The 455,415-nt window shown below is 67.3% G+C and carries 407 protein-coding genes, 11 tRNA genes, 5 pseudogenes and 2 riboswitches (2 of these 425 running past the window's edge); of the genes and pseudogenes, 245 read left to right on the top strand and 178 right to left on the bottom strand.

The window, feature by feature from the left end; all coding sequences use genetic code 11:
- Positions 1-669, bottom strand: partial view of a membrane-bound lytic murein transglycosylase MltF gene (gene mltF, locus P8934_RS14940; protein WP_278031743.1) — the 5' portion only. It extends 795 nt beyond the left edge of the window; 669 of the gene's 1,464 nt are visible here — the first part of the coding sequence; it begins with the start codon at positions 667-669; its stop codon lies off the left edge, out of view.
- Between the two features lie 158 nt (positions 670-827).
- Between mltF and purL the strand changes: the two genes are divergently transcribed.
- Complete coding sequence (gene purL, locus P8934_RS14935) at positions 828-4,781, top strand: phosphoribosylformylglycinamidine synthase (protein WP_278031742.1); 3,954 nt, start codon at positions 828-830, stop codon at positions 4,779-4,781.
- A gap of 93 nt (positions 4,782-4,874) precedes the next feature.
- Here the strand turns inward: purL and P8934_RS14930 are convergent, their stop codons facing one another.
- Positions 4,875-5,228 (bottom strand): hypothetical protein, encoded by a 354-nt coding sequence (locus tag P8934_RS14930; RefSeq protein ID WP_278031741.1) that lies wholly within the window; start codon positions 5,226-5,228, stop codon positions 4,875-4,877.
- Positions 5,229-5,636: 408 nt separating this feature from the next.
- Here P8934_RS14930 and P8934_RS14925 point away from each other — a divergent pair, with 408 nt between their 5' ends.
- The 7 genes from P8934_RS14925 (at position 5,637) to P8934_RS14895 (ending at position 12,614) form a co-directional block, all read left to right on the top strand.
- Entirely contained in the window at positions 5,637-7,442 is a 1,806-nt protein-coding gene (locus P8934_RS14925) for a DEAD/DEAH box helicase (protein WP_278031740.1), read from the top strand.
- A 92-nt stretch (positions 7,443-7,534) separates the two neighbouring features.
- On the top strand, positions 7,535-9,628 hold the full coding sequence (locus tag P8934_RS14920; RefSeq protein WP_278031739.1) for a PAS domain-containing protein: 2,094 nt from the start codon (positions 7,535-7,537) through the stop codon (positions 9,626-9,628).
- Between the two features lie 136 nt (positions 9,629-9,764).
- Positions 9,765-10,640, top strand: a complete 876-nt coding sequence (locus tag P8934_RS14915) for a ScpA family protein (protein WP_278034047.1) — start codon at positions 9,765-9,767, stop codon at positions 10,638-10,640.
- Entirely contained in the window at positions 10,637-11,497 is an 861-nt protein-coding gene (scpB, locus tag P8934_RS14910) for an SMC-Scp complex subunit ScpB (RefSeq protein ID WP_278031738.1), read from the top strand. The genes P8934_RS14915 and scpB overlap by 4 nt, the downstream gene beginning before the upstream one ends.
- Positions 11,494-12,351 (top strand): 23S rRNA pseudouridine(2605) synthase RluB, encoded by an 858-nt coding sequence (gene rluB / locus P8934_RS14905; RefSeq protein WP_278031737.1) that lies wholly within the window; start codon positions 11,494-11,496, stop codon positions 12,349-12,351. Before scpB ends, rluB begins: the two co-directional genes overlap by 4 nt.
- An 81-nt stretch (positions 12,352-12,432) precedes the next feature.
- Positions 12,433-12,508, top strand: a tRNA-Lys gene (locus tag P8934_RS14900).
- 30 nt (positions 12,509-12,538) lie between these two features.
- Positions 12,539-12,614 (top strand) — tRNA-Lys (locus P8934_RS14895).
- A 212-nt stretch (positions 12,615-12,826) separates the two neighbouring features.
- Here P8934_RS14895 and P8934_RS14890 read toward each other — a convergent pair.
- Both P8934_RS14890 and P8934_RS14885 read right to left on the bottom strand, forming a co-directional pair.
- Positions 12,827-12,964, bottom strand: coding sequence for a hypothetical protein (locus tag P8934_RS14890; RefSeq protein ID WP_278031736.1), 138 nt, complete (start codon positions 12,962-12,964; stop codon positions 12,827-12,829).
- Between the two features lie 158 nt (positions 12,965-13,122).
- Entirely contained in the window at positions 13,123-14,253 is a 1,131-nt protein-coding gene (locus P8934_RS14885) for a diguanylate cyclase (RefSeq protein WP_278031735.1), read from the bottom strand.
- A gap of 543 nt (positions 14,254-14,796) precedes the next feature.
- Here P8934_RS14885 and P8934_RS14880 point away from each other — a divergent pair.
- Complete coding sequence (locus P8934_RS14880; protein ID WP_278031734.1) at positions 14,797-15,516, top strand: Crp/Fnr family transcriptional regulator; 720 nt, start codon at positions 14,797-14,799, stop codon at positions 15,514-15,516.
- 211 nt (positions 15,517-15,727) lie between these two features.
- A complete protein-coding gene (locus tag P8934_RS14875; RefSeq protein WP_278031733.1) occupies positions 15,728-16,450 on the top strand; it encodes a Crp/Fnr family transcriptional regulator in 723 nt (240 codons plus the stop codon).
- Positions 16,451-16,670: 220 nt separating this feature from the next.
- On the opposite strand, the gene P8934_RS14870 is transcribed toward P8934_RS14875, so the two are convergent.
- A complete protein-coding gene (locus tag P8934_RS14870; RefSeq protein WP_278031732.1) occupies positions 16,671-17,132 on the bottom strand; it encodes a PRC-barrel domain-containing protein in 462 nt (153 codons plus the stop codon).
- A 240-nt stretch (positions 17,133-17,372) separates the two neighbouring features.
- Positions 17,373-17,657 carry a hypothetical protein gene (locus tag P8934_RS14865; RefSeq protein ID WP_278031731.1) on the bottom strand — a complete coding sequence of 95 codons (285 nt, stop codon included), beginning with the start codon at positions 17,655-17,657 and terminating at the stop codon, positions 17,373-17,375.
- Between the two features lie 442 nt (positions 17,658-18,099).
- Here P8934_RS14865 and P8934_RS14860 point away from each other — a divergent pair, with 442 nt between their 5' ends.
- Both P8934_RS14860 and P8934_RS14855 read left to right on the top strand, forming a co-directional pair.
- Positions 18,100-18,261, top strand: coding sequence for a hypothetical protein (locus tag P8934_RS14860; RefSeq protein ID WP_278031730.1), 162 nt, complete (start codon positions 18,100-18,102; stop codon positions 18,259-18,261).
- The gene (locus P8934_RS14855) at positions 18,258-18,653 is read left to right on the top strand and encodes a PRC-barrel domain-containing protein (protein WP_278031729.1); all 396 of its coding nucleotides are present in this window, start codon (positions 18,258-18,260) and stop codon (positions 18,651-18,653) included. The genes P8934_RS14860 and P8934_RS14855 overlap by 4 nt, the downstream gene beginning before the upstream one ends.
- Before the next feature lie 89 nt (positions 18,654-18,742).
- Here P8934_RS14855 and P8934_RS14850 read toward each other — a convergent pair whose 3' ends face one another.
- Positions 18,743-21,337 carry a chemotaxis protein CheB gene (locus P8934_RS14850; protein WP_278031728.1) on the bottom strand — a complete coding sequence of 865 codons (2,595 nt, stop codon included), beginning with the start codon at positions 21,335-21,337 and terminating at the stop codon, positions 18,743-18,745.
- Positions 21,338-21,349: 12 nt separating this feature from the next.
- On the bottom strand, positions 21,350-21,961 hold the full coding sequence (locus P8934_RS14845) for a PAS domain S-box protein (RefSeq protein ID WP_278031727.1): 612 nt from the start codon (positions 21,959-21,961) through the stop codon (positions 21,350-21,352).
- A gap of 433 nt (positions 21,962-22,394) precedes the next feature.
- On the opposite strand from P8934_RS14845, the gene P8934_RS14840 reads away from it, so the two are divergent.
- On the top strand, positions 22,395-22,574 hold the full coding sequence (locus P8934_RS14840) for a CsbD family protein (RefSeq protein ID WP_278031726.1): 180 nt from the start codon (positions 22,395-22,397) through the stop codon (positions 22,572-22,574).
- 115 nt (positions 22,575-22,689) lie between these two features.
- Here P8934_RS14840 and P8934_RS14835 read toward each other — a convergent pair whose 3' ends face one another.
- Positions 22,690-22,935, bottom strand: a complete 246-nt coding sequence (locus tag P8934_RS14835) for a hypothetical protein (RefSeq protein ID WP_278031725.1) — start codon at positions 22,933-22,935, stop codon at positions 22,690-22,692.
- A gap of 350 nt (positions 22,936-23,285) precedes the next feature.
- Between P8934_RS14835 and nadA the strand changes: the two genes are divergently transcribed.
- Positions 23,286-24,314, top strand: coding sequence for a quinolinate synthase NadA (nadA, locus tag P8934_RS14830; RefSeq protein ID WP_278031724.1), 1,029 nt, complete (start codon positions 23,286-23,288; stop codon positions 24,312-24,314).
- 184 nt (positions 24,315-24,498) lie between these two features.
- Here the strand turns inward: nadA and P8934_RS14825 are convergent, their stop codons facing one another.
- Entirely contained in the window at positions 24,499-26,001 is a 1,503-nt protein-coding gene (locus tag P8934_RS14825; protein WP_278031723.1) for a M48 family metalloprotease, read from the bottom strand.
- Between the two features lie 132 nt (positions 26,002-26,133).
- Between P8934_RS14825 and P8934_RS14820 the strand changes: the two genes are divergently transcribed.
- Positions 26,134-26,382: a sulfurtransferase TusA family protein gene (locus P8934_RS14820; RefSeq protein ID WP_278031722.1), complete on the top strand. Its 249-nt coding sequence runs from the start codon at positions 26,134-26,136 to the stop codon at positions 26,380-26,382.
- Positions 26,379-27,479, top strand: coding sequence for an AI-2E family transporter (locus tag P8934_RS14815; RefSeq protein WP_278031721.1), 1,101 nt, complete (start codon positions 26,379-26,381; stop codon positions 27,477-27,479). Before P8934_RS14820 ends, P8934_RS14815 begins: the two co-directional genes overlap by 4 nt.
- A 51-nt stretch (positions 27,480-27,530) precedes the next feature.
- Here P8934_RS14815 and P8934_RS14810 read toward each other — a convergent pair whose 3' ends face one another.
- The gene (locus P8934_RS14810; protein ID WP_278031720.1) at positions 27,531-28,004 is read right to left on the bottom strand and encodes a peroxiredoxin; all 474 of its coding nucleotides are present in this window, start codon (positions 28,002-28,004) and stop codon (positions 27,531-27,533) included.
- 178 nt (positions 28,005-28,182) lie between these two features.
- On the opposite strand from P8934_RS14810, the gene dapA reads away from it, so the two are divergent.
- From dapA to purC, 4 genes are read left to right on the top strand one after another with little or no spacing between them, the layout of a single operon-like run.
- A complete protein-coding gene (gene dapA, locus P8934_RS14805; RefSeq protein ID WP_106230629.1) occupies positions 28,183-29,067 on the top strand; it encodes a 4-hydroxy-tetrahydrodipicolinate synthase in 885 nt (294 codons plus the stop codon).
- A 47-nt stretch (positions 29,068-29,114) separates the two neighbouring features.
- Entirely contained in the window at positions 29,115-30,083 is a 969-nt protein-coding gene (locus tag P8934_RS14800; protein WP_278031719.1) for an outer membrane protein assembly factor BamC, read from the top strand.
- The gene (locus P8934_RS14795; RefSeq protein WP_278031718.1) at positions 30,083-30,877 is read left to right on the top strand and encodes an MBL fold metallo-hydrolase; all 795 of its coding nucleotides are present in this window, start codon (positions 30,083-30,085) and stop codon (positions 30,875-30,877) included. The genes P8934_RS14800 and P8934_RS14795 overlap by 1 nt, the downstream gene beginning before the upstream one ends.
- A gap of 41 nt (positions 30,878-30,918) precedes the next feature.
- On the top strand, positions 30,919-31,632 hold the full coding sequence (gene purC / locus P8934_RS14790) for a phosphoribosylaminoimidazolesuccinocarboxamide synthase (RefSeq protein WP_278031717.1): 714 nt from the start codon (positions 30,919-30,921) through the stop codon (positions 31,630-31,632).
- 42 nt (positions 31,633-31,674) lie between these two features.
- Here the strand turns inward: purC and tsaA are convergent, their stop codons facing one another.
- Positions 31,675-32,430: a tRNA (N6-threonylcarbamoyladenosine(37)-N6)-methyltransferase TrmO gene (gene tsaA, locus P8934_RS14785; protein WP_278031716.1), complete on the bottom strand. Its 756-nt coding sequence runs from the start codon at positions 32,428-32,430 to the stop codon at positions 31,675-31,677.
- Positions 32,431-32,523: 93 nt separating this feature from the next.
- Here tsaA and P8934_RS14780 point away from each other — a divergent pair, with 93 nt between their 5' ends.
- Complete coding sequence (locus P8934_RS14780) at positions 32,524-33,081, top strand: GNAT family N-acetyltransferase (RefSeq protein WP_278031715.1); 558 nt, start codon at positions 32,524-32,526, stop codon at positions 33,079-33,081.
- An 8-nt stretch (positions 33,082-33,089) separates the two neighbouring features.
- On the opposite strand, the gene nadC is transcribed toward P8934_RS14780, so the two are convergent.
- Positions 33,090-33,941, bottom strand: a complete 852-nt coding sequence (gene nadC / locus P8934_RS14775; protein ID WP_278031714.1) for a carboxylating nicotinate-nucleotide diphosphorylase — start codon at positions 33,939-33,941, stop codon at positions 33,090-33,092.
- Between the two features lie 77 nt (positions 33,942-34,018).
- Between nadC and ampD the strand changes: the two genes are divergently transcribed.
- The 6 genes from ampD (at position 34,019) to P8934_RS14745 (ending at position 42,151) form a co-directional block, all read left to right on the top strand.
- Positions 34,019-34,615, top strand: a complete 597-nt coding sequence (ampD, locus tag P8934_RS14770; protein WP_278031713.1) for a 1,6-anhydro-N-acetylmuramyl-L-alanine amidase AmpD — start codon at positions 34,019-34,021, stop codon at positions 34,613-34,615.
- Positions 34,616-34,918: 303 nt separating this feature from the next.
- On the top strand, positions 34,919-37,591 hold the full coding sequence (aceE, locus tag P8934_RS14765; protein WP_278031712.1) for a pyruvate dehydrogenase (acetyl-transferring), homodimeric type: 2,673 nt from the start codon (positions 34,919-34,921) through the stop codon (positions 37,589-37,591).
- 76 nt (positions 37,592-37,667) lie between these two features.
- Positions 37,668-39,689, top strand: a complete 2,022-nt coding sequence (gene aceF, locus P8934_RS14760) for a pyruvate dehydrogenase complex dihydrolipoyllysine-residue acetyltransferase (protein WP_278031711.1) — start codon at positions 37,668-37,670, stop codon at positions 39,687-39,689.
- Positions 39,690-39,926: 237 nt separating this feature from the next.
- Positions 39,927-40,583 (top strand): adenylate kinase, encoded by a 657-nt coding sequence (gene adk, locus P8934_RS14755; protein WP_278031710.1) that lies wholly within the window; start codon positions 39,927-39,929, stop codon positions 40,581-40,583.
- Positions 40,584-40,691: 108 nt separating this feature from the next.
- A complete protein-coding gene (gene tsaB, locus P8934_RS14750; protein ID WP_278031709.1) occupies positions 40,692-41,396 on the top strand; it encodes a tRNA (adenosine(37)-N6)-threonylcarbamoyltransferase complex dimerization subunit type 1 TsaB in 705 nt (234 codons plus the stop codon).
- Entirely contained in the window at positions 41,393-42,151 is a 759-nt protein-coding gene (locus P8934_RS14745; protein ID WP_278031708.1) for a class I SAM-dependent methyltransferase, read from the top strand. The genes tsaB and P8934_RS14745 overlap by 4 nt, the downstream gene beginning before the upstream one ends.
- Before the next feature lie 2 nt (positions 42,152-42,153).
- Here P8934_RS14745 and plsB read toward each other — a convergent pair whose 3' ends face one another.
- Entirely contained in the window at positions 42,154-44,607 is a 2,454-nt protein-coding gene (gene plsB, locus P8934_RS14740) for a glycerol-3-phosphate 1-O-acyltransferase PlsB (protein ID WP_278031707.1), read from the bottom strand.
- A gap of 128 nt (positions 44,608-44,735) precedes the next feature.
- On the opposite strand from plsB, the gene P8934_RS14735 reads away from it, so the two are divergent.
- Positions 44,736-45,857, top strand: coding sequence for a phospholipase D-like domain-containing protein (locus P8934_RS14735; RefSeq protein WP_278031706.1), 1,122 nt, complete (start codon positions 44,736-44,738; stop codon positions 45,855-45,857).
- A 94-nt stretch (positions 45,858-45,951) separates the two neighbouring features.
- Here P8934_RS14735 and P8934_RS14730 read toward each other — a convergent pair whose 3' ends face one another.
- Positions 45,952-46,602: a YecA family protein gene (locus tag P8934_RS14730; RefSeq protein ID WP_278031705.1), complete on the bottom strand. Its 651-nt coding sequence runs from the start codon at positions 46,600-46,602 to the stop codon at positions 45,952-45,954.
- Positions 46,603-46,677: 75 nt separating this feature from the next.
- Between P8934_RS14730 and P8934_RS14725 the strand changes: the two genes are divergently transcribed.
- From P8934_RS14725 to P8934_RS14715, 3 genes are all read left to right on the top strand, one after another.
- A complete protein-coding gene (locus tag P8934_RS14725) occupies positions 46,678-47,226 on the top strand; it encodes a SprT-like domain-containing protein (protein ID WP_278031704.1) in 549 nt (182 codons plus the stop codon).
- Between the two features lie 176 nt (positions 47,227-47,402).
- Complete coding sequence (gene acs, locus P8934_RS14720) at positions 47,403-49,352, top strand: acetate--CoA ligase (RefSeq protein WP_278031703.1); 1,950 nt, start codon at positions 47,403-47,405, stop codon at positions 49,350-49,352.
- Positions 49,353-49,544: 192 nt separating this feature from the next.
- Positions 49,545-50,207, top strand: a complete 663-nt coding sequence (locus P8934_RS14715) for a response regulator transcription factor (RefSeq protein WP_250059783.1) — start codon at positions 49,545-49,547, stop codon at positions 50,205-50,207.
- Between the two features lie 165 nt (positions 50,208-50,372).
- Here the strand turns inward: P8934_RS14715 and P8934_RS14710 are convergent, their stop codons facing one another.
- The 4 genes from P8934_RS14710 to P8934_RS14695 form a co-directional block, all read right to left on the bottom strand.
- Positions 50,373-54,317, bottom strand: a complete 3,945-nt coding sequence (locus tag P8934_RS14710; protein ID WP_278031702.1) for a NahK/ErcS family hybrid sensor histidine kinase/response regulator — start codon at positions 54,315-54,317, stop codon at positions 50,373-50,375.
- Positions 54,318-54,396: 79 nt separating this feature from the next.
- Complete coding sequence (locus P8934_RS14705) at positions 54,397-54,912, bottom strand: hypothetical protein (protein WP_278031701.1); 516 nt, start codon at positions 54,910-54,912, stop codon at positions 54,397-54,399.
- A gap of 98 nt (positions 54,913-55,010) precedes the next feature.
- Complete coding sequence (locus P8934_RS14700; RefSeq protein WP_278031700.1) at positions 55,011-56,807, bottom strand: sodium:solute symporter family protein; 1,797 nt, start codon at positions 56,805-56,807, stop codon at positions 55,011-55,013.
- A 6-nt stretch (positions 56,808-56,813) separates the two neighbouring features.
- The gene (locus P8934_RS14695) at positions 56,814-57,074 is read right to left on the bottom strand and encodes a DUF4212 domain-containing protein (protein ID WP_040185430.1); all 261 of its coding nucleotides are present in this window, start codon (positions 57,072-57,074) and stop codon (positions 56,814-56,816) included.
- A gap of 528 nt (positions 57,075-57,602) precedes the next feature.
- Between P8934_RS14695 and P8934_RS14690 the strand changes: the two genes are divergently transcribed.
- The 3 genes from P8934_RS14690 (at position 57,603) to ttcA (ending at position 61,104) form a co-directional block, all read left to right on the top strand.
- Positions 57,603-59,426: a putative nucleotidyltransferase substrate binding domain-containing protein gene (locus P8934_RS14690; protein ID WP_278031699.1), complete on the top strand. Its 1,824-nt coding sequence runs from the start codon at positions 57,603-57,605 to the stop codon at positions 59,424-59,426.
- Between the two features lie 50 nt (positions 59,427-59,476).
- Positions 59,477-60,103 carry a 3'-5' exonuclease gene (locus tag P8934_RS14685; protein WP_278031698.1) on the top strand — a complete coding sequence of 209 codons (627 nt, stop codon included), beginning with the start codon at positions 59,477-59,479 and terminating at the stop codon, positions 60,101-60,103.
- 83 nt (positions 60,104-60,186) lie between these two features.
- On the top strand, positions 60,187-61,104 hold the full coding sequence (gene ttcA / locus P8934_RS14680; RefSeq protein WP_278031697.1) for a tRNA 2-thiocytidine(32) synthetase TtcA: 918 nt from the start codon (positions 60,187-60,189) through the stop codon (positions 61,102-61,104).
- A gap of 114 nt (positions 61,105-61,218) precedes the next feature.
- Here the strand turns inward: ttcA and fnr are convergent, their stop codons facing one another.
- From fnr to ccoN, 11 genes are all read right to left on the bottom strand, one after another.
- Complete coding sequence (gene fnr, locus P8934_RS14675; protein WP_278031696.1) at positions 61,219-61,962, bottom strand: fumarate/nitrate reduction transcriptional regulator Fnr; 744 nt, start codon at positions 61,960-61,962, stop codon at positions 61,219-61,221.
- 116 nt (positions 61,963-62,078) lie between these two features.
- Positions 62,079-63,461, bottom strand: coding sequence for an oxygen-independent coproporphyrinogen III oxidase (hemN, locus tag P8934_RS14670; protein WP_278031695.1), 1,383 nt, complete (start codon positions 63,459-63,461; stop codon positions 62,079-62,081).
- Positions 63,462-63,558: 97 nt separating this feature from the next.
- Positions 63,559-64,257, bottom strand: coding sequence for a sulfite exporter TauE/SafE family protein (locus P8934_RS14665; RefSeq protein WP_278031694.1), 699 nt, complete (start codon positions 64,255-64,257; stop codon positions 63,559-63,561).
- Entirely contained in the window at positions 64,257-64,472 is a 216-nt protein-coding gene (gene ccoS / locus P8934_RS14660) for a cbb3-type cytochrome oxidase assembly protein CcoS (RefSeq protein WP_278031693.1), read from the bottom strand. The genes P8934_RS14665 and ccoS overlap by 1 nt, the downstream gene beginning before the upstream one ends.
- Positions 64,469-66,952 (bottom strand): heavy metal translocating P-type ATPase, encoded by a 2,484-nt coding sequence (locus P8934_RS14655; protein ID WP_278031692.1) that lies wholly within the window; start codon positions 66,950-66,952, stop codon positions 64,469-64,471. The genes ccoS and P8934_RS14655 overlap by 4 nt, the downstream gene beginning before the upstream one ends.
- A gap of 19 nt (positions 66,953-66,971) precedes the next feature.
- Complete coding sequence (locus P8934_RS14650) at positions 66,972-67,484, bottom strand: FixH family protein (protein WP_133636393.1); 513 nt, start codon at positions 67,482-67,484, stop codon at positions 66,972-66,974.
- The gene (gene ccoG / locus P8934_RS14645; protein ID WP_278031691.1) at positions 67,484-68,917 is read right to left on the bottom strand and encodes a cytochrome c oxidase accessory protein CcoG; all 1,434 of its coding nucleotides are present in this window, start codon (positions 68,915-68,917) and stop codon (positions 67,484-67,486) included. Before ccoG ends, P8934_RS14650 begins: the two co-directional genes overlap by 1 nt.
- Positions 68,918-69,048: 131 nt before the next feature.
- The gene (gene ccoP / locus P8934_RS14640; protein WP_278031690.1) at positions 69,049-69,978 is read right to left on the bottom strand and encodes a cytochrome-c oxidase, cbb3-type subunit III; all 930 of its coding nucleotides are present in this window, start codon (positions 69,976-69,978) and stop codon (positions 69,049-69,051) included.
- Complete coding sequence (locus tag P8934_RS14635; protein WP_133636396.1) at positions 69,975-70,190, bottom strand: cbb3-type cytochrome c oxidase subunit 3; 216 nt, start codon at positions 70,188-70,190, stop codon at positions 69,975-69,977. The genes ccoP and P8934_RS14635 overlap by 4 nt, the downstream gene beginning before the upstream one ends.
- A gap of 2 nt (positions 70,191-70,192) precedes the next feature.
- The gene (gene ccoO, locus P8934_RS14630) at positions 70,193-70,801 is read right to left on the bottom strand and encodes a cytochrome-c oxidase, cbb3-type subunit II (protein WP_133636397.1); all 609 of its coding nucleotides are present in this window, start codon (positions 70,799-70,801) and stop codon (positions 70,193-70,195) included.
- A gap of 22 nt (positions 70,802-70,823) precedes the next feature.
- Positions 70,824-72,248 carry a cytochrome-c oxidase, cbb3-type subunit I gene (gene ccoN, locus P8934_RS14625; protein ID WP_133636398.1) on the bottom strand — a complete coding sequence of 475 codons (1,425 nt, stop codon included), beginning with the start codon at positions 72,246-72,248 and terminating at the stop codon, positions 70,824-70,826.
- Between the two features lie 163 nt (positions 72,249-72,411).
- Between ccoN and P8934_RS14620 the strand changes: the two genes are divergently transcribed.
- From P8934_RS14620 to P8934_RS14575, 10 genes are all read left to right on the top strand, one after another.
- Positions 72,412-73,134, top strand: coding sequence for an alpha/beta family hydrolase (locus P8934_RS14620; protein ID WP_347403439.1), 723 nt, complete (start codon positions 72,412-72,414; stop codon positions 73,132-73,134).
- 136 nt (positions 73,135-73,270) lie between these two features.
- A tRNA-Val gene (locus tag P8934_RS14615) sits at positions 73,271-73,346 on the top strand.
- A 42-nt stretch (positions 73,347-73,388) separates the two neighbouring features.
- A tRNA-Asp gene (locus P8934_RS14610) sits at positions 73,389-73,465 on the top strand.
- A 28-nt stretch (positions 73,466-73,493) separates the two neighbouring features.
- Positions 73,494-73,570 (top strand) — tRNA-Asp (locus P8934_RS14605).
- Positions 73,571-73,609: 39 nt separating this feature from the next.
- Positions 73,610-73,686 (top strand) — tRNA-Val (locus tag P8934_RS14600).
- 3 nt (positions 73,687-73,689) lie between these two features.
- A tRNA-Asp gene (locus P8934_RS14595) sits at positions 73,690-73,766 on the top strand.
- 175 nt (positions 73,767-73,941) lie between these two features.
- Complete coding sequence (locus tag P8934_RS14590; RefSeq protein WP_278031689.1) at positions 73,942-75,954, top strand: NADPH-dependent 2,4-dienoyl-CoA reductase; 2,013 nt, start codon at positions 73,942-73,944, stop codon at positions 75,952-75,954.
- Between the two features lie 268 nt (positions 75,955-76,222).
- Positions 76,223-78,145 carry a PrkA family serine protein kinase gene (locus tag P8934_RS14585; protein WP_278031688.1) on the top strand — a complete coding sequence of 641 codons (1,923 nt, stop codon included), beginning with the start codon at positions 76,223-76,225 and terminating at the stop codon, positions 78,143-78,145.
- A gap of 15 nt (positions 78,146-78,160) precedes the next feature.
- A complete protein-coding gene (locus P8934_RS14580) occupies positions 78,161-79,447 on the top strand; it encodes a YeaH/YhbH family protein (RefSeq protein ID WP_278031687.1) in 1,287 nt (428 codons plus the stop codon).
- A gap of 30 nt (positions 79,448-79,477) precedes the next feature.
- Entirely contained in the window at positions 79,478-81,028 is a 1,551-nt protein-coding gene (locus P8934_RS14575) for a SpoVR family protein (protein ID WP_278031686.1), read from the top strand.
- Between the two features lie 70 nt (positions 81,029-81,098).
- Here P8934_RS14575 and P8934_RS14570 read toward each other — a convergent pair whose 3' ends face one another.
- Complete coding sequence (locus tag P8934_RS14570; RefSeq protein WP_133636403.1) at positions 81,099-81,413, bottom strand: high-potential iron-sulfur protein; 315 nt, start codon at positions 81,411-81,413, stop codon at positions 81,099-81,101.
- A gap of 344 nt (positions 81,414-81,757) precedes the next feature.
- On the opposite strand from P8934_RS14570, the gene P8934_RS14565 reads away from it, so the two are divergent.
- Both P8934_RS14565 and P8934_RS14560 read left to right on the top strand, forming a co-directional pair.
- Entirely contained in the window at positions 81,758-82,033 is a 276-nt protein-coding gene (locus tag P8934_RS14565) for an Lrp/AsnC ligand binding domain-containing protein (protein ID WP_023004511.1), read from the top strand.
- Between the two features lie 53 nt (positions 82,034-82,086).
- Entirely contained in the window at positions 82,087-82,953 is an 867-nt protein-coding gene (locus tag P8934_RS14560) for a DNA/RNA non-specific endonuclease (protein ID WP_278031685.1), read from the top strand.
- An 87-nt stretch (positions 82,954-83,040) separates the two neighbouring features.
- On the opposite strand, the gene P8934_RS14555 is transcribed toward P8934_RS14560, so the two are convergent.
- From P8934_RS14555 to P8934_RS14545, 3 genes are all read right to left on the bottom strand, one after another.
- Positions 83,041-83,127, bottom strand: a tRNA-Leu gene (locus P8934_RS14555).
- Positions 83,128-83,168: 41 nt separating this feature from the next.
- A tRNA-Leu gene (locus P8934_RS14550) sits at positions 83,169-83,255 on the bottom strand.
- Positions 83,256-83,326: 71 nt separating this feature from the next.
- Positions 83,327-83,413 (bottom strand) — tRNA-Leu (locus tag P8934_RS14545).
- Between the two features lie 236 nt (positions 83,414-83,649).
- Here P8934_RS14545 and rnr point away from each other — a divergent pair.
- The 9 genes from rnr (at position 83,650) to P8934_RS14500 (ending at position 91,388) form a co-directional block, all read left to right on the top strand.
- Positions 83,650-86,028, top strand: coding sequence for a ribonuclease R (gene rnr, locus P8934_RS14540; protein WP_278031684.1), 2,379 nt, complete (start codon positions 83,650-83,652; stop codon positions 86,026-86,028).
- Positions 86,028-86,879 carry a 23S rRNA (guanosine(2251)-2'-O)-methyltransferase RlmB gene (gene rlmB / locus P8934_RS14535; protein ID WP_278031683.1) on the top strand — a complete coding sequence of 284 codons (852 nt, stop codon included), beginning with the start codon at positions 86,028-86,030 and terminating at the stop codon, positions 86,877-86,879. Before rnr ends, rlmB begins: the two co-directional genes overlap by 1 nt.
- Before the next feature lie 172 nt (positions 86,880-87,051).
- Complete coding sequence (gene rpsF, locus P8934_RS14530; RefSeq protein WP_040185479.1) at positions 87,052-87,423, top strand: 30S ribosomal protein S6; 372 nt, start codon at positions 87,052-87,054, stop codon at positions 87,421-87,423.
- Between the two features lie 33 nt (positions 87,424-87,456).
- Positions 87,457-87,684 carry a 30S ribosomal protein S18 gene (gene rpsR, locus P8934_RS14525; protein ID WP_013333281.1) on the top strand — a complete coding sequence of 76 codons (228 nt, stop codon included), beginning with the start codon at positions 87,457-87,459 and terminating at the stop codon, positions 87,682-87,684.
- 13 nt (positions 87,685-87,697) lie between these two features.
- The gene (locus P8934_RS14520) at positions 87,698-88,549 is read left to right on the top strand and encodes a hypothetical protein (protein ID WP_278031682.1); all 852 of its coding nucleotides are present in this window, start codon (positions 87,698-87,700) and stop codon (positions 88,547-88,549) included.
- Between the two features lie 16 nt (positions 88,550-88,565).
- A complete protein-coding gene (gene rplI / locus P8934_RS14515) occupies positions 88,566-89,012 on the top strand; it encodes a 50S ribosomal protein L9 (protein ID WP_106230584.1) in 447 nt (148 codons plus the stop codon).
- A gap of 186 nt (positions 89,013-89,198) precedes the next feature.
- Positions 89,199-90,587 (top strand): replicative DNA helicase, encoded by a 1,389-nt coding sequence (gene dnaB / locus P8934_RS14510; protein WP_278031681.1) that lies wholly within the window; start codon positions 89,199-89,201, stop codon positions 90,585-90,587.
- 70 nt (positions 90,588-90,657) lie between these two features.
- Positions 90,658-90,951 (top strand): hypothetical protein, encoded by a 294-nt coding sequence (locus P8934_RS14505; protein ID WP_040185486.1) that lies wholly within the window; start codon positions 90,658-90,660, stop codon positions 90,949-90,951.
- A gap of 134 nt (positions 90,952-91,085) precedes the next feature.
- On the top strand, positions 91,086-91,388 hold the full coding sequence (locus tag P8934_RS14500; RefSeq protein ID WP_278031680.1) for a DUF6482 family protein: 303 nt from the start codon (positions 91,086-91,088) through the stop codon (positions 91,386-91,388).
- Between the two features lie 2 nt (positions 91,389-91,390).
- Here P8934_RS14500 and P8934_RS14495 read toward each other — a convergent pair whose 3' ends face one another.
- Positions 91,391-91,798 (bottom strand): DUF393 domain-containing protein, encoded by a 408-nt coding sequence (locus P8934_RS14495; protein ID WP_278031679.1) that lies wholly within the window; start codon positions 91,796-91,798, stop codon positions 91,391-91,393.
- Entirely contained in the window at positions 91,795-93,402 is a 1,608-nt protein-coding gene (locus tag P8934_RS14490; protein WP_278031678.1) for a cryptochrome/photolyase family protein, read from the bottom strand. Before P8934_RS14490 ends, P8934_RS14495 begins: the two co-directional genes overlap by 4 nt.
- A gap of 113 nt (positions 93,403-93,515) precedes the next feature.
- Here P8934_RS14490 and hemH point away from each other — a divergent pair, with 113 nt between their 5' ends.
- The gene (hemH, locus tag P8934_RS14485) at positions 93,516-94,604 is read left to right on the top strand and encodes a ferrochelatase (RefSeq protein WP_278031677.1); all 1,089 of its coding nucleotides are present in this window, start codon (positions 93,516-93,518) and stop codon (positions 94,602-94,604) included.
- A gap of 56 nt (positions 94,605-94,660) precedes the next feature.
- Here hemH and P8934_RS14480 read toward each other — a convergent pair whose 3' ends face one another.
- The 6 genes from P8934_RS14480 to P8934_RS14455 are packed head-to-tail and all read right to left on the bottom strand — an operon-like array spanning position 94,661 to position 100,502.
- Positions 94,661-95,053: a Na+/H+ antiporter subunit G gene (locus tag P8934_RS14480; RefSeq protein WP_278031676.1), complete on the bottom strand. Its 393-nt coding sequence runs from the start codon at positions 95,051-95,053 to the stop codon at positions 94,661-94,663.
- An 8-nt stretch (positions 95,054-95,061) separates the two neighbouring features.
- Positions 95,062-95,331, bottom strand: coding sequence for a K+/H+ antiporter subunit F (locus P8934_RS14475; RefSeq protein WP_250059830.1), 270 nt, complete (start codon positions 95,329-95,331; stop codon positions 95,062-95,064).
- Complete coding sequence (locus tag P8934_RS14470; RefSeq protein WP_278031675.1) at positions 95,325-95,822, bottom strand: Na+/H+ antiporter subunit E; 498 nt, start codon at positions 95,820-95,822, stop codon at positions 95,325-95,327. The genes P8934_RS14475 and P8934_RS14470 overlap by 7 nt, the downstream gene beginning before the upstream one ends.
- A complete protein-coding gene (locus tag P8934_RS14465) occupies positions 95,819-97,327 on the bottom strand; it encodes a monovalent cation/H+ antiporter subunit D (protein WP_278031674.1) in 1,509 nt (502 codons plus the stop codon). The genes P8934_RS14470 and P8934_RS14465 overlap by 4 nt, the downstream gene beginning before the upstream one ends.
- On the bottom strand, positions 97,324-97,668 hold the full coding sequence (locus tag P8934_RS14460; RefSeq protein WP_106230575.1) for a Na+/H+ antiporter subunit C: 345 nt from the start codon (positions 97,666-97,668) through the stop codon (positions 97,324-97,326). The genes P8934_RS14465 and P8934_RS14460 overlap by 4 nt, the downstream gene beginning before the upstream one ends.
- On the bottom strand, positions 97,668-100,502 hold the full coding sequence (locus tag P8934_RS14455; protein ID WP_278031673.1) for a monovalent cation/H+ antiporter subunit A: 2,835 nt from the start codon (positions 100,500-100,502) through the stop codon (positions 97,668-97,670). Before P8934_RS14455 ends, P8934_RS14460 begins: the two co-directional genes overlap by 1 nt.
- A gap of 262 nt (positions 100,503-100,764) precedes the next feature.
- Between P8934_RS14455 and P8934_RS14450 the strand changes: the two genes are divergently transcribed.
- From P8934_RS14450 to P8934_RS14395, 12 genes are all read left to right on the top strand, one after another.
- Entirely contained in the window at positions 100,765-103,098 is a 2,334-nt protein-coding gene (locus tag P8934_RS14450; protein ID WP_278031672.1) for a putative monovalent cation/H+ antiporter subunit A, read from the top strand.
- A complete protein-coding gene (locus P8934_RS14445; protein ID WP_106230572.1) occupies positions 103,091-103,525 on the top strand; it encodes a Na+/H+ antiporter subunit B in 435 nt (144 codons plus the stop codon). Before P8934_RS14450 ends, P8934_RS14445 begins: the two co-directional genes overlap by 8 nt.
- A 9-nt stretch (positions 103,526-103,534) precedes the next feature.
- Positions 103,535-103,882: a Na+/H+ antiporter subunit C gene (locus P8934_RS14440; RefSeq protein WP_106230571.1), complete on the top strand. Its 348-nt coding sequence runs from the start codon at positions 103,535-103,537 to the stop codon at positions 103,880-103,882.
- A complete protein-coding gene (locus tag P8934_RS14435; protein WP_278031671.1) occupies positions 103,879-105,414 on the top strand; it encodes a Na+/H+ antiporter subunit D in 1,536 nt (511 codons plus the stop codon). The genes P8934_RS14440 and P8934_RS14435 overlap by 4 nt, the downstream gene beginning before the upstream one ends.
- Entirely contained in the window at positions 105,411-105,884 is a 474-nt protein-coding gene (locus P8934_RS14430) for a Na+/H+ antiporter subunit E (protein WP_106230569.1), read from the top strand. Before P8934_RS14435 ends, P8934_RS14430 begins: the two co-directional genes overlap by 4 nt.
- Positions 105,885-105,902: 18 nt before the next feature.
- Complete coding sequence (locus tag P8934_RS14425) at positions 105,903-106,172, top strand: monovalent cation/H+ antiporter complex subunit F (protein ID WP_133636419.1); 270 nt, start codon at positions 105,903-105,905, stop codon at positions 106,170-106,172.
- The gene (gene mnhG / locus P8934_RS14420; protein ID WP_278031670.1) at positions 106,165-106,569 is read left to right on the top strand and encodes a monovalent cation/H(+) antiporter subunit G; all 405 of its coding nucleotides are present in this window, start codon (positions 106,165-106,167) and stop codon (positions 106,567-106,569) included. Before P8934_RS14425 ends, mnhG begins: the two co-directional genes overlap by 8 nt.
- A 153-nt stretch (positions 106,570-106,722) precedes the next feature.
- Positions 106,723-106,875: a DUF2256 domain-containing protein gene (locus tag P8934_RS14415; RefSeq protein WP_278031669.1), complete on the top strand. Its 153-nt coding sequence runs from the start codon at positions 106,723-106,725 to the stop codon at positions 106,873-106,875.
- Positions 106,872-108,167, top strand: a complete 1,296-nt coding sequence (locus P8934_RS14410; protein WP_278031668.1) for a DASH family cryptochrome — start codon at positions 106,872-106,874, stop codon at positions 108,165-108,167. The genes P8934_RS14415 and P8934_RS14410 overlap by 4 nt, the downstream gene beginning before the upstream one ends.
- The gene (locus tag P8934_RS14405) at positions 108,167-108,619 is read left to right on the top strand and encodes a DUF3429 domain-containing protein (protein ID WP_278031667.1); all 453 of its coding nucleotides are present in this window, start codon (positions 108,167-108,169) and stop codon (positions 108,617-108,619) included. The genes P8934_RS14410 and P8934_RS14405 overlap by 1 nt, the downstream gene beginning before the upstream one ends.
- Positions 108,620-108,689: 70 nt before the next feature.
- On the top strand, positions 108,690-109,958 hold the full coding sequence (locus P8934_RS14400) for a lytic murein transglycosylase (protein WP_278031666.1): 1,269 nt from the start codon (positions 108,690-108,692) through the stop codon (positions 109,956-109,958).
- Between the two features lie 15 nt (positions 109,959-109,973).
- Entirely contained in the window at positions 109,974-110,525 is a 552-nt protein-coding gene (locus P8934_RS14395) for an ATP-dependent zinc protease (RefSeq protein WP_278031665.1), read from the top strand.
- A 21-nt stretch (positions 110,526-110,546) separates the two neighbouring features.
- On the opposite strand, the gene P8934_RS14390 is transcribed toward P8934_RS14395, so the two are convergent.
- Positions 110,547-111,260 carry a 16S rRNA (uracil(1498)-N(3))-methyltransferase gene (locus P8934_RS14390; RefSeq protein ID WP_278031664.1) on the bottom strand — a complete coding sequence of 238 codons (714 nt, stop codon included), beginning with the start codon at positions 111,258-111,260 and terminating at the stop codon, positions 110,547-110,549.
- A 112-nt stretch (positions 111,261-111,372) separates the two neighbouring features.
- On the opposite strand from P8934_RS14390, the gene phaR reads away from it, so the two are divergent.
- The 6 genes from phaR to coq7 all read left to right on the top strand — a co-directional run bounded on the left by phaR (position 111,373) and on the right by coq7 (position 115,635).
- Positions 111,373-111,837 (top strand): polyhydroxyalkanoate synthesis repressor PhaR, encoded by a 465-nt coding sequence (gene phaR / locus P8934_RS14385; protein WP_278031663.1) that lies wholly within the window; start codon positions 111,373-111,375, stop codon positions 111,835-111,837.
- A gap of 69 nt (positions 111,838-111,906) precedes the next feature.
- Positions 111,907-113,202, top strand: coding sequence for a phosphoribosylamine--glycine ligase (purD, locus tag P8934_RS14380; protein WP_278031662.1), 1,296 nt, complete (start codon positions 111,907-111,909; stop codon positions 113,200-113,202).
- Positions 113,203-113,240: 38 nt separating this feature from the next.
- Positions 113,241-113,675, top strand: a complete 435-nt coding sequence (locus tag P8934_RS14375; protein ID WP_278031661.1) for a thioesterase family protein — start codon at positions 113,241-113,243, stop codon at positions 113,673-113,675.
- Complete coding sequence (locus P8934_RS14370; protein WP_133636428.1) at positions 113,675-114,547, top strand: phosphoribulokinase; 873 nt, start codon at positions 113,675-113,677, stop codon at positions 114,545-114,547. The genes P8934_RS14375 and P8934_RS14370 overlap by 1 nt, the downstream gene beginning before the upstream one ends.
- A gap of 30 nt (positions 114,548-114,577) precedes the next feature.
- Complete coding sequence (locus tag P8934_RS14365) at positions 114,578-114,919, top strand: histidine triad nucleotide-binding protein (protein ID WP_278031660.1); 342 nt, start codon at positions 114,578-114,580, stop codon at positions 114,917-114,919.
- A 71-nt stretch (positions 114,920-114,990) separates the two neighbouring features.
- Entirely contained in the window at positions 114,991-115,635 is a 645-nt protein-coding gene (gene coq7 / locus P8934_RS14360) for a 2-polyprenyl-3-methyl-6-methoxy-1,4-benzoquinone monooxygenase (RefSeq protein ID WP_278031659.1), read from the top strand.
- Between the two features lie 152 nt (positions 115,636-115,787).
- Here coq7 and P8934_RS14355 read toward each other — a convergent pair whose 3' ends face one another.
- From P8934_RS14355 to P8934_RS14345, 3 genes are all read right to left on the bottom strand, one after another.
- Entirely contained in the window at positions 115,788-116,207 is a 420-nt protein-coding gene (locus P8934_RS14355; protein WP_133636430.1) for an OsmC family protein, read from the bottom strand.
- A gap of 215 nt (positions 116,208-116,422) precedes the next feature.
- The gene (murU, locus tag P8934_RS14350) at positions 116,423-117,085 is read right to left on the bottom strand and encodes an N-acetylmuramate alpha-1-phosphate uridylyltransferase MurU (RefSeq protein WP_278031658.1); all 663 of its coding nucleotides are present in this window, start codon (positions 117,083-117,085) and stop codon (positions 116,423-116,425) included.
- Positions 117,082-118,107 carry a phosphotransferase gene (locus P8934_RS14345; RefSeq protein WP_278031657.1) on the bottom strand — a complete coding sequence of 342 codons (1,026 nt, stop codon included), beginning with the start codon at positions 118,105-118,107 and terminating at the stop codon, positions 117,082-117,084. Before P8934_RS14345 ends, murU begins: the two co-directional genes overlap by 4 nt.
- A 166-nt stretch (positions 118,108-118,273) precedes the next feature.
- Here P8934_RS14345 and P8934_RS14340 point away from each other — a divergent pair, with 166 nt between their 5' ends.
- The 8 genes from P8934_RS14340 to P8934_RS14305 all read left to right on the top strand — a co-directional run bounded on the left by P8934_RS14340 (position 118,274) and on the right by P8934_RS14305 (position 126,302).
- A complete protein-coding gene (locus P8934_RS14340; protein ID WP_278031656.1) occupies positions 118,274-120,718 on the top strand; it encodes an LPS-assembly protein LptD in 2,445 nt (814 codons plus the stop codon).
- A gap of 32 nt (positions 120,719-120,750) precedes the next feature.
- Positions 120,751-121,410, top strand: coding sequence for a SurA N-terminal domain-containing protein (locus P8934_RS14335; protein WP_278031655.1), 660 nt, complete (start codon positions 120,751-120,753; stop codon positions 121,408-121,410).
- Positions 121,410-122,453 carry a 4-hydroxythreonine-4-phosphate dehydrogenase PdxA gene (pdxA, locus tag P8934_RS14330; RefSeq protein WP_278031654.1) on the top strand — a complete coding sequence of 348 codons (1,044 nt, stop codon included), beginning with the start codon at positions 121,410-121,412 and terminating at the stop codon, positions 122,451-122,453. Before P8934_RS14335 ends, pdxA begins: the two co-directional genes overlap by 1 nt.
- Positions 122,454-122,701: 248 nt before the next feature.
- Positions 122,702-123,520: a 16S rRNA (adenine(1518)-N(6)/adenine(1519)-N(6))-dimethyltransferase RsmA gene (gene rsmA / locus P8934_RS14325; protein WP_278031653.1), complete on the top strand. Its 819-nt coding sequence runs from the start codon at positions 122,702-122,704 to the stop codon at positions 123,518-123,520.
- Positions 123,517-123,915: a Co2+/Mg2+ efflux protein ApaG gene (gene apaG / locus P8934_RS14320; protein ID WP_278031652.1), complete on the top strand. Its 399-nt coding sequence runs from the start codon at positions 123,517-123,519 to the stop codon at positions 123,913-123,915. The genes rsmA and apaG overlap by 4 nt, the downstream gene beginning before the upstream one ends.
- Positions 123,916-123,958: 43 nt before the next feature.
- Positions 123,959-124,783 carry a symmetrical bis(5'-nucleosyl)-tetraphosphatase gene (locus P8934_RS14315; protein WP_278031651.1) on the top strand — a complete coding sequence of 275 codons (825 nt, stop codon included), beginning with the start codon at positions 123,959-123,961 and terminating at the stop codon, positions 124,781-124,783.
- A 31-nt stretch (positions 124,784-124,814) separates the two neighbouring features.
- A complete protein-coding gene (gene glpE, locus P8934_RS14310; protein ID WP_278031650.1) occupies positions 124,815-125,138 on the top strand; it encodes a thiosulfate sulfurtransferase GlpE in 324 nt (107 codons plus the stop codon).
- Between the two features lie 3 nt (positions 125,139-125,141).
- Entirely contained in the window at positions 125,142-126,302 is a 1,161-nt protein-coding gene (locus tag P8934_RS14305) for a polynucleotide adenylyltransferase (RefSeq protein WP_278031649.1), read from the top strand.
- A 3-nt stretch (positions 126,303-126,305) separates the two neighbouring features.
- Here the strand turns inward: P8934_RS14305 and folK are convergent, their stop codons facing one another.
- On the bottom strand, positions 126,306-126,824 hold the full coding sequence (folK, locus tag P8934_RS14300) for a 2-amino-4-hydroxy-6-hydroxymethyldihydropteridine diphosphokinase (protein ID WP_278031648.1): 519 nt from the start codon (positions 126,822-126,824) through the stop codon (positions 126,306-126,308).
- Complete coding sequence (gene folB, locus P8934_RS14295) at positions 126,824-127,189, bottom strand: dihydroneopterin aldolase (protein WP_278031647.1); 366 nt, start codon at positions 127,187-127,189, stop codon at positions 126,824-126,826. Before folB ends, folK begins: the two co-directional genes overlap by 1 nt.
- 158 nt (positions 127,190-127,347) lie before the next feature.
- Here folB and plsY point away from each other — a divergent pair, with 158 nt between their 5' ends.
- Positions 127,348-127,935: a glycerol-3-phosphate 1-O-acyltransferase PlsY gene (plsY, locus tag P8934_RS14290; protein ID WP_278031646.1), complete on the top strand. Its 588-nt coding sequence runs from the start codon at positions 127,348-127,350 to the stop codon at positions 127,933-127,935.
- A gap of 150 nt (positions 127,936-128,085) precedes the next feature.
- Here the strand turns inward: plsY and tsaD are convergent, their stop codons facing one another.
- Positions 128,086-129,114, bottom strand: a complete 1,029-nt coding sequence (tsaD, locus tag P8934_RS14285; protein ID WP_278031645.1) for a tRNA (adenosine(37)-N6)-threonylcarbamoyltransferase complex transferase subunit TsaD — start codon at positions 129,112-129,114, stop codon at positions 128,086-128,088.
- 280 nt (positions 129,115-129,394) lie between these two features.
- On the opposite strand from tsaD, the gene rpsU reads away from it, so the two are divergent.
- From rpsU to rpoD, 3 genes are all read left to right on the top strand, one after another.
- Complete coding sequence (gene rpsU, locus P8934_RS14280) at positions 129,395-129,610, top strand: 30S ribosomal protein S21 (protein ID WP_013333229.1); 216 nt, start codon at positions 129,395-129,397, stop codon at positions 129,608-129,610.
- A gap of 131 nt (positions 129,611-129,741) precedes the next feature.
- Positions 129,742-131,562, top strand: coding sequence for a DNA primase (gene dnaG / locus P8934_RS14275; RefSeq protein WP_278031644.1), 1,821 nt, complete (start codon positions 129,742-129,744; stop codon positions 131,560-131,562).
- 240 nt (positions 131,563-131,802) lie between these two features.
- Positions 131,803-133,644: an RNA polymerase sigma factor RpoD gene (rpoD, locus tag P8934_RS14270; protein WP_278031643.1), complete on the top strand. Its 1,842-nt coding sequence runs from the start codon at positions 131,803-131,805 to the stop codon at positions 133,642-133,644.
- A gap of 93 nt (positions 133,645-133,737) precedes the next feature.
- Here the strand turns inward: rpoD and P8934_RS14265 are convergent, their stop codons facing one another.
- Positions 133,738-134,394: a hypothetical protein gene (locus tag P8934_RS14265; protein ID WP_278031642.1), complete on the bottom strand. Its 657-nt coding sequence runs from the start codon at positions 134,392-134,394 to the stop codon at positions 133,738-133,740.
- A gap of 62 nt (positions 134,395-134,456) precedes the next feature.
- A complete protein-coding gene (locus P8934_RS14260; RefSeq protein ID WP_278031641.1) occupies positions 134,457-135,395 on the bottom strand; it encodes a LysR substrate-binding domain-containing protein in 939 nt (312 codons plus the stop codon).
- A 167-nt stretch (positions 135,396-135,562) separates the two neighbouring features.
- On the opposite strand from P8934_RS14260, the gene P8934_RS14255 reads away from it, so the two are divergent.
- The 6 genes from P8934_RS14255 (at position 135,563) to P8934_RS14230 (ending at position 142,021) form a co-directional block, all read left to right on the top strand.
- Complete coding sequence (locus P8934_RS14255) at positions 135,563-136,942, top strand: L-serine ammonia-lyase (protein ID WP_278031640.1); 1,380 nt, start codon at positions 135,563-135,565, stop codon at positions 136,940-136,942.
- A gap of 318 nt (positions 136,943-137,260) precedes the next feature.
- Positions 137,261-138,037 carry an ABC transporter ATP-binding protein gene (locus P8934_RS14250; RefSeq protein WP_133636449.1) on the top strand — a complete coding sequence of 259 codons (777 nt, stop codon included), beginning with the start codon at positions 137,261-137,263 and terminating at the stop codon, positions 138,035-138,037.
- Positions 138,034-138,780 (top strand): ABC transporter ATP-binding protein, encoded by a 747-nt coding sequence (locus tag P8934_RS14245; protein WP_278031639.1) that lies wholly within the window; start codon positions 138,034-138,036, stop codon positions 138,778-138,780. The genes P8934_RS14250 and P8934_RS14245 overlap by 4 nt, the downstream gene beginning before the upstream one ends.
- Before the next feature lie 92 nt (positions 138,781-138,872).
- Entirely contained in the window at positions 138,873-140,093 is a 1,221-nt protein-coding gene (locus tag P8934_RS14240; RefSeq protein WP_278031638.1) for an ABC transporter substrate-binding protein, read from the top strand.
- A gap of 52 nt (positions 140,094-140,145) precedes the next feature.
- Complete coding sequence (locus P8934_RS14235) at positions 140,146-141,033, top strand: branched-chain amino acid ABC transporter permease (RefSeq protein ID WP_106230535.1); 888 nt, start codon at positions 140,146-140,148, stop codon at positions 141,031-141,033.
- Between the two features lie 4 nt (positions 141,034-141,037).
- Positions 141,038-142,021, top strand: coding sequence for a branched-chain amino acid ABC transporter permease (locus tag P8934_RS14230; RefSeq protein WP_278031637.1), 984 nt, complete (start codon positions 141,038-141,040; stop codon positions 142,019-142,021).
- An 80-nt stretch (positions 142,022-142,101) separates the two neighbouring features.
- Here the strand turns inward: P8934_RS14230 and gfa are convergent, their stop codons facing one another.
- The 9 genes from gfa to pqqA all read right to left on the bottom strand — a co-directional run bounded on the left by gfa (position 142,102) and on the right by pqqA (position 151,932).
- The gene (gene gfa, locus P8934_RS14225) at positions 142,102-142,671 is read right to left on the bottom strand and encodes an S-(hydroxymethyl)glutathione synthase (RefSeq protein WP_278031636.1); all 570 of its coding nucleotides are present in this window, start codon (positions 142,669-142,671) and stop codon (positions 142,102-142,104) included.
- A 240-nt stretch (positions 142,672-142,911) separates the two neighbouring features.
- Positions 142,912-144,021, bottom strand: a complete 1,110-nt coding sequence (locus P8934_RS14220; RefSeq protein ID WP_278031618.1) for an S-(hydroxymethyl)glutathione dehydrogenase/class III alcohol dehydrogenase — start codon at positions 144,019-144,021, stop codon at positions 142,912-142,914.
- 105 nt (positions 144,022-144,126) lie between these two features.
- Positions 144,127-146,685: an insulinase family protein gene (locus P8934_RS14215; RefSeq protein ID WP_278031635.1), complete on the bottom strand. Its 2,559-nt coding sequence runs from the start codon at positions 146,683-146,685 to the stop codon at positions 144,127-144,129.
- A complete protein-coding gene (locus P8934_RS14210) occupies positions 146,672-148,516 on the bottom strand; it encodes a prolyl oligopeptidase family serine peptidase (protein WP_278031634.1) in 1,845 nt (614 codons plus the stop codon). Before P8934_RS14210 ends, P8934_RS14215 begins: the two co-directional genes overlap by 14 nt.
- Complete coding sequence (pqqE, locus tag P8934_RS14205) at positions 148,513-149,664, bottom strand: pyrroloquinoline quinone biosynthesis protein PqqE (RefSeq protein WP_278031633.1); 1,152 nt, start codon at positions 149,662-149,664, stop codon at positions 148,513-148,515. Before pqqE ends, P8934_RS14210 begins: the two co-directional genes overlap by 4 nt.
- Positions 149,657-149,947 carry a pyrroloquinoline quinone biosynthesis peptide chaperone PqqD gene (pqqD, locus tag P8934_RS14200; RefSeq protein ID WP_278031632.1) on the bottom strand — a complete coding sequence of 97 codons (291 nt, stop codon included), beginning with the start codon at positions 149,945-149,947 and terminating at the stop codon, positions 149,657-149,659. Before pqqD ends, pqqE begins: the two co-directional genes overlap by 8 nt.
- The gene (gene pqqC, locus P8934_RS14195) at positions 149,944-150,723 is read right to left on the bottom strand and encodes a pyrroloquinoline-quinone synthase PqqC (RefSeq protein ID WP_278031631.1); all 780 of its coding nucleotides are present in this window, start codon (positions 150,721-150,723) and stop codon (positions 149,944-149,946) included. The genes pqqD and pqqC overlap by 4 nt, the downstream gene beginning before the upstream one ends.
- A gap of 109 nt (positions 150,724-150,832) precedes the next feature.
- Positions 150,833-151,762, bottom strand: a complete 930-nt coding sequence (gene pqqB / locus P8934_RS14190) for a pyrroloquinoline quinone biosynthesis protein PqqB (protein ID WP_278031630.1) — start codon at positions 151,760-151,762, stop codon at positions 150,833-150,835.
- Positions 151,763-151,860: 98 nt separating this feature from the next.
- The gene (pqqA, locus tag P8934_RS14185) at positions 151,861-151,932 is read right to left on the bottom strand and encodes a pyrroloquinoline quinone precursor peptide PqqA (protein ID WP_081786101.1); all 72 of its coding nucleotides are present in this window, start codon (positions 151,930-151,932) and stop codon (positions 151,861-151,863) included.
- A 354-nt stretch (positions 151,933-152,286) separates the two neighbouring features.
- On the opposite strand from pqqA, the gene P8934_RS14180 reads away from it, so the two are divergent.
- The 8 genes from P8934_RS14180 (at position 152,287) to P8934_RS14145 (ending at position 160,304) form a co-directional block, all read left to right on the top strand.
- Positions 152,287-154,113: a methanol/ethanol family PQQ-dependent dehydrogenase gene (locus P8934_RS14180; protein ID WP_278031629.1), complete on the top strand. Its 1,827-nt coding sequence runs from the start codon at positions 152,287-152,289 to the stop codon at positions 154,111-154,113.
- Positions 154,114-154,267: 154 nt separating this feature from the next.
- Positions 154,268-154,783 (top strand): c-type cytochrome, encoded by a 516-nt coding sequence (locus tag P8934_RS14175; protein WP_278031628.1) that lies wholly within the window; start codon positions 154,268-154,270, stop codon positions 154,781-154,783.
- Between the two features lie 81 nt (positions 154,784-154,864).
- Complete coding sequence (locus P8934_RS14170) at positions 154,865-155,725, top strand: quinoprotein dehydrogenase-associated putative ABC transporter substrate-binding protein (protein WP_278031627.1); 861 nt, start codon at positions 154,865-154,867, stop codon at positions 155,723-155,725.
- Positions 155,715-156,362 (top strand): hypothetical protein, encoded by a 648-nt coding sequence (locus P8934_RS14165; RefSeq protein WP_278031626.1) that lies wholly within the window; start codon positions 155,715-155,717, stop codon positions 156,360-156,362. Before P8934_RS14170 ends, P8934_RS14165 begins: the two co-directional genes overlap by 11 nt.
- A 69-nt stretch (positions 156,363-156,431) precedes the next feature.
- Entirely contained in the window at positions 156,432-157,685 is a 1,254-nt protein-coding gene (locus P8934_RS14160; protein ID WP_278031625.1) for an ABC transporter substrate-binding protein, read from the top strand.
- A gap of 89 nt (positions 157,686-157,774) precedes the next feature.
- On the top strand, positions 157,775-158,704 hold the full coding sequence (locus P8934_RS14155; protein WP_278031624.1) for a PQQ-dependent catabolism-associated beta-propeller protein: 930 nt from the start codon (positions 157,775-157,777) through the stop codon (positions 158,702-158,704).
- A gap of 77 nt (positions 158,705-158,781) precedes the next feature.
- Entirely contained in the window at positions 158,782-159,498 is a 717-nt protein-coding gene (locus tag P8934_RS14150) for an ATP-binding cassette domain-containing protein (protein ID WP_278031623.1), read from the top strand.
- Complete coding sequence (locus tag P8934_RS14145) at positions 159,495-160,304, top strand: ABC transporter permease (RefSeq protein WP_278031622.1); 810 nt, start codon at positions 159,495-159,497, stop codon at positions 160,302-160,304. The genes P8934_RS14150 and P8934_RS14145 overlap by 4 nt, the downstream gene beginning before the upstream one ends.
- A gap of 11 nt (positions 160,305-160,315) precedes the next feature.
- Here P8934_RS14145 and P8934_RS14140 read toward each other — a convergent pair whose 3' ends face one another.
- The 3 genes from P8934_RS14140 to P8934_RS14130 form a co-directional block, all read right to left on the bottom strand.
- Positions 160,316-160,663 carry a c-type cytochrome gene (locus P8934_RS14140; protein ID WP_278031621.1) on the bottom strand — a complete coding sequence of 116 codons (348 nt, stop codon included), beginning with the start codon at positions 160,661-160,663 and terminating at the stop codon, positions 160,316-160,318.
- A gap of 63 nt (positions 160,664-160,726) precedes the next feature.
- A complete protein-coding gene (locus P8934_RS14135; RefSeq protein WP_278031620.1) occupies positions 160,727-161,092 on the bottom strand; it encodes a hypothetical protein in 366 nt (121 codons plus the stop codon).
- Between the two features lie 113 nt (positions 161,093-161,205).
- On the bottom strand, positions 161,206-162,096 hold the full coding sequence (locus P8934_RS14130) for a LysR family transcriptional regulator (RefSeq protein ID WP_278031619.1): 891 nt from the start codon (positions 162,094-162,096) through the stop codon (positions 161,206-161,208).
- A 129-nt stretch (positions 162,097-162,225) separates the two neighbouring features.
- Between P8934_RS14130 and P8934_RS14125 the strand changes: the two genes are divergently transcribed.
- The 3 genes from P8934_RS14125 (at position 162,226) to mtgA (ending at position 165,117) form a co-directional block, all read left to right on the top strand.
- Complete coding sequence (locus P8934_RS14125) at positions 162,226-163,335, top strand: S-(hydroxymethyl)glutathione dehydrogenase/class III alcohol dehydrogenase (protein WP_278031618.1); 1,110 nt, start codon at positions 162,226-162,228, stop codon at positions 163,333-163,335.
- A 108-nt stretch (positions 163,336-163,443) separates the two neighbouring features.
- The gene (gene fghA / locus P8934_RS14120) at positions 163,444-164,298 is read left to right on the top strand and encodes an S-formylglutathione hydrolase (protein WP_278031617.1); all 855 of its coding nucleotides are present in this window, start codon (positions 163,444-163,446) and stop codon (positions 164,296-164,298) included.
- A gap of 117 nt (positions 164,299-164,415) precedes the next feature.
- Positions 164,416-165,117 carry a monofunctional biosynthetic peptidoglycan transglycosylase gene (gene mtgA / locus P8934_RS14115; protein ID WP_278031616.1) on the top strand — a complete coding sequence of 234 codons (702 nt, stop codon included), beginning with the start codon at positions 164,416-164,418 and terminating at the stop codon, positions 165,115-165,117.
- Here mtgA and P8934_RS14110 read toward each other — a convergent pair.
- The gene (locus P8934_RS14110) at positions 165,099-166,013 is read right to left on the bottom strand and encodes a DMT family transporter (protein ID WP_278031615.1); all 915 of its coding nucleotides are present in this window, start codon (positions 166,011-166,013) and stop codon (positions 165,099-165,101) included. The genes mtgA and P8934_RS14110 overlap by 19 nt on opposite strands.
- Before the next feature lie 423 nt (positions 166,014-166,436).
- Between P8934_RS14110 and dctP (P8934_RS14105) the strand changes: the two genes are divergently transcribed.
- The 5 genes from dctP (P8934_RS14105) to P8934_RS14085 all read left to right on the top strand — a co-directional run bounded on the left by dctP (P8934_RS14105) (position 166,437) and on the right by P8934_RS14085 (position 173,356).
- A complete protein-coding gene (gene dctP / locus P8934_RS14105) occupies positions 166,437-167,606 on the top strand; it encodes a TRAP transporter substrate-binding protein DctP (RefSeq protein ID WP_278031614.1) in 1,170 nt (389 codons plus the stop codon).
- Between the two features lie 144 nt (positions 167,607-167,750).
- On the top strand, positions 167,751-169,949 hold the full coding sequence (locus tag P8934_RS14100) for a TRAP transporter large permease subunit (protein WP_278031613.1): 2,199 nt from the start codon (positions 167,751-167,753) through the stop codon (positions 169,947-169,949).
- A 172-nt stretch (positions 169,950-170,121) separates the two neighbouring features.
- Entirely contained in the window at positions 170,122-170,529 is a 408-nt protein-coding gene (locus tag P8934_RS14095) for a DUF4168 domain-containing protein (RefSeq protein WP_278031612.1), read from the top strand.
- 183 nt (positions 170,530-170,712) lie between these two features.
- Positions 170,713-172,623 carry a DUF294 nucleotidyltransferase-like domain-containing protein gene (locus P8934_RS14090; RefSeq protein WP_278031611.1) on the top strand — a complete coding sequence of 637 codons (1,911 nt, stop codon included), beginning with the start codon at positions 170,713-170,715 and terminating at the stop codon, positions 172,621-172,623.
- Between the two features lie 7 nt (positions 172,624-172,630).
- Entirely contained in the window at positions 172,631-173,356 is a 726-nt protein-coding gene (locus tag P8934_RS14085; protein WP_278031610.1) for a 3'-5' exonuclease, read from the top strand.
- Positions 173,357-173,446: 90 nt separating this feature from the next.
- Here the strand turns inward: P8934_RS14085 and P8934_RS14080 are convergent, their stop codons facing one another.
- From P8934_RS14080 to P8934_RS14060, 5 genes are all read right to left on the bottom strand, one after another.
- Positions 173,447-175,120, bottom strand: a complete 1,674-nt coding sequence (locus P8934_RS14080) for a BCCT family transporter (protein WP_278031609.1) — start codon at positions 175,118-175,120, stop codon at positions 173,447-173,449.
- A 49-nt stretch (positions 175,121-175,169) separates the two neighbouring features.
- Positions 175,170-175,598: a universal stress protein gene (locus P8934_RS14075; protein ID WP_278031608.1), complete on the bottom strand. Its 429-nt coding sequence runs from the start codon at positions 175,596-175,598 to the stop codon at positions 175,170-175,172.
- A 275-nt stretch (positions 175,599-175,873) separates the two neighbouring features.
- On the bottom strand, positions 175,874-176,749 hold the full coding sequence (locus P8934_RS14070) for a glycine betaine ABC transporter substrate-binding protein (protein WP_278031607.1): 876 nt from the start codon (positions 176,747-176,749) through the stop codon (positions 175,874-175,876).
- A 77-nt stretch (positions 176,750-176,826) separates the two neighbouring features.
- Positions 176,827-177,660: a proline/glycine betaine ABC transporter permease gene (locus tag P8934_RS14065; RefSeq protein ID WP_106232247.1), complete on the bottom strand. Its 834-nt coding sequence runs from the start codon at positions 177,658-177,660 to the stop codon at positions 176,827-176,829.
- A gap of 5 nt (positions 177,661-177,665) precedes the next feature.
- Positions 177,666-178,931, bottom strand: coding sequence for a glycine betaine/L-proline ABC transporter ATP-binding protein (locus tag P8934_RS14060; RefSeq protein ID WP_278031606.1), 1,266 nt, complete (start codon positions 178,929-178,931; stop codon positions 177,666-177,668).
- Positions 178,932-179,083: 152 nt separating this feature from the next.
- Here P8934_RS14060 and P8934_RS14055 point away from each other — a divergent pair, with 152 nt between their 5' ends.
- The 3 genes from P8934_RS14055 to P8934_RS14045 all read left to right on the top strand — a co-directional run bounded on the left by P8934_RS14055 (position 179,084) and on the right by P8934_RS14045 (position 180,278).
- Positions 179,084-179,281 carry a hypothetical protein gene (locus tag P8934_RS14055; protein WP_278031605.1) on the top strand — a complete coding sequence of 66 codons (198 nt, stop codon included), beginning with the start codon at positions 179,084-179,086 and terminating at the stop codon, positions 179,279-179,281.
- Positions 179,282-179,307: 26 nt separating this feature from the next.
- Positions 179,308-179,730: a hypothetical protein gene (locus P8934_RS14050; protein WP_278031604.1), complete on the top strand. Its 423-nt coding sequence runs from the start codon at positions 179,308-179,310 to the stop codon at positions 179,728-179,730.
- A gap of 104 nt (positions 179,731-179,834) precedes the next feature.
- Entirely contained in the window at positions 179,835-180,278 is a 444-nt protein-coding gene (locus tag P8934_RS14045) for a hypothetical protein (protein ID WP_278031603.1), read from the top strand.
- A gap of 155 nt (positions 180,279-180,433) precedes the next feature.
- Here P8934_RS14045 and P8934_RS14040 read toward each other — a convergent pair whose 3' ends face one another.
- The 8 genes from P8934_RS14040 to P8934_RS14005 form a co-directional block, all read right to left on the bottom strand.
- Entirely contained in the window at positions 180,434-181,807 is a 1,374-nt protein-coding gene (locus P8934_RS14040; protein ID WP_278031602.1) for a sigma-54 dependent transcriptional regulator, read from the bottom strand.
- 32 nt (positions 181,808-181,839) lie between these two features.
- Positions 181,840-183,282 carry an ATP-binding protein gene (locus P8934_RS14035; RefSeq protein WP_278031601.1) on the bottom strand — a complete coding sequence of 481 codons (1,443 nt, stop codon included), beginning with the start codon at positions 183,280-183,282 and terminating at the stop codon, positions 181,840-181,842.
- 50 nt (positions 183,283-183,332) lie between these two features.
- Positions 183,333-184,472: a PQQ-dependent sugar dehydrogenase gene (locus tag P8934_RS14030; RefSeq protein ID WP_278031600.1), complete on the bottom strand. Its 1,140-nt coding sequence runs from the start codon at positions 184,470-184,472 to the stop codon at positions 183,333-183,335.
- A 111-nt stretch (positions 184,473-184,583) separates the two neighbouring features.
- Positions 184,584-185,459, bottom strand: a complete 876-nt coding sequence (locus P8934_RS14025) for an AEC family transporter (RefSeq protein ID WP_133635441.1) — start codon at positions 185,457-185,459, stop codon at positions 184,584-184,586.
- Positions 185,460-185,696: 237 nt separating this feature from the next.
- Positions 185,697-186,269 carry a PRC-barrel domain-containing protein gene (locus P8934_RS14020; RefSeq protein WP_278031599.1) on the bottom strand — a complete coding sequence of 191 codons (573 nt, stop codon included), beginning with the start codon at positions 186,267-186,269 and terminating at the stop codon, positions 185,697-185,699.
- Between the two features lie 117 nt (positions 186,270-186,386).
- Positions 186,387-188,363: a Fe(3+)-hydroxamate ABC transporter permease FhuB gene (fhuB, locus tag P8934_RS14015; protein WP_278031598.1), complete on the bottom strand. Its 1,977-nt coding sequence runs from the start codon at positions 188,361-188,363 to the stop codon at positions 186,387-186,389.
- Positions 188,353-189,276 carry an iron-siderophore ABC transporter substrate-binding protein gene (locus tag P8934_RS14010; protein ID WP_278031597.1) on the bottom strand — a complete coding sequence of 308 codons (924 nt, stop codon included), beginning with the start codon at positions 189,274-189,276 and terminating at the stop codon, positions 188,353-188,355. Before P8934_RS14010 ends, fhuB begins: the two co-directional genes overlap by 11 nt.
- Before the next feature lie 60 nt (positions 189,277-189,336).
- Positions 189,337-190,107, bottom strand: coding sequence for an ATP-binding cassette domain-containing protein (locus P8934_RS14005; RefSeq protein WP_278031596.1), 771 nt, complete (start codon positions 190,105-190,107; stop codon positions 189,337-189,339).
- Between the two features lie 148 nt (positions 190,108-190,255).
- Between P8934_RS14005 and P8934_RS14000 the strand changes: the two genes are divergently transcribed.
- Both P8934_RS14000 and P8934_RS13995 read left to right on the top strand, forming a co-directional pair.
- The gene (locus tag P8934_RS14000; RefSeq protein ID WP_278031595.1) at positions 190,256-192,061 is read left to right on the top strand and encodes an ABC transporter ATP-binding protein; all 1,806 of its coding nucleotides are present in this window, start codon (positions 190,256-190,258) and stop codon (positions 192,059-192,061) included.
- Positions 192,062-192,174: 113 nt separating this feature from the next.
- The gene (locus tag P8934_RS13995; RefSeq protein ID WP_278031594.1) at positions 192,175-194,379 is read left to right on the top strand and encodes a TonB-dependent siderophore receptor; all 2,205 of its coding nucleotides are present in this window, start codon (positions 192,175-192,177) and stop codon (positions 194,377-194,379) included.
- Between the two features lie 74 nt (positions 194,380-194,453).
- Here the strand turns inward: P8934_RS13995 and fhuF are convergent, their stop codons facing one another.
- On the bottom strand, positions 194,454-195,194 hold the full coding sequence (gene fhuF, locus P8934_RS13990) for a siderophore-iron reductase FhuF (protein WP_278031593.1): 741 nt from the start codon (positions 195,192-195,194) through the stop codon (positions 194,454-194,456).
- Between the two features lie 146 nt (positions 195,195-195,340).
- On the opposite strand from fhuF, the gene P8934_RS13985 reads away from it, so the two are divergent.
- A complete protein-coding gene (locus P8934_RS13985) occupies positions 195,341-196,384 on the top strand; it encodes a hypothetical protein (RefSeq protein ID WP_278031592.1) in 1,044 nt (347 codons plus the stop codon).
- 12 nt (positions 196,385-196,396) lie between these two features.
- Here P8934_RS13985 and P8934_RS13980 read toward each other — a convergent pair whose 3' ends face one another.
- The gene (locus P8934_RS13980) at positions 196,397-196,999 is read right to left on the bottom strand and encodes a hypothetical protein (RefSeq protein WP_278031591.1); all 603 of its coding nucleotides are present in this window, start codon (positions 196,997-196,999) and stop codon (positions 196,397-196,399) included.
- Positions 197,000-197,154: 155 nt separating this feature from the next.
- Between P8934_RS13980 and P8934_RS13975 the strand changes: the two genes are divergently transcribed.
- The 7 genes from P8934_RS13975 to P8934_RS13945 all read left to right on the top strand — a co-directional run bounded on the left by P8934_RS13975 (position 197,155) and on the right by P8934_RS13945 (position 208,602).
- Positions 197,155-197,231, top strand: a tRNA-Ile gene (locus P8934_RS13975).
- 329 nt (positions 197,232-197,560) lie between these two features.
- Positions 197,561-199,951 carry a DNA/RNA helicase domain-containing protein gene (locus tag P8934_RS13970; protein WP_278031590.1) on the top strand — a complete coding sequence of 797 codons (2,391 nt, stop codon included), beginning with the start codon at positions 197,561-197,563 and terminating at the stop codon, positions 199,949-199,951.
- A gap of 107 nt (positions 199,952-200,058) precedes the next feature.
- Positions 200,059-200,415, top strand: coding sequence for a nucleotide pyrophosphohydrolase (locus tag P8934_RS13965; protein ID WP_278031589.1), 357 nt, complete (start codon positions 200,059-200,061; stop codon positions 200,413-200,415).
- Between the two features lie 221 nt (positions 200,416-200,636).
- Complete coding sequence (locus P8934_RS13960; RefSeq protein ID WP_278031588.1) at positions 200,637-201,398, top strand: type IV toxin-antitoxin system AbiEi family antitoxin domain-containing protein; 762 nt, start codon at positions 200,637-200,639, stop codon at positions 201,396-201,398.
- Positions 201,388-202,308 carry a nucleotidyl transferase AbiEii/AbiGii toxin family protein gene (locus P8934_RS13955; RefSeq protein WP_278031587.1) on the top strand — a complete coding sequence of 307 codons (921 nt, stop codon included), beginning with the start codon at positions 201,388-201,390 and terminating at the stop codon, positions 202,306-202,308. Before P8934_RS13960 ends, P8934_RS13955 begins: the two co-directional genes overlap by 11 nt.
- A 100-nt stretch (positions 202,309-202,408) precedes the next feature.
- Positions 202,409-202,660 (top strand): hypothetical protein, encoded by a 252-nt coding sequence (locus tag P8934_RS13950; RefSeq protein ID WP_278031586.1) that lies wholly within the window; start codon positions 202,409-202,411, stop codon positions 202,658-202,660.
- A 260-nt stretch (positions 202,661-202,920) separates the two neighbouring features.
- Positions 202,921-208,602, top strand: coding sequence for an ATP-binding protein (locus P8934_RS13945; RefSeq protein WP_278031585.1), 5,682 nt, complete (start codon positions 202,921-202,923; stop codon positions 208,600-208,602).
- A gap of 427 nt (positions 208,603-209,029) precedes the next feature.
- Here P8934_RS13945 and P8934_RS13940 read toward each other — a convergent pair whose 3' ends face one another.
- Positions 209,030-209,383 (bottom strand): hypothetical protein, encoded by a 354-nt coding sequence (locus P8934_RS13940; RefSeq protein WP_278031584.1) that lies wholly within the window; start codon positions 209,381-209,383, stop codon positions 209,030-209,032.
- Between the two features lie 259 nt (positions 209,384-209,642).
- Positions 209,643-209,807: pseudogene (locus P8934_RS13935) on the bottom strand (tyrosine-type recombinase/integrase); the annotation flags it as partial.
- A 401-nt stretch (positions 209,808-210,208) separates the two neighbouring features.
- Between P8934_RS13935 and P8934_RS13930 the strand changes: the two are divergent.
- The 7 genes and pseudogenes from P8934_RS13930 to P8934_RS13900 all read left to right on the top strand — a co-directional run.
- Positions 210,209-211,564, top strand: coding sequence for an aspartate aminotransferase family protein (locus tag P8934_RS13930; RefSeq protein ID WP_278031583.1), 1,356 nt, complete (start codon positions 210,209-210,211; stop codon positions 211,562-211,564).
- Between the two features lie 34 nt (positions 211,565-211,598).
- A complete protein-coding gene (locus P8934_RS13925) occupies positions 211,599-213,086 on the top strand; it encodes a CoA-acylating methylmalonate-semialdehyde dehydrogenase (protein WP_278031582.1) in 1,488 nt (495 codons plus the stop codon).
- Positions 213,087-213,163: 77 nt separating this feature from the next.
- Positions 213,164-213,301, top strand: coding sequence for a hypothetical protein (locus P8934_RS13920; protein ID WP_166644606.1), 138 nt, complete (start codon positions 213,164-213,166; stop codon positions 213,299-213,301).
- A 46-nt stretch (positions 213,302-213,347) separates the two neighbouring features.
- A complete protein-coding gene (locus P8934_RS13915) occupies positions 213,348-214,913 on the top strand; it encodes a sodium/proline symporter (protein WP_278031581.1) in 1,566 nt (521 codons plus the stop codon).
- Positions 214,913-215,434 carry a hypothetical protein gene (locus P8934_RS13910; RefSeq protein WP_278031580.1) on the top strand — a complete coding sequence of 174 codons (522 nt, stop codon included), beginning with the start codon at positions 214,913-214,915 and terminating at the stop codon, positions 215,432-215,434. The genes P8934_RS13915 and P8934_RS13910 overlap by 1 nt, the downstream gene beginning before the upstream one ends.
- Before the next feature lie 342 nt (positions 215,435-215,776).
- A pseudogene (locus P8934_RS13905) lies at positions 215,777-216,085 on the top strand (transposase); the annotation flags it as partial.
- A 227-nt stretch (positions 216,086-216,312) separates the two neighbouring features.
- Positions 216,313-216,414, top strand: a pseudogene (locus P8934_RS13900) (IS5/IS1182 family transposase); the annotation flags it as partial.
- A 141-nt stretch (positions 216,415-216,555) separates the two neighbouring features.
- Here the strand turns inward: P8934_RS13900 and P8934_RS13895 are convergent.
- The 8 genes from P8934_RS13895 to P8934_RS13860 all read right to left on the bottom strand — a co-directional run bounded on the left by P8934_RS13895 (position 216,556) and on the right by P8934_RS13860 (position 228,580).
- Positions 216,556-217,365, bottom strand: coding sequence for a hypothetical protein (locus P8934_RS13895; protein WP_278031579.1), 810 nt, complete (start codon positions 217,363-217,365; stop codon positions 216,556-216,558).
- A gap of 62 nt (positions 217,366-217,427) precedes the next feature.
- Positions 217,428-219,755: a hydantoinase B/oxoprolinase family protein gene (locus P8934_RS13890; RefSeq protein ID WP_278031578.1), complete on the bottom strand. Its 2,328-nt coding sequence runs from the start codon at positions 219,753-219,755 to the stop codon at positions 217,428-217,430.
- Entirely contained in the window at positions 219,736-221,937 is a 2,202-nt protein-coding gene (locus P8934_RS13885; RefSeq protein WP_278031577.1) for a hydantoinase/oxoprolinase family protein, read from the bottom strand. The genes P8934_RS13890 and P8934_RS13885 overlap by 20 nt, the downstream gene beginning before the upstream one ends.
- Positions 221,938-221,961: 24 nt before the next feature.
- Entirely contained in the window at positions 221,962-222,390 is a 429-nt protein-coding gene (locus tag P8934_RS13880) for an acetone carboxylase subunit gamma (protein WP_278031576.1), read from the bottom strand.
- Between the two features lie 51 nt (positions 222,391-222,441).
- The gene (locus P8934_RS13875; protein ID WP_278031575.1) at positions 222,442-224,361 is read right to left on the bottom strand and encodes a hydantoinase/oxoprolinase family protein; all 1,920 of its coding nucleotides are present in this window, start codon (positions 224,359-224,361) and stop codon (positions 222,442-222,444) included.
- A 564-nt stretch (positions 224,362-224,925) separates the two neighbouring features.
- The gene (locus P8934_RS13870) at positions 224,926-225,492 is read right to left on the bottom strand and encodes a LuxR C-terminal-related transcriptional regulator (protein WP_278031574.1); all 567 of its coding nucleotides are present in this window, start codon (positions 225,490-225,492) and stop codon (positions 224,926-224,928) included.
- 396 nt (positions 225,493-225,888) lie between these two features.
- On the bottom strand, positions 225,889-227,049 hold the full coding sequence (locus tag P8934_RS13865; RefSeq protein ID WP_278031573.1) for an acetyl-CoA acetyltransferase: 1,161 nt from the start codon (positions 227,047-227,049) through the stop codon (positions 225,889-225,891).
- A gap of 28 nt (positions 227,050-227,077) precedes the next feature.
- Positions 227,078-228,580: an AMP-binding protein gene (locus tag P8934_RS13860; protein ID WP_278034045.1), complete on the bottom strand. Its 1,503-nt coding sequence runs from the start codon at positions 228,578-228,580 to the stop codon at positions 227,078-227,080.
- A gap of 470 nt (positions 228,581-229,050) precedes the next feature.
- On the opposite strand from P8934_RS13860, the gene P8934_RS13855 reads away from it, so the two are divergent.
- Entirely contained in the window at positions 229,051-229,350 is a 300-nt protein-coding gene (locus P8934_RS13855; RefSeq protein ID WP_278031572.1) for a helix-turn-helix domain-containing protein, read from the top strand.
- Between the two features lie 855 nt (positions 229,351-230,205).
- Here P8934_RS13855 and P8934_RS13850 read toward each other — a convergent pair.
- The gene (locus P8934_RS13850; RefSeq protein ID WP_278031571.1) at positions 230,206-230,895 is read right to left on the bottom strand and encodes a pirin family protein; all 690 of its coding nucleotides are present in this window, start codon (positions 230,893-230,895) and stop codon (positions 230,206-230,208) included.
- A 448-nt stretch (positions 230,896-231,343) separates the two neighbouring features.
- Between P8934_RS13850 and P8934_RS13845 the strand changes: the two genes are divergently transcribed.
- Together P8934_RS13845 and P8934_RS13840 are read left to right on the top strand one after the other, a co-directional pair.
- Positions 231,344-231,802, top strand: coding sequence for an SRPBCC family protein (locus tag P8934_RS13845; RefSeq protein ID WP_278031570.1), 459 nt, complete (start codon positions 231,344-231,346; stop codon positions 231,800-231,802).
- Positions 231,803-231,836: 34 nt separating this feature from the next.
- Complete coding sequence (locus P8934_RS13840) at positions 231,837-232,292, top strand: PAS domain-containing protein (RefSeq protein ID WP_278031569.1); 456 nt, start codon at positions 231,837-231,839, stop codon at positions 232,290-232,292.
- A gap of 191 nt (positions 232,293-232,483) precedes the next feature.
- Here P8934_RS13840 and P8934_RS13835 read toward each other — a convergent pair whose 3' ends face one another.
- Positions 232,484-232,651: a hypothetical protein gene (locus P8934_RS13835; RefSeq protein ID WP_278031568.1), complete on the bottom strand. Its 168-nt coding sequence runs from the start codon at positions 232,649-232,651 to the stop codon at positions 232,484-232,486.
- Between the two features lie 155 nt (positions 232,652-232,806).
- On the opposite strand from P8934_RS13835, the gene P8934_RS13830 reads away from it, so the two are divergent.
- On the top strand, positions 232,807-233,709 hold the full coding sequence (locus P8934_RS13830) for a LysR family transcriptional regulator (RefSeq protein WP_278031567.1): 903 nt from the start codon (positions 232,807-232,809) through the stop codon (positions 233,707-233,709).
- A gap of 41 nt (positions 233,710-233,750) precedes the next feature.
- Here the strand turns inward: P8934_RS13830 and P8934_RS13825 are convergent, their stop codons facing one another.
- Positions 233,751-234,068: a monooxygenase gene (locus P8934_RS13825; RefSeq protein ID WP_278031566.1), complete on the bottom strand. Its 318-nt coding sequence runs from the start codon at positions 234,066-234,068 to the stop codon at positions 233,751-233,753.
- Between the two features lie 285 nt (positions 234,069-234,353).
- Between P8934_RS13825 and P8934_RS13820 the strand changes: the two genes are divergently transcribed.
- A complete protein-coding gene (locus tag P8934_RS13820) occupies positions 234,354-235,523 on the top strand; it encodes an alpha-hydroxy acid oxidase (protein WP_278031565.1) in 1,170 nt (389 codons plus the stop codon).
- A 65-nt stretch (positions 235,524-235,588) separates the two neighbouring features.
- On the opposite strand, the gene P8934_RS13815 is transcribed toward P8934_RS13820, so the two are convergent.
- From P8934_RS13815 to P8934_RS13805, 3 genes are all read right to left on the bottom strand, one after another.
- Positions 235,589-236,062, bottom strand: a complete 474-nt coding sequence (locus P8934_RS13815; protein WP_278031564.1) for a DUF427 domain-containing protein — start codon at positions 236,060-236,062, stop codon at positions 235,589-235,591.
- 203 nt (positions 236,063-236,265) lie between these two features.
- Complete coding sequence (locus P8934_RS13810) at positions 236,266-236,544, bottom strand: EAL domain-containing protein (RefSeq protein ID WP_278034044.1); 279 nt, start codon at positions 236,542-236,544, stop codon at positions 236,266-236,268.
- A 45-nt stretch (positions 236,545-236,589) separates the two neighbouring features.
- The gene (locus P8934_RS13805; protein ID WP_278031563.1) at positions 236,590-236,724 is read right to left on the bottom strand and encodes a hypothetical protein; all 135 of its coding nucleotides are present in this window, start codon (positions 236,722-236,724) and stop codon (positions 236,590-236,592) included.
- 322 nt (positions 236,725-237,046) lie between these two features.
- Here P8934_RS13805 and P8934_RS13800 point away from each other — a divergent pair, with 322 nt between their 5' ends.
- Together P8934_RS13800 and P8934_RS13795 are read left to right on the top strand one after the other, a co-directional pair.
- Positions 237,047-237,535, top strand: a complete 489-nt coding sequence (locus tag P8934_RS13800; protein WP_278031562.1) for a hypothetical protein — start codon at positions 237,047-237,049, stop codon at positions 237,533-237,535.
- Positions 237,532-238,752, top strand: a complete 1,221-nt coding sequence (locus tag P8934_RS13795; protein WP_278031561.1) for a GGDEF domain-containing protein — start codon at positions 237,532-237,534, stop codon at positions 238,750-238,752. The genes P8934_RS13800 and P8934_RS13795 overlap by 4 nt, the downstream gene beginning before the upstream one ends.
- A 60-nt stretch (positions 238,753-238,812) precedes the next feature.
- Here the strand turns inward: P8934_RS13795 and sstT are convergent, their stop codons facing one another.
- The 5 genes from sstT to P8934_RS13770 all read right to left on the bottom strand — a co-directional run bounded on the left by sstT (position 238,813) and on the right by P8934_RS13770 (position 245,198).
- The gene (gene sstT, locus P8934_RS13790) at positions 238,813-240,036 is read right to left on the bottom strand and encodes a serine/threonine transporter SstT (protein ID WP_278031560.1); all 1,224 of its coding nucleotides are present in this window, start codon (positions 240,034-240,036) and stop codon (positions 238,813-238,815) included.
- Between the two features lie 550 nt (positions 240,037-240,586).
- Entirely contained in the window at positions 240,587-241,306 is a 720-nt protein-coding gene (locus P8934_RS13785) for a phosphatase PAP2 family protein (RefSeq protein WP_278031559.1), read from the bottom strand.
- Between the two features lie 186 nt (positions 241,307-241,492).
- Complete coding sequence (locus tag P8934_RS13780; RefSeq protein ID WP_278031558.1) at positions 241,493-243,229, bottom strand: isocitrate/isopropylmalate family dehydrogenase; 1,737 nt, start codon at positions 243,227-243,229, stop codon at positions 241,493-241,495.
- 99 nt (positions 243,230-243,328) lie between these two features.
- Complete coding sequence (locus P8934_RS13775; RefSeq protein ID WP_278031557.1) at positions 243,329-244,582, bottom strand: threonine ammonia-lyase; 1,254 nt, start codon at positions 244,580-244,582, stop codon at positions 243,329-243,331.
- Between the two features lie 37 nt (positions 244,583-244,619).
- Complete coding sequence (locus P8934_RS13770; protein WP_278031556.1) at positions 244,620-245,198, bottom strand: gamma-glutamylcyclotransferase; 579 nt, start codon at positions 245,196-245,198, stop codon at positions 244,620-244,622.
- 6 nt (positions 245,199-245,204) lie between these two features.
- Between P8934_RS13770 and P8934_RS13765 the strand changes: the two genes are divergently transcribed.
- Complete coding sequence (locus tag P8934_RS13765) at positions 245,205-245,846, top strand: phosphatidylglycerophosphatase A (RefSeq protein WP_347403438.1); 642 nt, start codon at positions 245,205-245,207, stop codon at positions 245,844-245,846.
- 127 nt (positions 245,847-245,973) lie between these two features.
- On the top strand, positions 245,974-246,537 hold the full coding sequence (locus P8934_RS13760) for a type 1 glutamine amidotransferase domain-containing protein (protein WP_278031555.1): 564 nt from the start codon (positions 245,974-245,976) through the stop codon (positions 246,535-246,537).
- A gap of 110 nt (positions 246,538-246,647) precedes the next feature.
- Here the strand turns inward: P8934_RS13760 and P8934_RS13755 are convergent, their stop codons facing one another.
- Positions 246,648-248,630 carry an alkaline phosphatase D family protein gene (locus P8934_RS13755; RefSeq protein WP_278031554.1) on the bottom strand — a complete coding sequence of 661 codons (1,983 nt, stop codon included), beginning with the start codon at positions 248,628-248,630 and terminating at the stop codon, positions 246,648-246,650.
- A gap of 120 nt (positions 248,631-248,750) precedes the next feature.
- Between P8934_RS13755 and P8934_RS13750 the strand changes: the two genes are divergently transcribed.
- From P8934_RS13750 to P8934_RS13725, 6 genes are all read left to right on the top strand, one after another.
- Positions 248,751-249,317 carry an NnrU family protein gene (locus P8934_RS13750; protein ID WP_278031553.1) on the top strand — a complete coding sequence of 189 codons (567 nt, stop codon included), beginning with the start codon at positions 248,751-248,753 and terminating at the stop codon, positions 249,315-249,317.
- A gap of 156 nt (positions 249,318-249,473) precedes the next feature.
- Positions 249,474-250,589 carry a substrate-binding domain-containing protein gene (locus P8934_RS13745; protein WP_278031552.1) on the top strand — a complete coding sequence of 372 codons (1,116 nt, stop codon included), beginning with the start codon at positions 249,474-249,476 and terminating at the stop codon, positions 250,587-250,589.
- A 26-nt stretch (positions 250,590-250,615) separates the two neighbouring features.
- Complete coding sequence (locus tag P8934_RS13740; protein WP_278031551.1) at positions 250,616-251,764, top strand: ABC transporter ATP-binding protein; 1,149 nt, start codon at positions 250,616-250,618, stop codon at positions 251,762-251,764.
- Positions 251,757-252,644 (top strand): ABC transporter permease, encoded by an 888-nt coding sequence (locus tag P8934_RS13735; RefSeq protein WP_278031550.1) that lies wholly within the window; start codon positions 251,757-251,759, stop codon positions 252,642-252,644. Before P8934_RS13740 ends, P8934_RS13735 begins: the two co-directional genes overlap by 8 nt.
- Positions 252,645-252,708: 64 nt before the next feature.
- Positions 252,709-253,515: an ABC transporter permease gene (locus P8934_RS13730; RefSeq protein WP_278031549.1), complete on the top strand. Its 807-nt coding sequence runs from the start codon at positions 252,709-252,711 to the stop codon at positions 253,513-253,515.
- Between the two features lie 38 nt (positions 253,516-253,553).
- Positions 253,554-254,471 (top strand): cation diffusion facilitator family transporter, encoded by a 918-nt coding sequence (locus P8934_RS13725; RefSeq protein WP_278031548.1) that lies wholly within the window; start codon positions 253,554-253,556, stop codon positions 254,469-254,471.
- 6 nt (positions 254,472-254,477) lie between these two features.
- Here the strand turns inward: P8934_RS13725 and P8934_RS13720 are convergent, their stop codons facing one another.
- Genes P8934_RS13720 through P8934_RS13710 form a run of 3 tightly spaced genes read right to left on the bottom strand, consistent with a single transcriptional unit; the run spans position 254,478 to position 256,851 of the window.
- A complete protein-coding gene (locus tag P8934_RS13720) occupies positions 254,478-255,830 on the bottom strand; it encodes a HAMP domain-containing sensor histidine kinase (RefSeq protein ID WP_278031547.1) in 1,353 nt (450 codons plus the stop codon).
- Positions 255,827-256,498, bottom strand: coding sequence for a response regulator transcription factor (locus P8934_RS13715; protein WP_278031546.1), 672 nt, complete (start codon positions 256,496-256,498; stop codon positions 255,827-255,829). Before P8934_RS13715 ends, P8934_RS13720 begins: the two co-directional genes overlap by 4 nt.
- Positions 256,495-256,851, bottom strand: a complete 357-nt coding sequence (locus tag P8934_RS13710; protein WP_278031545.1) for a PepSY domain-containing protein — start codon at positions 256,849-256,851, stop codon at positions 256,495-256,497. The genes P8934_RS13715 and P8934_RS13710 overlap by 4 nt, the downstream gene beginning before the upstream one ends.
- Before the next feature lie 110 nt (positions 256,852-256,961).
- Here P8934_RS13710 and P8934_RS13705 point away from each other — a divergent pair, with 110 nt between their 5' ends.
- Positions 256,962-257,429, top strand: coding sequence for a PepSY domain-containing protein (locus P8934_RS13705; RefSeq protein WP_278031544.1), 468 nt, complete (start codon positions 256,962-256,964; stop codon positions 257,427-257,429).
- A 103-nt stretch (positions 257,430-257,532) separates the two neighbouring features.
- On the opposite strand, the gene P8934_RS13700 is transcribed toward P8934_RS13705, so the two are convergent.
- Together P8934_RS13700 and P8934_RS13695 are read right to left on the bottom strand one after the other, a co-directional pair.
- Positions 257,533-258,315 (bottom strand): TSUP family transporter, encoded by a 783-nt coding sequence (locus P8934_RS13700; protein WP_278031543.1) that lies wholly within the window; start codon positions 258,313-258,315, stop codon positions 257,533-257,535.
- 28 nt (positions 258,316-258,343) lie between these two features.
- Positions 258,344-259,246, bottom strand: a complete 903-nt coding sequence (locus P8934_RS13695; protein WP_278031542.1) for a LysR family transcriptional regulator — start codon at positions 259,244-259,246, stop codon at positions 258,344-258,346.
- Positions 259,247-259,423: 177 nt separating this feature from the next.
- On the opposite strand from P8934_RS13695, the gene P8934_RS13690 reads away from it, so the two are divergent.
- The 9 genes from P8934_RS13690 (at position 259,424) to P8934_RS13650 (ending at position 270,020) form a co-directional block, all read left to right on the top strand.
- On the top strand, positions 259,424-260,935 hold the full coding sequence (locus P8934_RS13690) for a CoA-acylating methylmalonate-semialdehyde dehydrogenase (RefSeq protein WP_278031541.1): 1,512 nt from the start codon (positions 259,424-259,426) through the stop codon (positions 260,933-260,935).
- 101 nt (positions 260,936-261,036) lie between these two features.
- Entirely contained in the window at positions 261,037-262,695 is a 1,659-nt protein-coding gene (locus P8934_RS13685; RefSeq protein ID WP_278031540.1) for a GMC family oxidoreductase N-terminal domain-containing protein, read from the top strand.
- Between the two features lie 395 nt (positions 262,696-263,090).
- Complete coding sequence (locus tag P8934_RS13680) at positions 263,091-263,297, top strand: cold-shock protein (RefSeq protein WP_040185674.1); 207 nt, start codon at positions 263,091-263,093, stop codon at positions 263,295-263,297.
- A 188-nt stretch (positions 263,298-263,485) separates the two neighbouring features.
- Complete coding sequence (locus P8934_RS13675) at positions 263,486-265,255, top strand: SLC13 family permease (RefSeq protein WP_278031539.1); 1,770 nt, start codon at positions 263,486-263,488, stop codon at positions 265,253-265,255.
- A 79-nt stretch (positions 265,256-265,334) separates the two neighbouring features.
- The gene (locus tag P8934_RS13670) at positions 265,335-266,003 is read left to right on the top strand and encodes an alpha/beta fold hydrolase (RefSeq protein ID WP_278031538.1); all 669 of its coding nucleotides are present in this window, start codon (positions 265,335-265,337) and stop codon (positions 266,001-266,003) included.
- Positions 266,004-266,020: 17 nt separating this feature from the next.
- The gene (locus P8934_RS13665) at positions 266,021-266,953 is read left to right on the top strand and encodes a prenyltransferase (RefSeq protein ID WP_278031537.1); all 933 of its coding nucleotides are present in this window, start codon (positions 266,021-266,023) and stop codon (positions 266,951-266,953) included.
- An 86-nt stretch (positions 266,954-267,039) separates the two neighbouring features.
- Positions 267,040-268,242, top strand: coding sequence for a tryptophan synthase subunit beta (gene trpB, locus P8934_RS13660; protein WP_278031536.1), 1,203 nt, complete (start codon positions 267,040-267,042; stop codon positions 268,240-268,242).
- Between the two features lie 117 nt (positions 268,243-268,359).
- The gene (locus tag P8934_RS13655) at positions 268,360-269,703 is read left to right on the top strand and encodes a diguanylate cyclase (protein WP_278031535.1); all 1,344 of its coding nucleotides are present in this window, start codon (positions 268,360-268,362) and stop codon (positions 269,701-269,703) included.
- Between the two features lie 98 nt (positions 269,704-269,801).
- Complete coding sequence (locus P8934_RS13650) at positions 269,802-270,020, top strand: hypothetical protein (protein ID WP_133635369.1); 219 nt, start codon at positions 269,802-269,804, stop codon at positions 270,018-270,020.
- A 65-nt stretch (positions 270,021-270,085) separates the two neighbouring features.
- Here the strand turns inward: P8934_RS13650 and P8934_RS13645 are convergent, their stop codons facing one another.
- Entirely contained in the window at positions 270,086-271,498 is a 1,413-nt protein-coding gene (locus tag P8934_RS13645) for a PhoH family protein (RefSeq protein WP_278031534.1), read from the bottom strand.
- A gap of 226 nt (positions 271,499-271,724) precedes the next feature.
- Positions 271,725-272,759, bottom strand: a complete 1,035-nt coding sequence (locus P8934_RS13640) for a patatin-like phospholipase family protein (protein ID WP_278031533.1) — start codon at positions 272,757-272,759, stop codon at positions 271,725-271,727.
- Positions 272,760-273,218: 459 nt separating this feature from the next.
- On the opposite strand from P8934_RS13640, the gene P8934_RS13635 reads away from it, so the two are divergent.
- The 4 genes from P8934_RS13635 to P8934_RS13620 all read left to right on the top strand — a co-directional run bounded on the left by P8934_RS13635 (position 273,219) and on the right by P8934_RS13620 (position 276,390).
- Entirely contained in the window at positions 273,219-274,382 is a 1,164-nt protein-coding gene (locus tag P8934_RS13635; protein ID WP_278031532.1) for a hypothetical protein, read from the top strand.
- 186 nt (positions 274,383-274,568) lie between these two features.
- Positions 274,569-274,919, top strand: a complete 351-nt coding sequence (locus P8934_RS13630; RefSeq protein ID WP_278031531.1) for a hypothetical protein — start codon at positions 274,569-274,571, stop codon at positions 274,917-274,919.
- A 49-nt stretch (positions 274,920-274,968) separates the two neighbouring features.
- Complete coding sequence (locus P8934_RS13625; RefSeq protein WP_278031530.1) at positions 274,969-275,673, top strand: C39 family peptidase; 705 nt, start codon at positions 274,969-274,971, stop codon at positions 275,671-275,673.
- A 15-nt stretch (positions 275,674-275,688) separates the two neighbouring features.
- Positions 275,689-276,390 (top strand): hypothetical protein, encoded by a 702-nt coding sequence (locus tag P8934_RS13620; RefSeq protein ID WP_278031529.1) that lies wholly within the window; start codon positions 275,689-275,691, stop codon positions 276,388-276,390.
- 100 nt (positions 276,391-276,490) lie between these two features.
- On the opposite strand, the gene P8934_RS13615 is transcribed toward P8934_RS13620, so the two are convergent.
- From P8934_RS13615 to P8934_RS13595, 5 genes are all read right to left on the bottom strand, one after another.
- Positions 276,491-277,582, bottom strand: a complete 1,092-nt coding sequence (locus P8934_RS13615) for a transporter (protein ID WP_278031528.1) — start codon at positions 277,580-277,582, stop codon at positions 276,491-276,493.
- 118 nt (positions 277,583-277,700) lie between these two features.
- Positions 277,701-279,116, bottom strand: a complete 1,416-nt coding sequence (locus tag P8934_RS13610; RefSeq protein ID WP_278031527.1) for a sigma-54 dependent transcriptional regulator — start codon at positions 279,114-279,116, stop codon at positions 277,701-277,703.
- 484 nt (positions 279,117-279,600) lie between these two features.
- Positions 279,601-280,086 (bottom strand): peroxiredoxin, encoded by a 486-nt coding sequence (locus P8934_RS13605; protein WP_278031526.1) that lies wholly within the window; start codon positions 280,084-280,086, stop codon positions 279,601-279,603.
- Between the two features lie 51 nt (positions 280,087-280,137).
- Positions 280,138-280,824, bottom strand: coding sequence for an SDR family oxidoreductase (locus P8934_RS13600; protein WP_278031525.1), 687 nt, complete (start codon positions 280,822-280,824; stop codon positions 280,138-280,140).
- A 322-nt stretch (positions 280,825-281,146) separates the two neighbouring features.
- Positions 281,147-281,881: a murein L,D-transpeptidase catalytic domain family protein gene (locus tag P8934_RS13595; protein ID WP_278031524.1), complete on the bottom strand. Its 735-nt coding sequence runs from the start codon at positions 281,879-281,881 to the stop codon at positions 281,147-281,149.
- Between the two features lie 167 nt (positions 281,882-282,048).
- On the opposite strand from P8934_RS13595, the gene P8934_RS13590 reads away from it, so the two are divergent.
- Complete coding sequence (locus P8934_RS13590; RefSeq protein WP_278031523.1) at positions 282,049-283,662, top strand: L,D-transpeptidase family protein; 1,614 nt, start codon at positions 282,049-282,051, stop codon at positions 283,660-283,662.
- A gap of 38 nt (positions 283,663-283,700) precedes the next feature.
- Here the strand turns inward: P8934_RS13590 and P8934_RS13585 are convergent, their stop codons facing one another.
- From P8934_RS13585 to P8934_RS13575, 3 genes are all read right to left on the bottom strand, one after another.
- Positions 283,701-285,554 (bottom strand): ABC transporter ATP-binding protein, encoded by a 1,854-nt coding sequence (locus P8934_RS13585; protein WP_278031522.1) that lies wholly within the window; start codon positions 285,552-285,554, stop codon positions 283,701-283,703.
- Positions 285,555-285,677: 123 nt separating this feature from the next.
- Positions 285,678-287,411: a peptidoglycan DD-metalloendopeptidase family protein gene (locus P8934_RS13580; RefSeq protein WP_278031521.1), complete on the bottom strand. Its 1,734-nt coding sequence runs from the start codon at positions 287,409-287,411 to the stop codon at positions 285,678-285,680.
- 237 nt (positions 287,412-287,648) lie between these two features.
- Positions 287,649-288,497 (bottom strand): pirin family protein, encoded by an 849-nt coding sequence (locus P8934_RS13575; RefSeq protein WP_278031520.1) that lies wholly within the window; start codon positions 288,495-288,497, stop codon positions 287,649-287,651.
- Positions 288,498-288,595: 98 nt separating this feature from the next.
- Here P8934_RS13575 and P8934_RS13570 point away from each other — a divergent pair, with 98 nt between their 5' ends.
- Both P8934_RS13570 and P8934_RS13565 read left to right on the top strand, forming a co-directional pair.
- The gene (locus P8934_RS13570) at positions 288,596-289,510 is read left to right on the top strand and encodes a LysR family transcriptional regulator (RefSeq protein ID WP_278031519.1); all 915 of its coding nucleotides are present in this window, start codon (positions 288,596-288,598) and stop codon (positions 289,508-289,510) included.
- Between the two features lie 100 nt (positions 289,511-289,610).
- Positions 289,611-290,615, top strand: coding sequence for a glutathione S-transferase family protein (locus tag P8934_RS13565; RefSeq protein WP_278031518.1), 1,005 nt, complete (start codon positions 289,611-289,613; stop codon positions 290,613-290,615).
- Positions 290,616-290,776: 161 nt separating this feature from the next.
- On the opposite strand, the gene P8934_RS13560 is transcribed toward P8934_RS13565, so the two are convergent.
- Complete coding sequence (locus tag P8934_RS13560) at positions 290,777-291,232, bottom strand: YaiI/YqxD family protein (RefSeq protein ID WP_278031517.1); 456 nt, start codon at positions 291,230-291,232, stop codon at positions 290,777-290,779.
- 421 nt (positions 291,233-291,653) lie between these two features.
- Here P8934_RS13560 and P8934_RS13555 point away from each other — a divergent pair, with 421 nt between their 5' ends.
- Both P8934_RS13555 and P8934_RS13550 read left to right on the top strand, forming a co-directional pair.
- Entirely contained in the window at positions 291,654-293,354 is a 1,701-nt protein-coding gene (locus P8934_RS13555) for a DEAD/DEAH box helicase (protein WP_278031516.1), read from the top strand.
- A gap of 116 nt (positions 293,355-293,470) precedes the next feature.
- A complete protein-coding gene (locus tag P8934_RS13550; RefSeq protein ID WP_278031515.1) occupies positions 293,471-294,454 on the top strand; it encodes a DMT family transporter in 984 nt (327 codons plus the stop codon).
- 95 nt (positions 294,455-294,549) lie between these two features.
- On the opposite strand, the gene P8934_RS13545 is transcribed toward P8934_RS13550, so the two are convergent.
- Together P8934_RS13545 and argE are read right to left on the bottom strand one after the other, a co-directional pair.
- Positions 294,550-295,290, bottom strand: a complete 741-nt coding sequence (locus tag P8934_RS13545) for a glutamine amidotransferase (protein ID WP_278031514.1) — start codon at positions 295,288-295,290, stop codon at positions 294,550-294,552.
- 37 nt (positions 295,291-295,327) lie between these two features.
- A complete protein-coding gene (argE, locus tag P8934_RS13540; RefSeq protein ID WP_278031513.1) occupies positions 295,328-296,482 on the bottom strand; it encodes an acetylornithine deacetylase in 1,155 nt (384 codons plus the stop codon).
- Positions 296,483-296,598: 116 nt separating this feature from the next.
- On the opposite strand from argE, the gene P8934_RS13535 reads away from it, so the two are divergent.
- The 5 genes from P8934_RS13535 to P8934_RS13515 all read left to right on the top strand — a co-directional run bounded on the left by P8934_RS13535 (position 296,599) and on the right by P8934_RS13515 (position 301,704).
- Positions 296,599-297,336, top strand: a complete 738-nt coding sequence (locus P8934_RS13535; protein ID WP_278031512.1) for a FadR/GntR family transcriptional regulator — start codon at positions 296,599-296,601, stop codon at positions 297,334-297,336.
- Between the two features lie 158 nt (positions 297,337-297,494).
- Positions 297,495-298,445, top strand: a complete 951-nt coding sequence (locus P8934_RS13530) for a tripartite tricarboxylate transporter substrate binding protein (protein WP_278031511.1) — start codon at positions 297,495-297,497, stop codon at positions 298,443-298,445.
- A gap of 89 nt (positions 298,446-298,534) precedes the next feature.
- Positions 298,535-300,073, top strand: a complete 1,539-nt coding sequence (locus P8934_RS13525) for a tripartite tricarboxylate transporter permease (protein WP_278031510.1) — start codon at positions 298,535-298,537, stop codon at positions 300,071-300,073.
- Positions 300,070-300,525 carry a tripartite tricarboxylate transporter TctB family protein gene (locus P8934_RS13520; protein WP_278031509.1) on the top strand — a complete coding sequence of 152 codons (456 nt, stop codon included), beginning with the start codon at positions 300,070-300,072 and terminating at the stop codon, positions 300,523-300,525. The genes P8934_RS13525 and P8934_RS13520 overlap by 4 nt, the downstream gene beginning before the upstream one ends.
- 9 nt (positions 300,526-300,534) lie before the next feature.
- Positions 300,535-301,704, top strand: a complete 1,170-nt coding sequence (locus P8934_RS13515) for a mandelate racemase/muconate lactonizing enzyme family protein (protein ID WP_278031508.1) — start codon at positions 300,535-300,537, stop codon at positions 301,702-301,704.
- A gap of 138 nt (positions 301,705-301,842) precedes the next feature.
- On the opposite strand, the gene P8934_RS13510 is transcribed toward P8934_RS13515, so the two are convergent.
- Together P8934_RS13510 and P8934_RS13505 are read right to left on the bottom strand one after the other, a co-directional pair.
- The gene (locus tag P8934_RS13510; protein ID WP_278031507.1) at positions 301,843-302,772 is read right to left on the bottom strand and encodes a homocysteine S-methyltransferase family protein; all 930 of its coding nucleotides are present in this window, start codon (positions 302,770-302,772) and stop codon (positions 301,843-301,845) included.
- 103 nt (positions 302,773-302,875) lie between these two features.
- Positions 302,876-303,454 (bottom strand): antibiotic biosynthesis monooxygenase, encoded by a 579-nt coding sequence (locus P8934_RS13505; RefSeq protein WP_278031506.1) that lies wholly within the window; start codon positions 303,452-303,454, stop codon positions 302,876-302,878.
- Positions 303,455-303,789: 335 nt separating this feature from the next.
- On the opposite strand from P8934_RS13505, the gene mntR reads away from it, so the two are divergent.
- The 8 genes from mntR to P8934_RS13465 all read left to right on the top strand — a co-directional run bounded on the left by mntR (position 303,790) and on the right by P8934_RS13465 (position 312,357).
- Positions 303,790-304,236 (top strand): manganese-binding transcriptional regulator MntR, encoded by a 447-nt coding sequence (gene mntR / locus P8934_RS13500; protein WP_278031505.1) that lies wholly within the window; start codon positions 303,790-303,792, stop codon positions 304,234-304,236.
- 181 nt (positions 304,237-304,417) lie between these two features.
- Positions 304,418-305,392 carry a zinc ABC transporter substrate-binding protein gene (locus P8934_RS13495; protein WP_278031504.1) on the top strand — a complete coding sequence of 325 codons (975 nt, stop codon included), beginning with the start codon at positions 304,418-304,420 and terminating at the stop codon, positions 305,390-305,392.
- Between the two features lie 69 nt (positions 305,393-305,461).
- Positions 305,462-306,262, top strand: coding sequence for a metal ABC transporter ATP-binding protein (locus tag P8934_RS13490; protein ID WP_278031503.1), 801 nt, complete (start codon positions 305,462-305,464; stop codon positions 306,260-306,262).
- Positions 306,259-307,404 carry a metal ABC transporter permease gene (locus P8934_RS13485; protein ID WP_278031502.1) on the top strand — a complete coding sequence of 382 codons (1,146 nt, stop codon included), beginning with the start codon at positions 306,259-306,261 and terminating at the stop codon, positions 307,402-307,404. The genes P8934_RS13490 and P8934_RS13485 overlap by 4 nt, the downstream gene beginning before the upstream one ends.
- Complete coding sequence (locus P8934_RS13480; protein WP_278031501.1) at positions 307,404-308,543, top strand: metal ABC transporter permease; 1,140 nt, start codon at positions 307,404-307,406, stop codon at positions 308,541-308,543. The genes P8934_RS13485 and P8934_RS13480 overlap by 1 nt, the downstream gene beginning before the upstream one ends.
- 137 nt (positions 308,544-308,680) lie before the next feature.
- Positions 308,681-309,694, top strand: a complete 1,014-nt coding sequence (locus tag P8934_RS13475) for a nuclease-related domain-containing protein (RefSeq protein ID WP_278031500.1) — start codon at positions 308,681-308,683, stop codon at positions 309,692-309,694.
- A gap of 114 nt (positions 309,695-309,808) precedes the next feature.
- Complete coding sequence (locus P8934_RS13470) at positions 309,809-310,228, top strand: STAS/SEC14 domain-containing protein (protein WP_278031499.1); 420 nt, start codon at positions 309,809-309,811, stop codon at positions 310,226-310,228.
- A 398-nt stretch (positions 310,229-310,626) separates the two neighbouring features.
- Positions 310,627-312,357, top strand: coding sequence for a hypothetical protein (locus P8934_RS13465; protein ID WP_278031498.1), 1,731 nt, complete (start codon positions 310,627-310,629; stop codon positions 312,355-312,357).
- Positions 312,358-312,416: 59 nt separating this feature from the next.
- Here P8934_RS13465 and P8934_RS13460 read toward each other — a convergent pair whose 3' ends face one another.
- Together P8934_RS13460 and P8934_RS13455 are read right to left on the bottom strand one after the other, a co-directional pair.
- Complete coding sequence (locus tag P8934_RS13460; RefSeq protein ID WP_278031497.1) at positions 312,417-315,731, bottom strand: AAA family ATPase; 3,315 nt, start codon at positions 315,729-315,731, stop codon at positions 312,417-312,419.
- Positions 315,728-317,029: an exonuclease SbcCD subunit D C-terminal domain-containing protein gene (locus tag P8934_RS13455; RefSeq protein WP_278031496.1), complete on the bottom strand. Its 1,302-nt coding sequence runs from the start codon at positions 317,027-317,029 to the stop codon at positions 315,728-315,730. The genes P8934_RS13460 and P8934_RS13455 overlap by 4 nt, the downstream gene beginning before the upstream one ends.
- Positions 317,030-317,107: 78 nt before the next feature.
- Between P8934_RS13455 and nfi the strand changes: the two genes are divergently transcribed.
- Together nfi and P8934_RS13445 are read left to right on the top strand one after the other, a co-directional pair.
- Positions 317,108-317,812, top strand: coding sequence for a deoxyribonuclease V (gene nfi / locus P8934_RS13450; RefSeq protein WP_278031495.1), 705 nt, complete (start codon positions 317,108-317,110; stop codon positions 317,810-317,812).
- Positions 317,813-317,903: 91 nt separating this feature from the next.
- The gene (locus P8934_RS13445; protein WP_278031494.1) at positions 317,904-318,449 is read left to right on the top strand and encodes a DUF1415 domain-containing protein; all 546 of its coding nucleotides are present in this window, start codon (positions 317,904-317,906) and stop codon (positions 318,447-318,449) included.
- A 17-nt stretch (positions 318,450-318,466) separates the two neighbouring features.
- Here P8934_RS13445 and P8934_RS13440 read toward each other — a convergent pair whose 3' ends face one another.
- Positions 318,467-319,366 carry an aldo/keto reductase gene (locus P8934_RS13440; RefSeq protein WP_278031493.1) on the bottom strand — a complete coding sequence of 300 codons (900 nt, stop codon included), beginning with the start codon at positions 319,364-319,366 and terminating at the stop codon, positions 318,467-318,469.
- A gap of 155 nt (positions 319,367-319,521) precedes the next feature.
- Here P8934_RS13440 and P8934_RS13435 point away from each other — a divergent pair, with 155 nt between their 5' ends.
- Positions 319,522-319,953, top strand: a complete 432-nt coding sequence (locus P8934_RS13435; protein ID WP_250060027.1) for an OsmC family protein — start codon at positions 319,522-319,524, stop codon at positions 319,951-319,953.
- A gap of 120 nt (positions 319,954-320,073) precedes the next feature.
- On the opposite strand, the gene P8934_RS13430 is transcribed toward P8934_RS13435, so the two are convergent.
- Together P8934_RS13430 and P8934_RS13425 are read right to left on the bottom strand one after the other, a co-directional pair.
- Positions 320,074-320,757, bottom strand: coding sequence for a type 1 glutamine amidotransferase (locus P8934_RS13430; protein ID WP_278031492.1), 684 nt, complete (start codon positions 320,755-320,757; stop codon positions 320,074-320,076).
- Positions 320,754-321,749 carry an amidoligase family protein gene (locus P8934_RS13425; RefSeq protein WP_278031491.1) on the bottom strand — a complete coding sequence of 332 codons (996 nt, stop codon included), beginning with the start codon at positions 321,747-321,749 and terminating at the stop codon, positions 320,754-320,756. The genes P8934_RS13430 and P8934_RS13425 overlap by 4 nt, the downstream gene beginning before the upstream one ends.
- Before the next feature lie 130 nt (positions 321,750-321,879).
- Between P8934_RS13425 and P8934_RS13420 the strand changes: the two genes are divergently transcribed.
- The 4 genes from P8934_RS13420 to rsgA all read left to right on the top strand — a co-directional run bounded on the left by P8934_RS13420 (position 321,880) and on the right by rsgA (position 327,743).
- Positions 321,880-324,198, top strand: a complete 2,319-nt coding sequence (locus P8934_RS13420; RefSeq protein WP_278031490.1) for a mechanosensitive ion channel family protein — start codon at positions 321,880-321,882, stop codon at positions 324,196-324,198.
- 4 nt (positions 324,199-324,202) lie between these two features.
- The gene (locus P8934_RS13415; RefSeq protein WP_278031489.1) at positions 324,203-325,687 is read left to right on the top strand and encodes a hypothetical protein; all 1,485 of its coding nucleotides are present in this window, start codon (positions 324,203-324,205) and stop codon (positions 325,685-325,687) included.
- A gap of 421 nt (positions 325,688-326,108) precedes the next feature.
- On the top strand, positions 326,109-326,648 hold the full coding sequence (locus tag P8934_RS13410) for an N-acetyltransferase (protein WP_278031488.1): 540 nt from the start codon (positions 326,109-326,111) through the stop codon (positions 326,646-326,648).
- Between the two features lie 15 nt (positions 326,649-326,663).
- Entirely contained in the window at positions 326,664-327,743 is a 1,080-nt protein-coding gene (gene rsgA / locus P8934_RS13405) for a ribosome small subunit-dependent GTPase A (RefSeq protein ID WP_278031487.1), read from the top strand.
- A gap of 236 nt (positions 327,744-327,979) precedes the next feature.
- Here rsgA and P8934_RS13400 read toward each other — a convergent pair whose 3' ends face one another.
- The 7 genes from P8934_RS13400 to P8934_RS13370 form a co-directional block, all read right to left on the bottom strand.
- Positions 327,980-328,720, bottom strand: coding sequence for a dienelactone hydrolase family protein (locus P8934_RS13400; RefSeq protein ID WP_278031486.1), 741 nt, complete (start codon positions 328,718-328,720; stop codon positions 327,980-327,982).
- Between the two features lie 66 nt (positions 328,721-328,786).
- A complete protein-coding gene (cdd, locus tag P8934_RS13395; RefSeq protein WP_278031485.1) occupies positions 328,787-329,194 on the bottom strand; it encodes a cytidine deaminase in 408 nt (135 codons plus the stop codon).
- On the bottom strand, positions 329,191-329,925 hold the full coding sequence (gene deoD / locus P8934_RS13390) for a purine-nucleoside phosphorylase (protein WP_278031484.1): 735 nt from the start codon (positions 329,923-329,925) through the stop codon (positions 329,191-329,193). The genes cdd and deoD overlap by 4 nt, the downstream gene beginning before the upstream one ends.
- Positions 329,925-331,241, bottom strand: a complete 1,317-nt coding sequence (locus P8934_RS13385; RefSeq protein WP_278031483.1) for a phosphopentomutase — start codon at positions 331,239-331,241, stop codon at positions 329,925-329,927. The genes deoD and P8934_RS13385 overlap by 1 nt, the downstream gene beginning before the upstream one ends.
- The gene (gene deoA / locus P8934_RS13380; protein ID WP_278031482.1) at positions 331,238-332,578 is read right to left on the bottom strand and encodes a thymidine phosphorylase; all 1,341 of its coding nucleotides are present in this window, start codon (positions 332,576-332,578) and stop codon (positions 331,238-331,240) included. The genes P8934_RS13385 and deoA overlap by 4 nt, the downstream gene beginning before the upstream one ends.
- The gene (gene deoC / locus P8934_RS13375) at positions 332,578-333,354 is read right to left on the bottom strand and encodes a deoxyribose-phosphate aldolase (protein ID WP_278031481.1); all 777 of its coding nucleotides are present in this window, start codon (positions 333,352-333,354) and stop codon (positions 332,578-332,580) included. The genes deoA and deoC overlap by 1 nt, the downstream gene beginning before the upstream one ends.
- 72 nt (positions 333,355-333,426) lie before the next feature.
- On the bottom strand, positions 333,427-334,692 hold the full coding sequence (locus tag P8934_RS13370; protein WP_278031480.1) for a NupC/NupG family nucleoside CNT transporter: 1,266 nt from the start codon (positions 334,690-334,692) through the stop codon (positions 333,427-333,429).
- Between the two features lie 128 nt (positions 334,693-334,820).
- Between P8934_RS13370 and P8934_RS13365 the strand changes: the two genes are divergently transcribed.
- Positions 334,821-335,555: a DeoR/GlpR family DNA-binding transcription regulator gene (locus P8934_RS13365; protein WP_278031479.1), complete on the top strand. Its 735-nt coding sequence runs from the start codon at positions 334,821-334,823 to the stop codon at positions 335,553-335,555.
- A gap of 111 nt (positions 335,556-335,666) precedes the next feature.
- Positions 335,667-336,350, top strand: a complete 684-nt coding sequence (locus P8934_RS13360) for a CBS domain-containing protein (protein ID WP_278031478.1) — start codon at positions 335,667-335,669, stop codon at positions 336,348-336,350.
- A 125-nt stretch (positions 336,351-336,475) separates the two neighbouring features.
- Here the strand turns inward: P8934_RS13360 and P8934_RS13355 are convergent, their stop codons facing one another.
- The 3 genes from P8934_RS13355 to P8934_RS13345 all read right to left on the bottom strand — a co-directional run bounded on the left by P8934_RS13355 (position 336,476) and on the right by P8934_RS13345 (position 341,109).
- Positions 336,476-337,612: an aminotransferase class V-fold PLP-dependent enzyme gene (locus tag P8934_RS13355; RefSeq protein ID WP_278031477.1), complete on the bottom strand. Its 1,137-nt coding sequence runs from the start codon at positions 337,610-337,612 to the stop codon at positions 336,476-336,478.
- Between the two features lie 139 nt (positions 337,613-337,751).
- Positions 337,752-339,929, bottom strand: a complete 2,178-nt coding sequence (gene pta, locus P8934_RS13350; protein WP_278031476.1) for a phosphate acetyltransferase — start codon at positions 339,927-339,929, stop codon at positions 337,752-337,754.
- Complete coding sequence (locus P8934_RS13345) at positions 339,916-341,109, bottom strand: acetate kinase (protein WP_278031475.1); 1,194 nt, start codon at positions 341,107-341,109, stop codon at positions 339,916-339,918. The genes pta and P8934_RS13345 overlap by 14 nt, the downstream gene beginning before the upstream one ends.
- Before the next feature lie 255 nt (positions 341,110-341,364).
- On the opposite strand from P8934_RS13345, the gene P8934_RS13340 reads away from it, so the two are divergent.
- Complete coding sequence (locus P8934_RS13340; protein ID WP_133635309.1) at positions 341,365-341,868, top strand: porin family protein; 504 nt, start codon at positions 341,365-341,367, stop codon at positions 341,866-341,868.
- Positions 341,869-341,961: 93 nt separating this feature from the next.
- Here the strand turns inward: P8934_RS13340 and thiC are convergent, their stop codons facing one another.
- The 4 genes from thiC to P8934_RS13320 form a co-directional block, all read right to left on the bottom strand.
- Complete coding sequence (gene thiC, locus P8934_RS13335; protein WP_278031474.1) at positions 341,962-343,866, bottom strand: phosphomethylpyrimidine synthase ThiC; 1,905 nt, start codon at positions 343,864-343,866, stop codon at positions 341,962-341,964.
- A gap of 79 nt (positions 343,867-343,945) precedes the next feature.
- A riboswitch (TPP riboswitch) is annotated at positions 343,946-344,057 on the bottom strand.
- A gap of 86 nt (positions 344,058-344,143) precedes the next feature.
- Positions 344,144-344,812, bottom strand: coding sequence for a thiaminase II (tenA, locus tag P8934_RS13330; RefSeq protein ID WP_278031473.1), 669 nt, complete (start codon positions 344,810-344,812; stop codon positions 344,144-344,146).
- 73 nt (positions 344,813-344,885) lie between these two features.
- Positions 344,886-345,009: riboswitch (TPP riboswitch) on the bottom strand.
- 61 nt (positions 345,010-345,070) lie between these two features.
- Positions 345,071-345,697: a YceI family protein gene (locus tag P8934_RS13325; protein ID WP_278031472.1), complete on the bottom strand. Its 627-nt coding sequence runs from the start codon at positions 345,695-345,697 to the stop codon at positions 345,071-345,073.
- Positions 345,698-345,713: 16 nt separating this feature from the next.
- Positions 345,714-346,469 (bottom strand): CDP-alcohol phosphatidyltransferase family protein, encoded by a 756-nt coding sequence (locus P8934_RS13320; RefSeq protein WP_278031471.1) that lies wholly within the window; start codon positions 346,467-346,469, stop codon positions 345,714-345,716.
- 200 nt (positions 346,470-346,669) lie between these two features.
- On the opposite strand from P8934_RS13320, the gene P8934_RS13315 reads away from it, so the two are divergent.
- From P8934_RS13315 to P8934_RS13295, 5 genes and pseudogenes are all read left to right on the top strand, one after another.
- Complete coding sequence (locus P8934_RS13315; protein WP_278031470.1) at positions 346,670-347,656, top strand: zinc-binding alcohol dehydrogenase; 987 nt, start codon at positions 346,670-346,672, stop codon at positions 347,654-347,656.
- Between the two features lie 17 nt (positions 347,657-347,673).
- Positions 347,674-348,072, top strand: coding sequence for a 6-carboxytetrahydropterin synthase (locus P8934_RS13310; protein WP_278031469.1), 399 nt, complete (start codon positions 347,674-347,676; stop codon positions 348,070-348,072).
- Positions 348,072-349,196: a glycosyltransferase family 4 protein gene (locus P8934_RS13305; protein ID WP_278031468.1), complete on the top strand. Its 1,125-nt coding sequence runs from the start codon at positions 348,072-348,074 to the stop codon at positions 349,194-349,196. Before P8934_RS13310 ends, P8934_RS13305 begins: the two co-directional genes overlap by 1 nt.
- Positions 349,193-350,068, top strand: a complete 876-nt coding sequence (locus P8934_RS13300; protein WP_278031467.1) for a hypothetical protein — start codon at positions 349,193-349,195, stop codon at positions 350,066-350,068. Before P8934_RS13305 ends, P8934_RS13300 begins: the two co-directional genes overlap by 4 nt.
- 2 nt (positions 350,069-350,070) lie before the next feature.
- Positions 350,071-350,940: pseudogene (locus tag P8934_RS13295) on the top strand (lysylphosphatidylglycerol synthase transmembrane domain-containing protein); the annotation flags it as partial.
- A gap of 87 nt (positions 350,941-351,027) precedes the next feature.
- Here the strand turns inward: P8934_RS13295 and P8934_RS13290 are convergent.
- Complete coding sequence (locus tag P8934_RS13290; RefSeq protein WP_278034042.1) at positions 351,028-351,675, bottom strand: RibD family protein; 648 nt, start codon at positions 351,673-351,675, stop codon at positions 351,028-351,030.
- Positions 351,676-351,937: 262 nt separating this feature from the next.
- On the opposite strand from P8934_RS13290, the gene ribA reads away from it, so the two are divergent.
- Positions 351,938-353,080 carry a GTP cyclohydrolase II RibA gene (gene ribA, locus P8934_RS13285; RefSeq protein WP_278031466.1) on the top strand — a complete coding sequence of 381 codons (1,143 nt, stop codon included), beginning with the start codon at positions 351,938-351,940 and terminating at the stop codon, positions 353,078-353,080.
- Positions 353,081-353,101: 21 nt separating this feature from the next.
- On the opposite strand, the gene P8934_RS13280 is transcribed toward ribA, so the two are convergent.
- Together P8934_RS13280 and P8934_RS13275 are read right to left on the bottom strand one after the other, a co-directional pair.
- Entirely contained in the window at positions 353,102-353,917 is an 816-nt protein-coding gene (locus P8934_RS13280; protein WP_278031465.1) for a creatininase family protein, read from the bottom strand.
- Positions 353,914-354,738: an FkbM family methyltransferase gene (locus tag P8934_RS13275; protein WP_278031464.1), complete on the bottom strand. Its 825-nt coding sequence runs from the start codon at positions 354,736-354,738 to the stop codon at positions 353,914-353,916. The genes P8934_RS13280 and P8934_RS13275 overlap by 4 nt, the downstream gene beginning before the upstream one ends.
- 203 nt (positions 354,739-354,941) lie before the next feature.
- Between P8934_RS13275 and P8934_RS13270 the strand changes: the two genes are divergently transcribed.
- Genes P8934_RS13270 through P8934_RS13260 form a run of 3 tightly spaced genes read left to right on the top strand, consistent with a single transcriptional unit; the run spans position 354,942 to position 358,626 of the window.
- Complete coding sequence (locus P8934_RS13270; RefSeq protein ID WP_278031463.1) at positions 354,942-356,579, top strand: sulfatase-like hydrolase/transferase; 1,638 nt, start codon at positions 354,942-354,944, stop codon at positions 356,577-356,579.
- A 29-nt stretch (positions 356,580-356,608) separates the two neighbouring features.
- Positions 356,609-357,199 (top strand): YceI family protein, encoded by a 591-nt coding sequence (locus P8934_RS13265; RefSeq protein ID WP_278031462.1) that lies wholly within the window; start codon positions 356,609-356,611, stop codon positions 357,197-357,199.
- Between the two features lie 20 nt (positions 357,200-357,219).
- Positions 357,220-358,626 (top strand): mannose-1-phosphate guanylyltransferase/mannose-6-phosphate isomerase, encoded by a 1,407-nt coding sequence (locus P8934_RS13260; protein WP_278031461.1) that lies wholly within the window; start codon positions 357,220-357,222, stop codon positions 358,624-358,626.
- A 48-nt stretch (positions 358,627-358,674) separates the two neighbouring features.
- Here P8934_RS13260 and mdoH read toward each other — a convergent pair whose 3' ends face one another.
- The 6 genes from mdoH to P8934_RS13230 all read right to left on the bottom strand — a co-directional run bounded on the left by mdoH (position 358,675) and on the right by P8934_RS13230 (position 367,506).
- Positions 358,675-360,579 carry a glucans biosynthesis glucosyltransferase MdoH gene (gene mdoH, locus P8934_RS13255; protein ID WP_278031460.1) on the bottom strand — a complete coding sequence of 635 codons (1,905 nt, stop codon included), beginning with the start codon at positions 360,577-360,579 and terminating at the stop codon, positions 358,675-358,677.
- Complete coding sequence (locus P8934_RS13250; RefSeq protein WP_278031459.1) at positions 360,566-362,110, bottom strand: glucan biosynthesis protein G; 1,545 nt, start codon at positions 362,108-362,110, stop codon at positions 360,566-360,568. Before P8934_RS13250 ends, mdoH begins: the two co-directional genes overlap by 14 nt.
- Positions 362,111-362,289: 179 nt before the next feature.
- Complete coding sequence (locus P8934_RS13245) at positions 362,290-365,655, bottom strand: hypothetical protein (RefSeq protein ID WP_278031458.1); 3,366 nt, start codon at positions 365,653-365,655, stop codon at positions 362,290-362,292.
- 73 nt (positions 365,656-365,728) lie between these two features.
- A complete protein-coding gene (locus P8934_RS13240; protein ID WP_278031457.1) occupies positions 365,729-366,658 on the bottom strand; it encodes a lysophospholipid acyltransferase family protein in 930 nt (309 codons plus the stop codon).
- Between the two features lie 3 nt (positions 366,659-366,661).
- Positions 366,662-367,045, bottom strand: coding sequence for a hypothetical protein (locus tag P8934_RS13235; protein WP_278031456.1), 384 nt, complete (start codon positions 367,043-367,045; stop codon positions 366,662-366,664).
- Between the two features lie 68 nt (positions 367,046-367,113).
- Entirely contained in the window at positions 367,114-367,506 is a 393-nt protein-coding gene (locus tag P8934_RS13230; RefSeq protein WP_278031455.1) for a VOC family protein, read from the bottom strand.
- Positions 367,507-367,578: 72 nt separating this feature from the next.
- Between P8934_RS13230 and P8934_RS13225 the strand changes: the two genes are divergently transcribed.
- The 6 genes from P8934_RS13225 (at position 367,579) to P8934_RS13200 (ending at position 375,207) form a co-directional block, all read left to right on the top strand.
- Positions 367,579-368,217, top strand: coding sequence for a class I SAM-dependent methyltransferase (locus P8934_RS13225; protein ID WP_278031454.1), 639 nt, complete (start codon positions 367,579-367,581; stop codon positions 368,215-368,217).
- 219 nt (positions 368,218-368,436) lie between these two features.
- A complete protein-coding gene (locus P8934_RS13220) occupies positions 368,437-369,831 on the top strand; it encodes an MFS transporter (RefSeq protein WP_278031453.1) in 1,395 nt (464 codons plus the stop codon).
- A gap of 138 nt (positions 369,832-369,969) precedes the next feature.
- Positions 369,970-371,778 (top strand): acyl-CoA dehydrogenase, encoded by a 1,809-nt coding sequence (locus tag P8934_RS13215; protein ID WP_278031452.1) that lies wholly within the window; start codon positions 369,970-369,972, stop codon positions 371,776-371,778.
- 62 nt (positions 371,779-371,840) lie between these two features.
- Positions 371,841-373,472, top strand: coding sequence for an acyl-CoA synthetase (locus tag P8934_RS13210; RefSeq protein WP_278031451.1), 1,632 nt, complete (start codon positions 371,841-371,843; stop codon positions 373,470-373,472).
- A 25-nt stretch (positions 373,473-373,497) separates the two neighbouring features.
- Positions 373,498-374,346 (top strand): 3-hydroxybutyryl-CoA dehydrogenase, encoded by an 849-nt coding sequence (locus P8934_RS13205; RefSeq protein ID WP_278031450.1) that lies wholly within the window; start codon positions 373,498-373,500, stop codon positions 374,344-374,346.
- An 87-nt stretch (positions 374,347-374,433) separates the two neighbouring features.
- On the top strand, positions 374,434-375,207 hold the full coding sequence (locus P8934_RS13200) for an enoyl-CoA hydratase-related protein (protein WP_278031449.1): 774 nt from the start codon (positions 374,434-374,436) through the stop codon (positions 375,205-375,207).
- A gap of 88 nt (positions 375,208-375,295) precedes the next feature.
- Here the strand turns inward: P8934_RS13200 and thpD are convergent, their stop codons facing one another.
- From thpD to P8934_RS13185, 3 genes are all read right to left on the bottom strand, one after another.
- Positions 375,296-376,246, bottom strand: a complete 951-nt coding sequence (gene thpD, locus P8934_RS13195) for an ectoine hydroxylase (RefSeq protein WP_278031448.1) — start codon at positions 376,244-376,246, stop codon at positions 375,296-375,298.
- A gap of 185 nt (positions 376,247-376,431) precedes the next feature.
- Positions 376,432-377,184, bottom strand: coding sequence for a Mut7-C RNAse domain-containing protein (locus P8934_RS13190; protein ID WP_278031447.1), 753 nt, complete (start codon positions 377,182-377,184; stop codon positions 376,432-376,434).
- 34 nt (positions 377,185-377,218) lie between these two features.
- The gene (locus P8934_RS13185) at positions 377,219-378,100 is read right to left on the bottom strand and encodes a DMT family transporter (protein ID WP_278031446.1); all 882 of its coding nucleotides are present in this window, start codon (positions 378,098-378,100) and stop codon (positions 377,219-377,221) included.
- Between the two features lie 199 nt (positions 378,101-378,299).
- On the opposite strand from P8934_RS13185, the gene P8934_RS13180 reads away from it, so the two are divergent.
- From P8934_RS13180 to P8934_RS13145, 8 genes are all read left to right on the top strand, one after another.
- On the top strand, positions 378,300-379,379 hold the full coding sequence (locus P8934_RS13180) for an NAD(P)-dependent alcohol dehydrogenase (protein WP_278031445.1): 1,080 nt from the start codon (positions 378,300-378,302) through the stop codon (positions 379,377-379,379).
- Between the two features lie 108 nt (positions 379,380-379,487).
- Positions 379,488-379,832 (top strand): hypothetical protein, encoded by a 345-nt coding sequence (locus P8934_RS13175; RefSeq protein ID WP_278031444.1) that lies wholly within the window; start codon positions 379,488-379,490, stop codon positions 379,830-379,832.
- Between the two features lie 49 nt (positions 379,833-379,881).
- Entirely contained in the window at positions 379,882-380,091 is a 210-nt protein-coding gene (locus P8934_RS13170; RefSeq protein WP_106230098.1) for a GDCCVxC domain-containing (seleno)protein, read from the top strand.
- 30 nt (positions 380,092-380,121) lie between these two features.
- The gene (locus tag P8934_RS13165; RefSeq protein WP_278031443.1) at positions 380,122-380,967 is read left to right on the top strand and encodes an MOSC N-terminal beta barrel domain-containing protein; all 846 of its coding nucleotides are present in this window, start codon (positions 380,122-380,124) and stop codon (positions 380,965-380,967) included.
- Between the two features lie 252 nt (positions 380,968-381,219).
- Complete coding sequence (locus tag P8934_RS13160; RefSeq protein WP_278031442.1) at positions 381,220-382,023, top strand: methyltransferase domain-containing protein; 804 nt, start codon at positions 381,220-381,222, stop codon at positions 382,021-382,023.
- A 45-nt stretch (positions 382,024-382,068) separates the two neighbouring features.
- Complete coding sequence (locus P8934_RS13155; protein ID WP_278031441.1) at positions 382,069-382,842, top strand: ADP-ribosylglycohydrolase family protein; 774 nt, start codon at positions 382,069-382,071, stop codon at positions 382,840-382,842.
- Positions 382,843-383,424: 582 nt separating this feature from the next.
- Positions 383,425-383,883 carry a general glycosylation pathway protein gene (locus P8934_RS13150; RefSeq protein WP_278031440.1) on the top strand — a complete coding sequence of 153 codons (459 nt, stop codon included), beginning with the start codon at positions 383,425-383,427 and terminating at the stop codon, positions 383,881-383,883.
- 560 nt (positions 383,884-384,443) lie between these two features.
- Positions 384,444-384,974 carry a DUF2141 domain-containing protein gene (locus tag P8934_RS13145; RefSeq protein ID WP_278031439.1) on the top strand — a complete coding sequence of 177 codons (531 nt, stop codon included), beginning with the start codon at positions 384,444-384,446 and terminating at the stop codon, positions 384,972-384,974.
- 1,206 nt (positions 384,975-386,180) lie between these two features.
- On the opposite strand, the gene P8934_RS13140 is transcribed toward P8934_RS13145, so the two are convergent.
- Positions 386,181-386,531: a hypothetical protein gene (locus tag P8934_RS13140; protein WP_278031438.1), complete on the bottom strand. Its 351-nt coding sequence runs from the start codon at positions 386,529-386,531 to the stop codon at positions 386,181-386,183.
- A gap of 1,407 nt (positions 386,532-387,938) precedes the next feature.
- Here P8934_RS13140 and P8934_RS13135 point away from each other — a divergent pair.
- From P8934_RS13135 to P8934_RS13125, 3 genes are all read left to right on the top strand, one after another.
- Positions 387,939-389,017 (top strand): IS3 family transposase gene (locus P8934_RS13135; protein WP_278031437.1). Its coding sequence is split into 2 segments (ribosomal slippage): positions 387,939-388,194 and positions 388,194-389,017, totalling 1,080 coding nucleotides; the frame shifts between segments, so codons are not numbered across the junction.
- A gap of 297 nt (positions 389,018-389,314) precedes the next feature.
- The gene (locus P8934_RS13130; RefSeq protein ID WP_278031436.1) at positions 389,315-390,715 is read left to right on the top strand and encodes a selenium-binding protein SBP56-related protein; all 1,401 of its coding nucleotides are present in this window, start codon (positions 389,315-389,317) and stop codon (positions 390,713-390,715) included.
- Positions 390,716-391,390, top strand: a complete 675-nt coding sequence (locus P8934_RS13125) for a hypothetical protein (protein WP_278031435.1) — start codon at positions 390,716-390,718, stop codon at positions 391,388-391,390.
- Between the two features lie 297 nt (positions 391,391-391,687).
- Here the strand turns inward: P8934_RS13125 and P8934_RS13120 are convergent, their stop codons facing one another.
- Entirely contained in the window at positions 391,688-392,134 is a 447-nt protein-coding gene (locus tag P8934_RS13120; protein WP_278031434.1) for a YHS domain-containing (seleno)protein, read from the bottom strand.
- Between the two features lie 181 nt (positions 392,135-392,315).
- Here P8934_RS13120 and P8934_RS13115 point away from each other — a divergent pair, with 181 nt between their 5' ends.
- The 3 genes from P8934_RS13115 to P8934_RS13105 all read left to right on the top strand — a co-directional run bounded on the left by P8934_RS13115 (position 392,316) and on the right by P8934_RS13105 (position 394,250).
- A complete protein-coding gene (locus tag P8934_RS13115) occupies positions 392,316-392,756 on the top strand; it encodes a YtoQ family protein (protein WP_278031433.1) in 441 nt (146 codons plus the stop codon).
- A 48-nt stretch (positions 392,757-392,804) separates the two neighbouring features.
- Positions 392,805-393,158, top strand: coding sequence for a DUF488 family protein (locus P8934_RS13110; RefSeq protein WP_278031432.1), 354 nt, complete (start codon positions 392,805-392,807; stop codon positions 393,156-393,158).
- A 117-nt stretch (positions 393,159-393,275) separates the two neighbouring features.
- Positions 393,276-394,250: an alpha/beta hydrolase gene (locus P8934_RS13105; protein ID WP_278031431.1), complete on the top strand. Its 975-nt coding sequence runs from the start codon at positions 393,276-393,278 to the stop codon at positions 394,248-394,250.
- Between the two features lie 11 nt (positions 394,251-394,261).
- Here the strand turns inward: P8934_RS13105 and P8934_RS13100 are convergent, their stop codons facing one another.
- The 4 genes from P8934_RS13100 to P8934_RS13085 form a co-directional block, all read right to left on the bottom strand.
- Positions 394,262-395,077, bottom strand: coding sequence for a M15 family metallopeptidase (locus P8934_RS13100; protein ID WP_278031430.1), 816 nt, complete (start codon positions 395,075-395,077; stop codon positions 394,262-394,264).
- 115 nt (positions 395,078-395,192) lie between these two features.
- Positions 395,193-395,837 carry a response regulator gene (locus tag P8934_RS13095; RefSeq protein ID WP_278031429.1) on the bottom strand — a complete coding sequence of 215 codons (645 nt, stop codon included), beginning with the start codon at positions 395,835-395,837 and terminating at the stop codon, positions 395,193-395,195.
- A 126-nt stretch (positions 395,838-395,963) separates the two neighbouring features.
- On the bottom strand, positions 395,964-397,427 hold the full coding sequence (locus P8934_RS13090) for a c-type cytochrome (RefSeq protein ID WP_278031428.1): 1,464 nt from the start codon (positions 397,425-397,427) through the stop codon (positions 395,964-395,966).
- A 34-nt stretch (positions 397,428-397,461) separates the two neighbouring features.
- Positions 397,462-397,833 carry a hypothetical protein gene (locus P8934_RS13085; protein ID WP_278031427.1) on the bottom strand — a complete coding sequence of 124 codons (372 nt, stop codon included), beginning with the start codon at positions 397,831-397,833 and terminating at the stop codon, positions 397,462-397,464.
- A 202-nt stretch (positions 397,834-398,035) separates the two neighbouring features.
- Here P8934_RS13085 and P8934_RS13080 point away from each other — a divergent pair, with 202 nt between their 5' ends.
- From P8934_RS13080 to P8934_RS13060, 5 genes are all read left to right on the top strand, one after another.
- A complete protein-coding gene (locus P8934_RS13080; protein WP_278031426.1) occupies positions 398,036-399,844 on the top strand; it encodes a peroxidase family protein in 1,809 nt (602 codons plus the stop codon).
- A 62-nt stretch (positions 399,845-399,906) separates the two neighbouring features.
- Positions 399,907-400,815 carry a hypothetical protein gene (locus P8934_RS13075; protein ID WP_278031425.1) on the top strand — a complete coding sequence of 303 codons (909 nt, stop codon included), beginning with the start codon at positions 399,907-399,909 and terminating at the stop codon, positions 400,813-400,815.
- The gene (locus P8934_RS13070; protein WP_278031424.1) at positions 400,812-402,182 is read left to right on the top strand and encodes an NADH:flavin oxidoreductase; all 1,371 of its coding nucleotides are present in this window, start codon (positions 400,812-400,814) and stop codon (positions 402,180-402,182) included. The genes P8934_RS13075 and P8934_RS13070 overlap by 4 nt, the downstream gene beginning before the upstream one ends.
- A 7-nt stretch (positions 402,183-402,189) precedes the next feature.
- A complete protein-coding gene (locus tag P8934_RS13065) occupies positions 402,190-403,743 on the top strand; it encodes a cytochrome c (protein WP_278031423.1) in 1,554 nt (517 codons plus the stop codon).
- A 26-nt stretch (positions 403,744-403,769) separates the two neighbouring features.
- Positions 403,770-404,162: a hypothetical protein gene (locus P8934_RS13060; protein ID WP_278031422.1), complete on the top strand. Its 393-nt coding sequence runs from the start codon at positions 403,770-403,772 to the stop codon at positions 404,160-404,162.
- A gap of 229 nt (positions 404,163-404,391) precedes the next feature.
- Here the strand turns inward: P8934_RS13060 and P8934_RS13055 are convergent, their stop codons facing one another.
- Positions 404,392-404,727 (bottom strand): hypothetical protein, encoded by a 336-nt coding sequence (locus P8934_RS13055; protein WP_278031421.1) that lies wholly within the window; start codon positions 404,725-404,727, stop codon positions 404,392-404,394.
- Positions 404,728-405,293: 566 nt separating this feature from the next.
- Here P8934_RS13055 and P8934_RS13050 point away from each other — a divergent pair.
- Positions 405,294-406,586 carry a cation:proton antiporter gene (locus P8934_RS13050; protein WP_278031420.1) on the top strand — a complete coding sequence of 431 codons (1,293 nt, stop codon included), beginning with the start codon at positions 405,294-405,296 and terminating at the stop codon, positions 406,584-406,586.
- A gap of 39 nt (positions 406,587-406,625) precedes the next feature.
- Here the strand turns inward: P8934_RS13050 and P8934_RS13045 are convergent, their stop codons facing one another.
- The 4 genes from P8934_RS13045 to P8934_RS13030 form a co-directional block, all read right to left on the bottom strand.
- The gene (locus P8934_RS13045; protein ID WP_278031419.1) at positions 406,626-407,666 is read right to left on the bottom strand and encodes a fatty acid desaturase; all 1,041 of its coding nucleotides are present in this window, start codon (positions 407,664-407,666) and stop codon (positions 406,626-406,628) included.
- 257 nt (positions 407,667-407,923) lie between these two features.
- Positions 407,924-409,474 carry an ATP-binding protein gene (locus tag P8934_RS13040; protein ID WP_278031418.1) on the bottom strand — a complete coding sequence of 517 codons (1,551 nt, stop codon included), beginning with the start codon at positions 409,472-409,474 and terminating at the stop codon, positions 407,924-407,926.
- Between the two features lie 17 nt (positions 409,475-409,491).
- Positions 409,492-410,157 (bottom strand): 2OG-Fe(II) oxygenase, encoded by a 666-nt coding sequence (locus P8934_RS13035; protein ID WP_278031417.1) that lies wholly within the window; start codon positions 410,155-410,157, stop codon positions 409,492-409,494.
- Positions 410,154-410,774 carry a CoA pyrophosphatase gene (locus P8934_RS13030; protein ID WP_278031416.1) on the bottom strand — a complete coding sequence of 207 codons (621 nt, stop codon included), beginning with the start codon at positions 410,772-410,774 and terminating at the stop codon, positions 410,154-410,156. The genes P8934_RS13035 and P8934_RS13030 overlap by 4 nt, the downstream gene beginning before the upstream one ends.
- A 103-nt stretch (positions 410,775-410,877) precedes the next feature.
- On the opposite strand from P8934_RS13030, the gene P8934_RS13025 reads away from it, so the two are divergent.
- The gene (locus tag P8934_RS13025; protein WP_278034041.1) at positions 410,878-411,435 is read left to right on the top strand and encodes an NUDIX hydrolase; all 558 of its coding nucleotides are present in this window, start codon (positions 410,878-410,880) and stop codon (positions 411,433-411,435) included.
- A 6-nt stretch (positions 411,436-411,441) separates the two neighbouring features.
- Here P8934_RS13025 and P8934_RS13020 read toward each other — a convergent pair whose 3' ends face one another.
- The gene (locus tag P8934_RS13020) at positions 411,442-412,197 is read right to left on the bottom strand and encodes an SDR family NAD(P)-dependent oxidoreductase (RefSeq protein ID WP_278031415.1); all 756 of its coding nucleotides are present in this window, start codon (positions 412,195-412,197) and stop codon (positions 411,442-411,444) included.
- 170 nt (positions 412,198-412,367) lie between these two features.
- Here P8934_RS13020 and P8934_RS13015 point away from each other — a divergent pair, with 170 nt between their 5' ends.
- From P8934_RS13015 to P8934_RS12945, 15 genes are all read left to right on the top strand, one after another.
- Positions 412,368-413,318, top strand: coding sequence for a sugar-binding transcriptional regulator (locus tag P8934_RS13015; RefSeq protein WP_040185839.1), 951 nt, complete (start codon positions 412,368-412,370; stop codon positions 413,316-413,318).
- A 149-nt stretch (positions 413,319-413,467) separates the two neighbouring features.
- Positions 413,468-414,787 (top strand): sugar ABC transporter substrate-binding protein, encoded by a 1,320-nt coding sequence (locus P8934_RS13010; protein ID WP_278031414.1) that lies wholly within the window; start codon positions 413,468-413,470, stop codon positions 414,785-414,787.
- 72 nt (positions 414,788-414,859) lie between these two features.
- Positions 414,860-415,750: a sugar ABC transporter permease gene (locus tag P8934_RS13005; RefSeq protein WP_133635227.1), complete on the top strand. Its 891-nt coding sequence runs from the start codon at positions 414,860-414,862 to the stop codon at positions 415,748-415,750.
- Positions 415,751-415,767: 17 nt separating this feature from the next.
- Positions 415,768-416,658, top strand: a complete 891-nt coding sequence (locus P8934_RS13000) for a carbohydrate ABC transporter permease (protein ID WP_278031413.1) — start codon at positions 415,768-415,770, stop codon at positions 416,656-416,658.
- 108 nt (positions 416,659-416,766) lie between these two features.
- Positions 416,767-417,912, top strand: a complete 1,146-nt coding sequence (gene ugpC, locus P8934_RS12995) for a sn-glycerol-3-phosphate ABC transporter ATP-binding protein UgpC (RefSeq protein ID WP_278031412.1) — start codon at positions 416,767-416,769, stop codon at positions 417,910-417,912.
- Between the two features lie 11 nt (positions 417,913-417,923).
- Complete coding sequence (locus P8934_RS12990) at positions 417,924-418,610, top strand: HAD-IA family hydrolase (RefSeq protein WP_278031411.1); 687 nt, start codon at positions 417,924-417,926, stop codon at positions 418,608-418,610.
- A 38-nt stretch (positions 418,611-418,648) separates the two neighbouring features.
- The gene (locus P8934_RS12985; RefSeq protein ID WP_278031410.1) at positions 418,649-419,437 is read left to right on the top strand and encodes an L-iditol 2-dehydrogenase; all 789 of its coding nucleotides are present in this window, start codon (positions 418,649-418,651) and stop codon (positions 419,435-419,437) included.
- A 77-nt stretch (positions 419,438-419,514) separates the two neighbouring features.
- On the top strand, positions 419,515-420,150 hold the full coding sequence (locus tag P8934_RS12980) for a nucleoside/nucleotide kinase family protein (protein WP_278031409.1): 636 nt from the start codon (positions 419,515-419,517) through the stop codon (positions 420,148-420,150).
- A gap of 50 nt (positions 420,151-420,200) precedes the next feature.
- Complete coding sequence (locus tag P8934_RS12975) at positions 420,201-421,688, top strand: mannitol dehydrogenase family protein (protein WP_278031408.1); 1,488 nt, start codon at positions 420,201-420,203, stop codon at positions 421,686-421,688.
- The gene (gene xylB / locus P8934_RS12970; protein WP_278031407.1) at positions 421,688-423,178 is read left to right on the top strand and encodes a xylulokinase; all 1,491 of its coding nucleotides are present in this window, start codon (positions 421,688-421,690) and stop codon (positions 423,176-423,178) included. Before P8934_RS12975 ends, xylB begins: the two co-directional genes overlap by 1 nt.
- A gap of 42 nt (positions 423,179-423,220) precedes the next feature.
- A complete protein-coding gene (gene tal / locus P8934_RS12965) occupies positions 423,221-424,171 on the top strand; it encodes a transaldolase (RefSeq protein ID WP_278031406.1) in 951 nt (316 codons plus the stop codon).
- A gap of 105 nt (positions 424,172-424,276) precedes the next feature.
- Positions 424,277-425,794 carry a mannitol dehydrogenase family protein gene (locus tag P8934_RS12960; RefSeq protein WP_278031405.1) on the top strand — a complete coding sequence of 506 codons (1,518 nt, stop codon included), beginning with the start codon at positions 424,277-424,279 and terminating at the stop codon, positions 425,792-425,794.
- 431 nt (positions 425,795-426,225) lie between these two features.
- On the top strand, positions 426,226-427,242 hold the full coding sequence (dctP, locus tag P8934_RS12955; RefSeq protein WP_278031404.1) for a TRAP transporter substrate-binding protein DctP: 1,017 nt from the start codon (positions 426,226-426,228) through the stop codon (positions 427,240-427,242).
- A gap of 65 nt (positions 427,243-427,307) precedes the next feature.
- Positions 427,308-427,835, top strand: coding sequence for a TRAP transporter small permease (locus tag P8934_RS12950; protein WP_278031403.1), 528 nt, complete (start codon positions 427,308-427,310; stop codon positions 427,833-427,835).
- A complete protein-coding gene (locus P8934_RS12945; protein WP_278031402.1) occupies positions 427,835-429,130 on the top strand; it encodes a TRAP transporter large permease in 1,296 nt (431 codons plus the stop codon). The genes P8934_RS12950 and P8934_RS12945 overlap by 1 nt, the downstream gene beginning before the upstream one ends.
- Positions 429,131-429,182: 52 nt before the next feature.
- Here the strand turns inward: P8934_RS12945 and P8934_RS12940 are convergent, their stop codons facing one another.
- Positions 429,183-429,494, bottom strand: coding sequence for a YqfO family protein (locus P8934_RS12940; protein ID WP_278031401.1), 312 nt, complete (start codon positions 429,492-429,494; stop codon positions 429,183-429,185).
- Between the two features lie 262 nt (positions 429,495-429,756).
- Here P8934_RS12940 and P8934_RS12935 point away from each other — a divergent pair, with 262 nt between their 5' ends.
- Together P8934_RS12935 and P8934_RS12930 are read left to right on the top strand one after the other, a co-directional pair.
- Positions 429,757-430,263: a fasciclin domain-containing protein gene (locus tag P8934_RS12935; RefSeq protein ID WP_133635216.1), complete on the top strand. Its 507-nt coding sequence runs from the start codon at positions 429,757-429,759 to the stop codon at positions 430,261-430,263.
- A 154-nt stretch (positions 430,264-430,417) separates the two neighbouring features.
- Positions 430,418-431,260 (top strand): fructosamine kinase family protein, encoded by an 843-nt coding sequence (locus P8934_RS12930; protein WP_278034040.1) that lies wholly within the window; start codon positions 430,418-430,420, stop codon positions 431,258-431,260.
- Position 431,261: 1 nt separating this feature from the next.
- Here P8934_RS12930 and cynS read toward each other — a convergent pair whose 3' ends face one another.
- The 4 genes from cynS to P8934_RS12910 are packed head-to-tail and all read right to left on the bottom strand — an operon-like array spanning position 431,262 to position 434,947.
- On the bottom strand, positions 431,262-431,702 hold the full coding sequence (gene cynS / locus P8934_RS12925; protein WP_278031400.1) for a cyanase: 441 nt from the start codon (positions 431,700-431,702) through the stop codon (positions 431,262-431,264).
- Positions 431,695-432,633, bottom strand: a complete 939-nt coding sequence (locus tag P8934_RS12920) for an ABC transporter ATP-binding protein (protein WP_278031399.1) — start codon at positions 432,631-432,633, stop codon at positions 431,695-431,697. The genes cynS and P8934_RS12920 overlap by 8 nt, the downstream gene beginning before the upstream one ends.
- Before the next feature lie 18 nt (positions 432,634-432,651).
- Positions 432,652-433,509 (bottom strand): nitrate ABC transporter permease, encoded by an 858-nt coding sequence (ntrB, locus tag P8934_RS12915; protein WP_278031398.1) that lies wholly within the window; start codon positions 433,507-433,509, stop codon positions 432,652-432,654.
- Position 433,510: 1 nt separating this feature from the next.
- On the bottom strand, positions 433,511-434,947 hold the full coding sequence (locus P8934_RS12910; protein WP_278031397.1) for a CmpA/NrtA family ABC transporter substrate-binding protein: 1,437 nt from the start codon (positions 434,945-434,947) through the stop codon (positions 433,511-433,513).
- Positions 434,948-435,245: 298 nt separating this feature from the next.
- Between P8934_RS12910 and P8934_RS12905 the strand changes: the two genes are divergently transcribed.
- On the top strand, positions 435,246-437,252 hold the full coding sequence (locus tag P8934_RS12905) for a sigma 54-interacting transcriptional regulator (RefSeq protein WP_347403437.1): 2,007 nt from the start codon (positions 435,246-435,248) through the stop codon (positions 437,250-437,252).
- Positions 437,231-437,549, top strand: a pseudogene (locus P8934_RS12900) (fructosamine kinase family protein); the annotation flags it as partial. The gene P8934_RS12905 and the pseudogene P8934_RS12900, both read left to right, overlap by 22 nt.
- Before the next feature lie 3 nt (positions 437,550-437,552).
- Here the strand turns inward: P8934_RS12900 and P8934_RS12895 are convergent.
- The 8 genes from P8934_RS12895 to P8934_RS12860 all read right to left on the bottom strand — a co-directional run bounded on the left by P8934_RS12895 (position 437,553) and on the right by P8934_RS12860 (position 447,045).
- Complete coding sequence (locus P8934_RS12895) at positions 437,553-438,668, bottom strand: ABC transporter permease (protein ID WP_278031396.1); 1,116 nt, start codon at positions 438,666-438,668, stop codon at positions 437,553-437,555.
- A gap of 1 nt (position 438,669) precedes the next feature.
- Positions 438,670-441,402, bottom strand: a complete 2,733-nt coding sequence (rbbA, locus tag P8934_RS12890) for a ribosome-associated ATPase/putative transporter RbbA (RefSeq protein WP_278031395.1) — start codon at positions 441,400-441,402, stop codon at positions 438,670-438,672.
- Positions 441,399-442,475 (bottom strand): HlyD family efflux transporter periplasmic adaptor subunit, encoded by a 1,077-nt coding sequence (locus tag P8934_RS12885; RefSeq protein ID WP_278031394.1) that lies wholly within the window; start codon positions 442,473-442,475, stop codon positions 441,399-441,401. The genes rbbA and P8934_RS12885 overlap by 4 nt, the downstream gene beginning before the upstream one ends.
- A gap of 98 nt (positions 442,476-442,573) precedes the next feature.
- Positions 442,574-443,191 carry an ABC-type transport auxiliary lipoprotein family protein gene (locus tag P8934_RS12880; protein ID WP_278031393.1) on the bottom strand — a complete coding sequence of 206 codons (618 nt, stop codon included), beginning with the start codon at positions 443,189-443,191 and terminating at the stop codon, positions 442,574-442,576.
- Positions 443,188-444,126: an MlaD family protein gene (locus tag P8934_RS12875; protein ID WP_278031392.1), complete on the bottom strand. Its 939-nt coding sequence runs from the start codon at positions 444,124-444,126 to the stop codon at positions 443,188-443,190. Before P8934_RS12875 ends, P8934_RS12880 begins: the two co-directional genes overlap by 4 nt.
- A gap of 2 nt (positions 444,127-444,128) precedes the next feature.
- Entirely contained in the window at positions 444,129-444,938 is an 810-nt protein-coding gene (locus P8934_RS12870) for an ATP-binding cassette domain-containing protein (RefSeq protein ID WP_278034038.1), read from the bottom strand.
- Positions 444,932-446,056 carry an ABC transporter permease gene (locus tag P8934_RS12865; protein WP_278031391.1) on the bottom strand — a complete coding sequence of 375 codons (1,125 nt, stop codon included), beginning with the start codon at positions 446,054-446,056 and terminating at the stop codon, positions 444,932-444,934. Before P8934_RS12865 ends, P8934_RS12870 begins: the two co-directional genes overlap by 7 nt.
- A gap of 65 nt (positions 446,057-446,121) precedes the next feature.
- A complete protein-coding gene (locus P8934_RS12860) occupies positions 446,122-447,045 on the bottom strand; it encodes an alpha/beta hydrolase (RefSeq protein WP_278031390.1) in 924 nt (307 codons plus the stop codon).
- Between the two features lie 161 nt (positions 447,046-447,206).
- On the opposite strand from P8934_RS12860, the gene P8934_RS12855 reads away from it, so the two are divergent.
- The 4 genes from P8934_RS12855 (at position 447,207) to P8934_RS12840 (ending at position 454,077) form a co-directional block, all read left to right on the top strand.
- Positions 447,207-448,643, top strand: a complete 1,437-nt coding sequence (locus P8934_RS12855; protein WP_278031389.1) for a TolC family outer membrane protein — start codon at positions 447,207-447,209, stop codon at positions 448,641-448,643.
- 87 nt (positions 448,644-448,730) lie between these two features.
- Positions 448,731-449,990 (top strand): efflux RND transporter periplasmic adaptor subunit, encoded by a 1,260-nt coding sequence (locus P8934_RS12850; protein WP_278031388.1) that lies wholly within the window; start codon positions 448,731-448,733, stop codon positions 449,988-449,990.
- Positions 449,987-453,169 carry an efflux RND transporter permease subunit gene (locus P8934_RS12845; RefSeq protein ID WP_278031387.1) on the top strand — a complete coding sequence of 1,061 codons (3,183 nt, stop codon included), beginning with the start codon at positions 449,987-449,989 and terminating at the stop codon, positions 453,167-453,169. Before P8934_RS12850 ends, P8934_RS12845 begins: the two co-directional genes overlap by 4 nt.
- Before the next feature lie 215 nt (positions 453,170-453,384).
- Positions 453,385-454,077 carry a hypothetical protein gene (locus P8934_RS12840; protein ID WP_278031386.1) on the top strand — a complete coding sequence of 231 codons (693 nt, stop codon included), beginning with the start codon at positions 453,385-453,387 and terminating at the stop codon, positions 454,075-454,077.
- On the opposite strand, the gene P8934_RS12835 is transcribed toward P8934_RS12840, so the two are convergent.
- Positions 454,069-454,692 (bottom strand): TetR family transcriptional regulator, encoded by a 624-nt coding sequence (locus tag P8934_RS12835; RefSeq protein ID WP_133635202.1) that lies wholly within the window; start codon positions 454,690-454,692, stop codon positions 454,069-454,071. The genes P8934_RS12840 and P8934_RS12835 overlap by 9 nt on opposite strands.
- Positions 454,693-454,871: 179 nt before the next feature.
- Here P8934_RS12835 and P8934_RS12830 point away from each other — a divergent pair, with 179 nt between their 5' ends.
- Positions 454,872-455,415, top strand: partial view of a succinylglutamate desuccinylase/aspartoacylase family protein gene (locus tag P8934_RS12830; protein WP_278031385.1) — the 5' portion only. The gene runs 488 nt beyond the window's last position; only the first 544 of its 1,032 coding nucleotides appear in the window; the start codon lies at positions 454,872-454,874; the stop codon falls past the right edge of the window.

Below are 455,415 nucleotides of genomic sequence, written 5' to 3'. Positions count from 1 at the left end.
GGGAAAGCCATCCTCGACCTCGGGGAAGAACAGCCGGTTGAGGCGGAACTGGTGCTCGAAGACCACCGCGGCATCCAGGGTGCCCTGGGCCACCTGGCCAAGCAGCTCGGCCACTTCCAGCTCGCCGGACTCCTTCCAGCTCAGCCCGGGGTGCTCGGCCTGCAGCTCGCGCAGCACCCGGTCGGTGCCGGAGCCGCGCAGGGTGCCGATCTCCAGCCCCTCCAGCTCGGCGATCGTCTCCGGCGGGTGCAGGCCGCGGCGATAGACCAGCAGCGGCTGCAGGAGCATGATCGGCCGGCTGAAGAGCAGGCCGTCCAGCGTCGGGTCCAGGGGCAGGGCGGCGGCGCCCAGGTCGCCTTCCTCGCGCACCGCGTCGAGCACGCCCTGGATATGGTGGTCGGCGTCCAGGGTCAGGCTGACCCCCAGGTGGTCGGCGAAGCGCCGCATCAGCTCGTATTCGAAGCCGGTGGGGCCCTGGCGCCCTTCGTAGTAGGTGGTCGGGGTGTTGCGGGTATGCACGCTGAGGAAGTCGCGCGCCAGTACCTCCCCCAGGTGCGGGCCCTCGGGCGTGCCGGAACGCCCGGGCAGCAGCGCCAGCAGGAGGGCACTGCACAGGAGGGCGGCCCCGCGCCACTGGCGCCGGGCAGGGTCGGTCGGGAAAGCGGGCATGTGGGCGACGTGCGGCGATGAGACCCTCAACCTTAACCAGCCCGCGGGCGGCTGTCACCTACGCCGATTTCTCGCGCCCGGCGCTTTCCAGTATCATGTGCGCTCGTTGCCGCCGGCCGCGGCCCCGAATTCTCCCCCTGTTTCAGAGGCTCCAGGATATGCTCGAACTGCGAGGCGCGCCCGCCCTATCTGCTTTCCGTCATGCCAAGCTGCTGGACGCCCTGCGCGCATCCGTTCCCGAGGTCGAGTCCCTGCACGCCGACCATGTCCACTTCGTCGACCATGACGGCGACCTGGGGGACGACGAGCGGCGCCTGCTGGAGCAGCTGCTCGACTATGGCCCGGTGCGCGGGGAGGACGGCCGCGCCGAGGGCCAGCTCTTCATGGTGGTGCCGCGCATCGGCACCCAGTCGCCCTGGTCCTCCAAGGCCACCGACATCGCCCATAACTGCGGGCTGGACAGGGTGCGGCGCATCGAGCGCGGTGTGGCCTACCGGGTGAAGGTCGCCGGTGCCCTCTCCGAGGGTGCCTTCGAGCGGATCCGGGCCGCCCTGCACGACCGCATGACCGAGAGCGTGCTGGCCGATGCCTCCGACGCCGCCCGGCTCTTCGCCCACCACGCGCCGGCGCCGCTGGGCAGCGTCGATGTGCTCGAGGGGGGCCGCGAGGCGCTGGTCACCGCCAATGCCGAGCTGGGGCTGGCGCTGGCCGAGGACGAGATCGACTACCTGGTCGAGGCGTTCGGTGATCTGGGCCGCAACCCCACGGACGTCGAGCTGATGATGTTCGCCCAGGCCAACTCAGAGCACTGCCGTCACAAGATCTTCAACGCCGACTGGTTAGTGGACGGCGAGGCGCAGAGCCACTCGCTGTTCCGGATGATCAAGAATACCCACGAGTGCTCGCCCGGCGACATCCTCTCCGCCTACAGTGACAACGCCGCGGTGATCCGTGGCTCGGAGGCGCCGCGTTTCTTCCCGGTGCCGCTCTCCGGCAAGGACGGCGAGCGTGCCGTCTATGGCAGCACCCGGGAGCCGATCCAGATCCTGATGAAGGTGGAGACCCACAACCACCCGACGGCCATCGCGCCGCACCCCGGGGCGGCCACCGGCGCCGGCGGCGAGATCCGCGACGAGGGCGCCACCGGCATCGGCGGCAAGCCCAAGGCGGGCCTGACCGGCTTCACCGTCTCCAACCTGCGCATCCCCGAGTTCGTGCAGCCCTGGGAGGCCTTCGACTACGGCAAGCCCGAGCGCATCCAGTCGGCGCTCGAGATCATGCTCGAGGGTCCCATCGGCGGCGCCGCCTTCAACAACGAGTTCGGCCGCCCCAACCTCGCCGGCGTCTTCCGCACTTACGAGCAGGACGCCTTGGGACATGACGGCATCGAGCGCCGTGGCTACCACAAGCCGATCATGCTCGCCGGCGGCTACGGCAATATCCGTGACGGCCACGTCCAGAAGGGCGAGATCCCGGTGGGCGGCAAGCTGATCGTGATGGGCGGCCCGGCGATGCTGATCGGCCTGGGCGGCGGCGCGGCCTCCTCCATGGCCTCCGGGACCTCCAGCGCCGACCTGGACTTCGCCTCGGTGCAGCGCGGCAACCCCGAGATGGAGCGCCGCGCCCAGGAGGTGATCGACCGCTGCTGGGCGCTGGGCAGCGAGAACCCGATCCGCTTCATCCACGACGTGGGCGCCGGGGGCCTCTCCAATGCCCTGCCGGAACTGGTCAAGGATGGCGAGCGCGGTGGCCTGTTCGACCTGCGCGCCGTGCCCAACGCCGAGCCGGGCATGAGCCCGCTGGAGATCTGGTGCAACGAGGCCCAGGAGCGCTACGTGCTGGCGGTGGCGCCGGAGGACCTCGCCACCTTCGAGGCGCTGTGCGAGCGCGAGCGCTGCCCCTATGCGGTGGTGGGCGAGGCGACCGAGGCGCATCATCTGGCGGTGACCGACGGCCACTTCGAGAGCCAGCCGGTCGACCTGCCGATGAGCGTGCTGTTCGGCAAGCCGCCGAAGATGCAGCGCGAGTTCCAGCGCCGGGACAAGACGCTCTCCGGGGTGATGCTCGACAACCTCGACCTGCGCGAGGCCATGGACCGCGTGCTGCGCCTGCCCGCCGTGGCCTCCAAGAGCTTCCTGATCACCATTGGCGACCGCTCCATCACCGGCCAGGTGGCCCGCGACCAGATGGTCGGCCCTTGGCAAGTGCCGGTCGCCGACGTCGCCGTGACCACGGCGAGCTTCGACACCCATGCCGGCGAGGCCATGGCCATGGGCGAGCGGCCGCCGGTGGCGCTGATCGACCCCGCGGCCAGCGCCCGCCTGGCGGTGGCGGAGACCATCACCAACCTGGCCGCCGCGCCCATCGACACGCTCGGCGACATCAAGCTCTCCGCCAACTGGATGAGCGCGGCCGACCACCCGGGCGAGAACCAGGCGCTGTATGACGCCGTCCACGCGGTGGGCATGGAGCTCTGTCCGGCACTGGGCATCGCCATCCCGGTAGGCAAGGACTCCATGTCCATGCGTACCGCCTGGCAGGAGAGTGGCGCGGAAAACGGGCAGGTCGAGGAGAAGAGCGTCACCTCGCCGCTGTCGCTCTCCGTGACCGGCTTCGCGCCGGTCAGCGACGCCATGCGGACCCTGACCCCGCAGATCAACCTGGAGCAGGACGAGTCCGACCTGCTGCTGATCGACCTGGGGGGTGGCCGGAACCGCCTGGGCGGCTCGGCCCTGGCCCAGGTCTATGGTCAGGTGGGCAACGAGTGCCCGGACCTGGACGACCCCGAGGACCTCAAGGCGTTCTTCGCGGTGATCCAGGGGCTCAATGCCGAGGGCACCCTGCTGGCCTACCACGACCGCAGCGACGGCGGCCTGCTGGTGACCCTGCTGGAGATGGCCTTCGCCGCCCATGCGGGCCTCGAGATCAAGCTCGACTGGCTGATCGACGAGCCCGTCGACGCCTTCAACGCGCTCTTCGCCGAGGAGCTCGGGGCGGTGATCCAGGTGAACCGCCGGCACACCGAGGCGGTGCTGGCCCAGTTCGCCGCCGCCGGCATCGAGACCTGTGGCGTCATCGCCCGGCCGCGCTACGACGACCAGGTGCGGGTGACCCTCTTCGAGGAGCCGCTGCTGGAGACTACCCGGCTGCTGGCCGAGCGCACCTGGGCCGAGACCAGCTACCGCCTGCAGGCGCTGCGTGACAACGCCGACTGCGCCAAGAGCGAGTTCGATGGCCTGCTCGACGGTCGCGACCCGGGGCTCTCTGCCCAGCCGACCTTCGAGGTCGACGAGGACATCGCCGCCCCCTATGTCCAGGCACCCCAGCTCAACAAGACGCGCCCGGCGGTGGCCGTGCTGCGCGAGCAGGGCGTCAACGGCCAGCTGGAGATGGCCTGGGCCTTCGACCGGGCCGGCTTCGAGGCGGTGGACGTGCACATGAGCGACATCCTGGAAGGGCGGGTGTCGCTGGAGGCGTTCAAGGGCCTGGTGGCGTGCGGCGGCTTCTCCTATGGCGACGTGCTGGGCGCCGGCGGCGGCTGGGCCAAGTCGGTGCTCTTCAATCCCCGCGCCCGGGAGCAGTTCGCGGCCTTCTTCGAGCGCGACGACAGCTTCTCGCTGGGGGTGTGCAACGGCTGCCAGATGCTCGCCCAGCTCCGTGAGCTGATCCCCGGGGCCGAGGCCTGGCCGCGCTTCGTGCGCAACGAGTCCGAGCAGTTCGAGGCCAGGGTCTCCATGGTGCAGGTGGAGGAGAGCCCGTCGATCCTGCTGGCCGGCATGGAGGGCTCGCGCCTGCCCATCGCCGTGGCCCACGGCGAGGGCCGCGCCGAGTTCCGCGACAGTGCCCACCTGCGTGGCATCCAGGGCAGCGGACAGGTCGCCCTGCGCTTCCTGGACAACCATGGCCAGGTGACCACCCGCTACCCGGCCAACCCCAATGGATCGCCCTCCGGCATCACCGGCCTGACCACGCCCGACGGCCGGGTCACCATCATGATGCCGCACCCCGAGCGGGTGGTGCGCGCGGTGACCAACTCCTGGCGGCCCGCCGAGTGGACCCGCGACGGCGCCTGGATGCGCCTGTTCCGCAACGCGCGTGTCTGGCTGGGCTGATCCCGCGAGGCCCACGGCAGACGACACGGAAGGCGGCCCTCGGGCCGCCTTCCGTCATGTGGGGATCGTGTCAGGATCGTGTCGCGTTGCCGGTCAGGCGCGGCGGCGCTCTCCCGAAGCGGTGCCGCGATCGAGGCAGTGCTCGCTCAGGATGGCCAGCTCCGCCCGCTTCTGGCGGGCAATCGCCTCGAACTCGTGGCCCAGGGAGGAGGCCACGCCGAACTCGCCGAGCCGCACATAGAACTGCCGGGACACGGCGGCATCGGCCATGGCCTGGGACAGGGCGTCCCGCGCCATCATCAGGCTGTCGATCAGCCCCGGTGGTGACACGGCCCGCGCCGCCAGGCGCGTGTCCGCCTCGATGTGCGGTGCCTCCAGGCCGAGGCGACGTGCGGCCTGGGCGAGGCCCGACAGGCGCATCTCGCACTCGATGCCCAGCGTCGCCATCAGCCGGCTGGTGGCGCTGCTGAAGGCGAGGAAACGGAAGGCGAGGCCGCGGTAGCGCTCGAGTTCGTCGCGCTCATGGTCGCGGGCAAGGCCCAGGAGCTCCTCGGGCAGCAGGCGGGGGGGTGGCGCTTGTTGGAATTGTGTGCATGGCGCTCTCCTCTATCGGGAGTCTTGGAAAGGGCCATGCTCAAGCAGGTTAGCGACGTTCGACATGACCCGGATCAAGTTTCTGCCGGTCGCGCCCGCGAAGCGTCGATCTCATACGTGGCCTGTCGGCAATGTCGTCGGTTTCCTGACCGGCTGGTCGATGACCCGGGAGGCCGAAGGGCCATTACGCTTCGCTTGCCCCCTGACGAGCGCGCGACGCCTCGCTAAGATGGCGGCCCCGTTTGCCATCCCGGAACCTGCATGCCTGCCTCCGCCGCTCCCCCATCCCGCGCCGCGCCGCCCTCGCTGCGCCCCTACCAGCAGGAGGCGGTGCGGCGTGTCGTGGCGCATTTTCGCGGCTCCAGCGAGCCGGCGGTGGTGGTGCTGCCCACCGGCAGCGGAAAGTCACTGGTGATCGCGGAGCTGGCGCGCCTGGCCCGGGGGCGGGTGCTGGTGCTGGCCCATGTGCGCGAGCTGGTGGAACAGAACCACGCCAAGTACCTGGCCTACGGCCTCGAGGCCGATATCTTCAGCGCCGGCCTGGGGCGCAAGGAGGCCGGGCGCCAGGTGGTGTTCGGCTCGGTGCAGTCGGTGGTGCGCAACCTCGAGCGCTTCGCCGCGCCGGAGCATCCGCGCGGCCCCTTCACCCTGCTGGTGGTCGACGAGTGCCATCGGGTCTCGCCGGCCGAGGACTCCAGCTACCGCCAGGTGATCGATCGCCTGCGCGCGGCCAACCCGCGCCTCAAGATTCTCGGCCTCACGGCGACCCCCTATCGTCTCGGCCAGGGCTTCATCTACCACCGCCATCACCACGGCATGGTGCGCGGAGAGGCGGAGAGCTTCTTTCAGGACTGCGTCTTCGAACAGCCGCTGCGCCTGATGGTCAAGCAGGGCTACCTCGCCGAGCCGCGGCGCATCGATGCGGCGGTGGAGAGATATGATTTTTCGGCGCTCACGCCGGGGACGAGCGGCCTGTTCCGCGAGGAGGAGCTCAACCGGGTGGTGGCCGGCCATCGCGCCACGCCGGGCATCATCGCCGAGGTGGTGGAGCGTGCGCGGGAACGACAGGGGGTGATGCTCTTCGCGGCAAGCGTGGCCCATGCCGAGGAGATCCTCGGCTACCTGCCGGCGGGGGAGGCGGCGCTGGTCACCGGCGAGACGCCCTCCGTCGAGCGCGAGAGGCTCATCGGCGCCTTCAAGGCCCGCGAGCTCAAGTACCTGGTCAACGTGGCGGTGCTGACCACCGGCTTCGATGCGCCCCACGTGGACCTGATCGCCATCCTGCGCCCCACCGAGTCGGTGAGCCTCTACCAGCAGATCGTCGGCCGTGGCCTGCGACTCTCACCGGGCAAGCGCGACTGCCTGGTCCTCGACTATGCCGGCAACCCCTGGGACCTCTATGCCCCGGAGGTGGGCTCGCCCAGGTCCGCCTCCGACAGCGAGCCGGTGCAGGTCGAGTGCCCGGCCTGCGGCCATGCCAACCTCTTCTGGGGCAAGCGTGACGGCGAGCTGGTGATCGAGCACTTCGGGCGGCGCTGCCAGGGGCTGGTGGAGGAAGAGCGCGGCAAGCGCACGCAGTGCGACTTCCGTTTCCGTTTCAAGGTGTGCGGCGAATGCGGCGCCGAGAACGATATCGCCGCCCGGCGCTGTCACGGCTGCGAGACCCTGCTCGTGGACGCCGACGACAAGCTCAAGGAGGCGCTGCGCCTGCGCGATGCCCGAGTGCTGCGCGTGGCCGGCATGCAGCTCGAGGCCACGGTCAACGGCCGCGGCCTGCCGCGATTGAAGGTGACCTATCATGACGAAGACGGTGCCATGCTGTCGGAATGGTTCGCCCTGGAGACCCCGGCCCAGCGCGGCGCCTTCGCCGCGGCCTTCCTGCGCGAGCACCTGCGCGCCCCGGGCAGCCGCTGGTCGCCACGCACGCCGGACGAGGTGATCGCCGAACAGCGCCGCCTGCGCCACCCCGACTTCGTGGTGGGCCGCAAGGTGGGGCGCCATTGGCAGATACGCGAGAAGCTCTTCGACTACACCGGTCGCTATCGCAAGGCGGACAGCCTAGAGTAGCAAGCGGTGATCGCCGGCAGGCATCCATGGTCAAGGGGACCCGTACGGTAAAGCTTGGTAAAGTGGCACCGCGGGTAGGCAGGTGCACAACAATGGATGATGGGGGAGAGGTGCTGCCAGACGACTTTTTCGCAAGCCTGGTGGAGAAGGTTGATGACGTGATCTGGGCGGTCGGTTATCCCCATCTTCAGCTCGAGTACCTCAACCCGGCCGCTGCTTCCGTGTTCGGACGCCCGGTTCAGGCATTCATGGAGGATTCCCAGCTCTGGTTGACTATCGTGCATCCGGACGACCGCGAGGATGTTGCGGCCTCCCATGATCGTCTCCTACAGCAGGGCCAAGTGGAGCGCCGCTATCGAATCCTGAAACCCGACGGCGAACTGGTCTGGATTCATGATCGCGCCTGGCTGATGCGCAGCGCAGGCGCCGAGCCGATGCGCCTGTTCGGCATCGCGCGGGATGTGACCCGAGAAATGGCTGAGCGGGAGCGATTGGACAGCACGCTAGCGCTGCATCGGCGCTTTATCGAGAGTGCCCCCGATCCCATCTTTCTGGTCAAGGTCGAGCCTGACGACACCTTCGTCTTTCGTTACAACAATCCCGCCCACAGGCACCAGACCGGTATCTCCCTTGAGGCCCTTCGCAACCAGACGCCGGATACGCTGCTTGATCCGCTCCAGGCATCCGCCGTCAAGGCCCATTATCGTGAATGTGTTCGGCGCCAGGAGCCGATCCAGTACGAAGAGCGCCTCGAGCTGCCTGCCGGCGTGCGTGACTGGCAGACCATGCTAGTGCCCGTGGAGGACGCGGCCGGCGACGTTGTCGAACTGGCCGCCATCGCGCGCGATATTACCCCAATCAAGCAGGCAGAGCGAAAGAGTCGCGATGCCTTCAAGGCCCTGGATCAGCTTCTTCAAGCGAGTCCCGTGGTGATCTACGAGTGTCAGCCTAACCCCGAGCTGATCCCCACCTATATCAGCTCCAGCGTGGAGCGAGTGTTCGGCTTCGCTCGCGACGAACTGCTGGGCCAAGCCGTCTGGAACGCCATGCTCCACCCCGACGATGCCTCTCTGGTCGTGGCCAAGGTGAAGGCCATGCTGGCGGGGGAAGGGCCGATCCAGCTCAATTACCGCCTGCGTCACCGGGATGGCCACTATATTCAGGTGCAGAGCGAGAAGCGGCTGATCACCGATAAGGCAGGGCATTCCGTCAAGGTGGTAGGAGCGATCCTCGATATCAGCCACTCCATTCGCCTCAGCCAGCGGCTGGAAAAGCTGGCCCAGCAGCTGCCAGGTTTCATCTATCAATATCATCTCACCCTGGATGGCAAGGGCTGCTTTCCCTATGCCAGTACCAGCAGCCTGGAGATCTATGGAGTGCCCCCCGAGGAGCTGGCGCATAGCGATGAGGCGGCCTTTCGCAAGATTCATCCTGATGACCAGCCGGACGTCAAGGCTGCGATCGAGATGTCGGCCGAGACGCTGAGCCCGTGGCACTGCGAATACCGCGTCCTGCATCCCGGGGGGCAGGAGCTCTGGGTGGAAGGGAGTGCTGCGCCTGAGCGCCTGGCGGATGGCAGCGTGTTGTGGCACGGCTACATTGCCGACGTCTCGGAGCGCAAGCGACTGCAACTCGAACTCCAGAAGAGCGAGGCTCGCTTCCGTCGGCTGGCGACGGTGGACATGCTGACGGGTGCCCCAAATCGGCGCCACTTCATGCAGTCTCTCGATACCGAGCTGTCTCGCGTCAAGCGGCATGGTGTCGACGCCTGCCTGGTGATGTTCGATGCCGACCACTTCAAGCGTATCAACGATACGTTTGGCCATGCCGCCGGCGACGAGGTGCTCAAGGCCCTGGTCAGCGCAGGCCGGGAGCAATTGCGGGCCTCTGACACACTGGGTCGGCTGGGAGGTGAGGAGTTCGCCATCCTGTTGCCTGACACCTCGCTTGACGTGGCCCTCGGGGTCGCCGAGCGTTTCCGCCGGGCCATCGCGGCCCTGCATGTGGCCTCGGGTGACACCAGCATCTGCTTGACGATCAGCTTGGGGGTAGTGGCGTTAGGCGTAGAGGATTCGCCGGATAGTGCCATGGAGAGAGCCGACAAGGCGCTCTATACGGCCAAGGCATCCGGTCGCGACCGCCTGTGTCATGAAGGCGAGGTGCCGGGTGGCGTGACAATCAGCTGACCCGGGCTGTCTGTGCCAGAGGCATCTTGCTAGACTGCCCCGTTGTTCCTGCGTCCCCGGAGAGGCACGCCGCGTGAGCATCACCCCCGATACCGCCAGCCCCGAACAGACCGATGCCGCGGCCGGCCACGCCGCGGTGCTGGGGCGGCTATTCGACGAGCCGATCACCCAGCTGCCGGAGGATCTCTATATCCCGCCGGAGGCGCTGCGCGTCTTCCTCGAGGCCTTCGAGGGGCCGCTCGACCTGCTGCTCTACCTGATCCGCCGCCAGAACCTGGATATCCTGGCCATCGACGTCGCCGCCATCACCCGCCAGTACATCGAGTACGTGGAGCTGATGAAGGCCATGGAGATCGAGCTGGCCGGGGAGTACCTGCTGATGGCGGCCATGCTGGCCGAGATCAAGTCGCGCACCCTGCTGCCGCGCCCGCCCAAGGAAGGCGGGGACGACGAGGAGGAGGACCCGCGCGCCGAGCTGATCCGCCGGCTGCAGGAGTACGAGCGGCTCAAGCACGCTGCCGAGTCGCTGGCCGAGCTGCCGCGCCTGGGGCGTGACTGGTTCCCGGCCCGGGCGGCACTGCCGTCCCTGGAAGCGCGGCTGATCCACCCCGACGTGGAGCTCGACGAGCTGCTCGGGGCCCTGGCCGGCATCCTGCGCCGCGCGGAGCTCAACCAGGCCCACCAGATCAGCCGCGAGGGGCTCTCGACCCGGGAGCGCATGCTGGCGATCATGGAGCGCCTGGACCACGAGCACTACACCGCCTTCGAGGCGCTGTTCACCCTCGAGGAAGGGCGGGCCGGGGTCATCGTCACCTTCATGGCGATCCTCGAGCTCGCCAAGGAGGCGATGATCGAGATCGTGCAGAATGCCCCGCTCTCGCCGATCCACGTGCGGGCGCGGCTGGACGAGCAGGAGGCCTTCGAGGCGGAGACCCTGGAGGAGGGCGAGGGCGGCGAGAGCCCCTTCGATGATGAGCGTCGCGAAAACCCGGACGGGAGCGATCCGGCATGACTGCCATGGAGTTTCCCGATGCCCTGGACGAGATCCTCGAGGCGGCGCTGCTGGCGGCCGGGGAGCCGCTGGGGCTGGAGCGCCTGGAGGGGCTGTTCGATGACCACGAGCGCCCGCCGCGGCGCGCCCTGCGTGAGGCCCTGGAACGCCTGGGGGGCCGCCATGAACGCGGGGCCATGGAGCTGATCGAGACCGCCTCGGGCTACCAGCTGCGCATCCGGCCGCGCCTCTCGCCCTGGGTGTCGCGGCTCTGGGACGAGCGGCCCCAGCGCTACTCCCGGGCGCTGCTGGAGACCCTGGCGCTGATCGCCTATCGCCAGCCGGTGACCCGTGGCGACATCGAGGAGGTGCGGGGCGTGACGGTCAGCGGCTCGATCATGCGCACCCTGCTCGACCGCGGCTGGATCCGCGTGGTGGGCCACCGTGACGTGCCGGGCCGCCCGGCGGTCTATGCCACCACGCGAAGCTTCCTCGACGACTTCGGCCTCAAGACCCTCGACGAGCTGCCGCCGATGCACGAGCTCAAGCACTTCGAGGAGCCGAGCCTGGAGGAGGAGGCGCCGCCGCCCCAGCACGAGCTGCTGGCCCAGGCGGACGAGGCGGCCGATGGGACGACTGACGCGGACGAGGCAAACGACCAGACGTTGCCCGAGGCGGGCGACGAGGTGGCCCAGCAGGCCACCGACCCGACGGCCGGGAGGGCCGACGAAGACGAACACGCCGGGACGGCGTCCGAGCGGGCAGGGTTGAGCTTCGCCGATCTGGAGGCTCGCCTGTCCGAACGTGCCCGGGGCCGCGTCGCCGATGACGCTGCTCCGGGGACGGAATCCACATCCAGCGAGAATGACGACCGATGAGCACTACCACCGAGAAACTGCAGAAGGTCCTGGCACGCGCCGGGCTGGGCTCGCGCCGCGAGATGGAAACGGCCATCGCCGATGGCCGGGTCAAGGTCAACGGCAAGGTGGCGACCCTGGGCGACCGCATCGAGATGCGCGACCGCGTGGCCCTCGACGACCGCCCGGTGACCCTGCGCGGCGCCGAGGAGGTGCCGCGCCGGGTGATCATGTACAACAAGCCCGAGGGCGAGCTGTGCACCCGCAAGGACCCGGAAGGGCGGCGCACGGTCTTCGATCGCCTGCCGCGCCTCAAGGGCGAGCGCTGGATCGCCATTGGCCGCCTGGACATCAACACCAGTGGCCTGCTGCTGTTCACCACGGATGGGGAACTGGCCAACAAGCTGATGCACCCCTCCACCGAGGTGGAGCGCGAGTATGCCGTTCGCGTGATGGGCGAGGTGAAGAAGGAGCAGGTGGTGGCCATGGTCGAGGGCGTGATGCTCGACGACGGGCCGGCGCGCTTCACCGACGTCCAGGAGTTCGGCGGCGAGGGCATCAACACCTGGTTCCACGTGGTCATCATTGAGGGCCGCAACCGCGAGGTGCGCCGGCTCTGGGAGTCCCAGGGGCTGACCGTCAGCCGCCTCAAGCGGGTACGCTACGGCAACATCTTCCTCGATAAGCGGACCAAGGCCGGCGAGTGGGTGGAGCTCTCCCAGGACGAGATCGATGACCTCTCGGCGACGGCCGGCCTGGAAGCACGCAAGGTGCCGGAGCTGACCCCGGACGAGAAGAATCGCTGGAGCCGCGACAAGCACAAGCGCCGCCCGGTGCAGGCCATGCGCAAGCCCAAGGGCCAGCGCGGGCGCTGACCGCGGTTCCGCCTTGCGACCAAAGGCAAAAATCGCTTGCCATCACGGGGGCAGATCAGTAATATCTGCACCCGTTCGGAGGGGTCGTTAGCTCAGTTGGTAGAGCAGTTGGCTTTTAACCAATTGGTCGTAGGTTCGAATCCTACACGACCCACCATCCGAGCCTGTATGCTTGCCTGCAAGCACCGGGTCGTTAGCTCAGTTGGTAGAGCAGTTGGCTTTTAACCAATTGGTCGTAGGTTCGAATCCTACACGACCCACCAGATTCACGACAAAGCGCCCTCGCTTCCTGGAAGCGAGGGCGCTTTTCGTATGTGGGGTCCACGTGAGTTCGCTGTCGGGCATGGCCCGCGCTACTGGCGATCACCTCGCCCTTTGCTGAGGCTCACGGGGACGTTCCAGTGAGATGGCGCATCTTCGGTCGGCAGCCTCATGGATTCTGCTGCCATGCCGATCCACTCGCTCGTCGCTTGTCTCAACGAAGACCGAGAACGGAGAGAATCACCAACACGATGACGATTGCACCGACGATATAAACGATGTTGTTCATTAAGAAGTATTCCTGTTTGGCGCATGATCCTGTGCCAGGATGCTGCGGGATGGCTCGTGTCATGATGGCGTCGCCGTCCGTGCGACGCGTGGTGCAACTCCCTGTACAAGCAGTTCCCTTGCCTCACCCACGTTGATGATAGGCGACTGGCCCCCCGCCATCTGTTCGTTGGCGTACAGTGCGCTTCGCATCCGATGCCTGGCGGAACGCCCGGCCCTCCACTAGAAGTCGAGAACGAGTTGCGAGGGCTGGAGGGGGTGGTGCAGGCCTGGTTCAGTCCGCCTGCGTTGCAGGAAGCGGGTATTCATCTCGGCCGTGAAGCAGTGATGCCCATTTCGACCATTTCGCTTGGCGTGGTACATGGCCGTGTCGGCGTTGTGCATGAGGGCATCGGCATCGTCGGCATCATCCGGGTAGAGGCTGATGCCGATGCTGAGCGTGACAAGGAGTTGATTGCCATGGATGCAGTACGGCCTGCCGAGGACGGCGAGCAGCTTTTCCGCGACTCGGGTGGCATCCTCGGGTCGCCTGATCTCGGCGAGCAGGATCACGAATTCGTCGCCACCCTGGCGGCAGACGGTGTCGATGTCGCGCATGCACTCCTGAACACGACTCGCCACCGCCTGGAGCAGGCTGTCCCCCACGGCATGGCCGAACGAATCATTGATGGGCTTGAAGGCGTCAAGGTCGAGATAGAGCAGGGCGACCAGGTGGCGGTGACGTCGGGCCAGGCCTAGGGCGCGGGAGAGCCGTTCGGTCAGCAGGGCACGGTTGGGCAGGCCGGTGAGTGCATCATGCTGCGCGAGGTGGGCCATCCGCTCCAGCATGACCTGCGACTGGGAGGCGTCGTGGAACACGATCACGGCGCCGGTGACGCGACCCTCCCGGTCATGGATGGGCGCCGCGGAATCCTCGATCGCAAGCTTGCTGCCATCCTGGCGGACCAGCACGCCATCCAGGGCGAGGCCCACCGCTCTGTTCTCCTCGATGGCGCGCCGCCCGGGGGTGATGGCCGTGCGGTGTGTCTTGCCATCGACGAGAGGAAACACACGCGAGAGTGGCGCTCCGATGGCCTCCCGTTGTGACCAGCCTGTCAGGGTCTCCGCCACCCGGTTCATGTAGGTGACCGTCCCGCGGAGGTCGATGGTCAGGACGGCATCGCCGATGGCGCCGAGGGCCGCCCGGGCCCATCGCTTCTCGGCCTCCAGGGCCGCTGCGAGGCACCGTCTCGAGGTTCTGGTCGCTGTTCGCTCGGGGAGGACCTCCGTGCGCGGAGGGTGACCTTGCCGCAGCGGCTGCTCGGCAGGGAAGGCGGCGGAACCGAGTGGTGTCCAGGCGGTGCCCTCAAGCATCGAATCGTCCCTCATGGACTCGGCCTGGGAACGCGCCTGGCCCATGGCGCAGATGCCCATGCGGTGGGCAAGGATGGCGTGGTCCGCTGGTGCGCTCGATGGCGTGAGACAAGGGACCTGGTCATCAGAAGGGCGTGCATTACCATGAGCCGGTTTCCTGTTCTGCCGATGTCCGATTTCCGCCGGGGTGGCGTTGCCTGGCCCGAGCCCTGGAGCGCCTGGCCGATATCCAGCGAGCGTAGTGGCGTGACGGCGTCGCTTCCGTGCGTTAGCGTACATGGCATGGACTTCACTTCCTGAGCGTGTTTCGGCGGCTGGGGGGAGTGCAGTGAGTCTTGTTTGATTCGTCTTTTTTCTAAATATTTCAATTTGTTAGCGGATGGCTGGTACCCTTGGGCCGCCGGTCGCCTGTCTCTTGATGTGACCCGGGGTGAGGCCGGCAAGGCGTTCCAGCGGCTGCCTCGGTTCGTCAACCACCATCGGACAAGCCCGCTCTTCTCCCCCTGTTGCCAGGGCGGCTTGCCCGATACGGGAGTGTTCGTCATGGCCCAGCAACATGACCCTCGTCAGAATCACCTGCTGGCGGCCCTGCCGAGGGATGAATACCAGCGCCTGGCACCCCACCTCGAGCGAGTCGAGTTGATCCTGGGGGAGTCGCTGGTCGAGTCGGGAAAGGTGATGCGCCATGTCTACTTCCCGGTGGACTGCATCGTATCGCTCCTCTGCGTGATGGAAGATGGGGATTCGACGGAAATTGCCGTCGTCGGTGCCGAGGGTATCGTCGGCATCTCGCTGTTCATGGGCGGCGAAACTACGCCGAGCCGTGCCATCGTGCAGAGCGCCGGCAGCGCCTATCGCCTCAAGGGGCAACTCATCAAGGATGAATTCGATCGCGCGTCGACGCTCCAGTACCTTTTGCTGCGTTACACCCAGGCCCTGATCACCCAGATGGCGCAGACGGCGGTATGCAACCGGCACCACAGCCTGGATCAGCAGCTGTGTCGGTGGCTCTTGCTGAGCCTGGATCGCTTGCCGACCAACGAGCTGGTCATGACCCAGGAGCTGATCGCCAACATGCTGGGTGTCCGCCGAGAGGGCGTCACCGAGTCGGCCGGCAAGCTGCAGAGGGCCGGGCTGATTTCCTACCATCGCGGGCACATCAGCATCCTGGACAGGCCTGGCCTGGAGGTGCGGGTCTGTGAGTGCTATGCGGTCGTCAAGAAGGAGTACGATCGCCTGCTGAGCTACCATCGTCCCGGGTGATGGGGCCCTTTTCCTCGCGGCGCGAGATCGTGTTCGAGCAGCACGTGCCCTTCGTGTGTCTCCTGGCGCACCGACGGCATGATGATGAACATGCCACTGTTCGTTCGGTGGCTTTTCGGTGACTGCCTGATCACCCCGGCTGCCGCCGGCCTCGGAGCCTGGTGGTTGCCTGCCATGTGCCGATTGCCGGGTCTTCACCAGGAGCGAGCACATGCAGTCCTCTATCCCCGGTCCGATGACCAACCACCTGATCGACAGCCTGCCGCCTCAGGACCGGGCGTCTTTCCTTGCCGACTGCGAGACCATCGACCTGGCGTTTGGTGAGGTATTGACCGAGCCAGGTGGGCAGATCCTGCATGTCCATTTTCCGCTCGACGGCTTCATCTCCCTGATTGCCAGCCTGAGTGACAGTGAGCGGCTGGAAGTGGCGATGGTCGGCAGTGAAGGGATGTACGGCATGCCCTTGATCCTGGGGCTGGATGAGTCGCCCTTGCGCGCTCTGGTGCAGGGGGCAGGGCAGGCCCTGCGCATGCCGGCGGTTGCCTTTTGCCGTCACCTGGAGCAGCGCCCCGCACTCGAGGCGCTGCTGAATCGCTATCTCTACGTGCTGATGCAGCAGCTCACTCGGGTGGCGGCATGTACCCACTTTCATCAGGTCGAGGCCCGCCTGGCGCGCTGGCTGTTGATGACCCAGGATCGTGCCCACTCCGATCGACTGCATCTCACCCACGAGTTCCTGGCCATGATGCTGGGGGTGCGTCGTGCCGGCATCACCCTGGCCGCCATGGCGCTTCAGGGGCGCCGGCTGATCAGCTATCAGCGGGGGGATATCACGGTGCTGGACCGGGCGGGCCTGATCGAGGCCTCCTGTGGCTGCTATGCCGCCGATCGAAGTCTCTACCGGCGCGTCATCACCAAAGGCGGCGCACCATGAGGTTGGCTGGCGCACTCTGGGGAGAGCGCGCCAGCCGAGATGTCATGACAATAATTCGAAGGGGAGCGTCTTGCTGTCGTGGCTTAGACCCCCCCTGCGCCGCGGATGACGCCTTCAGGGCGATGAGGGCCGGGGGCATCCCCGGAGCATGGGCTACGACTTCTGAGGATGGAGTCAAGACAACGGGGGCACGATGTGCCCTCGCCGACTGTGGGTTGGATCAATCGCGCTCATATTCGGGCGAGTTGCGCAGCGTTTCCTCGTCAATATCCGTGTAGAAAACGGATTCGTCTTCTTCCATGGTGTGTTCTATGTGGTCCCAGCCCAGCCCCACGTGTTGTCCGCCGAGCCCCAGGAAGCCACTAGTCTCCACCACGACGCCGACGATGCGGCCGTCATTGCCGATGACCAGATCCTGGATCTCGCCCACATCCTCATCTGTCCCGCGGTGCTTGACGGTCTTGCCAATGACGTCGTCGGCGTAGAAGGCACCAGCGGGCTTACCGCTCATCTGCTGCTCGCCAACCTCGCCAACACGTTGCTGTTCGCCGGTACTTTGCTGCTCGGCATGCTGCTCACCGTCTGTCTCCATGGCGTCATGCTTCTCGGCCATTGCCGTCGTGCTGAATGCTAGTGCCGGTACAATGGCGGCGGAAAGGATTAACCTCTTTAGCTTCTTCATGATTGAGCCTCCTCTGCTTGACGGCAGTCTTCCAGACCCTCAGTGGGTCTGGAGATCAGTTCCCGAATCACGGGAATGCCATGTCAGACTGGGCAAAAAATATCGCTTTGTCGGTGCGCTACCAAACATTGCCACGTCATTCCATGACATGGCAATGTGCTGTCAACCCTGTGTCATTGGCGTTCCCAATGCCAGACCTGCCGGTGGCGTGGCCGGCTTTGCCGTTCTGCAAGCCGTGCGTTACCGGCGACGCCTCAGCGATGAGTACAGCACGCCAACAAAAAAGGCGATGCCAATGGACAGCAGCGGCTTCTCGCGGACGTGGCCGGTCACGCGTTCGAGCAGATCATCGGCCCGCTGGCGCCCATGGGCTGCTGCCTCGCGAACACGTTCATCGGCGTGGGATGCGTGCTGCCGAGCGTATTCCTCCGCCTTGCCAGCGGTCTCGGCGGCCCTGTTTATCGCTTCGTGAGCCTTGCCCTCGAACGAATCGGTACTATCGTGTTCGCTTGTTTTCGTCGCCATGATCCAACCCTCTTGTGTCGCTGTGTAGACGGGTGACAACGCGCCATCTGGTGTGACGATCAACGTCGTCAGTGGTCTCGATGAATATCTGACGGTCGATCTCATCAGTCCCTATCGTGTTGATATCTGTGGATAGCCGGGGTATGGACACCAACTGCCTGAACCTCCAGGGCCTGGAGGGCAGTTCCCGAGACCTGGAAACCCATTTCGACCTGGGTTCAGCTTAGGTATAAGCGAATGATAATTCGGTGCGCTAGCACACAGAGTCGCCGTACCGTGAGGCAGCGCCCCGGATGCCTGCCTGAAAGAACAACTCCGCATAAGTTGTACAGCGCACAGACCCGACCCCGAGCCCGGGCTAGTCTGGCATCATCACCCCTCGTCCACGTGGATGAAGAGTGAGGGTAAGTGCCCAGATAGATTGATACACAGGAGGTCGCTCATGAGCCGTCATCCGGTCAAGGAGAGCGTGCGAAAGGAGAAGGGAAAGGGGGGTGCCGACGGCAAGCGCAAGGAGCAGAAGGGTCAACACGATAAGCGTGGTGGCAAGGTCGGTACCGTGCTGAAAGATATCAATGACAATCACAGGAAGGACAAGAAATGAACGATACAACGATGCAGTCAAAGACCGGTCATGTTGCCATCGATGACAAGCAGCCTGGCGCGATGCTGTTGAGCGGTTCCACCATCACTGGTGATGACATCTTTAATATGAAAGATGAGAATCTCGGCAAGATACAGGACATCATGCTCGACGTGGAGGAGGGAAAAATACGCTACGTCGTCTTGGCAACGGGTGGTTTCATGGGCATGGGTGACCGTCTGTTCGCCATTCCATGGAAGGCCTTGAAGCATGACGCGACGAATCGGCGCTTCTTGCTCGATGTGGAAATCGACCGCTTGAAGAAGGCGCCGGGCTTCGACAAGGATCAATGGCCGGATATGGCGGATCCCACCTGGAACTCGACCGTCGAGACATTCTATACTCGTAATTGATTTGCTCAGGAAACTGAGCCGGAAAGGTCCGGATGGCATCGCCCATCCGGATCGACCGTGTCTGCAAGCCCTGTCTCATGGCCTGACTTTTACGATTTCACATCCTTGCGCAGGGCTTGTTCAAGTTCCTTGGTTGCCGTGATATCGAGAAGGGTGATCACTACCCCGTCAATCACATTATCCAGTCGGCGGTAGGGCATGATTCGCACCGTAAACCAGCGACCGTCTGTAGCGAGAATCTGCTTCTCGGAAAATTCCAGTGTGCTCAGGGTGGTGAGCGCATCGTCATGAAGTTCCGGATACAGAAGGCTGGTGGTGAGATCACTGAGGGGGCGTCCCACATCGCTTTCACGGATGTTGATGATCTTCGATGCCCTTTCGGTATAACGGCGAACGTGCAGGTTCTGGTCGAGAAACACGATGGCTATCTCGATGCTGTTGAGCAGGTTCCTCATGTCGCTCTGCGCGAGAGAGAGATCGTCGAGCTTGGTCTGCATCTCCGCGTTGATGGTCTGCAGCTCTTCGTTCATGGACTGCATTTCTTCCTTCGACGTGGTCAGCTCCTCGTTGGTCGACTGCAACTCCTCGTTGGTCGATTGGAGTTCCTCATTGGCCGACTGTAACTCCTCCCGGGACGCGCGGTTTTCCTCACGCAGCGCCTGGATCTCGTCCTGGTAGTGTTGAAGCTCCTTGGCATGTGACGGTGGCCTGACTGCCGCTGTCGCCGTCTTGCGGGACGGCCCGGCATGGGGCGGGGCGACGTCGCGGAACACGATCATCGTCATCCCTCGCAGGGCGGTGGGCTCCCGCAGTGCCTGTACGGTGATGTCGGCGCCCTGAAGGCCCCCGCCGGGCAGTTGGACCTCCAGGTCCTGCAGCTGCACCGCTTCGTTCTGGCTGGCGGCCTGGCGCAGGGCGCTGGCGATGGGTGCCCGCAGCTCTTCCCGCACCATGGCGTGAAAATTCCAGTTGGCCTTGCCGGCGGCGGGTTCCAGGTACTTTCCGGTGCGCCCGCTGATATAGACGATATCCCCCTCACCGTTGACCACCACGGCGGCGGGGGCATAGACCTGCAACAACACCTGGTCGGCTGCCGCCTGCAGATTATCACCGGTGCGAGCGGACGAGGGGCTGGGTGGCACGGGAAGCTCCTTGGCTATCCAGGTCAGGGGGGGGAAGGACTTGACCGGCAACCGCATATCGCGGCTTTCCGCATTGTCCTGGCGCAGGTAGATCCGCAGCTTGGAGGCAATGGGGGCAAACAGCTGTCTGTGACGCCCTACCGTCTCCGAACTCCCGAGTACCAGTACCCCGCCGGCGCGCAGGCTGTAGTGAAACAGGGGGATGAGCTTCTGCTGCAGGCTCTGGTCGAAGTAGATCAACAAGTTACGACACGAGATCAGATCGAGGCGAGTGAAGGGGGGATCCAGCACCACGTCCTGCTGGGCGAACAGCACCAGGTCGCGGATCTCCCGGTTGATCTGGTAGCCATCACCCTGAACGCTGAAAAAGCGAGCCAGGCGCTCGGCCGAGACACTGCTGCTGATGCCGGCGGGGTAATGGCCGCCGCGAGCCGTGGCAATGGCATCCGGACTCAGATCGGAGGCGAAGATCTGCAGGGTGACGTCGTGGCGATCCGGCAGCTTGTCCAATGCTTCCGTGAAGAGCATGGCCAGGGAGTAGGCCTCTTCGCCGGTCGAACAGCCGACCACCCAGGCCCGCAGGTGAGTCTCCCGGTGCGGTCTTGCCAACAGTTCCGGGAGAATGACGTCAGCCAGGTACTGCCAGACCTTGGCATCACGGAAGAAGCTGGTCACCCCGATGAGCACTTCCTTGAACAGCAGGTCGATTTCCTGGGGGTTGTATTCGAGAAAATCCGCATAGTGCGTCAGGGTGTCGATTTCATGGATCGCCATGCGACGCTCCATGCGGCGGTGCAGAGTGTTTCGCTTGTAAAGAGAGAAGTCGTGGCGGGTTCGCTGCTGAAGCAGACGGAGAATCCGCGACAGGGGCGATGATTCCGACCCGGGCTCCGCCCCTGGCTCTCCCGATGGCGTGGCGGAGGCGCCCGTGGCGGCTGCCTGGGCAATGCAGGCCAGGATTCGGGCGGGCAAGTCGCCAGGAGGGGCGATGATATCGGCACAGTGGGCGGCGATGGCGCTCTTGGGCATGGCATCGAATTGTGCGGTGTCGGGCTGTTGCACCGCCGCGAGGCCGCCCACCGCCTTGATCGCCTGCAGACCCAGGGTGCCGTCGGCGCCCATGCCGGACAGTACGACCCCGATAGCGGCTTCCCCCTGCGCGCGGGCCAGGGAAGAGAACAGCACGTTGATCGGCAGGCGCATCCCCCTGGGTTCCATGGGCCTCGCCAGGTTCAGCACACCGTCGACAACGCTGAGTTCGGTATTCGGCGGAATCACATACACGCAGTCAGGCTCGATGGGCATGCCGTGGGACGCTTGCCGAACCGACATCGGGGTGACGCGCTGGAGCAGTTCAGGGAGCAGCGCCCGATGGGTGGGGTCGAGATGCTGCACCACCACATAGGCCAGGTGGCTGTGGGGCGGAATCCGGGCAAGGAACTCTTCCAGCGGCGCCAGTCCCCCGGCGGATGCGCCGATGCCGAGGATGCGTACCCCCTTCGGGGGGACTGTGGATGACTGGGTAGGAGTCAAGGCTGTCATGGCATGGAGCGGCTAGGCGATGGGGTCCGCACCGTTGTGATCGCAGCAGGCTAACAGGATATGCTCGCGCCCTGGTGGGGTGGATGCCAGTAATCGTACGTGTCTGGAACCCGTTGCGCATCCCCCCGTCTCGGCCACGCAGCAGCCCCGGATGCCGGCCTGTGCGACACGCTGCAGCAGGCCACGCAGAAGCGGACGGCTCTCCGGGCGCAGGAAGGAATCGATGGGGTGCCGAGCAAGATCATGACGTGCCACGCCAAGGAGTTCCGCGGCGGCAAGGTTGCCCTGAATCACCTTGCCCTCGAGGTCGATGAGAAAATAGGCAAGCGGGGCGGAATCGTAGAGCGCCTGGTAAAGCCTCAACTCCTCGATGAGTGCCTGCTCGTTGCCGGCGATCGCCTCGTTCTGCAAGTCCAGTTCTACCTGGTGAACCTGGAGTTCATGAAGAAGCTTGAGGGCGTCCTGTGCGTTGTCGGGATTGCTGGACAGCCGGTGGAGAAGGCTCAGGGCGTCAACGCCCAACGACCAGTGACTCGCTGTCGGTGTCGTGCCCGCCTGTAACCCTGCTTCGGCCTTGTCCCTCAGCTGTGTGAAGGTGCTGGATTCGTCTGTGATCTTGGGCATGAGGGACTCCAATATGATCCTCGGATACAGTTGTCATGGTAGCTTATCGCTACCAGTAGTAGTACATGGATTTCTGCCATCTCCGCGGCGCATGAAGTTGTTGTTCACTGGCTGAACGGTTGGGTATATTGAGCCTTCTAATTCCGGAAGTATCCTGATTGCTAACGCGATTCTGGTGTGTGGCAGTGCGCTACCGTTGCCCCGGTGAGTAGAGTCTGAAAGGAGTCGTCATGTCCCCACCATGTCTTCTCTCGCCAGTACGTTGCAGCGATACGGATCGAAAACCAGATCGCCTGGTAGACTCCCCGGTTATGTTGGGCATCGCACAGATCATTCGCATGGCGTCGCCTATGATGAAATTCTCCCCCCGATATGTACTCGAATCAGGGTGAGAGGCAGAACCCAAGCGAAACCACCATCGGGAGATACGTTCGTGAACAAGAACCAGGTAAAAGGCCGTGCCAACGAGGTGAAGGGCAAGGTCAAGGAGGTTGCCGGCAAGGTGGCCGGCGACAAGGAACTGGAATACAAGGGTAAGGCCGAAAAGCAGGGCGGCAAGGCAGAAGCCGGGTACGGTGATCTCAAGAGCGATATCAAGAAGTCAACGAAGTGAACGGGTCAACGGCATCCTCGAGGCGCCGGTATGAACCGGCCCGGTAGCAAGCAGACGTGGATTCTCGTTGCCGGATTCGGCTGGCGCATCTCGTCGGGGCGCGCCAGCCGGTATGCTACAGGAGAGGGTCGAAATCGACCGCGTTGATATCCTGGCTCATCAGGTCATCGTCGCCTTCGGCAGCTCGCTCGTCAGGTTCTTCGGTGGGTGTCCTGGCGGGCGTCTCGCGCGGTGCTTCGGGCAAGCGTTGTGGCGAGAAGGGGTAGCCGTGCTGCTGCTCGCCGGGCTCGCGGTCGGGAAGCCGCGTGAACGTCGTGAACGTGGCGGTAGTGGGGGCGTTGTGCTGGATGGGGGTTGGCATGGTGACCTCGCGTCACTGTCCAGTCTTCACGGTATCGTGAAGTATCGGTAGGCCATGGTGACACTCTGGCAGGCTGTCGTCGGTGCGCTGGCACACCGTTGGCACCAAGGCCGCCTGGACCTGGCGTGCCCTTGAACCTGCCGTCCGCAGGCCGCATATCATCCCCATGACGCTTTTCTGACCGGGACTGGTCAATATTGCAGCGTTCTGGTCTAGAATGGTGGTGCGGGTCGACCATCGCGAAAGACGCAGCGGTTGGCCCTCTGGCGTGTTGCCCCGTGCGGAGTGCACGAGCGGCGGCACCTGGTGTAATGCAGGGGGAGCCCCTGCCTGTCACGGTGGTAGACACGATGACGATCATGACTTCCCGTGCCGATCTGCGCGAGCAGCTCGCACGCACCTACTGCCCCACCCGCATTCCCGCCGAGGACGAGGCGCGCATCGAGGAGATCAAGCGTCTGCTCGAGGCCAACAATGCCGTGCTGGTGGCCCACTACTACACCGACGATGCCATCCAGCAGCTGGCCGAGGAGACCGGTGGCTGCGTGGCCGACTCCCTGGAGATGGCGCGCTTCGGCGCCCGCCACGAGGCCGACACCCTGGTGGTGGCCGGCGTGCGCTTCATGGGCGAGACCGCCAAGATCCTCTCCCCGGAGAAGCGGGTGCTGATGCCCACCCTGGAGGCGACCTGCTCGCTGGACGTGGGTTGCCCGGCCGACGAATTCAGCGCCTTCTGCGACGCCCATCCCGACCGCACCGTGGTGGTCTATGCCAACACCTCCGCGGCGGTGAAGGCGCGCGCCGACTGGGTGGTGACCTCCTCCATCGCCGTTGACGTGATCGAGCACCTTCAGGCGCGGGGCGAGAAGATCCTCTGGGCCCCGGACAAGCACCTGGGGGGCTATATCCAGAAACAGACCGGCGCCGACATGCTGCTCTGGGACGGTGCCTGCATCGTCCACGAGGAGTTCAAGGCCCAGGGCGTCGAGGACCTCAAGGGCCTCTACCCCGAGGCGGCCGTGCTGGTGCACCCGGAGTCGCCGGCCTCGGTGGTCGAGCTGGCCGACGTGGCTGGCTCCACCTCCCAGCTGATCAAGGCGGCGAAGGAGCTGCCCCACGACAAGCTGATCGTGGCGACTGATCGCGGCATCTTCTTCAAGATGCAGCAGGCGGTCCCCGAGAAGACGCTCTTCGAGGCGCCCACCGCCGGCAATGGCGCGACCTGCAAGAGCTGCGCACACTGCCCCTGGATGGCGATGAACGCCCTGGACAACCTGGCGGGCACCCTGCGTGACGGCTCGGGCGAGATCTTTGTCGATGACGCCCTGCGCCTGGCGGCCCTCAAGCCACTCGAGCGGATGCTCAACTTCCAGAAATAACAGCGGCCAGGCCACAAGCGCCAAGCGACAAGAACCCCCCGAAGGCTGAGGCCTCCGGGGGTTCTTTTGCTGCGGGTGATTTCACGCTGTTGGCTTGCAGCTTGCAGCTTGCAGCTTGCTCCTTGCTCCTTGCTCCTTGCTCCTTGCTCCTTGCTCCTTGCTCCTTGCTCCTTGCTCCTTGTAGCTAGAACTTCTCCAGCGTCTCCCGGTAGCCGATGAAGTCCTCGCGACGCCGCTCGATATGGCTGGCGGCGGCGCCGTCACCCTCGCGCTCGGCCACCTCCTTGGCCACCTCCAGCTGGCGAATGGCGCGGTCGATGCGACCGGTGAGCTGCAGCTGTTCGGCGCGGGCCAGGTGGCCCCAGGCTTCGCGACCGCTGCGGCCGGCGGCCTCGGCGAGCAGGGTGAACGCCTGCGGGTCCTCGGGGCGGGCGTCGGCCAGCTCGCGCAGTACGTGGTAGGCCTCGTCGGGGTCACGCTGCAGCAGCGCCTCGCCCAGCAATCGGCTCGCCGGCGCGTAGTCCGGCATCAGCCGCAGCTGGCGACGGCTGCGGGCGATGGCCTCGTCGATGCGGCCGGCCTCGAAGGCGACCTGGGCCGCCGAGGCCGGCAGCATCGCCAGGTCGGGCTGTGACCGGGCCAGGGTGTCGAGCTCGTCCAGTGACCGGTCGGTACGACCGGCCTGGGCATCGATCAGCGCGGCCAGGTAGCGCCGGGCCGCCTCGGGCGCCTGGTCCTGGGCCAGCCGGGTACTGGCCTGCTGCGGGTCGCGGTCGTGGACCGTCAGCAGTGCCCGGGCCCTCACCAGCTGGTAGTGCAGGTCCCCGTCACGCGGCGCCGCCACCGAGACCTGGTTGGCGCGGGCCTGGGTATCGCTGATACGTGACTCGGTCACCGGGTGGGTGAGCAGGAACTCCGGAGGAGTGCCACCTTGCAGGCTCATCATGCGCTGCATGGCGCGGAACATCTCAACCATGGCGACCGGTTCATAGCCGGCGTCTGCCATGGCCTGCAGCCCCACGCGATCGGCCTCCTGCTCGAAGCGCCGCGAGTAGCTCAGCTGGTCCTGGATGACGGCCGCCTGGGAGCCCATGGCGGCGGCGATGCCGGCATCGCCGCCGCCCCCGGCGGCGATCAGCATGCCGGCGAGCATGGCCGCCATCGCCGGGATCTGGGTCTGCTCGGCGCGGGCCTGGCCGCGGGCATAGTGGCGCTGGGAGAGATGGCCGAGCTCGTGGGCGACCACCGAGGCCAGCTCGGCCTCACGTTCGGCGAAGGCGAACAGCCCGGCATTGACGCCGATCACCCCGCCGGGCACGGCGAAGGCATTGAGCAGGCGGCTCTCCACCAGAGTGACGGCGGTGCGGGCGTCTCCCAGGCCGCTGTGGGGCAGCAGGCGGGCCACCAGCGACTCCACGTAGTCCTGGGCGATGGCGTCCTGCCATTCGGGGGCGCGGGCGCGGAACTGGCGCAGCCAGGCGCGGCCCAGCCGGTACTCCTCGCCGCTGATGGCCTGGCTGCCCTGGCGGGTCAGGCTGGGAAGCCCGTAGTCGCCCCCGGCATCGATGGAGGGGCTTCGGGTCAGGCCGGGGGCCTCGTAGCGGCCGGGAGACTGGGCCTGGCTCGGCAGGGCGAGCACCAGGCTCAGGGCGCAGGCGGTGAGGCAGGTTCCGGTTCGACGCAGCATGGCCGTCCTCGTCAAGGGGTGACAGGTACCCAGATGTGACATTGATTCGGCTCGCAAAGTGCCTTTAAATCGCAGGGACTTGCGTGCGGGCCCACGGGCGGCACGCCCTGTTCCATCTTCCCGGGAGACACCATGGCGCTGCAACCCGATGACCTGCTCGATGCCCGCGGTCTTCCCTGCCCCCTGCCGCTGCTCAAGGCCAAGCAGGCGTTGTCGCGCCTCGCACCCGGCCAACTGCTGGAGGTCATGGCCACCGATGCGGGCTCCTGGCGCGACTTCGAGACCTTCGTGGCCCAGAGCGCGCACGATATGCCGGCCAGGGAGGAGCGCGGTGACGTCTATCACTACTGGATCCGCAAGGGCGGGGAGTCGGCTCCATGACCCTGAGGTCGGTCTTCAGGAGCTGGATGGATCACTACTTCTCGGACGAGGAGGCGGTGATCCTGCTGGTGGTGCTGGTGCTGGGCTTCACCGTGGTGATCCTGTTCGGGCGCATGCTGGCGCCCTTCCTTATCGCCCTGGTGGTCGCCTTCCTGCTGCAGGGGCCGGTGAGCTGGATGGAGCGGCGCAGGATGCCGCGCCTGTTGGCGGTGTTCGTGGTGTTCCTCGCCTTCATCGGGGTGCTGCTGGCGCTGGCCTTCATCCTGATGCCGCTGATCTGGAACCAGCTGGTGGGGCTGGTCCAGGAGGCGCCGCGCATGTTCGCCAGTGGCCAGCAGCTTCTGGATGATCTCCAGGCACGCTATCCCAACCTGGTCACCCCCGACCAGATGCAGAACTGGATCGACGTGGCCGGCCGCGAGGTGACCCAGCTCGGCCAGCGCGCCCTGACCCTGTCGCTGGCCTCGCTGGGCAACGTCCTGACGCTGATCGTCTACCTGATCCTGGTGCCGATCCTGGTGTTCTTCATGCTCAAGGACCGCGACCGCCTGGTGGGCTTCACCATCTCGCTGCTGCCCCAGCGGCGCGAGCTGATGACCCGCGTCTGGGAGGAGATGGACGACCAGATCGCCAATTACGTGCGCGGCAAGTTCATCGAGATCATCATCGTCGGCACCGTGGCCTTCTTCACCTTCGCCTACTTCGGGCTCCCCTACACGGCACTGCTGGCGGTGGTGGTGGGCCTCTCGGTGCTGGTGCCCTATATCGGGGCGGCGGTGACCACCCTGCCGGTGGCGGCGGTGGCCGGCTTCCACTTCGGCCTGACGGACGAGTTCCTCTACGTGCTGGTCGCCTATGGCGTGCTGCAGGCCCTGGACGGCAACGTCCTGTCGCCGATCCTGTTCTCCGAGGCAGTCAACATCCACCCGGTATCGATCATCCTGGCGATCCTCTTCTTCGGCGGGATCTGGGGCTTCTGGGGGGTCTTCTTCGCCATTCCCCTGGCGACCCTGCTCAAGGCCCTGGTCTACGCCTGGCCGCGGGGCATCAAGCAGCGCCACCTCAAGGAGACGGCCGAGACGCCCGCCGAGTCGTGAACGTCCCGGGGTGTGGGCGATCGCCCGCGCGGATCGACATGAAAGAAGAGCTCAGCCGGCGTGCAAGGCCTGGGCGGCATCCAGCACCTCCTGGGCATGGCCCTTGACCTTGACGCCGCGCCACTCGCGGGCGAGCTTGCCGTCGGCGTCGATCAGGAAGGTACTGCGCTCGATCCCCAGGTGCTCCTTGCCGTAGAGCTTCTTGAGCTTGATGACATCGAACAGTCGGCAGAGCGCCTCGTCCTTGTCGGAGATCAGCGCGAAGTTGAAGTCCTGCTTGGCCTTGAAGTTCTCCTGGGCGCGGATGCCGTCCCGCGAGACCCCGAGGATCACGGTGTTGGCAGCGTCGAAGGCCTCCTTGCGGTCGCGGAAGTCGCCGCCCTCGGTGGTGCACCCGGGGGTGCTGGCCTTGGGGTAGAAGAAGACCACCACCTGTTTCCCCTCCAGCGCCGAGAGGGTGACGGTGGTGTCGCCGGTGGCAGTGGCGGTGAAGTCCGGAACGGGCTCGCCGGGGCTGACGCTCATGGTCGTGCTCCTGTGGTGGATGAGGGAGGAAGCCCCGATTACACGCAACCCACGGCGAACTGTAAAGTCGCGGCTGTACAGGCTCTCGAGGCCTGAGTACCATTTGGCCCCTGGCACCGGGGCGTTGCCCGAGGTCCCCGCGACCGCGAATGCAGGCGAATCGAGAGGAATCGAGAGGATGATCACTGGCAGTATCGTCGCGCTGGCGACGCCGATGAAGGTGAACGGCGATATCGACTGGGAGGCCCTGCGCCGCCTGGTGCACTTTCATCTCGACAACGGCACCGATGCAATCGTGGCGGCCGGCACCACCGGCGAGCCGACCACCATGTCGTTCGCCGAGCATTTCGATGTCATCCGCACCGTGGTGGAGGAGGTGAACGGGCGCATCCCGGTCATCGCCGGCACCGGCTCCAACAATACCACCGAGGCGGTGGAACTGGCCCGCTATGCCAGCGAGGTCGGGGCGGACTGTTGCCTGACCGTGGCGCCCTACTACAACAAGCCCACCCAGGAAGGGCTCTATCGGCACTTCAAGGCCATCGCCGAGAGCAGCGACCTGCCGGTGATCCTCTACAACGTGCCGGGGCGCACCTGCTCGGACATCTACAACGAGACCGTGCTGCGCCTGGCCGAGGTCGACAAGATCATCGGACTCAAGGACGCCACCGGCAACCTGGAGCGTGCCGAGGACCTGATCGCGCGCCTCAAGGGCAGCGGCTTCATGCTCTACTCCGGCGATGACGCCACCGCCTGCGACTTCATGCTGATGGGCGGCCATGGCGACATCTCGGTGACGGCCAACGTGGCCCCCAAGGCCATGCACGAGCTGTGCAGCGCCGCCGTGGCCGGGGATGCCGATCGGGCCCACCAGATCAACACCCGCCTGATGCCGTTGCACACCAACCTGGGGATCGAGTCCAACCCGATCCCGGTCAAGTGGGCGCTGTACCGCATGGGCCACATCGAGCCCGGCATCCGGCTGCCGCTGACCTGGCTCTCCGAGAAGTATCATTCCACCGTCAGCGAGGCCCTGCAGCTGGCGGGCCTGATCGACGACTGAGCGGTGCCCGGCACCGCACCCTGCACAACTCTAGGCAAGGTGGACGCATGAACTCTGCGCTGAAATGGATGCCGCTGGTGGCGGTGATCGCCCTGGCCACGGCCGGCTGTGCCCGTGATGGCTTCTATCATGATCGCAACCTCGACTACGGCGAGGCCGAGGAGAATGCGCCCCTGGTGCTGCCGGAGGGCCGCGATGCCGAGCGCTACCGGGATGCCATGCCCGTCCCCGAGGTGAGTGGCACGCGGCCCGCCGAGGAGGGCGTGGTCGAGGCACCGCTCCCCCAGGCCCTGTCGCCCGGGCGCAGCATGGAGCGCGGCTATGTCGGGCGTCGCGCGGTCGGCGACGAGCGGTGGCTGGTGGTGGGCGCCGAACCGGCAACGGTCTGGCCGGAGCTCGAGCGCTTCGTGCGCAGCCGGGGCCTGACCGTCACCGCCAGCGACTCCCGCCGCGGCATCCTGGAAACCGACCAGGCCAGGCTCAGTGTCCGTCCGGCGCTGCGCAGCGGCGACAGCGAGATTCGCTGCGAGCAGGGCGGGACCACGCAGGCCGCCTGCCTGACGGCGCTGGAGCGCCACTTCGAGGCACGCAGCATGTCGCCGAGCGCCGCCTCGCTGGCCGCCCAGCGGCCCGACGCCCAGAATCGCGCCAGGTTCGAGCAGCGTGGTGACGACTGGCAGGTGATCCTGCCCTTCGCGGCGGATCGTCTGTGGGCCGAACTCAGCCACCAGCTAGAACGCGACTTCGCGGTCGAGGGTCGTCGCGAGCTGCTTGAGCGCGACCCCGCGTCGCGCAGCTTCGTGGTGGGCTACCTGACCCAGAGCGAGCGGGAGCGGGGCCTGTTGCAGTCGCTTGCGACCCTCGACCTGGGCGAGTCGACCCGGCAGGTGCGCCTGGTACTGGAGGCCCGTGGCCCCGAGGAGACCGTGCTCACGGCCCAGGGTGCCGGCGAGGAGGCACTCTCCACCGAGGACCAGCGCGAGCTGCTCGAGCGGGTGGCGGGCCTGCTGCGCTGATGAGTGGCAAGGTGCCGGGTGGGCGCGGGCGCCTCTCCTTCGCCTCCCTCGGCAGCGGCAGCAAGGGCAACGCCACGCTGGTCAGCGACGGCGAGACGCACCTGCTGGTCGACTGTGGTTTCACCTTGCGCGAGACCGAGCGCCGCCTGGCCCGGCTGGGTCTGCATCCCCGCCAGCTCGATGCGCTGCTGGTGACCCACGAGCATGGCGACCATGTGCGGGGCGTTGGCCCCCTGGCCCGCCGCCACGGACTGCCGGTCTACCTGACGCCGGGGACCTGGCTGTCGGGCCGGCTCGGCGAGCTGCCGCGCCGTCACTGGATCACTCCCCAGGCCCGGTTCACGGTCAAGGGGCTGACCATCGACCCGGTCACCGTGCCCCATGACGCCCGGGAGCCGGTGCAGTTTCGCATCGACGCCGGCGAACGGCGCCTCGGCCTGCTCACCGACCTGGGGCATCCCAGCGCGCATGTGGTCGAGGCCTTCACCGGCTGCGACGGCCTGGTGCTGGAGTGCAACCACGACCCGCGGATGCTCGCCGAGGGGCCCTATCCCGCGAGCCTCAAGCGACGCGTCGGCGGTGACTGGGGGCACCTGGCCAACGGCCAGGCGGCCTGGTTGCTGGCCCGGCTGGGGCTCGACCGCCTGCAGCGCATCGTCTGCTCCCATCTCTCCGAACACAACAACCGCCCCGAGCTGGCCCTGGAGGCCCTGGTGCCGCTGCTCGACGGCGACGAATCCCGGCTGAGGGTCGCCGCCCAGGACGCTGGCCTGGCCTGGCAGACCCTCGGCTGAACGACCATCCTGATCCGTATCCGCGCCTCTGGAGGCTCCCCATGGAAAAGCGCCAAGAACTCTATGCCGGCAAGGCCAAGTCGGTCCATGCCACCGATGACCCCGATCGCCTGATCCTGACCTTCCGCGACGACACCAGCGCCTTCGACGGCGAGCGCATGGAATCGCTGGCCCGCAAGGGCATGGTCAACAACCGCTTCAATGCCTTCATCATGGAGAAGCTGCAGGCGGCGGGCATCCCCACCCATTTCGACCGCCGCCTCTCCGACACCGAGAGCCTGGTCAAGAACCTCGAGATGATCCCGGTGGAGTGCGTGGTGCGCAATATCGCCGCCGGCGGCCTGGTCAAGCGCCTCGGCGTGGAGGAGGGCCAGGCGCTCGACCCGCCCACCTTCGAGCTGTTCCTCAAGAACGATGCCCTGCACGACCCTATGATCAACGAGTCGCTGGCCGAGACCTTCGGCTGGGCGACCCCCGAGCAGCTGGCCGAGATGAAGGCGCTCACCTTCCGCGTCAACGAGGTGCTCAAGGCGCTGTTCGCCGAGGGTGGCCTGCTGCTGGTGGACTACAAGCTGGAGTTCGGCCTGTTCAAGGGCGAGATCGTGCTGGGCGACGAGTTCTCCCCGGACGGCTGCCGCCTGTGGGACGCCAAGACCCGCGAGAAGCTCGACAAGGACCGCTTCCGCCAGGGGCTGGGCGGGGTGATCGAGGCCTACGAGGAGGTCGGTCGGCGCATCGGCATCGACTTCGACTGATGCCGTCCCTGTGATGCGAGAAGGGCCCCTCGGGGCCCTTCGTCATGTCCGGCCTTCGGCCGGCAGGACCTCGACCACCCTCAGCGTCGTGGGGCCGGCCTGTTCCTGCAGTGCCTGGAAGCGCACGTCCACGTCGCGCAGTCGCACCCCGTAGATCCGTGTCTCGGCGCCGTGGCGGTAGGCGGGGCGCGGGTCCTGGGCCAGTATCTGGAGGATCAGTTCACGCAGCGAGTCACCGTCGGGGCGCCGGGCCAGCACGCCCTCCGCCTCGGGCGAGAGGCTGACCGCCAGGGTCGGCGGCGCCTCGGGGGCGAAGCCGGCGCGGGCCTCGGGGCGGGCCTCGGCCCAGGGCAGGTAGGGCTTGATGTCGAGCACCGGAGTGCCGTCGACCAGGTCGGCGCCACGAAGCCGCAGGCGCACGCCGTGCGAGGTGTCGATCTCGACCAGTTCCACCAGCGACAGCCCCAGGCGGTTGGGCCGATGGGTGCTGCGGCTGGCGAAGACGCCCACCTTGGCGTTGCCGCCCAGGCGCGGCGGGCGCACCAGCGGGCTCCAGCGAGCCGGGCCGGCCGGTTCGGGACTGAGGTGGAAGACGAAGGTCAGCCAGAGGTGGCTGAAGGCCGTGAGGCCTCTCACCGCCAGCGGGTCGTCGAAGGGCTGGACCAGCACCAGGGACGCCCGGGCCGCCGTTGCCAGGCCCGGCTGGCGCGGGATGCCGAACTTGTCCGGGAAGTCGCTCTCGATGATGCCGATGGGCGTCAGCTGGAAGGCATCGGGTGGGGTGGGACGGTCGTTCATGGCATATCCTGAGAGTGACCACCCGCAGGGCTTGGCCCCGCGGCGTGGCTTGGGTAGTCTGCTGGGCCGGTCATCATTTCAGGAAGGTCTCACATGCGTCTTGCCGATATCGACAACGGATCCGAGCCGGCCGAGCCGCCGCCCGCCGGGCGCCGCCGTGGACCGCGAATCGTCTATCGCACGGCCCGCGCCCGGGACGCCGCGGACCAGGCCGAGGTCTTCCACCACGCCGTGATGCAGGGCGCGGCGGGTCACTATTCGCTGGTCGAGCGCGAGGCCTGGGCGACGGCGCTGCCCCGGGATGGCAGTGCCTGGGCGGCCCGCCAGGCGCTCTACACCACCCTGGTCGCCGACTGCGAGGGCCGCTGCGTGGGCTTCCTGGAACTGGACATGCCCCGCGGGCGGATCGAGACCCTTTATGTCTGGCCGTCGCTCGGACGGCGCGGGATCGGCTCGACCCTGCTGGTGCATGCCGAGCGCCTGCTCCTCGAGCAGGGCGTGACTCGGGCCGCCATCGAGGCCAGCGCCATGCTGGTCGAGGGCCTGGTGCACCGGGGCTGGCAGCGGCTGGGCGACGACTGGGTCGAGCGCGGCGGCGAGCGGCTCTACCGCCAGCGGCTCGAGAAGCGGCTGGTCGCCGTCGAGACCTGAGGGGCCGCTCAGGTCTCCTGCTCGACGATCCGCATCGACAGATCGATGGCCCTGACATCCTTGGTCAGGGCGCCGCTGGAGATGCAGTCCACGCCGGTCTCGGCGATGGCGCGCAGGGTGCCCTCGTCGACGTTGCCCGAGGCCTCAAGGGTGGCACGCCCGGCGGTACGACGCACCGCCTCGCGCATGTCGTCGAGACTGAAGTTGTCGAGCATGATCACGTCGGCCCCGGCGGCAAGCGCCAGGTCCAGCTCCTCGAAGGTCTCCACCTCCACCTCCACCGGCAGGTCGCGGGCGATGTCGCGGGCCTCTTTCACCGCCGCCGCGATGCCGCCGCAGGCCGCGATGTGGTTCTCCTTGATCAGAAAGGCGTCGTAGAGGCCGATCCGGTGGTTGTGACCGCCGCCGCAGGTCACCGCGTACTTCTGGGCGAGCCTCAGCCCGGGCAGGGTCTTGCGGGTGTCCAGCATGCGCACGCCGGTCCCCTCGAGCAGGTCCACGTAGTGGCGGGTGCGGGTCGCCGTGGCGGAGAGGGTCTGCAGCAGGTTGAGCGCGGCCCGCTCCCCGGTGAGCAGGCTGCGCGCCGGCCCCTCCAGCTCGAGGAAGGCCTGGCCGGGCGAAAGGTGGTCGCCGTCGGCGGCCTGCCAGTGCAGGGCGACCCGGGCATCGAGGCGCCGGAACAGCTCGTCGACCCAGGCCACGCCGCACAGCACCGCCGCCTCGCGGGTGATCACCCGGGCCCGGGCCATCTGCTTCTCGGGCACCAGCTGGGCGGTGATGTCACCGGGGCCGACGTCCTCGGCCAGCAGCCGGGCGGCACTGTCACGGATCTCTTCGGCAAGGGCGTCCTGGTAATGCATGGCGGGTCCATCTCTGTGCGGGGAAGCTTGAGGCGATCATTATAGGGAAACCCATGCATCGACGTCAGGGAAAAACCATGCGCATCGACGACGGCTGGCTGCCAGGCGCCCGGCACCTTTCCTCGCCCAACCAGGACGAACGCCCGGCCGGGGAAGTCTCGCTGCTGCTGCTGCACGCCATCAGCCTGCCGCCCGGGGTCTTCGGCGGAGAGCATATCGAGCGGCTCTTCACCAACCGGCTCGACCCCGAGGCACACCCCTTCTTCGCGACCATCGCCGGGCTGCGTGTCTCGGCCCACCTGCTGATCCGCCGCGACGGGGAGTGCGTGCAGTTCGTGCCCTTCCAGGCGCGAGCCTGGCATGCCGGTCGCTCGCGGTGGCGGGACGGCGCGCGCGAGCGGACGGCGCTGAACGACTTCGCCGTGGGCATCGAGCTGGAGGGGGACGAGGTCAGCCCCTACACCGGCGCCCAGTACCGGGCCCTCGCGGCCGTCACCCTTGCCCTGCTGGCGGCCTACCCGGCCCTCGACGAGACGCGCATCACCAGCCATGCCCGGGTGGCGCCGCTGCGCAAGAGCGACCCGGGGCCCGCCTTCGACTGGGCCTACTTTCGCCAGGAAGTGGAAAGAATACGTTCCCGAGGGTGCCCGGGAAGCCTTGCCGATCACGCCTGAATGGCACGCTTGCTTCATACGGTAGTTTAGCTACAACTTCCTGAGCGGGCCCGGATTCGACGCCGTGGGGTCACGTAATCCCCTGTGTTGCGGTGCAATACAGATTATGTGAAAACTATTTCCATTCTATCTTGAATTGGCAGGGCCCGGCGTTTACGGTATCTTCGCGCCAACGGCAACCGCACATCACACCACCTTGTAAAACAACTACAGGCCTGACGCGTTCGGTCTGCACGTCCGAACATGAGCGCCACTCGCCCCTCTGCGGGGCTGTAGTCCCCACCGTCATTCGGAGAGACGTCTATGAGTCTGGAATCAAGAGAAGATCTCGATCCGGTCGAAACCACGGAATGGCTGGATTCCCTGGAGTCGGTCCTGGATCGCGAGGGCGAGGATCGTGCCCGGTACCTGATGACGCGCCTGGCCGACCGCGTGCGTCGCGATGGCATGCAGGTGCCCTTCTCGGTGACCACCCCGCATCGCAACACCATTCCGGTGCACCGCGAGGCGCCGATGCCGGGTGATCTCTTCATGGAGCGTCGCATCCGTTCGCTGATCCGCTACAACGCCATCGCCCAGGTGATCCGCAACAATCGCGCGAACCCGGGGCTGGGTGGTCATATCGCCAGTTTCATGTCGGCGGCGACCCTCTATGACGTGGGCTTCAACCACTTCTTCCGCGCCCCCAACGGCGACTTCGAGGGCGACCTGGTCTACATCCAGGGCCATGTGGCGCCGGGCGTCTATGCGCGTGCCTACCTGGAGGGGCGTCTTACCGAGGACCAGATGGACAAGTACCGCCAGGAGGTGGATGGCGACGGCCTCTCGTCCTACCCGCACCCCTGGCTGATGCCGGACTTCTGGCAGTTCCCCACGGTGTCCATGGGCCTCGGCCCCATCCAGGCCATCTACCAGGCCCACGTGATGAAGTACCTGGATTCCCGTGAGCTCAAGGACATGCACGATCGCAAGATCTGGTGCTTCATGGGCGACGGCGAGTGCGACGAGCCGGAATCCCTGGGGGCCATCCACCTGGCCAGCCGCGAGAAGCTCGACAACCTGATCTTCGTCGTCAACTGCAACCTGCAGCGCCTGGACGGCCCGGTGCGCGGCAACTCGCGCATCATGGACGAGCTCGAGGGCGTGTTCCGCGGCGCCGGCTGGAACGTCCTCAAGGTCGTCTGGGGTCGCCTCTGGGACCCGCTCTTCGAGAAGGACAAGAAGGGCATCCTGCAGAAGCGCATGGACGAGGCGGTAGACGGCGAGTACCAGAACTACAAGGCCAACGGCGGCGCCTATACCAAGGAGCACTTCTTCGGCAAGTACCCGGAAACCGCCGAGATGGTCAAGGACATGTCCGACGAGGACGTGTGGAAGCTCAACCGCGGCGGCCATGACCCCTTCAAGGTGTACGCGGCCTACCACGAGGCGACCCAGAACGCCAACGGCCGGCCCACCGTGATCCTGGCGCACACCGTCAAGGGCTACGGCATGGGGGGCGGCGACGGCGAGGCCGCCAACGAGGCCCACCAGGTCAAGACCATGGAGTACGAGGCGCTGCGCACCTTCCGCGACCGCTTCGGCATCCCGCTCACCGACGAGCAGCTCAAGGAAGTGCCCTACTACAAGCCGGAAGACGATACGCCGGAGATGAAGTACATGCATCTCCAGCGCGAGCGCCTGGGTGGCTATCTGCCGGCGCGCCGCAATGACTTCGAGGCGCTGCCGATCCCGGCCCTCGAGGACAAGACCTTCGCGTCGCAGACCGGCGGCTCCAAGGGTCGCGAGGTCTCCACCACCATGGCCTTCGTGCGCATACTCAACGGCCTGGTCAAGGACAAGAAGATCGGCGAGCGCGTGGTGCCGATCATTCCCGACGAGGCGCGCACCTTCGGCATGGAGGGCATGTTCCGCCAGCTCGGCATCTACACCTCCGAGGGGCAGAAGTACGAGCCGGTGGACAAGGGTCAGATCATGTTCTACCGCGAGGATCAGAAGGGCCAGATCCTCGAGGAGGGCATCACCGAGGCCGGCGCCATGTCGGCGTGGATCGCCGCCGCGACCTCCTACTCGAACAACGCCACGACGCTGCTGCCGTTCTATGTCTACTACTCGATGTTCGGCTTCCAGCGCATCGGCGACCTGGCCTGGGCGGCCGGTGACATGCAGGCCCGCGGCTTCCTGGTCGGCGGCACTGCCGGGCGTACCACCCTGAACGGCGAGGGCCTGCAGCACCAGGATGGCCACAGCCACCTGCAGGCCTCGATGATTCCCAACTGCCGCAGCTACGATCCCACCTATGCCCATGAAGTGGCGGTGATCGTCCAGGATGGCCTGAAGCGCATGTTCGCCGACAAGGAGAACTGCTTCTACTACCTGACGGTGATGAACGAGAACTACGAGCACCCGGCCCTCGACGAGGTGCCCGCCGCCGACATCATCAAGGGCATGTACCTGCTGCGCGAGACGCAGGGCGACAAGGGCCGCGTGCAGCTGCTGGGTTGCGGCACCATCCTGCGCGAGGTCGAGGCCGCCGCCGAGATGCTCGCCGAGGAGTGGGGTGTGGGCGCCGACATCTGGAGCGTCACCAGCTTCAACGAACTGCGCCGCGAGGCCCTGGAGATCGACCGCCAGGCCTTCATCAACCCCGAGGCCGAACCGGGCAAGCCCCACGTCACTGCCTGCCTGGAAGACCGCAAGGGGCCGGCGATCGCCTCCACCGACTACATGAAGCTGTTCGCCGACCAGGTCCGCGCCTGGGTGCCGACCGACTACCATGTACTGGGGACCGACGGCTTCGGTCGCTCCGATACCCGCGAGAAGCTGCGTGCCTTCTTCGAGGTCGACCGCCGCTTCGTGACCGTGGCCGCGCTCAAGGCGCTGGCCGACCGTGGCGAACTGGATCGCAAGGTCGTCGGCGAGGCGCTCAAGAAGTACGGCATCGACCCGGCCAAGCCCAACCCGCTTGAGGTGTGAGGCGCCGACCGACTGATCCGGTGGCATGGCGGGCCCGCGAGGCCCGCCCCCGTCAAGAGTTTGAAGGAGCGCGACCTTGAGTAGCGAAATCATCAAAGTTCCGGACATCGGTGGCGATACCGATGTGGAAATCATCGAGATCGCGGTGGCCGAGGGTGATGTCATCGCCCCCGAGGACACCCTGATCACGCTGGAGTCCGACAAGGCCAGCATGGACGTGCCGGCGCCGAAGGGCGGCAAGGTGCTGAAGGTGCTGGTCAAGGAGGGCGACACCGTCTCCGAGGGCGACGACATCGTCGAGATCGAGGTCGAGGGCGGCGGCGAGGCCGAGGAGAAGCGCGAGGCCTCCGAGGCGCAGAAGGCGCCCGAGTCGGCACCCGAACCGGCCCCGGAGAAGCCTGCCGCCAGTAGCGGGGGTGGCGGCAAGCGCACCGTGGAGATTAAGGTTCCCGACCTGGGCGGCTCCTCGGATGTGGAGATCATCGAGGTGGCGGTGGCCGAGGGCGACGAGGTGGCCGCCGAGGATACGCTGATCACCCTGGAGTCCGACAAGGCCTCCATGGACGTGCCGAGCCCCCATGCCGGCAAGCTGGTCTCGCTCACCGTCAAGGAAGGGGACACCGTCTCCGAGGGCGACGTGATCGGCACCATGGAAGTCGAGGACGCGGGTACCGGCGAGGGGGGGGGCGAGGCCGAACCCGCCGCCGAGTCGGCGCCTGAGCCGGCCGAGAGCGCCGCGCAGGCGTCGGCCCCGGCCGAGGAGGAGGGTGCCGGCAGTGGTGAGCCGGAGCGCAAGGAGGTACGCGTTCCTGACCTCTCCGGTTCCGCCGACGTGCCGATCATCGAGATTGCCGCCAGCGTCGGCGACGAGGTCGACGAGGAGGACCCGCTGATCACCCTGGAGTCCGACAAGGCCTCCATGGACGTGCCCAGCCCCTACAAGGGCAAGCTGCTCGAGCTGACCGTGAAGGAGGGCGATACCGTCTCCGAGGGCGACTTGATCGGCTATATCGAGGTGGCCGGCACTCCGGTGGCCGGCAGCAAGCCCGCCGCCCAGCCGGCGGCGAAGCAGCCCGAGCAGAAGGCAGCGCCGAAGGCCGAGGCACCGATGGAAACGCCCGCCGGCTCGCCGAGTCCCGAGGCCCAGATGGCGGCCCACAAGCCCCGTGACGGCAAGCTGGTGCATGCCGGCCCGGCGGTGCGCATGCTGGCCCGGGAACTGGGCGTCGACCTGGGGCTGGTCAGGCCCAGCGGCCCCAAGGAGCGCGTCCTCAAGGAGGACGTCCACGCCTATGTCAAGCAGGTGATGGACGGCAAGGCCAGCACACCCGCGGCAGCGGCTCCGCCGGCGGCAGCCGGGGGCGGCATCCCGCCGATCCCGGACCAGGACTTCAGCCAGTTCGGCGAGGTGGAAGAGAAGCCCATGGGGCGCCTGATGAAGATGGGCGCCACCAACCTGCATCGCAGCTGGGTCAACCTGCCCCATGTCACCCAGTTCGACGAGGCGGACATCAGCGAGCTGGAGGCCTTCCGCAAGTCGATGAAGGCCGAGGCCGAGGCCCAGGGCGCCAAGCTCACGCCGCTGCCCTTCCTGATCAAGGCCTGCGCCTTCGCGCTGCAGAAGTTCCCGCAGTTCAATGTCAGCCTGAAGAGCGACGGCGAGACGGTGGTGCACAAGAAGTACGTGCATATCGGCGTCGCCGTGGACACCCCGGATGGCCTGATGGTGCCGGTGATCCGCGATGCCGACCGCAAGTCGCTGATCGAGCTGGCCAAGGAGTCCGTGGAGCTGGCCAAGAAGGCGCAGTCGAAGAAGCTCAAACGCGAGGAGATGACCGGTGGCTGCTTCACCATCTCCAGCCTGGGCTCCATCGGCGGCACCGCCTTCACGCCGATCGTCAACGCCCCGGAGGTGGCCATCCTCGGCATCTCCAAGGCGCAGATGAAGCCGGTGTGGGATGGCCAGGCCTTCCAGCCGCGGCTGATGATGCCGCTGTGCCTCTCCTATGACCACCGGGCGGTCAACGGCGCCGATGCGGCGCGCTTCACCGCCTTCCTGGGCCAGGTGCTGACGGATATCCGTCGCCTGCTGCTGTAGGGCTGCCATCCTGCCCGGTACGACGGCGCCGCAAGGCGCCGTCGTCGGTTATGGCGGGTTCGATCCCCGGGGCAGACCAAAGTGCTATTTGGCTGCCACAAGGTTGATACGCCGACCTTTTTTCCGCTTTTGGCGGCCTCTCGGCGGTCACTTCGCTTGTCTGGGCCTGACGGCACGGTTATCGTTCGGGTCTTTCCTTTCCCCGTGTACGAGATTCACACTTCAAGGAGCAGTCAGATGCGTTTGATCCTGTTGGGCGCCCCCGGTGCCGGCAAGGGCACCCAGGCCCAGTTCATCTGCGAGCGGTTCAACATCCCGCAGATCTCCACCGGCGACATGCTGCGCGCCGCGGTGAAGGCGGGCAGCGAACTGGGGCTCAAGGTCAAGGAGATCATGAACAGCGGCGGCCTGGTGTCCGACGACATCATCATCGCCCTGGTCAAGGAGCGCATCAGCCAGCCCGACTGCGCCAACGGCTTCCTGTTCGACGGCTTCCCGCGCACCATCCCCCAGGCCCAGGCCATGAAGGATGCCGAGGTGAAGATCGATCATGTGCTGGAGATCGCCGTGGATGACGAGGAGATCGTCAAGCGCCTGGCGGGTCGCCGCGTGCATCCGGGCTCTGGCCGTGTCTATCACCTCGAGTACCAGCCGCCGAAGGAAGAGGGCAAGGACGACGTCACCGGCGAGACGCTGATCCAGCGTGACGACGACCGCGAGTCCACCGTGCGCAACCGCCTGGCGGTCTACCACGAGCAGACCGCGCCGCTGGTCGACTACTACCGGCAGTGGGCCAAGGAGGACCCCGAGGCGGCGCCGGAGTACCATCGGGTCGAAGGGGTGGGCAGCATCGACGACATCACCGCCCAGGTGATCGAGGCGCTGGAAGGCTGAGCCCCACGCTACACCGCCCCTTGACGAAGGCCCGCCATGCGCGGGCCTTCGTCGTTGGCGATGGCGCGCGTATAATGCCCCGACATTTTCCGCCGCGACCTCTTGCCCATGCCGATCCTGCTGGCCCTGGATGCCTCCTCGAGCGCCTGTTCCGCCGCCCTGCTGCGCCGCCGTGAGGGCCTCGACGACGAACTGATCTCACGCTTCGCCCTGACCCCGCGGGAGCACACCCGGCGGCTGCTGCCGATGGTCGACGAGGTGCTCGCCGAGGCCGGCCTGCCAGCCTCGGCGCTGGATGCCGTGGCCTATGGCAGGGGGCCGGGCTCCTTCACCGGCCTGCGCATCGCCGCGGGGGTCGCCCAGGGGCTCGCCTTCGGCCTCGACCGACCGCTGGTCGGTGTCTCGACCCTCGAGGCGCTGGCCCTGGGCGCCCATCGTCGCCACCACTACCGCTGGCTGATCACCGCCCTGGATGCCCGCATGGGCGAGATCTACGTGGCGGCCTGGCAGTGCCGCGATGGTGCGCCGGTGGCGCTGACCGAGGAGGCGGTGATGCCGCCGGCGCGGCTGCGCCTGCCGGTCGGCCATGACGACCACGACTGGGTCGGCATCGGCACCGGCTGGCGCCTGTGGGACCAGATGCCTGCCGAGGTGCAGGCCGGCATGGGGCTCTGCCTGGTCGAGCCGGAGGCCGATGCCGCCGACATGGCCCTTCTTGCGGTGCGCGACTTCGTGGCCGGCGAGGGCCGGCCACCCCACGAGGTGCAGCCGGTCTACCTGCGCGACCGGGTCGCCTGGCAGAAGGGCCGATGAGGCAGGATGTGCCGGTGGGGGTGGCGGACCCGGCCCTCGCCACGCGCCTCGGCCTGCCCCTGGCCGGGGAGGGCGAGGCCGAGCTGCTGCTGGTCCACCAGGGCGACCGCCTGGTACTGGCCGGCGATGCGAAGCGCTACGGTCATCCGCTGGCGGTGGACTTCGTCGCGGGTCGCGCCGCCCATCGTCGTCGCTTCGGCGGGGGGCGTGGCCAGCTGGTGGCCCGCGCCTGCGGCCTGGCCAGGGGCGTCACGCCCTCGGTGGTGGATGCCACCGCCGGGCTGGGGCGCGACGCCTTCGTGCTGGCAAGCCTGGGGGCCGAGGTGCTGCTGATCGAGCGGGTCGCGGCGATCCTTGCGCTGCTGGAGGACGGCCTGGCGCGGGCACGGCGCGATCCCGAGATCGGCGAGATCGCCGCGCGCATGTCAATCGTCCACGGCGACGCGACCCTCGGGCTGGAGGCGCTGGTGGCGAGCGGCGCCGTGGCGCCCCAGGTGATCCACCTGGACCCCATGTTCCCCCACCGCGACAAGTCCGCGCTGGTCAAGAAGGAGATGCGGCTCTTCCGCACCCTGGCCGGCGATGACCCGGATGCCCCGCGGCTGCTGGAGGCGGCACTGGACGTGGCGACCCATCGGGTGGTGGTCAAGCGGCCGCGCAAGGCGCCGCCCATCGAGGGGCCCTCGCCGCACCACGTCATCGAGGACAGGACCAGTCGCTACGACCTCTACGTCCACCGCCGCCTGGAGGCCTGAACTCAGCCCGCTTCCGGGCGACTGACCAGCTGCAGGCGGTGACGCAGCGCCGGGTCGAACAGCGCGCGGCTCCGCTGGGCCGCCTCGCGCAGGCGGTCATCGAACACCAGGCGGTCCTCCTCGGTGTGAAGCCATCCCTGTGCCTCCAGGCTCTCCACCAGGCCGGAGAACAGCCGGGTATCGAAGAATTCCGGTGCATCCAGCCCCGAGAGCAGGGCCAGCCGCTCGGCGAGCTCGCGGCTGCGCGCGGTCAGCTCGTCGGCGGTGAAGTGCCCGGCGGGCTCGCTCAACAGTACCGACAGCAGCAGGTAGCCGCGCTCGAGCGACGGCTGCATCAGGCCCCCTAGCATGCCCAGCTGCTCCCCGGCCTCCAGGGACTCCCGAGGCCGGCGCCAGTTCCCGTCCTCGGCTTCCAGCAGTCCCGCCTCGACCAGTGCCGCGAGCATCCCGGCCAGGTCCTCGCGCAGCGAGGCCGGGGGAGCGATCATCAGCTCGCGGGTGAGGATCGGCCAGCCGGGGGCGAGCAGGGCCACCAGGCCATCCAGCTCATGGCAGGCCTGGTGGCGGAACGCGAAGGCGGTGAGCCCGGCGAGTGCGAAGAGGTGCAGCACGTTGTTGCGATACCAGCCCAGCAGGCCGGCCTGGCGGCCGTCGGCGACGATGATGTCGCCCAGCGGGTGCGGGCGGCGCTCGACCATTCCCAGGGCGAGAACCCGCTCGAGCCAGGTGTCGGGCGTGCCCTCCGGCAGGCTGACGTGGCGGCCGCCCGGGAGGCGTCGCTGGAGGGCCACCAGCAGCGCCAGCTGGCGCTTGAGCAGGCTGGCCTCGATGGCATGGTGGGGGGTGGCCAGCAGCACCAGGGCCACCAGGTTGACCGGGTTGAGGGCGGCGGCCGCATTGATGCGACGCGAGAGGGTCTCGCCGAGGCGGGGCACGGCCCGTGCGAGCCAGGGCGGGCGCGGGTCGTCGAGCTGTCCTCGCCAGCCGGGCACCTCCGCATCGAGGAAGGCCGGGAGCGACAGGGGGTCGCCGATGTTCACGGTGACCTGCCCGAAGGGCTGGCGCAGCCGGCCGAGCACCCGCAGCACTCCCCAGGGGCTCTCCTTGCGCTTCCTGCCGCCATGCAGCTCGCGCTGGTAGCTGCCGCTCTCGAGGATGCGCTCGTAGCCGATGTAGACCGGCACGAAGACCAGCGGCTGGCCGCCGCCGCGTGCGCCGCGCAGGTAGGAGCGCAGGGTCATCGAGAGCATGCCGGGCCGGGCAGGCAGCATGCGGCCGCTGCGCGAACGCCCTCCCTCGATGAAGTACTCCAGCGGGTGGCCGCGGGCGATCAGGCGGTGCAGGTATTCGTGGAAGACCGTGGCATAGAGGCGGTTGTCGCGGAAGCTGCGACGCATGAAGAAGGCCCCGCCGCGCCGCAGCAGCGGGCCGATCAGCGGCATGTCGAGGTTGCGTCCGGCGGCGATGTGCGGGGGCATCAGGCCGTCGCGGTAGAGCACGTAGGAGAGCAGCAGGTAGTCGATGTGGCTGCGATGGCAGGGGACGTAGACCAGGGTATGGTCACCGGCGATGGCCTTGACCCGCTCCAGGCCGTGCACCGCCACGCCGTCGTAGAGGCGGTTCCAGAGACGCCGCAGCAGGCCGTCCATGAAGCGCAGCACCGGGTAGGTCATGTTCGAGGCGATCTCGCGGCCATAGCGGCGGGCCCGGCCCTCGAGTCGCGGCACCGAGCGTTGCTCCGCGGTCGCCACCTCGCGGATGACGCGGCGCACCTCGGGGCTCTTCGCGACCCCCTCGATCAGGGTGCGCCGGTGGGAGAGATCCGGTCCCAGCACCCGGGTGCGCAGGCGGCGAAAGTGCACCCGCAGCAGCCTGGCAATCTTGCGATTGGTGAGGTCGGCCTCGCGCGCGTCGAGCAGCTCGGAGAGCCTGAGCGGCGTGCCGAGATGAACCTCCACGTCCTTGCCGTTGACCACCACCGACAGCAGGCGGCGTAGCCGTCCGGTGAGCTGCCAGCTGTCCGCGGCGAGCAGCTGCCAGAAACCGAAGCGCTTGCCCGGGGCGCGCCCCCAGAAGATGCTCACCGGCACCAGCTGGACATCACGGCCGGGGTCACGCTGGCACTGCTCGATCAGCGACAGGAAGGGGGCCGCCGGTCGCCGCGTGCGGCGCCCAAGGCGTCGGATCGGGGCGGGCAGCGCCGTGCTGGCGGGCAGGGTGACCGCGCCGATGGTGCGCCGGCCGCCGGCCGACGGCAGGCCATGGGCGCGGGTCAGCGAGGCCAGCAGCAGGGTATCGGAGAGCGCCGGGTGCGGCAGCACATAGAGGGTCGGTAGTGTCGGCTCGAGGGAAAGCGCCTCGGACTCGGGCTCGATCAGCCGGATCCGGGCCCAGCGGGCCATCAGTCGCTCGAGCGGCGCGCGCAGCGCGCCGGCCAGCATGCGTGCAAGGCCCATCCTGTCGCCTGTGCCCGGGGGTGAGCCGTCAGTATAGCGGCCCGTCTCCCGGCGGTCAGGGGGCCGGGCTTTTCCCGGGCCGGTAAACATGCGTCAATGCTGTAACGGCATGTGACAGGGATGGTGCCATGCACGGCATGTGGCGAGACGGCAATCACTTCGAACTGCTTCCCGAGGCGGCCCTCTTCCTGCCCTCGATGTTCGCGGCCGTCGACCGGGCGCGCCACTCCGTGCTGATCGAGCTCTACCTGATGGAATCCGGCCGGCTGGCCAGCGCGCTGATCGGGGCGCTGGTCCGCGCCGCCGAGCGCGGCGTGTCGGTGATGCTGCTGCTCGACGGCTATGGTGCCATGGGGCTCGCCACCGCCGATCGCCAGCGTCTCGAGGCGGGGGGCGTGGCGCTGCGCTTCTTCAATCCCCTGGGGATGCAGTCGCTGGTGCGCAACCTGACCCGGGACCACCGCAAGCTGGTGGTGGTCGACGGGGCCGAGGCCTTCACCGGTGGCTTCGGGGCCGTGGACGAGTTCCTGGATGCCTGGTATGAGGTCGCGATGCGCATCGAGGGGCCGGTGGTGGCTGACTGGGTGCGGCTGTTCTGCCGGCTCTGGGACTCCCCCATGAGTCGCGGGCCGGGCAGGGCCTCGCTGGTGCGCGGGCTGGAGCTCGCGACGCGCCAGCGCGAGGGCTATCGCGGCATGCGCGGTCGCGTGGTCTGGGGGCAGGGCTATCGCTACCAGGCGATCCGCCACTCGCTGCATCATCGGGTCGCGACCGCCGCGGAGCGGCTATGGATCTGTACCCCCTACTTCGTGCCCACCTTCACCCTGCGCATGCGCCTGGCCCGGGCGGCCCGGCGCGGCGTCGACGTGCGCCTGCTGCTGCCGGGCGAGCTCCACGACCATCCCGGCGTGCGCTATGCCGGCCAGCGCTTCTATGGCCGCCTGCTGCGGGCAGGGGTACGCATCTTCGAGTTCCAGCCCACCTTCATCCATGCCAAGTTCTCGCTGGTCGATGACTGGGTCAGCCTCGGCTCGTGCAACTTCGACCACTGGAGCCTGCAGTGGAACCTGGAGGCCAACCAGGAGGTCGATGACTCCCGTTTTGCCGCCGAGGTCGCCGGGCTCTTCGAGCGCAACTTCGCGTCGAGCACGGAGATCGACCCGGAGGCCTGGTCGCGGCGGCCACGCCTGCAGCGCTTTCGTGAGTGGCTCTATGGCACCCTGGACGGGATGCTGACACGGCTAAGATAGCGCCGGCGACGAGCTGCGCGCCGCCAAGGTGCAAGGATGGGTCAGCCTGACTCCTGGTCCCCTTGTGACTCGCTTCGCTTGGCCGCTTGGCCGCCTATCGCCGGCCCTTGCCGCGCCCGGCGGGCTGCTTGCGGCGCGGCCTGGGCTTGGGTGTCTCCGGGGGGACGCGATAGTGCAGGTAGAGGTCCAGCACCAGTTCCGGCAGCTGGGTAACGAGGCCCTCGAGGCGCGTCGCATCACCGGCGAGCTCCGCCATGTCGGGCTCGTCGTCGAACAGCCCCGAGAGCAGCATGAAGGGCAGCAGCAGGGTGGCGGCGGCCTCCTCGTCGTCGGCGAACCAGGCAGCCTCGTCGAGAAAGACCCCCTCCATGAAGCCGGCGCACCAGTCGCCGATCGGTGTCTCCTCCGGGGCGCTGCCGGCGAGCTCGAGCTCGAAGGGCAGCTCCGGGAGGCCGCCCGCCTCCAGCACCTCGATGGCGTTGTGCCTGAGCCGCTCGAGCAGCCCCAGGATGGTCTCGCGCTCGGCGTCATCCGCGAAGGCCGGATCGCCATGGAACAGCTCGGCCACCCAGGCCGCCGCGGGGGTGTCGCGTGGCGCCACGGCCAGGGCCACCAGGAAGCCATGGGCGCCGATCAGGTCCAGGGCGTCGGCGTCGACTCGCTCGGAGTCGAGGAAGTCGTCGAGCAGGTCGAGCTCCGCGTCCTCGAGCAGCGGCTGGGGGAGGGGCGTTTCGGCATCGGACATGACGGCTCTCGCAGGGAAGTCGTGGGCATGGGGAAGGCTTTACGCCTCGACACGAAGGCGCCATTCTAGCATCCCATGACCAAGCCCGCGCTTCCCGACCCCGACCCCGCCCGGCTGGATGCCCTCGACCGGGCTGCCCTGCAACGCGCGCTCCTGGCGCGGGTCGAGGCGGCCTGGCGACTGTGTCGCGAGCTGCACCCCGGGCTGCCGCGCCCGGCGGTCTGGCTCGACCTGCGCGGCAAGTGCGCCGGCCAGGCGCACTTCGGTCGCGGCGGGCTGCGCTTCAATCCGGTGCTGCTGGAGGAGAATCGCCTCGCCTTCCTGGTCGAGGTGGTGCCCCACGAGATGGCCCACTGGCTGGTGCATCACCTGGAGGATGGCCACCGCGCGCGACCCCACGGTCGCGAGTGGCAGACCGTGATGCGCCGCCTCTTCGGCGTGGCGCCCAGAACCACCCACCGCTTCGACACCGGCCGTGCGAGCCCGGCGCCCTACCGCTACCGCTGCGGCTGCCGGGAACACGGCTTCACCGCCCGGCGGCATGCCCTGGCCCGGCGGGGGCGGGGGTATCGGTGCCGGCACTGCGCTGAGACCTTGGTCTATCTCGGTCGTTCCGCTTCCTGAATTCTCTTGTAAGTCATTGTCATTAAAAAGAAAAATGTTTCTACCAATGTCTAAAGGGAAGGCCGCGTGCTGACGTATATGCTGTGGACAGGTTTTATGGGGCCGGCCCGCTCGATACGCCCTGCGGCCGGCAACATCCACCTGGAGGGTCCATCCCCCTGGACAGAGGCATATCCATGACCGAGCAGCAGAAAGTCTATCCGGTAAGCGACGAGTTTGCCGCCAAGGCCCACGCCGACAAGGCTACCTATGAGGCCATGTACCAGCAGTCGGTTGACGACCCGAAGGGGTTCTGGGGTGAGCAGGCCAAGCGCCTCGACTGGTTCAAGGCGCCGACCAAGATCAAGCACACCTCCTTCGACTCGCACAACGTGGATATCCGCTGGTTCGAGGACGGCACCCTGAACGCCAGCGTCAACTGCCTCGACCGCCATCTCGAGACCCGTGGCGACCAGCCGGCGATCATCTGGGAGGGCGACGACCCCAAGGATGACAAGACGCTTACCTACCGTGAGCTCTATGAGAAGACCTGCCAGCTGGCCAACGGACTCAAGGAGCTGGGCGTCGGCAAGGGCGACGTGGTCACGCTCTACATGCCGATGATTCCCGAGGCCGCCATGGCGATGCTCGCCTGTGCCCGCATCGGTGCCGTGCACTCGGTGGTGTTCGGTGGATTCTCCCCTGACGCCGTTGCCCAGCGCGTGATCGGCGCCAAGTCCAAGCTGATCATCACCGCCGACGAGTCCGTGCGCGGTGGCAAGCAGGTGCCGCTCAAGGACAACGTCGATGCCGCCCTGACCCGCGACGGTACCGAGGTGTGCAAGAACGTGCTGGTGGTCAAGCGCACCGGCGGCGAGATCGACTGGAAGGATGGGCGCGACGTCTGGTACGACGACATCGTCACCCAGCAGTCCACCGACTGCCCGGCCGAGGAGATGGGGGCCGAGGATCCGCTGTTCATCCTCTACACCTCCGGCTCCACCGGGGCGCCCAAGGGGCTGAAGCACACCACCGGCGGCTACCTGCTGCATGCCGCCATGACCCACCAGTACGTCTTCGACTACCAGGAGGGCGAGGTCTACTGGTGCACCGCCGACGTCGGCTGGGTCACCGGCCACAGCTACATCGTCTATGGGCCGCTGGCCAATGGCGGCACCACCCTGATGTTCGAAGGGGTGCCCAGCTACCCGACCCACGGTCGCATGGGCGAGATCGTTGACAAGCACAACGTCAACATCCTCTATACCGCACCGACGGCGGTGCGCGCCCTGATGGCCCATGGCGACAACGTCATGGACTCCAGCAAGCGCGACAGCCTGCGAGTGCTCGGCTCGGTGGGCGAGCCCATCAACCCCCAGGCCTGGGAATGGTTCTACCGGGTGATCGGCAACGGGAAGTGCCCCATCGTCGACACCTGGTGGCAGACCGAGACCGGGGGGATCATGATCGCCCCGCTGCCCGGTGCCACCGACCTCAAGCCGGGCTCCGCCACCCTGCCGTTCTTCGGTGTGGTGCCGGCACTGGTCGACAACGAGGGCACCGAGCTCAAGGGCGCCGCCGAAGGGAACCTGGTGATCCAAGACTCCTGGCCCGGCCAGGCGCGCTCCATCTGGGGCGATCACGAGCGCTACGTGCAGACCTACTTCTCGGCGTTCAAGGGTGTGTACTTCACCGGTGACGGCTGTCGTCGAGACGAGGATGGCTACTACTGGATCACCGGCCGCGTCGATGACGTGCTCAACGTCTCCGGCCACCGCATGGGCACCGCCGAGATCGAGTCCTCCCTGGTGGCCCACGAGGCCGTGGCCGAGGCGGCCGTGGTCGGCTTCCCCCACGACATCAAGGGGCAGGGCATCTACATCTACGTGACCCTGGCCGACGGCTTCGAGGAGAGCGACGAGCTCAAGAAGGAGCTGACGAAGTGGGTGCGCAAGGACATCGGTCCCATCGCCTCGCCGGACGTCATCCAGTGGGCCCCGGGCCTGCCCAAGACCCGCTCGGGCAAGATCATGCGCCGCATCCTGCGCAAGATCGCCGCCAACGAGTGTGACGGCCTGGGCGATACCAGCACCCTGGCGGACCCGTCGGTGGTCGACGAGCTGATCGAGCATCGCGCCAACCGCTGAGGGCCTGCCCGCCCTATGGCATGCCAAGCCGGCCCCTCGGGGCCGGCTTCTTTGTGCTCGGTCATGGGAATGTCGACAATATCCCGAGAGCCCTTGGGAATCGCCGCGGCCATGGGGTAACATGCGGACAACAACTGTAGAGCCCAGCGTGGCGGCCGTCGTTCCGCTGCTCGAGGAACCGGAGGAAGATCCATGGCCTTTGCCCAGAAATTCATCGTTGCCGATGACCATCCGCTGTTCCGTGCGGCCCTGACCCAGGCTCTGCGCCAGCTGGCGCCCCAGGCCGAGATCGTCGAATCCGACACCATGGAGGCCACCACCGAGGTGGTCACCCGCCATCCCGACGCCGACTTGATCCTGCTGGACCTGCACATGCCGGGCGCCCATGGCTTCTCGGGCCTGATCCAGCTGCGCGGCCAGACCCCGGATATCCCGGTGGCGGTGGTCTCCGGCAGTGACGAGATCCACGTGGTGCGCCGCGCCATCGACTACGGCGCCTCGGGCTTCATTCCCAAGTCCTCGTCGCTGGCGCTGATCGCCGAGGCAGTGGGCGAGATCCTCGATGGCGAGGTCTGGCTGCCGGCCGAGATGGCCGCGGCCCTGGGCGAGGCCAACGAGGAGGAGACCAAGTTCGCCGAGGCCATCGCCTCGCTGACGCCCCAGCAGTTCCGGGTGCTCAACATGCTCACCGAGGGGCTGCTCAACAAGCAGATCGCCTACGAGCTGAGCGTCTCCGAGGCCACCATCAAGGCGCATGTCACCGCCATCCTGCGCAAGCTCGGCGTGCACTCCCGCACCCAGGCGGTGATCGCCGCCCAGAAGCTCGAGGTCGAACCGCCGAAGGTGGAGTCGTAGCGCCGAGCGCTGAGCTGCAAGCGCCAAGGCGCAAGCTTCAAGGAAAAGTGAAACCCACCGTCAGGTGGGTTTCTTGTTACAGGTCTCAATGTTTTCCTGTTTTGGCAGCTTGCCAGCTTGCCAGCTTGCCAGCTTGCCAGCTTGCCAGCTTGGCAGCTTAGCCGCTTAGCCGCTTGGCGCCCGGCTGGCCTGCAGGGTGCGGGTCAGCAGGGCGCGCAGGGCGGCGGGGCGCACTGGCTTGAGCAGCAGCTGGTAGCCGGCACGCCTGACCTCCTCGGCCACCTCCTCGGTGCGGTCGGCGGTGATCACGATGCCGGGCACCGCGCCCTCCAGCCGCTCGCCGAGCGCCTCCAGGGCCATCAGGCCGGTGACCTCGTTGTCCAGGTGATAGTCCGCCAGGATCGCGTCCGGGTCGCCGTCCAGGTGGCGCAGCACCGACTTGGCGCCGCCGATGGTGGTGGCCGTGAACACCTCGCAGCCCCAGCCCGAGAGCATCGCCTTCATGCCCTCGAGGATCAGTGACTCGTTGTCGATGCAGAGGATCCGCGTGCCGGCGAGCTTGTTGCCGGCACGCTTCGGCGAGGCATCCTCGGCCTGCTCGGTCGCGGTGCGCGGCGCCACCACCGGCACGCTGACCGAGAACATGGTGCCGCAGCCCTCCTTGGAGCGCACCCGGATGGGGTGGTCGAGCACCCGCGCCATGCGATCGGCGATGGAGAGTCCCAGGCCCAGGCCCTTCTCGCTCTCCTTGTGCCGCGTGGCCTGGTCGAGGCGCCGGAACTCCTGGAAGATCTCGAGCTGCTTGGCCTCGGGGATCCCCGGGCCCGAGTCCCAGACCTCGATGGTGATGCGCTCGCCATGGCGGCGGCAGCCCAGCAGTACCCGGCCGGCCTGGGTGTAGCGAATGGCATTCGAGAGGAAGTTCTGGATGATCCGGCGCAGCATCTGGGGGTCGCTGTCGACCCACTGGCGGGTCGGTACCACCACCAGATCCAGGCCGCGCTCCTCGGCCATCACCTCGAACTCGGCACGCAGCGGCTGGATGATGTCGGCCAGGGCGAAGTGGCTGCGCCGCGGAGTGAGGGCGCCGGCATCCAGCTTGGAGATGTCGAGCAGGGTACCGAGCAGTTCCTCGGCGGCCTGCAGCGAGTTGTCGATATGGCCGATGGTGCGCTTCATGTCCTCGGCCGGCATCTCCTGGGCGAGGGCCGAGGTGAACAGCCGCGCGGCATTGAGCGGCTGCAGCAGGTCGTGGCTGGCGGCCGCCAGGAAGCGTGTCTTGGAGGCATTGGCATCCTCGGCGAGCTGCTTGGCCTGGCGCAGCGCGAGCTCGGCCTCGGCGCGCACCCGGTTCTCCTGGCGCAGGGCAGCATTGGCCTCGGAGAGCGCCTGGGTGCGCTCGCGCACCCGCTCCTCCAGGGTCTCGTTGGTCTCCTTGAGGGCGATCTCGGCCAGGCGGCGTTCGGTGATGTCCTGGTAGAGGGCGAAGAAGCCGAGTATCGCCCCGCTGTCGCCGAAGTGCGGCGTATAGGTGACCAGCATGTAGCGCCGGTCGTCGCCGATGGGCAGCGAGACCTCGAAGTTGACCCGCTCGCCGGCCAGGGCGCGCTCGATCCACGGTGCCCGCTCGCGAGCCATGTCGGGGTCCATCACCTCTTCCACTCGCTTGCCGATCACCGCGTTGCGGTCGATGCCGAAGGCCTGCTCGTAGGCGCGGTTGGTGAAGAGGTAGCGGCACTCCTTGTCGAAGTAGGCGATCAGCGCCGGCACGTTGTCGGTGTAGATGCGGATGTTGTTCTCGGAACGGATCAGCGCTTCCTCGATGCGCTTCTGCTGGGTGATGTCCTGGTAGCTGTAGACGAAGCCGCCCCCCGGCATGGGATTGCCCTGCACCTCCAGCACGCTGCCGTCCTGGCGGTAGCGCACGTAGCGGTGGGGATGGCCCTCACGGATGTTGTCGATCAGCAGCCGCACGTGCTCCTCGGGATCGCCGGGGCCATACTCGCCGTTGTGGGCGTTGTAGCGAAAGATCTTGTCCATCGGGGCGCCGACACGGATCAGGTGGTCGGGGAAGCGGAACAGCTCCAGGTAGCGCTGGTTCCAGACCACCAGGCGCAGGTTCTGGTCGACCACGCTGATCCCCTGGTTGATGTTCTCGATGGTGGCCTGCAGCAGGGCGCGGTTGAACTCCAGCACCTGGGAGGCTTCGTCGACGATGGAGATCACGTCCGAGATGCCGATGCCGCGCCCCTGGAGGGCCGAGTTGACCACGATGCGGGCCGAGGAGGCGCCGAGTACCGAGGCCAGGAAGCGCTCGGTGAACTGGATCACGTCGATGGAGGCGCGGGTGTTGTCCTCCAGCGGCTTGCCGGTGCGCCGGGCGTAGTCCTCGAAGGCGCGGCTCACCTGGCCGGCGCCCAGGAAGCGCTCGCAGAGCACCTTGAGGTCGCCCACGGTTGTGGCACCGGTCCAGGGGCGGTTCACCGAGGTCTGGCGGGTCTCGACGCTGTCGACGAACAGTGAGGCCTGGATGCGCTCGACCACCCGCTGGGGCGTCATCTGGGAGACGAAGATGTAGCAGAAGAGGTTCACGCCCAGGGAGAGCATCACGCCATGGGTGAAGCTGTCGCCGACGTTGAGTCCGAACAGCGAGGTGGGGGCCAGCCAGGCAATGCCCAGCGGGCCGCCGTCGAGCCAGTGCCCGGGCAGCACGCCAGCCCCGATCAGGGTGGGCATCAGCAGGCTGTAGGCCCAGATGGCGAAGCCGGCGTTCATGCCGGCGATCACGCCGAGGCGGTTGCCGCGCTTCCAGTAGAGGCCGCCGATCAGCGCCGGGGCGAACTGGGCCGCGGCGGCGAAGGAGAGCATGCCGGTGCTGGCCAGCGAGCTGAACTCGCCGATCAGCTGGTAGAAGCCATAGGCCATGGCCAGGATCACGGCGATGGTGATGCGCCGGGCGCGCAGCACCAGTCGCCCGTAGTCACGCGGCTTGGTATCGAACCAGCGCAGGCGGAACAGGGCGGGGATGACGATCTCGTTGGAGATCATGATCGACACCGCCACCGCGGCCACGATCACCATGCCGGTGGCCGCCGAGAAGCCGCCGATGAAGGTCAGCAGCGTCAGCCATTCGTTGCCCGCGGCCATGGGCAGGGCCAGCACATAGGTATCCGGCTCGATGCCGCTGTCGGCGAAGATGGTCAGGCCGGCCGCCGCGATGGGGATGACGAAGAAGGCGAAGGCCAGCAGGTAGAGCGGGAACAGCCAGCGGGCCTTGGTGGCGTCGTCGCGGTGGATGTTCTCCACCACCGCCACGTGGAACTGGCGGGGCAGGCAGAGGATGGCCAGCATGGCCAGCAGGGTCTGGGCCCAGAAGCTCTGGCCGAAGTCCTGGTCGGCGAGCTGACGCTGCAGCTCGAGCTGGGTCTCGGCGCGGCCCAGCAGGTCGCCCAGGCCGTCGAACATGCCCCAGGTGACGTAGGCCCCGAGGGCCAGGAAGGCGAGCAGCTTGACCAGCGACTCGAAGGCCACGGCGTGGATCAGGCCCTCGTGGTGCTCGGTGGCGTCGGTGTGGCGGGTGCCGAAGAGGATGGCGAAGGCCGCCATCACCACCGCCACGTAGAAGGCCGTGTCGCCGAACAGCGGCGCTTGGGTGATGTCGCCTGCATCGGTGATCACGCTGAAGGAGGTGGAGACCGCCTTCAGCTGCAGGGCGATGTAGGGCAGGGTGCCGATCAGCGCCACCAGGCTGGCGAAGGCCGCCAGCGACTGGGTCTTGCCGTAGCGCGAGGCGATGAAGTCGGCGATGGAGGTGACGTTCTGGTGCTTGGCGACGCGGATCATCTTGGCCAGCACCGGCCAGAACAGCAGCAGGGTGAGGATCGGCCCGACGAAGATGCTGGCGAAGGACCAGCCCGCCGTGGCCGCCTGGCCCACGGCGCCATGGAAGGTCCAGGAGGTGCAGTAGATGGCCAGTGCCAGGCTGTAGATCACCGGGCGGCGCCGGCTGGCGCCGTGCTCCCGGGCATGGCGGTCGCCCCGCCAGGCGATGGCGAACAGCACGGCGATGTAGAGCAGTGAAACGGCGATCAGCAGCCAGCCAGCGAACATGCACTCTTCTCCCTTCCGGATGCGCCCATTCTAGGGCAAGGCCAGCCCCCGGGGCAGCCGCGGGCGTGCATGCGCCGGGTCAGCCCTCCGTGCAGAGGACGCGGTAGAGCGGGCTTTCGGCCTCGACGCGGCGCATCTGCTCGGTGTGCGGGGTCCGTGATTCGCCTTCCAGGGGCAGCATTTCCCGGGTCGCGCAGTTCATCAGGTAGGCCTGGTGGCTCACCTGGTCCACGTACTCCTTCTCGAAGCGGTAGAGGATGAACTCGACCAGGCGCCCGCCATCGCCCCGGCTCACCGCCAGGTTGTCCAGGTCCACGATGGTGAAGGCCGTGGTCATGGGGAAGGCGAAGGTCCAGGGGCGCCAGAACATCTGGCCCTCCTCCACGGAGACCACCTCGGCGGATTCGGGCAATTGCTGCTGCTTGTGCTCGAACCAGGTGTATTCGGTGTAGATCTGGTAGCCGAGCATCCCCAGGCCACCGAGCGCCGGGATGATCCAGCGCGGCAGTCGCTTGCCGCTGGCCAGGCGCAGGATCAGGCCGATCCCCGCGGCGCCGAGGCCGGCGAAGACCGCAGCTATCAGGTGCCATATCATGGTTCATGCGTCCTTGAAAGCGAACGGGCTTCCCTGAGGAAGCCCGATCGGTAGTGGTTGGTCTGGCCCGGCTAGCCGGGCCAGTTGGCCATTATGGCTCAGTGCCCGGTGGCGACACCAGCACCCTTGGGATAGCGGACGCTTTCCACCAGGTCCTGGATCTCCTGCGGAGGCTCCTCGGTCGCGCTGGAGACGGCGAAGGCCACGGCGAAGTTGAAGATCGCGCCGACCGCGCCGAAGGAGAGCGGCGAGATGCCCAGGATCCAGTTGTCCGGGGTGTTGGGCAGCATGTTGGTCTCCGGAATGAAGAACCAGCCCAGGTAGGTGAAGATGTAGAGCAGGGTCAGCCCCAGGCCGGTCAGCATGCCGGCAACGGCGCCCTTGTTGTTCACCCGCTTGGAGAAGATGCCCATCATCAGCGCCGGGAACAGCGAGGCACCGGCGATACCGAAGGCGAGTGCCACCGTCTGGGCCGCGAAGCCCGGCGGGTTCAGGCCCAGGTAGGTCGCCAGCAGGATGGCACCGGCCATGGAGATCCGCGCCGCCAGCATCTCGCCCTTCTCGGTGATCTTCGGGTTGATCATGGTCTTGATCAGGTCATGGCTGATGGCCGAGGAGATGGCCAGCAGCAGGCCGGCGGCCGTGGAGAGTGCCGCGGCGATACCCCCGGCGGCGATCAGGCCGATGACCCAGCTCGGCAGGTTGGCGATCTCCGGGTTGGCGAGCACCAGGATGTCGTTGTTGACGGTAAGCTCGCTGCCTTCCCAGCCGCGCTCGGCGGCGGTGTCGGCGAAGTCCTCGTTGCCGTCGTTGTAGACCTGGATGCGGCCGTCGCCGTTCTTGTCCTCGAAGTTGATCAGGCCGGTCTCTTCCCAGGTCCGCACCCACTCGGGACGCTCCTCGTAGAGGATGGGGTTGGTGGCGGCCTCATCGTAGTTCTCGACCTGGCCGGCCATCTCCGGATAGACCGTGGTCATCAGGTTCAGGCGCGCCATGGAACCCACCGCGGGAGCGGTCAGGTAGAGCAGGGCGATGAACACCAGGGCCCAGCCGGCAGACCAGCGGGCATCGGCCACCTTCGGCACGGTGAAGAAGCGGATGATGACGTGGGGCAGGCCCGCGGTACCGACCATCAGCGACAGGGTGAACAGCACCATGTTCAGCTTGTTGTCGACGTCGGCGGTATAGTCACGGAAGCCCAACGCATTGATCACGTCATCCAGCTTGGCCAGCAGCGGCACACCGGACTCGGTATGGGTGCTGAACAGGCCCAGGCCGGGAATGGGGTTGCCGGTCAGCTCCAGCGAGATGAACACGGCCGGGATGGTGTAGGCGATGATCAGCACGATGTACTGGGCCACCTGGGTGTAGGTGATACCCTTCATGCCGCCGAAGACCGCATAGAGGAAGACGATGAAGGCCGCGATCCAGATGCCCCAGGTGTTGGAGACCTCCAGGAAGCGGGAGAAGGCCACGCCGGCACCGGTCATCTGGCCGATGACGTAGGTGATGGAGGCGACGACCAGGCAGATCACGGCGACCAGGCGGGCGGTGTTGCTGTAGAAGCGGTCACCGATGAAGTCGGGCACCGTGAACTTGCCGAACTTGCGCAGGTAGGGTGCCAGCAGCATGGCCAGGATGACGTAGCCGCCGGTCCAGCCCATCAGGAAGGTGGAGTTGGCGTAGCCCCCGGAGGCCAGCAGGCCGGCCATGGAGATGAAGGAGGCGGCGGACATCCAGTCGGCGGCGGTGGCCATGCCGTTGGTCACCGGATGCACGCCGCCGCCGGCCACGTAGAAGTCCTTGGTCGAGCCCGCTCGGGCCCAGATCGCGATGCCGATGTAGAGGGCGAAGGAGGCCCCTACGAACAGCAGGTTGATTGCAAACTGACTCATGCTGGCTTACTCCCCGAGTCCGAACTGTTTGTCGAGACGGTTCATCTTCCAGGCGTAGAAGAAGATGATGCCGATGAAGGTCAGGATCGAACCCTGCTGGGCGAACCAGAAGCCCAGGTCCGTCCCGCCGACGGGAATGCCGGCCAGCAGCGGGCGAAGAAGGATGGCGAAGCCGTAGGACACCAGGGCCCAGACGATCAGGCACCCCGTGATCAGGCGTACGTTCGCCTTCCAGTAAGCAGCGGCATTGGCTTTGTCGTCTGCCATAGTGTTGCTCTCCACTTGTTGTTCAGGTTGGGAAGTTGCCCAGAGCGTTGCGGTCACTCATCAGGACAGTCGTGTCGACGGAGCCAGCCTCGCCTGTGCAGTCTGGATCAGCCTGTCGCCAGGTTGCCCGCTCCTTGTCGAGGTGCATTGTCGACGCGGGTTTGTCCTGCATGGCTCATGGCCAATAGTGGGCAGCAATCGCCTAAAATAAATCCCAGACTTTCGTATCATGAAAAGATACCGATGGAAGAGCCTTTCGATAAGGCTTTTATTATCAGTATCTTGTGAGCGTGTCGTGCCCAAGGTTGCGAGCCGGGGAAGGCGGGCATAGGACGATGGTATAGCCCCGAAATCCAGGGCGGTTAATGCGTGCCCTCAGCTGGTCTTTGACCATGGTCTAAGGCCATCAGGATAGGACGATTGTCTAGGTTATTTACTGAAACCCGACTTTGCTATCTTGGATTCTCCCTTGAGGGAAGCGCCACCTATCCCGTGGGGTGGTGACCACCGCGCAACGAGGACGGCCCCATGGTCGATGTAGAACTCTCTCAGCCGCCTTTCACCTTCCTCGACGAGGAGGGGCGGGAGCGCGTACGCAGCGGCATCGACCTGGCCTACTTCGACCGTGACGAGATCATCCTCGATGCCGGCCAGCCCGGGGAGTACGTGTTCCTGATCCACAAGGGCGAGGTCGCCGAGCTCGACCCGACCCTGCCTGGCGCCCAGTCGCGCATCGGCCACTACACCGCCGGTGACCTCTTCGGGGCCATCAGCATCCTCAACGGCAAGAGCCGCTATCGCTTCCGTGCCGAGCAGGAGTGTCTCTGCTACCTGCTGCCCAAGGGACTGTTCAAGCAGCTCTGCGAGGCCTATCCGGCCTTCTCCGAGTTCTTCCGCCAGCGCCTCGCCCAGAAGACCCGGCTGCTCACCGAGCGCCGCGCGGAGGGCGGGGTGACCATGGCCGGCTTCATGCTCGCCCGGGTCGGCGAATGCATGCGCGACCCGCTGCTCGTCGCGGGCACGACCAGCATCGCCGAAGCGGTCCACACCCTGAACGACAGCCATGCCGACAGCCTGCTGGTGCAGGGCGAGGCAGGGCCGGGCATGGTCACCAAGACCGACCTGCTCAATGCCCTGGTGCTCGAGGGGCGGGCCCAGGAGAGCCCGGTGCAGGCGGTCGCCCACTTCGCGCTCGTGAAGGCGACGCCGGGCCAGTACCTGTTCGAGGTGCTGGTCCAGATGACCCGCTTCAAGGTGGAGCGAGTGGTGGTGATGGAGGACGACGCGCCGGTGGGGGTGGTGGAGCTCACCGACGTGCTCAGCTACTTCTCCAGCCGCAGCTACGTGGTCAGCCTGCAGGTGGAACAGGCCAACAGCCTCGAGGCGCTGGCCGCCGCCAGCCGCCGCACCCCGGAACTGGTGCGTGCGCTGATGGCCCAGGGCGTCAAGCTGCGCTTCGCCATGGGGCTGCTGGCGGCCCTCAACGGGCGCATCATGAACAAGGCCTGGGGCTTTCTGATCGACGAGCGCTACCACGCCGACAGTTGCCTGATCGTGATGGGCAGCGAGGGCCGCGGCGAGCAGATCCTCAAGACCGACCAGGACAACGGCCTGATACTGGCCGACGACCTGGAGTGGCCCGACTGCCATGAGCAGATGCAGCGCCTCACCGAGACCCTGATCGAGCTGGGCTACCCGCCCTGCCCGGGCAACATCATGGTCTCCAACCCGGAGTGGGTCGGCACCGAGACCCAGTGGCGCGGCCGCATCGCGCAGTGGGCGGCGAGCCGCGATGGCGAGAGCCTGATGCGACTGGCCATCATGCTCGATTCCCACGCCGTGGCCGGCAACCCGGCCCTGCTCGAGCGGCTGCGCGAGGAGCTCTTCGAGCGCTGCAGCCGCGACGAGATCCTGCTCTCCTACTTTGCGCGTACGGCGCTGCGCTTCTCCACGCCGCTGACGCTCTTCGGGTCGCTGAAGAAGCCGCAGCACGGCGTCGACATCAAGAAGGGCGGCATCTTTCCCATCGTCCATGGGGTGCGCACCCTGGCGCTGGAGCGTCGCATCACCGCGACCTCCACCCTGGACCGGCTCGAGGCGCTGGTGGCCGACGGCCGCCTCGAGGAGCGCTTCGCCGAGGATCTGGGGGAGGCCCTGTCACTGTTCACCGAGCTGCGCCTGCGCCAGCAGCTCGAGCGCCTCGATGACCCGGAAGGCCGGGGCGAGGAGCCCGACCGGGTGGTGGTCCAGGAGCTCTCCTCGCTGGAGCGGGACCTGCTGCGCGAGGCGCTGCATATCGTCAAGGACTTCAAGCAGCGGCTGTCGCACCGATTTCACCTCGAGTACTCGTGAGCCTCGATGCGCGCGCTCAGGGAACGACAACAACGACAGGAGGTTCATCCATGCTCAAGGCACTGCGCCGCGCCGCCGACCGTCGACGACAGGCCCACGGCGACTATGGCTGGCTCTTCTCTCCCTACACCGGGGACGAGATGGTCGCCATCGACTGCGAGACCACCGGGCTCGATACCCGCCATGCCGAGCTGGTCTCGCTGGCGGCGGTGCGTATCCGCGGCGACCGCGTCCTGACCAGCGATTCGCTGGACCTGCGCCTGGCCCGGCCGGCGAGTCTCTCTGGCGATTCGATCCGCATCCACGGGCTGCGCGGCATCGACCTGGTCGACGGCGCGGGTGTCGAGGAGGCCCTGATGCAGTTCCTGGACTTCATCGGCAATCGCCCGCTGGTCGGCTGGTGCCTGGACTTCGACCTGGCGATGCTCAACCGCTACCTGCGCCCCCTCTTCGGCTTCGACCTGCCCAATGCCGGCATCGACGTGGCCCAGATCTACCAGCGGCAGCTGCGTCGCAGCCATCCCGAGCTGGATATCCGGCCGCGTTTCGAGCAGGTGGCCGAGCGCCTGGGGGTGCCGGTCATGGGGCGGCACACCGCCCTGGGCGATGCCGTCACCACGGCCCTGCTCCATCTGCGCCTGGCGCGAGGCCCCATGCTGGCGGAGCGGCTCTGCTGATCCCCGAGTCGCTTCGCCTGGCCATGGCGAGGGTGGTAGGATGGCGGCCGTCATTTCCAGCCGCCCAGGCAGCGCCCGAGACCATGCAAGACGCCCTGATGTTCGACCCCCGTGACACCCTGGCACCCGATGCCCCGTCCCCCGCTGAGCCTGCGTCGCCCCGCGAGGGCCTCGATGCCCGGGGCAGGCGCGAGTTCAACAAGCTGCAGAAGCGCCTGCGTCGCCAGGTGGGCAATGCGATCATCGACTACGGCATGATCCACGAGGGCGATCGGGTAATGGTCTGCCTCTCCGGCGGCAAGGACAGCTACACCCTGCTGGAGATCCTGCGTAACCTGCAGCGCAACGCGCCGGTGGACTTCTCGCTGGTGGCGGTGAACCTCGACCAGAAGCAGCCCGGCTTCCCGGAGCACGTGCTGCCCGAGTACCTGGAGGGCATCGGCGTCGAGTACCACATCCTCGAGCGCGACACCTACTCAGTGGTCAAGGAGAAGACCCCCGAGGGCAAGACCACCTGTGCGCTCTGCTCGCGGCTGCGGCGGGGGTCGCTCTACGGCTTCGCCGAGGAGATCGGTGCCACCAAGGTGTCGCTGGGCCACCACCGCGAGGACATCCTCGAGACACTGTTCCTCAACATGTTCTTCGGCGGCAGCCTCAAGGCGATGCCGCCCAAGCTGCTCTCCGACGATGGTCGGAACATGGTCATCCGCCCGCTCGCCTATTGCCGCGAGGCGGACATTGCCGAGTTCGCCCGGCTGATGGCGTTCCCGATCATTCCCTGCAACCTCTGCGGCTCCCAGCCCAACCTGCAGCGCCAGGTGGTCAAGGAGATGCTGGCCGACTGGGAGAAGCGGCATCCCGGCCGCCTGGAGAGCATGTTCAAGGCGGTGACCAACGTGGCACCCTCGCAGCTGGCCGACCGCGAGCTCTTCGACTTCGCCGGCCTCGAGGAGAAGCAGGCACGGCGGCAGGCCGACCGCATCGATGTCCTCAACGAATAAGTCAGCGTCAAGCCACAGGGAACAGGCGCCAGCAAACAAGGAACCCCATCGGGCATTCGCCCGATGGGGTTCCTGCATTACGGCAAAGGGGGCGGGCCGTCTCCGGCTTGGCGGCTACTTCGCCCCTTCCTCCTCGGCTACCTCGATCAGCGCCTGCAGGTCGAGGATGTTCACCTCGCGGCCGGAGACGGCCACCAGCCCCTGTGACTGGAAGCGGCCCAGGATGCGGCTGACGGTCTCGACGGCCAGTCCCAGATAGTTGCCGATGTCGGCCCGGGACATGGAGAGCCGGAAGCTGTAGGGGGAGTAGCCGCGACGGCGGAAGCGGTCGGAGAGGCTGGTGAAGAAGGTGGCCAGCCGCTGGTCGGCGGTCTTGCGCGACAGCAGGCGCATCATGCGGCGATCGTCGCGCATCTCCTTGCTCATGCTGCGGTAGAGCTGGCCCCGGAGTTCGGGCAGCGATTCGGAGAGGGCGTCGAGACGGTCGAAGGGGATCTCGCAGACGGTGGTGGTCTCCAGGGCCACGACCGTGCCGGGATAGCGCTCCTCGTCGATGCCGTCGAGGCCGACCAGTTCGCTGGGCAGGTAGAAGTTGGTCAGCTGGTCCTCGCCGCTGCCCTCGGTGGTCACCTGCTTGAGGCTGCCGGAACGCACCGCGAAGACGCTGGTGAAGGGGCTGCCCTGGCGGAACAGCGACTCGCCCTTCTTGAGCGGCGCCCGGCGCCGGATGATGGCGTCGAACTGGTCCATGTCCTGAACCTCGAGCGCCAGGGGCAGGCAGAGCGAGCTCAGGCTGCACGTCTGGCAGCGTGTCTCGTTCAGCAGTGAACGGCGCCTGCCGGTCGCGGTGTCAGGCATGCTCTCCTCCATGAATGATGACTCAGATCACAGTATGGAGGATTGTCGTCCACCGGCAAAGCATCCCTTAGGAGGTACTCCCCGGCGCCAGGGGGCGTTACCCGTCGCCGCGCCGGTCAGGCGGCATGCGCATCGAAGGCCGCGGCCAGGCGGTGGACCAGCAGCCGTCCCGCCGGCGTGACCTCGAGACGCTGTCCGGATCGCCTCACCAGGCCGTCCCGCTCGGCCGGCGCCAGCCGCGCGAGGGCATCGCTCAGCCGTGCTGGCGCATCCAGGTCGAACTCCTGCCCGAGGGGGGCCAGGTCGAGGCGCATGTCGCACATCAAACGCTCGATGGCGCGGGCCCGCAGGCGGTCATCGTCGGTCAGTCGCAGGCCCCGCTCCACCGGCAGTCGGCCGGCATCGAGTCGCGCCTCGTAGTCGGCGAGGGCCAGGGGGTTGCGGGCGGCGATGCCGCCCAGCCGGCTGAGGGCGCCCACCCCCAGGCCCAGGTGGTCAGCGGGGGCAAGGGCACTGTAGCCGTTCAGGCTGCGCGACAGCAGGCCCCTGGCCTGGGCCGTGGCCAGCGGATCCTCGGGGCGGGCGAAGAGTTCCATGCCGATATGCACGTAGCCGGCCTCGGCAAGCATCGAGAGGGCGACGTCGAGGATGGCCAGCCGCTCGCCTGGCGGCGGCAGCTCCTCGACCCGGATCCGGCGCTGGGCCGCGAACCGTTCTGGCCGGTGCTCGTAGGGGAAGAGCGACAGGCGGGCCGGTGCCATGGCGATCACCTGCTCGAGGGTCTCGGCGACGCTCTCGCGCGTCTGACCGGGCAGGCCATAGACCAGCTCGAGGCCCAGGGAGCGGAAGCCCAGCCGGTGGGCCTCGTCGATGAGCTGCTCGGTGAGCACCCGGGGCTGGTGGCGGTTGATGGCGCGCTGGACCCGCGGGTCCAGGTCCAGCACCGACAGGCTCAGGCGGTTGAAGCCCAGCGCCTGGAGATGACGCAGGGTGAAGACGTCGGCGTCCCGCGGGTCGACCTTGATGCTGTAGTCCCGCTGGCGCGAGCCCGACAGCCCGAAGCGCGCGTCGAGCCGGTCGATCAGGTCGCTCATCTGGTCCAGGGTCAGGAAGGTCGGGGTCCCGCCGCCCCAGTGGAGCTGCGACACCTCCCGTGAGCCCTCCAGGTGGCGCGAGGTCAGCACCATCTCCCGGTCGAGCCGCGACAGGTAGGGCTCGGCGCGCCGGGTGCTCTCTTCGGTCACCCGGGTACAGGCGCAGTGGTGGCAGCTGTGGCGGCAGAAGGGCACGTGCACATAGAGCGACAGCTCGCGCCCGCTGGCATTGCTGCGTGCCAGGGCCGCCGTCAGGTCCGCGTCCGAGAACGCCGTCGTGAAGCTGTCGGCACGGGGATAGCTGGTGTAGCGCGGCCCACCCATGCCATGACGGCGCAGCACCCCCGCGTCGCGTAGCAATGCGGTGCCGCGGGGACGGTCGTCGACGACGGCTCGAGCGGACATGGAGGGCACTCCGGAAGTTGAACGTGCCTTCATGCTAGCGCCGAGCGCCGGGGACCGCGTTGAGCTGCGTCAAGCGAAGCGGGAATCACGCTGGAGGTCAGTGGCCCGCCGAGAGGGGCAGCAGCGTCCACAGCTGCCAGAGGGCGAAGCCGATGATCGACAGCGCCGCGATGCTGCGGGTGGCCGGGTGGCGGATGAGGTCACCGAGCTGGCGAGCGGCGAGGCCGGTGGCCAGCAGGGCCGGCAGGGTGCCGAGGCCGAAGGCTCCCATCAGCGCCGCGCCGCGCCAGGGCTCGGCGATGGCCAGGCTCCAGGCGAGCATGGAGTAGACCAGCCCGCAGGGCAGCCAGCCCCAGACCGCCCCCAGGGCGACCGCCTGGGGCACCCTGACCACCGGCATCAGGCGGCGCCCCAGCGGCTCGAGGTGCGTCCAGAGCCGGCGCCCCAGGGCCTCGACCCGCAGCAGTCCCTTCCACCAGTCGGCGATGTAGAGGGCCATCAGGATCAGCATCACCGCGGCCAGGACCTGGAGGGCCAGGCGTGCCTGGGGCGTGAGGGCGACCAGGGTGCCGAGTCCCGCGACCAGGGCACCGGCCACCATGTAGCTGGCGATCCGGCCCAGGTTGTAGCCCAGCAGCAGTCCGGAAAGGCGTGCCGGGCTGCGCATGCTGGGCGGGACGGCGAAGGTCAGGGCGCTCATGATGCCGCCGCACATGCCGATGCAGTGGGCGCCACCGAGCAGGCCGAAGACGAAGGCGGCGGCCAGCGGGGGAAGGTCGAGGCCGGTGGGGTCCATCAGTCGCGGCGTTCCTTGTCGTCGGAGGAGGCGTCACGCTCGGGGCTTCGCCGCTCGTCCTTGGGTCGGTCGTTGTCGTCCTCGTCGAAGAGGATGCGGTAGGCGGGCCCTTCCAGGTCCTCGAACTGGTCGTGCTTGACGGCCCAGAAGAAGGCCCAGACGGCCAGCCCCAGCAGGATCAGCGAGAGGGGGATCAGCAGGTAGAGGATGCTCATGCGTTCACCAGCCTGGGAGCGTCGCTGTCGACCGGTCGTGAGGGGGCGTCCCGGGTCAGGCGCAGGGCATTGCCGACGACCACCAGGGAGCTGGCCGACATGCCGATGGCCGCCAGCCACGGCGGCACGAAGCCCATGGCCGCCAGGGGCAGCGCCGAGACGTTGTAGACCAGCGACCAGGTCAGGTTCTGGCGGATGATGCGCCGGGTGGCCCGGCCGGTCTCGATGGCCTCGACGATACGCCCCAGGCGCGGGCCGAGCAAGACGGCGTCGGCGCGGGTGCGCGCCAGGTCGGTGGCCCCGTTCATGGCGATGGCGATGTCGGCACCGGCCAGCACCGGCACGTCGTTGATGCCGTCGCCGACCATCGCCACCCGTTCGCCGCCGGCCTGCAGGGCCTGGAGGCGGGCCAGCTTCTCCTCGGGGGTGGCCGCTGCCTGCCAGGTGTCGATGCCCAGGCGCCGCGCCATGTCCGCCACGGCCGAGGGGGTGTCGCCGGAGAGCAGCTCCACCGCCAGGCCCCGTTCCAGAAGGGCCTCGACCGTCTCCCCTGCATCTTCCCGCAGGCGGTCATGGAGGGCGAACCAGGCCCGCGGCCGTCCCTCCTCGGCCAGCAGCAGCCACTGCCCCTCGCCGGGCAGCGCCGGGGGGGCCTCGGGGGCGGCGAACTCGGGCCTGCCGAGGCGCCAGCACCGCTCGTCGATCCAGCCCTCCAGCCCCTGTCCGGGGCGGCTGAGCACGTCCCTGGCCGCGACGGTGGCCTCGCGGAAGGGGCGAAAGGCCCGCGCGATGGGGTGTTCCGACTGGGCCTCCAGGGCGGCTGCCACGCGGCGCGCACGGCCCGCATCGAGTGGGCCGTCAGGGTCGCCGATCGGGCGGGTCTCGACCAGGCTCATCTCGCCGCTGGTCAGGGTGCCGGTCTTGTCGAAGATCACCCGGTCGAGCTGTGACAGCGTCTCCAGGGCATCGGCACGGGTGATCAGCACGCCGCGGCGATGCAGGCGGCCATGGCCGGCGGTGAGGGCCGTGGGGGTGGCCAGCGCCAGGGCGCACGGGCAGGTGACCACCAGCACCGACAGGGTGACCCAGAGCATCCGGTCCGGGTCGATGAACCACCAGGCGACGGCCACCCCGACCGAGATGATCAGCACCTGCAGCACGAAGTGGTGGGCCATGCGCGCCGCCAGCTGGGCGATGCGAGGCCGGCTGGCGAAGGCGCGGTCGGTGAGGTCGACGATGCTGGCCACCCGGGCATCGGCGCCGGCATGGGTGACGCGCACCGTCAGCGGGCTCTCGATGTTCTGGCTGCCGCCGGTCACGCGGTCGCCGACCCCGCGGGTCACCGGCAGGTACTCCCCGGTGAGCATGGACTCGTCGAGGCTCGACTCGCCGGCCTCGATCACGCCGTCGGCCGGCACGCCATGGCCGGGCTTGACCAGCACCCGGTCGCCGGCGGCGAGCTCGCTGGCGGGCAGGATGCGCTCCTCGCCCGCCTCGGTGAGGCGAATCGCCGAGAGGGGCAGGGCGCCAGACAGGGCGTTGCCGCTGTGGCCGCTGCGGCGCCGGGCGCGGCCCTCCACGTAGCGACCGAAGAGCAGGAAGAAGGTAAACATGGCCACCGAGTCGAAATAGACGTCGCCGTGTCCGGCGATCACCGCATAGCCGCTGGCCAGGTAGGCGCCGCCGATGGCCAGCGATACCGTCACGTCCATGCCCAGTACCCGGGTCTGGAGGTCGCGCAGGGCATTGCGGAAGAAGGGCTGGGCCGAGAAGAGCACCACCGGGGTGGCGAGGGCGAAGGAGAGCCAGTGGAAGAGGGCCAGGAAGTCGGCGCTGATCTCGTCGGGGCCGGCCACGTAGATGGGGATCGAGAACATCATCACCTGCATCATGCCCACGGCGGCGACGATCAGGCGGCGCACGTTCATGCGCTCCTCGTGCTGCAGGCGCTGCTGGGCGGCATCGGGCTCCCAGGGCTGGGCCGGGTAGCCGATGGCGGCCATCTCGGCGAGGATCCGCGACAGGGCGACCCGTTGGGGATCCCAGCTGACCCGCAGGCGGTGATGGGTGAGGTTGACGGCGCTGGCGGCGATCCCCTCCAGGGCATTGAGGCGATGCTCGATCAGCCAGGCACAGGCCGCACAGGTGATGCCGTCCACGGCCAGGGTGGCATGCACGGTCCCGTCGTCCCCCTCGGGATGCACGAAGCGCGCCTGCAGCCCCGGGTCGTCGAAGACCGCCCAGGTCTCGGCCCGGGCCGCCTGGTGGTCGTCTGGACGCTCGGGCAGCTCGGTGCGGAAGCGGTAGTAGCTCGCCAGGCCGCCATCGACAATAGCATGGGCCACGGCCTCGCAGCCGGGGCAGCAGAGCGGATGGCGCGCCTCGTCGAGGGTGATCGACCAGGGCGCACCCGCCGGCACCCGGCTGCCGCAGTGGTAGCAGTCCGGGGCCGCGTCAGGCGTCTGGGGACTCTCGGTCATGGCGTCTCGTCGGCCGGCCCTAGAGGCCGGGAACCAGGGCGATCTCGTCGTCGCTGGGGAAGCGGGCCTCGCCGGTCAGGCGCCATTCGGCGTCCCGGCCCTCGGTGGGCTGCAGCTGCAGGTACCAGCGGTAGTTCAGCGGTTCGTCGATCATGCCCACGTAGCGCCCGCCGCGGACGTGCTCGAGGGTCAGCGAGCGGTCACGGTGGCTGTCGGTGGGAAAGACCAGGGCCAGGTGAAGGCGCTCGGGACGGCGCTCCCCCTGCAGGTCGACGACGATGTCGCCGGTGCGGGCGTCGGCGCGCATCACCGCCTCCAGGCCCAGCGCCCGGGCATGCTCCTGCTTGGCCAGCTGCTCATTGATGGCCAGGCCCTGCTTGTAGTAGTCACCGCCCACCGAGCCGTCATAGTAGCGGATCGACAGGGTCAGGTAGACCAGGCTGAAGGTCACCGAGGAGGCCAGCAGGCCGATCAGGAACCAGGGCCAGAACTGCTTGTACCAGGGCGGGATGCTCTCGTGTTCCGCGCTCATCAGCGGGTCTCTCCTATGAAGCGGCTGTCGCGCTCGATGGCGATGTCGGCATCCTGCGCTTCCAGCCGCAGGATGATCTCGGCGCTGGGCCGGTCGATGGCCCCGGGGGGCACGCTGGCCTGGATCACCAGCTGGCGAGAGTCGCCGGCCGGCACGCTGACCTCATGGGTGTCCAGGGTCAGACCGGGCAGGCCGGAGGCCTCCAGCCGGTAGACATGCGCCTGCTTGTCGAGGTTGCGCACCGTCAGGGTGTAGACGTTGCTGATGCGGCCGTCGGCGGTCGTCTGGAAGAGCCGGGTGCGCTCACGTTCCACGTCGAAGCCCAGGGGCGTGCGGTCCGCCACCGCCCAGGCGAAGACGCCGATCATCACCAGCAGGGCGGCCAGGTAGCCCATCAGGCGCGGGCGCAGGATGTGCGTCGGCTTGCCCTCCAGGGCGTTCTCGGTGGTGTAGCGGATCAGGCCGCGGGGATAGCCCATCTTGTCCATCACGCTGTCGCAGGCGTCGATGCAGGCCGCGCAGGTGATGCACTCGTACTGGAGGCCGTCGCGGATATCGATGCCGGTGGGGCAGACCTGCACGCAGAGGTCGCAGTCGATGCAGTCGCCGTGTCCGGCGGCACGGGCCTGCTCATGGCTGAGGCTCTTCTTGCGCGGTCCGCGCGGCTCGCCGCGAGCGGTGTCGTAGGAGACGATCAGGGTGTCGCGGTCGAACATCACCGACTGGAAGCGGGCATAGGGGCACATGTAGATGCACACCTGCTCGCGCAGCCAGCCGGCATTGAGGTAGGTGAAGACCACGAAGAAGCCGACCCAGAAGTAGGACCAGCCGTGGGCCTCGAGGGTCGGCAGCTCCACCACCAGGTCGCGGATGGGGGTGAAGTAGCCGACAAAGGTGACCCCGGTGGCCAGGGCGACCAGCAGCCAGATGGCGTGCTTGGCGGACTTGCGCCACAGCTTGTCGGCGGTCATCGGCTGCTTGTCGAGCTTGATGCGGCGGTTGCGCGACCCCTCCAGGCGATGCTCGACCCAGATGAACAGGAAGGTCCAGACGCTCTGCGGGCAGGTGTAGCCGCACCAGACGCGGCCGGCGAACACCGTGATGAAGAACAGCCCGAAGGCGCAGATGATCAGCAGCCAGGAGAGCAGCATGAACTCCTGGGGATAGAAGGTCGCCGAGAAGATGTGGAACTCGCGGCCCGGCAGGTCGAACCAGATCGCCGGGCGATCCCCCCAGGGCACCCAGGGCAGCAGGAAGAAGGCCAGCATCAGGGCCCAGTTGGACGTGCGGCGCAGGCGCTGGAAGACGCCCTTGATCTCGCGCACGTAGATATGGCGCCGGCTGGCGTACATCTGCTGGGTGACCGCTTCCTGGGGCGTGTGATGCTCCACGGGATCCGGGGTGACATCGCGGGTCGGGATCTTCTCGCTCATGGCAGGCTCACGGCTGGCAGGGAGGGGCAGGGCCGGGGGCCGCTGCGGGTGCGTCCATTGTATCGAGGTGGCCGCATAACGAGAAAGGGTGCGACCGGAGGCCGCACCCTTCAAAGCCCGAGGCGCTTGTCTCAGTCCTCGAAGCGCAGGCTGTAGACGTAGGCGGCGACGAGGTGGACCTTGTCCTCGCCGATATAGGCGGCCTGGGCCGGCATGTGGCCATTGCGGCCGTTGCGCAGGGTCTGGCGCACCGAGTCGCCCAGCGACTGGCCGGGTGCCTGGTAGAGCCAGGCATCGTCGGTCAGGTTGGGGGCGCCCAGCGCCTGGTTGCCGGTGCCGTCGGGCATGTGGCAGGCGGCGCACACCGAGGCGAACACCGCGGCACCCTGCTCGGCGCGCTGTTCGTCCTCGGCGTTGCCGGAGAGCGACAGCACGTGCTGGGTGACGTTCTCGATGTTCTCGCTGCCCAGCTGCTGCCAGGAGGGCATCAGGCCGTTGCGGCCGTTGGCGATGGTATGGACGATGTTCTCCGGCTCGCCACCATAGAGCCAGGCGTCATCGGTCAGGTTGGGGAAGCCATAGCCCCCCTGGGCCCCTGAGCCGTGGCAGACCGCGCAGTTGTTGAGGTAGATGCGCTCGGCGACCTGCATGGCCTCGCCGTCCTTGGCCAGTTCCGGGATCGGGACCTCCTGGTACTGGGCGAAGATCGGGGCGAAGCGCTCCTCGGCACGGGCCACCTCCTCCTCCCACTGGCTCTCCTGGCTCCAGCCCAGCAGGCCGGCGAAGTTGCCCAGGCCCGGGTAGAGCACCAGGTAGCCCAGGGCGAAGATCACCGTGCCCACATAGAGCTGGAACCACCAGCGGGGCAGAGGATTGTCGTACTCCTCGATGCCATCGGCGGCATGGCCGGTGGTATCCACGTTGCCCTCGGCATCGGGGGTCTTGTCGGTCTTGCGGTTGGCGTAGAGCAGCCAGAAGGCAATCCCGATGGAGCCCAGCGTGATGACGATGATCCAGGCGCTCCAGAAGCCGGAAAGGGAGTCACCCCAAAGATTATTCATGTGTTCCTGTCTCCCCTGTCATGGCGGGAATCGGTCTCGCGCGAGGCGCTCGTGTCACGGTTCGCTGGTGCATCATCCTCGTCGGCGAAGGGCAGGTTCTTTGCCTCGTCGAAGTCCTTCTTGCGTCGCTTCGAGTAGGCCCACAGGGTGAGCCCGATGAAGGCGATGATCAGGATGCCCGTGATGATGCCGCGAAAGGTCCCGGTATCCATAGTCAGCGTGTGCCCTCGAGCACGGTGCCAAGCTGTTGCAGATAGGCGACCAGCGCGGTGATCTCCTGCTCGCCGCGCACCTCGCGGGTGGCGTTCTCGATCTGCTCGTCGGTATAGGGCACGCCGAGGGCCCGCAGGGCGCGCATCTTCTTCGGCGTGTCCTCGCCATCCAGGGTGTTCTCGAACAGCCACGGGTAGGCGGGCATGACCGACTCCGGCACCACGTCACGCGGGTTGTAGAGGTGGGCGCGATGCCAGTCGTCGCTGTAGCGGCCGCCGACGCGGGCCAGGTCCGGCCCGGTGCGCTTGGAGCCCCACAGGAAGTTGTGGTCGTAGACCGACTCGCCGGCCACGCTGTAGTGGCCATAGCGCTCGGTCTCGGCGCGGAAGGGGCGGACCATCTGCGAGTGGCAGCCGACGCAGCCCTCCCGGCGGTAGATGTCGCGGCCCTCCAGCTCCAGTGCGGAGAGCGGCTCGAGCCCCTCGACAGGTTCGGTCGTCTGCTTCTGGAAGAACAGCGGTACGACCTCGGCCAGGCCGCCGAAACTGATCACCACCAGGATCAGTACGGCAAGCAGGCCGACGTTCTTTTCGACGATCTCGTGTCTCATTGGTGTCGGTTTCCCCGTTGGCTCAGGCAGTCTGCGGAATCGGCTGACGGGCGCCTTCACCGCGCCGGACAGTCATGAAGACGTTGAAAGCCATGATCAGCATGCCGGTGACCCAGCACAGGCCGCCGATCAGGCGCACGATGTAGCCCGGGCCGCTGGCCTCCACGGATTCGACGAAGGTGTACATCAGGGTGCCGTCGGGGTTGATGGCGCGCCACATCAGGCCCTGCAGGATGCCGTTGACCCACATGGCGGCGATGTAGAGCACGGTGCCAATGGTCGCCAGCCAGAAGTGCACGGCGATCAGGTTGACCGAGTGCATCTCGGTGCGGCCGAACAGGCGCGGGATCAGGTGGTACATGGAGCCGATGGTGATCATCGCCACCCAGCCCAGGGCGCCGGCATGCACGTGACCGATGGTCCAGTCGGTGTAGTGGGAGAGGGCGTTGACGGTCTTCACCGCCATCATCGGCCCCTCGAAGGTGGACATGCCGTAGAAGGAGAGGGCCACCACCAGGAAGCGCAGGGTCGGGTCGGTGCGCAGCTTATGCCAGGCGCCGGAGAGGGTCATCATGCCGTTGATCATGCCGCCCCAGGAGGGGGCCAGCAGGATGATCGACATGATCATGCCCAGCGACTGGGCCCAGTTGGGCAGGGCGGTGTAGTGCAGGTGGTGCGGGCCGGCCCACATGTAGACCATGATCAGCGCCCAGAAGTGGACGATGGACAGCCGGTAGGAGTAAACCGGACGCTCGGCCTGCTTGGGCACGAAGTAGTACATCATCCCCAGGAAGCCGGCGGTCAGGAAGAAGCCCACCGCGTTGTGGCCGTACCACCACTGCACCATGGCGTCGATGGCGCCGGCGTAGATGGAGGTCGAGTACATGGGGGTGACCGGGATGGCGGCGTTGTTGACGATGTGCAGCACCGCCACGGTCAGGATGAAGGCGGCGAAGAACCAGTTGGCCACGTAGATGTGGGAGGTCTTGCGCAGCTTGATGGTGCCCAGGAAGACGATGGCATAGCTGATCCAGACCACGGCGATCAGGATGTTGATCGGCCACTCCAGCTCGGCATACTCCTTGGTGGTGGTGTAGCCCAGCGGCAGCGAGACCACCGCGGAGACGATCACCGCCTGCCAGCCCCAGAAGGTGAAGGCCGCCAGCTTGTCGCCGAACAGCCGCGTCTGGCAGGTCCGCTGCACCACGTAGTAGGAGGTGGCGAACAGTGCCGAGCCGCCGAAGGCGAAGATCACGGCGTTGGTGTGAAGGGGGCGCAGGCGGCCGAAGCTCGTCCACGGCAGTCCCAGGTTCAGTTCCGGCCATACCAGCTGTGCGGCAAGGATGACACCGAGGGTCATGCCCACGATGCCCCACACCACCGTCATGATCGCGAACTGCCGAACTACCTTGTAGTTGTAGGTCGGGTGTTCAAATGCTGTGCTCATGTCAGGATCCCATCGAACGCGGTTTGGGGGTGTCCCGCGGCATTCTGCCTCGGGGCGACCTCCGCAGGATGATGCAGGTCTATAACCACCGCCGATTCTAGCGCAGGCGTGCGACAAGCTGAACACGCCAATGTGTTGATTCATGAACGCGAAGGGGCTGAAATTGTCAGACCATTTTTGTCGGGATTTGCCGCCGATCGATCGCCAGTCCCTGCACCGGTTGATGCGGGATGGCGAGCCCGGTGGCGGGAACATCGAGGGCCTCGGCCCCCTGGAAGTGCGTGGAGAGTGTCGGGTGGGCCGGCTGATGATGGCTCACGGCGCCGGTGCGGGGCAGGATTCAACCTTTCTGCAACGGTTGCGCGAGGCGCTGGCCGGAGTGGGGGTGCAGACACTGGCTTTCGAGTTCGCCTACCTGCAGCAGATGCGCCGCGAAGGCCGGCGTCGGCCGCCACCCAGGGTCGACCGACTGGTCGATGAACTGGCCCGCTGGTGCGACAGCGTGTCGCACCACGACCTTCCGCTACCCTGGCTGGGCGGCAAGTCGATGGGCGGGCGTGTCGCCAGCCTGCTCGCGGCCCGCGACGGTGCCCCCGGGCTGGTGCTGTGCGGCTACCCCTTCCATCCGCCCGGCAAGCCCGAGCGCCTGCGGCTCTCCCACTGGCCGCTGCTGGGCTGTCCGACCCTGGTGGTGCAGGGCAGTCGCGACCCCTTCGGGACGCGTGACGAGGTGGCGGGCTATGCGCTCCCCGACGCGGTGCGGCTTCACTGGCTCGAGGATGGCGACCATGACTGGAAGCCGCGGCGCGCCTCGGGCAGGACCCAGGCGCAACTGATCGACGAGGGGGCGGCGGCGATCGCCGCCTTCATGATCGCCCACGCCTGAAACTCCCGCATTGCGGGCGATGCGGGCAAGTCGATGAAAGGGCGGTGGTTCTTCGTTCATGAGGCGCGCCTCGGGGCGATGCGAAAAGCGTTGACATTGGTCGGGGCCCCTGTAGAATGCAGCGCCACGTGACCGGGGGTGGTTAGCTCAGCTGGGAGAGCACCAGCCTTACAAGCTGGGGGTCACAGGTTCGAACCCTGTACCACCCACCATCGCCTCGGCGATGCCCGATCATGTCGCAGGAAGATTGCAGCGGACCGGTAGTTCAGTTGGTTAGAATGCCGGCCTGTCACGCCGGAGGTCGCGGGTTCGAGTCCCGTCCGGTCCGCCATCGTCTTCCCCGTCGCAGGTCATCTTGCGGACCGGTAGTTCAGTTGGTTAGAATGCCGGCCTGTCACGCCGGAGGTCGCGGGTTCGAGTCCCGTCCGGTCCGCCACGATGGCATGACGACAGCAGCAAGCTTGCAGTAACGCGTGGGTGATTAGCTCAGTTGGTTAGAGCACCAGCCTCACATGCTGGGGGTCACTGGTTCGAGTCCGGTATCACCCACCACGCGGACCGGTAGTTCAGTTGGTTAGAATGCCGGCCTGTCACGCCGGAGGTCGCGGGTTCGAGTCCCGTCCGGTCCGCCATCTGCAGTCGAATTCTTCAGCCCCGAGGCCTTCCAGGCCTCGGGGCTGTCTCGTTGGTGCCAGGCTATCCCTCCCGCTCCCCGCTATCATGGGGCGATGATCCTTTGCGTCATCCGGTTCGATTATCATACAGTTGTTTGAATTCGATCGCCGTTCCGAACGTGAGGACCCTGCCGTGAGTGCTTATCCCCAGCTGTTCCGCCCCCTGAGGGTCGGCCACCTGACGCTGCCCAACCGGGTGCTGATGGGCTCCATGCACACCAACCTCGAGGAGGCGCCAGGCGGCTTCACGCGGCTGGCGGCCTTCTATGCCGAGCGGGCCCGGGAGGGGGTAGGGCTGATTGTCACCGGCGGCATCGCCCCCCTTCCGGAGGGCGCCGTCTTCGAGGGGGCAGCGACCCTCGAGCGCGCCGAGCAGGTGGCGGACCACCGTGGGGTGGTCGAGGCCGTGCACGAGGCCGGTGGACGCATCTGCCTGCAGATCCTGCACGCCGGGCGCTATGCCTACACGCCGGAGCTGGTGGCGCCCTCGGCACTCCAGGCCCCCATCAATCCCTTCCTGCCCCGGGAGCTCTCCGGCGACGAGGTCGAGGCGCGCATCGAGGCCTACGTGCGCTGCGCGACCCTGGCCCGGGAAGCCGGCTATGACGGGGTCGAGGTGATGGGGTCGGAGGGCTACCTGATCAACCAGTTCATCTGTCCGCGCACCAACCATCGCGACGATGCCTGGGGAGGCAGCCTCGAGAACCGCCTCCGCTTCCCGGTGGAGGTCGTGAAGCGCATCCGTGAGGCGGTGGGGAGCGACTTCCTGCTGATCTTCCGGCTGTCGATGATCGACCTGGTGGAGGAGGGCAGCACCTTCGAGGAGGTCGTCGCCCTGGGACGCGCCCTCGAGGCCGCCGGGGCCGACATGATCAACACCGGTATCGGCTGGCACGAGGCGCGCGTCCCGACCATCGTCACCAGCGTGCCTCGGGCCGCCTTCACCGAGGTGACGCGGCGCATGAAGGCCGAGCTCAGGGTGCCGCTGATCACCACCAACCGCATCAACATGCCGGAGGTCGCGGAGCGGGTGCTCGCCGAGGGGCACGCCGACATGGTCTCCATGGCGCGCCCCTTCCTGGCCGACCCGGCCTGGGTGAGCAAGGCCGCCGCGGGGCGCAGCGAGGAGATCAATACCTGCATCGCCTGCAACCAGGCCTGCCTGGACCAGGTCTTCCTGGGGAAGGTGACCTCCTGCCTGGTCAATCCGCGTGCCTGCCACGAGACGGAGCTGGTGGTCGCCCCGGCCACTGCGCCGCAGGCGATCGCCGTGGTGGGCGGCGGCCCCGCCGGGCTTGCCACCGCGGTCACCGCCGCCGAGCGCGGCCATGCCGTGACCCTGTTCGAGCGAGCAACGGAGCTGGGTGGCCAGTTCAACCATGCGCGGCGGATTCCCGGCAAGGAGGAGTTCGACGAGACGCTGCGCTATTACCGGGTGAGGCTCGACAGGCTGGGCGTCACGGTGCGCCTGGGAACCGAGGCGGATGTCCAGACGCTGCGCGAGTTCGATGCGGTGGTGCTGGCCACCGGCGTGCGGCCGCGCCGGCTCGCGCTGCCGGGCATCGACCACCCGAAGGTCATCGGCTACCCGACGGCGATCACCCATCCCGAACGGGTCGGCCGGCGCGTGGCGGTCATCGGCGCCGGTGGCATCGGCTTCGACGTGGCGGAACTGTTGACCCACGCCGGCGACACCTCGCCATCTGTCGCGGCCTGGTGCGACGAGTGGGGGGTGGACCTGGGGGTGGCGGGGCGCGGTGGCCTCAAGCCGGCCGAGCGTCCCGCGACGCCTCGCCAGGTCGTCCTGCTGCAGCGCAAGACCAGCAGGCCGGGCAAGGGGCTCGGCAAGACCACCGGCTGGGTGCACCGGGCCTCGCTCCGGCATCGCGGGGTCGAGACGCTGGTCGGCTGCGAGTATCTCGGCATCGACGACGAGGGGCTGCATCTCCGCCTCGATGGCGAGCCGCGCTGTCTCGAGGTCGATACCGTGGTGGTCTGCGCCGGCCAGGAGCCGGTGCGTGAGCTGCTTGCGCCGCTCCAGGCGGCCGGCATGGCCGTGCATGTCATCGGTGGTGCCGATGAGGCGGCGGAGCTCGATGCCCGCCGGGCCATCGAGCAGGGAACCCGGCTGGCCGCTCGGCTCTGACCCCGTCGCGGCCACGTTGTCGGCCGCCTGCTCCCGCCCGCTGTCCGTCGGCCCCCGCTGGCGGGCAGCGTCGTTTCAGCGTTTAATCTTTCGCGATCCCTCATGAACCCAGTGGTGCTCGCCGGGCTCTCAGTGGTGAGGGCTCGGCTGCGTTGATTGGTGAGGCAAACCGTTATCCGCTGATGCTGTCTACGCTGATGAGACCCACCCCCCGGCCTGTCGCCACCCTGTCTGAGTGGCCGGGGAACCGGGCATACAGGAGGCATCGATGAGCATCTTCGATCATGTGCAGAACCGCTTCGCTCGCGTCCAGCAGGAAGAGATGACCCTGCAGGAGTACCTGGAACTCTGCCGCCGGGAGCCCGTGGCCTATGCCACGGCGGCCGAGCGGATGCTGGAGGCCATCGGCGAGCCAGAGGTGATCGATACCGCGAAGGATCCGCGGCTGTCCCGCATCTTCTCCAACAAGGTGATCCGCCGCTATCCGGCCTTTGCCGAGTTCTACGGCATGGAAGAGGCCATCGAGCAGATCGTCGCCTACTTCCGTCATGCCGCCCAGGGCCTCGAGGAGCGCAAGCAGATCCTCTACCTGCTCGGCCCGGTGGGTGGCGGCAAGTCATCCCTGGCCGAGCGGCTCAAGCTGCTGATGGAGAAGGTCCCCTTCTATGCCATCAAGGACTCGCCCGTCTACGAGTCGCCGCTGGGCCTGTTCTCCCCGGAGGAGGATGGTGAACTGCTGGAGAAGGAGTACGGCATCCCCCAGCGCTACCTCAAGAGCGTGATGTCGCCCTGGGCCGCCAAGCGCCTCAAGGAGTATGGTGGTGATATCTCCCAGTTCCGGGTGGTGCGCCTCTACCCCTCGCGGCTCAACCAGGTCGCCATCTCCAAGACCGAGCCCGGCGACGAGAACAACCAGGACATCTCCTCGCTGGTGGGCAAGGTGGATATTCGCCAGCTCGAGCTCTACTCCCAGGACGACCCGGACGCCTACAGCTTCTCCGGCGGGCTGTGCCGGGCCAACCAAGGGCTGATGGAGTTCGTCGAGATGTTCAAGGCGCCGATCAAGGTGCTGCATCCGTTGCTGACGGCGACCCAGGAGGGCAACTACAACCCCACCGAGGGCATGGGCGCGATCCCCTTCGACGGCGTGGTGCTGGCCCACTCCAACGAGAGCGAGTGGCAGACCTTCCGCAACAACCGCAACAACGAGGCCTTCCTCGACCGGGTCTACATCGTCAAGGTGCCCTACTGCCTGCGGGTCACCGAGGAGATCAACATCTACAGGAAGCTGCTCGAGCACTCCTCGCTGGCCGAGGCGCCCTGCGCGCCGGATACCCTGCGCATGCTCGCCCAGTTCTCGGTGCTCTCGCGGCTCAAGGAGCCGGAGAACTCGAGCATCTACTCCAAGATGCGGGTCTATGATGGCGAGAACCTCAAGGATACCGACCCCAAGGCCAAGTCGATCCAGGAGTACCGCGATGCGGCCGGGGTCGACGAGGGGATGGAGGGGCTGTCGACGCGCTTCGCCTTCAAGATCCTCTCCAAAGTGTTCAACTTCGATAACCACGAGGTGGCGGCCAACCCGGTCCACCTGCTCTACGTGCTCGAGCAGCGCCTGGAGCAGGAACAGCTCCCGCGGGAGACCTTCGAGCGCTACCTGCGCTTCATCAAGGAGTTCCTGGCCCCGCGCTACGTCGACTTCATCGGCAAGGAGATCCAGACGGCCTATCTCGAGTCCTATTCCGAGTACGGCCAGAACATCTTCGACCGCTACGTCACCTACGCCGACTTCTGGATCCAGGACCAGGAGTATCGCGACCCCGAGACCGGCGAGTTCCTCGACCGCCAGGCCCTCAACGAGGAGCTGGAGAAGATCGAGAAGCCGGCCGGCATCTCCAACCCCAAGGACTTCCGCCACGAGGTGGTCAACTTCGTGCTGCGGGCGCGTGCCCAGAACAACGGCATGAACCCCAGCTGGCAGTCCTACGAGAAGCTGCGGGGGGTGATCGAGCACAAGATGTTCGCCAACACCGAGGAGCTGCTGCCGGTGATCTCCTTCAACGCCAAGGCCTCGACGGCAGACCAGAAGAAGCACGAGGACTTCGTGGCACGCATGGTCGACCGCGGCTACACCGAGAAGCAGGTGCGCCTGCTCTCCGAGTGGTACCTGCGGGTCCGCAAGTCGCAGTAGGCCGAGGAGGTCGTCATGACCTATTTCATCGATCGTCGAGCCAATGCCAAGCACAAGAGCGCGGTCAACCGCCAGCGCTTCCTCGACCGCTACCGCACCCATATCAAGCGGTCGGTCGAGGAGGCGGTGAACCGGCGCTCGATCACCGACATGGAGCGCGGCGAGAAGGTCTCGATTCCCTCCCGGGACATCTCCGAGCCGGTCTTCCAGCACGGCCCGGGGGGCAAGCGCGCCATCATCGCGCCGGGCAACAAGGAGTTCGTCGAGGGGGACCGGCTGCGCCGCCCCGGCGGCGGGGGCGGGGGTGATGGTGCCGGGGAGGGGGGCGCCTCCAACCAGGGCGAGGGCATGGACGAGTTCGCCTTCACCCTGAGTCGCGAGGAGTTCCTCGACTTCGTCTTCGACGGCCTGGAACTGCCCCACCTGGAGCGCAAGAACCTGGTGGACCTCGACGAGGTGCGCCCGGTGCGTGCCGGGGTGTCGAAGGAGGGGGTGCCGGCACGCATCAACATCGTGCGCTCCATGCGCGAGGCCCAGGCCCGGCGGATCGCCATGCGGGCGCCGATCCGTCGGGCCCTGCGCGAGGCCATGGAGGCGCTGGCCGAGGAGGAGCGCAAGGACCCGGTGCTGCGTAACCCGGCGCGCATCACCGAGCTCAAGGAGGAGATCGAGCGTCTGGAGAAGCGTCTGGAGGCGGTGCCCTTCATCGACACCTACGACCTGCGCTACAACAACCTGGTCGACCAGCCGCAGCCCTCGAGCAAGGCGGTGATGTTCTGCGTGATGGATGTCTCGGGCTCCATGACCCAGGCCCACAAGGACATCGCCAAGCGCTTCTTCCTGCTCCTCTACCTCTTCCTCGAGCGCAACTACGAGAAGGTCGAGCTGGTCTTCGTGCGCCACCATACCGCGGCCAAGGAGGTCGACGAGGAGGAGTTCTTCTACTCCCGGGAGACCGGCGGCACCATCGTCTCCAGCGCCCTGACGCTGGTCGACGAGATCATCGAGGCCCGCTACCCGCCCGGGCAGTGGAACCTCTACGTGGCGCAGGCCTCGGACGGCGACAACTGGGACGACGACTCCATCACCTGTCGCGACCTGCTCGTCGAGCGCCTGATGCCGCGGCTGCAATACTTCACCTACGTGGAGATCACTCCCCATGCCCACCAGGCGCTGTGGGAGGAGTACGAGCGGGTGGAGGCCGAGTATGCCGAGCGCTTCGCCATGCGCCAGATCGTCGAGGCCGGGGACATCTATCCGGTCTTCCGCGAGCTGTTCAAGCGCCGCATTGCCGGCACTTGACGACCAGAGCAGGCGGCCCGAGGAGGCAGCATGACCCGACGCAAGCCCATCGCCACCGGTTCCGACTGGAACTTCGAGATCCTCGACGCCTTCGAGGAGGAGATCGCACGCCTGGCGGACGAGTATCGCCTGGATACCTATCCCAATCAGATCGAGGTCATCACCACCGAGCAGATGATGGATGCCTATGCCAGCGTGGGCATGCCGGTGGGCTATCACCACTGGTCCTTCGGCAAGCAGTTCCTGGCCGTCGAGCAGGCCTATCGACGCGGCCAGATGGGGCTCGCCTATGAGCTCGTGATCAACTCCGACCCCTGTATCGCCTACCTGATGGAGGAGAACACCCTGATGATGCAGGTGCTGGTCATGGCCCACGCCTGCTATGGCCACAACTCCTTCTTCAAGGGCAACTACCTGTTCCGTACCTGGACGGATGCCTCCTCCATCGTCGACTACCTGGTGTTCGCCCGGAAGTACATCAGCGAGTGCGAGGAACGCCACGGCGTGGCCGCGGTGGAGCAGCTGCTGGATGCCTGCCACGCCCTGCAGAACTACGGCGTCGATCGCTACAAGCGCCCCTCGCCGGTCTCCGCCGCCGAGGAGGCGCGGCGCCAGAAGGAGCGCGAGGCGCACCTCCAGGCCCAGGTCAACACCCTGTGGCGCACCATCCCGGGGCGCCCGCGCGGGGATGCCCTGCCCGGCATGGCCGACGAGGAGGACCCGCTGGGCCTTCACGAGGGCGGCCGCTATCCCCCGGAGCCCCAGGAGAACCTGCTCTACTTCATCGAGAAGAACGCCCCGCTGCTGGCCCCCTGGCAGCGCGAGGTGGTGCGCATCGTGCGCAAGCTGGCCCAGTACTTCTACCCCCAGCGCCAGACCCAGGTGATGAACGAGGGCTGGGCGACCTTCTGGCACTACACCCTGATGAACCGGCTCTATGAGGAGGGCCTGGTGGATGAAGGGCTGATGCTGGAGTTCCTGCAGTCGCATACCGCGGTGGTCAACCAGCCGGCCTTCGACAGCCCCTACTTCAGCGGCATCAACCCCTACGCGCTGGGCTTCGCCATCTTCACCGACCTGCGGCGCATCTGCGAGGCGCCGACGGAGGAGGACCGGCAGTGGTTTCCCGACACCGCCGGCGGCGACTGGCGGGAGACCCTGGAGTTCGCCATGAAGAACTTCAAGGACGAATCCTTCATCCAGCAGTTCCTGTCGCCCAAGGTGATCCGCGACCTCAAGCTGTTCATGGTGGTCGACGACGACCAGGAGGAGATGCTGGAGGTGGCGGCGATCCACGATGAGCGCGGCTATCGGCGCATCCGCGAGTCCCTCGCCACCCAGTACGCCCTGGCCGTGCGTGAACCCAATATCCAGGTCTACTCGGCGGACATCCGCGGTGACCGTTCACTGACCCTGCGCCACGTCCAGGACAGTCGGCGTCCGCTGGCGCGCAGCGTCTACCCGGTCATCCGCCACCTCCACCAGCTGTGGGGCTTCCCGGTTCGGCTGGAGTCGGTGCAGGACGAGGAGGTGGTGCGCCGCTACCACTGGCCGCTGCCCGAGGAGGAGCGCCGTGACTAAGGCGTTCTAACGACGAGACCCGCGCCATGGCGCGGGTCTCGGATTCCCTCTTGCTTCCTGTGAGGGCGGGTCAGGCCTGGGCTGTCCAGGACTGGCACCAGCCGCCCGGCTCGACGCTGTTCTGCGGGAACAGCTGGCAGCCTTGGCTGTCGGCCTGATAGAACATGCAGTTGTCGCACTGCTCGCCTTCCTCGTAGGCCGGGTGGTCGCTGGCGTCGCTGGCGTTCTCGACGTAGTTCAGGGCCTGGGCCTGTTCGGCGCTCGGGTCGAGACGCGGCAGGTCCTGGGCGAAGGCGCTCTTCGACAGGATGCCGGCGCCGAGGGGCAGGGCGGCAAGGCCCAGCAGGCTGTTGCGCATGAAGTCACGACGGCTATGGTCGGCCATGGTCTCTCCTTGTCATCACGGTGGGTCTGGGGGTCACGGTGGGCATGCGGGTGCCCGTTTCTTCTTGGCGGGTGGTCGCGCCACCTCTTGATCCGACAGGCGCGTCCCTGCGGAGTTCGTCCAAACAATGGTAGTAAACTGGTGGGGGGATCGCGAACCGGCCGGGGCCTGTGCGGCAATCCGCCGCACAGGCCCCGGCCATTGAGGCGAGCCCCGGGATTCGCGGGCGGCCCCTCGGTTCAGCGACCTCGATGGCGCTGCTATACTCGCGCCAGCTGCGGCGGCCGCCCGGTCGGGTGCAGAACGAGACGTGCGCGCAAGCGCCAAGAGCAGGGAGAAGTCCGATGCAGAACGCGGTGATTCTGATCAATGCCGAGAAGGGCCAGGTGAAGGCCGTGGCCGAGCGGCTGGCCGATGTCGAGGGCATCAGCGAAGTCTATTCCACCTGTGGCCGCTATGACCTGGTGGCCATCGCGCGCACCCGTGACTTCGAGAGCCTGGCCGAGCTGGTGACCGGTCGCCTCAATGCCGTCGAGGGCATTCGCGACACCGAGACGCTCAATGCCATGCAGGTCCACTCCCGTCACGACCTGGAGACCATGTTCTCGCTGGGCTGGTGAGGGAAGGCGCGGGCCGCGTGCCCGCCGCATGATCGGACAGGGAAGGGCCAGGCATGGCAGCAAGACGAAGGCGCGTCGCCAACCGCTGGCGCCGCCAGGTGCGACGCTTCGCTATCACGGCGCTGTTCGTGGCCGTGGCCACCGGGCTCTGGCACTTCCAGGAGCGCGAGCTGCGTGACGGGCTCAGCTGGCAGGGCGTCACCACCTGGCAGGACCTCACGCCGCTGAGCTTCCATCGCGTGCTGCGCAACGACGGCTTCCTGGTGGGGTGGTCCGACGTGAGGGTCAATCCGCTGTGGGTCAGCTATGTGCTGCACCAGGTCGAGGACCCCGGCGCCGGGCCGCGCCCCGGCTTCCAGCGCGACTGGCGTGCCCTGTGGCCGATCGCCCCGGACAGCTACTTCGGCAGCGGCTATGACCGGGGGCATCTCGCCCCCAACTACGCCATCGCCTCGGTCCATGGCAGGGCGGCGCAGCGCGATACCTTCCTGATGAGCAACATGTCGCCCCAGCGGCCCGAGCTCAACCGGCGCCTCTGGCAGCGCCTGGAAGAGGTGGTGATGGATCGCTTCGTGCCACGCTTCGGTACCCTCCAGGTGATCACCGGGCCGGTCTTCCCGGCGTCGTTCCGGGACAACGTGCTCAATCGGGTCGGCCTGGTGGAGGTGCCCGAGGCCTTCTACAAGATCCTGGTGGTGCCGGGCGAGGAGCCGCGTGCCCTGGCCTTCCTCATGCCGCAGGGGGTGGCGGGCGACGAGCCGCTGGACGACTTCCTGGTCAGCATCGATCAGCTGGAGGCGCGCACCGGCCTGGACTTCTTCCCGCAGCTGCCCGAGGCGGCCGCCGCGGCACTCGAGGCCGAGGTAGAGACCGCGGGCTGGGGGCTCGAGGCCGTGGCCAGGCTGCCCGGCCGCTTCTGAACGGCGGGCACAAAAAAACCGCGAACTTGGCGTCGCGGTTTCCTGTGGGGCTGCAATGTGGACTCGTCTGCATGACGCGAGAAGTAGTGGTGCCCAGGAGAGGACTTGAACCTCCACATCCGTAAGGATACTAGCACCTGAAGCTAGCGCGTCTACCAATTCCGCCACCTGGGCGCATCATGCTGTCGTCGTGTTCGCGGCCATCGCTGCTGCGATGGTGCCCAGGAGAGGACTTGAACCTCCACGTCCGTAAGGACACTAGCACCTGAAGCTAGCGCGTCTACCAATTCCGCCACCTGGGCGAACACGAGCGATCCGAGCTGACAAAGAGCGTGGGAGCGGACTCCCTGATATCCCGCCTGACGGATATCGATGGTGCCCAGAAGAGGACTTGAACCTCCACGTCCGTAAGGACACTAGCACCTGAAGCTAGCGCGTCTACCAATTCCGCCATCTGGGCAGGCGAGGCGTATGGTACCGGATTCCTTCGGCGATGCAAGGGTCACGGGTCCCGTCGTGCAGGATTTTTTGTCGCCGGTCACGCCTCGCTGGCGCGGCCATGGTTGGGTGATGGGGGCACCGGCGCTATACTGCGCCCATGACAATCGACCCGAAATGCCAGATGCCACGCGCCGGACGTCGTCCCTGCGCCCTTTCGATCACGCTGCTCCCGATGCCGCCAAGGATGCCCACCGCATGACCCACTGGACGCTCAGCGACGATCCGCACGCCAAGCGCGAAGCCCACAAGTACGACAAGCCCGCTCCCAGTCGCGAATACCTGCTCGCCCGCCTGGAGGAGGCCGGCAAGCCGCTCACCCACGAGGCGATGAGCCAGCAGCTGGGCCTCGACGACGAGGAGCTCCAGGAGGCGGTGCGCCGGCGCCTGGCGGCGATGGAGCGCGATGGCCAGGTGCTGCGCAACCGCCGCGGGGCCTATGCGCTGATCGACAAGCTCGACCTGATCAAGGGCAAGGTGCTGGGACACCGTGACGGCTTCGGCTTCCTGCTCCGCGACGACGGCAAGAAGCCCGACCTGGTGCTGCCGCCGAGGCAGATGCGCCGGGTCTTCCACGGCGACCATGTGCTGGTGCGGGTCAGCGGGCGCGACCGCCGGGGTCGCGACGAGGCCACCATCGTCGAGGTGCTGGCACGCAACACCCAGACCATCGTCGGCGTCTATCGCCAGAACACCCCCGAGTTCGGCGTGCTGATCCCCGAGAACGCCCGCATTACCCAGGAGATCATCATTCCCCACAGCGCCTGCGGCGGGGCGCAGGATGGCCAGGTGGTCTCGGCGCATATCGTCAAGCAGCCCGAGACCCGGGTGCAGCCGGTGGGCGAGGTGGCCGAGGTGCTCGGCGAGCGCATGGATCCCGGGATGGAGATCGACATCGCCATCCGCAGCTACGAGATCCCAGCCGAGTTCCCGCCGGATGTCCACGACCAGATCGCCGGCATGTCCGCCGAGGTGGCCGAGCAGGACAAGCACCATCGCATCGACCTGCGCGACGTGCCGCTGGTGACCATCGACGACGAGAGCGCCAAGGACTTCGACGACGCCGTCTGTGCCTGGAAGACCAAGTCGGGCAGCTGGAAGCTGCTGGTGGCCATCGCCGACGTCTCCCACTACGTGCGTCCCGGCAGTGCCCTGGACCAGGAGGCGATCACCCGCGGCAACTCGGTCTACTTCCCGGGCCAGGTGGTGCCGATGTTGCCGGAGCTGCTCTCCAACGGGCTCTGCTCGCTGAACCCGGCCGTCGACCGCCTGGCGCTGGTCTGCGAGATGAACATCTCCCAGAGCGGGGCGATCAGCCGCTACCGCTTCTACGAGGCGGTGTTCCAGTCCCATGCGCGCCTCACCTACAACAAGGTGGCGGCGATCCTCGACGACCAGGGGGAGGAGGGCGACGCCCTGCGCGAGGAGTACCGCGAGCTGGTGCCGTCGCTGAAGAACCTGCACTCCCTTTACACGCTGCTGCGCGAGGCCAGGGTGGAGCGGGGCGCCATCGACTTCGAGACCACCGAGACGGCCATCATCTTCAACGAGGAGCGCAAGATCGAGAAGATCGTGCCGCGTTCGCGCAACGATGCCCACAAGATCATCGAGGAGTGCATGCTGGCTGCCAACGTGGCCACGGCGCGCTTCCTCGACAAGCACGACCTGCCGGCCCTCTATCGCATCCACGAGAAGCCCTCGCCGGAACGCCTCGACAAGCTGCGCCTGTTCCTCAACGAACTGGGCCTGTCGCTCGGCGGCGGCGATGACCCCAGCCCCCAGGATTACCGGGACCTGGCCGAGGCGATCAAGGGGCGTGACGATGCCGACGTCATCCAGACGGTGATGCTGCGCTCCATGAGCCGGGCGGTCTACTCGCCGCAGAACGACGGTCACTTCGGCCTGGCCTATCCGGCCTATGCGCACTTCACCTCGCCGATCCGGCGCTACCCGGACCTGCTGGTCCACCGCGCCATCCGCTCGGTGATCCGTGGCCCGCGCCAGACCAATACGGTGCTGCGTGCCGAGGGGGCTGGCGTGGAGCCGCCCAGCAAGTGGGCGCCCTACACCTTCGAGCAGATGCTCGAGCTCGGCGAGCACTGCTCGATGACCGAGCGGCGTGCCGACGACGCCACCCGCGACGTGGAGGACTGGCTCAAGTGCGAGTTCATGTCCGACAAGCTCGGCGAGGTCTATGACGGCAGCATCGCCTCGGTGACCCAGTTCGGCATCTTCGTGCGCCTCGACGAGGTGTACGTGGAGGGGCTGGTACACGTCACCTCGCTGCCCTCCGACTACTACCACTACGAGCCCGAGAAGCACCGCCTCAAGGGCGAGCGCAGCGGCATGAGCTATCGCCTGGGCGATGGCGTCACCGTGCAGGTGGCCCGCGTCGACCTCGACGAGCGCAAGATCGACTTCGAACTGGCCGACGACAAGCCGCGCCCCAAGCGGACGCCGCGCAAGCGCCGCGGGGGCGACAAGCCGGCCGAGTCGGGTGGCGGCAAGCCCGGTGACAAGTCGGGCAAGAGCGGGCGGCGCCGGCGTGGCCCGCGGCGCTCGAGGGCCCGCGGCTGATGGCGGCAGGTCGCAAGCCCCGACACGGCGGCGGGCCGGGACAGGAGAGCAGGGCCCGTCGACACTCGGGAAGGGAGGCGCCTCGCGCGCCGGCACCGCCCGGGGGGCTCGAGGCGGTGTTCGGCGTGCATGCGGTGCGGGCGCTGCTCGACCGCGGCGAGGTGCCCCGCGAGGTCTGGGTCCAGGAGGGCAGTGCGGGTGCGCGCCTGGCCGAGCTGGTCGAGCAGGCCCGCCTGGGAGGCGCACGTCTCCACTCGCGCCCCCGGGACGAGCTCGACCGCCTCGCCCAGGGCGCCGCCCACCAGGGCATCATCGCCTTCGCCACGCCGCTCGCCTTCGAGGGCGAGACCTCGCTGTGGCTGAGGCTCGAGGGCTGGCCGCACGAGGAGCCGCCGCTGCTGCTGGTGCTCGACGGCATCACCGACGTGCACAACTTCGGTGCCTGCCTGCGCAGCGCCGATGCCGCCGGGGTGCACGGGGTGATCGTGCCCAAGGACAGGGCGGCGCCGCTCAATGCCATGGTGCGCAAGGTGGCCTGCGGGGCCGCCGAGAGCATGCCCGTCTACCAGGTCACCAACCTGGCCCGCGCCATGGCCAGGCTCAAGGAACTCGGCGTCTGGATCACCGGCACCGCCGGCGAGGCCGAGGCGAGCCTCTTCGAGGCCGACTTCACCGGCCCCACGGCGCTGGTGATGGGGGCCGAGGGGAAGGGGATGCGGCGCCTCACCCGCGAGGCCTGCGATACCCTGGTCAAGCTGCCCATGGCCGGCAGCGTCTCCAGCCTCAACGTCTCGGTGGCCACCGGCATCGGCCTGTTCGAGGCGGTGCGCCAGCGCCAGGCGAGGGTCTGAGATACGCCCGCCTTGCCAGTCGGGCCCTGGATCATTAGAATGCTTGCGCCCGCTCGTCCTGCGAGCGGGTCTTCCTGTCTTCTGACAAGCCGTCTTTTGACAATCACTCCTTGCTTCCCCTGAGCGATACGAGTTCGCCATTGTGGAAGCTGCCAAACCGCAAGGAGATCCCATGCGTCACTACGAGATCGTCTTCATGGTCCACCCGGACCAGAGCGAGCAGGTCCCGGCCATGGTCGAGCGCTATACCGGCCTCGTCACCGAGAACGGCGGCACCGTGCATCGCCTCGAGGATTGGGGCCGTCGCCATCTGGCCTACCCGATCAACAAGATCCACAAGGCTCACTACGTGCTGATGAACGTCGAGTGCAGCGGCGAGACCCTCGATGAGATCGAGAACATCTTCCGCTTCAACGACGCCATCATCCGCAGCCTGGTGGTTCGTGCCAAGGAAGCCGTCACCGAGGCCTCACCGATGATGAAGCCGGTGGAAGAGAAGCGTGTGCGTCGCGACGAGAAGCCGCGCAGCACCGAATCCGCCTGAGCCATCCCCTCGCACCTCTGAAGGAGTCTTCCCATGGCACGCTTTTTCCGTCGCCGCAAGTTCTGCCGTTTCACCGCTGAAGGCGTGAAGCAGATCGACTACAAGGATCTGGACACGCTCAAGGCCTACGTCACCGAGACCGGCAAGATCGTTCCCAGCCGCATTACCGGGACCAAGGCCCGTTACCAGCGCCAGCTGTCCACCGCGATCAAGCGGGCACGCTACCTGGCGCTGCTGCCCTACACCGACAGCCACCAGTAAAGCACCGCGCGTGATGTTGTCCGTCGCCCGCTGGATGATGCGCGGCACGCCCCACGCCGCCGCCGGGGCGGCCGTGGCCACCGCGATTCCCTGGCTGTTCTGGCTGGGGGCCGCCGTGGCAGGCCTGGTCACCCTGCGACACGGCCTGGCCGCGTCGCTGCCGGTGATCATCGCCGCGGCCGTGCCGGCCGGCTGGTGGTGGACCCAGGGGGATGTCATCCCGCTGGCCAGTGTCCTGTTGGTCGTGCTGATGGCGGTAGTGCTGCGCGCCCGCCTGCGCTGGAGCGAGGCACTCCTCGCCGGCACCCTGGCCGGGGCAGCGATGATCCAGCTGGACATCTTCCTGCCGCCGGGCGGCGCGGGTCCGGTGCTGGAGCAGCTGCGCCAGGGCTCGCCGGACATCGCGGCGATGCTCGCCGAGCTCTCCCGCCAGGGCATGGACACCGAGCAGCTGGCCGGCCTGTTGATCAGCGGCGTGACCGCGCTGATCGTGCTGCTCGCCGCCGTGGCCTGCCTGGCCCTGGCGCGCGGCTGGCAGGCCGGGCTCTACAACCCCGGCGGGTTCCGCGAGGAGTTCCACGGCCTGCGCCTGGCGCCCCGTGAGCTCGCCGTGCTGGTGGTGCTCGGAGCGCTGGGGGCCGTGCTGGCGCTCCCGGCCCTGGGCATGCTGGCCTGGGTGCCGCTGCTGGTGGCCGGCATCGCGCTGGTGCATGGTTTTATCGGATTGAAGGGAATGAACGGGCTGTGGCTGGTCGCCTTCTATGTGCTGCTGATCACCACCTGGCCCATGATTCTCATCGTGCTGCTCGCGGCCTTCATCGACACGTTCGCGGACTTTCGCGGACGACTGGCCCGCAGCCACTGACAAGAGGTTTACGAGAATGGACGTCATTCTGCTCGACAAGATTGGCAAGCTGGGCGGTCTGGGTGACCAGGTCACCGTCAAGCCCGGCTACGGCCGCAACTACCTGGTGCCCTACGGCCTGGCCGTGCCGGCCACCAAGGACAACATCGAGGCCTTCCAGGCCCAGCGTGCCGAGCTCGAGGCCCAGGCCGCCGAGCGCAAGGCCGTGGCCGAGGCGCGTGCCGAACAGCTCAACGACATCGAACTGTCGCTGGTCTCCAAGGCCGGTGACGAGGGCAAGCTGTTCGGCTCGATCGGTCCGCGTGACCTGGCCGAGGCCATCTCCAGCGCCGGGATCGAGGTCGCCAAGAGCGAAGTGCGCATGCCGCAGGGCCCGATCCGCCAGACCGGCGAGTACGACATCGACCTGCACCTGCATGCCGAAGTCGATGCCACCGTGCGTGTGGTGGTCGTGGCCGAGTAAGGCCAGCGCGACGGCACGCCCGCCGGGCGTGCCTCGACAGGGAGGGGGCGAGGAGTGAATCCTTGCCCCCTTTTCGTGTCCTGCGTCGTGCCATGAATTCGCGGCCTCGTCCTGCCTCGGCCATGGGGTCGGGGCGAGCCATCGCGTAGAATGAGCCTGCCCCTTTCCCCTGAAGGTCCGCGCACCATGAACGAACCCCTCACCCTCGACCGGGAAACCGCCGCCCTCAAGGTGCCGCCGCATTCGCTGGAGGCCGAGCAGTCCGTGCTCGGTGGCCTGATGCTCGACAACCAGGCCTGGGACAACGTGGCAGACCGCCTGGTGGCGGATGACTTCTATCGCTACGAGCACCGCCTGATCTTCAACGTCATGGCCGGCCTGGCCGAGGCGGGGCGCCCGCTGGACGTGGTGACCCTCTCCGAGGCGCTGGAGGGGCGCGATCAGCTCGATACGGTGGGGGGGCTGGCCTACCTGGCGGAGCTTGCCAGGAACACGCCCTCGGCGAGCAATATCCGTGCCTATGCCGACATCGTTCGCGAGCGCGCCACCCTGCGCAAGCTGATCCGCGCGGCCAGCCAGATCGCCGACGGCGCCTTCAGCCCCCAGGGGCGCCCCGCCGACGAGCTGGTCGACGAGGCCGAGCGGCTGGTGTTCCAGATCAGCGAGGAGCGCCCCAAGTCGGGGGGGCCGATCGGCATGAGCGAGCTGCTGACCAAGGCGGTGGATCGCATCGACGAGCTGTTCAACATGCAGGGCGAGATGACCGGACTCTCCACCGGCTTCCGCGACCTGGACGAGATGACCTCGGGGCTGCAGCCCTCGGACCTGGTGATCATCGCCGGCCGGCCCTCGATGGGCAAGACCACCTTCGCCATGAACCTGGTCGAGCATGCGGTGATCTCGAGCGACAGGCCGGTGATGGTCTTCTCCATGGAGATGCCCGCGGACTCGCTGATGCTGCGCATGCTCTCCTCGCTGGGGCGCATCGACCAGACCCGGGTGCGAACCGGCCAGCTGGAGGACGAGGACTGGCCGCGGCTGACCTCGGCGGTCAATCTGCTCAAGGACAAGCAGCTGTTCATCGACGACACCGCCGCGCTCTCGCCCAACGAGATGCGCTCGCGGATCCGCCGGGTGGTACGCGAGCACGGCAACCTGTCGCTGATCATGATCGACTACCTACAGCTGATGCAGATTCCCGGTTTCTCCGAGAACCGCACCGGCGAGATCTCCGAGATATCCCGCTCGCTCAAGGGGCTGGCCAAGGAGTTCGGCTGCCCGGTGGTGGCGCTCTCCCAGCTCAACCGCTCGCTGGAGCAGCGCCCCAACAAGCGCCCGGTGATGTCGGACCTGCGCGAGTCCGGGGCCATCGAGCAGGATGCCGACATCATCGGCTTCGTCTATCGTGACGAGGTCTACAATCCGGATAACCCCGACAACCAGGGGCTGGCCGAGGTGATCATCGGCAAGCAGCGTAACGGCCCCATCGGCACCGTGCACATGGCGTTCATCGGCAAGTACACCCGCTTCGAGGACCTGGCCCCGGACAGCTACCGCGAGGCCTTTGGCGAGTGACGGCGCCCTTGAGTCCCGCGACCGGCCCCGTATAATGCCGAGCCCTCGAATCACACAGGAAGGAGGCAGCATGGCAGGCGGATTCCGACGCGGCAATCGCCGGCGCACCCCCAAGCTCGAGGGGCGCGGCGAGCTCCAGTCGATGGAGCGTGAAGGCCCCTTCAAGGAGTGGCTTGGCATGCCCGACCTCTACCGCTACCACCTGGTGGTGGACGGCGAGGCTTACAGCTACCAGACCGAGGACGCCGAGCTGCCGGTCCAGGTCGGTGATCGGGTGGTGTTCCGCTACAAGGAGACCAAGGCCGGCAACTGGGTGGACCGCAACTCCCTGGGCAAGGCGATCGATCCTTCCGAATATCAGTAGGTCCGGAACCTGACGAAGCGGTCAGGGTCACATCAAGGTAATGTCGACGACACGATACCGTCATCGGGTGCAGTCAGGCTGTGCCCGATCGTGTATCCCGACATCATCGACCCGGACATCAGGAGGAAGGACCCATGGAATTCCAGGAGCTGAAAGCCTTCGTGGCTCGCCACGACAACTTCGAGATCCGCGTGATCGGCCATGCCGGTAGCCGGTTCTACCAGGTCGAGCTGGAGGACGTGGAGGGGCAGCGCCACATGCTGACCCGCGCCGCAAAGCCGATCCTCTTCCGCTCGCTGGATGACGTCTACCTGGAGCTCAAGCGCGCCGGCATTCATCGTGCCTACCTGGTCCAGCAGGTGCCCCACGACGAGATGATCGGGCGCGAGGCCCACTACCAGGACCCGCTGACCTCGCGCATGCCGCTGGTCTTCTGACCCTATCCCTCGTCCCTGTCCTGCCGTCGCTGCTGCAGCCAGCGCCCCAGGCGCACCCGGCGGCGGGCGAACCACCCATACCCCGCATCCATCAGCCCTGCCAGCCCCGGCAGGGTGCTGAGCCATACCAGCCGCCGGTAGCCCAGCACCGCGTAGAGCGCCCGGCTGGCATCCATGCCGATGTACCAGCGGTTGCCGGCGTCGCGGACGTGCAGTCGGCCCATCATCGCCTCGAGGCTGGTGCCGAGTGCCGCCGCGTCGAAGTCCGGTGACTGGATATCCACCAGCCTGACCCGCGCCCGGTGCGGATGGCGCGCCAGCCAGGCCACCTCGCGCTGGCAGAGCGGGCAGTGACCGTCGTGATAGAGGGTCGCCGGGGCGCGGGCCTCGAGGGTCTCGCGTGGTGTCATGGTGTCGTCTCCCGTGGGGTCTCGTAGCCCGCCCGATGAGTGCGATGAGAGCTCTGGCCATGGGTGGGTGAATAGGCGGGCACGCTGTCGAGCCGTGCCAGGAAGGCCGCGGCCTGCTCGCGCAGGGCCGCGCGCTTGTCATCGCTCATGCGCCGGAGACTGCCGTAGATCAGCTTCATGCGCGGGTTGCCGCTCAGGGTATCGGCATGGCGCTCCAGGAAGGCCCAGTAGAGGCTGTTGAAGGGGCAGGCGTCCGGGCCCGTGGCCCGCTTCGGATCATAGCGGCAGAGCCGGCAGTGGTCCGACATGCGATCGATGTACTTCCCCGAGGCGCAGTAGGGCTTGGAGCCCATCAGGCCCCCGTCGGCATGCAGCACCATCCCCAGGGTGTTGGGCAGCTCCACCCATTCGCAGGCATCGGCGTAGACCGCCAGGTACCAGTCGCAGAGCGCCTCGGGCGCCACATCGCAGAGCAGCGCGAAGTTGCCGGTGACCATCAGCCGCTGGATATGGTGGGCATAGGCATGGTCTCGGGTCATCTCGATGGCGCGCGCAAGGCAGCGCAGGTCGGTGTCGCCGCTCCAGAAGGCGGCCGGCAGGCCACGGCTCGCCCCCAGGGCGTTGCGACGCTTGTAGTCGGGCATCCGCGTCCAGTAGAGGCCGCGCACATACTCCCGCCAGCCCAGTACCTGGCGGATGAAGCCCTCCACGGAATTGAGCGGCGCGCGTCCCTCGCGGTACTCCCGTTCCACTGCCTCGCACACCTCCCGTGGCGAGAGCAGGCCCAGGTTGAGGGCCGCGGAGAACCGGGAATGGAAGAGAAAGGGCTCGGCGTCGCGGATGGCGTCCTGGTAGCGGCCGAAGTCGGGGAGCAGATGCTCGAGAAAATGGCGCAGGTCACCCAGGGCCTGGCGGCGGGTGACCGGCCAATGAAAGCTCTCCAGGTTGCCGAAATGCTCGGGGAAATGCTCCGCCACCAGCGCCAGCACGTCATCCGTAACGGCGTCATGGTGGTGGCGCGGCGGCTCGGGAACCTCCAGCGATGCGGGCAGCGGCTGGCGATTGTCATGGTCGAAGTTCCATTGGCCGCCTGCCGGCTTGCCGTCCTCCATCAGCAGGCCGGTGCGCTGGCGCATCATCCGGTAGAAGTGCTCCATCCGCGGCGCCTTGCGCTTCCGGGCCCAGGCAGCGAAATCCTCCGGCGTCGTGAAGAAGCGGTCATCTTCGATCAGGCGCCAGGGCAGGGCAGCGTCCTCGCGCTCGCGCATCGCCTGCCACAGCCGCCACTCGCCGGGGCGCACCACGCGGACCTCGTCGCAGCCGTAGAGGACGGCCAGGCGCTCCGCCTCGCCGACCATTGTCTGGGCATTGTCCGGGTCGTCCAGGGCGCTGTAGTGGAGGCGATGGCCTCTGTCGCGAAGCTCGGCGGCGAAGTGGCGCATGGCGGAGAGGATCAGGGCGATCTTCTGGGGATGGTGGGGCACATAGGTGCCCTCGGCAGCCACCTCGCACAGCGCGATCACCGTGTCGTCCGGCAGGTCGCGCAGGCTGGCCATGGCATGGCTCAGCTGGTCGCCGAGCAGCAGCACGAGCGGTCGGGGCATGATCCTTCTCTCAAGCTGTACAAATCCTGTTCATAGTACAACTTCATCCCACCCCGGGCGAGCGGGCTGATAGACTAGTTGTCACCGTCTCATCGATCCCAAGGAGCACCCGCATGACCCCCCCGAATCCGGACAAGGCCTCCCACGACCTGGATGCACCGGGCAGCGGCCGGCTGGCCCATGCCCCGGCCGACCACCCGCCGGTGGCCAGGCCGAAGGTCGGCGTGGTGCTCGCCAACCTGGGTACGCCGGATGCTACCGACTACTGGTCGATGCGCCGCTACCTGAGCGAGTTCCTCTCCGACAAGCGGGTGGTCGACTACCCGGACTGGAAGTGGCAGCCGCTGCTGCAGCTGATCATCCTCTCGCGTCGCCCCTTCAAGTCAGGTGAGGCCTATCGCGGCATCTGGAACACCGAGAAGGACGAGAGCCCGCTGCTGACCATCACCCGGGAACAGACCCGCAAGGTCGCGGCAGGGCTCCACGCGCAGTACGGCGATGACGTGGTGGTGGACTTCTGCATGCGCTACGGAAATCCCTCCACCGACAGCGTGCTGAAGCGCATGCAGGCCGCGGGCTGCGAGCGGATCCTCTTCTTCCCGCTCTATCCGCAGTACGCCTCGCCGACCACGGCCACCGCCAACGACCAGGCCTTCCGCACCCTGATGACGCTCAAGTGGCAGCCGGCGATTCGCACCGTGCCCGCCTACTTCGAGTATCCCGCCTACCTGGACGCCCTGGCGAGTTCGGTGCGTGAGGCGTACGAGGCCGCCGATCCTCCCCCCGAGGTGCTGGTGGCCTCCTACCATGGGGTGCCCAAGCGCTACCTGCTGGAGGGTGATCCCTACCACTGCCAGTGCCAGAAGACCACGCGTCTGCTGCGCGAGCGGCTGGGCTGGTCAGAGGACGCCATCCAGACCGCCTTCCAGTCCAAGTTCGGTCCCGAGGAGTGGGTGGGGCCGGCGACCGTGGAGCACGTCGCCGAGCTGGCCCGTCAGGGGAAGAAGCATATCGCGGTGGTCTCGCCGGCCTTCTCGTCGGACTGCGTGGAGACCCTCGAGGAGATCGAGGAGGAGATTCGTGACGCCTTCATCGAAGCCGGTGGCGAGACCTTTACCTACATTCCCTGCCTGAATGAGCGCGACGACCATATCGCCGCGCTGCTCTCGATCATCGACAACGAGCTGGGTGGCTGGGTGTAGTCGCCGTCGCCCCTTCCACCATGCCTCGGGCCCGTCACTGGCGGGCCCGAGTCGCGTCAGCCGTGGCCGCGGTCGGGGTGGGGCACCGGCTTCTCGCCGATCTCCTCGGGGCGCAGCTCGGGCGGGTTGCCGCGGGTCTTGTCCTCGTGTCGCAGCTGAAGGTGCAGGCCGGTCTTGGCCAGCAGGTGGGCGCTGACCGGGGCGGTGATGAACAGGAACAGCGTGATCAGCATCTCCTGGATGTCGGGCTTGCCGTCGATCACCCAGAAATAGAGCATCGAGGCGACCAGCATGCAGCCGATCCCCAGGGTAGTGGCCTTGGTGGGCCCATGCAGGCGCATGTAGAAGTCGCGCAGGTGGGCCATGCCCAGCGAGCCGATGAAGGCGAAGGCGCCCCCGGCGACCAGCAGGAAGGCAATCACGCCCTCGAGGAACACGTACAGCGTCATGGGGCCTCCTATTCGATGATGTCGCCACGCAGCAAGTACTTGCAGACTGCCACGGTGCTGATGAAGCCGAGCATGGCGATCAGCAGCGCCGACTCGAAGTAGGTCTTGGTGTTCAGCCACAGCCCCATCAGCACGATCAGCGCGATGGAATTCACGTACATGGTGTCCAGCGCCAGGATCCGGTCCGGCATGTCCGGTCCCACCGTCAGGCGATAGACGTTGAGCAGCAGGGCCGCCACCACCAGGGCCATGCTGGTCCACAGGGCAATGTCTAGCATTCGTAGATCTCCTTCAGCGGCCGCTCGTAGCGTTCGCGGATATGCGCGATCAGCGCGTCCTCGTCCTCCACGTCCAGGGCATGGATCAGCAGCGTCCGTCCGTCCAGGCGCAGGTTGGCCGATACCGTGCCCGGGGTCAGGCTGATGGTGTTGGCCAGCAGGGTGATGGTGAAGCGGTCCTCCAGCATCAGCGGGTATTCCACGAAGTGGGGGCGCATCCGGCGCCAGGGATTGATGATCAGCCAGGCCACCTCGATGTTGGCGATGAGGATGTCGCCGAGCACGCGCAGCACGAAGCGCAGCAGCTTCCAGGGCCGGGCCACATGCGGCTGGGCATCCCAGAAGCGGTGGGTGGCCAGCGGGATCACCACCGCCAGGGCGGCGCCCAGCAGGAGCTGGCCGAAGGCGGTGCTGCGCACCAGCAGCAGCCAGACCACCAGCAGCAGGATCGACAGCAGGGGCGTCGGCAGCCAGGGACGGGGCTTGATCATGGCGTGCCTCCGGCATCGTTCATCAGGGCGTTGACCAGCACCTGGGGATTGGCCAGCTGGTCGGCGGTGGCCCGGGTGTAGTCGCTCACCGGGCCGGCCAGGGCCACCAGCAGCGGCGAGGCACCCAGCAGCCAGGCGACTCCGAACCACTGGCGCCGGGGCAGGGGCAGGCCCATCGGCTCCCCCTGGCTGCGCCAGAACAGCGTGGACCCGGCCCGGGACAGGGCGACCAGCGCGCACAGGCCGGTCCCCAGCAGGAGCGGCCACAGCCAGGCGCGCTCTCCCCCCTCGGCCGAGGCCATCATCAGGGCCTTGCCAATGGCCCCCGACAGCGGGGGCACGCCGGCCACCGCCACGGCACCGACGAAGAACAGCCCGGCCAGCCAGCCGCCCTGATGCAGGGGGCGACCCCTGACCAGGCGGGTACCGGCCTTGCCCCGCTGCAGGCCGATCAGCTCGGCCAGCAGGAAGAGCCCGCCGGTGATCAGGGTGGTGTGGATCAGGTAGTAGAGCAGGGCGGAGACGGCGGCCGGCGAGCCCATGCCGATGCCGGCCAGCAGGGTGCCCACCGAGACCAGCACCAGGTAGGCCACCAGCAGGCGCAGGTCCCGGGCCGCGAGCACGCCGACCCCGGCCGCCGCCAGGGTGCCCAGCGACAGCCACCACACCCAGGCCTGCTCGAGGTCTGCCAGAGGCCCGGCATGGTCACCGAAGACCAGGGAGTAGACCCGCAGAATGGCGTAGATGCCGACCTTGGTCATGATGGCGAACAGCGCCGCCACCGGCGCCGGGGCGGCGGCGTAGGCCCGCGGGAGCCAGAAGTAGAGCGGCAGGATCGCCGCCTTGAGGCCGAACACCACCAGCAGCATCAGGCCACCGGCGGTGACCAGCCCGGCCCGCTCGGCAGGCAGCTCACCCAGGCGCACCGCCATGTCGGCCATGTTGAGGGTGCCGGTGGCGCCGTAGAGCACGCCCACGGCGATCAGGAACAGCGAGGAACCGGCCAGGTTGAGCACCACGTAGTGCACCCCGGCCTGGATGCGCGCCTTGCCGCCGCCGTGCAGCAGCAGCGCGTAGGAGGCGAGCAGCAGCACCTCGAAGAACACGAAGAGGTTGAACAGGTCGCCGGTGAGGAAGGCCCCGTTGATGCCCATCAGCTGCCACTGGAAGAGGCCGTGGAAGTTGCTGCCGCGCTCGTCGTCGCCGGCACAGGCGAACACCACCGCCCCCAGGGCGAGCACCGCGGTGAGCAGCACCATCAGCGCCGAGAGGCGGTCGAGCACCAGCACGATGCCGAAGGGCGGCTGCCAGTCGCCCAACGCATAGTAGGTGACCTCGCCGCCGGCGGCACGCGCCACCAGGGCGATGCCGACCACCACCAGCAGGGCCGTGGCCACGACCCCGACCAGGCGCTTGGCCCGGGTGGCCCCCTGGCGGCGATAGAGCAGCAGGATGCCGGCGACCAGCGGCAGCACCACGGGCAGGACGATCAGGTGCTGCATCACGGGCGGCCCTCCCCGTCTTCATGCTTGCGGCCGTCGACATGGTCGTTGCCCGCCTCGCTGCGCGCGCGCATGGCCAGGATCACCACGAAGGCGGTCATGGCGAAGCCGATCACGATGGCGGTGAGCACCAGCGCCTGGGGCAACGGGTCGGCATAGTCCGCCGGCCCGTCGAGGATGGCGGCGCCATCGGTGGTCAGCCCGCCCATGGAGAACAGGAAGAGGTTGACCGCATAGGAGAGCAGGGTGAGGCCGACCACCACCGGGAAGGTGCGGCCGCGCAGGACCAGATAGAGCCCGCAGGCGGTCAGCACGCCGGTGGTGATGGCGTAGAGGCTTTCCATCAACGTTTCTCCTTGCCGGGTCGCGAGGGGGGAGCGGTGTCGAAGCTGCTGGTGGCTTCCTTGGCCGGGCGGTGGGGCGTGGTGACCTTGCCCAGGTTGGCGAGGATCATCAGCGTGGCGCCCACCACGGCGAGGTAGACGCCGAGGTCGAAGAGCATGGCAGTGGCCAGCTCGAAGTCGCCGACCAGCGGCAGGTGGAAGTGACCGAAGGCCGAGGTCAGGAAGGGGTGGCCGAACAGCCAGCTGCCGAGCCCCGTGAGGGTGGCGACGGCCACCCCGGCGATCGCCACCGGCTGGTAGGGGAAGTCGAGGCGCTGCTGGGCCCACTCCACGCCGCGGGCCATGTAGAGCAGGATCAGCGCCACCGCGGTGACCAGGCCGGCGATGAAGCCGCCGCCGGGCTGGTTGTGGCCGCGCAGGAAGATGAAGGCGGACACCAGCAGGGCCAGCGGCAGCAGCGCCATGGAGATGGACGTGAGGATCGCCGGATAGCGGTCTGGCGACCAGAGGCGGCCCTCGCCGTCGCTGTGCGGCATGAACAGCCGCAGTCGGTTGAGCAGCTTGAAGATCGCCAGGCCCGCCAGCGCCAGCACGGTGATCTCGCCCAGGGTATCGAAGCCCCGGAAGTCCACCAGGATGACGTTGACCACGTTGTGGCCACCGCCGCCGGGCACGCTGTTCTCCAGGAAGAAGCCGGAGATGGGTGCATTGTCGCGGGTCAGCACCGCATAGTTGAGGCTGGCGACCACCATGCCCAGGGCGCCGGCCAGCACCACGTCACGCAGGCTGCGCCGATGCGAGGACTCCCGGGGGGTCTTCTGGGGCAGGAAGAACAGCGCCAGCATCAGCAGGATCATGGTCACCACTTCCACCGACAGCTGGGTTAGCGCCAGGTCCGGCGCGGAGAAGCGCGCGAAGGTGAGGGCGACCACCAGGCCCACCACCGAGAGCATCAGCAGCGAGATCAGGCGGTAGCGGTGGGTGGCGGCGGTGCCGATGCCGCCGAAGATCAGCAGGCCGGCCCCCAGCAGCAGGATGCCGTCGAGGGGCTGGTTGCCTTGGCTGCCGGTGAGCAGCGGCATGCCGGCCAGGCCCAGGCCGCCCATCAACAGGGCGGCGAGCAGCAGCCAGGTCATGTAGCGCTGTAGCGAGCCGCCATCGAAGCGGGCCAGGCCCACCTCGGCGCCGCGCCCCAGCCGCTGCACGGCGGCCTCGAACACCAGGCGGGCATCCACCGGGCGAAATCCCCTGAGAAAGCGGCGCAGGTCGGGATGGCGCCAGTAGGTCGCCACCCCGGCGACCAGCGCCACCAGGCTCATCAGCAGCGGCAGGTTGACGCCGTGCCAGATCGCCAGATGGAAGTCGAACGCCTCGCCCAGCACCGGCGCCACGGCCAGGCCCAGCAGCCCCTCGGCCAGTACCGGGGCCAGGCCCACCAGCACGCACAGCACCACCAGCAGCACTACCGGGGCGCGCATCAGCCAGGGCGGCTCGTGGGGCGACTTCGGCGGCGCCTCGCGGGCCGGCCTGAAGAAGACCGCATGCACCAGGCGCAGCGAGTAGGCCACCGAGAGGATGCCGCCCAGGGTGGCGAGTACCGGCATCAGCCAGCTCAGCCCGCCCAGTACCGGGCTCGCCAGGGTCTCGGTGAAGAACATCTCCTTGGAGAGGAAGCCGTTGAGCAGCGGTACGCCGGCCATGGCCGCGCCCGCCACGCTGGTCAGCACCGCGGTGACCGGCATGGCCCGGCGCAGGCCCCCCAGGCGGCCCAGCTCCCGGGTGCCGGTCTCGTGGTCGATGATGCCCGCGCTCATGAACAGTGCCGCCTTGAAGGTGGCGTGGTTGAGGATGTGGAAGATCGCCGCGAGCACGGCCATGGGCGTGCCGATGCCCAGCAGCACGGTGATCAGCCCCAGGTGGCTGACCGTGGAGAAGGCCAGGATGCCCTTGAGGTCGGTCTTGAGCAGGGCGAACCAGGCGCCGTAGAGCAGCGTCGCCATGCCGACCAGCGAGACGATGACCGACCACAGCTCGCTGCTGGCGATGGCCGGGTGCAGGCGCGCCATCAGGAAGATGCCGGCCTTGACCATGGTCGCCGAGTGCAGGTAGGCGGAGACCGGGGTCGGCGCGGCCATGGCATGGGGCAGCCAGAACTGGAAGGGGAACTGCGCCGACTTGGTGAAGGCGCCGAGCAGCACCAGTACCAGCATCAGGGGATAGCGCGGGTCGGCGAGGATGGCCTCGCCGCTGTCGAGCACCACGTTCATGTCGTAGCTGCCGACCATGTCCCCCAGCAGCAGCAGGCCGGCGAGCAGCGCCAGGCCGCCGGCACCGGTCACGGTCAGCGCCATGCGCGCCCCCTTGCGGGCGTCGCTGCGGTGCGACCAGAAGCCGATCAGCAGGAAGGAGGAGATGCTGGTGAGTTCCCAGAAGAGCCACAGCAGCAGCAGGTTGTCGGCCATCACGATGCCGACCATGGAGGCCATGAACAGGATCAGGTAGGCGTAGAAGCGCCCGAAGGGCTCCTCCGGCGTCAGGTAGTAATGCGCGTAGAGCAGGATCAGCAGGCCGATCCCGATGATCAACAGGTTGAACAGCAGCGACAGGCCGTCCAGCCGGAACGCCAGGTCGAGGCCCAGGGTGGGCACCCAGTCCACGGCGAAGCGCAGTGCCTCGCCGTTCGCCAGGGCCGGCAGCTGGCCGAACATCAGTACCAGCGCCAGGGCGGGCAGCAGCGCGGTGGCCAGGGAGCAGAAACGTCGCCCGCGTCGCTCGGTGAACGCGGGCACCAGCACCCCCAGCAGGGGGAGCAGGGCTATCCACAGCAATGTCATCGATCGGTCATCCTGCGCGGGTCCGTAAACGGGGAGGGCACAGCGCGGCCGCAGGACAGGATGATGCAAGCGACAGGCGGTCGCATCCCCTCCCTGGGTCGGGTCGCCCCCCCATGGCTTGGCTCCTTCCCACTCTAACGCAAAGGGAACTCGCTCGCCGCCTCCTTGCCTTTCAACACCTTGTCTCTATAGAGTTGATCGTTCGAACCGGTGGCGCGGCGGGGGGTGCCGCGAACGCCGTCACGACAGGGGAGGGCGCCTGATGCAACTGGCCGTGCTGGGAGGCTTTGTGGTGGCGGGGATGGCCCCGCTGCTGCATCACTGGTTCGGGGCCCGGACGCCGCTGGTGATGGCCCTGCTGCCCGCCTCCCTGGCGGCCTGGCTGTTCGGCCAGTGGCCAGCGGTCGCGGCCGGCGAGGTCCTGCTGCTGGAGTGGGCCTGGGTGCCGGGGCTCGACATCACCCTGACCTTCCTGATCGACGGTCTCGCCTGGCTGTTCGCCATGCTGATCACGGTGATCGGTGCCCTGGTGCTGGTCTACTCCGGGGAGTACCTGCGCGGCCATCGCGACCTGCCGCGCTTCCTGGTGGTGATCACCGCCTTCATGATGTCGATGCTCGGCCTGGTGCTGGCCGACAACCTGGTCACGCTCTTCGTGTTCTGGGAGCTGACCAGCATCACCTCCTACCTGCTGATCGGCTTCAATCACACCGACCTCGCCGCCCGCAAGGCGGCGCTCCAGGGGCTTTTCGTCACCGTGGGCGGCGGCCTGGCGCTGCTCGCCGGCTTCGCCATGCTCGCGGTGGCCGGCGACAGCTGGTCGCTGGCCGAACTCACCGGCCGCGGCGAACTGCTGCGCGAGCATGCGCTCTACACGCCGTTGCTGGTCTGCGTGCTGCTTGGCGCCTTCACCAAGTCGGCGCAGTTCCCCTTCCACTTCTGGCTGCCCAACGCCATGGCGGCGCCGACGCCGGTCTCGGCCTACCTGCACTCGGCGACCATGGTCAAGGCGGGGGTCTACCTGCTCGCCCGCCTGCATCCCGCCCTGGGCGGCACCGACGGCTGGGTGATCACCCTCTCGCTGGTGGGCGCGCTGACCATGGCCACCGGCGCCTTCCTGGCGATCCAGCACACCAACGTCAAGAAGCTGCTGGCCTACTCCACGGTGATGGCCCTGGGTACCCTGACCATGCTGCTCGGCATCGGCACCGAGGGGGCGCTGGTCGCCTTCGTGGCCTTCCTGCTGGCCCACTCGCTCTACAAGGGGGCGCTGTTCATGGTGGCCGGCATCCTCGACCACGAGGCGGGCACCAAGGACGTCACCGCCATGGGCGGGCTGCGGCGCGTCATGCCGCGCACTGCCGCCGTGGCCGGGGTCGCCGCCCTGTCGCTGGCCGGGCTGCCGCCGCTGCTGGGCTTCGTGGGCAAGGAGCTGATGTTCGCGTCGGTGCTCGAGGCCAGCGCCTGGCGCCCCCTGATCCTGCTGCTCGCCTTCACGGCAGCCTTCCTGACCCTGGCCGTGGCGGCCATCGTCGCCCTGCGCCCCTTCTTCGGTGCCCCGCGTGAGACCCCCCGGGCGCCCCATGAGGCGCCGCATGGCATGCTCGCGGGACCCGCCCTCCTGGCCCTGCTGTCGCTGACCTTCGGCCTGGCGCCGGGCCTGCTCGACCCCCTGGTGGGTGCCACCGTGGCCGGCATCGGGGCCGTGGAGGGCCACAAGGTGCACCTGGCGCTGTGGCACGGCGTCAACCTGCCGCTGCTGCTGTCGCTGGCGAGCCTGCTGCTGGGCCTGCTGGCCTACCGTCACTGGGACCGCCTGCGGGCCTGGCTGGCCCGCCTCGAGCCGCTCATGGCCCGCGGCCCGGAGGCCGGCTACGAGGCGATGATGGCCGGCCTGGTGACCGTCGCCGAGTGGCAGACCCGCATGCTGCAGAACGGGCAACTCCGCAACTACCTGGTGGTGACCCTGCTGGTGCTGGTGGGCCTGGTCGGCCATGCGCTCCTCTTCCGCCACACCCTCGAGTTCGACTTCGCCCTGTCGCTCTACTTCCACGAGGCCGTGGTCGCCGGCCTCATGATCGCCGGCGCCGTGGCGGCCTGCGTGATGCGCTCGCGGCTGGCAGCGGTGGCCGCGCTGGGCGTCATGGGCTTCTCCATCGCCCTGACCTTCGTGCTGTTCAGTGCCCCGGACCTGGCGATCACCCAGCTGCTGGTGGAGACCCTGACGGTGATCCTGCTGGTGCTGGTGCTGTTCCGCCTGCCGCGCTTCGCCACCCTCTCCACGCCTACCGAGCGGCTGCGCGACCTCGCCGTGGCGAGCCTCACCGGCGGCCTGATCACCCTGATGATGCTCGCGGTGCTGTCCGGCGAGCGGCTGCCGCGGATCTCGGACTACATGGTCGCCAACAGCCAGCCGCTGGGCCATGGCCACAACATCGTCAATGTCATCCTGGTCGACTTCCGGGCGCTGGATACCCTGGGCGAGATGTTCGTGCTGGCGCTGGCGGCCATCGGCGTCTATGCCATGCTGCGCTTCCATGCCGAGGCGTACGATGCCCGGCACCAGGCGCCGTCGCGGGAGAGAGACGATGGTTAGATCGGGCACCCTGATCCTCAACGCCGCGGCGCGGCTGCTGCTGCCGCTGCAGCTGCTCTTCTCGCTGTTCCTGCTGCTGCGCGGGCACGACGAGCCGGGGGGCGGCTTCATCGCCGGCCTGGTGGCAGCGGGGGCCTTCGCGCTCTACCTCTTTGCCCGCGGGCGCCGCGCCCTGAGCGAGATGCTCAAGGTGTCGCCCCGCGACCTGGTCGGCATGGGGCTGCTGCTCGGGGTGGCCGCGACGCTGCCCGCCTGGTGGGTCGGCGAGCCCTTCTTCACCGCCCAGTGGTGGACCATCCCGGTCATCGACTTCAAGGCCTCGACGCCGCTGATCTTCGATATCGGCGTCTATCTGGTGGTGGTGGGCTCGGTGCTCACGGCGATCACCGCCCTGGTGAAGACCGATCAGGAAGATGACGAACGCTGAGGAGGCTCCATGGAACCCTTGATGGCCATCACCATCGGCGTCCTGTTCGCCGCCGCCATCTACATGATGCTGCGCCGCTCCATCGTCAAGCTGGTGATCGGGCTGATGCTGCTCTCCAATGCCGCCAACCTGCTGATCTTCGCCACGGCGGGCATGGTGCGCGGGGCGCCGCCGCTGGTCCCGCAGGGCCTGACGGCGCCCGAGGGCGCGGTGGCCGACCCGCTGCCCCAGGCGCTGGTGCTCACCGCCATCGTCATCGCCTTCGGGGTGCTGTCGTTCGCCGTGGTCCTGGTGCGACGCGCCTGGGAGATCGTGCGTGCCGATGACCTGGACAAGATGAAGGATACCGACACGTGAACCCCCAGATCGCGCTGCCCATCCTCATCCCGCTGCTGGCAGGGGCCGTGTCGCTGGTCTTCTGGCGCTCGCGAAGCATGCAGCGCTTCGTTGCCGTGGCCGGTACCGCCGCCCTGCTGCTGACCAGCCTTTGGCTGCTGACCACGGTTAACCGCGACGGCATCCTGGTGATGCACATGGGCGGCTGGCCGGCGCCCTTCGGCATCAGCCTGGTGGCCGACCTGCTGGGGGCGATCATGGTGGTGCTCACCGGCATCATCGGCTTCGCCGTGGCGCTCTTCTCGCTGGCCACGGTAGGGCGCGGCCACGAGGCCTACGGCTACTTCCCGCTGATGCACCTGCTGCTGGCCGGGGTCGCCGGGGCCTTCCTCACCGGCGACATCTTCAACCTCTACGTCTGGTTCGAGGTGATGCTGGTGGCCTCCTTCGCGCTGCTGATCCTGGGCAGCGAGAAGCCGCAGATGGAGGGGGCGATCAAGTACGTCACCCTCAACCTGGTCTCCTCGGTGACCTTCCTGGTCGCGGTGGGGCTGCTCTACGGCATGGTGGGCACGCTCAACATGGCCGACATCGCCCGTCGCCTGGCGACCCTGGAGGACGACGGCATGGTCGATGTGCTGGCGATGATGTTCATGGTCGCCTTCGGCATCAAGGCGGCGGCCTTCCCGCTGTTCTTCTGGCTGCCGGCCTCCTACCACACCCCGCCGGTGGCCGTCTCGGCGCTGTTCGCCGGCCTGCTGACCAAGGTCGGGGTCTACGCGCTGTTCCGGGTGTTCACGCTGATCTTCCACCAGAGCCCGGGCTATACCCACGAGATCCTGCTGTGGGGGGCGGGATTCACCATGCTCTCCGGGGTGCTGGGGGCGGCGGCGCAGTTCGAGTTCCGGCGTATCCTGTCGTTCCACATCGTCAGCCAGATCGGCTACATGATCCTGGGACTGGCGTTGTTCACGCCCCTGGCGATCATCGGCGGGGTCTTCTACATCATGCATCACATCATCGTGAAGACGAACCTCTTCCTGGTCAGCGGCATCGTCCACCGGCTGCGGGGCACCTACCAGCTGAAGTCGCTGGGCGGCTTCTATCGCAGCCACCCCTGGCTGGCCGTGCTGTTCCTGATCCCGGCGCTGTCGCTGGCCGGGATGCCGCCCCTGTCCGGGTTCTTCGCCAAGTTCATCGTGATTCGTGCCGGCATCGAGGCACAGGCCTACGGGGTGACCTTCATCGCCCTGCTGGTGGGGCTGCTCACCCTCTACTCGATGATCAAGATCTGGGCCGAGGTGTTCTGGAAGTCGGCGCCGCCGGAGGGCGACGTCGACCCCTATCCGGCGGTCGCGTCGCGCGAGATGTGGCTGATGGCCGCGCCGGTGGTCGGCCTGGCACTGTGCACCCTGTTCATCGGCCTCAATGCCGAGCCCATCTACGCCCTGGCCGAGGCCTCGGCCGGCCAGCTGCTGGCGCCCGAGCGCTACATCGAGGCGGTTCTTGGATCAGGAGCAGAGCCGGGTGAGGCTGGGGAGGTGATGCCATGATCGGGGCCGCCTGGAACCTGCTGTTGGGCTTCGCCTGGGTGGTGCTCACCGGCGATTTCAGCGGCCTCAACCTGCTCGCCGGCCTGACCTTCGGCTACCTGGTGCTGGCGCTGATCCAGCCCCAGGTGCCGGCACTGGCCGGGCATGCGCAGCGGCTGCCGCGGCTGGTCCGCTTCGTCGGCTTCTTCCTCAAGGAGCTGGTGATGGCCAACCTCAAGGTCTCCTACGACATCGTCACCCCCCCCTGGTACATGAAGCCGGGGGTGATCGCCATGCCCCTCAAGGCCCGCTCCGAGTTCGAGATCGCCTTCGTCGCCAACCTGATCTCGCTGACGCCGGGCACCCTGAGCCTGGATGTCTCCGACGATCGCCGCGTGCTCTACATCCACGCCATGTTCCTGGACGACGAGCCGGAACTCAGGCGCAGCCTGGCGGAACTGGAGCGCCGGGCGCTGGAGCTTTTCCATTAGTGAAAGGAGGTGCCCCCCGTGTCGACCGTGATCCTGGTGAGCCTGGCGGTGATGGCCCTGGCGCTGTGCCTGGCCTTCGTGCGCCTGTTCCGCGGCCCCAGCCTGCCGGACAGGGTCGTGGCCCTGGAGCTCTTCTCGTCGATCCTCGTCGGGATCATCGGGGTGATCGCCATCGCCACCGACGTGCCGAGCCTGCTCGACGTGGCCATCGTCATGGCGCTGATGGCCTTCATGGCCACCATCGGCTTCGCCCGCTTCCTGGAGCGCGGGGGGCCCCGCGATGACTGAGCTGATCAAGGGCGGGTTGATCCTGGCCGGGTCGATCTTCATGTTCCTGGCGGCGCTGGGGGTGGCGCGTCTGCCCGATTTGCTGACTCGCATGCACGCCACCACCAAGGCGGCGACCCTGGGGGCCACCCTGATCATGCTGGCGGTGGCCATCCATTTCGCCCAGGTGGCGGTGGTGGCGCGGGCCCTGGGCGTGATCCTCTTCATCCTGATGACCGCTCCCGTGGCCGCCCACGTGATCGGTCGTGCCGGCTACTTCGTCGGCGCCCGGCTCTGGGGGGGCACCGTCAAGGATGAGCTCAAGCCGAACTACGACCCCCTGACCCACGAGCTGAAGAGCGGGATGGAGACCGAGGACAACGCACGTCGCGAACCCGGGGGGGCGGACGGCTCCTGAGTCGAGTCTGTCAGAGCCTGTCATGCGGGGCCGCCTTCGGGCGGCCCCTCTCGTTGGAGCTCCCGGGTTGGCGCTGTTGGGGTGGCACCAGGCGGTATTATTTGTACAAATACTGTACTATTATTTTACGCTGTCCATGTTCGAGGTTGCCCCATGCACCGCAAGCCGCATCTTCCGCACAAGGTCTGCGCGCAGTGCGCGCGTCCCTTCGCCTGGCGACGCAAGTGGGCGCGCTGCTGGGAGGAGGTTCACCACTGCAGCGAACGCTGTCGCCGGGAGTCAAGGCACCAGGAGAGAGCGTCATGAGCCGGATGCTGGTATGGCTGCGCAACGACCTGCGCCTGGCCGACAACCCCCTGTTCCACTTCTCGATGCCGCCCGAATCGCTGCTGTGCGTCTACGTGCTGGACGAGGCCTGGCTGCCCCCCTTGCCCGGCCTGGGGGCGTCGCGTATCGGACCGGCGCGCCTGCAGTTCCTCTGGCAGAGTCTGATCGCGCTGCGCGGCGAGCTGCTCAAGCGCGGCAGTGACCTGCTGGTGCGTATCGGCGATCCCGTCGATACGGTAGCGGAGCTGGTCGTCGAGCATCACATCGATGAGGTTCGGGTGCGCGCCGATGCCGGCTGGGAGGAGAAGCAGGCCTCCGTGCAACTGGCCGAGCGCCTGGGTGGTGCCGTGACCCTTTCCCGCCAGGATACCGGCACGCTGCTCGATGCAGCCTCTCTGCCCATGGCGGTGGACGACCTGCCCGCCAGCTTCTCGGCGTTTCGGCGCAGGGTGGAGCGGGCCTGGTCGGTACCCGGCGCCGTCCCGGCGCCGGTGACCCTGCCCGACTGGCCAGCGGGTGCCCCGCGCGGCTTCCCGCCGCTGGACAAGGTCTGTGGCCGGGCGGCCGCCTGGGCCCCGGACCGGCGTGGGGGCTTTGCCTTTGCCGGCGGCGAGACGGCGGGGTGGTCGCGGCTCGATCACTACCTGTGGGAGAGCGGTGCCGTGGCGCGCTACAAGCAGACCCGCAACGGCCTGGCCGGTGCCGACTTCTCCACCCGGCTCTCGCCCTGGCTGTCCCAGGGTTGCCTCTCGGCGCGCCAGGTGCATGATGCGGTGAATGCCTGGGAGACCCGACACGGCGCCAACGACTCGAGCTACTGGCTGGTCTTCGAGCTGCTGTGGCGCGACTACTTCCACTGGGCGGCGCGGCAGGAGGGCGCAGCACTGTTCGGCGGGCGTGAGCTTGCGGAGCCCGGCGAGGGCTTTCGTGCCTGGCGTGACGGGCGTACCGGCGTGCCCTTCGTCGATGCCGCCATGCGCGAGCTGGCCACCACCGGCTGGCTCTCGAACCGGGCGCGCCAGAACACGGCGAGCTACCTGGTGCATGATCTCGGCGGGGACTGGCGCCTGGGCGCGGCCTGGTTCGAGCACTGCCTGGTCGACCACGACGTGGCCAGCAACTGGGGCAACTGGCGCTACCTGGCCGGGGTGGGACGCGACACCCGGCCGCGCGCCCTGGACGTCCACGACCAGGCCGGACGCTACGACCCCGACGGCCGCTATGCGGCGCTCTGGGCGCCTGCCGTCGCTGCCCATGGGGAGGAACCGTGATGCGCGTCGTGATTCCCCCCCTTGCGCTGTGGCTCGGCCTGGCCGGCCTGCTGCCCTTCCTGGCGAGCGTGGCGGCGGCATGGTTGGCCCCGCTCGCCTGGCAGGCCGTTGCCGTGCGGGCCTTCCTGGGCTATGGCGCGGTGATCCTCTCCTTCCTTGGCGGGGTGCAGTGGGGCGTGGCGATGTGCCGGGAACGCCCCGGCGAAGCCCCCTTCCGTCGGCGCATGCTGCTCGCCATGGTGCCGAGTCTGGTCGCCTGGCCCGCGCTGCTGCTCCACCCGCTCACCGGCGCCTGGGTACTGGCCATCGGCTTCGTGCTGGTGCGCCTCCATGAGCTCTCCCGGGAGGGCGGGGCACGGCTGCCAGGCTGGTACCACGCCCTGCGCAGGCCCCTGACCCTGGTGGTGCTGGCCTGTCATGCGCTGCTGATCTGGCGGCTCTGGGGGAGCTGAACGGGCTGGCCTGGAGGCCGGTTCTGGGCGATGATCGTGCGGATCATGGAAACGTCCTGCAGGAGCGACGATGAGACGGATGCTGACCACCCCCCTGCTGCTGGCGCTGCTGGCCGGCTGCCAGGCCGTGCCTCCCAGCGAGGCAAATGTGGCCCGCGAGCCGGAGTCCGGCGAGGCGACCGATGCCGTGGCCGAGGTGGAAGCCGGCGAGCCGGCGCCTGCGGCGGACTTCGCGAGCTGGCTGGCCGACTTCCGGCGCGAGGCGCGGGCAGAGGGCATCGGCGAGGCGACCCTGGCACGGGCCCTGGACGGCCTGCGCTATCGGCCGCGGGTGATCGAGCTCGACCGCTCCCAACCCGAGTTCGTGAGGCCGATCTGGCAGTACCTGGACAGTGCCGTCTCGGCGACCCGAGTGACCACGGGTCGGGAGCGACTGGCTGCCTATCGCGCCACGGCCCGGGAGATGGAGCGGCGCTATGGGGTGCCCGCCGAGGTGATCGTCGCCATCTGGGGTATCGAGAGCAACTACGGCGGCAACTTCGGCGACTTCTCGACCCTGGAGGCCCTGGCCACCCTGGCCTATGACGGACGCCGTCGCGACTTTGCCCGCGACGAGCTGCTCGCGGCGCTGCGCATCCTGGAGGCCGGGGATATCTCGCCAGAGCGCATGCAGGGCTCCTGGGCCGGTGCCATGGGACACACCCAGTTCATTCCCTCGAGCTTCGAGGCCTATGCCGTGGATGGCGACGGTGACGGGCGGCGTGACATCTGGGGCAGCATCCCGGACGTGATGGCCTCCACCGCCAACTACCTTGACCGGGCCGGGTGGCAGGCGGGGCAGCCCTGGGGCGTGGAGGTCCGTCTCCCCGAGGGTTTCGACTACGCAGAGACCGAGCTCGCCACCCGTCGCCCCGGCCGCGACTGGGCCGAACGCGGCGTGCGCAGCCTGGACGGGGAGCCGCTGCCCGACTTCGCGGCGGCGTCGGTGATCGTGCCCGGCGGGGCGGAGGGCCCGGCCTTCCTGGTGGGCCCCAACTTCCGCGCCATCCTGCGCTACAACAACGCCACCAGCTACGCCCTGGCGGTGGGCACCCTGGCCGACGAGATCGCCGGTCGCGAGGGGGTGGTGCAGGGCTGGCCCCGGGAGGAGCAGCCGCTGAGCCGCAGCCAGGTGCGCGAGATGCAGCGCCTGCTCAACCAGCGTGGCTTCGAGGTGGGCACGCCGGACGGCATCATGGGCCCCAACACCCGCCGGGGCCTGCGCGAGTTCCAGGTCGCCATCGGTACCACCCCGGATGGCTTCGCCACCCGCAACCTGCTTGAGCGCCTGAAGCGCTGAGCCCCGGAGGAGACCATGACCCTGACATCTTTCCGCCTGCCCCTGCTGGCCGCCCTGCTGCTGAGCGCTGCCTCACCGGCCATCGCCGACGATGAGGAGAACGTCTTCGGCTGGGTGGAGAAGGCGACCCTGGAACCCTGGGGCGTGGAGGTGAAGGCCAAGCTCGACAGCGGGGCCCTGACCTCGTCGCTGGACGCCCGCGATATCGAGACCTTCGAGAAGAATGGCGAGGAGTGGGTCCGCTTTCGCCTCAGGCTCGAGGACGAGGCCAGCGGCGAGACCTTCACCGAGCGCATGGAGCTGCCGCTCTATCGGGACCTCCGGGTGCGCGGGGCCGGTGGCCGCGACGAGCGGCCGGTGGTGCTGATGAACGTCTGCCTGGGCGATACCGTCTACGAGGAGCAGTTCGGCCTGCGCGATCGTGAGGAGATGAACTACCCGCTGCTGCTCGGGCGCCGCTCCATCGGCCACCTGGGGCTGCTCGACGTGCGCGAGACCTTCCTCAGCGAGCCCGACTGCGACGAGGATTCCCCGTTCGTCGCCCACGACCCGGAGGAGGACGACTAGGCCCTCTGCGAGGGCGCGCGGTCAGAAGAGCCGGGCGAGCAGGGCCGTCACCGCGGTCTCCACCCGCAGGATGCGCGGGCCCAGGTGGATGCCCTCGCAGCCTGCCGCGAGCAGCCGTTCCACTTCCCAGGGAATGAAGCCCCCCTCCGGCCCCACCAGCAGCAGCACGGGCTCGTCGAGGCCGCGGGGGCAGTCGCCCTGCATCCCGGGGTGGGCCACCAGGCCGCGGCGCTCGGCCAGCAGGCCCGGTAGCCGCTCCTCGACGAAGGGGCGAAAGCCCTTGGCCAGGACCACCTCCGGCAGCCGGGTGTCGCGGGCCTGCTCCAGGCCGAGCACCAGGTGGCGGTGGATCTTCTCCTCGCCGAGCTCTGGCGACTGCCAGTAGCTCTTCTCCACGCGGCGGGTGTTGAGCAGGGTGATGCGCTTCACGCCGAGCGCGGTGACGTGCTCCAGGGTGCGGGCCAGCATTCGCGGGCGGGGCAGGGCGAGCACCAGGTGCACCGGCAGCGCCGGCGGCGGTGCCTGGTCCAGGGCGGCGACGTCGAACAGGGCCTCGTCGTCGTCCAGTGCCAGCAGTTCCCCGCGCCCCAGGCGTCCCCCCTCGATGCCCAGTGTCAGGATGTCGCCGGGGCTCGCCCGGTGCACCTCGCGCAGGTGGGCCAGGCGCCGCGGGTCGCGGACCCGGGCCAGGCGGTCGTTCTCGATATCGTCGGGGGAGAGCAGGATCAGGTTCATGGGCCTCGCCGCGTTGGAGACGGAATGGTGGCTATGCCTTGCATGGTGGGTGTCGCGGTGCACAATAGCCGTACAGGGGCAACCGCCCCTTCGTATAACAAGGAGCAGCGCCGTGCGCGTGATTCGCAAGTATGCCAACCGCAGGCTCTATGATACCGAACAGAGCCGCTATGTGACCCTCGAGGACCTGCGCGGCCTGATCCTCGACGAGGTGCCCTTCCGCGTGGAGGATGCCAAGAGCGGCGAGGACCTGACCCGCACCATCCTGCTGTCGATCATCATCGAGCAGGAGCAGGCCGACGGTGATGCGCAGGTGTTCTCCAACGACCTGCTCGCCCAGTTCATCCGCGTCTATGACATGGCCCAGCCACTGCCCCTGTCCCGCTACCTGGAGCAGGGCACCAAGCTGATGCTCGAGCAGCAGAAGCGCGTGCAGGACCAGTGGCAGCAGGCCATGCGGCACTCGCCCATGGAGCTGATGCGGGAGCTGGCCGAGGAGAACATGAAGTTCTGGCAGAAGACCATCAACCAGGCCGGCAGCCCGGACGAGGACGACAAGGGCAGCAACAAGCCGTGAGCGGCGTCGAGGGCGAGTTTCTGACATAATGCCGCGACGTTTCTTGCATGGTTTGAGGTAGCACAGCGGATGAAGGTCCTGATCATCGGCGGCGGTGGCCGCGAACACGCCCTGGCCTGGAAGGTCGCCCAGTCTCCACGGGTGGAGACCGTCTTCGTCGCCCCCGGCAATGCCGGCACGGCCCGCGAGCCGGGCCTCGAGAATGTCGATATCGGCGTCTCGGACCTGGCGGGCCTGGTGGCCTTCGCCCGGGCGCAGGCGGTGGCGCTGACCATCGTCGGGCCCGAGGCGCCGCTGGTCGAGGGTGTGGTCGACCGCTTCCGCGAGGCGGGCCTGGCGATCTTCGGGCCGACGGCCGGCGCGGCCCGGCTCGAGGGCTCCAAGGCCTTCTCCAAGGACTTCCTGGCCCGCCACGCCATCCCCACCGCCGACTACCGCAGCTTCACCGCGGTCGAGCCGGCGCTCGCGTACCTCGAGGAGAAGGGGGTGCCCATCGTCATCAAGGCCGACGGCCTGGCCGCCGGCAAGGGGGTCATCGTGGCCATGACCCATGGCGAGGCGGAGGCCGCGATCCGTGACATGCTCGAGGCCAATGCCTTCGGTGATGCCGGGGCCCGGGTGGTGATCGAGGCGTTCCTCGAGGGCGAGGAGGCGAGCTTCATCGTCATGGTGGATGGCGAGACCATCCTGCCCATGGCCACCAGCCAGGACCACAAGCGGGTCGGCGACGGCGACACCGGCCCCAACACCGGCGGCATGGGCGCCTACTCCCCGGCGCCGGTGGTCACCGACGAGGTCTTCGAGCGCATCATGGCGCGGGTCATCCGGCCCACGGTGCGCGGCATGGCCGAGGAGGGACACCCCTACACCGGCTTCCTCTATGCCGGCCTGATGATTGACGCCGACGGCAACCCCAGGGTCATCGAGTACAACTGCCGCTTCGGCGACCCCGAGACCCAGCCGATCATGCTGCGCCTGGCCTCCGACCTCGCCGAGCTGTGCCTGGCCGGGGCCCGCGGCGAGCTGGCCGGCCGTACCTGCGACTGGGACCCACGGGCCGCGGTGGGCGTGGTGCTGGCCGCCGGGGGCTACCCGGGCAGCTACCGCAAGGGGGATGCCATCCAGGGGTTGGAGGCCGCCGAGGCCACCGGCTGCAAGGTGTTCCATGCCGGCACCGCCGAGGATGCGCAGGGCCGGGTGGTCACCGCCGGGGGCCGGGTGCTGTGCGTCACCGCCCTGGGCGACGGCGTCGGGGCGGCACGCGACCTGGCCTACCGGGGGGTGGCCGAGATCGCCTGGCCCGACGTGCTCTTCCGCCGCGACATCGCCCACCGGGCCATCGCCCGGGAGCGCAATGACGCCTGACGGCGTGCGGACCCGCCACAACGAGAGCAGGAGCGAGGATGGAGCGTGTCAGACTGAGCTTTCCCGCGGATGACGTGGTGCACCGTCATCCGCTGACGGTGCGCATCACCGACATGAACTATGGTCGCCATCTGGGCCACGATGCGCTGGTGTCGCTGCTGCACGAGGCCCGCGTGGCGGCCCTCGCGTCGCGGGACCTTCGCGAGTGGGACCTCGGCGGCTATCCCTGCGTGGCGGCGGATCTCGCCGTGCAGTACCAGGCCGAGACGCGCTGGCCGGATGCCCTGGTGGTGGAGACGGCCATCCCCGCGCCGGGACGCAAGGCGATCGGCGTCTACCATCGCATCCTGCGCGAGGCGGATGGCGCGACGGTGGCCACGGCGCGCATCAACCTGATGCTGGTCGACCCGCAGAGCGGTCGTCCGGTGGCCATCCCCGCCGGCGTGCGGGAAGCCCTGGCAGGAGCGAGCTGATGTCCCGGGAGTATCCGATCATCGCCCTGACCGGCTCCTCCGGTGCCGGGACCACCACGGTGAAGCGCACCTTCGAGCGCATGTTCGCCCGGGAGGCCGTGCATGCCGCCTTCGTCGACGGCGATGCCTTCCACCGCTACACCCGCCAGGAGCTGGCGCGGCTCCTCCTCGACGAGCCCGAGCGCAAGGACGAGCTTTCCCACTTCGCCGTGGAGGCCAACCTGCTCGACCGGCTCGAGGCGCTGTTCCAGGAGTACGGCGAGCACGGCAACGGCACCTACCGCCACTATATCCATGCCGAAGACAAGCAGATGATCGAGGCCGGCTACCAGGTCGGCACCTTCACCGAATGGCAGCCGCTGCCCTGCGGCACGGACCTGCTGTTCTACGAGGGGCTGCACGGGGGGCTGGTCACCGCCGAGCTCGACATCGCCCGCCACGTCGACCTGCTGGTGGGGGTGGCGCCGACCATGAACCTCGAGTGGATCCAGAAGATCGATCGCGACATGCGTCATCGCGGCTACTCCCAGGAGGCGGTGATCGATACCATCCTGGGGCGCATGGATGACTACGTGCGCTACATCCAGCCGCAGTTCTCGCGCACCCATATCAACTTCCAGCGGGTGCCCACGGTGGATACCTCCAACCCCTTCGAGGTCCAGGACATCCCCACCGACGCCGAGTCCTTCGTGGTGATCCGCTTCCGCGACCCGGCCACGGTGGACTTCCCCTACCTGCTGGCGATGATCCAGGATGCCTTCATGAGCCGGCCGCACACCCTGGTGGTGCCGGGGTCGCGACTGTCGCTGGCCATGGAGCTGATCCTGGGGCCGCTGGTCCGCCACCTGCTCGCCCAGCGGCGCTTCCGCTGACCCGAGACCCGACCGAGAGGAACGACCCCCATGGATTGCCTGTTCTGCAAGATCATCGAGCGCGAGATTCCCGCCGACATCGTCTACGAGGACGATGCGGTGCTGGCCTTCAACGACATCAATCCCCAGGCGCCCACCCACATGCTGATCGTGCCCAAGCAGCATATCGCCACCCTCAACGACATCGAGGAGGGCGACCTGTCGCTGGTCGGCCGGCTGCAGTACACCGCGGCGAAGCTGGCGACGGAGAAGGGCTTTGCCGAGGAGGGCTACCGGGTGGTGATGAACTGCAATGACCAGGGTGGCCAGACCGTCTATCATATCCACATGCACCTGATGGGCGGTCGTCGCTTCACTTGGCCGGCTGGCTAGCTGGCGCTCTGCGGCTCGCGCCGCGCGCGACAGGCGTACGACGCATCAGGTGCATTCTCGAGAGACCCGCCATGACCCGTTCCCTTTCCCGCACCGACAACCTGATCCACCAAGTCGATACCGTGCTGAGGACCCTGGTCCCCCATGCCGCCGCCCCCTCGCGGCCGTCGCCGGCGACCGCGGAGATCCACGACGAGCCGCTGAGCGACGAGGAGCGGCGGCACGCCGCCGGGCTGATGCGCATCAACCACACCGGCGAGGTGTGTGCCCAGGCCCTCTACCAGGGCCAGGGGTTCACTGCCAAGCTGCCGGAGGTGCGCGACCAGATGGAGCAGGCCGCCCAGGAGGAGATCGACCACCTGGCCTGGTGCGATGCCCGTCTGCAGGAACTGCATGACCGCCCCAGCCTGCTCAACCCGCTGTTCTACGTGGCCTCCTTCGGCCTCGGCGCCACGGCCGGCGCCGTGGGTGACCGGATCAGCCTGGGCTTCGTGGCCGCCACCGAGGAGCAGGTGGGCCACCATCTGGAGGAGCACCTGGTCAAGCTACCCCCGGGGGACCAGCGCTCCCGGGCGGTGCTGCGCCAGATGGCCATCGACGAGGCCCACCACGCCCAACTGGCCCTGGAGGCCGGTGGCGCCCGCTTCCCTGCACCGGTCAAGCTGGGCATGAAGCTGATGTCGAAGGTGATGACCAAGAGCGTCTATCGTCTCTGAGCGACCCGGAGAAATCCGCGGCTGACCTGGCGACAGGCCTACGAGGGGGCGCTGTGAACCCATCCCTGGGCGCTACCGATGCCATCCCTGGCATAGGACCCCCTCTACGGCCTGTCCCCAGCGCCGCTTGCGGTTGACGTCGTCTTCCGGCGCTACTCCTCGACGATGGTGAAGGAGTGGGTGATCTCGACCCCGCCCTTGACCAGCATGATGGAGGCGCTGCAGTACTTCTCGGCCGAGAGCTCCACGGCTCGGGCCACCTGCTTCTCCTTCAGGCCCTTGCCGCTGACGGTGAAGTGCACGTGGATCCTGGTGAAGACGCTGGGGACCTCGTCGGCGCGCTCGGCCTCGAGGCTGGCCACGCAGTCGGTGACGTCGGCGCGGGCCTTGTCGAGGATATTGAGGACATCGAAGGAGGTGCAGCCGCCCATGCCCATCAGCAGCAGCTCCATGGGCCGCGGGCCGGTGTTGCGTCCGCCGTGGTCGGGCGGGCCGTCGATCACCACGCTGTGGCCGCTGCCGCTCTCGGCAACGAATTGACGCCCATCGGTCCATTTCACGCTGGCTTTCATGATAAGGGCTCCTTTTCAATTGTCGGCCAAAGGGCGCCAGCATACAGGGGTATCGTGGCTGTCCATAGCGAGAGGCGCCGGGGACAGGACGTAGAGGGGGTCCGAGGACCAGGGATGGCCGAGGTAGCGTACACGGACGTATTTACAGCGCCCCCTCGGAGACCTGTCGCCGGAATAGCCTCGAGCGATCCTGCCACCTGCGAACAGCCTACAGTTCATCCCCACAGGCGCCGGTCGAGGTCGGCCAGCCGTTCCGGCGTGCCCACATCGACCCAGGCGCCACGGTGGTGGTGGCCGCCGACGCGCCCCTCGGCCATGGCGCGCCGCAGCAGCGGCGCCAGGGCGAAGGCGCCGGGTGGCTCGTGGGCCACCAGCGCCGGGTCGAGCAGGCTGATGCCGGTGAAGGTGAGTCGTGGCTCGCCCTCGGCATGCACCCGGCCATCGGCGTCCAGGTGGAAGTCGCCCTGCGGATGGTGGTCGGGGTTGTCCACCAGCACCAGCCGGGCCAGGTCGTCGCCCAGAGCGGGCAGCTCTGCCGTGTCCAGCTCGCACCAGACATCGCCGTTGACCAGCAGGAAGGGGGCCTCGCCTAGCAGGGGCAGCGCCTGGCGGATGCCGCCACCGGTCTCCAGCGGTGCCGCTTCCCGGCTCCAGGCGATGCGCACCCCGAAGGCGGCGCCGTCTCCCAGCGCCGCGACGATCTGCTCCGCGCGGTAACTGACGTTGATGACCACCTCGCGGATGCCGCCCGCGCGCAGGCGCTCGAGGTGGTGGACGATCAGTGGCTTGCCGCCCACCTCGAGCAGCGGCTTGGGGCAGTGGTCGGTGAGCGGGCGCATGCGGGTGCCGAGCCCCGCGGCCAGGATCATCGCCCTCATGCGCCGGCCTCCAGGCGTGCCGCCAGTGCCGGGCGGAAGGTGTCGGCGAGCCAGGTCTTCAGGCCCGCGTGGCCGGGCAGGTCGTCGAGGCTGTCTTCCAGGTGCCCGAGGAAGTGCGGCAGTCGCTCCAGGTAGCCCTCGCGGGCGTCGCGCAGGGTCAGCCGGCAGAAGATGCCCAGCACCTTGAGCGCCCGTTGGGCGGCCATCGCCTGAGCCCGGCGGTGGAAGGTCGCGGGGTCGACATCGGCGGGGAGCCGGCCGTCGGCGATGGCACGCACCCGGAAGGCCTCCACCCAGGCGGCGAAGCGGGCCGGGGGGAAGCGACAGTAGCGGCCGCGCAGCAGCGAGATCAGGTCGTAGCTGAGCGGGCCGGCCACGGCGTCCTGGAAGTCGATCAGGTGCAGGGCCTCGTCCTGCACCATCAGGTTCATGGCGTCGAAGTCGCGATGCACCGCGACCACCGGCTGGGCCAGGGCCTCGGCGATCAGGGTCTCGCGCAGTGCCCCCCAGCCCGGCGGCGTGGCCATGCCGAGCCACTCCCCCAGGCACCAGTCGGGGAAGAGGTCGAGCTCGCGGCCCAGGAGGGCGGCGTCATAGGCGGGCAGTCCCTCCAAGGGGGCGCGATTCTGCAACGCGTGGATCAGCTCGAGGGCGCGCTCGTGCCAGGCCAGGGTGGCGGGGGCGTCGTCGCCCTGGAAGCACTCTTGCAGCGGCGTGTCGCCCAGGTCATCGAGCTCGATGAAGCCCCGTGCCAGGTCCACGCCATGCAGGGCCGGCACCGGCAGGCCGGCCGAGCGCCATTGCTCGGCGATGGCCACGAAGGGGCGGCTGTCCTCACGGTCGGGTGGGGCATCCATCAGCATGCGCGTGGTGCCGTCGGGCAGCTGCAGGCGGAAGTAGCGCCGGAAGCTGGCGTCGCCGGCCGCGAGCCGCACTGCGATGGCGGACGCCGGGAGCGCGTGGCGGCGGGCGGCCCACTGGCGCAGGCGTTCCGTGCGCGTGGGGTCGGTGGCCTCTGGCATCGTCGTCTGGCTCCTTGTATGAGAAGGCGGGTGCGGTTGACGGCCCCCGGGAGGCCCCGCATGCTGAGTTTCCGGCCGCGCCGGCAATGGCTGGGCCCATGCCGGCAGGACAGGCCGGATGCGGCCTGTATAATACCGATTCACCCCGCCAAGGACATCGTGGAGCATGGGCAAGCGACTCTCGTGGACATGGACGGCCCTGGCAGGCCTGGCCTGCACCGGCCTGGCGAACGGGCCCCTGGTGGCGGCGCCGCCCGAGCCGCTGCCGGCCGACCAGCTGGACTGGCAGCCCTGGGGCGAGGCGCGCCCGGCCAACGCGCTGTGTCGCGGCCGCTACGTGATGCCGGACTACCGGCTGCCGCCGCCCCCCGGCGAGAAGGTCGCCAGCGAGTCCGACAGCGCCGACTACGGGGAGGCGGGTGAGACGATCCTCGGTGGCGAGGTGCTGCTGCGTCGCGGCAGTGCCCAGCTCGAGGCGCCGCGGGTGCGCGTGCCCGGCAGCCGCGAGACCGCCTATGCCGAGGGGCCCCTGGCGCTGCGCGATACTGGCCTGCTGGTGCGTGGCGAGGCGGCGGAGCTCTCGCTGAACAGCGATGCCGCCCGTATCGACAGCGCCCACTACGTGGCCCACGAGCAGCGCCTGCGCGGCGATGCGGTGCGCCTGGCGCGCCTCGAGGATGGCCGCTATCGCCTCACCGAGGCGAGTTTCACCACCTGCGAGCCGGGCAGCGATCTCTGGCGCCTGGTGGGTAATGACATCCTGCTCGACCGCGAGCGCGGCGTCGGCACCGCGACCCATGCCCGGCTGGAGATGGGCAAGGTGCCGGTCTTCTACTGGCCCTGGGTGCGCTTCCCCCTCGACGAGCGCCGCCAGAGCGGTTTCCTGTGGCCGATGATCGGGCTCTCCACCGATTCGCTCGACTATGCCCAGCCCTACTACTGGAACATTGCCCCCAACCATGACGCCACGCTCACGCCGCGCTGGATCAGCGACCGCGGCCTGCTGCTGGGCGGCGAGTACCGCTACCTGTTCCGGCAGGACGCGGGACAGATCGAGGGGGCCTACATCGCCGATGACCGCGCCGCGGGAGACGAGGCCTCCGACGCCTCCGCGCTGGAGAACGGCGATGCCCGCTGGTACCTCGACTATCGCCATGCGGGCCGCTTCGATGCCCGCACCCGCTATCGGCTGCGCTACGGGGCGGCCAGCGACGGGCGCTACTTCGACGACTTCGGGCGCGGCTTCGGCGATGGCGATACCGGCAGCATGCCGCGGCTCGCCCAGCTGGACCACCGTGGCGACGTCTGGCAGCTGCAGGCCAGGGCCCAGGGCTACCAGAAGCTCGACGACCCGCTGCTCGAGCGCGACAAGCCCTTCTACCGGCTCCCCAGCCTGACCGCCAATGCCCGCTGGAGCCAGGAGAGCGGCTTCTACCAGCAGTGGCGCTCCAATGCCACCCACTTCTGGCGGGACGTGGACGAGACGAAGGTACCCATTCGCGAGGCGGCCAACGGGACCCGGCTGCACCTCTCGCCGGCCACCGGCTGGCGCTGGGACGAGAGCTGGGGCCATCTCGAGCCGCGCCTCGAGTGGCTCGCCACCGCCTACCAGCTCGACTACGGCGAGCGCGAGACCGAGCGCGACGAGGGCCTCACCCGCAGCGTGCCGGTCGCCACCTTCGACGGCGGCCTGGTATTCGAGCGGGAGCTGGACCTCGCCGGCCGCGGCTACCGCCAGACCCTGGAGCCGCGCGTCAACTACGCCTATGTGCCGGCGCGGGACCAGACCGAGTTCCCGGACTTCGACACCGCCGAACAGGCCTTCTCCTGGAACCAGCTCTGGTCACCCTACCGCTTCTCCGGGAGCGACCGGGTGGGCGACCTCAACCGCGTCTCCCTGGGGCTCGAGTCGCGGCTGCTGGCCGATGCCAGCGGGCGCGAGCGGCTCTCGGCAGGGGTCGGGCAGGCCTACTACCTGGAGGATCGCACCATCGACATGGCGGGCGACCCGGATACCCTGCCGGATCCCGACACCCGTCCCACGGACTACTATCGGGCGACGCGCGAGCGCTCGCCGCTGGTCACCCGGGTCGACTGGCGCTTTACCGATCACTGGCGCTCGCGCTGGCAGTGGCTCTACGACGACCATCGCGAGCAGACCGAGAGCACCTCGCTGGCGCTGCAGTACCGCGCCGATGCCGGCCACGTGGTGAACTTCGGCTACCGCTGGCAACTCGAAGGCTTCGACCCGTCCCTGGAGGACGAGGACGTGGTCAACTACAACCGCGAGGAGTTCGACCTCTCGTTCGCCTGGAGGGCCAGCCGCCGCCTGGACTTGATCGGCCGGCTGCTCTACGACAACACCAACGACCGCGCCCTGGAGCAGCTGGCGGGTGTCCAGTGGAACGACTGCTGCTATGGTCTGCAGCTGGTCTGGCGCGAGTGGATCGACGACAACGACACCGCCAACACCATCGAGGATGACCTCACCGATCGGGGGGTCTTCCTGCGCTTCGTGTTCAAGGGACTGGGCGGCGTCGGCGGCGAGGCCGACAGCTACTTCGAGGAGGCGGTCCCGGGGTATCGGGCCACTGCCCTCGGCCGGCCCTGAGACATTCGACAATGACGAGAGGAAAGAGAGACATGCGCAGTCGACGTATCGCCACCCTGGCGTTGGCCCTGTGCCTGGCCGCCCTGCCCCTGGCGGGGCAGGCGCAGGAAGTCGGTTCTCCGGATTCCCGGCCCCAGGGTCGTCAGGCGCTGGATCGTATCGTGGCGGTGGTCAACGATGGCGCCATCATGCAGAGCGAGCTCGAGGCGCGCGTCGCCCAGACACGCAGCCAGATCGCCCGCCAGGAGCAGGGGGCGCCGCCCGACGAGGTCCTGCGCCGTCAGGTGCTTGACCGCATGATCGTCGAGGAGATCCAGCTGCAGATGGCCCGTGACGCCAACCTGAGCGTCGACGACACCGAGCTCAACGGCCAGGTGCGGGCCATCGCCGAGAACAATGGCATGACGCTGGACCAGTTCGCCGATGCCCTCGAGGCCGACGGCCTCTCGCTGGCCGTGGTCCGGGACCAGGTCCGCCGCGAGCTGATGATGCGCCAGCTGCAGCAGCGCCAGGTCGCCAGCCGCGTCAACATCTCCGAGCGCGAGGTGGACCGCTTCGTGGAGCAGCAGGGCGCCAGCCGCGAGCAGGCCCGCCAGGCCCTGTTCCAGCGCAAGGTCAATGCCGAGATGGAGGAGTGGATCCAGGAGATTCGCAGTCGCGCCTTCGTCGACAACCGCCTCGGGGAGCGTTGATGGTCCCGGGCGATGCGCCGGTGCTGGCCCTGACCTGCGGCGAGCCGGCGGGCATCGGGCCGGAGCTGGCGGTGATGCTGGCGGCCGACGGGGTGCCCGCCGCCCGGCTGGTGGCGGTGGGGGACCCGGCCCTGCTGGACGAGCGTGCCGCCATGCTCGGCTGCCGGGTGGACATCCGGCGGCTCGCCCCCGGCGAGCCCCCGCCGGCGCCGCGGCGCGGGGTGTTGCCGGTTTGGCCCGTGGCGCTGCGGGCTCCCTCGCACCCCGGCCGGCTCGACCCGGCCAACGCCGGCCATGTGCTCGAGACCCTGAACGTGGCGATCGACGCCTGCCGCTCCGGCCGGGCCGCCGGCATGGTCACGGCCCCGTTGCACAAGGGCGTGATCCTCGATGCCGGCCATGTCGGCTTCACCGGCCACACCGAGTACCTGCGCGATGCCTGCGGGGTGCAGGAGGTGGTGATGATGCTCGCCACCGACAGCGCCCTGCATGCCCGCGAGGCGGGCTGGCGGGGCGAGACGGCCCTTAGGGTGGCGCTGGCCACCACGCACCTGCCGCTGCGCGAGGTGGCCGACGCCATCACCGTGCCTCGGCTCGAGCGCCTGCTGCGCATCCTCCACGCCGACCTGCAGCGCTGGTTCGGCATCACGGCGCCGCGCATCGCCGTCTGCGGGCTCAACCCCCACGCCGGGGAGGGCGGCCACCTGGGCCGCGAGGAGCTGGACGTGATCATTCCGGCCCTGGAGGGCCTGCGGGCCGAGGGGCTGGCCCTTGACGGCCCCTTGCCCGCCGATACCCTGTTCACCCCGCGCCACCTCGAGGGCGTGGATGCGGTGCTGGCCATGTATCATGACCAGGGGCTTCCGGTGCTCAAGTATGCCGGCTTCGGCCGCGCCGCCAACATTACCCTGGGGCTGCCGCTGGTGCGCACCTCGGTGGACCACGGCACGGCCCTCGACCTGGCCGGCACGGGGCACGCCGATCTCGGCAGCCTGCGGGTCGCGGTGGCCCTGGCCGCCGAGATGGCCGGCCGCGGGGTATAGCCGATCTGGAGGAGCGCCGGGGACAGGCTGAAGAGCAGGTCCTGCGCCATGGGTGAGGAGCACTGCTCCGAACGGGCTGGCCATGGATGGCCAGCACCGGACCTGCAAGCGGCGCAGGATGCGAGAGCGCCGCAGGGCGTCGGTAGCGTACAGGGATGACTTCACAGCGCCTGCTCGTAAGCCTGTCGCCGGAAAAGCTCCGTGCACGGAAATAGCTCAAGACCCTAGCGATAGAAGGACACCCCTTAATGGCATCCCGCTCCCCGGTTCACCGGGCCCGCAAGCGCTTCGGCCAGAACTTCCTGCGCGACCCCGGCGTCATCTCGCGCATCGTGCGGGCCATCGGGCCCCGCCCCGGCGACCGGCTGGTGGAGATCGGTCCGGGCCAGGGGGCCCTGACCGAACCGCTGCTCGAGGCGGCCGGCGGCCATCTCGAGGTGATCGAGCTCGACCGGGACCTGATTCCCGGCCTGCGCGTGCAGTTCTTTGACAAGCCCGGCTTCATCATCCACGAGGGCGACGCCCTGAAGGTGGACTTCCGGACCCTGAGAGGCGACGGGGCGGCGCTGCGAGTGGTGGGCAACCTGCCCTACAATATCTCCACGCCGCTGATCGTCCATCTGCTGGAAGCCGGCGATGCCGTGGCCGACATGCACTTCATGCTGCAGAAGGAGGTGGTGGAGCGCCTGGCCGCCGTCCCGGGCGGCCCCGACTGGGGGCGCCTCTCGGTGATGGCCCAGTACCACTGCCGGGTCGATGCGCTGTTCACGGTGCCACCGGAGGCCTTCGTGCCGCGCCCCAGGGTGGAGTCGGCCATCGTGCGCCTCACTCCCCACCACGCCCTGCCGCATCCGGCCCGTGACGAGGGACTGCTCTTCACCCTGGTGCGCGAGGCCTTCGGCCAGCGGCGCAAGACCCTGCGCAACAACCTCAAGGGCCGCATCGACGCCGAGACCCTCGAGTCACTGGAGATCGATCCGGGACGGCGGCCTCAGACGCTCAGCGTCGAGGAGTTCGTGCGCATCGCCAACCACCTGGCCGCGGCCGGGCAAGGAGAGGCCCCATGACCCTGACCACCCCGGAAGGGCTCGACCATGCCATCCGCGTTGACGTGGCGCCGGATTTCCGCATCGAGGAGTCTGCGCCCGACGAGCAGCGCTTCGTCTTCAGCTACACCGTCACGGTGCACAACACCTCACGGCACAGCGTGCAGCTGCTCGCCCGCTACTGGAAGATCACCCAGGGCAGCGGCAAGGTGCAGGAGGTGCGCGGCAAGGGCGTGGTGGGCCAGCAGCCGATGATCGGCCCCGGCCAGACCTTCCGCTACACCAGCCGGGCGATCCTCGACGGCCCGGTGGGGGTGATGGAGGGCGCCTATACCTGCGTCGACACCGCCAGCCAGCGCCCCTTCGAGGTGGCCGTCGCCCCCTTCCGGCTGGCCGGGCCCAACCAGGTGCACTGACCTCACCGAATCGACCCTATCTTACCGACCCCGGGGAGCCGCGATGACCACCTATGCCATCGGCGATCTGCAGGGCTGTCACGACGAGTTCGTCGCCCTGCTCGAACAGCTCGACTTCGACCCGCGCCGCGACCGCCTGTGGCTGGCCGGCGACCTGGTCAACCGTGGCCCCGGCTCGCTTGCCTGCCTGCGTGAGGTAATGGCGCTGGGCGAATCCGCCACCACGGTGCTCGGCAACCACGACCTGCACCTGCTGGCGGTGGCCCGCGGCGGTGCCCGGGAGAACCGCAAGGACACCCTATCGGCGATCCTTTCCGCCCCGGACCGTGAGCGCCTGCTCGACTGGCTGCAGTCGCGCCCGCTGCTGGTGCGCCGGGGCTCCGAGGTGCAAGGCGATACCGTCATGACCCACGCCGGCCTGCTGCCGCAGTGGTCGGTCGAGCAGGCCGCCGCGCTCGCTGGCGAGGCGCAGTCGCGCCTCGCCAGCGAACGGGCCGGGGCCTTCCTCGAGCAGATGTACGGCAACGCGCCGGCCTGCTGGCGCGACGACCTCGACGGCATCGACCGCCTGCGGATGATCATCAATGTTTTCACCCGCATGCGCTTCATCGATGCCGCGGGGTGTCTCGACTTCGCCGCCAAGGAGGGCCTCGACAGCGCCCCGGCGGACTTCGCCCCCTGGTTCCAGTTTCCCCGGGACGACGACCCCTGGCTGCTGTTCGGCCACTGGGCCGCGCTGCAGGGCGAGACGCCGGCCAGCCGGGTGCGCGCCGAGGCGCTGGACACCGGCTGCGTGTGGGGCAGCCGCCTGACCGCCCTCGACCTCGAGAGCGGCAGGCGTACCAGCGTGCCGAGCCGCCAAGGCTGAGTTCCCCTTTTTCCCCGAACACGAGGCTGCCATGACGACCTTCCAGCATCTCGACATCCCGACCCTGGCCGGTTGGCTCGAGGGCGACCAGGCCCTCACCCTGGTCGATATCCGCGACCCGCAGAGCTTCGCCCAGGGGCATATCCCCGGGAGCCGCCGCCTGGACAACGACACGGTGGGCGCCTTCATCGAGGAGGCGGTGCGCGAGCGGCCCCTGGTGGTGGTCTGCTACCACGGCCACTCCAGCCAGCAGGCGGCGGCCTGGCTGGCCGGCCAGGGCTTCGCCGAGGTCTACAGCCTCGATGGCGGCTTCACCGACTGGCAGCTTCGCCACCCCGGCCGGGTGGAGCGCTGAACCATGGCCGAGGCCGAGGATCCGCACCTGCAGGGGCTCGAGGTCTACCGGGTCGGTGGGGCTGTGCGCGACGCCCGGCTCGGCTGGCCGGTCAAGGACACCGACTGGGTGGTGGTGGGGGCCACCCCGGCGGAGATGCGCCGGCGCGGCTTCAAGCCGGTGGGGCGCGACTTCCCGGTCTTCCTGCATCCCGAGAGCCACGAGGAGTTCGCCCTGGCGCGCACCGAGCGCAAGTCCGGCCACGGCTACACCGGCTTCGTGGTCCATGCCAGCCCCGAGGTGACCCTGGAGGAGGACCTGGCGCGCCGCGACCTGACCATCAATGCCATGGCCGAGACCCCGGAAGGCGCGCTGGTGGACCCCCACGGCGGGCTGGCCGACCTGGAGGCGCGCCGGTTGCGCCACGTCTCGCCGGCCTTCGTCGAGGACCCGCTGCGGGTGCTGCGCACGGCGCGCTTCCTCGCCCGCTATGCCGGCCTGGGCTTCGTCATCGCCGAGGAGACGCGGCGGCTGATGCGCGAGCTGGTGGCGAGCGGCGAGCTGGCCCATCTGGTGGCCGAGCGCGTCTGGACCGAGACCGAGAAGGCGCTCTCCGAGCCCTGGCCGGAGGTCTACTTCCAGGTCCTGCACGACTGCGGTGCCCTGGCGGTGCTGATGCCGGAGCTGGCGGCCGATGCGGAGAGCCTCGATGAGGCACTCGGGCGTCTGCACCGCTTGCCGGAGGACATCGAGGCCGAGTCGCAGGCCCGCTGGCGCTGGGCGCGGCTGGTGGAGCACCTGGACGACGAGGACCGCGCCGCCCTGGCCGAGCGGCTTCGCCTGCCCCGCGCCCACCGCGAGCTGGCCAGCCAGGCGGCCCGGACCCGCCGCCTGCTGGCTCGGGTGGCGCGACACGGCCTGGATGGCGCCCGGGTGATGGCCTGGCTCGATGGCATCGACGCCTGGCGCCGCGGCGACCGGGTCGCGCCGTTGATCAGCCTGGTGAGCCTGGAGGCCCCGGCGCTGGCCGCCGACCTGGCCCTGGCCTGGCGCCTGGCCCGGCAGGTCCTGCCCAAGGCGCTGGTGGCCGAAGGCTACCGGGGGCGCGAACTGGGCGAGGAGCTGGCGCGGCGGCGCTGGGAGGCCATCGATGGCGCGCTCGCCGGTCCCGAGGGGAGGGCCTGAGGCTCACTCCGGTGTAGAGATATGCCGGCCCTGCCAGACGAACGCCACTGGCCAGAGGCGCTGTTGGCCGGCCTCGAACTCGCCCCAGTGGGCGCGATAGCACCTGCCGGTGATCGGGTGGCAGGCCTCGGGCAGCAGCTCCGCCAGCGGCTTCAGCACGAAGGCGTGGTGGAGGATCTCGTCGCGGGGCAGCTCGACGTCATCGTGGCGGCCGGTCAGGTCACCCACGGTGAGCAGGTCGATATCCAGGGTCCGGGGGCTGAACTTGGGAACGCCCTTGCGGCGGCCGTTGGCGAACTCCAGCCGCTTGCACCAGGCCTGCAGCTCGCCCACCGGGCGGTCGCTGTCGAAGGCCACCACCAGGTTGTAGAAGTTGCGACCATCCTCGAAGCCCACCGGCTCGCTCTCGAAGACCCGCGAGATGGCAAGCGGGCCGAAGGTCGCGGCCAGGGCATCCAGGCAGACGCGCACATGGTGCTCGCGCTCGATGTTGCTGCCGATGCTGACGGTGATCCGGGCCATCAGGCGCCTCCCGTCCGCTGGCCGCGCTCGATGCAGACGCCCACCGCGGCGGCGGCGGGTACGGCACCGGGCTTGCGCACGGTGAGGCGCAGCCAGGGAATGCCGAATTCGTCGCGAAGGGTCTCGGCCAGACGCTCGGCGAAGGTCTCGACCAGGGCGAAGTCATGCTCGCCGGCGAAGGCGGCGATGCGCTCGCTGATGGCGGCGTAGTTGAGGGTCAGGGCGATATCGTCGCCGGCCGCCGCGGGGCGGATGTCGGTGCCCAGCGTCAGGTCGAGCCGCAGCGTCTGGGTGATGGTGCGCTCCCAGTCATAGACGCCGATCACGGTATCCACCTCGAGCGCTTCGATCAGCACAAGATCCATCGGGGCTCCCCGGGCCATGGGTAGTCGTGGACCGGGCGATGCGCCGGGTCCGCCTGCAGGCGCTCGATTGTACGCCAGCCGGGCCTCGGGCGACACCGGCCTGTCCCGCATCGCCCATGGCTGGCAGAATCGGGGTTTCACCCCACAGGAGGCCGCCCGTGGAGGCGCCACTCGACCTCATCCTGCCGCTGATGGCGACCGGCTACCTGAGCGGCACCTGGCTCGGTGCGCTGACGGTGTGCCGCCTGGCGGGGGTGGGGGACCCGCGGCTGGTCGGTTCCTGCAATCCGGGGTTCTCCAATGTCCTGCGCCTGCATGGCTATCGCCTGGCCCTGGCCACCCTGGTGGTGGACGTGGCCAAGGGGATGCCGGTGCTGTGGCTGGCCATGTGGCTCGGCCTGCCGCCCTGGGGGCTGGGGCTGGTGGGGCTCGGCGTGCTGCTGGGCCACAGCTACCCGGCCTGGCATCGCTTCCGGGGCGGCAAGGGCGTGGCCAGCGCCTTCGGCGTGATGCTGGTGCTCACGCCCTGGGTGGCGCTCTGCTGCGCCGCGCTATGGATGCTGCTGGCCTGGCGGGTGCGCACCGCCGCCATCGCCTCCCTGGCCAGTGCCGCCATGGCGCCACTGGCCAGCCTGTGGCTGGCGCCGGAGTTCGCCGGCGTGGTGATCGTCTTCACGCTGCTGGTACTGGGGCGCCATGTGCTCAATATCCGACGCCTGGGGCGCGGCGACGAGCCGCCTCTCTAAGCTGAAAGCTTGAAGAGCGTCGCTTCGCGCCTGGACGCGGGAAGAAAACCCTTCGCCCAAGCGCCCAAGGGGCGGGATCATGCTGCCTTCCAGCTTCCAGCTTCCAGCTTCCAGCTTCCAGCTTCCAGCTTCCAGCTTCCAGCTTCCAGCTTAAGGCTCCCTTAGGGTATCCATCGGCCAGCGCGGCACCGCCTTCATGATGCCGGTCTCGTCATGTTCGCCGGCCAGCAGCCGCTGGGCGCCGACATACGCGATCATGGCCCCGTTGTCGGTGCAGAAACGCCCGCGCGGATAGTAGGCCCGGGCGTCGCGCTTGGCGCACTCCCGCTCCAGGCGTTCGCGCAACCGCACATTGGCGCTCACGCCGCCGGCCACCACCAGCCGCTTGAGGCCGGTCGCGTCCAGCGCGCGGCGGCACTTGATCACCAGGGTATCGACCACCGCCTCCTCGAAGGCGCGGGCCACGTCGGCGCGGGCCTGGTCGTCGAGGTTTCCGGCCTGCTCGAGCTGGCGGATGGCGGTCAGGGTGTGGGTCTTGAGCCCCGAGAAGCTGAAGTCGAGCCCTGGGCGGTCGGTCATCGGCCGCGGGAAGCGAAAGCGGCCCGGGTCGCCGGCCTCGGCCAGCTTCGCGACCTGGGGGCCGCCGGGGTAGTCGAGGCCCAGCATCTTGGCCGCCTTGTCGAAGGCCTCGCCGGCGGCGTCGTCCACCGACTCGCCGAGCAGGCGATACTGGCCCAGGCCACGCACCTCGACCAGCTGGGTATGTCCCCCGGAGACCAGCAGGGCGACGAAGGGGAAGTCGGGGGGGGAATCCTCCAGCATGGGGGCCAGCAGGTGGCCCTCCATGTGGTGGACGCCGAGCACCGGGATCTCCAGCGCCCGGGCCATGCCGTGGGCGGTGGCGGCCCCCACCATCAACGCGCCCACCAGGCCGGGGCCGGCGGTGTAGGCGATGGCGTCGAGTTCGCTGCGCGCCAGGCCGGCCTCGTCCAGCACCTGCTGGATGAGCGGCAGCAGTCGTCGCGTGTGGTCGCGAGAGGCGAGCTCCGGGACCACGCCGCCGTACTCGGCGTGCATGGCGATCTGGCTGTAGAGGGCGTCGGCCACGAGGCCGCGCCCGGTGTCGAAGAGGGCGACGCCGGTCTCGTCGCAGGAGGTCTCGATGCCCAGTACGCGCATGATGATGGCTCGGTATTGCGTGGAAGGCGGCATTCTACGCCTTTTGCCACGCAGGCGCAGTGCGGACGCAGTGCGGAAACGATTTGCACGCGTTCGATGTGACGACTAGAATACTGTCCGCTGCAAGACTGGGTCGTGCACCCAGGAGCGGCCTTCCGCTTGACACGCATCGTTCCGGTTCGCCTGGCGATTCCGGCGTTCGTTGCGTGATGGCGAGTGGGGCCCTCACAAGGTGTGCGTACAAACCGAACTCAAGTTACCCAAGGTAGGTGAGTGCTTAATGCCTTCTGTCAAAGTACGTGATAACGAGCCGTTTGACGTCGCGCTGCGTCGCTTCAAGCGTTCCTGTGAAAAAGCCGGTGTTCTCTCGGAAGTGCGTCGTCGCGAGCAGTACGAGAAGCCGACCGCAGAGCGCAAGCGCAAGGCGGCCGCTGCCGTCAAGCGCCATGCCAAGAAGCTTCAGCGTGAGCGCAAGCGTTTCGAACGGCTCTATTGATCCGTACTGGAGTCGGTAGGGGCATCCGGCCCCTGTCGTCTCAAGAGGGACGCCAAGCGGCCGCCTAACGGTGGCCGCTTGTTTTTCGTCGCCTCTCCCGTTCCCCCTCCCGTCTCTCGCAGGGTGCCCGAATGGCCGGTCAGATTCCCCAGCGCTTCATCGATGACCTCCTGGCCCGCGTCGATGTGGTCGAGGTGGTCGGCGAGCGCGTGACGCTGAAGAAGGCCGGGCGCAACCATTCGGGCCTCTGCCCCTTCCATCAGGAGAAGTCGCCCTCGTTCACCGTCAGCGCCGACAAGCAGTTCTATCACTGCTTCGGCTGCGGTGCCCACGGCAATGCCCTGCGCTTCCTGATGGAGTATGACAATCTGCGCTTCCCCGAGGCGGTGGAGCAGCTTGCCGCGCGCCTGGGCATGGAGGTGCCGCGTGAAGGCGCCGACGACCCGCGCGCCCAGGCCCGCGAGCGCAAGCGCAAGGAGGGGGTCAACCTGCTGGAGCTCTCGGCCAGCTACTACCGCGAGCGGCTGAAGATGCCCGAAGGGGAGGGCGCGCGGCGCTACCTGGCCGAGCGCGGGCTGTCGCCGGAGGTCCAGCAGGCCTTCGCCATCGGCTATGCCCCGGCGGGCTGGGAGGCGCTCAAGCGCCACCTCTCTGAACGCGGCATCAGTGAGGCGGTGCAGATCGAATATGGCCTGCTGGTGCATCGTGAGGAGAGCGGACGGACCTATGACCGCTTCCGCGACCGGGTGATGTTCCCGATCCGCGATATCCGTGGGCGTACCATTGCCTTCGGCGGGCGGGTGCTGGGCGACGCCAAGCCCAAGTACCTCAACTCGCCCGAGACGCCGGTGTTCCACAAGGGGCGCGAGCTCTACGGCCTCTTCGAGGCTCGGCAGGCCAACTCGCGGCTCGAGCGGCTGGTGATCGTCGAGGGCTACATGGACGTGGTGGCGCTGGCCCAGTTCGGCATCCGCAACGCCGTGGCCACCCTCGGCACTTCCACCAGCGAGGAGCACCTGGGGCGGCTGTTCCGGATGGTCGGCGAGGTGGTGTTCTGCTTCGACGGCGACCGGGCCGGTCGCCAGGCCGCTGCCCGGGCGCTGCAGACGGTACTGCCGCAGATGATCGACGGGCGCCAGGCGCGCTTCATGTTCCTGCCCGAGGGGGAGGATCCCGACAGCCTGGTGCGTCGGGAGGGGCCGGAGGCCTTCGAGGGTCGCATCACCTGCGCCAGCCCGCTGTCGGAATTCCTCTTCGATCACGCCGCCGAGGGGCGCGACCTGGCGACGATCGAGGCGCGCGAGCGCTTCGCCAGCCAGGTGCTCTCGGCGATCGGCAAGCTGCCGGAGGGGGTGCTCAAGTCGCTGTTGCTGACGGAGCTCTCGCGGCGCACCGGTGTCGACCAGTCGCGCTTCGAGGCGCTGGTCACGCCCCGTGAGGCACCGGAGGCCGAGCCGCCTCTTGCCGCGGAGCCCGGACACGACGAGGCGCCCCGGCCCGGTTCGCCGCGAGGGGGCGGCGCGGCAGGCGGGGCGCTGAGCCTGATGGGGCGTGTGCTGCAGCTGCTGGTCCACGAGCCGCGGCTGGTGGAGCGCCTGCCCGAGGAGAGCGACTGGTACCCCGGGGAGGACCCGGAGGCCCGACTGTGCCACGAGGTGGAGCGGCTGCTGCGGGCGGGACGTTATCGCAGCGCCCAGGTGCTGCTGGCACACTTCCACGGCACCCCGGAGGGCGAGCGGCTCGCCGAGCTGGCGCGCCGCGAGCTGCTTATCCCGCCGGGGGCGCGAGCCGCCGAACTGGACGGGCTGGTCGAGCACTTCCGGCGACATCGTCTCAGGCCATCGCATCAGGAGGAAGTCGACGCCCTGCTGTCAAAGCAGCAACGGGGAGAGCGGCTGTCGCAGGAAGAGCGCCAGCGCCTGATGGGGTTGCTCACCGAGCTCAAGGGGTGAGGCAAGGCCCCGCCCCGCGGAAGGAAATTGGCGGCGGGGTTGAATTTCCTCCTACTATCACCACATAGAAGGCAGTGCCCGTCAACGGCGCAACCTGACAACCTAACACACCTGAATGACCGCGCAAATACACCGAACTGGCAGAAAGGTGGTTTCACCCGCTATACTGTTCGGCTTATCGAGTTTTCACCGCCTCAGTGCTTCAGGTGCTTCATTCTTCTTCGTCGAGATAGGGTTTCTATGGCTGGAAATGCGCAGCAGCAGTCACGTCTGAAGGAGTTGATCGCGCGCGGCAAGGAACAGGGCTTCCTGACCTATGCCGAGGTCAACGACCACCTTCCCGAGGATATCGCCGACCCGGATCAGGTGGAAGACATCATCGGCATGATCAACGACATGGGCATCAGTGTCGTCGAGGAAGCCCCCGATGAAGACACTCTGATGATGTCGGATCATTCCACGGACGAGTCGGCGGCCGAGGAAGCCGTTGCCGCCCTCGCCGCCGTGGAGAGCGACGTCGGCCGCACCACCGACCCCGTGCGCATGTACATGCGCGAGATGGGGACGGTGGAGCTGCTGACCCGCGAGGGCGAGATCGAGATCGCCAAGCGGATCGAGGAGGGCACCCGCGAGGTGATGTCGGCGCTGGCCTACCTGCCCGGTGCCGTGGACTCCATCCTCGAGGCCTATGATGCCACCCAGGACGAGGAGGCGCCCGGCCGTCTCTCCGATCTCTTCTCCGGCTTCATCGATCCCGACGAGGGTATCCCCGGCGTGGCCGAGGCGGAGGTGCCCGAGGAGGAACCCCGCGACGAGGCCGAGGGCGATGCCGACGACGAGGACGCCGAGGCCGAGGAGGAGACCACCGGCGGCCCCGATCCCGAGGAGGCCCGGGCCCGCTTCGAGCAGATCCGCGAGCAGAACGCCGCGGCGCAGGCCGCCATCGAGGCCCATGGCCGCGGCTCGAAGGAGGCCCAGGAGGAGCTGGCACGTCTCGCCCAGCTGTTCTCGCCGATCAAGCTGGTGCCCAAGCACTTCGAGCGCCTGGTGGGGCAGGTGCGCATCAGTGTCGAGCAGGTGCGCGCCCAGGAAAAGGCGATCATGCAGCTGTGCGTGAAGAAGGCCAAGGTGCCGCGCAAGACCTTCATCAAGGCCTTCCCGGGCAGCGAGTCGAACCCCGAGTGGCTCGACGAGTTCAGTGCCGCCAACGCGAAGTACGCGGCACGCCTCGAGCCGCTGCGCGGCGACATCCAGCGTGCCCAGCGCAAGATCGCCTTCGAGGAGGAGATGATCCAGCTGCCGGTGACCGAGATCAAGGAGGTCAACCGTCGCCTCTCCATCGGCGAAGCCAAGGCGCGCCGGGCCAAGAAGGAGATGGTCGAGGCCAACCTGCGCCTGGTGATCTCCATCGCCAAGAAGTACACCAACCGCGGCCTGCAGTTCCTGGACCTGATCCAGGAGGGCAACATCGGCCTGATGAAGGCAGTGGACAAGTTCGAGTACCGTCGTGGCTACAAGTTCTCCACCTATGCCACCTGGTGGATCCGTCAGGCGATCACCCGCTCGATCGCCGACCAGGCGCGCACCATCCGCATCCCGGTGCACATGATCGAGACCATCAACAAGCTCAATCGTGTCTCGCGCCAGATGCTGCAGGAGATGGGCCGCGAGCCGACCCCGGAAGAGCTCGGCGAGCGCCTCGAGATGCCCGAAGACAAGGTGCGCAAGGTGCTCAAGATCGCCAAGGAGCCGATCTCCATGGAGACGCCCATCGGCGACGACGACGACTCGCACCTGGGCGACTTCATCGAGGACGGCACCATCCTGCTGCCGATCGACTCGGCGACCGGCGAGGGGCTGATCGAGGCGACCCGCAATGTGCTCGGCGGTCTCACCGCCCGCGAGGCCAAGGTGCTGCGCATGCGCTTCGGCATCGACATGAACACCGACCATACCCTCGAGGAGGTCGGCAAGCAGTTCGACGTCACCCGCGAGCGGATCCGCCAGATCGAGGCCAAGGCGCTACGCAAGCTGCGCCACCCCAGCCGCTCCGAGCCGCTGCGCTCCTTCCTCGACGAGTAGTTGTCGGGAAGGACGGGAAGGGCATCATGCCCGCCCCAACCACAAGCCCCGCAGGCGATGCCTGCGGGGCTTGTTGCGTTGTTCGGGGGTACGTCAGGCGGTACGACGCGCCAGGGCCCAGCGGCGGGCCAGCAGGGCCAGTTCGATCATGGCGATAAGGATCAGCGCATAGCCGAAGAGTTCCACCACCTCCTCGGTGGCATCCTTGAAGGTGCGCGCATAGTCCTCGCGCAGGATCGCCTGCCACATCTCGCTGCGCCCATAGAGTCGCGAGAAGACATAGGTGGTCAGGAAGCCGGCGGCGAACAGGCCGAAGGAGAGGCTGTTGGCATAGCCCGCGAACTGTGCCGCGAATTCGTGGCGGTGGCGGATCACGCCGTAGAGGCTCGGCAGGATGATCAGCGCCACCAGCAGCTGCCAGGCGCCGTCGAAGACGCGGGCATCCAGCAGGGCATCCTGCTCGCGCACCAGGGAACTGGCCACGAAGGCAAGCAGCAGCAGGCTTACCTGCGGCAGCTCGCGCAGCCCGAGCCTCACATAGAGCAGCAGCAGCGTCGCGAGCGCCAGCAGACCGCTCTGGGCCAGCTCGGTGAAGCCTCGTTCCGAGAAGCGGGTCTCGGGCAGGTAGAGCGCCTCGTAGTAGACGCCCTGTATGATGCCGGCAACCAGCAGGATATAGAGGCTGGCCCTCAGGCAGGTGGCGGCGAAGCCGATCGGCATGGGGCGGTCGGGGGGCAGGCGGGGAAGCATCGTGAATCCATTCAGGCAGGTCATCCAGGGGGGCCTATTCTACCGCCACGTCCCCGGCATGCCTACTCGGCCGGCAGGCCTGCCGGCGCGGCGCGGCGTGCCTCCTCGACGATCCAGTCGTGCACCGCGGCCACCCGGCGGTCGTCCAGGGCGCCCGGGGCATGCACGATGCCGTAGCGCATGCCGGTGGGCACCCGCTGCGCGAAGGGGGCGATCAGCGCGCCGCTCTCCAGCTCGCCGCGGATCAGGGTCTGGCGGGCGATGGCGACCCCCATGCCGGCGATGGCCGCCTCCATGGTCAGATGGTTGCGGTTGAAGGTATAGCCCCGCCGCAGGTTGAGGGGCGGGGCCTCGATGGCCTCCAGGTAGCGCTCCCATTCGGCATGCTCGTGACTGCCGCGCCAGGCGGTGACGTCGTGGAGCAGCGGGTACCAGGCCAGGTCGGCGGGGTGGCGAAGGGGCGGGCGGCCCCGCAGCAGGGCCGGGGCGCAGACCGGGAAGATGTGCTCCTCCATCAGCGGCGTGATCGAGAGCCCCGGTGCCTGGCCGTCGTTGAGGTCGAGGGCCAGGTCGAAGTCACCGTCGCGCAGCGAGAGGCTGCTGTCCTCGGCCCTGACATGCAGCTCGATGTCGGGAAAGCGCGCCTGCAGCCGGGGCAGGCGCGGCATCAGCCACTTGTGCAGGAAGGAGGGCACCGAGCGCAGGCGGATCACCCCGCTCATCACCCCGCTGCGCAGTCGCCGCACCTCGAGGCCCACGGCCTGGTAGGCGTCGTCCACCACCGCGGCCAGCCGCCGTCCCTCCTCGGTCAGCTCCAGCCGCCGGGGCAGGCGGCGGAACAGCTTGAAGCCCAGGCGCTCCTCCAGTTGCTTGATCTGCTGGCTCACCGCGCCGGTGGTGACATGCAGCTCCTCCGCCGCCCGGGTGAAGGAGAGGTGGCGAGCGCTGATGGCGAAGACCTTCAGCCAGGCATGGGTCTGGGCGTGCAGGAGTCGGCTCATGGTTTAGCTGGACTATACTGTGGGCGAGATATTATGGCTTGTTGCCGGGAAGGTGCCGCACCAGCATAGAGACAACGTCAATCCAAGGCCAGAAACGTTCAGTAGCGCTGAACCGGAGGCTGCAAGGCTCCTCCCCGGCCACCCTGTCAGTCACGCGAGGTTCTTCCATGGCAATCAGCGTCTTCGACCTGTTCAAGATCGGCATCGGGCCCTCGAGCTCCCACACCGTGGGGCCGATGGCGGCGGCCCATGATTTCGTCCAGGTGCTGAAGCGTCGCGACCTGCTGGAGCGCGTGACGCGCCTCGAGATTCACCTGCATGGCTCACTCTCCGCCACCGGCAAGGGCCATGGCACCGACCGGGCGGTGGTGATGGGACTGATGGGCGAGCATCCGTCGCATATCGACCCGTCCATCGTCGCCCCGCGCATCGAGGCACTGCTCGAGTCTCGGACCCTGCAGCTCGACGGCCACCAGGCGATCCCCTTCCACTGGAGCCGGGACCTGCAGTGGCACGACGAGAGCCTGCCCTTCCATCCCAACGCCCTGACCCTGGTCGCCCACGGGCATGCGGAGACGCTCTATCGCAATGTCTACTACTCCGTGGGGGGCGGCTTCGTGGTCGACGAGGCCCAGGCGCGCTCCGGCGAGCTGGACAGCGACACCACGGCCCTGCCCTATGACTTCCATTCCGCCGCCGAGTTGATGGCGCTGTGCCGCATGCATGGCCTGCGCATCAGCGAGCTGATGATGGAGAACGAGAAGGCCTGGCGCAGCGAGGCCGAGGTACGCGCCGGCCTGTGGGAGATCTGGCAGGCCATGCAGGCCTGCGTGCAGACCGGCCTCGCCGCCGAGGGCGTGCTCCCCGGGGGGCTCGAGGTCCGGCGCCGGGCGGCCTCGCTGCACCGGCGGCTGCTGGCCATGGACGGCGATGACAGCCTGATCGCCTCGACCTTCTCGGCCATGGACTGGGTCAACGTCTTCGCCCTGGCGGTGAACGAGGAGAATGCCGCCGGCGGCCGCATGGTCACGGCGCCCACCAACGGGGCGGCGGGGATCATCCCGGCGGTGCTGCACTACTACATGAAGTTCCAGCCTGATGCCTGCGAGCGGGAGGTGGTGGACTTCCTGCTCACCGCCGGCGCCGTGGGTATCCTGTGCAAGAAGAATGCCTCCATCTCCGGCGCCGAGGTGGGCTGCCAGGGCGAAGTCGGTTCGGCCTGTGCCATGGCCGCCGCTGGCCTCGCCGAGGTGATGGGCGGCAGCGTGGGCCAGGTCGAGAATGCCGCCGAAATCGGCCTGGAGCACAACCTCGGGCTGACCTGCGACCCGATCGGCGGCCTGGTGCAGGTGCCCTGCATCGAGCGCAACGCCATCGCCTCGGTCAAGGCGATCAATGCCGCACGCATGGCCCTGCGCGGCGACGGTGAGCACTTCGTCTCCCTGGACCACGTGATCCGCACCATGCGCGACACCGGTGCCGACATGCAGGAGAAGTACAAGGAGACCTCCCGCGGCGGCCTGGCCGTCAACGCCATCGAGTGCTGACGGCTGCAGCGGCCTTGAGCCACAGCAGACGCGATGTCCCGCAGGGGGCGTCGCGTCTTTTTTTTGCCCGACATAGTTTGCAAGCTATTGATCCCGCGGGCATCTACACCATTGGTCGAGTTCGGTGCTTCTCCTGTTGCCGTGGCGCGGCCAGTCCTCTAGCTTACGTTAACGTAAAGTGCAGAGTGTTCTCCGGGGCCGCCTGTAAAGTGTCACCCAGGCCCTCGATGCCGGAACCGCCACAACCACAACAACGGCCAACAACAACGACAACAGCATCCACGGCGGATCGCCCGAGCGATCCAGAGAGGACGAACCATGACCCAGGAGTTCATACTGGAAACTCGCGGGTTGACCAAGGAGTTTCGCGGCTTCACCGCCGTGGACGACGTCAACCTGCAGGTTCAGGAGGGGCACATCCATGCCCTGATCGGCCCCAATGGGGCCGGCAAGACCACCGTCTTCAACCTGCTCACCAAGTTCCTGCCGCCCACTCGCGGCGAGATCCTCTATCGCGGCAAGCCGATTACCGGCATGAAGGCCAACGAGATCGCCCGCCTGGGCCTGGTGCGCTCCTTCCAGATCTCGGCGGTGTTCGCCCACATGACCGCCATGGAGAACGTGCGGGTGGCGCTGCAGCGCAAGCTGGGGACCTCCTTCCACTTCTGGAAATCCGAGAAGAGCCTCGAGCACCTCAACGAGCGGGCCCTGGAGCTGCTCGACGAGGTGGGCCTGCGCGAGTACGCCGACGTGCTTACCGTGGAGATGCCCTACGGGCGCAAGCGGGCGCTGGAGGTGGCCACCACCCTGGCCCTGGAGCCCACCCTGATGCTGCTCGACGAGCCCACCCAGGGCATGGGCGCCGAGGACGTCGACCGCATCGTCGAGCTGATCCGCCGGGTCTCGAAGGGCCGCACCGTGCTGATGGTGGAGCACAACCTCAGCGTGGTCAGCCGGCTGTGCGACCGCATCACCGTGCTGGCCCGCGGCAGCGTGCTGGCCGAGGGCGACTACCAGGCGGTCTCGCGCGATCCCCAGGTGCGCGAGGCCTACATGGGCAGCGATGCCGCGGCGGAAGAGGAGGCCAGCGCATGAGCCAGGCAGCCGAGAAAGTCACCGAATACCACGACCTGGACGGCGCCGAGATGCTGCGGGTCAGCGACCTGCACGCCTTCTACGGCGAGTCGCACATCCTCCACGGCGTCGACTTCGACGTGAAGCGTGGCGAGCTGGTGACCCTCTTGGGGCGCAACGGCGCCGGGCGCAGCACCACCCTCAAGGCGATCATGAACATGGTTGGCCACCGCACCGGGTCGATCGTCATCAACGGCACCGAGACCCTGGCCATGAAACCGCACCGCATCCCGCGGCTGGGCATCGGCTACTGCCCCGAGGAGCGCGGCATCTTCTCGAGCCTCGACGTCGAGGAGAACCTGCTGCTGCCGCCCACGGTGCGCAGCGGCGGGATGGGGATCGACGAGATCTACGCGATGTTCCCCAACCTCTTCGAGCGGCGCCGCAGCCAGGGCACCCGGCTCTCCGGGGGCGAGCAGCAGATGCTGGCCATGGCGCGCATCCTGCGCACCGGCGCGCGGCTGCTGCTGCTCGACGAGATCACCGAGGGGCTCGCCCCGGTCATCGTCCAGGCGCTGGGCGAGGTGCTGGTCAAGCTCAAGGAGCGCGGCATGACCATCGTGCTGGTCGAGCAGAACTTCCGCTTCGCCGCCCCGCTGGCCGACCGCCACTTCGTGATGGAGCACGGCCGCATCATCGAGGAGATCAGTGCCGCCGAGCTGCCCTCGCGGCGCGAGCACCTCAACTCCCTGCTGGGGGTGTGACGGCGTGCCGTCCTCCCGGCAGTTCATCCACCGCAATGCAACCCGCATCGACAACAACAAGCAGCCCCTCCCGGGGCCACGGAGATGAGACAATGACCTTCAACAAGAAGACGCTTGCCAGCAGCATCGCCCTCGCCGCCGCCACCCTGATGGCCACGAGTGCCCAGGCACAGATGAGCGACAACGAGGTGCGCATCGGCTATCTGGCCGACATGTCCGGCACCTACCGTGACCTGGCGGGGCCGGGCGGCCTGACCGCGCTGGAAATGGCCGTGGAGGACTTCGGCGGCGAGGTGAACGGTGCCCCGATCGAGGTCTTCAGCGCCGATGACCGCAACAGCGCCGACGTGGGCGCCAACACCGTGCGCGAGTGGTTCGACACCCGCAACGTCGACCTGGTCGCCGGCATGGTGGCCTCCTCGGTGACCATCGCCGCGACCAAGGTGATCGAGGAGAACGACGGCCTGGGCATCGTCTCCGGCTCCGCGGCCTCCAGCATCACCAACGAGCACTGCACGCCCAATCACATCCACTGGGTCTACGATACCTACCCGCTGGCCAACGGCACGGCCAAGGCGGTGGTGGAGCAGGGCGGCGACACCTGGTTCATGCTCACCGCCGACTATGCCTTCGGCCACGCCCTCGAGGGTGACGTGACCAGGGTGGTGGAGGAGAACGGCGGCGAGATCGTCGGTGGCGTGCGTCATCCCTTCCCGACCAGCGACTTCTCGTCCTACATCCTCCAGGCCCAGGGGTCCGGTGCCAAGATCGTCGGTCTGGCCAATGCCGGTGCCGATACCGTCAACGCCATCTCCACCGCCAGCCAGTTCGGCCTGACCCAGTCGGGCCAGCAACTCGCCGGCCTGCTGATCTTCCTTAACGACGTCCATGCCATGGGACTCGAGGATACCCAGAACCTGCTGCTCACCACCGGCTGGTACTGGAACATGGATGACCAGGCACGCGAGTGGGCCGATCGCTACTTCGAGCGGGTGGGCAAGCGTCCGACCATGGTCCAGGCCGGCATCTACTCCAGCACCATGCACTACCTGGAGACCGTGGCCGAGGCGGGGACTGACGACCCCGAGACCATCCGTGCGGCCATGGCCGAGCGCCCGGTGGAGGACTTCTTCTCGCGCAACGGCCGTATCCGCGAGGATGGCCGCATGGTCCACGACATGTACCTGGCCCGCGTGAAGACGCCCGAGGAGTCACAGGGCGAGTGGGACCTCTACGAGATCCTCGCCACCATCCCCGCCGAGGAGGCCTACCGCCCGCTCTCCGAGAGCCAGTGCGACCTGGTCAACAACTGAGCGGAACCGGCGGCGGCCCCGGCCGCCGCCCCTCTGACGGGAGGTCCATGACATGACAATGATTTTCGGGGTGCCGTTGATGGTGTTCATGGGCCAGCTGATGCTGGGCCTGATCAACGGCGCCTTCTATGCGCTACTCAGCCTGGGCTTGGCAGTGATCTTCGGCCTGCTGAAGATCGTCAACTTCGCCCACGGCGCCATGTACATGCTGGGGGCTTTCGCCACCCTGCTTGGCCTGCAGTACCTGGGGCTCAACTACTGGGTGGCGCTGCTGCTGGTGCCCCTCGTGGTGGGCGGGCTGGGCATGGTGATCGAGCGCCTGATCCTGCGGCGTATCGCCCACCTCGACCATCTCTACGGGCTGCTGCTCACCTTCGGTCTGGCACTGATCTTCGAGGGCACCCTGATCAACTTCTTCGGTGTCTCGGGCTCGAGCTATCCCACGCCCACGGCCCTGGAAGGCGGGATGAACCTCGGCTTCATGTTCCTGCCCACCTACCGCGCCTGGGTGCTGGTGGCGGCGCTGGTGGTCTGCCTGGGGACCTGGTTCATCATCGAGCGCACCCGTCTCGGCGCCTACCTGCGCGCCGGCACCGAGAACCCGGCGTTGATGCAGGCCTTCGGGGTCAACGTGCCCCAGCTGATCACCCTGACCTACGGCTTCGGCGTGGCCCTGGCCGCCTTCGCCGGGGTGCTGGCCGCGCCGCTCTACCCGGTGTCACCGACCATGGGCTCGAGCCTTTTGATCGTGGTCTTCGCCGTGGTGGTGATCGGCGGCATGGGCTCGATCCTCGGCGCCGTCATCACCGGCCTGGCCATGGGCCTGATCGAGGGCCTCACCAAGGTCTACTACCCCGAGGCGGCCAACACCGTGATCTTCCTGGTGATGATCCTGGTGCTGCTGCTGCGCCCCGCGGGACTCTTCGGCAAGGAGGCATGACGTGATGGCCACGACCCAACACCTGACCCCCGCCATGCAGCGTCAGCGCAATGCCCGGCTGCGCCGCAATGGCCTCTACCTGGTCCTGATCGTGATCGGCCTGCTGGCGCCGCTCGCCATCTACCCGGTGTTCCTGATGAAGGTGCTGTGCTTCGCGCTGTTCGCCTGCGCCTTCAACCTGCTGCTCGGCTATGCCGGCCTGCTCTCCTTCGGGCACGCCGCCTTCCTGGCCACCGGCGGCTACTTCACCGGCATCATGCTGGCCAGCTACCCGGGGCTGACCCCGGAGCTCGGGATCCTGATCGGCACCTTCGCCGCCGTGGTGCTCGGCACCTTCTTCGGCGTGCTGTCGATCCGCCGCCAGGGGATCTACTTCGCCATGGTGACCCTGGCCCTGGCGCAGATGATGTTCTTCTTCTTCATCCAGGCGCCCTTCACCGGCGGCGAGGATGGCCTTCACGGCGTGCCGCGGGGCGAGCTGTTCGGGCTGATCAGCCTCGCCGACAACCTCAACATGTACTACTTCGTGCTGGCGGTCTTCGTGATCGGCTTTGCCATCATCCAGCGCGCCGTGCATTCGCCCTTCGGCCAGGTGCTCAAGGCGATCCGTGAGAACGAGCCGCGGGCCGTCTCGCTGGGTTACAACGTGGATGCCTACAAGCTGGTGGCCTTCGTGCTCTCCGCGGGCCTGGCGGGCCTGGCGGGCTCGACCAAGACCGTGGTCTTCCAGCTCGCCTCGCTCACCGATGCCCACTGGCACATGTCCGGCGAGGTGATCCTGATGACCCTGCTGGGCGGCGTCGGTACCCTGTTCGGCCCCGTGGTGGGCGCCGGCCTGGTGGTCAGCCTGCAGACCCAGCTGGCCCAGTCGCCGCTGGGCAACTGGGTGAGCGTGATCCTCGGCTTGATCTTCGTGGTCTGCGTGCTGAGCTTCCGCAGCGGCATCGTCGGCGAGATCCAGAAGATGGTACGCAAGAACTTCAAGTAGGCCCGAGCGGCCAGAACGTTATCGGGCGCCCCAAGGGGCGCCCGATGGCGTTGGTGCGAGGCACGCATCGATGGCCGGCGTCACAGCACGCCCTTGGCCTTGGCCGTATGGATGGCGATGGCATCCATCAGCGGTGGCGACAGGCAGTCGTAGGGCTCCAGGCCCAGCTCCTTGAGCTTGCCGCGAACCTTGTCCATGTTGTCCGGGTCGGCGCCCGACTCGATGATGGAGGAGACGAAGGCGGCGAACTCCGGCGCCGCCCAGCCCGTGTCGTCGGATAGCTCCGTATGGATGAAGTCCAGGCCGTGGAAGGGATGGTCGGTATCCTCGATGCGGCCGAACATGTGGACGCCGCACCCCTTGCAGGCATGGCGCTGGATGGCGGCCGAAGGGTCGACGATCTCCAGCTTGTCCTCGTTGGCGGTGACGCTGAGGCTCTCGCGGGGGACCACGGCAACCATCGAGAACAGGGCCCCCTCGGGCTTCCAGCACTTGGTGCAGCCGCACACATGGTTGTGGGCGCACTGTGCCTTGACGGTCACTTCCACGGGGTTGTCGGAACAGTGGCAATGCAGGGTGCCGCCGTCGAAGCTGTCACTGCCGGCACGCACACCGCTATCCACGGCGGGATGGATCCTGATGTCGCTCATGGTGGTGGCTCCCTGGGTGGTGGCTGCTGCGGAAGAGGTCGCTGCGGGGGGCTCGGGTCGGTCACGGCCCTGCTGAGGCGTCGTCGAGGGTGTCGCCCCCTGGCCGCCGAACCAGCGCTTCAAGGTGTCCATCAGGCTCATGGGCTTCCGCTCCTCTTGTAGTCTTGTCAGCATGGCGATCACCTGCGTCGTTGTGGGCCTGGCGGCAGCGGTCGGTCACGCCGCGTCAGTAGTGCAGCCTCAATAGTGCAGCACGGTGCGGATGCTCTCGCCCCGGTGCAGCAGCTCGAAGGCCTCGTTGATCTGCTCGAAGGGCATGTCGTGGGTAATGAAGTCGTCGATGTTGATCTCGCCGTTCATGTAGCGCTCCACGTAGCCCGGCAGCTCGGTGCGCCCCTTCACTCCGCCGAAGGCGGAGCCCTTCCAGACCCGGCCGGTGACCAGCTGGAACGGCCGCGTGCTGATCTCCTCGCCGGCACCGGCCACGCCGATGATCACCGACTCGCCCCAGCCCTTGTGGCAGCACTCCAGCGCCGAGCGCATCACGTTGACGTTGCCGATGCACTCGAAGGAGTAGTCGACGCCGCCATCGGTCAGGTCGACGATCACCTGCTGGATGGGGTCGCCGTACTCCTTGGGGTTGACGAAGTCGGTGGCGCCGAACTGCTCGGCCAGCTTGAACTTCTCCGGGTTGACGTCGATGGCGATGATCCGCGAGGCCTTGGCCATCACCGCGCCCTGGATCACCGCCAGGCCGATGGCGCCCAGGCCGAAGACGGCGACGGTACTGCCCGGCTCCACCTTGGCGGTGTTCATCACCGCGCCGATGCCGGTGGTCACGCCGCAGCCCAGCAGGCAGATCTTGTCCATCGGCGCCGCCTTCGAGACCACGGCCAGCGAGACCTCGGGCAGCACCGTGTACTCGCTGAAGGTGGAGGTGCCCATGTAGTGGTGCAGCATCTTGCCGTCCAGCGAGAAGCGCGAGGTGCCATCCGGCATCACCCCCTTGCCCTGGGTGGCGCGCACCGCGCTGCACAGGTTGGTCTTGCCCGAGAGGCAGAACTTGCACTGGCCGCACTCGGCGGTATAGAGCGGGATGACGTGGTCGCCGGGCTTGACGCTGGTGACGCCCTCGCCGACCTCCTGGACGACGCCGGCCCCCTCGTGGCCCAGCACCGCCGGGAAGTTGCCCTCCGGGTCGGCCCCGGAGAGGGTATAGGCATCGGTATGGCAGACGCTGGTGGCGGCGATCTTCACCAGCACCTCGCCGGCCCTGGGGCCCTCGACGTCGATCTCGACCAGGTCCAGGGGCTTGCCGGCTTCCATGGCGACGGCGGCACGTGACTTCATGGTGACTCTCCCCTCGTTGCCGGTATGGAGACGCGGGTTAACGATAATTATTGTGATGTCAGTCTAGGTGAGCTTAGGCGAGTCGATTGTTCGACAGCAGCATTACTACGTTGCCGGTGGGCAATGCTGGGAGGCAGGAGAGCCAGGCGGGGCAGGCGCATGCGCCCACCAGCGGCTCGGCAGGGTGTCGCGTGCCAGGGCCGACGCCAGGACCTCGAGGTCGGCCGCGGTGAGCGAGTCGAGGGCCGCGCATTCTTGCTGCCAGGGGGCCAGGTGCCAGTCGGGGGGAGAGGGGGAGTCAAACGGTAACCGGCGTAATGCCTGCCAGGCCCGCTCGATGGCCTCGTCATGGGTCTCAGGCGGCCCCTGCCGGGCAAGCAAGGCATGACGCAGCCGCTCCAGTTGCGGCCCATCCAGCCGGGCCAGCCTCACGGCATCGGCATCGAGAAACGCGAGGATGGCCTGACGCAGCGTCTCGACCGAGGCCGTGGGCGACTGCACGACATAGCCCAGTCGCGGCCAGCCCGACGCCTCCCGGTAGCGCACCGCCGCGACATAGCCGAGACCCCGCCGCTGGCGCATCTCCCGATGGAAGGCGGCGTCATGGCAGTGCGCCAGCAACTGCAGCAGCCAGCGCATGCGGGGGCCGTCGTCGCCCCCCTCGACCTCCAGCATCACTGCCCGGTCGGCGCTCTGCGGGGCAAGCCATGTCATTCCCTGGTCATCGCCTTGCGGGGCGTCAGGAGGCGGGGATGCGTTCCTGGCATGGGACAGCCGCTCGGCGAAGCCCTTGGCCGTGCCCTGTGCCTCCCGGTTCCCCATCTCGCCTCTGGCCCAGCAGAGCAGGGGGGGCATGGCACCCGGAGGGCAAGGTGGGCGGCGTGTTGCCAGGCGATCCAGCAGCTGCTGGGCGAGCAGGCCGCTGGATGAGGCGGGGCCCGTCGGCGCCGTCACCGTATTCGCGGCCATCCAGCCGTCCAGGGCCTGGTCCACCAGCGAGGCAAGTCCGGCAGGGCTGCCGCGGGCCATCAGCCAGTCGCCCCTGGCGTCACTGCCCAGGGTGAGTGCCTGATCCCTTGCGCCGGCCGCCTGGCGCAGGGCCAGGGTCCGGCGTTGCCAGTCACGCAGACGCCCGCCGTTGCCGGTTGCACCGGCAGGCCACCCCAGACACCAGCCGCTCCCGGCCTCGCGGGTCGGCCAGTCCAGGCCATCCCACCATAGCGAGAGCCGGGCATCCCGGAAGAGCAGCCCGGCTGCCGGTCGGTCGTCGGACCGGGGGCCGACCGGTCGGTCCGCCAGGTCCCGGCGCGAGGGGAGGGGGGTGGCTACCTCGGGCAGGGCCGAGGCGGCAGGAGGCCACGGCAGGTCGAGGGGGCGCCAGCGGGTGGCGGTCTCTTCGATCTGCCGCCAGGTGACGGTGGCCCGTTCGGCGCCCTCTCGCCACAGCAGCCGACACTGCTCCGGGGTGAGCCAGGCCGACAGGGTGCGGTGGTCCCGATCCAGGGGCACGGAGCCCCTGGCAGGAGGGCGGCGGCTCAGTCGTCGGGCCTGCTCCCGGGGCCAGGCATCGAGGTCGACCGTTCTTGCCGGTGGCGGGGTGATGGCGTGACGCCGACAGGCCTGCCGAAGTGCTCGCTGGCAGGTGGCCACCAGCGGTGCGATATCCGCTGGCGGTTCCACGAGCTCGATTGCCAGGCACAGGGCTGGCCCGGTGCCCTCGGGGGCCGTGTCGGCCTCCAGCTCCTGGACCGCATAGCCCTGCTGCAGGGTGGCGGTCAAGGCACCATCGTTCAGCTGCGAGGCAACCGCCTGCAGTGGTGCAGCACAGGCATCGGCGAGGGCTCCCGGCAATGGCCACAGCAACTCCAGGGTGCCGGCAGCGGGCAGGGTCGACTCATTCGGGGAGTGCCAGGCCACCCCGCGTGGCGTGGCCCAGCGCCAGCGATCCGGGGACGGCGTGTCGGCGGCCGTCGCCGGGAGCCGGCGGCCATGGCGTTCGAGCAGGCCAAGCTGCTCGTCCACCGGCTGTGGGCCGAGCATCACCAGGGCCATTCGGCCGGCATGGTAGTGGCGGGCATGAAAGGCCTGGAGGCGTGCGACCAGCTCCCCACGGTCATCGCCGAGCGTGGCACGGTTCCCGGCGTGGCAGGCCGCGGCCGGATGGCTGGGGTCGAACAGGCGGCCCAGCGCGGCCAGGCGGTGCAGCGCCGGGTCGTCAAGGCGGGCCCGGAACTCGGCGTCCAGCACCTCCACCTCGTCGGCGAGGGCGCCGGGGTCGAGGCGGGGGTAGCCGAGCAGGTCGACCAGTCGAGCGAGGCCTGCCTCGGCGGCTTCGACCGGAAGGTGCAGGTGGACGTCGGTGACCCCTTCCCCGGTATGGGCATTGTAGCGTCCCCCCAGGGTGCCGACCCACCGGGCCAGCGCGCTCCGGCCGGGCCAGCGGCCACTGCCCAGGAAGAGCCCATGTTCCAGCAGGTGGGCCAGGCCCCGGCAGTCGGGCGGGTCATCGAGGTACCCCACCCCAGCCGCGCCGACCAGCCGTGACTGGCGCGCCCGGGGGACCTGTGCCGCCATGATCCACAGGCCATTGGCGAGACGCCGTGACGCCACCCGGCTGTCGGGTGGCAGGCCGGCGGAAGCCTGGTCGGACTCAGCCTCGTCCATCGCCCTGCTCCAGGAAGAACTGCATCTCGGCCGCAATCAGTCGGCAGCGGTTGTGCGGCTGACGGATGCCGTGTCCCTCGTCCTCGAACAGCATGACGCGGGCCGTGACGCCGCGGCGACGCAGTGCCTCGGCCATGGCCAGCGTCTGTTCCGGCACCACGACGGTATCGCGGTTGCCCTGGAAGAAGATGACGGGCGTGGCGAAGGCATTGAGCCGATTGATCGGGCTGCGGGCCCGCTGGGTGTGCGCATCCCCGAGCAGCCAGTCGAGGTAGCCGGACTCGAAACGGTGGGTCCGGGGAGCAAGGTGCGGGGCATCGGTGACGCCGTACAGGCTGGCACCGGCCCGGAAGAGGCGGGTGGTCGCCAGCAGGTTGAGCACGGTGAAGCCGCCGGCGCTCTGGCCCCGCGCGAACAGCCGGCCGGGGTCGGCCAGGCCACGGGCGACCAGTGACCTGGTCAGGGCGATCACGTCCTCGACATCGATGCGACCCCACTCGCCGGCCAGGCGCTCGCGGTAGGCCCGTCCGGCATTGGCGCTGCCGCGGGGGTTGATGTCGGCCACGGCAAAGCCGTGCTGCGTCCAGTAGTGGACCAGTGGATCGAACACCGGATAGCAGGCCGAGGTGGGACCGCCATGCACGCGCACGATCAGCGGCGGCGGCCGGCTCGAGGCGGGGCCGGGGTCATAGAGGAAGGCCGGGACACGCTCGCCGTCCGCCACGGTGGCCTGCAGCCTCCGTGGCAAGGGGGGATGTTCGGGGGTGGGCAGCGCGAAGAGCGTCTCCTCGGCATGGGTCGTCAGGTTCACGCGTGACAGGCGCGCCGCATGCCGAGCCCCCTGGGTAATGGCGTACAGCCAGCCATCGGCATGCGCCAGGCCCACTAGCCGACCGGCATTGCGGAGGATAGGGGCGTGTTCACGCCCCTCGCCATCGGTGACCAGGATCCGGGCCGCCCCCACCTCGAAGGCCATGATCACCCCCTGGTCGGCGGTGGGCCAGAGGTGCTGGCACTCGCCTAGTTGCCAGGGCGTGGAGGCGTGGTCGGCCTGCCGCGTGCCGAGTCGCTGGATATCCAGCGACTCGGCAGGGCCGGTCACCCGATACGGTTGCCACCAGCCCCCGTGGTCGCTGAGCACGATGAGCTCGTTGGCCGCGGTGAAGCGGGGCTGGGTGATGGCGGCGCCGGCATCCCACAGGGCCAGGTCATGCAGCGTGCCCTGGGCATCCAGCCGCGCCTGGCGCAGCCGCGAGCGCTGCCAGGGCATGTCCCCGAGGTCCCATTCGACCCAGGCGAGCCGGGTGCCGCAGGGGGAGAGCGCCGGCGCACCGTAGAAGTCGGCGCCGGCATCGAGCACCCGGCGGCATCTTCCATCCAGGGCGACCAGGCGCTGGCGGGCGTCGCGCCCCTGGCCGCTTTCCTCCACGGCAAGCAGCCGCCGGCGTTGCGGGTCGGGGGTGAGCCCGCCATAACGGCTGTCGTGCCGTGACCACCAGGGGCTGGCGTTGCCGCCGCTCAACGGCTGGCGATGGAGGGTCTGGCTGTCGGCCTCGACGAAGATGGCCTGCCCATCCAGGCAGGCCAGGGCACCGCCGCCGTAGCCGTTGACGCGACTGGCGATATCGAGGTGTTCGGGGCTCAGCGGTTGTGGTCGGCCATCCTCGAGCCGGTCGTGCCACTGCCATAGCCGCCGCCTTCCTATCTCGGGGTCGGCCGCCAGCCAGAGGACGCCTCGGGGGGTGGCGCGCAGGTCGCCCAGGCCATCGGCGGGCAGTGCCGCCCGGTGCAGCAGGTCGTCATGCGGCTCACCGGCCGGAGGAAGCGTCATGTCCGGCAGAACACCCTCGATTCGTGGACATTGCGAGGCGTCAGCTCCCGGGCCGAGCGGGCGTCGTGCTCCGCCTCGCGGCGGGCGGCCTCGACCAGGTGGTGATCCGGCGACAGGTCGCACACCGGGTCGGTGGCGGCGGGATCGCCGGTGAGCAGGTAGGCCTGGCAACGACAGCCTCCCACATCCCGGTGGCGCTCGTCACAGCTGCGGCAGGGCTCCGACATCCAGGCATCGCCACGATAGCGGTTGAAGGCCTCGCTCTGGTACCAGATCTCGCGAAGCGGGCGCTCGCGCACCGTGGGGAAGCGCATCGGCAGCATGCGCGCACTGTGGCAGGGAAGCACGGCGCCGTCCGGCGCCACGGTCATGAAGATCGACCCCCAGCCGCCCATGCAGGCCTTGGGGCGGTCGTTGTAGTAGTCGGGCACCACGAACAGCAGCCGCATGTCGCGTCCGCGCTCGGCCAGGCGTTCCCGCCAGCGTACCGTGGTGGCCTCGGCGGCCTCGAGCTGGCCCGCACTGGGCAGCAGGCCGGCGCGATTGAGGTGTGCCCAGCCATAGAGCTGGCAGTTGGCCAGCTCCACGGCATCGGCGCCGAGTTCGTCGCACAGGGCGATGACCTGATCGATCCGGTCGATATTATGGCGGTGCAGTACCACGTTGAGCACCATGGGGTAGCCGGCGGCCTTGACGGCACGCGCCATGGCCAGCTTCTTCTCGTGGGCCTTGCGCGAGCCGGCGATTGCCGCGGCAACATCGGGGTCGGAGGCCTGCAGGCTGATCTGGATGTGGTCGAGCCCCGCCTCGCGCAGCGCCTCGATGCGCGACTCGTCGAGTCCCAGGCCGGAGGTGATCAGGTTGCTGTAGAAGCCCAGTCGACGGGCCTCGGCCACCAGGGTCTCGAGGTCCCGTCGAACCAGTGGCTCGCCACCCGAGAAGCCCAGCTGCACGGCCCCCATGGCACGGGCCTGGGTCAGGGTGTCGATCCACTCCGCGGTATCCAGCTCCTCCTCGACCGCGGCGAAGTCCAGCGGATTGGAGCAGTAGGAGCACTGCAGCGGGCAGCGATAGGTCAGCTCGGCGAGCAGCCACAGCGGGGCGCCGGTCTGGCCGTCGTGGGTAACGGTGTCGGTGTGGTCAGTCATGATGGATCCAGCCTTGTTGCGCGGCGTCGACCATGAATTCGTGGACGTCCTCGGCAATGGCCGTGGCGGGGGCCTCGGGGTAGTGCGCCTGCAGGGTGGCGATCACCGCGTCCACGTCCCGTTGCCCATCTAGCTGGGCGAGGATGGCGCCGGCGGTGTCGTTGAGCTGCACCATGCCCTCGGGATAGAGCAGCACGTGACGCTGCTGGGCCTCTTCCCACTGCAGGCGCCAGCCGGGGCGCAGGCGGCAGACGCTGCGACCGTCGATGAGTACGTCGCTCATGACAGCCCCCGGTGGTAGACGCGCTGGTCGGTGACGGTATGGTAGGGCGCCCGGTCGAGCTGGTAGGCGAGGGTCATGGCGTCGAGCATCGACCAGAGCACGTCGAGCTTGAACTGCAGGATCTCCAGGGCACGTTGCTGGGCGTGGGCGGTGGTGCAGACCGCCAGCGCCACCTCCAGGCCGTGCTCTACATCGCGACGTGCCTCCGTGAGGCGCTTGCGGAAGTAGCCGTAGCCGGCCGCATCGATCCAGGGGTAGTGGGTCGGCCAGGTATCCAGGCGACTCTTGTGGGCCGCCGGGGCGAACAGCTCGGTGAGCGAGGAGATCGCCGCCTCCCGCCAGTCGGCACGACGCACGAAGTTGACGTAGGCATCCACCGCGAAGCGCACACCAGGCAGCACGTGCTCCTGTGACCAGAGCTCGTCGCGGCTCAGCCCCACCGCCTCGCCCAGGGTCAGCCAGGCCTCGATGCCGCCGCCATCCTCGCCATGACCGTCATGGTCGAGCAGCCGCTGTATCCAGCGGCGGCGTGTGGCGGCGTCGGGACAGTTGGCGAGCAGGGCGGCATCCTTCTGGGGAATGTTGATCTGGTAGTAGAAGCGGTTGGCGACCCAGCCACGCAGCTGCGCGGGGGTGGCACGCCCCTCGGCCATGTCCACCTGGTAGGGGTGGTGGATATGGTAATAGGCCCCCTTGGCCATGAGCGCCTCGCGGAAGGCCTCGGGGCTGAGGGCGTCTCCCTGCGAACTCGCCAGCGGAGATACGATGCTTGTCATTGCGGGGCTCCTCTCGATCGTCGCGTCAGGGCTCGCCCTGACGGATTCCCTGCCACCAGGATGCGGAAACCCACGCCTTCAGGGTGAGACGCTGGCATGTCGCGCGGGTTCACAGGTCCAGGTGCAAGCCGTCGAAGGCCACCTCGACCCCCTGACGGGTCAGGGTGGCACGCTCCTGCGACCCCTCGTCGAGGATCGGATTGGTGTTGTTGATATGGATCAGCACCCGACGGGTGGTGGCCGGCAGGGCCGCGAGCTCGGCCAGCAGCCCCTGTTCGCCGGACAGTGCCAGGTGGCCCATGTCGCGGCCGGTGGCCTGGCCGACGCCGGAACGCAGCAGCTCGTCGTCACGCCACAGGGTGCCGTCGACCAGCACGCAGTCGGCCCGGCGCAGGAAGGCGCGTACCCGGTCATCGACCTCGCCGAGCCCGGGGGCATAGAAGAGGGTGGTGCCGCGGCGTCGATCCTCCACCAGCAGGCCGATGTTGTCGCCCGGGGTCGGGGCGCCACGACGCGGGGAGTAGGGCGGTGCGTTGCTGGTCAGCGAGAGGGCAGTAAAGATCAGGCCCGGGCACGCCGGCACCTCGAAGGTGGCCTCCAGGTGTTCACCGTCGACCGCGATGGGATGCCAGGCCAGGCCGCCCTGCCAGTGCTCGAGCATGGTGAACAGCGGAAAGCCACTGCTCAGGTCCTGATGCACATTGGGTGTGCACCAGACGTCCAGTGGGCAACCTTCCCGCAGCGACAGCAGCCCGGTGGCGTGATCGATCTGGCCGTCCACCAGCAGGATCCCCGCGATGCCGCTGTCCCTCGGCACACGCCTGGGATGCAGCTCCGGGTTGCTGGCCAGCTGGCTACGGATGTCCGGCGAGGCATTGCACAGCAGCCATTGCACGCCGTCACTGCTGATGGCGATCGATGACTGGGTGCGCGGCGTCGCCTCGATGCTGCCCTCTCGAACACCGCGGCACAGCGTGCAGTTGCAGTTCCATTGGGGAAAGCCGCCTCCCGCCGCTGCACCGAGCACCAGTACCTGCATGGATATCGTCCTGTCCCGAAGTCTGTCCTGAAATGAAAGGGCTGACGTCCCTTGCGAGGGACGTCAGCCCGAGGTGTGTCGCCACGCCGAGCGTGGTCTCAGCGGTTGGAAATATATAGCGTCACTTCGAAGCCTAGCCGCAGATCGGTATAGGCGGGTTTGGTCCACATGAGACACCTCCATGAGACGGGTGGATGTTGTCGGGCGTCACTCCTCAGTAAAGCACAGGACAGCGGCGCCACCTTGCTACGAAGGTCGCATGCCATGCGCCGGGGGCGAACTGTCGGCGATCTTCACTGCATCAAGGCGCCTCATGTCGCGGCTGGGGCGGGCAGGTGACACGATTATTGCTGCAGGGAAACACTCTTTTGACCGCATGCGAGTGTTGAATTCCTCATGGTGAAGGTAAGCGGTATCCACAGATGTGCTAGACCTTCAAGTGTCACTGCCTGAAACAGGTCCATAACCACAACGAGATGTGCCGTAACCCCAGGCACACCTTTCAGTGCAACGGAGACAACGCCATGCTTCGCTACCCAGGTCTCGTGATGACGGCTGCCGGGTTGATGGCCGCATCCTTGGCGCATGCCAACCAGAATCAACTCGACCTCCAGCAGAACCCCGACCTCTGGGCCACTCAGCTGGGCAACTACCAAGGCAATCGCTTCAGCCAGCTGGATCAGATCAATCGCGATAACGTCCAGGACCTTCGTGCCCAGTGGCAGTTCTCTACCGGCGTGCTGCGCGGGCACGAGGGCGGGCCGCTGTATGTCGGCGATGGACGCCTCTATATCCATACCCCCTTCCCCAACAAGGTCTTCGCCCTGGACCTCGAGGACGAGGGGCGCATCGTCTGGAGCTATGAGCCGGACCAGGACTCGCGCGTCATCCCGGTGATGTGCTGCGATACCGTGAACCGCGGCCTGGCCTATGCCGACGGGAGACTATTCCTTAACCAGGCAGACAATACCGTCATCGCCCTGGATGCCGAGTCGGGCGAACTGCTGTGGGAAGCCGAGAACGGCGACCACACCCAGGGCGAGAGCATGACCATGTCACCGCTGGTGGTGCACGACAAGGTCATAGTGGGCAACAGCGGCGGCGAGTTCGGCGTACGCGGTCACCTGACCGCCTACAACGTCGAAACCGGTGAGATGGAGTGGCGGGGCTACTCCAACGGTCCCGATGACGATGTGCTGATCGATCCGGAGACCACGACCATGCTGGGCGAGCCAATCGGCGAGGCCGATCTGGGCGTGTCCACCTGGCCGGAGGGAGAGTGGGAACGCGGTGGCGGCGCCCCCTGGGGCTGGGTCACCTATGACCCGGAACTCGACCTGATCTACTACGGGACCGGCAACCCCGGCACCTGGAACCCTGAGCAGCGCACCGTCGATGGTGAGCCTGCCGACAACAAGTGGGCGATCACCGTCTTCGCCCGCGACCCCAATACGGGGGAAGCCAAGTGGGTTTACCAGAAGGTGCCCTTCGACGAGTGGGACTACGACGGCGTCAACGAGAATCAGCTGATCGACGTCGAGTTCGAGGGCGAGCAGCGCAAGGGGCTGGCCATCATCGACCGTACCGGCTTCGGTTTCCTGCTCGACCGCGAGAGTGGTGAACTGCTGGTCGCCGAGAAGTTCGCCCCGGAAACCAACTGGGCGGACAGCTATGACCTGGAGACCGGCCGGCCCAACGTCAACGAGGAGTACAGCACATTCCGGCAGGGGGTCGACGTCAATACCACCGACATCTGTCCCACCGCCATGGGCGCCAAGAACATGCAGCCCTCCGCCTACTCGCCGGAGACCGGGCTGCTCTATGCCGGCATCAACCGGATCTGCATGAACTATGAGCCCTTCGAGACCGAATATGTTGCCGGCCAGCCCTATGTGGGGGCCACCCTGACCATGATGCCCGCACCGACCCAGGAAGGGGACATGGAAGGGCGCATGGGCAGCTTCATCGCCTGGGACCCGGTTGCCGGCGAGACCGTCTGGGAGGTCGACGAGCGCTTCGCCGTGTGGAGCGGTGCCCTGGCCACGGCCGGTGACCTGGCCTTCTACGGCACCCTGGAGGGGTACCTGAAGGCGGTGGATATCGAAACCGGCGAGGAGCTTTGGCGCTTCAAGACACCCTCCGGGATCATCGGCAACGTCAACACCTTCCAGCATGAAGGCAAGCAATACATCGGCGTGCTCTCCGGGGTCGGGGGCTGGGCCGGTATCGGCCTCGCGGCGGGGCTCGAGGATCCCGAAGCGGGACTGGGGGCAGTGGGGGTCTTCTCCGCCCTCGATGACTATACCGAGCTGGGCGGGATCCTGACCGTGTTTGCCCTGCCTGATGCCTGATCGTTCACTCGCATCCCGTCGATGGCACGAGACCCGAGGTCTCGTGCCATCGATGTTCCGGTTACCGAATTCGCAGCACAGGATGGCCCCCGCGTCGCCTGAGCCCGACCGAGGCTCACCGGTGCGCTATCGGCACATCGCAAAAGGAGATCGCATGCATTTGACCAGGACCCCGCGACGGCTAGGTGTCGAGGCCCTCGGTACGCTGGGCATCATGCTGCTTGTGGCCGGCGGTATCACGGCCCAGGCCGCCGGCAGCGAAGAGGAGGAGGCCTCGTCGAAGATGGGGGAAGGCCCCGGCAACTATACCGTCATCGACGGCAAGGTCGATCAGGGCACCTACGATGGCTACATCGCCTATACCCGTTCCTGCATGGCCTGCCACGGTCCGGATGGCTTGGGGTCTACCTTCGCCCCGAGCCTCATCAAGGCCGTGGAGCGGCGCAACTTCGGGGAGTTTTCCCACACCATCGTCAGTGGCCTGGAAATCCAGCCCGGCAGGGTCATGCCCTCCTTCGCCGACGATGAGTATGTGCTGAGCAATGTCGAGAACATCTACAGTTACATGAAGGCACGCAGTGCCGGGGACCTGGGCCGGGGGCGCCCCAAGGTGATCGAGGAGGAGAGGGACGAGAAGGCAACGGAGCCGAGTAGCGAAGCGCAGGAGTGAGAGGGGCATACCCCTGGCGTCTCTGAGGAGACAACAGCTCGCCCGTGGCGGTCACGGGAAGGAAACGTGAGGAGGGAGCGAATGCGTGTCGACACCTGGTGGAGGGGACAGGCCACGGCGGGCCTGCTGGCTTGCCTCACCATGTTCGCCAGTGACGCAGGGGCCGACCTGCCCGAACAGACGCAGCGCGACCGGCTGCGTGTCTGTGCCGATGGCAACAACCTGCCCTTCACCAACGAGGCGGGCGAGGGATTCGAGAACCGCATCGCCGAGCTGCTGGCCGACGACCTGGATTTGCCCCTGGAGTACGTGTGGGCCCCCCAGGTGATGGGCTTCGTGCGCAACACCCTGGAACTGCGCCTCTGTGACGTGATCATCGGTGTCGCTGCGGGCTACGGCTTCGTGCAGAACACCAACGACTACTATCGCTCCATCTATTCGCTGGTGATGCCCGCCAACGCCGACCTGGACGTCTCCTCGCTGGATGATGAGGACTTGCAGGGCCGACGCATCGGCGTCGTCTCCGAGACCCCGCCACTTGTGCCGTTGCGTCGTACCGGCGCCAGGGTGGAAGGGTATGCGTTGCAGACCGATACCCGGGCCAGGACGCCGGCCAGGGAGGCCGTCGAGGACGTGGCGGCCGGCAGGACCGAGGCCGCGGTACTCTGGGGACCGATCGCCGGCTACTATGCAGCACGCCAGACGCCGCCGCTGGAGGTAGTGCCGCTGGTCGACGATGAGACCGGTGCCCGCCTGGAGTACCGCATCACCATGGGCGTCCGGCAGGGCGAGCCGTACTGGAAGGATACCCTCAACGACTTCATCGAACGGCGTCAGGACGCGATCAATGCCATCCTGGTCGACTACGGCGTTCCGCTGCTCGACCGGCACGGCGAGCTGGTCGATCCCCTTGCCGCCTCGGGAGGCCAGGATGACGAGTGACATTCGGCTCATGAGCCTGGCGCTGGGCCTGACGATGACGATCCTGGGGCTCGGGATCTCCGACGCGCGCGCTCAGCGTGCGGCCACCGGGCCGCCGGATTGGCCCTGCGTGCAACGCCTGGTGCCGGAGCTGGCCTGGGGCACCATCTGGACCGGCCCGTCCCCCGAGGCACTGGAGCGCTCCTGGTGGGAGGACGAGGAGGTCGGTCGCGTGGTGCGCTACGCCACGGCTCGCGAGACGCCCCGTGACGAGGCCCTCGAGCGCGTGCGCAATTTCGTCTCGCAAGTGGCGAGCCAGCCGGAGGCCGAGCGCGAGGAGCGCCTGACGCTACTGTTTGCCGGCCTCTTCGAGCGCGTCAATCGCGAACGCAGTCGTGTCATCGAGCGCATACGCAGTGCGTCCCGCGGCCAGGTCAAGCGGCTGGACCGTCTCACCGAACTGGTCGACGAGCTCGAGGCTCGACGCGCCTCGAGCGAGACCAGCGGTGACGACATCGAGCAGCTGCGCCGGGAGCTGCACTGGGAACAGCGAACCTTCCAGAAGCGCCAGCAGCTCCTGCCGGTGTTATGCGAGAAACCCGCCCTGCTCCAGGAGGAGCTGAGCCGGATGGTGAGGGCGATTCGTGCCGAGCTATAGAAGGTAGCAGCGAGCTACAGAAGGTAGAAAGAACCGCAGGATGAGCCAGGGATGAGAGGGGGAGGCCAGATGCAGACAGGCGATGACTGGACAGCAGGGCCCGGTTGCAGGCCCCGAACCACAGGGTGGCTGTTGCTGGGGCTGGCCGTGGTGGGCCTGGGGCTGCCTGCTACGGCTGGCGCTCAGCAAGGCGATCCGCAGGTCGAGACCCTCACCCTGGGTTACCTGGGGCTGGAGCCTGACGACGAGCTGGAGCCCTTGTCGGTGCTCGACCCGGTCCTCGACGACGAAGGGCGGCAGGGGGCACGCCTGGCGATCAGCGACAACAATGCCACCGGCCAGTTTCTGGGGCAGAGGTTCGAGCTGGTCGAAGCGACGGTGCCCCGCGACGGCGAGGTGCTCGAGGGCCTGGATGACCTGATCGGGCAGGGGGCCGACTGGATACTCAGTGACCTCCCCCGGGAGGCCCTGGAGGAGGTGCTGGACGCGTCGGCCCTGGGGGATCGCGTGGTCTTCAATGTTACCGCCCCCGACAATGCGCTGCGCGGCGATGCCTGTCATCCCAACCTCTTCCATACCACCCCCAGTCGCCGCATGCTGGCCGATGCCCTGGCGCAGTTCCTGGCCTACAAGCAGTGGGATCGCTGGGCCCTGGTCTATGGCAACACCGACGAGGACCGCTTGCTGGCCGAGGCCTTACGTGAGTCGGCCCGGCGGTTCGGCCACGACATCGTCGGCGAGAAGATGTGGCCCCACGATCCCATGGCAAGGCGTGCCGAGGGGGGATTCCATGCCATACAGCGCGAGATCCCGGTCTTCGTGCAGGATTTTGACGAGCATGACGTGCTGGTCATCGCCGACGAGAACGACTATTTCGGTGAATACTTTCCCTACCAGGGCTGGCTCCCCCGGCCGGTGGCCGGTACCCAGGGCCTGATCGCCACCGCCTGGCACCGTGCCCACGAGTCCTGGGGAGGGGTTCAGCTGCAGCGGCGCTTCGAGGAGCAGGCCGGGCGCTGGATGACCCCGACCGACTTCGCGGCCTGGCTGGCGGTGCGCTCGCTGGGGGAGGCCTCGGCGAGAACCGGCTCGGTGGCCCAGGGCGAGATTCTCGACTACATGCTCGGCGAGGAGTTCGAACTGGCCGGTTATCTGGGGCTGCCGGTGAGCTATCGCACCTGGAACCACCAGCTGCGCCAGCCCATCCTGGTGACCGGGCCGCGCATGGTGGCGTCCGTGTCACCCCAGGAGGGCTATCTGCATCCGCGCTCCCCGCTGGACTCCCTGGGGGCCGACGAGGGGGAATCGACATGCCGTTTCTGATCGGACGATCCGCATCCCGGGTGCGACATCCTGGCCGCCCGGCCCTCGGGCCTGCTTCCCTGGGACTTCTCCTGGGGGCTGCCCTGGTCATGTGGCCGATCCTTGCCCTGGCAGAGCGCGTCTTCGTTTCCAACGAGAAGGACAACACCGTATCGGTGATCGACGGCGAGACCCTGGAAGTGGTCGAGACCATCAAGGTGGGGCGTCGACCGCGTGCCATGGCCTTCAGCAGCGACGGCAGCGAACTCTTCGTGGCGGTGGGCGATGACGAGGCCATCGACATGATCGATCTCGAGTCATTGAAGGTGGTGCGAACCCTCTCCTCCGGCGAGGACCCCGAGGTGATCCGGGTCGACCCCAACCGCCCCTACGTCTATGTCTCCAACGAGGACGACAACATCGTCTCGGTGCTGGATTACCAGCAGCGCAGGCTGGTGACGGAGATTCCCGTGGGGGTCGAGCCCGAGGGGGTGGGGATAAGCCCGGACGGCAAGTGGCTGATCGCGACCACCGAGACCTCCAACATGGCGCATATCGTCGATCTGGAGACGATGGAGGCGGTCCATCATCGGCTGATGGGGGCGCGCCCCCGGCATGCCGAGTTCACGGCCGATGGCTCGGAGGCCTGGGTCTCCGCGGAAGTCGGGGCCACGGTGTCGATCATCGACATGCAGGAGACCTTCGATGTCAGCCACACCATCCGCTTCGATGTGCCGGGCGTGCCCCGCGAGACCGTGCAGGCAGTGGGCGTGGCACTGACCTCGGACGGGCGCTATGGCTTCGTCGCCCTGGGGCCCTCCAACCGTGTTGCGGTCATCGACCAGCAGAGCTACGAGGTGCTCGACTACCTGCTGGTGGGACAGCGAGTCTGGCACCTGGCCCTCAACGCCGACGAGAGTCGCCTTTATACCACCAACGGGGTGAGTGGCGACGTCACCGTGATCGATGTCGACGACCTCGAGGCGATCCGCTCGATACCCGTGGGCCGCTTCCCCTGGGGGGTAGTCGTCGAACCGTGACCGAGGCGATGGATTCGAGAGGCGTCCTCGAGCGAGGCGAGCGGGTCGCGTCACCCCGCGATGAACCTGCCCTGAGCGTGAAAGACCTCGGGTTCAGCTACAGTGGCGAGCCGGTGCTGGAGTCGCTCTCCTTCGACCTCCGGGCCGGGGAGTTCGCGGTGCTGCTGGGCCCCAACGGGGCCGGCAAGACCACGCTTTTCTCCCTGATCACCCGGCTCTACGCCTATCGCCAGGGGCGGATACGCATCGGCGGCCATGACCTGGGCCGGCATGCGATCCAGGCCCATGCCCGGATGGGCGTGGTGTTCCAGCAGCCCACCCTGGACCTGGACCTCACCGTCGGGCAGAACCTGACCTATCATGCCGCCCTGCACGGCATGGCGCCGGCCGAGGCGAGGCGGCGTGCCAGGCTGCAGCTTGCTCGTGTGGAGATGCCGGAGCGCCTGCGGCAGCGCGTTCGCCACCTGTCCGGCGGCCAGCGGCGACGCGTCGAGATCGCCCGGGCTCTGCTGCACGAGCCCCAGCTGTTGCTGCTGGATGAACCCACGGTGGGGCTCGACATCGCGTCACGCCGTGCCCTTGTCGACCATGTGCATCAGCTGTGTCGGGACCAGGGCGTGGCCGTGCTATGGGCCACCCACCTGATCGACGAGGTCCATCCCGGCGACCGCGTGATCGTGCTGCATCATGGCCGGATTCGCGCCGATGGCAGCGTCACCCAGGTGGCGTCACGGGTCGGCTGTGCCTCGATCGGCGAGGCCTTCGACCGGCTGACGGGTGGGGCAGAGCGATGAACCTGGCGAGCTACGGGCACTGCCTTCGCGGGGTGGTCAGCCGTGAGCTGCTGCGCTTCGTGCACCAGCGTTCGCGCTTCGTGGCCGCACTGGTCAGGCCGCTGGTCTGGCTGTTCGTGTTCGCCGCCGGTTTCCGCATGGCGCTCGGGGTGGCCATGACCGAGCCCTATCAGACCTACGTCCTCTACGAGGTCTATATCGTTCCGGGGCTGGTCGGCATGATCCAGCTCTTCAACGGCATGCAGAGTTCGTTGTCGATGGTCTACGACCGCGAGATGGGCAGCATGCGTGTCCTTCTGGTCAGTCCCTTCCCGCGCTGGTACCTGCTGGTCTGCAAGCTGCTGGCCGGCACCCTGGTGTCGATCGTGCAGGTCTACGTCTTCCTGGCCATCGCCTATCTCTACGGGGTGCAGGCGCCGCTGGCCGGCTATGTGCTGGTGCTGCCGGCACTGGTGGTGACCGGCTTCATGGTCGGGGCCCTGGGCATGCTGCTGTCCACCTTCGTGCGGCAGCTGGAGAACTTCGCCGGCATCATGAACTTCGTGATCTTCCCGATGTTCTTCCTCTCCTCGGCCCTCTACCCCCTCTGGCGGATCCGTGAGGGCAGCTACCTGGTCTACCAGATTGCCGCCCTCAATCCCTTCACCTATGCCGTGGAAATGATCCGTTTCGCGATGTACGAGCGTTTCCACGTCGTGGCCAGCTCGATCTCCCTGGTGACGGCGCTCGTGCTGCTGGGACTGGCGATTCTCGCCTACAACCCGGCGCGGGGCATGATGGCGCGCAAGGGGGGAGGGAGCGAGTGATCGATGGGAGACTACTGCTGACCGACATGCCGCAGATAGTCGATCAGCGGCCGCCGGGCGTCCTCCGGCAACCCCCAGAACACCATGCGCGTGCCGGGCAGCAGGGCGCCCGGGTCGGCCAGGAAACGGTCGAGGACCTCGGGGGTCCAGGCCAGCTGTGACTCCTGCAGGACTCGCGAGTACTCGAAGTCTGCGACCGCACCGGCGTTGCGCCCGACCACGCCATGCAGACTGGGCCCGGCGATATGCGTGCCGGGTGTCAGCGAATGACAGCCCCGGCACTGGTTGCGGAAGACCCGCTCGCCCTTGGCCAGCACGGCCTCGTCTGCCGGTATGGCGGGCGCAGGGCCAAGCGTCATCAGCAGGATCCCGAGAGACGGCAACAGGTAGGGCACAAGCGGGACAGGACGAATCATGTCACCTCAGAAGCAGCGCAGGTCGGCTTCGGCCTGCACGCTGCGGAAGTGGTTCAGGTCCTCCTGCATGCTGCGTTCCGTGCGGAACAGCATGCCCAGCTCGCCGGGCTGATCCTGCATGCTCATCACGGTCCTCGCCGCCTCGTACTCCTCATGGGGCATGAGCTCGGCGATCACGTCGATGCTGCACGAGCACTTCTGCATCATCAGGTGATCCTGGCCATTGGCGGCCATGCAGCCGAGCACGTAGTCGACGCGGGTTTCGGTGGGGTAGTCGTTGGCCTGGGCCGGGGGGGCCGCGAGCAGCGCCATCGTGAACAGGGCCAGGGTGGCAAGCGGCGCGGCGCCCCAGCGGAAGGTGACGTTATCCATCCAGTACCTCACAGGGGATGATGACGAAATGCCGGGGTCGGTCTTCCTTCAAGCTATGGCACTTTGCGGCTTTTTGCCAACGCCGCCGAGACGACGGAGACCTTGCGCCAGACTCAGCGACGCACGGGCAGCAGTTCATCGATATGCGCGATCAGGTAGTCGATGAACTGGTGCACCTTGGGGGAGCGGTGGCGATGGCGCGGATAGACGGCCCAGACCGCGGTATCGTCGTGCTGGTAGGCATCGAGTACCGAGACCAGCTCGCCGCTGGCCAGGTGGGGATCCACGTAGTAGTCGGGGAGCTGGGCCAGCCCCAGGCCCTTGAGGGCTGCGTCCAGCAGGGCCGGTCCCGAGTTGCCCTCCCAGGGTCCCTCGACCCGCACCTCGCGGCGCACCCCGTCGACATCGAAGCGCCAGTGGTCGCGTGAGCCCACCAGGCAGCGGTGGCGGGAGAGCTCCGACAGGGTGTGGGGCTGGGGCATCCGGGTGAAATAGTCCGGGGAACCGACCACGTACTCGTGGCGTTCACAGATGCGCCGGGCGATCAGCGTCGAGTCCTTGAGCGTGCCCATGCGGATGGCGATGTCATACCCCTCGTCGATGATGTCCACCTGGCGATTGGTGAAGTGCAGGCGGATTTCCAGCTGTGGGTGCTGGCAGAGGAAGTCGTTGATCAGCGGCGCGATGAAGCGCTCACCGAAGGTGGTCGCAGAGGTCAGTCTGAGCACGCCCCGCGGCCGGGCCTGCAGGTCGTTGATCGCCGCCTCGGCCTCGCGGAAGCCGTCGAACAAGTGATGGCAGTGCTCGTAGTAGAGGGCCCCGGCATCGGTGAGGCGAATCTGGCGGGTGGTCCGGTAGAGCAGGGTGGTACCCAGCTGGTTTTCCAGCTGGCTGACCAGCCGGCTGACGTGAGAGTTGGAGACCTTGAGGTGTCGGGCGGCGGCCGCGAAGGTTCCCAGGCGCACCACCTCCACGAAGGCTTCGATCCTGTCCCAGCGCTGCATCTTGACCTCTCTCCTGCGTGGACTGTTGCTCTCTGACAACAATGTCATGTGTTTGATGCAGTTTATCCCAGGGCATCGAATTGCCTAGACTGTCAGCAGGATCAACACACACCGAGCGAGGAAGATGCCATGAAGTCACGTGCCGCCGTCGCCATGGAAGCCGGCAAGCCCCTGGACCTGGTCGAGATTGACGTCGAGGGCCCCAGGGCCGGCGAGGTGCTGGTGAAGATCGCCGCCACCAGCGTCTGCCATACCGATGCCTATACCCTCTCCGGGGCCGACCCGGAGGGCAACTTCCCGGCGGTGCTGGGCCACGAGGGGGCCGGCGTCGTCCAGGAGGTCGGCGAGGGCGTCACCAGCGTCAAGCCCGGCGACCACGTCATCCCGCTCTATACCGCCGAGTGCGGCCAGTGCAAGTTCTGCCTCTCGGGCAAGACCAACCTGTGCAGCGCGGTGCGCGCCACCCAGGGCAAGGGGGTGATGCCGGATGGCACCTCGCGCTTCTCGCTGGACGGCAAGATGCTGCACCACTACATGGGCACCTCCACCTTCAGCGAGTACACGGTGCTGCCCGAGGTCTCGCTGGCCGTGGTCTCCAAGGCGGCGCCGATGGACAAGATCTGCCTGCTGGGCTGCGGCGTGACCACCGGCATCGGCGCGGTGATGAACACCGCCAAGGTGGAGCCGGGCAGTACCGTGGCCGTCTTCGGCCTGGGCGCCATCGGCCTGGCGGTGATCCAGGGCGCGGTGATGGCCAAGGCCTCGCGGATCATCGCCATCGACGTCAACCCGGAGAAGTTCAAGCTGGCCGAGCAGTTCGGCGCCACCGACTTCGTCAACCCCAAGGAGTACGGCGACCCCATCCAGCAGGTGATCGTCGACCTGACCGATGGCGGCGTCGACTACTCCTTCGAGTGCATCGGCAACGTCAACGTGATGCGCTCGGCACTGGAGTGCTGCCACAAGGGCTGGGGCGAGTCGGTGATCATCGGCGTGGCCGGTGCCGGCGAGGAGATCAGCACGCGGCCGTTCCAGCTGGTCACCGGCCGGGTCTGGAAGGGCTCCGCCTTCGGCGGGGTGAAGGGGCGCACCGAGCTGCCGGGCTACGTGGAGCGCTACATGAACGGCGAGATCAACATCGACGACTTCATTACCCACGACATGCCCTTCGAGCAGATCAACGAGGCCTTCGAGCTGCTGCACCGGGGCGAGAGCATCCGCACCGTGCTCCACTACTGATTCCCTATTGATAGGTGCATACGCGACCGACGCCGCGCGAACAGCATGCGCCTCTTCCTTAGTCGTTAACCGGAGGCCGGAACGAGCCGGCCTCCAGGAGAAAGATCCATGACCATGACCGAACACCTCGAGCTGGTCTCGGCCAACAAGAGCTTCAGTGGCTGGCACAAGCGCTATCGCCACCGCTCGCGGGCACTCGACTGCGAGATGACCTTCTCCATTTACCTGCCACCCCAGGCCGAGGCCGGGCGGGTACCGCTGCTGTGGTGGCTCTCCGGGCTGACCTGCACCGACGAGAATTTCATGCAGAAGGCCGGTGCCCATCGGGTCGCCGCCGAGCTCGGCATCGCCATCGTCTGCCCCGACACCAGCCCGCGGGGCACCGACTTGCCGGGCGAGGATGACAGCTACGACTTCGGCAGCGGGGCCGGCTTCTATGTCAATGCCACCCGCGAGCCCTGGAAGAAGCACTACCGCATGTACGACTACGTGGCCGAGGAGCTGCCCTCGGTGGTGCGCCAGCACTTCCCGGTCAACGGCCGCGAGTCGATCAGCGGTCACTCCATGGGCGGGCATGGCGCCCTGGTGATGGCGCTGCGTCGTCCCGGGCACTACCGCTCGGTGTCGGCCTTCGCGCCGGTCGTCAATCCCAGCGAGTGCCCCTGGGGGCAGAAGGCCTTCTCCGGCTACCTGGGGGAGGATCGTGGCCTCTGGACCCAGTACGATGCCTGCGAGCTGGTGGCCCGCGGGGCCTCGAGCCAGCCGCTGTTCATCGACCAGGGCGAGGCCGACGACTTCCTGGAGGAGCAGCTTTGCCCCGAGCGGCTGGAGGCGGTGTGCGCCGAGCATGATCACCCGCTGACCCTGCGGCGTCAGCCGGGCTATGACCACAGCTACTTCTTCATCGCCACCTTCATCGAGGATCACCTGCGCTACCATGGCGAACGGCTGAACAAGCGCTGAGGCGGGTGCCGGCTCGCCTCGGGATGACCGGCTGCCTCCCTTCGGGGAGGCAGCGTCGTTATACTGGCAGGCATTCACGAGGCGGCGAGGGGAGCCCATGGCCGAGCGAGACGCGCGATGAGGGAGTGGCGGCAGCAGGCCTGGCGGGTGCTGTGGCGTACCCTGCTGGGTTTCGTGGTGTGTTCCCTGGTGCTGGTGCTGCTGCTGCGCGTGGTACCGGTGTTCGGCTCCATGGTGATGGTGGAGCGCAAGGTCCAGTCCTGGATGGCCGGGGAGTCCCTCGACATCCGCCACCAGTGGCAGCCCTGGCAGCGTCTCTCCGACCACGCCAAGCTGGCGGTGATCGCCGCGGAGGACCAGCGCTTCCCGCTCCATCACGGCTTCGACTTCGGTGAGATGCGCCGCGCCTGGGAGGCCAGCCGCAATGGCGGGCGCCTGCGCGGGGCCAGCACCATCAGCCAGCAGACCGCCAAGAACCTCTTCCTGTGGACCGGGCGCAGCTGGGTGCGCAAGGGACTGGAAGCCTGGTTCACCCTGCTGATCGAGGCGCTGTGGCCCAAGCAGCGCATCCTCGAGGTCTACCTCAACATCGTCGAGTGGGACAGCGGGGTGTTTGGCCTCGAGGCCGCCTCACGCCACTACTTCGGTGTCGCCGCCGACCAGCTCAGCGAGGCCCAGGCGAGCCGCCTGGCGGCGATCCTGCCCGACCCCCGCGGCCGGGATGCGGCGCGTCCCGGCCCCCAGGTGGAGCGACGCAGCGCCTGGATCCGCCAGCAGATGCGCAACCTCGGCGGTACCGGCTATCTCGAGCGGCTCTGAGGGCCGCTTCTCACCACCAGCACCACGCCGGCGATAGCGATCGCCATCCCGACCAGCGACAGGGGCGGCAGGCGCTCGTCGAACAGCCACCACGCCTCCAGCGCCGTCACCGGCGGAACCAGGTAGAAGAGGCTGGCCACCCGGGAGGCCTCGCCGCGCCTGATCAGCGCCATCAGCAGCAGGATGGCGGAGATGGAGAGCACCAGCACCAGCCAGGCCAGGGTCAGCAGGAAGGTGGGCGCCCAGTCGATCTCCCGGGTCTCGAAGAGCAGCGCGCCCAGTCCCAGCAGCGCCCCGGCACCGAGATACTGCACCACGGTGCCGGAGAGCAGCGGCATGCCGGTGCAGAAACGCTTCTGGTAGAGGGTGCCCAGCGAGATGCCGACCAGCGCCACCATCACGCTTGCCAGCGCCCCGAGGCCGAACCCCTGGAACAGCATCTCGCCCGGGTCGAGCTTGCCGCCCAGCACCATGGCGATGCCGGCGAGCCCCATCACCAGCCCCAGCCACTGCAGGCGTCCCAGCCGCTCGCCCAGCAGGGGGCCGGCGAGCGCTGCGGTCAGCAACGGCTGCAGCCCTACCAGCAGGGCGGCCAGGCCCGCCGGCATGCCCTGATAGATGCCGTAGAAGACGCCGCCCAGGTAGGCCCCGTGGACCAGCAGGCCGGAGACGGCGATATGCCCCCACAGCCGAGGCCCCTGTGGCCAGCCACCCCGCAACAGCATGACCAGCGGGATCAGCAGCGCCAGGGTCAGCACGAAGCGCACGAACAGGAAGGTGAAGGGTTCGGCATGGGGCAGGCCGAACTTGGCGCCGATGAAGCCGGTGCTCCACAGGGCCACGAAGAGGATGGGCATGGCGGCCAGCCAGGCCTGGCGGCGACGTTCCGATGTCATGGCAAGGGACTTCCAGGGTCAGGGGGTGCGGGCATCATCGCGGCCATGGGCACGGGATGCCACTCTCGCGGCTCGTGCTTTGGTCGTAGGTGACGCCGCGGCGGAAAATTGGTCAGACCATGATTTTGCCTGAATAGACAGTGTCTTGCCACGTGTGACCGCTTGGTCTGACCAATAACCGAAGGCGGCTTGCGTTGAAAGTTGCTATTGGCCGGGAGCCGGCTTTTCGCTAGCTTTCGCCATGGAAGACGTTTCCAGATATATGGAATCTTCCCTGAGGCCCATAAGGATAGCGGGCCCTGCGTGCCGGCTGAACATCAGAGCCCGTTGGCACGCGTGATGGCGCAGGGAAGACAACAACAAGATCCCGTTGATGCCCGCCCATATGGGTGCGGGCTCGCTACCCAACCAGGAGACCATGCCATGCAAGACGACAAGCAGCCGTCAAGCATCTCATCCGTCGACAACGACAACACGAAAGTCCTGAAGGAGTTCAAGACCCCGAGCCGGCGTAACTTCCTGAAGGCCGCGGCCGTCGGGTCGGCGGCGGCCGTGGCGGCCCCCTGGGTCGGCAACGTCCAGGCTCAGGAAGGCATCCGTATCCGCATGCAGTCCTCCTGGCAGCCGGGCACCACCGGCTACCGGATCTTCGAGGAGTGGGCTGCCGGCGTCGCTGAGGCGACGGGGGGCGAGGTGCGCATCGAGCCCTTCCCCGCCGGTGCCGTGGCCGGCGCCTTCGAGGTCGCCGATGCGGTACGCAACGGCGTGCTCGATGGCCAGAACTGGTTCACCGTCTACTGGCCCGGCAAGATGCCGGCCGGCGTCTTCCTCACCGCCTATCCGATGGGGCTCTCCGTGCCGCACCAGTGGGACATGATGTTCGGCGCCTACGGTGGCTTCGGCATCGCCAAGGACCTCTACCGCAAGCAGGGCCAGGAACTGCTGGGCTATGTCCACCATGATCTCAACCTGATCCACTCCAAGAAGCCGCTGCGCAGCTTCGACGACTTCAAGGGGGTCAAGATCCGCATGCCCGGCGGCATCGTCGCCGAGACCTTTGCCTCCATCGGCGCCCAGACCACCCTGCTGCCGGGCTCCGAGGTCTATCCGGCCCTGGAGAAGGGGACCATCGATGCCGCCGACTACACCGGGGCGGCGGTCAACTATGAGCTGGGCTTCTGGCAGGTGGCCGACTACATCATCATGGGGCCGCCTTCCACGCCCTGCCTGCACCAGGCCGTCGACCTCATGGACATCTCCGTGAACCGTCGCGTCTTCGAGCGCATGTCCCCGCAGACCCAGGACCTGATGCACGACCTGGTGGCCGCCTACTCCCGCGAGCACTATGCGGCGATCCAGAAGGCCAACGCCGAGGCCTGGCCGAAGTACCGCGAGAAGGGCGTGGAGATCATCCACCTCAGCGAGGACGATGCCAGCCGCTTCCGCGATGCCGCCATCCCGCTGTGGTTCAAGTGGGCCAACAAGGACCCGGATGCCGCGCGGCTGTTCAAGGCGCACCTCGACACCATGATGGACCCCGCGGTGGCACTGATCACCGAAGAGGACATCAAGGACTACGAACTCAACGTCTGACCCGTCTGCTCGACCATTCCGGGTGTTGCGGGCCGAGGGCCGCAACACCCGGTTTGGTAGGGTAACCACTACCGATCCCGCATCCCGTCGACTCGATGATCCGTAACCATCGCCGGGAGGTGATGGTGTCGCGGAGGAGTGTCCATGAATCTTGATATCGAATTCGTTCTTCCGCACTGGCTCTACTGGTCGGTGCTGCTCTTGTTGCCACTGGTGGTGATGTTCTTCGTCGACCGCAGCTTCCGTCGTGGCGGTACCATCAGCGGCGGCAACACCGCCGAGGTGCCCGCCGGCGAGGAGGGCGAGGTCGCCTACCAGCCACCCGGGAACCTCTTCACCACCATCGTCGACCGCCTGTCCGGGTTTTCCGGCCGCTACGTGGCCTACTGGGCGCTGATCGCCCCCTTCGCCTTCGCCTACGAGGTGCTGGTGCGCTATGCCTTCAACTCGCCGACCAACTGGGTGCATGAGTCGATGACCCTGATGTTCGGCATGCAGTACCTGGTGGCCGGCGCCTATGCCCTGCGCGAGGGCGGGCACGTGCGCGTGGATATCCTCTACCAGCGCGCCCGGCCGCTCAACAAGGCGGCGCTGGACCTGGTGACCTCGGTGTTCTTCTTCATCTTCACCATCGCGCTGCTGGTGACCGGCTGGAAGTTCTTCTCCCAGTCGGTGAGCGACCAGTTCTTCTTCGGCTCCAGCTACGCCAACGAGACCTCCTTCACCGAGTGGGCCATCCAGTTCTATCCGGTGAAGTTCATGCTCTTCTTCGGCGCGCTGCTGCTGTTGCTCCAGGGCTTCGGCCAGCTGGTGCGTGACGCCCAGGCATATCGCTACCACTGGCGCCTGCACGATGGCAGCCGGACCTTTGCCCGCGTGCTGCTGGTCATTGCCGCCCTGCTGGCGGCCTGGGTGGTCTTCGAGATGATCAACATCGCGGTGACCGACTACGACAGCCTGGCGGGCAGCCTCGAGAACAGCCTCGGCTCGGTCGGCATCGGTGCCCTGACGCTGGTGATGTTCGGCTCGCTGATGGTGGTGCTGGTGGCGGGCCTGCCGCTGGCCTTCGTCACCGGCGGCCTGGGGGTGGCCTTCCTCTACCTGGTCGGCGACCAGGCCATGCTCAACCTGATGCCCTCGCGCATCTTCCCGATGATGACCAACTACCAGCTCTCGGCCATCCCGCTGTTCATCTTCATGGCCTCGGTGCTGGAGAAGGCGGGGATCATCGAGGAGCTGTTCGACGTCGTCTACAAGTGGATGGGTGGCCTCAAGGCGGGCCTGGCCATCGCGACCGTCATCGCCTCCACGCTGCTGGCCGCCATGGTCGGCGTGATCGGGGCCGCGGTGGTGACCATGGGCCTGATCGCCCTGCCGGCGATGCTCAAGCGCCACTATGACCCGGAGATCGCCATCGGCTCGATCATGGCCGGCGGGACCCTGGGCATCCTGATCCCGCCCTCGATCCTGGCGATCATCTACGGCGTCATTGCCCAGCAGTCGGTGGGCGAGCTCTACCTCGGTTCGCTGATTCCCGGCCTGCTGCTGGCCTTCATGTACGGCTTCTACTGCTGGATGCGCGGCACCCTGAACGTCAAGCTGGCGCCGCCGATGCCGGTCGAGGACCGGGTCAGCACCGGGGAGAAGCTGCGCCTGCTGCGCAACATGCTGGCGCCCATCGTCCTGGTGATCCTGGTGCTGGGCGTCATCTTCACCGGCATCGCCACCCCGGTAGAGGCGGCCGGCATCGGGACCTTCGGCGCCCTGGTGGTGGCCGCGATGCACAAGCGCCTCACCTGGCCCAACCTGCATGCCGCCTGCATGACCACCCTGGTCGCCTCGGCGATGGTGATGTGGATCATCTTCGGCGCCAGCATCTTCGTCGGCTTCTACATCCTGCAGGGCGGCCAGACCTTCGTTCAGGAGCTGATCTCCGGCGCAGGCCTTGGCCCCTATGCGGTGCTGATGCTGATGATGGTGCTGCTGGTGGCGCTGGGCATGTTCCTCGACTGGGTGGGCATCCTGCTGCTGGCCGTGCCGATCTTCGTGCCGCTGATCAAGGGGCTCACCTTCGACGGCGTGTTCGGCCTGCCCGGCGTGGCCCCTGCCGATGTCTCGCTGTGGTTCGGCGTCATCTATCTGGTCAACATGCAGATGTCCTTCCTCAGCCCGCCGTTCGGCTATGCGCTCTTCTACATCAAGGGGGTCTGTCCGCCGCATATCACCATGGCGCAGATCTTCCGCTCCTCCTTCCCCTTCCTGGGGATCCAGGCGCTGGGGCTGCTGCTGGTGATTCTCTTCCCGGCGCTGGTCACCTGGCTGCCCAACCTGGCCTACGGTTGACGCCAGGTGGTCGGCCCATAGCGGCAAAGAAGGCGCTCCCTGAGGGGGGGCGCCTTCTTCGTTTGGCCGGAAAAACCTAAAAATTACATTTGGATACGCGATAGTCTGAACTCGAGGGGGCGGGGGGCGTCACAGAGGGGCACATTCATAACGCCACACCCTGGAGGTATTCATGCAACGGATGACTGCTCTGTTCTCGGCCGCACTTCTCTCGCTCGGCCTGGCCGCCACTGCCCAGGCGCAGCAGGACTCTGCAGCCAACGCAGAACAGCCGCAGGCGACTGCACCGGCCCAGGACTTCTCCGACCAGCAGCTGCAGCAGTTTGCCGACGCCTCCCAGGAGATCGCCGTCATCTCCCAGGAGTACACCCAGCAGCTGCAGTCTGCAGAGGACGAGCAGGCCCAGCAGGACGTCCGCCAGGAGGCCAACGACGAGATGGTCAAGGCTGTCCAGAACAGCGGTCTCGAGGTGGATACCTTCAACGCCATCGGCCAGGCCATCCAGCAGGATCCGGAGCTGATGCAGCGCGTCCAGGAGATGGCCAAGGCCAACGCCTCCAACGACGGTCAGAACTCGTAAGACGTCTCCACCGTCCAGGCCGTTGCTTCGGCCACCGCAAGGCCACTCCGCTCGGGGTGGCCTTTTTGCTGTCAAGGGGCTGGCCGACTCCCCGAGGGATGCCTCCTCCAGCTGGGCCCTGCTTTACAGGGCGGATGGGCCATTACAGACTGGGCACATTCACAGCGCGCGGGGAGCAAGGGCATGGACGTGGAACTGCTTGAGATCCGCCAGCACCTGGGGCGCCACCCGCCCTTCGACGGCCTCAGTGACGAGCTGCTCGACGAAGTGGCCGGCAGCGTGGAGGTGGCCTACTTCAAGGCCGGCAGCGACATCCTGGTGCTCGACCAGGAGGTCCATGAACTATGCTACATCCGCAGCGGCGCGGTGGAGGTCTATCGCCGCGGCGGCGAACTCTACAACCGCCTGGGCGAGGGCGACATCTTCGGGCACTTCAGCCTGCTGAGGAACCACCGGGCGCGCTTCCCGGCCCGGGCCATGGAAGACAGCCTGATCTACTTCATCCCCGAGCCCGCCTTCCAGCGGCTCTGCGAGGCCGACGACAACTTCGCCGACTTCGTCGAGCTCGAGCGGCCGCGCCTGGAGTCAACGGTCAAGGAGCAGAAGAAGAACAGCGACATGATGATCACCCGGGTGCGCAAGCTGCTGACCCGCTACCCGGTGATGGTCGAGGCCAGCACCACGGTGCAGGAGGCCGCCCGCCAGATCACCGAGTTCGGCGCCTCGGCGGTGCTGGTGCTCGATGCCCCCGGCGATACGCCCCGCTATACCTTCCGCGACAGCCAGGATCGCCACTGGCAGGTGCAGGGCATCCTCACCGACAGCGACTTCCGCAAGCATGTGGTGGCCGAGGGACGCTCCCCCGAGACGCCGGTGGGGGAGGTGATCGGTCCCCGCCTGATCGCCATCCAGTCCGACGAGTCGGTGCACGAGGCGATGCTGTGCATGCTGCGCAACAATATCCATCACCTGCCGGTGATGCACCGTCGCCACCCGGTAGGCATCGTGCACCTCTCCGATATCATCCGCTACGAGACCGGCAGCAGCCTCTACCTGGTGAGCAACATTTTCCACCAGTCCAGCGTCGAGGGCCTGGCGCGGCTGGCCCCCGACGTGCGCGACGCCTTCGTGCGCATGGTCGAGGAGGGGGCGGATTCACGCATGGTGGGCAGCGCGCTCTCCACCATCGGGCGCAGCTTCACGCGCCGGCTGCTGGAACTGGCCGAGGAGGAGCTGGGGCCGCCGCCGGTGGGCTACTGCTTCATGGCCCTGGGCTCCATGGCGCGCAACGAGCAGTCCATCGTCACCGACCAGGACAATGCCCTGGTGCTCGCCGACGATTTCGACCCCGAGCGCCACGATACCTACTTCCTGGCGCTGGCGCAGCGCGTCAGCGATGGCCTGGATGCCTGCGGCTACCCCTACTGCAAGGGCGACATCATGGCCACCAATGCCCGCTGGCGGCAGCCGCTGTCGGTATGGAAGCAGTACTTCCGGGAGTGGATCGACCAGCCCTCGCCGGAGCGGCTGCTGCACAGCTCGATCTTCTTCGACCTGGATGCCGTGTACGGCGAGAACCCCTTCGTCGAGCAGCTCCAGGACCTGGTGGCCACCCGGGCTCCCAAGAGCCCGCTGTTCCTGGCCGCGATGGCCCGCAATGCCCTGAACCGCACCCCGCCGCTGGGCTTCTTTCGCACCTTCGTCATGGAGAAGGACGGCAAGCACAACAACTCCATCAACCTCAAGCGCCGCGGCACCGCGCCGCTGACGGACCTGGTCCGGGTACATGCCCTGGCCTGCGGGTCGCGGGCCCAGAACAGCTTCGCGCGCCTCGACGACATCGACCGCACCCAGCTGCTGGCACCCGGGGTGAGCCAGAAGCTGCGCTATGCCCTCGAGTTCCTCTCGATGTCGCGGATCCGCCACCACGTGATCGATATCGAGCACGAGCGGAGCCCGGACAACAACATCGAGCCGGAGAACGTCTCCGACACCGAGCGCCATAATCTCAAGGATGCCTTCCAGGTGCTGAGCAACGCCCAGAAGTTCCTCAAGTTCCGCTATCCCATGCCGTCGCGCTCGCGGTCCCGCTGAGATGGCCATGGTGCGCCTGCGTCCGCGAGCCTCCCCGCCGACCCCGGGCTGGCCGGAGTACCTGGCCCGCCGCGCCGAGGCGGCGAGAGACCCGAGGCTGGCACGCTTCTTTGCCGCCGGCCTGCCGGCCCCCGAGACCCCCATCGGCGAGGCGCCGATGGTGGCCCTGGACATGGAGACCACCGGCCTGGACGAGCGGCGCCACGCCATCGTCAGTATCGGCGTGGTGCCCTTCACCCTGGGTCGCATCGCCCTGTCACGGCGCCGCTACTGGGTCGTGCGGCCCTCGCGCCCGCTCAGCGAGGAGTCGGTGACCTTCCACCACATCACCCACGCCGACATCGCCCGGGCCCCGGACCTCGACGAGATCCTCGACGAGTTGCTCGAGGCCCTGGCGGGACGCCTGGTGGTGGTCCACTACCGGCACATCGAGCGGCCCTTCCTGGACGCCGCGGTGAAGGCAAGGGTGGGGGAGGGCGTGATGTTCCCGGTCATCGATACCATGTCGCTGGAGGCGCGCATCCACCGTCAATCGCTGCTGGCCCGTTTCAAGCGCTGGATCGGCAGGCCACCGGCCTCCATCCGCCTCTACGACAGCCGTGCCCGCTACGGCCTGCCCGTCTATTCGGGGCACCACGCGCTGATCGATGCCCTGGCCACCGCCGAGCTGCTGCAGGCCCAGGTGGCCCGCCACTATAGCCCTGCGACCCCGGTGAGTGCGCTCTGGAGCTGACCCGGCCGGGAAGAGGAAACGGAAACGAGAAAGGCGGCCCGCCGGCCGCCTTTCCGTTGCTTACCGAATACTTTACGTAGCGTGTCGGGCCTACTTGGCTTTCGGCTCGCTCATCAGCCCCTTGACGATGCCGTAACAGCCCACCAGCAGCACCAGGGTGAAGGGCAACCCGGTGGTGAGGGCAGCCGTCTGCAGGGCGGCGAGGCCACCGCCGAGCAGCAGCGCGATGGCCAATGCACCCTCGATCAGCGCCCAGAAGATACGCTGGGGCTTGGGAGCATCGACCTTGCCGCCCGCTGTGATGGAGTCGATCACCAGCGACCCGGAGTCCGACGAGGTGATGAAGAACACGATCACCAGCACGATGCCGATGAAGGAGGTAATGGCACTCAGCGGCAGGTGCTCGAGCATGGTGAAGAGCTGAAGCTCCAGGGCGGCATCCTGCACCTCGGTGAGGCCTTGATTGACCACCTGGTCAATGGCCGTGGTACCGAAGGCGGTCATCCACACCACCGAGGCAAAGGTCGGCACCAGCAGCACCGAGATCAGGAACTCACGCACGGTGCGGCCACGGCTGACGCGGGCAATGAACATGCCGACGAAGGGCGACCAGGCGATCCACCAGGCCCAGTAGAAGGCCGTCCAGCCCTGGCTGAAGTTGGCGTCCTCGCGCCCGAACGGCATGGAGAGCGCTGGCAGATGGGTCGCGTAGCCCACCAGGCTATCGACGATGCCGGTGGCGATCATCAGCGTCGGGCCGACGATGATCACGAACAGCAGCAGCAGGGCGGCGAGCACCATGTTGATCTGCGAGAGGCGCTGCACGCCCTTGTCGACACCGAGCAAGATCGAGCCCAGAGCGACCAGAGTGATGCCCATGATCAGCAGCACCAGGGTGGTATCGCCGGCGGGGATGCCGAACAGATACTCGAGGCCCCCGGCCGCCTGGGTGGCGCCGATGCCCAGCGAGGTGGTCAGGCCAAACAGGGTGGCGAATACTGCCAGGATATCGATCACGTGCCCTGGCCAGCCCCAGATGCGCTCGCCCAGGATGGGGTAGAAGATCGAGCGCATGGTCAGCGGCAGGCCCTTGTTGAAGGCGAAGATCGCCAGCGACAGGCCGACGATGGCGTAGGCACCCCAGGGGTGAAAGCCCCAGTGGAAGATGGTGGCGGCCATGCTCAGGTCGATGGCGCCGGCCTGGTCTCCCGCGGCAGCCCCCAGGGGGGCCCAGTCGGTGCGTATGCCATCCTCGCCCACGCTGATACCGCCCATGGCGGTGCCGTAGTGGCCCAGCGGTTCCGAGACCCCGTAGAACATCAGCCCGATGCCCATGCCGGCGGCGAACAGCATCGAGAACCAGCCCAGGTAGCCGAAGTCCGGCGTGGCATCAGCACCGCCAATACGTACCTTGCCCAGTGGGGTGAAGATCAGCACCAGCGCCAGGAGCGCGAAGACATTGGCACCGAGCAGGAAGAACCAGCCCAGGTTGGTGGTCAGGAAGCTGAACATGCTGTTGAAGATCGGCTCCATCTGATCCTGCAGCGCCAGCGTCAGGATCACGAACAGCAGGATCACGATCGAGGAGAAGAGGAAGACCTTGCCGTGCAGGTCCACGTTGATCCCCAGGGGGGATGCGGTGATGTTGTCTTGCCCGATCACGTAGTCGGTATCGATCAGGTTCGCCGCCCCCTGCGGGGCGGGAATCCCCTCGGAACCGGCAGTTGGCTCCTGAGGTTTCTCGTCTTGGGGATCTTGAGCCACGAGACATCTCCCTTGCAGTTATGGGTGTGCTTGCGCTTGACGACCCGGCTTACTTGCCGGCGCTGGGACGCACCAGGAACACCGATGCCTTGGTATGCGTCGCCACCTTGCCGCCGTGGGACGGGATGATCGCATCCACATGCTTGGGGGGATGGGTCGGCATGACCACCAGGTCGGCACCCACCTCGTCGATGGCCTCGATCAGGTCGTCATCGAGATCGGCGATCGGGTCGGGGCTGACGATGGTATGGGTGGTGACCGGCTGGCCGTGGACCTTGTGCCGCTCCTGGGCGAAGGCCTCGAGCTTCTGCGTGTACTCCTGGGGCGTTCGCGCCACGCTGCCGGGCGTATTGGCGGTCACCCCCACGTAGCAGATCTCGGCATCATAGTGGCGAGCAAGGTCCGCCACCGCCTGAAGCGACGGCTCGATCAGCTCGAGATGTGCCAGGTCGACCGGCACCATGATCTTCTTGAACATGCCTGTATCTCCTTGTTGGCCACGAAGGTCCTGCGAATCTGTTCAGTGTGACCGTTTCGCGCCACCTTGCCAGGCGACGATTCAACGGCGCACTGCGCATCCCGAGCGGTGATGGTACCCATCCCGGCGGAGGATTGCAGTGGGCTTGTCGGTATCGGGCGACAAGGTGGCGCAACTGGGCACGCTTCCACAACGAGAAGGGGAGACACCCTGCGGTGTCTCCCCTTGCGCTCGATGCGGTCAGCCTCGCCGGACGGGCGAGGCCTGTCCTACCCTCAGGATTCGGGCAGCCACTCCTGGACCAGGTCCTGGTTCTCCTCGACCCACTGCTTGGCGTTCTCGTAGGGGTCGGCGTCCTCCTCCTGGTTCATCAGCATGACCTCGCCCATCTGCTCGGGGGTCCACTCGAAGGCGTCCAGGATGGCGTAGGCCTCCGGCATCTCCTCCTCGAGCCCCTGGCGGGCGATGGTATGGATCTGCTCGGCATCGCCGTAGACGTTCTTCGGGTCCTCGAGGTATTTGAGGTCCCAGCGGGAGAACTTCCAGTGCGGCGTCCAGCCGGTGACGACGATGTCCTGCTCGTTCTGGATGGCGCTTTCCAGGGCGGCGGTCATGGTGGCACCGCTGCCGCTCTGGATATCCATCTCCTCGAGCTCGTAGGCCTCGACCACTTCCTCGGTGAGGCCCATGATGCCGGCGCCCGGATCGATGCCGGTGATCTTGCCGTCGAAGGCGTCGGCATTCGCGTCGAGGTCGGCAATGGACTCGACGTCGGTGTACGCCGGCACCACCAGGCCCAGCCTGGTACCGTCGAGGTTGGGCCCCAGGTCGACGACCTCGTCACCCACGCGCTCCATGTAGTCGGCGTGGGTGGTCGGCAGCCAGGCGGCAACGATGGCGTCGGCATCGCCGGTGGCCACGGCCTGCCACATGGCGGCGGCGGAGAGCGAGGTCATCTCCACCTCGTAACCGGCCTGCTCCAGCACGGCGCGCACCACGTTGGTGGAGGCGACCTCGGAGGACCACTCCACGTAGGCCAGGTGCACGCTGCCCTTGTCCTGGGCCTGGGCGGAACCGGCGGCGAGCGCGGTGCCGGCGGCCATGGCCAGGCCGGCGAGACGGATGCGACGGTTCAGCGGGTGCTTCTTCATCGTGTTCCCCTTCTCTTGATGTTCAACCATTTACCTTGGAGGTGCCCCCCGACGGATTCAAGGGGTGGCCTCAACGATCAGGACTTGCGGCCCTTGCGCAGCGACTGGGTCACGCGGTCGAGCAGCATGGCCAGGATCACCACGGCGATGCCGGCCTCGAAGCCGTCGCCCGGGCGCAGGCGCTGGATGGCGCGCCACACCTCGCTGCCCAGGCCATCGGCGCCGATCATGGCGGCGATCACCACCATGGAGAGCGCCAGCATGATGGTCTGGTTGATCCCGGCCATCACCGTGGGCAGCGACATCGGCAACTGCACCTTGACCAGCTTCTGGCCGCGGGTCGCGCCGTAGGCGTCGGCGGCCTCGATCAGCTCCACCGGCACCTGACGGATGCCCAGAGTGGTGAAGCGGATCGCCGGCGGCATGGAGAAGATCACCGTGGCGAAGATCGCCGACACCGAGCCGATGCCGAAGAAGGGAATCGCCGGGATCAGGTAGACGAAGGCCGGCATGGTCTGCATGAAGTCCAGGATCGGCATGATCGTCTTGTAGAGCCGCTCGGAGAGCGCCGCGGCGATGCCCACCGGGATGGCGATCACTACCGCCACGAAGGTGGCGATCACCACCAGGGTGAGGGTCTCGATCATCGGCTCCCAGAGCCCCAGGTTCCAGATCAGCGCCAGGCCGAGGGCGGCGCCGATGCCCAGGCGAAGGTTCGCCACCCACCAGCAGAGGCCGACGATGATCGCCAGCAGGCCCCACTCGGGGAGCCACATCAGGGCGTCGTTGAGCCCGTCGATGCCGGTCTGGGTCACCCGGGAGATGGCGCGGGTGACGATGGAGTATTCGCTGGTCAGCCAGTCGAGGCCACCCTCGATCCAGTCGCCCAGCGGGATGCTCGGAATCTCGATAGCCATCATGCGTCTCCTGCCGCTGCGATGTTCTGGTTCGCGTTATCGCTCCCGTCTTCACCCACCCGGGCGGGCTCGGCGGCCTGGGCCAGCTCGTCGAGGACGGCGCCCTTGACCACCACACCCAGCAGCTTGCGGCTGTCATCCACCACGGCGATGGGGAAGCTCTTCTCGCTGAACATGGCGAAGAGATTGTGCAGCGGTTCGTCGGGGCCGACGGCACGGAAGTCCTGGGTCATGATGTCACGGATGCTCTCCTTGCCTGCCTTCGCGGCCTGCTCGACGGCGTCCACCACGACGAGACCCTGCAGCTTGCGGTCGCGGCTGGTGACGTAGATGGAGTCCAGCCCGTTCTCGCTCATCTTGCGCAGGGTGGTGCGCGGGCCGTCCTCCTCGCGGGCGGTGGCGCGCACCGGCCGCATGGCGTGCTGCGCGGTGAGGATCTTGGACATGTCCACGCCCTCGATGAAGCGCGCCACATAGTCGTCCGCGGGATGGGTGAGGATATCCTCCGGCGTGCCGATCTGAACGATCTCGCCATCCTTGAGCAGGATGATGCGGTCGGCGATGTTGATCGCCTCGTCCAGGTCGTGGGTGATGAACACCGTGGTCTTCTGCATGCGGTGCTGCAACTCGAGCAGCTCCTGCTGCATGTCGCCTCGGATCAGCGGGTCCAGCGCCGAGAAGGCCTCGTCCATCAGCAGCACCGTCGAGTCGTTGGCCAGTGCCCTGGCCAGGCCCACGCGCTGCTGCATGCCGCCGGAGAGCTGGTTGGGATAGGCATCTTCCCAGCCATCCAGACCCACCTGGTGGAGGGCGTTGCGAGCCACACGGGTCCGCTCTTCCTTCTCCACGCCGCGGATCTCGAGGCCGAACTCGGCGTTCTGCTGCACCGTGCGGTGGGGGAAGAGCGCGAAGTTCTGGAACACCATGGAGAAGTGGCGGCGGCGGCACTCCAGCAGCGCCTTGTCGCCGAGCTCGGGAATGTTCTCGCCGTCGATGACGATCTCCCCCTCGGAGGGCTCGATCAGACGATTGAGGCAACGGATCAGGGTGGACTTGCCCGAGCCGGACAGTCCCATGATCACCAGCAGCTCGCCCTCGTAGACATCGAAGTCGATGTTCGACAGGCCCAGTGTCTGGCCGGTCTTGTCGAGGATCTCTGGGCGTTTCAGTCCCTGGTCGCGCAGTTCGAGCGCCTTCTTCGGCTGGTTGCCGAAGACCTTGCTCAGGTTGCGTACCCGAATCTTGACGTTTCGGTTCTCGTTCATTGGCTCTGCCTTTTGTCGGCTCCCCGCCACTGGGCGGGAAGCGCCGAAGGGTCGAGTGTCGTGACGTAAGAAAACGACGTCATGATGCCAGGCTGCTGCGTTGACAGCGCATCGGATGACGTTGGAGTGGCCCCTACCCTAGCGGTTTTTGAATGGTCATTCAAATTAAAACCCGGGGTGTTGAAGACGTGCAGGATGGCGCAGGAGTGACCCATGTGTCGAATCTGACCACCTCCCGGCCCTCGATGCGCCGCGCCTCCTGCCTGCCGGATGTATTTCAAGATATTGTCTTAAAAGGTTTATATCGCGGATTGCAGTGCCTGGCACGCTGCCTGCTTGTTGTTGGGTGACGACCCGACGACCCAGGGAGAAAACGATGACCGACCAAGAGCTGAACCGAGACAGGCCCCGCGAGCGGCGATCGCGCCGGCTGACGACCCTCGCCGCGATCGCCGCCCTGGGGTTCGGCAGCCTGGCCCTGGCCGGATGCGGCAACGGCGAGGAGGAGCCGCCGCCGACGGAAGCGCCGGCCGGCGAGGCGTCTTCCACCATGGAGGGAGAGTCTTCAACCACGAAGGAAGAGTCTTCAACCACGGAGAAAGAGTCCTCTTCCATGGGGCAGGGGACCGACAGCGAGCAGGACACGAGCATGGAGAGCCAGGATCCCGCCAGCCAGCAGGGCCAGGTCCTGGACCAGGAGACCACCATGGATTCAAAGGCGGCGTCCGGTGATTCGGCCTCCGCCACCGCGCCGTCATCCGATGGCCCGGAGCAAGACGACGACCGTAGCGGCTCCTGACCGCCGGCGTCTCATCGGTGACCGGCCGACCGGACAACCGCCGGTCACTACGGGCAATTCCCGCCCGATCCACCCTCGATCTTCATGAAGGAAGGAGGTGCAAGATGATGTCCAAGGAAACCCTCAGGAAGCTCGGCATTCTCGGTGTCTCGTTCGGCCTGATCGCCAGCCCGCTGGCCTTCGGCGACATGCACGAGGAGCCCACCGACCCGGCTGCCCAGAGCACCGACTCCGCGGCCGACCCCATGAGCCAGCAGGCGGATCCGGCGGCCGGCGATCCGGCGGCCGGTGCCCCGTCAGCCGATCCCAATGCCCAGGGGGACCCGGTCCTGCCGGGCGACGACCCCGCGGCCCAGAGCACCGACTCCGCGGCCGACCCCTCTACCCAGCAGGCGGATCCCGCAGCGGGTGAGCCGGCCGGCGACCCCGGCTTCGGTGAAGGCACCGAGGCGATGCCCGGCGCCGAAGAGGAGTACGAGAACGAGGAACAGGAAGCGCCCTGGGACGAGGAGGGCGATAGCAGCGACGATGAGGAGCAGGGCTGGTAAGCCCTCCGAGCCGCCCCGCTTCGCGGGGCGGCGCCTGCGTGATGGACGGTTCTCCCGGTCCATGCCCTTCCCAGGCCGGTGCATCGCGTTCCCCTCTGCCCGGCCCGGCATGTGACCCCTGGCCCCTGCTGCGGCAGGGGTCCTTTTTTTTCTGGCTACTCCTCCTCGAGGCGCCGGTAGAGGGTGCGCCGGGCGATCCCCAGCACCTCGGCGGTGCGCCGCTTGTTGCCACCCGTGGCCGCCAGCACCTTGCGGATATAGCGCTTCTCCACCTCTTCCAGGCTCGGCCACTCCGCCTGGGTGGCGGCGCTTGCCAGTGTCCTTTCGGCCCGGGTCTCGCGGCAGGCGCGACGCCGGGCCTCGCCCTGGTCGCGGAGCCGCTGGGGCAGGTCGGCGTGACAGAGCTCTCCCGCCTCGGCCAGGGTCACCGCCCGCATGATGGCGTTCTCCAGCTCGCGGACGTTGCCCGGATAGTCATAGCCGAGCAGGGCCTCCAGGGCCGCCGGCTCGATGCGCGCGATGCGTTTTTCCTGCTGACCGGCATGCTTGTCGATCAGCGCCGGGATCAGCCGTTCGATGTCCCCCTCCCGTTCGCGCAGCGGCGGGATGCGCAGTGAGAAGGTCTCCAGGCGATAGAAGAGGTCGCTGCGGAAGTGCCCCGCCTCGATCTCCTGCTCCAGCTGGCGATGGGTGGCGGCAATGATGCGCACGTCCACGGCTTCCTCTCGCTCGGCGCCCACCGGGCGCACGCTCTTCTCCTGCAGGGCCCGCAGCAGCTTGGCCTGCAGCGCGACGGGCATCTCGCCGATCTCGTCGAGGAAGAGGCTGCCCCCCCGCGCAGCCTGGAAGAGCCCCTGGCGGGCGTCGTCGGCGCCGGTGAAGGCGCCCTTCACATGGCCGAAGAACTCGCTCTCCATCAGCTCGGCGGGAATACTGGCGCAGTTCACGGCGACGAAGGGGCCATCGCGACGCGGGCTCTCGGCGTGCACGGCCCGCGCCATCAGCTCCTTGCCGGTACCGCTCTCGCCGAGCAGCAGCATGGGCGCGTCGCTGTCCGCCAGCCGGGCGGCGTCATGGAACAGCGACTGCATGGCCTCGCTCTCGCCGACGATGCCGTGGAAGCTGTTCGCCGCCCCGTCGCTCGCCAGGCGAGAGGCCAGGCGGCGGCTCTCCAGCACCCGGTAGACCGCCTCGCGCAGCCCCTCCAGGTCCAGCGGCTTGGTCAGGAAGTCGTCGGCGCCCTGCTTGAGTGCCTCCACCGCCTGGTCGATGGTGCCGAAGGCGGTGATCACGATGAAGCCCACCGCGCTCCCCTCGCGGCGCAGCCGCTCGAGCAGTTGCATGCCGTCGATGCCCGGCAGTCGCACGTCACTGATCACCAGGGCCACCTCGCTGTGGCTGAGCGTGGCCAGGGCCTGCTCGGCACTGGTCGCGGCCAGGGTCGGGTAGCCGGCGTCGGCCAGCTCCTCCTCGAGCAGTTCCAGGATAGCCGGGTCGTCCTCGACGACCAGCAGGGGCAGGGCAGTCATGTCGCGTTCCGTGTCTGGCATGGCGTGTCCGTTCATGGGGTGGTGTCCTCGAGTGGCAGCACGATCTCGAAGCCGGCGCCTCCCAGCGCGCTGTCGAAGGCGCCGATGGAGCCGCCGTGGTCGTTGATGATGCGATGGACCATGGAGAGCCCGAGGCCGCTGCCCTGGCCCACGGGCTTGGTGGTGAAGAAGGGGTCGAAGACCCGGGCCCGGTCGGCCTCGGGAATGCCGCAGCCGTCGTCCTCGATGGTCAGGCAGAGGCTGTCGTCGCGGCGGCGGGCCGCCAGCCGTATCCGCCGGACGCCCTCGGCCTGGGTGGCATTGCGCAGCAGGTTGGTGAGGACCTGGACCAGCTGCTGGCCATTGGCCAGCAGCGTCAACGGCGGGTCCGGGAGGGTCGGCTCGAGGCGAATGTCGTGCGCCTCGAGGTCGGCCTCGACCAGCTGCCGGGCGTCGTGGACCAGGTCGTCCAGGGCGAGCCGCGTCTTGTCGACACTGTGCTGGCGCCCCAGGTCCATCAACTGGCGCACGATCTCGACGATGCGCTGTACCTCGCCGCGGATGCGTCCCAGGCGCCGCCGTTCGTCGTCGCCGATGCCGTCGCGGCGCTCGAGACGCTGGGCCTGGCCCTCGATGACGGTCAGCGGCGTGCCGACCTCATGGGCAACCCCCGCGGCCAGCACACCGAGCTCGGCCAGCTTGCGCGACTTGCGCAGTCGACGCTCCAGCTCGATCTCGCGGCGCTGCCGGGCCTCGATGTCGGCATCCTTCTCGGCCAGGGCGTCGAGCATGTGGTTGAGGGCCAGGCCCAGCCGGCGGAACTCGTCGAGGCCGTGGATCGTGGCTCGCTGGCGGCGTTCGCCCCGGGCGACCCGCTCCATCACCTCGAGCAGTCGGCTCAGCGGGCGCTCGATATGGCGTCGGAACATCCACCAGATGCCGAGCACGATGCCCGCGGCACCGATACCGAAGGCGACCAGGGCGAGCAGGCTGAGAAAGCCGGTGTAGTTCTCGATGCCGGTATTGAGCCGATTGACCTGGAGCACGCCGAGGATGGTGCCGTCGGGGGCGCGCAGCGGCATCAGGGTCGAGAAGTAGGTCCAGCCCCCGTCGTCGCGATAGTCGCTGCGCATCTCGCCCGCCTCCACCACGGCCTTGAGCTCCTCGGCGTCGTAGAGCGCCTCGCCGAGCCCCAGACCGTGGATCTGCTGGCCCGTGATGTCGAAGACATAGGCGCCGTAGATGCGGTTGTAGGAGAAGGCCGACTGCAGGGTCTCCTGCAGCGACTCGGGGGTCTCGCGGGTCAGGGCATAGCCCAGGGAGGTGCCGATGGCGCGGCTGATGGTCTGGACCTCGGTCTCCAGCTTGGCACGCACGTTCTCCTCCAGCGACTTGATCGCCACCAGGCTGAAGACCATCAGCACCAGGAAGAGCGGCACGATGACCGTGACGATGATCAGGTTGCGCAGGCGCATGGGGATCCCTGTGGTCGTCGGGGCCGCGTCCGGTGCGGCCCTCGTCGTGGCTAGTCGGCGGGGACCAGGCGGTAGAGGCCGCCGTCGGCGTGGTCGCTGAGCAGGTAGAGGGCGCCGTCGCGGCCCAGGCGCACGTCGCGTATGCGGCCGATCTCGCCCTCGAGGATCACCTCGCGCTCGACCACCCTGTCGCCGTCCAGGGCGAGGCGCACCAGCCGCTCGCTGGCCAGGCCCCCGGCCAGCAGGTGGCCCTGCCAGGCGGTAAAGGTGTCGCCTGTGACCTCGGCCAGCCCCGAGGGAGCGAAGCGCCCGGCGAAGACATGCACGGGGTCGCGCATGCCGGGGGCGCTGTCGCGGCCGATGGGCCGGTTGGTGGCGTAGTCGTTGCCGCGGCTCACCTCGGGCCAGCCGTAGTTGACCCCGGCCTCGAGGCGGTTGAGCTCGTCGCCGGTGCGCGGGCCGTGCTCGGTAGACCAGGCCGTGCCGTCGGCGGCCACGGTCAGGCCCTGGGGGTTGCGGTTGCCGTAGGTGAAGAGCTCGGGCCGGGCGTCATCGTCGTCGACGAAAGGGTTGTCGTCCGGCACCTCGCCCTCGGCGGTCAGGCGCAGCACGCTGCCGGCGTGGTCGCCGCGGTCCTGGGCGCGCTCGGGACTGCCGCGCTCGCCGACGCTCATCAGCAGGGTGCCGTCGGGCAGCCAGGCCAGCCGCGAGCCATAGTGGCGGCCGGGCCGGGAGAAGCGGTCCTGGACGAACAGCGTCTCCAGGTCGACCAGGGCGTCGCCCTCCAGGCGCCCGCGGGAGAGGGTGGTGGCGCTGCCGCCATTGCCGGCCTGGCTCCAGGTGAGGTAGACCCAGTCGCTGCCCTCGCCGTAGTCGGGATGCAGGACCACATCGAGCAGGCCGCCCTGGCCGCGGGTGGAGACCTTGGGCGCGCCGGAGAGACGCGTGACCTCGCCCTGGGCATCGATGCGCACCAGGCGGCCGGGCCGCTCGCTGACCAGCCACTGGCCGTCGGGCAGCTCGGCGGCCGACCAGGGATGCGTGAGGCCCGAGGCCACGCGCTCCAGGCGCAGCTCATGGTGGTCGGTGATGATGCGCTCCTCGACCACCTCGGCGGCCACGGCCGGGCCGGCGATCAGGGCACCGCCCAGCAGCAGGGCGGTCGAGAGTGCGTGACGTGGCGAGTGCATGTGGCTTCCCCCTCGTTGGCTCTACCCGCATAGGGGCCCTTCACAAGGACCCTACACAGGGACTCTGCCGGGGCGAGGGTGTTCCCCGCGGGGGCACAGGCGAGGGCGGCGCTACATCAGGATCGCCAGCAGGATCGGCAGGTAGACCAGCGACAGCAGGGTGGAGCAGAACACCAGGCTCGCCACGTACTGGGGCTCGCGGCCGGCCTTCTGGGCGAAGAGGTAGTTGAACACCGCCACCGGCATGCTCATCTGCAGCACCAGGATGGCCAGCGCCATGGGCGGTAGCGCCAGCAGGGTGCCGATGCCCCAGGCGACCCCGGCGGCCACCGGAATGCGCAGCAGGCTGAAGCCGATGCCGGAGCCGAGGTTGCGGGCATGGATGCTGGCCAGCGAGACGCCCAGGGTGATCAGCATCAGCGGCACCGTGAAGCCCGAGATCAGGTCGACGCTGTTGGCGAGCCAGCGGGGCAGGTCGGTGTCGGTGAGCAGCAGCCCCAGGGCGATCAGGATGGCGTAGACCACCGGCGTCCTGGCCAGCGCCTTCAGCGGATTGCCGCGGCTCGCCAGCAGGGTGCCCAGGGTGAACTGGAACAGCGAGACCGTGACCATCACCGTGATGCCGAACGCGAAGCCGGCGCTGCCGAAGGCGTAGAGCACCACCGGCAGGCCCATGTTGCCGGTGTTGGGGTACATGGTGGGGGCCAGCAGCACCCGCCAGTCCTTGCCCAGCAGCCGGGCCAGCAGGAAGGCCATGCCGGCCATGGCGGTGAGCACCAGCGCCGTGGCCAGCATGGTGCGCCCGAAGCTGCCGGCGTCGATCTCGGCGCCGGCAAGCGAAGCCAGCACCAGGGCCGGGGTGCCGATGTTGAACACCAGCCGGGTGACGAAGGCCACCGGGAAGTCGTGGCCCAGGCGCACCCAGAGGAAGCCGAGCCCGGCGCCGGTGAGCACGGGCGCCATCACGGCGAAGAGTTCGGCGAGCATGGGCGGCATCCTTGCGTGGCGGTAGGGAAAGGCCGCGTATTGTCGTGAATGCGGGCCCGTCGGGGCAACTCCGGTGTGCCGCCGGCATGAAAAGGCCCCGGCACGGGCCGGGGCCAAGGATCGAAACGCCAGCTTCCTCAGATTAGAACGCGTCACTGGCGAAGAGCCAGAGCCGTCGACGCCCAGCAAAAAGCCCGGTCGATGACCGGGCTTGGCGGGCAGGGGGCGAGTGAGCCGTCACTCGGCGGAGCGGTTGGCGGCCTCCTGGGTCCGTTCGCCGACGTTCTCCAGGGCCTCGCCGATGCGGTCCAGGGCGCGTGATGCCCCTTCCTGGGTGGATTCCCAGGCGCTGGCGGCGCCCTCCTTGGTGTCCTCCCAGGCCTGCTGGGCCCCTTTCCGAGCGTTCTGCCACCAGTCGTTGGTGTACTGCGGCTGCTGGGCGATCTGCTCCTCGCTCATGTCGACATTCACCCGGTACACGATCTCCTCCAGGCTGTTGCCGTTCTGGGTCTCGACGGTGAACTTCCCTGTCTCGATCACGAACTGCTGGTTGCCCTGGAAGTCGAGCAGGTTACCGGTGTCGATGACCAGGGCGCGGACCTGCATGTCGTTGTCGAGCAGGATGTCCTCGACCTCGCCGACCTGTTCGCTGCTGGAAGTGGCATACACACTGGCATCGACCAGTTCGTCGGCCGAGTAGAGGCCCTGGGGCTGGGCCAGGGCACTGCCGGTCACGGCCAGGCCGCCGGCAAGCAGCGCCCCGAGGGTGGCCTGCCTGATGGCGTGGTTCAGCGGTTTGCGTTGGGCCATGCGTTCACTCCTTGTGGTCCGTGAGGGTCCATGTGATCGATGGCGCCTGTCGACGCCTCACCCGTTTAGTGTGGCCAGCGGCTGCCGAGTTCAATGGTGCCTCTCGAGTCCGCCCGGTCAGCGGCGCCCGAGGCCCCACATGAAGTAGGCGCCGCCCAGCAGCGAGGCCACCAGGCCGGCGGGGATCTCCGCGGGGAACAGCAGCTGGCGGCCCAGCCAGTCCGCCAGCACCATCAGCAGGGCGCCGATCAGCGCGGCCCCCAGCAGGTGGGCGCGGGCCCGGGAGAAGCCCGCCAGCCGAGCCATATGAGGGGCCAGCAGGCCGACGAAGGAGAGCGGGCCCACCACCAGGGTGGCGCAGGCGGTCAGCAGCGCGACCAGCAGCAGCAACGCCAGCCGGGCCCGCTCGACCCTGACTCCCAGGGCCGCGGCCGTGGCCGCCCCCAGCGGCAGGATATCCAGCCAGCGGGCGAAGGGGCGTGCCGCCAGGGCCAGCACCACGGCGAGGCCCACCACCACGGCCGCGCCGACGGGATCGACGTAGTAGGTGGAGCCCGAGAGCCAGGCGATCACCTGCTGGCCGCGGGGGTCGCCGCCGGCGAGCACGATGGCGCGCACGGCATCGAACAGCGCGGTGATCGCCACGCCACTGAGCAGCAGCCGTTCGGGCACGAAGCCGCTGCGCCGGTTGAGCACGACCAGCACCGCCAGGCTGGCCAGTGCCCCCAGGGTGCCGGCGGCGACCAGGGTCAGGTTGCCGGGGGCGGGCAGCAGGAAGAGCGCCGCGATCAGCGCGATGGCGCTGCCGCCGCTGATGCCCAGCACCTCGGGGCTCGCCATGGGGTTGGCGGTGAGGCGCTGGATCAGGGTGCCGGCGATGGCCAGCATCACCCCGCTGCCCGCCGCGGCCAGCAGTCGCGGCCAGCGCCAGGCCAGTACCGTCTCGTCGAGGGTGGCGAACCAGCCGCCGGCCGCTTGGCCCAGCAGCAGGGCAAGCAGCAGGGCGGCGAGAAGGCCCAGGGCCAGCTCTGCGGCCAGTCGTCCGGGGGCCGGGTGGCGCGGGGCCAGGGCCGTGGCGCTGGCGGGCGGGCGGCTGGCCTCCAGGCGCAGCCGGGGGATCAGCCACAGCAGCAGCGGCGCCCCCAGGGCGGCCGTGGTGGCCCCGGTGGGAAGCAGGGTGGGCAGGCTGCCGGCGAAGCGCTGCAGCAGCAGGTCGGTGGTGGCCAGCAGCAGGGCGCCGAGCAGCGTCGACCAGACCAGCCGCGCCCCCAGGCGGCGCGCCCCGGCCAGGCGCACGATATTGGGTGCCGCCAGGCCGATGAAGCCGACCACCCCCACCACGCTGACCACGCAGCCGGTGAGGAAGACCGCCAGCCCCAGCCCCGCCAGGCGCAGGTGCTTCAGCGAGACGCCGAGGCTCCTGGCGCTGGCGTCGTCGAGTTCGAGCACCGTCAATGGCCGCAGTAGCAGCCAGGCCGCCAGGGCGCCCAGCAGCAGCCGCGGGGCCAGGAAGGCGGCGTCATGCCAGCCGTTCTGGGAAAGCGAGCCGGCGCCCCAGATCAGCAGCCCCTTGAGGGTCTCCTGGTGGAAGAGCAACAGCACCATGCCCAGCGCCCCGGCGTAGAGGTTGACCACCAGGCCGGCGAGGACCACCACCGCGGGGGAGAGCCCGCGGCGCCAGGTCAGGGCGAAGACCAGCGCCATGGCACCGGCGCCACCGGCCAGGGCCACCCATTCGCGCCCGACCAGCAGCAGGCCGGGGGCGAGCAGGGTGGCGGCCATCAGCGCCAGGTTGGCGCCGCTGGCCACCCCCAGGGTGGTGGGGGCGGCCAGCGGGTTGCGCAGCACCTGCTGCATCAGCACCCCGGCCAAGGCCAGGCCGCCGCCGGCCAGCAGCGCCATGGCCAGGCGCGGCCACCAGCTGTAGTGGCGCACCAGCGACTCCGCACTCGCCGGCGTCACCGTCGTCAGCGCGCGCAGGCCATCGAACAGCCCCTCCTCGGCGAGCGAGCCGAGTATCAGGGCCAGCAACGCCAGGCCCGGCAGCAGGCAGACCAGGGCCGGGGCGTGGCGGCGGGCGGCCTCAGTCGTCATGGGGCGCCTCCTCCAGGGCGGCCACCAGATGATCGGCGAAGCGCTGCGCCGAGGGCAGGGCGCCGAAGCTCCATACCGGGGGCAGGGTGATCAGGGATTCGTTACGCACGCTGGGCTGCTGCTGCCAGAGGCCGCTGTCGGCCAGCGCGGCCTCGACCCCCAGCGGGTAGGGTTCGACCACCACCAGCCGAGCCTCCAGGCCGGCCAGCTGCTCCAGGCCCACCAGCGAGAAGCCCCAGGCGTTGGTCTCGCCGCGCCAGGCATTCTCCAGCCCCAGGCGGGCCATCACGGCCTGGTAGAGGCCGCCCTTGCCGAACACCCGGACGTGGCGCTCGTCCATGAACTGCACCACCAGCAGCGGCGCCACCCGCGCGGGTAGCCGCTGCCGCAGGGCCGCGAGGCGCGTCTCCGTCCCGGCGATCAGCCGCTCGGCGGCCGCCTCCCGGTTGGCCAGGCGACCGACCTCGCGGGTCAGCTCAAGCAGCTGGGGCCAGGTCTCGCGGCCCCGGGTGTAGAACGGCAGGGTCGTGACCGGGGCGATGCGCGACAGACGCGGCGCCAGGTTGGCGAACATCGGCGAGATCAGGATGCGGTCGGGCGCCAGGCTCGCCAGCAGCTCCAGGTTGGGCTGGCTGCGCAGGCCGAGATCGACGGTGGCCTCGGGCAGGCGCGGGGCGCCGACCCAGGCCTGGTAGGCATCGACCTGGGCGACCCCGGCCGGCGTGACGCCCAGCGCCACCAGGGTCTCGGCCAGGGTCCAGTCGAGGGTAGCGACGGCCGGCTGGGCCAGGGCGCGAGGCGTTGGCACGAGTGCCAGGGCCAGCAGCAGCGCGGCGAAAGCGCGGCGAAGCGGACAGGCCGGCATGGGCGAGGCGAACAAGAGCGTGGCCGGGCGCAAGAGGGAGAGTGTCATCAGGGGCGAGAGGCTTGGTCAGAGGGCTCGGTAGCGGGCGGACAGGCTGTCATGGGCGCATCAGGCATGGACCAGGGCGACAGGATGCTGGCCGGTGGGATGCGCCATCACCCGCATGGGGATGCCGTAGATCGCCTCCAGGGTGGCCTCGTCCATCAGCTCGGCCGGAGTGCCCCGGGTCAGCACGCGCCCGCCATGCAGGGCGACCAGGTGGTCGCAGTAGCGCGCCGCCATGTTGACGTCGTGGAGCACGATCACCACGCCGAGCCCCAGCGTCTGGCTGAGCGTGCGGATCAGCGCCAGCACCTCCACCTGGTGGGCGATGTCCAGTGCGGCGAGCGGCTCGTCGAGCAGCAGGAAGTCGCTGCCCTGAGCCAGCAGCATGGCCAGCCAGACCCGCTGGCGTTCGCCGCCCGAGAGGGTGTCGACCAGGCGGTCGGCGAAGGCCTCGGTATGGGTCGCGGCGATGGCGCGGTCGATGGCCGCCTCGTCCTCGCGGGTATGCCGGCCCAGCAGGCCGCGCCAGGGGTAGCGACCCATGCCCACCAGCTCGCGGCCGAGCAGGTTCTCGGTGGCGGGCAGCTGCTGGGGCAGGTAGGCCACCCGACGGGCGAACTCGCGATGGCCCCAGCGGGCCAGGGGGCGCCCGGCGAAGTGCAGCTCGCCCCGGCTCGCCGGCTGCTGGCGGGCCAGCAGCTTGAGCAGGGTCGACTTGCCCGAGCCGTTGTGGCCGATCAGGCCATGCACCCGGCCGCCCTCCAGGGTCAGGTCGGTGGCGGCGAGCAGCGGCCGGTCGGCGATGGCGAAACCGGCTCCGCGCAGTTCGAACATGCAGGACGCTCCTTGGGCGGGCCCCGGGCGGGGCGGGCGATGGGCGCTACCATACCTTCGGTGATAATGGTTATCAATAAGATCTGTTTCGGGCCGGCCGCCTTCCCGGTATGCTGTGGCGCTTAACCCTCCAGGACCCCCGATCCCCATGCCTGACGCCACCACCTCAAGCTTCCGGGCCCTGGCGCGCCTGCTGCGCTATGCCCGCGGCTATCGCCGCCGGATCATCGCCGCCAGCGCCTGCTCGGTCATCAACAAGCTGTTCGACATCGCCCCGGAGATCCTCATCGGCGTGGCCATCGACGTGGTGGTCAACCAGGAGCAGAGCTTCGTGGCAGGGCTCGGCTTCGAGTCCGCCCGCGAGCAGATCCTGGTCCTCGGCGCGCTGACCTTCTTCATCTGGGCCGGGGAGTCGCTGTTCGAGTACCTCTTCCAGGTGCTGTGGCGTAACCTCGCCCAGCGGCTGCAGGCCGACCTGCGCCAGGACGCCTATGAGCATGCCCAGCGGCTCGACATGGGCTTCTTCGAGTCGCGCAGTTCCGGCCAGCTGGTGGCGACCATGAACGACGACGTCAACCAGCTCGAGCGCTTCCTGGACGGCGGCGCCAACGCCATGATCCAGGTCGGCGTCACCGTGGTGGCGGTGGGGGCGGTGTTCTTCCTGCTCTCGCCGCTGATCGCGCTGCTCGCCTTCACGCCGATCCCGCTGATCGTGTGGGGCGCCTTCTACTTCCAGCGCAAGGCCGGGCCGCTCTATGCCGAGGTGCGCGAGCGGGTCGGCGACCTCTCGAGCCGGCTCTCCAACAACCTGGCCGGTATCGCCACCATCAAGAGCTTCACCGCCGAGGCCCGCGAGGCCGAGCGGCTGCGCCAGGCCAGCGAGGCCTACGTGGAGGCCAACCGCCAGGCCATCCGCATCAGCTCGGCCTTCATCCCGGTGATCCGCATGGCGATCCTGGCTGGCTTCCTGGCCACCTTCACCGTGGGCGGGATGATGGCCCTGCAGGGGGAGCTCAACGTCGGTGCCTACGGCGTGCTGGTGTTCCTCACCCAGCGGCTGCTGTGGCCGCTGACCGGCCTGGCCCAGGTGATCGACCTCTTCGAGCGCGCCATGGCCAGCACGCGGCGCATCCTCGACCTGTTGGCCACGCCGATCCATGTGCGCGACGACGGCGGGCGGGCGCTGGCCGAGCCGGTGCGCGGCGAGGTGGCCTTCGCCGACGTGAGCTTCCGCTACCCGGGCAGCGGCGAGGGCGTGAGCGATATTCAACTGGACGTGCCGGCGGGCCATACCCTGGCCCTGGTCGGCGCCACCGGTTCGGGCAAGTCGACCCTGATCAAGCTCCTGCTGCGCTTCCATGACCCCGAGGCGGGGGAAATCCGCATCGACGGCCAGCCGGTCCGCGAACTCGAGCTGGCCTCGCTGCGCCGGGCCATCGGCCTGGTCAGCCAGGACGTCTACCTGTTCGAGGGCCCGGTGCGCGACAACATCGCCTACGGCAAGCCGGATGCCCCGGAGGCCGACATCATCGCCGCGGCACAGACCGCCGAGGCCTGGGCGTTCATCCAGGCGCTGCCCCAGGGGCTCGATACTCCGGTGGGGGAGCGCGGCGTGCGCCTCTCCGGTGGCCAGCGCCAGCGTCTCTCGCTGGCCCGGGCGCTGCTCAAGGCCCCGCCGATCCTGGTGCTCGACGAGGCCACCAGCGCCGTGGACAACGAGACCGAGGCGGCCATCCAGCGATCGCTGAAGCGCATCGCCCACCAGCGCACCGTGATCATGATCGCCCACCGGCTCTCGACCATCGTCCATGCCGACCAGATCGCCGTGGTCCACGGCGGGCGGGTGGTGGAGCGCGGCACCCATGCGGAGCTGCTGGCGCGCAACGGGCGCTATGCGGCCCAGTGGCGGGTGCAGACCGGCGAGGTCGAGGCGGCGGACGCCTCATTGGCGTGACGACATCGGGGCCGGCATGGCCCCTTGGCATGAGCGGGATGAATCATTGTTGTTAAACGTGATGCGAATCATTATCATAAATATTCGAATCCATGACACGAGGCTCGTCCCCCATGCCGTTCCCATCCCGCCGCCGCGGCGCCATCCACCCGTTGACCTGCGCCATCCGTGGCTGCCTGGGCCTGACCGCCGCCGGCAGCCTGCTGCTTTCACCGGTTGCCCTGGCCCAGCAGGGAACGACCGCCCCGGAGGCGGCCACCGACCTGGAGACCCTGACCGTCGAGGCCGAGGCCCTGTCGGTGATCACCGAGGGCACGGAGCGTTACCGGGTGCCGCTCACCAGCACCGCGATCAGGCTCGACCTGACGCCCCGCGAGACCCCCCAGTCCGTCTCGACCGTGACCCGCGCCCAGATCGACGACTTCAACCTCGACACCACCAATGATGTCCTGGAGAGCACGCCCGGGGTCACGGTGGAGCGCCTCGAGACGGACCGCACCTACTACACGGCACGGGGCTTCGAGATCTCCAACTTCCAGGTCGACGGGGTGCGCGTGCCGATGCCCTACAACAACGTGCATGGGGACATGGACACCGCGATCTACGACCGGGTGGAGGTGGTGCGCGGCGCCACCGGGCTGATGTCCGGCTCGGGCAATCCCGCGGCGACGGTCAACTTCGTGCGCAAGCGGCCCACCTATGTGCCCCAGGCCTCGGTCTCGGCGAGCGTCGGCTCCTGGGACCAGCGGCGCCTGGAGGCCGATGTTGCCGGGCCGCTTGACGACGCGGGGCGCGTCCGCGGGCGCCTTGTGGCGGCAGGGATGGAGAGCGACTCCTACCTGGACCGGCTGAGCCGCGAGCGGGGGCTGTTCTATGGCGTGCTGGAGGCCGATGTCACCGACAGCACCCTGGTGACCCTCGGCCACACCTGGCAGCAGAACAATACCGACGGCAACATGTGGGGCTCGCTGCCGCTCTATGACTCGGCCGGCACCCCCACCGACTACGACGTCGAGACCTCCTCGGCCCCCGACTGGTCCTACTGGGACGTGGAGACCCACCGCAGCTTCCTCGAGGTGCAGCAGGCACTCGGCGATCGCTGGTCACTGAAGGGCACGCTCACCCATCTGGACATGCTCTCCGACACCCAGCTGTTCTATATCTACGGCACGCCCGATGCCGCCACCGGGCGCATCGCCGACAACCAGCTGACCCTCAGCCGCTACGACCGCCACCTGGAGCAGTGGGTGGCCGACCTGCATGCCAAGGGCGAGGTCGATGCCTTCGGGCGCAGCCACCAGCTGGTGATGGGCACGGACTGGAGCCAGAGCCGCAACCAGCAGCTCTCCCGCTATCCCACGGCGAGCTTCGATGCGGGCGGCCAGGGGCTGCCGCCGCTGGACGACTGGAATGGATCCTACCCCGAACCCGATGCCTGGGTGGCCTTCCCCGGCACCGACGGCGATGCCACGGTCAAGGAGCGTAGCGTCTATGGCGCGGCCAAGCTGGACCTCGCCGAGCGCTGGACCGCGGTGGCGGGTGCTCGGCTGAGCTGGGCCGACGCGGTTGGCGAGCAGTACGGCAGCTCCCAGGAGACCAACGTCGACAACGAGCTGACGCCCTATGCCGGCCTGATCTATGACGTGAGCGACTGGGCATCCCTCTATGCCAGCTACACCGAGATCTTCAAGCCGCAGACCGAGATCAATCGCGACGGCGACTTTATTGATCCCGTCGACGGCGTCAGCCAGGAGGTCGGCCTCAAGGCCGAGCTGTTCGACGGCAGCGCCGATGCGTCGCTGGCGCTGTTCCGCACCGAGCAGGACAATGTCGCGCAGCCAACGGGCGAGAAGCGCGGAACGCAAGACGTTTACAGAGGCGCCGACGGCATTACCAGCGAGGGCGTGGAGGCCACGCTCGCCGGCGAGCTGGCGCCGGGCTGGCAGGCCAGCGTCGGCTATACCTATCTGGAGGTCGAGGACGCCGAGGGTGAGGCCACCAATACCTACATTCCGCGCCATCTGGTGCGCGCCACCACCAGCTATCGGCCGGCCGCCCTGGATGCTCTCAAGGTGGGGGCGCGGCTTCGCTGGCAGGACGAGATCGAACGCGACCGCGACCTGGCGGATGGCAAGACGCGCCAGGAGGCCTATGCCCTGGTTGACCTGATGGCGAGCTACGACTTCAGCGACAGCCTGACCGCCTCGCTGAACCTCAACAACGTCACCGACGAGAAGTACCTGACCAGCCTCAAGTGGGACCAGGCCTTCCACGGCGCGCCGCGCCATGTCATGGCCAACCTGACCTGGCGCTACTGACCCTTTCCGCCGCAACAGGCATGCCACAAGGGCCCACCCCGGCAACGGGGTGGGCCCTGGCGTTGGTGAGGCGGTCAGCGCGTCTCGGCGGCACGGGCCCCGTGGCGGCAGGCCAGCGGGCAGTTGCCGCAGACGCCCAGCTCGTCGATCAGGTAGCGGATGCAGCACAGGCGACGCACCCGCCGCGGGGTGCCGTCCTCGCCCTCGACGTAGCGCACCGGCCGATGGAGCGGGTTGCGACGGCCGTCGGGAAGGGTGCGGCTCGCCAGCAGCGCCCGAGCGGGTTCGCCGACGTCCGGCGAGGCCATGGGGTGGTCGGCCAGGGCGCTGGCGAAGTGCTCGAAGTAGTTGCCGGCGTTGCTCCAGAACACCTTGGGCGAGGCCCCGCTGGCCGTGGCCAGGGCCTCGACCAGCGGCGCCAGGTGGCCGTCGAGCAGGGTCGCGAAGCGCGAGGGGGAGTCGAGCTCGGCCAGGGGGCGGCCGGCATGGCGCAGCACCAGGCCGGTGGTCTGCCCCTCGGGAGATTGCTGGAGATGGAGCTCATCGAGGCCCAGCGGCAGGTCGCGCTCGAGCAGCAGGTTGGCGGCCAGGCCGTGGGCCGCCAGGGCGCTGAAGTGCCACTTGGACCAAAGCGAGGCCACCGCCCGGCGATCGCCCTGATCGTACTGGGCGCCGAAGCGCTCGAGCAGCGTCGCCAGGCGTGTCGGATCGAGCAGCTCCCGGGCCGGCATGCCGTCGGGTGCCACCGGCGCGATCGCCGGCGGGGCGAGGTGCTGCAGGGGGCCGACGTAGAGCCGGGCCAGGGACGAGGGCATGGCGAGACCACCGGATTCGTGGAAAGCGCCATTATACAAACAATAATCATTATCGATAAGGGGCGTCGCGTCGACTCCACGGGCGGTTCCCGGCGCAGGTTTCAGCGTAGTAGGGTGAGGCATCCATCGATCCGGAGGACGACGACATGGTGAGTGCCAGGATCCTGCAGCAGGGAACCATCCACTGCTTTCCCGCCGGCCTCAAGGATGCCAAGGGGCGGCTGGTCAACGCCGAGGTTTCGGCAGTGGCCTACGATGGCGAGCGCCTGCTGATGGCCAGCGACAAGCCGATCCCCGGCGATTCGCGCTCGGCGGTGTTCGCCGTGCCCCTTACCCCGGAGGGGCCCGACGACAGCCGGTTGACCTACTTCACCCAGCCACTGGTCAAGCAGGCCGAGAAATACGAGGATTTCGCGCTGACCGCCGATGGCCGCCACGTGCTGGCGACCACCGGCTTCGATCGCATCGACGACGAGAGCCACGCCCTCAACGACTACAATCACCTGCTGATCTGGCCGCTGGGCGAGCCGGACCGGGTTCAGGTGGTGGACCCCGATCCGCGCGATGGCGTGGCGGGCTCGCTGGAATTGCGCGACAAGCTGAACGCCGCCATCGGCTTTCCCTACTACAAGATCGAGGGGCTCGCCGCGATCCCCGGCGAGCGGGGCGACGGCCTGCTGCTGTTCGGCGTGCGCGAGCAGGGCCAGGCCCATGACGACTTCGCCTACGTGAGCCGGGTGGTGGGGGCCCACTACGAGATCAGCGAGAGCGGCAACCTGGTGTTCCTCGATGCGCTGCGCGAGCACTATGCCTTCGACCCGGGCGAGCATCCCGAGGTCCGCTACGACTGCGGCCTCTCGAGCCTGGAGTACGACCCCTACCACGCGCGGCTCTACCTGCTGAACAGCTTCGAGGTGGAGGAGGCCGGCGAGGAGCGCATCGGCGGCTACCTGTGGGAGATCGGCCTGGCGGATTTCCGGGCCGGCCGGCGCCCGACCCTGGTGACCACCCCGGCAGGCCTGCCGCTGGAGTTCGAGCACAAGGCCGAGGGCCTGTCGGTGCTGGACCATGATCGCCTGTTCGTCGCCTACGACAACGACCGCCACCTGGGCCTGGGCAGCGTCGACGAGCGCGACGAGCGCCACGCCTGCGAGGCGCCCTACACGGTACTCGGGATCACCGCGAGCTAACCTTTCCCTGCCTCAGCGCCGCAGCAGCACGGCGTCGAGAAGGACCGGCACCTCGTCGCCGATCTGCTCGTAGCCGAGCAACAGCAGCACCGAGCGCAGCGTTGGGTTGGCCATCAGCTCGCGGCCATCCAGCGCCACCCGCTCGGCGTTGCTGACCCGCACCCGGCCGGGTGCCTCGCGGGTGAAGCGCACCGCCAGCGGCTCGTGGTGGGTGGTGCCGCCGGACTGCACCGAGAGCTCGAGCACCTCCACCAGCGATTCGCCCACGGCCAGAGCCTCCAGGCGCTGGGGCGGGAAGCGGGTGGTCACGGTGGCCAGGGGGTGCTCGGTAAGGCCGGAGAGCCAGGGCGGCAGGGGCCCCATGCGCTCGACCACATCGCTCTGGGCCAGTCGCAGGGGCAGGCGCAGGGTGCCGTCCGCCTCGGCGGTGCCGGCGAGGCGACGCACCTCGTGCTGATGGGCAATGGGGCCTGTCGGGGCGATCTGCACCACGGTGGCAGCCACCCGCGAGCGTTCGGGGTCCAGCTCCCAGGCGGCGGCCGCCGGCAGGGCCAGCAGCAGGGCGAACAGGGCAGTACCCAGCGCAGGGAAACGGCAAGGGGGGGAAGGTCGCACCGGTCGATCTCCAGAAGGGCAGGCCACCTGCAGACCGCGGCAGGGGGAGGAAGTGCCGCGGCGGGCGATTCGGCCAGCCAGGGGCGGCCGGCTATGGTCACCTTCATCGCCATTCGCTATCATACGGCGGCGCCGCTCGGCGCCATCCGCAGCAAGGGCCTATAGCTCAGTTGGTTAGAGCAGGGGACTCATAATCCCTTGGTCGCTGGTTCGAGTCCAGCTGGGCCCACCATCCTGATCCCGCCAGACTTCTAACTTCCCGCCTCCCGGGAGATATCTTGCTGTCCGCATTGCAAACCGCGGTTGTGCTGCTATGGTCAAGGTTTGTCTAATGTGTCGCCCAAAGTGGGACGCCAGCCGGAATCATCCACGACATTTTTACGTGGTGAAAGACTCCAGACCTTCCGCGGTGCCAGCGGTGTCCAGACAATGATCGCATTGAGGCTCTGCATCCGGTTCCCGTCATCAGAACATGCTGCTTTAGCATATAGCGTGCATGATTGTTCAATACACCTACGCGAAAAATTCTGAGCGGCTGACTGAAAAGGGACTTTCAAGGACATGCTGGTCTACAACGCCACCAAGCAGCAGTTTATCGACGATGTGCGAGCCAACGTCATCACCGAGGCCATCGAGAACGAGGTGGCACGCAGGCTGAACCGAAACTCGCCGCGCAGTGAGGTGACGTCGTGGGAGAACTCCCTTCGCTTTATGATGAGCGTGCTGCTCGATGAGGGCATTCCCGCGTCGGCAGGCGTGGCCATCGAATACAACATTCCGCTGACCAATCGCCGCGTGGACTTCATCCTGACCGGCAAGAACCACCAGCGGGACGATGCCGCGGTCATCGTGGAACTGAAACAGTGGCAGTCCGTCGAGGTAACGAAGAAGGACGCCATCGTTCGTACCCAGCTAGGCGGCGGAGTACGCGAGACCAACCATCCGTCGTATCAGGCGTGGTCCTATGGCGCGCTGATCGAGGACTACAACGAGACGGTACGCTCCGAGTCGATCCGCCTGGTGCCCTGCGCCTACCTGCACAACATGAAGCAGGGGGACGCCATCAATGATCCCTTTTACGAGCACCACACGCGTCGTGCACCGGTCTTCATTTCGCAGGATGCCTTGAAGCTCTCGAAGTTTCTGAGCCAGCACATCAAGTACGGCGACAGCAACGACATCATGTATCGCATCGAGCATGGTGTGATCAAGCCGAGCAAGAACCTGGCGGATGCCCTGGCATCGATGATGCAAGGCAATGCCGAGTTCCTGATGATCGACGATCAGAAACTGGTCTATGAAACCGCCATCGATCTTGCGCATCGCGCAGGTAGCGGAAGCAAGCAGTGCCTGATCGTCAAGGGCGGGCCGGGTACCGGCAAGTCGGTGGTGGCCATCAACCTGCTGGTGGAGCTGACGAAGCGCGAGATGATGACGCAGTACGTGTCGCGCAACTCGGCCCCTCGTGAGGTATTCAAGAAGAAGCTGACCGGCACGCGCAAGAAGACCCACATCGACAACCTGTTCAAGGGCTCGGGCAGCTACGTCAACGCAGAGCCGGATACCTTCCATGCACTGATCGTCGACGAGGCGCACCGCCTGAACGAGAAGTCGGGCATGTATCAGAACCTGGGCGAGAGCCAGATCAAGGAGGTGATCGCCGCGTCACGCTTCTCGATCTTCTTCATCGATGAGGCGCAGCGTGTGACGCTGAAGGACGTGGGCACGGTCGAGGAGATCCGGCGGCGGGCGGCCGAGGGCGGCGCCGATGTCCACGAGCTCGAGCTGGCGTCGCAGTTTCGCTGCAACGGCTCGGATGGCTATCTGGCCTGGCTCGATCACGCCCTTCAGATTCGCACCACGGCCAACACTGACCTTGAGGACATCGACTACGACTTCCAGGTGTTCGATGACCCGAGTGCCATGCGCCGGGCGATTCTCGAAAAGAATCGCAAGGCCAACAAGGCACGCATGGTGGCGGGCTACTGCTGGCCCTGGGCCAGCAAGAAGGATAAGCACGCCATGGACATCGTGTTTCCCGAACATGGCTTCGCCGCCCAGTGGAACCTCGATGACGACGGCATGCTGTGGGCGATCGCAGATGGATCAGCAGAGCAGGTCGGCTGCATCCACACCTGCCAGGGGCTCGAGTTCGACTACGTTGGCGTCATCATCGGCGACGACTTCGTGATTCGTGACGGCCGCGTGGTGACGGACGCGGCCAAGCGAGCAGGGCAGGACCGCTCGGTGCATGGCTACAAGAAGATGCTCAAGGAGCAGCCTGAGAATGCCCGTGCCCTGGCGGACCAGATCATCAAGAACACCTATCGCACGCTGATGACGCGGGGACAGAAGGGCTGTTACCTCTATGCCACGGACCCCGAGACCCGAGAGTACTTCGCGGCCTTTGCTCGCTCGCAGACAGCCACCGAGCGAGAAGCCGCGTCTGAGGGTGCCGAGATGCTGGATGGCTTGCACCTACCCATCGCGACGCGTGACCAGGCAGCGCCGTTCGAGCGCCATGCACCCGTGTATGATTTGAGCATCGCCGCTGGCGAGTTTAGTGAGATGCAGATTGCCGACGCCGAGCACTGGGTCGAGCTACCGGATCATATACGTGTAAGCCCCGACCTTTTCGTCAGCCGGGTGGTGGGGGAGTCGATGAATCGGCGCATTCCCAATGGCGCCTGGTGCCTGTTCCGCGCGAACCCAGGTGGTACACGGCAAGGCAAGGTCGTCGTGGTGCAGCATCGCGCCATCGAGGACCCAGACCATGGCGGCAGCTTCACGGTGAAGCTGTATCAGAGCGAGAAGGTCGAGGAATACGGCGAGTTCGTGAACCAGCGCATCGTGCTCAAGCCCCAGACCAACGCCTTCGGCTACAAGGACATCGTGCTCGAGGACGAGCTGGAGGACCTGAAGGTCATCGGCGAATTCCTCTCCGTGCTGTGAGCGAGTGGGCGGCCGGATGGTCGCCTATGCCGATGCTGGCTGGATAGCGAGCGGCAGAGCAGGCATGCTCACCGCTATCCGATAGCGCAGAACCAGGTGAGCCCTAGATGTCAGACCCGTTCAAGCAGCTCCGTGACGCCATGGACCAGTTCGCCACCGAGCGCAACTGGGACCAGTTCCACTCGCCCAAGAACCTGGCCATGGCGCTGACGGTGGAGGCAGCTGAACTGCAGGAGTGCTTCCAGTGGCTGACCGAGGCGCAGTCCAGGGAGCTGGATGAGCAGCAACTGGCCGCCGTGCGCGATGAAATTGCCGATGTTCAGCTCTACTTGATCCGGCTGGCGGGCAAGCTGGACGTGGATATCGAAGCGGCATGCCGGGCGAAGATGGAGAAGAATGCGGAGAAATATCCCGCCGACCAAGTGAAGGGAAGTGCGAAAAAGTACACGCACTATCAGGAGTGACGTGATGTGTGGCCGCTTTGTCCCCTGCAGCGGCCTTCTCTGCCTGGCTTCGTCCCGCTAAATTTGGGATCAAGCAGGGGCGGAGACTCAGCCTCCGGTTTAATTTATGTCATAAAAGCGGCCTTGAATGGCGATTTTGGGCTTGAAGATAAACTAACGTGGTTTATTATTTACTCTAAAGACGGAATTTAAGGCCGCTTTTTTACGTGAAAATAAACCAATTGCTGCACAAGATCCCGTATGGCGCCGTCGTGACGACCGCTTGGCTGGCGTCACACGGCGTCACATCTGATCAGGCGCGTAAGCTTGCCAGCAGTGGCTGGCTGCAACGCGTGGGGCACGGCGCCTACTGCCAAGCGGGGGAGCCTCTTACCTGGGAGAGCGCTGTTTTCGCCCTGCAGGCGAGCGACGGCTCGGGGATGCCACCATTTTGGCCGGGTGGCCAGACGGCCCTGGCACTGCATGGCTTTGCCCACTATCTGCCCATGGGGGAGAGCACGACGCACCTGTATGGCAAGGAGGCCGCTCGGCTGCCCCGGTGGTTGAATGATGCCGAGTGGGCAGGGCGGACGGTGCTCCACTCTGAAAAGGGCCTGCCGGCGCAGCTTCCCGGCAGCTTCACGGACTACGCGCCAGATGGCAGGGCCTTCAGCTTGCAGATATCGACCCCAGAGCGAGCCGTCCTGGAGTGGATCGCCGTGACGCCGAATGAGTTGCTGTTCGGCAGCGAGCTGGTGGATACCTTCAGCGGGCTCAATACGCTGCGTCCGCGCCGGCTGCAGACATTGCTGGAGGGGTGCCGTTCGGTGAGAACCAAGCGTGCCTTCCTGGTGCTGGCTCGCCACGCCGGGCATCCCTGGTACGCTCGCCTGGAACCACGCCGACTGAATCTCGGCAAAGGCAAGCGGCAGCTCTGCCAAGGCGGCAAGCTGGACAGGGAATATCACGTGACGGTGCCGGAGGCGTTCCTGCATGCCGATTGAAGCTCGCTACCATGAACAGGTCAGTCTGTTAGTCTCGCTGCTGCCATTTCTCAATGACGAGCCGTGCTTCGCCCTCAAGGGAGGCACGGCCATCAACCTCTTCGTGCAGCCATTACCTCGTCTATCGGTCGACATCGACCTGGCCTACCTGCCGCTGGAGCCCCGTGAGGAAGCCCTGCGACGCTGTCGCGAGGCGCTGCAGCGACTGACAGAGACCTTCACTGCGCGGCTGCCAGGCGTACGAGCCGAGCTTCAGGATAATCGCCGAGACGAGCTGAGAATCCTGGTGCGCAGGGGGCGTAGCCAGGTGAAGGTGGAGGTATCGCCAGTACTGCGTGGCACTCTGCACCCGCCCCAGGAGCGCGATGTCGTGGAAGCCGTGGAAGACGATTACGGCTTTGCTGCGGTGCAGGTGGTGTCACTGCCGGACCTGTATGGCGGCAAGATCTGCGCCGCGCTGGATCGCCAGCACCCCCGGGACCTTTTCGATATGAAGCTGCTGCTGAACCAGGGCGGCCTGGATCGGAGCGTATTCGAAGGCTTCCTGCTCTATCTGCTGGGGCATCCTAGGCCCTTGAACGAAGTGATCAATCCGCGCTTTAAGCCACTGGAAGATGTCTACCGACAGGAGTTTGTCGGGATGGCCAGGGCCGATATCCCATTGCAGCAGTTGGAGGACGTCCGGCACGAACTTCTGGCGCGGCTGGGCCAACTGATGACGGATGAAGACGTTCGCTTCCTTCTGTCCTTCAAGCAGGGGGCGCCAGACTGGACGCTGCTTCCGCTGCCAGGCGTCAAACGGCTGCCTGCCGTGCGCTGGAAGCTCGCCAACATCCATAAGATGCACCCGGACAAGCATCGTCAATCACTGGAGCTGTTGGAGCAAGCCTTGGGCAGGCTTCGCGAATAACGGCTGGTGCCCTGATGGTTCAGCGGCCTAAGTAGACTTCTCCTCTTATCCCTGAAGCGCTAGGCTGTTACGCATAGTTACGCCAGGCTCAGGGGATGTCATGGCGAACAGCAGGGAAGCTCTGTTCCAGCGGGACATCATCGAAGCGATGACGACCCACGGTTGGATGGCCGGTACGGCCGGCGGCTACGGCCGTAAGGGGGAGTACGTCAGCGAGTTGGAGTTGACCCACTACCGCCTCACCAAGCGCGAGGAGAAGCGCCTGGTCCTGGAAGAAACCGAGGGCGACTACTTGCTAAATTTGGCACCTAACCAGGCGGTGTTGCTGGTATGGTTTATCGATGTGCTATGAACCAGCCATAGAGCGTGGTGTTGGTCAGACGAAGGTGACTGGAGCGTATGACGTCGAAGTCAAAGAACCCCGGTGCGGGTCTAGGGGATCCTTACTGGTATGAGTGGTCCGTAGGTCTGGAATACGTCCTCGACCTTCTGGATGCCCAGAAACAAGTCCTGACCGTCACGCTCTAGAAGTCCGGGCACAAGGGGCTGGACGATGTAGTAGTCGCATTCGCGGATGGCAAGAGCCGCTTCATTCAGGTCAAGCACACGCGAGTGTCCGATTCTCTGACCTTCGGGGATATGGTCGCCAGCGGAGACAGCGAAGACTCGCTGCTCAAGCACATGGCCGCGGGCTGGGTTGCTGCCGGGGAACCTGCCGAGGTCTGGCTCCTCACCAATCGACAAGCTGGTACCCAGAAGCATACCCCAAAGGGGGCCGGTTCGATCACAAGGCCCTCACTAGCTGACTTCATTACGTGGATGAGCGCCGAGTCGAAGAGAGCAGCCACGCTGTCGGCCATGAAGGTAAAGCCGGAGTGGAAAGGGGCTTGGGATAATCTGTGGCTGCCTCAGCTCGAAGATATCAAGACCGATGCGAAGAAGCTGGCTTTTCTCAAGGCACTGGAAGTACGGCATTCTGAGCCGGAACTGCCTGAGGTGCGGAGGCGACTACTTGAGCGCATCGAGAAGCTTTTCGCCCTCAAGCCAGCCGTGTGTGACGGACTACTCGCGCGTCTCGACAGTGCACTCCGGATATGGGCGACGTCTGATCGTGGGGAAGCCGAGGCCATCACGAAGGAGGCTGCGTACGAGAAGCTTTGCTTGGAAGAAGACACCATCGTGGGCGACCACGATTTTCCACCGCCGGCACCTTTCTTCCCCTCTAGGATACCGGCTGTGGATGACGTGGTGGAGCTACTCCGGAAGCGAGACACTCCGGTCGTCTTCGTTTCCGGTGAGCCCGGCAGTGGCAAGACAGCGCTTCTGAGCCACTTGGCAAACCGGCGAGATCCTGTCATTGACGCGCGCTTCCACGCCTATCGTCCCATTACACCCGAGAACCAACTTCTGCCAGCGGACTCTGAGGTCACCAAGCCCCGAAGTCTCTGGTCGGACCTTCTGATCAAACTGCGCCCGCTAGCGCGAGGTCGCCTCTTCGAGCTTCAAGTGCCTGTCCATGCAGGATCGCTATCGGTCGAGGAACTTCGCGCACATGTTCTCCGAATCGCGAATATGCTCGGAGAGGCTGAGGGACGGCCCTTCGTGATTGCTGTCGACGGCATTGATCATGCTGCACGCGCTGGTGAAGGCCCGGATACTTTCCTCGCGTCGCTAGTTCCGCCGGACCAAATACCAGAACACGTCACTTTTCTCATCGGCGGGCAGCCAAGTGAAGCCTATCTACGACAGTACCCTGATTGGCTGAGGCATGGCGCCGCCGGTGTAGAGATGTACCGGCTCCCTCGTCTCGGGTTGGATGACGTACGGGCGTTGATTGGTGCGCGCTTGAACGTCAACAGCGACTTGGCCAACGCGGTGGCTCGGGACATTCATACCGCGTGTGAAGGGCATACGCTTTCGACGGTGTTCGCTGTGGAAGAAGCTCGATTGCTTGGCGATGAAATTGATGGTCTTTCATCGCTTCTTGCCAATCGCCGACTTACCTCAGGTGTCGAGGGCTACTACAAGGCAATTTGGTTGGCCACCACACGGGAATTCGTTAATGCATCTGCATTGCGCCTTGCAGCTTGTCTGACGCTCGCGAGGTCCCGCACGACCCCCAAGATGCTCCGCGCTGTCGTAGACCCCGACGGCACGATGCCGGTGAACTGGATGGACGTGCTCCGAGCATTGCGCCCGCTGGTGGTCGAGGAGTCGCAAGGCTTCCGCGTGTTCCATAACGACTTCCGGGTATTTCTGCATGGGGTTCTACGAGGAGACCCTGACACCTACAGGGAATCCGCGTCGCTCCTGGGTGACTTTCTTCGAGACGGGGATGATCCACTCGCGCGACATGCCGCTGTTCAGGCGTTATACGGGATTGCGGAACGTCCTCGCGACCAAGCATCGGTCTTTGAGCCGAGCTGGGTCCTAGAAGGACATGCTATAGGCCGAGGGCTCGACATCCTGACCGAGCAGGCCGTGACCGCTGCAGAGGCGCTCGCGGCCATCAAGCCAGACTGGTCGTTGGCTCATCAGGTTGCTGCCGGTCTCAAGACGCTTGAACAGCTCCGAGCGTCATTGCAGTGGCGGGATGGCCGAGAAGACATAGACTCAGCACCGTCCGGAGCGATCTCTCCCCGCGGAGTCGAGAGAGCCGTCCCAGCGAAGCCCGACTGGATTCACGATCGCGTGGTGGCTGCGATAAATGACGTACTAGAGCTTTGTGACCTTGGGGAAACGGAACGAGCTCGCGCCGCGTTCGAGAGATGGTTTGCCGGCTTGAGCCCGAAGGAGATCGCGGACTCTGCTCGGTTTGGAGCGGGTACGCACGAGCACCAACAGCAAGACGCCGCCCGTTCGCTTCTTGCTGGCCTCGGACGTGCTAGCGCCGCCACAACCACACTTCTAGAGTGCAGCCAGGGGACAGGGTGGGAGAGCGCGGAAGCGTCGTATGCTCAGGGCCTTCTCGACTCTGCCGATGGTTTCGCGGTTCGAGACCAAGACTTTGCAGAAGTTCTGCATCGTATCCAGCAGTGCTATCTGATTGATGTTGAGAAGCTACTGTGGAGGCTCATAGACAGCCGCGAGTGGTGTCGATGCGGCCTTGTGCTCCAGGCGATGAGTCCGCAGGACTGCCACCCTTGGTATTTACGCGTTTCGGGCGCCGTCGCAGCGGCAATCCTCGGTGACGGAGATCTTCAGGAGCGGTGGACGAAGCCAGTTCTCGCCGACCGGAGTAGCGCGATCGCCGCTTCCATAGAACACGTCGGAACAGGACTTGACGAACCGAGCCAGATCACGGTGATGGTAAGATTGGCGGTTCTATTTGGCATCACAGACCCGAACAGGCACGCGAGCGGACTGCGAGAGGAAATAGAGAAGGTCTACCACGCGCGCGATCGACGGGATGAACGGCATGACGCTGGTGTCAAAGAACTTCTCCATGCAGCAGCTCTTCTGGGCTCCCTCATCCGAACTACTCGTGAGGACCTGACGCCCGCGATCCATTGCGATCCAGCTACGGTGGCCCGCACCGTCAATATCCTGCTGACTGCAGTGGATAGGCATCCCTACCGTATACCGTTTGGCTATCCCCAGATCGCTGCGTTGATCGTGAAGGGGATTCTCGATTGCGCGAGCGGACATAGCGAACTGACTCGGGCGATCTGCGTGCCTCTTCTTGACCGAATAGCAGAGCGCAGGACGTTGGGGCCGATGCTCACGCCTGTTTGGCGCTTCCTCGCACAGGCGACTCATCGGCAAGAACTCCTCTCGTATGCTGACGCCTGGGTAGGCTCGCACGGGGTCGCCTGGACGTTGCCCCCCGCGGAGCGACACCAGTTCGTCACTGAGTTCGCGAGCCTCCTCCAGGAGATCGGCGAAAACGAAGCGGCCGAGCCGGCGCTCATCCGACTTCCCTGGGCGAATATCGGATATACGGGGCACAAGGACTACTCCCTGAGCCAGGCTCTTGCTTGGTTCCGTGAAGCTGCTGCGGTGAACGCGCGTGCTTGGGAAGATCAGGGACTGCGGCTCTTTTCACTTTCGCGAGAAGCCACGCGAACAGGAGACAATCGAGTCGGCGGAGCAATAGAGACGGCGGTGTTGAGCGCTGCTTGTGTGGACGGGCCGTCAGCCATCGCGCGTATCGCGCTCACTACCGAGACGGCATTGGAGGTTGGCGATGATGCGCTTGTCTATGCCCTCTTGCGAATGGTTGAGACCGAGCCCCTCCAGAGCTCCGAACTGCTTTCAATCTGGGCCTTCTGTATCGGCCAGCTCTGCTGGCGGGTCCATGCCGACCGACAGGTGCTGGCAGACGCACGGGATGCACTGCTTGCTGCAGCACAACGAGGTGGCATCGGTCACTTCGACCGCGATCTCCGACTGATGGGGGCGGCCGAGTTTGCCTGTCAGCGGGATCCGGACACTACTTCATCGCCAATCGAGCGCGACACCCCTGACTACTCATCCCTCAAGCCTGTCGACGCTATTACCCTGGCTCCGGCACACCAAGACTGGAAGCAGGTGGCCGCCAGCCTCGACGATGCGAAAGCGGAGGGGGGGGGCTCGTACGCTGAGTGCATCAAGGAGGCGTGGGCCGCGCTGGAGCGACGCGAGGAGCAGATCTGGTGGTTCGATGGGGCGAGCGATGCGTACGAGCACCTCTTCCCCTTGGTGACCCCGGAGCAGCGTTGGGACGCGGTCCGCCGTGCCGTGTTGGCCGACCATTTCCTTTCCCCGGAAGCGCGAATCAATACCATCCAGGAGAACCTGGACGCAATGTGCCTGCTCGTAGCGTCTCACGCTGGTCAGGAAGAACTCTTTGACGGTGCCAACAGGCTGCTTGATATGCACACGCTCTGGATTGAAGGGGGCGGCCGTCTTCCACCGCTCTCTCCAATCCCGGTCGACGCTTCTTCTGATCTGGCTACATGGCCGGAGGTTTTGCTGGCCAACCTTCTGCGCTCGCTGGAGTTCGACGAGCAGACGTATGCGCAGGGGGCCCTGCGGGGTGTCTTTGGCATGCTGAGGAGCACCCCCACCCTACTGAACCAACTCGTCGAGCGAGCTTCGGATTCCCACGACCATGTCGCACAAAGGCTGTTGCTCATAGCGGAGGCCGTCGTCGCGGAAGCACAAGGTGAATCGCTCAACGAGTGCTTGGCACGGTTGATGGCTGAGGCTCCACGCCTTGACACAGCGCTCAGCGCTTGGGGCGCTCTTCTAGTTGCAGCGAGGACAGCCCGAGGCGCCGATCCCTCCTGGCCGAAGCCAACCGAGAATCCTCCCTTCGTGATCGCTTCATCGGCGCCCCTGATTTCTGGGCCCTCCTCGCGGACTGGGCTGCATACGAGCGCTGGGAGGCCGAGCCTGAGCTTCCTCTCGTTCCTAAGAACCGCATGCGATGAGAGCCTGAAGGATGTCGAGTCGGACTTCGCATCTTCCGTCCGCAACGATCCTCCATCGCCCAGCCGATCCCGCAGACGGGCGAGGGGGAGCGGCGACTATGTGCTAAATCCGAAAGATGAGGCTGAGAATGCCCGCCTATTCGAGGTCCTCAGGAAGCACGACCGCCAAGGCCGATTCTCCGATGTAGATGTCGCGCGGCTGTCGCAGGCGCTCGCTCCTGCCGCCGACCCCTTCGTTTTCCTGCGAACACCGGCTCCCCACACCCAAGCATGTGGCTGGCCCATCGATGACGACTTGGATGAATGGGTGTCCGAGCCGCCAGAGAAGCTGGCGTATGAGCTTGCCGCCCTTCTGTCTTCCGATCTACCAGATAACATCCGTGTCCTAGGCGGAAGCGTAACGAGCTACTCCAGAGAGTGGGACGTCAAGGTTCACATGCATCACCGCCTGCCCAGCAGCTTAGCGGGAGACCGCGAACCGCCGCGGGTACTGAATGCTCGCACTTCACTAATGCTCCAGGACTTCGATGTTATCTTCGGGCCGGGTTCTGACGATGGCTGGCTGACGTGGGGGGTGTATGGTCTGTTTCCTTTCGTCGATGGATTAGTCGATGTCTTTCCTAGCCCTAAGTGGCGCCAGTTGGGATGGCAGCCCTCTCCCTCAGACCCAACCCGTTGGCTCCGAGAAGGAGTAATCGTCGCTTGGCATGAACGATTGCTGGGTCCCGTGCGGAGGGTCTATGGAGGTGATCTAATCTACCGGCATCCCGTCCTCACGCGGTGGGTCTGCACTTCTGACGAATGGAGCCGATTATGCGACGAACTCGGTGAGCCGGAGCCTTGCTACTATCCGGCGCGGGCCCGATGCGACCATCACTAGCGGTTAAATTGAAGAATGCTCACAAGCCGTGAACAGACAGCATGCCTTTGAAAAAGTAATCTTGCGCCCCCCATAAGTATGCTGTTCGAAAGAGGGGAGGCTCGAAAGCGGTACACCACTGGTACACACACCAGCTTCCTGTGCTGTCTTCAACCTTCGCTAAGCTACTGATTCTAAGGAATTGTACCTTTCGCTCGATTACGGTCGTTTTTCCTTTTTTGTCAGTAACTTATTGTTTTAAAGGAGAACTCATAATCCCTTGGTCGCAGGTTCGAGTCCTGCTGGGCCCACCAGAATTCAAGCATTTACGCTTGCTTTCCACCCTCCTGGCGCTGTAGCTCACTGTACCTGTCCACATTGTGTCCATCCGGAGCCCTGGCAGGCTTTCCAACGAGCACGATGAACATCGGGATGCTTACACATACATTCAATAAGGGTTAAGAACTTCTACTCCAGAGTTTTGAAGATCCTCAATCCTTTTTCCTATGTCCTCATGATCGTAAAAAGCTTCTTCAGGTTTAGAAAAAAGAAGGTTTCTGAATTTTATGGTAATGTGGCTCCCTCTAGTTTCAGAACCTTCATACTTCCATTCGCTCCCTAATCTGCTAACTTCCTTTAAGGTTCCTGCTGGAGCCACAGATAGCGAGGTGGTGTTGGAGCCAGTATTTTTCACATCAACCTTCAAGTTGACGGTTATTTCAGAAGGGACTAACCCGAAGGTGGTGTCTCTATTGCTGCGTCTGTCTTCTAACTCATTCAGTCCATTGGCAATTTGTTTCATTGCATCCTCGAATGAAACACCCTCGACTTTTTCTTGAGGGACATGGACGCATCCTTGAAAAAAAAGTATCAGAATAAGAGGTATGAGGACTCTGCACGAATACATGGCTTGCCTCCTGTCCCTTCTCTTGTTTTTCATAAATCCCAGCCTGGCCTTGTATTTCAAAGACTTAAGGTCTGAGCGGTTGTTGGCTTGTGCCAATTTAAAATTAGACTACTAGGTGAGATTTGGAAACTCTCTGAAGCTGCTAGGAAAGTGTTTAGGTTCTCCCAGGGGAGGGCGCGAACTGAACCGCTTCGCTTAGGTGATCCGGAGACAGGTGGGCATAGCGCATGGTCATCTGAATGGACTGGTGGCCCAGGATCTTCTGGAGCGTCAGCAGGTTCCCACCATTCATCATGAAGTGGCTGGCGAAGGTGATCTTGCCCACGAACAGTGGACACCACCGCCCTGACGCTCCAGGCCCATTCCCGCCCCCCACGACTGCCACCCTGCTGTTGCCGTGCCAGCCTTCGCCGCTCGCTACGTCAGGGCCACTGGACTCCAACCCCTGCATGGCTCACCCCGGTGGCAGCGCTCCCTTTCATCTGGCGCGTGCTGTCCAGCAACTGACGGCGTGAGACACCCGCTGCATACCCCCGCCAGCTGTGCCCCTCGTCCTTAGCCAAAGCCTCCATTCGTGGCGTGGATTCTTCCGAACGGATACACGCTTTGCGATACGTTCGTTTTTCCTCACGCGAACGACAGTAAATCATGATTTTTATTGACTAACGGGAGAGCCATGCTGCTGGCGTTGTTAGCAAAAACTTCAACAAGGACAACGCCATGAACTCAGCCTCATTCGGGCATGCTGCTTCCGCAGCGCCGGTTCGCGAGACGGCGCTCAACCGACACTACTGGATGCCATTCAGCGCCAACCGGGACTTCCACGCCCATCCGCGGGTGATCACCGGCGCCGAGGGGCGCTACTTCATCGACGAACATGGTCGTCGGCTGTTCGACTCGCTCTCCGGGCTGTGGACCTGCGGTGCCGGGCACAACCGCGAGGAGATCCAGCGGGCAGTGGCGCGTCAGCTGGGCAGCCTGGACTTTGCGCCGGGCTTCCAGGTGGCACATCCGCTGGCCTTCCAACTGGCCGAGAGGATTTCCCGTCTCACGCCCGCCAGCCTGGATCATGTGTTCTTCACCGACTCCGGTTCCGAGTCGGCGGATACCGCGGTGAAGATGGCCAAAGCTTACTGGCGGGCAAAGGGTCGACCGGAGAAGACCCGCCTGATCGGTCGCGCCAAGGGCTATCACGGCGTCAACGTGGGCGGCACCAGCCTCGGCGGCATCGGCGCCAATCGTAAGCACTACGGCCAGCTGATGGACGTGACCCATCTGCCGCACACCTTGCAGCCGCATCTCGCCTTCACCCGGGGTCAGGCCGAGAGTGGGGCCGAGCTTGCCGATGCGTTGCTCGACCAGATCGCGCTGCACGACGCCTCAAACATCGCGGCGGTCATCGTCGAGCCGATGTCCGGCTCCGCCGGGGTGATCGTACCCCCCAAGGGATACCTGGAGTGCCTGCGCCAGATCTGCAGCGCCCACGATATCCTGCTGATCTTCGACGAGGTTATCACCGCCTTCGGCCGCAGCGGGGCGCGCACGGGTGCCGAGGCCTTCGGGGTGGTGCCCGACATGATGACCGTGGCCAAGCAGCTCACCAACGGCGCGGTGCCCATGGGCGCGGTGATTGCTTCCGGCGAGATCTACGACACCTTCATGCACGCCGATGGCCCGCTGCACGCCATCGAATTTCCCCACGGCTACACCTACAGCGCCCACCCGGTGGCCTGTGCCGCGGGACTGGCGGCGCTTGACCTCTTCGAGCGCGAGGACTTCCCGGCTCAGGTTCGCGCCATTGCCCCCGCCTTCGAGACCAAGCTGCATGCCCTCAAGGGGTGCCCTCATGTGGCGGATATACGTAACCACGGTCTCGCCGGGGCAATACAGCTCGCCCCGCGGGATGGCGACCCCACGGTGCGCCCGCGCGATGCCCATCTGGCGCTGTGGGAGGCGGGATTCTACGTGCGCTACGGCGGCGACACCCTGCAGTTCGGCCCTCCATTCGGCACGACCGAGGCCGAGCTGGAGCGGCTCTTCGATGCGGTGGCCGAGGTACTCGACCGCCTCGCCTGACCCCTGACAACCGAATCCAACCTGGAGACATGACATGGCACAACTCTCACACCTGATCAATGGCGAGGCGGTGGGCAGCGAGCGCACTCTGCCGGTGACAAACCCCTCGACCGGCGCCGTCGCTCGTCAGGTCGCCGACGCTGATGCCGCCACCACCCGACAGGCGGTGGCTGCGGCGCAGGCTGCATTCCCTGCCTGGCGCGACACCCCGCCCGCCAAGCGCGCCCAGGTGATGTATCGCTTCAAGCAGCTGCTGGAAGCCAATGCCGAGCGTATCGTGCAGTTGGTCAGCGAAGAGCACGGCAAGACCGTGGAAGACGCCATGGGCGAGCTCAAGCGTGGGATCGAAAACGTGGAGTACGCGTGCGGCGTGCCCGAGCTGCTCAAGGGCGAGTATTCCCACAACACCGGGCCGGGCATCGATGCCTGGTCCAACCACCAGCCGCTGGGCGTGGTGGCCGGCATCACGCCGTTCAACTTCCCCGCCATGGTGCCGCTGTGGATGTACCCGATGGCCATCGCCTGCGGCAACACCTTCGTGCTCAAGCCTTCCGAGAAGGATCCTGCGTCGGCCATGGCCGTGGCCGAGCTGCTGATGGAAGCCGGCCTGCCCAAGGGTGTGATGAACGTGGTGCATGGCGGGCGCGAAGCCGTCGAGACGCTGCTGGAGGCCCCGGAGGTCAAGGCCATCTCCTTTGTGGGCTCGACGCCGGTAGCGGAAGCGATCTATGCCCGCGGCTGTGCCAACGGCAAACGCGTTCAGGCACTGGGCGGGGCCAAGAACCACGCCGTGGTGCTGCCGGATGCCGATCTCGACAATGCGGCCAACACCCTGATGGGGGCCGCCTATGGCAGTGCCGGTGAGCGCTGCATGGCCATCTCGGTGGCGGTGTGCGTTGGCGACAGCACCGCTGATCGTCTGGTCGAGTCGCTCAAGGGCAAGATCGACGAGCTGAAGATCGGCGCTGGCAATACGAAAGGGCTCGACATGGGGCCGCTGGTCACCGCCGAGCATCGCGACAAGGTACTGGGCTATATCGAGGACGGCGTGACCGCTGGGGCATCACTGGTCGCTGACGGTCGTGGCTTGAAAATACCGGGTTTCGAGGACGGTTACTTCGTTGGTGGCTGCTTGTTCGATCACGTGACACCGGAGATGCGGATCTATCAGGAAGAGATCTTCGGGCCGGTGCTGTGCGTGGTTCGCGTCAACAGCCTCGATGACGCCATGCAGCTGATCAACGACCACGAATACGGCAATGGCACCTGCCTGTTCACGCGGGATGGCGAGGCCGCTCGCCGCTTCACCGACGGCATCGAGGTTGGCATGGTCGGCGTGAACGTGCCGCTGCCGGTGCCCGTGGCCTACCACAGCTTCGGTGGCTGGAAGCGTTCGCTGTTCGGGGACCTGCATGCCTACGGGCCCGATGCGGTGCGCTTCTACACCCGCCGCAAGGCGGTATCCCAGCGCTGGCCGTCGCCGTACGAGTCAACCCAGGCCGAGTTCAACTTCCCCTCCTGAAGGGAACGCCGGGCAGGGTGGTCGCACCCTGCCTTTCCGAGTCTTCGCCAACAACACGACAACCAAGGAGAAGCGCGATGTTTGGATTGCCCACTGCCACCACCTGGCTCGTGATCGGGGTGCCCATCTTCTGGGTGCTCTACACGCTTGGCTTTCTCTGGGTGACCCGGGACTGGCCGGGTCTCAAGCGTGACGAGTCCAACAGCCGCGGATAAGGCGCGTCGTTTCTGATCCGACAATGACAATACAAGGAGACAAGTCATGGATCCCACAGTGCTGCTGTTCCTGGGCCTGTACTTTCTGGCCATGCTGGCGGTCGGGGTGATCGCCATGCGCCGTGGCGGGGCCAGCTCCATGGAGGGCTACTACCTGAGTGGCCGCAACGTGGGGCCGCTGGTCACGGCCATGACCATGCAGTCCACATCGATGAGTGGCTACATGTTCCTGGGGGCCGGCTCCCTCGGCTACACCCAGGGCTACTATGGCTTCTGGTATGCCGCGGGCGATATCGGCGGTGGGGTGGTCAACCTCTCCGTCCTCGGTCGCCGCATGCGGAAGCTTTCCCAGATCATGGGCGCGCTGACCTCGATCGAGTATCTGGAAAAGCGCTATCCCAGCAAGTGGATTCGGCTGTTCTCGGCCATTCTCTCCGTGGTGTTGCTGGGGGCATACGTGCTGGCCCAGTTCATCGCCGGCGGCAAGGGCCTCGAGCTCGTCACGGGATTGCCCTATGAAGTCGCGCTGAGTATCGCGGTGCTGGTTATCCTCGCCTACACCCTGATGGGGGGCTACGGGGCGGTCGCTTACACCGACCTGGTGCAGAGTTTCGTGATGCTGGTGGGGATCGTATGGATCCTGGCCGCGACGCTTGAGCACGTGGGGGGCTTCACCGCGGCCAACGAGGCCATCGGGAACCTGGATCCCACGATGCTCTCCGTGTGGGGCAAGGATCTGGCCTACGAGGGGCAATGGGGCATCGTCATCGGGGCGGTATTGATCTTCTCCATCGGGTACATGGGCTGGCCGCACGTGGTGACGCGTCACATGGCGATGCGCAACCCCTTCCATGCCCGGCGGGCCGGCGTCTACTCCACGCTGTGGAATCTGGTCTTCGTCAGTGCCCCATATATCCTGGGTGTGCTGGCCATCCTGGTGCTGCCCGACCTGGACGATCCGGAGCAGGCGATCTTCGCGCTGGCGCAGAACCTGCTGCCGTCCGCGGTCGTCGGCATCGTCATGGCCGCCATCATGGCCGCCATCATGTCCACGGCGGATTCCATCCTGCTGCAGACCGGTAGCATCGCTGCCCGGGACCTCTATGAACGGTTCATCAATCCGGACATGGAGGAAAAGCAGATGGTGCGGGTATCGCAGATCATCGTGCTGGCCGTGGGGCTGGTGTGTGGCTTCATTGCCCTGTTCGAGCCGCCTGCGGTATTCGCGGTGGTGGTGTTCACGACGTCCGTGCTGGGTAGCGCCTTTCTCCCGGCCTACGTGGCGGCAGTATGGTGGAAGAAGGCCAACACGCCCGGGGCACTGTCGTCCATTATCGTTGGCAGTAGCGTGGCCTTCGTCTGGCAGTACTTCGGTCTCGATGGCGTGACCGAGATCCACCCCATGCTGGCGGGTGTGGTGCTGTCCTCCTTGACCATGGTCGTGGTCAGCCTGGCAACCCAGGCGACTCACCCCGTGCCGACGCACATCCTGCAGGCCATCGACGAGACAGCGGAGCTTCGGCCACTGCCGAACCGCATGAAATCGCAGCAGGACTTCTCGCTGTCCCACGAGGCCTATAGCCTCAAGCTGTCATCCAGTGGGGGAGCGTAATGGCAGGCAGCGAACAGATCACTGCCGTAACCGAGGAGAAGGAGGCCTGGCTGGATGCCAGGCTTCCCCTTGAAGGGCTCGCAGAGCGTGTGCAGCAGATCGACAGGGGCTTTTCGATCCAGGACGTCAAACCCATTGGGTTTCCCTATCTGCTGTGCTCTTTCGGCTGGGAATACCGCAAGTTCCTGCACCAGCGCCGCGAGATCATGCACTGCTGCGTGGATCGCTGCCAGGGCGTGAGCACGACCATCGAGTCGGTAGTGCTGGGGGAGGCGCTGGAGGGGGCGTATCTGCCAGCGCCGACGCTGGATGATGCGTCGCTGGAGCGTCACGCCAAGCGCCATGTGATGCAGTCACGTCGACACGGGCTGAAACGCCGCGACTCCGCCAAGGTGGTCATCGAGAAGGTGCTGCATCTGCGCAAACCGCTATGGGAGGTCAGTGCGCACCACCCGCAGTACGGGGATCATTCACTGCTGCTGGATGGTGTCACCGGTGGCCACCTTTTCTTGAACCATTGACGTTCCCAACCTTGACCTGATGTCTGACAGCTCTTGGTCGTTGGTTTGGAGCTTGGCCACCGCGCTGACGCGCCGGGGCAGACCCTTGGCCCGCACGGCTGACGCCATGCTGCAGTAGTGCCGACCCTCACAGCTCGCGCCGACCTTGGAACACGCCGCGCCCAACCCCCGGCCCGGCGTGTCCGCGCCGGCACGTCGCTGGTGCAGTGCATGTAGCGACCTGGTCCCTCAGTCCCGCTTGCGGCCGCTTCGGCGCCTGATCGCCCAACCCCCGGCCAGCAGGGCGCCTCGCGGCCACGTCGCTGCCTGACAGCCATCCTTCACCGCTCGCTGCCTGCCTCGATTGTCTGCGATAACGGCCCCAAGCTGACCAGCAAGGCGATGTTCTTTTGGGCGCGTGAGCGGAAAGTCACGCTGGCCTTCATCCAACCGGGCAAGCCGACGCAGAATGCCTTCATCGAGAGCTTCAACGGCAAATTCCGGGATGGCTGCCTCAATCAGCACTGGTTTCTGATCCTTGCCGATGCCCGGCATGAAATTGACCAATGGAGAGCCCATTACAACCATGTTAGACCGCACAACTCGCCGGGCTATATGCTGCCCGTCGCCTATGCCCAGCGGTGTGCATGCAGGGACGGTTTCACACACTAGATCAGGGGGAGGTCAGCATGGCGCTGTCATGCCTGATTTCAAGAAAAGTAGCGCAACGCTGAGCAATCAACGGGAGGCGGCTTAGCCAAGATAGGCCAAACAGGCGTCGAAGGCGGCTTTTTGGAATTGTGCTTGGCTGTGCCAGAACGCGAGGACTTCGGTATCGAAGGTGAATGCGTTGGAATCTTGCATGGTGTGAGTCCTCCTGAGTGGGACACTTACTATGAATCGGCACGTGCTATGACAAACTGGTCTGTAGCTTTCGCGCCATGGTACGCTTGGCTTGCATAGACCGCTGCTTGAGTTCCGACTTTTCGTACAAAACCTAGGGCGACCTCTACATTGAAGTCGCTGATGGTCATATTACTTGATAAGCCGCAAGCTTGATGGTCTGACGATGCCAGAGAAAATAGCCCGTTGGGGAGCCGTCTGTGGAATGGGCTAAATCGCGATCATTGAGCTTCCCTGCTTTACTTGAGCTTTTCCAGTTGATCCAACACTGTCTCCGGAATTGCAGTTTCGGGGATGTGCGTGACGTGGAAGTCGGCGGCAGATGGCAATGGTGCTGTCCCGGTCCAGAACTCGTCGGGGATGACAGTCCCCCGCAGCTCGGTATCGTTGATGCTCACAGCGTCTTCCCTACGCATGCCGGCGATAAGCCGGTAGTGCGCGGTCACATTGGTGATGGGTGTGTACGTGCTCAGGTCGACAGTCTCTGAAGGCTGTTTCCCGGTCAGGGGCCTGTCGTCGAGCAGCACCGCGGCGAACGGTAGCGCCGCCAGTGCGCGCATCCAGTCGGCGACGTATACGGAGGAGTTCTCCGCGTCGTCCGCGTCCAGGTCCTCCACTTGCGTCGAGCCCGAGAAGTGGTGGGTGGCGCACAACCACTGCATCGGTGACGGTATCTGCAACACCACCGCGCCCGATGCCATCGAGATGAGCGTCTGCGCAAGTTCTGTCGCCTTGCCCGCCAGATCTTTATCACCGAGCATCGTGCGCAACGCGTAGCCTGTTCGCTTCTTTGCAGCCATCGCAGTCTCCAGCGCAGGCATCTGCGACAGCTGATCTTCGTAGAAGTGGCCGAGGTCGAAAATTGCGAGGTCGGGTGCCAGCAGGCCTTGTGCCTGGTTGAAGAAGCGGGCATACGCGGTTGGGTCGCCCCAAGGGACGGCTTTGTTTCGAAGGAACACGGAGTGCGCGTAGTCGTGGTGGTCCATGAGCAGCGCGGTGGTGCGCCCCGACGGGGGGTTGGCAATCACGGAGACGAGATTGGCGTTCATCGGATGTCCTCGGGAGATGGGCGATGCCGCGCGGCAGAGTTCTCCGCACGGCATCGCAGGGGTCAGGATTTGTGCTGCACTTGTTCGCCGCACTTGGTCTCAAGTTCGTCGACGCGCTTGCTGAGCTCCTCTATCTTGAGTACCCGACGGTCCGGCATCATGATCAACGGCAAGTCCTCAAGCCGTCCGCGCACCCGCTCGGGCTCGCTCTTGCCCCAGTGCGTGGCGACCAGTTCCTCAGTGTCATCACCCCAGGACCCAAAGTACAGCAGATCCTTCGGCGGCTCCGGCGTGACGAACTCCGCAACAAACTCCTTATAGGGCTTGCCCCGCTTGAGCCGGTCCTGGCGCATCTGCGTCCGCAGCGCCGCGGTCTTGTCTTGGTCCACCACGAAAGTGTCCGGCTGGTACACCACTCCGTAAAGCTCGCGGGCTACCTTGTCCGAGATCCGGTCGAGCTGCAGGTCGCCCATAACGAGCTCGGGATCGCGCTCGAGGCTGTCGCCATAGCCACCGCCCGACCCCTGGCTGATCATGTACAGCTCGCCTTCTTTGGCAACGTCGAACTGTAGGCCCATGTGCGCAGTCTGGTAGTTGCCGCCTTCATAGGGCTGTTCGTTCATCACACGTTCCATCGAGAGGTCAAACTGCGTCGGGTCTTTGCGAATGATGTCGTAGATGTTGATGTTCTTGACCATCGCCAGCGGGTATGTGGGGCAGCCGTAGCCGCCGAACATGCCGGAGACTGACGAGAACTTCGCGCCGGAGGTGACGGTCATGAATCCCCAGGCCGGAGTGCCGCGGGACGCGACCATCATCTCGTAGCCCATGCCGCCGCGGTACTTGCCGAAACCCTGATTGTCGCGCACGATCCGCTTGCTGACGAGCTGCAGGAAGGGGACCTCCTCCTCCATCACTTCTTGCTCGGCGATGTCGGCCATAGCACAGAACAATGGCGCGACGCCGTCCTCGCCATCCCGGAATGCCTTGGCCCCACCCCCCATGCCGTTCAGGTCGGCGCACAAGTTGCCCACCTGCTCACCGTGCTGGGTAGTGCCGCCCCACAGAAAGTCATTGATCTGGTTGAACCAAGGAGCGATGACGTTCGAGTATTTGGTGGGCGCGGAGAACTGGATCTTGGCGTATAGGGTCTGCAGAGCCGAGAAGCCGCGGAACGAGGCTTGTAGCGACTGCCCCACCGGCGCATCGTAGCCGGCATCGGCCCAGCTATGCTCCTCGGAGATAACCTTGATGGGCGAGAGTGCGCCGGTGGTGCGCGGCAGGTCCGGCCACCAGTAAGACAGGATGGCCTGCGCAAAAAAAGCTTTCGTCGAGCCGAGCGGCGAGTTGATCGCCCGATTCAGAATCTCGGGCCCGGTGCCGGTAAGGTCGACAACCATCGAGTCGCCCTTGATGGTGATCTTGCACGCGAACTTTATTAGGATATTCTCTTTGAGTGTCGAGTCGACGAACTGGTTGAAGGAAACAGTGCCGTCAGGCAATTCCGAGATCCGGTGCCGCACCTCGGTCTCGACGTTCTCCACTGTCCTGCGCAGGGTCGCTATGAAGGCCGACTCGCCAACTTCTGCGATCAGGCGGTCAACGGTATCCATCACGCGTCGGACCGCGCCCATCTTGACCTTGATGTCGGCCAGCATCAGCTTGGGGTCCCGGGTCGAGTGTTGGAGGAATGTCAGCAAGTCGCGGCGCAGTTTGCCGCCCTCAACAATCTTGATAGGGGATGCCCGAAGGCCATCGTCGAACGGGGACTCCGAGCCCGACGGCATGCCGCCCGGCTCGCACGCGCCATTCTCCCCCTCATGAATAGTGGCGCCGACCCAGGCGATGATCCGCCCGTTCCGCATCACCGGCACCAGCATCGACTGGTCGGTGTTGTGCACCATCCCGAAGCGGGAGTCGTTGTGGAAGAAGCCATCTCCGGGGTTGATCCCAACAGTTGGCTCGTCCTTCCAGTTCTTCATAATGTAGCGGATCGGGTGGTGAAGCACCGCCGAGAAGGCGATAACGCCGCGGTTGGACATGTAGCTGACGTCGCCTTCCGCTGTGTAGACGGCAACGGAGAGGTCTGCCCATTTTGCACCGGGCGCCGCGCCCATGCTCTCGCACATCTCGAAGGCCTCGTCCAGCGCGCCGGCCAGACGCTTGCGGACACGGTCGGCCTCGATTGGGTCGGTCTGCGAGGACATGCAGTCTTCCTGGTGCGGGGTGCGCTCATGGATCCGGTGATCCCGCATGATCTCGGGGTCCGGCCCCAGGAACAGCGTCGTCTCGTCCATAAACTTGTCGACCCACTGCTGCTCTTGTTCGCTCAACTGCTGGGAGTCGCCATGCTTTGCGAACTGACCGTTGTCATTGTGCGATATTGTCATGAGCTTCGAGCTCCTTCCGAGAGAAATTTGGTTTGGTGCGCTGTGCGTCAGTCTTTGAGGTTTTGAGGAGCCAGACGGCTCCCTGGGTTGTCGGCTTCAAACGCCAACCCGGCTCGACCAGGTATGTCGTGCTCTCTGTGGTGACGATAGCGGGGCCGGGGATGACACGGTCGTGCTTGAGCGCGCTCTCGTCGTAGACGGGTGTCTGAACAGGCTCGGCGATGTCGGTGAAGTGCACCATCCTGTGCGAGACTTCCTGGGGAACCGTGCGGTCCTCGCCGATCTCGATCGAGTCGAACTTGACGACCTCCCCCTCGATGAAGGAGGCAACCCGCAGCGTCTGCACCCGGACGCCGGCCTCCGGCGCCTGCGTACCCTCGCCGTAGCGCTGGCCGAAGATCTCCGCGAAGGTCTTGATCAGATAGAGAACGTCCGCGACCCCGTCTACCCGGTTGATCTCGAAGGACACTGCTGTGGTCACGAGCTGATTGCCGTAGCGCATATCCATCTCGAGGCGATACTTGACGTCCTCAGCGTTGTAGCCCTGGCGCACCAAGTCCTCCGCGCCTTTCGCCTCGAGTTCCTCGATATAGCTGTTGAGCAGCTCATAGTCTTCATACAGGACGCGCTCGCGCGGCTCATAGAGCACGATGTACGCGCTGCGTTCGTGGATGTGCAGGGGCTTCATGTTGCCTGCACCTAGCGCGGAGAAAACCGACGCGAACGGGGGGAACAGGATCTTGCTAATCCCCGCCTTCGCCGCGATGCCGCAGGCATGTAGGGGGCCGTTGCCGCCATAGGCCAGCATCGTATAGTCCTCAACCAAGCCGCCGCGCGAGCGCAGCTCCTTCTCGATGCCAATCGCCATTTGCTCGTCGACGGTCCGCTTGATGACCTTCGCGACGTCGATAACATCTAGGTCGAGCTCGTCGCACAGCGTCTCCTCGATCGCGTGAACCGAGCGCTTTTTGTTCAACTTGATGTGGCCATTGGCGTAGTTCTCGGGGTCGAGATAGCACAGTATCAGGTCGGCGTCCGTGACGGTGACATCAAGGCCGCCGCGGTCGTAGCAGGCGGGACCGGGGTCTGAGCCGGCCGACTGTGGCCCGATCTGGACCGCGTTATGGATGCGGTCATAAGACGCGATCGAACCGCCGCCAGCGCCGAGTGTGTTGAGATGGATCATCGGCACCGAGACGAGCCAGCGGCCAATAGTGGGCTGGAAGTCGTAATGCCGGACGCCGCCCTCCGGCACGAGACCGATGTCGAATGACGTGCCGCCCATGTCCATTGAGACCACGTTGCCAATCCCAGTGGAATTGGAGAGGTGTTCCGCCCCGCCTACTCCCGCGATCGGTCCGGAGTGGATGGTCTGTAGCGCATCGGTGGAGTTCGGCTGCGCCATACCGCCGGAGTTGTGGATGACGAGCATCGGCTTCTCGTAGCCAGAGTTACGCAGGTTGTTGGCCAATTGGGTGAGGGCGTGGAACATCGTCTGGTGCAGGAAGGCATCCACGATCGTGGATGTGGCCCGTACGTACTCGCCCTTGCGTCCGGATACTTGATTACTGAGCAGCACCGGTATAGCGCCGAGCTGGTGTGAGGGATACTCCTCAAGGATGATCTCTAGGATCTGCTGCTCATGCGCAGGGTTCTCGGTGGCGTTGGTCAGCGCCACCACGATGGCCTCGGCACCGTTGTCGACCAGCTCGCGCACCTTCTTGCGCACGTCGTCTACCATGACCGGGACAAGGACCTCCCCGACGGAGTCCACCCGTTCCTTGATCGAGCGCACCAGGTGGCGTGGAACGAGTGGCTCCGGGCGCTGAGCGTCCGCCATGTCGCCCTGTTTGGTACCGTCCAGGCCCTCGCCGTAGCCGCGGCCGCGGGACAGGTGGATCGTGTCTTCGAAGCCATGTGTGACCAGTGCTGCGACTTTCGGCCCCTTACCCTCGATCAGGGCATTGGTGCCCAGGGTCGTCGCGTAGCGGACCGAATCGACCTCGTGCAGTGCCTTGTTGCGCGAGACGCCGGCCCGCTGGCACGCTAGGTCCAGGGCTTCGTTGAAGCCGAGGGCCAAGTTGTGGTGGGTGGTCAACGCCTTGGCCTCGACGTAGATGTCGTCCCAGACAAAGAAACAATCGCTAAAGGTCCCACCGATATCGACAGAAATACGTTTCATGCAAGTCTCCTCAATACCAGCCGGTCAGTGGTGGTGGTGGTGGTGGTGGCAGTGGCGGGCTTCGGAGATAGCGTTCTCACCGGGGCCGTAATTGACGAGCTCTTCGGGGTCACCTTCTCGGCTGGCCCACTGCTCACGCAGCGTGTCGATGTCCCAAAGCATATCGACGGTTGGCGGATGGCCGGGCGGTGTGTACTCGGTCTCGATCTGCGTGCCGCAGCCGGGGCAGTAGAACTCGAGGATGCGGCAGAATCTCGGATCCGGCGAAAACGTGTACTCGTACTTTTCCGGGTCCAGGATCGCCGGGTGGATCTCTCGGGGGTCTCGGTCGTACACCAAGGTCCCCTCCTTATAGTTGCCGCGGGCGTTGCCGAGATCGTGCTCGCATACCCTGCACAGCCACCGCTCGGAGGTCAGGTCAATCGCGAGGTATTCCGTCATCGGGATTCGCATGGTTTATGCACCTTCTTTTCGTCTAATTCTTTGGGGCGAACGGGCGAGCCGCTAGTGAGTGTCAGTGAGCAGGAGGTCGCCGGAGTTGGAGATTTCCAGCTCCCAGCCCGCGGGGACCCGTGCGGTGAAGAATTGGCCCTCCACGATGGCTGGACCGGCACCCGTCGCGCCAGGAACCTGTTGGTCGAGCAGATACACCGGTAGGTCCTCTACGACCTCGGCGGAAGTGCGCACTGCACGGGTTCCCGCCGACACCGCCGCTGACTTCGTCTCCGGGGATCCGCCCTTGACGATGGGGTGCGGCAGGTTTCGGGTTGCCCGCAGTGCCAGGGTCGTCTGTAGCCCACCTTCCGAGCGCACGTCCGCGGTGCTATCGAAGGCCTCCGACAACACTCGTCCGTCCGGATGATCCACCAGGTAGGACCAGTCCCGCGTACATTCGTCTATGTCGTAGCCCTCTTGGAACATGTCGCGCGTCGCCCAGCTCTCCATCTCGCCGGCAGCGGCCTCGATCTGTGTCTGGGACAGGTCAGTGACATTGCGCTCGTAGGCATGTGAGATGTTGGAGAAGCTGATGCCGAACGCTGAGAACACGGCGGCAAGCTTGGGGATCAGCACCTTTCGCACGCCTGCGATGCGCGCCGCCTCGCAGGCGCTCATCGGCCCGCCACCGCCGAACGCGGCCAGCGTCGTCGTCTCTGCGCTGTCCACCGAGGACGCGAAGGATTCCGAAACCTTGCGCGCGTATTCCGATGCCATCTCTATCAGCGCCTCCTCGACGGTGATCCCGAGTGGGTCGGCGATACTCTGCTGGATCACCGCGCGGGAGCGATCCTTGTCGAGGAACATCTCACCGTCGAGGTAGGTGTCAGGGTCGAGGACGCCGAGCAGGAGGTTGACGTCGGTGATCGTCGCCTGGGTGCCGCCGAAGCCGAAGCAAGCTGGACCTGGTGCCGCGCCGACGCTCTTCGGCCCGACGATGATCTGCCCGTCCTCCACGGCGATGATCGAGCTGCCACCCACCCCCGTGGAATGGACATCGCTCAGCTCGTAGGACACTGGGATGCCGTTAATCTCGCCGCGGCGCGCGGTCGCGATCTGGTGGTCCCGCACGATACCCACATCCGTAGTGGTTCCGCCGACGTCGATCATCAGCACGTGAGGCAATCCATAAGCCTGAGCCAGAGCCCGCGTACCCTCCAGGCCGCCGCGGGGGCCGGAGGAGTAAGTCTTGAGTGCGACAGATTTTGCGACTCTCGAGGATCCTCCGTCGTTGCGGTAGATCAGGAGCGGGTTCTTCACTTTGTGCGTGCGCAGTCGCTGCTCAGCGCTGTAGAGGAAGCGCTCCACAGTGGGATGCAGGAAGGAGTTGATGATGCCGGACCAGATTCGACGCGCCCGCACCTCATCTGCGGCGAACTCCCGGCTGAATAGCAAGGGGACGGAGCCCAGGAGGTGCCGCGGGAACCGCTCCAAGATGATACGCTTGAACATCTTCTCCCGTGCTTGGCTGCTAGCAGCGAGGACGAGCCGCTCGGCGCCTGCCGCAGTCAGACGGGTCACCTCTGCCACTAGCGCCGAGTTCAACTCGTCGCCGTCCAGCTCGCTAGGCACAATCGCGGTCCGGTCACCGACAATGTCGTCGAACAGCGACCACGACCTCGCGTCGAAGTGCAACTCGTCGAGGATGTCGGCGTCGTCCACGAGTAGGCCCAGCCTTGGCCCTTTGTGCTCGACCAGCGCGTTGGTGCCCTGCGTGGACGAGTACCGGATGTGCTGGGTCGAGTGGAGCAGCCCGGATAGGTTGGGCTCTCCGTATATGACCGTTGACGCCTTGGTCATCGCGTCGAATAGGCACTGGGACAGATCGACGGGCGTCGTCAAGGTTTTGGTAAACGCGAAGTCGGTGCCGCTGCCGACACAGATGTCGGTTAAGGTCCCGCCGTTGTCGATGTTGATTAATCGTTCCATCGAAACTCCTAAAGTTATAGTTGTAGATGGGGTTAAAGCAGAGTGATGGGGGCGCTCGATATTTTCCACAGCTTGGGACGCTTCCGACCACCCAGGACTCATTTTTACTGGAAACTTTTAGCCTATTCCTAAAATGTCTCCAGCGGGCTAAATAGTTATTATTCCTCCTCTGTTAAGTTTAATCGCATGGCGTGATATATAGCCTTCGTGTGACCCGAAGCCTGGCTATAGTTTTTCACCTCGCAGGGCCTGAAGTCTGTTAGTTGGTGTTCACTTTGCCAAAACAAAAGGCCCTTGATTCAAGGTAGTCGCGTTTCTTCCTCGCCACTATGCGTAGTACTACGTATAAGCCTAAGATATTCGTGTAGAAAGAGGTCTATGAAAGACATAATTCTTTAAAATCAGTTTTTTATTTCTCATTTAGGGCTGCGCTTTACTTCACCAAGCGGGCGGGGTTTCGATAGCGGGAGAGCCCCCCCCCCAGTGCATTGATTACTGTAACGCCCTGTAATAATTATTGAATCCTGAGATTAGCAAGGCGGGATCAGCATGGCGGACGCTTTACTATGCGTTAATCTGGATGATCTTAGAAACCAGCTCCGCCGTGTTACGGCAGCCTAGTTTTCCCATTATCTTCGCCCGATGAGCTTCCACTGTGCGATAAGATATCCCTAACACCCTTGCTACTTCCTTGCATGTATACCCATTGGCAATATACCCCGACACCTCCCGCTCCCGTATCGACAGGTTGTTTGATTTTTCCTGTTTTATACCGATCTTTGTGAACGTCCACACGGCAAGATCGAAGGGAGAGTCAAGTGTCAAGGTGTTTCCCTGGGTCCTGCACCAGAAGACCTCTCCCTCCTTGTTCTTCATGAAGCGCTCATCAATACATCGGTGCTCCTGGAGTAGATCCTTGTAGCGAAGTTCCCCGATTTTCACGTAATCCTCATAGGAGGGATATAGCATGTACGTAAGCTGCCCCAAGAGCTCGTCCTTCTCGTAGCCGAAAAGTTGGCAGAACGCGCTGTTGCACTCCATGACACGCCGATTCCTTGTCAAGACAATGGCGCAGGGGGCATTCTCAAATGCCATCGTCACCAACTTACCGGGCATCGCTATCGAGTTCATCTTTCCCTCCCACGATTTCAAGAGTGCAACATGTATACGCTACTGGCAGGTCCAGCCTGCCCTTCAATAGGAACCGCCGTGCCGATCATGTTCTCTGCCATGTCGCTGGCCAGGTGCTTGACCATCCCCGCCACTTGGCGCGGATCCACCAGCTTTCCGTAGGCTGCTTTTCCACCACGAGATCATTCACTGTTGGCTCGCGTGTCGATTCCAGCCTGGCCATCCCGGGCATTGATCTGGGCTCCCGGATGGCGTGGGCCACGATTGTGTGACCCGGGTTGGCAAAGGCCGTGCAGATCGCCTGGCCGATGCCACCGAGGGCGCCGGTGATAAGCACGGCCTGGATGCTGGCTGTGTCGTCATTGTGCTTTTAAGTTCCTGGCAAAGTGGTTGGCATTACGCGTCGCGAGTCAGGATGCTTGCATAGTTAGCGACTGCCATGCCGCCCATGTTGAAGACGGCCCCTAGCCTGGCTCCAGGGATTTGGCACCCTCCGGCTTGGTCGAGTAGCTGCCTGGCCGCCATGACATGCATGGATACCCCGGTGGCCCCAACGGGGTGTCCCTTGGCTTTGAGCCCGCCGGACGGGTTGACAGGAAGGCGGCCATCCTTCATAACCCAGCCTTCGTTGATGGCGCGCGCGCCCTCCCCATAGGCTGTCAGGCCCATGCTCTCGTAGATCATTAGCTCGGCAATAGTGAAGCAGTCGTGCACCTCCGCAAAGGAGAGGTCGTCAAGGGTGATCCCCGCTTCAACGAGGGCCTGCTGCCAAGCCCTGGATGCTCCCTCCAGCACGATGGGATCGCGCTTGCTCATAGGCATGTAGTCCGTCACCTGGGATATGCCCAGGAAGCGGACCCGCTGCGCCGCAGCCCGTGCCACATCCTCCGAGGCTAGGAGAATGGCGGCCGCGCCATCGGAAACCGGCGAACAATCAGTACGCCTCAGTGGCGCCGCCACGACGGGGTTCTTCTCCGAGATGTCATGGCAGAACTCCACTCCCAAGTCCTTCTTCAGTTGAGCATGGGGGTTATGCACGCCGTTGGCATGGTTCTTGGCGGCAACGCGCGCCAGTTCCAGCGATTTGTCGCCGTACGCCTGAAAGTAGGACTCGGCAACCTTAGCGAAAACCCCGGCGAAGCCGGCTTTCTCCCCTTGGGTCTCCGGCTGGTAGCTGGCTCCCAGCAGGCCTTTTCCGATCCGCCCTGCATCGGCATCTGTCATCTTCTCGACACCAATAACCAGTACTCTTTGTGCCCCCGCCTCGATCGAGTTGATACCCTGGTGGATAGCTGCCGATCCGCTTGCGCAGGCATTCTCCACCCGCGTGGTCGGTTTGAACCTCAAGGCCGGCTGCGAGTTGAGGATCAGCGAGGCGGGGAACTCCTGGTCACACATGCCGCTGTTGAAGTTGCCGACATAGACGGCATCAATGTCCTCTGCCGACACCCCAGACGACTCCAGTGCCTCGGCTGCGGCCTCGGCAATTAGCTCCTCGAGAGATTGTCCCAGTTTGCCGAAATGAGTGTGACCGGTACCGATAATGTGAGTCTTCACTGCTTTCTCCTCGTGGTTTATTGTTTTTCTACAACAGCTTGCGTAGCTCGGTCTTCAAGATTTTTCCATAGGCGTTTTTCGGCAGGTCATCCATGAAGACGTACTCCTTGGGCCGCTTGAACCTGGCCATGTTTTCTAAGCAAAAGCGGTCTAGATCGCCTTCAGAGACTTCTCTCGAGGCGACGACGAAGGCCACTACTACCTCACCCCAGTCCGCATCTCTCCGACCCACCACTGACACTTCTCTGACCCCCGTAAACTTCAGGAGAATCTCCTCCACTTCCCTGGGGTAGATATTGGTGCCGCCGCTGATGATCACGTCCTTCAATCGGTCGGTAAGATAGAGGAAACCATTCTCGTCAAGGTGCCCCACGTCGCCGGTATGCAGCCACCCATCGGCCAGGGCATTCCGCGAAGCTTCTTCCTTGCCCCAGTAGCCCTGCATGACGGTATCACCACGTACACAAACCTCACCATCTTGTCCTGTCGGTAGGAAACTGCTCTGCTCTCCCCTGATGGCGACCTCGAGCTGCGGATGGGGGTGACCCACCGGCAGTAATGGCGTGCTCTCTTCATCGATCTTCGTGATCTTTTCCTTCAGCGCCCTGTGTTGCTCCCTGCTAAGGTAGGTAATGGTCATGGGGCTCTCGCCCTGGCCATAGATCTGCACCAGGCGATAGCCAAACACATCGAGTGCCTCATTCAGATCCTTGGCATACATCGGACCACCGCCATAGGTGATGGTAGCGATGTTCTCGACGGTCAGGGGCTGATTATTAGCAGCCAGGTAGTCCAGCACCCGGCGCACCATAGTGGGCGCCAAGAACATTGAAATCCGCTCATATGCATTGACCGTGGCCACGAAGTTCTCAGGAGTGAACTTGACGGGGTCGGGAATCAGATTGGCCCCGCCCGCCATCAGGAAGGGCACCAGGTAGAGACCAGAGCCGTGGGACATCGGGGCAAAGTGGATGAGCTTGTGGGACTCGCTGACCGGTTCGATGCCAATGAGATAGCCGCTGGCCATGGAGGCCAGGTTGAGGTGCGTAAGCGTCGCCCCTTTGGGTTTGCCGGTCGTGCCGCTGGTATAGAAAATCCAGGCGGGATCCCGAGAATCCCGGTAACAGTGACGCTCAAGGGCATCCTGGAGTTCCCAATGGGGAACGGCCGATGACAGAGTCTCGACATCCTCAAGAAGATCGGCAACATCGGTCTGATTGGTAAAAACTACCCGAGCACCACTGTCAGACAGGATATACTGCACTTCTGATACAGTCAGTTTGTGGTTGATGGGAACCGCAACCATCCCCGCATACCAGATACCACACAAAAGCTCGATATATTCATACGAATTCGGGAGCAAAAGAGCAATACGATCGCCGGCTTCCAGGCCTTTTTTCTTCTGAAGAAAAGCCCCGAGTCTCCTTGCCTTCTCATCCAGGCTCGCATAAGTGTGGATGACTGAGAAGCCCACCTGCACTGCTGTCCTTTCGGGGAATTTTCCGGAATTTACTTCCAGATAGTTTGCCACATTCAAGGGGCCACTCCTGAATTACTTGTTATATTATATCAGGCTAGGGCGACGCCCTGCATAACGATATACGTAGTACTACTAGTACCCCTAGCCGGGTATTGCACCTGGCATGAAAGAGTTGGCTGAAAAACCCTTTATAATTCAAAGGCTTAGCCAAGAATTGGGCGGCATTGACGCCAGGGCAAAATGTGGTTTATCGCAGGCTGGCGTGATATCGAAGTGATCTTTGGAGGTGGCGAGATAGAGAAACGGCGGTAAATCCGAGTAAGCTGATATTCGCCAAAACGTCAGCCTACGGTCACCGCCGTTGCCATGGATGCTACCCGCTCCGCCTGTTCTGGAAAGGGTTCGTCGTCACCCACCACGAGTTTCTGGAACCTCAGACGCTGCGGCTCCAGCTGTGGCCCGATGAAAGGACCCTGTCTGTCTGCAGCGGCTGCGATCACGCCTGTTTCCTGGTGCATGACGTGCAACGCCGGCGTGCCCGCGAGGTGCCACTGCTGATCTACCGAGTGGTATGCGACGTCCCGGTGCGATGCTTGCGCTGCCCTGACTGCGGCCCGACACGGGAGCGCATCGACTGGTTGCCGGGACGCTCGACGGTCACCACCACGTTGCGCCAATGGGTAGAGCGTCTGGTCGCGTTGCTGCCGATCGGGCATATCGCCGACCTGGTCGGCTTTCACTGGCATACCGCCAAGGCCATCGACAAGCAGCGCCTGCAGTGCGACCTGCCGGCACCGGTCCAGACACGGCTACCCACCTGAAGGGAAGTCTTTACTGCACACGGCAAAGACTGAACACCAGCGTGTTGGAGGGCATGAACAACCGAATCATGGTCACCAAGCGGGTGGCCTACGGGTATCGTGACACGGCGTACTTCTTCGTGAAGACTCGCGCCGCCTCTCCGGGGCCGGCTCGTGCCTCGCCCGCCCCTCGACACCCGACGTGCCGGCTGACGCCCGCACGGCCATGAGCCCTTCACCTACCGGAAAGGCGTGCTGGAGCGGCTCCTGTTTCACAAGGACAGCCAGCTTCACGAACCCTTGCCGCAGTACTGGCAAACTCGCCCAGCCACGCGCCGGCGGTGTTCGACGGAGGCTTATGTTGGTTGCTGTTTGGTTGCTGATTGCGAGGAATCGGTGTGGTTAGTGGAAGCAGTGGAAATTTTCAACTGTCTGATTTTAAAAGATAACCGCATGGCAGGCGCGGTCCGTAATATTAGAAAAATTGCACTCATAATCCCTTGGTCGCTGGTTCGAGTCCAGCTGGGGCCCACCAACCTTTCCTGAGCGCATTCTGTCCATCTGCTGATAGCTCCATCAGCCTTTTGGTGTACCAGTTGTCTCTGCTGCTGGTGATCATTAGACGCCAGCGTGCCCGCGTCATGCCGACATATAGCAAGCGTGCCTCCCGTGCCTGCTTCTCCTCGTTGTTGTTCAGCGCCCCGAGATCCCAAAGCAGCACAGTGTCACATTAATCGGAGACGTACCCCCTTCCTGGCCGCGCCTTCGCCGATGCCGATATCGCCGCCTGGCGCACGCAGCAGGGTGATAGCCATGGGGGGCGGTAACGGGGCACTCACCTCCGTTACCGCCCCCCATTGCCACGCCGAATACCGTTCAGGCCAGGTCGAAGAGCAGGATCTCCGAGGCCTCAACACCAACCGCCTCGATGGTCTCTCCCGGCTGGAAGGCGGCGGCATCGCCGGCCGAGAGCCGCTGTCCGTTGATCTCGGCCTCGCCGCGTACCACGTGCAGCCAGGCGTGGCGCACCGCAGGCGTTGGCGCTCGCTCGCCGGCTTCGAACAGCCCGGCGTAGAGGTTGACGTCCTGGTTCACGCTCACCGAGCCATCACGCCCCTCCTGTGACACCACCAGCCGCCACTGCCCCTGGCGCTGCTCCGCGGGAAAGGCCTTCTGCTCGTAGTCGGGGGCGATGCCCCGCTCTTTCGGCTCGATCCAGATCTGCAGGAAGTGCAGCTCACGGTCGGGGGTGTTGTTGAACTCGCTGTGCAGCACGCCGTTGCCGGCCGACATGCGTTGCACATCGCCAGGGCGCATGACCGCGCCGTTGCCCATGCTGTCCCGATGGGCCATCTCGCCTTCCAGCACGTAGGAGAGGATCTCCATGTCCCGGTGGGGATGGGTGCCGAAGCCTTGGCCGCCCTGTACGCGATCCTCGTTGATCACCCGCAGCTTGCGAAAGCCCATGTGGTCCGGGTCGACGTAATCGGCAAACGAAAAGGTGTGACGAGACTTCAGCCAGCCGTGATCGGCGTAGCCGCGCTCGTTGGCGTGACGAATGATCATCTAAGTTTCCTCTATTGGGGGCAGCATGGCGGTGCTTTCAAGGTACCCCACCTTCATGGCACCAGCCACTGTCCCGCTCCGTCAACGGCGCGCTTGAGTCCTGCGCGGCGTTCATGCACGCCGCGAGACAGTCGTATGCAGATCTGTTGATGTGGCGATGTCGAATCCTCCGCCTAGGGGGGCGGGATGGAAACCATCGTGCGCGTCGCGTGAAGCCAACTGCTTGATCGGGATAAGGAGTGCGAGCGTTATCCCGGGCGCCGGACAGGCACCTGAGGGAGTGACCCGGCACTGGCACGGGAAAATGCTCCATGGAGCGCCTCCCGGAAAATACTGCTATCGTCAAGCTTGGCCGTGTTGGCAGCGAGGCTCGATGACGTTTCTCTTACGCCTATGCCCGTAGCGTTGCGAACTCTCGTAAACCGTCTTCATGGGAAGCGCCTGAACGATGGTAAAGTCCCAGTCCAGTACCCTGATTCGTTGCCCGGTGCCTGATGTGTATGGCTTCGTGGTGACCGACTTTGTCCGCAACTATCCGCGGTGGTCTCCTGAGGTCCAGAAGCTGACGCCCCTGAGCAGTGGGCCGCTGGCCGTCGGCTGGGCGGCCCGGCAGGTGAGAATCGACCAGGGGCGCCGTTCCGAGGCTGATTTCAGGGTTATCGCGCTCGAGCCTCAGCGCCGCGTGTGTTTCAAGGGCATCAAGGATCCATTCGTGATCAACTATTTTTTCGAACCGCAGCAGGACCAGACACGGCTGACCTTCAGTTTCGAGCTGGCGCGACTGAATTTTGCCATGCGGCCATTCGAGAAGCTCATTCGCGTGGCGGTCAAGGATGGAACGGAACGTGTCGTGCGCGACTTGAGGGCCCTGGTCGAACGGGAGCTCGGTCAGACAAGGACGGATTAATTCACCTGCATAGCGCCCTCGGCCTGGAGACACCATGCTATTCATTCCCGACAAAGACACCGGCATCATTCCGCATGTCCTGACTCAGATCCTGGACACCTGCGTGAATGGCGTAACCCTCTCCGATCCGGATCAGCCGGACTCTCCGATTGTCTATGCCAACACCATCTTTGAACAACTGACGGGCTACAGCCAGGAGGAAATCCTGGGGCGAAACTGTCGATTCCTTCAGGGTGAGGATCGCGATCAGCCGGCACTCGATGAGATCCGTGCCGCCCTCGAGGCGCATTCCCCCGTCGAGGTGACGCTGCGTAACTATCGCAAGGATGGGACACTTTTTCACAACCGGTTGTCGATTCAGCCGCTGCGTGATGCCTCGGGTCGCTTAATCTACTACCTCGGTGTGCAATACGATGTCAGTGAGCTCGTCAATGCCAGGGCCGAGATCGAGCGTCTTGAAAACATGTTGAAAGCGTCTTCAGAGGAGTGATCTCCCTCCGGTTGAGGTGCCCCTTTCGCTCTTGACGCTCCCGGATCGAACGAGTTTCGATCTCGAGGCCGGTAGTGACGCGCTAGCTGTTTCTTTGGTTGATTCCTGACTGTCCATGATGGACAACTTCCTTTCGCCCGATGGTCCGCCGAGCCTCTCGCTAGCCGGGGCCCGGCGGCTACCTGCTCGCCTCAATGTGTACGGTGATGGATGCGCTGCCGCCAGGCCTGCAGCCGGTTCTCGATGGACGCCATCAGCCCGAGTGGCGGCATGGCCGGCATGCAGAACCTCGGCATGGGCGGACGAGTGGCGCGCTCCTTGGTGGCGTCGAACTTGCGAGTAGAGTCGAGATGACGCATGGCGGTGCCTCCTCTGGCTGACCGCCAAAGAGGCGGTCAATGGGTCGGGTAAGAGGGCATGTGTAGCGACCTCGTGAACAGCATGGTTGATGGTCTTTGTTGAATCCAACGAAAAGGATTACATTGAGCTTTCAGAAATTCTGAAAGGTGTAGCCATGCCGTTCTCTTCCCCGACGGTGCATGCAGGCCCGCTGCCGCTGCTGGATCTCGAGGTGCTGCGGACCTTCTTGGCGATTGCCGAACACGGCAGCTTCACCCGTGCCGCGCGCGAGGTATCCCGCACGCCCTCTGCGCTGAGCATGCAGATCAAGCGGCTGGAAGAAACCCTGGGGCAGAGGCTGTTCGTGCGCGAGGCGCGCCAGGTGCGGCTGACCCGTGAGGGCGAGGTGCTGCTGGGCTATGCGCGGCGACTGCTCAAGCTCAACGAGGAGGCGGTGACGCGCTTCCTCGCTCCCCCGATGGAGGGCACGGTGCGCTTCGGCACCCCTGACGACCAGGGCGCGCGCATCCTGCCCGAGGTGCTGGCGCAGTTCGCTCGCACGCACCCGGCGGTGCAGGTCGATGTGATCGTCGGTGGCAGCGTGAGCATGCAACGCCGGCTGGAGGCTGGCGAGCTCGACCTCGTCCTGATGACCGCCGGAACCCCGGGGCAGATGGCGGCCGAGGGCGAGGTCGTGCATAGCGAGCCGCTGGTGTGGGCCGGTCGCGACGGTGGCGTGGCGGCCTGGCGCTCGCCGCTGCCCGTGGCCCTGGCGAGTCAGGGGTGGCCTTGGCGTGGCAGGGCGTTGTCGGCCCTCGACGCGATCGGCCGGGCGTATCGCATCGCCTACACCAGCGAGCACTGGGCCGGCCAGGAGGCCGCGATGCTCGCCGATATCGCCGTGGCACCCTTTCCCGTAAGCCTGGTGAAGTCGCCACTGCGTCAACTACCCCGCGAGGTCGGGTTGCCCGACCTGGGTGAGTACCATGTCGTGCTGGTACGCCGTGAGGGGGCGGGGGAGGCCAGCGAAGCGCTGGCCGGCCAGGTGATCAGGGCGTTTCGCGAGCTGCACCGCTAGCGTGCCCGGTGATCGGCTGGTCCGTGGCCGAGCGTCCCGTATCAGCTCCCGGTGCGTGCCAGCGGCCCGCCGTTGATCCGCGAGAGCGCTTCGTTGGTCTCGAGGATCTGTGCCTCGATGCCGGTCACTCCCATGCCTTCCAGCCGGGCGGTGTGCATCTGGCGGTAGGCCTCGGCGTCCTGCCGAGTGGCGAACAGGTAGACGCCGCCGGCCAGCTGGCGTTCGGCGTCCTCGGTCCAGATCTTCCACAGCAGGCCGGGTTCCGCGTTGATGGACTCGGCCAGCGGGGCGAGGGCCTCGGTCATCTCGTCGCCGAAGGGGCCGGGGAAGGGGAAGTGCACCTGCAGTATCACGGCCATGGGGCCTCCTGGTTGAACGTTGCGGGGTATCATCGGCGTGGCAGGCGTCCGTGCGACGGGCCGGCCATCGTCATGTGCATGCCGTCCATTCTGACAGATCAATGCGCGGGGGTGATGGTGTGGCCGACTCTCGCGGCGGTATGCGCCGCAGGTGGTACAGTGACCCGACCCGGGTTTTGACACACGCCGCTGCGGCGGGTCTGCCGGGTCGCACGGCCGGTCGGAGCTCGTCGGCTCGCGTGGCGAATCGACCGCGACGGGAATCCCCCATGTTCAGGAGAGCGCATGCCTGTCTATACCAATATCGAAGACCTGCGACGTCACTACGCCCGCCGCACCCCGAAGATGTTCTACGACTACGCCGAATCCGGCAGCTGGACGGAGCAGACGTTTCGGGAAAACAGCAGTGACTTCCAGCACATCCACCTCAAGCAGCGGGTGGCCGTCGACATGTCCGGGCGCACCACGCAAAGCCAGATGATCGGCGAAGAGGTGGCCATGCCGGTGGCGCTGGCACCGGTGGGGCTCACGGGCATGCAGTCTGCCGACGGCGAGATCAAGGCGGCACGGGCGGCCGAGGCGTTCGGCGTGCCGTTCACGCTCTCGACCATGTCGATCTGCTCGATCGAGGACGTGGCCGAGCACACCACCCGGCCGTTCTGGTTTCAGGTCTACACCCTCAAGGACGACGACTTCATGCGTCGCCTGTTCGAGCGCGCCAAGGCCGCCCAGTGTTCCGCGGTTGTCGTCACGGTCGATCTGCAGGTGCTGGGCCAACGCCACAAGGACATCAAGAACGGGCTATCCGCTCCCCCCAAGCTGACCGCGCGCTCGATCGCCAACATGGCGACCAAGATACCCTGGGGGCTGGAAATGCTGGGCACCAAGCGCCGCTCGTTCGGCAATATCGTCGGCCATGCCAAGGGTGTGAGCGATCCGTCGTCACTCTCCACCTGGACGGCGGAAGCGTTCGATGTGTCACTGGATTGGCAGCGTATCGCCCAGTTCAAGAAATGGTGGGGCGGGAAGCTGATCGTCAAGGGCATCATGACGCCGGAGGATGCACGGCGCGCGGTGGAGGTCGGGGTCGATGCGATCATCGTCTCCAACCACGGGGGGCGCCAGCTGGACGGTGCCCTCAGCTCCATCCGCATGCTGCCATCGATCATCGAGGCGGTGGGCGACCAGGTCGAGGTCCACTTCGATTCGGGCATTCGCTCCGGCCAGGATGCGCTGAAGGCGCTGGCGCTGGGGGCCAAGGGCACGTATATCGGCCGCGCCTTCACTTATGGCCTGGGTGCCGCCGGAGAGGCGGGCGTGACCAAGGCACTCGAGATCATCCACAAGGAGCTGGATACGACCATGGCTCTGTGTGGCGAGACCGATGTCAAGAACCTGGGGACGCACAACCTCTACGTACCGCAGGGCTTTGCTGATCCCACCGTCAAGCTCTGACAGCGACCGGACGGGGCGAGCGTGGCCCGCTCGGGTGAATGGCGCAAGCGCTGCACGCGGCGGGGTCACCAGTGGCGCGTTCCGGGCGCGCCCTTGATCTGGCCCCTGAGGTTGGGTGTGACCCAGCCGCCATAGAAATCCCCCGGCTGGGGAAGCACCTCGATGTCCCCGACCAGGCAGCGCTGCATGCGGGCCGCGTAAAAGGCCAGGTAGCCGGCAATCGGCGCAAAGGGTCCGCTGGGGTGTTCGTAACACCAGGCGGCGCGTCGTACTAGGTGTCGCTCGCCTTTCACGTCAAAATACCGCGCGACCCCCTTCCATTCACAAACGCTGCTGTCGGTGACCGCGTGCAGCACGTCTGCTACGTCGTCGGGCGGGAAATAGTAGCTTGGGGCGTGATGGGTTTCGAGAACGCGATAGCCCCGCGTTGTCTGGGCAATCTGCCTGTCATCCAGATAGATCGTCAGTGGCTCGGTAACCGGTTCTAGTCGCGGAGGGCGCGGATACGCCTGCACATTCTCTATTGGCAATGATGTCATGATCGGCCTCAAGGAATCGGGTCAGCACTTAGGCATTGAAGACAATGTGAGCAAGCCCGGTCACCAAGGAAAATCCAAGCTGCTTCTTGAGCCGCGGCTGGCCACAACAGTGCCCTTGCCACTGCGGCCTGCCAGCCTTCGACCCTACGCCGCGCCATGAATTCGCATGCCCGGTGATACGGGGGCCTTCGCCTGTGTCTCCGTCAGCGATCAGTATCACCTGCCATGTCGTTGTTTCGGCATGGAGGCTGAGCGGTAGAAGAGCAGGGGAGGTCGAGCATCTCCTCGGGAACCGGCCGGCCAAACAGGAAGCCCTGAAAGCCCGTGCACCCTCTGGCCCTGAGCCACTCGAACTGGGCATCGGTTGCCACGCCTTCGGCGATTACCGCCAGTCCCAGGTTCTCGGCGAGTGTCAGGGTGGTCTCGACGATGGCGGCGTCGGCCGGGCTATGCACAACGCCCGAGGTGAAGCTGCGGTCGATCTTCAGCTGGTAATAGAGAAGCAGTTCCCGACGCTCCAGGGAGCGCTACAGCTCGCCGAGGATGCCGCCTGGCGCCTGGTTCTCGTCCAGCATCAGCTTGGGGGGATTGTGATAGATGCCCACCCGTAGCGTCTCGTCTGCCTGGGCCAGTCCACAGAACAGGGTGGCGCAGAGCATCACGGGGCTGAGTCGCCAGCAACGCGGGAATCCAGGAAGGGGTATCCGTTCTCCTGTCCGGGGGCGTGTTGTAGTGCCTTTCCTTTATAGCAGAAATGAGTGCTGCACCCCGAGGCATATTCCATCTTCAGCGCCCCTGACGACGTCTCCAGCAAGGCCTGGTCAAGGTCTGGTTAATCAGGCGTTGGTGGGTTAGTGTCGCAAAATGTGGACACCGGACGGGGCTTTGGCGATAGTCGCGCCCCATCCGGGTCGCGTTCCCGGTCAGGCGAGCCGCTTGAGACGGTGGCCATCCCATATCGTCCATCCCGTCACGGGAGTTTCCATGCGTGTTATTTCCTTTCCCGGTCGTGTCTGGTGCCTGGTCGGCTGGCTGCTGATGGCTGCTTGCGCGGCGGCGCTCGCCGACGGCGCCGCCCCGGTGCTGACCCTGACCGAGGGCACCGAGTCCCGCGAGCTGACCCTCGAGCAGGTCGAGGCAACCGGCCTCGATGCGGTGGAGATGCGCCACCCGGAAGGGCCCGAGGGCACCTTCGCCGGGGTCTGGCTGGATGACTTTCTCGCCGCCCAGGGCCTCGAGGAGGCACGCCGCATCAGGTTCATCGCCCTGGACGGCTACACGACCTTCCTCACCCCGGCGCAGCGACGGGAGAAGCGCTACCTGCTGGTCACGCGCCTCGATGGCGAGCCCGTCGGCGAGGCGTCGCTGGGCCCCTTGATGCTGGTGGTGCCCGAGGACGCCGCGGCCGCGCGGGAGGGCAGCGTGCCGATGACGCGCTGGATCTGGGCGATCAGCGAGATCAGCGCGAGATGAGGGCGGCCTCCACCCGAGGCCTGGGGATGCGCCTGGTGCTGGCGTTCAGCCTAATCGCCATGCTCTGCGCCGTGGCGATCGCCTACTACGTCACCCAGGCGCGCCAGCAGCTGGGGGCCGACTACACGGCGCTGGTCACCGACGTCGTCAGGGCCCAGCAGGACCCCGCCGCCATGCGCATGACCCTGGATAGCCTGATCGACCGTCCGGACCACATCCACCTGGAGCAGATCCACGAGCTGCTGTGGCGCATTCCCCGGCGCATCGAGGGCATCCGGCTTCAGCTGCGCCGCAGCGAGCTCGCGCCCGCCAGCTATGACGCACTGCTCGACGAGCTGACCCATGTGGAGTCACGGCTGCCCGCCCTGGAAGCCGCCGTCGACGCCGCCGCCGAGGAGGGGCTCGACGCGCGGGGCGGCGAGGCCATCCTGGCCCTGGGCCTGGACATAGAGGAGGGGCTGGCCTGGGCCTACAGCGAACTCAACGAACTGCTCCACCGGGCCTCGGCCGAGCAGCGCCAGCTGATGGAGCGCCTGGCGCTGGCCGTGGCGGTACTGCTACTTCTGCTGCTGGTGGCGATCGCCGCGGTGATGCGCATGCTGTTCCATCTGCATCGCCAGCGCGAGACCATGCGCCTGCAGAGCCGGACCGATGACCTGACCGCCCTCGGCAATCGCCGCTGGCTGCGCGAGGCGGCGGGGGAGGCGTTCGAGCGGCGTCGACGCCACGGTTCACCGCTGAGCCTGATGCTGCTGGACCTGGACCACTTCAAGCGGATCAACGACGCCTACGGCCACCCGATCGGCGACGCGGTGCTGGTCGACTTTGCCCGCATCCTGGAGCGGCAGGTACGGCGGGTCGACAGGGTGGCGCGCATGGGGGGCGAGGAGTTCGCGATCCTGATGCCCGACAGCGACCTCGCGGGCGCCGAGGCCCTGGCCGAGCGGATCCTGCGTGCGACCCGGGCGATGCCGCTGCCCGGGCCGGCCGCCGAGCACCGGCTGACGGTGAGCATCGGGGTGGTCGAGGCCGAAGAGGAAAGGAGCTTCGACCGCCTCTACAGCCGGGCCGACCAGCTGCTCTACCGGGCCAAGGCGGATGGTCGCGACCGGGCCGTGGCCGGCCACGCGGCGCCCCCTCCCACTGGCAGCGGGGTGGCCGTCCACCAAGATGCAGGCATCGCGCAGCACGCCTGTGAGGGCGACTCCCGCCGCTGACCCGCTGCACGACGTGCTGCGCCGGCCCCGTCTTCTTGTCGACGGGCCGGCGCAGTTGCGTCAGGCCTGGCGGCGCTCCTCGCCGCGGCAGGCGGCCGCGGTGAACAGCACGTCGGTGGAGGAGTTCAGCGCCGTCTCGGTGGCGTCCTGCACCACGCTGATCACGAAGCCGATCGCCACCACCTGCATGGCCACCTCGGTGGAGATGCCGAAGAGGCTGGCGGCCATGGGAATCAGCAGCAGCGAGCCGCCGGCCACGCCGGAGACCCCGCAGGCCGCCAGCGCGGAGACGACGCACAGCAGCAGGGCGGTGGGGAAGTCGACGCTGATGCCCAGGGTGTGGGCGGCGGCCAGGGTGATCACCGAGATGGTGATGGCCGCCCCGGCCATGTTGACGGTGGCGCCCAGCGGGATCGAGATGGCGTAGGTGTCGGCATCCAGCTTCAGGCGCTTGCACAGCTCCAGGTTGACCGGGATGTTGGCCGCGGAGCTGCGCGTGAAGAAGGCGGTGATGGCGCTGCCGCGCAGGCAGGTGAAGACCAGCGGGTAGGGGTTCCGGCGGGTCTGCCAGTAGACGATCAGCGGGTTGGTGACCAGCGCCACGAACAGCATGCAGCCGACGATCACCGCCAGCAGGCGGCCGTAGTCGAGCAGGGCGCCCAGGCCGGATTCGGCCAGGGTGGCGGCCACCAGGCCGAAGATGCCCAGCGGCGCGAAGCGGATCACGATCCTGACGATGTTCGACACCGCCTCGGAGAGGTCGCCGAGCAGGGTGCGGGTGGTCTCGCTGGCCTGGCGCAGCATCAGGCCGAGGCCGATCGCCCAGGCCAGGATGGCGATGAAGTTGGCCTCCATCAGCGCGGTGACCGGGTTGCTGACGGCGTTGAGCAGCAGGTCGCGGAGGATCTCCACGATGCTGCCCGGCGGGTTGCCGCTGACCTCGGGCATCTCCAGCGTCAGGGTGGTGGGGAAGGCGAAGCTCGCCACCACGGCCACCAGCGCGGCGACCAGGGTGCCGATCACGTAGAGCACCAGCACCGAGCGGATATGGGTCGGCTGGCCCTGGCGATGACCGGCGATGGCCGCTGCCACCAGCACGAACACCAGGATCGGCGCGACCGCCTTGAGGGCGGAGATGAACAGCTGGCCGAGCAGCGAGACCGACTCGGCGGAGGCCGGCGAGAGGGTGGCGAGCAGGATGCCGCAGGCGATGCCGATGGCGATCTGGGGGATCAGCCCCAGGCGAAGCAGCGGGCGGCTGAGGGCGTGCACGGTGGCGAACATGGAGAGTCTCTCGGGGTTGTCATGGGCGGGCAGGCGCCACCTGCGGGGCGCTCGACGGTCTAGCCGGGGCGCGGGTGGGCGCCGGGTCGAGCCGGACGAGTCACCCCGGGCGGGTAGCCCGGGGCAGGGGCGTCTGCGGTGCGCGCGGGATTCTAGCAATGTTCGCGACCCGGTTGGATGGTTTTTCTGTCTTCTTGAGAAAAGATAGAGATCATTGCTGTTTTGATGGGCTTGCTCAGCATGCCATCCGTGCGATCAGCAGGGGCGGAGGCGTCGAGAAGGCCCGATCGCGGAGACGGGCCGAGAGCGCGAGGGGGCGCCAGGGGCGGCGCCGGTGCTCGATGCGCTATGATCAGGCAGGAACGCACGTTCAGGCGGGAAGGTGGCGGTCTCCGGCAGGCCGGAGTGCCGCACGAAGAGGACGGGAGGCGATGGACAGGAAACAGGGGAAGAAGGGCACCACCGGCAAGCTGATCGGCCTGGGGATCCTGCTGCTGGTGGCGCTGACGCTGCAGAACTGCGGGGTGATCTAGGCCCGGCCCACCGTGGTCTAACCCCGCCGCTGAATCCAGCGCATCGCGAGCCAGCACAGCGCCGCCCAGGCAGCCCCGGCCGTCCATCCGGCAAGGACATCCGTGGGCCAATGCACCCCGAGGTAGACACGGCTCATGCCCACCAGCAGCGTGAGCAGCATCGCCAGCGCCAGGATATAGGCCTTCAGCTTCAGCTCGGGCTGTACGCGGATGAGCAGTGCGGCGAGGGTGAGGTAGGTCACCGCAGACATCATCGCATGGCCGCTGGGAAAGCTGGCGGTGTAGACGATGGCCTCATGGGGAACCAGGTCGGGCCGGGGACGATCGAACCCTGCCTTCATCAGGGTGCTCAGCAGCATGCCGCCGGGCACCGCGACGGCAGCGAAGAGTGCGGCGCGGTAGTGTCGGGCGAGCAGCAGGTAGCCCAGGGCCCCGAGCGAGACCAGTACCAGCACACCGACACCGCCGAGCGCGGTAAAGTCCCGCCCCAGTTCCTCTACCCAGCCCGGGCCGAGCGGGTCGGCATGGTCGGCGGGATTGCGCAGGGAGAGCAGAAGGGCCTCGTCGATGCTCCGGGTCTCACCCTCGGCGACCTCCTCGGCCAGTTCGACGAACCCCCAGACCCCGCCGAACAGCATCAGGAGGCTCAGTAGCGCCCCTAGCTCGTAGCGAGCGAGCCGAGCCAGCGTGGAAAGGTGTTGGCGTCCTATCCGCTCGGTCTTTCCGACGTGCTTCATGGCACCCCCACGGCGGTGACTCCGCCAATGACCGGAGGGCTGGCCTGCACGGGCCGACCCGGTGGGATCTCCCGTCGACGCAAGCCCGGTGATGGGTCTCGAGCCCCTATGCCTCGCGCTCCGCCAGTGCCGCCGCGATGGTGATGAAACTCTGCCACCAACCGGCGAGATAACCGCCTCGCCACCTCAGCCCAGGCGGCTGGCCACGGCGTCGAGAAAGCCCTGCATGTCGACGATGGTCTCCGCGGCGGGATCGGTGGTCTTGCCCTTCAGGTCGCCGGTGATGATGCCGTCGGCGACGGTATCGATCAGCGCGGCCTTGAGGCGGGTAGCGTAGTCCACCAGGGCCTCGTTGCCCTCGCGCTCGCCCAGGGTCTCCAGGGCGTTGGCCACGGCGAAGATCAGCGCCGAGGAGTTGAAGTGCGCCTCCTTGCCGTCGCTCTCCAGGTACTTCAGGTAGAGGTCGTGGGCGGTGCCGTGGGGCGCCTCGAAGAGCATGGTGCCGCTCTTGCTCTCGATGATCGAGCTGGCGGTCGCCAGGCTGCCGCCCAGCGCCGCGGAGATGTCCGAGAAGATGTCGCCGTCGAGGTTCTGCGCCGGGTAGAGGGCATTGCGCGGCGGGTCGGTGATCATCTTGATGAGCTGGCTGGAGGGCCGCATGATCATGAACGAGGGCGGCGGGGTATCGGCCTTCGCCAGCTCGCGGCGCACGTCGGTAATGGCGGTACTGAAGACATCGTCATACTCCATGTACTCGCGCTTGAGGCCGAAGTAGACCTCCTTGTCCTTGCGCGAGGCGTCGCGGAACACCTGGGTGACCCAGTCCTTGATCGCCTCGTGGTCGTTGGACATCAGCAGGATGGGGTCGCCCTGCTTGACGTGGCGCGCATGCTTCTCGTCGCCGTCGACGACCACCTTGAGGATGCCGTCCTCCGTGGCGGGGGCGTTGTAGCTGCCGTACTGGTCGCCACCGCCGGCACTCATCCGTGACAGCGAGACATGGGCCTTGCGGGTGGGAATGCCGTGCACCTTGAGCTGCTCGACCAGCTTGTAGAGCTTGCGGCCGGTGGTGTTGTCCGGCACGCCCCACAGGGCGCGCTCCGGCGGGTTGGCGACGATACGCGCGGCCTGGGCGTCGATCAGCTCGTAGTGGTAGGCGAGCCCCAGCGCCTCGACCTGCGCGCGGTAGTCGCTCTCGTAGATGCCCTCGATGGCGGCCCGCATCACGCCGTCATACCCGGCGATCACGGTGTCCTTCAGGCCCAGGTAGATGTCGCGCTTTTCGTCGATGGCGCGCTGGAAGAAGCGGTGCGCCCAGGCCTTGATCTCGTCGATGTCGTTGGTGGCGAGCAGCCAGGGGTCGCCCTTCTTGACCTCGCGGCGGTGCAGCTCCACCGGGTCGCCGCTGGCGCCCACGAACATCAGCTTGACGATGCCGGTGGCGCGGGAGAGCTCGTTGAAGCTGTCCTTGCTGCCGCCGGTCGCCATGGTGTCGACCTCGATGTCGCGACCCACCCACTCCGGCTTCTTGAACTGCAGGTTGCGAAACTGGATGTCCTCGCGGGTGATGTTGCCGCCGATGCCCTTGCGGATGGCACCGTTGGGCGACTTGGTGGCCAGCGGATGCAGGGTGGTGCCGTCGAGCTCGGGATGGGCGGCCAGCAGCTCGCCCAGCTGGGTGCGGTTCACCGTCATGCCGGCATTCTTCACCCCCACGCCATGCTGCTTGAGGGCCTCGATGGCCTCGATGACCGCCTGGCCGTTGGTGACCAAGCGGTTCTCCGCGGTCAGGTCGATCTCGACCAGGTCCACGTCAAGGCGTGACGTCACGAAGGTCTCGAGGATCCGCTCGAAGGCCACCTGGGCCATCTCGTCGCCATGCAGGATGACCAGGGGGGCTGACACGTTGATCTTGCTGCTCATCACTCTATCCCTTGTTGCGATGATGGAAACCGGTGCGATGATCGAATGCGCACAGGGTACGCCTGCCGCCGGCCCTGCGCCATGCGCCCAAGGTGCCGGTCAGTGCCCCTCGGGGTCGCCGGCCCAGCGCTCGTCCGGGTGCACCTCGTTGGCGGGCAGCACCGGGTCGTAGCCCTCGGCGCGCAGCGCGGCGATCACCTCGCGGGTGTGGTCGCTGCCCAGGGTCTCGAGGGTGGCCTCGACCTCGGTGGCGCGCAGCGAGAGGTCGGTGAAGGTGCGCTGGTGGGCGATCTGGATGACGTTGGCGCGCTGCTCGGCGAGCAGGCGGGTGAGCTCGGCCAGCGAGCCGGGCACGTCGGGGATACCGACCCGCACTCGCACGATGCGCCCGGAGCGCACCAGGCCGCGCTGGATCACCGAGGAGAGCGCCAGCATGTCGATGTTGCCGCCACACAGCACCAGCCCCACCCTGCGGCCGCGGTAGCGCGCCGGGTCGGTGAGCAGGGCGGCGAGCCCCGCGGCGCCGGCGCCCTCGGCCACGCTCTTCTCGATCTCCAGCAGCATCAGGATGGCGCGCTCGATCTCGGGCTCGTCCACCAGCACGATGTCGCTGACCAGCTCGCGCACGATCTCCCGGGTCAGCTCGCCGGGCTGCTTCACGGCGATGCCCTCGGCCAGGGTGGCCAGGCCGCAGTGGACCTCCTCACCGGCCAGCGCCTGCTTCATGGCCGGGAAGCGCTTGGTCTGCACGCCGATCACCTCGATATCGGGCTTCAGCGCCTTGGCCGCCACCGCGTTGCCGCTGATCAGTCCGCCGCCGCCGATGGGGATCACCAGGCAGTCGAGGTCGGGGGCCTCCTCGAGCATCTCCAGGGCGATGGTGCCCTGCCCGGCGATGATCCGCTCGTCGTCGTAGGGGTGCACGAAGACCAGGTGGCGCTCCTCGGCCAGGCGCCGGGCATAGGCACCGGCCTCGTCGACCCCGTTACCCTCCAGGTGCACCTCGGCGCCGAAGTTGCGGGTGTTGCGCACCTTGAGGTTGGGGGTGTGGCGGGGCATGACGATGGTGGCGTGGATGCCCAGCCGCTTGGCGTGATAGGCCACCGCCTGGGCGTGGTTGCCCGCCGACATGGCGATCACGCCCCGGGCGCGCTCCTCGGGGCTGAGTGAAAGCAGGTGGTTGAGGGCGCCGCGCTCCTTGAAGGAGGCAGTGAACTGGTGGTTCTCGAACTTGATGTAGAGCTCGCAGCCGGTGAGCTGCGAGAGGGTGGTGGAGTGCAGGCAGGGGGTGCGCTCCACGCTCCCCTGGAGGCGGGCGGCGGCCTGTCGGACGTCGTCGAGGGTCACGCTCATGGGAGGGTCGTCTCCGTTGTCGAGGTGGGGTCGGGCATCAGGCGTCTGCCGGGTGGGGCAGTCGCGCTGCCAGGGCGAACACGTGGGGATCCTCCACGCCGAGCTCGCCCAGTGCCTGGGCCAGGTTGACCAGGTAGTCGCGATTGGGGCCGCTGGGGCCGTGGGCCATGGCAATCTGCTCGGCGATGGCCTCCAGCGGGGCCTCGCCGAGGAAGGCGGCGTTGTCTTCGGTGGCGAGGTACACCAGCCCCTCGGCACTCGAGGGCGGTGCATCGTCCTCGAAGTGCAGCCGGGTGACCTCGCGCAGGTAGCCGTTCTTCTCGCGCACGTCGAGCGGGCCGAGCACCTCGGGGGTGATGCGATAGGCCATGCCGTGGCAGGTCGCACCGGGTTCGCGCACCAGGGTGACCACCCGGCCCGGTGCCTCGGGGGTGCCGCGGTGGTCGTGGGAGCCCTGCCAGAAGCGGCGCACCCAGCCATGGATATGCGCCGGGCGGCGCTCGAGGAAGGGGAAGTCGGCCTTCCAGATCAGCGAACCGTAGCCGAACAGCCAGATCTCGTCGTGGCCGTCGAAGTGGGTCATCTGCCGGTTGCGGTGGGTCGTGTCGAGTGTCATCCCTGAATGATGCGTCGACCGGCGGCGAATGTCGAAGGCTGGCGGCGGGTGCTGGTCGATTCCGCCATCGACCTTCGTCGGGCCGCCGGGTATCTTGGCCGCTGCTCGGCCGATACCGGCCGCAGGCGGGGCGCCAGGCGGTTGCCCCGCGCCATCCATCGCGCAGGGGGCAAGGACATGGAGTATGCACTGATGTGGCTGGCCACCGGCCTCGGTACGGGGCTTTCGCCCTGGGCCTCGGGCACGGTCGGCTCGCTGCTGGGGCTGCCGCTGGCCTGGTGGCTGCTGGGCCGACCCCGCCGCCTGCAGCTCGCCGTGGTGGCGGCGCTGCTGCTGGCGGCGGTGCCGGTCTGCCACCTGGCCGCGGAGGAACTGGGCCTCAAGGACGACGGGCGCATCGTGCTCGACGAGATCGTCGCCTTCCCGGTGGCGGTGCTGGGCCAGTCGGCGGCGCGCCATCCCGCGGCCCTGGCCGGGGCCTTCGTGGTCTACCGGGTCTTCGATGCCACCAAGCCGCCGCCGGTCTCGTACGCCGAGGCGGTGCCTGGCGGCGTCGGCATCGTGCTCGATGACAGCGTGGCGGCGGCCCTCAGCTGGCTGGTGGTGGCCGGCGGCCTGATGCTGTGTCGGCGTCGCCGGCCCGCCTGATACAGGAGGACGCATTTCGTTACGTCACCAGGGGTTGTGCTTGCGGGCCACTACCCCGAGGTCGTGGGGTGTCGCAGCTGGCCCGTCCATGCGGGTCAGCCGATTATCCGCCAACAAGGAGGTCATCATGAGCCAACAGGTCGACGGCAAGCGTGTCGCCATCCTGGCCACCCACGGTTTCGAGGAGTCGGAACTGGCCGTACCCAAGGCCAAGCTCGATGCCCAGGGCATCACGGTGGACGTGGTCTCGCCCGAGACCCGCGGCATTCGTGCCTGGGCCGAGAGCGACTGGGGCGAGACCTATGAGGTCGACAAGTCCCTCGATGAGGTCAGCTCCACGGACTACCACGCCCTGGTGTTGCCCGGCGGGCTGTTCAATCCGGATGCCCTGCGCCAGGACGAGCGAGCCCTGGCCCTGGTGAGGCACTTCTTCGAGGCCGGCAAGCCAGTGGGCGCCATCTGCCATGCGCCCTGGATCCTGATCAACGCCGAGGTCGTCGAAGGGCGCACCCTGACCTCCTATCCCTCGGTGAGGAAGGATCTCGAGAACGCCGGGGCGCACTGGGTCGACGAGCGGGTCGTGGTCGACAACGGCCTGGTCACCAGTCGCACGCCGAAGGACCTGGATGCCTTCTGTCACACCCTGGTCGAGGAGATCCATGAGGGGCGTCATGCCGGTCAGACGGCCTGAGGCAGCTGCCTCGTGACGCGGCGAGGTCACGGGCCCCGGCCAATGTGAGCGCCTCGCGTCGCAAGCCGCACAACGCCTGTCCGTCACCGGGCAGGCGTTGTGCTGTCGGGCTACGGTGCCCGCTGTCCGGCGGACGACTTGCCGGAGCGTCGGTCGCCCGGGGCCTCCGGCGGCGGAAACACCACGTCGAAGCCGCGGGCATCGAGCTGGCGGATGTCACTCGGGCGGCCCTGGTCGTCGAGCTCCACCAGGCCGATGCCGGTGCCGTTCCAGAGCCGCTCGCCGGCCTTGGCGCGGTCCGGGTCCCGCGGCGTGATCATCATGCGCCGGCGCTGGGTGAACCAGTTGAGCGGCGAGCGGGGGGCGTAGAGCCAGCGGTTCAGGCGATCGAACCAGTCGAGCAGGGTGTCGGGAAAGGCGTTCTTGATGCCGCTGGAGGTGATCTGCCAGATCCTCGGTCCCTCGCGGCGCTGGCGGATGTGGATGTCGTAGGCGAAGGAGTAGTGCACGTCGCCGGAGAGGATCACGTAGTGCCCCGGGGTACGCGAATGGCGGAAGATGTTGAGCATCACGCTGGCCGCGCCGCGATGGGCCATCCAGTTCTCGGCATCGACCAGCAGGGGCTTGCCGGCCAGGGTAAAGAGCCGCTGGATGGTTTCGATGAGCTTGACGCCGAACATCGGGGCCGGCGAGACGATCACCACCGATGTCGCCCCGAGGATCTGCTGCTGCAGTTCCGACAGCGCTTCCCAGTCCATGAGGCCGGAGGGGCGCTTCGGGCTGCGTTCGCTGCGCCAGCGCCGGGTGCGGGTGTCCAGCACCACGAGCTTCGGCTCGCCCTCGACCTCCACCTCCCAGCCCTGGAAGCGCAGCAGCCGTTCGATCACGGCGTCCTGCTCCTCGGCGGGCAGCCAGCCCTCGCGGCTGGCTGCCAGGTCGAGCAGTTCGGCGGCCTCGCCCAGCGGCTCGGCCAGGCGGTCCGGGTCGTTGCCCCAGCCCTGGCAGAGCAGGTAGGCGAGCAGGGCGTTGCCGATGATCCGCCGCGAGAAGGGGTGCCCGTAGGCGGTGCGCTCCCAGTCCGCGGTGAGGTTCCAATCGTCGGTGATGTCGTGGTCGTCGAAGATCATCAGCGAGGGCAGGTGGGCCATCACCCGGGCGGCGGCGGGCAGCCCGTCGGCGAAGCGCTCGATGACCGCCCGTTCCTCGCCGAAGCGCGCCGCGTGCGTCTCGTCCAGCGTCGGCTCGGAGATCTCGACCAGCCGCCAGGGCACCGGCGACCAGACCAGCAGGTACATGGCGATGACCTCGGCGAAGCTCATCAGGTGGTTGTGGGCATTGGCCGAGGTGAAGACCGGCTTGCGTACCCCGCCGAAGAAGCGCTCGCGCAGGTCCTCGCTGCTTTCGATATCCGGCAGCAGCGCCTCGCGTCGGTAGTAGGTGGCGGCGTCCGTGTAGAGGGCCAGGCTGTCGGCCACGGTGGCCCCCTCCAGGGTCTCGTCGAACAGGTCCAGGCAGCGGATCAGTGCGTGGACGGCCACCAGCATCGGGCCGGCGACGTCGTCGGCGTAGACCTGGTCGCCGGTCATCAGCAGCCAGGCGGGCCAGGCCTCGGGGGTCTCCCGGCGCTCGGCCAGCCAGGCATCGGCACGCATCAGGCCGTCGGGGCCATCGTGGTGGGGCCGGCGGCAGGAGCCATGCAGCAGGCGGCGGTGGCTGTCGGCCAGCACGAAGGCGGGATGCGTGGCGCCCTCGTGCAGCAGGTGGGGCGCCCAGTCGGCGATGCCACGCTCGCCCCCGCCCTCGCTCCCGTCCGGGGCGATCTTCAGGTCGTAGTCGATGCGCACGCCGCGGGGCAGGGGCGTGTCGAGGGGCACGTCGATCAGGTGCAGCCAGGCATGCCGGCCCAGCGGCAACCGCTGCAGACGGCGCGCGTTGAGCGTCAGGCGGCGCGGCGGGTGTCCGGCAGGGTGCAGCATCAGGCCGAGTTCGAGGGGCCGCGAGCCCACCAGCCAGAGCACCAGGCGCTCCGCGCTCAGGCGCCGCAGGAGGGGGCCGGCGAGGACCTCGGGCAGGGGGGCGGTGTCTCGTGACATGGCAATCCTTTGCGTCGCGGGTGCCGTGTCGGGCGACGGCACTGGTCGTGAACAGGTCAACAGACTAGGCTGGCGGCGGTTTCGTTCCACTTTGCCCTTTCCCTGATGGAGACTTCCACCATGACCGTGATGCTGCTCGGCCTGTTGATCTTTCTCGGCGTGCACTCGGTGCGCATCCTGGCCGACGACTGGCGAACCGCCCAGATCCAGCGAATGGGCGAATTGCCCTGGAAGGCGGCCTATTCGGTGGTCTCGGTCATCGGCCTGGCGCTGGCGATCTGGGGCTACGGCCAGATGCGCCTGGACCCGGTGTGGGTCTGGCAGCCCCCGGTGGGCCTGCGCCATGCCGTCTCGCTGCTGATGATCCCCGCCTTCGTGCTGCTGGTGGCGGCCTATGTGCCGGGCAACCACTTCAAGGCCAGGCTGGGTCACCCGATGATCCTGGCAGTGAAGCTCTGGGCCTTCGCCCACCTGCTGGCCAACGGCCGGCTGGGCGACATCGTCTTCTTCGGGGCCTTCCTGGTATGGGCCGTGTTCGACTTCCGCGCGGCTCGTCGTCGTCCCCGGCCGGAGAGCGCCGCCCCGGGCATGGCCGGCACCGTCGCCACCGTGGTGATCGGCCTGGTGGCCTACTACCTCTTCGCCTTCCACCTGCACGTCTGGGTCACCGGCGTGCCGGTGATGTGACCCCGGCGCGGCGACGGGGCCTTCCTCCCGGCTGGGCCTTTCCCTATATGGTGCTACGCTGATTGAGTCGACGCTGAACCGTCATCGGCGGGTCATGGCGTCGTCACCTCGCCGCGCGATAACGGGGTGCGTCCCAGCCACCATGGAGAGCTCGTCATGTCGTTCACACGTCGCCGTTTCCTCAAGGGCAGCCTGGCCGCCGGGGCCGTGGCCAGCGTGCCGTCCTTCTACGTCAACACGCTGCTGGCCCAGGAGCAGACCCTGCGCATCTACGCCTGGGCGGGCTACTTCAACGACCGGATGCTGGCGGACTTCACCGAGAAGACCGGCATCAAGGCCACCTTCACGCCCTACGGCACCAACGACGAGCTGATGAACTCGCTGCGCGCCAGCGACGGCAGCGGCTTCGACGTGATCATGCCCACCGTGGACCGTGTCCCCGGCTATCTCGACTATGACCTGATCCAGCCGCTGGACACCTCGCGCATCAACTGGAGCGGCGCCCTGGACAGTGCAATCGAGGGCTCCGAGACCGGCGGCGTGGTCGACGGCAAGCGCTACTTCGCACCCAGCGACTGGGGTACCGAGGCCATCACCTGGCACCGCCGCTTCGCCGACGTCGACCGTGCCAATCTGAGCTACGCCGACCTGTGGAACCCGGAGCATGGCCAGGGCGTCACCGTGCGCGGCCACTCGGCGCTGGTCGGCATCGGCCTGTGGCTGGAGCGCGAGGGCCGGCTGCCGCACCCGCTGCTCGACTCCTACCAGAGCGAGGAGGCGATGCGTGCCAACTTCGACGTCATCCTCGAGGAGGCGGTCAAGCACAAGTCCATGCTGGTGCAGTTCTGGAACACCGAGAACGAGGCCCAGGCCGCCTTCCGCACCAACGGCGCGATCATCGGCCAGACCTGGGACTCTACCGCCTTCCGCCTGCAGCAGGAGGGCGAGGAGATCGCCTACGGCGCGCCGAAGGAGGGGGCGCTGGCCTGGATGGAGGGCTTCGTGATTCCCAGGAACGCCCAGAACCCGGATGCCGTCTACGAGCTGATCAACTGGTACTACACCCCCGAGGCGGGTGCCATGTTCGTCGAGGCCACCGGCTACAACTCCACCTCCAAGGGCGCCACCGAGCTCCTGCCCGAGGCGACGCGCAACTTCTTCACCGAGTCCTACACCGAGGAGGACCTGGCCAACCTCTGGTGGTGGCCGATCCAGGAACCCTGGTACGTGGCGCTGCGCAACGAGTACCAGGACCGCTACCTCTCTGCCTGACGCAGATGCCCGACCGCGAGGTGACCATGGACGGCAGCGTCCGCCTGGAGGAGGTAGTGATGCGCTTCGGCGACTTCACCGCCATCGACAAGACGACGCTCGAGATCGGCTCGGGGGAGTTCTTCAGCTTCCTCGGCCCCTCGGGCTGCGGCAAGACCACCCTGCTCAACATGATCAGCGGCTTTCTGACCCCCAGCGAGGGGCAGGTGCTGATCGGCGGCGAGCCCATGGCTGGGGTGCCGGTAAATCGCCGTCCCACGGCGATGATCTTCCAGAACCTGGCGCTCTTTCCGCTGATGACGGTCTACGAGAACATCGAGTTCGGCCTGGAGGTGCGCGGGGTCGACCGCAAGGCGCGACGCGAGGCATCCGAGCGGCTGCTGGCGCTGGTGGCGCTGGAGGGCAGTGGGCCGAAGCGGATCGGTGAGCTCTCCGGGGGCCAGAAGCAGCGGGTGGCCATCGCCCGGGCACTGGCCGTGGAGCCGCGGGTGCTGCTGCTCGACGAGCCGCTCTCGGCGCTGGACCTCAAGCTTCGCCAGCACATGCGCGCCGAGCTCAAGGCGATCCAGCGCAAGACCGGCATCACCTTCATCTACATCACCCACGACCAGGGCGAGGCGTTGACCATGTCCGACCGGGTGGCGGTGATGTCGGCGGGCCGCATCCAGCAGGTGGCCGACCCGGTGACCCTCTACCGTTCGCCGGCCACCGGCTTCGTGGCGGCCTTCGTCGGCGAGAACAACCGGCTGCGGACGACGCTGATCGAACGCCAGGGCGAGCGGGTGCGCCTGGACGGCGGAGCCCTGGGCGAGCTGGCCGGCCGAGTCGCGGCCGCTTCCCGGCTGGCGCGCGGCGACCCGGCGGCGCTCTACATCCGCCCCGAGCACCTGCGCCCGGTCGAGGAGGGGAGCGCCGGGCCGACCCTCGCGGCCACCCTCGAGGCGGTGCACTTCGAGGGTGCCTGGGTGGTGCTGGAGGCGCGCCTGGACGCCTCCGGCGAACTGCTCAGGGTGCAGCTGGGCCACGAGATCTCCCGGCAGTACACGGATGCCCTGGTCGCGGGGCGTCGCATGAGGTTCGGCTACGACCCCGACGATGCGGTGGTGCTGCCCGAGGATGGCAGCCCGCGGGTCGACGAGGCGACCGGCGAGGTGGTGGAGGCCGGCCATGTTTAGGCAGCTCGCCGCGCGTTTCGGCGGCCCGCTGGCCATGACGATCCTCGGCCTGCTGGGTATCTGGCTGATCGTGATGGTCACCCTGCCGCAGCTGCAGATGATCGACTACTCGCTGCGTCCCAACCTGCTGCCGGCCCAGCGCGGCGGGCCAGAAGACGGCTGGACGCTGACCAACTACGCCACCCTGTTCGCCAACGACATCCACCGGGCGATCTTCTTCAAGACGCTGTGGTCCAGCGTGCTGGTGACCCTGCTGACGCTTGCCGTGAGCTATCCGCTGGCCTGGTACCTGGCCAAGGTGGCCACCCCGCGGCAGGCGGCGCTATGCATCCTGTTGCTGATCATTCCCTTCTGGATCAACGAGATCCTGCGTACCTACTCGTGGTTCATCATTCTCGCCTTCCGCGGGCCACTCAACGAGGTGCTGATGATGCTGGGGCTGATCGACCGGCCGATCCGTTTCCTCAGCGGTGACGCCGGGGTGATGGTGGGCATGGTCTACGCCTATATCCTGTTCATGGTGTTCCCGGTCTACAACGCCATCGAGAGCCTCGACGACAACCAGGTGCGGGCCGCGAGGGACCTGGGGGCGGGGACGCTGCGCACCCATCGGCGCATCGTCATTCCCCACGCCAAGCCGGGAATCGCCACCGGCTGCATCATGACCTTCATGCTGGCGGCGGGCAGCTATGCGGTGCCGGCGCTGCTCGGCTCGCCCGGCAGCCGCTGGTTCACCCAGATCATCTACAACTGGTTCTTCGAGGGCGGCAACTGGAACCAGGGGGCGGCCTATGCCTTCCTGCTGCTGGTGCTGTGCATCGGCTTCATGTCGCTGGTCATGAAGGTGTTCAAGGTGGGCCTGGGGGATATCGCCAAGTGATGGACTGGGACAAATGAGGATCTGGGCCAAATGAGGGTCTGGGCAAAGTGACGGGGGGCCGTGCGTGAGCTCACAGCGACTGATGACCCTGGGCCTGCGTTTCTACGTGGTGGTGTTCTTCGCCTACCTCTTTCTGCCGCTGCTGGTGATGGCGGCGGCCACCTTCAACGACAGCCGCTTCCCCACCGTGACCCCCTGGGACGGCACCACCCTGAAGTGGTTCGGCGAGCTCGCCGCCGACGGCGGCATGTGGCAGGCACTGGGCAACAGCGCCATCGTCGCCGTCGGGGTGCTCTGTCTGGCGGTGCCCATCGGCATCGCCACCGCGCTGTTCCTCAATACGGTGCAGAGCCGCGCCAAGCCCTTCCTCTATGCGCTGATCCTCTCGCCACTGCTCACGCCGGGCGTGATCATCGGCATCTCGACGCTGATCTTCTGGCGCCAGCTCGGGGTTGGCGGCGGCATCTTCCTCACCGTGCTCGGCCAGGCCACCTTCATCGCCGCCTACGTGATGCTGATGGTCACCGCGCGGCTGCAGCGCTTCGACCGCACCATGGAGCGCGCCGCCCTGGACCTGGGCGCCAGCCAGTGGCAGATGTTCCGGCGCATCCTGCTGCCCTACCTGAAGCCGGCGATCCTCTCGGCGGCGGTGATCGCCTTCCTGCAGTCCTTCGAGAACTACAACACCTCGCTGTTCGTGGTGGGCTATGACACCACCCTGACGGTCTACATCGCCTCCAAGGTGCGTACCGGCCTCACGCCGGCAGTCAACGCCCTGGGGCTGATCCTGATACTCGTCACCGTGCTGCTGGCCGTGGCCTACGAGCTCAAACGGCGCCGCGAGGCCGCTCGCCTCGTGAAGGGGGTGTGACCCCTGCGGTATGCTGGGAGCCTGGCAAGGGAGGGCTCATGGCTCACGATCACGACCATTCGCATCACGCCGGGCAGGACAGCCAGCGCCGGCTGGCCTGGGCGATCCTGCTCACCGGCGGCTTCATGGTCGCTGAGGTGGTGGGCGGCATCCTCTCCGGCTCGCTGGCGCTGCTGGCCGATGCTGGCCACATGCTCACCGACACCGCGGCCCTGGCGCTGGCCTGGTTCGCCGCACGCATCAGCCGCCGCCCGGCGGACGAGAAGCGCAGCTTCGGCTATCACCGGGTGCAGATCCTGGCCGCCTTCGTCAACGGCCTGACGCTGATCGCCATCGTGGTGTGGATCTTCATCGAGGCGATTCGCCGGCTGCTCTCGCCGGTGGAGGTGATGGGCACCCCCATGCTGGCGATCGCCGCCCTGGGGCTTCTGGTCAACCTGGTGGTGTTCATCATCCTGCACGCCGGCGACCGCGACAACCTCAACATCCGCGGGGCCGCCCTGCACGTGCTGGGGGACCTGCTGGGTTCGGTGGCCGCCATCGTCGCGGCCCTGGTGATACTCGCCACTGGCTGGATGCCCATCGACCCGCTGCTCTCGATGCTGGTGGCGCTGCTGATCCTGCGCAGCGCCTGGAAGCTGACCCGGGAGTCCGGCCATATCCTGCTGGAGGGCGCCCCGGACGAGCTGGACGCGGCGACCCTGCGCCGCGAGATTCCCGAGCAGCTCGAGGCAGTCTGCAACGTGCACCACGTGCATGTCTGGTCGCTGACCCCGGGACGCCACCTGGTCTCGCTGCATGCGGCCATCGAGGAGGGCGAGGATCGCCAGGCCGCCCTGGTGGCGATCCGCAGTCTGCTGGTCGAGCGCTATGGCCTGGACCATGCCACCATCCAGCTGGAGAGCCGGCACCAGTGTGCCGACGAGCCCGAGGAAGGCGCAGGCCACCAGGGCTGAGCCGGGTCAGTCGGCGGGCTGGAAGGGGCGGTCGGGCAGCCAGACGCGCACCGCCAGGCCGCCGAGGCGCGCGCGGGCGAGCTCCAGCCGGCCGCCATTGAGCTTCACCAGGTCGGCCACGATGGCCAGGCCCAGGCCGTTGCCCGGTCGCTGCTCGTCGAGCCGGGCGCCACGGGCCAGGGCGGCCTGGCGCTGGGCCTCGTCCATGCCCGGCCCGTCATCCTCGACCTCCAGCCAGCCCCCCCCGGCATCGCTGCCGCCACGTATCTCGACCCGGCCCTCGGCCCAGCGCAGGGCGTTGTCCAGCAGGTTGCCGACCAGCTCCTGCAGGTCCTGGGCCTCCATGCGCACGCGCATCCCGGCCGGCAGGTCGTGGCGGAGGGTGATGCCGCGTCGTTCGGCGAGGCGGCCAAGCCCCGCGAGGATGGGGCTGAGCACCTCACTTGCGGCGACCCGCGGGGCCAGGCCGGCGTCCCCGGCCGCCGAGGCGCGGGCCAGGTGGTGGCGAACCGCGGCATCGATGCGCGCCAGTTCGTCACGGAGGCGCGTGCGTCGTGGCTCCTCGATGCCGTCGGCCAGGGTGGTCAGCACGCTCACCGGGGTCTTCAGCGCGTGGGCCAGGTTGCCCGCGGCGTGGCGCGCATGGGTCATCAGTCGCCGGTCGCGGTCCAGCACCCCGTTCATGGCCCGGGCCAGGCGCGCGAGCTCCGGCGACAGGCGGGTATCGAGGCGCTCGGCCTCGCCGCTCTCCACCTGCTGCAGGTCGGCCTGTACCCGGCGCAGCGGGGCCAGGCCCCAGCGCACCTGCAGGGCCAGGGTGGCCAGCAGCAGCAGCCCCAGGCCGACCAGGAAGAGCGTGACCAGCCGGGTGAAGCGGGCGAGCTCCGCGTCCAGCGCTTCCCGGGAGACGGCCACGCTGACGTGCAGCGGACCGTCGAGGGGGGCCAGGCGGATATCGCGCTCGATGACGCGCAGCGGGGTCCCGCGCGGGCCTGCCAGGTCACGGATCATCACCTGGCGGTGGGAGCGCACCGGCAGGCGCTGGTCCCACAGCGAGCGGGAGGTCAGCACCCGCTCGCCGCCGTCGCTGATCTGCCAGTACCAGCCGGAGAGGGCCTGCTCGAAGCGCGGGTCGCCCAGCGAGCGCTCATGCACCAGCCGCTGCTGCGTCGGCTCCCAGGCGAGGCCGGCGACCACCACGTTGAGCAGGGCCTCCAGGCGCTCGTCGAAGGCGCCCGTCGCGGTGGTGCGGAAGTAGTGGGAGAGTCCTGCGCCGGCCAGCGGCAGGGCGATCGCCAGGGTCAGCAGGGTCGCCAGCAGCAGGCGACTGGCCAGCGACAGCCGCCGCACTCGACTCATGATGCCTCGTCACCCCCGGCCAGGCGATACCCCTGGCCACGGTGGGTCTGGATACGCGCGGCGCCCAGCTTGCGGCGCAGCCGGCTGATCTGGACGTCGATGACGTTCGAGTCCGGCTCGTGGTCGCGGTCGTAGACGTGCTCGGCCAGCTCGCTGCGGCTCACCACCCGGGGCGCGGCATGGGCCAGGTAGGCCAGCAGGCGCGACTCCTGGGCGGTGAGGCTCACCGGGCGACCGGCCAGGGTGACGCTGCCGCTGTGGGTATCGAAGGCGAGCTCGCCGATCTTCAGCACCGGGTGGGCATGGCCATGGCTGCGCCGCACCAGGGCGCGCAGCCGGAACAGCACCTCGGCGGTCTCGAAGGGCTTGGTGACGTAGTCATCGGCGCCGGCCGAGAAGCCGGCGGCCTTGTCGGCCCAGCGGGTGCGGGCGGTGAGCACCAGCACCGGCGTGTCGATGGCGTCCTCGCGCCACTGGGCGAGCCAGCGGCTGCCATCGCCATCGGGCAGGCCCAGGTCGAGGATCACCGCGTCGTAGGCCTCGGTGCGCACCAGGAAGTCCGCCTCGCCGCCGGTGGTGGCGGTCTCCAGCAGCATGCCGGCGTCACCCAGCGCCTCCTCCAGGGCCTCGGCGAGCGCCCGGTCATCCTCCACCAGCAGCACCTTCATTCCGCGCCATCCTCGCGTCGCATCCCGTTGATGTTCACCCCCTCCATACCGATCAGCTCGCCACTGGCGGCATCGAACTCGAACTCCACCACCTGGCCCTGGGGACCGAGCATCTCGACCTCGTAGAGCATCCGGCCATCGTCACGCTCGAGTTCCACCTCGAGTACCTGGCCCGCATAGCGCTCCTCCAGCCAGTCGAGGATCTCGGGCAGGGGCACGACCCTGCCTTCGCGCACCGCCTGGTGGAGGTCGCGCCACGCCTCGTCCGCCGGCGTGGGGGAGGCGGCCAGCAGGGTGAGCAGGGCGGCCAGCGCCGGCAGGCGCAGGCGGGACAGCAGGCGTCGATTCGTCATGGCCACAGGGTGCCAGGGGCGACATGAACAGAGCATGAACGCTGGCGTCACCTTGGGGCAAGGTCGCATGGCGTGTAATGGCCTGGCACCCACAGAACGAGGAATGACCCATGCAACGCAAGATGATCCTGACCGCTTCCCTGGCCGCCCTGCTGGGCGCCGCCACCCTGGCCCAGGCCGATAGCGATCGCCTGGCCCCCGAGCGCCTCGACGAGGTGCTGGCCCAGGCCGGCGAGTTCGGCTTCCAGACCTATGAGGAGATCGAGGTCAAGAGTCGAGATCGCGTTGAGGTCGAGGGCTGGCTCGACGACGAGTGGCAGGCCGAGGTGAGTTTCGACCTGGCCAGCGGTGAGAGCCTCGAGGAGGAGCGCAAGCGTCGCGACGACGGCGCCTGGGGCCTCTCCGAGGCCGAGGTGCGCGACGCCATGGCGCTGGCCGTGGCCGAGGGCATGACCGAGTTCGGGGAGCTCCAGGTCGACCGCGGTGGCCGCGTCGAGATCGAGGGGGTTGACGCCGACGGCCGCGAGCTCGAGGTCAGGAGCCGGGGCGGCGAGCTGCTCGAGGTGGAGCACGACTGACCCGCTGCCGGGGCTTCGCCCCGGCGATACTCTTATACCGCATGACGCCGTCATGGAGAGGGCCCGGCGCGATTGATTCGCGCCGCGCCCTCGACGTGTGCGGTTACCCCGCCGAACTGACGAGCCCCATCACGCTGACCAGGATGAGCACCCCGCCGAGCACCCGGAAATAGAGGTTGGTGTGGCTGGCGAGCATGTGCCGGTGGGCGCGCTCGCCCAGCAGGTGGCCGACCAGGGCGCAGGGCAGCAGCCACAGGTGGTGGATGAGCTGCAGGTCGACGCCGGCGATCACGAAGGAGACCATCTTGATCAGCACCAGGATGAACCACAGCACGAAGAGGGTATCGCGCAGCTGATGGGCAGCGACGTGGGTGGCGAAGACCGCGACGATCAGCGGAGCGCCGATCAGCGAGGTGCCGCTGACATAGCCGCCCAGCGCCAGCAGCACCGCGTCCACTACCCGGTTGTGGCTGCGAAAGGGCTTGTCGAGCAGGTAGCCGGCCGCATAGACCATCACGATCACGAAGATGATGCTGGTCAGGACGTTGCCCGGCAGGGTCAGCAGGCCGACCACCCCGATCAGCTTGGGGATGATCATCACCTTCATCGCCTTGAGCAGGTAGCTCCAGTCGATGTTGCTCTCGGCTGGCGCCTGGCCGCCGTTGTCGGCCACCAGCTGCCGGTGGCCGCGCCAGGCGATCCAGCTGGAGAAGATCATCAGGTGCACGGCGATGATCGGCAGGAAGACCAGCGGCTCGTCGAGCACCAGCAGCAGGAAGGGGAGCGACAGCAAGGCGCCTCCGAAGCCCAGGCTGGTACGCACGAACCCGCTCCAGACGAAGATGAGCCCGATCAGGACGAGCTGGGGCATCTCGAGGTCGGCCATCAGGGCGCTCCTTTCCCGTGGTGTGGTGTCATGGTGCCAGCGCCCCCCAGACGCCGGTGAGCACCTCCAGCGCCTCGGTGATCACCGCCTCCTCGCCGCGGTCACGGCGCCAGACGAAGCTGAGCGCGCAGGGCAGGCGCACGCCCTCGGCGACCACCAGGCCGCGCTCCTGGCGCTCGGCCATGGCCAGGGCGTCGCGGGCCAGGCTGAGGCCCACGCCGGCGCGCACCAGGTCGAGCATGCAGGCCTCCTGGTCCACCTGGGCCACGCCATTGGGCACGATGCCCAGTGGGTCGAGCACGCCGTGCAGGAGGCGGTGATGGGCCGACTCTTCGGGGGTGGTGATCCACGGCAGGGTGGCGAGCCGGGGCCAGTCGGCGCCGGCCAGGCGGCTGCCCCAGCCGGCCGGGGCGATCACGTGGTAGTCGAAGTGGGTGAGCTCGCAGTGGGCAATCTCCGCAACACCCGGCCCCTCGCCGGGCGGCGCCAGGAAGAAGCCGACGTCCAGCTCGCCGCGCCGCACCCACTCCAGCACGGTGCCGCTCATGCCGTGGTGCAGTTCGGTCTCGAGCTGCGGGGCGCGCTCCACCAGGCGTCGCAGGAAGGCCCCCAGGCGGATGAACTCCGGGTCGACGATGGTGCCGATCTTCAGTCGGCCACGCAGCGTGCTGTGCAGGGCCCGGGCGTTCTGCTCGAAGGCGGCCATGGCCGCCAGCGCCTTCTCGGCGGCGGGAAGCAGCGCGCGACCGTCGGCGCTGAGCTCCAGCCCCTGGGGGCGGCGCTGGAACAGCGTGAGGCCGAGGCCCGCCTGGAACTGCTTGAGCTTCAGGCTCACCGCGGGCTGGGTCAGGTGCAGGCGCTCGGCGGCGCGGGAGACGCTGCCTTCCCGGGCCACGGTGACGAAGGCTCGCAGGGTCTGGAGGTCCTGCACGGTGTCGTCTCCTCGGTGGAGTGATATCAGCCAAACTTATATGCTGGTTTTGAATTACTCAATTGATCCTGGTGACGATGGGGCTAGTCTAGGTGGCAATGGGGTCGCTTCTGTCACGCCCCACCCCCGACAACGGACGTCCCTCCCCGATTACGACAACGACGAGACGAGGCCGCCATGAGCACCACCAGCATCCAGCATTATATCAACGGGCAAATGTCAGCCGGCGAGTCAGGCCAGCACCAGGCCGTGACCAACCCGGCTACCGGCCAGGTGACCGGCCAGGTGGCCCTGGCCTCCCAGGCCGATGTGGCCACGGCCGTCGATGCCGCCAAGGCCGCCTTCCCGGCCTGGGCCGATACTCCGCCGATCCGCCGCGCCCGGGTGATGTTCAAGTTTCTCCAGCTGCTTAATGAGCACAAGGATGACCTGGCGCGGGCGATCACCCTGGAGCATGGCAAGGTGTTCACCGATGCCCAGGGCGAGGTGGCGCGCGGCATCGACATCGTCGAGTTCGCCTGCGGCATCCCGCAGCTGCTCAAGGGCGACTATACCGAGCAGGTCAGCACCGGCATCGACAACTGGACCCTGCGCCAGCCGCTGGGCGTGGTCGCCGGCGTCACCCCCTTCAACTTCCCGGCCATGGTGCCGATGTGGATGTTCCCGGTGGCCATCGCCTGCGGCAACAGCTTCATCCTCAAGCCGAGCCCGCTGGACCCCAGCGCCTCGCTGCTGATTGCCGACCTGCTCAAGCAGGCGGGGCTGCCGGATGGTGTCTTCAACGTGGTGCAGGGCGACAAGGAGAGCGTCGAGGCGCTCCTCGACCACCCCGACGTCAAGGCGCTCTCCTTTGTCGGCTCCACGCCGATCGCCAACCTGATCTACGAGCGGGGTGCCCGCCACGGCAAGCGCGTCCAGGCCCTGGGCGGCGCCAAGAACCACATGGTGGTGATGCCCGATGCCGACCTCGACAAGGCCGTGGATGCGCTGATCGGCGCCGCCTACGGCAGTGCCGGCGAGCGCTGCATGGCGATCAGCGTGGCGGTGCTGGTGGGTGACGTGGCCGACGAGCTGGTGCCGCGCCTGGCCGAGCGGGCGCGCAGCCTGAAGGTCAAGAACGGCCTGGAGCTGGATGCCGAGATGGGGCCCATCGTCACCGCCCAGGCTCACCAGCGCATCACCGGCTATATCGAGAAGGGTGTGAGCGAGGGGGCCGAGCTGGTCGTCGACGGCCGTGACTTCGATGTTGCCGCGACCGGCGACGATTGCGCCGAGGGCTTCTGGATGGGCGGCTCGCTGTTCGACCACGTCACCCCGGAGATGACCATCTACAAGGAGGAGATCTTCGGCCCGGTGCTGGCCTGCGTGCGGGTGCCCGACATCGCCACCGCCATCCAGCTGATCAACGACCACGAGTTCGGCAACGGCGTGAGCTGCTTCACCGAAAGCGGCAGCGTGGCCCGCGAGTTCGGGCGTCGCATCCAGGTCGGCATGGTGGGCATCAACGTGCCGATCCCGGTGCCCATGGCCTGGCACGGCTTCGGTGGCTGGAAGCGCTCGCTGTTCGGCGACACCCACGCCTACGGCGAGGAGGGCGTGCGCTTCTACACCAAGCAGAAGTCGATCATGCAGCGCTGGTCGGACTCCATACATGGTGGCTCAGAATTCGCCATGCCGACGCATAAATAAGACTGACTACCATCGCGCGGGCGAGAGACGCCGTCGACAGCGTTGCGAGGGGGCGCTGTCGACGGGTAAGCCGCGCGCCTCTTGCGACTTGAGAGCACGCCATGGCTGAACAAGAATTCGACTATATCGTGGTGGGCGCCGGCACCGCCGGCTGCCTGCTGGCCAACCGCCTGAGCGCGGACCCGGCCAACCGGGTGCTGCTGATCGAGGCGGGCGGGCGCGACAACTACCACTGGATCCACATCCCGGTGGGCTACCTCTACTGCATCAACAACCCGCGGACCGACTGGTGCTTCCGCACCGAGGCCGACCCCGGCCTCAACGGCCGGTCGCTGATCTATCCCCGCGGCAAGACCCTGGGCGGCTGCTCCAGCATCAACGGCATGCTCTATATCCGCGGCCAGTCACGCGACTACGACGGCTGGGCCGAGGCCACCGGCGACGACGCCTGGCGCTGGGAGAACTGCCTGCCCGACTTCATGAAGCACGAGGACCACCACCGCCTGGATGCCGGCGGCGATGCCGACGCTGCCCACCGCGACTACCATGGCCACGGCGGCGAGTGGCGGGTGGAAAAGCAGCGCCTCAAGTGGCAGGTGCTCGACGACTTCGCCACCGCGGCCGTGGAGGCCGGCATCCCGCGGACCCGCGACTTCAACCGCGGCGACAACGAGGGAGTCGACTACTTCGAGGTCAACCAGCGTTCGGGCTGGCGCTGGAACACCTCCAAGGCCTTCCTGCGCGGGGCCGAGAAGCGCGACAACCTGACCCTGTGGCACTCCACCCAGGTGCTGGGGCTCGAGCTGGAGCGAGGAGGCGAGGCCGGGGGCGGCCAGCCGCGTTGCACCGGCGTGCGCGTCGAGCGCGGCGGGAAGGCGATCACGGTACAGGCCGGCCGCGAGGTGATCCTCTCCGCCGGCGCCATCGGCTCGCCCCAGCTGCTGCAGCTCTCCGGCATCGGCCCGGGCGACCTGCTGCGCGAGCGCGACATCCCGGTGGTCCATGACCTGCCGGGGGTCGGCGAAAACCTGCAGGACCACCTGCAGATCCGTTCGGTGTATCGGGTGAAGGGCGCCAGGACCCTCAACACCATGGCCAACTCGCTGGTCGGCAAGGCGGGCATCGGGCTCGAGTACCTGCTCAAGCGCTCCGGCCCCATGAGCATGGCGCCCTCGCAGCTGTGTGCCTTCACGCGCAGCTCCGACGAGTACGCGCACCCCAACATCGAGTACCACGTCCAGCCGCTGAGCCTGGAGGCCTTCGGCCAGCCGCTGCACGACTTCCCCGCGATCACGGCGAGCGTGTGCAACCTCAACCCGACTAGCCGCGGCACGGTGCGTATCAAGAGCGCCGACCCGCGCCAGGCCCCGGCCATCGCCCCCAACTACCTGAGCACCCCCGAGGATCGCAAGGTGGCGGCGGACTCGCTGCGGGTCACGCGGCGCATCGCCGAGCAGCCGGCCTTCGCGAGGTATTCGCCCGAGGAGGTCAAGCCCGGCCTGGCGTACCAGAGCGACGATGACCTGGCCCGCCTGGCGGGGGATATCGGCACCACCATCTTCCACCCGGTGGGCACCACCAAGATGGGCCGCGATGACGACCCCATGGCGGTGGTGGACGCTCACCTGCGGGTGCGCGGGGTGGCGGGGCTGCGCGTGGTGGACGCAGGCGTCATGCCCACCATTACCAGCGGCAATACCAACTCGCCGACGTTGATGATCGCCGAGAAGGCCGCGGGCTGGATCCTCGGCGGGGCGTAACGGGCGCTTCCCCTCTCGTGTCACGACAATGGCAGGCCAAGGCCTGCCATTGTCGTGACGGGGCAGGTGTTGCCGATGCGGCTTCCCTTGCTGTCGATGGCGACATGGAGATGGGCATTCGGACGTAACGGTGATCCGGCCAGCCGGGTCGGGCGTGTCCAGGCGCTTTCTGGTGGACGGTCACATGGGTGGCAATATTCCTGTCATCCACGGTAAATAGTGTTTGACCTGCGTCCGGCAACGGCGCACTATGCTCGCAGTTGGTTAGCAAGTGGAACATCGCAGGTGGTCATCGAAAGCTCATGGCGTCGATTTCCCGGTGAAAGTTTCTTGTTTTACCCACTGCAACTCGGGTATTTCCCGGCACAATCTAACGCTATTCGAGGAATTCGATAATGGCTACCGGTACCGTCAAGTGGTTCAACGACACCAAGGGCTTCGGCTTCATTTCTCCGGACGACAACGGTGACGACCTGTTCGCTCACTTCTCCGAGATCAAGGCCGAAGGCTTCAAGTCCCTGCAGGACGGTCAGAAGGTCTCCTTCGACGTCACCCAGGGCAAGAAAGGCCTCCAGGCTTCCAACATCCAGGTCATCGGCTGAACGTCGACCGACCCTGATGTGACTGCCTCACGGCAGGTGAGAAAGGCCCGCGAAAGCGGGCTTTTCTCGTTGTGGGGCCACTGGCTCCAATATTCCAATTAAGTATAGTAAGATTTCTAAAAATAACTTTTTAGAATAACCGGTGGCGGTCACAATGGGGCCTTTCCCTGTCGTTACCGGATCTGCCCATGCCGCTGGATGCCTGGCTCTCTCTCGCCGTCGTCATCGCCGTCTTCCCGCTGATGGCCTTCTCGCGCGTGGGTCCCGACATCGTGCTGCTCGGGGCGGTGATCCTGCTGCTGACACTGGGGGTGATCGACCCCGGCCAGGCGCTGGCGGGCTTCTCCAGCACGGGCCTGTTCACCGTGGCCTTCATGTATGTGTTGGTCACCAGCATCCGCGAGACCGGCGGCATCGACCTGATCATCCGCCATGTGCTGGGGCGTCCCCGCAGCGAGGGGCGGGCGCTGGTGCGCCTGCTGCTGCCGGTGGCCTCGTTGAGCGGCTTTCTCAACAACACCCCCGTGGTGGCGACCTTCATCCCGGCCGTGCTGAGCTGGAGCCGGCGCGTCTCCGTGCCGGCGCATCGCCTGCTGATGCCGCTCAGTTTCGCCTCGATCCTCGGCGGCACCATCACCCTATTCGGCACCAGCACCAACCTGGTCGTGCATGGCCTGCTGATCGATCGCGACCCGTCCCTGGCCATGGGGCTGTTCGACATCGCCTGGGTGGGCGTGCCGGTGGCGATGGTGGGCCTGGCCTACCTGGTCCTGCTGGGGCCGCGGCTGCTGCCGGCGCGGCGCGGGGCGGAGGCGGCCTTCGAGAACCCCCGCGAGTTCACCATCGAGATGGAGGTGGACGCCGGCGGCCCGCTGGTCGATCGCACCGTGGAGGAGGCCGGGCTGCGCCACCTCCAGGAGCTGTTCCTGGTGGAAATCGAGCGCGAGGGCAACATCGTCAGCGTGGTGGGGCCGGGCGAGCGACTCAAGGGTGGCGACCGGCTGGTCTTCGCCGGTACCAGCGAGGGGGCCGTGGAGCTGCAGCAGATCCGCGGCCTGGTGCCGACGCGTCAGGGCGCGTCGAGCCTCGAGAAGGACTTCAAGGAGCGCCGCCTGGTGGAGGCTGTGGTCTCCGACCAGTGCCAGTTCATCGGCCGGCGCATTCGCGACGGCCACTTCCGGACCCTTTATGGTGCCGCCGTGCTGGCGGTGTGCCGCGGCGGCGAGCGGGTCGCCGGCAACCTCGGCCAGATCCGCCTGCAGCCCGCCGACGTGCTGCTGCTGGAGGCGCGCCCGCCCTTCATCGAGCGGCATCGCCAGTCGCGCGACTTCCTGCTGATCAGCAAGGTCAACGGCTCGGCCCGCCCGGTCCACGAGAAGGCCGGGCTGGCCTGGGGCATCCTGGCCGGCGTGGTGCTGCTGGCCACCCTGGGCGTGATGAGCATGATGAACGCCGCCATGCTGGGCGCGGCCCTGGCGCTGGGTACCGGCTGCTGCACGGTGGGGGCGGCCAAGCGGGGGCTGGACACCCAGGTGCTGCTGACCATCGCCGCCTCCTTCGGCCTCGGTGCGGCGCTGGAAAGCTCGGGGGCAGCGGCCAGCCTGGCCGACCTGGCCCTGGGGCTCGCCGACGGCAATCCCTGGCTGCTGCTGGTCGCGGTCTATGTGCTGGTGACCCTGCTGACCTCGCTGGTCACCAACAACGCCGCCGCGGTGATCACCTTCCCGGTGGTCATGGCCAGCGCCGAGAACCTTGGCGTGAGCCCCATGCCCTATGTGGTCGTGGTGATGTTCGCCGCCTCGGCCAGCTTCCTGACGCCCATCGGCTACCAGACCAACCTGATGGTCTTCGGCCCCGGTGGCTACCGCTTCGGTGACTTCCTGCGCCTCGGCGGGCTCCTGAATCTGCTGACCGCCGCGGTGGCCCTGGCCCTGATCCCGCTGATCTGGCCCTTCTGAGCGCGGTCGCCGCCGGGCGGCGTTTGCGGTAGGGTATCGACCTTTGAGCGAACCCCTGAGCGGCCCTGGAGACGATCCCATGAATCACCCCGGCGAACTGATCATCGAGCCGAGAAACGGCAAGTCCGCGGACGCCTGCGTCTTCATCCTCCATGGCCTGGGCGCCGACGGCCATGACTTCGAACCGCTGGTGCCGGCGCTGCCCCTGCCCGACGATGCCGGCGTGCGCTTCATCCTGCCCCATGCGCCACGCCTGCCGGTGACCATCAACGGCGGCATGGTCATGCCGGCCTGGTACGACATCAAGGAGATGAGCCTCGACCGCCAGATCGACGAGCCCCAGCTGATGGCCTCCGCCGAGCGCATCCAGGCCCTGGTGCGGGAACAGATCGAGCACGGCATCGACAGTCGTCGCATCATCCTGGCGGGCTTCTCCCAGGGCGGGGCGGTGGCCTACCAGGCGGCCCTCTCCTTCGAGGCACCGCTGGGCGGCCTGCTGGCCCTCTCCACCTACTTCGCCACGGCCGACAGCATCACGCTCTCCGAGGCCAACCGTGGCCTGCCCGTCGAGGTGCACCACGGCAGCTTCGATCCGGTGGTCCCCGAGTCGTTGGGCAAGGCGGGCTACGAGAAGGTCGAATCGCTGGGCTATCCGGCGCATTATCGCCGCTATCCCATGGCCCACGCGCTCTGTCCGCAGCAGATCGGTGATATCGGGCGCTGGCTCGCCGAGCGGCTCGCCCGCTGAACCGGGTCGCCCGCCCCATGACGGCCACCACGTCCCCGACCTCCGGGCTGCTCGCCTGCTGGCGGAGTGCGCGCCCGAACTTCCTGGTGCTCTCGCCGCTCTGTGCGGGCCTGGCGGTGACCACCGCCTGGCAGGATGGCCACGCCCCGGAAGGGCAGGCGATCCTGCTGGTACTGCTCGCCGCCCTGCTGGCCCACGCCGCGGTGAACCTGTTCAACGAGCATCACGACTTCGTCAGCGGCCTGGATGCCACCACCGTTCGCACGCCCTTCTCGGGTGGCAGCGGCTCGCTGCCCCGGCACCCCGCGGTGGCGGAGGCAGTGCGGCGCGCCGCTTTCGCCTGCCTGGCCGGGGTGGTGGCCATCGGCGCCTGGTGCCTGTGGCGCTCGGGCCCGGTCATGCTGCTCTACGGGCTGCTCGGCATGGCGCTGGTGGTGGCCTACACCGGCTGGCTGACCCGTCGCCCCTGGCTCTGCCTGGCCGCGCCGGGGGTCGGTTTCGGCACCCTGATGGTGGTGGGCGCAAACCAGGCGCTCACCGGGGCCTTCTCCGTCACGGCCCTGGCCGCCTCGCTGGTGCCGACCCTGATGGTCAGCGCCCTGCTGCTGGCCAACCAGCTGCCGGATATCGAGCCTGACCGCCGGGCTGGGCGCCACCATCTGGCCATCGTGCTGGGGCCGAAGCGTGCGGCGCGTCTGGTGGCGCTCCTGGTGCTCGCCGCCTTCGCGGTGGTCCCGCTGGCCTGGCTGGTTGGTTGGCTGCCCGCCTGGGCCATGCTGATGTGGCTGGCCGCCCCCGCGGCGCTGCGACTGGCGGTGGGGCTCTGGCGGCTGCCTGCCGAGGTGTCGCCCGGTGACCCCGCGCCGCTGCTGCCGTGGCTGGGGCTCAATGTCGCCCTGCTGCTGGGCAGCCTGGCACTGCTCAACCTCGGGCTCTGGCTGGCGGCCTGAGGCTTCGGCGAAGGTCGCCTCGACAGCGTCGGGAGGGCGGGGCAGGATGGCAAATCGTTATTCTGCATGCCGTCAGGACCGAGACCATGAGCACTTCCCCCTTCGCCAACCTCCCCGATGCCCAGGGCTATTTCGGCCGTTTCGGCGGCCAGCTGATCCCGCCCGAGCTCAAGGCGGTGATGGACGAGATCGACGCCGCCTATGAGGAGATTCGCGTCCGCGAGGATTTCCGCACCGAACTGGCCAGCCTCTTCGCCGACTATGTGGGCCGCCCCAGCCCGATCTTCCATGCCCGGCGGCTCTCCGAGCAGCTGGGCGGCGCCCAGATCCATCTCAAGCGCGAGGACCTCAACCACACCGGCGCACACAAGATCAATCACTGCCTGGGCGAAGCGCTGCTGGCCAAGTTCATGGGCAAAACCAAGGTGATCGCCGAGACCGGCGCCGGCCAGCACGGCGTGGCCCTGGCCACCGCCTGTGCCCTGGTGGGCATCCCCTGCGAGATCCATATGGGGCAGGTGGACATCGAGAAGGAGCACCCCAACGTCACCAAGATGAAGATCCTGGGGGCCACCCTGATCCCGGTGACCCGCGGCACGGCGACCCTCAAGGATGCCGTGGACAGCGCCTTCGAGGAATACCTCAAGGACCCGCAGCACTTCATCTATGCCATCGGCTCGGTGGTGGGGCCGCATCCCTTCCCGAAGATGGTTCGTGACTTCCAGTCGATCATCGGCCGCGAGGCCCGCGAGCAGTTCCTGGGGCGCCACGGTCGGCTGCCCGACCATGTCACCGCCTGCGTGGGGGGCGGCTCCAACGCCATCGGCATGTTCACCGCCTTCCTGGAGGATGAAGACGTGCACCTGGTGGGCGTGGAGCCCGCCGGCGAGGGGCTCGACACCCCGCGTCACTCGGCGACCCTGACCCTGGGCAGGCCCGGCGAGATCCACGGCATGGCCTGCTACGTGCTGGAGGACGAGGCCGGCCACCCCATGCCGGTGCACTCCATCGCCTCGGGGCTCGACTACCCGGGGGTGGGGCCCCAGCACAGCTACCTCAAGGAGCTGGGCCGGGTGGACTACCAGAGCGCCGGCGACGACGCGTGCCTGGAGGCTTTCCTGACGCTGTCGCGGGTCGAGGGCATCATCCCGGCCCTGGAGAGTGCCCACGCCGTGGCCTGGGCCATGCGCGTGGCACCGACCCTCCCGGCCGACCAGCATATCCTGGTCAACCTCTCGGGCCGTGGCGACAAGGACGCCGATTACGTGGCGGATCGATTGAAACTCTAGACGGATCCCGACATCGTCATTTTTCCATGTGCCATTTGCCATCCTGGGGTAGGGTAGGGGGATGGGGCAGGAGGCCCCCCTTCCGAAACCGATGCGGGGATCCCCAGGGTGCGGGGCATGGCAATAATCAGGGACAAGTGGCGAACATGGAGATCGCACTGGGGGGAGCAGACGCCGCTGGCCGATGTGCTGCTGGGCTGCTTCCCGGGCCTCGTCGTGCTCACCGATGCCCACGGGGTCATCCTGCGCGTCAATCCGGGCTTCGAGGAGCATAGCGGCCATCCGGCCGATGCCCTGGTCGGTCGCCGCATCACCTGCCTGGACGTGGACCCGCTGCACGGCGACATCAGCCATGCGCTAGCCCACTGTGTCGCGCGCCGCCGTTCCTGGCGGGGCGTGCTGATGTGTCGCCGGGCCGACGGCCGGCTGATCCACCAGGATGGTGTCTTCCAGCCCCTTGAGGGGGGGCGGGGCGAGCCTCTTCGGCTGCTGGTGACCCTCCACGACATCACGGAACTGCGTCAGAAGGCCCTTCATGACCATGCCCTGCTGGAGCGTCTCCAGGGGACACTGTCGCGGCTCCCGGGAGTGGTCTTCCAGCTCCGCCAGGAAGCCCGGGGTGGGCTCGACTTCCTCTATATCGGCGACGGGCTCCGCGCGCTGGCGGGCCTGCCACCAAGCGCGGTGATGGAGCGCGCCGACACGCTGCTGGAGCGGATCCAGCCCGAGGACCGGGAAGCCCTGACCACCTCCCTGGCCCAGTCGGCGGTGAGCCAGGAGGCCTGGTGGCTGGAGTTTCGCCTCGAGACGGCCGACGGCGTCCGCTGGATCGAGGGCCGGGCCAGCCCCTCGCGCCGGCGTGACGGCACCACCCTGTGGGACGGCCTGCTGATCGACATCACCCCGCGCAAGCAGGAGGAGCAGCGCACCCAGCGGCTGGTCAGCACCGACATGCTCACCGGGGCGCTCAATCGCCGGGCCTTCTTCGACTTCGGCGAGGCCGTGCGCGCCCATGCCGCTCGCCAGGGCCGCTCGGTGCCCATGGCGATGCTCGATATCGACCACTTCAAGCGCCTCAACGACACCCATGGCCATGCCGTCGGTGACCTGGCCCTGCAGACCTTCGCCATGACCTGTCGTGACAGTCTGCGTCCCTATGACCTTTTCGCCCGCATCGGCGGCGAGGAGTTTGCCGTCATGCTGGTGGACAGCTCGCCCGAGGAGGCCTGGGGAGTGCTCGACCGCCTGCGCGCCGCGGTGGAGGCGATCGAGCTCGAGGTGGCGGACACCACGCTGCGGATCACGGTGAGCCTGGGGCTGGCGGTGCTGCCACCGGAGGGCAGCGTGGACCTGGCACTCTCCCAGGCCGACCAGGCGCTCTACCGGGCCAAGCACGAGGGACGCAACCGACTGGCCGAATCGCCGGGCTACCCCCGGAGCCGCGAGGATGCCCCGCGATGAGGGGCGGGCGGCTGGCGAATCGCGCTCGATAACGGCAGGATGGACACCATCCACCATCCACCATCCACCATCCACCATGCAACACGAGGAGCATTGCCATGTCCCTGTCGGAAGACTTTCGCCTGCCGGTCGCCTGTCCGAGCTGCGGCAGCCACCTGATGCGGGTCTCCCAGGTGAAGAACCCCGATGACCAGGTGCACTGCGCCTCCTGCCACCGCTTCATCTGCCTCTGGCACGAGGCCCAGACCGTGCTCAAGAAGGGCCCCGGCAGCGAGAGCGAGGCGCTGATCGAGAAGGCCGTCAACCGCGGCTCCTGACGCCACAAGGCAAGCCGGGAAGGAGCGAAGGGCCGGGGCGTGAGGCACCGGCCCTTTGACGTCTGCTAGAGCAGTTCTTCGCCGGCCAGGGCGAGTCGCGAGCGCTCCACGCTCTTGAGGGTCACATGCCCGGCATGGGGCCAGTCGCGGAAGTGCTGGACCACCGCCGCCATGCCGCAGGTGTTGGCGGTCAGATACGGTGTGTCGATCTGGCCGACGTTGCCCAGGCAGACGATCTTGGTGTTGCGGCCGGCCCGGGTGATCAGGGACTTGAGCTGCTTGGGCGTGAAGTTCTGCGCCTCGTCGATGATCAGGAAGGTGTCGTTCAGCGTGCGCCCGCGCATGAAGCCGGGCGCGCGGATCTGCACCCGCGAGCCGAGCAGCTGGCGGGTGGCGTCCTGGTTCCAGGTGCTGCTGCCGTCGTGCTCGTCCCGCAGCAGGTTGTCCATGTTGTCATGAAAGGCCCCCATCCAGGGCGACATCTTCTCCTCCTCGGTGCCCGGCAGGAAGCCGATATCCTCGCTCATGGTGATCGGCGCCCGGGTGAAGACGATGCGCTCGAAGCGCTTGGTGTCCAGGGTCTGCTGGAAGGCCGCGGCCAGGGTCATGAAGGTCTTGCCGGTGCCTGCGCTGCCGGCGATGGTCACCAGGTCGATGTCGTCGTCCATCAGCAGGTTAAGGGTGAAGTTCTGCCGGCTGTCGTGGGCGTGGACCCCCCAGACGCTGGTGCCGTGACGGTAGTTGGTGAGCAGCTCTAGGTGGGCGTGTTTCGGCCCCGCCTCGCGTACGATGGCCTCGAAGCTGGCACCGTTGTCGCTGTCGGAGACCAGCATGCCGAGGTGCCATTCGCGGGGGATGTCGCCGGCCAGGCGGTAGACGACCCTGTGGTCCTGGCGCTCGACCTTGACGTCCACCGCCAGGCTGTCCCAGAGCCCGCTGCCGTCGTGGCCGGCATCGGGGTAGATGCGGGCGCCGTCGATCATGGCGTCGCTGTCGTCGAAGGCGCGATCGGTGAGGTAGTCCTCCACCGGGACGCCCAGCGCGGCCGCCTTGACCCGCAGGTTGATGTCCTTGGTTACCAGGATCACCGAGGCGTCCGGTCGCTCGTCGCGCAGTCGACAGGTCTCGGCCAGGAGACGGTTGTCGGGGCTCTCCTCTAGCGGATCCAGCGCTTTCAGGTCGGTGTAGCAGAGCAGGCGCAGTCGACCCTCGGGGCCGGTGAGGCGGGGGATGGGAATGCCGTCGCGGATCTGGTCGATATCGACGTTGGCGGTGAGTTCGGACAGGGTGCGGCTGACCTGGCGGGCGGTGCGGGCGATCTCGCGAATGCCGTTCTTGTGCTTGTCGAGCTCCTCGAGCACGGTCATGGGAATGACCACCTCGTGCTCGTCGAACTGGTAGAGGGCGGCGGGGTCGTGGATCAGGACATTGGTGTCCAGCACGTAGAGCCGGGTGGCCTTCTTGTCGATGCGTACCATCGGCGCAGTTCTCCTTGTCGTCATAGTGTCGACACTGCCGGCGCTCGATGTCAGCGACGTGACAGGAGCCCCGCGGTGTCGTCCCGCTCGATGCGACGTTCACCTCCTCTGCTGTGGCCCTGCCTGGTTGGATACCTTCGGGACGGCAAGGTGCCCTCCTGTTCCGAGCATGGACGGTGCCCGGGCATGCGGCAACGCAATGTTGCGGTGGACCCTCAACGCTGACTCAGCGAGTCGCCTCGACCTCCTGGAAGATGCGTTCCACGTCCAGGGTGGAGCGCTGGCCAAGATCGTCGAAGTGCTCCGCGAGCCAGGCCTCGGTGGTCTCGCGCCCCAGCTCATGCAGGTGGCAGAGGAAGGCCCACTCGGCGTTGAGCTTGCTGGAGACGGAGAGGTGCGACAGGGGCTCGTCGCCGCTGAGGTGGTGGAGCCGGGCTTGCCCGTAGCAGCCGATGTCGATGTCATGCTCGCCGAGAAGCTTCTGTAGCATCACGATCGTGCGCACCTCCTTGATCAGGGCGGCATTGAAGGTGATCTCGTTGAGGCGGTTCAGGATGTCCGCGGCGCTGGTCGGTAGCTCCTGGCGATGCATGGGAGTGATCTGTACCACCAGGATGTCCCCCGCCGTGCAGTCGTGCAGCAACGGCGAGAGCGAGGGATTGCCCATGTAACCGCCATCCCAGTAGGCCTCGCCGTCGATCTCCACCGCCTGGAAGACCGTGGGCAGGCAGGCCGAGGCCATGACCGCATCGAGGCTCATCTCCTCGCGGGAGAAGATCCGCTGCTTGCCGCTGCGCACGTTGGTGGCGGTGACGAAGAGCTTTAGGTCCTCGCAGGCTCGGACCCGCTCGAAGTCGACCCGTTCGTCGACGATATCGCGCAACGGATTGAAGTTGAAGGGATTGAAGTGATACGGCGAGACCAGCCGACTCATCAGGTCCAGCGCGATGTAGCCCGGGGAGTAGTCGAGGCTCCAGTTCCCGGTAAGCACGTCCAGCGGGGTGCGGCGCACGGGGCTCGTCATGCCCGCCCGGCTGACCGCCCGCCAGAAGTCAAGCAGGGCCACGCGAGCGGTGGATTCGTCGCCGCGGGTCAGGGCATCAGCCATCACCACGCCGTTCATGGCGCCGGCACTGGTCCCGCTGATGCCCTCGATCTCGATGCGCTCGTCCTCGAGCAGGCGGTCCATCACCCCCCAGGTGAAGGCGCCGTGTGCCCCCCCGCCCTGCAGGGCCAGGTCGATCCGTCGTCTCACGCTCATCTTTGCTCCTCGGCACGGTTGGCTGCTGCAGTGCACCAACTCCAGCATAACGGCAGCAATGGGGAGCGGCCAGCCGGCTGCCAGTCGGTCTGGTGCTGTTATCGATGCCTGACTGTAACGCTGCCGATTCACTTCACGTGCTATCGGTAATGCTCTGTTTCTGAATTGAATTTCCGGCATGCCAGGCTTTCTTGCCAGTTTAATGTTTCATAAATGAGGCACTAACCGTTCAGTTACAAAACGACATGACGATGTCTCTACCCTATGGTAAGTATCCGGCTTTTATAAATTTCCCGCTTTTACAGTCGATTACATCCAGTGGTTTCTCAACTGGCATGGATCATGCTCATTGGTTGGTGACTGCGAGCAGGATGCGTCATTCAAGGGTCCAGAATGAACGCTTAGGACGATGGCGCGAGTTCGCAGGCTGCAGCAGACACAACAAATGGAGACATGATCATGAAAAAGTATCTTGTAGTAGCGGGTACCCCTCTGCTGGCCATGGTAATGGCCATCTCCACGGCGCATGCCAACCCGAGCGCAGGCTTCGCCGATGAAGTCGACCAGCAAGTGGATTCCAACGCCACGGCGGTCGGCGGCAACAGCGGTAATGCCAATGGTGGTGCTGGTACCGGCTGGGGCTTTGGTGGAAATGCCAATGGAGGCACTAACAACGACGACTCCAACGATGACGAATCCATCGGGGCCAATGGTGGCACCGGCGGCTATGGTGCCGGGACCGGCACCGGTGGCAACGGCGGCTCGGTTGGCCGTGGCGGCGATGCCTGGGCCATGAGCGAGTCCTATAACACCTCTACCAGCGTCATCTCTCTGCAGGAAATGAACTCCAACATCACTGGTTCTTCCATCAATATCAGTGGTGGTGGCGGTGCTGCTGGTGCTAACGGTGGACAAGGAGGCGGTGCACTTTCCGCCAATGTGGGAATCGGTGTTGGTGGCGCCGGCGGCAACGGGAACGGTGGCACCGGCGGTGGTGCTACCGCTTCCACCGGAACTGATGCCTCGGGCGGCGATGCCGGCGGTATCGGTCTTGGAGCTGGCATGGGGACTGGTGCCGGCCAAGGCGGAAGCTCTAGCGCAGGTGCTGGTTCTTCGTCAGGGGCTGGCGCCGGTAACATGGCGGGTATCGGAGCCATCGATGATGACTTCTCCGATGATGACTCCACGGGGAGCTTCGATTCCACGCAGGACGCTGCGGCCGACTCTGCCGCCACCGCCACTGCAAGCGCCGGTGACGGAGGTGCTGGAACCGGCACTGGTACTGGTGATGGTACTGGTACTGGTTCGGCCACAGCCGGAGCCGGGGGTTCCGGTGGCGATGCTGGCGCCATGGCCGGCAACGGCGGCAACGGCAATGGCGGCGGCGGCGGCGGTGGCACTGCCACCACCGGTGATGCCTATGCCTATGCCGGCAACGGCGGAGCAGGCGGCAACGGCGGCAACGGTGGGGCAGCCAGCCTGGCTACCGGTGCGGCCAACGTCTCCGTTGGCGCCGGGGTGTTCGGTGGCATCAACAACATGAACGTGTCCACCGGCCTCTACAACTCCCAGGTGGCTGGCACCAACGTCGCGGCCCACAGCAACGTGAGCATCGGCAACTGATGATCTAGAGCGCATGACGCGCTCGCGTGAGCCGGGAGCTGGTGGGGGCAACTCCACCGGCTCCCTTGGTGAACTGTCCCTATGGACAAGAGACCGGGAGTCAAGGCCATGAAGGTGTCATCAGTCAGACCAGTTTGTTCCACTCAGTCTCGCCCTCTTCAGTCGTTGATCGCGATCACGTTCTCCATGGTGCTGCTGACCCTCGGGACGTCACAGAGCCAAGCAGAGGAGCGCAACTTGCACCAAGCGGAAGGCTTTGCCGCGATGGAAAGGATGGACCCGGAGGAGATGGGCAAGGCGCGAGCCAGGGAAGGGGAAGCGATCGTCAACCTTACGTCGGTAAAAAGCGTTCAGAACATGAAAGCCTCGGTAACGGATACCTCCTTCGATATCGGTGGGGATATGGTCTCGGGCAACATCAGCTTCGCCCCCGACGCGCTGGGAAGCTATAGCGGTACGGGAATCTTCAGCGCGGTGACAGGCAACGGGAATTCCATCAACAATGCCGTAGGTATCAGCGTGTTCATCGCCAATTGAGCCTTGAAAGGTTCGGATCCGCAATTTTCCAGCCAGGGGAAGACTTGCCATGAAACTGACCAGGCAACTCTGCTGCGGCATGGCGTCACTCGTTCTCATGGGTAGCATCGGGGTCGCCCATGCTGGTCAGGTGGCCATTGCCAATCGTTTCGGCAGCTTTCAGGTCGAGGCCAAGAGCCTGCAGGAGAAGGGCTGGGACAGGGTGATCCGGCAGCAGTATGACTTCAGCTGTGGCTCCGCGTCCGTCGCAACCCTGCTGACCTTCCACTATCAGCGTGAGACCACCGAGGCAGAGGTCTTCGAGAGCATGATCCGTGCCGGGGATGCCGAACAGATTCAGCGCCATGGTTTCTCCATGCTGGACATGAAGCGTTACCTGGATGCCCAGGGGCTCAATGCCGATGGGTTCAGGATCAGCCTGGATGACTTTATCCGAATCGGGGTGCCAGCCATCACCATGGTGGACACCGGGGGATACAAGCATTTCGTCGTCGTCAAGGGCATCGATGACGACAATATTCTGGTGGGCGACCCCGCGGCAGGCACCCAGGTGGTGCCGAGGGAGCATTTCGAGTCCCTGTGGAACGGCACGGTTCTGGGGGCACGTGAGGAGATCGAGATTGCCCGTAACCACTTCAACCACGAGCAGGATTGGGCCGTACGCCCCGATTCACCGCTGGCGAGAGGCGTGAACCGCTCCAGTATCGGTGCCAGCCTGCTGACCCTGCCCGCCAGGAATGAGATGGGCCGGTGATGAGGAGATATGAAGATGCCATCTCGAGCCAGGATGATGCGTAGGCAAGGCAGCGTGCGCTGGGTCGGCGCTATGCTGGTGCTGGTAACTGCCGGAACTCAGGCGGCCTCCGTGGCAGAATACGACCCACCGCTCAATGGCCAATGGGGACAGTACGTGAGCGCTCAGGAACCAGCGAGGCTCTATCCGTCGGTGTCGTTACCGTCTTCGACTAGGGATGACTTCCATCGAGGAACCGTTATCGCCGAGGCGGAACTCGATCAGATGCGGGCGGGCTTCAATATCGGTGGGCTCGATGTGGATTTCGGCGCCAGGCTGCAGACGATGATCGACAACAGTATCGAACTGGTGTCGGTGGTGAACTTCACGAAGGCGGGAACGGATATCGTTTCCCAGACATTCCAGAACCCAGCGGGCGCGGCCACTCAGGTTGGGGCAGGTACTGGGTTATCGGTCACCGACATGACTCCTGGCAGTGTCGATCTCTCGGGCCTGGCTGACTTTTCCGGCGTGACACTGAGCGATACCAAGGGGTTCACGGCAGCCCTGCACAATATCACGCGAAACGCGATCGTCAGTGGTGTGGTGAGCAACGCCTCCGGGCGGGATATCCAGCAGCGGATCGATATCGACGTTCGGCTCAACAATGTCGGGGCACTGAGGGCAGCCAAGCAGCGGGCAGCCATTGTTGATTCCTTCTCGGGTATCCTGCGCTGATATAACTCAGGCTGTTTGAAATTTTTATGGAAACTAAGTAAGACGGCTGCCGATTTGGCAGCCGTCGTAGTTTATGGGCTTGGTTTAGAATAAGGCTTGGTTAGAAGACATCCATGCCGATGGGCATGCGAAGGGTCAGGGTCGTGTCCGGGGCGTCATCGGTAATGCCGAGTTCCAGCCCCAGGTTGACTGAGACATCCTGATTCAGCTGGTAGGACCAGCCCAGCAGCAGGGAGCCGACGTTCAGGGTATTGGAACTGACGCGAGTGATAGTGCCGTCACTGTTGTTGACATATTCGGTATCGGTCTTTCCAATGAAGTCGTTCTTGTACCCCAGCGTGAAGGAGGTTCTCGGGTTGATGGAATAGGCCATGCCGAAGCTCAGTCGCACGGCATCCCCAGGATCCACATCTCCGATGAACAGGTCTTCATCATCTTGGGTCACTTGCTGGTTGACATCATCCTCCAAGTGGAAGACATAGCCCAGGTTGGCAAAGTAGACGGCCGGCGCGGAGGGAAGCAGCATGGTGATGCTGGGCTCGATGGAGTGGAAGCCGGTGCCGGTGGAGAGTTCCAGTGGCGTACCGGCGCTGTTGCGGCGGATATCGAAGGGCCCTTCCCCGGTGGTGCTCTTGTAGCGAAGGTTGCCGATGAAGTAGGGCATGCCATCAAGGCCACGGTTAAACTGGTAGTGAGCGGCCAGTTCGACATCGCCTAGCGCATCGTTGGATAACTCGCGATCCAGGGTGAAGTCGGGGTCGACTTCGGAGACTGTGACCCGGTTCGACTCGTCCCGATAGACATAGGGCACCTTCATCTCGAGTTCCAGGCGATCGGTAAAGCCCAGCCGGCCGGTCAGCGAGGCCGTATAGTTGTCCCGGTCGACATCCTGTGCAGTGAACACCCCGATCAGCAGTGTGCTCAATACCTCCACACCCTCGAACGTCATGCGGTTGATGCTCTCGTGGGAGTACTGGAATTCCGGCTCCAGTACCAGCCTGCCCTTGGGTGTCAGGACGCCGCCATATTCGGCGATGGACTGTATCTCTGGTCGGGCTTCCTGCTCCTCGGGCTCCTGGCCAACCGGTTGGATCTGCGTATCCTGTGCCGTCTGCTGGGCCAGAACGGGCGTGCAGCCGATCACCGATAGCATGCCGGTCGTGTAGAGGATCTTCTTGGCTCTTGAGCTCATGGTTCCCTTCCTGTTCTTCTTGCTGGAGTAGTGCCTCGTCCGCCCCGGAGAGGCATGTACCTGTTCAACCTCCTGATATGAATGGGGCTTATCAGTAGGCCGCTGCGCGCCCCATCCATCATGTTGAGGTTAGTTGAACGAATCTGGATGTCGATGGATCAACCGCTTTTCCATCAACCGTACCTCCGTTCTTGTCGATGCCGTGCTTCTCGAGGAGTCGGTACAGGGTGACCCGTGAAACGCCCAGTTCCCGCGCTGCATGCAGCACTTTGTGCTTGTTGCGTGCCAGGGCGGCCCGGATGGCGTCGGACTCTGCCATGTCGCGGACCTGCTGCAGGGTATCGGCATCCCGGGAAAGGCATTGGCGTCGTTCCAGCCCCATGTCGGAGGGTATGATCAGCCGATTTTCGCACATGACCATGGAGCGCCGGACCCGGTTGACCAGTTCGCGTATGTTCCCCGTCCAGGGGTGCTGCCGCATCACCACCGCACAGTCGCGGCTGAACCCACGGACCCGAGATGGCTTTTCCGCAGAGAACTTCTGGAAGAAGAAGCGGGCAAGTGGCTCGATGTCTTCTGGATGCTCCCTCAGCGCCGGTGTCCTGACTTGAAGCACATTGAGCCGGTGATAAAGATCCTCGCGGAACTCTCCCCTTTCCACTGCCCTCTCGAGGTCGACATGGGTGGCGGCCAGGACTCTGACATCGACGGGAATCTCCTGGAGTCCACCGACGCGGAATACCTTGAGGTTTTCCAGGAAGCGAAGCAGGTTCACTTGCATGTCCAGAGGCAGGTCGCCGATCTCGTCGAGAAAGAGCGTGCCTTCCTGTGAGCTCTCGATGATGCCTATCTTGCGTTGGCTTGCGCCGGTGAAGGCTCCCTTCTCATGGCCGAAGAGTTCGGACTGGATGAGGCCGGAAGGTAGAGCCCCACAATTGACGACGTTGAAGGGGCCATGGCATCGCGATGAATGGGCGTGGATGGCACGGGCCGTGAGCTCCTTCCCCGTACCGGACTCCCCGGTGATCAGTACGGGCGCCTCGGCAGCGGCCACCTTGTGGATGGTTCGGTAGAGCTGTTGCATCACCGGGCTCTCGCCGACCATGTGGTAGTCGTCGTCCGGACAGGAAAGCGTCGGGATGGCGGGAGCTTCATGGAGGCTCTCAATGCCCAGTGCACTCTCCAGCAGGATATCGAGTCGTCTCGCATCGAGGGGGTGGGCCTGGTAGGCATAGCAGGCGCCGTAGATCAGGTCGCGAGCCTTGTCGTGCTGCAACAGATCCCGCTCGATGATCGCCACCCACTGGACCTGCGACAAGCCGGGCCTGGTATCGGCCTCCAGGGGAAGCGAGGATGTTGAAGCGTCGATGGCGGCCAACCCGACCCTGCAGGCTTTCCTGTTCAATAACTCCATCGCTTCCTGCGTATTATCGGCATGGTGGATCGACCAGCCATATCCTGATAGCTGCTTAAGCGTGTCCTGAAGAGCGGTAATGTTCCCTACTGTCATGAGTTGCCTGGATGGCTCCATCATCTCGTTCCCTCATGGTTGCGGGCAACCATTGCTGATGGTGATCAGGCCCTGCGAAAGGCGAGTCCTGCCCACGGGGCTTGGCCCGCGAGTATGATTATTGGTGTTTCTCACAGGCACTAGTCATTTTCCTGGCCTACTGGCCTACTGGCCTACTGGCCTACTGGCCTACTGGCCGGAAGATGAACTGGTCCTACCCCCTGAGCACGGCGGCAATATGGTGCTGGGAGCGACCCGGTAAGTGTTGGTCGGCCCTGAGCGATTGTAAAGTGATGTTACAGAACCGGTGGATGCCCCATGGAGAGTATGAGCCTTCTCAGCTTTTCCGAAAAAATTTCGATTAAACAGAGGGCTGCATTCTTTTTTTTGTGGCTCGGGGGGAAGGAGGGGCTGACAGGCTATCAGGAAAATGGTACTCGAACGTCAGGACCTGGCTGCCGTAACGGGCGGGGAGCAGCCAGGCCATGAGACAGGTGGCAGGAGGAATCTAGCCAAGCCTGTCGAGGATCGTCTCGGCACTGCTCTTGTCCACCACGCCCTTCTCGGTATCGACGCCGAGATACTCCACCACGCCGTCATAGGCGATCAAGGCATAGCGGTGGCTGCGGATGCCCATGCCGCCGGCCGTGGCATCCTTGTCCATGCCGATGGCACGGGTGAATTCGGCGTTGCCGTCGGCGAGCATGGTGATCGCCTCGGCATTCTGGTCCTTCTGCCAGGCGCCCATCACGAAGGCGTCGTTCACCGAGAGGCAGGCGAGGGCATCGGCGCCCCTGGCGAGGATGTCATCGGCGCGCACCACGAAGCCGGGCATGTGGGTGTTGGAGCAGCCGGGGGTGAAGGCGCCGGGCACGGCGAAGAGCACCACGCGCCGGTCGGCGAAGAACTCGCCGGTTGAGAGGTCCTGTGGCCCATCGGGGCCATTGGTCTTGAGGGTGATGTCCGGAATCCTGTCACCGATCGAGAGTGTCATGGGGTAGGCCTCTGGTTGGGGGTAGGCGTTATTCGTGTGCTTTGCTGCGGATCATTCCAGCGGCGGCGTGGGACGAATCAGGATCTCGTTGACATCCACGTGCTCCGGCTGCCCCAGGGCATAGGTCACCGCATTGGCGATGTCACGGTCTTCCAGGGCGTGCTCCGGGGGCTCGTCGAAGAAGGGGGTATTGACCATCCCCGGCTCGATCAGGGTCACGCGGATGCCGCTGCCGCGTAGCTCCTCGCGCAGGTTGTAGCCGATCCCGCTCACTGCCCACTTGGTGGCGCCGTACATGGAGCCGGGGATGGTGGCACGGCCGGCGGCCGACCCGGTCAGCAGCACGTGACCACGGCTGCGACGCAGTGCCGGCAGGGTGGCCTGCAGGGTCAGCCCGACGCCGTAGATGTTGGTCAGGATCATCTCGCGCCAGGCCTCGTGGTCGGCGCCACTGAAGCCTCCCGGCGAGCCGCCGCGTCCCGCGTTGGCGAACACGGCATCGAGACGACCGAAGCGTTCCATGGCCTGCTCGACCATGGCCTGCTGGTCATCCATGGAGGTGACGTCACAGCCGATGGCGAGCACGTTCTCCGGGCCCAGCTCCTCGGCCAGTGCCGTGAGCTTCTCCCGGGAGCGGGCGGCCAGCACCAGCTTGTAGCCCTCCCGCGAGGCGGCCCTGGCCGTGGCGGCGCCGATCCCGCTCGACGCCCCGGTAATCAGTAATACGCGATGCTGCATCGTCCTCTCCTGTGCCGGTGACCCGTGAATTTCCAGCATGGCCCACTCCTCGACATGGCTGCAATTCTGGCGCTCAACGCAACACTGGCTCCCCCGGCATTGCCGTCGCTATCGAGGATGTCGCGCGCCGTTTGCCATTCCCTGGGCCTCGTTGGAGGGCGCCATGCCAAACAGACCATCCTGAGCATGGCAGATAAATTAAAATCAGGAGTTTACGAGCAGGAACGATGTGAGGTGCAGTGGTCGCTGCCGCGAGAGGGCAGGAGAGGTCGGTGTGCCCTGCCATGGTGCCGCCGGCGGTGGCACCATGGCAGGACGCGGGTCAGTTCAGGGCCAGTTGCGCCTCGTCACGATCACAGTGGAAGAAGTCCGAGCTCGCCAGCCATTCCGGATCGGGGTAGTAGGTGAAGAGGTACTGGTCCTCCTTGATGCTGTCGATCAGCGGCGCGGCGACCTCCTGGCGAACCGCCGGGCAGCCATGGCTGCGGCCGAGGCGGCCAGTCTGCTCGATGAAGGCCTCGCTGACATAGTCGGCACCATGGATGACGATGGCGCGCTCGTAGGCCAGGTGGTTGACGCCGGGCTCGAGGCCCTCCAGGCGGAGCGAGTAGCCGTTGCGGCCCTGGTAGCTGTTCATGGTGCGGAACAGGCCGATGCTGGACTGGTGGCTTTCCGGGACGTTGGAGAAGGTCTCGGCCATGGCATTGCCGGAGCCCTGGCCGTGGGAAACCAGTTCCTCGAACAGCAACTGGCGGCGCTGCAGGTCGAAGACCCATAGGCGCGGCTCGGTGGAGGGCAGCGAGAAGTCGATCACCGCCAGGCGTTCGGCGTCGGGGTCGGCGCAGGAGAGCGCGCGGGCCGCCAGGCGCAGGACCCGGGGGTCGGCGTCGGGTGCCAGCCGGGTGAGGGTCTGGTCCAGGAGTCGCTGGTGCAGCGTGTCGGGCGTGTAGGCCTGGGCCAGGAAGTCGTCGCCGGCCAGTGCGGGCGGCGTGCCCAGCAGCAGCGCGCCACAAAGGGCGGTGCCGGGAAGCCATCGATTCGGGAAGGAGATCGGCATTCGGGAAACCTGTCGTGTGGCATGCTGGGCCCGGTCGTCGGCCATTCCCGATGGCAGGCGTTCAGGCGCGAGAGGGGTCGGCTTCCCTGCGGCCCCATGTCGGGCACTATTATGACCAAGGAAAACATGATGACCAGACCCCATTCTCAACGCAGGAGCCAGGCCCCATGCCATCAGCCAAAGGATTGACGCCACTGATTCTCGTGGTGGGGATGCTGTTCTCGATGAGTGGCTGGGCCCTTGCCGAGGAGGGGGAGGCCACCGTGGCCGATGCCCTCGCCGAGCAACTGGCCGAGGAGGGGGGTGGCTTGCAGGACTTCTACGCCGCGCGAGAGGGGCGGCCCGCCTGGCAGGAGGCCGAGACCGTCACCGGCTTTGCCGCGGCCCTGCGCAGCCTGGAGGCCGATGGCCTGACCCCGCAGGACTACCGACCGGATGCGCTGGTGGCGGGACACCGCCAGGTGCAGGCCGAGGGGCAGACGCCGGCCTCCAGGGCGCGCTTCGACCTGCAGGCCAGCCGCGTCCTGCTGACGGCCCTGCGCCACCTCCAGCGCGGCAAGGTGGATCCGCAGCGCATCGACCCGGACTGGGAGGTGCCCATCGACGCGCCGCCCCTGGACCTGGCCGCGGTGTCGCGGGCGGTGGATGTACAGCGCTTCGAGCAGGCCTTTGCCCTGGCACGTCCCTCGGCGGCCCCCTACGAGCGCCTGCGCGCGGGACTGGCCCGCTACCGCCATATCGAGCGGCAGGGCGGCTGGCCAAGGCTGCCGCAACGACAGCAGTCGCTGCGCCCGGGGGAACTCCACGAGGATGTGCCTCTGCTGCGCGAGCGCCTGGCGATCATCGGCGAGCTGGAGGTGATGGTGGCCGACCTCTTTGCCGGGGTCGAGTCGGGCGACGCGGAGCCGCGCCGCTACGATGATGCCCTGGTGGAAGCCGTGAAGCGTTTCCAGCGCCGCCACCTGCTCGAGGTGGACGGCATCGTCGGCCCCCGGACCCGGGAGGCCCTGAACGTGCCGGTGGTCGAGCGCATCGACCAGATCCGCGTCAATCTGGAGCGTGCCCGCTGGCTGCTCCACGGCCTGCCGGACTCCTTCGTCCTGGTCGACATCGCCGGCTACCGGATCAGCTACTTCCGTCCCGATGGTCGGGTGTGGCGCTCGCGCATCGTGGTGGGACGCCCCTATCGCCGCACCCCCTCGCTGCGCTCGGCGATCACCCACCTGACCCTCAACCCTACCTGGACGGTGCCGCCGACCATCCTGCGCGAGGACGTGCTGCCCAAGGTGCGCCGCGACCTCGGCTACCTGTGGCGGGAGGAGCTCATGGTGCTGGGACCCTCCGGTCAGCGTCTCGACCCCCGTGAGGTCGACTGGTCCCGGCCGGGCAATATCATGCTTCGCCAGCGGCCCGGCCCGCAGAATGCCCTGGGCCGCGTCGTGCTGCGCTTTCCCAACGAGCATCTCGTCTACCTTCACGACACCCCCGCCCAGGGCCTCTTCGCCAGCGAGCAGCGGGCCTTCAGCTCCGGCTGCATCCGCGTGCAGGGGGTGCTCGAACTGGCCCAGCACCTCTTCGACGATACCGGCACCCCCGCCCATGTGGCCTCGCTGGTCGCCGAGGGCGCGACCCGCAACATTCATCTCGAGCGTCCCGTACCGGTAATCCTGCACTACTGGACGGTGCACCCCGGCGAGGATGGCGAACTGGTCTTCCGGCCGGACGTCTATCGGCGCGACGCCGCCCTGCTGCTGGCCCTGGATCGCCCCCTGAGCGGGTAGCGAGCCCTCCGCCGGGAGCGGTTGGCCCCATGACCGGCTCAGCGGTAGCCCCGGGCCTGGAGCCGGAACAGCCGGGCATAGCGGCCGTTGGCGGCCATCAGGTGTTCATGGTCGCCCTGCTCGAGGATCTCGCCGCCGTCGATCACCAGGATCCAGTCGGCGGCGCGCACCGTCGAGAAGCGGTGCGAGATCAGGATGGTCATGCGATCGCGGCTGTGCTCGCGGAAGTCGGCATAGACGGCCGCCTCGGCCGCGGCGTCCATGGCCGCCGTCGGCTCGTCGAGCACCAGGATGTCGGCGCCCTCGCGCATGTAGGCCCGGGAGAGGGCGATCTTCTGCCACTGGCCCCCCGAGAGCTCCTGGCCGCCCTTGAACCAGCGCCCCAACTGGGTGTGGTAGCCGCCGGGCATCCCGGCGATGAACTCGTCGGCCAGGCCGCGGCGGGCGGCCGCCTGCCAGCGGGCCTCGTCGGTGAAGGCGGCGACGTCCCCGGCCCCGAGGTTCTCGCCCACCTTCATCTGGTAGCGCACGAAGTCCTGGAAGATCACCCCGATGCGCCGGCGCAGCGCTTGGACCTCCCAGTCGCGCAGGTCACTGCCATCGAGCAGGATGCGCCCTTCGGTGGGCTCGTAGAGGCGGGTCAACAGCTTGATCAGGGTGGTCTTGCCCGAGCCGTTGGCCCCCACCAGGGCGAGGCTCCCGCCCGGGCGCAGGTGCAGCGAGATGCGCGAGAGGGCCGGCGACTCGGCCCCGGGATAGGTGAAGCCCACGTCCTTGAAGCGGATGCCTTCGCCGGGGCGCGCTCCCGCGGTCAGGGTTCCGCGCTCGGCGGGTACCGGCTGTTCCAGGTACTCGTAGAGGTTCGAGAGGTAGAGGTTGTCCTCGTACATGCCGCCGATCGCCGTGAGGCTCGCCGAGAGCGCCGCCTGGCCCTGCTTGAAGACCATCAGGTACATGGTCATCTCGCCCAGGGTCAGTCGCCCGGTGACGGTCTCCGCCACCACCCAGGCGTAGGCGGCGTAGAAGGCCAGGGTGCCCAGCAGCCCGAGCAGGAAGCCCCAGGTCTCTCGGCGCAGCGTCAGGCGACGATCCTCGTCGTAGAGGGTCTCGAAGATGCTCCGGTAGCGCTCCAGCAGCAGCGGCTCCAGGCCGAACAGCTTGACCTCCTTGATGCTGTCCTCCCGGGCCAGCACCGTCTCCAGGTACATCTGCATGCGGGTCTGTGGCGAGCGCCAGCGGAACAGCCGGAAGGCATCGCCGGAGAACTTGGCCTCCGAGACGAACACCGGCAGGGCGCCGATCACCAGCACGAGCAGCGCCCAGGGCGAGAATTGCACCAGCAGCACGCCGAAACTGGCCAGCGAGATGGCGTTCTGGGCGAGGCCAAAGGTCTTGTTGACCAGGCCCAGGGGGCGCGTCGAGGCCTCGCGGCGGGCCCGGGTCAGCTTGTCATAGAACTCGGAGTCCTCGAACTGCTCGAGGGAGAGGGTGCCGGCCTTCTCGAGGATCATCACGTTGACCTTCTGGCCGAGCAGGGCGCGCAGCAGCGACTGCTGGGCCGATAGGCCGCGCTGGGCCATGGCGATGATGGCGATCACCCCCGCCTCGGCCAGCACGTAGCGCAGCACCCCCCACCAGTCGACTTCACCGGTCTCGGCATGGTGGGCCATGGCCGCCACCACCGAGTCGACGATCAGCTGGCCGAGCCAGGCCGCCACCGCGGGCAGTACGCCGGCGACCAGGGTGCAGAGCGCCAGCCCCAGGGTAAGGGGGCGGGAGGTCTGCCAGACCAGCGCCAGGGCACGGTGGCTGTAGCGGAAGACGCCGAGGAAGCTGGCCAGGCGACGCTCGGGCGGCGCGGCTGGCCGGGGGTGGGCATGGGGTGAGGACACGCCGAGGCTCTCCGATCCTTGGGGGCGCCAGTGTACCCCGGGCGTCCCGCCGGCAGTAGGCGCCCCCCCGAACGACCGCGCCCCGCTCGAGGGCGGGGCGCGGAAAGGTGGTGGCGGCGGGGCTTAGCCCTCGTCGTCGGTCGCGTCCACCTCGCCGGTGCTGGCGACCACGGTGCCGGTCTCGCCGCTCTGCAGGGCGGCCAGCACGGGTTCTGCCTGGCGCTGGAAGGCGACCAGCCGCTCGCCCTGGAGGCTCTGGTTCTCGGGCAGCGCCACCTTCATGGCATTCACCTGGCTGTTGTTGACCAGGACCTCGTAGTGCAAGTGAGGGCCGGTGCTGCGCCCGGTGTTGCCGGACAGCGCAATGCGCTCGCCCATGGCGACGCGCTGGCCATTGCTGACCAGCGGCTTGGAGAGGTGCAGGTAGCGGGTCTTGTAGCCGTTGTCGTGGCGGATCACCACGTAGCGGCCGGCCGCCGGATGGTTGCCGACCTTCTCCACGCGGCCATTGGCGGGGGCCTGGACGGCGCTGCCGATCGGCATGGCGAAGTCGGTGCCCTTGTGGGGGCTGATGCGGCCGGTGACCGGGTGCTTGCGGCGCGGGTTGAAGTGCGAGCTGAGCCGGTAGCGACCCTCGAAGGGGTAGCGGTTGAAGGCCGGGTCGAGGCTCTTGCCGTCCGGGGTGTAGAAGCGGTTGTCCTCCGGGTTGCGCACCAGGGTGAGGTCCATGCGCTCGCCTTGGTACTGTACCGCCAGCACCCGCGGGTCGAGGCTCTCGCCGTCGATGATGTCGGACTCCACGAGCACCTGAAAGCGATCGCCGCGACGGGTGTCGCGGCGGAAGTCGAGTTTCTTTTCCAGGACCCGGGAAAGTTCCGAGACCTCGGCGCTGGTCAGGCCGGTGGCCTTGGCCGAGCGTGCGAAGCTGCCGCTGATGCTGCCGGCGAAGAGGCGCTGGGTGGCCTCGCCGGCGCGTTCGATGGTGGCGACCTCGAAGCCGTCATCCTGGCGCTCGACCAGAAAGCCGTCCCGGGCGTTCTTCATCAGGCGCAGGGAGAGCAGGCGCCCTTCCTCGTCGAGCTGGTACTCGAAGCGGTTGCCCTGCCGCCAGTGGGTCAGGAGCCGCGGCTCGGGCAGGCGCTCCAGCAGGTTCATCACCTCGCTGTAGCCCATGCCGAGATGGTTCTGCGCCATGATCGCGAAGGTGTCGCCCGCCTGGACTTCGTAGGTGTTCCACTCCGGCACGTAGGGCTCGTTGGCGGCGATCTCCTCCTCCAGCTGGATCGGGCCCTCGTCGAAGAGTGCCAGCTCGTCCTCGGAGACCTCCTCGTAGGAGGTGGCATCGGCAACCAGCGCGCCGTCATGATCGAGCATGCCGCCAGCGATGGTCCCGATGACCACCGCCATGTGCAGGGCGCCATCATCGAGACCGTCGCCGCCGTCCGCCAGCAGCCCGCTATCGCCGCCCGCGGTCTCCTCATGCCGGGCGGGCAGGGCAAGGGTCTCGGGAATCTCGCGTTCGGCACGACTGGCCTTGGCCGAGGTGACGAGGTCGATATCGACGATCTCCGAGGCGGTGAGCTCGGAGAGCGGGACATGGCCGCGAGTGGCGTCGAGGGCTCGGGTGGCCATCTCGATGGCGTCGGCGAACGGGGTTCGCTCCGTGCGCAGCGAAGGCAGGCCGGGGCTGGCATCGGCATCGAGGGGAACGAGGACGGTGTCGAGCGTCTGGCTCTCACGCTGGACATCTTCGAAGGAGGTGACGATCTTCTGTGCGCCCAGCACGGTGACCATGGTGGCAACAGGTAACAGTAGCAGCTTGTGGGTGCGGGGCAGCGAATGGAGGATTCGCATCATGGGTAACGGGCCGTGACAGATGAAAAGGAAATAAAAAAATGGCATCTGAACCATACCCCATGATGTATGGGATGCCTAGTCTGTACGGGCATACAGGAGCGGCCTACCATCCGCCCCCACGTGGCGAGGAGGTATCGGAGCAGGGGCGCGAACGCTGTTTGTTAAGTGGACATTGGACACGCCGGACCGGGGAATTTCAACCCCGGCCCGGGTGAGATGTCATTCAGTGGGTGTCGATCAGCCGGTGAGGGTGCCGTCGCGGTAGTCCCCGAGCGCCTGCTCAAGCTCTTCGTGTGCGTTCATCACGAAGGGGCCGTAATGGGCAATCGGCTCGCCATGAGGTTCCCCGGCCAGCAGCAGGGCTTCGGCGCCTTCTCGGCTGGTCAGTGCGAGCCGCTCGCCGCTGCCGAGGCGGGCGAGCCGGCCCTGGGCCACCGGGGTGCCGGCGATCTCGAGGCTGCCCTTGAAAACGTATACCAGCAGTGTGCTGGCCTCGGCGGCTAGCCTGAGCTCGCCCCCGGTCGCCAGCCGGGCATGAGCCACCGCGCCCTGGCCGGCCAGGGCCTCCAGGGGGCCCGTGACGCTCTCGCCGGCGGTGTCCTGCCAGCGCCCGCCCAGGGCGACGAGACTGGCGTCCTGGCCGCTCAGCGTCGGCATCTCTGCGCCGCGCACGTCGCGGTAGGTGGCCGGGCTCAGCTTGTCCCGGGCCGCCAGGTTCAGCCACAGCTGGAAGGCGTGGAGGCCCTGCTGGTCGGTCAGCGGCATCTCCGAGTGGATGATGCCGCGGCCGGTGTGCATCCACTGGGCATCGCCGGCCCGGATGGTGCTCGAGTGGCCCATGTGGTCCTCATGGGTCAGCCCGCCGTGGATCACGTAGGTCAGGGTCTGGATGCCGCGGTGGGGGTGGGGCGGGAAGCCGCCGATATAGTCATCCGGCCGGTCGGAACCCAGCTCGTCGAGCATCAGGAAGGGGTCGAGCCCTCCACCGAAGTCGTGGATGCGCTGGATCCTGACGCCGTCACCGTCCTGGCTCGGCTGGCTGTTCACTATCCGGTCGACCTGTCGGGTAGACGGGGTGGGGGCCATGGGGTGTCTCCGGTCTTGTAAGGTTTGACTGGCATTTTAGGTCGGATTTTTCGAAAATTAAGCGCAACGTTTTGCTCTATTGATTCGAGGAATTCGAAATGTCCCGTGTCACCCTGGCCCAATGGCAGATGCTGGCGGCCGTGGTCGACCATGGCGGCTTTGCCCGTGCCGCCGAGGCGATCCACAAGAGCCCCTCGACCCTGAACCACGCCGTGCACAAGCTCGAGGAACAGCTCGGGGTGGCGGTGATGGAGCCGGTGGGCCGGCAGGTGCGTCTTACCGAGGCCGGTGAGCTGCTGCTGCGCCGCGCCCGTCAGCTGCTCGAGAATGCCGCCTCGCTGGAGGATGTGGCGAATCGCCTGGCCGAAGGGCTCGAGGCGGAGGTGGTGCTCGCCGTCGACCAGATCTTTCCTCCCGACGCCCTGGCCCGGGCGCTGGAGGTCTTCTCGGCGTCCTACCCCCATGTGCGCGTGCAGCTCCATGAGACGGTGCTCAACGGCGGCATCGAGATGCTCTATGACGGCAGCGCCGACCTGGTGGTCTCGGGCATCTCGGCCCAGGGCTTCCTGGGCGAGCCGCTGGTCAGGGTGCACTTCGTGGCCGTGGCCCATCCCGATCACCCGCTGCACCGCCTGGGGCGCCCGCTCGACCTGCGCGACCTCGAGCAGCACCGGCAGCTGGTGGTGCGCGACTCCGCCCTGCGCCAGTCCATGGATGCCGGCTGGCTCAAGGCGGAGCAGCGCTGGACGGTGAGCCACCTGCAGACCTCCATCGACATGCTCGAGCGCGGCCTGGGTTTCGCCTGGGTTCCCGAGACCCGCCTGCGCCAGGCGCTGGCCGAGGGGCGCCTCGCGCGGTTGCCGCTGGCCGCCGGGGGTAGCCGCGAGTATCCGGTGCAGCTGATCCACCGCGACCGGGACCGGGCAGGACCGGCGACCCACGCCCTGGCCGAGGCCCTGAAGGCGGCGGTGGCGGCCTGCGCGCCGGAGCAACCATTCGAAGCCGTCGAATGATGAGGCGCAAAACCTGCGCTTGAGCGTCGACGGTTTCGCCTTATGCTGGGGGCATCCTCGTTATCGAGCACTCGCTCACCGGCATTCAAGGAGATGACCCATGGGGCTTCTGATCGACGGCACCTGGCATGACCAGTGGTATGACACCGGCAAGCACGGCGGCGAATTCGTGCGTGAATCCGCCAAGCTGCGCGACTGGATCACCCCGGATGGCAGCCCGGGGCCCGACGGCCAGCCGGGCCTGGCCGCCGAGGCGGGCCGCTACCACCTCTATGTGTCGCTGGCCTGTCCCTGGGCGCATCGCGTGCTGATCATGCGCCGGCTCAAGGGGCTCGAGGCGTCCATCGGGGTCTCCCACGTCAGCCCGCTGATGCTGGATCAGGGCTGGACCTATCGCGAGGACGAGGGCTCGAGCGGAGACCCGGTCAACGGCGTGGACTTCCACCACCAGCTCTACACCCTGACCGATCCCCATTACACGGGACGCGTCACCGTGCCGGCGCTCTGGGACAAGTCCTCGGGGCGCATCGTCAACAACGAGTCCGCGGACCTGCTGAGGATGCTCAACGGTGCCTTCGACGGGCTGACCGGCAACCACCTGGACCTCTATCCCGAGGACTTGCGCGAGACCATCGATGACGTCAACGCCGACGTCTACGACCACATCAACAATGGCGTCTACAAGTCCGGCTTCGCCACCGAGCAGGCGGTCTACGAGAAGCATGTGGTGGCGCTCTTCGAGGCGCTCGACCGCATGGAGGCTCGCCTGGCGGAGCACCGCTACCTGGCCGGCGAGTGGTTCACCGAGGCCGACATTCGGCTGTTCACTACCCTGATACGCTTCGATGCCGTCTATCACGGCCACTTCAAGTGCAACCTGAGGCGCATTGAGGACTACCCGAACCTCGCCAACTACGTGCGCGAGCTCTACCAGTGGCCAGCCATTGCCGAGACTGTGGACTTCGACCAGATCAAGCGCCACTACTACGCCAGCCACGCCACCATCAATCCGACCGGCATCGTGCCCTACGGCCCGCTGCTCGAGCTGGACCGGCCGCATGACCGCGAGCGTCTGCCGGGCAAGGGGATCCGGGAAAAGGGGTAAGCTGCAAGCGCCGAGCACCGAGCGCCGAGCGCCAAGGTCCAAGGGCGGTCCTCAGCGCACGCCAATCGCTTTGCGAGCAAAGCTCCTACGACAACCTGTCCAGAGGCTCCGCACCCTTTAGGAGCGCTGCTTGCAGCGCGATCCGCCGCGAAGCGGCGGCCTCAATGTCGGGAATTCTTTGCCAACCACCGATCCAGCGCATTGGCGAACTCCCGGCGGTCGGCATCGGAGTAGCCGCTGGGGCCGCCGGTATGCTGGCCGCTGGCTCTTAAGGTCTCCATGAAATCCCTCATCTGCACCCGGGCGCGGATATTGTTGGCATCCAGCGACTCGCCGCGGGTAGTCATCACCCTGGCGCCGCGCTCGATGGCCTCCAGGGCCAGCGGCAGGTCCGAGGTGATCAGCAGGTCGCCCGACTGGAGGCGCTCGACGATCTCGTTGTCCGCGGCATCGAAGCCCTGGCTCACTGCCAGGCCCTTGACCCATCGCGAGGGCGGCAGCGGCACCGCATGGTTGGCCACGAACCAGGTCGGCGTGGCGGTACGTTCGGCGGCGCGCACGATGATCTCGCGCGCCACCCTGGGGCAGGCATCGGCATCGACCCACAGATTCGGCATGCAGCACTCCCGGTGGGGTAGGGGCCTCGAAAAGGCTGGTCAGTAGCAGTCGACGATGGTAGCATGCGCGCTCCTCGCATGTGTTGACCCCACCATCATGACGACGCCACGCTGCCCCAGGCAGGTGGGCGCCGAAACGCCGGGCCCAGTGACAAGCACTGACCCACACGCGTTCGAATTGTGTAGATGGAGCGCCGCCGAGATCACGCCACCCGGGCGAGATCGGCGCAAACGGTCGCCACAGCGGTTCACCGGCCATCCCCGATGGCGTGGATCGAATGCCAGGTGCGACCGGCGTCCCCGACTCCGATTTCCTCATCTGACGCTCCGTTGGACGGAACCCAGATGCCTGAGCGTATTGCACGCGTCAGGGACGCCACTGAATTTCTGCCGGCCCCGTCGGCCTACCAAGGTGTGATTAATGACCTCGACTTCTGTCGCCTCGCCGAGCTTCGGCGATCTGGCCCTGCTGCCCGCCGTGCTCTCTGCCGTGGAATCCCAGGGCTACGAGACCCCGTCACCGATCCAGGCGCAGACCATCCCTGCGCTGCTGGAAGGACGTGACATGCTGGGCCAGGCCCAGACCGGCACCGGCAAGACCGCTGCCTTCGCCCTGCCGCTGCTGTCTCGCCTCGAGCTGACCCGCCGCGAGCCCCAGGTGCTGGTGCTGGCGCCGACCCGTGAGCTGGCCCAGCAGGTGGCCGTCTCCTTCAGCAAGTACGGCCAGAATCTCAAGGGCCTGGAAGTCGCGACCCTGTGCGGCGGCCAGGAGTACCGCGAGCAGCTCTCCGCGCTGCGCCGTGGCGCCCAGGTGGTGGTGGGGACCCCGGGCCGGGTCATCGATCACCTGGATCGCGGCAGCCTCAAGCTCGACGGCCTCTCCGCCCTGGTGCTCGACGAGGCCGACGAGATGCTGCGCATGGGCTTCATCGACGACGTCAAGCGCGTGGTGGCCGACACCCCGAAGGACGCCCAGCGGGTGTTCTTCTCCGCCACCCTGCCGGCCGAGATCGAGCGTATCGTCAACCGCTACCTGGTCGACCCGGTCAAGGTGGCCATCGAGTCCAAGGTCGGGACCGCCGCCAGCATCGAACAGCGCATGGTGCGGGTCGACGGTGGCGCCAAGCAGGAGGCGCTGGCGCGCATCCTCGAGGTCGAGCCGGTCGACGGGGCCATCGTCTTCGTGCGCACCCGTGCCGCCTGCACCACCCTGATGGAGCAGCTCTCCGCCCGTGGCATGAACGTCGCCAGCCTCTCCGGTGACCTGGACCAGAGCCTGCGCGAGCGCACCATCACGCGCCTCAAGCGTGGCAAGATCGACATACTGATCGCCACCGACGTGGCCGCCCGCGGCCTGGATGTGTCGCGCCTGACCCACATCATCAACTACGACCTGCCCCAGGACGCCGAGGCCTATACCCACCGCATCGGCCGTACCGGTCGTGCCGGGCGCACCGGCATCGCCATCACCTTCGTCGGCTTCCGCGAGGGTCGCAAGGTGGGCTGGCTTGAGCAGGCTACCGGCCAGAAGATGACCGAGATGGCCGTGCCCGACGAGGCCGCCATCCGCGCCCATCGTGATGAGATCTTCCACCAGCGCGTGGTCGCCGCCCTGACCGCCGGTGCCGACGAGCAGCGTGCCCTGGTCGAGCGGATGATCGAGGAGGGACATGATCCCATCGAGCTGGCCTGTGCCTTCGCGCGCATGGCGCGTGCCGACGAGGCCCCGATCGGTCGCCTGCAGGCACCGCGTGCCGAGCGCAATGATCGCAACCCGCGCGATGCCAAGCCGAAGCGTCGCGACAGCACGCCGCGCGAGGGCATGACCCGCTATCGCGTCGCCGTGGGCCACCAGGATGGCGTCAAGCCCGGCCAGCTGGTCGGGGCACTCGCCAACGAGGGCGGCATCGAGGGCAGCCGCATCGGCCGCATCGACATCCGCACCGCCTTCTCGGTGGTCGAACTGCCGAGCTCGCTGCCGGAGAGTATCCTGAGCAAGATGGCCCGCGCCCGCGTCGCCGGTCGCCCGCTGGAGATCAGCGAGGACAAGGGTGCGCCCGAGCGTGCCCCGCGTCGTCGCCAGGACGGTGACGCGCCGATTCGCCGCCGCACCAGCGCCTGAGCCAACGGTAGCCGCCCGCCGGGCGGTTCCCCGCTGCCTCATCGACAGGCCGGAGCTTGCTCCGGCCTGTCGTCGTTGGTGCTCCTGACACCTCCGCCATGAAAGGAGGATCCCCCATGTGGAAGCGGCTGCCGTTTCGGCTGCGCGGCTACCTGATCACCATGACCGGCGTGCTGCTGCTCTCGCCGGATGCGCTGCTGGTCAAGGACACCTCGGTGGACGTGGCCACCTTCATGTTCTGGCGCGGGCTGATGCTTGGCCTGGTGCTGTTGCTGATTGCCGCCGCGCGCTACCGCCAGCGCCTGGGCCAGGCGGTGCGTGCCTGCGGCCCGGCCGCGCTGTGGTGTCCGTTGGCGTTCGCTGCGAGCGCCTGGGCCTTCGTCGGGGCCACCCGCCTGACCTCGGCGGGCAACGTGCTGGTGATGATCAACCTGGCACCGCTGGTGGCGGGGCTGATCGGCATGCTGTTCTTCGGCCAGCGGCTGCGGCGCCAGACCTGGGTGGTGATCGCTATATGCGTCACCGGGGCCAGCCTGATGGCTGCCGGGGAGGTGGGGCAGGGGAGCCTGCTGGGCCTGGCGGTGGCGCTGATCATTCCGGTGTCCATCGCGGTCAATACCACGGTGGCCAGTGCCCAGCGCGGCAGTCGTCAGCGCGGTGTCGACACCACCGTGGTGCTGCCGCTGGGCTGCCTGGCGATGCTGGTGCCCGCCGCACTGTTGGGCGGCGTCCAGTTGCCCGGGGGCGAGGACATGCAGCGCCTGGCGCTGATGGGGCTGCTACTGCCGCTCGCCTATTTCCTGATCCAGACCGGTGCTCGCTATCTGCCCGGCGCCGAGGTCAGCCTGGTGATGCTGGTCGAGACCCTGGCGGGTACCTTGCTGGTGTGGTGGTGGGTCGGTGAGGTACCGGCCACCCTGGCGTTCGTGGGCGGAGGCATGATCGTCGCCGCCATGCTGGTCAGCAGCCTGCGTGACCTCTACCGCCAGCGCCGCAAGGCCGCCGAGGGGGCTCCGGACACCCGGCGCCTGCGCGACGTTGCCGCCGAGCGCAGCATCGAGCGAGGCGATCCTGCACCGCCGGTGGGCGAGCGCCACTGACGAGCGCGCGATGGACACGCGACAGCGCCCCGCCGTGTTTCTCCGGCGGGGCGCTGTCGTGTCTGGCGGGGGAAGGTGTCCTCCCGGGCCTGGGGTCAGGCGCGCTCGAGCCTCGTGTCAGCGGATACGAGCTCGGCGAAGCGCAACAGCAGGCCGGTCGCCTCCGGCGTGGCGGTCACCTCGGCGATCAGGCGTTCCGGCGCCTCACCTTGGTCCTGCAGGGCCTGCCGCTGGTGGGCGAGATAGGCGCGCATCACCGCCGGGGTGAACTCGGGATGGAACTGCACGCTCCACTGGCGGGGGCCATGGCGCAGCGCCTGGTGCGGGTCGTGGTCGTTGGCGGCCAGCACGCAGGCCTCGGGCGGTGCCGCGAGGACCGTCTGGGCGTGGCTCAGGTGGGCGCGGAACCGGGTCGGCAGGCCGCCCAGCAGCGGATCCCGGCGACCGGCCTCGGTCAGGGTGACCTCCCGGGTGCCGGACTCCCGGCCGGCGGGATGGAGGTCGCTGGTGCCACCGAAGGCCGCGGCCATCAGCTGATGGCCGTAGCAGACGCCGAGCATGGCGATGTCGCGGGCACGCGCCTCCACCAGCCACGGCTTGAGCGCCTCGCTCCAGGGCTCGGCGTGGCTGACCATGGCATGGGAGCCGGTGATCAGCAGGCCGTCGATGTCATCCAGCGGCGGCAGGGCCGCGGCGCGTGGGGCATCGAGGACCGCCACCTGGATGTCGGCCGGCGCTGTTGCGAGGGCGCGCCGGAAGAGGGTCTCGAAGTCGCCGTGGTCGCGGGCCACGTCGGCAAAGCTGTCTCCGGTCTTGACGATCAGCAGGCGGGGCATGGGGGCTCCAGGCAGCGATGGACAGGGAGCCGGCATTCTACTTTCGTTGCAGCCGCTCGCCCAGTGCCGCCATGAAGGCCGCGCCCGCCTCGAGCTGCTCGATGTCGATATACTCGTCGGGCTGGTGGGCCTGGCCGATGCTCCCCGGCCCGCAGATCACCGTGGGCAGTCCCTCGCGCTGGAACTGCCCGGCCTCGGTGGCATAGGCCACGGCACCGGCGGGGCGCTCGTCGAGCAGGTCGCGGCACAGGGCGAGCACCTCGGCGTTGTTGTCGTCGGCGAGTGCCGGCACCGTGGTGTTCAGCGCCTCGGTGACGATGGCGGCGTCCGGCGCACGCTTTCGCATCTCGGCCTCCAGCCCGGCCGCGGTATCGTTCACGCGCGCGAGCAGCTCCTCGAAGCGATCCGAGGGAAGGTGGCGGATCTCCCACTCGAAGCTGCACTCCCGGGCCATGATGTTGATGGCCGTGCCGCCGGCGATCTTGCCGACGTGCAGGCTCGAGTGCACCACGTTGAAGGCCTCGTCCACGCGCCCCTCGGCCCTGAGTTCGGCCATCACGTCCTCGATGCGCGTCACCAGGCGGGCGGCCGCGTGGATTGCCGAGACCCCCTGGTTCACCTGGCTGGAGTGGGCGGCACGGCCGGTCACGGTGGTGCGCAGGTTGGTCGCCCCCTTGTGGGCCACCACCGGGTGCATCATGGTCGGCTCCCCGACGATCACCGCCGCGGGGCGAGGGTGGTCGGCCAGCAGCCGCTCGATCATCCGCGGGGCGCCGATGCAGCCCACCTCCTCGTCGTAGGAGAACGCCAGCCAGATGGGCGTCGCCAGTGCCTGCTCCACCCAGCGGGGGACCTCCGCCAGGGCGCAGGCGATGAAACCCTTCATGTCGCAGGTGCCGCGGCCATAGAGCCGACCGTCGCCCTTGTCGACCAGGGTGAAGGGGGCGGTGGACCAGGGCTGTCCGTCCACCGGCACCACATCGGTATGGCCGGAGAGCACCACGCCGCCGGCCACGGCGGGGCCGATGCGCGCCAGCAGGTTGGCCTTGCGGCCGTCGTCGCTCTCCACCCGCCAGTGCGCCACGCCGTGGTCGTCGAGCCAACCCTCGACCCACTCGATCAGGGCCAGGTTGGAGTCCCGCGAGACGGTGGCGAAGCCCACCAGGCGGTCGAGTATCTCGGCGGCGGTCATGATCAGGCTCCCGGGTAGCTAGTGTTGGCCAAGCCTAACACGGCTGGTCGGCCGGCTGGACGCTCCTCAGCGGGCGAGGGGTGGCTTATGCTGTGGGAAAGCCGCAGGGGACGACCATGGATTCACGGGTGGAGAAACGCGCCTCCGACGAGGCGCTGAGCGGCGAGCCAGGCCGCAAGGGAGAAAAGCTCAGCGATCGCGTCTACGGCGACATCATCGATCGCATCATCAACCGCGACTTCGCGGAGGGCGAGCGCCTCCCCTCGGAGGAGCAGCTGGCGAACCGCTACGGCGTGTCCCGCCCGATCGTGCGCGAGGCCCTGGCCCGGCTGCGGGACGATGGCCTGGTGCGCTCGCATCGCGGCTCCGGCAGTTTCGTCCAGCGTCGCCCCGATCGTGCCATGCTGGAGTTCGCCCCGCTGGAGAGCCTGGCGGACATCCAGCGCTGCTTCGAGTTCCGGATTGCCGTCGAGTCCGAGGCCGCCCGCCTGGCGGCGCTCAAGGCCACACGCGAGGACCGGGCGGCGCTCACGCGGGCGCTGGCGCTGCTCGAGCAGCGCATCCGCGACAACGCCCTGGGGGTGGATGCCGACTTCGGCTTCCACCTTGCCATCGCCCGGGCCACCCACAACCGCTTCTTCTCCGACACCCTGCTCTCGCTCGAAGCGGCGATCACCTATGGCCAGAACCTGGCACGCGGGCTGGGCCTCAGGCGCCCGGAGCACCATGTCCCGGAGGTCCAGCAGGAGCATCGCGACATCCACGACAGCATCCTGGCCGGCGACGACGAGCGGGCCGACCGGTGCATGCAGCGGCATTTGCGCAATTCACGGCGGCGGGTGTTCGAGGGGTGACAATCTTGACAACTTTTACAACTCGGCTAGCTTCAGGACAGGCCATCAGCGACGGGTGTTGAGACGCTGGGGCCCGGTAGCCGGGCGAGACAACACGCACAACGATACGACTCGGCTGCCAGGAGACGATCACGACACAACAACGTCTGGAGCATGCCATGAAGTTCACGTACAAGAAGCTGGTGCTCGCCATGACGGCCGTCGCCGCCGTGGGGCTGGCCGGCGCCGCCCATGCCGAATACCCGGAAGAGGACATCACCTACATCATCCCCTTCGATCCGGGTGGTGAATCGGACGTCACGGCCCGCTTCCAGGAGCCGATACTGGAAGAGGAACTGGGCGTCTCGGTGAACGTGACCCACCGGCCGGGCGGCGGCGGGGCCGTGGCCTGGAGTGAGTTCCAGAACAGCGCCGAGCCGGATGGCTACGAGATCATCGGCGTCAACATCCCGCATATCATCGGCCAGCCGATCCAGCGCAACAACGCGGGCTACGAGACCGACAACTGGCGGATCGTCACCTTTTTCCACTCCACGCCCAACGCCCTGATCGTGCACAACGACAGTCCCTACGACACCCTCGAGGACCTCGTCGAGGACGCCAAGGAGAACCCCGAGGCGATCACCCTGGGCGGCAGCGGTACCTACAGCGCCAACCACCTCGACATGCTGCGCTTCGAGAAGGAAGCCGGCATCGACCTGACCTACATTCCCTTCTCCGGCACCGGTCCACTCAAGGGGGCGCTGGAGGGCGGCCATGTCGCCGGCATCTTCAACTACACCATGCTTGGCACCGAGATGGCCGACAGCGTCAAGGTACTGGCGGTGGCCTCGGAGGAGCGCGTCAAGGCGCTGCCCGATGCGCCCACCTTCAAGGAGCAGGGCTATGACATCGTCGGCGGCGCCTATCGCGGCGTGGCGGTGCCCAAGGGGACCCCGGACGAGGTGGTCGAGACTCTCGAGGAGGCCTTCGCCGAGGCCAATCGCCAGATTGCCGAGAAGCAGGAGCCGCTTGGCTTCGTGATGGAAGACATCACCGGTGACGAGATCGACGAGGTGATCGGCATGCTCCGCGACGCCTACGGCCCGATCCTCGAGGACGCCGAGTAACCCTTCCTCCTGTGCCGCGGGGGCCACTGGCCCCCTTCCTCTCCAGTCAAAACGGGGCCATGCGCGCATGGCCCCAGGTGGAGTGATGCATGGACATGCTCCTCGAGGCGCTGGCCTCCCTGTTGACCTTCGAGAGCGTCATCACCGTGCTGGTGGGCGTATCGGCGGGCCTCTTCATCGGGGCGATGCCCGGACTCACGGCCACCATGGCACTGGCGGTGCTGCTGCCCTTCACCTTCTCCATGGAGGCCCTGCAGGGACTGATGGCCCTGGGCGGCGTCTACATGGGCTCCATCTACGGCGGCGCCTTCACGGCCATCCTGATCAACACCCCTGGCACTCCCTCGTCGATCGCCACCACCTTCGACGGCTATCCCATGGCCCGCCAGGGCCGGGCCTATGAAGCCATTGCCGCGGCGACCATCGCCTCGGTGGCTGGGGGGATCGTCGGGGTCATCTTCCTGCTGGTGCTGGCGCCCCCGCTGGCGCGGTGGGCCGTGGCCTTCGGGCCGTCGGAGATGTTCTGGGTGGCGATGCTGGGGCTGACCCTGGTCGCGAGCCTCTCCAGCGACTCCCTGCTCAAGGGGTTGCTGGGCGGCTGCATCGGGATCCTGCTGAGCACCATCGGCGTGTCGCCCGTGGGTGGCGAGTCCCGCTTCATCTTCGGCTATCCGCCCCTGCAGGGCGGCATCGAGCTGATCGTGGCGCTGATCGGCCTGTTCGTGATTCCCGAGCTGCTGACCATGGCCGCCGAGGGGCGGGGGGCGCTGCCCGGGCAGACGGAGCTGCGCAAGAAGGAAGTCTCCATCTTGAGCATCGCCCGGCGTATCTTCGGCAAGCCGGTCAACCTGATCCGCTCCTGCCTGATCGGCCAGATCATCGCCATCATTCCCGGTGCCGGCGGCAACGTCACCAGCCTGGTGGCCTACAACGAGGCCCGGCGCTTCTCCAAGGACCCCAGGAGTTTCGGCAAGGGTAACGTCGACGGCGTGGTGGCCTCGGAGTCGAGCAACAACGTGATGGTGGCAGGCAGCATGGTGCCGCTGCTGACCCTGGGCATTCCCGGCGCGCCGCCGGATGCCATCATCCTCGGCGTGCTGCTGATGCACGGCCTGCGCCCGGGACTCGACCTGTTCACCGAGTCCGGAGTGCTGACCAACGGCTTCATCCTCTCCATGGGGATGGCGGCCTTGCTGCTGCTGCCGGTCGGGCTGCTCGGCGGACGGCTGATCCACCGCGTGGTGATCCGCACGCCCTATTATTTCCTGGTGCCGAGCATCGCCATGGTGACCATCCTCGGGACCTTTGCCCTGCGCAACAGCCTGCTGGATGTCGGCATCATGCTGATCCTGGGCACCGCCGGCTACTTCCTGCGCCTGATCGGCATCCAGCCCGCGCCCATCGTGCTGGGCCTGATCCTCGGCGGGATCGCCGAGGAGGGCTACGTGCAGACCCTGATGGCGGCAGTCGTCGATCCCATCCCCTGGCTGAGGTTGCTGCACAATCCGCTTTCCATGGTGCTCGCCGGCATGGTGCTGCTGGGGGCCGCGACCACGCTGGTGCCCATGTGGCTGGCGCGCAAGGGGCTGCTGGACAGGGTCGACGAGGACGACGGGAGGTCGCCATGATCCTGCGCCTCAACACCGATATCGCCGCGGGCACCGTCGGCCTGGTGTTCGCCGCTGTGCTCTGGCTGCCCCGCGAGGAGATCGGCCGGCTGAGCATCATCTTCCCCCGGGCCATCCTGGTGCTGCTGTGCCTGATCGCGGTCGCGCTGATCGTCAAGGGTGTGATCCGCCCCGGCGGTCGCGAGGTCGAGATCACCGGCAGCCCCCGGCGGTTGTTCACCGTGATCGCCGGGTTCTTCCTCTGGTGGGGGCTGGTCGAGGTGCTGGGGTTCCTCGTGACCACGCTGATCGCCTTCTTCGCCCTCACCTGGTACCTGGCCCGGGTCGAGACACGGGTGACCTGGCAGCGCCTGCTGAGATGGACCCCGGTGATCCTGGGGCTGGTCATCGTCTTCTATCTGACCTTCAAGGAAGTGCTCAATGTACGCCTGCCGACGGGCCTGCTGTTCTAGGAGTCATCCATGAGAATCACCGATATCCGCGAGGCCCGCGTGTCGATCGCCTCGGACATCGCCAACGCCTATATCTCGTTTGCCACCATGGACGTCTCCATCCTGGCCCTCTATACCGATGCGCGGGTCGATGGCCGCCAGGTGGTGGGCTACGGCTTCAATTCCAACGGCCGCTACGCCCAGAGCGGGCTGCTGCGCGAGCGCTTCCTGCCGCGCCTGGGCGACGCTGAGCCGGGCGCGCTGCTCGACGACAGCGGCCACAACCTGGACCCCTTCAAGGTCTGGTCGGTGCTGATGGCCAACGAGAAGCCGGGAGGGCACGGCGAGCGCAGCGTGGCGGTGGGCATCATCGACATGGCGATCTGGGACATCGTTGCCAAGGTCGAGGACGTGCCCCTGGCGCAGCTGCTGGCCGAGCGCCACGGCGACGGCCAGCCCGACGAGCGCGTCGCCGTCTATGCGGCGGGCGGCTACTACCATCCGGGCAAGCAGATCCAGGGCCTGCAGGACGAGATGCGCGACTACCTCGACCTGGGCTACACCTGCACCAAGATGAAGATTGGCGCCGTGCCGCTGGCCGAGGATCTCGAGCGGGTCGAGGCTGCCATCGACATCGTGGGAGACGCGGGGCGCCTGGCGGTGGACGCCAATGGCCGCTTCGACCTGCGCACCGCGCTGGCCTTCGCCGATGGTCTGGCCCCCTATGGCGTGCGCTGGTACGAGGAGGCCGGCGACCCCCTGGACTACGCCCTCCAGCAGCAGCTGAGTGAGCACTATGCGCCGCCCACCGCCACCGGCGAGAACCTCTTCTCCCATCAGGACGTGCACAACCTGCTGCGCTACGGCGGCATGCGTCCCGACCGCGACATCCTGCAGATGGACCCGGTGCTCGGCTATGGCCTGGTGGAGTACCTGCGCATGCTCGAGGTGCTGCGCGCCCACGGCTGGTCTTCGCGGCAGTGCATCCCCCATGGCGGCCACCAGTTCGCCCTCAACATCGCCGCCGGCCTCAAGCTGGGCGGCAACGAGTCCTATCCGCGGGTCTTCGCCCCCTTCGGTGGCTTCGCCGACTCCACGCCCATTGAGGAAGGACAGGTGGCCTTGCCGCAGGTACCGGGAATCGGCTTCGAGGACAAGCGCGAGCTGATGAAGGTGTTCGAGGGGCACCTGGGGCGTTGAGGTTTGGTCATGCCTTGTTCCATTGGCGGCCAGGATGCGCCTGCGGGGACTGGTCGCCGCGTGCCGTGGTGCAGGCGAGACCCGGCGGCGAGGCTCCGTGACACCCGCACAGGGGCACTGGTGAGAGTCAGCGGACCCTCACGACTCCGCTGGTACCAACGAAGACACCACATGGTATCCCTGGGCGGTCAGGCGCTCGGCCAGGGCGGCGATATGCACCGGGCTGACCTCGCAGCAGCCGCCGACGATGGTCGCGCCCTGTTCGACCCAGCGACAGGCATGCTCGGCGTAGCCCGCGGGGTCCAGGTCCTCGCGGGTCTCCAGCGCCTCCACCGTGCCGCCGGGGGCGAGATCCGCCGCCGCCGTGAAGCCGTTGGCGTAGCCGCCGAACGGCACGCCGAGATCGGCCAGCGCCGCCATGGCGGTGGTCACCGCCTCTGGCACCGAACAGTTGACCAGCACCGCCGCGGCGCCGGCCGCCACCACCGCCCGGGCGGCCTCGGCCAGCGGCTCGCCGGAGCGCAGGCGCGTGCCGTCGCTGTCGTCCACCGTGAAGGCGACCCACACCGGCACGCCGTGCTCCACCGCCGCGCGGGTCGCGGTCAGCGCCTCGCGGGTCAGCGTCATTGTCTCGCAGATGAAGAGGTCGACCCCCTCGGCCTGGGCCTGGACCAGCCGGCGATAGTCGCGCAGGCAGATGGCGTCGTCCGGCACGACCTCGGAGTGATAGCTCGCGACCAGCGGGGGCAGGCAGCCGGCGATGCGCACCGCCTGGCCGCTCTGCTCGCGGGCCTGGCGGGCGGCATCCAGCGCGGTGGCCTGCAGCGGCGCGAACAGGGCGGGATCGCCGTCGCGCGCCAGGCGCTGGGGCGTCGCGCTGTAGTTGTTGGTGGTGATGATCCGGGCGCCGGCGTCGATGAAGTCGCGGTGGACGTCGGTGACCAGCTGCGGTTCGTCCAGCATGACCTGCGCGGACCACAGCGGCGTGGCAGGGCGATCGCTGCGCCTCCTGAGCTCCTGTCCCATGCCCCCATCCAGCAGCACTATGCGGTGTTGTTCAGCGCTCATCGGGTCACTGTCCTTCTTCGGAATAGCTAGGGCGTCGCCCGTCTTGGGTCGGCAAGTGGACCCTAGCCGTTAATGACGAGCCGCTCAAGGAGCCACCGGGGCGTCATGCCCTGCGCTGGTGCAGGCGGCGGCGGAAAAGCGCCAAGGGGGTGAGCTCGCCGCGCAGCCACGGCCCCAGCAGGCGCATGGAGAGGGGGATGAACACGAACACCATCACCGGGGTGAGCATCAGGGTGGCGATCAGCACGCGCGGCAGCAGCGGCAGGGGCGCGAGCACCTCGCCGAACAGCGCCTGGAACACCAGCGAGATCGGGAAGAAGGCCAGCCAGATGGCGATCGCCTGCTTCCAGCGCGGCGGCGCCTGGCCGGTGGCGTCCTGGAACCAGCCCTCCAGGCCGCTGGCGCGGTGCTCGTGGGGCGCCTCGAAGAGCCCCTCGCCGCGGGCCAGCCAGGCCCGGCGCGAGGCGGAGTGCTCCCAGGCGGCCAGGGTGTCGGCGTCGCGGAAGCGGAAGATGATCTGGTACTCGTCCTCGCCGGGCGGCGGGGCCAGCACGCCGGAGCCCAGGTAGCCGGTAAAGTCGCAGGCGAGCTCGCGGCCCTCTTCGAGCCAGGTGCTGAAGTCCTGGTAGCGGCCGCGGGCCACGCGGCGCGCCACCATCAGGGTCACCGGATCGGATGACATCGGGTTTCTCCTCGTTCGTTCGGTTCCCGGGTAGGGCGCCGTGATCACTCGGGCCGGGTAGGCCCTCGTGATGTGATAAGCAAGGAGTATACCAGTTGGCGGTCATCTCATAGTGATACAGCCTGCAAGTCAGGCCTGTATGTGGCATTTTGCTCTGCCTTTATGGCCGAGCATGGCGAGCCGAGCGGGTTCTGTGTCTCGAGCGGGCGTGCCGAGGTGCCGTCGGCAGTACTGCGCGCCGCCAAAATTGCATTCCTGCTGTCGCAAGGCATCATGAGGGAACCAAGCCCCCACGCTTCTCCTTCCAGCCTTTTATCAATTCAGGTCAGGATCCGATGACATCAGCGCTTAAGCCCCGCCATGGGCGACTCATCGAGCCGGATAGCCACGTTCAGGGCTTTCGCAAGGCGCGCGATGCACGGCGTACCGAGCTGGCGGAGGACTACGTCGAGCTGATCTCGGACCTGATCGCCGACAGCGGCGAGGCCCGGCAGATCGATATCGCGCGTCGCCTCGGCGTCGCCCAGCCCACCGTGGCCAAGATGCTCAAGCGCCTGGCGGAGGAGGGGCTGATCGTCAAGCGGCCCTACCGGGGGATCTCCATGACCGAGGCGGGGGAGCGCCTCGCCGCCGAGAGCCGGCGGCGCCATCGCCTCGTCGAGGCCTGCCTGCGCAAGCTGGGGGTCAGCGCCGAGACCGCCCGCCTCGATGCCGAGGGCATCGAGCACCACGTCAGCGGCGAGACCCTCGCGGCCTTCGAGCGCTTTCTCGACGACGGCTGAACGACCTCGATGCCGCGTCGGGCGGGCCGCCGCCGCCGAGCCACACCGATCGACCCACGTCGGGACGCCATCACTAGAGACCTTCGAGAACGCTGTATGCGCGGGAGCACTCCCGCGTTACCCTGTCGTATAGCAAAGGCTATACTTGACCGCATTTGGCCACGTTAATGGGGAAAGGCAGATGACACGCTGGAAGAGGATGCTGGGCCTGCTGGTGCCGCTGGCGCTGAGCGGCCAGACGATGGCGGCCGAGCCGCCGGTGACCACCGTGACCACCATCGGCATGATCGCCGACGTGGCAAGCGAAGTGGGCGGTGAGTGCGCCGACGTCTCGGCGATCATGGGGCCAGGGGTCGACCCCCACCTCTACCAGGCGAGCGCCCGGGACGTGGAGACCCTGCAACAGGCCGAGCAGATCTTCTACTCCGGCTACTCCCTGGAGGGCCAGCTCGGCAACGTGCTGGAACGCTTCGCCGAGATCACCCCCACCGTGGCGGTGGCGCCGTCCTCCATCGACACGGGAAGCCTGATCACCGTGCAGGACGTCTACGGCATCGACCCGCACCTGTGGATGGACGTCTCGCTCTGGTCGCGGATCATTCCGACCCTGGCCGACGCCTTCGCCGAGGCACGCCCCGACTGCGAGGCCGACATCCGCGACAACGCCGACGCCTACGCCAGCCAGCTCGAGGCGCTGCACGGCTGGATCGAGGCGAGCATCGCGACGATTCCCGAGGCGCAGCGTATCCTGGTCACCGCCCACGACGCCTTCAACTACTATGGCCGCGCCTACGGCATCGAGGTCGCCGGCATCCAGGGCATCAGCACCGAGACCGAGACCGGCGTGGCGGACATCCGCCGCATGACCCAGGTGGTGATCGAGCGTGAGGTGCCGGCCGTGTTCATCGAGAGCACCATCAACCCGCGCACCGTGCAGGCGGTGATCGACGCCGCCCGCGAGAAGGGCCACGAGGTCGAGATCGGCGGCCAGCTCTACTCCGATGCCATGGGCGAGGCGGGCACCGCCGGCGGCACCTACATCGGCATGCTCCACGCCAACACCCGGCACATCGTCGAGGCGCTCGGTGGCGAGCTGGCCGCGCTGCCCGAGGCCCTCGAAGGCTGGGCCGAGCGCTGGGAGATCCCGGCCAGCTGATCGCCTGCTGCCGACGAGCCCCTCGTCCTGACCGCCACCTTTAGAGCCGCCATCCCGCGGGAGAGCCCCATGTCGACCACGCTACACGAACCGGATCTGGCCCTGCACGTCGAGGACCTGACCGTCAGCTACCACAGCAAGCCGGTGCTGTGGGACATCGACTTCGACGTGCCGCCCGGGGTGATGGCCGCCATCGTCGGCCCCAACGGCGCCGGCAAGAGTACCCTGATCAAGAGCGTGCTGGGGCTGGTGCCCACGGTGGCGGGGCACGTCACCCTGCACGGGCGCCCCTACAAGGCACAGCGCCGCCGGGTCGGCTACGTGCCCCAGCGCTCCAGCGTCGACTGGGACTTCCCCACCACCGCGCTCGACGTCGTCACCATGGGGCTCTACGGCCGGCTGGGCTGGCTGCGCCGTCCCGGGCGCCGCGAGCGTGACGAGGCGATGGCGGCACTGGAGCTGGTGGGCATGGCCGACTTCGCCCGTCGCCAGATTAGCCAGCTTTCCGGCGGCCAGCAGCAGCGGGTGTTCCTGGCCCGCGCGCTGGTGCAGAAGGCCGACGTCTACTTCCTCGACGAGCCCATGGCCGGGGTCGACGCCACCACCGAGCGGGCCATCGTCGACATCCTTCGCCGCCTGCGCGACGAGGGCAAGACGGTGATCGTGGTGCATCACGACCTGCAGACGGTGCGCAGCTACTTCGACTGGCTGCTGATCCTCAACGTGCGGGTCATCGCCCAGGGGCCAGTCGCCGAAGTCTACACCGCCGACCACCTGCGCCAGGCCTACGGCGGCCAGATCGCCCTGCTCGACCAGGATACATTCCTCTCCGGGGAGGAGACCGTCGAGCCCGCGGAGCGGGTCGAATGAGCGTCGTCGAGCTGCTCTCCGACTACACCATCCAGAACGTCGTCGCCGGGGCGGCCCTGCTGGGCCTGGTCAGCGGTGTGCTCGGCACCTTCGCGGTGCTGCGTCAGCAAAGCCTGCTCGGCGACACCATGTCCCACGCGGCGCTGCCCGGAGTCTGCCTGGGCTTCATCATCGCCGGCACCCGGGAGATCGGCAGCATCCTGCTCGGGGCGCTGGCCACCGGCGCGCTGGCCGCCCTGGTGATGCTGCTGCTGACCCGCATGAGCCGTCTCAAGACCGACGCCGGTCTCGGCATCACCCTGAGCGTCTTCTTCGCCATGGGCGTGGTGCTGCTGACCCACATCCAGGGCATGAACAACGCCTCCCAAGGCGGGATCGACGCCTTCCTGTTCGGCCAGGCGGCGGCGACCCTGCGCTCCGACCTGTGGATCATGGGCGGCATTACCGCCGTGGCGCTGGCGCTGGTGGCGGCGCTGTGGAAGGAGTTCAAGCTGGTCTCCTTCGACCCCGAGTTCGCCACCTCCTTGGGCATGCCGGTGGCCTGGCTCGAGGTGCTGCTCACGGTGATGGTGGCGCTGGCCGTGGTGGTCGGGCTGCAGATGGTCGGGGTGGTGCTGATGGCGGCGATGATCATCGCCCCGGCGGTGGCCGCCCGCCAGTGGAGCCGCCGGCTTGAGGACATGGTGCTGTTGGCCGCGCTGATCGGCGTGGCCGGCGGGATCTTCGGCGCGCTGTTAAGCGCGCTCTCCCGCGGACTCGCCACCGGGCCGCTGATCATCCTGAGCGTCTCCGGCGTGGTGCTGGTGTCGCTGACCCTGGCGCCTGAGCGCGGTTTCCTGTGGGAGGCGATCCGGCGCCTGCGCGCCCGGCGCCGGCTGCGCCACCAGCAGGTGCTGACCACCCTCTACCGACTCGCCGTGCACCACGATGACCCGGTCTACCGCTCGGAGCAGGGCATGCTCGACACCTACCACGGCCTGCGCACCCGCGCCGTGCTGCGCCAGCTGATGCGCCGGGGCCTCGCCGAATGGCAGGCCTCGCCGCCCGGTGAGCCGGGCCCAGCCCGGCGCTGGGTGCTGACCCCGGCGGGCATCGCCGAGGCCGAGCGGGTACTGGAATCCCTCGGCCGGGAGGACGCCTGATGCTGACCGCCCTGCTCGACAACGTGGCCCTGCAGATCATGCTGGTGGGCGCCCTGGTGGGCATCGCCTCCACCCTGGTGGGCACCTTCCTGGTACTGCGCGGCACCAGCATGCTCTCCGACGCCATCGGCCACTCCATCGTCTTCGGCATCGTCATCGTCTGGCTGATCACCCATCAGCAGAGCGGCCCGGTGCAGATCCTCGGCGCCGCCCTGGCCGGCGTGCTCACGGTGTTTCTCACCGAGCTTCTGGTCAGCACCCGGCGCGTCAAGAAGGACGCCGCCATCGGCCTGGTCTTCCCGGTGCTGTTCTCGATCGGCGTGCTGCTGCTCAACCTCTACGCCCGGGACGTGCACATCGACACCCACACCGTGCTGCTCGGCGAGATCGGCTTCGTGTGGCTCGATACCGTGACCCTCGGCGACTACCGGGTGCCGCGCTCGCTGCTCTCCATGGGGGCCATGACGCTGCTCAACGCCGCCTTCGTGGTGCTGTTCTTCAAGGAGCTCAAACTCGCCACCTTCGACGAGGCGCTGGCCCGGGCGCTGGGGCTGGCACCGGGTCTGCTCTTCTACGGGCTGCTGCTGCTGACCAGTGGCACCGCCGTGGCGGCCTTCGACGCGGTGGGGGCGGTGCTTTTCGTTGCCTTCGTGATCGTGCCGCCCTCGACCGCCTACCTGCTCACCGACCGGCTGTGGCTGATGTTCCTCTATGGCATCGCCGTCTCCATTGCCTCGAGCGTCAGCGGCTACGCCCTGGCGGTGGCCTGGGACGTCTCGATCGGCGGCATGATGGCGGTGATGACCGGCGTCTTCCTGATGCTGGCCTTCCTCGCCGGGCCGCGCTACGGCGTGGTCGCCCAGCTGCTGCGCCGCCGCGGCCAGCGCCGCCACAACGAGATCCGCACCCTCGCCGTGCACCTCTACAATCACGAGGGGGGGCCGGAGCAGGGCGAGGAGAACGTCATCCGCGCCCTGCGCGACCACCTGCGCTGGGATGCCGCCAAGGCCGGCCGGGTAGTACAGCGCAGTAGCGACCAGCGGCTGATCGTGCGCGAGGGCGAGGCCCTGCGCCTCACTTCCCAGGGGCGCGAGATGGCCCGGGAGATTCTCGACCCCAGCGGCCGCCGATCCGCCTAGGCCCACTCGCCCTTCCTCCCTGCGACCATTTGCATGGCTGGCCCTCAGGCCGCTTTGGTGTCAGGCTGACCGGTAACGAAATGTTGCAACGCGTCAGCGATGGCCCGGCAACTGGGCCGACATGCAGGGACAAGCCCATGATCCTTAAGGAAAAGGATGCCTACCCCAGCGGGGAGGGCCGTGGCGGCGACGAGCGCGCCTACTACGGTCACAAGCAGGAGCAGGACGTCGCCTTCCAGCTGCGCCGAGAATTCGGCGAGCACAAGCAGATCCACGTCATCAACGACCTGCGCCTCGAGCACCGCGGCGAGCGGGCGCAGATCGACCACCTGATCCTCCACCCCTACGGCTTCATCATTGTCGAGTCCAAGAGCATTGTCGGCGAGGTCACGGTCAATGCCGCCGGCGAGTGGTCGCGCAGCTACCAGGGCAACTGGATGGGGATCCCGTCGCCGATCCGCCAGGGAGAGTTACAGAAGCAGCTCTTGCATCATTTGCTCAGAGATAACATCGAGAAAATGCTTGGCAAGGTGCTGGGTATACAGACCAAGGTAGGCGGGCGCGATTGGCAGGTGCTATGTGCCATTTCCAGTACGGCCATCCTGCATCGCGACAAGATGCCCAAGGATGTCGCCGATAGGGTGGTCAAGACAGAATTTCTAGCCAAGAAGGTTCGAGAGGTGGTGGGCAATATCCTCACGGAGTATCTGAAGGCCAAGCCCAAGTTTTCGAAACAAGAGCTCTCCAATATCGCCAGCTTCCTGCTCGAGCATACTGCCCAGGTGAGCATCGCCTCGGCGGGCAGCGATAGCCAAACCGCCACGCCAGAACCGGCCGCCCCCGTTGCCGAGTCTGCTCCACACTACTCGGCTTCACCGGCGCCGGAAAACGTTTCCTTCCAGACCGAGCCTACCGTTCAGGCCAAAAGCTTGGTGGCCTGCAAGCAGTGCGGCGAGGCCCATCAGCTCACCGGCATGTATGGCCAGTACGGCTTCTATGTGAAGTGTGGCCGCTGCAGCACCAATACCTCCATGAAGCAGCCATGCCCTGCCTGCGGCTGGAAGAGCGTTCTTGTGTCCAAGGGTGGCCGGGAATACACCGGAACCTGCCGGAAATGCCAACAAGTTTTTCTAATCTACTCGCAGGAATAGGTGTGCTCGCCTTATTCATGAGGCAGGCTGAACCGGCGCGGCTCAGGCGAGCCCATGCGGCTATGCTGAAGGCACTCAGGGCGTTCTCATCCTCCACGATCCAGGGAGATCACCATGTTGGAGTTCATCACCCACCCGGCGGATCACGTTGTGGCCATGAAGATCGGCGGCGTGGTCTCGGCCCGGGAGCTGCAGCAGGCCATCGACGCCATCGAGGCCGCCAAGCGCAATCATCCCCGCATCAGCCTGTTGGCCGAACTCGATGGCCTGCGCTGGATGACCCTGACGGCTCTGCTCAAGGACGTCGGCTACGGCCTGACCCAGCTCGGCGACCTCGAGCGCTACCATCGTGTCGCCGTGATCACCGACAAGGAGTGGATCAAGCACCTCGCCCATCTGGAGGATCACCTGTTCAAGGTGCTGGACATCCACACCTTTCCTCACCGGGAGTATGCCGGCGCCCTCTCGTGGGTCGGCAAGCTTCCCCGGGGTGAGCACGAGAACCCCGAGGAGGATGGCTACCACGGCGCGTGATGCCGAGAGTGGCCGTTGAGTCGCCAGCTCGGGGCCAGCCTGGCAAAGCGTCCCTAATTCAGCGAGGGACAATCTGAGAATTACAGTGATTCTTGACCCCGTCGGGGAGGGAGTGCACTGAGCGGCATTCGTCTCCCATGTCGTGGTCCATCACCAGCAGCGCCAAGCGTCTGGATATTGTGTGCTCAACCCCCCAGCAGTTGATGGCCGCCTCGCATCGCGAAGCCTTATCTTAACTTCGGCCATAAATTAAAATAAGGCCCGACCCTATTCTAATCGGGCACGCTCTCGAGCGGTGAGATGGAGCCACATTGAGAACAAAAGGAAAGCGGCAGTCACAAGGAGACGCTGGCACCGGCGAAGACACGGCGGGGCGGCAGAAAGGCCATGGGGACGACATGATGCGACAGGATGAGAAGGAGCTCCTTTCCGATCGGCAGCTGGTCATGCTCGCCGGCGAGGCTGCGTTCGGCCGTGGCGTGGAGTATTACCGCGAGGGCATGGTGGTTGGCTGGAACCGGAAGGGGTCTACCATCACCGCCGATGTGGAGGGCAGCGAGCGCTATCGGGTGGTGCTGAAGCTGAGCAAGCGGGGCCTGGAGGGCGGCTGCGACTGCCCGGCCTCAGAGGGCATCGACTTCTGCAAGCACTGCGTGGCGACCGCCCTGGCATACCGTGCGGACCAGGCCGAGCAGACGCGGTTGACGGAGGGCGATGCCTCGGACCGGATTCGCGCCTATCTGCAGCAGATGGACAAGGCCTCTCTCGTCGAGGCGCTCGAATCCCTCATCGACAATGACCCGGTGCTGCGCCAGCAGTGGTCGCTGCGGGCCGATGCGGTGCTTGGCGTGCTGGATCACAAGGCGCTGAAGAAGCGCATCACCGCGGCGTTCCCCCTCAACCGCGACCTCTACCGCTACGGCCAGGTGAGTGCCTACTTCGCCAGGGCGGAGGCCGTCGTCGAACAGCTCGCTGAGCAGGCGCCGCAGTTTCCCGCGGAGCAGTGCCTGACGCTGGTCGATTATGCCCTCTCACGCCTGGGCCGCGCGCTGGAGACCATCGACGACTCCGGCGGCTTTCGCTTCCACTGCGAGGCGACGCTGCAGACGCTGCATGTCCAGACCGCGACGCGGCTCGACTGGTCGCCCGAGAAACTGGCGAATTATCTCTATGACAAGGCCTTTGGTGGCAGCGAGGATAGCTATCCGTCGATTCCCGACGCCTATGCCCAGGCGCTGGGTGAGGCGGGCATGGCGGCCTATCACGCCCGCCTGCAACAGGCCTGGGACGCCCTGCCGGCGCTGCCGGCAGAGGCGGGCTGGTCGCAGCAGTATCGCTACATTCGCCTGCGTCGCCCCCTGTTCGAGCGTGCCAAGGCCGCCGGCGACCTGTCGGCGATGCTGGCGCTCTACCAGAAGACCGCCAGCAAGGAGCGCGACTGCCTGGATGCCGCCGAGCTGTGCATCGAACATGGGGGCTGGGACGAGCTTGAGACATGGCTGGCGCGAGCGAAACGGACGGCGTCCCATCAGTTTCCTCACCAGCAGGTGGAACGCCAGCGGCTCGAGGTGCGCCTGCACCTGCAGCGTGGTGAGGTAGACGCCGCGGCGGCACTGCAGTGGGACATCTACCAGCAGACGCGGCAGCTAGCCGATTACCGCCAACTGGCGGCCCTGGCGGACGAGCACAACTTGGCCATCGATTATCGCCAGCGCGCTCACGACTGGCTGGTGGAAGGGCTCGATCAGACGCCTCAGCTACCCTTCGGCTGGGGCCCGCGGATGGTCGACAGCCTGCTGGAGCTCTACCTGTTCGAGGGGCGCCTGGCCGAGGCCCAGGCGCTGTGCGCCGAGCGGGCGGTGGGTCCGGGGCTGCTGCACCAGCTGGCCAAGGCGCTGAAGGACCCCGACGAGAGCCTGCCGATGTACCTGCGCCTGGTGCGCCATAGCGTTTGCCAGACCAACAACCGGGCCTATCGCGAGGGCATCGCCCTGCTGCAGGAGCTGAAGGGCTCGCTTGTCACCCCGGTCCAGGAAGAAGCGTTCGAGCAGACGCTGACCCAGCTTCGCACGGAGTTCAAGCAGAAGCGCAACTTCATCAAGTGGCTTAACGAGGCTTTCCCGACCTGACTGGTGGCCGGTAGAGGCAGCAGGCTTCCCGGGAGCTCATTCACTCTCTCGCGCTTCGCCTATCCGCTGACCAGCCTCGCCCGGCTGGTGCCGTTGCCCAGTGGTTCCACCTGGATCTGCACCGGAATGCGCTCGTGCATCTCCTGCACATGGGAGATCACGCCGACGCGTCGGCCCAATGCCTGCAGGCCGTCCAGCGCCTCCATGGCCAGCGCCAGGGATTGCGGGTCCAGGCTGCCGAAGCCCTCGTCGATGAACAGCGACTCGATGGTGAGCTCGCCGGAGGCCATGGAGGCGAGCCCCAGGGCGAGCGCCAGCGAGACCAGGAAGGTCTCGCCGCCCGAGAGGGAGTGCACCGAGCGGCGCTCGTCGCCCATGTCGACGTCCACCACCAGCAGGCCCAGGGGGCTGCCGCCTCGCACCAGCCGGTAGCGGCGGGTGAGGCCGCTCAGGTGAGCGTTGGCGTGCTCCAGCAGCTGCTCCAGGTTGTAGGCCTGGGCGATGCGCCGGAAGGCCTTGCCGTCGGCGGAGCCGATCAGCTCGCTGATCTGGCCCCAGCGGCGGAACTCGGCCTGGGCGGCTTCCAGTTCGGCCTGGCCGGCCTTGCGGCGTGCCCGCTTGCGATCGTCATCGCTCAGGGCGAAGGCGGCGGCGTCGCGTTCCTGCTGGGCCTCCTCGAGGCGCGGGGCCAGGTCGGCCTGGGCCGCCTCCAGTGCCTCCCGGCGGCGGCGCAGCGCTTCGGCCACGGCGTCGCCGAGCAGCGCCTCGTCGCGCTCTTCCTCTTCCGTTTCCTCGATCAGGTCCTGGTCGCGGCGGTGGTGCAGCAGGGCGTCGCGCCGCTCTGCCAGGGTGGCGGCGGCGCGCTGGCGGGCCTGGTCGGCGGCCTCGATCTGCCGCTCCTCGTCGCGGGCCGTCTCTTCGGTCTGGGCGAGCAGCCGGGTGAGGGTGGCGTCGGTCAGCTCGGGGTGCGCCGCTCGCCAGTCGGCGAGCTCGCGGGCGAGGGTATCGTGCTCCCGGCGCAGCCCCTCGAGCCGCTCGGCCTCGTGCTCGACCCGCTGGGAGAGGCGCTGCTGCTCCTGCTGGGCGGCGTGCCAGCGCGCCTGGGCCTGGTCGCGCGCCTGGCGGGCCTGCTCCTGTTGCGTATCGAGCTGCTGCTGCCAGGCGTCCGGCGAGGCGTGCTCGCCGAGCCGGGCGGCGAGCCCAAGGGAAAGCCGCTCGCGCTCGTCGCGCAGCGGCGGCAGCCGCTCGTCCAGCTCGGCCAGCGCCGTGTCGGCGTGCTGCTTCTCGGCCTCCAGGCGCGCCAGGGCGACATGGCCCTCCTGCAGCGCCTGCTCCAGCGGGGCCAGTTCGGCCTCGGCCCGGGCCAGCTCGTCCAGCTGTTGCCTCGCCTGCCGGCGGCGGGCCTCGCTCGCCTCGCGCTCGGCCTGAAGCCAGGTGTCGCGCTCGCTCGCCTCAATGGCGGCAAGCTCCTGCTGCAGGGGATGCGCCTCCAGGGCCTCGCGGGCAGCGTCGCGTTGCCGCTCGGCCGTTTCATGATCCTGCCGGTGGCGGGTGAGGGCGGCCTCCACGGCGCGGTACTCGCCGAAAAGCTCGTCGCGCCGCCGCTGGGCCGTGTCGCGCGCCTCGCGGGCTGTGTCGAGCTGGCGGGTTTCCTCCGCCTCCTGGGCCTCGAGCTGGGCGGCCTCCGGCGTGGCCGGGGGGTGCTGCCGCCAGGGGTGATCGTGGCCGCCGCACACCGGGCAGGGCTCGCCCTCGGCGAGGGTCTCTCGCAGTCGCGCCACGCTCTCGCTGCGCACGGCGCGGCTGCGATCGATCAGCGCGCCGACGCTGTCGAGATGCGCCTGGGCGCGGTCGAGCTGCTGGCGAGCGTTCTGGCCCTCGGTCAGCAAGCTGTTCTTGCGGGTCTCGTCGTCGCCGAGCCGGCGGGCGAGCTGGGCGAGGGCCTGCTCCGCGAGACCGAGCTCCTGCCAGCGGCTGGCGAGCTCCCCCAGCGCCAGGTGGCGCTGGGCCGCCTGGTCGTGCTCCTGCTGAGCGGCCTGGCGAGCGGCATCGAGGCGAGGGTGAGTGCCCACCAACCGCTCGAGGGTCGCCTGCCAGTCGTCGCGCTGTCGCTGCCGCGCCTGCTGGGCCTCGCTGGCCGTGCGGTGCTCCCGGGCCAGCCGCGTGGCCTCGGCCTGCTGCCGGGTGCGGGCCGTTTCCAGGTCGGCGAGCTGCTTCTCGTGGGTGGCGAGGCGCTGGGCCTCGTCGCGGGCTTCCCGCAGGGCAGGCTCGGCCTCGCGGCGCGCCTCACTGGCCTCGGCCAGGGCGCGCTCGCTGGCCTCGGCGGCCTCGCGGGCCTGCTCGTGCGCGCGCTCGGCGTCGGTGAGCGCTCGCGTCGTCTCGGCGTGGCTCGCCTCCAGGGCGGCGATCTCGTCGGGCAGGGCGGCCCGGCGGGCGAGGGTGTGGCGCTGCGGGGCGATCAGCCGGCGCCACTCGCGGTCGTCGCGCGCCTCGGAAAGCGCCTGCCAGTCGGCCTCGGCGCCCTGCTGCCGGGTCAGGCCCTGGCGATAGGCCTCTTGCAGCCGGGCATCGTCGTCGTGCCAGCGGCGCCGGGCCTGGAGCGATGCCGCCTGGTTCTGCAGGTCAGTGAGCGCTCGCTGGGTGGCCTCGGCCGCCTGCTCCAGTTCGGCGCGGGCCTCGGCGTCGGCGGGCCGGTCGTCGGCGAGCCTGGCTTCCAGGGCCTCCACGGCCTTCCTGGCGTTGCTGGCACGCTGGTAGGCGGCCATGGAGATCGCCGAGTACTCGGCGGTGCCGGTAAGGCGCTCGAGCAGGTCGCTGCGCTCGTTGTCGTCGGCCTGGAGGAAGGCGGCGAACTCGCTCTGGGCGAGCAGCACGGCGCGGGTGAACTGGTCGAAGGTGAGCCCCAGACGCTCCGGCAGCAGGCGGTCGAACTCGCGTTTCTGGGTAGTGAGCAGGCGGTCGTCGTCGAGGTCGCGCAGCGACTGCTCGGCCTTCTGCAGCTTGCCGCCGACCTTCTCCCGGGCGCGGCGCACCGCCCAGCGGGCGCGGTAGCGGCGTCCGTCGCGGCCCACGAAGTCCACCTCGGCGTAGCCGCTCGCCGTGCCGCGGCGCAGCAGGGTGCGCGGGTCGCTGGTGGTCAGGGTGGAGCCCGGGGTGTCGTCGATCTGGCTGTCCCGGGCCGGCGCCTGGCGCAGCCGCGGCGTGCCGCCGTAGAGCGCCAGGCACAGGGCATCGAGCAGGGTGCTCTTGCCGGCCCCGGTGGGGCCGGTGATGGCGAAGAGCCCGGCATCGCTCAGCGGGGCGGCGGTGAAGTCGAGTTCGAGTGGGCCGGGCAGCGAGGCCAGGTTCTCCAGGCGCAGGGCGAGGATCCTCATGACGACACCTCCTGGTTACCTGCCGCGCCGGCGTCGTCGCCCTCGGCGTCGAGCACGTCCTGGCAGAGCCGGTCGAAGTCGGCGAGCACCTCCGCCTCCGGCGGCTCCCCCCAGCGCGCCGCCCAGGTGCGCTCGAAGAGCTTGCGCGGGCCGAGGCTCTCCAGGTCGACTCGCGCCGGGGCGTCCTCGCCCTCGATCCGGGGCAGGCGACGTTCGAGGCGCAGCAGGCGCAGCGCCTTGCCCTCGAGGGCCGCCTCCACTCGGGCGCGCAGGTCGGGGATCGGGGCCTCGAGTTCGACGCGTACCTCCAGCCAGGGCCAGCGTTCCCTTGAAAGCTCCCGCCCCCGAGCTTGGGGGTGCGCGGGATCGCTCTCCAGGGCCTCGAGTTCGGCCAGCACTTCATCGAGGGGCGCGGGGCCGACGCGGTGCATGGCCACCGGGCGGGGTACGGGGAGCGCCTCGGTGGCGGCCAGGGCCTCGCCATCGAGCACCACCTCCACCACCTGGTGGGGATAGGCCACCTCGCTGAAGTCCAGCGGCAGGGGGCTGCCGCTGTAGCGGATCCGCTCCTCGCCGACTTGCTGGGCGCGGTGCAGGTGGCCGAGCGCCACGTAGGCGATGTCGTCCGGGAAGAGGGCGGCGGAGATCGACTCCTCGCCGCCGATCACGATGGGCCGCTCGCTGGCCTCGGAGACGGCGGCGCCGTGCAGGTGGGCGTGGCTCATCGCCACCAGCGCCTGGCCGGGTTCGCGCCGGGCACGGGCGGCCTCGATCAGCCGGGTGTGCACGCGGCCGATGCCGGCGACGTAGTCGTTGGGCGCGTCGTCCTCGCTTGCCCGTGGCGCGCCGGTGACCTCGGCGGGGCGCAGGAAGGGCAGCGCCAGGCACCAGGCGCGGGTCGCGCCGTCGGCATCGGTGAGCGGCACCAGCAGCCGCTCGGCGTCGAGGTCGCCGTCGTCCTGCCAGTAGACCCGGCCGAGGGCGTGGGTGTTGAGCCTTCGCATCAGCGGGGCGGGCAGCTCGATGCGGTTGCCGCTGTCGTGGTTGCCGGCGATCAGCACGATCTCAAGGCTCGGCAGGCGCTGGTGGGCGTCGACGATGAAGTCGTAGAGCAGCGCCTGGGCGGCCAGCGACGGGTTGACCACGTCGAAGATATCGCCGGCCACCAGCAGGGCATCGGCCTGGCGCGCCACCAGGGTGTCGAGCAGCCAGGCGAGGAAGGCGCGGTGCTCGACGTGGCGCTCCTGGCCGTGGAAGCTCTGGCCCAGGTGCCAGTCGGCGGTGTGGATCAGTCTCAAGGTCGGCTCCCCGGTGGTCCGTCACGCGGCAAAAGCCGTAGTCTAACCCGAGCGACGCCGTCACTTCAGGGAGCCCCGATGCCCGTTACCCCCTTGCACGACTGGAACCTCGCCCCGAGAGACGCCATTGAGCTGCAGAAGCGCCTGGCGGGGCGCGTGGAGCGCGAGGATCGCCTGGACCCGGTGCACCACCTCGCCGGCGTGGATATCGGCTTCGAGCAGAATGGTGCAATCACCCGGGCGGCGGTGGTGGTGCTGGCCTGGCCGCCGGTTGCATCAGGCGAGTTCAAGCCGGCAACCCTTGAGATAGTGGAGCGGGTGGTGCATCGCGAGCCGACGCGCATGCCCTATGTGCCGGGGCTCTTGTCGTTTCGCGAGGTGCCGGCGGCGCTCGGCGCCTTCGAGCAGCTCACCACTTGGCCGCAGCTCGCCATGGTCGACGGCCAGGGCATCGCCCATCCGCGGCGGATCGGGGTCGCCAGCCACCTGGGGCTGTGGCTCGACCTGCCGACCATCGGCGTGGCCAAGACGCGGCTCTGCGGTCGCCACGACGAACCCGGTCCCGCGCGGGGTGACTGGACGCCGCTGGTCGATGGCCCGGACGACGAGGTGATCGGCGCGGTGCTGCGCTCGAGGGTGACGGTGAAGCCGATCTTCGTCTCGCCGGGGCATCGGGTGTCGCTTGCCACGGCGCTCGACTGGGTGATCCGCTGTCTTGGGCGCACCAAGCTACCGGAGCCGACGCGGCTGGCCGATCGCCTGGCCTCGCGGCGGGGACGATAGGGCAGGGTGGCCGCCTGGGCTATACTGCCGCCCCTTCTCGTGCCTTTCTCTTACCCCTCATCTTTCGCTCACTTCCCTGATCGAGGCGTCCATGACCGTACCCACTGATCCTCTTGCCGCCACCCGTGCCTGGGTGGAGACCTTCGTGGTCGCCCATGACGTCTGCCCCTTCGCCGTCCGCGAGGTGGCCCGCGACAGCATTCGCAGCGTGGCGGTGCCGGCCCGCGACCGGGAAGCGGCGCTGCTGGCGCTGTTCGACGAGTGCCGCCACCTGGAGGCGACACCCGAGGTGGAGACGACCCTGCTGGTGCTCACCGAGGGGCTGGAGGACTTCGACGACTACCTGGATCTGCTGGAGATCGCCGAGGAGCTGCTGGACGATCAGGGCTTTGATGGCACCTTCCAGCTGGCGAGCTTCCACCCGGACTACGTCTTCGCCGATGCCGAGCCGGACGATCCCGCCAACTTCACCAACCGCTCGCCCTATCCGATGTGGCACCTGCTGCGTGAGGCGGGCCTGGAGCGGGCCCTCGAGCATCATCCCGACCCCGAGGGCATTCCCGCGCGCAATATCGCGGCGATGCGCGAGCTGGGCCATGAGGCGCTCGCCGCGGCGCTGGCCAGGCTGCGCGGCTAGGCTTTCCCCGCTCGCCGCTAGACGATATCCAGCGCTGTCTTGCGGCTCGGCGCCGGGAAGGCGGCGTCCAGGCGGGCCAGGCTCGCGGCATCCAGCTCGACCGCCAGCGCGGCAGCGTTCTGTTCCACGTGCTCGAGCTGGGTGGCCTTGGGAATGGCGATCACGTCGCGAGCGGCGTCGCCGCTGTGGCCCTGGTCAGGACGGATCGTCCAGGCCAGCAGCAGCTGAGTGGGCGTGATGCCGAGCCCCGCGGCGACCGCCTTCACCTCGGGGTGGCCGAGCAGGTCGCGGCGCAGCGTGCCGGCCTGGGCCAGCGGGCAGTAGGCCATGGTGGGAATGCCCTGTGTGCGCTGCCAGGGCAGCAGGGAGTGCTCGATGCCCCGCGAACCCAGGTGGTAGAGCACCTGGTTGACCGCGCAGGCCGCGCCGCCGGGCCGGGCGGTCAGCGCCGCCATCTCGTCCACGTCGAAGTTGGAGACGCCGAAGCGGCGGATCTTGCCCGCCTCGCGCAGCCGCTCGAAGGCTTCCAGGGTCTCCTCCAGTGGGATGTCGCCCGGCCAGTGCAGCAGGTAGAGGTCGAGGTGGTCGGTGCGCAGGCGCCTGAGGCTCGCCTCGCAGGCGGCGATGGCGCTGTCGCGCCCGGCGTTCCAGGGGTAGACCTTGGAGACCAGGAAGGCCTCGTCGCGGCACCCCGCGAGCGCCTCGCCCACCACCTCCTCGGCGCCGCCGTCGCCGTACATCTCGGCGGTGTCGATCAGGGTGAGGCCGAGCGCCAGGCCATGCTGCAGGGCACGCACCTCGTCCTCTCGCGGGGCCAGCCCCTCGCCCAGATACCAGGTGCCCTGGCCGATGGCCGGCAGGTCGATGGCCGGCTCATGGGCGGTGGCGGCGAGTCGCACGCGGGGCATTGTCGGCATGGGAACCTCCCTTCTGCATATGTTTAGAAATATTTTCCATTTTTTCTGGTCGCTGGCGGCCCCGATGCAATCGACCTTGCCTCAGGAGGAGAGCATCCCCATGGTGTATGGTGAAGAGGCAACGGTTCATCCCTGACAACGAGTAAGGAGTCGACATGAGCATCAAGAAATCCGGCAGCGCCGTCTGGCAGGGCGGCCTCAAGGACGGCAAGGGGACGGTATCCACCCAGAGCGGCGTGCTCCAGGACGTTCCCTACAGCTTCGCCAAGCGCTTCGAGGGCGAGGCGGGCTCCAACCCGGAGGAGCTGATCGGTGCCGCCCATGCGAGCTGCTACTCCATGGCCCTGTCGCTGATCCTGGGCGAGGCCGGCCTCACCGCCGAGCGCATCGCCACCGAGGCCAAGGTCTCCCTGGAGGAGGTCGAGGGCGGTTTCGCCATCTCCGCCATTCACCTCGACACCGTGGCGAAGATTCCGGGCGCCGACGAGGCGGCCTTCCAGGACGCGGCCGACAAGGCCAAGGAAGGGTGCCCTGTCTCCAAGCTGTTCAACGCCGAGATCAGCCTGTCGGCGAAGCTGGAAAACTGAGCCCGGCACCGGCCTGATCGGTCGCGCAGGTATCATCGCGCCGGGGCCACCGTGAGGTGGCCCCGGCGCTTTGTATAGAGCGACGCGCTGTCCAAGACACTGCGTCTGTCTCGGGTCGAGCTACGCCGAGGCGATACCGCGCTGGGCGGCCTCCACCAGGGCGCGGATCAGCCGCTGTTGGGGGCGATTGAAGACCAGCCACTCCGGGTGCCACTGCACGCCGAGCAGGAACTCGTGGTCGCGGGATTCGATGCCCTGCACCAGCCCATCGCGGTCCCGGGCGACGATCTCGATGCCCTTCCCCGTCCGCTGCACCGCCTGGTGGTGGAGGCTGTTGATGCGACACCAGCTCACCTCGAGGATGCGGTGCAGCTGGCTGTCGGCGACGATGTCTACGGTCTTGCGCGGCAGCACGGTGCGCCGGCGCTTGAGCCCCTCATGGGTGGTGTAGATGTCCGGGTCCAGGGTGCCGCCCTGGTAGACGTTGATCAGCTGGGCGCCGCGGCAGATGCCCAGCACCGGCTTGCCCAGCGGAATGAAGCGTTCCAGCAGCTCGAGCTCGAGCTCGTCGCGCTGCGGGTCGACGCGCACGTCCAGGCGCACCTCGTCGTCGTAGAGGTGGGCCTGGATGTCGTCGCCGCCGCCGATGATCAGGCCGTCGAGGTGCTCGGGGAAGGGGCGCGAGGGCGACAGGCGCTGCGGCCGGCCGCCGTGGCGCCACACGGCGAACCAGTCGAACCACCAGGCGATCCGGCTCTTGGCATCGGAGGTGGTGATACCGATCAGTGGGCGCGCCTGACTCATTGCCGGGTCACCCAGCGGCGCAGGCGAATCAGCCAGCGGCGGGGCGCCGAGGGCCGGTGGCGGGCGAGGAACTGGGCGCCGCGCTCGGCCAGGGTCTCGGGAGTGGCGGCCAGCCGCTCGACCTCGAGCCAGCGGTTCCACTCGGTCACCGCGCCCCAGCCCGGCTCCGAGAGCTGGGCGTTGGGCAGGCGGTAGTGGAAGGTCGGCCGCGGCTTGACCAGCCGGTTCTGCAGCAGCTCATGGGGGAAGTCGGGCGCGAGATGGGCGAACAGCGGCAACATGTCGAGCTCCCGGTTGCGGGTCGGGTTGTCCTCCAGGTAGTCGGCGATCAGCGTCTCGAGATCCGGGGCGTAGTCCGGGTCGAGGATCTTGAGGGCATAGGCCCGGGGGAAGGGGTTGGCGTGGGGCAGCACCTCCCGGGTGATGTCCACGTGGATCTGCTCGCGCAGCCAGGCGGCGGTGAGCATGTAGGCGCGCAGGTAGGCCAGCAGGTGCTCGACCTCGAGGCTCGGTACCTCGGGGTTCAGGTGCAGGCCGAAGCCGTAGAGCAGGCTGGCGTCGGTGCCCTTGGCACCGTGGGTGCGCAGCGCCTCGAAGAGGGCGTCGAGCTCCTCCAGCTCGTCCCAGGGCACCGGCGGGCAGACGATCTCGGTGGGCACCAGGCCGGTGACCACGTCGCCGATCAGCTCCCGGGTCCGGGCGTGGAAGTCCAGGCGCATGCGCTCCCATTCGCTGTCGCCGGCGGCCTCGGCATCCACCACGGTCTGGTCGGGGTGGGCGTACTGGGTGTCGAGCTCGATGCCGAACTCGCCCCAGCGGGTGCCGCTGACCTTGAGGCGATGGGGACTGAGCACCTCGACCTCGCCGCCGAACAGCTCGCGCACCAGCTCGGCCGTCTCCCGGGGAGGCAGGCCGGCGAACTCGATCTCGACGCCGACGCGACGCATCTCGCCGTCGGCGTTGCGGGGTTCGGGTGGCGGTTGCGGCGTCATGACGGCATCCTGTAGGGCATGGTGTCGGCAGCCTATCACACTGCCTCGGCCATCATGGATGGCGGTCGGTCCGTCATCCGTTCACCAAAGACGAGAGACCAGGGAGACAAGATGCCAGGGAGTCGAGAGAGTGCCTGACGCGTACCGCCTGTTCGTTGTCGTGCGCGGCCTGCTGACGTGGCTGCTGCTGACGCTGCTGCTGGCGACGGCGGCCTCGGCCCAGACCACGCCCCTTTCCGCTCTGACGCCGGGGAGCGGGGACGAACCGGCCTCCCACGATCCCCAGGCCTTCCAGGCCTCGCTGGATGAGGTGATCGCGACCCTCGAGGATGCCGACCAGCGCCAGGCCCTGCTGGAGAGCCTGCGCCAACTGCAGCAGGCCCATGACCCGGCCGCCGAGGAGTCGGGCATCACGCGCCCCCAGGGCCTGCTGGGCGCCCTGGCGGAGACTATCAGTGACCTCGGCGCGCAGGCCGAGGCCGGCCGCTCGCCGGTGGACGAGTGGCTGCGCCAGCTGCGGCAGGGCGGGTCCGACCTGGTGGACCTGGTGGTCCAGACCGGCAACGCCGAGCTGCTGCGCTTCGTCATCGAGCTGACCGTGCTGCTGGTGATCTGGGCCGGGCTGCTGGTGATCCTGATCGCCCTCGGGCGGCTGCTGGCCAGGCGCCGGGGCTGGCCCCTGGACCTGCCCCGCGAGCCTCGGGCCTGGCTGCTGGTGGTGCATTTCCTGCGCCGCATGCTGCCCTGGGCGCTGGCCTTTGCGCTGGTGCTGGGCATCGCCCAGCTGGTGCCGGAGAGCTCGGGTCGCACCGCGACCCTGGTGATCGCCTATGTGGCGCTGTGCGGGCGCACCCTCTCGGTGGTGGTGGAGACGGTGATCTCGGTCTTCACCAGCGGCCATCGCTTCATCGCCGTGCAGATCCTGCAGCAGCAGAGCCTCAGGCCGCTGTTCATCATCGGCGCCCTGATCGCGCTGGGCGATGCCTTCAACTCCACCCGCCTCTCGGGGATCATGGGCAGCGACCTGGCGAGCCTGATGTCGGTGCTGGCCAACGTGCTGGCGGCGATGATCAGCGGGCGCTTCATCATCCGCTTCAAGCGCCCGATCAAGCACCTGATCCGCAACCGCCCCTATTCCCTGCGGCGCGACAGCGGCGGCGCCTCCGAGGTGGTCCGGCTGGTGGGCGGCCTGTGGCACGTGCCGGCCCTGCTGCTGGTGGGGGGCTCGCTGCTGGCGATCTTCATCACCGTGGGCGACGTGGGCACGGCCCTGGCCCGCTCGATCATCTCGGCCTCGCTGCTGGTGCTGACCCTGGTGGTCACCGGCCTGATTCGCCGCCATGGCGAGCGTCGCTCGAAGCGTCGACGGCTGAGTGACTACCGTCGGCGCCTGGAGCGCTTCGGCTATGCCCTGGCCCACGTGCTCGCCTGGATCGCCTTCGCCGAGCTCTCGCTGCAGGTGTGGGGGGGCTCGCTGATCGGTATCGGCCAGCAGGGGGTGGCCAGCGTGCGCATCGGTCAGGCCCTGCTGGCCATCGGCTTCACCGTGCTGCTGGCCTGGCTGATCTGGATCTTCGCCGACACTGCCATCCAGCGCGCCCTGACCAGCCCGGCGCGGGCTCGGGGGCGGCGGGTCAACCTGGCCCGGGCGCAGACCATCACACCGATGATCCGCAACATCATCTTCGCGACCATCGTGATCATCGCCTCCATCGTCGGCCTGGCCAACCTGGGGGTGAACGTCACGCCGCTGCTGGCCGGTGCCGGTGTGATCGGCCTGGCCATCGGTTTCGGTGCCCAGACCCTGGTGCAGGACCTGATCACCGGCATCTTCATCCTCATCGAGGATTCTCTGGCGGTGGATGATTTCGTCAAGATCAACGGCCACATGGGCACCGTCGAGGGGCTGACCCTGCGCACCGTGCGTCTGCGCGACCTGGACGGCATCGTGCACATCATCACCTTCAGCCGCATCGACTCGATCCACAACATGTCGCGCCAGTTCGGCATTGCCCTGATGCGGGTCCGCATCCCCTTCGACATGAAGATCGACGATGCCACCACCCTGATGCAGGAGACCGCCCTGGAGCTGCGCCAGGACCCGATGATGCGCCACTACATCTGGTCGCCGCTGGAGATGCAGGGCATCGACAGCTTCGAGGATGGCTGCGCCATCCTGCGCATGCGCTTTCGCACCGCCCCGGAGATGCAGTGGGACGTGGCGCGGGCCTTCAACCTGCTGCTCAAGCAGCGCATGGAGACGCTGTCCGTCGACCTCGGCGTGCCGCGGCTCAGCGTGAGCATGGAAGGGCAGGGCGGGGGCCGCCTGGACGGGACCGGCGAGGGTGCCGAGGCCCGCGACGCCAGCGGCCGTCGACCCGGCGAGGCCGGGGTCGCCGACCCCGCCGGCGACACCAGCGCCCGGGGCGGTTCCCCGGATCCCGCCTAACCTCATGGCGACCCACCCGATCACGGTAGAGCGCCGGGACAGCCTGCATATCAAGGTTTCCCGGGTGCTCCGCGAGGAGACCTCCCACCGGCTGGACCTCTTCCTCTTCGTGCCCGCCGAGTTCGGCCTGAACCCCCACGTGCTCTCGGAGGAGGCGTTCTACCACGGCGCCATCCACGTCAAGCGCACCTACTACAGCGACCGCCACCGGCTGCCGCTGGTGATGAGCCGCCTGGCGGGCAAGCGCCTCGACGCCGGTCAGTACCGTCTGGGGCTGAGCCTCTACGCCTACCAGTATGTGGTGGCCCTGGAGCGCTCCGCCCAGTCGCTGCTGGAGCTCTCTCGACGCGCCCAAAGGGCGGAGAAGCGGAGTGACGACCAGGCCGCGAAGGGCCAGGCACCCGCCAGGAGCCGCACGGCGAAGGACGACGAGGGGGTCGAGCGGCTGCGCACCCAGCTCGAGGAGACCGCCGACCTGGCCCGGGGCATCCTCAGGCGGCTGCGCCGCCAGGAGCCTGTCGACGAGAGCCTGCATCGCTACTACGCCAACATCGACAACTACCTCTCCTGGTTCACCGAACAGAACCTGCTGGCGCTGGTGGCCCACCTGCCGCGGGGTAATGACTTTCGGGCGATCCGCGAGCGCCTGCTGACCATCTGCCGCGACGAGATCGAGCATCGCCGAGCCCGGGAGTACAACTCCGAGCGGGTCACCCGGGACCCCACCCGGATGTCCAACAAGATGCGCCTGCTGAGGCGGCTGATCGAGTATCCCGTGACCCTCAAGCAGCGCAGCCAGGAGCTGGGCGGCGGCGAGCAGAAGGCGGTGAAGGCCTTCGCCACGGCGGTGGTCATGATCTTCGTCTCCCTGGGCCTGGTGCAGGCCCGCGAGTCACTGGGCGACATCACCGCGCTCTTCGTGCTGACCCTGGCGGTGATCTATGCGCTGCGCGAGGTGTTCAAGGATGACCTGCGCATCACCCTGTGGCGCTGGCTGCGCCGGGGCCGTCCCAAGTGGCGACGCCAGTACCTGGACCCCACCAGCAATACCGTCCTGGGGCGCCAGCTCGAGTGGTTCGACTATCAGCGCTATGCCCGGCTCGACGAGCAGATCCGCCGGGTGCGCAAGCGCAACCTGGCCCAGCGCGAGGAGGTGGTGCTGCACTACCGTTCCAGCTCGCGCATGTCGCCGACCCGCTTTCTCAGCGGCTATGACCGCACCCGCGAGACCCTGACCCTCGACCTCTCGTCGCTGGCGCGGCTGATGGACAAGGGCAGCCACCATGTCTATCGGCTGGAGGAGAAGGGGCAGGTGGTGCGCGAGGCGGTGGAGAAGCGCCACCTGATCAACCTGGTGATCCGAGAGCTGGAGGGCGACGGCGCACCGCTGCTGCAGCGCTGGAAGATCGTCATGAGCCGCTCGCGGATCGTCGACGTGGAGCTGGTCCATGAGGAGGGGCCGGGGCTCGAGGCCAAGCCGGGGGGCTGAGCCGCCGCACGCCGAGGCCGGACCCATCCCACCCTCGGCCCTCTTGATGAATCCATCGTGGGGGATGGTCGTCTATGGGTCGTCTACAGCGCCACACTTTATCATTGGGGACACTGACGAGTTATGACTGGGGCCACTGACGAGGGCCGCCGAGACAGAGCGCAGCCTATGTTCAGCATGTCAGAACGGGCAGAGAGCATGGGGCTATCGCGGATGGCGCCGCGCTACTTCGAGAAGATCGACCTGCTCAAGGGGCGGAGGCAGGCGAATGGCTGGTCAGTGCGTGCGTGCAGCGCTGCGGACCTGGCGAGAAGGCGCTCAGGGTCGGGATGTTCGTTCTGCAGCGACCCTGACGAACTGGCCCGCGTCACCCCGGCATCATCGAGGCTGGCCTGTGCCGTCCCAACCAGGAGAACCCCCTATGGAATGGTCGAATGCCTTCAAGGGGCGTGAACAACCCATCATCGACCTCTTTGCCGCTACCTTCACCGACTCCGAGGGCGCGGAAGAAGGCGCGGTGATCGGTGACCTGGTCCGCCACCAGCTGACCGGCACGCCGGCACCGGACCTGGATGTCTTCGTCGCCGAGGAGGAGGGGGCGATTGTCGCCGGGGCGGTCTTTTCGCGGCTGACCTACGATAGGGATGACCGGAGCGTGTTCGTCCTGGGTCCCGTGGCGGTAGTGACCGCACGCCAGGGGGAGGGCATCGGGCAGCAGCTCCTGCAGCATGCTCTCGACACACTGCGTCGGAAGGGCGTCGAGGTCGTGGTGACCTACGGTGACCCGGCCTACTACTCGCGGGTTGGCTTCAAGCCAGTCACTGAGTCGCTCATACCGGCGCCCTACAGGCTCCAGCACCCTGAAGGCTGGCTGGCACAGTCGTTGACGGAAGCCGAGCTGACCCCCCTGATGGGCAAGGCGCGGTGTGTCGAAGCGTTCAACAACCCCGTTTTCTGGTAGAGGCAGGTCGCCAAGGTGCGTGATTACTCCTCCTTTCTTCCGGGTAAAGGCAAACGCCAGGCCATGCGCGAGCCTACCCCACTCGAGCGGCTGGGCTGGGGTTCCTTCTTCGCCCAACAGGTTGACGTGGATGCATTGAGCATTACGCCCCCGGTGCGCGTCGTGGCGGTGCATCGCAGCGGGCTTCAGGTGACTGGCGACGGCATCGACGAGACCCTTCCGCCACGCTCGGACGCCACGGTAGGCGACTGGCTGCTGCTGGACCGCGCCCAGCCCCGGGCGAGTCGCGTTCTGTCCCGAGCGAGCCTCATCAAGCGTCGGGCACCCGGCACGGACCGTCAGGTGCAGCTGATTGCTGCCAATATCGATACGGTCTTCGTTGTCACTTCCTGCAACCAGGATTTCAACATCGCCCGGCTCGAGCGCTACGTGGCTCTCGCCTTCGAGGCGGGGATCGAGCCCGTCATCGTGCTGACCAAGACGGATCTGGTGGATGACGTGCAGCCCTGGATCGAGGCCGCCCGCGCCGTCTCGGACCGGGTGGCAGTGGTTGCCCTCGATGCCCGCAGCGAAGCGCCCCCCAACGCACTATCGGCGTGGTGCAGGCCAGGCCGGACCGTGGCGTTTCTCGGGTCCTCGGGCGTCGGCAAGTCCACCCTGACGAACGCCCTGGCTCGGACGCAGGCCATCGCTACCCAGCCCATCCGTGAAGAGGATGCCAAGGGCCGCCATACGACGACCCGACGGGAACTCCATCTGATACCTGGCGGCTGCCTTGTGCTCGACACGCCAGGAATGCGCGAACTGCAGCTGACCGATGCTGCATCGGGTATCGCCGACGTTTATCCGGAGGTCGAAGCGCTTGCAGCCCAGTGCCGTTTCAGCGACTGCCAGCATGAGAGTGAGCCTGGTTGCGCAGTGCAGGAAGCTGTCCAGGAGGGCCGGCTTGACGCTGGACGCCTCGTTCGGTGGCGCAAGTTACACGCCGAGGACGCGTTCAACTCCGCTAGCCTCGCCGAGCGCCGGCAGAGGGAACGTGAATTCGGCAAGATGGTGAGAAGGGCAACCAGGGCCAAGCCACACCGCAAGACGTGAGCCTGGTGATGCCAGGCAGTGACGCTCAGTAGTCCTTGCCTGGCATAGAGGAGCCGCGTCCTGAGGTCTTCCGCAGTTGTCGTCGAATGCTTGGCATAGCCCTCGATACCGCAGGTGCTACGCTTATTGCTTGCATTCAGGCCTGCAGTCGCGGTGGCCAGAGAGACGTCAGCAGGACTGATCCAATCCCGTGGGGCCATCACGGACCAAGCCTGCTCCTGGCTGGAAAGGTCGTGCTACAACGCCTCCTTCAGAAGCATGGCGAGTCGCTTGTGATGCAGGGCATCGGCGGCCGCGTCGTAGGAAGGCGCATCCTTGGCGGTGAAGCCGTGGGCCGCGCCCCTGTAGAGCTCCGTGGTGAAGTGCACGCCGGCCTGGGCCAGTGCCTCGTCTATGCGGGCGATCTGCTCGGGTGGCAGCAGCGCATCCTGGTCGGCATGGCCGAGATAGACCCGCGCCTCGATGGTATCGACCCCATGCACGGGACTGTCGAGGTCGTCGGCCTCTGCCAGGCGAGCCGAGTGAAAGCCGGCTGCGGCGGCCACGCGGTCGGGGTGTTGCGCCGCCATGCGCAGTGCGAAGCCGCCGGTCATGCAGTAGCCGACCACGCCCACCTTGCCATGCGCGAAGTCGGCTTCGCTGTCGAGGCAGTTCAGCAGGGCGGCGAAGTCTCGGGTCTGTGCTTCGGGTGTCAGGCGGGCGGCATACTCGAACAGGGTCGCTCGCACGTCCGGGTCGCGAAAGGACTTGCCTTCCGGCACCACGGTCCCCGCAGCGTCGCGGTAGTAGAGATTGGGCATCAGCACGGCATAGCCGTGGTCCGCCACCTGCTGGGCCTTCTCGTGATAGCAGGGGCGCAGGCCGCCGATATCGGTAAACAGCACCACGGCCGGCAGCGGGCCGGCGGCGTCATCGGGCGTGACGATATGGGCATCGATGGTGCCGTCGGCGGCGGGAATGTCGATGGTGCGAGACATGAGCAGGCTCCGACGTTTCCAGAGTGAGAGACGAAAGCATAGCCGCTGTCACGAGTCGTGCAGGGCCTAGGGGCTCAGGTTCTCGGGCCCGAAGGAATCCGGCAGCAGCGCCTCCATGTCGTACTCCTTGAGCAGCCGGCCCTCGGCATCCACCACCCGGATGCGGGTCTCGGGGGTGGCGAACTCGCGGATGCGCTGGCGGCAGTCGCCGCAGGGCGTGCAGAGGTGCCGGCCGGGTCCGATCACCCAGACCTCGCGCAGCTGGCGTTCGCCGGCGCTGGCCATGGCGGCGATCGCCGAGGCCTCGGCGCAGATCCCTTTGTAGTGGGCCACCTCGACATTGGCGCCGGCATAGTGGGTGCCGCTCTCGCTGACCACCAGGGCTCCCACCGGGTGACGGGAGTAGGGCGCATAGGCGCGCTTGCGCACCGCCAGCAGCGCGGTGACGATGGCGGGCTCGATGGAATCGTTCATGGCGTTGCTCCCTTTGCGGCATCATCGCGCAGCACGGCATCCAGCGCGATGCGCATCATGTCGTCGAAGCTGCGCTCGCGCGCGGTGCTGTCCAGGGAGTCCCCCCTGAGGATATGGTCCGAGACGGTACAGACGGTGGCCGCGCGGGCGCCGAACTCGGCAGCGACGCCGTAGAGGCCGGCGGCCTCCATCTCCACGCCGACGATGCCGTAGCGCCTTAGCAGCTCGGCGGTCTCGGGGCGCGGGTCGTAGAACAGATCCGCCGAGAAGAGGTTGCCGATCTTCGTCGCCACGCCGAGGCCATGGGCGGCGTCGGCCAGGGCGCGCGTCAGGGCGAAGTCGGCGGTGGCGGCGAAGTCCATGCCGCCGAATCGCGTGCGGTTGACCCCGGAGTCGGTGCAGGCGCCCAGGCCGATCACCACGTCGCGCACCGCCACGTCGTCGCGCACCGCACCGCAGGAGCCGACACGGATCAGCGTGTGGATATCATACTCGGTGATCAGCTCCTTGGCGTAGATGGAGACCGAGGGGATGCCCATGCCGTGGCCCATCACCGAGATCTCGCGGCCCTTGTAACGCCCGGTGTAGCCGGCCATGCTGCGCACCGTGTTGACCTGGCGGACCTCGTCGAGAAAGGTCTCGGCGATGTAGCGGGCGCGCAGCGGGTCGCCGGGCATCAGCACGGTGTCGGCGAAGTCGCCGCGTTCGGCGTTTATATGGGGCGTTGCCATCAGTGGCCTCCCGTAGCGTTGGATAGCGGGGTGGACGACGAGGCAGACGGAAGGAAGCTGGTACCGTCGTCCATGGGCGCGAGACTGAGGTGCGTGGCCAGGCTCTGGCCGATGTCGGCAAAGGTCTCGCGGGCTCCCAGCGTGCCCGGGGCGAGGCCCGCGCCCAGCGCCAGCACCGGGATATGCTCGCGGGTATGGTCGGTGCCCGACCAGGTGGGGTCGCAGCCATGGTCGGCGGTGAGGACCAGCAGGTCGTCGTCCTTGAGCCTGCCCAGCAGCTCGGGCAGGCGGGCGTCGAAGGCCTCCAGGGCCGCGGCATAGCCCGCCACGTCGCGGCGGTGGCCGTGGACCATGTCGAAGTCGACGAAGTTGGTCATGATCAGGCTGCGCTCGCCGGCATCCCTCAGGGCCTCGAGGGTCGCATCCATCAGGGCCTCGTGGCCGCTGGCCTTCACCGTGCGCGTGATGCCGCAGTGGGCGTAGATGTCGGCGATCTTGCCGATCGCTACCACCGTGCCGCCGTCGTCATGCAGCTTCTGGAGCACCGTGGGGGCGGGCGGCTCGACGCTGTAGTCGCGGCGGTTGGCGGTGCGGGTGAAGCTGACCGCGTCCGCGCCGAGAAAGGGGCGGGCGATCACCCGGCCGATGTTGTAGGGCTCGAGCAGGCGGCGGGCAACCTCGCAGAGCGCGTAGAGCCGCTCCAGGCCGAAGGCCTCCTCGTGGGCGGCGATCTGGAACACCGAGTCCGCCGAGGTGTAGACGATGGGCTTGCCGCTCGCCATATGCGCCTCGCCGAGCCGGGCGATGATCTCGGTACCGGAGGCGTGGCAGTCGCCGAGCACTCCGGGCAGCTCCGCCTCCTCCACCAGCGCCTCGAGCAGCTCGGCGGGGAAGCTGTTCTCTTGCTCGAGGAAGTAGCCCCAGTGTGAGCGCACCGGCACGCCGGCGATCTCCCAGTGGCCGGAGGGGGTGTCCTTGCCGGAGGAGAGCTCCCGGGCGTGGCCCCAGGCACCGATGGTCGACTCGGGCACCGCAACGCCCTCGGCCCAGCTTCCGGTGCTGGCCTGGTGGGCATGGAAGAGCCCCAGCCGGGCCAGGTGGGGCAGGTGAAGCGGCCCTTGGCGCCCCGCGCCCGGGCCTGTTTCGGGGCCCTGAGCTAGCCCGGTTTCGGGGGCCTGTGGAAGGTCGCATTCCCCGCGGGCACAGGCGGCGGCGATATGGCCCAGGGTGTCGGCGCCGGCATCATTGAAGCTTGCGGCGTCTGGCGCCGCCCCGATGCCGAAGGAGTCGAGCACGAGCACGATGGCGCGGGTCATGGGGCCTCCCGACGGATGACGTCATGGATCAGGGGTGGGGGCGTGGCGGGGCCGTCGCCGACCCGGATGGCCTCGCGGACCTGCCGGGCGGCCCGGTCGGCGTCCGCGGCGCTGGCGGCGTGGACCAGTGCCAGCGGGCGCTCGGCGTCCACCGCCTCGCCCAGGGAGGCGATGCGCGACAGCCCGACGGCGGGGTCGATGGCCTCGCCGGGGACGCGGCGGCCGCCGCCCAGGGCCACCACGGCCAGGCCCAGGGCGCGGGTGTCCATGGCCTGGACCCGGCCCCGGTACTCGGCATGCACCGCGCGGGTCACCGGCGCCTCGGGCAGGTGGTGGCCAGGGTGTTCGAGCAGATCATTGGGGCCGCCGAGGCCCGCCACCATGCGCGCGAAGCGCTCGGCGGCCGCCCCCGACGACAGGGCCGCGTCGAGCCGCGCCACGGCCGCGTCCCGGGAATCGGCCAGTCGGCCGGCCAGCAGCAGTTCGGCGGCCAGGTCGCGGGTCACCGCCAGCAGGCGGCCATGGCGCTTCTCGCCGCCGAGCAGGCGCAGCGCCTCGCGCACCTCGAGGGCATTGCCGGCAGAGGGGGCCAGCGGCTGGCTCATGTCGGTGACCAGCGCCGTCGTGGGGGTGCCGGCCTGGCTTGCCACCTCGGCGATGGTTTGCGCCAACTCTCGGGAGGCTTCCGCTGTGGGCATAAAGGCCCCGCTGCCGCTCTTGACGTCCATCACCAGGGCATCCAGCCCGCAGGCCAGCTTCTTGCCGAGGATCGAGCTGACGATCAGCGGCAGCGACTCCACGGTGGCGGTGACGTCGCGCACTGCATAGAGGCGCCGGTCGGCCGGTGCCAGGTCGGCGGTCTGGCCGATGATCGCCACGCCCAGCTCCTTGACCAGGCGGCGGAAGGTGGCGGTGTCCGGGGTGACGGAGTAGCCAGGGATCGCCTCGAGCTTGTCCAGGGTGCCGCCGGTGTGGCCGAGGCCCCGCCCGGAGACCATCGGCACGTGCCCGCCGCAGGCGGCGATCCAGGGGCCGAGCACCAGCGAGACGAGATCGCCCACGCCGCCGGTGGAGTGCTTGTCGAGCACCGGCCCGGGCAGGTCGAGGCAGGACCAGTCGAGCACCTCGCCGGAGTCGCGGATCGCCTCGGTCAATGCCACCGTCTCCTCGGCCGCCATGCCCCGCAGGAAGACCGCCATGGCCAGGGCGCCCACCTGGGCATCCGAGAGGCTGCCGTCGGCGATGCCCGCGACCAGCTCCCGGATCGCCTCGCGACCGAGCGAGCGGCCGTCACGCTTGGCGCGGATCAGCTCCTGGGGGAGGGCCCGGGCGTCCATCAGTAGCCCCCGGACGCCGCGCCGTCGACGGCGTCGACCCGCAGGGTCTGCAGCAGGTTGCCGAGCAGTCCCGAGGCGCCGAAGCGCATGTGGGCCGGGGTGATCCACGCCACGCCCATCAGGCGTTCGGCGAGCTGCAGGTAGGCCAGGGCGTCCTCGACGGTGCGCACGCCGCCGGCGGCCTTGAAGCCCACGTCGCGGCCGCTGTCGCGGATCACGCTCAGCAGGATCTCGGCCGCTTCCAGGGTGGCATTGACCGCCACCTTGCCGGTGGAGGTCTTGAGGAAGTCGGCGCCGCCCTCCAGAGCCAGCTCGCCGGCGCGGCGGATCAGGGCCGGGTCCTTCAGCTCGCCGGTCTCGAGGATCACCTTGAGCAGCGCGTCGCCGGCGGCCTGCCTGCAGGCCGCGACCAGCTCGCGGCCGGTCTCCTCGTCGCCGGCCATCAGGGCGCGCCAGGGGAAGACCACGTCGACCTCATCGGCGCCGGAGGCCGCGGCTGCCCGGGTCTCGCGGGCGGCGGCCATGATGTCGTCGCCGCCGTGGGGGAAGTTGGTGACCGTGGCCACCTTGACGATGCCCTCGAGGCCATGGGCCTTCAGCGCCCGCCGTGCGGTGACCACGAAGGCCGGGTAGACGCAGACCGCCGCCGGTGTGCCGGCGGGCGTCTTCGCCTGCTGGCAGAGCGCCTCGATGGTGGCGTCGCTGTCATCGTCGTTGAGGCTGGTGAGGTCCATCAGCGCCAGGGCCTGGCGCGCGGCCTGCTGCAGTTCGGTCATGGAACGTCCATTGGTTGCGTGTAAAGAGAGGGCCGGCACCATGCCCGAGGCAATGGTGTCGGCGCTTGAAGTCTAGGCCAGGGCCAGGAAGAAACCGGCGATGGAGGCCGACATCAGGTTGGAGAGGGTGCCAGCCAGCACCGCCTTGAGGCCGAAGCGGGCGATCTCGTGGCGGCGGCTCGGGGCGATGCTGCCCAGCCCCCCGAGCAGGATGGCAATGGAGGATAAGTTGGCGAAGCCGCACAGAGCAAACGACAGGATCGCCATGGTATGGGGCGTCATCGCCTGGCCGGTGGCGGCCACCAGCTCCTCGCCGCTCAGGTAGGGGCCGAGATTGATGAAGGCCACGAACTCGTTGACCACGATCTTCTGGCCGATGAAGGAGCCGGCCAGGGTCGCCTCCTCCCAGGGCACGCCGAGCAGGAAGGCAAGGGGCGCAAAGAGCCAGCCGAGCAGCCACTCCAGGCTCAGCTGCTCGAGGCCGAACCAGCCGCCGATGCCCCCCAGCATGCCGTTGATCAGCGCGATCAGGCCGATAAAGGCGAGCAGCATGGCGCCGATGTTGGCCGCCAGCATCAGTCCCGAGGAGGCCCCGGCGGCGGCGGCATCGATGACGTTGCTGGGCTTGTCGGCGTCCTCCTCGCGCTCCTCCTCGATCTTCGAGACGCTGTCCTCGGGCTCGCGGGTCTCGGGCATGATCAGCTTGGCGAACAGCAGCCCGCCCGGTGCGGCCATGAAGGAGGCGGCTACCAGGTACTCCATGGGCACCCCCATGGCGGCGTAGCCGGCCAGCACCGAGCCCGCCACCGAGGCCAGCCCGCCGCACATCACCGCGAACAGCTGCGAGGGCGTCATGCGGGCGATGAAGGGACGCACCACCAGCGGTGCCTCGGTCTGGCCGACGAAGATGTTGGCGGTGGCGGAGAGCGACTCGGTGCGTGAGGTGCCCAGCGCCTTCTGCAGGGCGCCCCCGAGGATGCGGATCACCCACTGCATGATCCCCAGGTAGTAGAGCACGGCGATCAGCGAGGAGAAGAAGATGATCACCGGCAGCACCTTGATGGCGAAGATGAAGCCGGCGCTGTCCACCTCGGCCAGGCCGCCGAAGACGAAGCCGATGCCGTCGTTGGCGTAGAGCACTACCTGGCTCACGCCGTCGGAGATGGTCTTGAGTACCGTCTGGCCGAAGGGCACGTAGAGCACGAAGGCGCCGATGCCGGCCTGGATGGCGAAGGCACCGACCACGGTCCTCAGACGGATCGCCTTGCGGTCGTAGGAGAAGATGAGGGCGATGGCCACGAGGGTCACCATCCCCACCAGGCTCATTAGGAGGGTCATGGGGCACCTATCTGACTGGGCGGCCTGGGGCGGCAGGCATCTGGATGAGTGTAAGGTGAAATCTATAACATCCAGTGTTATTTTTCTAACATATTTCCACCATCTGGCCGTCAGGAGCGCCGCAGGAGATGAACGAACGCACTGCCCGACGTCTCGCCCGGCTGAGTGATGCCCTGGCCCGTGGCGGGAGCCTGCGCCTGCAGGATGCCGCGGCGCTTTGCGGGGTCTCGGAGATGACCATTCGCCGCGACCTGGTCGCCGGTGAGGGCGTGCTGCGGCTGATGGGGGGTCACCTGGTGCGCAGTGACGACCCGCGCTATGCACCGGTCTACGACCTGGCGACCCAGCAGGATCGCCATGCCGAGGCCAAGCGCCGGCTCTGCGAGCGGGCGGCCCGCCGCATCGAGCCCGGTGACACCCTGTTCATCGACTGCGGCACGACGCTGGTGCCGCTGGCCGCCGGATTGCCGGCCGACCAGTCGCTGACCGTGGTGACCTATGCGCTGAACGTGGCCGATGCGGTGAGCGCGCTGCCCGGGGTCCGCCTGATCCTGCTGGGCGGGGTCTACCATGGCTCGTCGCGCTCCTTCGCCAGCGAGGCGATGGGTGATGCCATCCGGCGGCTCGGCATCAACAAGGCGTTCCTCTCCGCGGCGGGCGTGCACCGGCAGAAGGGACTGAGCTGCTTCCACTTCCACGAGGTGGTCCCCAAGCAGGCGGCGATCGCCACGGCGGCGCATCGCCTGCTGGTGGTGGACGAGAGCAAGCTGGGGGTGATTCGCCCGGCGCGCTTCGCCGGGCTCGAGGAGGTCGACGAGGTGATCACCGACGGCACGCTCGCCGCGGAGGGTGAGCCGGCATGACGCGCGCCGCCGAAACCTGTCCGGAATCAAGGCAGGACGGAGAAAGTGTTGCTAACTTGTAAAGCACGAGACACACAATAACGCCTGCTTATCGTCTGGAGACCGCATCCCATGCAAGCCGCAGATGTCATGACCCCCAACGTGATCACCGTCAGCCCCGACAGCGAAGTCAGCGAGATCGCCAGCCTGCTGCTGGAACACGGCATCAGCGCCGTGCCGGTGGTGGATGCCGACGACAAGGTGCTCGGCATCGTCAGCGAGGGGGACCTGATGCGCCGGGTCGAGAACGACACCGACCAGCACAAGTCCTGGTGGCTGAAGCTCTTCAGTGGCGGCGGCAATGCCGTGGACTACGTCAAGAGCCACGGCCGCAAGGCCAGCGAGATCATGACGCCGCATCCGCTCACCATCTCCGAGGACGAGCCGCTGCACCACATCGCCTCGCTGCTCGAGAAGCGCCGCATCAAGCGGGTGCCGGTGGTGCGGGATGGCAGGCTGGTGGGCATCGTCAGCCGTTCCAACCTGCTGCGCGGCTTCTCGGTGAGCCGCCAGCCTGCCGCGGGCGGTGACGACCGGGCGATCCGTGACGCCATCCTCAAGGAGGTCGACCAGAACACCGGGGTCGTGGTCGACCGGCTCAACATCATCGTGGCCGATGGCAAGGTGCAGCTCTGGGGGCTCGTGGACAGCAAGGAGCAGCGCCAGGCCGTGCAGGTGGCGGCGGAGAACATCGACGGCGTGACGGAGGTGGAGAACAACCTGGGCTTCATGCCCCGGGGCATGGGCGGCTACTGAGGCCGCGGCCTCGAGGCGTACGCGACAGCGGGGCGGCCAGATGGCCGCCCCGCTTTCCTTGATGATCAGCTTTGATGGTCAGTCATGGTCAGGCGTGAAGCCCGCGCCCTGAAGGGGCTGGCGACTCAGTCGTCGGCGCCCTGCACCTTGGCCAGGGCCGCTTCCAGGCTCTCGAGGGTGCGCTCCGGATGGTGGAGCTTGTCGAGGCCGAACAGGCCGATGCGGAAGGCACGGTAGTCGTTACCCTCGTCGCACATCAGCGGGACCCCTGCCGCCACCTGGACACCGGCTGCCAGGAACTTGCCGACGATACCCTCGTCCGCGGTGTAGCAGACCACCACGCCGGGCGCCTCGAAGCCGGGAGCCGCCACACTGCGAAAGCCGTGCTCGGCGAGCATGCCGCGCACCCGGCGCCCGACCTCCCACTGCTCGTCACGCACCTTGTCGAAGCCGTATTGCCGGGTCTCGTGCATCACGTCGCGCAGCTGGCGCAGGCCGTCGGTGGGCAGGGTGGCGTGATAGGCGTGGCTACCGCCCTCGTAGGTTTCCATGATCGTCAGCCACTTCTTCAGGTCGCAGGCGAAGCTGGTGCTGGTGGTTTCCTCGATGATCTCCCGGGCCTGGCGGGAGAGCATGACCATCCCGCAACAGGGGCTGGCGCTCCAGCCCTTCTGCGGGGCACTGACCAGCACGTCGACGCCGATGTCCTGCATGTCGACCCACAGGGTGCCGGAGGCGATGCAGTCGAGCACGAAGAGCCCGCCCTGCTCGTGGATGGCATCGGCGATCTGACGCAGGTAGTCGTCGGGCAGCAGCATGCCCGAAGCGGTTTCCACGTGGGGGGCGAAGACGATATCGGGCTGCTGGTCATGGATCGACTCGATCACGTCCTCGATGGGAGGCGGGGCGAAGGGCGAGGTGGGGTCATCCTCGTCGAGGCGACGCGCCTTGAGGACGTTGACCTCGGAGGGGATCTGGCCCATCTCGAGGATCTGGCTCCAGCGATAGCTGAACCAGCCGTTGCGGATCACCAGGCAGCGACGCTCCTTGGCGAACTGGCGGGCCACGGCCTCCATGCCGAAGGTCCCGCTGCCGGGAACGATCACCGTCGAATGGGCGTTGTATACCTCCTTCAGCGTGGAGGAAACGTCGCGCATCACGCCCTGGAAGCTCTTCGACATGTGGTTCAGTGCGCGGTCGGTGTAGACCACCGAGTACTCGAGCAGTCCATCCGGGTCGACATCGGGTAGCAAGCCGGCCATTTCGTTCTCCGTGTTGGTGTTCAGGGCCTGTCGTGAGCAGGCCGCTCGTCTCCAGAGGATATTCCGATTCCCGGTGTCGGGCCAGCGACGCGGTCAACCCTGGGATCACCGGGCCGCGGGTCGAGGGTGAGACGTGCGCTCAGCCCTGCTGCGCGGCCTGGATGGCGGTCAGAGCGATGGTGTAGACGATGTCGTCGACCAGGGCGCCTCGGGAGAGGTCGTTCACCGGCTTGTTGAGGCCCTGCAGCATGGGGCCGACGCTGACCACCCCGGCGCTGCGCTGGACCGCCTTGTAGGTGGTGTTGCCGGTGTTGAGGTCGGGGAAGACGAACACCGTGGCGCGACCCGCCACCGGGGAGTCGGGGGCCTTCTGGCGGCCGACGCTCTCGATGGCCGCGGCGTCGTACTGCAGGGGGCCGTCGATGCACAGCGTGGGCTCGCGCTCCCGGGCGATGCGGGTGGCCTGGCGCACCTTCTCCACGTCGGCGCCGCTGCCTGACTCGCCGGTGGAGTAGCTGATCATCGCCACCCGGGGTTCGATGCCGAAGGCCGCGGCGGAGCGGGCGCTCTGGATGGCGATCTCGGCCAGGGCCTCGGCGTCGGGGTCGGGATTCACGGCGCAGTCGCCATAGACCACCACCTGCTCGGGCAGCAGCATGAAGAAGATCGACGACACCTGCCGGTAGCCGGGCGCCGTCTTGATCAGCTGGAAGGCCGGACGCACGGTGTTGGCGGTGGTGTGGATGGCTCCGGAGACGAGGCCGTCCACCTCGCCCTCGGCCAGCATCATGGTGCCGAGCACCACGTTGTCCTGGAGCTGGTCCGCGGCCGTCAGTGCGTTGAGCCTGTCGGGGCGTCGTTCGACCATCGGCGCCACGTAGTCCCGGCGGATGCCGGCGGGGTCGAGGATCTCGAGCCCCTCGGGCAGCTCGATGCCGCGCTGGCGGGCCACCTCCTCGACCTCCTCGCGCCTGGCCAGCAGCACGCAGCGGGCGATGCCGCGCTGCTGGCAGATCACCGCGGCCTCCACGGTGCGCGGCTCGCTGCCCTCGGGCAGCACGATGCGCTTGCTGGCCTGCTGGGCCAGCTTGACCAGCTGGTGGCGGAAGGCGGCAGGGGAGAGCCGGCTCGGATAGCCGCGGCTGAGGTTCTCCTTGAGCCACGCCAGGTCGAGGTGGCCGGCGACGAAGCGGGTCACCTGCTCGGCCCGCTCCGGGTCGTCGATGGGGATGTCGTTGGCCATGCGGTCGAGGCGCTGGGCCGTGGCGAAGCTGTCGGAATCCACCGCCATCACCGGCAGCCCGCTGCGCAGCGCGGGGCGGCAGAACTCGATCATGGCCTCATCCGGCAGCTCATCGTGGGTCAGCAGGATGCCCGCCAGGGGTACGCCGTTCATGGTCGAGAGCGCCGCGGCGAGCAGGATGTCGTCGCGGTCGCCGGGGGTGACCAGCAGGCGGCCGGGGCGGAACACGTGCAGGGCATGGGAGGCGCTGCGCGCACACAGACTGGTGCCCAGCACGCGGCGGCTGGCGGCCTCGCCCTCGTGCAGGAAGCGAGCCTCCAGGGCCCGGGCGACGTCCAGTACCCGCGGTGCCGAGAGGGCCGCATGCCAGGGCACGGCGCCGATCAACTGGAAGCGCTCGCCGCCCAGGGCCGGCAGGTAGCGACGCAGGCGGGCGACCAGTTCCTCGTCACGCCGAGCGGTGAGTTCGGGGGCCGCCAGGGGCGCGGGGGCATCGCCATCCGGCAGCGGGCGCAGCCGCATCAGGATGCAGCCCAGGGTGCGCGGCGACTCCACGCCATCGAAGGCCTGGGCATGCATGTCGAGCCGTTCCGCCAGGTCCTGGGGGTCGCTAAGGTCCCCGTCGGCGACCAGGATGGTGCGCGCATTGAGGGCATGGGCCAGCTGGGCATTGAGCCGGGTCGCATAGCTGCTGTGCGGGCTGGGTGCGAGTCCCTCGATCACCACTAGCTCGGGGGCTTCGCCGGCCTCAGGGGAGGCGACCCGGGCATGGCGCTCCACGGCCTCTTCCATCAGCTCGTCGCTGCGGTCCTCGCGCAGCAGGCGCTCCAGCCGGGCCTGGGGGAGTGGTGCCGGTGGCGCCAGGCCCAGGGTGCTGGCCGCCAGGGCACAGGAGCGGTCCGGCCCGTTGCCGTTCAGCTCGTCCTGGCGGAACGGCTTGAGAAAGCCGGCCTTGAGCCCGAGGGTGTCCAGGGCGCGGATCAGGCCGAGGCAGGCCGAGGTCAGGCCCACGCCGCTGTCGGTGGGCACCAGCAGCAGGTTGCGAGGCTCGGAACGGTGATCAAGTGGCGTCATGGTGGCCCTCTTGCAGCAGCTGGCGGGTTTCTTCGGCGATGCGCCCCTCCTCGTCGGTGGGGATGACCCACAGCTCGGGACCGCCCGCGTCGCGATCGATGCGGCCCTCATGGCCACCGAAGGTGGCGGCGTTGGCCACGGCATCCGGCCGCAGGCCGAAGTGGGGCAGCTGCTCGACCACCCGCGCGCGTACGGCGCTGGCATTCTCGCCGATGCCCCCGGTGAAGGCGATACCATCCAGGCGGGGCAGGGCGCAGGAGAGGGCGGCCAGCGACTTGGCGATGCGGTAGCAGAACACCTCGATGGCCAGTTCGGCGCCCGCGTGGTGCTCGGCGGCAGCCTGCTCGAGGCGGCGCATGTCGTTGGAGAGGCCGGAGAGCCCCAGCAGGCCGCTCTCCTTGTTGAGCAGGGTGTCGATGCGCTCGATCGACCAGCCCAGCTGCCGGGCCAGGTGGGCATGCAGGCCCGGGTCCACGTCGCCGCTGCGGGTGCCCATCACCAGCCCCTCCAGGGGCGTCAGTCCCATGCTGGTATCGACGCTCTTACCCTGCCAGACCGCGCAGGTGGAGCAGCCATTGCCCAGGTGGGCGATGAGCCAGCCGCCATGGACGCGTTCGCTCAGGGCATCCAGCCGGGCGCTCACATAGGCGTGGCTGCTGCCATGGAAGCCGTAGCGGCGGATGCCGTGGTTGCGATAGAGCCCTTCCGGCAGCGCATAGCGATAGGCACGGGGGGGCAGGGTCTGGTGGAAGGCGGTATCGAAGACCGCCACCTGAGGCAGGTCGGGGAAGAGTGCCAGGGTCGCCTCGACACCCGCCAGGTTGGCCGGGTTGTGCAGCGGGGCCAGGGCCACGGTGGCCTCGATCGCGCGCCGCACGTCGGCATCGATGCGGGTGGCACGGGTGAAGCGCTCGCCGCCATGGACGATCCGATGCCCCACCGCCACGGGATGCTGTCCTTCGAGGCGCTCGAGGATGGCCGCCATGGCCTCGGCGTGGTCGGCGCCGTGCAGGGGGCATGAGAACTCACGGCCGGTGCCGTCTATGCCCGTGAGGCGCGCATCCACCCCGCCCAGCCGCTCGGCCAGGCCGGCCAGGCGAGGCTGGTCGGGAGCCGCGGGAACGAGGGCGTACTTGATCGACGAGGAGCCGCAGTTGATTACCAGTACCGGGTCGTTCATGGCGCATCCTGTTCTGGGGTATCGGGGGCGCGTGCGGTGTGGCCAGGGGGTTGCCTGGCGAGTGGCCTCGGGCAGGGCGAATCTAGCATGTTGCAGTGCGGAATGCAGTGACCCCGGCCGCTTGACGCCGGACACCCTGTCGTCCGCATCGCTTCCGGCGGGGCGTCGGGAGCGGAACATCTTGCACTTTCGTCTAGGCTGTACCAGAATGATCCTTGCATAGGGAAACACTGTTTCCTAACTGGGAGGTTCACCATGAAGACCATCACGATTTCCGCCGTTTCCGCCGCTTTGCTGCTGGCCGGGGCCACTGCCCATGCCCAGGGCAGCCCGATGAACTACCAGCCGAGCCCGTACCTCGGTGGCGACGTCATGTTCTGGGAGCTCGACCCCGACGGACGTGGCAACTTCGACAGCACCGGCCTGCGCCTGCGCGGTGGCGTGGCATTCAACGACTATTTCGGTCTCGAGGGCCATCTCGGTACCGGCGGCTCCGACGGCCCGGCCGAGCTGGATTACCTGGCCGGCGCCTATGCCAAGGGGGTCCTGCCGATCGCCCCGGAATTCCGCCTCTATGGCCTGGCGGGTTTCACCGAGGTGGACTTCGACGCGGATACCGAGAGCGGCTTCTCCTACGGCGCCGGCGGTGAGTTCGACGTGACGCATAACCTCGCCGTGGGCGCCGACTACATGCGCTACCTGGATGAGTCGAACTACACCTTCGACGCCGCCAGCGTCGGGGTGACGTTCCGCTTCTGATCTGACGGCGGGTCCCACACCGCTAGACCATGCAACGCGCCCCCGCCGTGAGACCGGCGGGGGCGCGTTGCATGGTGGGTGGGCCGGCGGCGGTCAGACCTCCCGGTAGAGCTCCGCCCCCTGTTCCCGGAACTTCTCGGCCTGTTCCTCCATGCCCTGCATCACGGCGTCACGGTCGCCATCGAGGCCCTTGTCCTTGGCCCTGCCCTTGAAGACCGAATCGCGGACCTCCTGGCTGATCTTCATCGAGCAGAACTTCGGCCCACACATGGAGCAGAAGTGCGCCACCTTGGCCGAGTCCTTGGGCAGGGTTTCGTCGTGGTACTCGCGGGCGGTGTCCGGGTCGAGCCCCAGGTTGAACTGGTCCTCCCAGCGGAACTCGAAGCGCGCCTTGGAGAGGGCGTTGTCACGGCGCTGGGCTGCCGGATGACCCTTGGCCAGGTCCGCGGCGTGGGCGGCGATCTTGTAGGTGATGATGCCGGTCTTGACGTCGTCCTTGTTGGGCAGCCCCAGGTGCTCCTTGGGCGTGACGTAGCAGAGCATGGCGCAGCCGTACCAGCCGATCATCGCCGCGCCGATGCCGGAGGTGATGTGGTCATAGCCCGGGGCGATGTCGGTGGTCAGCGGCCCCAGGGTGTAGAAGGGCGCCTCGTCGCACTCGGCGAGCTGCTTGTCCATGTTCTCCTTGATCAGGTGCATGGGCACGTGGCCCGGCCCCTCGATCATCACCTGGACGTCGTGCTGCCAGGCGATCCTGGTCAGCTCGCCCAGGGTCTCGAGTTCGGCGAACTGGGCCGCGTCGTTGGCGTCGGCCACCGAGCCCGGGCGCAGGCCGTCGCCCAGCGAGAAGGCCACGTCGTAGCGCTGGCAGATCTCGCAGATCTCCTCGAAGTGGGTGTAGAGGAAGCTCTCCCGGTGATGGAAGAGGCACCACTTGGCCATGATCGAGCCGCCCCGGGAGACGATGCCGGTGACCCGCTTGGCGGTCAGCGGCACATAGCGCAGCAGCACGCCGGCATGGATGGTGAAGTAGTCCACGCCCTGCTCGGCCTGCTCGATCAGGGTGTCGCGGAACACCTCCCAGGTCAGGTCCTCGGCGACGCCGTTCACCTTCTCCAGCGCCTGGTAGATCGGCACGGTGCCGATCGGCACCGGGGCGTTGCGAATGATCCACTCGCGGGTCTCGTGGATGTTCTGCCCGGTGGAGAGGTCCATGACGGTGTCCGAGCCCCAGCGGATGCCCCAGGTCATCTTGTCGACCTCGTCCTCGATGGAGGAGGTCACCGCCGAGTTGCCCAGGTTGCCGTTGATCTTCACCAGGAAATTGCGGCCGATGATCATCGGCTCGGATTCCGGGTGGTTGATGTTGCAGGGGATGATGGCCCGGCCGGCTGCCACTTCCTGGCGGACGAACTCCGGGGTGATTTCCTCGGGGAGCTTGGCGCCGAAGCCCTGGCCCGGGTGCTGGTGGCCGAGGATACGCTCGACCTCCTCGGTTCCCAGGGCTTGTCGACGCTGATTTTCCCGGATGGCGATAAATTCCATCTCCGGGGTGATGATCCCCTGGCGGGCATAATGGAGCTGGGTGACGTTGTGGCCCTCCTTGGCGCGCCGCGGCGAGCGGGTCAGGTCGAAGCGCAACTGGGCGAGCGTGGGGTCATTGGCGCGGCGCCGGCCGTACTCGGAGCTGGGCCCATCGAGGAACTCGGTGTCGTCGCGCGCCTCGATCCAGGCGCGGCGCAGCTCGGGCAGGCCCTTTCGCAGGTCGACCTCGGCATCCGGGTCGGTGTAGGGGCCGGAGGTGTCGTAGACCAGCAGCGGCGGGTTCTGCTCATCGGCGCCGGAGGTCCTGGTGGGCGAGAGCGATATCTCGCGGAAGGGCACGCGGATGTCCGGGCGCGAGCCCTCGACGTAGACCTTGCGCGAGCCGGGCAACGGCTGGACGGCGGCCGCGTCGACGCGGGCGGTCTCGGCGAGGAAGTGGGCGGTCTTGCTCATGGTGTTCTCCCTTGGATTGTCGGGGTCTTGTCAGGGAGGACACAGGCGGGAAGGACAGGGGCTGCGGCGTCAGGGGGCACACGGCCTGTCGCTTGATCCCTACGCTGGTCCTAGCCAGTTCAGGTTCAACGGGATCCATGCTCGAATGCGCATGATCTCAGCCGTCTTCAACGGCACCCCGTCAAGCGAGTGGTCGGGCGACCTTTCGGTCACCAGTGTGGTGCTGCCCGCTGGCATGACCAGATCCAGCGGGCGGGTGGCAATGGGGGCCAGTGCCTCAGCTGGCGAGCTCCAGCCCCATCTGCCAGAAGTCGATCTCCAGTCGCGTGGCATCGCGGAACACGCTGCAGAGCTCCGCGAAGCGGCGCGGTGTCACCTCCGCCAGGCGGGTATCGAGCCACTCGAGCTCGGCATGCATGGCGGCCTGGAAGTCGTCGCTCTCGTACATGGCGATCCAGGCGTCATAGGGGTTGGCGTCGCCTCGCACGGTGAAGGACTGGGCATTCAACCAGTTGGCGATCTCGCCGTAGCCCACCAGGCAGGGGGCCAGCGCCACGTGCAGGTCGAGCAGGTCGCCGCGGTGGCCGGTGTCGAGCACGTAGCGGGTGTAGGCGAGGGTCGCGCGGGCCTCGGGCAGGGCGGCGAGGTCGGCCTCGCTGATGCCCCATTCCCGGCAGTAGCCCACGTGCAGGTCGAGCTCCACGTCGAGGATCGCCCTGAGCCCCTCGTGGGCCTGGCGCAGGTCCTCCAGGGTGCGACTCTTGTAGCCGGCCAGCGCATAGGCGCGGGCGAAGTGTATCAGGAAGAGGTAGTCCTGCTGCAGGTAGTGGCGGAAGGCGCGCTCGTCGAGGGTGGCGTCGCCCAGGCCGCATACGAACGGGTGCTCGATATAGGCGCGCCAGTCGTCCTGGCAGGCGGTGGTGAGATCACTGAAGCGGTAGCCCATCTTGCCTCCGGTAGCGGTATCGATCCGGAGCATGGGCGAGGGAGGGGTGGCCGGACAGCGGCGCCGAGTCGGCGCTGGCTCACCGCTTGATTCCTACGCCGGTATGAGCCGGATCAGGTTCCACGGGACCAGCGCTCGGCGTCTCTCGACACCCTGCGCCATCTCAGCCGGATTCACCGGCACCCCGTCAAGCGTCGGGCCAGTCTAGCAGGCTGGCCGTGTCTTGCCAGCCCGCCTATTTCTTCCTGGCGGGATCGGCTATTGCCTGATCGCCTCCAGCTCGAGGATCAGTTCCACCTCGTCGCCGACCAGGCCGTTGTCGACCCCGTAGGTCATCCCCCAGTCGCTGCGGTTGATGGTCGTGCGTGCCGACAGTCCCAGGGTGTGCTGCCCGTGGCCGAAGGGATAGGCCTCGGCCTTGTTGAGCGTGACCGCCAGGGTCACGGGGCGGGTCTCGCCGAGCAGGGTCAACTCGCCTTCCAGGATGCCCTCGCTGTCGCTGTGTGCCTCGAAGCCGGTGGCCTCGAAGACGATCGTCGCGTGACGGCTGGCGTCGAGGAAGTCGCCGCTGCGCAGGTGGTTGTCGCGCTCCTCGTGATTGGTGAACACGCTGTCGGTGGCGATCTCGACCGTTCCGGAGTGCAGCTGTCGAGTCTGCTCGTCGTAGACGAACTCGCCCTGGCCCTCCAGGAACATGCCGAGCGTGTCCGCGTAGCCGACGTGTTCGGTCAGAAAGCCGATGGAGAAGTGCTCGGGGTCGATCTCGTAGGTGCGTGGCTCGGCACTGGCGCTCTGCGTCGAGAGCATGCCCAGCGCCAGGGCAAGCCCCGTGGCGAGCGTCAGGGAGGCGCGTGGGGCCGGGGTGTGAGGATGAGACACAGGCATCAGGGTGTCCTTCGGTTCATGAGTGGCTGCCGGCTCGATAGTCCTCTGGAGGTCTTGCCGCGGCATGGCGATACAGCCAGCGGATATCGACGAGGAACGACCAGGTCAGGCCGAACAGTGCGCTACCTGCCAGCCAGGTCGTCGCGGTGGCACCGACGGCGGGCAGCAGGGCGATCATCAGCGCGGTCACCTGCCAGACGCAGACGGCCTTGCGGCGACGACTCTCCGGCAGGGCAGCGGTCAGCCAGGAGAGCTTGAGCCCGGCGATAACGAAAGCGTAGCGCATGGCCCCGATGGCCAACACCCAGGGACCGACCTTGCCGAGCGACAGCAGTGCCAGGCAGAGCACCAGGATCAGGAAGGCATCGAGCTCCATGTCGAAGCGTGCTCCGAAATCGCTCTGGGTCGCGGTGCGGCGCGCGACGGCGCCATCCACCCCGTCCAGCACCAGCGCCAGCAGGGCCAGGGCGGCGAGGGGAACGGCGTATTGCGTCAGCAGGCCCGGATCGGCCAGGGTGCCGGCCAGCAGGGCGATCAGCGTCCCGCGCCACAGCGTGATGCGGTTGGCCAGGCCCAGTCCTCCCCAGTGGCGGGGCACGCCTGTCAGGATCAGCCCGGCCATGACCAGGTAGGCGACGGCCGCCAGCAGGGGCACCCATGGGCTTGCGCCGAGCCATGACCACAGCAGTGCCGTCGCGGCCAGCAGGCCCAGGGCGCCTGCCCCAAGGTCACGGGCGATCGGGAGGGGCTGGCCTCCGGCGCCCCTCGTCATGCCCAATGGCGGTTGTCCTGGCATGATGCGGTGTTCGATTGACAGTGTTGCATTGTGCATCCCAATATTGATGTATCAATATTGTAGAAGAATGAGCGTGCCGCCAACAGCGTTGTCATACCGGGCCGAGGGTCACGATGTTGCCCACTGCCTCGTCACGGCCCTTACTGACGGCTGATACTCACGATACGGATCCTGCCATGTCCCATGCTACCGCTACCGCCTTCTGGACGCTGGCCCCGGGCCAGGGCGCCCTGCGACAGGCGCCAGTGGCCATGCCAGGCCAAGGCGAGGTAGCCGTTCGAACCCTCTACAGCGGCATCAGTCGCGGTACCGAATCGCTGGTCTTCGAGGGCCGGGTGCCGCAAAGCGAGTGGCAACGCATGCGGGCGCCCTTCCAGGAGGGCGACTTCCCTGGCCCGGTCAAGTACGGCTATGTCAGCGTCGGCGTCGTGGAGACCGGTGAGCCCTCGCTGGTCGGACGGGAGGTGTTCTGCCTCTATCCGCACCAGGATCGCTACGTGGTGCCGGTGGCCGCCGTGACGCCGTTACCGGACGGCCTGCCAGCGGCGCGTGCCGTGCTGGCGGCCAACATGGAGACGGCCATCAACGGGGTCTGGGACGCGGCCCCCGGGGTGGGCGACCATATCAGCGTGGTCGGCGCCGGTGTGGTCGGCGCCCTGGTGGCCTGGCTTTGCGCAGCGATTCCCGGGACCCGGGTAGAGCTGGTGGACGTGGCCTCGCGCCGCTCGGCGCTGGCCAAGGCCCTGGGGCTCGACTTCTCCCTCCCGGCGGCTGCCCGGCAAGAGAATGACCTGGTGGTCCATGCCAGCGGCAACCCCGAGGGACTGCGCCTGGCACTGGCGCTGGCCGGTGACGAGGCGCGGGTGGTGGAGATGAGCTGGTTCGGCAGTGGTGAGGTGACCCTGCCCCTGGGCGAGGCCTTCCACTCGCGTCGCCTGACCCTGCAGGCCAGCCAGGTCGGGCACATGGCGGCCGGCCGCACGACACGCTGGGATTTCCGCCGTCGCCTGGCGCTGGCCCTGGACCTACTGCGCGCGCCCTGCCTCGACGCCTTGATCAGCGGCGAGAGCGACTTCCGGGAGCTGCCGGCATTGATGCCCCGCCTGGCCGCTGGCGAGGGCGACGTGCTCTGCCATCGACTGCGTTATCCCACCCCTTCCTGACGCGAGGTGCCTGCCGCATGTACCGCCTGAACGTACGCGACCATTTCATGATCGCCCACAGCTTCCGGGGCGAGGTCTTCGGTCCCGCCCAGCGCACGCACGGTGCCACCTATGTGGTCGACGTGACCTTCCAGCGCCGCGAACTCGATGATGACGGCCTGGTCGTGGACATCGGCCTGGCCGGTGAAGCCCTCAAGCGGGTGCTCGCCGAGTTCAATTTCCACAACCTCGATGAGGTGGAGGAGTTCCAGGGCCGCAACACCACCACCGAGTTCATGGCGCGGGTCATCTTCGAGCGACTCGCCACGGCCATACAGCTCGGTCACCTCAGCGAGGCCGCCATGGGGCTCGAGTCCCTCTGCGTGACGCTGCATGAATCGCATGTCGCCTGGGCCAGCTATGAGGGCGAGCTTTGATGTCTCGGGACGCGATGCCCGAGCTGACCCTGATCGTCGCCGGTGATCCCGACCAGTGGACCGGAGGCTATATCTACGATGCCCGCATGGTGGCGGAACTGCGCAGCCAGGCGTGGCGGGTCGAGGTGGTGGGGCTCGAGGGGCGCTTTCCGCTGGCCGACCAGCAGGCACGCCACAGCCTGGCACAGGTCCTGGCGAGGCTGCCCGACAATGCCCGCGTGGTCATCGATGGCCTGGCCATGGGCGGACTGCCCGAGGAGGTCGAGCGGCATGCCGAGCGTCTGCGGATCATCGCCCTCGTCCATCACCCCCTGGCCGACGAGACTGGACTCGACCCCGCCCAGCAGAGGGCGTTTCGCGACAGCGAGGCTCGGGCGCTGACCGCGGCCCGCCGGGTGGTTGTCACCAGCCACCACACCGCACGTGCCCTGCGGGATTACGGCGTCCCCGATGGCCGACTCCGGGTGGCCGAGCCCGGCGTCGAGCCGGCCCCGCTTGCGGCCAGCGCCCTGGACGACAGGGTAGCGACGCCTCCCTGGCGGCTGCTCTGCGTGGCGACCCTGACGCCCCGCAAGGGGCATGACGGCCTGCTGAAGGCGCTGGCTGGGCTGCAGGACCGCGACTGGACCCTCGAGGTCATCGGCAGCCACTCGCGAGACCCCGCCCATGCCACCCGCCTGCTCGAGATCACGCGTCGGCATGGCCTGACCTCGCGCATCGTCTGGGCCGGTGAGCGGGATGCCGCGGAACTGGCAGCGGCCTACCACCGGGCCGACCTCTTCGTGTTGCCCTCCCTCTACGAGGGCTACGGCATGGTCGTGACCGAGGCACTGTCCCGGGGTCTGCCGGTGATCACCACCACCGGTGGCGCCCTGGCCGATACCCTGCCCCCCGAGGCGGGCATCGCCGTGCCCCCTGGTGATGCCCGCGCCCTGCGCGAGGCGCTGCGCCGCTGGATGGACGACCCCGAGGTCAGGTGCCGCCTGCGCCGCGGTGCCGTTCGGGCCAGGCAGGGGCTGGTGGATTGGCAACGGGCGGGGCAAGCGTTCATGGCCGCCCTGGAAGCCCCTCCCGAGGCGCCGATCGGCGACCTGGCCCGCCCCGAGCGGGGGCTGTCCTCATGAGTGCCTCCACCTCCCACGACCTCTTCTCCGCGTCGTGGCTGGCGTTGCGGGAGGGGTTGGATGGCCGGTCGCGCAGCCATCGCCTGACAGGGCTCGCCACAGAGTGGCTGAAAGCACGCCCCGCCCCCCATGGCATCGTCGATCTGGGCAGCGGCAGCGGCAGCAACCTGTGCTTCCTGGCCTCACGCCTGCCAGGCCCCCAGCGCTGGCGGCTGGTCGATCACGATGCTGGCCTGCTGTCCCATGCCCGCCGGCGAGGTGGTCGGCTGCGCGACCGCGCCGGCGCCCCGGTCGCCCTGACGACCCGCTGCCGTGGCCTCTCGCCGATCGATGGGGCGCTGCTCGCCGAGGCCGACCTGGTGGTCGCCTCGGCGCTGTTCGACCTGATGCCCCGTGCCTGGGTGGAATCGCTGGTGGCGGCCTGCGCGGCCCGTGGCCAGGCGCTGCTGCTGACCCTCAGCGTGGACGGCGACTGGGCCTTCCTGGACCGCCAGGGCGTGCGCGTCGAGGATCACGAGGACATCGCCGTGCGCACCCTCTTCCAGGCCCATCAGTGCCGCGACAAGGGCCTGGGGCCCGCGCTGGGCGGCGAGGCGCCCGCGGTGCTGGCCAGCACCCTGGCAGGCGCCGGTTTCCGGGTAGAGAGCGATGCCAGCCCGTGGCACCTGGCGGCCGGGGACGCCACCCAGCAACCTCTGGCCGAGGCCCTGGTGACCGGCTGGCACGATGCCGCCCTCGAGCAGGCGCCGTTGGAGGCGACGCGCCTCGGCGCCTGGCGAGACCGCCGCCTGGCGGCCATCTGCGCCGGGGAGCTGGGCGTGACGGTGGGGCATCGCGACCTCTTCGCCCGGCCGGCGGCGGGTCGAGGGTGACCATGATGCTGGCTCGACCCTCCCGCCTGTGGCGGCCACTGGCCAGCCTGCTGCTGCTGGGCGGGCTCTGGGTGTGGCTCGAGCCGGGGGAGGTGATCGATGCGGTCGGTCCCCTGGCGCCGGGCTGGATCCTGCTGGCGTTGGCCCTGACGCTGCCCCAGGTGCTGCTTTCCGCCTGGCGATGGCGGCTGACCGCGTGCCGTCTCGGCCTGTCGCTGGGCTGGGGGCGGGCGCTTCGGGAGTACTACCTGGCCCTGTTCCTCAACCAGGTGCTGCCCGGCGGGGTGGCGGGGGATGCCGCCCGGGCCTGGCGGCACTCCCGGGCCAGCGGACGCCGGGGCAGCGCCTGGCGGGCGGTGATCATCGAACGCGCCTCCGGCCAGCTGGCCCTGCTGCTGCTGACCCTGCTGGTGGTGGCCCTGTCGCCGTGGTGGCAGGGGCTGCTCGGCGAGGCGCTGGCCGGGCTTTCCTCGCCGGGCTGGCTGGTGGTCGCCGCGCTGCTGGCCGTGCTCGGTGTGCCGATGACGCGCCGTCTCCTGCGCCAGCCACCGGCGGCACTGGCCGGGCTGGGGGGAGACCTGCGGCGCAGCCTGCTGGCGTCCTCTGTCTGGCCACGGCAGCTTGCCGGCTCCCTGCTGCTGGTCTTGAGCTACGTCCTGGTGTTCGTCTGTGCGGCCCGGGCGATCGGGGTCACGCTGCCCCTGGGGACGTTGCTGTCGCTGGTGCCCCCGGTCCTGATGGCGATGTTGATTCCGCTATCGCTGGCGGGCTGGGGGGTTCGCGAGGGGGCAGCGGCGCTGGTCTGGGGACTGGCCGGCCTGCCACCGGCCGAGGGGGTGGCGGTCTCCCTGGCCTATGGCCTGCTGGTGCTGCTGGCGAGCTTGCCTGGCGCGCTGTGTCTGCCGGGTCTGCTCCGCCGCCGCGCCGGTGGCGTGCCGTCGGGTTCGGTTCCCGAGGGATCAGGACCGGGTGAGGTCGAGGTCGAAGAGGGTGTCGTCCCCGCAGCGGAAGGTCCGCGCGGCGGGGCGACGCGCCTGCTCCAGGGTGGCAATGGGCGACATGGCCAGTCCCGGCCGGCCGGAACCGATCAGCAGTGGGGCCACCAGCAGGTGCAGGCGGTCGAGCACGCCGGCCTCCAGGAACCTCGACACCGTGATGCCGCCGCCCTCGATCAGCACGCGCCTGAGCCCCCGGGCGGCAAGCGCATCGAGCACGGCTGCGGGGGCGAAGCCCTCGCTGTCCAACGGCAGCCGCAGGCGGGTGACATGAGCGGCCGCTGCAGGGGCGATGTCGGCTTGCTCGCCGACCAGGTGGAGGCAGGGGGCCTGGCCCTCGCGCAGCAGGCGCAGCGTCGCCGGCACTCGGCCGCGGGGGTCGAGGATCACCCGCACCGGCTGGCGCCCGCTGACATGGCGCACCGTGAGCAGGGGGTCGTCCTCGCAGGCGGTGCCAGCGCCGACCACCACGGCATCCACCAGGGCCCTCAGCCGGTGCAGGTGCATCAGGCTCTCGGGACCATTGATGTAGTGGGAGTGTCCGCTCTCGGTGGCAATGCGCCCATCCAGACTCTGGCCGAGCTGGGCCAGGGCCAGGCGGCCGGGGTGCATCGCCAGCGGGGCCAGGTTGTCGAGCAGTTCCTGGGCCGCCTCGCTGGACGGGATATCCGACGTCCAGCCGCTGGCCGTCAGGTGAAGCGGGCCGTCCCGATGCACCGGCGCTGCGCTGCGGGTCACGGTCTCGCGGGCGCGGCAGAGGGCCTGCCAGGCCGTCTCGTGGTCCAGGGTCGGGGGCATGAGAGCTCCGGGCCAGGGGAAAGACTTCATCATGCGCAGTCCGCCTCGGCGGGACAAGGCGTGCAAGGAGGGCACCATGCATCAGGTTGAACGGGCCATCTTCGATCTGCGACGGGGGCTGCCGGTGGTCGTCATCGCCGGCGACACTCGCGTGCTGGTCCAGGCCATCGAGGGGGCGAGTGAGGCGACGGTCTCGGGGTTGGCCGGTCATGCGGGCGGCACGCCCGCGCTGGTCCTGAGCCGCCACCGCCTGGCGATTCTGGGTGAGCCGGAGGCCCGAGGCGCGGCCCGTCTGCCACTGCCCGAGGGGACCGGCCGGCGGCGGCTGGTCGACCTGGCCTTCGGCATCGCGCCGGAGGTGGCGATGGAACGGGAGGCGCTGGCCGGCTGGCGCCGGTCGCTGGAGCCCGCCCAGGCGGCCGACCGGGCGGCCCTGGCGCTGATGCGTCGGGCGCTGCTGATTCCGGCCGCGCTGGTGGCCCGGGTCAGTGAGGCGCAGCGGTCGGCCGTGGAGGCCCGGGTGGCGGAGGGCACCTGGCTCGCGGTCGGGGCGGAGCAGGCCGAGCTCTGCCTTGAGGGGAGCGTCGGCATGCTCCAGCGCGTCAGCGAGGCGCAGATTCCCCTGGCGGATGCCTCCGACTGCCGCTTCATCCTGTTTCGTGAACCCGACGGCCTGCGCGAGCACGTGGCGGTGGTGATCGGCGAGCCCCGCAGCGGCGATGCGGCGGTGCCGCTGCGCCTGCATTCTGCCTGCCTGACCGGCGATCTCTTCGGCAGCCTGCGCTGCGACTGCGGTGAGCAGCTGCGCAATGCCGTGGCCGATATCCAGGCGCTGGGCGGCGGCGTGCTGCTCTACCTGGCCCAGGAGGGGCGTGGCATCGGGCTGGCCAACAAGCTGCGGGCCTATACCCTCCAGGACAGCGGCCTGGACACCCTGGACGCCGACCAGATCCTGGGCTTCGGCGAGGACGAGCGGCGCTATGGGGTCGCGGTGGACATGCTGGACGCCCTGGGCATCCGTCGCGTGCAGCTGCTGACCAACAACCCGGGCAAGATGGCAGCCCTGGCCGAGGGCGGTATCGAGGTGGTCGAGCGCCAGGCGCTCTATGGCAGCCTCAACGATCACAATCGGCGCTACCTCAGCGCCAAGTCGGAACGCGCCGGCCACCTGCTCGATGCCGTATTCGACGGCGATCAGGGGCCGACCGCCCGGTCGTGAGGGAGCTCAGAGCGACGAACGCTAGCGACGGCGGAAGGTATCGACCGCCATGTCCCGGGTCTCGCGCAGGATGCGGGCGATTCGCTTGCCGTAGTGGGCCACCAGCCGCTGGCCGAGCTCGGCCGTGGCGAGGCGGGCATTGCCTACCACCCCCGCGGGATGCAGGTCCTCGGCCAGCCAGGCGAAGGCGGCCTCTCCCTCCGGGTCCAGCAGCAGTCCCTGCTCCGCCATGGCCTCGCCCCTCGAGGGCGGGTGGTCCAGCTGGTCGAGGCGCACCTTGTCCGGGGCCAGGTGGCGCATCATGGCGGTTTCCAGCGCGCCCCCGTGGAGCCCGTGGCGCAGCTCCTCGGCAGGCAGTCCGCCGGCGGGCAGGGTGCCCGGCGGCGGCATTCGCGTGTAGTGGACCTTGACCACCAGCATGCCGTGCCGGCGGCGCAGCCGCAGGGCGGCCAGGTCCATCACGGCCTTGTTGCCGCCATGGCTGTTGATCAGCACCAGCCGCTGCAGCCCGGCCCGAGCCACGGCGTCGCCATGAGCCTCCAGGGTGGCGATGGCAAGCTCCGGTGGCAGGCTGAGGGTCCCGGGGAAGCTCAGGTGCTCGTCGCTGGCCCCCACCGCCATCGGCGGCAGGATCACCAGGGGGAAGCGCTCGGGCAGGTGGGTCAGGGCCTCCTGCAGAAGCCCCTCACCGATATCGAGGTCGGTGGAGAGTGGCAGGTGGGCGCCGTGCTGCTCGATGGCGCCCACTGCCATCACCGCTACGGTCGTGCGCGGCAGGGTCGATATCTCGAGGCTGGTGAGATCCTGCCAGCGGGGACAGGGGGGAAGATCACTCATGGGCCAGTGCGCTCCGTGTCGTGTCGATCATCGGTATGCCGTGCGTAGAGGTCGCCCGAGGCCAGGCCGTCGGCGCCCTCGGCCAGCCACTCACGCGTGGCCGCCGCCGAGCGCCACATCGTCCACGCGAAACGTCGACCCTCGCCGGCGATGGCGTTGAAGCGATAGTCGCCCAGCCCGGCCAGCCGCACCACGCAGCGGTCGGCCACGTCCAGGGCACCGGCGACGAACTCTACCGAGATCCCCTCGATGGGCCGGGTCAGCCCGGCCAGGACCTCGGCCTCGAAGCCCTCCACGTCGATCTTGCAGAAGCGCGGCAGCCCATGCTCGGCGATCAGCCTGTCGAGGGTGGTCACGGGGACGCGCTGGCGGCCTTCCCAGCGTACCTTGCGAAAGCCGGGGTTGCGTTCGCCGATTGCCCGGCGCCACTCATGGGCCAGGGTGGAGACGGTCGGTGTCGCCTCGCTCACCGCCAGCTCGGCCTCCCCGGGAGCCGCCCCGGCGGCGCTGGGCAGCAGGGTGACCCCTCGGCGCCGTCCCACCAGGCGCGTCAGCCAGGGAAAGAGGGCCGGCTGGGGCTCCAGCGCGACGACCCTGGCGCCCAGCCCCTGGAAGGCGGCGGTGCGATCGCCGAGATGCGCGCCGATGTCGAACGCCAGGTCGCCGGGCCCGACGAAGTCGGCATAGAGTCGCTTCAGGGCTCGCTGGCGTCCCGGCCGCCAGTAGATGACCAGCGAGCGCGCCAGTCCCAGGCGGCGTGACACTCGACGGGTCGCCGCAACCAGCGGCGCGGGCATGCCAGGGCCTACGGTGTGCTTCATTCGCGCTCCCTCCTGGTCGCAGGCGTGATCCCCGCGATGAGCAGGCTGGTGGCCAGCCACCCTGATGGGGACATGGCATGATCCTCCTTGAATTGCATCTCCCGTCGAGGTCACAACAGGATCGGTGGCAAGTTGCAATGATGTCTTTATACAAAGATTATACAATGAGAGTTTGGTGGTCCATCTAACCCGGGTGATTGCCCATGCCGTTTCGCCCCCGCCTCCGCTGGTTCCTGGCCCTTGCGCTGCTCAATGGCGTGTTGCTGGCGCCAGTGTGGCTGTTGTACGGCGAGCTGACATCCCGCTGGATTGCGCTGGAGGCCATCCTGCTGGCGGGGTTGCTGTCGCTGCTGCCGTCGGCTGGCCGGCTTGCCGGGCTTCGTTGGCTGCTGGTGGCACTGATCCTGGGGTTCCTGCTGGTCGGCCTCGGTGACGTGGCGACCCATCTGGCGTTCGGGCGCTCCCTGAACCTCTACCTGGACCTTCCCCTGCTGCGTTCCGTCTTCCACCTGCTCGAGGGCAATCTGGGGTTTCCGGTGGCAGGCCTGCTAACCCTGCTGGCCATGGTCCTGCTGGCATTGGCGACCTGGCTGCTGGCGAGGGTGGCCGCGAGCCTGCAGGGCACCGCGCGCAGCGGCCTTGCGGCGACCGGTGCCCTGGGGGTGCTGGTGGCAAGCGGCGTGCTGATCGCCATCGAGTTTCCGCAGAGTCGCTTGCTACCGGTGGCGCGCACGCCCTTGCTCGACACCCTGCATTTCCAAGCGCGGCAACTGGTCGAGACGCATCGCGCCCACCGTGACTTTGCCGAGCGGATGGCGGCCGGGGCCGATCCGGTCGCCGCCTTGCCGGGGCTCGCCGGACGCGATGTGGTGCTGGTCTTCGTGGAGTCCTACGGCATATCGGCACTGCTCGATGACCGCTATGCCCGGGTGCTGGGGCCGCGCCTCGATGACATGGCCCAGCGGTTCGCTGCCGCCGACCTGTCGGTGGCGTCCGGCATCCTCGACTCGCCGATCCGAGGCGGCCAGTCCTGGCTGGCCCATGCCACGGCGCTGAGTGGCCTGCGGATCGACAATTCGCTCTGGTACCGGTTGATGCTGGGCAGCGAGCGCACCACCCTGGTGGACGATTTTCGGGCTACCGGCCACCGCACCCTCGCGGTGATGCCGGCCATCACCATGGCCTGGCCGGAGGGTCGCGCCTACGGGTTCGACGAGATTCACGCCGCCGAGGACCTCGACTATGCCGGACCGCCCCTGAACTGGGTGACCATGCCCGACCAGTATACCCTGCACCATTTCCAGGCGCGGATCCGCCAGGACGCCGAGCCGTCGCCGCTCTTCGCCCAGATCGCGCTGATCAGCAGCCATGCGCCCTGGACCCCGATTCTCCCCGTGCTCGATGACTGGGATGCCGTCGGCGATGGCCGCGTCTTCGCACGCTGGGAAGACGCCGGCGAGTCACCCGACGAACTCTGGCAGGACCTGGAACGGGTGCGCGATCACTATGCCAGGTCACTGGACTATGCTCTGGGGGCCAGCATCCACTGGGCCGAGGACTTCGTGGACGACCAGACCCTGGTGATCCTGCTGGGGGATCACCAGGCGGCGCCCCTGATCACCGGCGACAACGCCAGCGGCGGTGTCCCGGTCCACGTGATCAGCGGCGATGCCCGCCTGCTCGACCCCTTCCTCGTGCGGGGCTTCGTGTCCGGTACCCGGCCGCCACGGCTTGAGAGCTATCCCGATGGCGAGCCGCCCGGCCAGGAGGCGCTGCGCGGCTGGCTCCATGAGGCGTTCGGCGCCGAGAACGCGCCGGGTGCCTCTGTCACGACCCCCTGACCGCAGGGCCGGATGGCCCGGGAGGCAAGATGCCACGACCGACTCCGAGGATAGCGCGACCCGCAACGGCAGCCCTGCTGATGGGCCTTGCCGGGCTGATGGCCGTTGCCACGGCCGGGGCCTGGGAACTGGATCGGGAGGCGAGCCGTATCGAGCTGATCGGCACCGCCGATGGCCGCGAGGCGGTGACCCGTGTCGAGGAGTTCGAGGTCGACCTTGAAGGGGATCTGGACCAGCCGGCCGGGGGGAAGCTGGTGCTGACCCTCCAGTCGGACAGCATCACGGGCGGCAACGACATCGTCGACGGCATGCTGCACGGGCGAAACTGGTTCGATGTCGAGACCTACCCCGAGATCGTCTTCCGCAGCACCGAGATCGAGGCACCGGCCGAGGGCGAACTGCGCATCGAGGGTGAGCTCGAGCTGCTGGGCGACACCTATCCGCTGATGGTGCCGGCGAGCTGGACGCGGCAGGGCGAGCGAGTCAGCGTGGACGGCCGCCTGACCCTGGACCGTACCGATTTCGATATGGGACGCGGCGCCTGGCGCACCGAGGGCACGGTGCAGCATGAGGTCCATGTCGACTTCTCCCTCGAACTGCTGGCGCCATCGCGGTCCTGATTCCTGGAGGAGACTTGCCCTTGTTCACCCCCGTGATCCTGGCTGGCGGCAATGGCGTGCGGCTCTGGCCGCTGTCGCGCCGGCAGCGGCCCAAGCAGTTCCTCTCCCTGGAAGGCGAGGGCAGCCTGCTGGCCAACACCCTGGCCCGTCTCGAGGGGCTCGGCATGGCCGCGCCCATCGTCATCTGCCACGAGGCGCACCGCTTCCTCGCCGCCGAGCAGCTCCGCCAGGCGGGTGTCGAGGAGGCGACCCTGCTGCTCGAGCCCGAGGGGCGCGGCACGGCCCCGGCCATCGCGCTGGCCGCCCTGCTGGCGCGCCGCCAGGAGCGCGGGGCGCCGCTGCTGGTCCTGCCGTCGGACCATCACCTGGCAGACGATGAGGCCTTCCGTGCGGCCCTGGGGCCGGCGGCACGGCTGGCCGGCGCGGGCCACCTGGTGACCTTCGGGGTGGTGCCGACCCGTGCCGAAACCGGCTATGGCTATCTCCAGGCCGGTGAGGCGCTGGGCGAGGCGGGCCATGCCGTGGCGCGTTTCGTGGAGAAGCCTGACCTCGCCACCGCCGAGCGCTTCCTGGCGGCCGGCGACCATTTCTGGAACAGCGGCATCTTCGTGCTGCGTCCCGAGGACTACCTGGACGCCCTGGCGGCCATCGCCCCCGCCATCCTGGCCGCCTGTCGGGGCGCCATGGAGGGGGCGGTGATCGACCTCGATTTCCTGCGCCCCGCGGCGCGGGCCTTCCGGGGAAGTCCCGCCGGCTCCATCGACGTGGCGGTGATGGAGCGTACCGATCGAGCGGCCATGGTGCCGCTGGCCGCCGGCTGGAGCGACATCGGCTCCTGGCAGGCCCTCTGGGAGGCACTGCCCCGTGATGCCGACGGCAACGCCCTGCGCGGTGACGTGGTCTGTGAGCAGAGCCGGGGTCTGCTGGTGCATGCCGATTCACGGCTGGTGGCCACCCTGGGGGTAGAGGACCTGGTGATCGTCGAGACCGACGATGCCGTGCTGGTGGCGAAGCGCGCCCAGAGCCAGCAGCTGCGGGGCCTGGTCGAGCGGCTGGAGGCCGAGGGTCGGACAGAAACCCGATCCACCACCACCGTGCATCGCCCCTGGGGCCACTACCAGGCCGTCGACGCCGGGCCGCGCCACCAGGTCAAGCGCATCACGGTGCGCCCGGGTGCGCGGCTCTCCCGGCAGCTCCACCACCACCGGGCCGAGCACTGGGTGGTGGTCAGCGGCACGGCCCGGGTCACCCTGGACGATGAGGTCTTTCTGGTGGGCGAGAACGCCTCGACCTTCATCCCGGTAGGGCGGGTCCACTGCCTGGAGAACCCCGGCCTGATTCCGCTGGAACTGATCGAGGTGCAGTCCGGCAGCTATCTGGGCGAGGACGACATCGTGCGCCTCGATGATTGCTATGGGCGGGAGTAGGTGCCCTCGTCGCCTGGCTCCCCCCTGCCGGGAGTTCGCTGTCTGCCGCTACCGGCCCTCCGGCGACAGGGGGTGATGGCGGGGTGCCGAGAAGGACTGCACCGGCATCTCGCCGGGAAGTTCCGCGGGGAGCGGCAGGGGAGAAGCCTGGCCGGTCGCCGCCGGTCGCCTGGCCAGTTCCCGAAGGACCGCAGGCGGCCGCGTCTCGCTGGGTACCAGCAGCAGGCCGGCACACCGCAGGGCGCGGCCCAGGGCCAGGCTGCTGCTCCAACGCACCAGCGGCGCGGATAGCAGCAGCCCCAGCCAGACCGGGGTCAGCCACCAGAAGAATACGGGGGTGACCCACCAGGTGATGACCGCCCAGAGCAGCCCGACCAGGGTCGCCTGCCAGGTATGCCGCCAGGCCTCCTGCCAGGGGACCGCGCGTCCCTCGCGAGACTGGGGGTCCCAGGAGACGGTACGCCCGCTCACCACGCCGATGACGAACAGGCTGTGGAACACCATCATCAGGGGCGCGATCAGCATGGCGAACAGCGCCTCCAGCAGCACGCTTGCCACCAGGCGCAGCCGTCCGCCGAAATCCGCGGGGCGCTGCGTCAGTGCCAGTGCCAGTCCCAGCACCTTGGGCATCAGCAGCATCGCCAGGGTGCCGGCCAGCAGCGGCATGATCAGCGGCGGAGGGGCGAGTGGCCAGTCGGGGAAGAGCTGGGCATCGGAGATGAAGAAGTTCGGTTCGGTGAGGGCGCGGGCCAGGGCGTCTGCCGTGCTGACCATCAGGATCCCCAGCCAGATCAGCGAGGCGAGGTAGGCCAGGGCGCCGAACAGGAAGTGCAGCCGGCTCATGGCGTGCAGGCCGCGCCCGGTGAGCAGGCGCAGGTGCTGAAGGTTGCCTTGGACCCAGCGCCGATCGCGCTTGGCGAAGTCGAGCAGGTGGCTCGGCATCTCCTCGTAGCTGCCACCGAGGTCGGTCTGCATCTGGACCTGCCAGCCGGCCCGGCGCAGCAGGGCCGCCTCGACGAAGTCGTGGCTGAGGATCTCGCCGCCCAGCGGCGGGCCGCCCGGCAGGTCCGGCAGGCCGCAGTGCTCCATGAAGGCGCGGGTCCGCAGGATGGCATTGTGGCCGAAGTAGTTGGCCGCATCGGCATGCCAGAAGCTCAGCCCCGCCGCCAGCATGGGCGAATAGAGGGAGGCGGCCAATTGGTTGGCGCGACCGAACAGGCTCTCCTGGCGCACCGGGATCGGCACCGTCTGCAGCAGCCCGAGACGCGGGTTGGCCTGCATGGCATCGATCAGCGAGGCGATGGTGGTGCCGCTCATCAGGCTGTCGGCATCCAGCACCAGCAGGAAGTCGTAGTGACGACCCCAACGGCGACAGAACTCGGCGAGGTTGCCGGCCTTGCGGCCGGCGTTGCTGTCGCGGTGGCGATAGTGCACGCGGCAGCGCCCCGCCAGTCGCGCCTGGAGGGCACCCACCTGGGCCGACTCCTCGGCGACGATGGCCTCATCGGTGCTGTCGCTGAGCACGAAGGCCTCGATCCGCCGCTCCGGGGTGTCCTCGGGCAGGTCGCGGCAGGTGGCCTCCAGGCCGGCGATCACCCGGGCCACGTCCTCGTTGTGGATCGGCATGGCCAGGGCGGTTCGCGAGCGGGCGTCCGCGGGCGGGGGCGACGGCCTGCTGCTCGACAGCGTCACCGGGTCGCGACGGGTGAGCGTCAGCACGAAGCCGATCACCGCACTCCAGAAGGCGATGGTGATCCAGCCGAAGGTGATCGAGAACAGCCCCAGGATGAAGAGCTCCAGCGGCGAGATCCCGCCCACGATGAGGATCCGGAACATGGCCCAGACCCCCAGGGCGACGGTCCCCGCGACCAACAGGGCGAAGAGCAGGCGGCGCGTCCTGCGCCATGGCGGCCGGACCAGGCGCGCAGGGGCGCAGGCGTCAGCGGAAGGCATCGGGATACCAGACATAGTTCCAGGTTTCCGTGAGGCGACGGTCGTTCAGGGTCAGGAACAGGCGCATGTCGGCCGGCTGGCCATTCTCGGGGGCCAGGCGGAAGGTGGCGCGCCACGTCTCGCCATCCGGGAGGCGCTGCACCCCTGGCTCGAGGATCTCGCCACTCGAGCTTTCCAGTGACAGCTCGACCGGATGAGTCTCATCGAGGCTCGACAGCTCGCCGCCGTGGAAGTCGACCACGAACTGTCGACGGCTGGCGGGGGGCGGGTTCTCCTCTCCCGGGACCGCGCCCCAGCCCTGGCGGGTGCGGAGCACCCGCGCCATCTCCTGCCCGGGCGGCACGGCGCCGAAGGTGTGGGTGCGATAGCGGTAGGTGCGCGCCTCGCCGGCGGCGAGCGGCTGGTCGGGTAGCCAGTAGGCGGTGATGTTGTCGTTGGTCTCGCTCTGGCTCGGAATCTCCACCAGCTCCACGCTGCCGGAGCCCCACTCGTCCAGCGGCTGTACCCACTGGCTGGGGCGGCGCTCGTAGTGCGCCTCGGCGTCCAGGAAGGCCTGGAAGTCGCGGGGACGCTGGGTGAGCCCGAAGCCTCCTGGTGCCTGGTCCTGGAGGCGGGAAAGCCTGAGCTCCTCCGGATTGCTCAGCGGTCGCCAGATCCACTCGCCGTCGCCGGTCTGCATGGAGAGGCCCTGGGAGTCGTGGACCCGGGGGCGGTAGTCGTCGGCGGGGTGGCGGCCGATCTCGCCATGCAGGTACATGCTGGTGAGCGGGGCGATGCCGAGCTTGCCGATCTCCTCGCGGGCGAACAGCCGTGCCTCGGTGTCGACTGTGGTGTGTTCCCCGGGGCGGATGTCGAAGCGGTAGGCGCCGGCCACCGAGGGGCTGTCGAGCAGGGCGAGGACGGTCATGCGGGTCTCGCCCGGGCCCGGCTTGACCAGCCAGAACTCGCGGAAGGCCGGGAACTCCTCGCCATGGGGCTCAGCGGTATCGATGGCCAGGCCGCGCGTGGAGAGCCCGTAGCCCTGCTGGCGTCCCACCAGGCGGAAGTAGCTGGCGCCGAGGAACACCGCGAACTCGTCGCGGTAGTCGCCACTGTTGAGCGGGTAGTGCAGCCGGAACCCGGCATGGCCGATATCGTCGAGCGCGAGCTCGGCGAGAGCGGAGGCGTCGCCGTCGTAGCGGAATCGCTCCTGGCGGAAGGGCAGGGGGCTTACCTCGCCCTGCTCGTCGACCAGGTTCAGGCGTACCGGCTGGGTGTAGAGGAAGCCGGGATGGAACAGCTGGACCTCGAAGAGGCCCTCGTCCTTCCAGATCGCTTCCTCGGGGCGGAAGCGGATCTCCCGATACTGGTCGTACGCCATATTCGCCAGCTCGGACGGCAGGGGCGATTCGGGTGCCTGGTAGGTCTGGGTGGCAAGCTGTCGGGCGCGGTCGGTGACACGGTCGAACAGCTCATCCGGGGTCGTTGCCGAGGCATCCATTGCCAGGGTCAGCGACCATGCAAGACTGAAGCGTCTCAGCGCGGTCTTCATGTGCAACTCTCTCTCTGTGGTCCCGCCGGCACTCCCTGCGCAGCCGGGCCAGGAGAAGATGTGTTCCTCAAGGGCGTGTCGTTGTTGTATCGCCTCGAACTTCCAAGACTAGACCAGACTCCCGTCACCCTGAAGAGTTCCACGGTGCCCAGGTGAAGGCCGGGCGGCGCCGCGGCGCTTCATTCCGGCACGGCGTCCAGCAGGTCGATCCACTCCGTCCGGTCGGGCAGGGTCAGCTCGCTGGCGGGCCGGCCGCTGGCATACCACTCGCGGACGTTGCGCAGCTGCCATCGACGGTGTTCGCCGTCCAGCTCGATGCCCAGCTGAAAGGGCCCGTAGCGGGCGAGGGCGCGGCCCGCCAGATGTGAGTCACGCAGGGCGATGTTGGCCAGCAGCTCCAGGCGACTACCGCCCTGCACGGCCAGGTCCTCCAGGCGCAGGGTGTCGTCGTCGAACATCACGCGCACCTGGCCGCGCACCTCGCCGAGCGTCAGCCTGTCGCGCAGCCAGCCCCGCTCCCGCGCCGAGTCGACGAACAGGTTGACCAGCAGGCCGCTGTCGCGCATGGCCAGGTCGAGCCGGGCGTCGAGCGCCAGCGGTGCCACCCAGCGCATGTGTCCCTCGGGGACCTCGAGGCGCGCCCACCAGCCGCGGGTCAGGCCGCCGGCGGCATTCTCCAGGCGCACGTCGCTCATGCTCAGCTGCGAGCCGGAGACGTCAAAGCGCAGCGTCTCCAGGTCGCCATCGGAAAGGCGAGCCTCCAGCGCCAGGGTGCCCTCCAGGATCTGCTCATCGAAGGCGAGCCGGGCGTCGGAGGCGTTCAGCGCGAGGCTGCCTTCGGCCCCCAGGCCCTCGAGCCGTAGATGGGTGGCCATCGTCGCCTGGCCCGACAGGAAGGCGATGCCGGCATCCTTGGGCAGGTAGTCATTGAAGGCGGCGAGGTTCGGTATCGCCACATTGGGCATGTCGATGCGCGTGCTGAGTGCCCCCAGGCCCTCGCTCGGGTCCAGCTGCTGCGCCCGGCTGCGGATCTCCAGCAGGCGGCCGTCGATCAGCGAGTCGCTTCCCTCCTGGCGACGCAGGCCGAAGCGGGGCAAGGAGAGGTGCAGCTGGGCGCCGGGGTCGCTGGTCTCCAGCACCAGCGAGCCGTCGCCGAAGGCCTCGTAGTGCAGGAAGCGCACGGCGAGCCTGTCGGAGTGCACGCGCAGCTGGCTGTCGGGCATCACCTCGCCGTTTGCCAGGCCGAGGTCGAGAGTCAGGCGTCCGCCTCCCTGGACGGCCAGGCCATGCTCGTCAGGCAGGAAGGCATTGAGGAAGCCGAGACGGTCGAGCTGGCCATTCAGCTGCAGGATGCCGGCCAGAGGGCGGCGTGGCGCCGCCCGGCCGGGCCAGTCGAAGCCCCCCTCGAGGCTCGCCCTGGGCAGCACCAGCAGGGTGTGAAGCGCCTCCCCGCGATTCGACGAGGCGGTCAGTTCCAGCCGGCTGCCGGACAGGTCGACCCGCTGGCGGTCGGGATCGATCTCGCGCAGTGCCAGGGTCACGTCCAGTTCGCCCTGGAAATCCTCCTCCAGCAGGCGGCCCCTGATCGCGTCGCCTGCCAGGGTGATCCGCCCTCGGCCTCGGTCGTCCTCCAGCATGATGCGCCCGCCGCTGTCGGCCCATCCGGCCTCCAGCCGCAGCGGCGCCGCCTCCGGCAGGTAGGCGTTGAGCACCGCCACATCGGGAATGCGCGCGCCGTGCCACTCCACCGCCAGTGAGCGGGAGCGCGGGAGCGTCGGTCCTGCACTCGCCGTGCCGGTGAGGGACAGCTGCTCGGCCTGGAAGAGCCGACGGCCATCCGCGAGCCGGGTGAGGGCCACGTCGTCGAAGACGAGCTCGACGTCGGCCTGCGGATCGGGGCCGTCGTGCCGCAGGGCGAGCAGCGCCCGACCATCGCCGCGGGCCTGGACACCGAGGAAGCGCGCCCCCAGCGCCTCGGAGCGCACCTCCAGCTGGCTGCCCTCCCGCGGCTGCCCATCCCGGATGCGCAGGGTCCCGTCGAGCCGACCGCCGCCTTCCAGGGCCAGTCCGATGTCACCGAAACGTTCGGCGAGGAAGGGGGCGAGCATGCCGAGATGGGCCACCCGGCCATGCAGTTCCATGTCTGCCGACCAGGGGGTGGCGCCGTCGGGCGGGGGGGCGTCATCCTGCGTTCGCCAGGCCGGCGGCGACTGGAAACTTGCCGTGGGCAGTTGCAGCTCGGTGGTGAGCGGCTGCGCCTCGCCCGGGGCGGCGGCGTTGAGGTCGAGTCGCGTGCCGGAGATGTCCACCAGGCCGCGTTCGACGTCGAGCTCGGCAATGGGTAGGTGCAGGCCGAGTCGTCCCCTCACCGGCTGCTCGCCGAGGCGCAGGGCCAGCCCCTCGCCGGACAGGTCGAACCCCCCGCTCAGGCGCTCGCCGTCGTAGGCCAGCTCGCCCTGCAGCGTTGCCACGCCGCCCTCCAGGGTCAATGGCACACCGGCAGGCAGGTAGTGGTCGAGGGCGGCAATGTCGCCCACCTCGGTGTTCCGCCAGTGCAGCCGGGCCCGGACATGACGCGCCTCGAGGCGCGGGTCGGCGGGTGACTGAAGGCGAAGGGGCGGCGCAGTAAGGCCGAGCTGGAAGCCGTCGCCGCGCAGCAGGGGCGCAGACCCGGGGGAGGCGGCGACATCGGCCATCTCGATGCCGTCGAGTTCGACGGCGAGGCGGGCGCGCTCTGTCATCTCGGCCTCCACCGAACCGGCGCCATCGATATGGTAGCGCTTCCCCTCCTCCAGCCAGTGGCTCTCGTCGAGACGCACGCTCAGCCGCGGGGAGTCGAGGCGCAGGCGGCTGCCTGGCTGTACCTCACCGCCCTCGATCAAGACCTCGCCCCGCAGGTCGCCGCGGCCTCCGATCTCCAGCCAGCCGAGTGAGGCGAGGTAGGGGTTGAAGACGGTGTACGCATCGCTGCGCCCGGCCAGGGCGACGGTGCCCGAGACGGCGCGTCCCGCCGCGCTGCCGGTGGCCTCGGCCAGCGCCAGCGGAGCGAGGGCCAAGTCGGCCTCCAGGGTGACGCCCTCCACCAGCCGCGTGTCGTCCCTCAGCACGGTGCCGTCGTCCAGCGTCAGCCGCACCGCCTTCGCGGCCAGCGTGCCGGCGCCCCAGTGGAGGCCGGCCAGGTTCAGGCTGCCGCTGCCCTGCAGGCGGTACGCATCCAGGCCGACGTGGCGGATGCCCTCGGCATCGAGGCGGTGAAGCCGGACCTCGCCGCTGAGCAGCGGGGCCAGGGCGACGCCCAGCGTGGCGCTCTCCGCCTCCAGCGCGACCTGGTGCCCGGCGGCCGTGCCGGCAAGGCGCAGCCCGGATACCCGCAGGTGCCCGGGATAGGCCGTCCAGGCCCGTTCCCAGTCCAGCGTGACCTGCGGCGCGCGGTCGAGCTGGCGGCGTCCCCAGTCGCTGTTGAGCAGGGTATTGGCGGTGACGAGGTAGAGCGCATGGAGGGCCGCCAGGAGGAGGGCGAGCCGGGCCAGCATCCTTAGCGGCATGGAGCGAATCATGGAAGGCGCGTGCGTGCCGGGTGCATAGGGCCACCTTCAGGTCGAGCGGCAAGGGCCGCGCTCAGTAGAGCCGGAAACGCTTGAAGTCCGGGCGACCCTCGGCCTCCTGCAGGGTCTTGCGGAAGCGCTTGTACTCCCACTGGTACTGGGTCGGGTCCAGGGCGATGGCGGCCTCCACGCTGGCATTGACGCCGGTGGCCGAGGTGACCTCGTCGGGGGCGTAGACCCGCGCGTCGGCGGCCAGGAAGTGCAGCGCAAAGCCGCGGCCGGGCAGGCGCAGCGCCACCCCGGTGACGACCCTGGCCTCGGTGCGGGCCACCAGCTTGGGCAGCAGGGTGGCGGTGTAGGCGGGGCGGTCGAAGAAGGGCGCGAAGACACCACTGCCCCAGTCGGGCTCCTGGTCGGGCAGGATGCCCACGGCCTCGGAGCGCTTGAGCGCCTTGAGCAGGGCGGCCACGCCGCGCGGATTGGTGGGTACCAGGTGCGCGTCCCGGCGTTCGCGGCCCTGGCGGATGATCGGGTCCAGCGGGGCGAGCTTGGGGGGCTCGTACATGGCGGTGAAGGGGAAGTGGCCGGAGAGCCAGAAGTTGAGCACTTCCCAGTTGCCGAAGTGGGGGGCCAGCACGATGACACCGCGCCCCTCGGCCCGTGCCCCGTCCAGCAGCTCGCGGCCATGGACCTCGAGGATCGCGGCCTCGACCCGCTCGGGCTCGCCCATCCAGGCGAATCCCAGCTCGAGCATGGTGGCGGTGGAATGCGTCAGGCTCCGACGGGCCAGCTGGCGACGATCGGCGTCGCTTCGCGAGGGGTAGACCTCGGCCAGGTTGGCGCGGGTGACCCGTCGCTCCCGGCGACTCAGCCGCTCCACCAGCGGGCCGACCAGCCGGGCCAGCCGCCACAGGGTGGCGAGCCGGCGCCCGGCGAGGCTGCGCCACAGGGTGGCGATGGCCCGGGCCTGGATGACGTTCGAGCGGGATTCACCTCCGGCCATGGATCAGACCCACCAGCTGTCCACGTTGTCCGGCGCGCGATGCTCGTTGAGGGCCTTTAGCCCCTTCACGCAGCGGATCACCAGCCACACCACCGCGGCCAGCCAGGTGAGAAAGCCGATGAGCACCAGGGTCAGCAGGCCGGAAATGCCGAAGTAGAGCAGGGCGATCCAGAAGGTGCGAATCTGGTAGCGATAGTGCTCGTCGAGCCAGGCCGGCCCGTTGCCGCGATAGACATAGGCGATCACCACGCCGACCAGCGAGGTGAGGCCGCCGGTGACCATGCCGGCCAGGTGCAGCACGTAGACCACGATGGGAATGGTCGTGTCGGGGGCGGAGCCCCGTTCGGCGAGGGCACGGTCGTCGTCCTGTGGCAGCTGGTCGTTCATGGCGCGTCCTTGTAGAGCGTATCGCTGACGCCAATCATACCGGTCGAGGACGACAATGCCACCTGGCCTCAGACGGCCCGGGGCTTCACGGGGCGGCTGAGTTCCAGCAGGTTGCCGTCCGGGTCGCGCAGGTAGAGCGAGGTGATCTCGCCGGTGGCGCCCTGGCGGGTCACCGGGCCGAGTTCCACCTCGACCTCCAGCGCCTCCAGGTGGCGCTGCACCTCGTCGAGCGGCAGCAGGCTGCGCAGGCAGAGGTCCAGGCTGCCAGGCGTGGGCGTGGCGGCCCGGGGGGTGACATCGGTGGCGGTCCAGTGCAGGCGCAGGGCGACGTCGCCCAGCATCAGGTCGACGCGCTCGCGGTCGCGGTAGCGAACTTCCAGTCCCAGCACCCGGGAGTAGAAGTCCACGGCACGGGAAATGTCGGTCACGGTGATGACCAGGTGGTCCAGACCTGACAGCATTCGGGTCTCCTTGCGGGGTTCTGGAGAGAGCAGGGGAATCCTGGGAGAGCTTGTTCTGGCACAGAGGATACGATGATGCTGACCTGTCCGCTATGTGCGTCCACCGACACCGGACACTTTCACCGCGATAGCCGGCGCGACTACCAGCGCTGCCGGCGCTGCGCGCTGGTGTTCGTGCCACCCGACCAGCGGCCCGAGCCGGCAGCGGAGAGGGCAGTCTATGACCAGCACGAGAACTCTCCCGACGACCCCGGCTATCGCCGCTTCCTGTCGCGGCTCTTCGATCCCCTGCGCGAGCGCCTCGCCGGCGGGGCCCGCGGGCTCGACTTCGGCTCGGGTCCGGGGCCGACCCTGTCGGTGATGTTCGAGGAGGCGGGCCACCCAATGGCGATCTACTACCCCTTCTATGCGCCTGACGTGTCGGTGCTCGACCAGACCTACGACTTCATCACCGCCAGCGAGGTCGCCGAGCACCTCTTCGCGCCGGGGGAGGAGCTTGCACGGCTGGCGGGCCTGCTCCCTTCCGGCGGCTGGCTGGGATTGATGACCAAGCGCGTCACCGACCAGGCGGCCTTCGCGCGCTGGCACTACATCCTCGACCCCACCCATGTGGTCTTCTTCAGCGAGGCGACCTTCGTGTGGCTGGCGAGTCACCTGGACATGCGGGTCGAGTTTCCCGCGGCCGACGTGGCCCTGCTGCAGAAGCACTGAGAGGACAGGGTCAGCAACATCGCCCGACATCCTTGGGCCCGATGAAGGATACGCCCGGCAGGCGGGTCCAGGGGCAACAAATCGATTGACTCGCCGCCGGCCGGGAGTATGATTCGCGCGCTCACGATGCCGCGAGCGCAGTAACCGATGCCGAGAGCAGGCGCTCCACGGCACTCTCTGCCACCCTTCTCCCTTTCACCTGCTGCTGTGAGGCCCTTCATGTCGCGGCAACTGCTGGCCATGGCCCTGGCCCCCCTGCTGGGGCTCTTCATCCTCGGGATCGGCAACGGTTTCCTGGCCACGGTGATCACCCTGCGCCTGGACGCCGCCGGCGAATCCGCGGTGGTGATCGGCTGGGTCTCCTCGGCCTACTTCATCGGCCTGGCCCTGGGCGCCATGCTCAATGACCGCCTGCTGCTGCGCATCGGCCATATCCGCGCCTACGGCAGCTTCGCCTCGCTGGTGGCGGTGACCGTGCTGCTGCAGGGGCTGGTGGCCGAGCCCTGGGCCTGGTTCGCCCTGCGCCTGATCGGTGGCTGGGCCACGGTGGGCGTCTACCTGGTGATCGAGAGCTGGCTGCTGGCCTCCGGCGATGCCAGGGTGCGCGGCCGCCTGCTGGCGCTCTACATGATCTCGCTCTACGCTGCCGGCGTGCTCGGCCAGCTGCTGCTCGGGGTCACCGAGGCCATGGGCGGGGCGGCGTCGTTCATGGTGATCGGCATGCTGGCCTCGCTCTCGGTGCTGCCCATGGCGATGATCCCCCGGGTCTCGCCGCTGATCGAGAAGGCCGAGCCGCTCTCGCCGCTGCGCCTGATCACCCTGACCCCCACCGGGGTGATGGGCAGCTTCGGCTCGGGGCTGATGGTGGCGGCGGTCTACTCCCTGCTGCCGCTATACCTGCAGCGCACCGGCCTGACGGTGGATCGGATCGGCCAGATGATGGCGGTGGTGGTGCTCGGCGCCATGCTGCTGCAGTACCCGGTGGGACGCTGGTCGGATCGCCATGATCGGCAGCTGGTGCTGATCCTGATCGGCGCCTTCTGCACCCTCATCTCCGCGGCGGTGCTGTGGCTGCCGATGAATGCATGGATCCTGGCCGGGCTGCTGTTCCTGCTGGGCGGTGGCGTCTTCTCGCTCTACCCGGTGGCGGTGGGCCACGCCGCCGACCGCGCCCCGGCGGGCGCCCTGGTGCGCATGAGCCAGGGCCTGCTGCTGATCAACGCCATCGGCTCGGCGCTCAGCCCGCCGCTGGTCTCGCCGGTGATGGCGGTACTGGGAGATGCCGGCCTGTTCTGGAGCTTCGGCGCCATGGGCTTGATCCTGGTGGCCTTCTTCGGCTGGCGGCGCAGCGTGCGTCCGGCGCCGGTACCGGTGGCACCCTTCTCGCCCAGCACGCCGATGTCGGCGGCGGGGGCCGAGCTCGCCGTCACCGAGGAACTGATGCAGGGCGCCATCGAGCACGAGCACGTCGAGGACCTTTCCGGGGCCGTGCCCGAGGTGGCGGTGGCCGAGCCGCTGGTCGGCCCGCCACCACCCGACGAGCCGCACATCGCCTACTTCGACGATGAGCAGACGCCCGAGGAGGCCGCCCTGGGCAATATCTCGCGCCCCTGATCTCCCCTCCACTTGCCATCCTCCACGAGCCCGCTGCCCGGCAGCGGGCTCGTTCGCGTCCGGGGTCGACTTAGGGCTAATGGTTAACGAAAAGTAGTGAATCTACTATCGTGGCTATCATTTTTCCCGAGGTGACCCATGACCCCCTATGCCGCCCCCGTCCGTGACGTCCGCTTCGTGCTGGAGGAGATGCTCGAGCATGGCTCGCTCGCATTGCCCGGCTTCGAGGAAGCCAGCCCTGACCTGGTGGAGGCCGTGCTGGAAGAGGCCGCGAGGCTCGCCGGCGAGGTCTGGGCGCCGCTCAACGCCAGCGGCGACCGCCAGGGCTGCACCCGCCGAGACGACGGCGGCGTGAGCGTCCCCGACGGCTTCGCCGAGGCCTACCGCGCCTACGCCGAGGGCGGCTGGAACGGCATCGGGGTCTCCGAGGCGCTGGGCGGCCAGGGGCTTCCCGAGGTGGTGGCCAGCGCCGTGCAGGAGATGCTCCACGGTGCCAACATGGCGCTGGGCCTTTGCCCGATGCTCACCGCCGGCGCCATCGAGGCGCTGGCCCACCACGGCAGCGACGAGCAGCAGGCCACCTACCTGCCCAAGCTGGTCGAGGGCACCTGGACCGGCACCATGAACCTCACCGAGCCCCAGGCGGGCTCGGATCTCTCCAAGGTGCGCACCCGCGCCGTGCCCCAGGAGGACGGCAGCTACCGGCTGTTCGGCCAGAAGATCTACATCACCTGGGGCGAGCATGATGCCGCCGAGAACATCATCCACCTGGTGCTGGCGCGCAAGCCGGACGCCCCGGAAGGCAACAAGGGCATCTCGCTGTTCCTGGTGCCCAAGTTCCTGGTCAATCAGGACGGGAGCCTGGGCGAGCGCAACGACGTCACCTGTGCGGCTATCGAGCACAAGCTGGGCATCCACGGCTCGCCCACCTGCACCCTGAGCTTCGGCGAGAACGACGGCGCCATCGGCTATCTGGTGGGCGAGGAGGGCCGCGGCCTCAACCACATGTTCACCATGATGAACGAGGCGCGCCACAAGGTGGGGATCCAGGGCATCGGCGTGGCCGAACGTGCCTGCCAGCACGCCTTCGCCTATGCCCTGGATCGTGTCCAGGGGCGCAGCCCGCGCTCCGGGCGTAATGATTGCACGATCAGCGACCACCTCGACGTGCGCCGCATGCTGCTCTCCATGCGCGCCCGTACCGACGCCCTGCGGGCCCTGGCGCTCTTCTGCGCCGCCCAGCTCGACGTGGCCCGACACGCCGCCGACGAGAGCGAGCGGGGCGCCGCCCAGGCGCGGGTCGACGTGCTGATCCCGGTGGTCAAGGCCTTCTCCACCGACCAGGCGGTGGAGATCGCCTCCCTGGGGGTGCAGGTCCACGGCGGCATGGGCTACATCGAGGAGACCGGCGCCGCCCAGCTGCTGCGCGATGCCCGCATCGCCCCCATCTACGAGGGCACCAACGGCATCCAGGCCCTGGACCTGGCCGGGCGCAAGCTGCAGCGCGACGGCGGTGCGGCCCTGGCCCAATTGATCGACGAGGTGGAAGGTACCGCCCGGGCACTTTCGGCGACCACCGAGCTGGCACCTCTCGGCGAGGCGCTCGCCGGCGGGGCCGCCGACCTGCGCGCCGCCATGGCCTTAGTGCTCGAGGCGGGCGCCGACCCCGAGCGCGGTGCCGATGCCGTCCAGGCCTACGCCACCCCCTTCCTGAGCCTGGCCGGCCATGTGCTGTGCGCATGGCAGATGGGCCGTGCGTCGCTGGCCGCCACCGCGGCCCTCCAGGCCGGCCGCGAAGTATCCGGACAGCCGGACCCCTTCTATACCGCCAAGCGCCAGGGCGCCGACTACGCCATCCGCCAGTGGCTGCCGGTGGGCCGCGCCCAGCGTGCGGTAATCGAGGCCGGCATGGCGAGCCTCGCCGCCTTCGACGCCGCCGCCCACTGACGCCTTCGCTGCCGGCCACGTGCCGGCGGCATGCTTTCCGGACCACCTCACGGAGCCTTCCCATGAGCCAGAGCATCTTCGAGCAGGGCCTGCCCAGGACCCCCGCCAACTTCGTGGCGCTCTCGCCACTGACCTTCATCGAGCGCACCGCCTCGGTCTACCCCGATTACCCGGCGGTGATCCACGGCGAGGTCCGCCGTGACTGGGGTACCACCTGGGAGCGCTGCCGGCGGCTCGCCTCGGCGCTGGAACGGCGCGGCATCCGGCCCGGCGAGACGGTGGCCGCGATGCTGCCCAACGTGCCGGCGATGTTCGAGGCCCACTTCGGCGTGCCGCTGGCGGGCTGCGTGCTCAATACCCTGAACATCCGCCTGGATGCTGAGGCCATCGCCTACATGCTGGAGCACGGCGAGGCGAAGGCGATCCTGGTCGACCCGGAGTTCTCGGACGTGATCGAGGCGGCGGTGAGCAAGCTCGAGCACAAGCCGCTGGTCATCGACGTGGCGGACCCCGAGTTCCTGCCCGAGGGGCGGGCCATCGGCGAGCTCGAGTACGAGGCGCTGCTCGCCGAGGGCGACCCGGCCCATCCCTACCGGCTGCCCGAGGACGAGTGGCAGGCGATCTCGCTCAACTACACCTCCGGCACCACCGGCAAGCCCAAGGGCGTGGTCTATCACCACCGCGGCGCCTACCTGAACGCCACCAGCAATATCCTGGTATGGGCGATGCCCCACCACCCGGTCTATCTCTGGACCCTGCCGATGTTCCACTGCAACGGCTGGTGCTTCCCCTGGACCATCGCCGCCGCCGCCGGCACCAACGTCTGCCTGCGCAAGGTGGAAGCGAAGAAGGTGATGGACCTGATCGCCGACGAGGGGGTGACCCACTTCAGCGGCGCGCCCATCGTGCTCAACGGCCTGGTCAACCTGCCGGACGGCGACAAGCGCGACTTCGACCACCCGGTGAAGGTCACCACCGCCGGCGCCGCGCCGCCCGCGTCGGTGATCGCCGGCGTCGAGCGGCTTGGCATCGACGTCACCCACGTCTACGGCCTGACCGAGGTCTACGGCCCGGTGACCTCCTGTGCCTGGCGCGCCGCCTGGGACGAACTGCCCATGGAAGAGCGAGCAAAGCTCAAGTCCCGCCAGGGGGTGCGCTACCACATGCTCGAGGCGCTCTGCGTGGCCGACCCCAACACCCTGGAGCCGGTGCCCAAGGACGGCGAGACCATCGGCGAGATCCTGATGCGCGGCAACAACGTGATGAAGGGCTACCTGAAGAACGAAGCGGCCACCGAGCAGGCCCTGGAGGGCGGCTGGTACCATACCGGCGACCTGGCCGTGTGGCATGCCGACGGCTACATCGAGATCAAGGACCGCTCCAAGGACATCATCATCTCCGGCGGCGAGAACATCTCCACCATCGAGGTGGAGGACTGCATCTACTCGCACCCGGCGGTGGAGGAGGCCGCGGTGGTGGCCAAGCCCGATGAGAAGTGGGGCGAGACGCCTTGCGCCTTCGTCAAGCTGAAGGTGGGTTATGGCGAGGTCACCGAACAGGAGATCATCGACCACTGCCGGGCGCACCTGGCGCACTTCAAGGCGCCGAAGACGGTGATCTTCAGCGAGCTGCCCAAGACCTCCACCGGCAAGATCCAGAAGTTCGTGCTGCGCGAAGAAGCGCGCAAGCAGTGATTCTTACGATATCGAGGAGAGTGCAATGAGTGAGCAACCGATCGGCGTGGTGGGTGCCGGCACCATGGGCCAGGGCATCGCCCAGGTCCTGGCCACCAGCGGCTTCGCCGTCAAGCTATATGACGTGGCCGACGAGCAGCTCGGGCGTGCCCGGGCGGCCATCGACAAGGGGCTGGGCAAGCTGGTGGCCAAGGAGAAGCTCGTCGCCGACGATCAGCAGGCCGCCATGGCGCGGCTCGACACCACCACCGACCTCGACGCCCTGCGCGATTGCGAGGTGATCATCGAGGCCGCCCCCGAGCAGCCGGCACTCAAGGAGAAGCTGTTCCGCGACCTGAGTCGCCTGACCCACGACGCGATACTGGCCTCCAACACCTCCTCGCTGTCGCTGACCCGGCTCGCCGCGGTGTGCGAGCGCCCGGAGCGGGTGGTGGGGATGCACTTCTTCAACCCGGTGCCGGTGTTGAAGCTGGTCGAGGTGATCCGCGCCGAGCAGACCAGTGACGCCACCGTAGCACGCATCGAGAAGCTGGCCGCCGACCTCGGCAAGACTGCCGTACCGGTGGGCGACTCGCCCGGCTTCGCGGTCAACCGCCTGCTGGTGCCGATGATCAACGAGGCGGCCTTCCTGGTGCAGGAGGGCGCCGCCACCCCCGAGGCGGTGGACGAGGCCATGAAGCTGGGCGCCGCCCACCCGATGGGGCCGCTGGCCCTGGCCGACCTGATCGGCCTGGACGTCTGCCTGGCGATCATGGAGGTGCTGCAGGAGGGCTTCGGCGATCCCAAGTATCGCCCCTGCCCGCTGCTCAAGCGCATGGTGGCCGCCGGCTACCTGGGACGGAAGACGGGCCGTGGCTTCCACGTCTACAGCTGATCCCGACAAAAGAGGGGATTGCCGCCCAACCAAGCGTTCGCTAGGGTTGGGCGGTCTGCCCTTAGAGAACAACACCAGGAGCCCCTAATGAGCGAGACCCTGATCGAGGTGGTCGAGAACGCCGGCATCGTGCGTCTGACCATCAGTCGTCCCAAGGCGCTGAACGCCCTGAACAGCGCCGTGCTGGCCGAGCTGGAGAGCGTGCTGGCTGGCCTGGAAGGCCGCGATGACCTGCGCGCGGTGCTGATCACCGGCGCCGGCGAGAAGTCCTTCGTGGCCGGCGCCGACATCGCCGAGATGCGCGAGAAGACGCCCGCGGAAGCCCGCGACTTCGCCCGTCAGGCGCTGGATACCTTCAAGCGCCTGGAGACCCTGCCGGTGCCCACCGTGGCACTGGTCAATGGCTTCTGCCTGGGCGGCGGCTGCGAGCTGGCGCTGGCCTGCGACTGGGCGGTGGCCAGTGACAACGCCATCTTCGGCCAGCCCGAGGTGCTGCTGGGCGTGATCCCCGGCTTCGGTGGGACCCAGCGCCTGCCGCGCCGGGTCGGCCCGGCCATGGCCCTGGACCTCTGCACCACCGGGCGCAAGATCGACGCCAGCGAGGCGCTGCGCATCGGCCTGGTCAACCGCGTGATGCCCCAGGCCGAGCTCGAGGGCTACGTCGAGGAACTCGCCAAGCAGCTTGGCGGCAACGGCCCGCAGTCGGTGCGTGCCGCCAAGCAGGCGATCCACGATGGCATGGACCAGGAGTTGGACAGCGCCCTGGCGCTGGAGAACGCCCTGTTCGCCTTCTGTTTCGCCGGCGACGAGCAGAGCGAGGGCATGAGCGCCTTCGTCGAGAAGCGCAAGCCTGACTTCTGAGCCTGACGGGCCCCAGCGACAACGGCCGTGGCGGAGACGCCACGGCCGTTGTCGTGTGCGGGTGGGACGGCATGACGCCCGACACGCCTCAGCGCAGCGGGTCGACGCCCTGCCCGGAGAGCTCCGGGAAGTCGTCATGCATCGTCAGCGGCTCGATGTCGCCGCGCGTGGCCAGGAACTCGGGCCGCCGCGATGGTGCCGCATAGGGCTCCTCCAGGGCGTTGTCCACGCTGTTGTAGACGAAGAACAGGTTGGAGCGCGGCCAGGGTGACATGTTCTCGTTCGAGGCGTGCAGGGTGTTGCACTCGAACAGCAGCAGCGAGCCTGCCGGCCCCTTGGGCGCCTGGATGCCGCCGCGCTCGGCCAGGCTGGCCAGGGCCCCCTGGTCGGGCACCCCGACCTTCTGGGCCTTGAGGGACTCCCGCCAGTTCGCCTCGGGCGTCTCGCCCATGCAGGGCACGAACTGGCGGTGGGAACCGGGAATCAGCATCAGCGGGCCATTGAACTCGCTGTTGTCGGTGAGCATCAGCGAGGCACTCACCGCCCGCATGCGTGGCATGCCATCCTCGGCGTGCCAGGTCTCGAAGTCCGAATGCCAGTCGAAGCCGCTGCCCTGGAAGCCGTACTTGTCGTTGATGCGCGACTGGTGGATATAGACCTCGCTGCCCAGCAGCTGTCGCACCATGCCCAGGATACGGGGGTCGCGGGTCAGGCGGTCGAAGTGCTCCGAGAGCTGGTGCATGCCGAACACGGAGCGGATGGCGCCGCTGGCCGGGTCCTGGATGACCTGTTCGGAGCGCATCAGCGATTCGTCGTTGGCCATCTCCTTGAGTTCCTCGAAGAATGGCTCGATGCGGTCCCGGGAGAAGAACCCATCGAACCACAGGAAGCCGTCCCGTTCGTAGCGCGAGAGGGCGACTTCATCCAGCGGGCCTTCCCAGCGGCGCTGGTTGCGGGCATGCACTACCGGGTCCCGGCGGGGGAGCGGCGCGCGATACTCGGTCAGGCGAGTGGGATAGGGGTCGAGATGATCCACCATGGGGAAACCTCCTCGTGATTCCAGTAACGCGAATCCCGAATGTCCCAGGGGGAAACGGGGGGAACAGTGCCGGGCCGATCCGCTGCTTCGCCAGTGGGTAGGGGGTCCGGCATGCGTTTCACTCCTCAGTACTCTCGGGTCGAGATCGCGAGAGTTCAACCCACGAGTCAGTATGGCCGGGTGGTTTATCCCGGAGGGTGTGCCAGCGTCAGCCGCAGTCGCGCCACCCGTTGCTGCATGCGCGAGACATGGCTGCCGTGCCAATAGAGCCGGCCGCACACCTCGCACTGCAGGAAGTCGTCCACGTACTGCCGCGTCAGGGGCTCGAGCCGGTCGATTACCGCCTCCTTGGCCACTGAGACGAGACGGCCATTGCAATGCGTGCAGCGGGTGAAGGGCGCGAAGGCAGGGAGGAGGTCGAACTCCCGGCACACCTCCTCGACCTGCTGCCAGGGGGCGTCGGCGCGCACGTAGTGGGCGAGGCGGATGCGCTTGCGCTTGAGCAGCCGGCGGTCGCGGGTCAGTACCACGCGTTGCGTTTCCTCGGCCCGGGCGGCCAGTTCGGCGTCGCCGATGTCGTTGCGATAGTCGCAGTCGAAGCCGAGCAGGCGCAGGTAGCGGGCCAGCCGGCCCAGCTGGGCATCCAGCAGGAAGCGTGGGCATGCCGGTGGGCGAGGGCGCAGGTGGCGGGCCACCGGCGGGGCTACCGTCCAGGGATAGACCTCCACCCGCTCACCGCCGGCGAGGATGTGCTCGAAGCCCACCGGCGCGCCGTCGACCAGGATGACGTCCACCTCGGTATGCGGCACCCCCAGCGACTCGATCACGTCCTTGATGGCGGCCCGACGCGACACGTCACGGGAGAGGGGCTTGCCGCACGCGGCCGTCGGCAGGAAGTCGTTCAGCCGGTCATGGAACCGGAACTCGGCATGGGGCATGGCGTTTCCCCCATAGGGCACGTTCGGGTTCAGTCTAGGCGACACGGCCCCTGCGTCGCCGGATCATGCGGGTGGCGATGGCGGTGCCCGCGAGGGTGATCGCCATGCCGGCCAGTATCTGCAGGCTGAGACGCTCGCCCAGCAGCAGGTAGCCCCACACCAGGGCACTGACCGGCACCAGGAAGGTCACCGTGGAAGTGGCCGTGGCCCCGGCACTGGCGATCAGCCCGAAGTAGAGCAGGAAGGCCACCGTGGTGCTGAGTATCGCCAGCGCCAGGCCATTGGCCCAGGCCAGGCCGCTGATCGGCTCCGCGGGCCAGAGCAGCAGCCCCGGGACCAGCAGGATCAATGCCGACATGGCCGTGCTGCCGGCCGCCAGCACCCGCACCGGCAGGTGAACGAGATAGGTCTTCGAGTAGTTTCCCGCCACCCCGTAGCAGAAGGTCGCCCCCAGCACGGCGAGGATGAACCAGCCGTCGCCGCCCAGGGCGAAGTCCAGCCGGTCGGCCGAGAGCACGTAGACCCCGAACAGCGCCATGGCCAGTCCCAGGTACTGCTGGCGCTGGATGGGCGTGGCGAAGAACAGTGCCCCGAGCAGGGCCGTGAAGATCGGTGTGGTGGCATTGATCAGCGAGGTGAAGCCCGCTTCCAGGCGGGTAGTGGCGAGCGCCAGCAGCGAGAAGGGTAGCACATGGTTGATCAAGCCCAGCAGGAAGAGCCTGCCGGCATTCTCTCGCACCAGCCTGAGGTAGCGAACGCTGAGCAGCAAGGGGACCAGCAGCGCCGCGCCCACCCCCATGCGCACCAGGACCAGCGGCACCGGGCCGAACTCTGGGGAGGCCACCCGCATGAAGATGAACGACAGGCCCCACAGCGAGGAGAGCAGCAGCAGGCGCAGGGTATCGGCGGGGGACATTCCAGTTCCTTTGGATGACGAGGCGAGGGTGAGTGAGCCGCCAGGTTACGGCGGGCGGTGTGTGCTGGGAAGGGGAACGGCGGAGGCGACTCCCTTCGCGGCATTGCAACATGATATTCATGCGGGTTGAGGGCGCGCGCGCCCGACGCCTGCTATAAATGAAAGGTACCTTATATTCCCTGCGCCAGGAGCCTGCGCCATGCCCGCCATGATGAAAGCCGCCATCTTCGTCGAACCCGGTCGCATCGAGATCGACGATCGCCCGATTCCCGACATCGGCCCCAACGATGCCCTGATCCGGGTGACCACCACCACCATCTGCGGCACCGACGTGCATATCCTCAAGGGCGAGTACCCGGTGGAGAAGGGGCTGATCGTGGGCCACGAGCCGGTGGGGGTGATCGAGAAGCTCGGCGCCAACGTGCAGGGCTACCAGGAAGGGCAACGGGTGATCGCCGGCGCCATCTGCCCCAGCTTCACCTCCTACGCCTGCCAGGATGGCTGCAGTGCCCAGGACGGCGGCCACCACGCCCACGGCTACAAGCCCATGGGCGGCTGGCGCTTCGGCAACACCATCGACGGCGCCCAGGCCGAGTACCTGCGCGTGCCGGATGCCCAGGCCAACCTCTCGCCGGTGCCCGACGGCCTGACCGACGACCAGGTGCTGATGTGCCCGGATATCATGTCTACCGGCTTCGCCGGCGCCGAGTCGGCCAACATCAGGATCGGCGACAGCGTGGCAGTCTTCGCCCAGGGGCCCATTGGCCTGTGTGCCACCGCCGGCGCCCGGCTGCGTGGCGCGGGGCTGATCATCGCCGTGGATGGCGTCGACGAGCGCCTCGAGATGGCCCGCAAGATGGGCGCCGACGTGACGCTCAACTTCCGTCAGGTGGACGTGGTCGCCGAGATCCTCAAGATCACCGGTGGGCGGGGCGTGGACGCTTCCATCGAGGCCCTGGGGCTGCAGCAGACCTTCGAGCAGGCGCTACGGGTTATCAAGCCCGGTGGCACCCTGTCGAGCCTTGGCGTCTACTCCGAGAACCTCACCATTCCGCTCGACGCCTTCTGCGCGGGCCTGGGGGATCACCGCATCGTCACCTCGCTCTGCCCCGGCGGCAAGGAGCGCATGCGCCGGCTGATGCAGATCATCGACAGCGGCCGCCTGGACCTCGGCCCCATGGTCACCCACCGCTACCCGCTGGAGAAGATCGTCGACGCCTACGACCTCTTCTCCCACCAGCGCGACGGCGTGCTCAAGGTCGCCCTCGAGGTCTCGTGAGGGGCAGCCAGCCCGGGGCAGGCGCCATGGGGGCGGGATTTCGTGGGGGCACGGCCCCGCCGAGAGTTCTGGTACACTCGGTTCGACCCTGTGGTTGACGGAGACACGATGGAAACGGAACTGAGCGAATTCGAGCAGCAGATGCGTCGCGAGATCAACGCCTTCATGGACAACGAGCAGGAGACCCGGCGCAAGGCGGCAACCTCGCCCCCCGAATGGCCCGCCGACGAGAACCCTGCCCCCAAGGCGACGCGCAGCAAGCCCTCCGGCGCGCCGAAGACCGGCCACCTGGTGAAGCTGGCGGTGCGCACCAAGCCGCTGGAGCTGGATAGCGTCTTCGAGCATATCTCCTCCAGCATCTCCAAGGTCGAGGCCCAGCTGGAAGCCGAGAAGGCCGCCCGCAAGGCGGGCTATCCGATCATCGGCTACGTGGTCGAGACTCGCCGGCTGTAGGGTCTCGCCCGCCCGCGACCCCTGAGAGGCGAGTGAGAGGAGAGAGACCATGGCCGAGATCATCCGCGAATCGACCCTCACCTGCCCCGAATGCGGGCACACCAGGACCGAGACCATGCCCACCGATGCCTGCCAGTACTTCTACGAGTGCGAGGCGTGTCATCGCCTGCTCAGGCCCCGGCCCGGCGACTGCTGCGTGTTCTGTTCCTATGGCAGCGTGCCCTGCCCGCCCATCCAGCAGGGGCAGGAGTGCGGCTGAGGTTACCTGCGCCGGCGACAGGAGAATCCCGTGAAGATTACCCGGCTCAATATCTACCCGGTGAAGTCGCTGGGCGGCATTCCCCTCGACCAGGCCGAACTGGGCGTTCGCGGCCTGGCCCATGACCGCCAATGGATGGTGGTCGACGATATCGGCCGCTTCGTCACCCAGCGCCAGCTGCCGCACATGGCGCGGATCGTGGTACGCCTCGACGATGAGGCCCTGGAGCTGTCGCATCCGGGAACGGCGCCCCTGCGTATCCCGCTTCAGCGCGATGACCAGCCCCGGCTGCCCGTCTATGTCTGGGACGACCAGTGTCAGGCACTGGACGAGGGAGAGGAGGCCGCCGCGTGGCTCGGGGCCGTGCTGGGCGACTACAAGGGCAGCGGGCTGCGGCTGGTGCGCTTCGCCCCGGACCAGCGTCGTAACGTCGAGCCCCACTTCCTGGCGCCCGGCGAGCAGGCCCACACGGCCTTCGCCGATGGCTATCCCTTCCTGGTGGTCTCCGAGGCCTCGCTGGCCGAGGTCAACCGGGTGCTCGAGACCAAGGGGCTCGCCCCGGTGCCCATGGAGCGCTTCCGACCCAGCATCGTGGTCGACGCCGCCGAGCCCTTCGTCGAGAACGGCTGGGGCGAGCTCTCCCTCCACGAGGGCGCGGTCCGGCTGGGCTTGCGCAAGCCCTGCCAGCGCTGCAAGATCACCACCGTCGACCAGGTGACCGGCGAGATCGCCGTGCCCGGCGAGCCGCTGCGCACCCTGGTGCAGATGAACACCCGACTGGCGCCCGGCGGCTACTTCGGCCAGAACGCCATCCTGCTGGCGGGCGAGGGCCGGACGATCGCCGTCGGCGAGGCGCTGGCACCGAGACCGCGCTGATCTCCTGATCCCCCAGCCCCTGCCGTGCCCCCGCACGCTCCCCCGGCTTAGTGCCGGACTATACTGCGGGAGAGGGCGGGGAACGGGGGCGCTGACCTGTCGACGCGCTCTCCCTCACGCTCCCCTCAGCGCCATGGCCCGCCTGATCCCGCTCTCCTCGGGTGAACCCTCTCACCCCATGTCCCGCCGCTATTGTTGTCGCCGTGCCGCATGGGGTCACCCGAGGAGGGTCGACGACAGCGGAGGTGTGTGATGAACGATCATGCGTTGGCTCAGGAGGTCGAGGCGGCCCGCGCCTACGAGTCGCTCTTCGTGCCCTCGCTGTTCCGGCAGTGGGCGCCGCAGCTGCTCGACGTGGCAAGGGTCGCGACCGGGGACCGCGTCCTCGATGTGGCCTGCGGCACGGGGGTGCTCGCCCGAGAGGCGCTGCCCCGGGTTCAGCCCGCCGGCCTGGTGGTCGGCCTGGATGCGATGGCGGGGATGCTCGAGGTGGCACGGGAACTCGCCCCGGCGGTGGTGTGGCGCCAGGGCGACGCGCAGCAGTTGCCCTTCGATTCGCAGGCGTTCGAAGTGGTGGTGAGCCAGTTCGGCCTGATGTTCTTCCCGGACAAGCCGGGGGCGCTGCGCGAGATGCATCGCGTGCTGGTGCCCTCGGGGCGACTGGCGGTGGCGGTGTTCGACGTCCTGGAACGCAACCCCACCTACGCCCGCGAGGTGGCCCTGCTGGCGCGAACCGCCGGCGAGGCCGCGGCGGAGGCGCTCAAGGCCCCCTTCGTCCTCGGCGACGCGGAAGCGCTGGCGCGCATGACCCGCGAGGCGGGCATGGAGGCGGTCGAGGTGACTACCCTGAGGGGGACGGCCGACTTTCCCGGCATCGGCAACCTGCTCGAGGCGGATCTGCGCGGCTGGCTGCCGGTCATGGGGGTGAACCTCGACGAGGCCACCATCCAGGAGGTGCTCGCCCGGGCCCAGGAGGAACTGGCCGACGTCATCGACCCGCGCGGCCGGGCGGTGTTCGAGGTGTCGGTCCACCTGGTCAGCGGCCGTCGCGGCTGAGGGCTCGCATCGGGGATCGGAGGCACTGGACGACGGAGGTGACGCATGCTGGGAGCCATCGCCGGCGACATCATCGGCTCGGTCCATGAAGCGGCGGGGACCAAGACCCGCGACTTCCCCCTGTTCACGCCCGAGAGCACCTTCACCGACGATTCCGTGCTGAGCGTGGCGGTGGCCGAGGTGCTGCTCGAGGGCGGCGACTTCGCCGAGGCCTTCCACGCCTACTACCACCGCTACCCGGAGGCCGGTTTCGGCGGCCATTTCCGCCAGTGGGCGATGAGCGGCGAGCGCCGCCCCTATCACAGCCTCGCCAATGGCTCGGCCATGCGGGTCAGCCCGGTGGGGTTCGCGGCCGGCTCCCTGGACGAGGCGCTGACGCTGGCCCGGCGCAGCGCCGAGGTCACCCACGACCACCCCGAGGGTATCCGCGGCGCCCAGGCCGTGGCGGCCGTCATCTTCCTGGCCCGTCACGGCGCCTCGCGGCTCGAGATCCTCACCGAGATCGAGCAGCGCTTCGACTACGACCTCGCGCCGCGCCTCGACGATATCCGCCCCGGCTACCGTTTCGACGTGACCTGCCGGGGCTCGGTACCCCAGGCCATCATCGCCTTCCTGGAGGCGGAGGGCGTCGAGGAGGCCATCCGCAATGCCGTCTCGCTGGGCGGCGATGCCGATACCCTGGCCTGCATGGCGGGTGGCATGGGGGAAGCCTTCCACGGCGGCGTGCCGGCCGTGATCGCCGAGGAGACCCTGGCGAGGCTCGACCCCGAGCTGCGCTCTGTCGTCCAGGCCTTCCGGGCACGCCACGGCCTCGACTGAGCCCTTCCCGGGCCCGATGCCGGTTGATTCGCATGGCCTGCTTCAAGCAGGCCATCTCCCCATGACCTCAGCAGCTTCGCCTCGAGACCTATCGACTGCCAGAGGCCGGCCAGCCATTGGCACCAGAAACCTACGACCTTATCATCAGACTCCGGTGATACAACCCGAAGCAATCTTTGCTAACGTGAAGTGATTCGATGTTCGCAGAGATGGCGACGCTGATATCCCGCGACGGCCAGGATGGCAACTCCTTGCGCGCCTTCCAGGCGGTAGCGTGACACGAGATCGGGGACGTAGGCCCACACTCGTCAGTTCGCGGCCGAGGGATTGTAGTGTCTATGTATTGGTCGAAGGGAAGCACTCTACCCAAAGCGACCGTGCTGGACGTACCTCGGTCGGTTTTATTCAGTAGACACAGTGATTGGTTGATTGCTGCTGATCTATAATGAAAGACGTGGTTTTAATGTTTTAGGGAGGAGATCTGCCCAAGTTATGGTATTGTGGAATCCGTATGCGTTTATCCCGTATGTAAGCTAGCGGCCTAATTATTATTAGGAAATAAATTAATGGGACGGAGATGAAATGAATCAGGCGAAAAATGTTTCTGATTTTATAGGGCGTGCAGTATATGGGGTTATCAGTTTGAGCCTTGGAGTTATCAGTCTCACAATGATGGGCGTTGCTTTATGGGATATATGGCTATCGGTACACGAAAGAACCTTGCTTATTGCAGCGCTTCTTAATGCCATCGGCTTGATCGTGATTGGAATGGCTGTTTTTGATGTAGCTAAATTTTTGCTGGAGGAAGAGGTTTTTAGCAGTAGTGCGAAAAAGTCACCTGCCAAACAGAGAGAGGCCTTGTTGAAATTTCTCGTCATAATTGCTATTGCAGTAAGCTTGGAGTCTCTGGTTTTCATGTTTGACGCTGGGTCAAAAGATATTTCCACTCTAGTTTATCCTACATTTTTGTTGATTTCAGCTGTCCTGTTGGTAGTTGGTCTTGGTGTATATCAGAGGTTGACTCGTGACGAAGCCAAGTAATCATCATGCCAAGATTTGTCACGATTTTCAGCACATGCTGCGTTATCATGGTTTGTTGGTGATAGCACACTCATGGCGATAAAGAATAAACGTATGACTACGAGTGGCCGGTTAAGTTTGAAGTCTTCATCGTTGTTTCAGGAGCTTTTTTTGCGTCGTTTGGTAAGCGTGCATTAGGACTTACAACATAATAAATTTCTTTATTTATGTTTAGAAAATTGCATTTCTAGCCGACAGGTAAGCGTTGGTCTATACTATGAATTAAATTGGCCTCTGCATGACGAAAGTCTACTATATCTCATGTATAAATCGGCAAATATTGCATGTCCAGTAAAGTTGTTTATCTTGGCCCAATGGTGTTGTAAAGGGTCTGCATGTAATCGGCTGGTGTGTTAGATATATAATTAACGTTAAGCAATCCAGCCGATCGCCGGAAAAATTGCGTGCGGTATGGTTGCTGGGCATTATATTGCATCGATAATTAATATGTACATGCACGTATTGTAATTTCTGTCGGGCGCATAATGGTTCGTTAAAACAGGTTGGGGAAATCCGGAGTTATGAGGAAAATCAGGCGGGAGTTAACTCATCAAGAGCCTTCGGTTGGTGTCACTGCCAGGCAGTTGCTGGCACGTCACTCTATTGTGGTTGGATGCGTAGTGTTCTCTGCAGTGATGATGATTGCAACTTTTCCTGCTTTCGTCTTAGCACAGCCATCATGCCACGGAATTCATGTAACAATCCCGAATGTTCGGAACAGCGCTGGGAATGTAGCTTGTGCGCTTTTTGAATCGCCAGCGGGATATCCTACAGAATTTCTTCACTCAGCAACCAACATAGTGATGATGAAAGCTCGGGATTCGCAGGAGCGTTGCCATTTTCTGGACATATCCCCGGGTACGTATGCATTGGCCGTCATTCATGATGAAAATGTAGATGGTAAGCTTGCCACTAACTTTCTGGGGATCCCTACGGAAGGCTATGGTTTTTCAAGCGGAGCAAAAGCCACGATGAGTGCGCCTTCGTTCGAGGCAGCTCGCTTTTCGTACAATGGGCAAAGTTTAGATTTGACAATTAAATTAAATTACTAGCTAATATCCATGTTCATGGAAAGATTTTCTTTAAGCTTTTTCAAGCCGCCGTAATGAGGTAGTAAGAGGCGTATTATCTCATAGGCTTCTTCGAGGCTGTCCGTCTATTGGTGTTTTCCACTTTGGATGGTGATTGCGGTAGATAGCTGACGATTGATGCTTAGGTATCAGCCAGGCGCTGTGTAGCTGTCGGAGGCTTCAGGTATACGCGGGCGCCGATCTGGCCTGATGCGTGACCCCCTTGCGACAAGCGCATGAGGAAGTTAGGGTAACCTCGGGGGAGGGTGAGCTGAGTTCACTTTTATAGCGGCTAACCCCATGAGAGAGTAGTGAATATATAAAATATAATAAGGTAAAAGGCTTTTGGATACGCTGGGGGGCTGGTTTGTATTCAAGCGGTTTCACTGTCAGAGATGTTCAATGATGATACACTGTACCGTACAAGCAGCTTTCTGCCAGCTCCTTTATCGCGCTGGCTGTGAGGTTGGGTAGTAGTACGGCAATGCGCCAAGATGGCCTTGGCAGGTGATATTCTGTTTTTGTTGATATCGGAGAAATACATGCAAGATATAAGACGTCTTGAGGTTGGCATGACCACAAAGATTGGCACGGATCAGGTGAAGGAGCCTGAGGTGGGTAAGGAGTATGTTCGGGCCCTCGATTCCAATACCTGGATCTTGTTCACTGAAGACCCGGCCGAGGATCGGCCAGTTGTTGTTCGCATTGATAGCATCAACGGCGATGTGTGCCACTGCACAGTCACTAGAAAGCTAAGTTGACCCTGGCGCGATCACCTTTTTCCCTCTCTTGCTTTGGTTGACTACGACAGCGTGCGGGTCGACGAAAGGGTCCTTGTTGGCGATACCTTTCTCGCTCACGATCAACGACTGGCCGTCCGCTATCGGCAAGCGGGGAGCGCTTAATCGCAGTGTGCTTCATGCTGGTGGCCCATGTATAGCTTGATGACCGCTGAACAATTCGTTTCTGGTCGGCTGACCCGATCACGTGGCCAGGTCATCGTCTCAGTCGTCACTACCTGACCACTTCAATTGCCCGCTTTCCCGGCTGCCGGAGTTTTTCCCGCTGCAGAACTAGGTACAAGCCATGCTGGCCCCGTCGACATGGCCTTGGTAGCGTACTGTCGGCACCTGATTGACGAGGGCGAACAGAGTGAACCGCTGCGCTGGGTTCTTTGCCAGCCCGCTTCTAGCGAACCTTCCGGTAGTCGAAGAGGTTATGGATGACATGAAATGAGGGCTCCATCTTGGCGCGGATGCTGGCCGTGGCCTTCTTGATCTCGGTCAGCAGCATTTTTGGGGGCTGTCTTCCTCCAGCTTGATGGTGCCTCGCTTGGCGCCGACACAGCACCCAGGATCCGGGGTATCCTTTTATTCGCCTAGATGCTTCCACATGCCGAACTAACCGCATTGCCGAATACCCCTTGTCGTCAGCCCGCATCAGATGACCAGTCATGATGACCCCGGCTACCCTGGCCGAGGTGGCAGCCAAAATATAGGTCAATCCAGTGGGCGCATCGACGCGGGTATGAGTCTTCATACCGAAACACCACTGGCGCCCTTCTTAGTCTGCTTCATCTCCGGATCGGGCTGCTTGGGCTGGTTCTTGGTGGGGAGATAGACTGGGTTAAGAGGGCTTGTCCGGACCAGTTCACGTGGGGACAAACACTGAACTTGCCCAGCTTAGATTTGCCCGGTTTAAGATGGAAGGTTGCTTTTGACTCACTTCGAAAAGCCCTTGGGCTCAGCGCCACCGCGCATAACGCCAAGCCCACGGAGGCAAGGAATATTTGCGCGATAGGCGAATCCTGAGCGGTGGTAGACAAGAGCAAAACGATCGTTCCAAGCGCCAGGGAAAAGAGGGGTTTCATAACACTTCCTGATTGCGAATATTTGTCGCCTATCATCTCGCCTTGGAGATTTGATAGGTTCATATTAGAGGTCAAGCATTTTGCCTTGGCTCGAAATCATATCTAGCTACTCACTGGCATTCTTCGAATGGCACGCTTCGGAACCGCAGTGCCGGATGGTTCTCCCAAGGCATCGCTGGCCCAAGGGATTCCCCTACTCCGAATGCGGCAATACTACCGGTCACTAGCCCGCTCGCTGGAGTGTGCCAGTAAATCATCAGGCCTCTCGCTCACCGCCGGAGCGATCCCCCAAACCGCTGATCCACTGCGCAACTGATAGCTGGCCATCTATCAGACGGCCGGTATATCGATCTCGACAAAGCCGACGCGATTTGTGCTGGAAGTAAAGTGAACTTCGAAAATGCTGACGAAGACTACCGACGCTTCGCCTAGCTGGTAGACCATGAGGAACCATGATTTTTCATCGATCCAAGGCAGAGGGCACCCAAAAAAGTTGGCTGCTGGAATCCAGTGTCGAAATCCTTGGCAACCACCGTTTTTCGAGTCAGATACTTCATGGTGTCAACAACTTTCTATTGGCAGAAACGATTATTTCTGGCGCAGCAGTGGTGCGTTGCAGTAGGTCAACGATGCTTTCATGTGGCCGTGAGGATCAGTCAAGGTAGGCGGCAATCGCGTTCATATAAGACAGTTGGGGCCGCGCCCTTTCGTCCCAGAACTCCAGAGCTTCTTCATTAAATGGATTTGGCTTGATTGTTTTATATGATTTATATTTTATTTTCGTGTTCTTCATTGAAATACACTCTATATTGGGTTGAGTTATCAGGCCTGAAGCGAAGTGCACAACGTCCTGTTTCGGCATTTCCTTTTTTATGCTTATCCTGAGGATGAACCTTGCAGAATGAACTCACCGTGCGCTGGCGAACACAGCGTTTCGGGATCGACAGAAGCGCAGGTTGCCGTTGGATACTCAAAGCCCCTCAGCCGGCGCGCTGGCCATGACCTCTCCCCAGAAACCGGTCCACCGTCAATGTGGGATTTCCGCTACGTTTACCCTGATAGCCGGAGATCTCGCGATGAAGCGTAATCGACACACCGAAGAGCAGGTCATCACCATCCTCAAGGCCCATGAGCGCGGCGTCTCGGTGGCCGAGCTGGCTCGGCAGAATGGTGTCACCGAGAAGACCATCTATTGCTGGAAGGCCAAGTACGGCGGTATGGAGGTATCGGAGGCCAAGCATCTGCGGGAGCTGGAGGCAGAGAATGCCCGCCTGAAGAAGCTGCTGGCGGAAAGCGCTCTCGACAATGCCGCGCTCAAGGAGATCGTCTCGGGAAAGTGGTGACGCCCGAAGCGAAGCGGCGGGCGGTAACGCACCTGGTGACAGGCGGCTGGCTCAGCCAGCGACATGCCTGTCGATTGCTGGGCCTGCCACGATCGGTGGCCCGCTACCAAGCGATGCCGCGTGACGATGAGCCGCTTTGGGCGCGACTGAACGCCTTGGCGACCTGCTACCCCCGTTACGGCTACCTGTTGCTGCACGCTCTGTTGCGTCAGGAGGGCCTGGTGGTGAATCGCAAGCGAACTTACCGGCTGTACCGTGAGGCTGGGCTTCAGGTCCGCACCCGGCGGCGCAAGCGACTGGTGCGGCCAAGAGCGCCAATGCCGTGTCCAGACAGGCCCAACCAGCGCTGGTCGATGGACTTCGTCTCGGATCAGCTGGCCTCGGGGCGCCGATTCCGCGTGCTGAACATAGTGGACGACTTCAGCAGAGAGTGTGTTGGTCAGCTGGTGGACACGTCCATTTCCGGGCGTCGCTTGGCCAGGCTCCTGGACGAGGTCGCGCAACAGCGCTCGCTGCCTGCCTCGATTGTCTGCGATAACGGCTCCGAGCTGACCAGCAAGGCGATGTTCTTCTGGGCGCGTGAGCGGAAGGTCACGCTGGCCTTCATCCAACCGGGCAAGCCGACACAGAATGCCTTCATCGAGAGCTTCAACGGCAAGTTCCGGGATGGCTGTCTCAATCAGCACTGGTATCTGAGCCTGACCGATGCCCGACATGAAATCGACCAATGGAGAGCCCACTACAACCATGTCAGACCGCACAGCTCGCTGGGCTATATGCCGCCCGTCGCCTATGCCCAGCGGTGTGCATGAAGGGGCGGTTTCTCACATTGTGGCTGGACCTAGATCAGGGGGGAAGGTCACGCTTTTGGCCGATAGCTGATGTGCAGCATAAGGTGTCTACCTTCGGATTGGGCAGGCAGGCGAAGGTGATCGGAGTGTCCTAGACTCGCTGGTATGGCGGGGCCGCCGGCAAGCGTGGCCGTTTTTCGGCGCTGCTCGCCGGCAGCGCCTACAGGCGTGCGGCCGCCTCGGTGGAGCGATCCAGGGACTGCGGTGGTCTTGTGAACGACGCAGGTGAATTTCCTGTCCTTTCCAAGGGAGGGCACCATGACTTTTCGACCCGACCCGACATTCCACGCAACGGCGCAGCTGGCCATGCAGGCGCCCGTGGAGAACTATGGCTTCACCGTGATGCTCAGTCCGGACGGCGCGCAACCGGACGCGCTCGCCGTGGTCGATCTGAATCCGGACTCCGACCGCTATGGCACCATCGTGAACACCCTGGCCATGCCCTATACAGGCGACGAGTTCCATCATTTCGGCTGGAACGCCTGTTCCTCGTCGCTGTCGCCTATGTCCGGCCATGCCTTCCTCGAGCGCCGCTACCTGATCGTGCCGGGGATCCGGTCCTCGCGCATCTACGTGATCGACGTGAAAGACCCGCTCGACGCGAAGATCCACAAGATCATCGAGCCCGAAGAGGTTTTCGAGAAGACCGGTTATTCGCGCCCCCACACCGTCCATTGCGGGCCCGAGGGCATCTATATCTCGACACTCGGTGGCGGCGGCGCGGACGGCACGGACGGACCGCCCGGCGTCTTCATCATGGATTGCGAGACCTTCGAGATCCTCGGCCGTTACGAGATGGACCGGGGCAAGCAGGACAAGCATTACGATTTCTGGTGGAACCTGCCGCAGGACTACATGGTCAGCTCCGAATGGGGGCTGCCGCCGCAATTCGAGAATGGCATCGTCGCCGAGGATCTTCTGGCGAACAAGTACGGCCATTCGATCCACTTCTGGGATCTGCGCCGGCGCAAGAATATCCAGACGATGGATTTCGGCGAGAACTACCAGATGGCGCTGGAGATCCGGCCCGCGCACGACCCGAAGAAATCCTACGGTTTTTGCGGCATTGTCGTGGACACCACTAACCTGCAAGGCGCGATCTTCACCTGGTGGCGCGGTGACGATGGCACTTGGCAGTCCAAAAAGACCATCACCATCGATCCGCGCCCCGAGGCGGCGGACAACCTGCCGCCGCTCCTGGAGGGGTTCGAGGCGGTGCCACCGCTGGTCACCGATATCGATCTCAGTCTCGACGACAAGTACCTGTACGTGGCCTGTTGGGGCCTGGGCGAGATGCACCAGTATGACGTGTCGGACCCCATGAACCCGGTCCTGACCGGAAAGGTGGAACTGGGCGGCATCGCCCGAGGCACGCCCCATCCAGGCGGCGGGGCCTTCGTCTTTGGCCCGCAGATGGTCGAGATCAGTCGCAACGGCAAACGGGTCTACTGGACCAACTCGCTCTATTCCTCATGGGACAACCAGTTCTATCCCGGGCAGGAGGGCGGCCAGATGGTCATGGCCCGTGTCGGTGACAATGGCGGTCTGACGCTCGATCCCGATTTCTACGTCGATTTCCCCAAGGGCTATCGCGCCCACCAGATCCGGCTTGAGGGCGGCGATTGCTCGACCGACAGTTTCTGCTATCCCAACCTCTGAATGGGGCTCGACGACGCGGTCACGGTGACGGCCCTTTGGGGGGCCGTCCTGCTTTCCGGGTTCTATCACGGCGTCAATCCCGGGATGGGGTGGCCGCTTGCCGTATCGTCCGGCTTGATGGACGGGCGGGGCCAGGCCATGGTCAAGGCGCTCGGGGCGCTGGCCGCCGGCCACCTTCTGGCGATGCTGGCGATCCTGCTGCCCTTTTCCATGATGACCGTACTGCTCGACTGGCAGACCGAAATCCGCGTCGGCGCCGCAGCACTGGTGATCGCCGCAGGTGCCTACCTGCTGATCAACCGCCGGCATCCGAGGATTCTTGCCCGGGTGCATCCCTCGCGCCTGGTGCTCTGGTCGTTTCTCGCCGCGATGGCGCACGGTGCGGGCTTGATGCTGCTGCCGATCTACCTGGGCATTTCCGGAACTGAGCCAGGTGAGGCCGGCCACGCGGCCGCGCGCGAACTGATGGGGCGCAACATCGGCTCGGCGTTCGTCGTGGCGCTGGCACATACCGCTGCCATGACGGTGGCCGGCGGCGTGATCGCCGCAGGGACCTATTACTACCTCGGGCTCAGGTTTCTGAAGCGCACATGGTTCAACCTCGATCTGGTCTGGGCGTTGAGCCTGATCCTCGTCGGTCTCTCGGGGCTGTATCTGGCCATCAACGGGCACTGACGCAGGCGTGGACACGATCGCGGGCCTGTTCCGTCCAACCAGTGGCGTTATATCAGCGCTGACTCAAAGACCGCTTCTGGACGGTTGCTGTCCTTCTTCCACGCTGACCTCTGCATTCCTTCGATAGCGACACCTTGGCACACGGCTAGGCGTTCAGCGGGCAACTCGCCACCTCATCGGGTCGATGACCCCCCCCGCCCACGAAATGGCCCGTGAGAGATCGCGGGTCATTTTCGTTGCGGGGGTGAGCATCCTGTTCGGTGCCGCCCGCCTGATGGTGACCGTCAGGCGGGGGCGTCACTCGAAGATATCCGGCCAGTGGGCATCGGCGGCCTCGATAAAGCCGGGAATGTCGCGCTCCCATCGCCACTGGATGAAGCGGCTGTAGTTCAGGTAGAGCTTGTCGTCGACGACCTTCCACGCCTCGGGCACGGTCGAGGCGGCCTCACCGCGGGCCGCCGCCCAGGCGCACCAGCCGCCGTACTGCGGGGCGTAGGCTTCGGGGTCGGCCTCGAAGCGGTCGCGATGCGCGGCCGAGGCGAACTGCCAGGTGGCCTCGTGCCACTCCAGTTGATAGTCGGGCGAGCCCGCCACCGGCCGGCCCTCGGTGAAGTAAGCCACCGGATCCGTGCCGCCGATGGCCAGGCCGTCGCGCGTGAAGATGCGCCCGTCGGCCGCCGCCCCCAGCGACCAGGCCAGGCCAGCCACCAGGACGGCGGCCCTCCACCCATGCGTGCGTTTCATGATCTGCCTCCTCTCGACCCTGCGGTCACAGGGCTCTGTCGGGCAACGGTCCCCGGCCTTACAGGCGTCATGGCCGGCCTCGCGGGGGCACGAGAGGGCACCTGTGTAAAATGGAATGTATTTCCAATAAATGGCCTTCTGGGCTACCATGGCAGTTCGATTCCCTGTCCTGGAGCCCTGCATGAGCTTTCACGTCTATCTTTCCGGCGAGATCCACACCGATTGGCGCGATGAGATCCGGCGCGGCGCCGAGGCTGCGGGCCTTGACGTAGTGTTTTCCGCGCCGGTGACCGACCATGACGCCAGCGATGCGGCCGGCGATCACCTGGGCGAGACACCCAGTCAGTTCTGGCGCGACCACCAGTCCTCCAAGGTCAACGCCATCCGCACCCGCACCCTGATCGAGAAGAGCGATCTCGTGGTGGTGCGCTTCGGCGACAAGTACAAGCAGTGGAACGCCGCCTTCGATGCCGGCTACTGCGCCGCCCTGGGCAAGCCCTACGTCACCCTGCACGGCGAGGAGATTGTCCATCCGCTCAAGGAGGTCGACGCCGAGGCCCAGGCCTGGTGCACCACCACCGACCAGGTCGTGGAGATCCTGCGCCACGTGCTCGAGGCCTGAGTCGGCACTTGGTTACACTGGGGGATATTCGCCGCCAGGAGGTCCTCCATGAGCATCGAGCTGAAGCGTGCCTTCGAGGCACCGAGTCGAGACGATGGCTACCGGGTGCTGGTCGACCGGCTCTGGCCCCGCGGGGTGGCGAAGGCCGATGCGCGGATCGACGAATGGCGCAGGGAGGTTGCCCCCAGCGACGAGCTGCGCAAGGCGTTCCATGACGGGGCCCTCGGCTGGGGCGAGTTTCGTCGGCGCTACCTGGCGGAACTCAAGGCGCATCGCGAGACGCTGAGAGACCTGGCCGTGCGGGCCGCCAGCGACACCGTCACCCTGGTCTTCGCCGCCAGGGACGTTCGCCACAACAATGCCGTGGTCCTCAGGCAGTACCTGGCGATGCTGGGCAGGTGAGCCGCGTGGCCGGTGACCGGGGGCTGACGTGGCCGTGACCTGGCCGCCGGGGGAGGCTGTGCTAGCTTCAAGTGGAATGGCAGTGTCTCTGCCGTCCACTCCTCGAGGTGGCTCATCATGCTGTTCATCACCAACCGGTTCCCCACCCAGAGCATCCGTACCCGGGCGAATCGACCCTTCGACTTCGACCTCAAGAACAACGCCGCCAGCAACTCGGTCTTCTACTGCGAGGAAGTCGCGGCGGGGCAGTACCAGGAACTCGGCAGCACGGCGTTCCTGCGGCGTCTGAAGGAGTCCGATGCTCACCAGGTGGTGATCTACATCCATGGCTTTTCCAACCTGCCGACGGACGTCTTCTCGGCGGCGCGGGAGTTCCAGGAACTCTGCGATGCCAGCCAGCCCGGCGAGGTGCTGGTGGTGCCCCTGGTCTGGCCCTGCGACAACGACATGGGCATCGTCACTGACTACTGGGATGACCAGGAGTCGGCGGACCTCAGTGCCTTCTCCTTCGCCCGTGTGCTGCAGCGCTTTCTGGAGTGGCGCGAGAGCGACCAGTTCGAGGTGGCCCCGACCCCATGCCTCAAGCGCATCAACATTCTGGCTCACTCCATGGGCAACCGGGTGCTGCGCGAGACACTGCGCGTATGGCGCAAGTACTCCCTGCCGGGTGGGGTGCCGATGCTGTTCCGCAATACCTTCCTGATCGCCGCGGATATCGTCAACGAGTCGCTGGAGGAGGGGCACAGCGGCGAGCTGATCGTCCATGCCTCACGCAATGTCACGGTCTACTTCGCCTCGGATGACCTGGCGCTGCGCGCCAGCAAGGCCTCGAACCTGAAGAACCGCATCGCCTCCCGGCGCCTTGGCCACTCCGGCCCGGAGGACATGAGCCGAGTGGCGCGCAATGTCTTCGCCGTCGACTGCGACGACGTCAATACCCGCTATGACTACCCCAAGGGGCACTCCTACTTCCGTTCCGGCGAGGTGTTCGGCGAGCCGGGCGTGGTGTTCCTTCACCTGTTCGCCGCCCTGCGCAGCGGGCGCGTCTTCCCCGAGGACGAGACGCGTCGCATGACCATCCTGCGTGACTGAGGTGCCTGGCGTCACAGCTTGGCGGCCTGCACGTGCATCCAGTCGAAGTTTCGCGTGCGCCCCAGGCTGACCCATCCCTCTTCCTCCCAGAGGCGCCACCAGGTGTCGTATTCCGGCCGGGCCAGCCGTGCCCGGTCGCGCCCCCACTTGAGCTTGTTGTGGGCCGGGTCCCAGTCGATGGCCAGGCCCCAGGCATGGGTCGACCAGCGGGTGCCGCCACGCTTGCGCCGCTTGTTGTAGCAGCCGCCATAGCGGTGAAGCCCCAGTTCCTTGAGGCGTTGCGGCCCGTAGTGGTCATGCACGCGGTCCAGGATGCGGGCCAGGCTGTCGGCGACCTGCTCGTGGCAGCCGATGCCGCTGGGGCAGGTGTTGAGGTCCCAGGCCAGCGCCAGTTTCCAGGGGCAGGGCACCACCACCATCGGCGGCTTGCGGGTCGGCGAGCCCAGCGTCTGTTCGAGCTCGGCCTCCCGACACCAGCCGTTGGGGTTGGCGTCCAGTGGTGCCTGGTCGCGCCAGGGGGTGGGCTTGCTGCCGGTCTCCTGGAGCGTGGCCAGGACGTCCACCGCATACTCGGTCTGGGGGCCCCACAGGCCGTCGATGGGGCCGACCTCGATGCGTTTCTCGCGGCAGGCGAGCTGCATGCAGGCGATGGCGCGACGCCGGTCACTCCAGCGCTCGGCACCGTCCGGCAGGCGGTCGGCCTGGGTCTGGAGGCTGGCATTCACGGCGGCGAGGGTCTTCGGCCCGCGAATGCCGTCGATCTTGCCGCGGTAGCGGTCATTGTCCGCGAGGAACCGCTGTAGGGTCCGGATGGCGGTCCTGTTCATGGCGTGATCTCCCCCTGCACAGGTTGCTGGCGCGGCCGTCGATGCGGCCGTGTTTCCCCACCTGCAGTCTAGAGGCTTCGGAGGGCACTGCCAGGCGCCCGGGAGCGGTCAACGCTCAGCCAGGGGAGGTCCCGTCGGGCAGCGTCTCTACCAGCCCCAGCGCCACGCAGAGCCGCACCAGTTCGGCGAGGTTGGCGGCCCCCAGGGCCTTCATGGCGCGCAGCCGGTAGACCTCCACCGTCTTGGCGCTGATCCCCAGCTGTTCGGCGATCTGTCGGCTGGTCATCCCCTCGGCCACGTGGACCAGGATCTGCTGCTCCTTGGGACGCAGGGCCGCGTAGCGTGCCTGCAGCTCGGCCAGGCGACGCCCGGCTTCCCGGCGGCGCTGGTGCTCGGCGAGGGCCTGCTGGACGGTGTCGATCAGCTGCTGGGGGTTGAAGGGCTTCTCGATGAAGTCGAAGGCGCCGGCCTTCAGCGCCGAGACCGCCATGGGCACATCGCCATGGCCGGTCATGAAGATCACCGGTGGTGCGTGCTCGAGCTCGTTGAGACGCTGCTGCACCTGCAGGCCTGAGAGGCCCGGCATGCGCACGTCCAGCAGCAGGGCATCACAGCCCTCGGGGTCGGCGGACAGGAAGGCCTCGCCATCGGCATAGGCGCAGGTGGCCAGGCCCACGGAATCAAGCAGCCAGGCCAGCGAGTCGCGCAGGGCCTGGTCGTCGTCGACGATGGCGATGCAGGAGGAGGGGGGCTCGGTCACGGGCGCCTCGATGTGCGGCCGAAAAGGGGGCCAGGGTGGATCCTGCCCGCAGTGTAGCGGCAAAGGGGGCGCCCTCGGAACCGTCGTCGACTCCCGCCGCGAGGCCTCGGTTCGCCCGCATCCGCGCTAGAGGGTCTTGAGGTACTCGACCAGCGCATCGCGGTCTTGTGCCGGGAGGTCGGTGCCGTACTCGTGGCCGGCATTGCCGTTGCCCGGCTGGCGGGTATCGTAGCGGAAGCCCTGCCGCTCGGCGGCCTCGCCCTCGTGGATGAAGCCCAGGCGGTCGGGATGATAGACGTCGTAGCCGCGATGGAAGACCACGGGGCGCTCCTCGGCGGGACGCAGCAGGTCCTCCACCGTGGGCACCGAGCCGTTGTGCAGGTAGGGCGCGCGCAGCCAGATGCCGGTCAGCGGCTTGGCCACGTAGCCGTCGGTCTTGACGAAGGCGTCGAAGTCCCAGGGGTACTCCTCGGCATAGGCGTTGTAGCGCTCGGCGGCCTCGGCGGTCCACATCGCCAGGCGGTGGCGGTCGGTGCCCACCTCCGGCTGCGGGATCACCGTGCCGGTGCGCGCGCCCTCGGGGCCATGGCAGCCCGCGCAGGTCTCCTCGAAGAGCACCTTGCCCCGCGCGGCCATCTGGTCGTCCCGGGTGTCGAAGGGGTAGGGCGGCGGCGCCAGTTCGCGCAGGTAGGCTTCCAGTTCGCCCAGCGCCTCCACCGGCAGGGAGTCGGGGCGGGCGCCGTCGCCGATGGCGCCGCTGAGCACGACTTCGGTGATGGCGTCGTTGAGCCCGTCCCAGTGCAGGGCGTAGCCCTCCTGCTCGTCCAGCGCCCATAGCGGCATGATGTCGGAGTTGCCGATGGTGTCGTCCTCGGCGGGGTCCAGGGCGAGCAGGTCGGGGTGGAACTTCACCGGGTTGAAGGGATCGATGCGCCCCGGTCCCCAGCGTGGCCGCTCCTCGGTCCAGCGGAAACGCTCGGCCTGCTCCAGCAGCCCGTCGCGGGTGCGCGGGATGATCAGGAAACGGTAGAGCAGGCGGTCGAGCCAGGAGAGCTCGGTCTCCTCCCGGATGGCCGCCAGCAGGGTGTCGGCGGTGAAGTCCGGGTCGGCGGCGGCATCGCCCAGGAAGCGCAGGTAGGCCTGGGGATCGAAGGTCTGTTGGGGGCCGGCGGCCACGATACGGCGTTCGCCGTCCACCGAGGTGCGGTAGGTGGCGGTGTGGCAGGCCGCGCAGTTGATGCCGATGCGCGGGAAGCCGAGGGTCTTCAGCGAGAACCCCACCGGCGTGGGTTCGCCCTCTTCCCAGACCACGCCCAGGGCGGCGTAGCCCGCGTCCTCCCCATCGCCCGGCAGGTGTTGCGGGAACACCTCCGGCAGCACGCGCCAGACCCAGTAGGGCAGCCCCTCCTCCGGTTCGGTGCCGATGGAGCCGTAGCGGTAGTAGGCCTCGACGCTATCGAAGTGCTGGGGCACCTCGCGGAACAGCTTGAACCAGCCGATCGTCGCCACCACGGCGCCCAGTGCCAACAGCAGCGCCAGCCAGATGAGCCAGTGACGGGCCCTGGCGTGGGCGTGATCCTTGCGAGCCATGACCGCTTCCTCCCGAAAGAGTCGAAGACACCGCTCAGCGTCGGCCGAGCGCCAGCAGCAGCATGCCCTGAGTGACGCCGAAGAACAGGTCGAACAGAGCGAGCAGCAGGAATTGTGGATACAGCAGCGTGAAGAAGGTGACCCCGGCGAAGCGCGCCAGCACCGTCAGCACGGCGACGACCCGGTAACGCTCGGGATCGACGGCTGCCGGCAGGTAGAACAGGCTGAGCAGGATCAGCAGCCAGCCGGCAAAGGCGGGCCACACCGTCTCGGCCACCGGTGTCCCGCCCACCAGCGCGATCACCGCATTGGGGGCGAAGACCGCGGGTACCGCCAGGGCCAGGTTGGCCGCCACGCCCAGCAGTACCATGAGGCGGAATCCCGTCGCGTAGCCACCCTTGGTCAAGCGTCCTCCTGGGCCCCGTGAGGCGGGGCGTGAGTTTCATTGAGGGGGGAGAGACCCTGTGCTAAAGGTTAGTTGTCACTTGCAGTAGGGTCACGTTCAGCCTGAGGGGTTGAGGTATCTCATGCCTCGGCGAGGCGAAAACCGGCAAGGGGCAATGCCCGCGTCCTGATCTCAGCGACGACGTCTACCGGGGAGGATTCCCATGTTCGGACAACGCGGCAGCGGCCTGCTCGGTCGCCTCTTCCGGCGCATCAACCGGCGCCGCCAGTGGCATCAGTTTCCCTTCCCCATCGCCGTGCTCAACCTCGTCGCCCTGCGCGGCAACCTGCGCTGGCACAATCTCCACGACACCGAACGCGAACGACCGCCCGACCCCGACAAGGGCAGCTTCGACGTGCGCGGCTGTCGCACCGCCGACGGCAGCTACAACGACCTGGCGGCCCCCTGCATGGGCAAGGCGCATACCCGCTTCGGGCGAAACGTGCCCATTGCCGAGACGTTCCCCGAGACCGGCGAGGCGTTGATGACGCCGAGCCCGCGGGTGGTGAGCCGCCGGCTGATGACCCGGGAGACCTTCACGCCGGCCACCACCCTGAACGTCCTGGTGCCCGCCTGGCTGCAGTTCATGGTCCATGACTGGTTCAGCCACGGCAGCAACGACGCCGAGGCGACACCCCACGAGGTTCCCCTCGACGCGGACGACGACTGGCCCTGGGAGCGCATGACGGTGCTTCGCTCGCGCCGAGATTCGACCCGCGGCGATGCCGACGAGGGCTTCCCGGCGACCTTCCTCAACACCGAGACCCAGTGGTGGGACGGCTCGCAGATCTACGGCAGCAGCCTCAAGCGCCAGCGCCTGGTGCGCAGCGACCCGGAGAGCGGCGAGCTGCTCCCCGACGGCAAGCTCTACCTGCGCCCCGACGGCCACCTGCCCCGTGACGAGCACGGCATAGAGCTGGCGGGGGTCAACGGCAACTGGTGGGTCGGGCTGTCGCTGATGCACACCCTCTTCGCCCGGGAGCACAACGCCATCGTCGACCGGCTGCGCATCGATCATCCGGATCGCGACGGCGAATGGCTGTTCCAGAAGGCGCGCCTGATCAATGCCGCCCTGATCGCCAAGATCCACACCGTGGAATGGACGCCGGCCCTGCTCGACACCCCGGAGCTGCGCCTGGGCATGCGCGCCAACTGGTGGGGCATCCTCGACGAGCACTTCTACCGCAGCCGTGGCCGGGTCAGCGACAGCGAACTGTTCAGCGGGATCGTCGGCTCGCCGGTGGACCACCATGCCGCGCCCTATGCCATCACCGAGGAATTCAGTGCCGTCTACCGCATGCACCCGCTGGTGCCCGACGACTTCGACTTCCGTCGCCAGGCCGATGACGCCCCGCTCAAGGCCTGCGGCCTGACCGAGGTCGCCGGCTCGCGCACCCAGGCGCTCTATGACGAGGTGCCGCTGGCTGACGCGCTCTATTCGCTGGCCACCAGCCACCCCGGCGCGCTGGTGCTGCACAACTTCCCGCGCCACCTGCAGCAGCATGACAAGCAGGCCCCCCACGAGCGCACCATCGACCTGGCCACCATCGACGTGCTGCGCGACCGCGAGCGCGGGGTGCCGCGCTACTGCCGCTTCCGCCGGCTGATCGACATGCCGGCCCCGGCGAGCTTCGCCGAGCTCACCGACGATCCCGAGTGGCAGCGCGAGCTGGAGGCGGTCTACGGCGACGTGGAGCAGGTCGACCTGCTCACCGGCTGCCTTGCCGAGACCCCGCCGCCCGGCTTCGCCTTCAGCGACACCGCCTTTCGCATCTTCATCCTGATGGCCTCCCGGCGCCTCAAGAGCGATCGCTTCTTCACCGACGACTACACCCCCGAGGTCTATACCCGGGCCGGCATGGCCTGGATCGACGACAACGGCCTGCGCACCGTCATCGCCCGCCATTTCCCGGAGCTGGCACCGCGGATGGAGGGCGTGCGCAACGTCTTCTTCCCCTGGTCGCGTAACTAGGTTTCGTAGATAGGGCCCGTGGCTAGCGTCGCGAGGCTAGTGCGGAGAGATAGGGAGGTACCATGGCCAGGCGCCTGAGCATTCCCGGCCTCCTCAACCTGCTGGAGGTGAGCGACGCCAGGGAGATCCGCCAGCTGGATGCCGAGCCTCGGCTGGACCGCCATCTGGCGCCCGCCGGCGGGCTGATCAATCGATGGCGCCTGGCCCGCCTGCGCCAGGCCTTCGTCTTCGACGGCGAGCCGCTGCCCGCCCTGCTGGCCCGCGAGGCGCAGGGGCGCGCGTCTCGCCACGCCGAGCTGGGGCGGCGTCTCGATGCGTATGCCGAGGCCTCGGCCTGGCACCGGGACCCGGCCTTCAAGACGCTGGTGGAGGCGGTGGCCGGCCAGGCCGAGGCCGAGGCGCTGGGACCCGCCGCCCAGGGACTGCTGGGCCGGCTGTTCCGCGACGAGTACCGCGCCGACGAGGCGAGCTATGCGGCCGCCCGGCTGCTCGACGCCTATCCCCGCATCAACGTCCTGCGCGCCCTGGGCCAACGGCTCACGGGGCGCCTGCGCCATGCCCGGCGGCTGCTGGCCGCGCGTGCCGGCGGCGAGCCGCTGGCTCTGCATGCCACCGGCATCGCCGTGCACAACCTGGTGGCCTCGCTGGCGGCGATGCGCGAGCTGTACGCCACGCCGCAGGCCCGCGGTCTCTCCCTGTCGGCGGTGCTGGGCCGCACCCTGGCGCCGCCGGAGACGCTGCTGCGCCGGGTAAGGAGGCCGCTGTCGACGCCCTGCGCGCCGCGCCGGCTCGAGCCCGGCGACCTGGTGGTGCTGCGCCTGGCGGCTGCCGCCCGGGGCAGCGGTGATCGCGAGCTGGCCTTCATGGGCGAGAGCTGGGCGCGCTGCCCGGCCCAGGGCTTCATCCTGGCGCTGCTGGCGGCGGTCTGGGAGCAGGCCATGGCGGTGCGGCAAGGAGGGCAAGGCGCATGAGCGAGGACGTCATCTTCACGCCGCTCAAGTGGCGCAACATCACGATCAAGAACCGCCTGCTGCGTTCCAACGTCTCCGGGCGCTTCGACAACGAGGACGGCAGCCTGACCCAGACCCGCATCAACTGGGAATGCCGCTTCGCCCGCGGCGGGGTGGGGGCCATCCTCTCCTCCTTCGTGCCGGTGCAGATGGAGGGGCGCATCGTTGCCGGCTACGCCACCATCCACCGCGACGACTTCATTCCCCTCTGGCAGCGCCTCGGCGAGGCGGTGCACCGCCTCGACTGCAAGTACATCCTGCAACTCAGCCACTCCGGCCGGCAGCGGGACCTGCCCGGGGTGCACAACCAGCATCGGCGGGCGCCCAGCGCCACCGATCGCAAGGAGTCGCTGCACGGCTTCCTGTGCCGCGCGATGAGCGGCCACGAGGTCGAGCGCATCGTCGAGGCCTTCGCGCGGGGCGCCTGGCGCGCCCGGGAGGCGGGGCTCGACGGCGTGGAGCTGCACGCCGCCAACGGCTACCTCTTCACCCAGTTCCTGAGTTCGGCGATCAACGACCGGCGTGACCGCTACGGCGGCTCGCTGATGAACCGGGCGCGCTTCCTGCTGGAGGTGATCGAGGCGGTCCGCGACCGGGTGGGGCCGGACTTCCACCTGCAGGTGAAGATCAGCGCCGTGGACCATAACGACGTGCTGCCCTGGGAGGGCAAGGGCAACAGCCTGGCGGAGACCGTCCAGGTCTGCCGCTGGGCCGAGACGGCCGGGGCCGACGCCCTGCACGTCTCGCTGGGCAGCCTCTTCCCCCATCCCCTGAACCCGCCCGGGGACTTCTCCTTCGAGACCATCGCCAGCACCTACGACACCATGCTCTCCGCCGGGGTCGACACCTTCCGCAACTACCTGCTGTTTCGCTACCCGGCGCTGCGCTGGATCTTCCGCTGGCTGTGGTTCCGCCACCGGCGCGGCCGCGAGGTGGAGGGGATCGGCCTGGACGAGGCGCGCGCCATCCGCGAGGCGGTGACCATCCCGGTGATCAGCACCGGCGGCTACCAGCGTGCCGCCCTGGTGCGCGAGGCCATCGCCTCGGGGGCCTGTGACGCCGTCTCCAGCGCCCGGGCGCTGATCGCCAACCCCGACCTGCCGCGCCAGTGGCAGGCGGGCCACGATGTGCCGGAGAACCCCTGCACCTTCTGCAACAAGTGCCTGCTCAACGCGCCCAAGAACCCGCTGGGCTGCTATGAGCTCGAGCGCTTCGACGGCGACCACGAGCGCATGCTCGAGTCCCTGATGGCCATCTACGAGACCCGGCCCGAGCTGCAGCTGCCGCCGGTACCGCCCGCTCGAGACACCAAGGCGCATACCCCGTGAGGCCGCCATGAGACGCCAGGAGCCCCCCGTCACCGCCGTGCAGGACGCGTCCCGCCGTCGCCGCCGGCGACGCCTGCCGCTGACCCTGCTGGCGCTGGCCGTGGTGGTGGCCGGTGTGCTGGTCCTGGCGATCGGCGTCCCCACCCTATGGCGCTACAGTGGCGAGTCGGTGCGCCACTATGCCGACCCGGAGGCGCACTTCCGCCACGGCTCCATCGGCAGCGAGCCGGAAAGCGGCCTGCCGGTCCGGCTGTGGCGGGTGTTGCCCGAGCTCTTCCCCGAGACGCTGGGCGAGGAGGGCTACGAGGCCTTCGGCTTCCTCTTCGCCCCGGGCGACAGCCTGGACGCGGGCGACCTGCCCATCGGCGTGGGCACCCGCGAGGTGCGCGGCGTTAAGCTGGGCTGGTTCAACTGCGCGGTGTGCCATACCGGCACGGTGCGCGAGTCCCCCGAGGCCGAGCCGCGGCTGGTCTCGGGCATGCCCGCCAACAACCTGGACCTCAACGGCTTCATCGCCTTCCTGCTGGAGATCGCCGATGACCCGCGGCTGGCGCCGGACAGCGTGCTCGGCGCCATGGAGGCGCAGGGCCAGGAGCTGGGCTGGGTCGAGCGCCTGGTGTGGCGTCATGCGGTGCTGCCCCGGGTGCGCGAGGGGCTGCTGGCGACCCGCGCGCGGCTCGCCCCGCTGCTGGCGGAGCAGCCGGCCTGGGGGCCGGGGCGGGTCGACACCTTCAATCCCTACAAGCTGATCCAGTTCGACATGACCCTCGCCGACCTGACGGCGGGCGAGCGGGTCGGCACCGCGGACTACCCGTCGATCTTCCTGCAGCGTCCCCGCCAGGGCATGGACCTTCACTGGGACGGCAACAACACCTCGCTGCAGGAGCGCAACCTGAGTGCCGCGCTCGGCGCCGGGGTCACCGAGCAGAGCGTCGACCACGCCGCCATCGAGCGGGTCGCCGACTGGCTGCTCGATCTCGAGCCGCCGCCGAGCCCCCACGACCCCGATGCCGAGGACGTGGCGGCCGGCAAGGCGCTCTACATGCGCCACTGCGCCGACTGCCACGGCTACCAGGAGGGCGAGCGCTACGTCTTCGAGGGCGAGCGGCTCGGCGAGGTGGTGCCCAACGCCACGCTCGGCGCCGACCCGGCGCGTCTGGACAGCTACACCGAGACGCTGCGTCGCTATCAGCTCACCCTGTTCGCCGATGACGAGCGCTACCGCTTCCGCCACTTCCGCAAGACCGACGGCTACGCCAACCAGCCCCTCGACGGGCTCTGGCTGCGCGCCCCCTACCTGCACAACGGTTCGGTGCCGACCCTGCACGACCTGCTGCTGCCGCCGGAAGCGCGTCCCACGGCCTTCGTCCGTGGCCTGGACGTGCTGGACGGCGACAAGGGCGGCTTCGTGGCCCCCGGCTGCACACCGGGGGCCTCCCTGGACGAGGGTTTCTGCTTCGACACCCGCCTGCCCGGCAACGGCAACCAGGGCCATGACTATGGCACCGGGCTGGCGGCGGGGGAGCGGACGGCCCTGATCGACTATCTGCTCACCTTCTAGCGGCCCACCGGCCAGGGAGCCTCGCTATGCAGACCTCAAACGACACGTTCCGGACCTTTCGACGGGTGATGCTGGCGGGCATCGCCCTCAACGTGCTGCTCGGCCTGTGGCTGTGGTGGTGGCCCGAGAGCTTCCTGGCGCTGATCCGCGCCGACCTGGCGGCCCCCCTCACCTGGCCCCGTTACGCCGGCCTGGCCATGCTGGCGCTGGGACTGCTCTACCTGCCGGCCGCCCTGGCGCCGCTGCACAACCGCCTGGTAGCGCTGCTGTCGATCCTGTTCCGGGGGGGCTTCGCGCTGTTCTTCCTGTTCGCCTCGGGGCTGCTGTGGCTACCGGCGCTCTACGAGGGGGGGCTGGCCGTGCTGCAGGGCGTGAGCTTCTGGCGGGGTTGGCGGGCGGACCTGATGGCCAAGCCCTAGGCTCTGTCCGAAAACTGGCTGCGCTCGGTCATACGGCGTTAAAAATCGACTCAAAGTACTCATTTACACCCCGTAAACTCCGTCTTTTCGCCGCTTTTTGCCTTGTCTGACCTTCGCTCGCCGACTTTTCAAACACAACCTGAGCCAACGCGAAGGGCCCGCGAACATTCGCGGGCCCTGCATCGCTATCGGGTGGCGGCACCCGGGCATTCATTGACCCTGGCGGCGATCACGCCGAGTCCGCCTCCCGGAAGTGCTCCCAGGCATGGTGGTAGAGCACGCCGGCATAGCCGTTGCGCTGCAGGATCTTGAGGATCTTTGCCGGGTCGCCGCCATCCAGGGCCTTGTGCAGTTTCGCCCGCTGCTCGTCATCGAGCTCCTCGTACCAGTGGAAAGGCTCGCCCTGAGCGTTGCCGTCCTCGGCCCTGCGCATCAGGTCGATCTCGATGCGCCCACCATGCCGATACAGGATGTCGTAGCCCTCCTGCAGGTGGGACGTCGGCACATCGCTCGGCTTCTCGAGGCCTTCCAGCACGTTGTAGTAGTAGTAGCTCAGCGGTTGCATATGGCTCCTCCAACGGTATGCCGTGGCTCATCCCTACTGGCCTGCTTCCCTGTTCTCCATCCTGCCTGAAGCGGGCCGGCCAGCTCAACGAAAAAATACACGCCATCCCGTACTCGAACTCCCCCGTCGCGACCCGGCAGCCGCGCGGGGCGACTTGCCGGAAAAACCTCCGGAAAGCTGCTCGGCTGGGGCCTGTTGGCCGCCTCGAGGGCGCCTCTCGCCGTGGGGGGGAAGGGAGCATTACCTGCTAGACTGGATCTTAGCCAGGGGATGCAGCGGGCGCTGTCCATGACCGGGTCATCGAAGAGCATGATCGGGTCATCGATGAGAGGGCCCACGGCAGAGCAGGATGGGGAAAAGGGGGGACTCGGCGGCTGATCTCTTGGCCGAGCTAAGGCGCCTGGCAGATTCCATCGAGAAGGAGGAGCTCCTCGAGATTCAGGTCGTGTGCAGAAGAGGTCCATTCGCCAGCATGGCAGAGGGACCTTATCAGCAGGGACCGGTCTATCCCCGTTACTCGGATGCCGTGTTTCTGAGTGGATGAATGCTTACCTGACGAGACACCTATGACAACTGCTACCTGGTTTATCCTGATCGGATCGCTGCTTCTGGTAGTAGGGTTCACATTTTCATATATCAAAAGTGTCCCGGTCACCTCTGCCATCGTGTATCTTGTTATCGGATGCATGGTTGGCCCAATGGGCTTCAGTCTTTTTCATTTCAACCCTCTGGAAGAGTCGGCGTTACTTGAACTCCTTACCGAAATTGCCGTCCTGATTTCCCTGTATTGTGCCGGCGTGAAAATGCCGGCGCCGGTGACCCTGAAGCGTTGGCGAAATCCCGTTCAGCTGGCGGTGGTTTCGATGGCGCTCACCGTCGGATTGGTGACACTCTTCGGCTACTACTGGCTCTCTTTACCGCTGGGAGCCGCGGTGTTGCTGGGTGCCGTCGTCGCACCGACGGATCCTGTCCTGGCCACCGAGGTTCAGGTTCGTCACGCGGATGACCCTGACGACCTGCGTTTTGCATTGACCTGCGAAGCCGGAATGAACGACGGCAGCGCCTTCCCTTTCGTGATGCTCGGCCTGGGGTTGCTGGGTCTGCACGATCTGGGCGATGCCGGCTGGCGGTGGCTGGCAGTGGATGTGCTCTGGGCAAGCGGCGCTGGTATCGGCATCGGTATCTTGGCGGGTGTTGGTGTCGGTTGGCTGGTGAACAAGATACGTGCCAGCGTGATGGGGACTACCTTTCTGGAAAGTTTTCTCGGCCTGGGCCTGATCGCATTCGCTTATGGCATCAGCTTGATAGTGGATGCCTGGGGCTTCTTGGCCGTGTTTAGTGCAGCGGTGGCTCTGCGCCATACCGAATTGAAGTTATCCGGCCTTCAACAAGAATACTCGGCACCTGCCGACACGCACCTTAATGGTGAGCCGCAAGCCGTTGCGCACGTTCATGTGAGCGAAAGCTCGCTGATCTTCAACGAACACCTCGAGCGGCTGGCGGAAATCGTGCTGGTGTTACTGATTGGGGGGGCGCTCTTCTGGGACTCCTGGAGTTGGCGGGCCGTGGGCTTCGCCGCCTTTCTGTTCTTTGTCGCCCGCCCGGTCAGTGTCCATCTGGGAATGCTGAGGAGCAGAGCCCCCGGGCGCTTGCGCCACCTTGCCGGCTGGTTTGGCGTTCGTGGCATTGGCTCGCTGTATTATCTGATGTATGCCATCCAACACGGATTACCAGAAGAGGTGGCACTGGAGTTGATACACCTGACCCTGGTGGTAGTTGCCTTGTCGATTCTGGTTCACGGGATCAGCGTAAAGCCGGCTATTTCACGATTTTGGCGTCCGCGAAAGCTTCGGCATTAGCGATCCCCCAATGCCAATGCCGTTGCACCGAGTCACGGGCTAACGAACCTGGCCGTTGACTGGCCTGCAAGCCTCGGCGAAGGAGACCAGGCGACGCTGTTCCTCGTCCCACAGCACGAGGCGTACCGACGCCAGGCTTTGCCGCAGGCTGACACGGCCTATATGGCGGAGTTCGGGATGGTCGTGCAGCACGTCGGACAGCCGGTAGGAGGGGATGCGGCTGCAGAGATGATGAACATGGTGGATCCCGATATTGGCCGTGAACCAGCGCAGGGGGGCCGGCAGGTCATAGTGGGAACTGCCGTGCAGTGCCGCCTCGTGGAACGTCCAGTCGTCGTCGTGCTCCCACAGGGTGTCCTCGAACTGGTGCTGGACATAGAACAGCCAGACGCCGATCGATGAGGCGAGCAGCGTGATGGGGAGTTGCACGAGCAGGAAGGGGATCATGCCGACCAGCCAGATCATGGTGGTGACGAGCAGCGCGATCGCCGCATTGGTGCTCATGGTGCTCAGCCAGGGCATCCAGCCTGCGCGCATGAAACCCACTGGCAGTCGATGGTCCAGGAGAAACAGGTACGTCGGGCCGACACCGAACAGCACCAGCGGGTGCCGGTACAAGCGATAGAGGAGCCGCTGCGTTCGCGGCAAGCCTCGGAACTCGCGCACGGTCAGGGTGTCGATGCCGCCGACACGCGGACGATCGAGATTGCCGGAGTGGGCATGATGGAGGGCATGGCTGTGTCGCCAGAGATCGTAGGGCGTCAGGGTCAAGACGCCGATGGCGCGGCCGACCCAATCATTGGCAGTTCGGGAACGAAAGAATGACCCGTGGCTGCAGTCGTGCTGGATCATGAACAGGCGCACGAGAAACCCCGCGGCGGGCACGGCGAACAACAGGCCAAGCCAGTAGCCGGCGCTCAGGGTGCCCCACATCAGGAGCCAGAGGGCGGCTAAAGGGATCACCGTGACCGTGAGTTCCAGGACGCTGCGCGCCAGGCGTGGCGTGCGGTACTCACCCAGGGCGCGCTTCAATGCCCGTGGCTCGGCGGTGATGTCGATAGTCGGGGCTTGGGAATCCATGTGCAGGCTCCTGACCGGACCCGACACGCCATTCTGGGCTCACTGCGGGACGCGTGTCTGGGGCTTGGGGAAGGGCGCTGCGACCCGCTCCCGCCTCGCCAACGGATCTGCATGCCCTGAGGCCGTAGGTTGGCATCCCTCACGCATGCTTTCTGTACGGTACCGCACGCATGTCGGGGCGTTCATCGACGTGGCTCGGCATGATCGCCTCTTGCGCACTGGCCATGGGCGCCATCATGGCCTTGGCCCGTCGAGCATCAGCGTATCGATGGCCCGGGCTCGCAGAGCAGTGTTCCGGCAAAGGTGGCACCGTCGGCGCTGTCGTCGGACAGCAGTTGCAGGTCACCGCCCATGGCCTCCATCAGCGAATGGCTGATGGCCAGGCCCATCCCCAGCCCCTCGGGACGGCTGGTGTGGAAGGGGGTGAAGATCAGCTCGCGAGCCGCGGTCGGCACGCCGGGGCCGCGGTCAGTGACCGTAAAGACGACCTCCCGCGAGCCCGTGCGCCGGGCGCGGATCGTCACCCGGTCGTCGTCGGGCCGGCCGCGGCTCGCCTCCAGGGCGTTGAGCAGGAGGTTGACCAGCACCTGCTCCAGGGCCACCGGGTCGGCCAGGACCCGGGGCAGGCCATCCTGGAGGTCGTGCTCCAGTGCCACGCCGGTCTGCTGGTACTGCCACTCGCAGAGCCGGCAGGCGGCGTCGATGACCTCATGCAGCATCACCGGCCGGGGTCGCGTCTGCCCCTTGCGCACGAAGGTGCGGATGTGGCGTAGCCGCTCGGCCAGGCGCTGGACCTGCTCGTTGATGCGCGTGAGGGGCAGGCGTAGCTCGTCGGCGGAGCGGGGCGGGTCGGCGGCGAGCTGCATCAGTGCCCCGCTGGCATAGTTGGCGATCGCCCCCAGCGGCTGGTTCAGCTCGTGGGCAATGTTGGACGCGAGCTCGCCGGTGGTGGCCAGGCGGTTGGCATGGGCGATCTGTTCCTGATGGCGGCGCTCCTGGGCCTCGGCGGCCTTGCGCAGGCCGATGTCGCGATTGAGCAGCGAGAGGTGGTCGGGTTCGGCGCCGGGCGCCGAGTGGGCCATCACCACGCTGAGCACCGGCACGGGCCCGTTCGGGCCGTGCATCTCGAGCTCGCCGCTCCAGGAGCCGTAGCGCGCCACGGCGGGCAGCACGACCTCGCGCAGTATCGCCAGGGCCTCCGGCGTGTAGGCCTGATCGAGGGGCGCCTCGCTGTCTTCCCGGAAGCGTCGTGACGGCCGCGAGAGCAGCCGGCGAGCGGCCTCGTTGGAATAGAAGATGCGCTCATGGCCGTCGACGAACAGCACATAGTCGGTGGTCGATTCCACGACCCGGGCCAGGCGCTCGCGGTGGGCCTCGATGCGGATGCGCCGACTCACGTCCCGGGAGACACAGAGGATATCGATCAGCTCGCCGGTGGCCGGGTCGCGGCGCGTGCGGCTGGTGGTCTCGAACCAGACATAGTGGCCATCCCTGGCCCTGAAGCGGTAGGTCTGCTGGTAGAAACCGTCGTGGTAGTAGACCCGCGGTGACTTGTTGAGCAGGTCGCTGAGGTCCGCGGGGTGGAAGAGGTCGTAGGCGCAGACGCCGATCAGCGCGTCGGGCTCGTAGCCGAGCAGGGCCCGGGCGGCCTGGGAGGCGTAGAGGAAGGTGCCGTCCCGGGCGTGGCGGGAGATCAGGTCGGTGGTGCTGTCGGCCAGCCAGCGGTAGTGGGCCTTCTCGGCCTCGAGGGCCGCATTGCGCGCTTCCAGCTCGGCGACGCGTGCCTGCAGCCGCAGTGTCTCGTCCATCGCCGCCTCGTCCGCCATCAGCGCGCCGGGTCCACCAGGCCGCCCAGCGAGGCGTTGCGCCGGAACCAGCCGGCGATGCTGGCCCGCGGCAGGCGGGTGGGCAGCACCTCATGGGGCACGCTGTCGGAGAGGAAGCAGGCGAAGGTGCCGGCCTCGGGGCGTACCCGGGCCACTTCACGCGCCGAGTCGTCCGCGGCGAAGATCACCATCTCGCCGCCGGCGTCGGCGGGCCATCCGGGGTTGAGGTAGCCCACCGTGGAGACCACCCGGTTGGCACGGCCACGGAAGCTGTCGAGATGTCGCCGGTAGAAGGCACCGGGCGGATAGTGGGCGAAGTGCGCCTCGTACTCGAAGAGGCCCAGGAAGAGCGCCCGGTTGAGCTCCTGCTGCAGCTCGCCCATGGCCTCGAGGTAGCGGCGGCGGGCCCGGCTCTCGCGGTCCAGCCAGCGAATGGCATCACCGCGGATGTCCCGGCGCAAGGCATGCTCCTGGCCGCGGCCGATGCCGGCGGCGTCCAGGGCCTCCTGCTCGGCCATGGCGCCGAGCTCCTGGTACAGTTCGGCGCACAGGTCGGCGGGGATGAAGGCCTCGCCGACGTACCAGCCCTTCTCCACCAGGGCATCGACCAGTTCGGCCAGCCGTCCGCGGGGCAGGTCGGTGGCGAAGGCGTTGCGCTGCATCATGGCCGGGTGACTCCGCGCTCGGGGAGATAGAGCAGCTCGCCCGGTGGGCGCTCGAAGAGGTTGATCGGCATGGCAAAGCCCTCGGCGAGCAGTTCCACCAGCATCATCGCGGAGAGCCCCCAGATCACGTGGCCATCGATGCGGTAGCTGGGCACGTAGTAGTCGCGGCCATCCACCCGGATCACGTCGGTGTGGGTGCGCTGGTCCTCGAGGAAGTGCGACAGCGGCACCTCGAAGATGGCGTCGAGCTCGCCGGGATCGGGGACGAGTGACAGGTCGGGCGGGATCAGCCCCACCCAGGGGGTGACGCGCAGGCCATGCAGCGAGACCACGTCCGAGAGCCGGCCGAGCAGTTCCACGCGCTCCGGCGGCAGGGCGATCTCTTCCCGGGACTCACGCAGCGCGGTGGCCAGCAGGTCGCTGTCCTGCGACTCGCGCTTGCCGCCGGGGAAGGCCACCTGGCCGCTATGGGTATTGAGATGGTCGGCACGGCGGGTGAACAGCAGGGTCGGCTCGGGGCGGTCGACGATGGGCAGCAGCACCGCGGCCTCGGGCAGGCGCAGGCCGACCCGGCGTGGCCGGTGTGCTTGCAGGCGTTCGCGAAGGTTCTCTAACATGGGGTTTCCATCGGGTTTGATTCCTTCTACTCGGCCGCCTTGAGCGGCGTCAAGCCCTGACCGGGTGGCCGTCATGCCACCCGCCAGCCTGCCAGGGAGCGCCATGAACTTCTGCAGTCACTGTGGCCATACCGTGCGCTTCGCGATTCCCGACGGGGACGACCGGCCGCGCTACTTCTGCGACGAGTGCGGCACCATCCACTACCAGAACCCGCGGATCGTCGCCGGCACCCTGCCGGTGAGCGGCAGCCGGGTGCTGCTGTGCCGCCGCGCCATTTCCCCGCGCAAGGGCTACTGGACCCTGCCGGCGGGCTTCATGGAGAACGCCGAGACCACCGTCGAGGCGGCCGCCCGCGAGACCCGCGAGGAGGCCTGTGCCGAGGTCGCGATCCATGGGCTCTATACCCTGATCAACCTGCCGCACATCGACCAGGTCTACATGATCTTCCGTGCCGATCTCGCCGGCGGCTTCGAGGCGGGGCCCGAGAGCCTCGAGGTGGCGCTGTTCGAGGAGCACGAGATCCCCTGGGATGAGCTCGCCTTCCCCACCATCGAGCGCACCCTGCGCCACTTCTATGACGACCGGCGGGATGCCACCTTCCCGCTGCATGTCAGCGACATCACCGCCGAGGATCGCGAGCGCTACTTCGGCAGCGCCTAACCCCCCTCAATCCCGGTCGATGGTGAAGGGCGACCAGGTCTGGCGCGTCGGCATCACCTCCAGCCGGTTGATGTTGATGTGGTCCGGCAGCGTCGCCACATGGAAGATCTGCTCGGCGATGTCCTCGGCCTGCAGCGGCGTGGTGCCCTGGTAGAGGGCATCCGAGGCGGCCTGGTCGCCCTTGGTGCGCACCAGGGTGAACTCGGTCTCGGCCATCCCCGGCGAGATGTCGGTGACCCTGACCCCGGTACCCTTCAGGTCACAGCGCAGGTTGTAGCCGAACTGCTCGACGAAGGCCTTGGTGGCGCCGTAGACGTGGCCGCCGGGGTAGGGCCAGTTGCCGGCCACCGAGCCGATGTTGATGATGCTCGCCCCGGCGCCGGTGGCGATCAGGCGCGGCAGCATGGCATGGGTGACGTTGACCAGCCCGGTGACGTTGGTGTCGATCATGGTATGCCAGTCGGCGAGGTCCACCTCCTGGGCCGGCTTGGGGGCCAGTGCCAGGCCCGCATTGTTGACCAGGCAGGTGACCTCGCGAAACTCGGCGGGCAGTGTCTCGACCGCGCGGGCTACCGCCTCGGCATCCCGCACGTCCAGGGTGAGGGTCAGCACCTCCACGCTGTCGCTGAGCTCCTGCTCGAGTGCCTCCAGGCGCTCGCTGCGGCGGCCGGTGAGAATCAGTGACCAGCCATCGGCGGCGAAGCGGCGGGCGGCGGCGCGGCCGAAGCCGGACGTGGCACCGGTGATCATGGCGATGGGCATGGGGACTCCTCCTCGAAGAATGGTGTCTCGAACCCCGCATCATAGGCCGGGCGGCCAGGCGTCTCCAGTGGTCGGGCGTCCCGGCGCATGCTCCGACACCTGGCATTGTGCCGGGAGGCGGCCCCGGTATCATGGAAGCCGGACCCGGGCGGAACCAGGAGACCAAGGTCATGGACAAGTTCGAACGCAAGCTGGACCAGGCCGCACGCGCCGCCTGGATGTCCTATGTGGGGGGCATCACCCAGGACGAGATCGCCCAGCAGCTGGGGGTCTCCCGCCCCGGGGTCCAGCGCCTGCTTGCCCTGGCACGCCAGGAGGGGCTGATCAAGGTACGCATCGATCATCCGATCTCGGCCTGCATGGCCCTGGCCGCGGCGATCCGCGACCGCTATGGCCTCGACTACTGCGATGTGGTGCCGGCCGAGCCGGACGCGCCCGACGGCGCCGCCTACTACCTCGCGGCAGCCGGCGCGGAGCGCATCTCCCGCCTGGTGGAGCGCAGCGAACCCCTGACCCTGTCGCTGGGCACCGGGCGTTCGGTGCGCGCCACCGTGGAGGCCATGAGCCGCCATGACCGCCCGCAGCACCGTTTCGTCTCGCTGGTCGGCAACGTGGCACGTGACGGCTCCGCCAACCGCTATGACGGCGTGGTGGTGCTGGCCGACAAGACCGGCGGCGAGCGCTTCCTGCTGCCGACCCCGGTGGTGGCCGACTCGGTGGAGGAGAAGCAGGCCATGCTCGGCCAGCGACTCTTCCAGGCCATCACGGAGGTGGCCAGGCAGGCGGAGGCGGCCTTCATCGGCGTGGGGCGCATCGACCGACAGGCGACCCTCTTCCAGGACCACTTCATCGGCCAGAGCGACCTCGAGGAGCTGCTGCGGCTCGAGGCCGTGGGCGAGCTGCTGGGCTGGCCACTGGACCGCGAGGGTCGGGTCATCGACTGCTCCATCACCCGTCGGGTCACCAGCCTGCCGCTGGAGATGCTGCGCGACCAGCCCCTGGTGGCCCTGGCCGGTGGCCGGGAGAAGGCGCCGGCGTTGCTCGCCGCGCTGCGGGGTGGCTGGCTGAAGGGTCTGGTTACCGACGAGACGGCGGCGCGCTGCATCATCGAGCCGTCGTGATGCGGTGCATCATCCTTAACCACTGATTCTTTGGGCCAAAGTCTAAGAGCGAATCTTTGCTTTTTGTGGCGTCGTGATCGATCATTTGTTCGGAGTTTGATCAATATGATCAGTATAACAATGCCAAGACGTCCCTAGAGGATCCCGCTATGAGAGTCATCCGCCATCTCCCCCTGACGACCCTGACCGCGGCCATCGCCGTCGCCGGCCAGGCCCAGGCGCAGACCGAGATCACCGTAGGTACCGTCAACAACAACGACATGGTGATCATGCAGAGCCTGACCGAGGCCTTCGAGCAGGCGCATCCCGACATCACGCTGGACTGGGTGGTGCTCGAGGAGAACGTGCTGCGTCAGCGCCTGACCACCGATATCGCCACCCAGGGCGGCCAGTTCGACGTCATGACCATCGGCACCTACGAGGTGCCCATCTGGGCCGAGCGCGGCTGGCTGACGCCCCTCGACGAGCTGCCCGCGGACTATCAGGTCGATGACCTGCTGCAGACGGTCCGCGATGGCCTCTCCCACGAGGGCACGCTGCATGCGCTGCCGTTCTATGGCGAAAGTTCGATGATGTATTACCGCACTGACCTGTTCGACGAGGCGGGCATCGAGGTGCCCGAGCAGCCGAGCTGGGAGCAGGTGCGCGAGTGGGCCGGCCAGCTCCACGACCCCGACAACGAGGTCGCCGGGATCTGCCTGCGCGGCAAGCCAGGCTGGGGCGAGAACATGGCCTTCGTCTCGACCCTGGTGAACACCTTCGGCGGGCGCTGGTTCGACATGGACTGGAATCCCGAGCTCGACTCGCCCGAGTGGCAGGAGGCGATCGGCTTCTATGTCGACCTGCTGAACGACTATGGGCCGCCCGGGGCCAGCTCCAACGGCTTCAACGAGAACCAGGCGCTGTTCTCCAGCGGCAAGTGTGCCATCTGGGTCGATGCGACCTCGGCAGCGGGGCGCATCTACAACCCGTCGGAATCCCAGGTGGCCGACAGGCTGGGGTTCGCCCAGGCACCGGTGGCCGAGACGCCCAAGGGCTCCCACTGGCTGTGGTCCTGGGCGCTGGCCATCCCGGCCTCCTCGGAGAAGCAGGACGCGGCCAGGGAGTTCATCACCTGGGCGACCTCCCGTGAGTACATCGAACTGGTCGGCGAGACAGAGGGCTGGACCAGCGTGCCGCCGGGGACACGGGAGTCCACCTATGCCAACGAGAACTACCAGGAAGCGGCGCCCTTCGCCGACTTCGCTCTCGAGGCGATGCGGAGCGCCGATCCCACCGACTCGACGCTGGAACCCAGCCCCTACATCGGTGTGCAGTTCGTCGGCATTCCCGAGTTCCAGTCCATCGGCACCCAGGTGGGCCAGATGGTGGCCGCGGCCCTGACCGGCGACATGACGGTCGAGCAGGCGCTGCAGAGCGCACAGCGCGCCACGGAGCGCACCATGCAGCGCGCTGGCTATCTCGACTGACCGATGCCAGCCGCTCCCGGCCGGGGCATCCCGGCCGGGTCCATTCCCCTACCTGGTCTCGCGGGTACTCCCATGAACAAGACACGCGCTTCCGGCCGCACCGTCGGGGGTCTGAGGACCCTGTCGCTGCAGGCGCCGGCCGTCACCCTGCTACTGATGTGGATGCTGGTCCCCCTGGGGATGACCCTGTGGTTCTCCTTCCAGCGCTACAACCTCCTGATGCCAGGCATGACCGGCTTCGCCGGGCTGGAAAACTACCAATACCTGTTCACCGATCCCGCCCTCTGGTCGGCCATGGGCACGACCCTGCTGCTGGTCGGCTGGGTACTGGCGATCACCGTGGTGGGTGGCACCCTGCTGGCGGTGCTCTTCCAGCAGGAGTTCGCCGGTCGCGGCATCGCCCGGGTGCTGGCCATCTCGCCGTTCTTCGTCATGCCCACGGTCAGCGCCCTGGTGTGGAAGAACATGATGATGCACCCCTCCAACGGGGTACTCTCCTGGGTCGCCGAGTCCTTCGGCCTGCCGGCCGTCGACTGGTTCTCCTCGCTGCCGTTGACCTCGATCATCATCATCGTGGCCTGGCAGTGGCTGCCCTTCGCCCTGCTGATCCTGCTAACCGCCATGCAGTCGCTGGACGAGGACCAGGTGGAAGCGGCACGCATGGATGGTGCCGGTCCGGTCGCCATCTTCTTCTTCATCACCCTGCCGCATCTCAAGCGCGCGATCAGCGTGGTGATCATGATCGAGATGATCTTCCTGCTGACCATCTTCGCCGAGATCTTCGTCACCACCTCGGGAGGACCGGGGCTCGCCACCACCAACCTGGCCTACCTGATCTATATCCGTGCCCTGCTCGACTTCGACGTCGGCATGGCCTCCGCGGGCGGGGTGGTCGCCATCGTCCTCGCCAACATCGTCGCCATCTTCCTGGTCCGCATGGTGGCCAGGAACCTGGAAGACTAGGGCAAGGGGAGCACCTCATGACCACTGCAAGAACCAAGCAACCCGGTATCCAGAGCGCCGCGGTCCCGCTGGCGACCCGGCCCTCCCTGCTGGCCTCGGCCGGTGTCAGGAAGCTCGGCCTGACCGTGCTCGGCTGGACCGTCGCCTGCGTGATCTTCTTCCCGATCTTCTGGATGGTGCTGACCGGCTTCAAGACCGAGGCGGCGGCCATCGCCGACCCCAGCCTGATCTTCTCGCCGACCCTGGAGAGCTACCAGGCGGTCCATGATCGTACGGGCTATGCCAGCTTCGCGATCAACAGCGTGGTGGTGGCCTTCGGCTCGACCCTGCTGGCGCTGCTGATCGCCATTCCCTCCGCCTACTCGATGGCCTTCCTGCCCACCCGGCGCACCAAGGGCACCCTGCTGTGGATGCTCTCCACCAAGATGCTGCCGCCGGTCGGGGTGCTGGTGCCGATCTACCTGATCTTCCGCGACGTGGGCCTGCTCGATACCCGCACCGGCCTGATCATCGTCTACACCCTGATGAACCTGCCGATCGTGGTGTGGATGCTCTACACCTTCTTCAAGGACATGCCCAAGGACATCCTCGAGGCGGGGCGCATGGATGGGGCGAGCACCCTGCAGGAAGTCCTCTACCTGCTGATGCCGCTGACCCTTCCCGGGATTGCCTCCACCGGTCTGCTGTCGGTGATCCTGAGCTGGAACGAGGCCTTCTGGAGCCTCAACCTCACCTCATCGAATGCGGCACCGCTGACCGCCTATATCGCCTCCTTCTCCAGTCCCGAGGGGCTGTTCTGGGCCAAGCTCTCCGCGGCCTCGACCATGGCCATCGCCCCGATCCTCGTCCTTGGTTGGATGACCCAGAAGCAGATGGTGCGCGGCCTGACCTTCGGCGCGGTGAAATAGGTTTTCGACGCTGCCGATCGGCAGGTCCTCGGCTGGTGCTCTCGATACCTACAGAAGCAGATGGTGCGCGGCCTGACCTTCGGCGCCGTCAAGTAAAGGGATACTCAGATGTCAACATTACAACTCAAGCAGATCACCAAGAGCTTCGGCGAGACCGACGTCATCCGTGGCGTGGATCTGGAGGTCAACGACCGGGAATTCGTGGTCTTCGTCGGTCCCTCCGGCTGCGGCAAGTCGACCCTGATGCGCATGATCGCCGGCCTGGAGAGTGCCACCTCGGGCGATATCCTCATCGATGGCCAGCGCATGAACGACGTGGGGCCCGCCGATCGCGGGCTGGCCATGGTGTTCCAGAGCTACGCGCTCTATCCGCACATGACCGTCGAGGACAACATGGGCTTCAGCATGCGGCTGGCCAGGGTGCCCAAGGAGCAGCGCCGCCAGAAGGTCCTCGAGGCGGCCAGGATCCTGCAGCTCGAGCCCCTGCTGGACCGCAAGCCCAAGGCACTCTCCGGTGGCCAGCGCCAGCGCGTGGCCATCGGTCGGGCCATCGTCCGCAATCCCAGCATCTTCCTCTTCGACGAGCCGCTCTCCAACCTCGACGCGGCCCTGCGCGTGCAGATGCGCATCGAGCTGGCGCGGCTCCACGAGGCACTCGACGCCACCATGATCTACGTCACCCACGACCAGATCGAGGCCATGACCATGGCCGACAAGATCGTGGTGCTGCATGACGGCGAGGTGGAGCAGGTGGGCTCGCCCATGGAGCTCTATCACCACCCCCGCAACCGCTTCGTGGCCGGCTTCATCGGGTCGCCGAAGATGAACTTCCTGGAGGTCGGGCTCGAGCGGGCGGATGCCGAGGGCGTCGGTATCCGGCTGCCCGGCGGCGGCACCTGCAGCGTGCCGGCGGATGGCAGCGAGCTGGCGGCCGATTCTGCCCTGGAGCTCGGCATCCGTCCCGAGCACCTGCTGCTCGATGACCAGGGGCCGCTGGAAGGGGAGATCCAGGTCCTCGAGCGGCTGGGTGGCCAGACCTCCCTGTACGTCCAGATGGGCGAGTCGATGGTCACCATCATGGCCGATGGCGACGTGGCGCATCGCGTCCACGAGACGGTGCGTTTCGGTTTCGAGCCGGGGCGTGCGCATCTCTTCGATGCCCGCGGCCTGGCCCTGCCCAGCCTGGAGCAGCACCCCCTCGCCGGCCTGACACGCCGTGACAACCGCGTTGCCTCCGACGCCGACAGCCAGTGACGGATGCGCCCATGGAGACCCTGATCTTCGACTGTGACGGCGTGCTGGTGGACAGCGAGGCGATCGCCGAGGCGACGCTGATGGAGCTGCTGGGCGAGTGGCTGCCGGACCTGGACGCCGACACCGTGCTCCGCCAGGCACTGGGCATGACGACCGCCAACATCCTGCGTCACCTGGAAGGCCTGAGCGGGTATCGCCTGCCGCCGGCGGCCACCGAGCGGGTGGACGAGACCATCGAGGCGCGGCTGGTTCGCGAGCTCCAGGCCATGCCGGGGGTGGCCGAGGCGATCGCTACCATCGACCTGCCCAAGGCGGTGGTCTCCAACAGCCGCCGGCAGCGGGTGCTGGCCTCCCTGGCGACCACCGGGCTGGATCGGCTGCTGGGGGAGTCGCCGGTGTTCACGGCGGACCAGGTGGCCCGTCCCAAGCCCGCCCCCGATCTCTACCACCTGGCGGCCGGTGAGCTGGCACGCCTGCCCGGGGACTGCCTGGTGGTGGAGGACAGCGTCTCCGGCGTGACTGCGGCCCGCGGCGCCGGCATGACGGTGATCGGCTTCATCGGGGCCAGCCATGTCGACCCCGGGCAGGAGCACCGACTGATGGCCGCGGGTGCCTGGCGGATTCTCGAGCACATGCACGGGCTGGCGCCGCTGGTCGACGACTGGCGGCAGAGCCGCCTGCGTGCCACGACCCGATGACAGGGTTGACCCCACGGACAGAACAACAGGACGACACGATGAAACTCGACAACAAGACCAGCGTCATCACCGGCGGGGCCCGAGGCATCGGCCTGGCCATCGCCCGGCGCTACCTGGCCGAAGGCGCGAATGTCGTGGTGGCCGATATCGACCCGGTCGCCATCGACGAGGCCCTGGCCATGCTGCGGGGGGAGGGGCATGACGATGCGCGGCTGATGGGCGTGCGCCTGGACGTCTGCGACCGGGCCTCGGTCGACGCCATGGTGGAAGGCGTCAACGCCCGTTTCGGCGGCATCGACATCCTGGTCAACAACGCCGCCGTCTTCGGCATGGAGCCGGTGCTGGAGGTGACCGAAGCCAGCTACGACAGGCAGTTTGCCGTCAACGTCAAGGGGCTGTTCTTCACCCTCCAGGCCGTGGCCAGGGCGATGGTGGCGCGGGGCCAGGGCGGCAAGATCATCAACATGGCCTCCCAGGCGGGGCGCCGTGGCGAGGCCCTGGTGAGCACCTACTGCGCGACCAAGGCGGCGGTGATCAGCCTTACCCAATCCTGTGCCCTGGATCTGATCCGCCATGGCATCCGCGTCAACGGCATCGCCCCCGGCGTGGTGGACACCCCGATGTGGGAGGAGGTGGATGCGCTCTTCGCCCGCTACGAGAAGCGCCCCCTCGGCGAGAAGAAGCGCCTGGTGGGCGAGGCGGTACCGGCCGGGCGCATGGGGCGACCCAGCGACTACGGCGGCGCCGCGCTCTTCCTGGCCAGCGACGACAGCGACTACGTGGTCGCCCAGACCCTCAACGTCGACGGCGGCAACTGGATGAGCTGAACCATGTGCGAACTCGCGACCCATGGCGCGCTCAGCGCTGAGCCGTGCGACCGATGCGACAGACGAGGATCGATGCCATGACCTCCACTCCCCGCGCCGACTCCCTCGCCGAGGTGACCCGGCGAATCCTCGCCGCCGCCGAGGGACGCCAACGCCTGCTGGTGGCCCTGGCCGGGCCGCCCGGCGCCGGCAAGTCCTATCGCTCTGAACAGTTGCTGCAGGCGATCGATGACGCCCTCCCGGGGCAGGGGGTGGTGGTCCCCATGGACGGCTACCACTTCGACAACGCGGTGCTCGGCGAGGCCCTGCTGCCGATGAAGGGCGCGCCCCACACCTTCGACGCCGAAGGCCTGAGGGTCGACCTGGAACGCATTCGCCGCGCGGATGCCGCGGTGGCGGTGCCGGTGTTCGACCGGCCCCTGGACCTGGCCCGTGCCGGGGGCCGGCTGGTCACCTGCGAGCACCGAATCGTCATCGTCGAGGGCAACTACCTGCTGCTCGACCAGGAGCCCTGGCGCGCCCTGCATGGCCTCTTCGACCTGAGCGTGATGCTCGAGGTGGACGACGCGACCCTGGAGCAGCGCCTGATCGAGCGCTGGCTGGCCATGGGCCGCGACGCCGAGGCCGCCCGTCGCAAGGCCCTCGACAAGGACATGCCCAACGCCCGACTGATCCAGACCACATCCATCCCGCCCGACCTGGTGTGGCGCTGACGCCGTGCCGTGGTCGGTCGCGCCGAGCACGACTCGGCAGGAGACCCCGCATGATCCGACTCAACAACGACAATCTCGCCAGGCTCCCCGCCGAGGTCCCCGTGCCATGCCTGGACCGCAAGGCCATCACCGCCGGCATCGTCCACTTCGGCGTCGGCGGCTTCCATCGCGCTCACCAGGCCATGTACCTCGATGCGCTGATGAATCGTGGCGAGGCCCTGGACTGGGGCATCGTCGGCGTCGGCGTGATGCCGGGCGATCGCCGCATGCGCGACGCCCTGGCCGCCCAGGACCACCTCTACACCCTGGTGGTCAAGCATCCCGACGGCCGCCGCGAGCCGCGGGTCATCGCCAGCATGGTCGACTACCTCTTCGCCCCCGACGACCCGTCGGCGGTGGTGGAGCGCCTGGCCGACCCGGCGATCCGTATCGTCTCGCTGACCGTCACCGAGGGGGGCTACAACTTCCACCCGGTGAGCGGGGCGTTCGACCTGGAGGCCCTCGACATCCGCCACGACCTGGCGCACCCCGAGACGCCGCGCACCACCTTCGGGCTGATCGTCGAGGGCCTGGCGCGGCGCCGCGAGCGTGGCATCGCCCCCTTCACCCTGATGTCCTGCGACAACATCCAGGGCAACGGCGACGTGGCCAGGGAGACCTTCACCGCCTTCGCCCGCGCCCGGGACCCGCAACTGGCCGCCTGGATCGAGGCCTCGGTGGCCTTCCCCAATGCCATGGTGGACCGCATCACCCCGGTCACCAGCGAGGCCGACGTTGCCGAGCTTGGCGAGCGGTTCGGCGTCGAGGACGCCTGGCCGGTGGTCTGCGAGCCCTTCACCCAGTGGGTGCTGGAGGACCACTTCGTCGCCGGTCGCCCGCCGCTGGAGCGGGTCGGCGTGCAGCTGGTGGACGACGTGGTGCCCTACGAGATGATGAAGCTGCGCCTGCTCAACGCCAGCCACCAGGCACTGGCCTACCTGGGCTATCTCGCCGGCTACCGCTATGCCCATGAGGTGTGCCAGGACCCGCTGTTCGTGGACTTCCTGCTCGGCTACATGCGCCACGAGGCCTCGCCGACCCTGGCCCCGGTACCGGGTATCGACCTCGAGGATTACCGCCGGACCCTGATCGAGCGCTTCGCCAACCCCGAGGTCAGGGACACCCTGGCGCGGCTATGTGCCGAGAGCTCGGATCGCATTCCCAAGTGGCTGGTCCCGGTGATCCGCGAGCAGATCGCGCGCGGCGGCGAGATGCATCGCAGTGCCGCGGTGGTAGCCAGCTGGGCGCGCTACGCCGAGGGCGTCGACGAGCAGGGCGAGCCCATCGAGGTGGTGGACCGGCTCAGGGAGGAGCTGATGGCGTTGGCGAAACGCCACCACGAGCGGCCCACGGCCTTTGTCGAGAACCGCGAGCTGTTCGGCGACCTGGCCGAGCAGGTGCGCTTCCGCGACGCCTACGTCGCGGCCCTGACCTCGCTGCACGAGAAGGGCGCGCGTGCCTCCCTGGAGCGCCTGGCGGCGACAGGAGGAGCGTCCTGATGTACGTCGGTGTGGACTGCGGGACCCAGAGCACCAAGGTGGTGGTGCTGGACCCGGAAGGCGAGCGGATCCTCGGCGAGGCGAGTCGTCCCCACCGCCTGGACGAGGGGGAGGGCGGTCGACGCGAGCAGGCGCCTGCCGATTGGGTCGCGGCCTTCTACGGCGCGTTCGGGGAGGCCGTGGCGAAGTCCGGCGTCGACGCCGGGGCGATCCGTGCCCTGGGCGTCTCCGGTCAGCAGCACGGGCTGGTGGCGCTGGATGCCGCGGGGGAGCCGGTGCACCCGGCCAAGCTGTGGTGCGATACCGAGACCGCACCCTGGAACGCCGCCCTGGTCGAGCGCCTGGGCGGCGAGGCGGGCTGCCTCGAGAAACTGGGCCTGGTGCTGCAGACCGGCTACACCGCCTCCAAGCTCGCCTGGCTGCGGGAGGTCCATCCCGAGGCCTATGCGCGCATCGCCACCCTGATGCTGCCCCATGACTACCTCAACTTCTGGCTCACCGGCGAGCGGGTGGCCGAGGCCGGCGATGCCTCCGGTACCGGCTACTTCGATACCCGCACCCGGCGCTGGCGGCACGACGTGCTGGCCGAGATCGCCCCGGAGCTCGATCCCGAACGGGTGCTGCCGCGGCTGATCGCCTCCCGGGAGCCGGCCGGCACGGTGCGCCCCGCGTTGGCCCGCGAGCTGGGGCTGGCCGACGACGTCCTGGTGGCCAGCGGCGGCGGCGACAACATGCTCGGCGCCATCGGCACCGGCAACATCCGCCCGGGGCTGGTGACCCTGAGCCTCGGCACCTCGGGCACCATCTGCGCCCATTCCCCCGACCCCGTGGTGGCCGACAGCGCCATGGTAGCCAACTTCTGCGCCAGCCATGGCGGCTGGTTGCCGCTGGTCTGCACCATGAACGTCACCTCGGCCACCACCCGGATCCGCGAGCTGCTCGGCCTCGACCTCGCCGGCTTCGGCGAGCGGGTGGCGGCCGCCCCCATCGGCGCCGAGGGGGTGACGATGCTGCCCTTCTTCAATGGCGAGCGGGTACCCATGCTGCCCGAGGCCAGCGCCAGCCTGGACGGACTCACCAGCGTCAACACCACCCCGGCCAACCTCTGCCGGGCGGTGGTGGAGGGCGCCACCCTGGGCCTGCGCTATGGCCTCGAGCAGTTCGGCCAGCTGGCCGAGGGGGTGAGCGAGATCCGCCTGATCGGTGGCGGCTCGCGCAGCCCGGTGTGGCGCCAGATGCTGGCCGACATCACCGCCAGCCGGGTGGTGTGTCCCGAGGTCACCGATGCCGCGGCCCTGGGCGCCGCCCTGCAGGCGGCCTGGTGTCATCGCGCGGGGGGCGGAGACGGCGAGCTGGCCGAGCTCTGCACGCGCCTGGTGCATCTCGACGAGAGCTCGCGGGCCGAGCCCGACCCGGCGAATGTCGCCGCCTTTGATGAGGTCCATGCCCGCTATCGCCGGTGCCTGGCCGAGCGTCACTCCATTACCTGATCGCATTGCATGATGCATTGCACTACAAGAGAGGAGTCCCTCATGACGACCCGACTCGACAGCCTCAAGACCCACTCCCTGGTGGTCGCCGACACCGGTGACCTGGACGCCATCAAGCGCTACCGGCCCCACGACGCCACCACCAATCCCTCGCTGCTGCTCAAGGCCTTCGACCTGCCGGGCTACCAGACGCTGATCGACGAGGAACTCGCCGCCATCAAGGCGGAGGTCGCCGACCCCGAGGCGCGCCTGGAGCAGGCGGTGGATCGCCTCGCCGTGGCCAAGGGGGCCGAGATCGCCCGGCACATTCCCGGGCGGATCTCCACCGAGGTGGCCGCGCGCCTCTCCTTCGACGAGGAGGCCAGCGTGCGCAAGGCCCATGAGCTGGTCGAGCGTTACGACCGGCGCGGCGTGGGCCGTGATCGCGTGCTGATCAAGCTGGCCTCCACCTGGGAGGGCATCCGCGCCGCCGAGCGCCTCGAGCGCGAGGGCATCCAGTGCAACCTGACCCTGCTGTTCAGCGAGGCCCAGGCCCAGGCCTGCTTCGATGCCGGGGTCTTCCTGGTCTCGCCCTTCGTGGGCCGGGTCACCGACTGGTACAAGAAGGAGACCGGCAAGGAGTATGCGCCCGACGAGGACCCGGGCGTGCTGTTCGTGCGCGGCGTCTGCGAGCGGGCCGGCCGAGGCGGCTATGACACCGTGGTGATGGGGGCGAGCTTCCGCACCGTCGGCCAGGTGCTGGCGCTGGCCGGTTGCCCGCGACTGACCATCTCCCCGGCGCTGCTCGAGGAGCTGGCGGCGGAGGAGGGCGAGGTGACCCCGGCGGTGACGATCCCCGCCGCCGGCGAGCGCCCCGCGCCCCTCGACGAGCCCGCCTTCCGCTGGGGCCACAACCAGGACGCCATGGCCAATGACAAGCTGGCCGAGGGCATCCGCCGCTTCGACGAGGACCAGCGCACCCTGGAGGCACGCCTCGCCGAACGGCTCGGGTAATCGCGGAAGGGCAAGCGCCGCGCCGGGGTGCGCCGTCGGCCGGATGTGCGGATAATGACAGCGACCGACGTCGCCCGGCCCGCTGCAGGGTCAGGAGGAGATCCCATGGCGCTGCCACTCTCGCAGCAGACCCTTGCCACCCTCGGCCAGGACGTCGGGGTGCCGGCCTATGACCGTCGCCGGCTGCGCCCCGGGGTCCTGCATATCGGCCTGGGCAACTTCCACCGCTCGCACATGGCGTCCTATCTGGATCGCCTCTTCACGCGGGGCGAGGCCCTCGACTGGGCGGTCATCGGCGCCGGCGTGATGCCGGCCGATGTGCGGATGCGCCGACGCCTGCACAGACAGGAGTGGCTCTCCACGGTGGTCGACCTCCACCCCGAGGGGAGCTCGGCGCGGGTGGTGGGGGCCATGGTCGACTTCGTGCCCGTGGCCTCGGCGGCCATCGTCAGGGCCCTGGTCGACCCCGGCGTGCGCATCGTCTCGCTGACCATCACCGAGGGGGGCTACTTCCTCGATCCCGCCACCGGCCGCTTCGACGCGACCCATCCGCGGATCCTCGCTGACGCCTCTGAACCGCGGCGCCCCGGCACCCTCTTCGGCATGCTGGTCAAGGCGCTGGCCGAGCGTCGGGCCAGGGGGCTTGGGCCCTTCACGGTGCTCTCCTGCGACAACCTGCCCGGCAACGGCCAGGTGACGCGCAGCGTGGTGGTCGGCCTCGCTGAGCGGGTCGACCGCGACCTCGCCACCTGGATCCGGCGGGAGGTGAGCTTTCCCAACGCCATGGTCGACTGCATCACGCCGCGCACCACCGCCCGCGAGCGCGAGCTGGTCAGCCGCCGCTTCGGCATCGAGGATGCCGCCCCGGTGGTGTGCGAGCCCTTTCGCCAGTGGGTGGTGGAGGATCGGTTCTGTGCCGGTCGCCCGCCCTTGGAGCGAGTCGGCGTCGAGTTCGTCGACGAGGTCTCGGGCCATGAGACGATGAAGCTGCGCCTCCTCAACGCCGGTCACGCCAGCATCGCCTATGTCGCGGCCCTGCTGGGCTACCGGCAGGTGCATGCCGCCATGGGCGACCCGGACATCCACGACTGGCTGGGCGCGCTTCAGGAGCGCGAGATCCTCCCAGTGCTCCGGCCGGTCGAGGGCCTGGACTACCGCGCGTACCGCACGCGGATCGTCGAGCGTCTGGGCAACCCCGAGATCGGTGACACCGTCTCGCGGCTCTGTGCCAACGGGTCGGCGCGACAGCCCAAGTTCATCCTGCCGGCACTCCGCGACGCCCTCGGCCGTGGCCTGCCCGTGGCGGGCCTGGCCCTCGAGCTGGCGCTGTGGTGCCACTATTGCCAAGTGGCCGACGACTCGCCGGGGATGCCGCCGCTCGCCGACCCCCTGTCGTCACGCCTAAGGGCGGGGGCACGGGAGGCCGCCAGGGCGCCCTGGGCCTTTCTGGGGATCCGGGAGGTGTTCCATGACCTGGCCGAGTCCCCCGGGCTGCGGAGGGCCTTCGCCGACTGGCTGGCAGTGATCGAGGCCCGTGGGCCGCGGGCGGCGATCCGGCGCTATATCGACCAGGGCGATCACAGCGTCGATAGCCGCCGGGCATCGAAGGCCGGCTCCTCCTAGGGAGGGGCCGCCTTCCGGGTGGCCGGCCCCGCCGCACCGGTCCGCGGATCCTCGCAGACACGCGCCACCTCGTGCTCCTTGCCCCGCTGGTCCCCGGAACCGGCCTGAGCTGCAGGACGGGGACAATGTCCATGAGCCGGGACAGGCGTTTCGCCTCTCTTGGGCCGTCCGGAGTTCTCGTGCCCCGTTGCGACCTCCAGGCGCGCTGCGGCGACATGCGCGGAATACGGCTGCCAGGGGAGGCATCCGGCACAGGGCTCAAATGATGGTGGAATATGTCGAGAAAATCTCTTCATTTGAAAAAGTAATCGTGATTTCCCTTTTTGTCTGGGTAGAAGTACTGAAATGCCTCTTCTGAAGGGGCGATTGACCGGGTGTCGGGCGGACGGTAAACAGTTCCTGCCAATCACAACAACCCGCGAGATTCCGTCATGACGCCTCAGCAGAAGGGAACGTTCCTTCCCGCCCTTACCGCTCTCTCCGCCGCCTTCCTGCTTGCCGGTGCCTCCTTCGCCGCCGAGGCCGCGACCCTTCGCCTGGCCACCGACTCGGGAACCCAGGGCTCTCCGGCGGGCGATACCCTCGACGAGTGGCGTCGGCTGGTCGAGGAGAAGTCGGGCGGCGACCTCGAGGTCGAGGTCTACTACCAGAACGAGTTGGGCGGGCAGCAGGAGGTCTTCGACCTGCTGGTGGCGGGCGGTGTCGACATGATGCTCAGCTGGCCGATGACCTCCTACGACAAGCGTATCGGGGTCATCTATACTCCCTACATGACGCTCTCCTGGGATGAGGCCGTCCAGGCCTACAGCCCGGGTGGCTGGGTCAACGAACTGCTCGGCGGCATCTTCGCCGACATCGGCCTGAAGTTCTTCGGCCCCTGGCCCGAGGGGTTCAATGGCGTGGCGTCGCGCGACCAGTATGCGCTCGACATCGAGAGCGCCGAGGGGCTGACCGTGCGCACCATGCCGGTATTCCCGGCGCCACAGACCATGCAGGCCCTGGGGTACCAGACCGCCGCCATCGACTGGGGCGAGGTCTATACCGCGCTGCAGACCGGCGTGGTGGATGGCGAGGCGGGCAACGTCATCTATTGGCCCTATGAATACTTCCGCGACACCCTGGACTACTACGTCCACACCAAGCACTTCTTCATGACCGGCATCCTGACCATGAACATGGACAGCTTTGATCGCCTGAGCGAGGCGCACCAGCAGGTGGTCAGCGAGGCGGCTCACGAGATCATGGAGCAGCAGTTCGTCGATGCCCGAGCGCGGGACGAGCACTACATCGCCAAGGCTCAGGAAGACGGCATGGAGTACTTTGCCCTGCCCGAGGAAACCCTCGACACCTTCGCCCGCCGCGCCCGCGAGCAGGTCTGGCCGCTGATGGAGGAAGAGCTGGGCGCCGAAATCATGGACACCATCCGCGCCAACGCCACGCCGCTGTGACGCTTTCCTCCTGAACCCTGGCGCCGGCCCGCTGTCGGGCCGGCGCCCGTTGCGAGGGCCTCCTCATGCAACCCTTTCTCAAGGCCCTGGACGAGAAGGTCGGCTGGCTGCTCAACGCCGTCGCCTTCGTGACGAGCCTGCTCGTCATGGGGCTGATGCTCTTCCTGATCCTGGCGCGCTACGTCTTCGGCTGGTCGCTGGTGGGCGTCCTCGAACTGGTGATGCTCGCCGGCATGTGGCTCTACATGACCGGGGCACTGATCGCGAGCCGTCGCCATGAACACCTGGTAGTGGACTTCCTCGAACTGCAGCTGCGCGATGCCCGCCTCAAGGCGCTGCACAAGACCCTGGTGGCGGTGATCGTGACGATCATCAGTGCCTGCTTCGTCTACTGGGCCCTGCGCATGCTGGCCTGGGGCGTGCAGCGGCCCCAGCACACCCCGGAGCTGTCGATTCCGCTATGGGTATCCCAGGCGGCCATCATGTTCGCCAGCATCGGCTGCTTCGCTTACGCGCTGCGTGATGTCTGGCAGGGAGTTGCGGAACTGCGCGCTGCCCGTTCCCGCTATTCGCTGGCCAGGGAGGAGTCCTGATGGAAGGCCTGTTCGCGATCCTGCTGCTGCTGGTGCTCATGGGGCTGGGCGTGCCCGTTGCCTGGTCCTTCGCCGGGGTGCTGACCTACCTGGCGGTAGCCTACGATGCCAACCTCGATACCCTGATGATGCAGGGCTTCCGCTCGGTGGACTCGGTGATCCTGATTGCCTTGCCGCTGTTCGTGCTGACCGGCTACCTGATGCAGAGCGGCGGCATCGCCAGTCGCCTGGTGACCTTCATCGAGACACTGGTCGGCAAGCGGCGCGGCGGCATGGGCGCCTCCATGGTGCTGGCCTCCGGCGTGTTCGGGGCCATCGCCGGCACCGCCACGGCGGCGGTGGCTTCCATCGGCACCATCATGATCGGCCCGCTCGAGCAGCGCGGCTATCCCCGCGGCTATGCCTCGGCGCTGCTCGGCATCTCCTCGCTGCTGGGCATCCTGATCCCGCCCTCCATCACCATGATCCTCTTCGCGGTCGTGACGCGGCAGTCGGTCGCGGCGCTGTTCGCGGCCACGGTGGGGCCGGCGCTGCTGCTGATCGTGGGGCTCATCCTGGCCAACCGCCTGGCCTGCGGGCGGCTCTTCCAGGAGGTGGCCGGCGAGACCATGACCACCGGCAAGCCGCTCTCCAAGGGGCTGGCCACCTGGCGGGCACTGCCGGCACTGAGCCTGCCGTTCATCATCCTCGGCGGGATCTACGGTGGGGTCTTCACCCCCACGGAAGCGGCGGCGGTGGCGGCCTTCGCGGCCATCGTCATCGGCTTCCTGGTCTATCGCGACCAGTCGCTCAGGCACTTCTCGCGCAGCGTCATCGCCGCCGCGGAGACCACCGGGTCGATCATCCTGATCCTGCTCTTCTCCTTCATGATCGGCCGCATCCTGGCCTTCGAGCGCGTGCCGCAGGACCTCACCGAGCTGATCACCACCCTGATCCAGAACCCCTTGCTGATCCTGATCGCGGTGAACGTCTTCCTGATCCTGGCCGGCGCCATCCTCGACGACGTCTCGGTGACGGTGGTGGTGGCGCCGCTGTTCCTGCCGCTGATGGTGGACACCGGCATTCATCCGGTGCATTTCGGTGCCATCGTGGCCTGCTCGGTGGTGATCGGAGCCAACAGTCCGCCCGTCGCGCCGATCCTCTACATGGCCTGCCGCATCGGCCGGGTGTCGATCCACAAGACCTTCGCGCCGGCGCTGCAGCTGATCGCCTTCGTGGGCATCCCGGTCATGCTGATCACCACCTTCGTGCCCGAACTGTCGCTCTTCCTGCCGCGCCTGCTGGGCTTCATCTAGGGGCCTGCCCGGTGGCAGGCGCCACGGCCCTGCCGGCCCGTGGCGCCCCTGTTCACAGGTCCGCCAGTCGCCAGACGTCGAAGGCCGGCTCCTCGTAGGGGTGGGCGCTCTTCAGGGCGGCCAGCGCCTCATGGATCAGCGCATCCTCGCAGACCAGCTCCACCTTCAGCTCCTCCACCTGCTCCAGGTCGCCGACCCGCCCGATGTGCGGGTCGGCGCCCGCCAGCGGCCGGAACTGTCCGGTGCCCCGGGTCTGGAAGCAGCACGCCTCGTAGTCGCCGATGCGTCCCGCCCCGGTGGCGAAGACCGCTTCCTTGACGGCCTCGGCCTCTGCCACGGGTACGAAGAAGGCCAACTTGTACATGGTCTCGACTCCTCTCACCTGAATGAACGTCCTGCCGTTGTGCCATATCACGACGCCGAGGTCAGCCCGTGACGCTGCCTTTCCCGCTCGGCGCATGCGGCGGGTGGAGGCGCCCGGAGACGATGGGAAAAATAATACTTGTCCAATAGCTGTACAGAGTCTAGCGTGTGTATAGGTCGAGGCCGAGAAGGTCACAGACCTGAAGCTACGCAACCCACCGGTCGCTCCGCGGCCGGGGTCAGCCAAAGAGGAAGAGTGCCCCATGAAGACCTTCACCACTCCCGTTTCCCAGTTCATCGGCGCCGGCATGCTGGGCCTGATGTTCGCCGGCAGCGTCCAGGCCGACAACCACGGCATGAAGAAGGACATCGTCGACACCGCAGCGGGTGCGGGCCAGTTCGAGACCCTGGTGGCCGCGGTCGAGGCGGCTGGCCTGGTCGAGACCCTCAAGGGCGAGGGTCCCTTCACCGTCTTCGCCCCGACCGACGAGGCCTTCGCCGCGCTGCCGGATGGCACCGTGGAGTCCCTGCTCGAGCCGGAGAACCAGGAGCAGCTCCAGGCGATCCTCACCTACCACGTGGTGCCCGGCAAGATCATGGCCGAGGACGCCATGGCGGCCGACAGCGCCACCACCGTGCAGGGCCAGGACATCACCATCACCACCATGGACGGCAGCGTGATGATCAATGATGCCACCGTGGTCCAGGCCGACATCGAGGCCAGCAATGGCGTCATCCACGTGATCGACGGCGTGCTGATGCCCGAGTGATCCCGGCACCCCGACCGGGGTCACCACCCTGTCACTTGCTTGAATGCCCCCTTCTGGCCGCCTCCGGGCGGTCTTTTTTTGTCGCGGTTTTGACAGTGCCGAGCGGACTGGCGACCCTCATGGCAGTGAATCAAGGGAGCCTTGCCACATGTCGATCGACGAGACGCTTGCCTCGCTGCTGTCGGCTGCCGGACTGACGCCGCGGGGCGAGCCGCAGCCACTCGGGGGCGGCGATATCGCCGAGGTCTTCCGCCTGGCGACCGACCAGGGCGAGATGGTGGTCAAGCAGGACGCCCCCGAGCGGCTGGCCGGCGAGGCCGACGGTCTGCGGGCGTTGCGCGGGGCCGGCAGCGGGCTGGTCGTGCCCGAGGTGCTGGCCGAGGGGGAGGGCTGGCTGGTGATGGAGGCGCTGGAGACGGGGCGTTCACGCCGCGACGAGGCGAGCCTGGGGGAGGGGCTGCGCCGGCTCCATGCGGTGACCGGGGACGCCCACGGCTGGCCGCGCGACAATGCCTGCGGGCGCACGCCCCAGCCCAACGCGCCGCTGCCCGACGGCCGCGCCTTCCAGCGCGAGCGCCGCCTGCTGCCTCTGGTGGATGCCTGCCAGGCGCGCGGCCTGATGGATGCTCGGCTGCGCGCTCGAGTGGAGGCCATCGCCCATGGCCTGGAGGCCTGGCTGCCGGATGCGCCGGCGAGCCTGGTGCATGGTGACCTGTGGTCGGGCAATCTGCTCTTCACCCCGCGGGGGCCGGCGATCATCGACCCGGCGGTCTATCGCCACTTCCCGGAGGTGGACCTGGCCATGCTGACGCTGTTCGGCTCGCCGGGCGAGGCGTTCTTCGAGGCCTACTGGAACGGACACCGCCCCGGCGATTGGCCGAGGCGGGAAGCCCTGTTCCAGCTGTATCCGCTGCTGAACCACCTGCTGATGTTCGGCGGCGGCTACCGGGGTGCCGTGGAGCGGACGCTGGGAAGGCTCGAGGCGGAAGCCGGCTGACTCACCAGGCCTTGTAGGGCAGGAACTTGCCGTTGAGGGTCAGCAGGACGCGATCGCCCTTGGGGTCCTCGACCTTGTCGACCTCCATGGTGAAGTCGATGGCGCTCATGATGCCGTCGCCGAACTTCTCCTGGATCACGTCCTTGAGGGTCTCGCCGTAGACGCCCACCACCTCGTAGAGGCGGTAGATCAGCGGGTCCTGGGGGATGGCCTCGTCCCAGGCCTTGGTGGGGAAGGCCTCCAGGGCGGCGGCGACGTCCGGCTCGGCGTCCAGCACCTGGCAGATCCTCTGGGCGGCGTCCGGGGTGGCGCTGTTCATGCCGTAGCAGGCCGACGCCACCCACACCGGCGACATGCCGATCTGCTTGCCGATCTCTTCCCAGGTCAGTTGCTTGCGGGCCTTGGCGGCGAGCAGGGTATGGCGCATCTCGAGCTTATCCATGATGGGTCTCCTTGGGAGTGAAGTTCACCAGTTTGGGGTTGGCAGGGTCGCCCTCGTCGGGCGTCGAGGAGTCGGCGTCCGACGTGGCGGGATTGATGGACTGGGGATAGGACAGCCCACGCCCGTCGATGTCGGCGGTGCGCAGCGTGCTTGACCGATTCACCAGGAAGTCGATCAGGTAGTTGCGGATCCTGTAGTAGTGGGGATGCTTGACGACCTCGGCGCGGCTGCGCGGGCGGGGCAGGTCGATCTCCACCGCCTCGGCGATGCGGGCCTCGGGCCCGTTGGTCATCAGCAGGATGCGGTCGGCCAGCAGGATGGCCTCGTCGACGTCATGGGTAATCATGAACACCGTCTGGCGGTCGCGGCCCCAGATCTTGATCAGCTCGTCCTGGATCACCCCGCGGGTCAGGGCGTCCAGCGCCCCGAAGGGCTCGTCGAGCAGCAGCAGCTTGGGCTTGGTGGCGAAGGTCCGCGCGATGCTGACGCGCTGGCGCATGCCGCCCGAGAGCTGCGAGGGCTTGCGGTCGATGACGTCGTCGAGGCCGACCATGCTCAGGTAGTCCCGGCTGTGCTCGTCCACCTGGGCAGGGGTCCACTCCTTCCAGCGCGCGCGCACGCCGAACTTGACGTTCTCCAGGGCGGTGAGCCAGGGCAGCAGGCTGTAGTTCTGGAAGACCACCCCGCGCTCGAGTCCGGGACCGGTGACCTCGTGGCCCTCCATGATCAGCCCGCCATCGGTGAACTGGTCGAGGCCGGCCAGGGCATTGAGGATGGTCGACTTGCCGCATCCCGAGTGGCCGATGATGCACACGAACTCGCCCTTCTCGAGATTGAAGTTGACGTTCTCGAAGACGGTCAGGTCGTCCTGGCCACGCCCCTGGGGGAAGCGCTTGCTGGCCTGCTGGACTTGTACGAAATGTTGGCTCATGGGGCGATTCCTCCGGGGTTACTCCTCATAGGTCACCAGGCGCGAGACCGTGGCCAGGCACATGTCGAGCAGCATGCCGACCACCCCGATCATCAGGATCGAGAAGATCACGCTGGTCAGGTCCAGGTTGTTCCACTCGTTCCAGACGTAGTAGCCGATGCCGGTGCCGCCGACGAGCATCTCGGCGGCGACGATCACCAGCCAGGCGATGCCGATCGAGATGCGCATGCCGGTGAGGATGGTCGGGGCCGCGGCGGGCAGGATGACCTTGAAGGCGGTCTTCATTGGCGAGAGCTCGTGGGTGCGGGCGACATTGACCCAGTCCTCACGCACCCCGGCCACGCCGAAGGCGGTGTTGATCAGCATCGGCCAGATCGAGCAGATAAAGATCACGAAGATCGCCGATGCCTCGGAGTCGCGGATGATGAAGAGCGCCAGGGGCATCCAGGCCAGGGGCGAGATCGGTTTCAGCACCTGGATGAAGGGGTTCAGCGCCCGATACATCAGCGGCGACATGCCGATCAGGAAGCCTACCGGGATGGCGACGGCGGCCGCCAGCAGGTAGCCGGCGAGCACCCGGTAGAGGGAGTATCCCAGCTGGATGCCGATGCCCTTGTCGTTGGGGCCGGCGTCGTAGAAGGGATTGGAGAGCTCCTGCCAGGCGCGCTCGATGACGTCCGAGGGCGGGGGCACCCGGGCGGTGTCCTCGACGCCGCCCATCAGTTTCTCGTACTCGGTCATCTCGGCGGTGTTGCCACCGCTGGGGACCTGGTTGAGTCCCTCCCAGAGCCCCAGCCCGACGACCAGCAGCACCAGGGCTACCAGGGCGGCCCGCATGTTGAGACTGAGATTCCACTCGGTGGTCGTGCGGTCCATGTCACCCCCTCCCGATCGCGAAGCTCTTCACGTAGGCTTCGGGCTGGGTGTAGTCGAAGGTCTTGCCCATGATCTCGTAGTTGCGGCTGGCCTCGTCGGGGGCGTCGTAACCCAGCTTCCTCATGACCTTCCCGGCATCGCTCGCCAGGTAGACCTGCTCGGCGATCTGCTGGTAGTTGACGTCGCCCTCGATGTAGCCCCAGCGCTTCATCTGGGTAAGGATCCACACCGCCATCGAGTGCCAGGGGAAGGGGTCGAAGTCGATGCGATCCGGGACCCTCTGGACCCCGCCCAGGCCATCGGCGTAGGTGCCGGTCAGCACCTGCTCGATCACCGTCACCGGCTGGTTCAGGTAGTTGGTCGGGGCGATCGCGGCGGCGATCTCCTTGCGGTTCTCGTGCTTGGACGAGTACTGGGTTGCATCGATGATGGAACGCAGCAGGGCCCCGTAGGTGTTGGGATTCTCGGTGGCGAACGCCTGGCTGGTGGCGAAGGCGCAGCACGGGTGGCCCTCCCAGATCTCCTTGGTGAGCAGGTGGATGAAGCCGATGCGCTCGTAGACGGCGCGCTGGTTGAAGGGGTCGGGCGACAGGAAACCGTCGATGTTGCCGGCGCGCAGGTTGGCGACCATCTCGGGGGGCGGGATCACCCGGATCTGGATGTCCTGGTCGGGATCGAGGCCGTGCTCGGCGACGTAGTAGCGCAGCAGGAAGTTGTGCATCGAGTACTCGAACGGCACGCCGAAGATGAAGCCCTTCCACTGCTGGGGATCGCGCTTCTCCTTGTGGTCATTGTGCAGCACGATCGCCTGGCCGTTGATGTTCTCGACGGCTGGCATGATGTAGGGCTCGGGGGTCGAGCCGGCGCCCAGGGTCATGGCCAGGGGCATCGGGGTCAGCATGTGGGCCGCGTCATACTCGCGGTTCAATGACTTGTCGCGGGCCACGGCCCAGCCGGCGGTCTTGATCACCGAGACATCCAGGCCATAGCGCTCATAGAAGCCCATGGGATGCGCCATGATGATCGGGGTCGCACAGGTGATCGGCACGAAGCCGACGTTGAGCCTGGTCTTCTCCAGGGGCCCCATGTCCTCCTTGACCGCCGCCTTGATTGCCTCCATGGGCAGGAAGCTCGCCAGGGCCGCGGCCGCGGTGCCGCCGCCGACCAGCTTCATGAACTGGCGACGATGCATGTCGCTGTGGCCGAAGATGCCGCGCACCAGGGCGCTCTCCACGGCGCGATCGAGCATCGACTCACTGTCCGGCAGGGGGGGCTGCTCGGTCCTCGCATGGGCCGCATCGGCACGGTGCGCGTGGTCCTCGCTTGAGGCGGCATCGTGGCTCGCCGTGGCCGTGCAGTCATGGCAGTCGCAGGCGCTGCCATGGATCAGGGATTGGCGATGGTCGAAGGGGTTACCCAGGCTGTTGTGATCGTTCATTGTATTGTCACCTCAGGGATGCTGCGGGATGGGAGCGGATCGGTGCATCGGCGTTGTGACGATTGCCCAGCGCGACCGCTGGGCCTGGTATTCATCTGCGAGCGTCGTGCCAGATCCTCAGAGGCGGGGGAAAAAGATTTGGCGTCAGGGGGTTGCCGGTGGGCATGTGCGGCACGCCGCGCCCAAGAGCTCTCACGAAATGTCGTAATTCCCGAAATGTCGTGAGCAAATTGACGAAATCTCGGGGCGAGGATCAGGCCGTGTGGTACACAGGGGAGTCCCCCCGCGAGTCGCCGTCATGCCCCTCTCCGATCAGGCCTTCCAGGTCGCGCCCTACGCCATGCTGATCGTCGATCCCTTCCGGGATCGGGTCGTGAAGGTCAACCCCGCCGCCGAGGCGCTGATAGGGGGCGGCGCGGAGGCGCTCAACGACCGGCCGTTCAGCCACTGCCTGAGCGCCTCGCTCCCGCTCTGGGTGAGCTTCACCGACGAGGCCCTGACGTCGCCGCCGGCCTGGTCGGATGACCTGGTGCTGCTCGACCTCGGCCGCCAGCCGCACAGGGTCGAGGTCTCCGCCGTGGCCCTGCCGGGAGGCGCCGAGCTGCTGCTCACCCTGAACGAGCGCGACCAGGTCGAGCGCCGTCGCGCCCAGGCGGAGCTGGGCCGCCAGCATCGCAGTGGGGAGGTCGGCTGGCAGCGCATCGAGCAGATCTTCGAGCGCATCGAGGGGCAGAACCAGCTCATCCTGGGGGCGGCGGGCGAGGGCATCTACGGGCTCGACGCCAGGGGCCAGACCACCTTCGTCAACCCGGCCGCCGAGCGCATCCTCGGCTGGAGCGCCGCCGACATGGTGGGGCACGACGCCCACCGGCTGTTCCACCACACGCGCGGTGACGGCAGCGAATACCCGGTGCAGCAGTGCCCGATCCATGCTGCCTTCAGCGATGGCCAGGTGCACCGCGTCGATGACGAGGTGTTCTGGCACAAGAACGGCCATCCGGTCCCGGTCGAGTACACCAGCACGCCGATCTTCGAGATGGGTCGTCTGGTCGGCGCCGTGGTACTGTTTCGCGACATCAGCGAGCGCAAGCTGAGCGATCAGCGCCTGCACGAGGCCCTGGAGGAGGTCCGCTCGTTGAAGCGCCGCCTGGAGCTCGAGAACCAGTATCTCCAGGAGGAGATCACCGCCGAACTCAACCACAGCGAGATCGTCGGCGAGAGCCCGGCGGTGGCCCAGCTGATCCATCAGATCGCCCTGGTGGCGCCCACCGATGCCAACGTGCTGATCCACGGCGAGTCGGGCACCGGCAAGGAGCTGATCGCCCGCGCCATCCATGCCGACAGCACGCGAAGCGACCGCCCGTTGATTCGGGTCAACTGCGCGGCGATCCCCCGGGACCTGTTCGAGAGCGAGTTCTTCGGCCATGTGAAAGGGGCCTTCACCGGGGCGACCAGCGACCGCCTGGGACGCTTCGAGCTGGCCGACGGCGGCACCCTGTTCCTGGACGAGGTCGGGGAGATTCCCCTGGAGCTGCAGGGCAAGCTGCTGAGGGTGCTGCAGGACCAGCAGTTCGAGCGGGTCGGCGAGAACCGCACCCGCGAGGTCAATGTGCGCGTGATCGCCGCGACCAACCGCGACCTGCATGAGATGGTGGCCGCCGGCACCTTTCGCGAGGACCTGTTCTTCCGCCTCAATGTCTTTCCGATCGCCTCGGTGCCCCTGCGCCAGCGCATCGAGGACGTGCCGCTGCTCGCCCAGCACTTCCTCAAGCGTGCCTGCCAGAAGTTCAACAAGCCCGGCGAGCGCATCCCGTTGGCGCAGCTGGAAATCCTCAAGGGCTATGCCTGGCCTGGCAACATCCGCGAGCTGGAGAACGTCATCGAACGCCAGGTCATCGTCTCCCAGGACCGCCGACTGGTCTTCGACGACCTGCTGTCGATGCCTCGGACGCCCGCCGTGCCGGCCGCGCCGACCACCGCCGACCCGACCCCCGGGGCCCCTCTCCGAGCAGGAGCTGGCGCGTCGCCAGCGCGACAATGCCATCGCCGCCCTCCGGCAGAGCGCCGGCAAGGTGTCCGGGGCCGGCGGGGCCGCGGAGCGGCTCGGCATCAAGCCGACGACGCTGTTCTCGCGGCTTCGCAAGTGGGGCGTCGCGCCCGCCGACTACCGGGGGAAGGGCGGGAAGGAGTAACCCCATGCGCGGAGCACGCAGACGACGACGCCCCGGCCGTCGCCCTCGCTTACCATCACCGTCGCGATAGCGGACGTGGAAGGCCCACAGGTTTCTGCCAGACGCCCCGTTGAGCCTGGTGCATGGCGACCTATAGTCGGGCAATGTGCTCTTCACCCCGCGGGGGCCGGCGATCATCGACCCGGCAGTCTATCGCCACTTCCCGGAGTTGGACCCGGCCATGCTGACGCTGTTCGGCTCACCGGGGGAGGCGTTCTTCGAGGCCTACTGGAACGGACACCGCCCCGGCGATTGGCCGAGGCGGGAAGCCCTGTTCCAGCTGTATCCTGAACCACCTGCTGATGTTCGGCGGCAGCTATCGGGGTGCCGTGGAGCGGACGGTATCCCAGCTTGAGTCTAAAATGCGCTGAACGCTACTGCAGCGATCGCCGCAGACGTGATAGCGCTAGCAGGAAGACGGTACCGCCGATGGCGGCCAGCGCCAGCAGTTGCGGCCAGATCACCGCGATACCGGCACCGCGGAACAGTACCGCCTGGGCCAGTTGGATGAAGTGGGTCGTGGGTGCGACCAGCATGATCTGCTGCACCAGCTCTGGCATGCTCTCCCGCGGGGTCATGCCGCCGGAGAGGATCTGCAGGGGAATCAACACCAGAATGATCAGCAGCCCCAACTGGGGCATGGAACGCGCGATGGTGCCGAACAGTATGCCCATCGAGGTGGTGGCGAAGAGGTGCAGGGTGGCGCCGAACAGGAATAGCGCTACCGAGCCGCGCACGGGTACCTCGAGCCAGCCCTGGACCACCAGGTACAAGGCCAGTGCCGAAGCTACCAGCACGACCAGCGCCATCGACCACACCTTGGCCAGCATGATCTGCAGAGGGGTAACCGGCATCACCAGCAGGTGCTCTATGGTCCCGTGTTCTCGTTCGCGTATCAGGGCAGCACCGGTCAGGATGATCGACAGCATGGTGATCTGATCGATCACCGCGTTGATGGCCCCGAACCAGGCTCGCTCCAGATTGGGGTTATAGGCGGATCGCACGACGGCTTCGACCGGCATGGCGGGTTCGGCGCGATGTCGGGTCAGAAATTCCCTCACTTCGCTGGCGATGATCTGCTGGATATGAGCGGCGCCCGTAAAGGCCTGGGAGACCTGGGTGGCATCGACATTCAACTGTATCTCGGCGCCCCGGCCGCCGAGTAAGTCGCGCTGGAAGTCGGGAGGAATATCCAGGGTGAAGGTGAATCGTCCGCTATCCATGCCGCTGTCCAGTTGCTCCCGAGTGATCGGCTCAGGGGGCAGGAAATAGGGCAGCTGGAAGGCGTCTATCAGTCGCCAGGAGAGCGTTGAGGCATCCTCGTTCACCACGCCGATGGTGGCGCGATGAGGTGACTCGGGAACCGCCGTGGCGCTGATATGGATGCTCAGGCTGAACGCATAGAGGATCAGCAGCAGCATGCCCGGATCTTGAGCCAAGCTACGCAGTTCCTTGATTCCCAATTGCAGGATTTTCCCCAGTGATGACATCTCAACGCTCCTGATCACGGAGTCCGGCCACGCTGGCCAGGGTCAACAGCGGAGTAGCCACCAGCAGCGGCAAGAAGTAGGTCCAGAGGTCGGCGAAGCCCAGGGCCTTGGAGAACACGCCACGTGTGATGATCAGGAAGTGCGAGGTGGGATAGATGTGTCCAATCAGGGCGCTGACGCCTTCCATGGCAGAAACCGGGTGCAGCATGCCCGAGAACTGCACTGCGGGAACCAGGGTGATTACCGCGGTGCCGAAGATGGCGGCGATCTGGCTGCGCAGCAGGGAGGAGATCAGCAGCCCCATGCCGGTGGCGCACAGCAGGTAGAGCAGGGCGGCCAGGCTCAGGGTCATCAGGCTGCCGCTGACCGGCACCCCGAAGACCCACACCGAGAGCGCGACCAGGGTGGCGAAGTTGATCATGCCCATGGCCACATAGGGCAACTGCTTGCCGAGCAGGAACTCGGTGCGCGTCACCGGTGTGACATAAAAGTTGGTGATCGAGCCCATCTCCTTCTCGCGCACGACGCCCAGTGCCGTCAGCATGGCGGGAATCATCATCAGCAGCAGCGGGATGACGGCCGGGACCATGGCGGGCAGGCTCTGGACATCGGGGTTGTAGCGATAGCGCAGGGCGACTTCCACCCCCGGGGGGCGCTCGGAAGCCCCCGACTCCCGGGCCAGGTTCATCAGGTAGTGGAGGTGCATCCCCTGTACATAGCCCTTGATGGTATCGGCCCGGGTGGGCATGGCGCCATCGATCCAGAAGGCGATCTCGGGCGTGGCACCGCGCTTGAGGTCGCGCCCGAAGCCGGGAGGAATTTCCACGGCCAGGCTGATGTCGCCGCTGCGCATCTGTTCTTCCATCTCGGCCTGGCTGGAGAGCGGCGGGCGTTCGGTGAAGTAGCGCGAGCCGGCCAGGTTGAGGCTGTAGGCCTGGCTGGTGGTGGTCTGGTCGTGGTCGAGTACGGCATAGCGCAGGTTCTCCACGTCGAGACTGATCCCGTAGCCGATGATGAACATCAGGATCACGCTGCCCAGTAGCGCAAGGGTCCCGCGCAGTGGGTCGCGGCGAAGTTCCGTGGCTTCACGTCGGGTATAGCTCATCAGTCGCTTGAGACTGAAGGCGGGCGGCTTGCGATACGGGATATTGTCGGTGGTTTCCGGCTGACTGGGAGCATCTGCATCGACCGGCGGTTCGTCGGCGGCTTCCTCCAGCCAGGCGATAAAGGCCTGCTCGAGGGTGTCGGTGTCGCGACGTTCGCGCAGGGTAGCGGGGCTGTCGCAGGCCAGCACCCGCCCGGCATGCATCAGCGAGATGCGGTCGCAGCGCTGGGCCTCATTCATGAAGTGGGTGGAGATGAAGATGGTCACCTCTTCTTCCCTGGAAAGCCTGACCAGTTCGCGCCAGAAGGCATCCCGGGCCACCGGGTCGACGCCGGAGGTGGGCTCGTCGAGGATCAGGATCTCGGGGCGATGCAGCACTGCCACCGCCAGGGAAAGACGCTGGCGGATGCCTAGCGGCAGCCCGCCTGACAGGCTGTCCGCCACCGTTTTCAGGTCGAAGCGGTCGAGCATCTCCTCGATGCGCGCCTGCTGCTCGGTTTGGGGGAGCTGGAAGAGGCGTGCATGGAGGGCAAGGTTCTGGCGTACGCTGAGCTCGCCATAGAGAGAGAAGGCCTGGGACATGTACCCCACCCGGCGTCGGGTCGCCAGGTCTCGCGGATCGATCGGCTGACCGAACAGTTCGGCTTCGCCTTCGCTGGCCGGCAGCAGGCCGGTCAGCATCTTCATGGTGGTACTCTTGCCGCAGCCGTTGGAGCCCAGAAAGCCAAATATTTCACCGCGGGCGATACGGAAGTCGACTCGGTCGACGGCGGTGAAGTCGCCGAAGCGCTTGGTCAGGCCGCGCGCCTCAATGGCGATGGTATCGCTTTGCCTTCGCGGCGGGATGGTCACGGGCCGGTGCTGGCGCTGCCTGGCGTCGGGCAGCAGTCGGATGAAGGCGCTCTCCAGATCATCGGTCCCGGTGCGTTCCAGCAGCTCTGCGGGCGAGCCGCTGGCCAGCTTCTGTCCGGCATCCATGGCCACCAGGAAGTCGAACTGCTGAGCCTCGTCCATGTAGGCGGTGGCCACGATTACGCTCATTCCGGGGCGTGTGGCCCGTATACGCGAGATAAGGGTCCAGAACTGGCTGCGCGACAGCGGATCGACCCCGGTAGTGGGTTCATCCAGAATCAACAGGTCCGGGTCGTGGATCAGCGCGCAACAGAGTCCCAGCTTCTGCTTCATGCCGCCGGACAGCTTTCCCGCCGGGCGCTCGGTAAAACGGCCAAGCCCGGTCGCGCGGGTCAGAGCGTCAATGCGCCTTGCTCGCTCGGCACTGCTCTGGCCGAACAGCCGTCCGAAGAACTCGAGGTTCTCGCGTACCGAGAGGGTCGGGTAGAGGTTTCTGCCCAGTCCCTGGGGCATGTAGGCGATGCGTGGGCAGCTTATCCGGCGGTGGTGGGCGTCGCTCATGTCGCCGCCCAGAACTTCCACTCGACCCTCTTGCACGCGTCGCGCACCGGCGAGCAGTGCCAGCAGACTCGACTTGCCTACCCCATCCGGGCCGATCAGGCCGACCATCTGCCCGGCAGGAAGTGTCAAGGTGACGCCATCCAGGGCGAGGGTGTCAGCGTAGCGCAGCGTGACATCACGGATGAGGGCGATCGACGACGTGGCAGACTGGCTCATGGCGTGATCCGGATCTCGAGATGCTCTGGCCAGGTGGTCTCGGGGTCGAGTTTGAGATAGGCCATGCCCGGCAGCCCGGTCTTGACCTGCTCGATATGGCGGCGCAGCAGCTCGGGCTCAATCCTGGCGCGAATGCGGAACATCAGCTTCTCGCGCTCACTCTCGGTCTCTACGCTCTTGGGCGTGAACTGGGCGACGCTGGCCACGTAGTTGACGTAGGCGGGAATCACATAATCAGGAACAGCATCCAGTACCAGCCGGACTTCGTCGCCGATGGCTACGCGGCCCGCTTCCCGGGTGGGGAGGAAAAAGGTCATGTAGACGTTGGTGAGGTCGACCAGGTTGAGTACCTTGCCTCCGGCACCCAGTACTTCCCCCGGCTCTGTTATCCGGTACTGTACCCGAGCAAGGCGATCTGCAGTGAGTTCGCTGTCGTCCAGGTCGGCCTGGATGCGGCCCAACGTCGCCACGGCCGCCTCCACCTCTGACTCCGCCTCGGTGATCTGAGACTCGGCCGCACGGATAGCGGCCCGCGCGGAGAGTACATGAGCGTTGGCCGAGGCCAGGGCAGCTTGCTGGCTCTGCCACGCAGCCAGGCTGTCATCGAACTGCTGACGCGAAATGGCATTGCGTTCCACCAGGCTGGCGGCACGCTCATAGCGCTTGCGAGCCGCCTCGAGTTCGGCCTGGCGCTGGTCGACCACGGCCTCGGCGGCGGTCAGTTCGCTTTCTCGCAGGGCCACCATGGCGCGTGCAGTCTCCAGGGCATTTTCGGCTCGATGCCGTTGCGCCCGGGCCTGAGCCATGTCCGCCTTCAGGGTGGCGGTATCCATGCGGGCCACGACCTGGCCGGCTTCGACAAACTCGCCTTCATCGACTGTTACCTCCATGAGGCGGCCGGGAATGCGCGTGGACACATCGATCTCAGTGGCCTCGATACGGCCATTTCCCACGGTCAGGCCTGGATGTTCCGCTTCCGGCCTCAGGGCCTGCCAGCCGAACCAGGCCAGCAATATGACAACCGCCACAATCACGATCATCTTGAGTCGGCGATTGACGACGCTCTTGTCCATGTATGTTCTCCCGATAGAAAACGTTCCCATTGTTTACGGGAAGGGCGGTGGCTGAGTTGAGCAATATCAAGCAGTGATGACATTTGCTTGTATTGCCATTAATCAAGCGTCGACAGTGTCCAGTCGACCAGCTCGACGGCGAGTCGGTCGGCGGCGCGAGTGAAGGCCGCGATCACGGCATCGAGGCTATCGCCGTCGCTTGCCACCACCACCTCGAGGCGGCGGCTGGCCAGTACCTCGCGGCTGGCCTCGTCGAGCAGCTGGACCTCTAGGCGCAGCACCACCTCGGGCGCGCCCTCGCGGTAGCGGCTGTGGAAGCCGCTCAGGTGACTCGTCAGAGTGGCATCGCTGCGTGCCCGGCTGGCGTCGTCTACCACCGCGGCCAGGCGGCCGTCGCGACGCAAGGCCGCGATCAGGTGGTCGCGCAGCAGCCGCGGGGCATCGTCGCTCCAGCGTGCCCCGGCATAGGCCTGGAACTCCCCAGGGGAGGGCATGACCAGCAGGCGTCGGCCATCCAGCGGCGCCACGGCGCTGGGGGTGTCGACCCGCAGGGTGAGGTCGCGGGTGACCTCATGAGACGCCGACAGCGACGGTTCGGGCAGCGTGAAGAGGCGCACCGGCTCCTGGTCGGGAAGCAGGCTGCAGCCCGCGAGCAGCATGGCCATCAGCAGGGCCGGCAGGGCCCTGGCAAGGCGTGGCGGGAACCGCAGGGTCATGGGGTGAACTCCTGGATTTCGTCGCGCCCCAGCAGGGCATCGGCCGGGTTTTCCTCGATGCGGCGCACCAGCCGGTTCAGGGCGCGCAGCGCGGCGTGCAGTTCGCGCATGGCCGGGTCGAGCTCGCCCACACCCTGCAGGCCCCGCGCCAGGGAACCCTCGTGGCGGGCGGTCAGGCCGTCCAGCCGTGCGGTGGTGGCCTCCAGCGACTGCATGGCGCGTCGGGCACTCTCCAGGGTTGCGCGCCCCTCCTCGTCGAGCAGCACGTTGGCCGTCTCGCCCAGGCGGCTGAAGCCCTGCAGGGCGGCATCGAGCTGCTCCCCGGCCTCGCCGAAGCGCGCCATGGCATCGCCGAGGGCTTCGCGCTGGTCGACAAGCGCCCCCGAGACGACCTCCAGGTTGCCCAGGGTGCGCGTCAGGCTCTCGGCGTTCTCCTCCGAGAGCAGCCGGTTGGCGTTGGTCAGCAACCGGTCCACCTGGGCGAAGAGTTCCTCGCTGTTGGAGAGCAGCGAGCTCAGCGGCGAGGGTTCGGCCTGGATCAGCGGGGGATCCGCGCGGTCACCCTCCAGGAGAGGGCTCTGTGGGGTGCCGCCGAGCAGCTGGATGTTCATGGTGCCGGTGATGTTGGCCAGCGCCAGGCTGGCGCGGGTGTCCTGCTTGATCGGGACATCGCTGTAGACGCGGATCAGCGCCCGCACCTGGCGCGGGTCCCGGGGGTCGAGGCGCAGCCTGACCACGTCCCCGACCTCGATGCCGCTGTACTGGACTGCATTGCCCTCGGAGAGCCCGCTGACGGCCCGGTTGAAGCCGATCTCGTACCAGGCATAGTCGCGGTCGACGCTGGACTTGCCGAGCCAGAGGGCGAACAGCAGTGCGCTGCCCAGGGTGATCACCGTGAACAGCCCGATCAGCACATGGTGGGCGCGGGGTTCCATCGTCAGGGCTCCTCCACCGGGTGGGCCGCCTCATGGGCGGCGCGGCCTCGGGGGCCATGGAAATAGTCGTGGATCCAGTCATCGTCGGTGGCCGCGACGACGTCGAGGCGGTCGGCGACCAGCACCCGGCCTTGCGACAGCACGGCCACCCGGTCGCAGGCGGTATAGAGGGTGTCCAGGTCGTGGGTGACCAGGAAGACGCTCAGCCCCAGGGCGTCGCGCAGGGTCAGGATCAGGCGGTCGAAGGCCGCCGCGCCGATCGGGTCCAGGCCCGCCGTCGGCTCGTCGAGGAACAGCACCTCCGGGTCGAGCGCCAGGGCGCGCGCCAGGGCGGCTCGCTTGATCATGCCACCGGAGAGCTCGGCGGGATACTTGATCGCGGCCTCCCCGGGCAGTCCGGCGAGCGCCAGCTTGACCCGGGCCAGGGCCTCGGCGTCGGCGCGGGAGAGTCCGATGTGCTCGATCAGCGGCAGGGCGACATTCTCCTGCAGGGTCAGCGAGGTGAAGAGCGCCCCGCGCTGGAAGAGCACCCCGAAGCGGCGCTCCACGCGTGAGCGGTCCCCGGCCGAGAGACCCAGGAGCTCCTCGCCGAACACCTCGATCTGCCCGGCGCTGGGCCGCAGCAGGCCGACGATGCTGCGCAGCAGGACCGACTTGCCGGTGCCCGAGCCGCCGACCACGCCGAGGATCTCGCCCGGAAAGAGGTCCAGGTCGAGGTCCTCGTGGACGCTGTGCGCACCGAAGCGGTTGGCCAGCCCGCGGACCCGGATCAGCGGCGCGTCGTTCCTCGAGGCCTGTGCCGCGCTCACCAGCCCATCTCCATGAAGAACAGGGCCGCCACGGCATCCAGCAGGATCACCACGAAGATCGACTGTACCACGCTCGAGGTGGTGTGCTCGCCCACCGACTGGGCGCTGCCGCTGACCTTGAAGCCCTCCAGGCAGCCGATCACCGCGACCAGGAAGGCGAAAATTGGCGCCTTGGAGAGGCCCACCAGGAAGTGCTCGAGCGGGATGTCGCGCTGCAGGATGGCCAGGAACTGGATGAGCGAGATGTCCAGGGCCAGCAGGCAGACCAGGGCCCCGCCGAGGATGCCGCTGAGCATGCCCACGAAGGTGAGGATCGGCAGGGTCAGCATCATCGCCAGCACTCGCGGCAGCACCAGCAGCTCGATGGGGTCGAGGCCGAGGGTGCGCACGGCGTCGAGCTCCTCGTTGGCCTTCATGGCACCAAGCTGGGCCGTGAAGGCGCTGGCGGTACGGCCGGCGAGCAGGATGGCGGCGAGCAGTACCCCGAACTCGCGCAGGAAGGCGAAGGCGACCAGGTTGACCGTGTAGATGGTGGCGCCGAAGTCGCGCAGCACCGTGGCGCCGAGGAAGGCCACCACCGCACCCACCAGGAAGGTCAGCAGGGCGACGATGGGCAGGGCGTTGAGGCCCGTCTGGTGCAGCTGGGCCACCACCGAGGTGAGGCGCCAGCGGCCCGGCCGCCAGGCGGTGGCGGCGAGGGTGGCGAGCACCTGGCCGATGAAGCCGAGCAGCTGGCGCTGTTGCTGCCAGAGCCCCTCGACGAGCTGGCCGGTCCGCGCCAGGCTGTCCCTCAGCGGCCGGACGGGTTGTGCCGGGGGCGGCCGGTTGTCGGCCATGGCCTCGCCCAGGGTGCGCAGCAGGGCACGGCGGGTCGCCGGCAGGTCGGGGGCCCAGTCGTCGATCGCGGCGAGCGGCCCGGCGCCGACCAGCTCCATCAGCAGCACGGCGCCGGCGGTATCCAGGGCGGCGAGCCGCTCGAGGTCGACCCCCTCGGGGGAGGGCTCGCGGGCCTTCGCCAGGCGCTCGACCTGGCGCTTCAGGGTCGCGTAGTGCGCCAGGGTCCAGTCCCCGGCGATGGCCAGGCGGCCGTCCTGCTGGTCGATGTGGCCCGGCTCGGTCATGGGCAATGGCGTCTCGGGTGCGTCATGGTGGCCGATGGTATCAGCCCGCGTGCCTTTACATTAGCTCAACCTGCGCCGGCCCCCTTCAGCCAGCGCAGCCCCCGCTGCCACCAGGCCAGGGCGCCGCCGACGGCGCCCGGCAACACGCGCCGGCGTGGCCGGTCGAGGAAGTCGGCGATGGGGCGGACCTGGCTTCTCCGGTCGAGCATCGGCGCATGGCCGCAGCCAGGCACCTCGAGGCTGACCAGGCCGGGCTGCGCCTCGGCCATGCGGGTCACGCTCTCGGCCTTGAGCAGCGGCGAGTCCACGCCACGTACGACCATCAGCGGGCAGCGGATCGCCGCCCAGTCGGCCCAGGTGTCGCGGGGGGTATCGTGGACGAATTGCTCGCCGATGCGCGGATCGTAGTGGTAGGTCCAGCTGCCGTCCGGCAGGCGCCGGGCGCTGCCCAGGGCGAGGCGTCGCCAGGCATCGTCGCCCTCAATGCCGAAGCCCGTGTAGTGACGCCTGAGCTCGGCCTCGAGCTCGCCGAAGCGGCAGAAGCGGTGGGGCGCCCCGAAGTAGCTGGCCAGGCTCGCCAGGCCCTCGGGGTCGAGTTCCGGGCCCACGTCGTTGAGCACCAGCCGCTCGATGCGCGATGCCGTCTCGGGCTCGGCGGCCATCAGCATGCCGATCAGTCCGCCCATGGAGGTGCCCACCCAGGGCACCTGCGCGAGCTCGAAGTGGTCGAGCACCGCCACTGCTACCTTCATGTAGTGGGCGTAGAGGTAGTCGTGGGCGGGGTAGAGCGACCAGCTCGACAGGCCGCGTCCTGGCGTGTCCGGGGCCAGGACCCGCCAGCCGGGGCCCAGCACGCGGGCGAAGTCCTCGAAGTCCCCGCCGTGGCGGGCCAGGCCGTGCCAGGCGATGACGGTGCGCGGTGCTTCGGGGTGCCAGATGCGCACGGCGACCTCCAGCTCCCTCACCCTGACGAGTTCCAGAGCGTCCATGGGCGTTCTCCCTCAGTGGGCTATGCTGCATGGCAGCATAGCGGAATTTCTCTGAACTTTCGGCAAGGATCCACATTTGCCGCCGGCACGGCAGTGGATTCATCACCGAAACATGCGACAATGTATGTAAAACTGTCTGACCAGAAACCGAGGATGACCCGATGACCCGTCACCGCACCCTTCGTCGTGCCCTGCTGCCGGCACTGATCGCATCGGCCTTCGCCGCGCCCCTGCAGGCGGCCGACCTGTTGACCATCACCCGGGACGCGCTGGAGAACAATGCCGAGCTGGCCTCCGCCCGGTCACAGACCGGCAGCGTCGAGGCTGGGCGGGACGTGGAGCGTGCTGACCTGCTGCCCCAGGTCAATACCTCGGCGAACGTATCTCATAACCGTCAGTATGAATCCCAGACACAGACAGGCGGTTTTCCGACAGGAGGCACGGGCGGCGGTGACGACAACTACAACAGCGCCGGCCTGACGCTGGAGGCCACCCAGGCACTGTTCGATGCCCGCAACTCGCGCGAGGTCGAGCAGGCCGAGCGCCAGATCGACCAGCAGACCTACCAGCTGGCTGCCACCGAGCAGCAGGTGCTGATCGACGTCTCCGCGGCCTACTTCGAGATCCTGCGGGCCTACGAGGTGCTGGAAGCGCGGCGCGCCCAGGAGCGGGCCATCGGCCGCCAGCTGGAACAGGCCCGCGAGCAGTTCGAGGTGGGGCTGATTGCCATCACCGAGGTGGAGGAGGCCAAGGCGGCCTTCGACCAGGCCCGGGCGGTGCGCATTGCCGCCGAGAGCGACCTGCAGGTGCGTTTCGAGGTCCTGGAGCGCCTGACCGGCCAGCGCTATTCCAGCATCGATGCGCTGGGGGAAGAGGTGCCCATCCAGCCGCCCACTCCGGACGACCGTGGCCACTGGGTCGAGCTGGCCATGGAGAACAACCCCCTGGTGCTGGCCAGCGAGGCCGGCGTCGAGGTCTCGCGCTCGAGCGTCGAGATCGCCCGCGCCCAGCGCCTGCCGACGGTCAACGCCTTCGCCAACTACAACTATGCCGATGACGATCGCGACGGCGTGGAGGGCCACAACTCCGCCAGCCAGGTCGGCCTGCGCGCCACCCTGCCGCTCTTTACCGGCGGCCGGACCCAGGCGAGCATCCGCCAGAACACCTACCGGCTGGAGGCCAGCCAGTACGACTTCGAGGCCCAGCGCCGAGATACCGTGCAGCAGGTACGCTCTCGGTTCACCCAGCTCAGCAACGACGTTTCCACCGTTGAGGCCCGCGCCCAGGCCATCGTCTCCAACCAGAGCGCCCTGGACGCCACCCGAGCCGGCTACGAGGTGGGCACCCGCAACATCGTCGATGTGCTCAATGCCGAGCAGAACCTCTACAACGCCGTCGCCGACCATGCCAGTGCCCGCTACGACTACGTGATCAACCTGCTCAGCCTGCGCCAGCAGTCGGGCACCCTGGACGTGCCGGCGGTGGAGGAGGTCAACGCCTGGCTGGACGGCGGCAGCGTCTCCTTCACCCTGCCCGAAGAGCGCGATCCGACCGATGCGGCCATGCAGATCGGTGAGCCGCCACGTCCCCGGGAGTGATGGGTAGCGGGCTAACATTTACATCCATACAAGCATGAATGTAAGATTCGTCCATCTCTGACGACGCCAACGGGAACGACCGACACCATGAAAAAGCTCTTCCGACACGGCCGGACGACCCTGCTCGTCCTGGCCGCGGGCCTGTTGCTGGCCGCCTGTGGCCAGGACGACGCCCCCCAGCAGGCCGCCGGCAACCAGGAGCGGCCGCCGCACCCGGTGGAAGTGACGGCCATCGCCCGTCAGGACATTCCCCTGGAGAAGTCCTACCCGTCGCTGCTGCGCAGCGACAACGAGGTCACCCTGGTGGCCCGCGTCACTGGCTTCCTCGAGCAGCGTCACTTCGAGCCCGGTCAGCTGGTGGAGCAGGGACAGACGCTCTACAGCATCGAGCCGGACGTCTACCAGGCCGCGGTCAACCAGCGCGAGGCCGACCTGCAGAGTGCCCGCGCAGAGCTCGCCCGGGCCCAGCGCGATGCCGACCGCTTCGAGCGGCTGCTGAGCCAGAACTCGGTGAGCCGCCAGCAGTATGACCAGGCGCGGGCCGAGCTGGGCGTCGCCCAGGCCGGTGTCGCCCAGGCAGAGGCGGCACTCGCCAGCGCGCGGATCGATCTGGGCTATGCGGAGGTCACCGCGCCCGTGTCCGGAATGATCAGCCTCAGCCAGGTCAACATCGGCAACCTGGTGAGCAGCGGCACCGAACTCGCCACCATCACCCCGCTGGATCCCCTGGAGGTGCGCTTCCAGCTGCCCCAGCAGGATGCCTTCGCGCTTCGCCGCCAGCTGGATGACCAGCAGATCACGTCGATCATCACGCGCCTTCAGACCCCCGGGGTATCCGGCAGCGAAGATGCCGATCTGGAAGGGCGCCTGGATTTCCTGGGCTCGCGCGTCGACCGGGATACCAGCACGGTGCAGGCCAGTGCGACCTTTCCCAATCCGGGGGCACAGGTGCTGCCCGGTCAGTTTGCCCGTGTGAGCCTCGAGGGGCTGAAACGTTTCGACGTTCTGGCGGTGCCCGAGATTGCCATCGGCCAGGGCCTGATGGGTCCCCAGGTGTTCGTGCTCGACGAGGAGAGCGTGGCCCGGGCCCGCACCGTGGAGCTGGGCGAAGTGGCGGGTCCCTGGCAGATCATCCGCGGCGGCCTGGAGGTCGGCGAGCGGGTGGTGGTCGGCGACCCCTCCGGCATCGAGCCGGGGACGGCCATCGACCCCCAGCCCTTCGATGGCGAGGCCGGCGAGATCGTCGAGCAGGCCGAGCAGGAAGCCGACGAGGAGATGCCGCAGGAGGCCGGCACGCCGCCTGCCGGTGAGCAGGAAGGCGAGGCGGGCGAGGACGACGCCTCATGAGCTTCTCCAACTTCTTCATCAAGCGGCCGATCTTCGCCACGGTGCTGGCGATCATCCTGACGCTCATCGGGGTGATGAGCATGCGGGTCCTGCCGGTCGAGCAGTATCCCAGCGTGGTGCCGCCCACGGTCTCGGTTCGCGCCCAGTTCCCCGGCGCCGATGCCGAGACGGTGGCCCAGACGGTGGCGGCCCCCCTGGCCGAGGCGATCAACGGCGTCGAGGACATGCTCTACATGACCTCGACCAGCGCCGACAACGGCACCATGAGCCTAAACGTGGCCTTCAACATCGGCACCGACGGCGACATCAACACCATCAACGTCAATAACCGCGTGCAGGGGGCGCTGTCGCAGCTGCCCGAGGCGGTGCAGGCCCAGGGCGTCACCGTGGAGCTGCAATCCAGCTCGATCCTGATGCTGGTGGCGCTGATCTCGCCGGAGGGTGACTACGACCGCACCTACATGCAGAACTACGCCACCCTCAACATCCTCGACGAGCTGCGCCAGGTCCCCGGCGTCGGCAATGCCGAGGTGCTGGGTGGCGGCGAGTTCGCCATGCGCATCTGGATGGACCCGGACAAGCTGGCCCAGTACGACCTGACCCCCACCGAGGTGGCCGCGGCCATCCGTGCCCAGAACACCGAGGTGCCGGCGGGCAACCTGGCGGCCACGCCTCAGAGCGAGCCGCGGGCCTTCAGCTACACCATCACCGCGGGCGGGCGGCTCAGCGACGTCGACGACTTCCGAGAGATCTTCCTGCGCACCAACCCGGATGGCTCCTCGCTGCGCTTGCAGGACGTGGCGCGCATCGAGCTGGGTGCCTCCTTCTACGGCGTGGATGCCCGTCTGAACGGCGCCGCCATGTCGCCAATCATCATCAACCAGCAGCCGGGGGCCAACGCCCTGGAGACGGCCGAGGCGGTCAAGGCGACCATGGCCGAGCTGGAGGGGCGTTTCCCGCCCGGCCTCGAGCAGGTGGTGCCCTACGACACCACCCTGTTCATCGATGCCTCCGTCAGCACCGTGACCAAGGTGTTCATCGAGGCCTTCCTGATCGTCGGCGTGATCCTGTTCATCTTCCTGCAGAACTGGCGCTTCACGGTGATCGCCATGTCGGTGGTGCCGGTCTCGGTGCTGGCCACCTTTGCCGGTTTCTACATGTTCGGCTTCTCCATCAACCTGCTGACGCTGTTCGCCCTGGTGCTCTCGATCGGCATCGTGGTGGATGACGCCATCCTGGTGGTGGAGAACGTCGAGCGGGTGCTCAGCGAGGACGAGGAGATCACCGTCACCCAGGCCACCATCCGCGCCATGAAGGAGGTGGGCGGCCCGGTCATCGCCACCTCGCTGATCATGGCCGCGGTGTTCGTGCCGGTGGCCTTCCTGGGCGGCTTCACCGGCCAGATCTACCAGCAGTTCGCGCTGACCGTGGCGATCTCGGTGGCCTTCTCGGCGCTGATGGCGCTGACCTTCACCCCGGCCCTGTCGGCGATCTTCATCAAGCACAAGGCGCCGATGGGCGAGTCGAAGCTGGCGCGGGCGATCCATACCCCGCTGCGCCTCTTCGATCGGCTCTTCGCCGCCATCACCGCCGTCTACATGTGGGTGGTCAAGGTGCTGGTGCGCTTCTGGGGCCTGGCGCTGCTGCTCACCGCCCTGGTGATCGGCGGCTCCTGGTGGCTCTACCAGACCACGCCCTCGACCCTGGTGCCGGAGACCGACCAGGGCATCGTGCTGGCCAGCGTGCAGCTGCCGGACTCCGCCTCCCTGGCGCGCACCCAGGACTACATGGGCGAGCTGAGCTCGCGTATCGAGGAGATCCCGGGGGTCAGCTACGTGGCGGCGGTCGCCGGCTACGACATCCTCTCCAGCGCGGTGAACACCGCGCGGGGCGTCATGTTCATCAACATGGCGCCCTGGGCGGAGCGCGAGCTCACCGCCGAGGGGCTGGTGGGGCAGGTGATGCAACTGGGCGCCCAGGTGCCTGGCGGCTCGGCCATGGCCTTCAACATGCCGCCGATCATGGGGCTCTCCACCACCGGCGGCTTCACCGGCTACCTGCAGTCCTTCGAGGGTGCCTCCCCCCAGGAGCTCTTCCAGGCCTCGGTGCAGGTGATGCAGGCGGCGGGCGAGCACCCGGCCCTGCAGCGGGTGTTCACCACCTTCAACGTCAACGTGCCGGGCTACCGGGCCGAGATCGACCAGCAGAAGGCGCTCAGCTACGGCGTGGCGCTGCAGGACCTCAACGCCACCCTGTCGAACACCTTCGGCAACGGCTTCGTCAACTACTTCAGCTACCAGAACCGCAACTTCCAGGTCTACCTGCAGAACGAGGACGAGTTCCGCCGGACCCCGGACGACATCAACAACGTCTACGTGCGTGGCGGCAACGGCGAGCGGATCCCGCTCTCCGAGTTCGTGACCCTCGAGCGCCAGGCCAAGCCGGCGGTGGTGTCGCGCTTCGGGGTCTACCTGGGCGCCCAGTTCCAGGGCGGCCCGGCACCGGGCTACAGTTCCGGCCAGGCGGTGGCGGCCATGGAGGAGATCGTCCAGGAGACCCTGGGCGACGACTGGGGCATGGGCTGGACCGGCACCGCCTACCAGGAGACCCAGATGGGCAGCACCGCCACCCTGGCCATCGTCTTCGGCCTGCTGATGGTGTTCCTGATCCTGGCGGCCCAGTACGAGAGCTGGTCGCTGCCGCTGGCGGTACTCACCGCGACCCCGTTCGCCTTCCTCGGCGGCATCGGCGGCATCGTGCTGCGTGGGCTCGACACCAGCGTCTACGTGGAGATCGGCATGCTGGTAGTCGTGGGGCTGGCGGCCAAGAACGCCATCCTGATCGTCGAGTTCGCTGAGCTGCAGCGCAAGGAGCAGGGCAAGACGATCCGCGAGGCGGCCATCACCGCGGCCCGGCTGCGCTTCAGGCCCATCGTGATGACCTCGCTGGCATTCATCTTCGGCACCCTGCCGCTGGCGCTGGCCACCGGGGCGAGCGACACCAGCAGCCACCATATCGGCACCACGGTGGCGGTGGGCATGGCCACGGTGGCGGTGCTGGGCAGCTTCTTCGTGCCGAGCTTCTACGCCATGATCGCGGCGGTCTCCGACTGGCTGCGGCGCAGGGTGCTGGGAGGTGGCGCCGAGCATCGCCGGTCGGCAGGCGCCAGCCAGCCCTGAGGCCCGGGGCCAGCGCCTGGCGCTGGCCCCATGACCGGTACGCCACAGAAGGGGCGCCCCCACCGGGGCGCCCCTTTCCTTATCAAGGGCCGGTCGGGGCGCTTGCGGGCGGTCCATGACCCCCATCAGGGATATGCTGTCCAATCCCTTGCCCCGATGGTCTACGCTGAGGCAAGAGACTCATTCGTTGGCTAAGTATTGCCGGGAGGTGCCCCATGGAAACCGTACGCCAGATTGCCCTGAGCTTCCCGGTGGTGGTGTTCAGCGCGCTGCTGGCCCTCGCCGCCCTCTACTGGCTGCTGGTGGCGCTGCGCCTGGCGCCGGTGGAGTGCTTCGAGCACGACAGCCTCAAGGGCGACCACCTGGCCAGCACCCTGGTGGCGCTGGGTTTTGCCGGGGTGCCGGCCTCCTTCGCGCTGACGGTGCTGCTGGTGCTGGCGGGGGCGATCACCCTGGGGGTGGAGCTTGCCGTGCTGCGCTGGCTGCCGCTGGGGCTGTTCCGTATCCCGGTCGGGGTGGCGGTGCTGTGGGGGGCCTTCGCGCTCGCCTCGCCGCTGGCCGCAGGGCTGTGCCATGGCCTGCATCGCTGGTTCCATCGCCATGCCCCGCAGCAACGGCGCTGCCTGCTCGGCGAGAAGGTGGAGGTGAGGGATGAAGCGGATGCCGAAGGCCGGGCCGCGGCGGTGCTGGTCGACGACCCGGCATGGCCGGTGCGCCTGCACGGCAAGCCCGGCAACCTGCCGCAGGTCGGCGAGCGTCGGGTGCTGGTCAAGTATGTCGCCGGGGAGGACGCCTACCGCAGCGTGCCGGAGGTCGAGTATCGCGAGGCTCGGGCCCACCTCAGCCGGCTGCGCCTGCGCCAGGGACGCGGCGGCCAGGGGCGGGGTGGTGCCGCGGCCTCATCCTGACGCCGGGGCGCGCATCAGTTCCAGCTGGGTGTCCAGCAGCAGGGTGCCGCGCTCGAGGATCGAGAACCGCTCGTGGTTGCGCAGCCAGTCGTGGAAGAGCCCGCCGAGCATCGCCTGCAGCAGCTCGCCGGCCACCCCGGGGTCGAGCCCCGGGCGCAGGTGGCCCAGGCGCGCCGCACAGCCGCAGTAGTCGATCAGCGCGCCGCACGCCTCCTCGGCCATCTCGTTCTGCATGGCCAGCGGGTCGATATCGCCGAAGACCTCGCAGTGATGGATGAGGATGGCATGCACGCGCCGGTAGCGGGGCTGCTCGAGGCGCTCGAAGCCCTTGAGGCAGGCCAGGCGGATCGCCTCGAGGGGACGCTCGGTGACGCTGGGGTCGCCGATCTCCTCCACCAGTTCCTGGAAGGGCATGCGCACGCGCTGCAGCATGGCCTGGAAGAGGTCGGCCTTGTTGCGGAAGTGCCAGTAGATGGCGCCGCGGGTCATGTCGGCATGACGGGCGATCTGTTCCAGGGAGGTGCGTGCCACGCCCTTCTCGAGGAAGACCTCCTCGGCGGCGTCCAGCAGGGCTTCCCGGGTAGCGGCGGCCTCGGCCTTGGTGCGTCTGGCCATGTAAGCAGGCTCTCCAGCGTTCTGGTGATGGTCCTATTCTACCCGAGTCGCCTCGTCATTTACATACACCATTGTATGGATAGCGGCATGCCCATCACGCCGGTCGGGCTCGTCATCGATGCGGCAGAGGCGTATAAGGAAGCCATGAAAAACACCGTTTCATGACGCAAGGAGCGCCCATGGCCCGTGCCCCCTTCGAACTCGCCGGTACCCGCGTGGCGGCGGGCTCACGGACCCAGATCGACGTGCCGGTGGCGCGCCTCTATACCCATGCCCCGCTCTACATTCCCGTGGAGGTGGTGCACGGTCGCCAGTCCGGGCCGGTGCTGCTGGTCTGTGGCGGGATCCACGGCGACGAGATCAACGGCGTGGAGATCGTGCGCCGCCTGCTGCGCTCGAAGCAGCTCCAGGGGCTGCGCGGCACCCTGATCGCCGTGCCCATCGTCAACGTCTTCGGCTTCGTGCAGCACAGCCGCTACCTGCCGGACCGCCGCGACCTCAACCGTTGCTTCCCGGGCAGTGAGTCGGGCTCGCTGGGCGGGCGAGTGGCGGCGCTGTTCCGCGAGCAGATCGTCGACCACGCCACCCACATCATCGACCTGCACACCGGCGCCATCCATCGCACCAACCTGCCGCAGATCCGCGCCCAGCTGACGCCCGGGGGCGAGACCGAGCGCATGGCCAACGCCTTCGGGGCGCCGGTGATCCTCAACGCCGAGCTGC

This window comes from Halomonas sp. CKK8 (genome assembly GCF_029625235.1).
In the GTDB taxonomy this organism is placed as follows: Bacteria; Pseudomonadota; Gammaproteobacteria; order Pseudomonadales; family Halomonadaceae; genus Halomonas; species Halomonas ventosae.
This window is presented reverse-complemented; position numbering and strand designations above follow the sequence as displayed.

Coding starts and splice junctions, on each gene's coding strand:
- purL (WP_278031742.1), top strand. CDS start 828: ATGCTCGAACTGCGAGGCGCGCCCGCCCTATCTGCTTTCCGTCATGCC.
- P8934_RS14930 (WP_278031741.1), bottom strand. CDS start 5,228: ATGGCGACGCTGGGCATCGAGTGCGAGATGCGCCTGTCGGGCCTCGCC.
- P8934_RS14925 (WP_278031740.1), top strand. CDS start 5,637: ATGCCTGCCTCCGCCGCTCCCCCATCCCGCGCCGCGCCGCCCTCGCTG.
- P8934_RS14920 (WP_278031739.1), top strand. CDS start 7,535: ATGGATGATGGGGGAGAGGTGCTGCCAGACGACTTTTTCGCAAGCCTG.
- scpB (WP_278031738.1), top strand. CDS start 10,637: ATGACTGCCATGGAGTTTCCCGATGCCCTGGACGAGATCCTCGAGGCG.
- rluB (WP_278031737.1), top strand. CDS start 11,494: ATGAGCACTACCACCGAGAAACTGCAGAAGGTCCTGGCACGCGCCGGG.
- P8934_RS14890 (WP_278031736.1), bottom strand. CDS start 12,964: ATGACACGAGCCATCCCGCAGCATCCTGGCACAGGATCATGCGCCAAA.
- P8934_RS14885 (WP_278031735.1), bottom strand. CDS start 14,253: ATGCTTGAGGGCACCGCCTGGACACCACTCGGTTCCGCCGCCTTCCCT.
- P8934_RS14880 (WP_278031734.1), top strand. CDS start 14,797: ATGGCCCAGCAACATGACCCTCGTCAGAATCACCTGCTGGCGGCCCTG.
- P8934_RS14875 (WP_278031733.1), top strand. CDS start 15,728: ATGCAGTCCTCTATCCCCGGTCCGATGACCAACCACCTGATCGACAGC.
- P8934_RS14870 (WP_278031732.1), bottom strand. CDS start 17,132: ATGAAGAAGCTAAAGAGGTTAATCCTTTCCGCCGCCATTGTACCGGCA.
- P8934_RS14865 (WP_278031731.1), bottom strand. CDS start 17,657: ATGGCGACGAAAACAAGCGAACACGATAGTACCGATTCGTTCGAGGGC.
- P8934_RS14860 (WP_278031730.1), top strand. CDS start 18,100: ATGAGCCGTCATCCGGTCAAGGAGAGCGTGCGAAAGGAGAAGGGAAAG.
- P8934_RS14855 (WP_278031729.1), top strand. CDS start 18,258: ATGAACGATACAACGATGCAGTCAAAGACCGGTCATGTTGCCATCGAT.
- P8934_RS14850 (WP_278031728.1), bottom strand. CDS start 21,337: ATGACAGCCTTGACTCCTACCCAGTCATCCACAGTCCCCCCGAAGGGG.
- P8934_RS14845 (WP_278031727.1), bottom strand. CDS start 21,961: ATGCCCAAGATCACAGACGAATCCAGCACCTTCACACAGCTGAGGGAC.
- P8934_RS14835 (WP_278031725.1), bottom strand. CDS start 22,935: ATGCCAACCCCCATCCAGCACAACGCCCCCACTACCGCCACGTTCACG.
- nadA (WP_278031724.1), top strand. CDS start 23,286: ATGACGATCATGACTTCCCGTGCCGATCTGCGCGAGCAGCTCGCACGC.
- P8934_RS14825 (WP_278031723.1), bottom strand. CDS start 26,001: ATGCTGCGTCGAACCGGAACCTGCCTCACCGCCTGCGCCCTGAGCCTG.
- P8934_RS14820 (WP_278031722.1), top strand. CDS start 26,134: ATGGCGCTGCAACCCGATGACCTGCTCGATGCCCGCGGTCTTCCCTGC.
- P8934_RS14815 (WP_278031721.1), top strand. CDS start 26,379: ATGACCCTGAGGTCGGTCTTCAGGAGCTGGATGGATCACTACTTCTCG.
- P8934_RS14810 (WP_278031720.1), bottom strand. CDS start 28,004: ATGAGCGTCAGCCCCGGCGAGCCCGTTCCGGACTTCACCGCCACTGCC.
- dapA (WP_106230629.1), top strand. CDS start 28,183: ATGATCACTGGCAGTATCGTCGCGCTGGCGACGCCGATGAAGGTGAAC.
- P8934_RS14800 (WP_278031719.1), top strand. CDS start 29,115: ATGAACTCTGCGCTGAAATGGATGCCGCTGGTGGCGGTGATCGCCCTG.
- P8934_RS14795 (WP_278031718.1), top strand. CDS start 30,083: ATGAGTGGCAAGGTGCCGGGTGGGCGCGGGCGCCTCTCCTTCGCCTCC.
- purC (WP_278031717.1), top strand. CDS start 30,919: ATGGAAAAGCGCCAAGAACTCTATGCCGGCAAGGCCAAGTCGGTCCAT.
- tsaA (WP_278031716.1), bottom strand. CDS start 32,430: ATGAACGACCGTCCCACCCCACCCGATGCCTTCCAGCTGACGCCCATC.
- P8934_RS14780 (WP_278031715.1), top strand. CDS start 32,524: ATGCGTCTTGCCGATATCGACAACGGATCCGAGCCGGCCGAGCCGCCG.
- nadC (WP_278031714.1), bottom strand. CDS start 33,941: ATGCATTACCAGGACGCCCTTGCCGAAGAGATCCGTGACAGTGCCGCC.
- ampD (WP_278031713.1), top strand. CDS start 34,019: ATGCGCATCGACGACGGCTGGCTGCCAGGCGCCCGGCACCTTTCCTCG.
- aceE (WP_278031712.1), top strand. CDS start 34,919: ATGAGTCTGGAATCAAGAGAAGATCTCGATCCGGTCGAAACCACGGAA.
- adk (WP_278031710.1), top strand. CDS start 39,927: ATGCGTTTGATCCTGTTGGGCGCCCCCGGTGCCGGCAAGGGCACCCAG.
- tsaB (WP_278031709.1), top strand. CDS start 40,692: ATGCCGATCCTGCTGGCCCTGGATGCCTCCTCGAGCGCCTGTTCCGCC.
- P8934_RS14745 (WP_278031708.1), top strand. CDS start 41,393: ATGAGGCAGGATGTGCCGGTGGGGGTGGCGGACCCGGCCCTCGCCACG.
- plsB (WP_278031707.1), bottom strand. CDS start 44,607: ATGGGCCTTGCACGCATGCTGGCCGGCGCGCTGCGCGCGCCGCTCGAG.
- P8934_RS14735 (WP_278031706.1), top strand. CDS start 44,736: ATGCACGGCATGTGGCGAGACGGCAATCACTTCGAACTGCTTCCCGAG.
- P8934_RS14730 (WP_278031705.1), bottom strand. CDS start 46,602: ATGTCCGATGCCGAAACGCCCCTCCCCCAGCCGCTGCTCGAGGACGCG.
- P8934_RS14725 (WP_278031704.1), top strand. CDS start 46,678: ATGACCAAGCCCGCGCTTCCCGACCCCGACCCCGCCCGGCTGGATGCC.
- acs (WP_278031703.1), top strand. CDS start 47,403: ATGACCGAGCAGCAGAAAGTCTATCCGGTAAGCGACGAGTTTGCCGCC.
- P8934_RS14715 (WP_250059783.1), top strand. CDS start 49,545: ATGGCCTTTGCCCAGAAATTCATCGTTGCCGATGACCATCCGCTGTTC.
- P8934_RS14710 (WP_278031702.1), bottom strand. CDS start 54,317: ATGTTCGCTGGCTGGCTGCTGATCGCCGTTTCACTGCTCTACATCGCC.
- P8934_RS14705 (WP_278031701.1), bottom strand. CDS start 54,912: ATGATATGGCACCTGATAGCTGCGGTCTTCGCCGGCCTCGGCGCCGCG.
- P8934_RS14700 (WP_278031700.1), bottom strand. CDS start 56,807: ATGAGTCAGTTTGCAATCAACCTGCTGTTCGTAGGGGCCTCCTTCGCC.
- P8934_RS14695 (WP_040185430.1), bottom strand. CDS start 57,074: ATGGCAGACGACAAAGCCAATGCCGCTGCTTACTGGAAGGCGAACGTA.
- P8934_RS14690 (WP_278031699.1), top strand. CDS start 57,603: ATGGTCGATGTAGAACTCTCTCAGCCGCCTTTCACCTTCCTCGACGAG.
- P8934_RS14685 (WP_278031698.1), top strand. CDS start 59,477: ATGCTCAAGGCACTGCGCCGCGCCGCCGACCGTCGACGACAGGCCCAC.
- ttcA (WP_278031697.1), top strand. CDS start 60,187: ATGCAAGACGCCCTGATGTTCGACCCCCGTGACACCCTGGCACCCGAT.
- fnr (WP_278031696.1), bottom strand. CDS start 61,962: ATGCCTGACACCGCGACCGGCAGGCGCCGTTCACTGCTGAACGAGACA.
- hemN (WP_278031695.1), bottom strand. CDS start 63,461: ATGTCCGCTCGAGCCGTCGTCGACGACCGTCCCCGCGGCACCGCATTG.
- P8934_RS14665 (WP_278031694.1), bottom strand. CDS start 64,257: ATGGACCCCACCGGCCTCGACCTTCCCCCGCTGGCCGCCGCCTTCGTC.
- ccoS (WP_278031693.1), bottom strand. CDS start 64,472: ATGAGCATCCTCTACCTGCTGATCCCCCTCTCGCTGATCCTGCTGGGG.
- P8934_RS14655 (WP_278031692.1), bottom strand. CDS start 66,952: ATGACCGAGAGTCCCCAGACGCCTGACGCGGCCCCGGACTGCTACCAC.
- P8934_RS14650 (WP_133636393.1), bottom strand. CDS start 67,484: ATGAGCGCGGAACACGAGAGCATCCCGCCCTGGTACAAGCAGTTCTGG.
- ccoG (WP_278031691.1), bottom strand. CDS start 68,917: ATGAGCGAGAAGATCCCGACCCGCGATGTCACCCCGGATCCCGTGGAG.
- ccoP (WP_278031690.1), bottom strand. CDS start 69,978: ATGAATAATCTTTGGGGTGACTCCCTTTCCGGCTTCTGGAGCGCCTGG.
- P8934_RS14635 (WP_133636396.1), bottom strand. CDS start 70,190: ATGGATACCGGGACCTTTCGCGGCATCATCACGGGCATCCTGATCATC.
- ccoO (WP_133636397.1), bottom strand. CDS start 70,801: ATGAGACACGAGATCGTCGAAAAGAACGTCGGCCTGCTTGCCGTACTG.
- ccoN (WP_133636398.1), bottom strand. CDS start 72,248: ATGAGCACAGCATTTGAACACCCGACCTACAACTACAAGGTAGTTCGG.
- P8934_RS14585 (WP_278031688.1), top strand. CDS start 76,223: ATGAGCATCTTCGATCATGTGCAGAACCGCTTCGCTCGCGTCCAGCAG.
- P8934_RS14580 (WP_278031687.1), top strand. CDS start 78,161: ATGACCTATTTCATCGATCGTCGAGCCAATGCCAAGCACAAGAGCGCG.
- P8934_RS14575 (WP_278031686.1), top strand. CDS start 79,478: ATGACCCGACGCAAGCCCATCGCCACCGGTTCCGACTGGAACTTCGAG.
- P8934_RS14570 (WP_133636403.1), bottom strand. CDS start 81,413: ATGGCCGACCATAGCCGTCGTGACTTCATGCGCAACAGCCTGCTGGGC.
- P8934_RS14565 (WP_023004511.1), top strand. CDS start 81,758: ATGCAGAACGCGGTGATTCTGATCAATGCCGAGAAGGGCCAGGTGAAG.
- P8934_RS14560 (WP_278031685.1), top strand. CDS start 82,087: ATGGCAGCAAGACGAAGGCGCGTCGCCAACCGCTGGCGCCGCCAGGTG.
- rnr (WP_278031684.1), top strand. CDS start 83,650: ATGACCCACTGGACGCTCAGCGACGATCCGCACGCCAAGCGCGAAGCC.
- rlmB (WP_278031683.1), top strand. CDS start 86,028: ATGGCGGCAGGTCGCAAGCCCCGACACGGCGGCGGGCCGGGACAGGAG.
- rpsF (WP_040185479.1), top strand. CDS start 87,052: ATGCGTCACTACGAGATCGTCTTCATGGTCCACCCGGACCAGAGCGAG.
- rpsR (WP_013333281.1), top strand. CDS start 87,457: ATGGCACGCTTTTTCCGTCGCCGCAAGTTCTGCCGTTTCACCGCTGAA.
- P8934_RS14520 (WP_278031682.1), top strand. CDS start 87,698: ATGTTGTCCGTCGCCCGCTGGATGATGCGCGGCACGCCCCACGCCGCC.
- rplI (WP_106230584.1), top strand. CDS start 88,566: ATGGACGTCATTCTGCTCGACAAGATTGGCAAGCTGGGCGGTCTGGGT.
- dnaB (WP_278031681.1), top strand. CDS start 89,199: ATGAACGAACCCCTCACCCTCGACCGGGAAACCGCCGCCCTCAAGGTG.
- P8934_RS14505 (WP_040185486.1), top strand. CDS start 90,658: ATGGCAGGCGGATTCCGACGCGGCAATCGCCGGCGCACCCCCAAGCTC.
- P8934_RS14500 (WP_278031680.1), top strand. CDS start 91,086: ATGGAATTCCAGGAGCTGAAAGCCTTCGTGGCTCGCCACGACAACTTC.
- P8934_RS14495 (WP_278031679.1), bottom strand. CDS start 91,798: ATGACACCACGCGAGACCCTCGAGGCCCGCGCCCCGGCGACCCTCTAT.
- P8934_RS14490 (WP_278031678.1), bottom strand. CDS start 93,402: ATGCCCCGACCGCTCGTGCTGCTGCTCGGCGACCAGCTGAGCCATGCC.
- hemH (WP_278031677.1), top strand. CDS start 93,516: ATGACCCCCCCGAATCCGGACAAGGCCTCCCACGACCTGGATGCACCG.
- P8934_RS14480 (WP_278031676.1), bottom strand. CDS start 95,053: ATGACGCTGTACGTGTTCCTCGAGGGCGTGATTGCCTTCCTGCTGGTC.
- P8934_RS14475 (WP_250059830.1), bottom strand. CDS start 95,331: ATGCTAGACATTGCCCTGTGGACCAGCATGGCCCTGGTGGTGGCGGCC.
- P8934_RS14470 (WP_278031675.1), bottom strand. CDS start 95,822: ATGATCAAGCCCCGTCCCTGGCTGCCGACGCCCCTGCTGTCGATCCTG.
- P8934_RS14460 (WP_106230575.1), bottom strand. CDS start 97,668: ATGGAAAGCCTCTACGCCATCACCACCGGCGTGCTGACCGCCTGCGGG.
- P8934_RS14455 (WP_278031673.1), bottom strand. CDS start 100,502: ATGACATTGCTGTGGATAGCCCTGCTCCCCCTGCTGGGGGTGCTGGTG.
- P8934_RS14450 (WP_278031672.1), top strand. CDS start 100,765: ATGCAACTGGCCGTGCTGGGAGGCTTTGTGGTGGCGGGGATGGCCCCG.
- P8934_RS14445 (WP_106230572.1), top strand. CDS start 103,091: ATGGTTAGATCGGGCACCCTGATCCTCAACGCCGCGGCGCGGCTGCTG.
- P8934_RS14440 (WP_106230571.1), top strand. CDS start 103,535: ATGGAACCCTTGATGGCCATCACCATCGGCGTCCTGTTCGCCGCCGCC.
- P8934_RS14430 (WP_106230569.1), top strand. CDS start 105,411: ATGATCGGGGCCGCCTGGAACCTGCTGTTGGGCTTCGCCTGGGTGGTG.
- mnhG (WP_278031670.1), top strand. CDS start 106,165: ATGACTGAGCTGATCAAGGGCGGGTTGATCCTGGCCGGGTCGATCTTC.
- P8934_RS14415 (WP_278031669.1), top strand. CDS start 106,723: ATGCACCGCAAGCCGCATCTTCCGCACAAGGTCTGCGCGCAGTGCGCG.
- P8934_RS14410 (WP_278031668.1), top strand. CDS start 106,872: ATGAGCCGGATGCTGGTATGGCTGCGCAACGACCTGCGCCTGGCCGAC.
- P8934_RS14405 (WP_278031667.1), top strand. CDS start 108,167: ATGCGCGTCGTGATTCCCCCCCTTGCGCTGTGGCTCGGCCTGGCCGGC.
- P8934_RS14400 (WP_278031666.1), top strand. CDS start 108,690: ATGAGACGGATGCTGACCACCCCCCTGCTGCTGGCGCTGCTGGCCGGC.
- P8934_RS14395 (WP_278031665.1), top strand. CDS start 109,974: ATGACCCTGACATCTTTCCGCCTGCCCCTGCTGGCCGCCCTGCTGCTG.
- P8934_RS14390 (WP_278031664.1), bottom strand. CDS start 111,260: ATGAACCTGATCCTGCTCTCCCCCGACGATATCGAGAACGACCGCCTG.
- purD (WP_278031662.1), top strand. CDS start 111,907: ATGAAGGTCCTGATCATCGGCGGCGGTGGCCGCGAACACGCCCTGGCC.
- P8934_RS14375 (WP_278031661.1), top strand. CDS start 113,241: ATGGAGCGTGTCAGACTGAGCTTTCCCGCGGATGACGTGGTGCACCGT.
- P8934_RS14370 (WP_133636428.1), top strand. CDS start 113,675: ATGTCCCGGGAGTATCCGATCATCGCCCTGACCGGCTCCTCCGGTGCC.
- P8934_RS14365 (WP_278031660.1), top strand. CDS start 114,578: ATGGATTGCCTGTTCTGCAAGATCATCGAGCGCGAGATTCCCGCCGAC.
- coq7 (WP_278031659.1), top strand. CDS start 114,991: ATGACCCGTTCCCTTTCCCGCACCGACAACCTGATCCACCAAGTCGAT.
- P8934_RS14355 (WP_133636430.1), bottom strand. CDS start 116,207: ATGAAAGCCAGCGTGAAATGGACCGATGGGCGTCAATTCGTTGCCGAG.
- murU (WP_278031658.1), bottom strand. CDS start 117,085: ATGAGGGCGATGATCCTGGCCGCGGGGCTCGGCACCCGCATGCGCCCG.
- P8934_RS14345 (WP_278031657.1), bottom strand. CDS start 118,107: ATGCCAGAGGCCACCGACCCCACGCGCACGGAACGCCTGCGCCAGTGG.
- P8934_RS14340 (WP_278031656.1), top strand. CDS start 118,274: ATGGGCAAGCGACTCTCGTGGACATGGACGGCCCTGGCAGGCCTGGCC.
- P8934_RS14335 (WP_278031655.1), top strand. CDS start 120,751: ATGCGCAGTCGACGTATCGCCACCCTGGCGTTGGCCCTGTGCCTGGCC.
- pdxA (WP_278031654.1), top strand. CDS start 121,410: ATGGTCCCGGGCGATGCGCCGGTGCTGGCCCTGACCTGCGGCGAGCCG.
- rsmA (WP_278031653.1), top strand. CDS start 122,702: ATGGCATCCCGCTCCCCGGTTCACCGGGCCCGCAAGCGCTTCGGCCAG.
- apaG (WP_278031652.1), top strand. CDS start 123,517: ATGACCCTGACCACCCCGGAAGGGCTCGACCATGCCATCCGCGTTGAC.
- P8934_RS14315 (WP_278031651.1), top strand. CDS start 123,959: ATGACCACCTATGCCATCGGCGATCTGCAGGGCTGTCACGACGAGTTC.
- glpE (WP_278031650.1), top strand. CDS start 124,815: ATGACGACCTTCCAGCATCTCGACATCCCGACCCTGGCCGGTTGGCTC.
- P8934_RS14305 (WP_278031649.1), top strand. CDS start 125,142: ATGGCCGAGGCCGAGGATCCGCACCTGCAGGGGCTCGAGGTCTACCGG.
- folK (WP_278031648.1), bottom strand. CDS start 126,824: ATGGCCCGGATCACCGTCAGCATCGGCAGCAACATCGAGCGCGAGCAC.
- folB (WP_278031647.1), bottom strand. CDS start 127,189: ATGGATCTTGTGCTGATCGAAGCGCTCGAGGTGGATACCGTGATCGGC.
- tsaD (WP_278031645.1), bottom strand. CDS start 129,114: ATGCGCGTACTGGGCATCGAGACCTCCTGCGACGAGACCGGCGTCGCC.
- rpsU (WP_013333229.1), top strand. CDS start 129,395: ATGCCTTCTGTCAAAGTACGTGATAACGAGCCGTTTGACGTCGCGCTG.
- dnaG (WP_278031644.1), top strand. CDS start 129,742: ATGGCCGGTCAGATTCCCCAGCGCTTCATCGATGACCTCCTGGCCCGC.
- rpoD (WP_278031643.1), top strand. CDS start 131,803: ATGGCTGGAAATGCGCAGCAGCAGTCACGTCTGAAGGAGTTGATCGCG.
- P8934_RS14265 (WP_278031642.1), bottom strand. CDS start 134,394: ATGCTTCCCCGCCTGCCCCCCGACCGCCCCATGCCGATCGGCTTCGCC.
- P8934_RS14260 (WP_278031641.1), bottom strand. CDS start 135,395: ATGAGCCGACTCCTGCACGCCCAGACCCATGCCTGGCTGAAGGTCTTC.
- P8934_RS14255 (WP_278031640.1), top strand. CDS start 135,563: ATGGCAATCAGCGTCTTCGACCTGTTCAAGATCGGCATCGGGCCCTCG.
- P8934_RS14250 (WP_133636449.1), top strand. CDS start 137,261: ATGACCCAGGAGTTCATACTGGAAACTCGCGGGTTGACCAAGGAGTTT.
- P8934_RS14245 (WP_278031639.1), top strand. CDS start 138,034: ATGAGCCAGGCAGCCGAGAAAGTCACCGAATACCACGACCTGGACGGC.
- P8934_RS14240 (WP_278031638.1), top strand. CDS start 138,873: ATGACCTTCAACAAGAAGACGCTTGCCAGCAGCATCGCCCTCGCCGCC.
- P8934_RS14235 (WP_106230535.1), top strand. CDS start 140,146: ATGACAATGATTTTCGGGGTGCCGTTGATGGTGTTCATGGGCCAGCTG.
- P8934_RS14230 (WP_278031637.1), top strand. CDS start 141,038: ATGGCCACGACCCAACACCTGACCCCCGCCATGCAGCGTCAGCGCAAT.
- gfa (WP_278031636.1), bottom strand. CDS start 142,671: ATGAGCGACATCAGGATCCATCCCGCCGTGGATAGCGGTGTGCGTGCC.
- P8934_RS14220 (WP_278031618.1), bottom strand. CDS start 144,021: ATGAAGTCACGTGCCGCCGTCGCCATGGAAGCCGGCAAGCCCCTGGAC.
- P8934_RS14215 (WP_278031635.1), bottom strand. CDS start 146,685: ATGGACGAGGCTGAGTCCGACCAGGCTTCCGCCGGCCTGCCACCCGAC.
- P8934_RS14210 (WP_278031634.1), bottom strand. CDS start 148,516: ATGACGCTTCCTCCGGCCGGTGAGCCGCATGACGACCTGCTGCACCGG.
- pqqE (WP_278031633.1), bottom strand. CDS start 149,664: ATGACTGACCACACCGACACCGTTACCCACGACGGCCAGACCGGCGCC.
- pqqD (WP_278031632.1), bottom strand. CDS start 149,947: ATGAGCGACGTACTCATCGACGGTCGCAGCGTCTGCCGCCTGCGCCCC.
- pqqC (WP_278031631.1), bottom strand. CDS start 150,723: ATGACAAGCATCGTATCTCCGCTGGCGAGTTCGCAGGGAGACGCCCTC.
- pqqB (WP_278031630.1), bottom strand. CDS start 151,762: ATGCAGGTACTGGTGCTCGGTGCAGCGGCGGGAGGCGGCTTTCCCCAA.
- P8934_RS14180 (WP_278031629.1), top strand. CDS start 152,287: ATGCTTCGCTACCCAGGTCTCGTGATGACGGCTGCCGGGTTGATGGCC.
- P8934_RS14175 (WP_278031628.1), top strand. CDS start 154,268: ATGCATTTGACCAGGACCCCGCGACGGCTAGGTGTCGAGGCCCTCGGT.
- P8934_RS14170 (WP_278031627.1), top strand. CDS start 154,865: ATGCGTGTCGACACCTGGTGGAGGGGACAGGCCACGGCGGGCCTGCTG.
- P8934_RS14165 (WP_278031626.1), top strand. CDS start 155,715: ATGACGAGTGACATTCGGCTCATGAGCCTGGCGCTGGGCCTGACGATG.
- P8934_RS14160 (WP_278031625.1), top strand. CDS start 156,432: ATGCAGACAGGCGATGACTGGACAGCAGGGCCCGGTTGCAGGCCCCGA.
- P8934_RS14155 (WP_278031624.1), top strand. CDS start 157,775: ATGTGGCCGATCCTTGCCCTGGCAGAGCGCGTCTTCGTTTCCAACGAG.
- P8934_RS14145 (WP_278031622.1), top strand. CDS start 159,495: ATGAACCTGGCGAGCTACGGGCACTGCCTTCGCGGGGTGGTCAGCCGT.
- P8934_RS14140 (WP_278031621.1), bottom strand. CDS start 160,663: ATGACGCTTGGCCCTGCGCCCGCCATACCGGCAGACGAGGCCGTGCTG.
- P8934_RS14135 (WP_278031620.1), bottom strand. CDS start 161,092: ATGGATAACGTCACCTTCCGCTGGGGCGCCGCGCCGCTTGCCACCCTG.
- P8934_RS14130 (WP_278031619.1), bottom strand. CDS start 162,096: ATGCAGCGCTGGGACAGGATCGAAGCCTTCGTGGAGGTGGTGCGCCTG.
- P8934_RS14125 (WP_278031618.1), top strand. CDS start 162,226: ATGAAGTCACGTGCCGCCGTCGCCATGGAAGCCGGCAAGCCCCTGGAC.
- fghA (WP_278031617.1), top strand. CDS start 163,444: ATGACCATGACCGAACACCTCGAGCTGGTCTCGGCCAACAAGAGCTTC.
- mtgA (WP_278031616.1), top strand. CDS start 164,416: ATGAGGGAGTGGCGGCAGCAGGCCTGGCGGGTGCTGTGGCGTACCCTG.
- P8934_RS14110 (WP_278031615.1), bottom strand. CDS start 166,013: ATGACATCGGAACGTCGCCGCCAGGCCTGGCTGGCCGCCATGCCCATC.
- dctP (WP_278031614.1), top strand. CDS start 166,437: ATGCAAGACGACAAGCAGCCGTCAAGCATCTCATCCGTCGACAACGAC.
- P8934_RS14100 (WP_278031613.1), top strand. CDS start 167,751: ATGAATCTTGATATCGAATTCGTTCTTCCGCACTGGCTCTACTGGTCG.
- P8934_RS14095 (WP_278031612.1), top strand. CDS start 170,122: ATGCAACGGATGACTGCTCTGTTCTCGGCCGCACTTCTCTCGCTCGGC.
- P8934_RS14090 (WP_278031611.1), top strand. CDS start 170,713: ATGGACGTGGAACTGCTTGAGATCCGCCAGCACCTGGGGCGCCACCCG.
- P8934_RS14085 (WP_278031610.1), top strand. CDS start 172,631: ATGGTGCGCCTGCGTCCGCGAGCCTCCCCGCCGACCCCGGGCTGGCCG.
- P8934_RS14075 (WP_278031608.1), bottom strand. CDS start 175,598: ATGTTCAAGAAGATCATGGTGCCGGTCGACCTGGCACATCTCGAGCTG.
- P8934_RS14070 (WP_278031607.1), bottom strand. CDS start 176,749: ATGAAGAAGCACCCGCTGAACCGTCGCATCCGTCTCGCCGGCCTGGCC.
- P8934_RS14060 (WP_278031606.1), bottom strand. CDS start 178,931: ATGAACGAGAACCGAAACGTCAAGATTCGGGTACGCAACCTGAGCAAG.
- P8934_RS14055 (WP_278031605.1), top strand. CDS start 179,084: ATGGTCATTCAAATTAAAACCCGGGGTGTTGAAGACGTGCAGGATGGC.
- P8934_RS14050 (WP_278031604.1), top strand. CDS start 179,308: ATGACCGACCAAGAGCTGAACCGAGACAGGCCCCGCGAGCGGCGATCG.
- P8934_RS14045 (WP_278031603.1), top strand. CDS start 179,835: ATGATGTCCAAGGAAACCCTCAGGAAGCTCGGCATTCTCGGTGTCTCG.
- P8934_RS14040 (WP_278031602.1), bottom strand. CDS start 181,807: ATGACTGCCCTGCCCCTGCTGGTCGTCGAGGACGACCCGGCTATCCTG.
- P8934_RS14035 (WP_278031601.1), bottom strand. CDS start 183,282: ATGCGCCTGCGCAACCTGATCATCGTCACGGTCATCGTGCCGCTCTTC.
- P8934_RS14030 (WP_278031600.1), bottom strand. CDS start 184,472: ATGCACTCGCCACGTCACGCACTCTCGACCGCCCTGCTGCTGGGCGGT.
- P8934_RS14025 (WP_133635441.1), bottom strand. CDS start 185,459: ATGCTCGCCGAACTCTTCGCCGTGATGGCGCCCGTGCTCACCGGCGCC.
- P8934_RS14020 (WP_278031599.1), bottom strand. CDS start 186,269: ATGGCCCAACGCAAACCGCTGAACCACGCCATCAGGCAGGCCACCCTC.
- fhuB (WP_278031598.1), bottom strand. CDS start 188,363: ATGACGACTGAGGCCGCCCGCCGCCACGCCCCGGCCCTGGTCTGCCTG.
- P8934_RS14010 (WP_278031597.1), bottom strand. CDS start 189,276: ATGACACTCTCCCTCTTGCGCCCGGCCACGCTCTTGTTCGCCTCGCCC.
- P8934_RS14005 (WP_278031596.1), bottom strand. CDS start 190,107: ATGTTCGAACTGCGCGGAGCCGGTTTCGCCATCGCCGACCGGCCGCTG.
- P8934_RS14000 (WP_278031595.1), top strand. CDS start 190,256: ATGCCTGACGCCACCACCTCAAGCTTCCGGGCCCTGGCGCGCCTGCTG.
- P8934_RS13995 (WP_278031594.1), top strand. CDS start 192,175: ATGCCGTTCCCATCCCGCCGCCGCGGCGCCATCCACCCGTTGACCTGC.
- fhuF (WP_278031593.1), bottom strand. CDS start 195,194: ATGCCCTCGTCCCTGGCCCGGCTCTACGTCGGCCCCCTGCAGCACCTC.
- P8934_RS13985 (WP_278031592.1), top strand. CDS start 195,341: ATGGTGAGTGCCAGGATCCTGCAGCAGGGAACCATCCACTGCTTTCCC.
- P8934_RS13970 (WP_278031590.1), top strand. CDS start 197,561: ATGCTGGTCTACAACGCCACCAAGCAGCAGTTTATCGACGATGTGCGA.
- P8934_RS13965 (WP_278031589.1), top strand. CDS start 200,059: ATGTCAGACCCGTTCAAGCAGCTCCGTGACGCCATGGACCAGTTCGCC.
- P8934_RS13955 (WP_278031587.1), top strand. CDS start 201,388: ATGCCGATTGAAGCTCGCTACCATGAACAGGTCAGTCTGTTAGTCTCG.
- P8934_RS13950 (WP_278031586.1), top strand. CDS start 202,409: ATGGCGAACAGCAGGGAAGCTCTGTTCCAGCGGGACATCATCGAAGCG.
- P8934_RS13940 (WP_278031584.1), bottom strand. CDS start 209,383: ATGAAACAAATTGCCAATGGACTGAATGAGTTAGAAGACAGACGCAGC.
- P8934_RS13930 (WP_278031583.1), top strand. CDS start 210,209: ATGAACTCAGCCTCATTCGGGCATGCTGCTTCCGCAGCGCCGGTTCGC.
- P8934_RS13925 (WP_278031582.1), top strand. CDS start 211,599: ATGGCACAACTCTCACACCTGATCAATGGCGAGGCGGTGGGCAGCGAG.
- P8934_RS13920 (WP_166644606.1), top strand. CDS start 213,164: ATGTTTGGATTGCCCACTGCCACCACCTGGCTCGTGATCGGGGTGCCC.
- P8934_RS13915 (WP_278031581.1), top strand. CDS start 213,348: ATGGATCCCACAGTGCTGCTGTTCCTGGGCCTGTACTTTCTGGCCATG.
- P8934_RS13910 (WP_278031580.1), top strand. CDS start 214,913: ATGGCAGGCAGCGAACAGATCACTGCCGTAACCGAGGAGAAGGAGGCC.
- P8934_RS13895 (WP_278031579.1), bottom strand. CDS start 217,365: ATGAACGCCAATCTCGTCTCCGTGATTGCCAACCCCCCGTCGGGGCGC.
- P8934_RS13890 (WP_278031578.1), bottom strand. CDS start 219,755: ATGACAATATCGCACAATGACAACGGTCAGTTCGCAAAGCATGGCGAC.
- P8934_RS13885 (WP_278031577.1), bottom strand. CDS start 221,937: ATGAAACGTATTTCTGTCGATATCGGTGGGACCTTTAGCGATTGTTTC.
- P8934_RS13880 (WP_278031576.1), bottom strand. CDS start 222,390: ATGCGAATCCCGATGACGGAATACCTCGCGATTGACCTGACCTCCGAG.
- P8934_RS13875 (WP_278031575.1), bottom strand. CDS start 224,361: ATGGAACGATTAATCAACATCGACAACGGCGGGACCTTAACCGACATC.
- P8934_RS13870 (WP_278031574.1), bottom strand. CDS start 225,492: ATGAACTCGATAGCGATGCCCGGTAAGTTGGTGACGATGGCATTTGAG.
- P8934_RS13850 (WP_278031571.1), bottom strand. CDS start 230,895: ATGATCATTCGTCACGCCAACGAGCGCGGCTACGCCGATCACGGCTGG.
- P8934_RS13845 (WP_278031570.1), top strand. CDS start 231,344: ATGGTAAAGTCCCAGTCCAGTACCCTGATTCGTTGCCCGGTGCCTGAT.
- P8934_RS13840 (WP_278031569.1), top strand. CDS start 231,837: ATGCTATTCATTCCCGACAAAGACACCGGCATCATTCCGCATGTCCTG.
- P8934_RS13835 (WP_278031568.1), bottom strand. CDS start 232,651: ATGCGTCATCTCGACTCTACTCGCAAGTTCGACGCCACCAAGGAGCGC.
- P8934_RS13830 (WP_278031567.1), top strand. CDS start 232,807: ATGCCGTTCTCTTCCCCGACGGTGCATGCAGGCCCGCTGCCGCTGCTG.
- P8934_RS13825 (WP_278031566.1), bottom strand. CDS start 234,068: ATGGCCGTGATACTGCAGGTGCACTTCCCCTTCCCCGGCCCCTTCGGC.
- P8934_RS13820 (WP_278031565.1), top strand. CDS start 234,354: ATGCCTGTCTATACCAATATCGAAGACCTGCGACGTCACTACGCCCGC.
- P8934_RS13815 (WP_278031564.1), bottom strand. CDS start 236,062: ATGACATCATTGCCAATAGAGAATGTGCAGGCGTATCCGCGCCCTCCG.
- P8934_RS13800 (WP_278031562.1), top strand. CDS start 237,047: ATGCGTGTTATTTCCTTTCCCGGTCGTGTCTGGTGCCTGGTCGGCTGG.
- P8934_RS13795 (WP_278031561.1), top strand. CDS start 237,532: ATGAGGGCGGCCTCCACCCGAGGCCTGGGGATGCGCCTGGTGCTGGCG.
- sstT (WP_278031560.1), bottom strand. CDS start 240,036: ATGTTCGCCACCGTGCACGCCCTCAGCCGCCCGCTGCTTCGCCTGGGG.
- P8934_RS13785 (WP_278031559.1), bottom strand. CDS start 241,306: ATGAAGCACGTCGGAAAGACCGAGCGGATAGGACGCCAACACCTTTCC.
- P8934_RS13780 (WP_278031558.1), bottom strand. CDS start 243,229: ATGAGCAGCAAGATCAACGTGTCAGCCCCCCTGGTCATCCTGCATGGC.
- P8934_RS13775 (WP_278031557.1), bottom strand. CDS start 244,582: ATGAGCGTGACCCTCGACGACGTCCGACAGGCCGCCGCCCGCCTCCAG.
- P8934_RS13770 (WP_278031556.1), bottom strand. CDS start 245,198: ATGACACTCGACACGACCCACCGCAACCGGCAGATGACCCACTTCGAC.
- P8934_RS13765 (WP_347403438.1), top strand. CDS start 245,205: ATGATGCGTCGACCGGCGGCGAATGTCGAAGGCTGGCGGCGGGTGCTG.
- P8934_RS13760 (WP_278031555.1), top strand. CDS start 245,974: ATGAGCCAACAGGTCGACGGCAAGCGTGTCGCCATCCTGGCCACCCAC.
- P8934_RS13755 (WP_278031554.1), bottom strand. CDS start 248,630: ATGTCACGAGACACCGCCCCCCTGCCCGAGGTCCTCGCCGGCCCCCTC.
- P8934_RS13750 (WP_278031553.1), top strand. CDS start 248,751: ATGACCGTGATGCTGCTCGGCCTGTTGATCTTTCTCGGCGTGCACTCG.
- P8934_RS13745 (WP_278031552.1), top strand. CDS start 249,474: ATGTCGTTCACACGTCGCCGTTTCCTCAAGGGCAGCCTGGCCGCCGGG.
- P8934_RS13740 (WP_278031551.1), top strand. CDS start 250,616: ATGGACGGCAGCGTCCGCCTGGAGGAGGTAGTGATGCGCTTCGGCGAC.
- P8934_RS13735 (WP_278031550.1), top strand. CDS start 251,757: ATGTTTAGGCAGCTCGCCGCGCGTTTCGGCGGCCCGCTGGCCATGACG.
- P8934_RS13725 (WP_278031548.1), top strand. CDS start 253,554: ATGGCTCACGATCACGACCATTCGCATCACGCCGGGCAGGACAGCCAG.
- P8934_RS13720 (WP_278031547.1), bottom strand. CDS start 255,830: ATGAGTCGAGTGCGGCGGCTGTCGCTGGCCAGTCGCCTGCTGCTGGCG.
- P8934_RS13715 (WP_278031546.1), bottom strand. CDS start 256,498: ATGAAGGTGCTGCTGGTGGAGGATGACCGGGCGCTCGCCGAGGCCCTG.
- P8934_RS13710 (WP_278031545.1), bottom strand. CDS start 256,851: ATGACGAATCGACGCCTGCTGTCCCGCCTGCGCCTGCCGGCGCTGGCC.
- P8934_RS13705 (WP_278031544.1), top strand. CDS start 256,962: ATGCAACGCAAGATGATCCTGACCGCTTCCCTGGCCGCCCTGCTGGGC.
- P8934_RS13700 (WP_278031543.1), bottom strand. CDS start 258,315: ATGGCCGACCTCGAGATGCCCCAGCTCGTCCTGATCGGGCTCATCTTC.
- P8934_RS13690 (WP_278031541.1), top strand. CDS start 259,424: ATGAGCACCACCAGCATCCAGCATTATATCAACGGGCAAATGTCAGCC.
- P8934_RS13685 (WP_278031540.1), top strand. CDS start 261,037: ATGGCTGAACAAGAATTCGACTATATCGTGGTGGGCGCCGGCACCGCC.
- P8934_RS13680 (WP_040185674.1), top strand. CDS start 263,091: ATGGCTACCGGTACCGTCAAGTGGTTCAACGACACCAAGGGCTTCGGC.
- P8934_RS13675 (WP_278031539.1), top strand. CDS start 263,486: ATGCCGCTGGATGCCTGGCTCTCTCTCGCCGTCGTCATCGCCGTCTTC.
- P8934_RS13670 (WP_278031538.1), top strand. CDS start 265,335: ATGAATCACCCCGGCGAACTGATCATCGAGCCGAGAAACGGCAAGTCC.
- P8934_RS13665 (WP_278031537.1), top strand. CDS start 266,021: ATGACGGCCACCACGTCCCCGACCTCCGGGCTGCTCGCCTGCTGGCGG.
- trpB (WP_278031536.1), top strand. CDS start 267,040: ATGAGCACTTCCCCCTTCGCCAACCTCCCCGATGCCCAGGGCTATTTC.
- P8934_RS13655 (WP_278031535.1), top strand. CDS start 268,360: ATGGCAATAATCAGGGACAAGTGGCGAACATGGAGATCGCACTGGGGG.
- P8934_RS13650 (WP_133635369.1), top strand. CDS start 269,802: ATGTCCCTGTCGGAAGACTTTCGCCTGCCGGTCGCCTGTCCGAGCTGC.
- P8934_RS13645 (WP_278031534.1), bottom strand. CDS start 271,498: ATGGTACGCATCGACAAGAAGGCCACCCGGCTCTACGTGCTGGACACC.
- P8934_RS13640 (WP_278031533.1), bottom strand. CDS start 272,759: ATGAGCGTGAGACGACGGATCGACCTGGCCCTGCAGGGCGGGGGGGCA.
- P8934_RS13635 (WP_278031532.1), top strand. CDS start 273,219: ATGAAAAAGTATCTTGTAGTAGCGGGTACCCCTCTGCTGGCCATGGTA.
- P8934_RS13630 (WP_278031531.1), top strand. CDS start 274,569: ATGGTGCTGCTGACCCTCGGGACGTCACAGAGCCAAGCAGAGGAGCGC.
- P8934_RS13625 (WP_278031530.1), top strand. CDS start 274,969: ATGAAACTGACCAGGCAACTCTGCTGCGGCATGGCGTCACTCGTTCTC.
- P8934_RS13620 (WP_278031529.1), top strand. CDS start 275,689: ATGCCATCTCGAGCCAGGATGATGCGTAGGCAAGGCAGCGTGCGCTGG.
- P8934_RS13615 (WP_278031528.1), bottom strand. CDS start 277,582: ATGAGCTCAAGAGCCAAGAAGATCCTCTACACGACCGGCATGCTATCG.
- P8934_RS13610 (WP_278031527.1), bottom strand. CDS start 279,116: ATGATGGAGCCATCCAGGCAACTCATGACAGTAGGGAACATTACCGCT.
- P8934_RS13605 (WP_278031526.1), bottom strand. CDS start 280,086: ATGACACTCTCGATCGGTGACAGGATTCCGGACATCACCCTCAAGACC.
- P8934_RS13600 (WP_278031525.1), bottom strand. CDS start 280,824: ATGCAGCATCGCGTATTACTGATTACCGGGGCGTCGAGCGGGATCGGC.
- P8934_RS13595 (WP_278031524.1), bottom strand. CDS start 281,881: ATGCCGATCTCCTTCCCGAATCGATGGCTTCCCGGCACCGCCCTTTGT.
- P8934_RS13590 (WP_278031523.1), top strand. CDS start 282,049: ATGCCATCAGCCAAAGGATTGACGCCACTGATTCTCGTGGTGGGGATG.
- P8934_RS13580 (WP_278031521.1), bottom strand. CDS start 287,411: ATGATGCGAATCCTCCATTCGCTGCCCCGCACCCACAAGCTGCTACTG.
- P8934_RS13575 (WP_278031520.1), bottom strand. CDS start 288,497: ATGGCCCCCACCCCGTCTACCCGACAGGTCGACCGGATAGTGAACAGC.
- P8934_RS13570 (WP_278031519.1), top strand. CDS start 288,596: ATGTCCCGTGTCACCCTGGCCCAATGGCAGATGCTGGCGGCCGTGGTC.
- P8934_RS13565 (WP_278031518.1), top strand. CDS start 289,611: ATGGGGCTTCTGATCGACGGCACCTGGCATGACCAGTGGTATGACACC.
- P8934_RS13560 (WP_278031517.1), bottom strand. CDS start 291,232: ATGCCGAATCTGTGGGTCGATGCCGATGCCTGCCCCAGGGTGGCGCGC.
- P8934_RS13555 (WP_278031516.1), top strand. CDS start 291,654: ATGACCTCGACTTCTGTCGCCTCGCCGAGCTTCGGCGATCTGGCCCTG.
- P8934_RS13550 (WP_278031515.1), top strand. CDS start 293,471: ATGTGGAAGCGGCTGCCGTTTCGGCTGCGCGGCTACCTGATCACCATG.
- P8934_RS13545 (WP_278031514.1), bottom strand. CDS start 295,290: ATGCCCCGCCTGCTGATCGTCAAGACCGGAGACAGCTTTGCCGACGTG.
- argE (WP_278031513.1), bottom strand. CDS start 296,482: ATGACCGCCGCCGAGATACTCGACCGCCTGGTGGGCTTCGCCACCGTC.
- P8934_RS13535 (WP_278031512.1), top strand. CDS start 296,599: ATGGATTCACGGGTGGAGAAACGCGCCTCCGACGAGGCGCTGAGCGGC.
- P8934_RS13530 (WP_278031511.1), top strand. CDS start 297,495: ATGAAGTTCACGTACAAGAAGCTGGTGCTCGCCATGACGGCCGTCGCC.
- P8934_RS13525 (WP_278031510.1), top strand. CDS start 298,535: ATGGACATGCTCCTCGAGGCGCTGGCCTCCCTGTTGACCTTCGAGAGC.
- P8934_RS13520 (WP_278031509.1), top strand. CDS start 300,070: ATGATCCTGCGCCTCAACACCGATATCGCCGCGGGCACCGTCGGCCTG.
- P8934_RS13515 (WP_278031508.1), top strand. CDS start 300,535: ATGAGAATCACCGATATCCGCGAGGCCCGCGTGTCGATCGCCTCGGAC.
- P8934_RS13510 (WP_278031507.1), bottom strand. CDS start 302,772: ATGAGCGCTGAACAACACCGCATAGTGCTGCTGGATGGGGGCATGGGA.
- P8934_RS13505 (WP_278031506.1), bottom strand. CDS start 303,454: ATGTCATCCGATCCGGTGACCCTGATGGTGGCGCGCCGCGTGGCCCGC.
- mntR (WP_278031505.1), top strand. CDS start 303,790: ATGACATCAGCGCTTAAGCCCCGCCATGGGCGACTCATCGAGCCGGAT.
- P8934_RS13495 (WP_278031504.1), top strand. CDS start 304,418: ATGACACGCTGGAAGAGGATGCTGGGCCTGCTGGTGCCGCTGGCGCTG.
- P8934_RS13490 (WP_278031503.1), top strand. CDS start 305,462: ATGTCGACCACGCTACACGAACCGGATCTGGCCCTGCACGTCGAGGAC.
- P8934_RS13485 (WP_278031502.1), top strand. CDS start 306,259: ATGAGCGTCGTCGAGCTGCTCTCCGACTACACCATCCAGAACGTCGTC.
- P8934_RS13480 (WP_278031501.1), top strand. CDS start 307,404: ATGCTGACCGCCCTGCTCGACAACGTGGCCCTGCAGATCATGCTGGTG.
- P8934_RS13475 (WP_278031500.1), top strand. CDS start 308,681: ATGATCCTTAAGGAAAAGGATGCCTACCCCAGCGGGGAGGGCCGTGGC.
- P8934_RS13470 (WP_278031499.1), top strand. CDS start 309,809: ATGTTGGAGTTCATCACCCACCCGGCGGATCACGTTGTGGCCATGAAG.
- P8934_RS13465 (WP_278031498.1), top strand. CDS start 310,627: ATGATGCGACAGGATGAGAAGGAGCTCCTTTCCGATCGGCAGCTGGTC.
- P8934_RS13460 (WP_278031497.1), bottom strand. CDS start 315,731: ATGAGGATCCTCGCCCTGCGCCTGGAGAACCTGGCCTCGCTGCCCGGC.
- nfi (WP_278031495.1), top strand. CDS start 317,108: ATGCCCGTTACCCCCTTGCACGACTGGAACCTCGCCCCGAGAGACGCC.
- P8934_RS13445 (WP_278031494.1), top strand. CDS start 317,904: ATGACCGTACCCACTGATCCTCTTGCCGCCACCCGTGCCTGGGTGGAG.
- P8934_RS13440 (WP_278031493.1), bottom strand. CDS start 319,366: ATGCCGACAATGCCCCGCGTGCGACTCGCCGCCACCGCCCATGAGCCG.
- P8934_RS13435 (WP_250060027.1), top strand. CDS start 319,522: ATGAGCATCAAGAAATCCGGCAGCGCCGTCTGGCAGGGCGGCCTCAAG.
- P8934_RS13430 (WP_278031492.1), bottom strand. CDS start 320,757: ATGAGTCAGGCGCGCCCACTGATCGGTATCACCACCTCCGATGCCAAG.
- P8934_RS13425 (WP_278031491.1), bottom strand. CDS start 321,749: ATGACGCCGCAACCGCCACCCGAACCCCGCAACGCCGACGGCGAGATG.
- P8934_RS13415 (WP_278031489.1), top strand. CDS start 324,203: ATGGCGACCCACCCGATCACGGTAGAGCGCCGGGACAGCCTGCATATC.
- P8934_RS13410 (WP_278031488.1), top strand. CDS start 326,109: ATGGAATGGTCGAATGCCTTCAAGGGGCGTGAACAACCCATCATCGAC.
- P8934_RS13400 (WP_278031486.1), bottom strand. CDS start 328,720: ATGTCTCGCACCATCGACATTCCCGCCGCCGACGGCACCATCGATGCC.
- cdd (WP_278031485.1), bottom strand. CDS start 329,194: ATGAACGATTCCATCGAGCCCGCCATCGTCACCGCGCTGCTGGCGGTG.
- deoD (WP_278031484.1), bottom strand. CDS start 329,925: ATGGCAACGCCCCATATAAACGCCGAACGCGGCGACTTCGCCGACACC.
- P8934_RS13385 (WP_278031483.1), bottom strand. CDS start 331,241: ATGACCCGCGCCATCGTGCTCGTGCTCGACTCCTTCGGCATCGGGGCG.
- deoA (WP_278031482.1), bottom strand. CDS start 332,578: ATGGACGCCCGGGCCCTCCCCCAGGAGCTGATCCGCGCCAAGCGTGAC.
- deoC (WP_278031481.1), bottom strand. CDS start 333,354: ATGACCGAACTGCAGCAGGCCGCGCGCCAGGCCCTGGCGCTGATGGAC.
- P8934_RS13370 (WP_278031480.1), bottom strand. CDS start 334,692: ATGACCCTCCTAATGAGCCTGGTGGGGATGGTGACCCTCGTGGCCATC.
- P8934_RS13365 (WP_278031479.1), top strand. CDS start 334,821: ATGAACGAACGCACTGCCCGACGTCTCGCCCGGCTGAGTGATGCCCTG.
- P8934_RS13360 (WP_278031478.1), top strand. CDS start 335,667: ATGCAAGCCGCAGATGTCATGACCCCCAACGTGATCACCGTCAGCCCC.
- P8934_RS13355 (WP_278031477.1), bottom strand. CDS start 337,612: ATGGCCGGCTTGCTACCCGATGTCGACCCGGATGGACTGCTCGAGTAC.
- pta (WP_278031476.1), bottom strand. CDS start 339,929: ATGACGCCACTTGATCACCGTTCCGAGCCTCGCAACCTGCTGCTGGTG.
- P8934_RS13345 (WP_278031475.1), bottom strand. CDS start 341,109: ATGAACGACCCGGTACTGGTAATCAACTGCGGCTCCTCGTCGATCAAG.
- P8934_RS13340 (WP_133635309.1), top strand. CDS start 341,365: ATGAAGACCATCACGATTTCCGCCGTTTCCGCCGCTTTGCTGCTGGCC.
- thiC (WP_278031474.1), bottom strand. CDS start 343,866: ATGAGCAAGACCGCCCACTTCCTCGCCGAGACCGCCCGCGTCGACGCG.
- tenA (WP_278031473.1), bottom strand. CDS start 344,812: ATGGGCTACCGCTTCAGTGATCTCACCACCGCCTGCCAGGACGACTGG.
- P8934_RS13325 (WP_278031472.1), bottom strand. CDS start 345,697: ATGCCTGTGTCTCATCCTCACACCCCGGCCCCACGCGCCTCCCTGACG.
- P8934_RS13320 (WP_278031471.1), bottom strand. CDS start 346,469: ATGACGAGGGGCGCCGGAGGCCAGCCCCTCCCGATCGCCCGTGACCTT.
- P8934_RS13315 (WP_278031470.1), top strand. CDS start 346,670: ATGTCCCATGCTACCGCTACCGCCTTCTGGACGCTGGCCCCGGGCCAG.
- P8934_RS13310 (WP_278031469.1), top strand. CDS start 347,674: ATGTACCGCCTGAACGTACGCGACCATTTCATGATCGCCCACAGCTTC.
- P8934_RS13305 (WP_278031468.1), top strand. CDS start 348,072: ATGTCTCGGGACGCGATGCCCGAGCTGACCCTGATCGTCGCCGGTGAT.
- P8934_RS13300 (WP_278031467.1), top strand. CDS start 349,193: ATGAGTGCCTCCACCTCCCACGACCTCTTCTCCGCGTCGTGGCTGGCG.
- P8934_RS13290 (WP_278034042.1), bottom strand. CDS start 351,675: ATGCACCCCGGCCGCCTGGCCCTGGCCCAGCTCGGCCAGAGTCTGGAT.
- ribA (WP_278031466.1), top strand. CDS start 351,938: ATGCATCAGGTTGAACGGGCCATCTTCGATCTGCGACGGGGGCTGCCG.
- P8934_RS13280 (WP_278031465.1), bottom strand. CDS start 353,917: ATGAGTGATCTTCCCCCCTGTCCCCGCTGGCAGGATCTCACCAGCCTC.
- P8934_RS13275 (WP_278031464.1), bottom strand. CDS start 354,738: ATGAAGCACACCGTAGGCCCTGGCATGCCCGCGCCGCTGGTTGCGGCG.
- P8934_RS13270 (WP_278031463.1), top strand. CDS start 354,942: ATGCCGTTTCGCCCCCGCCTCCGCTGGTTCCTGGCCCTTGCGCTGCTC.
- P8934_RS13265 (WP_278031462.1), top strand. CDS start 356,609: ATGCCACGACCGACTCCGAGGATAGCGCGACCCGCAACGGCAGCCCTG.
- mdoH (WP_278031460.1), bottom strand. CDS start 360,579: ATGCCTTCCGCTGACGCCTGCGCCCCTGCGCGCCTGGTCCGGCCGCCA.
- P8934_RS13250 (WP_278031459.1), bottom strand. CDS start 362,110: ATGAAGACCGCGCTGAGACGCTTCAGTCTTGCATGGTCGCTGACCCTG.
- P8934_RS13245 (WP_278031458.1), bottom strand. CDS start 365,655: ATGCCGCTAAGGATGCTGGCCCGGCTCGCCCTCCTCCTGGCGGCCCTC.
- P8934_RS13240 (WP_278031457.1), bottom strand. CDS start 366,658: ATGGCCGGAGGTGAATCCCGCTCGAACGTCATCCAGGCCCGGGCCATC.
- P8934_RS13235 (WP_278031456.1), bottom strand. CDS start 367,045: ATGAACGACCAGCTGCCACAGGACGACGACCGTGCCCTCGCCGAACGG.
- P8934_RS13230 (WP_278031455.1), bottom strand. CDS start 367,506: ATGCTGTCAGGTCTGGACCACCTGGTCATCACCGTGACCGACATTTCC.
- P8934_RS13225 (WP_278031454.1), top strand. CDS start 367,579: ATGATGCTGACCTGTCCGCTATGTGCGTCCACCGACACCGGACACTTT.
- P8934_RS13220 (WP_278031453.1), top strand. CDS start 368,437: ATGTCGCGGCAACTGCTGGCCATGGCCCTGGCCCCCCTGCTGGGGCTC.
- P8934_RS13215 (WP_278031452.1), top strand. CDS start 369,970: ATGACCCCCTATGCCGCCCCCGTCCGTGACGTCCGCTTCGTGCTGGAG.
- P8934_RS13210 (WP_278031451.1), top strand. CDS start 371,841: ATGAGCCAGAGCATCTTCGAGCAGGGCCTGCCCAGGACCCCCGCCAAC.
- P8934_RS13205 (WP_278031450.1), top strand. CDS start 373,498: ATGAGTGAGCAACCGATCGGCGTGGTGGGTGCCGGCACCATGGGCCAG.
- P8934_RS13200 (WP_278031449.1), top strand. CDS start 374,434: ATGAGCGAGACCCTGATCGAGGTGGTCGAGAACGCCGGCATCGTGCGT.
- thpD (WP_278031448.1), bottom strand. CDS start 376,246: ATGGTGGATCATCTCGACCCCTATCCCACTCGCCTGACCGAGTATCGC.
- P8934_RS13190 (WP_278031447.1), bottom strand. CDS start 377,184: ATGCCCCATGCCGAGTTCCGGTTCCATGACCGGCTGAACGACTTCCTG.
- P8934_RS13185 (WP_278031446.1), bottom strand. CDS start 378,100: ATGTCCCCCGCCGATACCCTGCGCCTGCTGCTGCTCTCCTCGCTGTGG.
- P8934_RS13180 (WP_278031445.1), top strand. CDS start 378,300: ATGCCCGCCATGATGAAAGCCGCCATCTTCGTCGAACCCGGTCGCATC.
- P8934_RS13175 (WP_278031444.1), top strand. CDS start 379,488: ATGGAAACGGAACTGAGCGAATTCGAGCAGCAGATGCGTCGCGAGATC.
- P8934_RS13170 (WP_106230098.1), top strand. CDS start 379,882: ATGGCCGAGATCATCCGCGAATCGACCCTCACCTGCCCCGAATGCGGG.
- P8934_RS13160 (WP_278031442.1), top strand. CDS start 381,220: ATGAACGATCATGCGTTGGCTCAGGAGGTCGAGGCGGCCCGCGCCTAC.
- P8934_RS13155 (WP_278031441.1), top strand. CDS start 382,069: ATGCTGGGAGCCATCGCCGGCGACATCATCGGCTCGGTCCATGAAGCG.
- P8934_RS13150 (WP_278031440.1), top strand. CDS start 383,425: ATGAATCAGGCGAAAAATGTTTCTGATTTTATAGGGCGTGCAGTATAT.
- P8934_RS13145 (WP_278031439.1), top strand. CDS start 384,444: ATGAGGAAAATCAGGCGGGAGTTAACTCATCAAGAGCCTTCGGTTGGT.
- P8934_RS13140 (WP_278031438.1), bottom strand. CDS start 386,531: ATGAAGACTCATACCCGCGTCGATGCGCCCACTGGATTGACCTATATT.
- P8934_RS13130 (WP_278031436.1), top strand. CDS start 389,315: ATGACTTTTCGACCCGACCCGACATTCCACGCAACGGCGCAGCTGGCC.
- P8934_RS13125 (WP_278031435.1), top strand. CDS start 390,716: ATGGGGCTCGACGACGCGGTCACGGTGACGGCCCTTTGGGGGGCCGTC.
- P8934_RS13120 (WP_278031434.1), bottom strand. CDS start 392,134: ATGAAACGCACGCATGGGTGGAGGGCCGCCGTCCTGGTGGCTGGCCTG.
- P8934_RS13115 (WP_278031433.1), top strand. CDS start 392,316: ATGAGCTTTCACGTCTATCTTTCCGGCGAGATCCACACCGATTGGCGC.
- P8934_RS13110 (WP_278031432.1), top strand. CDS start 392,805: ATGAGCATCGAGCTGAAGCGTGCCTTCGAGGCACCGAGTCGAGACGAT.
- P8934_RS13105 (WP_278031431.1), top strand. CDS start 393,276: ATGCTGTTCATCACCAACCGGTTCCCCACCCAGAGCATCCGTACCCGG.
- P8934_RS13100 (WP_278031430.1), bottom strand. CDS start 395,077: ATGAACAGGACCGCCATCCGGACCCTACAGCGGTTCCTCGCGGACAAT.
- P8934_RS13090 (WP_278031428.1), bottom strand. CDS start 397,427: ATGGCTCGCAAGGATCACGCCCACGCCAGGGCCCGTCACTGGCTCATC.
- P8934_RS13080 (WP_278031426.1), top strand. CDS start 398,036: ATGTTCGGACAACGCGGCAGCGGCCTGCTCGGTCGCCTCTTCCGGCGC.
- P8934_RS13075 (WP_278031425.1), top strand. CDS start 399,907: ATGGCCAGGCGCCTGAGCATTCCCGGCCTCCTCAACCTGCTGGAGGTG.
- P8934_RS13070 (WP_278031424.1), top strand. CDS start 400,812: ATGAGCGAGGACGTCATCTTCACGCCGCTCAAGTGGCGCAACATCACG.
- P8934_RS13065 (WP_278031423.1), top strand. CDS start 402,190: ATGAGACGCCAGGAGCCCCCCGTCACCGCCGTGCAGGACGCGTCCCGC.
- P8934_RS13060 (WP_278031422.1), top strand. CDS start 403,770: ATGCAGACCTCAAACGACACGTTCCGGACCTTTCGACGGGTGATGCTG.
- P8934_RS13055 (WP_278031421.1), bottom strand. CDS start 404,727: ATGCAACCGCTGAGCTACTACTACTACAACGTGCTGGAAGGCCTCGAG.
- P8934_RS13050 (WP_278031420.1), top strand. CDS start 405,294: ATGACAACTGCTACCTGGTTTATCCTGATCGGATCGCTGCTTCTGGTA.
- P8934_RS13045 (WP_278031419.1), bottom strand. CDS start 407,666: ATGGATTCCCAAGCCCCGACTATCGACATCACCGCCGAGCCACGGGCA.
- P8934_RS13040 (WP_278031418.1), bottom strand. CDS start 409,474: ATGGACGAGACACTGCGGCTGCAGGCACGCGTCGCCGAGCTGGAAGCG.
- P8934_RS13035 (WP_278031417.1), bottom strand. CDS start 410,157: ATGATGCAGCGCAACGCCTTCGCCACCGACCTGCCCCGCGGACGGCTG.
- P8934_RS13030 (WP_278031416.1), bottom strand. CDS start 410,774: ATGTTAGAGAACCTTCGCGAACGCCTGCAAGCACACCGGCCACGCCGG.
- P8934_RS13025 (WP_278034041.1), top strand. CDS start 410,878: ATGAACTTCTGCAGTCACTGTGGCCATACCGTGCGCTTCGCGATTCCC.
- P8934_RS13020 (WP_278031415.1), bottom strand. CDS start 412,197: ATGCCCATCGCCATGATCACCGGTGCCACGTCCGGCTTCGGCCGCGCC.
- P8934_RS13015 (WP_040185839.1), top strand. CDS start 412,368: ATGGACAAGTTCGAACGCAAGCTGGACCAGGCCGCACGCGCCGCCTGG.
- P8934_RS13010 (WP_278031414.1), top strand. CDS start 413,468: ATGAGAGTCATCCGCCATCTCCCCCTGACGACCCTGACCGCGGCCATC.
- P8934_RS13005 (WP_133635227.1), top strand. CDS start 414,860: ATGAACAAGACACGCGCTTCCGGCCGCACCGTCGGGGGTCTGAGGACC.
- P8934_RS13000 (WP_278031413.1), top strand. CDS start 415,768: ATGACCACTGCAAGAACCAAGCAACCCGGTATCCAGAGCGCCGCGGTC.
- ugpC (WP_278031412.1), top strand. CDS start 416,767: ATGTCAACATTACAACTCAAGCAGATCACCAAGAGCTTCGGCGAGACC.
- P8934_RS12990 (WP_278031411.1), top strand. CDS start 417,924: ATGGAGACCCTGATCTTCGACTGTGACGGCGTGCTGGTGGACAGCGAG.
- P8934_RS12985 (WP_278031410.1), top strand. CDS start 418,649: ATGAAACTCGACAACAAGACCAGCGTCATCACCGGCGGGGCCCGAGGC.
- P8934_RS12980 (WP_278031409.1), top strand. CDS start 419,515: ATGACCTCCACTCCCCGCGCCGACTCCCTCGCCGAGGTGACCCGGCGA.
- P8934_RS12975 (WP_278031408.1), top strand. CDS start 420,201: ATGATCCGACTCAACAACGACAATCTCGCCAGGCTCCCCGCCGAGGTC.
- xylB (WP_278031407.1), top strand. CDS start 421,688: ATGTACGTCGGTGTGGACTGCGGGACCCAGAGCACCAAGGTGGTGGTG.
- tal (WP_278031406.1), top strand. CDS start 423,221: ATGACGACCCGACTCGACAGCCTCAAGACCCACTCCCTGGTGGTCGCC.
- P8934_RS12960 (WP_278031405.1), top strand. CDS start 424,277: ATGGCGCTGCCACTCTCGCAGCAGACCCTTGCCACCCTCGGCCAGGAC.
- dctP (WP_278031404.1), top strand. CDS start 426,226: ATGACGCCTCAGCAGAAGGGAACGTTCCTTCCCGCCCTTACCGCTCTC.
- P8934_RS12950 (WP_278031403.1), top strand. CDS start 427,308: ATGCAACCCTTTCTCAAGGCCCTGGACGAGAAGGTCGGCTGGCTGCTC.
- P8934_RS12945 (WP_278031402.1), top strand. CDS start 427,835: ATGGAAGGCCTGTTCGCGATCCTGCTGCTGCTGGTGCTCATGGGGCTG.
- P8934_RS12940 (WP_278031401.1), bottom strand. CDS start 429,494: ATGTACAAGTTGGCCTTCTTCGTACCCGTGGCAGAGGCCGAGGCCGTC.
- P8934_RS12935 (WP_133635216.1), top strand. CDS start 429,757: ATGAAGACCTTCACCACTCCCGTTTCCCAGTTCATCGGCGCCGGCATG.
- cynS (WP_278031400.1), bottom strand. CDS start 431,702: ATGGATAAGCTCGAGATGCGCCATACCCTGCTCGCCGCCAAGGCCCGC.
- P8934_RS12920 (WP_278031399.1), bottom strand. CDS start 432,633: ATGAGCCAACATTTCGTACAAGTCCAGCAGGCCAGCAAGCGCTTCCCC.
- ntrB (WP_278031398.1), bottom strand. CDS start 433,509: ATGGACCGCACGACCACCGAGTGGAATCTCAGTCTCAACATGCGGGCC.
- P8934_RS12910 (WP_278031397.1), bottom strand. CDS start 434,947: ATGAACGATCACAACAGCCTGGGTAACCCCTTCGACCATCGCCAATCC.
- P8934_RS12905 (WP_347403437.1), top strand. CDS start 435,246: ATGCCCCTCTCCGATCAGGCCTTCCAGGTCGCGCCCTACGCCATGCTG.
- P8934_RS12895 (WP_278031396.1), bottom strand. CDS start 438,668: ATGTCATCACTGGGGAAAATCCTGCAATTGGGAATCAAGGAACTGCGT.
- rbbA (WP_278031395.1), bottom strand. CDS start 441,402: ATGAGCCAGTCTGCCACGTCGTCGATCGCCCTCATCCGTGATGTCACG.
- P8934_RS12885 (WP_278031394.1), bottom strand. CDS start 442,475: ATGGACAAGAGCGTCGTCAATCGCCGACTCAAGATGATCGTGATTGTG.
- P8934_RS12880 (WP_278031393.1), bottom strand. CDS start 443,191: ATGACCCTGCGGTTCCCGCCACGCCTTGCCAGGGCCCTGCCGGCCCTG.
- P8934_RS12875 (WP_278031392.1), bottom strand. CDS start 444,126: ATGGAACCCCGCGCCCACCATGTGCTGATCGGGCTGTTCACGGTGATC.
- P8934_RS12865 (WP_278031391.1), bottom strand. CDS start 446,056: ATGACCGAGCCGGGCCACATCGACCAGCAGGACGGCCGCCTGGCCATC.
- P8934_RS12860 (WP_278031390.1), bottom strand. CDS start 447,045: ATGGACGCTCTGGAACTCGTCAGGGTGAGGGAGCTGGAGGTCGCCGTG.
- P8934_RS12855 (WP_278031389.1), top strand. CDS start 447,207: ATGACCCGTCACCGCACCCTTCGTCGTGCCCTGCTGCCGGCACTGATC.
- P8934_RS12850 (WP_278031388.1), top strand. CDS start 448,731: ATGAAAAAGCTCTTCCGACACGGCCGGACGACCCTGCTCGTCCTGGCC.
- P8934_RS12845 (WP_278031387.1), top strand. CDS start 449,987: ATGAGCTTCTCCAACTTCTTCATCAAGCGGCCGATCTTCGCCACGGTG.
- P8934_RS12840 (WP_278031386.1), top strand. CDS start 453,385: ATGGAAACCGTACGCCAGATTGCCCTGAGCTTCCCGGTGGTGGTGTTC.
- P8934_RS12835 (WP_133635202.1), bottom strand. CDS start 454,692: ATGGCCAGACGCACCAAGGCCGAGGCCGCCGCTACCCGGGAAGCCCTG.